At 62.0% G+C, this 452,101-nt stretch carries 434 protein-coding genes and 15 pseudogenes (1 of these 449 running past the window's edge); 227 read left to right on the top strand and 222 right to left on the bottom strand.

Annotation, left to right across the window (positions count from 1 at the left end; translation table 11 throughout):
• The 4 genes in view from A9971_RS27950 to A9971_RS27965 are tightly spaced (at most 41 nt apart) and all read right to left on the bottom strand, a layout consistent with a single transcriptional unit that may run on beyond the window.
• A protein-coding gene (locus A9971_RS27950) for a methionine ABC transporter ATP-binding protein (RefSeq protein ID WP_011061473.1) crosses the window boundary here: on the bottom strand, positions 1 to 685 show its 5' portion. The gene continues 293 nt to the left of window position 1, outside the view; the window shows 685 of its 978 coding nt (coding positions 1-685); it begins with the start codon at positions 683 to 685; the stop codon falls past the left edge of the window.
• Complete coding sequence (locus tag A9971_RS27955; RefSeq protein WP_011061474.1) at positions 682 to 1,491, bottom strand: MetQ/NlpA family ABC transporter substrate-binding protein; 810 nt, start codon at positions 1,489 to 1,491, stop codon at positions 682 to 684. Before A9971_RS27955 ends, A9971_RS27950 begins: the two co-directional genes overlap by 4 nt.
• Positions 1,492 to 1,519: 28 nt before the next feature.
• Complete coding sequence (locus tag A9971_RS27960; protein WP_015635743.1) at positions 1,520 to 2,557, bottom strand: isopenicillin N synthase family oxygenase; 1,038 nt, start codon at positions 2,555 to 2,557, stop codon at positions 1,520 to 1,522.
• A gap of 41 nt (positions 2,558 to 2,598) precedes the next feature.
• Positions 2,599 to 2,814, bottom strand: a complete 216-nt coding sequence (locus A9971_RS27965; protein WP_011061476.1) for a molybdopterin-binding protein — start codon at positions 2,812 to 2,814, stop codon at positions 2,599 to 2,601.
• A gap of 222 nt (positions 2,815 to 3,036) precedes the next feature.
• Here A9971_RS27965 and A9971_RS27970 point away from each other — a divergent pair, with 222 nt between their 5' ends.
• The 6 genes from A9971_RS27970 to A9971_RS27995 all read left to right on the top strand — a co-directional run bounded on the left by A9971_RS27970 (position 3,037) and on the right by A9971_RS27995 (position 12,517).
• Entirely contained in the window at positions 3,037 to 3,858 is an 822-nt protein-coding gene (locus A9971_RS27970) for an aldo/keto reductase (protein ID WP_123473437.1), read from the top strand.
• A 202-nt stretch (positions 3,859 to 4,060) separates the two neighbouring features.
• The gene (locus A9971_RS27975; protein WP_015635745.1) at positions 4,061 to 6,898 is read left to right on the top strand and encodes an ATP-binding protein; all 2,838 of its coding nucleotides are present in this window, start codon (positions 4,061 to 4,063) and stop codon (positions 6,896 to 6,898) included.
• On the top strand, positions 6,885 to 8,075 hold the full coding sequence (locus A9971_RS27980; RefSeq protein ID WP_011061479.1) for an EAL domain-containing protein: 1,191 nt from the start codon (positions 6,885 to 6,887) through the stop codon (positions 8,073 to 8,075). The genes A9971_RS27975 and A9971_RS27980 overlap by 14 nt, the downstream gene beginning before the upstream one ends.
• Before the next feature lie 106 nt (positions 8,076 to 8,181).
• Positions 8,182 to 11,361 carry a hybrid sensor histidine kinase/response regulator gene (locus tag A9971_RS27985; protein WP_183000248.1) on the top strand — a complete coding sequence of 1,060 codons (3,180 nt, stop codon included), beginning with the start codon at positions 8,182 to 8,184 and terminating at the stop codon, positions 11,359 to 11,361.
• A gap of 74 nt (positions 11,362 to 11,435) precedes the next feature.
• The gene (locus A9971_RS27990) at positions 11,436 to 12,083 is read left to right on the top strand and encodes a response regulator (protein WP_041118370.1); all 648 of its coding nucleotides are present in this window, start codon (positions 11,436 to 11,438) and stop codon (positions 12,081 to 12,083) included.
• 26 nt (positions 12,084 to 12,109) lie between these two features.
• Positions 12,110 to 12,517: a TIGR03067 domain-containing protein gene (locus tag A9971_RS27995; RefSeq protein WP_183000249.1), complete on the top strand. Its 408-nt coding sequence runs from the start codon at positions 12,110 to 12,112 to the stop codon at positions 12,515 to 12,517.
• Between the two features lie 22 nt (positions 12,518 to 12,539).
• On the opposite strand, the gene A9971_RS28000 is transcribed toward A9971_RS27995, so the two are convergent.
• The gene (locus A9971_RS28000; protein WP_183000250.1) at positions 12,540 to 14,816 is read right to left on the bottom strand and encodes an ATP-dependent DNA helicase; all 2,277 of its coding nucleotides are present in this window, start codon (positions 14,814 to 14,816) and stop codon (positions 12,540 to 12,542) included.
• Positions 14,813 to 16,459 carry a VRR-NUC domain-containing protein gene (locus tag A9971_RS28005; protein ID WP_169891544.1) on the bottom strand — a complete coding sequence of 549 codons (1,647 nt, stop codon included), beginning with the start codon at positions 16,457 to 16,459 and terminating at the stop codon, positions 14,813 to 14,815. Before A9971_RS28005 ends, A9971_RS28000 begins: the two co-directional genes overlap by 4 nt.
• 206 nt (positions 16,460 to 16,665) lie before the next feature.
• Here A9971_RS28005 and A9971_RS28010 point away from each other — a divergent pair, with 206 nt between their 5' ends.
• Positions 16,666 to 16,890 carry a YgdI/YgdR family lipoprotein gene (locus tag A9971_RS28010; RefSeq protein WP_011061484.1) on the top strand — a complete coding sequence of 75 codons (225 nt, stop codon included), beginning with the start codon at positions 16,666 to 16,668 and terminating at the stop codon, positions 16,888 to 16,890.
• A gap of 16 nt (positions 16,891 to 16,906) precedes the next feature.
• Here A9971_RS28010 and A9971_RS32985 read toward each other — a convergent pair whose 3' ends face one another.
• The 12 genes from A9971_RS32985 to A9971_RS28070 form a co-directional block, all read right to left on the bottom strand.
• Positions 16,907 to 17,287: a hypothetical protein gene (locus A9971_RS32985; RefSeq protein WP_041118378.1), complete on the bottom strand. Its 381-nt coding sequence runs from the start codon at positions 17,285 to 17,287 to the stop codon at positions 16,907 to 16,909.
• A gap of 164 nt (positions 17,288 to 17,451) precedes the next feature.
• A complete protein-coding gene (locus A9971_RS28020; RefSeq protein ID WP_183000251.1) occupies positions 17,452 to 19,305 on the bottom strand; it encodes a polyurethanase in 1,854 nt (617 codons plus the stop codon).
• A gap of 113 nt (positions 19,306 to 19,418) precedes the next feature.
• Positions 19,419 to 22,535, bottom strand: coding sequence for an autotransporter serine protease (locus A9971_RS28025; RefSeq protein WP_183000252.1), 3,117 nt, complete (start codon positions 22,533 to 22,535; stop codon positions 19,419 to 19,421).
• Positions 22,536 to 22,600: 65 nt separating this feature from the next.
• Complete coding sequence (locus tag A9971_RS28030) at positions 22,601 to 25,579, bottom strand: autotransporter serine protease (protein ID WP_183000253.1); 2,979 nt, start codon at positions 25,577 to 25,579, stop codon at positions 22,601 to 22,603.
• 193 nt (positions 25,580 to 25,772) lie between these two features.
• Entirely contained in the window at positions 25,773 to 27,458 is a 1,686-nt protein-coding gene (locus A9971_RS28035) for a polyurethanase (RefSeq protein ID WP_053151826.1), read from the bottom strand.
• A gap of 49 nt (positions 27,459 to 27,507) precedes the next feature.
• Positions 27,508 to 28,857 (bottom strand): TolC family outer membrane protein, encoded by a 1,350-nt coding sequence (locus tag A9971_RS28040; RefSeq protein WP_370059185.1) that lies wholly within the window; start codon positions 28,855 to 28,857, stop codon positions 27,508 to 27,510.
• A 14-nt stretch (positions 28,858 to 28,871) separates the two neighbouring features.
• Positions 28,872 to 30,188 carry an HlyD family type I secretion periplasmic adaptor subunit gene (locus tag A9971_RS28045; RefSeq protein ID WP_404944729.1) on the bottom strand — a complete coding sequence of 439 codons (1,317 nt, stop codon included), beginning with the start codon at positions 30,186 to 30,188 and terminating at the stop codon, positions 28,872 to 28,874.
• A gap of 14 nt (positions 30,189 to 30,202) precedes the next feature.
• On the bottom strand, positions 30,203 to 31,984 hold the full coding sequence (locus A9971_RS28050; protein ID WP_123430702.1) for a type I secretion system permease/ATPase: 1,782 nt from the start codon (positions 31,982 to 31,984) through the stop codon (positions 30,203 to 30,205).
• Positions 31,985 to 32,193: 209 nt separating this feature from the next.
• Positions 32,194 to 32,580: an AprI/Inh family metalloprotease inhibitor gene (locus A9971_RS28055; RefSeq protein ID WP_011061493.1), complete on the bottom strand. Its 387-nt coding sequence runs from the start codon at positions 32,578 to 32,580 to the stop codon at positions 32,194 to 32,196.
• Positions 32,581 to 32,673: 93 nt separating this feature from the next.
• Positions 32,674 to 34,122, bottom strand: coding sequence for a serralysin family metalloprotease (locus tag A9971_RS28060; RefSeq protein WP_011061494.1), 1,449 nt, complete (start codon positions 34,120 to 34,122; stop codon positions 32,674 to 32,676).
• 299 nt (positions 34,123 to 34,421) lie between these two features.
• Positions 34,422 to 35,522: a P1 family peptidase gene (locus A9971_RS28065; protein ID WP_183000255.1), complete on the bottom strand. Its 1,101-nt coding sequence runs from the start codon at positions 35,520 to 35,522 to the stop codon at positions 34,422 to 34,424.
• Positions 35,523 to 35,531: 9 nt separating this feature from the next.
• Positions 35,532 to 36,896, bottom strand: coding sequence for an APC family permease (locus tag A9971_RS28070; RefSeq protein WP_011061496.1), 1,365 nt, complete (start codon positions 36,894 to 36,896; stop codon positions 35,532 to 35,534).
• A 204-nt stretch (positions 36,897 to 37,100) separates the two neighbouring features.
• Here A9971_RS28070 and A9971_RS28075 point away from each other — a divergent pair, with 204 nt between their 5' ends.
• On the top strand, positions 37,101 to 37,904 hold the full coding sequence (locus A9971_RS28075) for a helix-turn-helix transcriptional regulator (protein ID WP_015635760.1): 804 nt from the start codon (positions 37,101 to 37,103) through the stop codon (positions 37,902 to 37,904).
• Between the two features lie 425 nt (positions 37,905 to 38,329).
• Here the strand turns inward: A9971_RS28075 and feaR are convergent, their stop codons facing one another.
• The 4 genes from feaR to A9971_RS28095 all read right to left on the bottom strand — a co-directional run bounded on the left by feaR (position 38,330) and on the right by A9971_RS28095 (position 43,236).
• Positions 38,330 to 39,268 (bottom strand): transcriptional regulator FeaR, encoded by a 939-nt coding sequence (gene feaR, locus A9971_RS28080; protein ID WP_019095317.1) that lies wholly within the window; start codon positions 39,266 to 39,268, stop codon positions 38,330 to 38,332.
• Between the two features lie 149 nt (positions 39,269 to 39,417).
• Positions 39,418 to 40,011: a DUF3156 family protein gene (locus tag A9971_RS28085; protein WP_183000256.1), complete on the bottom strand. Its 594-nt coding sequence runs from the start codon at positions 40,009 to 40,011 to the stop codon at positions 39,418 to 39,420.
• Positions 39,977 to 41,497 carry an APC family permease gene (locus tag A9971_RS28090; protein WP_015635763.1) on the bottom strand — a complete coding sequence of 507 codons (1,521 nt, stop codon included), beginning with the start codon at positions 41,495 to 41,497 and terminating at the stop codon, positions 39,977 to 39,979. Before A9971_RS28090 ends, A9971_RS28085 begins: the two co-directional genes overlap by 35 nt.
• A 251-nt stretch (positions 41,498 to 41,748) precedes the next feature.
• Positions 41,749 to 43,236: an aldehyde dehydrogenase gene (locus tag A9971_RS28095; protein WP_053151842.1), complete on the bottom strand. Its 1,488-nt coding sequence runs from the start codon at positions 43,234 to 43,236 to the stop codon at positions 41,749 to 41,751.
• Positions 43,237 to 43,520: 284 nt separating this feature from the next.
• Here A9971_RS28095 and A9971_RS28100 point away from each other — a divergent pair, with 284 nt between their 5' ends.
• The 5 genes from A9971_RS28100 (at position 43,521) to A9971_RS28120 (ending at position 48,827) form a co-directional block, all read left to right on the top strand.
• A complete protein-coding gene (locus tag A9971_RS28100; protein ID WP_015635765.1) occupies positions 43,521 to 44,855 on the top strand; it encodes an aspartate aminotransferase family protein in 1,335 nt (444 codons plus the stop codon).
• 175 nt (positions 44,856 to 45,030) lie between these two features.
• Positions 45,031 to 45,705, top strand: a complete 675-nt coding sequence (locus A9971_RS28105; protein ID WP_019095321.1) for a helix-turn-helix transcriptional regulator — start codon at positions 45,031 to 45,033, stop codon at positions 45,703 to 45,705.
• 87 nt (positions 45,706 to 45,792) lie between these two features.
• Positions 45,793 to 46,608 (top strand): molybdenum cofactor biosynthesis F family protein, encoded by an 816-nt coding sequence (locus tag A9971_RS28110; protein WP_053151844.1) that lies wholly within the window; start codon positions 45,793 to 45,795, stop codon positions 46,606 to 46,608.
• 78 nt (positions 46,609 to 46,686) lie between these two features.
• Positions 46,687 to 48,069: an aspartate aminotransferase family protein gene (locus A9971_RS28115; RefSeq protein WP_183000257.1), complete on the top strand. Its 1,383-nt coding sequence runs from the start codon at positions 46,687 to 46,689 to the stop codon at positions 48,067 to 48,069.
• Positions 48,066 to 48,827 (top strand): SDR family oxidoreductase, encoded by a 762-nt coding sequence (locus tag A9971_RS28120; RefSeq protein WP_169891520.1) that lies wholly within the window; start codon positions 48,066 to 48,068, stop codon positions 48,825 to 48,827. Before A9971_RS28115 ends, A9971_RS28120 begins: the two co-directional genes overlap by 4 nt.
• A gap of 163 nt (positions 48,828 to 48,990) precedes the next feature.
• On the opposite strand, the gene A9971_RS28125 is transcribed toward A9971_RS28120, so the two are convergent.
• Genes A9971_RS28125 through A9971_RS28140 form a run of 4 tightly spaced genes read right to left on the bottom strand, consistent with a single transcriptional unit; the run spans position 48,991 to position 52,802 of the window.
• Positions 48,991 to 50,082, bottom strand: a complete 1,092-nt coding sequence (locus A9971_RS28125; RefSeq protein WP_011061508.1) for a polyamine ABC transporter substrate-binding protein — start codon at positions 50,080 to 50,082, stop codon at positions 48,991 to 48,993.
• A gap of 47 nt (positions 50,083 to 50,129) precedes the next feature.
• Complete coding sequence (locus A9971_RS28130) at positions 50,130 to 50,471, bottom strand: cupin domain-containing protein (protein WP_019095326.1); 342 nt, start codon at positions 50,469 to 50,471, stop codon at positions 50,130 to 50,132.
• A 57-nt stretch (positions 50,472 to 50,528) separates the two neighbouring features.
• The gene (locus A9971_RS28135; protein ID WP_011061510.1) at positions 50,529 to 51,935 is read right to left on the bottom strand and encodes an FAD-binding oxidoreductase; all 1,407 of its coding nucleotides are present in this window, start codon (positions 51,933 to 51,935) and stop codon (positions 50,529 to 50,531) included.
• A 51-nt stretch (positions 51,936 to 51,986) separates the two neighbouring features.
• Positions 51,987 to 52,802, bottom strand: a complete 816-nt coding sequence (locus A9971_RS28140; RefSeq protein ID WP_011061511.1) for an AraC family transcriptional regulator — start codon at positions 52,800 to 52,802, stop codon at positions 51,987 to 51,989.
• Positions 52,803 to 53,079: 277 nt separating this feature from the next.
• On the opposite strand from A9971_RS28140, the gene A9971_RS28145 reads away from it, so the two are divergent.
• The gene (locus A9971_RS28145; protein WP_011061512.1) at positions 53,080 to 53,349 is read left to right on the top strand and encodes a DUF1652 domain-containing protein; all 270 of its coding nucleotides are present in this window, start codon (positions 53,080 to 53,082) and stop codon (positions 53,347 to 53,349) included.
• Between the two features lie 45 nt (positions 53,350 to 53,394).
• Here A9971_RS28145 and A9971_RS28150 read toward each other — a convergent pair whose 3' ends face one another.
• Entirely contained in the window at positions 53,395 to 55,860 is a 2,466-nt protein-coding gene (locus tag A9971_RS28150; RefSeq protein ID WP_183000258.1) for a UvrD-helicase domain-containing protein, read from the bottom strand.
• Positions 55,861 to 56,135: 275 nt separating this feature from the next.
• Between A9971_RS28150 and A9971_RS28155 the strand changes: the two genes are divergently transcribed.
• Positions 56,136 to 56,831, top strand: a complete 696-nt coding sequence (locus tag A9971_RS28155) for a pirin family protein (protein WP_011061514.1) — start codon at positions 56,136 to 56,138, stop codon at positions 56,829 to 56,831.
• Positions 56,832 to 56,904: 73 nt separating this feature from the next.
• Here A9971_RS28155 and pgm read toward each other — a convergent pair whose 3' ends face one another.
• Together pgm and A9971_RS28165 are read right to left on the bottom strand one after the other, a co-directional pair.
• A complete protein-coding gene (gene pgm / locus A9971_RS28160) occupies positions 56,905 to 58,551 on the bottom strand; it encodes a phosphoglucomutase (alpha-D-glucose-1,6-bisphosphate-dependent) (RefSeq protein WP_183000259.1) in 1,647 nt (548 codons plus the stop codon).
• Positions 58,552 to 58,761: 210 nt separating this feature from the next.
• Positions 58,762 to 59,784 (bottom strand): zinc-dependent alcohol dehydrogenase family protein, encoded by a 1,023-nt coding sequence (locus A9971_RS28165; protein ID WP_011061516.1) that lies wholly within the window; start codon positions 59,782 to 59,784, stop codon positions 58,762 to 58,764.
• Between the two features lie 269 nt (positions 59,785 to 60,053).
• Here A9971_RS28165 and A9971_RS28170 point away from each other — a divergent pair, with 269 nt between their 5' ends.
• The 3 genes from A9971_RS28170 (at position 60,054) to A9971_RS32800 (ending at position 63,028) form a co-directional block, all read left to right on the top strand.
• Positions 60,054 to 60,968, top strand: coding sequence for a LysR family transcriptional regulator (locus tag A9971_RS28170; protein ID WP_123473451.1), 915 nt, complete (start codon positions 60,054 to 60,056; stop codon positions 60,966 to 60,968).
• A 153-nt stretch (positions 60,969 to 61,121) separates the two neighbouring features.
• On the top strand, positions 61,122 to 62,390 hold the full coding sequence (locus A9971_RS28175) for a site-specific integrase (RefSeq protein ID WP_174395461.1): 1,269 nt from the start codon (positions 61,122 to 61,124) through the stop codon (positions 62,388 to 62,390).
• A 434-nt stretch (positions 62,391 to 62,824) separates the two neighbouring features.
• Complete coding sequence (locus A9971_RS32800) at positions 62,825 to 63,028, top strand: hypothetical protein (RefSeq protein WP_217438412.1); 204 nt, start codon at positions 62,825 to 62,827, stop codon at positions 63,026 to 63,028.
• Between the two features lie 137 nt (positions 63,029 to 63,165).
• Here A9971_RS32800 and A9971_RS28185 read toward each other — a convergent pair whose 3' ends face one another.
• Positions 63,166 to 64,077, bottom strand: coding sequence for a LysR family transcriptional regulator (locus A9971_RS28185; protein WP_174395460.1), 912 nt, complete (start codon positions 64,075 to 64,077; stop codon positions 63,166 to 63,168).
• Positions 64,078 to 64,214: 137 nt separating this feature from the next.
• Here A9971_RS28185 and A9971_RS28190 point away from each other — a divergent pair, with 137 nt between their 5' ends.
• From A9971_RS28190 to A9971_RS28205, 4 genes are all read left to right on the top strand, one after another.
• Entirely contained in the window at positions 64,215 to 64,598 is a 384-nt protein-coding gene (locus A9971_RS28190; protein ID WP_174395459.1) for a DoxX family protein, read from the top strand.
• 15 nt (positions 64,599 to 64,613) lie between these two features.
• Entirely contained in the window at positions 64,614 to 65,219 is a 606-nt protein-coding gene (locus A9971_RS28195) for an NADPH-dependent FMN reductase (RefSeq protein ID WP_217438411.1), read from the top strand.
• On the top strand, positions 65,216 to 66,055 hold the full coding sequence (locus tag A9971_RS28200; RefSeq protein WP_183000260.1) for a pirin family protein: 840 nt from the start codon (positions 65,216 to 65,218) through the stop codon (positions 66,053 to 66,055). The genes A9971_RS28195 and A9971_RS28200 overlap by 4 nt, the downstream gene beginning before the upstream one ends.
• A 70-nt stretch (positions 66,056 to 66,125) precedes the next feature.
• A complete protein-coding gene (locus A9971_RS28205; RefSeq protein WP_183000261.1) occupies positions 66,126 to 67,196 on the top strand; it encodes an alkene reductase in 1,071 nt (356 codons plus the stop codon).
• A 33-nt stretch (positions 67,197 to 67,229) separates the two neighbouring features.
• On the opposite strand, the gene A9971_RS28210 is transcribed toward A9971_RS28205, so the two are convergent.
• On the bottom strand, positions 67,230 to 67,562 hold the full coding sequence (locus A9971_RS28210; protein ID WP_174395471.1) for a helix-turn-helix transcriptional regulator: 333 nt from the start codon (positions 67,560 to 67,562) through the stop codon (positions 67,230 to 67,232).
• A 343-nt stretch (positions 67,563 to 67,905) separates the two neighbouring features.
• Between A9971_RS28210 and A9971_RS28215 the strand changes: the two genes are divergently transcribed.
• From A9971_RS28215 to A9971_RS28255, 9 genes are all read left to right on the top strand, one after another.
• Positions 67,906 to 68,655 (top strand): hypothetical protein, encoded by a 750-nt coding sequence (locus tag A9971_RS28215; RefSeq protein ID WP_183000262.1) that lies wholly within the window; start codon positions 67,906 to 67,908, stop codon positions 68,653 to 68,655.
• A gap of 115 nt (positions 68,656 to 68,770) precedes the next feature.
• A complete protein-coding gene (locus A9971_RS28220; protein ID WP_174395455.1) occupies positions 68,771 to 69,001 on the top strand; it encodes an AlpA family transcriptional regulator in 231 nt (76 codons plus the stop codon).
• Between the two features lie 4 nt (positions 69,002 to 69,005).
• Positions 69,006 to 69,833, top strand: a complete 828-nt coding sequence (locus tag A9971_RS28225) for a ParA family protein (RefSeq protein WP_183000263.1) — start codon at positions 69,006 to 69,008, stop codon at positions 69,831 to 69,833.
• A gap of 323 nt (positions 69,834 to 70,156) precedes the next feature.
• Positions 70,157 to 71,725, top strand: coding sequence for a ParB family protein (locus tag A9971_RS28230; RefSeq protein WP_174395453.1), 1,569 nt, complete (start codon positions 70,157 to 70,159; stop codon positions 71,723 to 71,725).
• Positions 71,722 to 72,270 (top strand): DUF2857 domain-containing protein, encoded by a 549-nt coding sequence (locus tag A9971_RS28235; protein ID WP_174395452.1) that lies wholly within the window; start codon positions 71,722 to 71,724, stop codon positions 72,268 to 72,270. Before A9971_RS28230 ends, A9971_RS28235 begins: the two co-directional genes overlap by 4 nt.
• A complete protein-coding gene (locus tag A9971_RS28240) occupies positions 72,267 to 73,457 on the top strand; it encodes an STY4528 family pathogenicity island replication protein (protein ID WP_183000265.1) in 1,191 nt (396 codons plus the stop codon). The genes A9971_RS28235 and A9971_RS28240 overlap by 4 nt, the downstream gene beginning before the upstream one ends.
• Before the next feature lie 222 nt (positions 73,458 to 73,679).
• Positions 73,680 to 74,435 carry a PFL_4669 family integrating conjugative element protein gene (locus A9971_RS28245; protein ID WP_174395450.1) on the top strand — a complete coding sequence of 252 codons (756 nt, stop codon included), beginning with the start codon at positions 73,680 to 73,682 and terminating at the stop codon, positions 74,433 to 74,435.
• On the top strand, positions 74,432 to 74,944 hold the full coding sequence (locus A9971_RS28250) for a DUF3158 family protein (RefSeq protein WP_183000266.1): 513 nt from the start codon (positions 74,432 to 74,434) through the stop codon (positions 74,942 to 74,944). Before A9971_RS28245 ends, A9971_RS28250 begins: the two co-directional genes overlap by 4 nt.
• 2 nt (positions 74,945 to 74,946) lie before the next feature.
• Positions 74,947 to 75,360, top strand: coding sequence for a single-stranded DNA-binding protein (locus A9971_RS28255; protein WP_174395448.1), 414 nt, complete (start codon positions 74,947 to 74,949; stop codon positions 75,358 to 75,360).
• Positions 75,361 to 75,626: 266 nt separating this feature from the next.
• On the opposite strand, the gene A9971_RS28260 is transcribed toward A9971_RS28255, so the two are convergent.
• Positions 75,627 to 75,884, bottom strand: a complete 258-nt coding sequence (locus tag A9971_RS28260) for a hypothetical protein (protein ID WP_174395447.1) — start codon at positions 75,882 to 75,884, stop codon at positions 75,627 to 75,629.
• Positions 75,885 to 76,093: 209 nt separating this feature from the next.
• Here A9971_RS28260 and A9971_RS28265 point away from each other — a divergent pair, with 209 nt between their 5' ends.
• The 14 genes and pseudogenes from A9971_RS28265 to A9971_RS28330 all read left to right on the top strand — a co-directional run bounded on the left by A9971_RS28265 (position 76,094) and on the right by A9971_RS28330 (position 86,775).
• Positions 76,094 to 76,435: a helix-turn-helix domain-containing protein gene (locus A9971_RS28265; RefSeq protein ID WP_174395446.1), complete on the top strand. Its 342-nt coding sequence runs from the start codon at positions 76,094 to 76,096 to the stop codon at positions 76,433 to 76,435.
• Between the two features lie 899 nt (positions 76,436 to 77,334).
• Positions 77,335 to 77,916, top strand: a complete 582-nt coding sequence (locus A9971_RS28270; protein ID WP_174395445.1) for an STY4534 family ICE replication protein — start codon at positions 77,335 to 77,337, stop codon at positions 77,914 to 77,916.
• A gap of 69 nt (positions 77,917 to 77,985) precedes the next feature.
• Positions 77,986 to 78,243: a hypothetical protein gene (locus A9971_RS28275; protein ID WP_174395444.1), complete on the top strand. Its 258-nt coding sequence runs from the start codon at positions 77,986 to 77,988 to the stop codon at positions 78,241 to 78,243.
• A 101-nt stretch (positions 78,244 to 78,344) separates the two neighbouring features.
• The gene (radC, locus tag A9971_RS28280) at positions 78,345 to 78,839 is read left to right on the top strand and encodes a DNA repair protein RadC (protein WP_174395443.1); all 495 of its coding nucleotides are present in this window, start codon (positions 78,345 to 78,347) and stop codon (positions 78,837 to 78,839) included.
• Positions 78,840 to 78,891: 52 nt separating this feature from the next.
• Complete coding sequence (locus A9971_RS28285; RefSeq protein ID WP_226524832.1) at positions 78,892 to 79,545, top strand: ABC transporter substrate-binding protein; 654 nt, start codon at positions 78,892 to 78,894, stop codon at positions 79,543 to 79,545.
• Between the two features lie 96 nt (positions 79,546 to 79,641).
• Positions 79,642 to 80,583, top strand: coding sequence for an IS110 family transposase (locus A9971_RS28290; protein WP_174395442.1), 942 nt, complete (start codon positions 79,642 to 79,644; stop codon positions 80,581 to 80,583).
• Between the two features lie 17 nt (positions 80,584 to 80,600).
• A pseudogene (locus A9971_RS28295) lies at positions 80,601 to 80,750 on the top strand (ABC transporter substrate-binding protein); the annotation flags it as partial.
• A 106-nt stretch (positions 80,751 to 80,856) separates the two neighbouring features.
• Positions 80,857 to 81,399, top strand: coding sequence for a PilL N-terminal domain-containing protein (locus A9971_RS28300; RefSeq protein ID WP_174395441.1), 543 nt, complete (start codon positions 80,857 to 80,859; stop codon positions 81,397 to 81,399).
• Positions 81,396 to 82,073, top strand: a complete 678-nt coding sequence (locus tag A9971_RS28305; protein WP_174395440.1) for a chemotaxis protein — start codon at positions 81,396 to 81,398, stop codon at positions 82,071 to 82,073. The genes A9971_RS28300 and A9971_RS28305 overlap by 4 nt, the downstream gene beginning before the upstream one ends.
• A 9-nt stretch (positions 82,074 to 82,082) precedes the next feature.
• Positions 82,083 to 82,796 carry a TIGR03759 family integrating conjugative element protein gene (locus tag A9971_RS28310; protein WP_183000267.1) on the top strand — a complete coding sequence of 238 codons (714 nt, stop codon included), beginning with the start codon at positions 82,083 to 82,085 and terminating at the stop codon, positions 82,794 to 82,796.
• The gene (locus tag A9971_RS28315) at positions 82,778 to 83,326 is read left to right on the top strand and encodes a lytic transglycosylase (RefSeq protein ID WP_174395438.1); all 549 of its coding nucleotides are present in this window, start codon (positions 82,778 to 82,780) and stop codon (positions 83,324 to 83,326) included. The genes A9971_RS28310 and A9971_RS28315 overlap by 19 nt, the downstream gene beginning before the upstream one ends.
• A complete protein-coding gene (locus A9971_RS28320) occupies positions 83,323 to 83,838 on the top strand; it encodes an integrating conjugative element protein (protein WP_174395437.1) in 516 nt (171 codons plus the stop codon). The genes A9971_RS28315 and A9971_RS28320 overlap by 4 nt, the downstream gene beginning before the upstream one ends.
• A gap of 9 nt (positions 83,839 to 83,847) precedes the next feature.
• On the top strand, positions 83,848 to 85,953 hold the full coding sequence (gene traD / locus A9971_RS28325; protein ID WP_174395436.1) for a type IV conjugative transfer system coupling protein TraD: 2,106 nt from the start codon (positions 83,848 to 83,850) through the stop codon (positions 85,951 to 85,953).
• Positions 85,954 to 86,043: 90 nt separating this feature from the next.
• Complete coding sequence (locus A9971_RS28330) at positions 86,044 to 86,775, top strand: TIGR03747 family integrating conjugative element membrane protein (RefSeq protein WP_174395435.1); 732 nt, start codon at positions 86,044 to 86,046, stop codon at positions 86,773 to 86,775.
• Positions 86,776 to 87,051: 276 nt separating this feature from the next.
• Here A9971_RS28330 and A9971_RS28335 read toward each other — a convergent pair whose 3' ends face one another.
• Positions 87,052 to 87,423 (bottom strand): histone-like nucleoid-structuring protein, MvaT/MvaU family, encoded by a 372-nt coding sequence (locus A9971_RS28335; RefSeq protein WP_174395434.1) that lies wholly within the window; start codon positions 87,421 to 87,423, stop codon positions 87,052 to 87,054.
• Between the two features lie 302 nt (positions 87,424 to 87,725).
• On the opposite strand from A9971_RS28335, the gene A9971_RS28340 reads away from it, so the two are divergent.
• From A9971_RS28340 to A9971_RS28380, 9 genes are read left to right on the top strand one after another with little or no spacing between them, the layout of a single operon-like run.
• Positions 87,726 to 88,061 (top strand): RAQPRD family integrative conjugative element protein, encoded by a 336-nt coding sequence (locus A9971_RS28340; protein ID WP_174395433.1) that lies wholly within the window; start codon positions 87,726 to 87,728, stop codon positions 88,059 to 88,061.
• Entirely contained in the window at positions 88,058 to 88,297 is a 240-nt protein-coding gene (locus tag A9971_RS28345; RefSeq protein ID WP_174395432.1) for a TIGR03758 family integrating conjugative element protein, read from the top strand. Before A9971_RS28340 ends, A9971_RS28345 begins: the two co-directional genes overlap by 4 nt.
• A 17-nt stretch (positions 88,298 to 88,314) precedes the next feature.
• Positions 88,315 to 88,686, top strand: coding sequence for a TIGR03745 family integrating conjugative element membrane protein (locus A9971_RS28350; RefSeq protein WP_174395431.1), 372 nt, complete (start codon positions 88,315 to 88,317; stop codon positions 88,684 to 88,686).
• Positions 88,687 to 88,693: 7 nt separating this feature from the next.
• Positions 88,694 to 89,107 carry a TIGR03750 family conjugal transfer protein gene (locus A9971_RS28355; RefSeq protein ID WP_174395430.1) on the top strand — a complete coding sequence of 138 codons (414 nt, stop codon included), beginning with the start codon at positions 88,694 to 88,696 and terminating at the stop codon, positions 89,105 to 89,107.
• A complete protein-coding gene (locus A9971_RS28360) occupies positions 89,104 to 89,745 on the top strand; it encodes a PFL_4703 family integrating conjugative element protein (protein WP_183000268.1) in 642 nt (213 codons plus the stop codon). Before A9971_RS28355 ends, A9971_RS28360 begins: the two co-directional genes overlap by 4 nt.
• Positions 89,742 to 90,554: a TIGR03749 family integrating conjugative element protein gene (locus A9971_RS28365; protein ID WP_183000269.1), complete on the top strand. Its 813-nt coding sequence runs from the start codon at positions 89,742 to 89,744 to the stop codon at positions 90,552 to 90,554. Before A9971_RS28360 ends, A9971_RS28365 begins: the two co-directional genes overlap by 4 nt.
• Positions 90,544 to 92,061, top strand: a complete 1,518-nt coding sequence (locus A9971_RS28370; RefSeq protein WP_174395427.1) for a TIGR03752 family integrating conjugative element protein — start codon at positions 90,544 to 90,546, stop codon at positions 92,059 to 92,061. The genes A9971_RS28365 and A9971_RS28370 overlap by 11 nt, the downstream gene beginning before the upstream one ends.
• Entirely contained in the window at positions 92,024 to 92,440 is a 417-nt protein-coding gene (locus tag A9971_RS28375) for a TIGR03751 family conjugal transfer lipoprotein (protein ID WP_183000270.1), read from the top strand. The genes A9971_RS28370 and A9971_RS28375 overlap by 38 nt, the downstream gene beginning before the upstream one ends.
• Entirely contained in the window at positions 92,440 to 95,193 is a 2,754-nt protein-coding gene (locus A9971_RS28380; RefSeq protein WP_183000271.1) for a conjugative transfer ATPase, read from the top strand. Before A9971_RS28375 ends, A9971_RS28380 begins: the two co-directional genes overlap by 1 nt.
• 41 nt (positions 95,194 to 95,234) lie before the next feature.
• Here A9971_RS28380 and A9971_RS28385 read toward each other — a convergent pair whose 3' ends face one another.
• On the bottom strand, positions 95,235 to 95,492 hold the full coding sequence (locus A9971_RS28385) for a LasR-specific antiactivator QslA (RefSeq protein WP_174395424.1): 258 nt from the start codon (positions 95,490 to 95,492) through the stop codon (positions 95,235 to 95,237).
• 169 nt (positions 95,493 to 95,661) lie between these two features.
• Here A9971_RS28385 and A9971_RS28390 point away from each other — a divergent pair, with 169 nt between their 5' ends.
• From A9971_RS28390 to A9971_RS28410, 5 genes are all read left to right on the top strand, one after another.
• Positions 95,662 to 95,916, top strand: coding sequence for a helix-turn-helix domain-containing protein (locus tag A9971_RS28390; RefSeq protein ID WP_174395423.1), 255 nt, complete (start codon positions 95,662 to 95,664; stop codon positions 95,914 to 95,916).
• A 105-nt stretch (positions 95,917 to 96,021) separates the two neighbouring features.
• Complete coding sequence (locus A9971_RS28395) at positions 96,022 to 96,978, top strand: TIGR03756 family integrating conjugative element protein (protein ID WP_174395422.1); 957 nt, start codon at positions 96,022 to 96,024, stop codon at positions 96,976 to 96,978.
• Positions 96,975 to 98,357 carry an integrating conjugative element protein gene (locus A9971_RS28400; protein WP_174395421.1) on the top strand — a complete coding sequence of 461 codons (1,383 nt, stop codon included), beginning with the start codon at positions 96,975 to 96,977 and terminating at the stop codon, positions 98,355 to 98,357. Before A9971_RS28395 ends, A9971_RS28400 begins: the two co-directional genes overlap by 4 nt.
• Positions 98,358 to 98,360: 3 nt before the next feature.
• A complete protein-coding gene (locus A9971_RS28405; protein ID WP_183000272.1) occupies positions 98,361 to 98,669 on the top strand; it encodes a hypothetical protein in 309 nt (102 codons plus the stop codon).
• A 10-nt stretch (positions 98,670 to 98,679) separates the two neighbouring features.
• Positions 98,680 to 100,218 (top strand): conjugal transfer protein TraG N-terminal domain-containing protein, encoded by a 1,539-nt coding sequence (locus tag A9971_RS28410; RefSeq protein WP_183000273.1) that lies wholly within the window; start codon positions 98,680 to 98,682, stop codon positions 100,216 to 100,218.
• On the opposite strand, the gene A9971_RS28415 is transcribed toward A9971_RS28410, so the two are convergent.
• Positions 100,211 to 100,618, bottom strand: coding sequence for a DUF3742 family protein (locus tag A9971_RS28415; protein WP_174395418.1), 408 nt, complete (start codon positions 100,616 to 100,618; stop codon positions 100,211 to 100,213). The genes A9971_RS28410 and A9971_RS28415 overlap by 8 nt on opposite strands.
• A 455-nt stretch (positions 100,619 to 101,073) precedes the next feature.
• Between A9971_RS28415 and A9971_RS28420 the strand changes: the two genes are divergently transcribed.
• Positions 101,074 to 101,403, top strand: a complete 330-nt coding sequence (locus A9971_RS28420; RefSeq protein ID WP_183000274.1) for a hypothetical protein — start codon at positions 101,074 to 101,076, stop codon at positions 101,401 to 101,403.
• Positions 101,404 to 101,534: 131 nt separating this feature from the next.
• A complete protein-coding gene (locus A9971_RS28425; protein WP_183000275.1) occupies positions 101,535 to 102,497 on the top strand; it encodes an ArdC family protein in 963 nt (320 codons plus the stop codon).
• A 131-nt stretch (positions 102,498 to 102,628) separates the two neighbouring features.
• Here A9971_RS28425 and A9971_RS28430 read toward each other — a convergent pair whose 3' ends face one another.
• Positions 102,629 to 102,826, bottom strand: a complete 198-nt coding sequence (locus tag A9971_RS28430; protein WP_174395415.1) for a hypothetical protein — start codon at positions 102,824 to 102,826, stop codon at positions 102,629 to 102,631.
• 224 nt (positions 102,827 to 103,050) lie between these two features.
• Here A9971_RS28430 and mobH point away from each other — a divergent pair, with 224 nt between their 5' ends.
• Positions 103,051 to 104,781: a MobH family relaxase gene (gene mobH / locus A9971_RS28435; protein WP_183000276.1), complete on the top strand. Its 1,731-nt coding sequence runs from the start codon at positions 103,051 to 103,053 to the stop codon at positions 104,779 to 104,781.
• Between the two features lie 301 nt (positions 104,782 to 105,082).
• Here the strand turns inward: mobH and A9971_RS28440 are convergent, their stop codons facing one another.
• Both A9971_RS28440 and A9971_RS28445 read right to left on the bottom strand, forming a co-directional pair.
• On the bottom strand, positions 105,083 to 105,526 hold the full coding sequence (locus tag A9971_RS28440) for a hypothetical protein (protein WP_183000277.1): 444 nt from the start codon (positions 105,524 to 105,526) through the stop codon (positions 105,083 to 105,085).
• Between the two features lie 46 nt (positions 105,527 to 105,572).
• Positions 105,573 to 106,916, bottom strand: coding sequence for a sodium:proton antiporter (locus tag A9971_RS28445; protein WP_183000278.1), 1,344 nt, complete (start codon positions 106,914 to 106,916; stop codon positions 105,573 to 105,575).
• Between the two features lie 164 nt (positions 106,917 to 107,080).
• Here A9971_RS28445 and A9971_RS33375 point away from each other — a divergent pair.
• Positions 107,081 to 107,388, top strand: a pseudogene (locus A9971_RS33375) (low affinity iron permease family protein); the annotation flags it as partial.
• Here the strand turns inward: A9971_RS33375 and A9971_RS28455 are convergent.
• On the bottom strand, positions 107,385 to 107,627 hold the full coding sequence (locus tag A9971_RS28455) for a hypothetical protein (protein WP_183000279.1): 243 nt from the start codon (positions 107,625 to 107,627) through the stop codon (positions 107,385 to 107,387). The pseudogene A9971_RS33375 and the gene A9971_RS28455 sit on opposite strands and share 4 nt — an antisense overlap.
• A gap of 166 nt (positions 107,628 to 107,793) precedes the next feature.
• Between A9971_RS28455 and A9971_RS28460 the strand changes: the two are divergent.
• Positions 107,794 to 108,332, top strand: a pseudogene (locus tag A9971_RS28460) (type 1 glutamine amidotransferase domain-containing protein).
• Between the two features lie 153 nt (positions 108,333 to 108,485).
• Here A9971_RS28460 and A9971_RS32805 read toward each other — a convergent pair.
• The gene (locus tag A9971_RS32805; protein ID WP_220802902.1) at positions 108,486 to 108,650 is read right to left on the bottom strand and encodes a DUF6021 family protein; all 165 of its coding nucleotides are present in this window, start codon (positions 108,648 to 108,650) and stop codon (positions 108,486 to 108,488) included.
• 91 nt (positions 108,651 to 108,741) lie between these two features.
• The gene (locus A9971_RS28470) at positions 108,742 to 109,122 is read right to left on the bottom strand and encodes a low affinity iron permease family protein (protein ID WP_183000280.1); all 381 of its coding nucleotides are present in this window, start codon (positions 109,120 to 109,122) and stop codon (positions 108,742 to 108,744) included.
• Between the two features lie 165 nt (positions 109,123 to 109,287).
• On the opposite strand from A9971_RS28470, the gene A9971_RS28475 reads away from it, so the two are divergent.
• The 5 genes and pseudogenes from A9971_RS28475 (at position 109,288) to A9971_RS28495 (ending at position 113,592) form a co-directional block, all read left to right on the top strand.
• Positions 109,288 to 110,208 carry a DUF72 domain-containing protein gene (locus tag A9971_RS28475; protein WP_183000281.1) on the top strand — a complete coding sequence of 307 codons (921 nt, stop codon included), beginning with the start codon at positions 109,288 to 109,290 and terminating at the stop codon, positions 110,206 to 110,208.
• Positions 110,205 to 110,978 (top strand): endonuclease/exonuclease/phosphatase family protein, encoded by a 774-nt coding sequence (locus A9971_RS28480; RefSeq protein WP_183000282.1) that lies wholly within the window; start codon positions 110,205 to 110,207, stop codon positions 110,976 to 110,978. Before A9971_RS28475 ends, A9971_RS28480 begins: the two co-directional genes overlap by 4 nt.
• Positions 110,975 to 112,177 (top strand): annotated as a pseudogene (gene clsB / locus A9971_RS28485) (cardiolipin synthase ClsB). Before A9971_RS28480 ends, clsB begins: the two are co-directional and overlap by 4 nt.
• Positions 112,177 to 113,136, top strand: coding sequence for a lysylphosphatidylglycerol synthase domain-containing protein (locus tag A9971_RS28490; protein ID WP_183000283.1), 960 nt, complete (start codon positions 112,177 to 112,179; stop codon positions 113,134 to 113,136). The pseudogene clsB and the gene A9971_RS28490 overlap by 1 nt, the downstream one beginning before the upstream one ends.
• Before the next feature lie 99 nt (positions 113,137 to 113,235).
• Complete coding sequence (locus tag A9971_RS28495; protein WP_310889335.1) at positions 113,236 to 113,592, top strand: hypothetical protein; 357 nt, start codon at positions 113,236 to 113,238, stop codon at positions 113,590 to 113,592.
• Positions 113,593 to 113,689: 97 nt separating this feature from the next.
• On the opposite strand, the pseudogene A9971_RS28500 reads toward A9971_RS28495, so the two are convergent.
• A pseudogene (locus A9971_RS28500) lies at positions 113,690 to 113,910 on the bottom strand (metallothionein).
• Positions 113,907 to 114,368 carry a phosphotransferase system, HPr-related protein gene (locus A9971_RS28505; protein WP_183000284.1) on the bottom strand — a complete coding sequence of 154 codons (462 nt, stop codon included), beginning with the start codon at positions 114,366 to 114,368 and terminating at the stop codon, positions 113,907 to 113,909. Before A9971_RS28505 ends, A9971_RS28500 begins: the two are co-directional and overlap by 4 nt.
• A gap of 152 nt (positions 114,369 to 114,520) precedes the next feature.
• Between A9971_RS28505 and ligD the strand changes: the two genes are divergently transcribed.
• The 5 genes and pseudogenes from ligD to A9971_RS28530 all read left to right on the top strand — a co-directional run bounded on the left by ligD (position 114,521) and on the right by A9971_RS28530 (position 120,019).
• Positions 114,521 to 116,989 (top strand): DNA ligase D, encoded by a 2,469-nt coding sequence (gene ligD, locus A9971_RS28510; RefSeq protein ID WP_183000285.1) that lies wholly within the window; start codon positions 114,521 to 114,523, stop codon positions 116,987 to 116,989.
• Positions 116,986 to 118,002 (top strand): annotated as a pseudogene (locus tag A9971_RS28515) (acyl-CoA dehydrogenase). The gene ligD and the pseudogene A9971_RS28515 overlap by 4 nt, the downstream one beginning before the upstream one ends.
• On the top strand, positions 117,999 to 118,766 hold the full coding sequence (locus A9971_RS28520) for a PIG-L deacetylase family protein (RefSeq protein WP_183000286.1): 768 nt from the start codon (positions 117,999 to 118,001) through the stop codon (positions 118,764 to 118,766). Before A9971_RS28515 ends, A9971_RS28520 begins: the two are co-directional and overlap by 4 nt.
• Positions 118,763 to 119,360 (top strand): annotated as a pseudogene (locus A9971_RS28525) (SAM-dependent methyltransferase). The gene A9971_RS28520 and the pseudogene A9971_RS28525 overlap by 4 nt, the downstream one beginning before the upstream one ends.
• Positions 119,357 to 120,019, top strand: a pseudogene (locus A9971_RS28530) (glycosyltransferase). Before A9971_RS28525 ends, A9971_RS28530 begins: the two co-directional pseudogenes overlap by 4 nt.
• A gap of 1 nt (position 120,020) precedes the next feature.
• On the opposite strand, the gene A9971_RS28535 reads toward A9971_RS28530, so the two are convergent.
• Together A9971_RS28535 and A9971_RS28540 are read right to left on the bottom strand one after the other, a co-directional pair.
• A complete protein-coding gene (locus A9971_RS28535; RefSeq protein ID WP_174395404.1) occupies positions 120,021 to 120,857 on the bottom strand; it encodes a Ku protein in 837 nt (278 codons plus the stop codon).
• A gap of 9 nt (positions 120,858 to 120,866) precedes the next feature.
• On the bottom strand, positions 120,867 to 121,004 hold the full coding sequence (locus A9971_RS28540) for a PSPA7_2676 family Cys-rich small protein (protein ID WP_183000287.1): 138 nt from the start codon (positions 121,002 to 121,004) through the stop codon (positions 120,867 to 120,869).
• Positions 121,005 to 121,135: 131 nt separating this feature from the next.
• Between A9971_RS28540 and A9971_RS28545 the strand changes: the two are divergent.
• Positions 121,136 to 121,654: pseudogene (locus A9971_RS28545) on the top strand (response regulator); the annotation flags it as partial.
• A gap of 40 nt (positions 121,655 to 121,694) precedes the next feature.
• Here the strand turns inward: A9971_RS28545 and A9971_RS28550 are convergent.
• From A9971_RS28550 to A9971_RS28560, 3 genes and pseudogenes are all read right to left on the bottom strand, one after another.
• Positions 121,695 to 122,210, bottom strand: coding sequence for an MgtC/SapB family protein (locus tag A9971_RS28550; RefSeq protein WP_183000288.1), 516 nt, complete (start codon positions 122,208 to 122,210; stop codon positions 121,695 to 121,697).
• 616 nt (positions 122,211 to 122,826) lie between these two features.
• Positions 122,827 to 123,204: pseudogene (locus tag A9971_RS28555) on the bottom strand (Rho termination factor N-terminal domain-containing protein).
• A gap of 667 nt (positions 123,205 to 123,871) precedes the next feature.
• Positions 123,872 to 125,011, bottom strand: coding sequence for a glutathione-independent formaldehyde dehydrogenase (locus A9971_RS28560; protein ID WP_183000289.1), 1,140 nt, complete (start codon positions 125,009 to 125,011; stop codon positions 123,872 to 123,874).
• A 226-nt stretch (positions 125,012 to 125,237) separates the two neighbouring features.
• On the opposite strand from A9971_RS28560, the gene A9971_RS32990 reads away from it, so the two are divergent.
• Complete coding sequence (locus A9971_RS32990) at positions 125,238 to 125,441, top strand: hypothetical protein (protein ID WP_404944730.1); 204 nt, start codon at positions 125,238 to 125,240, stop codon at positions 125,439 to 125,441.
• Positions 125,442 to 125,448: 7 nt separating this feature from the next.
• Here A9971_RS32990 and A9971_RS28565 read toward each other — a convergent pair whose 3' ends face one another.
• A complete protein-coding gene (locus tag A9971_RS28565; RefSeq protein ID WP_183000290.1) occupies positions 125,449 to 125,697 on the bottom strand; it encodes a YgjV family protein in 249 nt (82 codons plus the stop codon).
• On the bottom strand, positions 125,688 to 126,407 hold the full coding sequence (locus A9971_RS28570) for a glycosyltransferase family 2 protein (protein WP_183000291.1): 720 nt from the start codon (positions 126,405 to 126,407) through the stop codon (positions 125,688 to 125,690). Before A9971_RS28570 ends, A9971_RS28565 begins: the two co-directional genes overlap by 10 nt.
• Before the next feature lie 191 nt (positions 126,408 to 126,598).
• Between A9971_RS28570 and A9971_RS28575 the strand changes: the two genes are divergently transcribed.
• Positions 126,599 to 126,853 (top strand): hypothetical protein, encoded by a 255-nt coding sequence (locus tag A9971_RS28575; protein WP_183000292.1) that lies wholly within the window; start codon positions 126,599 to 126,601, stop codon positions 126,851 to 126,853.
• Between the two features lie 336 nt (positions 126,854 to 127,189).
• Here A9971_RS28575 and A9971_RS28580 read toward each other — a convergent pair whose 3' ends face one another.
• The gene (locus tag A9971_RS28580; protein WP_259652299.1) at positions 127,190 to 127,432 is read right to left on the bottom strand and encodes a hypothetical protein; all 243 of its coding nucleotides are present in this window, start codon (positions 127,430 to 127,432) and stop codon (positions 127,190 to 127,192) included.
• A gap of 270 nt (positions 127,433 to 127,702) precedes the next feature.
• Between A9971_RS28580 and A9971_RS28585 the strand changes: the two genes are divergently transcribed.
• A complete protein-coding gene (locus A9971_RS28585; RefSeq protein ID WP_138452273.1) occupies positions 127,703 to 128,140 on the top strand; it encodes a hypothetical protein in 438 nt (145 codons plus the stop codon).
• 25 nt (positions 128,141 to 128,165) lie between these two features.
• Entirely contained in the window at positions 128,166 to 128,726 is a 561-nt protein-coding gene (locus A9971_RS28590) for a cupin (RefSeq protein WP_259652300.1), read from the top strand.
• Here A9971_RS28590 and A9971_RS28595 read toward each other — a convergent pair.
• Entirely contained in the window at positions 128,657 to 129,193 is a 537-nt protein-coding gene (locus A9971_RS28595) for a CinA family protein (RefSeq protein ID WP_183000294.1), read from the bottom strand. The genes A9971_RS28590 and A9971_RS28595 overlap by 70 nt on opposite strands.
• A 188-nt stretch (positions 129,194 to 129,381) precedes the next feature.
• On the opposite strand from A9971_RS28595, the gene A9971_RS28600 reads away from it, so the two are divergent.
• The 5 genes from A9971_RS28600 (at position 129,382) to A9971_RS28620 (ending at position 132,452) form a co-directional block, all read left to right on the top strand.
• Complete coding sequence (locus A9971_RS28600) at positions 129,382 to 130,143, top strand: OBAP family protein (protein ID WP_183000295.1); 762 nt, start codon at positions 129,382 to 129,384, stop codon at positions 130,141 to 130,143.
• 81 nt (positions 130,144 to 130,224) lie between these two features.
• Positions 130,225 to 131,535 carry an SDR family oxidoreductase gene (locus A9971_RS28605; RefSeq protein ID WP_183000395.1) on the top strand — a complete coding sequence of 437 codons (1,311 nt, stop codon included), beginning with the start codon at positions 130,225 to 130,227 and terminating at the stop codon, positions 131,533 to 131,535.
• A 40-nt stretch (positions 131,536 to 131,575) separates the two neighbouring features.
• Positions 131,576 to 131,857, top strand: a complete 282-nt coding sequence (locus A9971_RS28610; RefSeq protein ID WP_074846711.1) for a hypothetical protein — start codon at positions 131,576 to 131,578, stop codon at positions 131,855 to 131,857.
• Between the two features lie 101 nt (positions 131,858 to 131,958).
• A complete protein-coding gene (locus tag A9971_RS28615) occupies positions 131,959 to 132,213 on the top strand; it encodes a DUF6555 family protein (RefSeq protein WP_183000296.1) in 255 nt (84 codons plus the stop codon).
• Complete coding sequence (locus A9971_RS28620; RefSeq protein WP_183000297.1) at positions 132,213 to 132,452, top strand: hypothetical protein; 240 nt, start codon at positions 132,213 to 132,215, stop codon at positions 132,450 to 132,452. The genes A9971_RS28615 and A9971_RS28620 overlap by 1 nt, the downstream gene beginning before the upstream one ends.
• A 42-nt stretch (positions 132,453 to 132,494) precedes the next feature.
• Here A9971_RS28620 and A9971_RS28625 read toward each other — a convergent pair whose 3' ends face one another.
• Positions 132,495 to 132,674 (bottom strand): hypothetical protein, encoded by a 180-nt coding sequence (locus tag A9971_RS28625; RefSeq protein WP_183000298.1) that lies wholly within the window; start codon positions 132,672 to 132,674, stop codon positions 132,495 to 132,497.
• Between the two features lie 9 nt (positions 132,675 to 132,683).
• Entirely contained in the window at positions 132,684 to 133,610 is a 927-nt protein-coding gene (locus tag A9971_RS28630) for an NADP-dependent oxidoreductase (RefSeq protein WP_183000299.1), read from the bottom strand.
• Between the two features lie 178 nt (positions 133,611 to 133,788).
• Here A9971_RS28630 and A9971_RS28635 point away from each other — a divergent pair, with 178 nt between their 5' ends.
• Positions 133,789 to 136,101: an FdhF/YdeP family oxidoreductase gene (locus A9971_RS28635; protein ID WP_183000300.1), complete on the top strand. Its 2,313-nt coding sequence runs from the start codon at positions 133,789 to 133,791 to the stop codon at positions 136,099 to 136,101.
• Here A9971_RS28635 and A9971_RS28640 read toward each other — a convergent pair.
• Genes A9971_RS28640 through A9971_RS28705 form a run of 14 tightly spaced genes read right to left on the bottom strand, consistent with a single transcriptional unit; the run spans position 136,073 to position 150,240 of the window.
• Positions 136,073 to 136,327, bottom strand: coding sequence for a hypothetical protein (locus A9971_RS28640; RefSeq protein ID WP_104993633.1), 255 nt, complete (start codon positions 136,325 to 136,327; stop codon positions 136,073 to 136,075). The genes A9971_RS28635 and A9971_RS28640 overlap by 29 nt on opposite strands.
• Before the next feature lies 1 nt (position 136,328).
• Positions 136,329 to 136,955: a cytochrome c oxidase subunit 3 gene (locus A9971_RS28645; RefSeq protein WP_183000301.1), complete on the bottom strand. Its 627-nt coding sequence runs from the start codon at positions 136,953 to 136,955 to the stop codon at positions 136,329 to 136,331.
• Positions 136,942 to 138,540: a cbb3-type cytochrome c oxidase subunit I gene (locus tag A9971_RS28650; RefSeq protein WP_183000302.1), complete on the bottom strand. Its 1,599-nt coding sequence runs from the start codon at positions 138,538 to 138,540 to the stop codon at positions 136,942 to 136,944. The genes A9971_RS28645 and A9971_RS28650 overlap by 14 nt, the downstream gene beginning before the upstream one ends.
• Entirely contained in the window at positions 138,537 to 139,469 is a 933-nt protein-coding gene (gene coxB, locus A9971_RS28655) for a cytochrome c oxidase subunit II (protein ID WP_183000303.1), read from the bottom strand. Before coxB ends, A9971_RS28650 begins: the two co-directional genes overlap by 4 nt.
• Positions 139,466 to 140,266: an SCO family protein gene (locus A9971_RS28660; RefSeq protein WP_183000304.1), complete on the bottom strand. Its 801-nt coding sequence runs from the start codon at positions 140,264 to 140,266 to the stop codon at positions 139,466 to 139,468. The genes coxB and A9971_RS28660 overlap by 4 nt, the downstream gene beginning before the upstream one ends.
• The gene (locus tag A9971_RS28665) at positions 140,256 to 140,606 is read right to left on the bottom strand and encodes a hypothetical protein (protein WP_183000305.1); all 351 of its coding nucleotides are present in this window, start codon (positions 140,604 to 140,606) and stop codon (positions 140,256 to 140,258) included. The genes A9971_RS28660 and A9971_RS28665 overlap by 11 nt, the downstream gene beginning before the upstream one ends.
• Complete coding sequence (locus tag A9971_RS28670; protein WP_183000306.1) at positions 140,596 to 141,588, bottom strand: hypothetical protein; 993 nt, start codon at positions 141,586 to 141,588, stop codon at positions 140,596 to 140,598. Before A9971_RS28670 ends, A9971_RS28665 begins: the two co-directional genes overlap by 11 nt.
• Complete coding sequence (locus tag A9971_RS28675; protein WP_183000307.1) at positions 141,585 to 142,118, bottom strand: cytochrome c; 534 nt, start codon at positions 142,116 to 142,118, stop codon at positions 141,585 to 141,587. Before A9971_RS28675 ends, A9971_RS28670 begins: the two co-directional genes overlap by 4 nt.
• Positions 142,115 to 142,639: a DUF3341 domain-containing protein gene (locus A9971_RS28680; RefSeq protein ID WP_183000308.1), complete on the bottom strand. Its 525-nt coding sequence runs from the start codon at positions 142,637 to 142,639 to the stop codon at positions 142,115 to 142,117. Before A9971_RS28680 ends, A9971_RS28675 begins: the two co-directional genes overlap by 4 nt.
• Positions 142,632 to 143,996, bottom strand: coding sequence for an NrfD/PsrC family molybdoenzyme membrane anchor subunit (nrfD, locus tag A9971_RS28685; RefSeq protein ID WP_183000309.1), 1,365 nt, complete (start codon positions 143,994 to 143,996; stop codon positions 142,632 to 142,634). Before nrfD ends, A9971_RS28680 begins: the two co-directional genes overlap by 8 nt.
• Complete coding sequence (locus A9971_RS28690) at positions 143,986 to 146,859, bottom strand: TAT-variant-translocated molybdopterin oxidoreductase (RefSeq protein ID WP_183000310.1); 2,874 nt, start codon at positions 146,857 to 146,859, stop codon at positions 143,986 to 143,988. Before A9971_RS28690 ends, nrfD begins: the two co-directional genes overlap by 11 nt.
• The gene (locus tag A9971_RS28695; RefSeq protein WP_183000311.1) at positions 146,856 to 147,512 is read right to left on the bottom strand and encodes a cytochrome c3 family protein; all 657 of its coding nucleotides are present in this window, start codon (positions 147,510 to 147,512) and stop codon (positions 146,856 to 146,858) included. Before A9971_RS28695 ends, A9971_RS28690 begins: the two co-directional genes overlap by 4 nt.
• A gap of 59 nt (positions 147,513 to 147,571) precedes the next feature.
• A complete protein-coding gene (locus A9971_RS28700; RefSeq protein ID WP_183000396.1) occupies positions 147,572 to 149,365 on the bottom strand; it encodes a thiamine pyrophosphate-requiring protein in 1,794 nt (597 codons plus the stop codon).
• 17 nt (positions 149,366 to 149,382) lie between these two features.
• On the bottom strand, positions 149,383 to 150,240 hold the full coding sequence (locus tag A9971_RS28705; RefSeq protein WP_174395386.1) for an SDR family oxidoreductase: 858 nt from the start codon (positions 150,238 to 150,240) through the stop codon (positions 149,383 to 149,385).
• Between the two features lie 300 nt (positions 150,241 to 150,540).
• On the opposite strand from A9971_RS28705, the gene A9971_RS28710 reads away from it, so the two are divergent.
• The 8 genes from A9971_RS28710 to A9971_RS28745 all read left to right on the top strand — a co-directional run bounded on the left by A9971_RS28710 (position 150,541) and on the right by A9971_RS28745 (position 158,111).
• On the top strand, positions 150,541 to 154,686 hold the full coding sequence (locus tag A9971_RS28710) for a CheR family methyltransferase (RefSeq protein ID WP_183000312.1): 4,146 nt from the start codon (positions 150,541 to 150,543) through the stop codon (positions 154,684 to 154,686).
• A 274-nt stretch (positions 154,687 to 154,960) separates the two neighbouring features.
• Positions 154,961 to 155,260 carry a hypothetical protein gene (locus tag A9971_RS28715; protein ID WP_174395384.1) on the top strand — a complete coding sequence of 100 codons (300 nt, stop codon included), beginning with the start codon at positions 154,961 to 154,963 and terminating at the stop codon, positions 155,258 to 155,260.
• Entirely contained in the window at positions 155,260 to 155,463 is a 204-nt protein-coding gene (locus A9971_RS28720) for a hypothetical protein (protein ID WP_174395383.1), read from the top strand. The genes A9971_RS28715 and A9971_RS28720 overlap by 1 nt, the downstream gene beginning before the upstream one ends.
• A 572-nt stretch (positions 155,464 to 156,035) precedes the next feature.
• Complete coding sequence (locus A9971_RS28725) at positions 156,036 to 156,209, top strand: general stress protein (RefSeq protein WP_027616405.1); 174 nt, start codon at positions 156,036 to 156,038, stop codon at positions 156,207 to 156,209.
• Positions 156,210 to 156,540: 331 nt separating this feature from the next.
• A complete protein-coding gene (locus A9971_RS28730; RefSeq protein WP_174395382.1) occupies positions 156,541 to 156,825 on the top strand; it encodes a general stress protein in 285 nt (94 codons plus the stop codon).
• Positions 156,826 to 156,878: 53 nt separating this feature from the next.
• Positions 156,879 to 157,430, top strand: coding sequence for an ATP-dependent Clp protease proteolytic subunit (locus tag A9971_RS28735; protein WP_174395381.1), 552 nt, complete (start codon positions 156,879 to 156,881; stop codon positions 157,428 to 157,430).
• Between the two features lie 29 nt (positions 157,431 to 157,459).
• The gene (locus A9971_RS28740) at positions 157,460 to 157,699 is read left to right on the top strand and encodes a DUF2934 domain-containing protein (RefSeq protein WP_174395380.1); all 240 of its coding nucleotides are present in this window, start codon (positions 157,460 to 157,462) and stop codon (positions 157,697 to 157,699) included.
• Positions 157,700 to 157,895: 196 nt separating this feature from the next.
• Positions 157,896 to 158,111 carry a hypothetical protein gene (locus A9971_RS28745; RefSeq protein WP_174395379.1) on the top strand — a complete coding sequence of 72 codons (216 nt, stop codon included), beginning with the start codon at positions 157,896 to 157,898 and terminating at the stop codon, positions 158,109 to 158,111.
• 48 nt (positions 158,112 to 158,159) lie between these two features.
• Here the strand turns inward: A9971_RS28745 and A9971_RS28750 are convergent, their stop codons facing one another.
• Positions 158,160 to 158,429 (bottom strand): DUF6555 family protein, encoded by a 270-nt coding sequence (locus A9971_RS28750; protein ID WP_174395378.1) that lies wholly within the window; start codon positions 158,427 to 158,429, stop codon positions 158,160 to 158,162.
• A gap of 449 nt (positions 158,430 to 158,878) precedes the next feature.
• Between A9971_RS28750 and A9971_RS28755 the strand changes: the two genes are divergently transcribed.
• Positions 158,879 to 159,712, top strand: coding sequence for an SRPBCC family protein (locus A9971_RS28755; protein ID WP_183000313.1), 834 nt, complete (start codon positions 158,879 to 158,881; stop codon positions 159,710 to 159,712).
• Entirely contained in the window at positions 159,712 to 160,881 is a 1,170-nt protein-coding gene (locus tag A9971_RS28760; protein ID WP_174395376.1) for a zinc-dependent alcohol dehydrogenase, read from the top strand. The genes A9971_RS28755 and A9971_RS28760 overlap by 1 nt, the downstream gene beginning before the upstream one ends.
• 90 nt (positions 160,882 to 160,971) lie before the next feature.
• On the opposite strand, the gene A9971_RS28765 is transcribed toward A9971_RS28760, so the two are convergent.
• Together A9971_RS28765 and A9971_RS28770 are read right to left on the bottom strand one after the other, a co-directional pair.
• The gene (locus A9971_RS28765; RefSeq protein ID WP_220802877.1) at positions 160,972 to 162,303 is read right to left on the bottom strand and encodes an APC family permease; all 1,332 of its coding nucleotides are present in this window, start codon (positions 162,301 to 162,303) and stop codon (positions 160,972 to 160,974) included.
• Positions 162,304 to 162,436: 133 nt separating this feature from the next.
• Positions 162,437 to 162,751: a hypothetical protein gene (locus A9971_RS28770; protein ID WP_174395375.1), complete on the bottom strand. Its 315-nt coding sequence runs from the start codon at positions 162,749 to 162,751 to the stop codon at positions 162,437 to 162,439.
• 418 nt (positions 162,752 to 163,169) lie between these two features.
• Between A9971_RS28770 and cyoA the strand changes: the two genes are divergently transcribed.
• Genes cyoA through cyoE form a run of 5 tightly spaced genes read left to right on the top strand, consistent with a single transcriptional unit; the run spans position 163,170 to position 168,004 of the window.
• Positions 163,170 to 164,093 (top strand): ubiquinol oxidase subunit II, encoded by a 924-nt coding sequence (cyoA, locus tag A9971_RS28775; RefSeq protein WP_174395374.1) that lies wholly within the window; start codon positions 163,170 to 163,172, stop codon positions 164,091 to 164,093.
• Positions 164,094 to 164,095: 2 nt separating this feature from the next.
• A complete protein-coding gene (gene cyoB / locus A9971_RS28780) occupies positions 164,096 to 166,069 on the top strand; it encodes a cytochrome o ubiquinol oxidase subunit I (protein ID WP_174395373.1) in 1,974 nt (657 codons plus the stop codon).
• 3 nt (positions 166,070 to 166,072) lie between these two features.
• Positions 166,073 to 166,687, top strand: coding sequence for a cytochrome o ubiquinol oxidase subunit III (gene cyoC, locus A9971_RS28785; RefSeq protein ID WP_183000314.1), 615 nt, complete (start codon positions 166,073 to 166,075; stop codon positions 166,685 to 166,687).
• A 1-nt stretch (position 166,688) separates the two neighbouring features.
• Complete coding sequence (gene cyoD, locus A9971_RS28790; RefSeq protein ID WP_183000315.1) at positions 166,689 to 167,027, top strand: cytochrome o ubiquinol oxidase subunit IV; 339 nt, start codon at positions 166,689 to 166,691, stop codon at positions 167,025 to 167,027.
• Positions 166,985 to 168,004 (top strand): heme o synthase, encoded by a 1,020-nt coding sequence (gene cyoE, locus A9971_RS28795; RefSeq protein WP_404944727.1) that lies wholly within the window; start codon positions 166,985 to 166,987, stop codon positions 168,002 to 168,004. The genes cyoD and cyoE overlap by 43 nt, the downstream gene beginning before the upstream one ends.
• Here the strand turns inward: cyoE and A9971_RS28800 are convergent.
• From A9971_RS28800 to A9971_RS28815, 4 genes and pseudogenes are all read right to left on the bottom strand, one after another.
• Positions 167,937 to 169,433, bottom strand: a pseudogene (locus A9971_RS28800) (histidine kinase famiy protein); the annotation flags it as partial. The gene cyoE and the pseudogene A9971_RS28800 overlap by 68 nt on opposite strands.
• Positions 169,434 to 169,565: 132 nt before the next feature.
• The gene (locus tag A9971_RS28805; protein ID WP_183000317.1) at positions 169,566 to 170,075 is read right to left on the bottom strand and encodes a ferritin-like domain-containing protein; all 510 of its coding nucleotides are present in this window, start codon (positions 170,073 to 170,075) and stop codon (positions 169,566 to 169,568) included.
• A gap of 65 nt (positions 170,076 to 170,140) precedes the next feature.
• Positions 170,141 to 171,025 (bottom strand): manganese catalase family protein, encoded by an 885-nt coding sequence (locus tag A9971_RS28810; RefSeq protein ID WP_183000318.1) that lies wholly within the window; start codon positions 171,023 to 171,025, stop codon positions 170,141 to 170,143.
• A gap of 166 nt (positions 171,026 to 171,191) precedes the next feature.
• Entirely contained in the window at positions 171,192 to 171,452 is a 261-nt protein-coding gene (locus tag A9971_RS28815) for a hypothetical protein (protein WP_183000319.1), read from the bottom strand.
• Between the two features lie 269 nt (positions 171,453 to 171,721).
• Here A9971_RS28815 and A9971_RS28820 point away from each other — a divergent pair.
• Positions 171,722 to 171,895, top strand: a pseudogene (locus A9971_RS28820) (general stress protein); the annotation flags it as partial.
• A 204-nt stretch (positions 171,896 to 172,099) separates the two neighbouring features.
• Positions 172,100 to 172,354, top strand: a complete 255-nt coding sequence (locus A9971_RS28825) for a metallothionein family protein (protein ID WP_174395366.1) — start codon at positions 172,100 to 172,102, stop codon at positions 172,352 to 172,354.
• Positions 172,355 to 172,392: 38 nt separating this feature from the next.
• Here A9971_RS28825 and A9971_RS28830 read toward each other — a convergent pair whose 3' ends face one another.
• The 10 genes from A9971_RS28830 to A9971_RS28875 all read right to left on the bottom strand — a co-directional run bounded on the left by A9971_RS28830 (position 172,393) and on the right by A9971_RS28875 (position 181,495).
• Positions 172,393 to 173,511 carry a carboxylate-amine ligase gene (locus tag A9971_RS28830; protein WP_404944728.1) on the bottom strand — a complete coding sequence of 373 codons (1,119 nt, stop codon included), beginning with the start codon at positions 173,509 to 173,511 and terminating at the stop codon, positions 172,393 to 172,395.
• Between the two features lie 6 nt (positions 173,512 to 173,517).
• The gene (locus tag A9971_RS28835) at positions 173,518 to 174,495 is read right to left on the bottom strand and encodes a class I SAM-dependent methyltransferase (protein WP_174395364.1); all 978 of its coding nucleotides are present in this window, start codon (positions 174,493 to 174,495) and stop codon (positions 173,518 to 173,520) included.
• Positions 174,496 to 174,514: 19 nt separating this feature from the next.
• Complete coding sequence (locus A9971_RS28840) at positions 174,515 to 175,894, bottom strand: iron-containing redox enzyme family protein (protein ID WP_174395363.1); 1,380 nt, start codon at positions 175,892 to 175,894, stop codon at positions 174,515 to 174,517.
• A 942-nt stretch (positions 175,895 to 176,836) separates the two neighbouring features.
• Entirely contained in the window at positions 176,837 to 177,853 is a 1,017-nt protein-coding gene (locus A9971_RS28845; RefSeq protein WP_254616265.1) for a M42 family peptidase, read from the bottom strand.
• Positions 177,854 to 178,010: 157 nt separating this feature from the next.
• Entirely contained in the window at positions 178,011 to 178,511 is a 501-nt protein-coding gene (locus tag A9971_RS28850) for a ferritin-like domain-containing protein (RefSeq protein ID WP_078828204.1), read from the bottom strand.
• 153 nt (positions 178,512 to 178,664) lie between these two features.
• Positions 178,665 to 179,594 (bottom strand): ZIP family metal transporter, encoded by a 930-nt coding sequence (locus tag A9971_RS28855; RefSeq protein WP_183000321.1) that lies wholly within the window; start codon positions 179,592 to 179,594, stop codon positions 178,665 to 178,667.
• 98 nt (positions 179,595 to 179,692) lie between these two features.
• Entirely contained in the window at positions 179,693 to 179,920 is a 228-nt protein-coding gene (locus A9971_RS28860; protein WP_174395359.1) for a PLD nuclease N-terminal domain-containing protein, read from the bottom strand.
• A 96-nt stretch (positions 179,921 to 180,016) separates the two neighbouring features.
• Positions 180,017 to 180,463, bottom strand: coding sequence for a DUF421 domain-containing protein (locus A9971_RS28865; RefSeq protein WP_174395358.1), 447 nt, complete (start codon positions 180,461 to 180,463; stop codon positions 180,017 to 180,019).
• 7 nt (positions 180,464 to 180,470) lie between these two features.
• On the bottom strand, positions 180,471 to 180,989 hold the full coding sequence (locus A9971_RS28870) for a hypothetical protein (RefSeq protein WP_174395357.1): 519 nt from the start codon (positions 180,987 to 180,989) through the stop codon (positions 180,471 to 180,473).
• Positions 180,989 to 181,495, bottom strand: coding sequence for a CinA family protein (locus tag A9971_RS28875; protein ID WP_174395356.1), 507 nt, complete (start codon positions 181,493 to 181,495; stop codon positions 180,989 to 180,991). Before A9971_RS28875 ends, A9971_RS28870 begins: the two co-directional genes overlap by 1 nt.
• A 203-nt stretch (positions 181,496 to 181,698) precedes the next feature.
• Here A9971_RS28875 and A9971_RS28880 point away from each other — a divergent pair, with 203 nt between their 5' ends.
• A complete protein-coding gene (locus tag A9971_RS28880) occupies positions 181,699 to 182,124 on the top strand; it encodes a low affinity iron permease family protein (RefSeq protein WP_138452794.1) in 426 nt (141 codons plus the stop codon).
• Between the two features lie 325 nt (positions 182,125 to 182,449).
• Here A9971_RS28880 and A9971_RS28885 read toward each other — a convergent pair whose 3' ends face one another.
• The 4 genes and pseudogenes from A9971_RS28885 to A9971_RS33380 all read right to left on the bottom strand — a co-directional run bounded on the left by A9971_RS28885 (position 182,450) and on the right by A9971_RS33380 (position 186,617).
• Positions 182,450 to 182,824 (bottom strand): LysE family translocator, encoded by a 375-nt coding sequence (locus A9971_RS28885; RefSeq protein ID WP_183000322.1) that lies wholly within the window; start codon positions 182,822 to 182,824, stop codon positions 182,450 to 182,452.
• 1,596 nt (positions 182,825 to 184,420) lie between these two features.
• Positions 184,421 to 185,855 (bottom strand): annotated as a pseudogene (tnpC, locus tag A9971_RS28890) (IS66 family transposase).
• Between the two features lie 114 nt (positions 185,856 to 185,969).
• The gene (gene tnpB / locus A9971_RS28895; RefSeq protein WP_183000323.1) at positions 185,970 to 186,305 is read right to left on the bottom strand and encodes an IS66 family insertion sequence element accessory protein TnpB; all 336 of its coding nucleotides are present in this window, start codon (positions 186,303 to 186,305) and stop codon (positions 185,970 to 185,972) included.
• Between the two features lie 75 nt (positions 186,306 to 186,380).
• Positions 186,381 to 186,617: a transposase gene (locus tag A9971_RS33380; RefSeq protein WP_183000324.1), complete on the bottom strand. Its 237-nt coding sequence runs from the start codon at positions 186,615 to 186,617 to the stop codon at positions 186,381 to 186,383.
• Between the two features lie 243 nt (positions 186,618 to 186,860).
• On the opposite strand from A9971_RS33380, the gene A9971_RS28905 reads away from it, so the two are divergent.
• Both A9971_RS28905 and A9971_RS28910 read left to right on the top strand, forming a co-directional pair.
• Positions 186,861 to 187,370 carry a DUF4142 domain-containing protein gene (locus A9971_RS28905; RefSeq protein WP_183000325.1) on the top strand — a complete coding sequence of 170 codons (510 nt, stop codon included), beginning with the start codon at positions 186,861 to 186,863 and terminating at the stop codon, positions 187,368 to 187,370.
• Positions 187,371 to 189,015: 1,645 nt separating this feature from the next.
• Positions 189,016 to 189,429: a CBS domain-containing protein gene (locus A9971_RS28910; RefSeq protein WP_183000326.1), complete on the top strand. Its 414-nt coding sequence runs from the start codon at positions 189,016 to 189,018 to the stop codon at positions 189,427 to 189,429.
• Between the two features lie 171 nt (positions 189,430 to 189,600).
• Here A9971_RS28910 and A9971_RS28915 read toward each other — a convergent pair whose 3' ends face one another.
• Entirely contained in the window at positions 189,601 to 189,843 is a 243-nt protein-coding gene (locus A9971_RS28915; RefSeq protein WP_183000327.1) for a hypothetical protein, read from the bottom strand.
• Between the two features lie 297 nt (positions 189,844 to 190,140).
• Here A9971_RS28915 and A9971_RS28920 point away from each other — a divergent pair, with 297 nt between their 5' ends.
• From A9971_RS28920 to A9971_RS28980, 13 genes are all read left to right on the top strand, one after another.
• Positions 190,141 to 190,431 carry a type II toxin-antitoxin system ParD family antitoxin gene (locus tag A9971_RS28920; protein ID WP_032698686.1) on the top strand — a complete coding sequence of 97 codons (291 nt, stop codon included), beginning with the start codon at positions 190,141 to 190,143 and terminating at the stop codon, positions 190,429 to 190,431.
• Between the two features lie 2 nt (positions 190,432 to 190,433).
• The gene (locus tag A9971_RS28925) at positions 190,434 to 190,790 is read left to right on the top strand and encodes a type II toxin-antitoxin system RelE/ParE family toxin (RefSeq protein WP_183000328.1); all 357 of its coding nucleotides are present in this window, start codon (positions 190,434 to 190,436) and stop codon (positions 190,788 to 190,790) included.
• 1,040 nt (positions 190,791 to 191,830) lie between these two features.
• Positions 191,831 to 194,881, top strand: coding sequence for a formate dehydrogenase-N subunit alpha (fdnG, locus tag A9971_RS28930; protein ID WP_183000329.1), 3,051 nt, complete (start codon positions 191,831 to 191,833; stop codon positions 194,879 to 194,881).
• A 13-nt stretch (positions 194,882 to 194,894) separates the two neighbouring features.
• Positions 194,895 to 195,776, top strand: coding sequence for a formate dehydrogenase subunit beta (gene fdxH, locus A9971_RS28935; protein ID WP_015635777.1), 882 nt, complete (start codon positions 194,895 to 194,897; stop codon positions 195,774 to 195,776).
• Positions 195,776 to 196,408 (top strand): formate dehydrogenase subunit gamma, encoded by a 633-nt coding sequence (locus tag A9971_RS28940; RefSeq protein ID WP_015635778.1) that lies wholly within the window; start codon positions 195,776 to 195,778, stop codon positions 196,406 to 196,408. Before fdxH ends, A9971_RS28940 begins: the two co-directional genes overlap by 1 nt.
• Positions 196,405 to 197,319 (top strand): formate dehydrogenase accessory protein FdhE, encoded by a 915-nt coding sequence (gene fdhE / locus A9971_RS28945; protein WP_041118418.1) that lies wholly within the window; start codon positions 196,405 to 196,407, stop codon positions 197,317 to 197,319. Before A9971_RS28940 ends, fdhE begins: the two co-directional genes overlap by 4 nt.
• Before the next feature lie 391 nt (positions 197,320 to 197,710).
• Positions 197,711 to 198,958, top strand: coding sequence for a multidrug efflux RND transporter periplasmic adaptor subunit MexE (mexE, locus tag A9971_RS28950; RefSeq protein ID WP_011061523.1), 1,248 nt, complete (start codon positions 197,711 to 197,713; stop codon positions 198,956 to 198,958).
• 15 nt (positions 198,959 to 198,973) lie between these two features.
• Positions 198,974 to 202,153: an efflux RND transporter permease subunit gene (locus tag A9971_RS28955; RefSeq protein ID WP_183000330.1), complete on the top strand. Its 3,180-nt coding sequence runs from the start codon at positions 198,974 to 198,976 to the stop codon at positions 202,151 to 202,153.
• Positions 202,150 to 203,571, top strand: a complete 1,422-nt coding sequence (locus tag A9971_RS28960; RefSeq protein WP_183000331.1) for an efflux transporter outer membrane subunit — start codon at positions 202,150 to 202,152, stop codon at positions 203,569 to 203,571. Before A9971_RS28955 ends, A9971_RS28960 begins: the two co-directional genes overlap by 4 nt.
• Positions 203,572 to 203,908: 337 nt before the next feature.
• Positions 203,909 to 204,808 (top strand): bestrophin family protein, encoded by a 900-nt coding sequence (locus A9971_RS28965; protein ID WP_011061526.1) that lies wholly within the window; start codon positions 203,909 to 203,911, stop codon positions 204,806 to 204,808.
• Between the two features lie 74 nt (positions 204,809 to 204,882).
• Positions 204,883 to 205,938, top strand: a complete 1,056-nt coding sequence (locus A9971_RS28970; RefSeq protein ID WP_011061527.1) for a tetratricopeptide repeat protein — start codon at positions 204,883 to 204,885, stop codon at positions 205,936 to 205,938.
• A 199-nt stretch (positions 205,939 to 206,137) separates the two neighbouring features.
• Entirely contained in the window at positions 206,138 to 207,640 is a 1,503-nt protein-coding gene (locus A9971_RS28975; protein ID WP_183000332.1) for an ATPase domain-containing protein, read from the top strand.
• Entirely contained in the window at positions 207,637 to 209,307 is a 1,671-nt protein-coding gene (locus A9971_RS28980) for an ATP-binding protein (RefSeq protein ID WP_183000333.1), read from the top strand. The genes A9971_RS28975 and A9971_RS28980 overlap by 4 nt, the downstream gene beginning before the upstream one ends.
• Positions 209,308 to 209,317: 10 nt before the next feature.
• Here the strand turns inward: A9971_RS28980 and A9971_RS28985 are convergent, their stop codons facing one another.
• The 5 genes from A9971_RS28985 to A9971_RS29005 form a co-directional block, all read right to left on the bottom strand.
• Positions 209,318 to 209,695: a response regulator gene (locus A9971_RS28985; protein WP_011061530.1), complete on the bottom strand. Its 378-nt coding sequence runs from the start codon at positions 209,693 to 209,695 to the stop codon at positions 209,318 to 209,320.
• Between the two features lie 100 nt (positions 209,696 to 209,795).
• Positions 209,796 to 210,977: a hybrid sensor histidine kinase/response regulator gene (locus A9971_RS28990; protein WP_011061531.1), complete on the bottom strand. Its 1,182-nt coding sequence runs from the start codon at positions 210,975 to 210,977 to the stop codon at positions 209,796 to 209,798.
• Entirely contained in the window at positions 210,967 to 211,575 is a 609-nt protein-coding gene (locus A9971_RS28995) for a chemotaxis protein CheB (protein WP_011061532.1), read from the bottom strand. The genes A9971_RS28990 and A9971_RS28995 overlap by 11 nt, the downstream gene beginning before the upstream one ends.
• Entirely contained in the window at positions 211,572 to 212,387 is an 816-nt protein-coding gene (locus tag A9971_RS29000) for a protein-glutamate O-methyltransferase CheR (RefSeq protein WP_011061533.1), read from the bottom strand. Before A9971_RS29000 ends, A9971_RS28995 begins: the two co-directional genes overlap by 4 nt.
• A complete protein-coding gene (locus A9971_RS29005; protein ID WP_183000334.1) occupies positions 212,387 to 215,881 on the bottom strand; it encodes a response regulator in 3,495 nt (1,164 codons plus the stop codon). Before A9971_RS29005 ends, A9971_RS29000 begins: the two co-directional genes overlap by 1 nt.
• A 256-nt stretch (positions 215,882 to 216,137) precedes the next feature.
• Between A9971_RS29005 and A9971_RS29010 the strand changes: the two genes are divergently transcribed.
• The 8 genes from A9971_RS29010 to A9971_RS29045 all read left to right on the top strand — a co-directional run bounded on the left by A9971_RS29010 (position 216,138) and on the right by A9971_RS29045 (position 224,943).
• Positions 216,138 to 216,497 carry a response regulator gene (locus A9971_RS29010; protein ID WP_041118434.1) on the top strand — a complete coding sequence of 120 codons (360 nt, stop codon included), beginning with the start codon at positions 216,138 to 216,140 and terminating at the stop codon, positions 216,495 to 216,497.
• 84 nt (positions 216,498 to 216,581) lie between these two features.
• Positions 216,582 to 217,880 carry a glycosyltransferase gene (locus A9971_RS29015; RefSeq protein WP_077934202.1) on the top strand — a complete coding sequence of 433 codons (1,299 nt, stop codon included), beginning with the start codon at positions 216,582 to 216,584 and terminating at the stop codon, positions 217,878 to 217,880.
• A 243-nt stretch (positions 217,881 to 218,123) separates the two neighbouring features.
• The gene (locus tag A9971_RS29020) at positions 218,124 to 219,029 is read left to right on the top strand and encodes an AraC family transcriptional regulator (RefSeq protein WP_011061537.1); all 906 of its coding nucleotides are present in this window, start codon (positions 218,124 to 218,126) and stop codon (positions 219,027 to 219,029) included.
• Between the two features lie 282 nt (positions 219,030 to 219,311).
• Positions 219,312 to 220,160, top strand: a complete 849-nt coding sequence (gene efeU, locus A9971_RS29025) for an iron uptake transporter permease EfeU (protein WP_011061538.1) — start codon at positions 219,312 to 219,314, stop codon at positions 220,158 to 220,160.
• 8 nt (positions 220,161 to 220,168) lie between these two features.
• Complete coding sequence (gene efeO / locus A9971_RS29030) at positions 220,169 to 221,368, top strand: iron uptake system protein EfeO (protein ID WP_041118440.1); 1,200 nt, start codon at positions 220,169 to 220,171, stop codon at positions 221,366 to 221,368.
• 15 nt (positions 221,369 to 221,383) lie between these two features.
• The gene (efeB, locus tag A9971_RS29035; protein WP_161466292.1) at positions 221,384 to 222,694 is read left to right on the top strand and encodes an iron uptake transporter deferrochelatase/peroxidase subunit; all 1,311 of its coding nucleotides are present in this window, start codon (positions 221,384 to 221,386) and stop codon (positions 222,692 to 222,694) included.
• Between the two features lie 35 nt (positions 222,695 to 222,729).
• Positions 222,730 to 223,554: an iron uptake system protein EfeO gene (gene efeO / locus A9971_RS29040; RefSeq protein ID WP_011061541.1), complete on the top strand. Its 825-nt coding sequence runs from the start codon at positions 222,730 to 222,732 to the stop codon at positions 223,552 to 223,554.
• Positions 223,555 to 223,737: 183 nt separating this feature from the next.
• Positions 223,738 to 224,943, top strand: a complete 1,206-nt coding sequence (locus tag A9971_RS29045; protein WP_011061542.1) for an MFS transporter — start codon at positions 223,738 to 223,740, stop codon at positions 224,941 to 224,943.
• Positions 224,944 to 225,155: 212 nt separating this feature from the next.
• On the opposite strand, the gene pssA is transcribed toward A9971_RS29045, so the two are convergent.
• Positions 225,156 to 226,499, bottom strand: coding sequence for a CDP-diacylglycerol--serine O-phosphatidyltransferase (gene pssA / locus A9971_RS29050; RefSeq protein ID WP_183000335.1), 1,344 nt, complete (start codon positions 226,497 to 226,499; stop codon positions 225,156 to 225,158).
• A 386-nt stretch (positions 226,500 to 226,885) separates the two neighbouring features.
• On the opposite strand from pssA, the gene A9971_RS29055 reads away from it, so the two are divergent.
• Together A9971_RS29055 and A9971_RS29060 are read left to right on the top strand one after the other, a co-directional pair.
• Positions 226,886 to 227,449, top strand: coding sequence for a TetR/AcrR family transcriptional regulator (locus A9971_RS29055; RefSeq protein WP_183000336.1), 564 nt, complete (start codon positions 226,886 to 226,888; stop codon positions 227,447 to 227,449).
• Positions 227,450 to 227,507: 58 nt separating this feature from the next.
• Entirely contained in the window at positions 227,508 to 227,987 is a 480-nt protein-coding gene (locus A9971_RS29060) for a nuclear transport factor 2 family protein (RefSeq protein WP_011061545.1), read from the top strand.
• A 206-nt stretch (positions 227,988 to 228,193) separates the two neighbouring features.
• On the opposite strand, the gene sfnG is transcribed toward A9971_RS29060, so the two are convergent.
• Positions 228,194 to 229,288 (bottom strand): dimethylsulfone monooxygenase SfnG, encoded by a 1,095-nt coding sequence (gene sfnG, locus A9971_RS29065; protein WP_183000337.1) that lies wholly within the window; start codon positions 229,286 to 229,288, stop codon positions 228,194 to 228,196.
• 334 nt (positions 229,289 to 229,622) lie between these two features.
• On the opposite strand from sfnG, the gene A9971_RS29070 reads away from it, so the two are divergent.
• Complete coding sequence (locus A9971_RS29070) at positions 229,623 to 230,858, top strand: acyl-CoA dehydrogenase family protein (protein ID WP_183000338.1); 1,236 nt, start codon at positions 229,623 to 229,625, stop codon at positions 230,856 to 230,858.
• A 288-nt stretch (positions 230,859 to 231,146) separates the two neighbouring features.
• Positions 231,147 to 231,926, top strand: a complete 780-nt coding sequence (locus A9971_RS29075; RefSeq protein ID WP_011061548.1) for a TSUP family transporter — start codon at positions 231,147 to 231,149, stop codon at positions 231,924 to 231,926.
• Here the strand turns inward: A9971_RS29075 and nudC are convergent.
• The 5 genes from nudC to A9971_RS29100 form a co-directional block, all read right to left on the bottom strand.
• Entirely contained in the window at positions 231,894 to 232,724 is an 831-nt protein-coding gene (nudC, locus tag A9971_RS29080) for an NAD(+) diphosphatase (protein WP_011061549.1), read from the bottom strand. The genes A9971_RS29075 and nudC overlap by 33 nt on opposite strands.
• Positions 232,725 to 232,730: 6 nt before the next feature.
• The gene (locus A9971_RS29085) at positions 232,731 to 233,543 is read right to left on the bottom strand and encodes a crotonase/enoyl-CoA hydratase family protein (RefSeq protein WP_015635797.1); all 813 of its coding nucleotides are present in this window, start codon (positions 233,541 to 233,543) and stop codon (positions 232,731 to 232,733) included.
• A gap of 215 nt (positions 233,544 to 233,758) precedes the next feature.
• Positions 233,759 to 234,535 (bottom strand): class I SAM-dependent methyltransferase, encoded by a 777-nt coding sequence (locus A9971_RS29090; RefSeq protein WP_015635798.1) that lies wholly within the window; start codon positions 234,533 to 234,535, stop codon positions 233,759 to 233,761.
• 276 nt (positions 234,536 to 234,811) lie between these two features.
• Complete coding sequence (locus tag A9971_RS29095; protein ID WP_011061551.1) at positions 234,812 to 236,116, bottom strand: ATP-binding protein; 1,305 nt, start codon at positions 236,114 to 236,116, stop codon at positions 234,812 to 234,814.
• Between the two features lie 4 nt (positions 236,117 to 236,120).
• Entirely contained in the window at positions 236,121 to 236,822 is a 702-nt protein-coding gene (locus tag A9971_RS29100; RefSeq protein ID WP_011061552.1) for a response regulator transcription factor, read from the bottom strand.
• 202 nt (positions 236,823 to 237,024) lie between these two features.
• Here A9971_RS29100 and A9971_RS29105 point away from each other — a divergent pair, with 202 nt between their 5' ends.
• Both A9971_RS29105 and A9971_RS29110 read left to right on the top strand, forming a co-directional pair.
• Positions 237,025 to 238,179, top strand: coding sequence for an efflux RND transporter periplasmic adaptor subunit (locus A9971_RS29105; protein WP_183000339.1), 1,155 nt, complete (start codon positions 237,025 to 237,027; stop codon positions 238,177 to 238,179).
• Between the two features lie 9 nt (positions 238,180 to 238,188).
• Positions 238,189 to 241,287: an efflux RND transporter permease subunit gene (locus A9971_RS29110; RefSeq protein ID WP_015635799.1), complete on the top strand. Its 3,099-nt coding sequence runs from the start codon at positions 238,189 to 238,191 to the stop codon at positions 241,285 to 241,287.
• A gap of 61 nt (positions 241,288 to 241,348) precedes the next feature.
• On the opposite strand, the gene A9971_RS29115 is transcribed toward A9971_RS29110, so the two are convergent.
• From A9971_RS29115 to A9971_RS29145, 8 genes are all read right to left on the bottom strand, one after another.
• The gene (locus tag A9971_RS29115; RefSeq protein WP_041118453.1) at positions 241,349 to 241,609 is read right to left on the bottom strand and encodes a hypothetical protein; all 261 of its coding nucleotides are present in this window, start codon (positions 241,607 to 241,609) and stop codon (positions 241,349 to 241,351) included.
• A complete protein-coding gene (locus A9971_RS29120; RefSeq protein WP_123430689.1) occupies positions 241,606 to 241,785 on the bottom strand; it encodes a hypothetical protein in 180 nt (59 codons plus the stop codon). Before A9971_RS29120 ends, A9971_RS29115 begins: the two co-directional genes overlap by 4 nt.
• A 112-nt stretch (positions 241,786 to 241,897) precedes the next feature.
• Positions 241,898 to 242,023 (bottom strand): hypothetical protein, encoded by a 126-nt coding sequence (locus A9971_RS32995; RefSeq protein ID WP_015635802.1) that lies wholly within the window; start codon positions 242,021 to 242,023, stop codon positions 241,898 to 241,900.
• A gap of 196 nt (positions 242,024 to 242,219) precedes the next feature.
• Positions 242,220 to 242,399 (bottom strand): hypothetical protein, encoded by a 180-nt coding sequence (locus A9971_RS29125; RefSeq protein ID WP_015635803.1) that lies wholly within the window; start codon positions 242,397 to 242,399, stop codon positions 242,220 to 242,222.
• 155 nt (positions 242,400 to 242,554) lie between these two features.
• Positions 242,555 to 243,733 carry a lactonase family protein gene (locus A9971_RS29130; protein ID WP_019094608.1) on the bottom strand — a complete coding sequence of 393 codons (1,179 nt, stop codon included), beginning with the start codon at positions 243,731 to 243,733 and terminating at the stop codon, positions 242,555 to 242,557.
• Positions 243,720 to 244,013: a DUF5629 family protein gene (locus A9971_RS29135; RefSeq protein ID WP_015635805.1), complete on the bottom strand. Its 294-nt coding sequence runs from the start codon at positions 244,011 to 244,013 to the stop codon at positions 243,720 to 243,722. Before A9971_RS29135 ends, A9971_RS29130 begins: the two co-directional genes overlap by 14 nt.
• A gap of 214 nt (positions 244,014 to 244,227) precedes the next feature.
• Positions 244,228 to 246,603 (bottom strand): RND family transporter, encoded by a 2,376-nt coding sequence (locus tag A9971_RS29140; RefSeq protein ID WP_011061561.1) that lies wholly within the window; start codon positions 246,601 to 246,603, stop codon positions 244,228 to 244,230.
• Positions 246,604 to 246,635: 32 nt separating this feature from the next.
• On the bottom strand, positions 246,636 to 247,685 hold the full coding sequence (locus tag A9971_RS29145) for a YCF48-related protein (protein ID WP_011061562.1): 1,050 nt from the start codon (positions 247,683 to 247,685) through the stop codon (positions 246,636 to 246,638).
• Between the two features lie 346 nt (positions 247,686 to 248,031).
• On the opposite strand from A9971_RS29145, the gene A9971_RS29150 reads away from it, so the two are divergent.
• A complete protein-coding gene (locus A9971_RS29150) occupies positions 248,032 to 249,696 on the top strand; it encodes a SulP family inorganic anion transporter (RefSeq protein WP_183000340.1) in 1,665 nt (554 codons plus the stop codon).
• Positions 249,697 to 249,848: 152 nt separating this feature from the next.
• Here A9971_RS29150 and pepN read toward each other — a convergent pair whose 3' ends face one another.
• From pepN to A9971_RS29180, 6 genes are read right to left on the bottom strand one after another with little or no spacing between them, the layout of a single operon-like run.
• Positions 249,849 to 252,506, bottom strand: a complete 2,658-nt coding sequence (gene pepN, locus A9971_RS29155) for an aminopeptidase N (RefSeq protein WP_015635807.1) — start codon at positions 252,504 to 252,506, stop codon at positions 249,849 to 249,851.
• Between the two features lie 12 nt (positions 252,507 to 252,518).
• Entirely contained in the window at positions 252,519 to 253,349 is an 831-nt protein-coding gene (locus A9971_RS29160; protein WP_019092921.1) for a DUF2797 domain-containing protein, read from the bottom strand.
• Positions 253,346 to 253,606 carry a YeaC family protein gene (locus A9971_RS29165; RefSeq protein ID WP_011061566.1) on the bottom strand — a complete coding sequence of 87 codons (261 nt, stop codon included), beginning with the start codon at positions 253,604 to 253,606 and terminating at the stop codon, positions 253,346 to 253,348. Before A9971_RS29165 ends, A9971_RS29160 begins: the two co-directional genes overlap by 4 nt.
• A 15-nt stretch (positions 253,607 to 253,621) precedes the next feature.
• Positions 253,622 to 254,488, bottom strand: coding sequence for a rhomboid family intramembrane serine protease (locus tag A9971_RS29170; protein ID WP_041118467.1), 867 nt, complete (start codon positions 254,486 to 254,488; stop codon positions 253,622 to 253,624).
• Positions 254,485 to 255,459, bottom strand: coding sequence for a metallophosphoesterase (locus A9971_RS29175; protein ID WP_169891843.1), 975 nt, complete (start codon positions 255,457 to 255,459; stop codon positions 254,485 to 254,487). The genes A9971_RS29170 and A9971_RS29175 overlap by 4 nt, the downstream gene beginning before the upstream one ends.
• Positions 255,456 to 256,346 carry an NAD(+) kinase gene (locus tag A9971_RS29180; RefSeq protein WP_007920913.1) on the bottom strand — a complete coding sequence of 297 codons (891 nt, stop codon included), beginning with the start codon at positions 256,344 to 256,346 and terminating at the stop codon, positions 255,456 to 255,458. The genes A9971_RS29175 and A9971_RS29180 overlap by 4 nt, the downstream gene beginning before the upstream one ends.
• Positions 256,347 to 256,508: 162 nt before the next feature.
• Here A9971_RS29180 and A9971_RS29185 point away from each other — a divergent pair, with 162 nt between their 5' ends.
• On the top strand, positions 256,509 to 257,462 hold the full coding sequence (locus A9971_RS29185) for a DUF1853 family protein (protein WP_015635810.1): 954 nt from the start codon (positions 256,509 to 256,511) through the stop codon (positions 257,460 to 257,462).
• A gap of 58 nt (positions 257,463 to 257,520) precedes the next feature.
• On the opposite strand, the gene A9971_RS29190 is transcribed toward A9971_RS29185, so the two are convergent.
• Both A9971_RS29190 and A9971_RS29195 read right to left on the bottom strand, forming a co-directional pair.
• A complete protein-coding gene (locus A9971_RS29190; RefSeq protein WP_183000341.1) occupies positions 257,521 to 258,807 on the bottom strand; it encodes an arsenic transporter in 1,287 nt (428 codons plus the stop codon).
• Positions 258,808 to 258,920: 113 nt separating this feature from the next.
• Positions 258,921 to 259,478 (bottom strand): NADPH-dependent FMN reductase, encoded by a 558-nt coding sequence (locus A9971_RS29195; RefSeq protein ID WP_053158806.1) that lies wholly within the window; start codon positions 259,476 to 259,478, stop codon positions 258,921 to 258,923.
• A 228-nt stretch (positions 259,479 to 259,706) separates the two neighbouring features.
• Between A9971_RS29195 and A9971_RS29200 the strand changes: the two genes are divergently transcribed.
• Complete coding sequence (locus A9971_RS29200; protein WP_011061572.1) at positions 259,707 to 259,943, top strand: hypothetical protein; 237 nt, start codon at positions 259,707 to 259,709, stop codon at positions 259,941 to 259,943.
• A 93-nt stretch (positions 259,944 to 260,036) separates the two neighbouring features.
• On the top strand, positions 260,037 to 260,930 hold the full coding sequence (locus tag A9971_RS29205; protein ID WP_125062366.1) for a LysR family transcriptional regulator: 894 nt from the start codon (positions 260,037 to 260,039) through the stop codon (positions 260,928 to 260,930).
• Here A9971_RS29205 and A9971_RS29210 read toward each other — a convergent pair.
• The 3 genes from A9971_RS29210 to dnaQ form a co-directional block, all read right to left on the bottom strand.
• Positions 260,927 to 261,514 carry a GNAT family N-acetyltransferase gene (locus tag A9971_RS29210; RefSeq protein ID WP_015635812.1) on the bottom strand — a complete coding sequence of 196 codons (588 nt, stop codon included), beginning with the start codon at positions 261,512 to 261,514 and terminating at the stop codon, positions 260,927 to 260,929. The two genes, A9971_RS29205 and A9971_RS29210, sit on opposite strands and share 4 nt — an antisense overlap.
• A 14-nt stretch (positions 261,515 to 261,528) precedes the next feature.
• Entirely contained in the window at positions 261,529 to 263,784 is a 2,256-nt protein-coding gene (locus tag A9971_RS29215) for an arginine/lysine/ornithine decarboxylase (RefSeq protein ID WP_183000342.1), read from the bottom strand.
• Between the two features lie 294 nt (positions 263,785 to 264,078).
• The gene (gene dnaQ, locus A9971_RS29220; protein ID WP_015635815.1) at positions 264,079 to 264,828 is read right to left on the bottom strand and encodes a DNA polymerase III subunit epsilon; all 750 of its coding nucleotides are present in this window, start codon (positions 264,826 to 264,828) and stop codon (positions 264,079 to 264,081) included.
• Positions 264,829 to 265,024: 196 nt separating this feature from the next.
• On the opposite strand from dnaQ, the gene A9971_RS29225 reads away from it, so the two are divergent.
• Together A9971_RS29225 and A9971_RS29230 are read left to right on the top strand one after the other, a co-directional pair.
• On the top strand, positions 265,025 to 265,348 hold the full coding sequence (locus A9971_RS29225; protein WP_053151888.1) for a DUF2388 domain-containing protein: 324 nt from the start codon (positions 265,025 to 265,027) through the stop codon (positions 265,346 to 265,348).
• A gap of 146 nt (positions 265,349 to 265,494) precedes the next feature.
• Positions 265,495 to 266,445 (top strand): glycerophosphodiester phosphodiesterase family protein, encoded by a 951-nt coding sequence (locus tag A9971_RS29230; RefSeq protein ID WP_183000343.1) that lies wholly within the window; start codon positions 265,495 to 265,497, stop codon positions 266,443 to 266,445.
• Positions 266,446 to 266,461: 16 nt separating this feature from the next.
• Here the strand turns inward: A9971_RS29230 and rnhA are convergent, their stop codons facing one another.
• On the bottom strand, positions 266,462 to 266,914 hold the full coding sequence (gene rnhA, locus A9971_RS29235) for a ribonuclease HI (RefSeq protein ID WP_011061579.1): 453 nt from the start codon (positions 266,912 to 266,914) through the stop codon (positions 266,462 to 266,464).
• Between the two features lie 109 nt (positions 266,915 to 267,023).
• Positions 267,024 to 267,782 carry a methyltransferase domain-containing protein gene (locus tag A9971_RS29240; RefSeq protein ID WP_011061580.1) on the bottom strand — a complete coding sequence of 253 codons (759 nt, stop codon included), beginning with the start codon at positions 267,780 to 267,782 and terminating at the stop codon, positions 267,024 to 267,026.
• 65 nt (positions 267,783 to 267,847) lie between these two features.
• On the opposite strand from A9971_RS29240, the gene gloB reads away from it, so the two are divergent.
• The 9 genes from gloB to A9971_RS29285 all read left to right on the top strand — a co-directional run bounded on the left by gloB (position 267,848) and on the right by A9971_RS29285 (position 279,465).
• A complete protein-coding gene (gloB, locus tag A9971_RS29245) occupies positions 267,848 to 268,615 on the top strand; it encodes a hydroxyacylglutathione hydrolase (RefSeq protein WP_183000344.1) in 768 nt (255 codons plus the stop codon).
• A 99-nt stretch (positions 268,616 to 268,714) separates the two neighbouring features.
• Positions 268,715 to 270,142 (top strand): transglycosylase SLT domain-containing protein, encoded by a 1,428-nt coding sequence (locus A9971_RS29250; protein WP_011061582.1) that lies wholly within the window; start codon positions 268,715 to 268,717, stop codon positions 270,140 to 270,142.
• Positions 270,143 to 270,313: 171 nt separating this feature from the next.
• Positions 270,314 to 272,143, top strand: coding sequence for an extracellular solute-binding protein (locus tag A9971_RS29255; protein WP_011061583.1), 1,830 nt, complete (start codon positions 270,314 to 270,316; stop codon positions 272,141 to 272,143).
• Positions 272,140 to 273,993, top strand: a complete 1,854-nt coding sequence (locus A9971_RS29260; RefSeq protein ID WP_011061584.1) for an extracellular solute-binding protein — start codon at positions 272,140 to 272,142, stop codon at positions 273,991 to 273,993. Before A9971_RS29255 ends, A9971_RS29260 begins: the two co-directional genes overlap by 4 nt.
• A 2-nt stretch (positions 273,994 to 273,995) precedes the next feature.
• Positions 273,996 to 275,069, top strand: a complete 1,074-nt coding sequence (locus A9971_RS29265) for a microcin C ABC transporter permease YejB (protein WP_011061585.1) — start codon at positions 273,996 to 273,998, stop codon at positions 275,067 to 275,069.
• A gap of 1 nt (position 275,070) precedes the next feature.
• Positions 275,071 to 276,090 carry an ABC transporter permease gene (locus A9971_RS29270; RefSeq protein ID WP_011061586.1) on the top strand — a complete coding sequence of 340 codons (1,020 nt, stop codon included), beginning with the start codon at positions 275,071 to 275,073 and terminating at the stop codon, positions 276,088 to 276,090.
• Position 276,091: 1 nt separating this feature from the next.
• A complete protein-coding gene (locus tag A9971_RS29275; protein ID WP_183000345.1) occupies positions 276,092 to 277,702 on the top strand; it encodes an ABC transporter ATP-binding protein in 1,611 nt (536 codons plus the stop codon).
• A 22-nt stretch (positions 277,703 to 277,724) separates the two neighbouring features.
• Positions 277,725 to 278,519, top strand: a complete 795-nt coding sequence (fabI, locus tag A9971_RS29280) for an enoyl-ACP reductase FabI (protein ID WP_053158855.1) — start codon at positions 277,725 to 277,727, stop codon at positions 278,517 to 278,519.
• 70 nt (positions 278,520 to 278,589) lie between these two features.
• Positions 278,590 to 279,465 carry a hypothetical protein gene (locus A9971_RS29285; protein ID WP_183000346.1) on the top strand — a complete coding sequence of 292 codons (876 nt, stop codon included), beginning with the start codon at positions 278,590 to 278,592 and terminating at the stop codon, positions 279,463 to 279,465.
• A 63-nt stretch (positions 279,466 to 279,528) separates the two neighbouring features.
• Here the strand turns inward: A9971_RS29285 and A9971_RS29290 are convergent, their stop codons facing one another.
• From A9971_RS29290 to A9971_RS29300, 3 genes are all read right to left on the bottom strand, one after another.
• Positions 279,529 to 280,497, bottom strand: a complete 969-nt coding sequence (locus A9971_RS29290) for a diguanylate cyclase (protein ID WP_183000347.1) — start codon at positions 280,495 to 280,497, stop codon at positions 279,529 to 279,531.
• A 98-nt stretch (positions 280,498 to 280,595) separates the two neighbouring features.
• A complete protein-coding gene (locus A9971_RS29295; protein WP_183000348.1) occupies positions 280,596 to 281,768 on the bottom strand; it encodes an NnrS family protein in 1,173 nt (390 codons plus the stop codon).
• On the bottom strand, positions 281,755 to 282,012 hold the full coding sequence (locus A9971_RS29300; protein WP_011061592.1) for a hypothetical protein: 258 nt from the start codon (positions 282,010 to 282,012) through the stop codon (positions 281,755 to 281,757). Before A9971_RS29300 ends, A9971_RS29295 begins: the two co-directional genes overlap by 14 nt.
• Before the next feature lie 335 nt (positions 282,013 to 282,347).
• Between A9971_RS29300 and A9971_RS29305 the strand changes: the two genes are divergently transcribed.
• Entirely contained in the window at positions 282,348 to 284,792 is a 2,445-nt protein-coding gene (locus A9971_RS29305) for a hypothetical protein (RefSeq protein WP_183000349.1), read from the top strand.
• 9 nt (positions 284,793 to 284,801) lie between these two features.
• On the opposite strand, the gene A9971_RS29310 is transcribed toward A9971_RS29305, so the two are convergent.
• Entirely contained in the window at positions 284,802 to 286,889 is a 2,088-nt protein-coding gene (locus A9971_RS29310) for an EAL domain-containing protein (protein ID WP_015635828.1), read from the bottom strand.
• A 324-nt stretch (positions 286,890 to 287,213) separates the two neighbouring features.
• Between A9971_RS29310 and A9971_RS29315 the strand changes: the two genes are divergently transcribed.
• From A9971_RS29315 to A9971_RS29335, 5 genes are all read left to right on the top strand, one after another.
• Positions 287,214 to 287,747 carry a sigma-70 family RNA polymerase sigma factor gene (locus A9971_RS29315; protein ID WP_011061595.1) on the top strand — a complete coding sequence of 178 codons (534 nt, stop codon included), beginning with the start codon at positions 287,214 to 287,216 and terminating at the stop codon, positions 287,745 to 287,747.
• A 3-nt stretch (positions 287,748 to 287,750) separates the two neighbouring features.
• Positions 287,751 to 288,728, top strand: coding sequence for a FecR domain-containing protein (locus A9971_RS29320; RefSeq protein ID WP_183000350.1), 978 nt, complete (start codon positions 287,751 to 287,753; stop codon positions 288,726 to 288,728).
• Positions 288,729 to 288,827: 99 nt separating this feature from the next.
• On the top strand, positions 288,828 to 291,302 hold the full coding sequence (locus A9971_RS29325; RefSeq protein ID WP_183000351.1) for a TonB-dependent siderophore receptor: 2,475 nt from the start codon (positions 288,828 to 288,830) through the stop codon (positions 291,300 to 291,302).
• Positions 291,303 to 291,387: 85 nt separating this feature from the next.
• The gene (locus tag A9971_RS29330; protein WP_015635832.1) at positions 291,388 to 291,891 is read left to right on the top strand and encodes a VOC family protein; all 504 of its coding nucleotides are present in this window, start codon (positions 291,388 to 291,390) and stop codon (positions 291,889 to 291,891) included.
• A gap of 25 nt (positions 291,892 to 291,916) precedes the next feature.
• A complete protein-coding gene (locus A9971_RS29335; RefSeq protein ID WP_053158875.1) occupies positions 291,917 to 292,795 on the top strand; it encodes an AraC family transcriptional regulator in 879 nt (292 codons plus the stop codon).
• A gap of 13 nt (positions 292,796 to 292,808) precedes the next feature.
• Here the strand turns inward: A9971_RS29335 and A9971_RS29340 are convergent, their stop codons facing one another.
• Positions 292,809 to 293,393, bottom strand: coding sequence for a LysE family translocator (locus A9971_RS29340; RefSeq protein ID WP_011061600.1), 585 nt, complete (start codon positions 293,391 to 293,393; stop codon positions 292,809 to 292,811).
• A gap of 143 nt (positions 293,394 to 293,536) precedes the next feature.
• Positions 293,537 to 295,102 carry a methyl-accepting chemotaxis protein gene (locus A9971_RS29345; protein WP_072441637.1) on the bottom strand — a complete coding sequence of 522 codons (1,566 nt, stop codon included), beginning with the start codon at positions 295,100 to 295,102 and terminating at the stop codon, positions 293,537 to 293,539.
• A gap of 348 nt (positions 295,103 to 295,450) precedes the next feature.
• On the opposite strand from A9971_RS29345, the gene A9971_RS29350 reads away from it, so the two are divergent.
• Both A9971_RS29350 and dapA read left to right on the top strand, forming a co-directional pair.
• Positions 295,451 to 295,990, top strand: a complete 540-nt coding sequence (locus A9971_RS29350) for a GNAT family N-acetyltransferase (protein WP_183000352.1) — start codon at positions 295,451 to 295,453, stop codon at positions 295,988 to 295,990.
• A gap of 343 nt (positions 295,991 to 296,333) precedes the next feature.
• Positions 296,334 to 297,182, top strand: a complete 849-nt coding sequence (dapA, locus tag A9971_RS29355; protein WP_011061603.1) for a 4-hydroxy-tetrahydrodipicolinate synthase — start codon at positions 296,334 to 296,336, stop codon at positions 297,180 to 297,182.
• A gap of 104 nt (positions 297,183 to 297,286) precedes the next feature.
• On the opposite strand, the gene A9971_RS29360 is transcribed toward dapA, so the two are convergent.
• From A9971_RS29360 to A9971_RS29370, 3 genes are all read right to left on the bottom strand, one after another.
• Positions 297,287 to 297,943, bottom strand: coding sequence for a ribonuclease T2 family protein (locus tag A9971_RS29360; RefSeq protein WP_183000353.1), 657 nt, complete (start codon positions 297,941 to 297,943; stop codon positions 297,287 to 297,289).
• Positions 297,944 to 298,114: 171 nt separating this feature from the next.
• The gene (locus tag A9971_RS29365) at positions 298,115 to 298,750 is read right to left on the bottom strand and encodes a LysE family translocator (RefSeq protein WP_183000354.1); all 636 of its coding nucleotides are present in this window, start codon (positions 298,748 to 298,750) and stop codon (positions 298,115 to 298,117) included.
• 129 nt (positions 298,751 to 298,879) lie between these two features.
• Positions 298,880 to 300,211, bottom strand: a complete 1,332-nt coding sequence (locus tag A9971_RS29370; RefSeq protein WP_183000355.1) for an HD domain-containing phosphohydrolase — start codon at positions 300,209 to 300,211, stop codon at positions 298,880 to 298,882.
• Between the two features lie 200 nt (positions 300,212 to 300,411).
• Here A9971_RS29370 and A9971_RS29375 point away from each other — a divergent pair, with 200 nt between their 5' ends.
• From A9971_RS29375 to A9971_RS29395, 5 genes are read left to right on the top strand one after another with little or no spacing between them, the layout of a single operon-like run.
• Entirely contained in the window at positions 300,412 to 302,337 is a 1,926-nt protein-coding gene (locus tag A9971_RS29375; RefSeq protein WP_183000356.1) for a GGDEF and EAL domain-containing protein, read from the top strand.
• Positions 302,327 to 303,322, top strand: a complete 996-nt coding sequence (locus tag A9971_RS29380) for a cytochrome-c peroxidase (protein ID WP_019095492.1) — start codon at positions 302,327 to 302,329, stop codon at positions 303,320 to 303,322. Before A9971_RS29375 ends, A9971_RS29380 begins: the two co-directional genes overlap by 11 nt.
• A complete protein-coding gene (locus A9971_RS29385; protein ID WP_125062379.1) occupies positions 303,319 to 305,124 on the top strand; it encodes a DAHL domain-containing protein in 1,806 nt (601 codons plus the stop codon). Before A9971_RS29380 ends, A9971_RS29385 begins: the two co-directional genes overlap by 4 nt.
• The gene (locus A9971_RS29390) at positions 305,124 to 306,542 is read left to right on the top strand and encodes an ATP-binding protein (protein WP_077934226.1); all 1,419 of its coding nucleotides are present in this window, start codon (positions 305,124 to 305,126) and stop codon (positions 306,540 to 306,542) included. The genes A9971_RS29385 and A9971_RS29390 overlap by 1 nt, the downstream gene beginning before the upstream one ends.
• 45 nt (positions 306,543 to 306,587) lie before the next feature.
• The gene (locus A9971_RS29395) at positions 306,588 to 308,000 is read left to right on the top strand and encodes a DUF2252 domain-containing protein (RefSeq protein ID WP_183000357.1); all 1,413 of its coding nucleotides are present in this window, start codon (positions 306,588 to 306,590) and stop codon (positions 307,998 to 308,000) included.
• Positions 308,001 to 308,009: 9 nt separating this feature from the next.
• On the opposite strand, the gene A9971_RS29400 is transcribed toward A9971_RS29395, so the two are convergent.
• The 7 genes from A9971_RS29400 to A9971_RS29430 all read right to left on the bottom strand — a co-directional run bounded on the left by A9971_RS29400 (position 308,010) and on the right by A9971_RS29430 (position 316,544).
• Complete coding sequence (locus tag A9971_RS29400) at positions 308,010 to 310,577, bottom strand: EAL domain-containing protein (RefSeq protein ID WP_183000358.1); 2,568 nt, start codon at positions 310,575 to 310,577, stop codon at positions 308,010 to 308,012.
• A 192-nt stretch (positions 310,578 to 310,769) separates the two neighbouring features.
• Positions 310,770 to 311,723, bottom strand: coding sequence for a GDP-mannose pyrophosphatase NudK (gene nudK, locus A9971_RS29405; protein ID WP_183000359.1), 954 nt, complete (start codon positions 311,721 to 311,723; stop codon positions 310,770 to 310,772).
• The gene (locus tag A9971_RS29410; RefSeq protein ID WP_077934229.1) at positions 311,720 to 312,709 is read right to left on the bottom strand and encodes an SMI1/KNR4 family protein; all 990 of its coding nucleotides are present in this window, start codon (positions 312,707 to 312,709) and stop codon (positions 311,720 to 311,722) included. Before A9971_RS29410 ends, nudK begins: the two co-directional genes overlap by 4 nt.
• 67 nt (positions 312,710 to 312,776) lie before the next feature.
• A complete protein-coding gene (locus A9971_RS29415; protein WP_011061615.1) occupies positions 312,777 to 313,088 on the bottom strand; it encodes an AzlD domain-containing protein in 312 nt (103 codons plus the stop codon).
• Complete coding sequence (locus tag A9971_RS29420) at positions 313,088 to 313,786, bottom strand: AzlC family ABC transporter permease (protein ID WP_011061616.1); 699 nt, start codon at positions 313,784 to 313,786, stop codon at positions 313,088 to 313,090. Before A9971_RS29420 ends, A9971_RS29415 begins: the two co-directional genes overlap by 1 nt.
• Positions 313,787 to 314,041: 255 nt before the next feature.
• The gene (gene fabV, locus A9971_RS29425; RefSeq protein WP_041118506.1) at positions 314,042 to 315,238 is read right to left on the bottom strand and encodes an enoyl-ACP reductase FabV; all 1,197 of its coding nucleotides are present in this window, start codon (positions 315,236 to 315,238) and stop codon (positions 314,042 to 314,044) included.
• 274 nt (positions 315,239 to 315,512) lie between these two features.
• Positions 315,513 to 316,544 carry a lysozyme inhibitor LprI family protein gene (locus A9971_RS29430; protein WP_183000360.1) on the bottom strand — a complete coding sequence of 344 codons (1,032 nt, stop codon included), beginning with the start codon at positions 316,542 to 316,544 and terminating at the stop codon, positions 315,513 to 315,515.
• Between the two features lie 212 nt (positions 316,545 to 316,756).
• On the opposite strand from A9971_RS29430, the gene A9971_RS29435 reads away from it, so the two are divergent.
• The 4 genes from A9971_RS29435 to A9971_RS29450 all read left to right on the top strand — a co-directional run bounded on the left by A9971_RS29435 (position 316,757) and on the right by A9971_RS29450 (position 322,732).
• Entirely contained in the window at positions 316,757 to 319,249 is a 2,493-nt protein-coding gene (locus A9971_RS29435) for a phospholipase D family protein (protein WP_183000361.1), read from the top strand.
• Positions 319,246 to 320,829, top strand: a complete 1,584-nt coding sequence (locus A9971_RS29440; protein ID WP_183000362.1) for a hypothetical protein — start codon at positions 319,246 to 319,248, stop codon at positions 320,827 to 320,829. The genes A9971_RS29435 and A9971_RS29440 overlap by 4 nt, the downstream gene beginning before the upstream one ends.
• 74 nt (positions 320,830 to 320,903) lie before the next feature.
• Entirely contained in the window at positions 320,904 to 321,647 is a 744-nt protein-coding gene (locus tag A9971_RS29445; protein WP_183000363.1) for an ABC transporter substrate-binding protein, read from the top strand.
• Positions 321,648 to 321,919: 272 nt separating this feature from the next.
• Positions 321,920 to 322,732, top strand: a complete 813-nt coding sequence (locus A9971_RS29450) for a DeoR/GlpR family DNA-binding transcription regulator (RefSeq protein ID WP_183000364.1) — start codon at positions 321,920 to 321,922, stop codon at positions 322,730 to 322,732.
• Between the two features lie 76 nt (positions 322,733 to 322,808).
• Here A9971_RS29450 and A9971_RS29455 read toward each other — a convergent pair whose 3' ends face one another.
• From A9971_RS29455 to ltnD, 6 genes are all read right to left on the bottom strand, one after another.
• Positions 322,809 to 323,876, bottom strand: a complete 1,068-nt coding sequence (locus A9971_RS29455) for an alpha/beta fold hydrolase (protein ID WP_053158897.1) — start codon at positions 323,874 to 323,876, stop codon at positions 322,809 to 322,811.
• A 259-nt stretch (positions 323,877 to 324,135) separates the two neighbouring features.
• Complete coding sequence (gene otnI / locus A9971_RS29460; RefSeq protein ID WP_053158899.1) at positions 324,136 to 324,918, bottom strand: 2-oxo-tetronate isomerase; 783 nt, start codon at positions 324,916 to 324,918, stop codon at positions 324,136 to 324,138.
• 21 nt (positions 324,919 to 324,939) lie between these two features.
• Positions 324,940 to 326,403, bottom strand: a complete 1,464-nt coding sequence (locus A9971_RS29465) for a GntP family transporter (protein WP_011061625.1) — start codon at positions 326,401 to 326,403, stop codon at positions 324,940 to 324,942.
• Between the two features lie 186 nt (positions 326,404 to 326,589).
• Positions 326,590 to 327,228, bottom strand: a complete 639-nt coding sequence (locus tag A9971_RS29470; protein WP_011061626.1) for an aldolase — start codon at positions 327,226 to 327,228, stop codon at positions 326,590 to 326,592.
• Positions 327,225 to 328,517: a 3-oxo-tetronate kinase gene (otnK, locus tag A9971_RS29475; protein ID WP_183000365.1), complete on the bottom strand. Its 1,293-nt coding sequence runs from the start codon at positions 328,515 to 328,517 to the stop codon at positions 327,225 to 327,227. The genes A9971_RS29470 and otnK overlap by 4 nt, the downstream gene beginning before the upstream one ends.
• Before the next feature lie 10 nt (positions 328,518 to 328,527).
• The gene (gene ltnD, locus A9971_RS29480) at positions 328,528 to 329,433 is read right to left on the bottom strand and encodes an L-threonate dehydrogenase (protein ID WP_011061628.1); all 906 of its coding nucleotides are present in this window, start codon (positions 329,431 to 329,433) and stop codon (positions 328,528 to 328,530) included.
• Between the two features lie 546 nt (positions 329,434 to 329,979).
• On the opposite strand from ltnD, the gene A9971_RS29485 reads away from it, so the two are divergent.
• From A9971_RS29485 to A9971_RS29515, 7 genes are all read left to right on the top strand, one after another.
• The gene (locus tag A9971_RS29485) at positions 329,980 to 330,330 is read left to right on the top strand and encodes a hypothetical protein (protein ID WP_011061629.1); all 351 of its coding nucleotides are present in this window, start codon (positions 329,980 to 329,982) and stop codon (positions 330,328 to 330,330) included.
• Positions 330,331 to 330,740: 410 nt separating this feature from the next.
• Positions 330,741 to 331,031, top strand: coding sequence for a hypothetical protein (locus A9971_RS29490; RefSeq protein ID WP_011061630.1), 291 nt, complete (start codon positions 330,741 to 330,743; stop codon positions 331,029 to 331,031).
• 283 nt (positions 331,032 to 331,314) lie between these two features.
• Positions 331,315 to 334,026 (top strand): magnesium-translocating P-type ATPase, encoded by a 2,712-nt coding sequence (gene mgtA / locus A9971_RS29495; protein WP_047287087.1) that lies wholly within the window; start codon positions 331,315 to 331,317, stop codon positions 334,024 to 334,026.
• 126 nt (positions 334,027 to 334,152) lie between these two features.
• Positions 334,153 to 334,353 (top strand): hypothetical protein, encoded by a 201-nt coding sequence (locus A9971_RS29500; RefSeq protein ID WP_019095481.1) that lies wholly within the window; start codon positions 334,153 to 334,155, stop codon positions 334,351 to 334,353.
• Positions 334,354 to 334,381: 28 nt separating this feature from the next.
• On the top strand, positions 334,382 to 336,085 hold the full coding sequence (locus A9971_RS29505; protein ID WP_011061633.1) for a Na/Pi cotransporter family protein: 1,704 nt from the start codon (positions 334,382 to 334,384) through the stop codon (positions 336,083 to 336,085).
• Positions 336,073 to 336,423, top strand: coding sequence for a DUF2493 domain-containing protein (locus tag A9971_RS29510; protein WP_041752297.1), 351 nt, complete (start codon positions 336,073 to 336,075; stop codon positions 336,421 to 336,423). Before A9971_RS29505 ends, A9971_RS29510 begins: the two co-directional genes overlap by 13 nt.
• A 76-nt stretch (positions 336,424 to 336,499) precedes the next feature.
• Positions 336,500 to 337,285, top strand: coding sequence for a hypothetical protein (locus tag A9971_RS29515; RefSeq protein ID WP_183000366.1), 786 nt, complete (start codon positions 336,500 to 336,502; stop codon positions 337,283 to 337,285).
• A gap of 100 nt (positions 337,286 to 337,385) precedes the next feature.
• On the opposite strand, the gene A9971_RS29520 is transcribed toward A9971_RS29515, so the two are convergent.
• From A9971_RS29520 to A9971_RS33390, 3 genes and pseudogenes are all read right to left on the bottom strand, one after another.
• A complete protein-coding gene (locus A9971_RS29520) occupies positions 337,386 to 338,564 on the bottom strand; it encodes a pyridoxal phosphate-dependent aminotransferase (protein ID WP_015635859.1) in 1,179 nt (392 codons plus the stop codon).
• Positions 338,565 to 338,648: 84 nt separating this feature from the next.
• On the bottom strand, positions 338,649 to 339,512 hold the full coding sequence (locus A9971_RS33385; protein ID WP_370059506.1) for a methyl-accepting chemotaxis protein: 864 nt from the start codon (positions 339,510 to 339,512) through the stop codon (positions 338,649 to 338,651).
• Positions 339,507 to 340,334: pseudogene (locus A9971_RS33390) on the bottom strand (MCP four helix bundle domain-containing protein); the annotation flags it as partial. The gene A9971_RS33385 and the pseudogene A9971_RS33390, both read right to left, overlap by 6 nt.
• A 320-nt stretch (positions 340,335 to 340,654) precedes the next feature.
• On the opposite strand from A9971_RS33390, the gene hpaB reads away from it, so the two are divergent.
• The 6 genes from hpaB to A9971_RS29555 all read left to right on the top strand — a co-directional run bounded on the left by hpaB (position 340,655) and on the right by A9971_RS29555 (position 347,458).
• Complete coding sequence (gene hpaB / locus A9971_RS29530) at positions 340,655 to 342,217, top strand: 4-hydroxyphenylacetate 3-monooxygenase, oxygenase component (protein WP_015635861.1); 1,563 nt, start codon at positions 340,655 to 340,657, stop codon at positions 342,215 to 342,217.
• Positions 342,218 to 342,357: 140 nt separating this feature from the next.
• The gene (gene hpaC, locus A9971_RS29535) at positions 342,358 to 342,870 is read left to right on the top strand and encodes a 4-hydroxyphenylacetate 3-monooxygenase, reductase component (protein WP_011061639.1); all 513 of its coding nucleotides are present in this window, start codon (positions 342,358 to 342,360) and stop codon (positions 342,868 to 342,870) included.
• A 203-nt stretch (positions 342,871 to 343,073) separates the two neighbouring features.
• The gene (locus tag A9971_RS29540) at positions 343,074 to 344,051 is read left to right on the top strand and encodes a helix-turn-helix transcriptional regulator (protein ID WP_011061640.1); all 978 of its coding nucleotides are present in this window, start codon (positions 343,074 to 343,076) and stop codon (positions 344,049 to 344,051) included.
• Between the two features lie 135 nt (positions 344,052 to 344,186).
• A complete protein-coding gene (locus A9971_RS29545) occupies positions 344,187 to 345,059 on the top strand; it encodes a transporter (protein WP_015635863.1) in 873 nt (290 codons plus the stop codon).
• A 24-nt stretch (positions 345,060 to 345,083) separates the two neighbouring features.
• Positions 345,084 to 346,247 carry an MFS transporter gene (locus A9971_RS29550; RefSeq protein ID WP_183000368.1) on the top strand — a complete coding sequence of 388 codons (1,164 nt, stop codon included), beginning with the start codon at positions 345,084 to 345,086 and terminating at the stop codon, positions 346,245 to 346,247.
• Between the two features lie 89 nt (positions 346,248 to 346,336).
• A complete protein-coding gene (locus A9971_RS29555) occupies positions 346,337 to 347,458 on the top strand; it encodes a class II histone deacetylase (protein WP_026020252.1) in 1,122 nt (373 codons plus the stop codon).
• A 168-nt stretch (positions 347,459 to 347,626) separates the two neighbouring features.
• Here A9971_RS29555 and A9971_RS29560 read toward each other — a convergent pair whose 3' ends face one another.
• Positions 347,627 to 348,673 (bottom strand): helix-turn-helix domain-containing protein, encoded by a 1,047-nt coding sequence (locus A9971_RS29560; RefSeq protein WP_019095477.1) that lies wholly within the window; start codon positions 348,671 to 348,673, stop codon positions 347,627 to 347,629.
• 326 nt (positions 348,674 to 348,999) lie between these two features.
• Between A9971_RS29560 and A9971_RS29565 the strand changes: the two genes are divergently transcribed.
• The 5 genes from A9971_RS29565 to A9971_RS29585 are packed head-to-tail and all read left to right on the top strand — an operon-like array spanning position 349,000 to position 354,967.
• Positions 349,000 to 349,533, top strand: coding sequence for a 2,4'-dihydroxyacetophenone dioxygenase family protein (locus tag A9971_RS29565; RefSeq protein WP_019095476.1), 534 nt, complete (start codon positions 349,000 to 349,002; stop codon positions 349,531 to 349,533).
• Between the two features lie 34 nt (positions 349,534 to 349,567).
• On the top strand, positions 349,568 to 350,848 hold the full coding sequence (locus A9971_RS29570) for an MFS transporter (RefSeq protein ID WP_065364199.1): 1,281 nt from the start codon (positions 349,568 to 349,570) through the stop codon (positions 350,846 to 350,848).
• Complete coding sequence (locus A9971_RS29575; protein WP_144417769.1) at positions 350,848 to 351,912, top strand: 2,3-butanediol dehydrogenase; 1,065 nt, start codon at positions 350,848 to 350,850, stop codon at positions 351,910 to 351,912. The genes A9971_RS29570 and A9971_RS29575 overlap by 1 nt, the downstream gene beginning before the upstream one ends.
• 56 nt (positions 351,913 to 351,968) lie before the next feature.
• The gene (locus A9971_RS29580) at positions 351,969 to 353,270 is read left to right on the top strand and encodes a carbohydrate porin (RefSeq protein ID WP_183000369.1); all 1,302 of its coding nucleotides are present in this window, start codon (positions 351,969 to 351,971) and stop codon (positions 353,268 to 353,270) included.
• A 35-nt stretch (positions 353,271 to 353,305) separates the two neighbouring features.
• A complete protein-coding gene (locus A9971_RS29585; protein ID WP_183000370.1) occupies positions 353,306 to 354,967 on the top strand; it encodes a GMC family oxidoreductase in 1,662 nt (553 codons plus the stop codon).
• 9 nt (positions 354,968 to 354,976) lie between these two features.
• Here the strand turns inward: A9971_RS29585 and A9971_RS29590 are convergent, their stop codons facing one another.
• Together A9971_RS29590 and hpaA are read right to left on the bottom strand one after the other, a co-directional pair.
• Positions 354,977 to 356,068: a DUF1176 domain-containing protein gene (locus tag A9971_RS29590; protein WP_123473482.1), complete on the bottom strand. Its 1,092-nt coding sequence runs from the start codon at positions 356,066 to 356,068 to the stop codon at positions 354,977 to 354,979.
• Positions 356,069 to 356,182: 114 nt separating this feature from the next.
• The gene (gene hpaA / locus A9971_RS29595) at positions 356,183 to 357,112 is read right to left on the bottom strand and encodes a 4-hydroxyphenylacetate catabolism regulatory protein HpaA (protein WP_011061651.1); all 930 of its coding nucleotides are present in this window, start codon (positions 357,110 to 357,112) and stop codon (positions 356,183 to 356,185) included.
• Between the two features lie 197 nt (positions 357,113 to 357,309).
• On the opposite strand from hpaA, the gene A9971_RS29600 reads away from it, so the two are divergent.
• From A9971_RS29600 to hpaI, 8 genes are all read left to right on the top strand, one after another.
• Positions 357,310 to 357,969 (top strand): fumarylacetoacetate hydrolase family protein, encoded by a 660-nt coding sequence (locus tag A9971_RS29600; RefSeq protein WP_053151968.1) that lies wholly within the window; start codon positions 357,310 to 357,312, stop codon positions 357,967 to 357,969.
• Positions 357,970 to 357,978: 9 nt separating this feature from the next.
• Positions 357,979 to 358,779 carry a fumarylacetoacetate hydrolase family protein gene (locus A9971_RS29605; RefSeq protein WP_183000371.1) on the top strand — a complete coding sequence of 267 codons (801 nt, stop codon included), beginning with the start codon at positions 357,979 to 357,981 and terminating at the stop codon, positions 358,777 to 358,779.
• Positions 358,780 to 360,240, top strand: a complete 1,461-nt coding sequence (gene hpaE, locus A9971_RS29610) for a 5-carboxymethyl-2-hydroxymuconate semialdehyde dehydrogenase (RefSeq protein WP_183000372.1) — start codon at positions 358,780 to 358,782, stop codon at positions 360,238 to 360,240.
• 54 nt (positions 360,241 to 360,294) lie between these two features.
• On the top strand, positions 360,295 to 361,152 hold the full coding sequence (gene hpaD / locus A9971_RS29615) for a 3,4-dihydroxyphenylacetate 2,3-dioxygenase (RefSeq protein WP_183000373.1): 858 nt from the start codon (positions 360,295 to 360,297) through the stop codon (positions 361,150 to 361,152).
• Between the two features lie 65 nt (positions 361,153 to 361,217).
• On the top strand, positions 361,218 to 361,607 hold the full coding sequence (locus tag A9971_RS29620) for a 5-carboxymethyl-2-hydroxymuconate Delta-isomerase (RefSeq protein ID WP_019095468.1): 390 nt from the start codon (positions 361,218 to 361,220) through the stop codon (positions 361,605 to 361,607).
• A gap of 135 nt (positions 361,608 to 361,742) precedes the next feature.
• Positions 361,743 to 363,050 carry an MFS transporter gene (locus tag A9971_RS29625; protein ID WP_011061657.1) on the top strand — a complete coding sequence of 436 codons (1,308 nt, stop codon included), beginning with the start codon at positions 361,743 to 361,745 and terminating at the stop codon, positions 363,048 to 363,050.
• 2 nt (positions 363,051 to 363,052) lie between these two features.
• A complete protein-coding gene (gene hpaH, locus A9971_RS29630) occupies positions 363,053 to 363,856 on the top strand; it encodes a 2-oxo-hept-4-ene-1,7-dioate hydratase (RefSeq protein ID WP_015635875.1) in 804 nt (267 codons plus the stop codon).
• A gap of 10 nt (positions 363,857 to 363,866) precedes the next feature.
• Positions 363,867 to 364,667 (top strand): 4-hydroxy-2-oxoheptanedioate aldolase, encoded by an 801-nt coding sequence (gene hpaI, locus A9971_RS29635; protein WP_053158925.1) that lies wholly within the window; start codon positions 363,867 to 363,869, stop codon positions 364,665 to 364,667.
• 101 nt (positions 364,668 to 364,768) lie between these two features.
• Here the strand turns inward: hpaI and A9971_RS29640 are convergent, their stop codons facing one another.
• Both A9971_RS29640 and A9971_RS29645 read right to left on the bottom strand, forming a co-directional pair.
• Positions 364,769 to 365,908, bottom strand: coding sequence for a glycerate kinase (locus A9971_RS29640; protein WP_183000374.1), 1,140 nt, complete (start codon positions 365,906 to 365,908; stop codon positions 364,769 to 364,771).
• Between the two features lie 469 nt (positions 365,909 to 366,377).
• On the bottom strand, positions 366,378 to 367,499 hold the full coding sequence (locus A9971_RS29645) for a sugar diacid recognition domain-containing protein (RefSeq protein WP_183000375.1): 1,122 nt from the start codon (positions 367,497 to 367,499) through the stop codon (positions 366,378 to 366,380).
• Positions 367,500 to 367,690: 191 nt separating this feature from the next.
• Here A9971_RS29645 and A9971_RS29650 point away from each other — a divergent pair, with 191 nt between their 5' ends.
• Positions 367,691 to 369,001 carry an MFS transporter gene (locus A9971_RS29650; protein WP_011061662.1) on the top strand — a complete coding sequence of 437 codons (1,311 nt, stop codon included), beginning with the start codon at positions 367,691 to 367,693 and terminating at the stop codon, positions 368,999 to 369,001.
• 78 nt (positions 369,002 to 369,079) lie between these two features.
• Here the strand turns inward: A9971_RS29650 and A9971_RS29655 are convergent, their stop codons facing one another.
• Positions 369,080 to 369,490 (bottom strand): hypothetical protein, encoded by a 411-nt coding sequence (locus A9971_RS29655; RefSeq protein WP_123473485.1) that lies wholly within the window; start codon positions 369,488 to 369,490, stop codon positions 369,080 to 369,082.
• Entirely contained in the window at positions 369,487 to 370,218 is a 732-nt protein-coding gene (locus tag A9971_RS29660) for an SDR family oxidoreductase (protein ID WP_183000376.1), read from the bottom strand. Before A9971_RS29660 ends, A9971_RS29655 begins: the two co-directional genes overlap by 4 nt.
• 100 nt (positions 370,219 to 370,318) lie before the next feature.
• Here A9971_RS29660 and A9971_RS29665 point away from each other — a divergent pair, with 100 nt between their 5' ends.
• The 3 genes from A9971_RS29665 (at position 370,319) to rarD (ending at position 373,545) form a co-directional block, all read left to right on the top strand.
• Positions 370,319 to 371,218: a LysR family transcriptional regulator gene (locus A9971_RS29665; protein ID WP_015635879.1), complete on the top strand. Its 900-nt coding sequence runs from the start codon at positions 370,319 to 370,321 to the stop codon at positions 371,216 to 371,218.
• 227 nt (positions 371,219 to 371,445) lie between these two features.
• Positions 371,446 to 372,459, top strand: coding sequence for an aldo/keto reductase (locus A9971_RS29670; protein ID WP_053158935.1), 1,014 nt, complete (start codon positions 371,446 to 371,448; stop codon positions 372,457 to 372,459).
• 204 nt (positions 372,460 to 372,663) lie between these two features.
• Complete coding sequence (gene rarD / locus A9971_RS29675) at positions 372,664 to 373,545, top strand: EamA family transporter RarD (RefSeq protein ID WP_015635880.1); 882 nt, start codon at positions 372,664 to 372,666, stop codon at positions 373,543 to 373,545.
• Between the two features lie 48 nt (positions 373,546 to 373,593).
• On the opposite strand, the gene hpaR is transcribed toward rarD, so the two are convergent.
• From hpaR to A9971_RS29690, 3 genes are all read right to left on the bottom strand, one after another.
• The gene (gene hpaR / locus A9971_RS29680) at positions 373,594 to 374,016 is read right to left on the bottom strand and encodes a homoprotocatechuate degradation operon regulator HpaR (RefSeq protein WP_011061668.1); all 423 of its coding nucleotides are present in this window, start codon (positions 374,014 to 374,016) and stop codon (positions 373,594 to 373,596) included.
• A 128-nt stretch (positions 374,017 to 374,144) separates the two neighbouring features.
• Entirely contained in the window at positions 374,145 to 375,221 is a 1,077-nt protein-coding gene (hppD, locus tag A9971_RS29685; RefSeq protein WP_011061669.1) for a 4-hydroxyphenylpyruvate dioxygenase, read from the bottom strand.
• Between the two features lie 251 nt (positions 375,222 to 375,472).
• Entirely contained in the window at positions 375,473 to 376,429 is a 957-nt protein-coding gene (locus tag A9971_RS29690) for a DMT family transporter (protein ID WP_183000377.1), read from the bottom strand.
• Between the two features lie 85 nt (positions 376,430 to 376,514).
• Between A9971_RS29690 and A9971_RS29695 the strand changes: the two genes are divergently transcribed.
• The 3 genes from A9971_RS29695 to A9971_RS29705 all read left to right on the top strand — a co-directional run bounded on the left by A9971_RS29695 (position 376,515) and on the right by A9971_RS29705 (position 379,624).
• The gene (locus A9971_RS29695; RefSeq protein ID WP_183000378.1) at positions 376,515 to 377,387 is read left to right on the top strand and encodes a LysR family transcriptional regulator; all 873 of its coding nucleotides are present in this window, start codon (positions 376,515 to 376,517) and stop codon (positions 377,385 to 377,387) included.
• Between the two features lie 89 nt (positions 377,388 to 377,476).
• Positions 377,477 to 379,015, top strand: a complete 1,539-nt coding sequence (locus A9971_RS29700; RefSeq protein WP_183000379.1) for an EAL domain-containing protein — start codon at positions 377,477 to 377,479, stop codon at positions 379,013 to 379,015.
• 243 nt (positions 379,016 to 379,258) lie between these two features.
• Positions 379,259 to 379,624 (top strand): histone-like nucleoid-structuring protein, MvaT/MvaU family, encoded by a 366-nt coding sequence (locus A9971_RS29705; RefSeq protein ID WP_015635884.1) that lies wholly within the window; start codon positions 379,259 to 379,261, stop codon positions 379,622 to 379,624.
• A 230-nt stretch (positions 379,625 to 379,854) separates the two neighbouring features.
• Here the strand turns inward: A9971_RS29705 and A9971_RS29710 are convergent, their stop codons facing one another.
• A complete protein-coding gene (locus tag A9971_RS29710; protein ID WP_011061674.1) occupies positions 379,855 to 380,382 on the bottom strand; it encodes a DUF4946 domain-containing protein in 528 nt (175 codons plus the stop codon).
• Between the two features lie 198 nt (positions 380,383 to 380,580).
• On the opposite strand from A9971_RS29710, the gene gloA reads away from it, so the two are divergent.
• Positions 380,581 to 381,102 carry a lactoylglutathione lyase gene (gloA, locus tag A9971_RS29715; protein WP_183000380.1) on the top strand — a complete coding sequence of 174 codons (522 nt, stop codon included), beginning with the start codon at positions 380,581 to 380,583 and terminating at the stop codon, positions 381,100 to 381,102.
• A gap of 172 nt (positions 381,103 to 381,274) precedes the next feature.
• Here the strand turns inward: gloA and ahpF are convergent, their stop codons facing one another.
• The 3 genes from ahpF to A9971_RS29730 form a co-directional block, all read right to left on the bottom strand.
• Positions 381,275 to 382,840 (bottom strand): alkyl hydroperoxide reductase subunit F, encoded by a 1,566-nt coding sequence (gene ahpF / locus A9971_RS29720; protein WP_011061676.1) that lies wholly within the window; start codon positions 382,838 to 382,840, stop codon positions 381,275 to 381,277.
• A gap of 124 nt (positions 382,841 to 382,964) precedes the next feature.
• Positions 382,965 to 383,528 carry an alkyl hydroperoxide reductase subunit C gene (ahpC, locus tag A9971_RS29725; protein ID WP_011061677.1) on the bottom strand — a complete coding sequence of 188 codons (564 nt, stop codon included), beginning with the start codon at positions 383,526 to 383,528 and terminating at the stop codon, positions 382,965 to 382,967.
• 151 nt (positions 383,529 to 383,679) lie between these two features.
• Entirely contained in the window at positions 383,680 to 384,618 is a 939-nt protein-coding gene (locus A9971_RS29730) for a site-specific integrase (RefSeq protein WP_011061678.1), read from the bottom strand.
• A gap of 180 nt (positions 384,619 to 384,798) precedes the next feature.
• Between A9971_RS29730 and A9971_RS29735 the strand changes: the two genes are divergently transcribed.
• Positions 384,799 to 385,806: a DNA-binding protein gene (locus A9971_RS29735; RefSeq protein ID WP_183000381.1), complete on the top strand. Its 1,008-nt coding sequence runs from the start codon at positions 384,799 to 384,801 to the stop codon at positions 385,804 to 385,806.
• On the opposite strand, the gene gorA is transcribed toward A9971_RS29735, so the two are convergent.
• Entirely contained in the window at positions 385,807 to 387,165 is a 1,359-nt protein-coding gene (gorA, locus tag A9971_RS29740; RefSeq protein ID WP_041118540.1) for a glutathione-disulfide reductase, read from the bottom strand.
• 130 nt (positions 387,166 to 387,295) lie between these two features.
• The gene (galU, locus tag A9971_RS29745; protein WP_011061681.1) at positions 387,296 to 388,135 is read right to left on the bottom strand and encodes a UTP--glucose-1-phosphate uridylyltransferase GalU; all 840 of its coding nucleotides are present in this window, start codon (positions 388,133 to 388,135) and stop codon (positions 387,296 to 387,298) included.
• A gap of 465 nt (positions 388,136 to 388,600) precedes the next feature.
• Between galU and A9971_RS29750 the strand changes: the two genes are divergently transcribed.
• Complete coding sequence (locus tag A9971_RS29750) at positions 388,601 to 388,882, top strand: hypothetical protein (protein ID WP_011061682.1); 282 nt, start codon at positions 388,601 to 388,603, stop codon at positions 388,880 to 388,882.
• A 14-nt stretch (positions 388,883 to 388,896) separates the two neighbouring features.
• On the opposite strand, the gene A9971_RS29755 is transcribed toward A9971_RS29750, so the two are convergent.
• The 4 genes from A9971_RS29755 to A9971_RS29770 form a co-directional block, all read right to left on the bottom strand.
• Positions 388,897 to 389,127: a hypothetical protein gene (locus A9971_RS29755; protein ID WP_011061683.1), complete on the bottom strand. Its 231-nt coding sequence runs from the start codon at positions 389,125 to 389,127 to the stop codon at positions 388,897 to 388,899.
• A 69-nt stretch (positions 389,128 to 389,196) separates the two neighbouring features.
• Entirely contained in the window at positions 389,197 to 390,048 is an 852-nt protein-coding gene (locus tag A9971_RS29760) for a c-type cytochrome (protein ID WP_370059508.1), read from the bottom strand.
• 65 nt (positions 390,049 to 390,113) lie between these two features.
• Positions 390,114 to 390,764, bottom strand: coding sequence for a cytochrome c (locus tag A9971_RS29765; protein ID WP_041118542.1), 651 nt, complete (start codon positions 390,762 to 390,764; stop codon positions 390,114 to 390,116).
• A 298-nt stretch (positions 390,765 to 391,062) separates the two neighbouring features.
• Complete coding sequence (locus A9971_RS29770; protein ID WP_041118543.1) at positions 391,063 to 391,413, bottom strand: hypothetical protein; 351 nt, start codon at positions 391,411 to 391,413, stop codon at positions 391,063 to 391,065.
• Between the two features lie 211 nt (positions 391,414 to 391,624).
• Here A9971_RS29770 and A9971_RS29775 point away from each other — a divergent pair, with 211 nt between their 5' ends.
• The 5 genes from A9971_RS29775 to ada all read left to right on the top strand — a co-directional run bounded on the left by A9971_RS29775 (position 391,625) and on the right by ada (position 394,788).
• Positions 391,625 to 391,927, top strand: coding sequence for a DUF1883 domain-containing protein (locus A9971_RS29775; protein ID WP_011061687.1), 303 nt, complete (start codon positions 391,625 to 391,627; stop codon positions 391,925 to 391,927).
• A gap of 29 nt (positions 391,928 to 391,956) precedes the next feature.
• Entirely contained in the window at positions 391,957 to 392,127 is a 171-nt protein-coding gene (locus A9971_RS29780) for a hypothetical protein (RefSeq protein ID WP_015635890.1), read from the top strand.
• A gap of 103 nt (positions 392,128 to 392,230) precedes the next feature.
• Positions 392,231 to 392,947: a 2OG-Fe(II) oxygenase gene (locus A9971_RS29785; RefSeq protein ID WP_183000383.1), complete on the top strand. Its 717-nt coding sequence runs from the start codon at positions 392,231 to 392,233 to the stop codon at positions 392,945 to 392,947.
• Positions 392,937 to 393,617, top strand: a complete 681-nt coding sequence (gene alkB / locus A9971_RS29790; protein ID WP_011061690.1) for a DNA oxidative demethylase AlkB — start codon at positions 392,937 to 392,939, stop codon at positions 393,615 to 393,617. The genes A9971_RS29785 and alkB overlap by 11 nt, the downstream gene beginning before the upstream one ends.
• A gap of 85 nt (positions 393,618 to 393,702) precedes the next feature.
• Positions 393,703 to 394,788, top strand: coding sequence for a bifunctional DNA-binding transcriptional regulator/O6-methylguanine-DNA methyltransferase Ada (ada, locus tag A9971_RS29795; protein WP_011061691.1), 1,086 nt, complete (start codon positions 393,703 to 393,705; stop codon positions 394,786 to 394,788).
• Here ada and A9971_RS29800 read toward each other — a convergent pair.
• Positions 394,740 to 395,228 (bottom strand): GyrI-like domain-containing protein, encoded by a 489-nt coding sequence (locus tag A9971_RS29800; protein ID WP_011061692.1) that lies wholly within the window; start codon positions 395,226 to 395,228, stop codon positions 394,740 to 394,742. The genes ada and A9971_RS29800 overlap by 49 nt on opposite strands.
• Before the next feature lie 213 nt (positions 395,229 to 395,441).
• Between A9971_RS29800 and A9971_RS29805 the strand changes: the two genes are divergently transcribed.
• The 7 genes from A9971_RS29805 to A9971_RS29835 all read left to right on the top strand — a co-directional run bounded on the left by A9971_RS29805 (position 395,442) and on the right by A9971_RS29835 (position 402,634).
• Positions 395,442 to 396,506, top strand: coding sequence for a nitronate monooxygenase family protein (locus tag A9971_RS29805; RefSeq protein ID WP_015635893.1), 1,065 nt, complete (start codon positions 395,442 to 395,444; stop codon positions 396,504 to 396,506).
• Positions 396,507 to 396,680: 174 nt separating this feature from the next.
• Positions 396,681 to 397,448 carry a molybdate ABC transporter substrate-binding protein gene (modA, locus tag A9971_RS29810; RefSeq protein WP_011061694.1) on the top strand — a complete coding sequence of 256 codons (768 nt, stop codon included), beginning with the start codon at positions 396,681 to 396,683 and terminating at the stop codon, positions 397,446 to 397,448.
• Entirely contained in the window at positions 397,449 to 398,129 is a 681-nt protein-coding gene (gene modB / locus A9971_RS29815) for a molybdate ABC transporter permease subunit (protein ID WP_015635894.1), read from the top strand.
• Positions 398,130 to 398,133: 4 nt separating this feature from the next.
• Positions 398,134 to 399,216: a molybdenum ABC transporter ATP-binding protein gene (gene modC / locus A9971_RS29820; RefSeq protein WP_011061696.1), complete on the top strand. Its 1,083-nt coding sequence runs from the start codon at positions 398,134 to 398,136 to the stop codon at positions 399,214 to 399,216.
• Between the two features lie 80 nt (positions 399,217 to 399,296).
• Positions 399,297 to 400,334: a DNA topoisomerase IB gene (locus tag A9971_RS29825; protein ID WP_053158950.1), complete on the top strand. Its 1,038-nt coding sequence runs from the start codon at positions 399,297 to 399,299 to the stop codon at positions 400,332 to 400,334.
• Between the two features lie 178 nt (positions 400,335 to 400,512).
• Positions 400,513 to 402,153: an ABC-F family ATP-binding cassette domain-containing protein gene (locus tag A9971_RS29830; protein WP_183000384.1), complete on the top strand. Its 1,641-nt coding sequence runs from the start codon at positions 400,513 to 400,515 to the stop codon at positions 402,151 to 402,153.
• An 88-nt stretch (positions 402,154 to 402,241) separates the two neighbouring features.
• Positions 402,242 to 402,634: a VOC family protein gene (locus A9971_RS29835; protein WP_019094154.1), complete on the top strand. Its 393-nt coding sequence runs from the start codon at positions 402,242 to 402,244 to the stop codon at positions 402,632 to 402,634.
• 20 nt (positions 402,635 to 402,654) lie between these two features.
• On the opposite strand, the gene A9971_RS29840 is transcribed toward A9971_RS29835, so the two are convergent.
• Positions 402,655 to 402,975 (bottom strand): YbjQ family protein, encoded by a 321-nt coding sequence (locus A9971_RS29840; protein ID WP_011061700.1) that lies wholly within the window; start codon positions 402,973 to 402,975, stop codon positions 402,655 to 402,657.
• Positions 402,976 to 403,098: 123 nt separating this feature from the next.
• Complete coding sequence (locus A9971_RS29845) at positions 403,099 to 403,257, bottom strand: hypothetical protein (RefSeq protein WP_011061701.1); 159 nt, start codon at positions 403,255 to 403,257, stop codon at positions 403,099 to 403,101.
• A gap of 179 nt (positions 403,258 to 403,436) precedes the next feature.
• Here A9971_RS29845 and A9971_RS29850 point away from each other — a divergent pair, with 179 nt between their 5' ends.
• Positions 403,437 to 403,721, top strand: a complete 285-nt coding sequence (locus A9971_RS29850) for a hypothetical protein (protein ID WP_015635899.1) — start codon at positions 403,437 to 403,439, stop codon at positions 403,719 to 403,721.
• 193 nt (positions 403,722 to 403,914) lie between these two features.
• Here the strand turns inward: A9971_RS29850 and A9971_RS29855 are convergent, their stop codons facing one another.
• Positions 403,915 to 404,301 (bottom strand): MliC family protein, encoded by a 387-nt coding sequence (locus A9971_RS29855; protein ID WP_019094152.1) that lies wholly within the window; start codon positions 404,299 to 404,301, stop codon positions 403,915 to 403,917.
• A gap of 269 nt (positions 404,302 to 404,570) precedes the next feature.
• On the opposite strand from A9971_RS29855, the gene A9971_RS29860 reads away from it, so the two are divergent.
• Positions 404,571 to 405,245: a polysaccharide lyase family 7 protein gene (locus tag A9971_RS29860; RefSeq protein ID WP_183000385.1), complete on the top strand. Its 675-nt coding sequence runs from the start codon at positions 404,571 to 404,573 to the stop codon at positions 405,243 to 405,245.
• A 63-nt stretch (positions 405,246 to 405,308) separates the two neighbouring features.
• On the opposite strand, the gene A9971_RS29865 is transcribed toward A9971_RS29860, so the two are convergent.
• On the bottom strand, positions 405,309 to 405,908 hold the full coding sequence (locus tag A9971_RS29865) for an N-acetyltransferase (protein WP_011061704.1): 600 nt from the start codon (positions 405,906 to 405,908) through the stop codon (positions 405,309 to 405,311).
• Positions 405,909 to 406,125: 217 nt separating this feature from the next.
• Between A9971_RS29865 and A9971_RS29870 the strand changes: the two genes are divergently transcribed.
• Positions 406,126 to 407,073 (top strand): hypothetical protein, encoded by a 948-nt coding sequence (locus A9971_RS29870; protein WP_259652301.1) that lies wholly within the window; start codon positions 406,126 to 406,128, stop codon positions 407,071 to 407,073.
• Between the two features lie 71 nt (positions 407,074 to 407,144).
• Here the strand turns inward: A9971_RS29870 and A9971_RS29875 are convergent, their stop codons facing one another.
• The 3 genes from A9971_RS29875 to A9971_RS29885 form a co-directional block, all read right to left on the bottom strand.
• Positions 407,145 to 407,528, bottom strand: coding sequence for a cytochrome c (locus A9971_RS29875; protein WP_072441558.1), 384 nt, complete (start codon positions 407,526 to 407,528; stop codon positions 407,145 to 407,147).
• 484 nt (positions 407,529 to 408,012) lie between these two features.
• A complete protein-coding gene (locus A9971_RS29880) occupies positions 408,013 to 408,333 on the bottom strand; it encodes a hypothetical protein (protein ID WP_019093051.1) in 321 nt (106 codons plus the stop codon).
• 265 nt (positions 408,334 to 408,598) lie between these two features.
• A complete protein-coding gene (locus A9971_RS29885) occupies positions 408,599 to 409,231 on the bottom strand; it encodes a hypothetical protein (protein WP_259652302.1) in 633 nt (210 codons plus the stop codon).
• Positions 409,232 to 410,251: 1,020 nt separating this feature from the next.
• Between A9971_RS29885 and A9971_RS29890 the strand changes: the two genes are divergently transcribed.
• Entirely contained in the window at positions 410,252 to 410,587 is a 336-nt protein-coding gene (locus A9971_RS29890; RefSeq protein ID WP_183000387.1) for a hypothetical protein, read from the top strand.
• Between the two features lies 1 nt (position 410,588).
• Here A9971_RS29890 and A9971_RS29895 read toward each other — a convergent pair whose 3' ends face one another.
• Positions 410,589 to 411,233, bottom strand: a complete 645-nt coding sequence (locus A9971_RS29895; protein WP_183000388.1) for a glycosyltransferase family A protein — start codon at positions 411,231 to 411,233, stop codon at positions 410,589 to 410,591.
• A 241-nt stretch (positions 411,234 to 411,474) separates the two neighbouring features.
• Between A9971_RS29895 and A9971_RS29900 the strand changes: the two are divergent.
• Both A9971_RS29900 and A9971_RS29905 read left to right on the top strand, forming a co-directional pair.
• Positions 411,475 to 411,978, top strand: a pseudogene (locus A9971_RS29900) (DNA polymerase ligase N-terminal domain-containing protein); the annotation flags it as partial.
• A 128-nt stretch (positions 411,979 to 412,106) separates the two neighbouring features.
• The gene (locus A9971_RS29905) at positions 412,107 to 412,796 is read left to right on the top strand and encodes an SOS response-associated peptidase family protein (RefSeq protein ID WP_183000389.1); all 690 of its coding nucleotides are present in this window, start codon (positions 412,107 to 412,109) and stop codon (positions 412,794 to 412,796) included.
• Here A9971_RS29905 and A9971_RS29910 read toward each other — a convergent pair.
• The 20 genes from A9971_RS29910 to A9971_RS30005 all read right to left on the bottom strand — a co-directional run bounded on the left by A9971_RS29910 (position 412,754) and on the right by A9971_RS30005 (position 430,035).
• A complete protein-coding gene (locus A9971_RS29910) occupies positions 412,754 to 413,296 on the bottom strand; it encodes a DUF2514 family protein (RefSeq protein WP_183000390.1) in 543 nt (180 codons plus the stop codon). The genes A9971_RS29905 and A9971_RS29910 overlap by 43 nt on opposite strands.
• Positions 413,293 to 413,913 carry a glycoside hydrolase family 19 protein gene (locus tag A9971_RS29915; protein WP_183000391.1) on the bottom strand — a complete coding sequence of 207 codons (621 nt, stop codon included), beginning with the start codon at positions 413,911 to 413,913 and terminating at the stop codon, positions 413,293 to 413,295. Before A9971_RS29915 ends, A9971_RS29910 begins: the two co-directional genes overlap by 4 nt.
• Positions 413,914 to 413,935: 22 nt before the next feature.
• Entirely contained in the window at positions 413,936 to 414,631 is a 696-nt protein-coding gene (locus A9971_RS29920; protein WP_183001986.1) for a hypothetical protein, read from the bottom strand.
• 289 nt (positions 414,632 to 414,920) lie between these two features.
• Positions 414,921 to 418,013, bottom strand: a complete 3,093-nt coding sequence (locus A9971_RS29925; protein ID WP_183001987.1) for a host specificity protein J — start codon at positions 418,011 to 418,013, stop codon at positions 414,921 to 414,923.
• Positions 418,014 to 418,070: 57 nt separating this feature from the next.
• Positions 418,071 to 418,652 carry a tail assembly protein gene (locus tag A9971_RS29930; protein ID WP_183001642.1) on the bottom strand — a complete coding sequence of 194 codons (582 nt, stop codon included), beginning with the start codon at positions 418,650 to 418,652 and terminating at the stop codon, positions 418,071 to 418,073.
• A 52-nt stretch (positions 418,653 to 418,704) separates the two neighbouring features.
• Positions 418,705 to 419,124 carry a hypothetical protein gene (locus A9971_RS29935; protein WP_053152033.1) on the bottom strand — a complete coding sequence of 140 codons (420 nt, stop codon included), beginning with the start codon at positions 419,122 to 419,124 and terminating at the stop codon, positions 418,705 to 418,707.
• A gap of 86 nt (positions 419,125 to 419,210) precedes the next feature.
• Positions 419,211 to 419,846 (bottom strand): tetratricopeptide repeat protein, encoded by a 636-nt coding sequence (locus A9971_RS29940; protein WP_183001643.1) that lies wholly within the window; start codon positions 419,844 to 419,846, stop codon positions 419,211 to 419,213.
• Positions 419,847 to 419,951: 105 nt separating this feature from the next.
• Positions 419,952 to 420,719 (bottom strand): C40 family peptidase, encoded by a 768-nt coding sequence (locus tag A9971_RS29945; protein WP_183001644.1) that lies wholly within the window; start codon positions 420,717 to 420,719, stop codon positions 419,952 to 419,954.
• 2 nt (positions 420,720 to 420,721) lie between these two features.
• Complete coding sequence (locus A9971_RS29950) at positions 420,722 to 421,405, bottom strand: phage minor tail protein L (RefSeq protein ID WP_015636157.1); 684 nt, start codon at positions 421,403 to 421,405, stop codon at positions 420,722 to 420,724.
• Between the two features lie 59 nt (positions 421,406 to 421,464).
• A complete protein-coding gene (locus tag A9971_RS29955; RefSeq protein WP_183001645.1) occupies positions 421,465 to 421,635 on the bottom strand; it encodes a hypothetical protein in 171 nt (56 codons plus the stop codon).
• Positions 421,601 to 421,987, bottom strand: coding sequence for a hypothetical protein (locus A9971_RS29960; protein ID WP_183001646.1), 387 nt, complete (start codon positions 421,985 to 421,987; stop codon positions 421,601 to 421,603). The genes A9971_RS29955 and A9971_RS29960 overlap by 35 nt, the downstream gene beginning before the upstream one ends.
• A 1-nt stretch (position 421,988) precedes the next feature.
• On the bottom strand, positions 421,989 to 423,449 hold the full coding sequence (locus A9971_RS29965) for a hypothetical protein (protein WP_183001988.1): 1,461 nt from the start codon (positions 423,447 to 423,449) through the stop codon (positions 421,989 to 421,991).
• Entirely contained in the window at positions 423,446 to 423,784 is a 339-nt protein-coding gene (locus tag A9971_RS29970; RefSeq protein ID WP_053152043.1) for a phage tail protein, read from the bottom strand. The genes A9971_RS29965 and A9971_RS29970 overlap by 4 nt, the downstream gene beginning before the upstream one ends.
• 45 nt (positions 423,785 to 423,829) lie before the next feature.
• Positions 423,830 to 427,153: a phage tail tape measure protein gene (locus A9971_RS29975; RefSeq protein ID WP_183001617.1), complete on the bottom strand. Its 3,324-nt coding sequence runs from the start codon at positions 427,151 to 427,153 to the stop codon at positions 423,830 to 423,832.
• Positions 427,150 to 427,401, bottom strand: a complete 252-nt coding sequence (locus tag A9971_RS29980; protein ID WP_041118570.1) for a DUF1799 domain-containing protein — start codon at positions 427,399 to 427,401, stop codon at positions 427,150 to 427,152. Before A9971_RS29980 ends, A9971_RS29975 begins: the two co-directional genes overlap by 4 nt.
• 65 nt (positions 427,402 to 427,466) lie before the next feature.
• On the bottom strand, positions 427,467 to 427,847 hold the full coding sequence (locus tag A9971_RS29985) for a phage tail assembly chaperone (RefSeq protein ID WP_183001616.1): 381 nt from the start codon (positions 427,845 to 427,847) through the stop codon (positions 427,467 to 427,469).
• 3 nt (positions 427,848 to 427,850) lie between these two features.
• Positions 427,851 to 428,504 carry a phage tail protein gene (locus tag A9971_RS29990; protein ID WP_183001615.1) on the bottom strand — a complete coding sequence of 218 codons (654 nt, stop codon included), beginning with the start codon at positions 428,502 to 428,504 and terminating at the stop codon, positions 427,851 to 427,853.
• Positions 428,505 to 428,577: 73 nt separating this feature from the next.
• A complete protein-coding gene (locus A9971_RS29995; RefSeq protein ID WP_183001614.1) occupies positions 428,578 to 428,994 on the bottom strand; it encodes a phage tail terminator-like protein in 417 nt (138 codons plus the stop codon).
• Complete coding sequence (locus A9971_RS30000; RefSeq protein ID WP_183001613.1) at positions 428,991 to 429,644, bottom strand: hypothetical protein; 654 nt, start codon at positions 429,642 to 429,644, stop codon at positions 428,991 to 428,993. Before A9971_RS30000 ends, A9971_RS29995 begins: the two co-directional genes overlap by 4 nt.
• A gap of 1 nt (position 429,645) precedes the next feature.
• Positions 429,646 to 430,035: a hypothetical protein gene (locus A9971_RS30005; RefSeq protein WP_183001612.1), complete on the bottom strand. Its 390-nt coding sequence runs from the start codon at positions 430,033 to 430,035 to the stop codon at positions 429,646 to 429,648.
• Between the two features lie 34 nt (positions 430,036 to 430,069).
• On the opposite strand from A9971_RS30005, the gene A9971_RS30010 reads away from it, so the two are divergent.
• Positions 430,070 to 430,291, top strand: a complete 222-nt coding sequence (locus tag A9971_RS30010; protein ID WP_025110085.1) for a hypothetical protein — start codon at positions 430,070 to 430,072, stop codon at positions 430,289 to 430,291.
• A gap of 6 nt (positions 430,292 to 430,297) precedes the next feature.
• Here A9971_RS30010 and A9971_RS30015 read toward each other — a convergent pair whose 3' ends face one another.
• The 10 genes from A9971_RS30015 to A9971_RS30060 all read right to left on the bottom strand — a co-directional run bounded on the left by A9971_RS30015 (position 430,298) and on the right by A9971_RS30060 (position 438,536).
• Positions 430,298 to 430,675, bottom strand: a complete 378-nt coding sequence (locus tag A9971_RS30015) for a hypothetical protein (RefSeq protein WP_183001611.1) — start codon at positions 430,673 to 430,675, stop codon at positions 430,298 to 430,300.
• Between the two features lie 10 nt (positions 430,676 to 430,685).
• Positions 430,686 to 430,991, bottom strand: coding sequence for a HeH/LEM domain-containing protein (locus A9971_RS30020; protein ID WP_183001610.1), 306 nt, complete (start codon positions 430,989 to 430,991; stop codon positions 430,686 to 430,688).
• Positions 430,992 to 431,046: 55 nt separating this feature from the next.
• Positions 431,047 to 432,024: a phage coat protein gene (locus A9971_RS30025; protein WP_183001609.1), complete on the bottom strand. Its 978-nt coding sequence runs from the start codon at positions 432,022 to 432,024 to the stop codon at positions 431,047 to 431,049.
• Between the two features lie 3 nt (positions 432,025 to 432,027).
• On the bottom strand, positions 432,028 to 432,765 hold the full coding sequence (locus A9971_RS30030; RefSeq protein ID WP_183001608.1) for a hypothetical protein: 738 nt from the start codon (positions 432,763 to 432,765) through the stop codon (positions 432,028 to 432,030).
• Positions 432,766 to 432,854: 89 nt separating this feature from the next.
• The gene (locus A9971_RS30035) at positions 432,855 to 433,451 is read right to left on the bottom strand and encodes a hypothetical protein (RefSeq protein ID WP_183001607.1); all 597 of its coding nucleotides are present in this window, start codon (positions 433,449 to 433,451) and stop codon (positions 432,855 to 432,857) included.
• A gap of 3 nt (positions 433,452 to 433,454) precedes the next feature.
• On the bottom strand, positions 433,455 to 433,946 hold the full coding sequence (locus tag A9971_RS30040) for a DnaT-like ssDNA-binding protein (protein WP_183001606.1): 492 nt from the start codon (positions 433,944 to 433,946) through the stop codon (positions 433,455 to 433,457).
• Between the two features lie 8 nt (positions 433,947 to 433,954).
• A complete protein-coding gene (locus tag A9971_RS30045) occupies positions 433,955 to 435,067 on the bottom strand; it encodes a minor capsid protein (RefSeq protein WP_183001605.1) in 1,113 nt (370 codons plus the stop codon).
• Complete coding sequence (locus tag A9971_RS30050; RefSeq protein WP_183001604.1) at positions 434,985 to 436,445, bottom strand: DUF4055 domain-containing protein; 1,461 nt, start codon at positions 436,443 to 436,445, stop codon at positions 434,985 to 434,987. Before A9971_RS30050 ends, A9971_RS30045 begins: the two co-directional genes overlap by 83 nt.
• Positions 436,445 to 437,935, bottom strand: a complete 1,491-nt coding sequence (locus A9971_RS30055) for a terminase (protein ID WP_183001603.1) — start codon at positions 437,933 to 437,935, stop codon at positions 436,445 to 436,447. The genes A9971_RS30050 and A9971_RS30055 overlap by 1 nt, the downstream gene beginning before the upstream one ends.
• A gap of 1 nt (position 437,936) precedes the next feature.
• Positions 437,937 to 438,536, bottom strand: coding sequence for a hypothetical protein (locus tag A9971_RS30060; RefSeq protein WP_183001602.1), 600 nt, complete (start codon positions 438,534 to 438,536; stop codon positions 437,937 to 437,939).
• A 90-nt stretch (positions 438,537 to 438,626) separates the two neighbouring features.
• Here A9971_RS30060 and A9971_RS30065 point away from each other — a divergent pair, with 90 nt between their 5' ends.
• The gene (locus tag A9971_RS30065; RefSeq protein ID WP_183001601.1) at positions 438,627 to 438,818 is read left to right on the top strand and encodes a hypothetical protein; all 192 of its coding nucleotides are present in this window, start codon (positions 438,627 to 438,629) and stop codon (positions 438,816 to 438,818) included.
• A gap of 50 nt (positions 438,819 to 438,868) precedes the next feature.
• Here A9971_RS30065 and A9971_RS30070 read toward each other — a convergent pair whose 3' ends face one another.
• The 15 genes from A9971_RS30070 to A9971_RS30140 form a co-directional block, all read right to left on the bottom strand.
• Positions 438,869 to 439,210, bottom strand: coding sequence for a hypothetical protein (locus A9971_RS30070; RefSeq protein WP_183001600.1), 342 nt, complete (start codon positions 439,208 to 439,210; stop codon positions 438,869 to 438,871).
• On the bottom strand, positions 439,207 to 439,536 hold the full coding sequence (locus tag A9971_RS30075; protein WP_022639557.1) for a hypothetical protein: 330 nt from the start codon (positions 439,534 to 439,536) through the stop codon (positions 439,207 to 439,209). The genes A9971_RS30070 and A9971_RS30075 overlap by 4 nt, the downstream gene beginning before the upstream one ends.
• Positions 439,537 to 439,655: 119 nt before the next feature.
• On the bottom strand, positions 439,656 to 439,958 hold the full coding sequence (locus tag A9971_RS30080; protein ID WP_183001599.1) for a hypothetical protein: 303 nt from the start codon (positions 439,956 to 439,958) through the stop codon (positions 439,656 to 439,658).
• A complete protein-coding gene (locus A9971_RS30085) occupies positions 439,959 to 440,762 on the bottom strand; it encodes a lipid II-degrading bacteriocin (RefSeq protein ID WP_053152079.1) in 804 nt (267 codons plus the stop codon). It lies immediately after the preceding gene.
• 380 nt (positions 440,763 to 441,142) lie between these two features.
• Positions 441,143 to 441,829: a hypothetical protein gene (locus A9971_RS30090; RefSeq protein WP_183001598.1), complete on the bottom strand. Its 687-nt coding sequence runs from the start codon at positions 441,827 to 441,829 to the stop codon at positions 441,143 to 441,145.
• Positions 441,826 to 442,419 (bottom strand): recombination protein NinG, encoded by a 594-nt coding sequence (locus tag A9971_RS30095; protein WP_183001597.1) that lies wholly within the window; start codon positions 442,417 to 442,419, stop codon positions 441,826 to 441,828. The genes A9971_RS30090 and A9971_RS30095 overlap by 4 nt, the downstream gene beginning before the upstream one ends.
• On the bottom strand, positions 442,419 to 443,006 hold the full coding sequence (locus A9971_RS30100) for a DUF1367 family protein (protein ID WP_183001596.1): 588 nt from the start codon (positions 443,004 to 443,006) through the stop codon (positions 442,419 to 442,421). The genes A9971_RS30095 and A9971_RS30100 overlap by 1 nt, the downstream gene beginning before the upstream one ends.
• Positions 442,999 to 443,784, bottom strand: coding sequence for a hypothetical protein (locus tag A9971_RS30105; RefSeq protein ID WP_183001595.1), 786 nt, complete (start codon positions 443,782 to 443,784; stop codon positions 442,999 to 443,001). Before A9971_RS30105 ends, A9971_RS30100 begins: the two co-directional genes overlap by 8 nt.
• Positions 443,774 to 444,739, bottom strand: coding sequence for a phage replication protein (locus tag A9971_RS30110; RefSeq protein WP_183001594.1), 966 nt, complete (start codon positions 444,737 to 444,739; stop codon positions 443,774 to 443,776). The genes A9971_RS30105 and A9971_RS30110 overlap by 11 nt, the downstream gene beginning before the upstream one ends.
• A gap of 1 nt (position 444,740) precedes the next feature.
• The gene (locus tag A9971_RS30115) at positions 444,741 to 445,151 is read right to left on the bottom strand and encodes an HNH endonuclease (RefSeq protein ID WP_220803181.1); all 411 of its coding nucleotides are present in this window, start codon (positions 445,149 to 445,151) and stop codon (positions 444,741 to 444,743) included.
• A 2-nt stretch (positions 445,152 to 445,153) separates the two neighbouring features.
• Positions 445,154 to 445,957, bottom strand: coding sequence for a Rha family transcriptional regulator (locus A9971_RS30120; RefSeq protein WP_050783793.1), 804 nt, complete (start codon positions 445,955 to 445,957; stop codon positions 445,154 to 445,156).
• 2 nt (positions 445,958 to 445,959) lie between these two features.
• On the bottom strand, positions 445,960 to 446,412 hold the full coding sequence (locus A9971_RS30125; protein WP_138641061.1) for a hypothetical protein: 453 nt from the start codon (positions 446,410 to 446,412) through the stop codon (positions 445,960 to 445,962).
• Positions 446,402 to 446,806, bottom strand: coding sequence for a hypothetical protein (locus A9971_RS30130; protein WP_011062062.1), 405 nt, complete (start codon positions 446,804 to 446,806; stop codon positions 446,402 to 446,404). The genes A9971_RS30125 and A9971_RS30130 overlap by 11 nt, the downstream gene beginning before the upstream one ends.
• Positions 446,807 to 446,808: 2 nt before the next feature.
• Entirely contained in the window at positions 446,809 to 447,231 is a 423-nt protein-coding gene (locus A9971_RS30135; protein WP_123394334.1) for a phage regulatory CII family protein, read from the bottom strand.
• 82 nt (positions 447,232 to 447,313) lie between these two features.
• Positions 447,314 to 447,550: a hypothetical protein gene (locus A9971_RS30140; protein ID WP_183001593.1), complete on the bottom strand. Its 237-nt coding sequence runs from the start codon at positions 447,548 to 447,550 to the stop codon at positions 447,314 to 447,316.
• A 130-nt stretch (positions 447,551 to 447,680) separates the two neighbouring features.
• Between A9971_RS30140 and A9971_RS30145 the strand changes: the two genes are divergently transcribed.
• From A9971_RS30145 to A9971_RS30175, 7 genes are all read left to right on the top strand, one after another.
• Positions 447,681 to 448,403, top strand: coding sequence for a helix-turn-helix transcriptional regulator (locus A9971_RS30145; protein ID WP_404944731.1), 723 nt, complete (start codon positions 447,681 to 447,683; stop codon positions 448,401 to 448,403).
• A gap of 26 nt (positions 448,404 to 448,429) precedes the next feature.
• Complete coding sequence (locus A9971_RS30150) at positions 448,430 to 448,810, top strand: hypothetical protein (protein WP_183001592.1); 381 nt, start codon at positions 448,430 to 448,432, stop codon at positions 448,808 to 448,810.
• A 28-nt stretch (positions 448,811 to 448,838) separates the two neighbouring features.
• Complete coding sequence (locus A9971_RS30155; RefSeq protein WP_183001591.1) at positions 448,839 to 449,081, top strand: hypothetical protein; 243 nt, start codon at positions 448,839 to 448,841, stop codon at positions 449,079 to 449,081.
• Entirely contained in the window at positions 449,081 to 449,245 is a 165-nt protein-coding gene (locus A9971_RS30160) for a hypothetical protein (RefSeq protein WP_183001590.1), read from the top strand. Before A9971_RS30155 ends, A9971_RS30160 begins: the two co-directional genes overlap by 1 nt.
• 106 nt (positions 449,246 to 449,351) lie before the next feature.
• Entirely contained in the window at positions 449,352 to 450,302 is a 951-nt protein-coding gene (locus A9971_RS30165) for a hypothetical protein (protein WP_183001589.1), read from the top strand.
• Between the two features lie 576 nt (positions 450,303 to 450,878).
• Positions 450,879 to 451,283 carry a superinfection immunity protein gene (locus A9971_RS30170; RefSeq protein ID WP_259652373.1) on the top strand — a complete coding sequence of 135 codons (405 nt, stop codon included), beginning with the start codon at positions 450,879 to 450,881 and terminating at the stop codon, positions 451,281 to 451,283.
• Between the two features lie 470 nt (positions 451,284 to 451,753).
• Positions 451,754 to 451,996, top strand: a complete 243-nt coding sequence (locus A9971_RS30175; protein ID WP_183001588.1) for a hypothetical protein — start codon at positions 451,754 to 451,756, stop codon at positions 451,994 to 451,996.
• Positions 451,997 to 452,101: the final 105 nt, after the last annotated feature.

Raw genomic sequence — 452,101 nt, forward strand, 5'->3', positions numbered from 1 at the left:
TGCCCAGCAGCTCGGCCACCGCCCCGCTCTCCATCAGCCGGCCGCCCGCCAGGGACGCGGCGTGGCTGCAAATGGCCTTGACCACTTCCAGCTCGTGGGTGATCAGCACAATGGTCAGCCCCAGCTCGCGGTTGATCTGCGCCAGCAGTTGCAGGATCGACGCCGTGGTTTCCGGGTCCAGGGCGCTGGTGGCCTCATCCGACAGCAGGTAACGCGGCCCGGCGGCCAGGGCACGGGCGATGCCCACCCGCTGCTTCTGGCCACCGGACAGTTGCGAAGGATAGGCCTGGGCCTTGTCGCCAAGACCCACCAGTTCCAGCAGTTCCAGAACCCGCGCGCGGCGCTGGCTTTTGCCCAGGCCGGCAATTTCCAGAGGCACCGCGACGTTGTCCTCAACCGTGCGCGAATGCAGCAGGTTGAAGCCCTGGAAGATCATGCCGATGCCCTGGCGCTGCCGGCGCAGCTCGCTCGCGGACAAGGCGCCAAGGTCCTGGCCGTCCATCAGGATGCGCCCGCTGCTGGGCCGCTCCAGCAGGTTCAGGCAGCGCAACAGGGTGGACTTGCCGGCACCGCTGCGCCCGAGAATGCCGTACACCGCCCTGTCGGGAACCGTCAGCGAAACCCGATCCAGTGCCGCGGGCTGGCCTTCGCCGTAGACCTTGCAAAGCTGCTGGACCTCGATCATGGCTGGCGGTCCGTGACGGGAATCACCGAGCCCGAGTAGGTGCGGGTAATGAACGCTGCTACTTCCGGCGAGTTGAGGTCCTTGGCCAACTGACGGATGCGCGGGTCATCCTGCAGCTTGGGGGTGGTCACCAGGATGTTGGCGTAGGGATTGTGCTCGGCCTTTTCCAGGCCCAGGGCATCCTTGGCCGGCACCAGCCCGGCCTCCAGGGCGTAGTTGCCATTGATCACCGCCAGGTCCACGTCGTCCAGGGCCCGGGGGATCTGCGGCGATTCGATCTCCAGGATCTTCAGCTGTTTCGGGTTGTCGGCGATGTCCCTGGGGGTCGCCTGATCCCGGGCCGGGTCGGTGAAACCGGGCTTGAGGCGGATCAACTGGTAGCTCTGCAACAGGTACAGCGCGCGGCTGAGGTTGGTGACATTGTTGGGCACCGCGACGCTGGCGCCCTGGGGCAACTGCTCGAAGCGCTGGTGACGCTTGGAATAGATCCCCAGGGGCTCGATGTGCACGCTGGCAGCCACGGCGAAGGGCTGGCCCAGGGCCTGTTCCTGAGACTTGAGGTACGGCAGGTGCTGGAAGTAGTTGGCGTCCACATCGCCGTGGGCCAGCAGTTCGTTGGAGTTCACGCCATTGGGAATCTCGATGATCTTGAGCTGCAATTGCGGGTCGAGTTTTTGTACGTAGGCGAGGATCTCGGCATGGGGCACCGGGTCGGCGGCTACCCGCAACGGCTGCGCCGCAGTGGTCGGCAGGGCCGCCCCCAGGCTGGCCAGCAACGCCAGGGTCAAGACGGTGTTCTTCAGCATGGCAGCGTCCTTGAGCAGCGGATGAAGGTCAGGCACTCAGTGCCTGGGGCACCAGGGCATCGGGGTAGAAACGCCGGGCCACGTCCGGATGCGAACGCAGGCGGCCCTTGAGGTAGTTCCAGCCCACTTCGCGAAACAGCGGGTTGTCGGGGTCGCTGGCCGGGCCCCGGGCTTCACGCAACAAGGCTTCGGGCAAGGGATACAGCGGCACCCGGGCATCGAGTTGGGCACCGAGGAAAAACGCGATGGACAGCCGCTGGCGATCCGCGGGCGGCGACTGCACCCGGTGCACGGTGGCGCGCAGATAGCCGTGGGTGGCCAGTTCCAGCAGCTCACCGATGTTCACCACCAGGGTGTTGTCCCGGGGCGGCGCGTCGATCCAGCGGCCCTCCTCTACTTCCACCTGCAGGCCGGCCTGCTGGTCCTGCAGCAGAAAGCTGAGGAACCCGGAATCCTTGTGGGCTCCCACGCCCTGGTTGCTCTGCCCCGGCGCGCGGCCAGGGTAGCGGATCAGCTTGATGTGCTCGTTGGGCCGTTCGCCGTACAGCCCATCGAAGGCCTGTTCCGGCAGTGACAATGCCTGGGCAAAGCCGCGCAACAGGCGCAGGGACATGCCGGTCATTGCCTGCTGCCACTCCAGCAGCACGGGTTTGAACGCCGGCAGTTGCGCCGGCCATTGGTTGGGGCCCTGCAATCGGGTCCAGGGCGGGCTGTGGGGATCCAGGGGCAAGGCCTGGCGCTCGGCCCCCAGGTCGAACTGTTCCCGCAGGTCCGGCTGGCCCCGGGTGATCTCCGAAGCCGCCTGGTTATAGCCGCGAAAGTGCGGCGAATGGATCATGCCCACGGCCGCCTTGTCGGCCTCGGGCAAGGCAAAGAACGCCCGCGCCTGGTCCTGCACCCGGCGCAGCAGGCCACTGTCGACTCCGTGCCCGGTCAGGTAGAAGAAACCCACGTCCCGCGCCGCCTGGCGCAAGCCGTCGAGAAAGATCCGACGCTGCTCCGGGTGGCCCTGCAATTGGCTCAGGTCCAGGACCGGCAGCGCGGTGATATCCAGCGAGTGCGGCATGCTTCACTCCCCTGTGAATGGACGATGTCCGCAGGTGCGGCTCAGAGCTTGGCGATGGAGACTTCGGTGGACTTGACGAAGGCGATCACTTCGCTGCCGACCTTGAGTTCCAGGTCGCGCACCGAGCGGGTGGTGATCACCGAAGTGACAATGCCCGAGGCGGTCTGCACGTCGATTTCCGAAACCACCTGGCCTTCGTGGATCTCCTTGATCACGCCCTTGAACTGGTTGCGTACGTTGATCGCTTGAATGGTCATGCTGAAAAGTCCTTTGCTGGCACCGGGCTCAGGAGTTGAGCGGCTGGGGCTAAACATGCGCCTTTGGCAAAAGCCTTAAAAGGAATAAATAATTAGATAGTTATTTCTTTTTTGAATATGAAAGATCCAGCCTCCCGCCCTCGCGCAGCCTTGACCCTGCCCGCCGGCTTTGCTTCCCTGTGCCCTGCACTGATCACTCTCGACAGATACCAGGAGGTAAGCATGCGCACGTTGATGCTGGCAGACACGCAGGTTCCGGTGATTGGCCAGGGCACTTGGCGGATGGGCGAGGACCGCCACCTGCGGAATCAGGAAGTCGCGGCCCTGCGCACCGGCATCGACCTGGGCATGACCCTGATCGACACCGCGGAGATGTACGGCGAAGGCGGCGCCGAGGAAGTGGTCGGCCAGGCCATTGCCGGGCGCCGCGACCAGGTGTTCCTGGTGAGCAAGGTCTACCCCCACAACGCCAGTCGCAAAGGCCTGCCCCTGGCCTGCGAGCGCAGCCTGAAACGCCTGGGCAGCGACTTCATCGACCTGTACCTGCTGCACTGGCGCGGCCAGTATCCCTTGGCGGAAACCGTGGACGCCCTGGAGCGCCTGCGCGAAGCCGGCAAGATCCGCCGCTGGGGAGTCTCCAACTTCGATGTGGCCGACCTGGACGAACTCGACTCCCCGGCCTGCGCTACCAACCAGGTGCTGTACAACCTGGAGTCCCGGGGTATCGAGTTCGACCTGCTGCCCGCCTGCCAGCAACGGCGGATGCCGCTCATGGCCTATTGCCCGATCGGCCAGGGTGGCGCCTTGCTGGCCGAACCGGTGCTGCTGCAGGTCGCCCAGCGCCATGGGGTCACCGCGGCCCAGGTGGCCCTGGCCTGGCTGCTGCGCCAGGACGGCGTGCTGGTGATTCCCAAGGCGGTGCGCCCGGCACACATCCGTCAGAATGCCCAGGCCGGCCAATTGCAATTGCCCGACGAGGACCTGCAGGCCCTGGATCAGGTGTTTGCTCCGCCACGGCGCAAGCAGCGCCTGGAAATGGTCTAGGCACAACACCGACGCAACGAGCATTTTTCAAACCGCGAAGGCTGCACGATAGTCATTGAAAAAATGAACAGGCGAGGAAAGTTGCGAGGTTCGACGGATAAGGAAGTGCCTGAACACTGTAAGTGCCACAAACCTACTTTGTACCCGGCGATTTAAGAATTGTCTGATCCCTGCTTGGCATGCCCCCAATTACAGTTGGCGCATGAGATTAAAAAGCTACCTGCATCAGATCAATCCCCTATTTTCCAGTCCTGAAGCAGCCCGCCGGCTGCTTCGTGTCGTGGCGCTGATTTTTCTGGTCGGCCTGTTCGGCGCGGTCTACAACTTTCTTCGCTCCAGCCTGCACAACGAACTCTCACAACGGCAAAGCTACATGAGCAGCGCCATTGCCGAGGCCCAGGCATTCTTCACCAGCCGCTCGGCCCTGTTGGAAAGCCTGAGCCTGGCGGCGGTCTACGACCCTGGGGAACATATCAGCCCCCCAGGCGCCAGCGGTGCCTCCCAAGAAGAGACGTACCTGCAACTGGGTGGACCGCAGGGCAACCAGTGGGGGATCTGGCTGACCCTGCGCATGCGCAACTACCTGCAAAACAAGCAACTGAACCTGCTCTACATTCCCGGCACCCGCGATCTGCAGGTGCAACGCCTGTTCAGCACCCGGCCACAGACCAGCGATCTGCCCGGCGGGTTGCTGGACAAGCTGATCGCTCTGCAGCCCGAGCAGATCCCTGTCGGCGAAGAACTTTGGCTGATGGACAACTCCGCGGCGGGCGCCCATCTGTACATCTTCACTCGCCTTGACGAACGCTTCGCTCACTCCGGCTGGCTTGGACTGGAGATGGACGGCAAGAGCGTCTCCGCCGCCCTCAGCGACCAGAGCGCCGGGGATTTCATGATGTTCAATTCCCAGGGCGGGCTGATTTTCAGCAGTGCGCCCAGTGCCCGACTGAGCGCCGACGTACGCCACGTCCAGGGCGGCAGTTTCTTCGGCTTTCTCGGCGGCCGCTGGTGGCCCGACCATCTGGTGATCCGCAAGCAGCTGGGGGCTACCGACTGGCAGCTGGTGTACTCCTTCGACCTGCAGAACCTGCTCAAGAGCCTCTGGCCGCAGTTGCTGGCGGCGCTGCTCATCAGCCTGACCGGCATGGCTCTGATCGGCCTGCTGACCCACTGGGTCGAAGTGCGCCTGATCGCCCCCGCCCTGCACCGGATCCAGGCCCTGGTCGAAAGCGAGGCCTTCAGCCGCGACGTGATCCAGATCGCCCCGGTGGCACTCTGTGTATTGCGCCGCAGCGATGGCCGGGTGGTGCTGGAAAACACCCTGTCCCAGCAATGGCTGGGCAACGGCAGCGAACGCGACCAGCTGTGTTCCGGGTGGATCGAGCAGGCCTTCGACCCGGCCCGCCCCAACAGCTCGGACTACTTTGAAACCGCCGACGGGCGCCATCTGTACCTCAGCTCCGCCCCCACTCGCTACAACGGTGAGGACGTGCTGTTCTGCGCCTTCAGCGATATCAGCGCTCGCAAGCAGATCGAGGCGGCGCTGGAAGAAGCCAAGCGCCTGGCCGATACCGCCAATGAAGCCAAGACCCTGTTCCTGGCCACCATGAGCCACGAGATCCGCACGCCACTGTATGGCGTGCTCGGCACCCTGGAGCTGCTGTCGCGGACCCAGCTGGACAACCAGCAGAAGGATTACCTGCAAGCCATAGAAGGCTCTTCCGGTACGCTGCTGCAGTTGATCTGCGACGTGCTCGACGTGTCCAAGATCGAAGCCGGGCAACTGGCCCTGGAGCTCAGCGAATTCTCCTCCCTGGATCTGGTGCACGAGATCATCCAGGGCTACGCGGCGGCCGCCCAGGCCAAGGGCCTGCAGTTCTATGCCTGTGTCGACCCGCAGTTGCCGGAGATCCTGCTCGGCGATGTCACCCGGATCCGCCAGATCCTCAGCAACCTGCTGAACAACGCGGTCAAGTTCACCGATACCGGGCGCATTGTCCTGCGGGTCCGCACCGAAAGCCGCGATGGCGAGCGCAGCAACATCCTCTGGCAGGTTTCCGACACCGGCCGGGGCATTGCCCAGGACGACCAGACACTGATCTTCGAGCCCTTCTACCAGACCGAAGGCAACACCAACGTGATCGCCGGCACCGGCCTGGGCTTGCCGATCTGCCAGCGCCTGACCCAATTGATGAACGGCAATATCCGCATGGTCAGCGAGCTCGGCCTGGGCAGCAGCTTCACCCTGACTCTGCCGCTGGAGGCCTCGGCCGTGCAGGGCGACACCCCGCTGATCAGCCCATTGCTGCCGGAGATGGTCTATGTGGTGTCCCCGGTGCGTGAACTGGCCGAATCGGTGGCGGGCTGGCTGCGCCGCTGGGGTGCCCGGGCCCAGTTCAGCCTGCCGAGCCCGTCCGATCGGGCCCGGGGCAACGTACTGATCGAACTACACCCCGGCAGCGTGGAGCAGCGCCTGGAACCCGACTGGCAGGGCCCCCTGGTGCTCGCCAGCGGCGATGGCCATAACGAACCGCGGATCGACGGCGGCAGTTGGCAGATCAACACCAACAACCTGCGGGCGATCCATCAGGCCGTCAGCCAGGCCCAGGGGGTCTGGGTGGCCCAGAGCGAGGATCACTCCGATCACCGCGAGCTGAAAAAGCTCAGCCTGCATGTCCTGGTGGCCGAAGACAACGTGATCAACCAGTTGATCCTCAAGGATCAACTGGAAGAACTGGGGTGCAGCGTGGAGCTGGCCTCGAACGGTGAAGAGGCCCTCTGCATCTGGAAGGCCGGTCGTTTCAACGTTGTGCTGACCGATGTGAACATGCCGAAACTCAACGGTTATGAACTGGCCCAGGAGCTTCGGCGTCAAGGCTGTTCGATCCCCATCATCGGGGCAACGGCCAATGCAATGCGCGGAGAAGAAGAGCTCTGTCTTGCAGCCGGGATGAACCACTGCCTGGTGAAGCCCTTTGCATTAAGAGCGTTGTTCAACTATCTGGCGCCCTATGAAAGAGCCCCCCATGAAGTCCTGTAGCATTTTGATCGTCGAAGATCAGCCGTTTCAGTACATGTACCTGCAACACTTGTTCAACGAGCTGGGGCCCTACCAGCTGGAGGTGGCAAGCAGCGGCAAAGAAGCCCTGGAACGCCTCAAGCAGCGGCACTTCGACCTGGTACTGACAGACCTGCTGATGCCCGGCATGGATGGCGTGCAGTTCATCCAGAGCCTGGCCACCCATCGCGTGCGCCCGGCCCTGGCCATCATGAGTGCGTCATCCCGGCGCATGCTGATGGGCGCCAGCCTGGTGGCCCGCAACCTGGGGCTGAAGGTCATCGGGTTGATTTCCAAACCCGTGAACCTGGCTGCACTGCGTGCACTCACCGCTCAGTTGCCCGGGCTTGCCAATGACAGCAGCCCCCCACAGATCGGGGTCGAATGCAGCCCAGAGACCCTGCGTGAAGCCCTGCGCAACGGGCAGATCCAGGCCTGGTTCCAACCCAAGAAAGCCTTGAACAACGGTCGCATCGTCGCCGCCGAAGCCCTGGTGCGCTGGATCCACCCACAACACGGCATGCTCCTGCCTTGCGACTTCCTGCCGGCACTCACCGTGGCCCGCCTCGAAGAAGAACTACTGTGGCTGATCCTGGAGCAGGCCCTTGAGGCCCAGGTGCACTGGCGCGAAGACGGCTATGACATCCCGGTGTCCATCAACCTGCCGACCCACCTGCTCAACAGCGCCGACCTGGCCGACCGCCTGTACGACTTCGTTATCCAGCACAACGGTGTGCCGGCCAGGATCTGCTTCGAACTCATGGAATGTTCGACCCCGGAGCACATCAGCAACTTCTACGCCGGAGCCTGCCGCCTGCGCATCAAGGGCTTCGGCCTGTCCCAGGACGACTTCGGCAAGGGCTACAGCTCCTACATGAACCTGGTATCGACACCCTTCACCGAATTGAAGATCGACCGGGGGCTGGTCCAGGGCTGTCACAACAATGAAGAAATAGCCCAGGCCCTGACCTGCATCATCGCCCTGGGCCGGCAACTGGGCCTGACGGTCGTCGCCGAAGGCGTGGAAAGCGCCCACGAACTGGCTCTGTTGCGCAAGATCGACTGCACCCAGGTGCAGGGCTTCCTGATTTCCCATGCGGTCTCCTCGCAACAGTTTCAGCAACTGCTGGCCCAAGACGGGCCGGCCACGGTGTATTAACCGATGAACCCATTGCCTGCCCGCGCAACAGTCACTCATCGCTGACGGTCCTGCCCCAGAGATAGGAATCTCGGCAGGGCCCTTATATGTGTTTGGGAAATCAGTGATGAAAGAAAGCAGCACCTTGCTGCAGAACCTGGCTCGCAGCTCGCCCCGATTGAACATGGGCATACTGCTGGGCCTGGCGCTGCTGCTGTTCGCCACCCTGTACTGGACCCTCGAGCGTCTGTTCGATGAACAGAACAGCAACGTGCGCTTACATTTCGCCCAACTGATGGAGAACATCCAGGAGCAGGAGCTGTTTCTCAAACGCCTGGCCGCGCGCCATTCGATCGACGCCCTGAGCCTCGACGCCCCTCATCACCTGAACCTGCAAGCCTTCCCGCCCACCGCAGGCCAGCAATCCCCCTTCGCAACGCCCTTCAGCCTGAGCTTGTACCCCCAACAGCCGGCGGCCGGCGAGCTGCCCAGGGTGTTCGCCCTGGAGCTACAACTGTCGAGCTTCTACAGCGCCTTCTGGTCAGGCTCGCAGCATGTCGCTCCGCGAACCTTTGTGTTCAACACCTTCGGCCATTTCGACATCAGCCACCCCGGGGAAAACACCACGCCCGACACCAAGGTGGCAGACCAGGTGCTGCACCAGCAGCTCGTGAAGAGCGACGGCTTTGCCGACCACCAGATCCATTGGCAACAGTACAGGCCGCCCGCGTCGGAAGCTCTACCGACCAGGTTCCTGGCGTACACCAACCTGCATGAGCCGGCTGCACTGCTGGATGTCCAGGGAGGCAACGACTGGAGCGTGGTCGCGTCACTGCTGAGCCTGGATGACCTCGATTACCTCGAGCACACCAGACACTGGTCGATCTACGACGACTTCACCCTCATCGAGCCTTCCGGCACCGCCCTCACCGGCGACCCGGCGCCTGCCGACGTGCTGGGTGAAGGCCTCAACTTCGGCCTACAGGGGATGATCGTCAAGGTGACCAGCCAGACTCCGCAGCTGTGGACCGGGCTCTATGCCATCAGCTACAGGAACTACCTCGACTACGCGCTGTGGGCCATGCTGAGCCTGCTGGCCCTCGGGGTAGGCAGCATCGCCTGCGGCTGGGCCACCAGCCGCTGGTACCGCAACAAGGTGGTGGTCCCGGCACAACGGGCGCAGCAATGCCTCAATGAAAGCGAAGACTTCAACCGTGTGGTCATCGACACCGTTCCCTCGGGGCTATGCGTGGTGAGCCGCGACAACCTCCAGGTTATCCTGCAGAACCGTCAGGCCGAGCAATGGCAAGGCACGGCGCAACTGCTGTCTCGGCTGGCCCAGGACCGCAGCCTGATCGACGGCGGCGAAACCAGCCTCGACATCGACGGGCGCTACCTGCAGGTAGAGTTCGTCTCGACCCGCTACCAACGCCAGGATGTGCTGGTGTGTGCCTTCAACGATGTCACCCGGCATGTGGAAGATGCCAAGGCGCTGGACCGGGCCAGGCGCTCGGCGGACGCCGCCAATACCGCCAAGACCCTGTTCCTGGCCACCATGAGCCATGAAATCCGCACCCCGTTGTACGGCGTGCTCGGCACCCTGGAACTGCTAGGCCTGACCCACCTGGACAGCCGCCAGAGCGACTACCTGCAGACCATCCAGCGCTCCTCCAGCACCCTGTTCCAGTTGATCAGCGACGTGCTCGACGTCTCCAGGATCGAGGCCGGACAAATGAGCATCGATCCGCTGGAGTTCTGCCCGCTGGACATGCTGGAGGATGTCTTGCACGCCCACGCTGGCTCTGCCCAGCGGCGCGGCCTGCTGCTCTATGCCTGCATCGACCCCAACCTGCCGGACCTGTTGCTGGGGGACGCCGCGCGAATCAGCCAGATTCTCAACAACCTGCTGAGCAATGCGATCAAGTTCACCGACAGCGGCCGGGTGGTGTTGCGGGTCCGGGTGCTGGAGTTGCGGGACCAGCAAGCCCGTATCGAATGGCAGGTCACCGATACCGGGATCGGCATTTCAGCCCAGCAGCAACCCCAGCTGTTCGTCCCCTTCTTCCAGGTACGCGACGCCTCCAACGAAGCCGGGGCCGGCCTCGGGCTGGCGATCTGCGAGCGCCTGTGCCAGATGATGGGTGGGCAGATGCAGGTGACCAGCGAGCCGGGGCTGGGCAGTAGTTTCTCTTTGCGCCTGACGCTGCGCTGCCTGCCAGGAGGGCTGCCGCCATTGCTGCCATGGCCCGAAGGTGCGCCAGTGTATGTCAGGGCTCCGGTGCCGGAGTTGCTGAAAAACACCTGTGACTGGCTCGGCCGCCTGGGAGTGCCGGCCTATCCGGCCCCCCTCGGCTGGAACGACGAGCCGCAGACTGGCGTGCTCATCGACATGCTGCCCCGGGATGGCCTGGCCTCCTGGCCTGGCCCATGCGTCAGTGCCGTCTCCGGGGGCCGTAGTGGTCGCCTGCCGCAGGCCACCTCCTGGCAAGTCGACGCCCATGATATTCGCGCCATCGCCCAGGCCGCGGTGCTGGCCCACCAGGGCCTGCCCCTGTGTCAGACACAGCAGAGAGCCGGCCGCATGGGCCAACTGAACCTGCGCATCCTGGTGGCCAAACATAGCCCGATCAACCAGGCAATCATCAAGGAACAACTGCAGGCCCTGGGCTGCCAGGTGACCCTGTCGGCCAATGGCAGGCAGGCCCTGGAACACTGGCAGCCACAGCGCTTCGACATCGTGATCACCGACGTCAATATGCCACTCATGAACGGCTACGAGTTGGCGCGGGAGCTGCGTCGCCGTGACCCGCAACTGCCGATCATCGGCGTCACCGCCAACGCATTGCGCGAGGAAGGCATCCGCTGCCTCACCGCCGGCATGAACACCTGGATAGTCAAACCCATGAACCTGCAGACCCTACGGGGGCATCTGTCGAAGTTGTGCCCGACCGGCACCGCGACCGCACCGCCCAGCATTCCGCCGGCCGCACCGTCCCGGCCTCCCCCCGACACAGCGCAAGGCGACCGGATTCAAGTCACCGAGAAAATGCGCCCGCTGTTTCTCAGTACCATGCACGAGGATCTGCGGCGGCTGGCCGAGGCGCTGGACAGCGGCGCCGGCAAGATCGCCGCCGCGCGACTGCACAGCATCGCCGGCGCCATGGGGGCGGTGCAGGCAGCCCCACTGGCCAAGGCGTGCGCCGAACTGGAGTGCCGATTGCTGGAAGGTGCTCTGACTGCGGATTTGCAAGCCGAGGCCAGGCAACTGATGCAACGCTTGTCCAGACTCCTGTTGCCCCTTGAATAATGACCTGCTGGGTTTAATGTACCGACGGTCCCTAGCTCCTTTACTAATTTGCGTATTGCAAGGGTGTGTTTGCCATGGAAAAACTGAAAGTAGTCATCGCTGACGATCACCCTATCGTGTTGCTCGGTGTGCGTGAGCTGATGGAGCGTGATGATCGCTTCGAGATCGTCGGCGAAACCCTGTCTTCCCAAGGCCTGATCCAGAAGCTGGAAAGCTGCCAGGTGGATGTGGTCATCACCGACTACAACATGCCCGGGGACTCGCCCTACGGTGACGGCCTGAAGCTGGTGGAATACCTCAAGCGCAACTTCCCGCACGTGCAGGTCCTGATCCTGACCATGATTTCCAATCAGTTGATCCTCACCCGCCTGCGGGAGTTGGGTGTGGTCGGGGTGATCCAGAAGAGCCAGTTGCACGAAGAAATCCAGATCGCCCTCAAGGCCATTGCCCAGAAAGCCGTGTATCGCAGCCTGGAGCCGGTCCCCAATTCGGTGCTGGAATCCAATGTCGCCATCGACGAGCGCATCTCCACCCTGTCGCCCAAGGAATTCGAGATTCTGCGCCTGTTCGTTTCCGGCAAAAGTGTCAGCGAGATCGCCCGCAGCCAGAACCGCAGCGCCAAGACCATCAGCGCGCAGAAGATCTCCGCCATGCGTAAACTGGAGGTGCAGAGCGACCAGGACCTACTGACCTACTGCATTGGCCGCAATATATTCAACTGATTCCCAGCCCAAGGAACTGCCTGAAAATGGATTTAACTTCACCCGAAGCCGCCGACCTGCTGGAGCTGCAACGCTTGCAAGGGGCCTGGGAACAGATCGCGATGGAAGACAGCGGCGTGCTCAACCCACCGGACGAACACAGCGCCCCCGGCGCCCTGACCTTTATCGAAAGGCAGGATTTTCGCGTGGTGACCCCGGCCGGTGAACTGCTGCTGGCCGGCACCTTTACCCTCGACAGCAGCACCCATCCCAAGTCGATCACCTGGACCGACTCCATGGGCGCGGACGCCGGCCAGGCGCTGCCGGCCAGCTACCAGCTGAGCGCCGATGAGTTCGTATTCATCGCCGCCGATGCCGGCCAACCCCGGCCAAGCCATTTCCACACGGGCCCGGGCCAGACCCTGCGCCGCTTTGTCCGCGCTCGCCAGGCCTGAACCGGCGCAACCCTCCTGCCCCCTAGCCGCCAGCCGGCGGCGCGTCCAGGGCCCACCAGCTCGGCAGCAGCTGGCGGACCCTGGGTTCGGCAAAGCGATCATCGATCAGCATCAGCACCCCACGGTCGGACTGGCCACGGATCACCCGCCCTGCCGCCTGCACCACTTTCTGCAGGCCCGGGTACAGGTAGGTGTAGTCATAGCCGGAGCCGAACAGCGCCGCCATGCGCTGCTTCATCTGCTCGTTCAGCGGGTTGAGTTGGGGCAAGCCGAGGGTCGCGACAAAGGCCCCGATGAGTTTCGACCCCGGCAGGTCGATGCCCTCGCCGAAAGCACCGCCGAGTACGGCAAAACCGATACCCTGCCCCTCTGGACGAAACTGCTGGAGAAAGTCCTGGCGCGAAGCCTCGTCCATGCCTCGGGACTGGCACCAGAGCACAATGTCCGGGTGCTCGCGCGCCAGTAACCCAGCCACCTGTTGCAGGTAGTCGAAGCTACTGAAGAACGCCAGGTAGTTGCCCGGGCGCGCCGCGAACTGCCGGGCCATCAGCTCGACAATCGGCGCCAGGGAAGCCTGCCGGTGGGCATAGCGGGTAGAAATGCGGCTGATAATCTGCACCTCCAGCTGCCCGGCGTCGAACGGCGATTCCACATCCAGCCACACGGTGTTGTCCGGCAGCCCCAGCAGGTCAGCGTAGTAACCTCGGGGAGTGAGGGTGGCGGAGAACAGCACCGTACTGCGGGCCGCCGCCAAGCGTGGCCCCAGCAGCGCCGCCGGCACCACATTGCGCAGGCTCAGGCGCGACAGGCTGCGCTTGGCGCCCAGGGCGCGCTTGCTGATGTCGAAGATGAACTGCTGCTCATCGAACAGCTCCGCCACTCGGGCAAACTGCAGCAGTTCGAAATACAGGCCCTGCAAACCGCTGTCCAGGCCCCGGGGCTGTTCGTTGAAATAGTCCCCCAGGGCCGCTACGCACAGGGCCAGGGCCTTGAGCAGCGCGGCAGGTAGCTGGGCATAGGCCTGATACTCGGCCACCTGCTCCTTGTGCAAGGCATTCCACTCGCGATTGAGCCGCTGCAACGGGCTCTTCAAGGCCTGGGGCGCGCTGCTGCGCACGCTCGCCAATTGCTGCTGGTCCAGGCTCGCGCTGTACATGCCACGCCCGCGCTCCACCAGGTTGTGGGCCTCGTCCACCAGCACTGCCACCTGCCACTGGTTGGCCTGGGCCAGGCCGAAGAGCAAGGCGCTGAAGTCGAAGTAGTAGTTGTAGTCGGCCACCACCAGGTCACTCCAGCGAGCCATTTCCTGGCTCAGGTAGTATGGGCAGACCTGATGCTCCAGGGCCACCTCGCGCAGCGCCTGACGATCCAGCAATGGCACCTGGCTGGCGGCCTGGCGTGCCGCCGGCAGGCGGTCGTAAAAGCCCTTGGCCAGCGGGCAGGACTCACCGTGACAGGCCTTGTCCAGGTGTTCGCAGGCCTTGTCCCGGGCCACCAGCTCCAGCACCCGCAACGCCAGCCCCGGCACCCCGGAGAACAGCACCCGGGCGGCATCCAGGGCCAGTTGCCGGCCCGGGGTCTTGGCGGTGAGAAACAGCAGTGTGTCCAGCTGCTGCGCAGCCATGGCCTTGAGCATGGGAAAGATCGTGCCCAGGGTCTTGCCGATGCCGGTGGGGGCCTGGGCCAGCAGGCAGCGCCCGGTGCTCACCGCCTTGTACACCGACTCGGCGAGCGGGCGCTGGCCGCGACGAAACTCGGCGTGGGGAAAGCGCAGGTCGCGGGTGGCCTGGTCCCGGGTCGCGCGATGGTGCATTTGCTGTTGCGCCCAGTGCAGGAACAGCGCGCACTGGCGATTGAAGAACACTTCCAGCGCCTCGGCGCTGTGCTCTTGCACCAGCGCGGTTTCGCCTTCGCTGAGCACATCGAAATACACCAGCGAGACACGGATGCTCGGCAGTTGCAGGCTCTGGCACAGCAGCCAGCCATAGACCTTGGCCTGGGCCCAGTGCAATTGACGATGGTTGTCGGGCATGCGCTCAAGGTCGCCACGGTAGGTCTTGATCTCCTCCAGCAGGTTCTGCGCCGGGTCGTAGCCGTCCGCCCTGCCCTTGACCAGCAGCTCGGCGTATCGCCCCTCCAGGGCCACTTCACTCTGGTAGCCGGGGTTGCGTCGCGAAGCCACGGTACGGTGCCCGGCAATGCCCTCCAGCGCCGTGGGCGATGGGGTGAAGCGCAGGTCCAGATCGCCGGCCTTGGCGCTGAATTCGCACAGGGCGCGCACCGCGACGCGATAACTCACGCGCTGGGGTCCTGCCACTGCACGTAGCACACCGCCACCGGCATCCGGTGTTCATGGCAGAAATCCAGCCAGCGCAGTTGGTTGTCCTGCAAGCGATCCCCCGGGCCCTTGACCTCGATCATCCGGTAGCGCTTCTGCTCGGGCCAGAACTGGATCAGATCCGGCATGCCGGCGCGGTTGGCCTTGATGTCCAGCAGCAGACGCTGGAACCAGTGCTTCAGGTGCTCGGCGGGCAGGCAGTCGAGGGCCTGGTCGAGCAACTCTTCGCTCAGCGCACCCCAGAACACGAAGGGCGACTGCAACCCCCACTTGGCCACGAAGCGCTGGCGGATGCTCTGCCGGTAACGGCCATCGTCGAGTTCTGCCAGGCAGGCCTGGAACAGTTCGCTGCGCCGCTGATGGAAGTCTTCGCTGAACAGGTCCACCGGCCCACGCTGGAACGGGTGGAAAAACGCACCGGGCAAGGGGGCAAAGATCGCCGGCCAGCACAGCAGGCCGAACAGCGAATTGATCAGGCTGTTCTCCACGTAGTGCACCGGCGCCTGGGGCTGGTGCAGATGGGCCTGGACATGCAGTTCCACCGCCAGGCCGTCGGCGTCACGCGCCAGGCACAGGTCCAGGCGCTGCACCTCGCGGTTGGCCGCCCGGGGCGCCGGCGGCCCGCCCAGCTTGCGCCGCAGCCGGGGCATGATCCGCAGCAGATGCTGGGCCTCGGCGGCGCTCTCGGGCGCGGCAGCGGCCTGCTCGGCCAGCGCCAGGGCGGCCTGGTATTCGGCGCTGCGCTCCAGCACCCGGATCAATCGCGATCGCGCGCCCGGGTAGGCGCACTCCTGGTAGATCTGCCGGGCCAGCGCCCACTGCGCCAGGCGCTCGCATTGCTGGCCGAGCTGAAACAGCAGCTTGGCCCGGCGTTTTTCCAGCCAGGGGTTGAGGGTCTGGAAGCGGGCAATGTGCGCCAGCACCTCGGGCAATTCGGCGCCGGCCTCGAACGCTTCCTGGCACTCATGCAGATAGAGGAAGCCGTCCACGTCTTCGCGGCTGCGCAGGCCACGGGCATCGGCACTGATCTCGACCTTCTCGTAGCTGTAGATGCCCAGGTCCGCGAGGACGAATTCCGACCAGTCCTGATACAGGTTGCCAAAGAACATCAGGCGCAGGCGATCGCACAGCGGCATCAGCGTCAGGCTCAGGAGCCGGTCTGGCAGCGCCGGGCACCACTGGGCGAATGCCTGGGGCGCCAGGCCCTGCTGGGTTAGCTCTTCCAGCCACTGGTCTTTCCTGGCCTTGGCCGCAAGCCCGTTGAAGCACTGCAGGATCTCGGCCTTTTGCAGCAGGCCGAACAGTTCCTCCAGGCAGAGCGGCGCCTGCTCATCGACCCAGCCCAGCGCCAGCAACGGCTCCAGGGCCGCGGCGCTGTCGCCGATCTCCGGGTAGCTGAGCTTGCTCAGGCGAAAGTGCCGGCCCTTGCGCATCACCATGCGCACCAGCAAGGCCTGGGAAGGCTCGGCCAGTTGCGCGAAATCAAGGATGAAGCGCTGTTCATCGGCGCTCAGCACATCGGCATAGCGCAGCTGCAGCCAGTTCAATACCTGGCGGAAGTTGTGCAGGTAATAGAGGGGGTTTTCGAGGGGATTGGAAGTCACTGAACGCAAGCGCCACGGCTGATCGGATACTGGTTATGCATACAGATAACAGCCGGCGACCGGGTCTGGCAAACACTATTGGATAAATGGCACAGCGAAGTTTTTTACAATTCCCTGGCGAACTTTCGTCGTCTTCACTACACCAAGGGCCCATGGCTATAGTGTCCGGCGCCAATGCGCGTGCGCATCATTGATGAGAGGTCTGTATGAAAGTGAAGAACCTGGGATTGTTTCTGGCCGCTTGCGGCGCCATGGCCTTGGCCGGTTGCGCCTCGCCCACTGTGGTGACCCTGCAGAACGGCACCCAATACCTGACCCGGGACCAGCCCAAGACCAAGACCGCCGACGGCTTCTATGAATTCCAGGACATTTCCGGCAAGACCATCCGGGTCAAGGCGGACGATGTGGCCACCGTCCGCCAGGAAAAATGATCCGCTGCGGTTGAAGTCAGTGCGACCAGGGAAAGGGCCCCTGCCCTGGCTCGCAGAAAATCCCCAGGGGCTTGCCGCGCCTGGACAATTCGTTACGCACCTGCTGGCAACGCTCGCGCTCCCGGGCCTCGGCGTTGTCGATGCTGATGTTGCCGGTGGTATCCGGCCTCTTGTCGTCCCCCAGACGCACCTGGGCCCAGGGTTGTTCGGGTTGCACATGGAAGCGGCTCGGGGCCGGCTCCTCCTTCACTTCAGGCGCCGGCTGGCCGGCCGGCAACTGGTCCGGGGTCACCCCATAGCGCTTCAAAATCGAGCTGTGAGGCAATTCCTCGGCGGATGCCATGACCACCCACAGGGCCAGCACCACACCGCTCGCATACCTCTTGCTGTTACTCACCGTCAAAACTCTCCTGTCATTGCCGTAGCGTGAATGCCTGCCTGTACTAACGAGCTGACACGTTTCAGCTTTACCGCTATTGGAGTCGCAAATCGACTGGCAGGTCACTTCCCCCCGGCAATGAACGGTGCGAGGCCCATTGCAGGCCTCGCGCCGCGCCGGCATCAGGCGAGAACGATGCCGGAACCGTTGAGGTGCTCCAGGCTGACCCCCACCAGGGTCACCGAGTCCTGGCCGAAGGTCAGCACCGTGTCGTTACCACTGCTGCTGGCATGAGCCCGATAGTCCTGGTCCGGCAGCACGCCGCTCACCCCCATGAACACCAGCTTGTCGCCACCCTGGTAGCCGAGGATGCGGTCCTGGCCGAAATGCCCGGCGAACAGAAAGGTATTGTTGCCGCCTCCGGCTTCCATCAGGTCGTTGCCGGCACCGCCAACGAACACGTCGTTGCCCTGGCCGCCGATCAGGTGGTCGTTGCCGTCCAGGCCGAACAGCCAGTCGCCGCCGGCATGGGCCTTGAGCACGTTGTCGCCCGCATCGCCCCTGACCGACGAGGCGTACTGGGTAACCTGCCCGCCGGCCTTGAGGCCCTGGTCGGTGACCTGGTGGATCACATCGTCCTTGAACAGGCCCCAGAGAAAGCCCGGCTCCTTGCTCTGGATCGCGCCAATGTCGCGGGTCATGCTGATACCGCCATTGGCGTCGCGCAGGTACAGGGTCCCGGCGCCGTCGCTGGCAAAGCTGTAGTTCTTGACCGACTGCTGCAGGTCCAGGATGTTGCTGCCCTGGCCGCCGAGGATGATGTTGTAGCCGCCGCTGTCGCGGAACGTATCGCTGCCGGCCCGGCCTTCCAGGTAGTCGTTGCCGCTGCCGCCCTGGATCAGGTCGTTGCCGTCGCTGCCGATGATGAAGGTGCTGCCCTTGTGGGTCTCGGCATTGCGGTTGAGGTCCTGGACCCAGGTACTGGCCCGGGCCGGGTCCGACAGGTTGGCTACCACGATGGTGGAGTCCTTGCTGGTGAAGTCGTAGAACTTCGACTCCAGCACCCGGGTCAGGCCGTCGCCGTAGCCGGTGGGCAGGTGGGAGAGCCAGGTGGGAATGTTGAGGATCGAGAACGGCAGCACATTCCACAGGGTCGAGGCGTAATGGTCGTTGAAGTTGACGATGTTGTTGGTCGCCGAGTCCTGGTGGGCGTCATGCACCCCGAGGGACGACAGGTTGAAGGTTGAGCCGTCCAGGGCGCGGAACACCGGGTCGTTCTCGTAGCCGATGTTCAGCACCTTGTCGCTGGCGCTCTGGGTCGGCGAGGCGTAGGCGATGTAGTTGGAGTCCTTGTAGAACCCCGACCAGCGTTCGCTGCTCAGGTCCGCCAGGCTGTTGACCCCCAGCCCGCCCAGGCTGTGGCCGCTGACCAGGACATCCTTGCCCGACAGGCCATTGGCCTGGGCGAAAGCCGCCACATCTCCCAGCAGCTTGCCGAACGCCTCGCCGGCATAGTTCTTCGCATAGTCCTTGGGCCCCAGGGCCGCCAGCAGGTCGTTGATCACATCACCGATGGTGTCACTGATCACCGATTCCCGTGGCCCGCTGGTGCCGCGAAAGGCAATGCCGATGGATTCCAGGTGGCCCTGGGCATCGTACTTGCCGAGGATTTCCACCTGGGCCGTGCCGTAGCCGGCCTTCTCGCCAAAGAAGGTTCCCCGGCCATCGACCTTGCCGTCGTAGCCCAGTTGCTGGGCGCTGATGGTGGACCAGCCGGCCTGGTGCAGGGCATCCAGCGCGGCCTTCTCGGAGTCGGGGTTCCAGGGAATGCCGGGGATTACCCCCTGGGAATTGCCGCTGCCGATCAGCGCCGTGACCAGGGTCGCCGGCAGGCCCAGGCCGAAGCCGTTGTGCTGGTAGCCCTCGGCAAAACCGTTGTCGATGTTGTGGTAGGAGTACAGGGTGATCGCCAGCGCATCGGAAAACAGCGCCTTGGAGTCACTTGCAGTGAAGTTCTTGTAGTCAAACACACCCATGGTATTGCCTCTTCTGTTGTTGGAATTGTCAGAGCAAACGCATGCCGCCCAAGCCCCATGGCGGGACTCGGGCAACTCGGTGAAGGGCCGGGGGACTGCTGGCTACCCGGCCTTCAGAACTGCCAGTCCAGGGTCAAGCCGACCCCGTGACTCTTGTCCCGGGCCCCCAGCAACCCGTTGTAATCCAGGTTGACCCGAGTCCCTCGGCCCACGGCCATGCCGGCCCGGGCGCCAATGACCGCGGCGTCGCGATCCAGGGACAGGCTCTGCACCTTGAAGCCCTGCCCGCCCTCGACGAACCCCAGGTTCATCGTGGCGTCGGTGGGGCTCAGGTGGTGCTGCCAACCCAGGGTAGCCGACAGCTCCAGGCTTCGGGTCGAGCTCAGTTGCAGGCGTTGGCCAGCGCGCAGGCCCAGGGTCGTGAGCCAGGCCTCGCGGTGGTCAGCCGCGCCCCTCAAGGCCGCGTCGCCGCCCTTCTCCTTGAAGCTGTCGCTGGCCACATTGACATAAGCCAGGTTAGCGAAGGGTTCAAGCGCCAGGGGTTGCAGGTCCAGGCTCCAGGCGGCCTCGGTAAACAGCTGGGCGCTCTGGGCGTCACGCTTGGTCTTGAGCCGCTCGGAATCCCCGGCAAACTGCAACTCGCGCTTGACGTCGATGCGGTGCCAGCTGTAGGAACCGCCCACACTCAGGCGCACGGCATCCAGTTGCTGGCCGACATAGGCCCCCAGGTGGTAGCTGTCGACCTTGGCCGAGGAATGGGTACCGTCGCCCATGTTCAGGGAACTGTCGCTGTAGCCACCGAACAGCCCCAGGCGCCGGCCCTCGCCCACTTCACCATCCACCCCGGCCAGCAAGCCGCCGATGGAGGTGTTGTAGCCGGCCTGGGAATGCCCGCCATCGGCCTTGCCCCAGGCGCCCAGGACCTTGAACCAGGCGCCTTCATCAAGGCTCTGGGTGCCGTTGCCGACAGCCCCGGCGTCCTGGCGCAGGCGCTCGCCCATGGTGTCGCGCAGGTGACGGCCCTGGTTGATCAGGACACTGGCCACCGCCGGGTGGATCTCCCCGGACAATTGCTGGAAGGCCTGCTGGGCACTGGCGGCAGTCGGCGCCAGCAGCAGGCTTTCGAACAGCGGGCTGCCGGCCCCCAGTTGCTCGGCGGCAGCCGCCACCGCCACCTGGTTGTCGGTCAGGCCGACACTGGCGAACGAGCGTGCACTGCGCTGTACCGCCAACTGCACACCAGTGGCCGAGTAGTCCAGGCTGCCGGCAAGAAACAGGTAGCTGGGCAACACCGAGCCGAAACTGCCCTGGACCCCGCCCGCCGCATCGAGGATGTCGAACTGGCGCCCCAGCACGCTGCCGCTGCCAGTGCTCGAAGGCTCCAGGACCATGGCCAGGTTGGCCCCGGCAATGGTCACCTGGCCGCTGCTGACGATCCGGTCGCTGGCGGTCGGCGACACCTCCACGGCGTAGGTCGAGCCCGGCTGGAAGGTCACGTCGCCGGCCACGTTCAGGGTGCCGATGGAGTTGCCCGGGGCCACCGTGGCCCCGGCGTTGGCCGTCAGCCCGCCGATCCGGCCATTGCCGCCGAGAGTTGCGCCCTGGTTCACCGTCACCGCCGACGTCAGGCTGCCGTTGACCGCCAGGCGGCCCTGGTTGACCAGGGTCGGGCCGGCGTAGCTGTTGTTGCCGCTGAGCACCAGGGTGCCGATGCCCTCCTTGGTCAGGCCGCCATGGCCGCTGATGTCGTTGCTCCAGATGTCGAAGCCGCAGTTGAACTGGGTACAGCGCCGCTGGGTGGGCTTGCCGGCGTCCAGCAGCGCTCCCACCCCCGGCAGGTTGGCTACCCACTGGGACGAGCCATAGGCGCCATCGATCCGCAGTTCCTGGGGGATGTCCTGCTCGGTGACCAGCATGCCCGGGCCGCGAATGCCCTTTTGCAGGTCGATCATGCCCCAGCCATACAGCTCGTCGATGCCCGGGGCGCCCATGTCCCGGGCGGTGGTGCGCAGCACCCCGGCGATCTGCGCCGCATCCATGTAGGGAAAGCGCTCCATCAGTACCGCTGCCGCACCGGCGGCATGGGGCGCGGCCATCGAGGTGCCGTTCTTGTTGGCGTAGCCGACCGTCATGTCTTCCAGGCTGGTGCCACCGATCACGGCGCTGTAGATCCGTGTCCCCGGGGCCGAGACACAGAAGCTCGCGGTGTAGCCGCAGCGTGAGGAAAAGGTACTGATGGTGTAAGGCTCTGCGCTGCTGGTGTCCGGGTTCTGCTGCAAGGCCGCCACTGTCAGCCACTGCGGGGCGATTTCCGGGACGAAATAGCCCAGCCCGGCGATGGCGTCCGGATTGTTCAGGTTGTAGTCGTTGCCGGCGGCGAAGATGGTCAGCACGCCACTGCGGGCCGCATTGATGGCACCGTCATAGGCACCGCCTTGCAAGGTGCCGAGCAAGGGCCGGATCTGGCTGAACTGGGCCTGGGCGTCACTCAGGCCGAAGTGCGGGAACGCCGGATCGCGCCCGCCCTTGGCGAATGCGTCGGTGATGCCGATGCCCCAGCTGTTGTTGATGATCCGCGCGCCACTGGCTACCAGGCCGTCCCAGCCGGCCTTGTACACCGCCCCATCGTTGCCCAGGATGATGCCGTCCTCGGGGCCGGGGTCGCCGTTCTCGGCACTGATGATCTGGGCGTCGAAGGCCACCCCATGCATGGCGCCGCCATCGCGGCTGCCGGCGGCGATACCGCCCACGTGAGTGCCGTGGGAACCGAGCTTGCCGTCCGAGCCCACCGAGGGCGTGCCGTCATAACGGAAGGCGTCTCCAGCCTTTACCGGAATGTAGGGATCGGTGTACTGGCGGATGCCGCTGGTCACCAGGGTGATGACCTTGTCGCTGCCGGCGAACTCGGGGTGCTGGGCATACACCGGCTGGTCGAAGATCCCCAGCTTGATGCCCTGGCCGGTGTAGCCGGCGGCATAGGCACTGTCGGCATGTATCGCCCCCAGGCCCCAGTCGGCCTTGAATTCGGCGCTGCGCCAACTGGCGGCGTCGCCGAGCTTGCCGGTTTCCACATAGGGCGCCGCCTGGGCACCAGTGGCCAGGGCCAGGCAACCGGCCAGGGCGCTGGCCAGCGGGCTGTACGCCCAGGGTAGCTGCCGGCAGCGAGGCCATCCGGAGCGGGTATTGCGAAGATGCGGTTGTCCAGGTTGAAACTGCTTCACTACGACCATCCTTAGTTGTATGGGCAATCGACCGGCGCGACGACGCTCTGCGCCGGGGTATGGCGACCGGCGCTTCAGAAGCGCCAGTCGAGGTTCAGCCCCACGTTGTGGAACTGTTCGGCATTGCCCAGCTGGCCCTGGTAATCCAGGCTCAGGTCCAGCTGGGCGGTGACTCCAAGGCGCGCCTGAAGCCCCAGCAGCGCCGCATCCCGGGACGCGCTTGCGCTGTCCACGGCAAAGCCCGGGCCGCCGCTGGCGAATGCCAGGTGCTGGCTGGAAGTGTCATGCCCCAGGCGGTGCTGCCAGGCCAGGCTGCTGGACAGCTCCAGGGGCTGGCCGCGGCTCAGGCTGAGCCGCTTCAGGCCCCGGGCCCCCAGGCTGCCCAGCAGGGCCTCGGCGCTGTCCTCCCCGGCGCGCAGGGCAGCGGCGTCGCCCTTCTCGTGGAAGGCGTCACGCTGCAGGTGCAGGTAGGCCAGGTTGGCGAAGGGCTCCAACGTCAGGGCCGGTAGCTGCAGCCGATACGCTGCCTCGCTGAACAGCTGGCTGCTGCGGCCGTCGATCCGGGCCTTCTGCTTGGCGCTGGCTTCGGCGTATTGCAGGTCGCGGCGCACCTGGGCGCTATGCCAGCTGTGGCTGGCCCCCAGGCTCAGGCGCAGGTCGCCCAGGTCGCGCCCGGCATAGGCGCCCAAGTGGTAGCTGTCGATCTGCGCGCTGGAGTGGCTGGCGCCGCCCATGCGCAGCGAGGTGTCGCTGTAGCCGGCGGCCAGGCCGACCCGCGTGTCCGCGTCCAGGTCGCGGTCCAGCCCCAGCAGCACCCCACTGCCCTTGCCCTGGTAGGAACTGTGGCCCGAGTCGCCGTCAGTGCGCGCCTGCCCACCCAGGCCCTTGATCCAGAAACTCGCCTCGCCCTCCCCGGCATTTGGCCCCGGGCGCTGCAAGCGCTGGCCAAAGGCCTCGCGCAGGTCGCGGCCCTGATTGAGCAGGGTCTGCTCCAGGGCCGGGTAGATCTCCCCGGACAACTGTTGCAACGCCCCTTGAGCCGAAGCCGGCGAGGCCGACAGCAGCAGGCTTTCGTAGACCGGGTCGGCCGTGCCCAACTGCTCCACCGCCGAGGCCACCGCGCGCTGGTTGGGGCTGGCGGCCACGCTGGCAAAGGTCGCGGCGCTGCGCACCAGGCCCAGTTGCACGCCGCTGGCGGAGTAATCGACCACCGCGCCGAGAAACAGGTAGTTGGGTTGCACCAGGGCGAACTGGCCATCGATACCGCCCGCGGCCTGCAAGATGTCGAACTGGCGCCCGACCAGCCCCCGGACCTGCCCGGCGCTGAGCAGGTTGGCGCTGTGTTCCAGGCTCAGGCTGAGCTGGGCGCCCTCCAGATGCGCCCGGCCGCCGGCGACGATACGGTCGCTGGCGGTCGGCGACAGCTCCACGGCGTAGGTCGAACCTGGCTGGAAACTCACATCGCCGGCCACATTCAGGGTGCCGATGGAGTTGCCCGGGGCCACGCGCGCGCCGCGGGTCGCGGTCAGCGCCGCGACCTGCCCGCTGCCACCCAGGCTCGCGCCACTGTTGACCGTGACCACGGATGCCAGGCTGCCATTGACCACCAGCAGCCCGCCATCGACCGTGGTCGGCCCGCGATAGCTACTGTCACCGCTGAGCAACAGCCAGCCGGCCCCGGACTTGACCAGGCTGCCCTGGTACAGGCGCTGCGCGGCCGCCGCATCCCGGGCCATGCCGACCGCGTAGTCGGTCAGTTCCTGCTGGCTGGCCTGGGCCCCCGGGCCCTGCTCCCAGCCACGATCCTTGAGAGTCTGTTGCCAGGCCTGGTGCTCGGCGGCATCCTCCACCTGGCGCTGGGCCAGGGCCTGGTCGGAGATGCCGTTGCTCCACACATCGCCCTGCCCGGCCTCCAGGTTGACCTTGAGTTCCCCCAGCAACTGCCCGGGCCCGTGCAATGCCCGGCCCAGGTCCGGCACGCCCCAGCCCACCAGGCTGCCAGGGGCCTGGGTCAGCGAGCCATCGAGCTGGCGGGCGGTGGTCAGCAGCACCTGCAGGGCCTGCTGGTTGTCCAGATAGGGGTAGCGCTCCATCACCAGGGCCAGGGCCCCGGTGGCATGGGGCGCGGCCATCGAAGTGCCGTTGTAGGTGGCGTAGCCGCCCCCGGGCACAGTGCTGGTGATGGCCGCGCCGGGCGTGGCCAGGCACCAGTACTTGGCGATCCCGCACTGGTTGTATTTCTGCTGGTTGTTCTTGTCCAGGCCCGAGACCGCCAGCCAGTGCCCTTCCAGCTCCGGCTGAAAATACGGCAGTGCCGATCGCACGCTGGCATTGGCATAGCCGCTGTTGCCGGCGCTGAAGACGTTGATCACCCCCTGGCGCGAGACCTGCGCCGCCGCATCGAGCCAGGTGTCCTGGCCGAAGTGCTGGGCATAGGCGGCGTGCAGGCCCTGGAGGGTCTGGTAGCTGACGTCCTTGGGCTGGCTGCCCCAGCTGTTGTTGATGACCCGCACCCCGGCGTCGGCCAGGGCACCGTACACCGCCTGGAAATAGCGCGGGTCGGGGCCCGGGCCGAAGAGCATGCTGTCGTTGCCGTTGGTGTTGCCGACGTAGACCTGGGCATTGAAGGCCACCCCGTGCATGCCGTTGCCGTCGCGGGCGGCGCCCATGGTGCCGGTGACGTGAGTGCCGTGGGTGTCGTTGTTGGCGTTGAGCACCCCGGACACCTGGAACCCGCTGCCGTCCTGGTAGTTGCCGCTGGCGATCACCGGGTGAAAGCGCAGGGACGAGGCTTCGGCATGGGCCGCATCGAAGCCCGAATCCAGGGCACCGATCTTGACCCCGCTACCGGTAAGGCCGGCAGCGTAGGCCTGGTTCGCCTGCATCCGGTCCAGGCCCCAGTCCTGCAGGTATTCGGCGGAGCGCCAGCTGGCGGCATCACCGGGGCGACCGGTTTCCTGGTAGGCCGCCTGGGCCCCACCCGGCAGGTTCGCGGCAAACGCCAGGAACACCCCGGCCGCCAGCACATTGAGCTGATGAACATTCACATCCATGTTGATGACGTCTCTTGTTGTTGTTCTGGGATCGACTTTCCGTAACCGATCAGCAACCACGGCTTACTTCATGGGACTGGCTCCTTGAGGGTTCGCGCCCCACGCCCAGGGGCGCCTGCTGCGGGCAAAGCTGTCGCCGCCGCAGCCCTTTTCAGGGGGCTGCGGGGCCTCTAGCGCTGGATATCGGTGAGGGTCAGGCGAAGACCAGGCCCGAGCCCGAAAGGCTGTCCATGCCGACCCCCACCAGGGTCACCGAGAACTCGCCGACACTGAGCAGGGTGTCGTTGCCGTTCTGCGACAAATGCTGGCTGTAGTCGTAATGGGCATCGACTCCGGGCACGCCCATGAACACCAGCTTGTCGGTGTTCTGGTAGCCGTGGATCAGGTCGAAGCCGAAGTTGCCGCTGAACAGGAAGGTATTGCCCCCGCCACCGCTGGAGTGCATGACGTCGTTGCCGGTGCCGCCGACGAAGGTCACGTTGGCCTTGTCGCTGCTCAGCAGGTCATCGCCGCCATGGCCGAACAGCCAGTCGCCATCGACGCTGGCTACCAGCGCATTGCCGTAGGCATCGCCGTTGAGGGAATGGTTGTAGGCGGTCCACTGGTTGCCGTTCTGCAAGCCGTCGGCGGTGACGCTGTGGCTCACGTCCTTGCCGAACAGTTGCCACCAGCTTCCGGTCTCGTGGCTGACCAGGGCGCCGACGTCCCGGGTCATGCTGATGCCGCCGTAGGCATCACGGATATACAGGGTGCCGTCGCCGTCATTGGCGATGGAAAAGTTCTTCAGCGGCTGTTGCAGTTCCAGCACGTTATGGCCCTGCCCGCCATGGATGATGTTGTAGCCGCCGTCATCGCGGAAGCGATCATCGCCGGCCCCGCCATCCAGGTAGTCGTTGCCCTTGCCGCCGTGCAGCAGGTCGTTGCTCTGGGTGCCGATGATGAAGGTGCTGCCGGTGTGTTTTTCCGCGTACAGGTTGAGGTCCTTGACCCAGACCTGATCGCGCTTGCCCTCGGACAGGTTGGAAATAACCACGGTGGAGTCGCGGCTGGTCAGGTCATAGAAATCCGAGTTGATCAGGCGGTTGAGGCCGCCGGCGTAGTCCACCGCACTATGGGCCGACCAGGACTGCGGATTGAGGATGCTCTGGGGAACCAACTTGCCCAGGAACGATGAATAGTGATCGGTGAAGCTGACGATGTTGTTGGTCGCCGACTCCTGGGGCTTGTCGTGGGTGCCCAGGGACGAGGCGTTGAAATGAGTGCCGTCCAGGGCGCGGAACACCGGGTCGTTTTCATAGCCGATGTTCAGCACCTGCGAGCTGTTGGCGCTCTGGGTCGGCGAGGCGAAGGCCACGTAGCTGGCGTCCTGGTAGAAGCCGCCCCAGTGATCGCTGCTCATGGCCGCCAGGCTGTTGACCCCAAGGCCGCCCAGGCTGTGGCCGGTGACCAGCACATCGCTGCCGCTCAAGCCCTGGGCCGCAGCAAAGGCCGCCACCTTGCCCAGCAGGTTGTCGAAGGCCAGGCGGCTGTAGTTGTCGGCAAAGCCCGACACGAAGGCCGCCTGCAAGTCGTTGATACCGTCCTTGAGGCTGTCGGTGCCGCGAAAGCTGATGCCGATGGACAGCAGTTGCCCGGCCGCGTCGTATTTGCCCAGCACCTCGACCTGGGCGTCGCTGACAATCGCCTGCTCGCCGGAAATCGTGCCCTGGGCGCTGACGTTGCCCTGGTAGCCCAGCTGGCTGGCGCTGATGGGGCGCCAGGCGGTGCCCGGCAGCGCCTCGCCGGTGGGTGTGGAGGCGTACAGCGCCAGAGTAATGGCTTCGCTGTAGAGGGCCTTGCCGTCACCGCCAAGGGCGGTCTTGTAATCGAAGATACTCATGCTCATTCCTCTTTTTTATTGTCCCTGAGCCTGCGGTCGGCAAGGCCTCCTAAGGCTGCGCGCGCTGGCCGAAAGCCTCGTCGACCCTGGCCAGATCCTCTTCCCGCAGAGTGCCTGCGTAGTAGTGCAGCTTGGTCCAGGCCATCAAGTAGTCATAGCGCGCCTGGGCCAGGTCGCGGCGGGTGGTGTAGAGCTGCTGTTCGGCGTTCAGTGCATCGAGGTTGACCCGTTCGCCCCCCAGGATGCTCTGCTTGGTCGAGACCACCAGGGCCTCGGCCGAAGTCAGGGCTTTCTGGTAGGCCCGCAACTTGCTCACCCCCGATAGACAGGCACTGAATTGGCGGCGGAGTTCAATCAGGGTTTCCCGGGTCTTGCCGTCCAGTTCGTACTCGGCCTGTTCCATGGAGCGGCTGGCCTGGCGGGTCGAGGCCGAGACCCCGCCCCCGGCATACAACGGCACGCTGACTTCGATACCGATGGTGTTGGTGTCGTAGCGCTGGTTGTAGGTGTTGCCGCTTTCCGATTCGTTCTGGCGCATGGTGGCGTAGGCGCTGAGCTTGGGCAGGTGCCCGGCGCGGTTGCGCTCCACCTCGTAGCGCGCGACCTCGACCCGCTGGCGCTGGGAAGCCAGCACCGGGTTGTTGCTCAGGGCCATCTCGTGCCAGGTGTCGTAGTTGGCCGGAGTCAGGGAGAAGGACTGGAAGTCTTCCTGCAAGGGGTCCAGATCCCGCACATCGAGGTTCGGCTCGCCGGTCAGGGCCGCCAGCTCGCGCAAGGCCGCGTCCTGCTCGTCCCGGGCTTCGATCTCTTCGGCGGTGGCCAATTCGTAGCGCGACTCGGCTTCGAGGATGTCGGTGCGGGTGCCCTCGCCCTGCTGGAACATGTGCCGGTTCTGCTGGAACTGCTGCTCGAAGGCCTTTTTCTTGGCCAGGGCGATGTCGATCTGGTCCTGGGCGAACAGCGCCTTGGTGTAGTAGCTCAGCACCCGCACCAGCAACTCCTGGCTCTTGCCGCGAAAGTTCTCGTCGGCAAACAGCGCCTGGGCCACGCCCTTGCGGTAATTGGCGTAGGCCTCGTAGTCGATCAGCGGCTGCTGCAGGGTCAGGGACGAACCGTAGCTGTCGTAGTTGCGTTTTTCGGTAATGGTGCCGCGCACCGTATCCAGGTAGCTGACCTTGGAATTGTTATGGCCCTTGTTGTAGCTGTAGCCGACCTTGGGCAGCAGCCCGGCACGGCCGATGGCGCGATTTTCAAGGCCGGCGTCGCGTTCCTTGATGGCGCCGAGGAACACCGGGTCGTTGCGCAGGGCCTGTTCGTAGATCTGGAACGGGCCCACCGCCTGGGCCGTCTGGCAGGCCAACAGCGCCAGAGCCGCCGCGAGAATGGAAAGCTTACTCATACGACGCGACATCCTTATTCTTCGGTCAGTGCAGAACCTGCCCGGTCGAGCAGTGGCTTGAACAGGTAATTGAGCAGGGAACGCTCGCCAGTGCGCACGAACATTTCCGCCGGCATGCCGGGCTTGATCACCAGGCCGTTGAGCTTCTCCATGGCCTGGTCGCTGACACTGCTGCGCAGCACGTAGTAGGGCATGCCGGTTTTCTCGTCGAGCATCTGGTCGGCGGAAATCAGGCTGACTTCGCCCGGCACCCGTGGCGTGCGGCTCTGGTTGAAGGCGGTGAACAGGATGTCCACCGGCAAGTGGGTGCCGACCTTGTCCACCAGGTTCACCGGCAGCCGCCCTTCCACCTCCAGGTGAGTGCCCTGGGGCACGATTTCCAGCAGGGTCTCGCCCTGTCGCACCACCGCGCCCTCGGTGTGCACCCCGAGGTTGACCGCGATGCCGTCGGCGGTGGCGATGATCTCGCTGTGCTGCAGGTCGAAACCGGCAGAGGTCAGTTGCTGCTCCAGGGTCTGGGTCTTGAGCTGGGCTTCGGCCAACTGGCTGCGCACCTCTTTCTGGTACTCCTCGCTGTGCTGTTGCAGCTTGAGCCGGGATTCGAGGATGCCCTGCTCCACTCGCCCGCTTTCCCCGGTGTTCTGCGCCAGTTCCTGCTGCACCTGGGACAGTTGGCGCTGATATTCCAGCAGGCGATTGCGCGGGATGTAGCCGTTGTCCGCCAAAGGTTGCAGGTTGCTCAGTTGCTGGCGCAGGGATTCGGCCTGGCTACCGAGGTCGGTGCGGGCCAGGCGCATGCCGGCCAGTTGCGCGGTGGCGCCTTCGATATTGGCACGGATGCCCGCCTGCTCCCGGGAGAATGCCTCGCGCCGGCTGCTGAACAACTGGCGCTGGCCCTCCAGCACCAGGGCCAGGCGCGGATCGTCGCTGTCGCTCAGGGGCGCGGGGAAATCCACCTGCTTGAGGTTGTCGCGCTCGCTGCGCCAGCGCGCCAGGCTGGCCATGGCCATGCGGTACTGGGCTTGCAGCGATTGCACGTCCGCCGCCACCTGGGTCTGGTCCAGGCGGAACAGCGGCTGGCCCTGCTTCACGCTTTCGCCCTCGCGCACCAGGATCCGGCTGACCACCCCGCTGCTCATGGACTGCACCGCCTTGCGCTTGCCGGACACCACCACCGTGCCTTGCACCGGAATGCCCTGGTCCAGGGGCGCCAGCGCCGCCCAGACGAAGAAACTGCCCGCCCCCACCAGGGCCAGGATCCAGCCCATGCGGGCGAAAAAGCCCGCGTCACGCTCGACCCGTTCCGGCGCGTAACCCTCTTCGATCATCATGTTGCTGTCCTTGCTCATGCGCCTGAATTCCGTGTCGGAGCCTGGTATTGCCGGCTCATGCTGAGGCCGCCGGGTGCCGCTGCAACGGGCTTGGGCGCCTCCTGGGCCTGGGCTTGCTGGCCGCCGGCCAGGGCCTTGAGCACTTCCTGGCTCGGGCCAAAGGCCTGCAAGCGGCCTTCGTTGAGTACCAGCAGTTTGTCGGCCAGGGCCAGCACCGAGGAACGGTGGGTCACCAGCACCACGCTGGTGCCCCGGGCCTTGAGCTGGGCAATGGCCGCCGCCAGGGCACTTTCGCCTACGGTATCGAGGTTGGAATTGGGTTCGTCCAGCACCACCAGGCTCGGGCTGCCATACAGCGCCCGGGCCAGGGCCACCCGCTGCTTCTGGCCACCGGACAGGCCGCTGCCGTCATCGCCGAGCACGGTGTCGTAGCCCTGGGGCAGGCGCAGGATCAGCTCATGCACCCCGGCCATCTGCGCGGCCTGGACCACCTGCTCCGGGTCGGCCTGGCGAAAACGTGCGATGTTCTCGGCGATGCTGCCGGTAAACAGCTCGATATCCTGGGGCAGATAGCCGATGTAGGGCCCCAGTTCGTCACGGTTCCAGCGATGGATATCGGCCCCGTCCAGGCGCACGGTGCCGCCCAGGGTCGGCCATACGCCCACCAGTACCCGGGCCAGGGTCGACTTGCCGGAACCGGAGGCCCCCAGCACGCCAAGCACTTCGCCGGCATTGATGCTGAAGCTCACCTGTTGCAGGGTCGCCATCCGCCGTCCGGGTGGGCCGGCGCTGACCTGCTCGAAGCTCACCTGGCCCTTGGGCGCCGGCAAGGACATCGCCGTATCACTGGGCGGGAACTCGCGCAGCAGTGCATCCAGGCGGCCGTAGGCCAGCTTGGCCGAACTCCATTGCTTCCACACCGCGATCAACTGGTCGATGGGGCTCAGCACCCGGCCCATGAGGATCGAACCGGCAATCATCATCCCCGCGGTCATGTCGCCCTTGATCACCAGCAAGGCACCCAGGCCCAGCACCAGGGATTGCAGGCACAGACGCAAGGTCTTGCTCAGGGAGCTGATCACCGAGCCGGTATCGCTGGCCTGGTTCTGCAGGCCGAGGAAGCGCGAGTGCACGGCGAACCAGCGTTTGCGCAAGGCGCCAAGCATGCCCATGGCCTGGATGGTTTCGGCGTTGTGCAGGTGGCTGGTGGCCAGCTGGGTGGAACGCTGCGAAAAACCGCTGGCCTCGGCCAGGTCCTTCTTGGTCATCGCTTCGTTGAGGTACGCCAGGGCAATCAGCAACAACGCGCCTACAGTGGCGAACACTCCAAGCCAGACGTTGAAGGCGTAGATCACCAGCAGGTAGATGGGGAACCAGGGTGCATCGAAGAAGGCGAACAGTGCCGGCCCGGTGAGGAACTGGCGAATATGGGTCAAATCTCCCAGGGACTGCCCCGCATGGCCCTCGCCCCGGGACAGGTTGCGCTCGAACGCGGCCTGGTAGACCCGCAGGTTGAAGCGGCGCTCCAGCTGGCTGCCGATGCGGATCACGATAAAGCTGCGCAGCACTTCCAGAAGACCGATAAAGACGAAGAAGCCCACCACCATCAACGACAGCATCACCAGGGTGGTTTCATTCTGCGACGACAGTACCCGGTCGTAGACCTGCAACATATAGATGGAAGGCACCAGCATCAGCACGTTAATCAACGCAGTGAAACAACCGACACTGATGAGGATGCCCTTATATTCGCCCAGTGCCTTGAACAGTGGTGCAGGATGATTGTTCTTCACCATTTCTAACATTTTCCCTGAGCTGTTAATCCGCGCCCGCTAGCGTGGAACCAATGTAGCCTACAACTAACAACCCGCACTACTTAGTTGCTGAATCCTGCGGACACGAATAATTCGGACAGCTGTATCCAACAGCAGCCCGAACATGTTCCTGCCGGCCAAGAGAGTGGCGATATAATGGCCGTCGTTTATTAGACGAACACACTCATCGTTTAATTAGCGGCGCGTTGTAACACAATCAGACCGTCGGCTTTCAGGCGGGCTTCGTAGAGGCCCTCTTTCTGGCGACTGAAGAAAATGATTTTCGAGCCTTCGCGGCCGGTAATGGCAATGCCATCGGGCTCCGGGAACCAGCCCACCGCGGCTTCCCCGAGCCATTTCGACAGGCAGTCGGCGCCGTCGCCCAGGGCGGCGTTGTGCAGCAGGTCCAGGGTGCAACCTTCAGCGGGTGCGGCTGCCTGTTGCAGCTGCCAATGTCCAACCAGTTCCGAGGGGTCCGCCAAGCGCAGGCTGCTTGCCATGGTGATTGCTCCATAAAAGATCATCAGTGTCGCCAGCAGCCATCGGGCCGCCCGGCAACAGGAAATATGCAGGGTCATAGGGTGCTCCGTTCGCCCGGTAGACTCGCTCAGGCCAGGGCCCAAAGCAAGAACGCAGAGCCGCTCGACTGCGCGGCCCTGCGCTCATTTCACTCAGGCGACGATGTCGCTGACCGCTGCCTGGCCCACGGTGCTGACCAGGAAGTCCGCCACGCCATGCCCGGAGAAGTCCACGGACAAGGTGCTCACGCCCCCGGAGGTGGTGAGGATCGCGTCACCCGCCGCGCCGGTGAAGGCGTTGACGAAGTGCAGGCCGGCGCCCTTGGTGATCCCGGTCAGATCGATCTTGTCCAGGCCGCTGACAAAATCCATGATCTGGTCGGCCGCACCCGGCTTGGAGTCGGTGCTGGCGGCGAACACGAAGGTGTCCGAGCCCGAGCCGCCCCACAGCTGATCTGCACCGCCGGCGCCGTAGATGATGTCGTTGCCGGCACCCCCCTTGAGCACGTTGGCGGCGTTGTTGCCGATCAACAGGTCGTTGCCCGAACCGCCGATGGCGTTCTCCACGGTCACGCCCTGAGCGATGGAAACGTTACCCACCATGCCGCCAACGTCGGAGAACGAGGCTTCATTGAGGTTGATCTTCTGGTTCTGGGTGAAACCGGAGAAATCCAGGGTATCGTTGCCGCCACCGTCCCACACCGAGAACACCAGCTTGTCGGAAGACGAGCTGGCGCTGTAGAAATCACGCCCGGTGTTGGAGTTGAAGCCGTAGGTGGTATCGCCGGCACGGGTGCTGTAGTTGGCACCGTAGAGTTTCTGGATAGCCGCGATATCGTCCATCAGCGGGCCGGACGAATAGGCTTCGACCCCGCCCTTACTGAAGTTCTGGCTGGTATTGCTTTCACTCCAGTAGCTCATGACGCTGTAGCCACGGGTGTCCTGGCCGTAGCTGGCGTCCTTGTAGCTGGGGTTGCCCTCGCCGGCGTTGTAGTCGCCAGGGTGAGCCAGGCCCAGGGTGTGACCGATCTCATGGGTCAGGGTCTGACGGCCATAGTTGTTCAGGTCGGGGTTCTTGTTCTGGGTGTAGCTGCTGTTGATCAGGTACCACGAGGTGCCGTCGTAGCCGGCGCCGGTACCTGGCAGGTAGGCAAATGCCGCCGCGCCATCCTGGCCACCGCTGTAGTTGCCGAAGGTCATGTGGGCGTCGCCACCCGAGGCTTTCTCGGTAAACACGACGTTGGCCACGTCAGCCCAGGACTGCATGGCCAGGACTGCCTGGGCCTTCTGCTGGGCGCTGAACTGGCTGAACCCGGAGATGCCATGCTTGTACATGGTGCTCGAGGAAGCCGAGGTCAGGAAGGTATAGGTCAGATCGATCTTGCCGTTACCGTTCAGGTCCTTATAGGCAGCGCCGTCACGCAGCAGTTGCGTGGCGGCCTGATCGACCGAGAACGAAGGTTTGCCATTGACCGTGAGATTGCCGCCACGATCGTATTGGTGGCTGAAGCTATTGATCTGGTTATACGCCGAACTTGCTGCGGCCAAAGGCACCAGTTGTTGTTCGGCAGATGCAATAGCGTTCTCTGTTACTTTCGACATAAACACACTTCCTTGTAATCAATGGAACAGTTTTTGTCAGATAGCGACAATCCCTGGCGAGATCGTCCTATCACTCGCCCTAAGCAGGCGCAAGAAAACTGACACAATTTGAAATCAGGCGTCCACTACTTTTTTGACGTCAAATCTCACTGTTCCAGCGAACTCCAGCAAACAATGACTGTACAGTCGAAAGATTCTTTTCCAACTGATTAACGGCAGTCATTGTCCGACAATCTACAATTTAATTATTAAATATCCATATAAACAGTTATGTCGACCGCGTCGCACTTCTTAGTCCGTTAACTTCTGTTCCAACCAGTTAGTTCCAATGTTTCCAGCAACACTTGCGCAGTCAGGGCCGGCACTTGCACGCCGTCGGTGCTGGTCATGGGCACCCCCGCCAGCAGGGCGTTGATGATGGCTTCCTCCACCGCTTCGGCGGCTGCGCTGAACAAGGGCGAGATGTGATCGTTGTTGAGCATCGCCAGCGGCGTGCTGAAACCCAGGCCCTTGCGCCCGTAGTCCGCCGTCGGCAAGTCCCGGTTTCCCGTGGCAAAGGCCAGGAAGATATCGCCGCTGGAATCCTCGGTGCCTCCGCCGGTGCGGGCGATGCCGATGGATGCGCGCTGGGCCAGGCGCTGGCACTGGTGCGGCAACAGCGGCGCATCGGTGGCCAGTATCACCACGATCGAGCCCATGCCCGGGGTCCCGCGCTCGGCAAACGGCGAAGGGATATGCCCCAGCCGGCGCCCCACTGGATAGCCATCGACCCGCAGTTCCTCGCGTTTGCCGTGGTTGGCCTGGACCAGGGCGCCGACGGTGTAGCCGCCCTGCTCGACCGTCAGCCGCCGCGACGCCGTACCGATGCCGCCCTTGAACTCATGGCAGATCATCCCGGTCCCGCCGCCGACCGCGCCCTCGGCCACCGGCCCGGACTCGGCGCAGGCCATGGCTTCGCGCACCTGCTGCACCCCCACATGCTGGCCCCAGATGTCATTCAACAGGCCGTCGTAGGTTTCCATCACCACTGGCATGCACCAGTACACCGCCGGGTCTTGCAACGCCTCGCGCTCCAGGGCGATCAAGGCATCGCGCACCACGCCCACACTGTGGGTGTTGGTGATCGCCAGCGGCGTGGTCAGGGTGCCGGCCTCGCGAATCCACTCCAGGCCCGTGGCATCGCCATTGCCGTTGAGCACATGGCAACCGGCAAAGCACGGCTGCTGGCGGGCGTGCCCGGCCCGGGGCTGGACCAGGGTAACCCCAGTGCGCACCTGCTTGCCGTCCACACTGGCATTCAAGGTGCTGTGGCCGACCCGCACCCCGGGAACATCGGTGATCGCATTGAACGGGCCTGGCGTCCCCAGGCCCAGGCGGATGCCCAATTGACGTGCTCGCATAACCACTCCTTACAGTTTCTGAAACGCCGGGCTGTACCGGCCGTTGGTGCCATAAAGAATCACCGACAGCGCCAGCAGTCCGATGATGACCATGATGTCCCGCAGGGACGCTTCGAGGAACAGATTGACCAGCAGGTAACCCGCGCCGAGCACCGCCAGCAAGGCCGGCAGCGGCCACAGCGGCATGCGGTAGGGATGCTCGCGGTCGCGCAGCAGTACCCGGCTCATCAGCGCGCTGAGGGCGACGATCAGGTACACCAGCATGATCAGCAGCACGCTGAAGGACGTCAGGTCCGCCAGGTTCGAGCTGAAGCTCAGCACCGCCGAGGGAATGGCCAGGAACAGGGTCGCCAGCCAGGGTGAATCCCAGCGCGGGTGAATGCGGGTGAACAGGCGATTGATAGTGGGCGTCCACAGCGCATCGCGGCCACTGCTGAACACCACCCGACCGATCTGGATGACGATGGCGACAATGGCATTGAACACCGAAAGGAAAATCCCGCCGCTGACCACCCGGGCCAGGGTCTCGTTGCCATGGCTGGTGAGCAGGTAACCGATGGGGTCGGGGCTGGCGAGCATCGCGCTCAAGGACGGCGCGCCGATCAGCAGCGCGGTGAGCGGCACCAGTTCGATGATCACCACCAGCACCAGGGACCACAGCACCGCCTTGTGCACCCCGCGGCCCTTGCATTTCATGTCTTCGGCCAGCAGCACCGCCGGGCCGTAGCCGTTGTAGGAAAACAGGCCGATGCCCACCGCGCCGATCACCAGTGCCCAGGGCGCCAGTTGCAAGGCGCCGTGATCGACGATCTGCGGTTGCAGCAGAATGCTCACCGGCTGCGAGGCATTGCCGAAGCCGAGCCAGACGATCACCAGCAAGGCCGCCACTTCCAGCAGCAGGCACGTGCCGGTGATCCAGGCATTGAGCTTGATATTGAGGATGCCCAGCAGGTAACTGCAGACCACGATCACCAGGGCCACGGTCTGGGAATCGAAGTTCGTGCCCAGGGCATTGTTCAGGTAGGTGGCGGCACCAGTGGCCAGCACCGGCGGAATGAACAGCAGCATCACCAGCACCGTGAGGAAGGTGGCATAACCGGCCATGCCGCCGAACACTCGCTTGGCGTATACATACTCGCCGCCGGCGCTGTTGTGGGCGCGGCCCAGCTCGGCGTAGCAAAAGGCAAACATCAGGGCCAGCAACCCGGCCATGACGAAGGCCAGGAACACCCCGCTACCGGCCTGATGGATGGCGAAGGGGGCGATCACGAACACTGAACTGGCGGGGGTCACACCGGACACGGTGATGGCCACCACATCGAACACACTCAAGGTAGGTTTCAGCGCACCGTCGGGCGCAGAGGGAGAGCTCATATCGTTATCCTCGTGTTTATTGTTGGTCTGAGGCAGAAACGAAATTCATCGGGCGGGTGCGTTCTGGGGCGCACTTGCTGGGAGCTACTCTAGGCAGATGCAGACCATCACCCAATTCCCCTATTGGAGTACTCCCCTTGACGACGGCGGTTAAATCGACGAAACCGGGCCACGACATTTCAGCGGATCAACGGAGCAACGCCTTTGAGTAACCTGTTCAGGGAAGTGGGCCTGCATGCCGGCCTGGGCCGCACCCTCACATTGATCGGCAATCCACGCTTCTGGAAACAGCTGATCCTGCTGCTGCACCAGGCTACGCCGTTCGACAACGCCCTGGCGATCTTCTACCCGCTGGACGGCCCGCCCCGGGCCCTGGAGGAATATGACGCCGAACCCAGCAGCAAGCCGGCGTCCATGCTCACCTACCTCAACGGCCTGTACCTGCTGGACCCCTTCTTCCAGGCCTGTCGCGAAGGCTACCCCAGCGGCCTGTACCGCCTGGAAGAAGTGGCCCCGGACCATTTCCGCCAGAGCGAATACTTTCTCAGCTACTTCCACGACAACGTCCTGGAAGACGAAGTGCAGTTGATTCTGCAACTGCCCGAGGCTGGCACCCTGTCGCTTTCCCTGGGCAGCCAGCGCGTCTTCAGCCACGACGAGATCGGCCTGCTCACCACCTTTTCAGCCTGGGTACTGCCGCTGATGGAGCAGCACTGGCAACACAGCCAGGCCCGCCCCCAAGGCCCTGCGCCCCAGGAAATGGCCAGCCAGATCCGCGACGCCCTGAGCCATTTCGGCAGCGCCGTACTTTCGGAGCGGGAGCTGGAGATAGCCCGCCTGATCCTCCGGGGATTTTCTTCAAAGGCCATGGCGGAACGGCTGAAGATCTCGCCGGACACCATCAAGGTCCACCGCCGCCACCTCTACGCCAAGCTGGATATCTCCAGCCAGCCGGAGCTGTTCTCGCTGTTTATCCAATCCCTGGGGCACGACCTGGAAAATCCGTGATTGCCGGTCTGCCAGCGGCCATCCGCCGCCCGTCATCCGCTACCTGCTATCTGCTATCTGCTATCGGTAGGAGCTGGCTTGCCAGCGAAGGCGCATTCAAGAGCGGCGCATGCCTGACGGCCTTCTTCGCCGGCAAGCCGGCTCCTACAGGCGAAGGCGCATTCAAGAGCGACGCATGCCTGACGGCCTTCTTCGCCGGCAAGCCGGCTCCTACAGACGAAGGCGCATTCAAGAGCGGCGCATGCCTTGCGGCCCTCTTCGCCGGCAAGCCGGCTCCTACAGGCGAAGGCGCATTCAAGAGCGGCGCATGCCTTACGGCCCTCTTCGCCGGCAAGCCGGCTCCTACAGGCGAAGGCGCATTCAAGAGCGACGCATGCCTTGCGGTGCGGCCGCCGGCAGCGACGGCGGCCGCAAGGGCCATGCCGTCAGGCGTTCAGGGACCGGGCGCGGAAATCCCGGGGCGATTGTTCGAAATGCTTCTTGAAGGTGCGGCTGAAATGCGCCGAATCGGTGAAGCCCCATTTGAAGGCAATGTCGGTGATGGATTCGTTGCGCAGGTGCGGATTGCTCAGGTCCGCGGCGCTGCGCTTGAGCCGCGAGCGCTGGATGAAGCGGCAAACGCTGTCCCCCTGCTCCTCGAACAACCGGTACAGCTGGCGCACCGAGATATTCAGCTGGCCGGCCAGTGATACCGGAGTCAGGCCCGGCTCATTGAGGGACTGGCTGATCAACTGCCGCGCCTGATCACGCAGGCATCCGCCATGCAGGCCCTCGTCAAAGCCGTCCAGGCTGTTGACGGTCTGGCGCAAGGTCGGACCGAGCAGAGCAATCAGGGCTTCCTGCAAGGCCTGCCCTTCCTGCTGGGCCGCACAACCCTGCAATTCGCCGGCGCAGATCTGCTCCACCAGCAAACGCATCAGGCGCCCGCTGGCGCAATTTTGCGACAGCTTGCCGAACTTGCGCTGCTGGGCCGGCAGGTGGCGGTAGACCTCCTCCCGGCACAGATGGAACGAAGCATGCTCGATCAGGCCATGGGGCACGATCTCGCAGGCTCCGGCGGAGTCCAGCAGCGCCATGTCCCCCGGGGCCAGTTCGACACTTTCGCCGCCCTGGCTCAAGCGCGCATGGCCGCTGCGCTGGATGATGAGGAAGCAATGGCGATCGTCCTCATGATCGACCTTGGTGCTCTGGCGGGAGATCAGCCCGGCGTTGGTGCGGATCTGCGCCACCTCCAGCCCGGCGTAATCCTGCATGCCCACTTCACCAATGAACAAGGCGGGATTGCGCGCCGGACGGGCATCGAATCGACCGCAGACGCCCTGCAGGGCGCCCACCCAGGAACTGAAACTATGCGAAGCAAGCACTGTGCACCTCCAGAAGCCGGTTCCAACCGCCTTTGTTGTTATGGCGATATCATTAACATGTTATCTATTTGCCAGGCAAGGCGCCTGACAGCATGGATAGTCTGTTATGGCTTAAGCAGGCTGTATGCCAGCGCTTACGGTTATGTCCCTCAGAAATCTCGCAGTAGCTTGTACAACTCAGTGAAGCTGCCCAGTAGCGCCGCCCGCTGTTCAGCGCTCAAGCGGATATAGCGGCGGAACCCGGGCAGGCGGTTGACCACTTCGCTGGCGCCGAAATGCTCCAGGTGCACCTGCCAGCCCTGGGCATCGCGCCGCAATTCCAGGTGTTTGAAATCCAGGGGCAACAGGTGCTCCAGCAAGCGCTGGTCACTGCACAGGCGCTGCAGCAGCGGCGCCCATTCAGCGTCCTCCCCCGTGAGCAGCCGAGCTGCGACGCCCTGGCGGCGGATCGTGCCAGTGTGACGCAGACGGATCCGCACCTGCCGGGCCCTGTCACAAGGCACCGGCAGGCGCCACTCACAGGCCACGATATGCATCAGGAACTGCGCCTGGGCGCGCTCTTGCACCTCGAACCTCAAACCGTTTTGCGGGCAATGAAAACCGCCCTGCACCTGGCTCCGTGGAGTGAAATCGAGCCCCGCCAGATCCCGACGCAACTGCCCCAGGGTCAGCCCCGGGCGATAGCCCGATGGCGCGCGGTTCCACAGTTCAAAGAGGTTTTGCCGCCAGCTTGAAAGATTCATCAGGCGCGCTCTCCCGTAGGTTATGGGCGGTATCCGGATTCAGGCCCAGCGCCTGTTCCAGCACCTCCTCCACCGGCACCGGGCGAAACGGATTGACCTTCTGCACCAGCAGGGTCCAGACCAGCGCATAGATCGCGGTCAGGCCCAGCATGCTGCCGAAAGGCACATAGATGTCCCGCGGATTCATGCCCGGCGGCGTGATGAACCACATGCCCAGCAGGATGCCCACCGAAGACAGGATCTGCGGCAGCGGAAACCACGGCGACTTGTAGGCCCGGGGCAGGTCCGGCCGGCGAATGCGCAGCATCACCACTGACAGGGTGACCAGCAGATAGGCAGTGCTCCAGGCACAGACCGCCGCCAACACCAGGTGCATGATGCTGTCGGTGCTGCCCCCCAGCCACCAGGCATGCAGGCAGGGAATCAGCACGGCTACGGCAATGCACAGCAACGGCGTCTTGAAGCGCGGGTGCAGGTAAGTGAAGACCTTCGGCAACGCCCCATCCAGAGCCATGCCGTAAAGGATCCGCGGCAAGCCGGCCATCAGCGTGTTGATGGTGGCGGCGCCGGCGAACAGCAGGCCGATGCCCAGCCAGATACGGCCGAAGGGCCCCATGATCTGCTCGGCAAAATGCGGAATGGCCATGGGCGTATCCAGCAGGTGCACGCTGCCATCCTCGCTCAGGGCGATGTTTTCCACCTGGCGCTTCATCGCCGCGCCATAGATGAACATGCACACCGCTACCCCCACCAGCCCCAGGGCCATGGCCCGAGGAATGGTCTTGGCGGCCTTGCGCACATCCGGCGTCAGGGGCGTGACGAATTCACAGCCGACGAACATGAACATGGCCATGCCCACCAGGGACAGGATGGTCGGCAGGTCGGTACCCACCATCGAGGCGCCGAACCAGCCATCGAGCTGCACCGCCGGTGCCTTGAGCACCCCGAGCACGCCAAAGATGATCAGGGTGGTCCACATGCCGAAGGTCAGGATCACCTCGGCACGGCTGAAGGCGGTGATGCCCACGGCGTTCAGCGCACCGAAGAACAGCACCAGCCCCACCCCCACCAGCCAGGCACTGCCGCTCTGCTCCAGCAGGGTGTTGAGGGACTCGAAGTTAACCAGGGCCATGACTCCACTGAGAATGGTCTCCGCGGTGCCGGCGAACACGTGCACGATCAGGTAGGCGGACAAGGTCCCGGTGATGGCGAAAAAACGCCCCAGGCCACAGGCCAGATAGTCATAGACCGAACCGTTGGTGGGCAGCAGGCAGGCCGCTTCGGCGAAGGTGGTCGATTGCGCCAGCATCATCACCAGGGCGATCACCATCGCCATGGCAAAGGCGCCACCGCCGATACCAAAGCCCGTGGTGGCCGTGAGGATCACCGGGCTGGCCATGATCAAGCCCACGGCACTGGCCAGGGCCGTGGGAAAGCCGACTACACCTTGATCCAGGTGGCGGCTGAGTCTGTCGTTGAGCGACATGGTGGTAAACCTCGAAAGCATGGGTTGATGATTGTTGTTCTAGGCATTTCAAGGGCACGCCTGATGGCGGAGTGCTTGGCTGTCTGACGCAGCTGTCTTCATGTTCACACCCTGTAGGCGCTGGCTCGCCACGAAGGCGTCGGCAAGATCACCGCCCAATCCAGGGGCCTCTTCGTCGGCCAGCCGGCTCCTACAGTAAACCGGTTGGCCCTGCCCCCGCAGGGGCCGGCTGGCCGGCGAAGGCGTTCGGCTCAATAAGCGATGCACACCGACTTGTTCTCGGTGTAGGCCTCGATGGCCGCATGGCCCATCTCGCGACCGATGCCCGACTGCTTGTAGCCACCGAAGGGCATCGACGGGTCCAGCATGTTGTGGGTGTTGACCCAGACAGTGCCGGCCTTGATCTGCGGAATCAGCTGCATGACCCGCCCCAGGTCGTTGGACCAGATGCTCGCCCCCAGCCCGTACTGGTTGTCATTGGCCAGGCCCACCACTTCGTCCAGGGTGTCGAACGGCGTGGCCACCACCACCGGGCCGAAGATCTCCTCGCGCACCAGTTGCTGGTCGGCGTGCACATCGGCCACCACCGTCGGGCGCACATAGAAGCCCCGCTCGCCATGGGCGACACCGCCACAGAGCAGCCGGGCGCCCTCTTCGACTCCGCGCTGGACCATCTGCAGCACGCGTTTTTGCTGCTTGGCGGAAATCAGCGGATTGATCTGTGCCTGCTCGTCCAGCCCCGGCCCGATGCTCAGGGATCCGGCAATGGCCACCAGGCGCTCCAGCACCTCGTTATAGATACGGCGCTGGATGTAAAGCCGCGAACCCGCCGTGCACACCTGCCCCTGGTTGAAGAAGATCGCCCCGGCTGCGCCGGCGGCAGCGGTCTGCGGGTCGCAGTCGTCAAGCACGATCACCGGCGATTTGCCGCCCAGCTCCAGGGAAAAACGGGTCATGTTGTCCACCGCGGCATGGCCGATCAGCTTGCCCACCTGGGTCGAGCCGGTGAACGCCAGCTTGTCGATTCCCGAATGGGCGGCCAGGGCCGCGCCGGCCTGGGCGCCACTGCCGGTGACCACGTTGACCACCCCGGGGGCGATCCCCGCTTCCAGGCACAACTGGCCCAGGCGCAACGCGGTCAGCGGGGTTTCGTCCGCCGGCTTGAGCACCACGGTGCAGCCACAGACCAGGGCCGGAACGATTTTCCAGATGGCCATCAGCAGCGGGAAGTTCCACGGCACTATGGCCCCCACCACGCCCACCGGCTCCGGCACGGTGTAGGCCCGGTACTGCGCCCCGGGCACTGCGGCGATGGAGACATCCAGGCTCTTGCCCTCGATCTTGGTGGCCCAGCCGGCCATGTAGCGGGTGAACTCCGCGGCCGCTCCCACCTCCAGGGCCCGGGCCAGGTGGATCGACTGGCCGTTATTGAGGGTTTCCAGTTGCGCCAGTTCCTCGCCATTGGCTTCCAGCAGGTCCGCCAGCTTCAGCAGCAGGCGCTCGCGGTCGGCGGGGCGCTGCGCCTTCCAGCTACCCTCGAAGGCCCGACGTGCGGCGTTCACCGCCAGGTCGATATCGGCCTGGGCAGCTGCCGCGACCTCGGCCAATTGTTCGCCACTGGCGGGGTTGTACACCGCCATCCGCGCACCGCTGAGGGCCGGCTGGCTGTGACCGTCGATCAGCAGGCCATGCTGACTGTCTATGAATGCAGCGACACGTGGGTCGATGGCAACGCTCATCTTGAATCCTCGCAGGTAGACCTAGTTCGAGATGGACTTTGAGCGCAAAGGCGCACGCCGTCTTGACCCTGGCTGCCGCGAAACTTGGCCCTGGCTGCCAGCCCCGCCAGGGCCTTCGCTGGCAAGCCAGCCCCTGCAGGTGCGCGCCATTGGCCAGCGAACAGGCCCGCAAACCCGCCACTGGCAGCCTGGGTCAAGTGCCCTGGCACACAGAGGCAAGCCAGGGGCGCATAAATGACGCACTAATATCTCCACGCTGTCCGTGCGTTATCAGGAGACTCAACGTGAGCGAACCAAGCCGTTTCTGGCACCCCATGCTGCACCCCAACGAAATGAAGCAACGCGAGCCGATCCGCATCGTCCGTGGCGACGGCTGCTATGTGTATGACGACAAGGGCCACCAGCTGGTGGATGGCGTTGCCGGGTTGTGGAACGTCAACGTCGGCCACAACCGCAAGGAAGTGAAGGCGGCGATCACCGCGCAACTTGATGAACTGGAATACTTCCAGCTGTTCGACGGGGTCAGCCATCCCCGGGCCGAAGAACTGTCGCGGGTGGTGATGAACCTGCTGGAACCCGAGGACATGCGCCGGGTGGCCTTCAGCTCCGGCGGCTCGGACGCCATCGAAAGCGCTTTGAAGCTGGCCCGCCAGTACTGGAAGCTCGAAGGCCAGGCCGACCGCACCAAGTTCATTTCCCTGCGCCAGGGCTACCACGGCACCCACTTCGGTGGCGCCTCGGTCAATGGCAACACGGTGTTCCGCCGCAACTACGAGCCGCTGCTGCCGGGCTGCTACCACATCGATACCCCCTGGCTGTACCGCAACCCCTACAGCCAGGACCCGGAAGAACTGGGCAAGATCTGCGCCGACCTGCTGGAGCGGGAAATCCAGTTCCAGAGCCCGGACACCGTCGCCGCCTTCATTGCCGAGCCGATCCAGGGCGCTGGCGGCGTGATAGTGCCACCGGCCAACTACTGGCCGCTGATCCGCGAAGTCTGCGACAAGTACGGCGTATTGCTGATCGCCGACGAAGTGGTCACCGGCTTCGGTCGCAGCGGCTCGATGTTCGGCAGCCGCCTGTGGGGCGTCAAGCCCGACATCATGTGCCTGGCCAAGGGCATCACCTCGGGCTACATCCCCCTGGGTGCCACGGTGGTCAACCGGCGCATCGAGGAAGCCTTCGAGAAGAACGCCAACTTCACCGGGGCCATCATGCATGGCTACACCTACTCCGGGCACCCGGTAGCCTGCGCCGCCGCCCTGGCGTGCCTGGACATCGTGGTCAAGGAGGACCTGCCGGCCAACGCCGCGAAAATGGGCGACTACATGCTCGACAAGCTGCAGCCCTTCGTCGAGCGCTTCGACACCGTCGGCGAAGTGCGCGGCAAGGGCCTGATGCTGGCCCTGGACCTGGTGGCGGACAAGAGCACCCGCGAACCCATCGACCCCATGAGCGGCTACGCCAATCAGGTGGCACAGATCGCCCGGGACAACGGGGTCATGGTGCGCCCGGTGGGCACCAAGATCATTCTCTCGCCGCCCCTGGTAATCCAGCAGGCACAGGCCGATGCCATAGTCGACGCCCTGGCCGAAGGCTTGAGCAAGGCCCGCCGCTAACCCCGGCCGCAGGCTGCGATCGAGGCAATCACGATCGCAGCCTGCAGCGCTGGAGGCTTGCCAGGCACGCCCAGCAGGGTTTCACTGTGGCAGTCCGGGTTCCGGACAGGATTAACCCACGTCCTTGCGCCCCTTTCACCGAGCCACTGCCCCAGGTCCAGCCAGGAGCCATCCGATGAACGCACCCGCCTCCCTGCCCGGCCCCCATGAACTGGGCCACCGCTGCATCGCCGCTTTCACTCGGGTAGTACCCGCCAGCCTCTGCGCCTTCTACCGCATCGATGCCCAACTGCAGGCCCGGGATTTTTCGCTGTACCGCATGCCGGAGCAGATGCACCAGGCCTACCTGCAGCACTTTCGCCACTACGACCCCCTGCAACCCCGTCACTGCGCCGCGGCGGGGCGCCCGGTGCTGTCTCTGCACATGGGCATGGCCCACCAGGGCCATCACGAGAGCGAGGTTTATCAGGGGTTCCTGCAGCGCCATGGGGTACTGGATGTGGTGGAAATCCTGGCCCGCGATGGCGAGCGGCCGGTCGCCGGCCTGTCGCTGCTGCGCGACGTCGGGCTGGGGCACTTCAGCGTGGAGGAACTGGGCACCCTGCATGCCTTGCAAGGCCTGCTGGAGATTGCCGCCCTGGCGCCCTGGTCCCAGGTCGATGAGCGCCTGTCGGGCCTGACACCCCGAGAGCGGGAAATCGCCTGGCTGCTGCGCGACGGCGCAGACAACAAGACCATCGCCCGGCGCCTGGACCTGGGCCTGCCCACGGTCAAGACCCACTTGATCAACCTGTTCCGTAAGGTCGGCGCCAGTAACCGTACGGAGCTGGTCAGGGCGCTGTTCCTGTAAAGCCCGGGCACTTCAACCATAAGGTTGATGGGCAACCCGGGGCTGGCGGCCGAACATGCAGCTCTCCTTGCTGACAAGAGCCTTGCCATGAACCCGCAACCTGAATGGATCACCGTCGGAGCCCTCGCCGATGGCTTTGCCGAAGACAATCACATCCTCCCGGCGGTCGACGACCTGGCCGGTCGCCGCCTGACCCTGCACTTCGACAACCACTGGCAGATCGAACACCATTTCGCCGCCCACACCCTGCGCTGGAACAACGTCGGGGAAGCGGCCGGCGCCGAGTTGCCCTATCGCGCAACCTGCCTGCGCCCCGGCATCTACCTGGTGGACTTCCTCAAGCACGAACAGGGGCAGATCCACTCGGTGAGCCTGGTCCTGGACCTTGAGCAGCAATGCTTCAGCGCCGTCATCGGGCAGATGCCCAGCCAGGCCGAATCCAGCGTCGACCTTTTCAGCCGGGCCCTGGCCGGTGGCGAGCTGACCTCGGTCAAGGCCCAGTTTCTCCACGGCGCCATCGACACGCCGGTCACCGCCAGCACGCCACGCCATGAACCCACCGATGAACTGGTGGGCCTGCGCAACCGGTACATCTACAGCGCCAGCGAGGCCTACGAGCACATCTACCTGAATGCCAACTTCTACAGCTGGCAATGCCTGCGGGGCGTCGAACAGGGGCTGGCGGATACCGACCGCTGCCACTACTACAAGATCGCCGAGCAGCTGTACCTGTTCGTCTGGCGAGAAAAGATCGTCCCGACCCTGGGCCTGGTGCTGATCGACCTCAAGGCCGGTCGCAGCGACGGCAAGATCTTCGGCTACCAGGGTGCCGACTTCAGCAGCGCCGCCAACTTTCCGGTGGGAGCCCTGGCAGAGGTGCTCAACCGTACCCGGCACCGCTGATACCCGCCCCCTGGCTCCAGGCTGCCGGCCCAGGCCGGCACCTGGGCCAGCCAGCCCTCTTCCTCACAGGACACTGCCATGACTCTGGGCCTCGATCTGCAACGCGTCGCCAGTTGCTACCAGACCGAACTGCAACTGTTTGCCGAGAAACACCCGCGCTCCGGCGCTTTCTACCAGGAAAACCTCCAGCATTGGCTGTACGGCGCGCCCTTGCACTGGATGCAGCAATGGCCCGGCTCCTACCCGATCATGGTGGCCGACGCCCAGGGCGCGACCCTCACCGATTGCGACGGTCATCACTACGTGGACTTTGCCCTGGGTGACACCGGAGCGATGTTCGGCCACGCCCAACCGGCGGTCGCCGCTGCCATCGCCGAACAGGCTCTGCATGGTTCGACCCTGATGCTGCCCACGGCCGACAGCCTGTGGGTCGGCAAGGAACTGACCCGGCGCTTTGGCCTGCCCTACTGGCAGGTCACCACCTCGGCCACCGACGCCAACCGTTTTGTCCTGCGCCTGTGCCGGATGATCACCGGGCGGCAGAAGGTCCTGGTGTTCAACTGCAACTACCACGGCAGCGTCGACGAGTCCCAGGTGGAGTTCGACGCCCAGGGCCAGATGATCCCGCGGGACGGCGTGCACGCCAACGGCCTGCAGCACCAGGCCACCACGCGGCTGGTGGAGTTCAACGACCTGCCGGCCCTGGAAGCGGCCCTGGCCCATGGCGACGTGGCCGCGGTACTCACCGAACCCTTCATGACCAACGTCGGCATGGTGCCGCCAGCCCCGGGCTTTCATGATGGCCTGCGGGAGCTGACCCGGCGCTACGAGGTGCCGCTGATCATGGACGAGACCCATACCCTGTCCTGCGGCCCCGGCGGCTATTGCGGCGAGCACGGGTTGCAGCCGGACTTCTTCGTTCTCGGCAAATCCATCGCCGGTGGCATTCCCACGGCGGTCTGGGGCGCCAGCCAGGCCATGGCCGAACGGATCTGGCAGGTGCTGCCGCATTTCCAGCCGGGCCAGGCGATCAACCATTTCGGCTTCGGCGGCACTCTGGCCGGCAACGCCCTGCAGATGGCGGCCATGCGCGCCACCTTCAGCGAAGTGATGAACGAGGCCAGCTACGCCCATATGTTCCATCTCGCCGAGCGCCTGCGGGCCGGGGTCGAAGCCATCATCCACAAGCACCGCCTGCCCTGGCACGTGACCCGCATCGGTGCCCGGGTCGAATACCTGTTCATGCAGCAGCCTCCGCGCAACGGCGGCGAGGCCCATCATGCCCGCCATGGGCTGATCGAAGCCTATCTGCACCTGTACCTGCTCAATCGCGGGGTGTTGCTGACGCCGTTCCACAACATGGCGCTGCTGTGCCCGACCGCCAGCGAGGCGCAGGTCGACCTGCACAACCGCCTGCTGGACCAGTGCCTGGCCCAGGTTCTGCCAGGAGCCGGCTCATGAACCAGGATCTGCGTGGGCGCATCGCCCTGGTCACCGGTTCCGGCCAGGGCATCGGCCGGGCCATCGCCCAACTGTTCGCCGCCCAGGGGGCCAGCGTCATGCTGGCGACCCGCAGCGCGGCATCAGGCGATGAAACCCTGCGGCTGATTCGCCAAGCCGGCGGCACCGCCGAACTGCTGCCTGTGGACCTGGGCACCCGCAATGCCGCCGAACAGGCAGTGGCGGCAACCCTGGAGGCCTTCGGCGGCCTCGACCTGCTGCTGCACAATGCCGCGATCTTTCCGATGCAGAAGCTGGCCGAACTGGAGGATGAAACCCTGGACAGCACCCTGGCGGTGAACCTGAAAAGCTGCTTCTGGCTGACCCGGGCCGCCTTGCCGGCGTTGCGCCGGTCCCAGCAGCCGAGGATCGTCATCACCTCCTCGGTCACCGGCCCGCGCACGGCGATTCCCGGGCTCGCCCACTACGCGGCCTCCAAGGCCGGGGTCAATGGTTTTATCCGCGCTGCCGCGCTGGAGCTGGCGGAATATGCAATCACGGTCAACGGCGTGGAGCCCGGGCTGATTGCCACCCAGGCCATGGACAATCTCGGCGACGCTTCGACCCTGGCTTCGAGCATTCCCCTGAAGCGCCTGGGCAGTGCCGAGGATATTGCCTGGGCCATGCTGTTCCTGGCGTCACGGCAAGCGGGCTATATCACCGGCCAGACCCTGGTGGTGGATGGCGGCGCCCTGCTCCCGGAAAACACCCAGCTATAGAAACTGCCGCCCCCCACACCGGCACCTAAGAGGCGGACCGGCTGGCGCCCTCCATGGAGAACGACGGGCGTAGGAGCTGGCCTGCCAGCGAAGGCGACCCCGAGCGCAACACAGGGCTTGAGGCCCTCTTCGCCGGCAAGCCGGCTCCTACGAAGGGGCCAGGTCAGCTGCCGCTGCGGATCTTGTTCCACAGGCGGGTGCGGATGCGGTCGATGTCCAGCGGCATGGCCTCCAGGGCAAACAGCTTGTCCATCATTTCCGGGCTCGGATAGACCTTGGTGTCGTTCTTGATGGCCGGGTCGATCAGGCTGTCGGCCTGCAGGTTGCCATTGGCGTAGTGCACGTAGTTGCTCACGCCGGCCATCACTTCGGGGCGCAGCAGGTAGTTCATGAAGGCATAGCCGGCCTGCTCATCCGGGGCATCCACTGGCATGGCCACCATGTCGAACCAGATCGGCGAGCCTTCCTTGGGAATCGAGTAGCCGATCTCCACCCCGTTCTTCGCCTCCCTGGCACGGCTTTCCGCTTGCAGGATGTCGCCGGAGAATCCCACCGCCACGCAGATATTGCCGTTGGCCAGGTCGCTGGTGTACTTCGACGAGTGGAAGTAGCTGACATAAGGCCGGACCTTCATCAGCAACGCCTCGGCCTGCTTGTAGTCAGCCGGGTTCTTGCTGTGGTGCGCCAGCCCGAGGTAATTGAGAGCGGTAGGGATCAGTTCCGGGCCGTTGTCGAGGATCGCCACCCCGCACTTCTGCAGCTTCTGCATGTACTCGGGCTTGAAGATCAGGTCCCAGGAATCCAGTGGGGCATCGTTGCCCAGCACTTCCTTGATCTTGGCCACGTTGTAGCCAATGCCGGTGCTGCCCCAGAGGTAGGGGAAGCCGTGCTGGTTGCCCGGGTCGTTGACCTCCAGGGCCTTGAGCAGCACCGGGTTGAGGTTCTTCCAGTTGGGCAGCTGGCTCTTGTCGAGCTTCTTCAGTGCCCCGCCCTGAATCTGCCGGGCCATGAAGTGGTTGGAAGGAAACACCACGTCATACCCGGATTTTCCGGTCATCAACTTGCCGTCCAGGGTCTCGTTGCTGTCATAGACGTCGTAGGTGAAACCAATCCCGGTTTCCTTCTGGAAGGCCTTGGTGGTGTCCGGGGCGATGTAGTCCGACCAGTTGTAGATCTTCACCGTATCGGCCTGGGCCAGGGACGTGGCCAGGAACAACGGGCTGAGCAATAGCAACGCGCAAGTCTTGCGGATCATGAGTCGATACCTGTGGCTGGTTTTGTTGTTGGCAGGCAATCAAGGGATCAGAAAATCAAGACGTAGGTCTTGCGCACCGTTTCCTGGATATCCCAGATCCCAGTGCTGTTGGCCGGCAACATCAGTGCATCGCCGGCTTCTATGTGCAGGGTTTCGCCGTTGTCCGGGGTGAAGGTGCAACGGCCCTGGATGAAGTGGCAGAACTCCTGGGCCACGATCTGCCGCCGCCAGCGCCCCGGGGTGCATTCCCAGATGCCGGTCTCGACCCCGTCGTTGCGTTCGACGGCGGTCACCGAGGTCACGGCCACCGGAGTGCCCAGGGGCACCGCTACTGGTGCCGATTCGGCCAGGGTGGCGGTGGCGGTTTGCTTGAATTGGGTGATGCTCATGGTTCTACCTTTCGACGGGAAATCCGAACAGACAGCGTTCGGTACATAGAGGCCGGCTCAGTGCATGAAACCTTCCATGAAGCCGGCGATCCGGCTGGCCATCCTGCGCCGCCATGGAGCCGAGGCCGGGTTGGCCAGGGTCTGGTCCTCGTGGACGAAGCTGCGAATGATCGCGTTGTAGCCCAGCCAGCGGCACGGCTCCGGCTCCCAGGCCCGCAGGGCCTCCAGGCCACACTCGGGCATGACCCAGGGCTGGTGTACCAGAGGGCTGTCGCGTTCCAGGATCAGGTCCGCCAGGGTCCGGCCGCCGAGGTTGCTGGCGCCCACGCCCTCGCCGCCATAGCCGCCGGACAGGGCAATGCCCTTGCGCCGGTCGCAGAGCATGTGCGGCTTGAAGTGCCGGGACATGCCCAGGTTGCCGCCCCAGGAATGGCTGATGCGCACGTTCTTGAGTTGCGGGAACAGCTCGCCGAACAGGTAGCGGCGCAGTTCCACTTCGTCACGGGTCAGGTCGAAGTCATGGCGCAGCTTGCTGGCGAACTGATAGCCGCCCCGGGCACCGAACACCAGCCGGTTGTCCATGGAGCGCTGGCCATAAGTCACCTGTCGGCTGCTTTCGCTGAAGGCCTGGCCCTGGCTCAGGCCGATTTCTTCCCAGACGGACTCCGCCAGCGGCTCGGTGGCCACCAGCAGGCTTTGCACCGGCAACTGGTAGCGGCCCAGGGGCGGCAAGGTGACCGAATAGCCTTCCACTGCCGGCACTATCCAGCGGCTGCGCACCGAAGCCTGGGCCGTCTGCAGGCTGCCGGACTGCCAATGGGTCACCGGGCTGTTTTCATAGAGGGTCACCCCCAGGCGCTCAACCGCCCGGGCCAGGCCGCGCACCAGCTTGGCAGGCTGGATGGTGGCGCAATGCGGGGCAAAGATACCGCCATAGGGCTTGGCCAGGCGGATCTGCTGGGCCAGTTGCTCGGGGTTGAGCCAGCGGTAGTCGTCCTGGTTCAGGCCCTGGGCATAGAGCTTGTCCAGATAGTGGCGCAGGCTGGTTTCCTGCTCCGGGTAGCGGGCGGCGCAATACAGCACCCCGCCCTTGCGGTAATCGCAGTCGATGCCCTCACGTTCGATGACATTGGCCACTTCATCAGGGATGCCGTGCAACAGATCGAAGGAGGCCCGGCGCTGCTGCGGCGACAGAGCGGCCAGCAGCCGGTCTTCTCCCAGCAGGTTGCCCATCAGCCAGCCGCCATTGCGGCCCGAGGCACCAAAACCGGCGGTTTGCGCTTCGATCACCGCAATATTCAACTGCGGCGCCTGGCGCTTGAGGTAATAGGCGGTCCACAGCCCGGTATAGCCGGCGCCGATGATCGCCACGTCCAGGTCCAGGTCTTGCGCAAGCTGCGGCCGCGGCAATAGCGGCTCGTCGAGCTGGTCCATCCACAAACTGATACTGCGCCACGCTGGCATGCAAGCACTCCGCAACCCGAATTTCGAATGCGGCGATCCTAGTGCCTGGCCTCAGGGGCTGTCTTGCGCGCGTGCACGCAAAGAAATTTGCTTGGCGTAGGCCTTGGGCGACTGGCCGGTGTGCTGGCGAAAACAGCTGTAGAAGGCCGACAGCGAGTTGAACCCTGCGGCAAACGCCAGCTCGTCGATGCGCAGCGGCGGCGTGGCCTGGTCCAGCGCTGCCAGCAGATGCTGCAGGCGCGCCTGGTTGACGTAGCGGTAGAAGCTCTGCCCCAGCACCTGATTGAGCAGGTAGGAAATCTGGTTGCGGCTGTAACCGCATTCCCGGGACACCCGCTGCAGGTCCAGCTCGGGGTCCAGATACGGCTGCTGGCGCTGGAAATACTGCTGCAGGTCCTCGGCCATGAAACTCAACTGGCGCGGCGACAGCCCCAGCCGGCTGGCCGCCGGGCGCAGTCTGGCGGAGGACTTGCTCGGTGCCGGCTCCCGGACCAGTGAGGCGTACTCGTTGACCCGCCAGATCAGCCCGTCGCGCACGGTGATCGCTTCACTGGAGCGAAATGACACCAGGCCCTGGCCGCCGCGCAGGGTCACCTGGTACTGGATAAACGCGGTGTTGCCATCCAGGCGGATGCGATCGCTGTGCTCCAGGGCCTCGTCGGGAGCCCGGGGCATGCTGGCCCGCACGTATTCGCGCAGTTCCTCCAGGCCCAGGGTACGGTTCTGGAAAAAGTCGTTGTACTGGATGTCCGGGTGGTACAGCGCCATTACTCCATCCAGGTCCCGGTGCTTCCAGCACAGGTGGTAGCGCATCACGGTTTCACCGGTGGCCTGGGTGTGCAGCGGCCCGTCATCGGGGGCAGACATAGGTTTCTCGAACAGGAAAAGGCGCAGCTTGCCGAACTTCGCCAAGGGCTTCAACGACCGGCCGCCGGCCAGATACGGCAGCCGCCGGGGGGTGCCTGGGAGATGACATGACTTGCATCAATAATCCGTGAGTGAACCGCCGGACGGTGGGCAAAAAAACTGCGAACCGTCACAAGCCAATGCTATTTTTAAAACCTCAACCGATCGGGTCATTGACGATCCGGTCGTTCCTACCGCGAGCACAAGGAAGCGCTCAATGAATCAAGGTGGGCCACCGATGAACAGAGTCTGGGCCAGTAAAGTCACCTTTCCCAACGCCTGCCAGCTGATGCGCTGGCATTTTCATCCCATGGGTTTCGAAGCCAGCATGGATGCGCCCGGCAGCATGATCGCCCGGCTCTTTGATCGCGCCAGCGGCGAAACCATGATCGCCATCGCCGGCATTCCCTGTGCCACGGTGATGAGCGCTGCGGATGTCGAACGAATAATCGAGGCGGTGGAAGATGAACTGGAGGCCTTTTCCCCGTCCCTGGCACTCAAGGCCTGAAGCCCCGCTGCCTCACCCGAAGCCCGCCTCGCCAGCGGGCTTTTTTCATGTCGCCTGGCGCAAGTCCTGGAAGTACGGCTTGTCTCGCGGTACCCGGTCCGAAGCCTTGGGCGCATTGCCCGAGGGGCCTTCCTGGCGGTCCACATACCAGTAGCAATGCTTGGCGGCCCGGGTGATGCCCACATAGGCCAGCCGCAGGATCTCGTCCTTCTGTGCGCTGTCGTAGGGCTCGGCATCGCCGTCCTTGCCCAACCCGGCCATGCGATAGACCTGGTTCTTGTACGGCGAACTGCTCAGATGCTGGCAGTCGCCCAGCAGGAATACCGCATCCGCCTGCAGTCCCTTGGCGCTGTGATAGGTCAGCTGTTTCAGGCGTCGCGACCCTGGAGGCAGGTTAGAATCAACATTAACTATTTGTGAAATAACGTTTTCAATCAATAACTTATCACTACTTTTCCGAAACAACATCAAGATCGAATCACCCTGCTCATAGTGCTCAGCCAGACGCTGGGCCAGGCCCTGATCATCGCGATCGAGCACCTGCACCGGCCACAGCTCTGTAGCTTCGCCGCTGGCCTTGGCCTTCTTTCCGGCAATGGCCGGCGCCGCGCGGACAATATGCTCCGCGGCATCGATCACATGCTGATGGCTGCGGTAGTTCTCGCTGAGCATGACCCGGGTGGTGCCCGGGGACGGGAACTCCTTGTTGAACTCGATGAAGTACTTGGGCGAGCTGCCCCGCCAGCCGTAGATCGACTGCCAGTCGTCACCGACGCAGAGCAGCGAGGAATGCTGGGCGGCGCGCCCGATGTGCAAGGCGGCGCCTCGGCTGCGGATCGCCGCAAGGCTGGCCCTGATCCAGGAAACGATCTGCGGCGAAACATCCTGGAACTCGTCGATCATCAGGTGTGACATCGGGCGCAGGCAGGCATCGCTGAGCAACTTGAAGTTCTCCGGCGAGCGCTCGCTGAACAGGGCGAACATGCGGTTGTAGCTCATGATGGGCGGCGACTGATCCAGCAGATGGTCCTCCAGCGCTCGCCAGAACAGGCTCAGGGCCTCGAAGAAAAACCGGTCCGGATCGTCCTGGGCAAAACTCATGCCCGCGACGGCATCGCCCACTTCCAAGCCCAGGTTCTCGATAAAGCCTGCGGCGGCGACAAAGCAATCGAGCAGCGGCGCCGACGCCAGCTCGCCCTTGACCTTGTAATCGAAACCCGGACCGCCATTGACCTGGGCCGAAAAGGCGCCGGCAGAACGCTTTGAAGCTTCGTAACTATCAAGCCAAATCAATGGCTTACGGCAAAAAGCTTGAAACAGGGTGCGTTTTACAGCCCACTCCGCCCGCACCGTCAGCTTGGCCCCGGGCCGGGTCAGCTGCGGGCTCTCGCGCGGGTCGAAACCCAGCACCACCCAGGCGTCCAGCTCCGCACAATAGCCATGGCTGTGAAAGGTCGCACCGTTGATTTCGAACCGCTGGCGCTGCGGCTCGATGCCCTTGATCGGCCAGGCGCCCGCGCGAAACCACAGGTCCTCCACGGTGTCGCAGAGTTCTTCATCGCGCTTGGCCGCCAGTTCGGTCACCGCCATGCGCTTTTGCACGTCCGGGTGATCGCGCTCCAGTTCCTTGAGCTGCAGGGCGTGGCGTACCAATGGCTGCAACGCCAGGCGAAAGCGCGGGTCATCGCGGTACAGTGCCTGGTAGCAGGCATTCAGGTGCCGACGCTGGGCGTCGTTGATGCGCAGATCGAATGGGTTGCTGTCCACCTCGTCTTCGCCGCCCTGGAGCCGATCGCTGAGGTTCTCGAAGGCCTGCAGGCGCTCGAAGCCCGGCAGGCTGCGGACCATGGGCAGAATCCGCGAGTGGAAGGTTCGCACCAGCTCCCGGGCTTCCCTGGCGCCCAGTTGCCGCCCCCACAGGGCAAAGACTTGCGTGAGCTTGGTGATGAAGTCCTTGCGCGACTCCCGGGTGAAGGTCACCACGGTCATGGCGTCCAGTTCGAAGCCCAGATAGTGATGCAACAGCAGCAGGCGCAGCACCAGCGAGGTCGACTTGCCGGCGCCGGCCCCGGCGATCACCGCGGTGGCGGGTGTGTCGCTGAAAATCATCTTCCACTGCGCGGCGCTGGGTTGCGCCGCGGCGGGAAGCAGGCGGCCGACATCGGCCTTGAAGCGCTTTTTCAGCTCGGCGCTCAACGGCAGGCGCCAGTCATCGAACAGCCGGTCATCCACCCCGGGCGGGCGGTGCTCGGTGTTGCGGCTGTCGCGGATCAACAGCACCTGGCGGCCTTCCTCCAGCCCCTCGAGCCGGCCTTCCTGGTAGCCGTATTCCACGCCGGCAGTGTGGCCACTGCGAAAGCCATCGGCCTGACCATGCAGCCAGGAAGCCCGATGCTGGGCCCGCAGGCGGTTCAGGCCATGGCCGAAGAAGCGCGCCGCGAGGCGTTTCAATAAGGGCATCTGGGCCAGGGGCAAAAGCTCGGGGGGCAGATCGGGGGTGTGTTGCGACACGCGGACTCCAGGGTGTGAGGCTGAGCGGTAATCTTCGGCGGATTGTTCCACGGTATCCAGCCAATTGCTTGCAGGTCATTAACTTAAGCGATGAACCGAAGGTTTAACACCAGCTTTGCGACAAAATAATCATCTAATTTTACGATTGGATTACGGCATTTTTTGCGCTTTTTATCGATCTATAGCTGATGGAAGATGCTCGCCATCAACCAACGGTTATCGTTTTCTGGCCCGGGTACAACGTGCCATGACGAGCCCTTAATGAGGAGAAGATCATGCTTGAACTCAGACCTTTCAGCTCCCTGGGCGGCGCGCACCATGGCTGGCTGGATGCCCACCACCATTTTTCCTTCGCCGAGTACCATGACCCCAAGCGCATGCACTGGGGCAACCTGCGGGTCTGGAACGATGATGTGATCGCCCCTGGCACCGGCTTCCCCCAGCACCCGCACCGGGACATGGAAATCATCACCTACGTTCGCGAAGGGGCCATCAGCCACCAGGACAACCTGGGCAACAAGGGCCGCACCGAAGCCGGTGATGTGCAGGTGATGAGCGCCGGCACCGGGATCGCCCACAGCGAGTACAACCTGGAAGCCACGCCAACCAAGATCTTCCAGATCTGGATCATCCCCAACCAGGCAGGCTCTGCGCCTTCCTGGGGTGCCAAGCCTTTTCCCAAGGGCCAGCGTGAAGGTTTCGTGACCCTGGCCAGTGGCAAGGCTGGCGATGAGGAAAGCCTGCGGATTCGCGCCGATGCGCGGCTGGTGGCGGCCAACCTGAAGGCCGGGGAAACGGCCGAGTATCACCTGGACGACGGGCGCCGGGCTTACCTGGTTCCGGCGACCGGCGCGATTGAAGTCAACGGCTTGCGCGCCGAAGCTCGAGACGGCGTCGCGGTTGAGAATGAGCCGGTGCTGCGGGTGACGGCGTTGCAGGACAGCGAGATCGTGCTGGTGGATCTGGCGTGAAATACAGCGGCCAATAAAAAGGGGCGACCGTGATGGTCGCCCCTTTTTTTGCCTGACGGGCCCGGAGCGCCGGTCAGTTGCCGCTGATGGCGGTGTCCACCAGGGTCTGGGCTTCCTGCACCAGCTGCTTGAGGTGGTCGTCGCCGATGAAGCTTTCAGCGTAGATCTTGTAGATGTCTTCAGTACCCGACGGGCGTGCGGCGAACCAGCCGTTCTCCGTCATGACTTTCAGGCCGCCAATGGCCTGGTCGTTGCCCGGTGCATGGCTGAGGATCTGCTGGATCGGCTCGCCGGCCAGCTGGGTCGAAGTCACCTGCTGTGGCGACAGCTTGCTGAGCAGGGCCTTCTGCTGCGGGTTGGCCTTGGCATCGACGCGGACCGAGAACGGCTCACCCAGCTCGTCGCACAGGGCGCGGTAGGCCTGGCTCGGATCGCGACCGGTACGCGCGGTCATTTCCGCCGCCAGCAGGGACGGGATCAGGCCGTCCTTGTCGGTGCTCCAGACGCCACCGTCGCGGCGCAGGAAAGAGGCGCCGGCGCTTTCTTCGCCGCCAAAGCCCAGTGAGCCGTCGAACAGGCCATCGGCAAACCACTTGAAGCCCACCGGCACTTCATACAGACGGCGGCCCAGGCGTGCAGCGACCCGGTCGATCAGGCCGCTGCTGACCACGGTCTTGCCCACCGCGGCATCAGCGCGCCATTGCGGGCGATTCTGGAACAGGTAATCGATGGACACCGCCAGGTAGTTGTTCGGCGCCAGCAGGCCGCCGCTCGGGGTGACGATGCCGTGGCGATCGTGATCGGGGTCGCAGGCGAAGGCCACGTCGAAGCGTTCCTTGAGGCCGATCAGGCCCTGCATGGCGTAGCTGGAGGACGGGTCCATGCGGATCTGCCCGTCCCAATCCACCGACATGAAGCGGAAAGTGGCGTCCACTTGCTTGTTAACCACCTCCAGGTCCAGGCGGTAGTGCTCGGCGATCGCCGACCAGTAGCGCACCCCTGCTCCGCCCAGCGGATCCACGCCCAGGCGCAGCTTGGCGTTGCGGATGGCGTCCAGGTCGATGACGTTGATCAGGTCGGCGACGTAGGTGTTGAGGTAATCGTGGCGATGGGTGGTGTCGGCCTTCAGCGCCTGTTCGTAACCGATGCGCTTGACCCCGGCCAGCTTGGCTGCCAGCAGTTCATTGGCCTTGGCTTCGATCCACTTGGTGATGTGGGTGTCGGCCGGGCCGCCGTTGGTGGGGTTGTACTTGTAGCCGCCGCTTTGTGGCGGGTTATGGGACGGGGTGATGACGATGCCGTCCGCCAGGCCCGATGTACGCCCCCGGTTATAGCTGAGGATGGCGTGGGACACCGCTGGGGTCGGGGTGTACTCGTCGCCGGCAGCAATCATCACGGTCACGCCATTGGCCGCCAGCACTTCCAGGGCGCTGGCCCCGGCCGGGGTCGACAGGGCATGGGTGTCGATGCCGACAAACAGCGGGCCGTCGATGCCCTGGGATTCGCGGTACAGGCAAATGGCCTGGCTGATGGCCAGCACATGCCATTCGTTGAAACTCAGATCGAACGAGCTGCCACGGTGCCCGGAGGTGCCGAAGGCCACACGCTGGGTAGACACCGATGCATCAGGCTGACCGGTGTAATAAGCCGTAACCAGTCGCGGGATGTCGACCAACAATTCAGCCGGTGCCGGTTTGCCCGCAAAAGGACTGAGAGTCATGCAAAACCTCTGGAAAAGGATGGTTCGGAAATGGGCCGCAGTTTACTGGCAGTTTGACCGCAGCGCGATGGAATCTATCCCGGCGCCCCGGCCCTTTTATGCAGCAGCCGCTTGCCGGTAAAAGGACTGCCAGGGGAAAAACTAAAAAGCCGGCGCAAGGGCCGGCAAATCGAGGCAATAAAAAACGCCAGGCTTTGCCTGGCGTTGGGATCAGACCGGTTCGACCTGAAGCGCGACCCGTTCGCGGCATGGGCATTCATCCATGTAGCGGTGCGCCTCGACAAACTCGTTGAACGCGAATACCCGGGTCTTCAGGGGGAGCAGCACCCGGTCCGCGGTGAGCTGGTTGATGTCGCGCAACGCACGCTGCAGCGCGACCTGATCCTGGACAATTCCCAACTCCGGCTTGCCAGTGAAGTTGCCGATGCAATGGACGAAGAACTGGATGTTCTTCTGGAACGCCGCGCAGGCCGGGAACGGCGTCTGGTTGCCGCCTTGCAGGCCATAGAGCACCAGGCTGCCACGGGGCGCCAGGACATCGCCGAGCATGGACATCTGCGGGCCGCCCAGGCCGTCGAACACCACGTCGACACCGCGGTTGTCGGTGAGCTTGTTGATCTGCATCAGCAGGTCCTGTTCCTCGGTGACAATCACCTTCTCGGCACCCAGGGACAGCAGGTATTCACGCTCTTCAGCGGTCTTGGTGGCGGCAATCACCCGCACACCCAGGGCCTTGCCCAACTGGACAAAGGACGGCCCGGCGCAATGGCTGGCGTCCGTGACCAGGGCAAACTGCCCCGGCTTGACCCGCGCCAGGTCGGCGTAGGCGAAATAGGCGATCAGCAGCGGCGTGTAATGAACAGCAGCCTCGATCGGGCTGAGAACATCGGGATAACGGGTCAGGGCCGAACGCGGCAGGACGATCAGCTCGCCATACACCGGGTAATCGTTGGGGCTTTCGGCGGGAAAACTCGCCACCTTGTCACCTACCGCCAGGTCGTCGACGCCCTCGCCCACGGCCGTGACCACACCGGCCATTTCGTGCCCGAGGCCCGAGGGCAGGCGAGCATGGGACGACGCCAGGTTCTGCCGCCAGAGCACGTCATACCAGCTGATACCGATGGCTTCGACTCGTACCTGCACTTCGCCTGGCGCAGGCAACGAGGCCGCATGCTCTTCGCATTTGAGCACCTCGGCCGGTCCAAACTTGTGAAAACGAATCGTGCGGGACATCGCAAACCTCGTCAAATTAACCTCTAATGCCGCGAACTTTATCCGGGCTTTGCAAGCAAGACTATCAGTGCCTATTAATAGTCGACATGCCTGGCATTGATTTCGTGCCCTTGAAAATCGGGGCGTACAGCGTGCTCGAACCTTGCCCGGCTACAAACAAACAACATTTAGCCGATGCAGAGTACCAGCCTTTCCCCGTAAGATTCACGCCGGCCATTGTTCCGATATGGTCGCTCCCGTCAAGCTCGCTGACTCTGCCAGGACTCCAGATGAATCGTAATGACCTGCGTCGTGTCGACCTGAATCTGTTGATCGTATTCGAAACACTGATGCACGAACGCAGTGTGACCCGCGCCGCCGAGAAGCTGTTCCTCGGCCAGCCGGCCATCAGTGCAGCCCTGTCGCGCCTGCGCAACCTGTTCGACGATCCGCTGTTCGTGCGTACCGGGCGCAGCATGGAGCCCTCGGCCCGGGCAGTGGAAATCTTCGCCCTGCTCTCGCCGGCCCTGGATTCGATCTCCACCGCCGTCAGCCGCGCCGCCGAATTCGACCCGGCCACCAGCACCGCCGTATTCCGTATCGGTCTTTCCGACGACGTGGAATTCGCCCTGCTGCCGATGCTGCTCAAACGCCTGCGCGCCGAAGCCCCGGGCATCGTGCTGGTGGTACGCCGCGCCAACTACCTGCTGATGCCCGCGCTGCTGGCCTCCGGCGAAATATCCATCGGCGTCAGCTACACCGCCGACCTGCCGGCCAACGCCAAGCGCAAGGTCCTGCGCCGCAGCCTGCCCAAACTGCTGCGGGCCGACACCGTGCCCGGCCCCCTGAGCCTGGACGACTTCTGCGCCCGCCCCCACGCCCTGGTGTCGTTCGCCGGGGACCTGAGCGGGTTCATCGATGAGGAGCTGGAGAAGCTCGGACGCAAGCGCCACGTCGTGCTCGCCGTACCGCAATTCAACGGCCTGAGCACCCTGCTGGCCGGCACCGACATCCTTGCCACCGTGCCCGACTACACCGCCGACGCCCTCACCGCCGCCGGCGGCGTACGCGCCGAAGACCCGCCGCTGCCGGTGCGAAGTTTTGAGCTGCACATGGCCTGGCGTGGCTCACAGGACAACGATCCAGGGGAGCGCTGGTTGCGTTCGCGGATTCAGATGTTCTTCGGCGACCCCGATAGCCTGTAATAGAATTCCACCAAATTCCATAAAATCGTTTTATAACAACAAGTTAATAACAATTTAAGTCCACTGCCGCCTGTCTAAATCCAATGGATTCCACGGCTCATGGGGGCATAATTGGGGGCAAATTTCGGTTCCTTAAAAAGGATGCCCCCACCGATGCCCCCAGATAATGCGGTTGTCTTCAAACGAAAACTCAGCGATGCCTTGATCCGCTCACTGACCGAACCCGGCAAACACGCCGATGGCGAAGTCCCTGGCCTCTACTTGGAGGTAAGGGCGTCGAGCAAGGTCGGCAAATCCCCTTCCAAGGTTTGGCGATTGAAGTATCGGCTGCATGGCAAGGAAAACCGCTTCTCCATCGGCGCTTACCCCGACATCGGTCTCAAGGAGGCGCGCGACATTGCCCGCGGCGCACGCCGCGACGTGGCTAACCACACCGCTCCGCTCAAGGCCAAGACCGCCAAAATCGAGGCGCAGTTGCTCAATGAAGAGCGCACCTTCGCGTACGTGGCCGAGCAATGGTTGGTATTTAAGTCTGCCGAACTGGTGACCAAATCCATCGCGGGGTTTAGTGGCGCGCTGAATAACCACATTTTGCCTGCCATCGGTAATAAGCCGGTCAGCGAGATCAAGCTAGAGCACATCACCACAATCATTACGGAGTTGCGCCGTCAGCGCACCATGGCCATGGCCCGGCGCGTGCGTACCATTATCCGTGCCGTCCTGGGCTTTGCCGAGGGGCGCGGATGGGTGGAACGTAATGTGGCGCTTAGCAACATTGAGGAGTTGAAGATCCGCCATGTCGTGATCAGCAACCCGGCAATCGAAAGGCCAGCCGACCTGGGCAGGTTTCTTATACGCCTTGATGACTGCAACGACGGCAGCGTTGCCGCCGCAATGCGCCTGCTGGTCATGTTGCCGGTCCGACCAGGCGAACTGGTGCAGATGCGCTGGGAAGATGTCGACTTGGTGGGCGCCGATTGGCGTTATGTGGTGAGCAAGACCAAGCACCTGGACAAGAGCAAACACATCGTGCCGTTACCTGAGCAAGCCTTGGTTCTGTTACGTAAACTACATAAAACTCGCGTGGTGGATGAAGAAGGCAAAGGCTGGGTGTTCGTCTCACCGGTTTATCCGGGACGTCCAATAAACCCGACCTCCATGCTCAAGTCCTTTCAGCGCATCTGGCCGGAGTACGACATCACAGCTCACGGCTTTCGCGCGACCTACAGAACCATTGCCCACGAGCACTTGGGTATCGATCCAATCGTGCTCGAACTTTCGTTATCTCACCGAATGCCAGGTGCGCTGGGGGCTGTGTATGCGCGCGCTCAACTGCTAGTGCAACGCAGGGACGCGGCTCAGCAATGGGCGAACTACTTAGACCAGTTGCGGCAAAACGCAGCGCGAACCACCACCGATTGATGATACAGAGAAAACTATTAGAAAATTGGAGAGGGAAACGAGACTCGCATCTAGCGTCCGACCCATTAAAATCTAAGGGGTTTCTTTTCTTGCCGAAGCAGGGAAAGACTCAATTCTGGACTTGTTTTTGGAGTGTATCAAGGGCCAAGAAGGCGTGGCTTCGGCCTATGAGGTTTGATTCGACCCAGAGCCAACTTGGACGACAAGAAATCTCATGACTCCCGAGAACACACCGACCGAGCAAGAGTTTTCCAGCACCCACCACTGCCGTAAGGCAAAGAGGTGTCTACGAAACCCGGGGTGATTCAAACAATGCCGTCGAAATACCGTCATACCAGGCCGTCGACCTTGGTGGTCGCGCATCCAGCCGAGCACTGGCTGAGTGGGCACCTGGGGCTCGCGTCGTCAAAGCCTTCAACCATTTGGGAGCACCTGTGCTGGATGCCAATCCCGAAGCCGAGGGCGGGCGCCGCGTGCTATTTGTCTCGGGCGAAGATACCGATGCGAAGAAAACCGTCAGCGATCTCGCTGAGCTGTTGGGCTTTGCCGCTGTAGACCTGGGAGGCGAATCTGAAGGACGTCTCGTGCAGTTCCCGGGCGGCCCACTGGCCATTTTAAACTTGGTCAAGTTCGGCTAGAGCGCAGACGCTCAGTGCTTTGAGTCAGTCTCATGCAACTGTGAATTCAACGCTGGCTGGGAGGCAGGGGCTTCCTATTTTTCCAGCCAGCGTTTGGCTGGCTAAGCGACGATCCAGAGGTGCGCCCCCTTGCACAGCTACACATTCGCCGGGAATGTCTGCTCTTTCAGCTTCTCCATCACCAACTCGATGAACGCCGAGACTGCCAAGGGCAAATGTTTGCGACTGGGGTAAAGCAAGTGCAGACCAAATCCAGTGCGATAGTAATGCGGGAGCACAGACACCAATCGGCCAGCCTGAAGATCGAGATTAGTTATGGTGGGCGGCAGCAACGCAATACCTAACCCAGCCAACGTAGCCTTACGCAATGCTTGAGCAGTGTTGCCATTGAAACGACTGGTAATCTGAATATCTTCCTCAACACCGTCGGGCCCCATAAGACGCCATGTGGTGAGTCCGCTGGGGTGAGCAAAACTCACGCAGTCGTGATTGTCCAAATCCTGGAGCGTGGCAGGCACGCCGCGTTTATTGAGGTAATCAGGACTGGCGACCAACCCTTCATTGCCTGCTCCAAGCAGTTGACGACCGACGTATCCCGAGTCCTGCAAAACGCCGCCTCGAAATGCAATGTCAATCCGTTCGGCGATCAAATCGGCCCGCGCATCGCTCAGCACGAAATCCAGCCGCACTTGTGGATGCTTGGCTAGAAAATCAGCCACCCACTCCATAGGGAAAAAGTCGAAAAAATCTGCCATCGCCGCAACGCGCACGGTGCCGCTGGGCTCCTGGCTACCTGTCATCAATTGCTGACCGGCATCGAGAAGGCCTTCTACTGCGCCAGAACACCGTTCATGAAACAGCTCCCCGGAATGGGTCAGTGTGAGTTTGCGCGTCGAGCGCTGTAGCAGCCGTGTGCCGAGCTGAGCCTCAAGTTGTTGAACTCGCCGGCTCAGGGTGTTGGACGGCATTCCAAGCTGCCGTGCCGCCTCGGCAAAGCTGCCGTTGCGCACCACATGTACAAACAAGGCGACGTCGTTCAGGTCGAGCATCTTATCAGCACCACCTCGTTAAATGGATTGGTCCGCCCCAATTATGCCATCCAATCAGGCAATGAATAGTCGCATATCTTACCGGCATGGCTGCTGTTAGCTCTCAACTGCTCCCCGAAGAAAGGACATCGCAATCCATGACCACATCCCCTTCTCGCTCTTCTACTCATCGCCGAATCGTTTGGGGCGTTCGTGCGTTCTTGATTCTGGCATTCGCTGTGGCTGGAGTCGCCAAGCTGGCCGGAGCACCGCAAATGATTCAAGTATTCGAAGCAATCGGCATAGGCCAATGGTTCCGGTATCTGACCGGTGCCGTCGAGGTAATCGGCGCCTTGTTATTACTGAAACCCGCCACGGGCTTTCTCGGAGGGCTGGCATTGGCAATGACGATGGTCTGCGGGGCGGCTACGCACCTTCTGCTGATTGGCGGCAACCCGGTACCCGCGATGATTCTGGCCGCGTTGTCTGCATTTGTAGCCTGGCAGTTGCGCCCTCTCTCACGGCTCAGTGCGGCAAGCTAGGCGGAGGTGTCTCTAATGAACTTGCCCAGTTTTTCAGCACAACCTATGACCTCGCCCCTCCCCCTCATCGGCATTGTCGTAGGTTCGGCCAGTGAAGCTCGCTTTGGTGAAAAGCACGAACTCTGGATCCATGAAGTAGCAAAACAGCGCAACGATATCGCTATCGAATTAATTGACCTGCGTGAACACTCGCTGTCTTTTTTCTACGGTCCGCAATCAGTAACCCCTGCCGACCGCGGCCGCGCGGAAAAACGTTGGACTGACAGGCTCGCGTCGATCGATGGGCTGATCGTGGTCACTCCAGAGTACGACCAAGGGACAAGCGCCGAACTGAAAATCGCCTTCGACATCGCCGGCCAGAAGCTCGGCCGCAAGCCGATCGGCTTCGTGGGTTATGGCGGTACTGGTCGCGCCATCGAACAGCTGCAACTGGCGGCCATTGAATTGCAGATGGTCCCGGTACGCAATGCCAAGCACATCGGCATCGCTGAATTCATCGGCATCTGGCAGCAGGGAAAAACTTTCAACGATTACCCGCGTCTGGCCCAGGCCGCCAAAGAGCTGCTCGATGACATCGCCTGGTGGGCCCATGCACTCAAGACCTCGAGGAATAACACATGACCGCCACAACTGTCGTTCTGCCACGCGCCATCGTTCATCGCACCCAGGGCAGCACCCATGGCCCGATCACCCGGCTCATGAGCCCTAGCGATCTGGGAGAACACCTTAAGCCTTTCATTTTCCTTGATATTTTCAGCATGAACAGCAAACGCGGAAAGTCGAGTTTCGGCATGCACCCGCACTCCGGGATCGCGACGGTGACCTTCATGACCCAAGGCGAAGTGGCCTATGAAGACACCACCGGCGCGACAGGTGTATTGCTGGCCGGAGGTCTGGAGTGGATGCGCGCCGGCAACGGTGTCTGGCATGGCGCGACACTGACCAGCGCGTCCTTGATGCAGGGGTTCCAGCTCTGGGTGGCGCTGCCGCCGGAGTTGGAAAACGCCCCTGCGCTGAGCACCTATCTTGCGCCCTCCCAAGTTCCGCAATCAGGCCCGGCACGCGTGCTCCTGGGTCGATACGGCGACGCGCATAGCTTGATTGAAGCGCCGAGTGACATGAACTATCTCGCCGTTAATTTGAAAGACGGCGAGCGTTGGCGGTACTCCCCGCCGCCCGGTCACAACGTTGCCTGGCTTGCGGTAAGTACAGGACGCCTGGATGCGGGAGGCCAGATTAATGCCGGCGAACTCGCCATTTTCGAGGAGACCGAGCAACACATCGACTTCTTGGCGCAAGGCGACTGCTCATTCGTGATGGGCTCAGTGGTGAAGCACCCGCACGACCTGGTGACGGGGTACTACTCGGTGCACACAAGCGAGAAGGCGTTGGCCCAAGGCGAATCCGAAATACAGCGCATTGGCGCACGCCTTTGGCAGCAAGGACGACTTAAATAGCGGCTGATGGAATCCGAGCGAGACACTTTTCGACAATCACGACTCACATTCCAGACCTACGAGAGACATCATGACCACGAGCAATTTCAACCTGCTCACGTCCCCTGCACAAATCGGCACCCTCTCCCTGAAAAACCATATGGTCATGGCCCCTTTAACGCGAAGCCGGGCCGGTGAAGGCGATGCTCCGACGCCCACCGTGGTCGAGTATTACCGGCAACGTGCGGGCGCCGGCCTTATCATCACCGAGGGGTCTCAGGTCTCGGCGCAAGGCAAAGGCTATATACGGACGCCGGGCATCTTTACTACCGAGCAAATCGAGGGTTGGAAACAAGTGACCGACGCTGTTCATGCAGAAGGTGGACGGATTTTCCTGCAACTCTGGCATGTCGGGCGCCTGTCGCACTCCCTGGTACAGCTCAATAACGAGCTGCCGGTGGCCCCTTCAGCGATCAAGGCGGATGGCGAGATTTACACGTCTGACGGACTGAAATCTTACGAGTTACCACGGGCTCTGACTCTGGATGAAATTCCTGACGTGATCGCTGACTTTCGCCAAGGTGCTGAGAACGCGAAACGCGCTGGATTCGACGGTGCGGAAATCCACGGGGCAAACGGTTACTTGATCGACCAGTTCCTGCGTGATGGCACCAATAGCCGCACGGACGTCTACGGCGGTTCTGTAGAAAACCGCGCGCGTTTTCTCAAGGAGGTCGTGGAGTCGGTCATCGAAGTCTTTGGGGTCAGCCGCGTGGGCGTTCGCCTGTCGCCAATCTTCAATTACTTCTCCATGAGCGACAGCGATCCCCAAGCGACTTTCAACTATGTGGCGAATATGCTCAGGCGCTATGGGTTGGCCTACGTTCACGTGGTGGAGCTTGGCGCAGGAGCGTTCAATTTCAGAGACCTTAAGCGTCGTTTCGGCGGCCGTTACATCGCCAATGGTGGCTACGCCGCGCAACGCGCTGAAAAGGCACTGAGTTCAGGGGATGCAGATCTGGTGTCGTTTGGCACGGCGTTCCTGGCCAACCCGGATCTGGTCGAGCGATTCAAACAGGGTTCAGCCCTGAACGAAGCCGACCCCGCGACGTTCTACCAAGGTGAAGAGCGCGGTTACACCGACTATCCAACTCTGGCGTAATCCCGGTAGCTGCCACGGGCAACGTAACTCGGGCTAAGAAGCACCTCGGATAAACGCGTCGTGTGGATCCTGGGCTGACTCGGCCAAGCGAGCGACGTAATGACGGGGGGCGCACTTCATGAGGCGTTTGAAAGCAGTGCTGAAAGCGCTGTCCGATTCGTAGCCGACGGACAGCACGATAGCCGATATCGAGTCGTTGGTGTGGGCCAGTTTTTCAGCCGCGAGCAGCATTCGCCACTGACCCAAGTAATCCATCGGAGAGGCGCCGACCTTCGCCTTGAACTTGAGCGCAAAAACCGAGCGTGACAGGCCGGCATACTTGGCGAGCGCGTGTAGCGTCCAGCGCTGAGCGGGCGATTCATAGATAGCTACAAAGCGTTATCGATTTCAAACCAAATAAGAACTTGCTGCGCGACATTCGCTAAATCGCATTGGGACGTGAACGCATTACGAAAACGAAGGTCTTCACGTTAGATTCATTGTCGCGGTTTGCTGATAAACCAACCCGAGATGAGATCCCGCCCATCTGCCTGGGACGAAGCCATCAACAAAGAAAAATGCAATTTATTCAGTGCAGAGTAAATGGAATGACCTCATCGAGTAAAAAGTCCGAATAAAACAGCCACTGCCAGCAATTTTTCTAGCAGGTAGGCGATGTAGAGATGTTTCGCGAGAGGCCTATCCATCTGGAATGGAGGTCCGTTCGCACATGCATCAGAACAGCTTTAATCCGCAAGCTAAAACCTTCTATAGGCCCATTGACGCAGCATTGCGTTGGTGTAATCTCGTTTGTTTCGAAACGCAAATCCTGCAGACTGCTGCGTCCGGCCTTGAAAGACTCAGCGCTATATTTCCCCAGTGGCCATGCCTTCAAACCAATACCGAAAAAATCTATGACGCCATCCGCAATGGCGAATTACCCTATGGCTGCTTCGGTATTTCGGTGCCCTTGGGCACCCCCGTAGAGCCCGCTCTGCTGACGGTACGACACACTGATCTACGCCATTGGATGCAGATCTACTACCCCGATCAAAGGCCAAGCTTTCTGTTCGAGTCGAACGACGACCCTCGAGACAAAATCAGCCTAGGTGTTTACTTTGCACTTCAGGCCGAGCGTGATGCCCTACTTCGAGAGCGCGATGCTCTGCAACGTCAGCTCCAAGATGTCGAAACTGACCTTCAGGCACTGGGGCTTGAACAGGAAAGCCTTAAAATGCTGGTTAAAACGCAGGGACAACTAAGCCAACGCAGTGAACACACCTATCTGCAGATCATCGGAGCCTTGGTTAACACAGTTTTGGACGTATCGCCCGCTGGAAAGCCTCTTTCCGTTTTCAAGAGTCAAGCCGCAATCGTCGATGCTTTGACCGCGCACTACAATGATATTCCCGGCCTCAGCAAACGAACGCTGGATGAAAAGTTCGCAGCAGCCAATCGCGCGCTCAAAAAAAACATCTGAACCCAATCATTGCACTGCAATGCGCTCGATTGCGGTGCAATGACTCTACCCCATTTCTGCTATTCACTTCAGGTCACATCCCATCACGCGCCAGGCGGCGCTAGGAGTGACCAGCATGTCCAGCTCATCCGCTCAGCTCACTGATAACCCTCCACCAACGGTCGAGCGCCATATCATGCGCCGCGATGAAGTCGAGCGGAAAACCGGTTTTAAGCGTGCACACATCTACAATTTGATGAAGGAAGGCAAATTCCCTCAGGCCAAACGCATCGGAATGCGCGCGGTCGGCTGGGACTCGCTGGAGATCGAGCGGTGGATCGTTGAGCGCCTAGGTCAACAGGCCTAATGCCATGCGTGTGGTATCGGTAGTTTCCACCAAAGGTGGAGTAGGTAAAACCACTGTAGCCGCTAATCTTGGTGGTCTGCTGGCAGATGCTGGCTTGCGCGTTCTACTGCTCGATATGGATAGCCAACCCACCCTCTCCAGCTACTACTCCTTTGGCCAGAGAGCAGTCGCTGGTGCCTACGAGCTCATTGCATTCAATGAAACAACACCTACGCAGATTATTTCGCGTACTGTAATTACAAGGCTAGACCTGATCATCTCCAACGACGATCAAGGCCGACTGAACACCTTGCTGCTACATGCCCCTGACGGACGTTTACGACTGCGCAAACTGGTCGACAATTTCCGTCTCAATTATGACGTGCTCTTAATCGACACTCAGGGCGCACGCAGCGTGTTGCTGGAGATGGCCATACTGGCTTCTGACCTCGCCCTCTCTCCCATCACTCCGGAAATGCTCGCCGCCCGCGAACTGCACCGCGGTACTTTGAAGCTGATGAGAGAACTCGAGCCGTTCCGTCACCTGGGCATTCCACTACCCTCTTTGCGATTGCTACTGAACCAGGTGAATACCATTCGATTGGACACACGGATGATCATCTGTGGTCTTCGCAATACCCTCGCTGAGGCTACCAACACCTCGGTTTTAGACACTGTAATTCCCGACCGGGTGGCCTACCTCAATGCAGCCACGCTCAGCTTGCCCGTTCACCGGATTGATTCGCGCCAGACACGTCAACGACGCTCACCATCAGCGCTGGAAACCATGCAGGCACTGGCCATCGAGTTGTTTCCGGAATGGCGCGAAGCGATCTCTAAGGTGACCGGGTGAGAGGGGTTTGATGAAGCGAATCAACCAGCCAGCATTTCTCACTCAATCATTGGGTTTGATCAACCTTAAGGCCAACAGTCGTTGGCTAGGAGTCTTCTGATGTTGGACCAACTGCCCATCATCGCTCCACGCTCTACTCAACCACACCACCCGCCTTGCGAGGAGTATTGCACCGTAGTCTTTCGCCTGCAGGGTGAGCGCTCAGCCATGGGGTGGTTCCTCGCGGAGCTTTCCCGACACTTCGAAAGCTCGGGTACTGCCGAGACCATCCAGTTCGAGGTCGGTGACCATTTGCGCAATCGGCGTTAACGGGGGTTGTTCAGATGAAGAAGCTCAGTCAGGAGCAGATCACCGACAAGCTGCACCAGGACCACTTTCCTCGAGGTCCAGAACTGGAGCGGTTGTCAGATCCACTTACTGACACGCCTATGTTGGTCACACTGGAGGAGCTGCGGCCCTACGAACACAACCCACGCTTCATTCGTAACCCGCTTTATGACGATATCAAGGCATCGATCCGTGAACGCGGGCTGGATCAACCACCGCCGATTACCCGTCGCCCGGGCGAAACCTATTTCATAATCCGCAATGGAGGTAACACGCGCTTGGCGATTCTCGGCGAACTGTGGCAGGAAACCCGCGACGAGCGCTTCTTTCGCATTCATTGCCTGTTCCGCCCCTGGACCAATGAAGTCAACACCCTGCTCGGCCATCTGGCCGAAAGCGACCTGCACGGCCAACTCACCTTTATCGAACGAGCTCTGGCCGTGGCCAAACTCAAAACGATGCTTGAACCGGATGGAGCTGCCCTATCGCAACGAGAGCTGGCAAGACGTCTTGCCGCCGGAGGCTATCCAATTTCGCAGACGCACATCAGCCGAATGCTCGACACCCTTGAACACCTACTGCCCGCCATTCCACAAGTCCTGTATGCCGGGTTGGGTAAGCCCCAGATCGAACGCCTGATCGCTCTGCGTAGCCAAGCGCAACGAACCTGGAACCGCTATCCAACCGACACCCTAGCGTTCGCCGAGTTTTGGGTAGAGACCCTGGGCAACTTCGATGCTGACCCTGAATCCTTAGATCTTGAGCAGATCCAAGACGAACTGCTCGAGCGCATGAGCCGCTTGCTCGGACAGTCCTACCGTATGTTGGCCCTGGAACTGAACGATACCCAACGAGTGATCTCGACGCCTGGCGTTGAGAACAGCCATCCGCCAAGCGTTGATGAAGCCGCGGCAGGCTCCCCTTCCTCCGAGCCCCGCCTCCAACCCACAGAGACCAGAACCCGGGCTGAAACTGCGCGGGAGGAACTGCTCACAGCACCCGAAGCGAATGCTGTATCAGCAATCAGTCCTCCGTCACGCATTCAACAGATTCGCGAACAGATCAATCGCGAGACAGCCACCGAAGCAGCATCGCTCATCGAAGCCTGCACGACCGACGACATCTGGGTCATTGCACCAGCACTGGATAGCCCCGAACAACTGCGTTTAGCCATCGCCAAACTGGCGCGGGAAATGGCGGCCTATGCCGGACATCCAGAGAGCATCATCGATCAGCCGCTTGGCCTGGGCTTCGCTCTGGACATCGAACGGCTTGATTTCGCTGCACCAAGAGCGACCGGCGTTCACCTAATGCTCCTGGCTCTGTTGCGCGCTCAAGATGACGTGAATTGGGACGATCGCAAGCAACTACCCTCAGCCCTGTTCGGGCAACTGTTGCTGGGGGTTTACCAAGTCCCCCTGCTAGACCGTCCCGTCATCGATGTAGGTCTCGAACGATTGCCCGACAGTTTGTTAATCAAACTGTATCGTCTCATCCGCTTGGCCCGCCGCTTGATCGACTTAACGCTTGCCCCTGAAGACAACTCACCGGAGGAGCTGCCATGAGCCTCTCCTTTAACGTCCTCAACCAGGCCATGCTGACCCAGGTGCTGCATGAGCTGCGCCTGGGTAACCTGCAACGCTGCAAGGCACTTGGACTGAGTGAGGACGACATCTATCTGTTGCAATCCTTACCGCCCACCACGCTGTCACACCTGGCCCATGCCACTGTGTCTTGGGTCGAGATCAAGATCGACTCGCCGGTACTACATCGGCTGATCGAGCAAGCCGAACGCGACGAGCAGAACGAACGGTTGATCAACCGAGCGCTCAAACTGGGTGCCAGCAGCACCATCATGTATCAGTGCTTCGGCTTGGCGCATTCGGAAACCGCCTTGCGTCGCCGTCTGCTCAAGATAGAAACCCGCAAGGGTCGGCCTCAGAACTTGAGTGAAGCCCAGGAACATGCACTCTGGCAGCGATGGTGCCAACTACGCGCTCAAGACGGTACCGAGGATCAGCTCGACGCCATGATGATGCTGGCCGAAGAACAACAGATCAGCTTGACCATCGTGTGGCAGCAAGTTGACCAGTACAGCGATGGAACATGAACACCGCCCCTTCCTCTCGCTGGCAACGTGTCCTGCAGCAATGTACCCAGCAACTGAGTGAGCGTTGGCCCGCACGCCCCGCCACTGAACATCCCTCCAACCAGGCACTACAAGCTGGTTTTCTGTTCAGCGGCCAGTCACACGAAGTCGTGCCGCGTCGGTTGCTTTTGGATAATCGGCTGACGCCGCTGGAGCGTAATGCCTGGCAAGTGTTTCGACTGATGCTCCAGGGCCAGGGCATGGTCACGCCACGCTACGAGGATTTACAGCCTTACCTGTCGAGCGTGCCCTACAGCGTATCAGCCTCTCGTGAAACCATTGCTCGGGTGTTGACGATGCTCAGGTTGACGCGTTGGCTCAGTTTGGTGAGTCGCGGGCGCGATCAGCTCAGCGGACGCCTTCAAGGTTCTCTGTACGTTCTGCACGATGAGCCGTTAACTCCCGCCGAGGCCATGGAACTGGATCAGGATTACCTAGAGCTGGTCGGACATGCCCTCGGTCATGCGACCAAGGCCGTGCGCATTGTTGCTCAGCACGCTGTGGAAGAAGTCCGTCGGGACACGAATATTGATCGGGATCGGTTACCGACTCGGCTCGACGGTTGGGGCGAACATTGGACACAGCAAGGATTGGATCAGGCCACGCATACCACTCTGCACGATTCCGAACTGGGGGAGGATCACTGCGTTCGGAATCGTGCAGGCCCTCGTTCGGATTCCGAACCGGGACTGAACACCAATGTTTCCGGCACCGTTCGGAATCCGAACGCCGCCGGTACTGTATTAAAAGAAAGTATTTGTACTGTACCGCGCGCGACCCCAGCGGTGGATAACCTGCTCTGGCCCACTCAACTGCACCTGAGCCCAAGCGAGCGTCAGGCCGTCGCTGTGGCGCTGAATAAGCTCAAATCTGCAGATCGGCAGGCGGTGCTCAACGAAGCGGGGGCACGCTGTACAGCAGGAAGTGTCCGCAAGCCCGCGGCCTATCTGATGGGACTGATCCAGCGGGCGCTGAAAGGCGACTTTCATCCTTGGGCAGGTCAGGCCGAACCGGTATCCATTGCAGAATCACCCTCACCTCCCCCCTCGCGACCATCTCGACAACAGGGCGAACCCGCTTCTGCCGTTGCCCAAGCCTGCCTGAATGAGCTGCGTCAACTGCGCGGCAAGCGCGGTGGAAGTCAGTAGATTTGATGCCAGTGGCATCAAATCCATGGAGTTCCAATCGACGAACACGTCGGACCAAACTATGAAATTTTTAGGGAACAATAGGGGAATCCTTCCCATGAAGATAGACGTCAGTTATTAGCCCCTTTTCACCAAACCGAACAGGCCGCATTCAGCTTTTTGGCTGCCCCTAACCCTCTTCTGTCGCAACGTTCCCGTCCAAGCTTTTGCGAGGACAATACCGTGGCCGATCACTACCAACTCAACCTGGGCTCGTTGCGCAGCAGCATCAGCCTGACCCTGCACACGCACCACGCCGCCCGAATCTGGCAAGGTCGAACTGCACGCGAAGGCGCTCACTCAATCATGGGGATGGCGGGCTACATCAGTGTCACCAACCTAATCAAACAAACCGCCGCCCAGGACGATCCCTATGCCGATTGGGCCATCGTACAGCTCGAAGAAAAACTGACGCAGGCCAAGAACGGGATGCTGGAACTGACCCAGCAGCTGGATCGAATCAGGCAGGACCTGCCGACCCAGATAGATATGAGTGACAACCTCAACATTCACCCCGTCACTTTGCCGTTGTACATCGGCAGCCAGCTGGGTTTTCTGGCGGTCTACCTGCTGACCGACTACGACACCCTGGTACGCCGGACCCTATTGGCCCATCACACCGCGTTGATCGGTCGCAGGGACATGGAAGCCTGGATCGACGACGGTGCTCACTTGCTGCGCAGCTTGTTCGGCCAGGCGCAGCGTTATCGAAATGCCGGCGTCACCCGCGATGACATGGCGACCAACAACGCACGCGCCCTGGCGGCCATCGAGAAATTTGGACTCCCCCCCACGGACATCCTTGAAGGACATCACCGCTCCCAGTTTGCGCCGCCGATCATTCGTCAGGGAGCGATACCAGTAGATGCCCCTAACGACTCAGCCGAAGACCAGGGAGAGTCCTTTGTAACAGTGGAAGTACCGGAGGACGATGCATGAATCCCCTGCTCCCAGTTCAACCCATCGCTTTTGAAGTGCTGACACAGGATGCCTATCGACAACTCGAACACGCTGCCTCCCTAAAAGGCCTTTTAAGGCCCTTTAAGGGTAAGGGGGAGTTGGAGTACCTGGCGCAAATAGCGAAGGAGATCGAGGCGCAGTTACGTCATCTGATGGAGGTTTCCGTGCAGCAGGCAGCCCAGCCCCCTTTCTCACTGCTGAACATTCGATTGGTGTTGCAGAACACCAGCGCAGGCAGCAGTTTTTTGCGTTGGCGCACCCGTGATTTTACCCGCATGGGGGTTACGGTCTGGGAGCGCCAAGTCTCCCACAAAGCCTTGTCACAGGCCGTACGCGAGGGATTGCAGCGAATCGAATGCGACCGCATTGCTCTGAACTTACAGATGAGTGTGGTGCATTCACTTTACCGCCAGGCCACGACCTGCGCGATCAAAATGGGCAGTGCCGAGCAGCTACTGCGCCAGTTCAAAACAGCAGTGGAGGTATGACAATGAGCACTTTTTTTGTCGGCGAAGGCAACATCGGCAGTGCGCCAGAATTCCAGGAGTTTGCCTCAGGCAATGACGAACCTCGATGCTTGTTGAGGCTGAATGTGTACTTCGACAACCCAGTACCGCGTGATGGTAGCTATGAAGACCGAGGTGGTTACTGGGCGCCGGTCGAGCTCTGGCACCGGGACGCCGAACACTGGAGCACGCTGTACCAGAAAGGCATGCGAGTGCTGGTCGAGGGCCGCACGGTGCGGGATGAGTGGGAGGACAGTGAAGAAAACACAAGGGTGACCTTCAAGATCGAAGCGCGCCGAGTTGGAATCCTGCCTCACCGGGTGCTCAGCACGGTCATGAAGGAACGCCCTGTTAAACAAACGAGCCCCGAAAAAACCGATGACCAAAGCACAGCTTGACGCAATTTCGGCATAAAAAATGCCGCCTTTCGTGAACCTTCAGGACGGTGGTCACTTACCTTTCGTGTTGATCCGTCCTGCCTCCCAAGCAACAACGTGAAGAACAAACAGCTCATTGCGTTTTTAGCCGATGCCGAAACGAAAACAACCTCTATTTAGGTACTTTAGGTTCCGAATCAATCTCGCCAATGAAAGTGCAGCTGTACGCTGCCTGGAGGACGTGCCAAATCACCGCTTCAGCGCCCAAAGACAACATTCAACCTCGGTCAGTGCACCATCAGTGGCAACAGACCTCCCTCTAACTCGGTTAGGGGCTGTCCGACCTCTCGGGCCAAGGCAACGCCCGTCGCCATCCAGATTTGCCCCAACTCATTGAAAGCCTGCAGGTGGGCTGGATGTTCGTTGAGCCAATGGACAAGGCTGTTGAAGTGCTCAGGATTTTCAGGGAAATCATGAATGCTGATGAACAACTCCATTGTCCTGTCCCAAATCTCATCCGTACCGTTTTTACTCTTCTCTTCCATGCGCAGCGTTTCCTCTGATTCACCTAATCAACTCATCCATTCTCACTGACCATCCCGACCACTAAATCCCTGGGGAATCGAAGCAGCGTCGCGATGAACGGATATTTCAGTCATGATAACAACCCAAAGAGTCGATACTCAACCTTAAAGGATGTTCATGTCAGCGAGTCTTTGCTCAACCATTCGGGTTGAACTGGAGAACTCAACCTTTGGCACATAGACATCCAACCCAAGTCCAAATCGGACGCATGATCGCGAAGCACCGAACCGAGCGTAATCTGACTCAGGAAGAAGTTGCGGAGCGGATGGGAATCGGCAGTGAAGCCATATCGCGACTGGAGCGGGGTGTGGTGGAGTTGTCCGTTATCAAGCTGATGCAACTGGCGGAAATTTTCGACTGCCGAATGGACGAGCTGCTCACCGAGTCAAGCAATCGCCCCATCGATCAAGCCAACATGATCTCCGGTCTGTTGAGTGACCTGAAGGAAAACGACCGTGCCTTTATCCTGGCCACGGTGGAGCAATTGGCCGCTCATCTCGGCAGCAAGTAACCCTTTTTACTGCCATTTGATCCAGGGAGTGCTACGGGCTTCTTTACCTTGACGTCGCCCCGCCTTCCTTGCTGTAGTACCCTTGGATCATCGCCAACGGCGGCCCAAGACCGACTCGCTCCGGGTAGCTCGGTCGGACTCCCTGAGTTCGGAGCCCTCTCCTCTAGAGAGTTTTATTCCTATTTGTGCTCGACCAGGTCGGGGTGGCGGATGACCCCTGTTGCCTCTAACAGGCAATAGCGGTCATCCGCTGCGGCGACCGCCTTCAGTCCCGGCGCCCACCGGGGAAACACTGGGCACCCTTTGTGCGCGGATGCGTGCCAGCAGCTTTCGATCCAGGCCACGACAAGGGTCGGTTGGTGACTCATGGCGCAGTTAAACCAAGTTTTACGAGGCACTTGTCGACTGCGTCTGACCACCAAAGGTGGCTGTTATCTTCCTCGCCTGGCTCACCGCCAGGCCCACTCTTCACTTTCTTCTGTCCACCAACTGCCATTGTATTCTGGCCATAAAAAATCGAGTTACAGCGCCTTGACGCCCCCCTGTGACGGGCATATACAAAGAGCATGGTTCGCTGTCGTTGACAGCCCAGCCCAGGTAGCTTGAACCTTCAAGGCTACGCCACTTATGTGGTGGTTTACCCCAAGTACGACCAGCGTTCGGAAGCTCGTACGATTGCTGCTTCGGCGGTGATGAATGCCCCCTACTCCAGACCTTCGGATCCATCGCAGACGCTCCTCTGCTGCGCTGCTATTCCCCAGACGCATCACGCTCATCATCACCGGCTTACCGGTGGTGAATAGTTCACTGCGCGTCTTCACCTTCCCCACCCTGACGGGGGCTCACCTCCCCGCCAGGGACCGTGCGTCACCGTTTTCCCTTGAAACAGGAGAACCACCATGGCCCACGCTAACCAATCCCCAGAAGCGACCACTTACTTCAACCTGCACACCGTCGGCATCGGCTACCTCAACCGCGTTCGCGAGGTACAAGTGCGCCGCGGCCAGCCGTTCATGGCCTGTGATATCTCAGCCCTACACGGCGCTTCCAACGCCGTGGAATACACCCGCTTCGATTGCAAAGTCGCTGGGGGTGAAGCTGAACGCTTGATCCGACTCTACAAAGACGCCGTCAACGCCGAGAAAAAAGTCTTGTTGTCATTCCGTATCGGCGATCTGTGGATCGATCCCTTTCTCTACGAGAAAGGCGATAAGCAAGGTCAGCCGGGCGCCGGCCTGAAGGGCCGTTTGCTGTTCATCGACTGGATCAAGGTCAATGGCACCTTCGAATACAAAGCGCCCGCCAGGCAGGAGGCAACAGCACCTGCTGAGCCAGCGCCCATCAGTGAGTCCTCTTCATCGTCGGCTAACACCGACGCTGAGGAGATCGAAACGCCAACACAGACTCGACTCGAGTCCGTCTCCCCACCCGTTGCAGGTACAACTTGCGGTGATGCTACACGTACCGTTCAGTCCGCCTGAACAGTTCACGATGTTCCTCAGCAAGGCGCTCCTTAGAGCGCCTTTTCCAATCTACACTGGGGGCCCCTCATGGAATCCTTCTGGCTTTGCGACGACTGCCTGTTCGGTGCCGCTTACGAGGATTACAGCACGTTATCGCTCTATCACTCGGAACATGAAATCGAGCAGCGCATTGCCGCGATACATCATGGCCTGATGCAGTTAATGCCCATCAGCGCCGACTTCAACTTAGACGCAGGCTGGGGCATAAAAGCCTTTTCCTCATTACCCTGCGATAGCTGTGGTTCGTTACTACATGGCCAACGCCACCGTTTCACTCGCCTGTAAACAGAACGTCATCGGCTAACACGCACGACTCCACACCCACCCTGGGGGGACCACTCCCATCAGGGCGTGTACCCCTGATTTCCCCCATCAGAGGTACCACCATGAGCTCCTCACACCCACAGATTGAGACCTCGGACTTCGAAGCTGATCGCATTACCCAAGAAAATGGACTGATCGACGAAGCCCTGCATATTTTGGATCGTCGACTGTTTGCCCAAGGCCCAGACCTAACGTCACCCGACACGGTCGCTGCATATCTAAAACTGCAACTGGCACCGCAGGAACATGAAGTGTTCGCGGTGATTTTCCTCGATGCCAAACACCGCGTCTCGGCGTTCGAAGTCCTCTTTCACGGCAGCATTGATAGCACCAGTGTTTACCCCCGCCAAGTCGTTAAACGCTCCCTGGTTCATAACGCCGCGGCCGCCATTCTTGTTCACAACCACCCTTCCGGTTGTACGGAGCCTAGCCTGGCAGATCGTGCTTTAACCGCACGGCTGAAAGACGCCTTGGCCTTGGTCGAAGTACGGGTGCTGGATCACTTCATCGTAGGCAAAGGTCGTCCGTTCTCCCTGGCCGAACATGGCTGGCTTTAACCCTCAAAGGCGCCGAATGGCGCCTTGTTCATTTTCATTCTGGAGACTTCACATGAACCCTCTCCCGCAAGCAGTAACTCCGCAGCCAAGCTCAAACCCATTTGCACGCGGTTACGACCACTTTCAGATCGAACAGCTGTTACTGATCACCTATGAAAACGACTGCCCTCCCTGCTTTCGCCCCGTACACGACTCACAAGCCCATCTGCCTGATGATGCCCTGCAACAGTACACGTGCTTGTTTAATGACGATTTCGCCTTAATCAGTGAAGGCCAATCCATTCCGGATGAGTTGGATGAGCAGTGCGAATCTACGGGACTGGTACGGCAGGTGATCTACGCCGTGAGGGGCGAAATGTTCAACCAGTGGCATCACGTCGGCGACTTGTACTCCCTGGAAGAAGCCCAAGCCATGGTCCACCGCTTACGCTTCGAAACAGGTCACTACAGTCGAGCCTGGGAAATCAGCACCGCACACCTCACTGAAGAAACGGTGCGCTACTTGGGACGCCGGGCTGGCAGCTTGGGCAGCAGACCAACCGGCCTGCTGTTCGAGCCCTTTACCTTGAGCGACTGCCATGGCGTCGGGTGTAAGTTGATCGGCACACCCTGGGCTGACGATAACCTGTTAACGATCGAGGGCCGCCCTTGTAAGCTAATTTCTACCTGCCTCAGATCGCGGTGCCCTCGGATTTCGAGATCGTGAGTGAGCATGGGTCGAGGCAGGTTCCTTCCTAAATTAGTCCGAACGGTTGCCTGGGCTTAAAGCCCGATTCTGCAAGGTTGGACAGGGGAAATCACCATGAACCAAGACTCTGCACTTGTCGGAATTGATGTTTCCAAGAGCACGCTGGATTCATTTGTCAGCACGACTGGTCAGGTCGAGCAGTTTCTTAACACGCATGACGATATTCAGCGTTTAACCAAATATCTCAAGGCACAGACACCAGCTTTGGTGGTGCTGGAGGCAACAGGCGGATTCGAGCGGCTAGCCGCCGCTGAGCTATCCGCTTCTGGTTTACCGGTTGTTATTGTCAACCCTCGGCAGGTCCGTGATTTTGCGAAGGCTACAGGCCAACTGGCAAAAACTGATGCACTGGATGCTCGGATCATTGCCGAGTTTGCCCAAGCAGTTAAGCCCGCTATTCGCGAACTTGCGGATGAACATGCTCGTGAGTTGGCAGATCTGCTGGTACGACGTCGTCAAATCATCGACATGCTGGTGGCGGAACAGTCGCGTTTGAAGCAAGCAGTGTTTAAAGCACTTCAACAGGACATCAAGGCGCATGTTGTGTGGTTGCAGAAGCGACTTAAAAATACCGATGATGATTTACACGATGCAATCAAGGCTTCCCCGATCTGGAAGGCTAACTATGACTTATTGCGTGAAGTGAAAGGTGTCGGTGACGTGCTCGCGCTTTCGTTGTTAGCGATGCTGCCTGAGCTAGGCAAGGTCAATCGCAAGCAGGTAGCTGCGTTGGTAGGTGTGGCTCCTTACAACTGCGATAGCGGTATCTTTAAGGGCCGCAGGCGGATCTGGGGTGGTCGAGCCGAACTAAGAAGTGTGTTGTACATGGCAACTCTGTCTTCAAAGCTCCATAACCCCGTGATAGAACAGTTTTATAACCATTTGTTGGCTGCTGGGAAGAGCAAGAAAGTGGCCTTGGTTGCCTGCATGAGAAAGCTGCTGACGATTCTGAATGCCATGATCCGCGATCAGAAACACTTCGCTGAAATGGCTTGAAGTTCGACACGGTTGCTTACTCATGGCTGAGGCAAGAGCAACTCGACGCTGGCACACCAGAAGCCTTGGTCAACGTACTGTATCTCGCGGCACTGGCAGATGTGCGATTGTTGATCTTCGATCCTGATGCTGCTGTCTTGGATGGACTCGCCATTTTTGATGAGTAGTCACGTGTTCGGCGTAAACACGACCCGTCTTGAATCAACTTTCTCACTGATCCGCTCCATAACCTCATGTCAGGTTCTGCACTGAATCTGACATGAGGTTTGTTCCATGGAGCGTTTTTTCACACTTATCTGCCTGCTGAGTTTGCTTAGCGCCTGCGCCGCGCAAATCCCCACCCCATTGCCGAGCGATCCGCAAATCGACACTGGCGCCAAGGGTGCCCGGCTCTCGGGAGACAATGGCAAAGCACATCACCCGGCAGAACTCCGCTATGGCCGCTACACGTTAGTCAGCACCGAGGCCACCCCGGAACAACGCGACCTTCTCTCTCAAATTATCGACGTCAGTGTGCCCTCCAACCTGAGTTCTTCAGTACAGGATGCAATGCACTACGTGTTGCAGCGCTCAGGTTATTCGCTCTGTCCTGCCGCCGGGACCGTGACAACGCTTTTTACTCGCCCCCTGCCTGCCGCCCACTACCGGCTTGGACCAATCCCATTACGCAGCGCGCTGCAAGTACTCGCAGGCCCCGCCTGGCAACTCACTACCGAAGACGTCAGCCGCTCAGTTTGCTTCGAACAACAGAAACCTGAACACGGCATCGCATCGCCTGCCCCTGCTTCAACTCACCAGTCGGAGGCTCGCCGATGAAGGCCTCAACCTTTCAAACCCTCATCGTAGGATTGCTTTGCCTGGCAGTCGCCAGCCTGAGCGCTGGCGTGTTCAACCAGCATCGGCACATGACCGAGCTGCAGAGCACCGCCACGCAATACCGACAGACCCTGGACACCCTGCAACATGATTCAAACACCCTAAAAGACGCCCAGGAGAAGCTGCAGTACGCGGTGAAAGACTTGAAACAAATGGTCGATAGCGGCGAGCAACAGGCCAACACCCTCGATCCGATGCTGAATCAATGGGTCCAGGAAATACAGGAGCTGCGCGACGGTCTGACAACCCGTGCGACTGAGGCAGACCTGGCGGCATTAAGCACACGCGTTGAGCACGTCGAACTAAAACTCATCGACATCAAGCCTCAGCCATCGTCCCTACCACCAACACCGCTACCTGCGGAGATCAAACCCAGAAAAACAGATCGCACCAAGCCCGTCCCTCTATCACCTCCGTTCTCAGTGTTGAGTGTCGAGTCCCGCGGTGGCGAGAGCTTTCTAGCAGTTGCACCTCATCACTCTCGCTCGCTCACGGATGTTCGACTGCTCCATAGCGGCGAACAGCTCGGAACCTGGCAACTGAAAACACTGGAACCGAACTCAGCCGTCTTCGCGGTGGCCGCTCAGCCAGACCAGACCGTGTATTGGCCTTGAGAGGCGATCATGAACAGAGCGCCACTCCTCTCCATCGTCTGTCTCGTGTCGTTGTTGAGTGCAGGTGCTGCGGTAGGGAGTCCCCTCACGACACGGTCACAGTTCCAGGACACGCAGCCTGCCCCCCTGAGACGCTCTGACTCCAGGCAGGCCCCAAACTGGGGTCTAACTGAGCAGGAATGGACACGCTTCGAACAGATCCAAGCAGGCCCCCGCGGTTTTTGGAGCCCAAACCTCGATCCACTGACCACACTCGGAGTCGAGGCCGAGACTGACCAAGAGCGCCAGCGCTATGCCGAGTTGCAAGTAGCGTTAGAAGCCAAACGCGCCGAGCGCGAGTTTGCCTATCAGAACGCTTACACCGCGGCCTGGGCCAAGCTGTTTCCGGGACTGCTGCCGATTCAGGGCATGGCATCCCCGGCCAGCTCGCCGGTCGTGCCACGCCAAGCACTGTTTGTGGAAGATCGCTGTTCAGCGTGCATTGCCAAAGCGCAGAGCTTGCAAAGCAGCAACACGGCTTTCGACATCTACCTGGTGGGCAGTCAAGGCGAGGATGAGCTCGTTCTCAGCTGGGCTCGGCAAGCAGACATTGATCCTGCCAAGGTTCAGCGCCGGCAAATAACCTTGAACCATGACCGTGGACGTTGGTTCAGCCTGGGTGCCCCGGGGCCCTTGCCAGCCACATTTCAACAGGTGAATGGCCAATGGCAACGACTCGACTGAATGGGATTGCGCTGATGTTAGTGATGCTAGCGGTTCAGGCAGAGGAGCTCCCGCCGCCGGCCTACCAACTGGCGGCACATGAGGCCGGTATACCTTCGGCCGTACTGTTCGCGATTACCCTACAGGAAAGCGGTACCCGGGTCCGTGACCAACTGCTGCCATGGCCGTGGACGCTGAACATTGCTGGAATGCCCTATCGCTTTACGACGCAACAAGCCGCCTGTCATGCACTGCTGCTGGCTCTCACGCAGTATGGCGCCAAGCGAGTCGATGCCGGACTTGGACAAACCAACCTGGGCTACCACGGACACCGCTTTTCCAGTCCTTGTGAGGCCCTAGACCCCTACCAAAATCTCGCCGTTACCGCTGCCCTGCTGCAGGAGCATCACGCCGCTACCGGTGACTGGGTATCCGCTGCAGGACGCTATCACCGACCCGCAGGGGGAGCGCCAGCTGCGCGCTACCGCGCTGGTTTTTCCCGCCAACTTCAAAGGTTGTTGGTCTCCAGCAAACAGGGCACACCGCCATGAAGAGAATCCTCCTAACCTGTTGCTTCAGCCTCCTATCGGCACCTTTCGCCCAGGCGATGCCAATCGAGCCTGGGGATTCGGCTAGCCACCTCAGTCAACGCAATACTCCGGCAACAGCTTTGCCGACAGCTCACAAAGTTCCGGCTGATTTGCCCGCTAATGCGGACCTGTCCAAGTATGCCGATGATACTTGGGTATTGCCTGTTCACAGCGCCCTCCTGAGCCCCGGCCAGATCACATCTCGCGCCTTGAACATGCCGGGCTTGCAAGCATTTTTTCTGGTCGGTGACGATCGCCAGTCACTGACTTGGTTGCGTGAACGCGCAGCTGAACTACACGAACTGGGTGCCGCAGGCTTCGCCGTCGAAGTGGCCGACGCAGAGGCTTTAGCCCGGATTCGAGCACTTGCCCCCGGCGTTACCATCCTCCCGGTCAATGGTAACGACATCGCCACACGCCTGCAGATCGAACACTACCCCGTCTTGATCACCAGTACCTCGCTGGAACAGTGAGTCCATGTCATGGCCGAGCATGCGATGGAATCAAAGCTTCGGCCAGCAGTGGAGCTGTACACCGTCGCGATCTGCCTTGCAGCCGCCGTGTTGTGCCTGTACTCGCCCTGGGCCGTGGCCCTGTCACCCGAAATCGGTTTGGTGGCCGCGTTAGCTTATGCCCTGTTTGGCTTCATACGCCTGCGACAAGGCTGGGAGGTAGTGCGCTATCGGCACAACATCCGGCGGCTGCCCCGCTACGAACTGACCAGCCGGCAGATTCCGGTCAGCCGTAAATATCTATTCATGGGGCGCGGCTTTCGCTGGACGCGCCTGCATACCCAGCGCTTGGTCGAGGCTCAGGATCCGGCTGTCGCTCACTACGTCGACCAACCGACGCACTACCGCTTGGCCCGTGGACTCGAAAGACGCCTGGAACATGCGCCGTTTCCCCTGTCGACATTGGCGCGCGTCACCGCCTGGGATAACGCGTTCAACCCGTTGCGACCGTTACCACCGGTCGGTGGCTCAACGCTATTGCATGGGGTTGAGCCCGACGAAACGGTGGTCAGTCTGCCACTGGGCGAACGGGTCGGACACACCTTGGTCCTGGGCACGACGCGTGTTGGCAAAACGCGGCTCGCCGAGGTGTACATCACCCAAGACATACACCGCGTCGAACACGAGGTCGTGATCGTCTTTGATCCGAAAGGCGATGCCGACCTGCTCAAACGGATGTACGTCGAAGCCAAACGCGCCGGTCGGGAAAAGGAGTTTTATGTTTTCCATCTGGGCTGGCCGGAGATCTCCGCTCGCTACAACGCCGTGGGACGCTTCGGGCGTATCTCGGAGGTAGCATCGCGCATCGCCGGGCAGCTCAGTGGTGAAGGCAATTCCGCAGCCTTCCGCGAGTTTGCCTGGCGCTTCGTCAACATCATCGCTCGAGCGCTGATCGAGCTGGGCCGACGTCCGGACTACCTGCAGATCCAACGTCATGTGGTCAACATCGATGCGCTGTTCATCGAATACGCTCAACAGTTTTTCGCCAAGAACGACTCGAAGGCCTGGGAAGTGATCGTCCAACTCGAGGGCAAGCTCACCGAGAAGAACATTCCCCGGCATATGGTTGGGCGTGAGCGGCGCGTGGTAGCCATCGAGCAATACTTGGCGGCGAAAAGAGTATTCGATCCAGTGCTGGATGGGCTGCGCTCTGCGGTACGGTATGACCGCACCTACTTCGACAAAATCGTCGCCTCGCTGCTGCCACTGCTGGAGAAACTCACCACCGGCAAAACCGCCCAGTTGCTGGCCCCCAACTACACCGACCTGGATGACCCGCGGCCGATCTTCGACTGGATGCAGATCATCCGCAAACGCGGCATTGTGTATGTCGGTCTGGACGCGCTGACCGATGCCGAGGTAGCCGCCGCGGTGGGCAACTCCATGTTCGCCGACTTGGTCTCCGTCGCAGGCCATATCTACAAACATGGCGTCGACCATGGACTGCCCCAATCAAGCAGCAACAGTGACAAGGTGCCGATCAACCTGCATGCCGATGAGTTCAACGAGTTGATGGGTGATGAATTCATCCCATTGATCAACAAAGGTGGCGGTGTCGGCATCCAGGTGACGGCTTACACCCAGACGCTTAGCGATATCGAAGCGCGCATTGGTAGCCGTGCCAAGGCCGGCCAGGTGATCGGTAATTTCAACACGCTGCAGATGCTCCGCGTGCGCGAGACCGCCACCGCGGAGCTGCTCACTCAGCAGTTACCGAAGGTGAACGTGCTCACCAGAACCCTGGTATCGGGCGCAACTGACACCTCTGACCCCGAAGCCAATACAGACTTCACGTCCTCCTCCCAGGACCGCGTCAGCAGCACCAGCGTGCCGTTGATTGAGCCCGCTCACATCGTCAGCTTGCCCAAGGGGCAAATGTTCTCCTTCCAGTCCGGTGGGCAGCTCTGGAAAGTCCGCATGCCCTTGCCTAAGCCGTCCAACGACGATGCCATGCCCAAAAACCTGCAGGAGCTCGCACACCGTATGCGCGCCACCTACAACGCGCAGGTGGGACAGTGGTGGACGGTCAACGGAGGCGGGCCAACAGAAAACTTCGATCTGGATCAGGTGGGGTAGCCCACCCCGCGATATTTTTTTTATTCAGTAGTACACGATCCAGAAAACGTCGTGACCACACGAATTCCGCTGCGCGCATAGAGGTGAACAATGGCGACACCCGCTCAGCACACCGTGCAACAGCCGATCCAGCGTCCAGGGTTGATCATCTCGGCGATCCGCTTAGTCCTACGCGTCATCGGCTTGTTGATGGCCTCATTGTTGTTCTCGATCCTGATCGAGTTCGCTGGCCTGCTGCTTTTCTGGGGAGACCAGGGCTGGCGGCATAGTCAGGCCATGCTGAGAAGTGAATTAAGTTGGCTTAGCGAGCACTTTAAATCTTCACTTCTTATCCAACAGCCTGGGCAAACGATTACCCACTGGCTGGATTTCCTCTATCAGTGGGTGCTGGTCAAAACAGGCTTTGCGGATTTTGCCCAGCAGGCGCGGGTTTCGAGCCAGGGCAACGGCTTCTGGAGCTGGATCAACCAGTTCTACGTACATATCGAGGACTTTGTACTGTCGGCGGTGTGTGTCACTTTCACCTTCGTGGTGCGCCTGACCATTCTGGTCCTGTCCGCCCCTCTGTTTCTGTTGGCCATGTTGACCGGTTTTGTTGATGGACTGATGCGCCGGGATCTACGTAAATTTGGCGCAGGGCGAGAAAGTAGCTTTGTCTACCATCGAGCGAAACGAGCCGTAATACCACTGCTGATCGTGCCGTGGGTTATTTACTTGTCCTTGCCCTTTTCGCTCAATCCCATGGCTGTGTTTGTTCCTTGTGCTGTGATGCTCGGCATCACTACGGCAATCACGGCAACCACATTCAAGAAGTATCTCTGATTCGGAAAAAATCCCTTTAAACATTCTGATGCCAGGATAGCGATCCAACGACCGAAAACTGATATTCCATATGAGTGCAAAAACTGCTAGAGATCATCCACTACTCCCACTATGAGCTAGAACATTAGGTGAAATGCAGTCGCCCAAGATTGCGGGAACATCAAGGATCTAAACACCAATTGAAACTGTTGCAGGATGGGCTCAAGACTTGCACCCTAGATGTATCATTCCCACCGAAAAAAGGACCTTTACAGGCCCTTTGTCATCAAACCGATCTTACTGAGTACGCCAGGAGTCGACAACATCCGCGCCAAACTCGACTTTCCATTCTTTCAGTTGCCGATGATTTCCGCCCTTGGTTTCGATTACCTCACCCGAGTTTGGATTCTTGTAGATCTTCACGTCTCTAGTCTTGCGGACTGCTTTTACGGGAAAAACTGCCGTGCCTGAGGTACGACGGCCAGCTTCCGGATCCAGAATGCTAATGATGTTCTTCAAGCTGAAGCCGTACTCACCAAGCAACGTCCGCAATTTACTCTCAAACTCCATCTCTTTTTTCAGGCCGGAATCACTTTTCATCGACTCAAGCTCTGCGAGCTGTTCAGCCAGTTGTTGCTCAAGCTTGCGAAATTCAGCCAAACGAGACATCTGAAATTTCCTTCAGGTTAGCGTAATTAAGAATGAACATTCTAATGCTAGGCGATGATTAGCTCCTCGTCACCTATGCTGGCCCTGAATTAACTTACGCACACATTGTCGTATGAACAACACACTATGATTGAGCTCAAAATTTTCTTCTGAGCATTTTTCTAACCAAATCGACTACTGATGTATGTGAGCAGACCTATTCGGCTCTCCCCAAAAAAAGCGATAGGTCCCACCTCGCGTTTAATGCTGAGTCATTCGACCTCTGACTTGATTCTGTTCCCATATCTTCACGGGCCAGTATCATGCCAACTACCGCCTTTCGCTTCTTGTTGCTTTTCTCGCTGGCTATCGCCAAGGGCAGCAGTTATGCCGCATCTGCTCATGAGCAGGATCAGCTCAGCCGAGTCCAGCAGCAGCTCGAAATTATCGAGCGCCTTACGGCGCGAGCTATGACAGACAACACGGCGGCTCCCGACGATCGCTATCGCTTCGACTATCCCCGCCTGTCCAGGGACATCCAACACATACGGGACGGCATACAGGGTTATCTATCCCCTTCCCGCGCACAACCTCGCGACCCTGGTGAGCTGGTGGGTGATTACCGCCTCGACACTCCGCCTGCGGAGCCCTTGCCATGAGCATGACTGAAACTCAGAGCGCTGCGTTTCAAAACGCCTCCGGTTTTTCATCGCAGAGCAGTTCGACGCTCTGGATATCCCTGGTTCTGATTCTGACCTTGCTGTGGTGCGCATGGGTGATGTGGACGGCTTACCGCGGCTGGGCCGCCGGCAGCGTGCGCTTCGGCGCGTTTGGCGGTAGTGCTGCACGCGTGTTGCTCGCGTTGTTGGTTCTGATGTTCTTCACCCTGTCTTAACACCGGAGATCACCATCATGCTTAAGTGCCTTGTCCCTCTGAAAAATAACTTGCGTGATCGTGCCAGTCAGCGCCTGTTCGGCCTGCTGCTGGTGCTCGGTCCAAGCCTGGCTTTTGCCGAACTCCCCACCATGGAGGCCCCTTCGCGTGGCGAAGGATCTGGGTTAATCGAGACGATCAAAAACTATGCCTACGACGGCGGCATCCTGCTCGGTCTGCTGATTGCCCTACTCGCTTTCTTGGGGGTGGCGTGGCACTCGTTGACCGTATACGCCGACGTACAGAACCAACGCAAGACCTGGAAGGATCTCGGCGCTGTGGTCGGTATCGGCGCCCTGTTGGTGGTGATCATTATCTGGTTTTTGACCAAGGCTGCCGCGATTCTGTGAGGTAGGCATGAACGACACTATCGAACGCCTTTCCGACGGCACCTTGGTTTTTCTGCCGGAGCGGCTCAACCGTGATCCCGCCGTATTGCGTGGTTTGACCAATGATGAGATGTGGGTAGCGCTCGGCACCGGTGCGGTCATTGGCCTGCTGCTAGGCGTTCCGCTGGCGATCGCCACCGCCTCCATTGCCGTGGCGCCGACCAGCATGATCGCAGGCATGGCGGTGGTGTTATTTGCCGGTGGCACACTACTGCGTCGGGCCAAACGGGCTCGCCCCGAGACCTGGTTGTACCGCAAGCTCGAATGGATGCTTGCCAGCCGTTGGCGTCTGGGTCGCGGAAGTTTGATTCTGCACTCCGGTGCCTGGACGGTTCGCCGCTCAAGCCGTCTCCGTCCTGCCCTGTCCCGGTGGCTACCATGAGCCGGTTTCGGAACAAGGTCGATGCCCAACAGGCCCACATCTTCAGCCTGCGTCTGGCGGTAGTGATCGGTGCCCTAGTCTGTGCCGGACTTTGGTACGGCTGGCGCTCGGCACCGACCGATCTGACTGTGCATGTCCCCCCAGACCTACGCTCGGGCAGCACGCGCAAGTGGTGGGATATCCCCTCGGAGAATGTCTATGCCTTTGCCCTGTATATCTTTGGCCAACTCAACCGTTGGCCCTCGGATGGCGAGCAGGATTATCGCCGCGCCATCTATGGCTTGCAGCCCTACCTGACACCCGCCTGCAAGGCCTTCCTCGACGGCGATTACGAGTACCGCAAGGCCGCTGGCGAACTGCGCCAGCGGGTGCGTGGCGTCTACGAAATCCTGGGACGAGGTTACAGCGAGGATCCGGAACTCAGGGTCAAGCAACTCGACCGCGACAGCTGGTTGGTCAAGCTCGACCTCAATGCCGATGAGTATTACGCCGCCGAACCGGTGAAACGGGTGGTGGTGCGTTATCCATTACGCGTAGTGCGTTTCGACCAGGATCCCGAGCGCAACAAGTGGGGGCTGGCACTGGATTGCTATCAGGGCACGCCGCAAAAAATCGCTCTGCCTGGAGGTGAGCCATGACGCGGATTTCTACCCTGGGGCTCACCATCGCACTGATGCTATGGGGAGTTGCTGCGCAGGCCGTCGAGCTGATGCATTGGGAACGCCTCCCCCTCGCGGTCCCGCTGGTGATCAATCATGAACGAGTGGTCTTTGTCGATGAGGCTGTTCGCGTCGGCGTGCCCTCGACCCTGACGGGCAAGCTGCGCGTGCAATCAACTGGCGGCACGCTGTACCTGCGCGCGTCGGAAGCCATTGCCCCGACCCGCCTGCAACTGCAGTCGGTCGCGACGGGCGAGATCATCCTCCTGGACATCGCGGCCACTCCCGGTGATCAACCGCTGGAGCCTGTGCGTATTCTTAAGAATGCTCAGATGCAAGCTACCGAGGCAGAATCTAGCACCGTCCCTGTTCCGGAACGCACACCGATCCCAGTCGCTTTGACGCGCTACGCCGCGCAAAGCCTGTACGCGCCGCTGCGCACCGTGGAGTCCCTGCCCGGTGTACGCCGCGTCCCGCTCAAGCTGCGCACTGAACTGCCGACCCTGCTGCCCACCGAAAACGTGTCCAGTATGCCTATCGCCGCCTGGCGACTCGGTGATTACTGGGTGACGGCGGTGAAGTTACGCAACCGTGGTTCAGCGACGGTGCAACTCGATCCGCGCTGGCTTCAGGCCAAGCTGTTCGCCGCGGCCTTCCAGCATGCTTTCCTCGGGCCTGTCGGCAGCGCTGAAGACACCACGATCGCCTACCTTGTCACCCGCGGTGCCAGCCTCGAGCAAGCCGTGCTGCTCCTGCCCGTTGCGCGAGGTGCTGGCGATGAAGGCTAATGCATTGCTCAAATGGCTGGTACCGGCTGCGCTGCTGGCCGTGGTGCTGATCATCCTGAAAACCTGGGTTGCGGGTGACAGCAGTTCCTCTCCTGAGAAGCCGGTTGATCAGGGCAACCTTCAGTTATCCGCCGAGCAAGCCAAGTCGCTCGGCATTGCGGGCGATACCCCACGCGACACGGTCGCCACCCTGGTCGGCCAGGTGAAGGCCATGCGCAGTGACATGCTCAGTTTGAAGAAACACAACGATTCGCTGTTGACGGAAAACAACCGCCTACGCGAGCGGGAAAGCAGTGTCGATTCGCGTATCCAGACCGCGCTTGGCAGTGTGACCCAGCAGGTCGACGAAGGCCGCCGCCAAGCCAACGAGGCCCGACTCAAAGCGGAACAAGACAGTCGTCAGGCTCGCGGCCTGCTGACGCAATTACAGGAGCAGTTGTCGGGGCTGGCTGGCAAAAGCAAGGACATGCCGATCGGATTGGGGCTTGAGCCCGGCGACGGCACTCAGTTCGAAGGGCGGCACTCTACCAATGATGCGCTACAGTGGATTGAGCCCTCGGATGCTCCGCCCACCGATGCCCGAGGCAAAACCACGACCTCCTCCTCACTGAGTCTGCCGACTGCCTTCAACTCACTGGAAGGCTTGAAAGATAACGCCATTGATCGTAGCCAGAAACAGCTACGTGCAGCCACCCAGGGTGAACGTGACCTGACGCGATACGCTGATCGTACCGAAGGCGCGAAGCCGGTCTACACCATTCCCGAAAACGCGACATTGATGGGCTCGGTCGCCATGACCGCGCTGATCGGCCGAGTCCCGGTGGATGGCACAGTGAATGATCCCTATCCCTTCAAGGTGTTGGTCGGTCCGGAGAATCTGACTGCCAACGGCATCGACCTGCCGGACGTCGCAGGTGCCGTGATGAGTGGCACGGCGTCCGGGGACTGGACCCTGTCCTGCGTACGCGGACAGGTCGAGTCAATCACCTTTGTGTTTACCGATGGCACCATCCGCACGGTGCCTCAGCCGAAGGCGGTAGCCAGCCGCACTGCCTCCACCACCCAGAGCTCGAACACCGACAAGATCCGTGGCGGACTCGGTTACCTGTCCGACCCGTATGGCATCCCGTGCATCGCCGGCGAGCGCCGCTCGAACGCCCAGCAGTACCTCGGCAGCCAGAGTCTGATCACTGCGGCCGGTGCGAGTGTCGCCGCCTTGCTCGGGGATGAGCAGAACAACAACAGCTTGATCAGTTCGGGCGGCAGTGCCTTCGGGGTCACCAACAGCAAGGGCAACAGCGCGCTGAATTCAATTCTCAGTGGCGGGGTCAGCGATATCCGCGAGTGGGTCAACAAGCTCTATGGCGAGGCCTTTGCGGCCGTGTACGTGCCACCGGCCGCACAGGTCGCGCTGCACCTCGACCATGAGATCACCATCGACTACGAGCCCAAGGGCCGGAGCGTTCGCCATGAAAAAGACCATGCCTCTCTGCCTGACCTGGATTAGCGTGCTCTGCTGGGTTCTGGCGGGGTGTTCCACCGACAAGGACATGCTGCTGCCCCATGGCGAGCAAACCATGCTGGACATCTGGAACGGCGCCGGTTCGCAAGGCACTCAGCAGCAACTGCTGGAGGCTCGACAGCAGTTACGCCGCCCGTTGGCTCCAGCAGATTTCTCCGCGTCTCTCCAGGAGCCGTACACGCGCACTGCGGCGAACGAGATCCGCAACCTGTTCCCGCGCCTGCCCAATCCCGATCTGGTGCTGTACGTGTACCCACATTTGAGTGGGACAGAGCTGGCACCAGTTCCGGGTTACTCGACCGTCTTTCCGTTCTACCAACGGGTGCAGTACGCATTGCCGGGTGAACGTCAGGAAGACTTGTAGTGCGTAGCGGCGACTCGGGGAACCGCACTTCTGCATGGAAAGCCTGGCGCAACCCATTGCGTCCTCACGCCACCTTGGCCGATGAAGCTGCACTCTATGCGCACAACCCCAGCTTCACCGATCACCTGCCTTGGGTCGAGTACCTCGACACCGAGCAGTGTTTTCTGCTGGATGACAATCGCTCGGTGGGCGCGGTGTTCGAGTTGTTGCCCATCGGTACCGAAGGGCGCGAACCCGATTGGTTGATGGCGGCCCGCGATGCACTTGAGGATGCCCTGCAGGATAGCTTTGACGAGCTGGATCAAGCGCCTTGGGTGGCGCAGTTTTTCTGCCAGGACGACAACGACTTCACCCCCTGCCTGACCCGGCTCACCGATTATATTCAGGACAGCGCGCGAGGCACGGTCTTCACCGGAGCGTACCTGGAACTTACTCGCCGCCATCTGCAGGCCATCGCCAAGCCCGGTGGTCTGTTTGAAGATAAGGTAGTGACGCGCCTACCCTGGCGCGGTAACGACCGCCGGGTGCGCCTGGTAGTCTATCGCTGGCTTGAGTCTGACGCGGAGGAGAAGGGTCTCACCCCCGTGCAATCCCTGCATCAGGCTGGCGAACGTATCGTGGCTTCGTTGCAAGCTTGCGGGGTGCAATCGACGCGAGTCGATGGCCGAGGTCTGTATGCCTGGTTATTGCCCTGGTTCAATCCGGCACCCACGCTCACCGATGAGGCACCCGAGGATTTCTACCGCCGCGTGGCCTACCCGGAGTGTGGCGACGGTGAGTCGCTGGCACTGCCCTTCGACCACGACTTTGCCGAGCGACTGTTCTTCAACGAACCGCGTTCAGATGTGCAGCATGGACTCTGGTTTTTTGACGATCAGCCCCATCGAGTCGTGGTAGTGGACAAGCTGCGCCGAGCGCCCTTGATTGGTCAACTCACTGGCGAAACCCGCAAAGGCGACGCGGTGAATGCCCTGTTCGACCAGTTACCCGAAGGTACGGTGATGAGTCTGACTTTAGTGGTCAAACCACAGGATGTACTCGAGGATCAGTTGAACCGCCTGACGCGCAAAGCCATCGGTGAAAACCTGGCCTCGACCCAGACCCGCCAAGATGTTGAAGAGGCTCGCGCGATCATTGGTCGCCAGCACAAGCTGTACCGCGGAACGCTGGCGTTCTACGTGCGCGGTCACGAGGAGCAGCAACTGCACCAGCGCTCGGTCAGCCTGGCCAACGCTCTGCTGGGTGCTGGGCTGCAGCCGGTACGCGAAGGCGATGAAGTCGCCGCCTGCAACAGCTACCTGCGCTGGTTGCCGATGGCTTACAACCCGGCCCGAGACATGCGCAACTGGTACACGCGCCTGATGTTCGCACAGCACCTGGCAAACCTCCTTCCGGTGTGGGGCCGCAGCACGGGCACAGGTCACCCGGGCATCACTCTGTTCAACCGCGGCGGTTCGCCATTGAGCTTCGACCCTCTGTCACGCCTGGATCGGGCCATGAACGGTCATCTGCTGTTGTTCGGCCCCACCGGTGCAGGCAAGTCGGCGACCCTGGTCACCCTGCTGATGCAGGTCATGGCGGTGTACCGCCCTCGTCTGTTTGTCGTCGAGGCCGGAAACTCCTTCGGGTTACAGGGCGACTACTTTGCGAGACAGGGCCTGTCGGTCAACAAGGTCCAATTGAAACCTGGCGCCTCGGTCAGTCTCGCACCGTTCGCCGACGCTTGGCGCCTGGTCGAGCAGCCGGACCAGGTAGCCAGTCTGTCGATCGATGAGCTGGACGATGAGGTCGTAACCAGTCGCGAAGACCAGCGCGACATTCTCGGTGAATTGGAAATCACCGCTCGACTGATGATCACCGGCGGCGAGCCCAAGGAAGAAGCCCGCCTGAGTCGAGCCGACCGCAGCCTGATCCGCGAGTGCATCCTGGATGCGGCGCAGACCTGCGTCAATGCGGGCCGCCAGGTGCTGACTCGCGACGTGCGCGACGCCTTGCTGCGCGTCGCCGCCGACCCGCATTTACCGGAGAAACGTCGTGAGCGCGCCCAGGAAATGGGCGAGTCCATCGACCTGTTTTGCCAGGGTTTCGAAGGGGAACTGTTCGATCGCGAAGGCACGCCTTGGCCTGAAAGCGATGTGACCATTGTCGACCTGGCCACTTATGCCCGCGAAGGCTACGAGGCACAGATGTCCATCAGCTACATCAGCCTGATGAACACTGTGAATAACATCGCCGAGCGCGATCAGTATCTGGGACGGCCGATCATCATGGTCACCGACGAGGGCCATATCATCACCAAAAACCCTCTGCTGGCGCCATTCGTGGTCAAGGGCACGAAGATGTGGCGTAAGCTCGGCGCATGGTTCTGGCTAGCGACGCAAAACCTTGCTGACTTTCCCACGGCTGCGCAGACCATGCTCAACATGATCGAATGGTGGATTTGTTTGAACATGCCGCCCGCGGAAATCGAAGAGATCGCCCGTTTCAAAAAGCTTTCACCAGCGCAGAAAGCCTTGCTGCTCTCCGCCAGTAAGGAGCCGGGGAAATACACCGAGGGAGTGGTGCTGTCGAAAAAGCTCGAGACGCTGTTTCGAGCCGTACCGCCCAGCCTCTATCTCGCCCTGGCCATGACGGAGCCCGAGGAAAAAGCTGAGCGCTGGACACTGATGCAGGAGAACGGCTGCTCTGAGTTGGAAGCGGCGTATCGGGTAGCTGAACGGATCGATAGAGCGCGAGGAATAGAACCCGCATAGGGGAATCTATTCAGGCCTCTCGCTCTAAAGCGAGTGATCGGTTATTGCGATACGCTCCGGAGCCGCTGCTGAATCCTCAACAAGAATCCGGCTTCGAAGGCATCCTGGCAGTCACCGACAGGAAAGGTCTTGCGGGTTTGCGCCAGCTCCCACCACAGGGGAATCTCACCGGGCGTATCAAGCCAAGCCTGAGCGCATTGCACGCCACGCTCGATCATCGGGGCAAACTCGTTGCCCCAGGGTGTCAGAAGGCCCGAGCAACCATCCGCCGCCGGAATTGAAATGTAGATTTCGTCCATACACACCCTAGATTTCTGATTTATTGTTAGACGTTGGGGCCAACTTTGACAAGCTTAACCACGCCAAATGAACGCTCGATAACAGGCATGAGCATCAAATGGCCTAGATCAATGCCAATGTAGACTATATCCCGTGGATTGAGAGTCCCTCAAGGCGCAATTTGCGCGCATGGCTCAAGACTACGAACACCTTCGTCTGCAACTGGCGGAAAACATCCGCTTGATGCGACGCGTGAAAAACCTTACCCAAGAGCAGCTCGCGCTCATGGCCGAGGTGGATCGCACCTACGTCAGTCAAATCGAACGATGCACGGGCAATCCGTCGCTGTTGGTCCTGTGCAAGCTCGCCAATATTCTCGAAATCACCACAGATCAGCTACTTGCAGAACCCGATACTCTGCGCAGCGCCCTTCACGTCAAATAATAGTCTCACGGCTCACAAATCCGATAGATCCGCCTTCATAATTTCCACTGACAATCTTCAGTCCGTAATCGAACCTGCCCAGGCCATACACCGAGAGCCTGGATCATGCCTGTTGCCTGCTCGTCAATCTCGCCCACAAAGCTACGGCCCCTGGCGCTGAGCATCCTGCTGGCGTGCGGTCCAAGCGTGGCGCTGGACACCGTCAGCATCACGTCTTCCGTGCTTTCGCCAAACTGTCTCGACTACAGGGTCGTCGGCATTTGTTTCTGGCTCCTCTGCACGCCCTTCGGCTGCACAGTCAAAACCTCGACCAAGGTTCGTCATTTCATTCCTGAACTGGTGGTCTCGAGCTACGCCACCACCGGCAATAACCCTTGGGCCGAGATGGCTACCCTCTCCTCTCCCATCAGTGGTGCGGAAGGTGGCGGCAACCTGATCACGCCGAACACCCAGCGTGACAACCTACCCCGCTTCAAGAACGTTGATGGCATCGGCCACCCCGGAGGTTGGGCCGCCACACAACTGGCTTCGCAATCCGGCTATGCCTGCGCTAGTGTTGCAACTGCATTCATGCCTTACTACCTGAGCACCTTGGACTCACTGGCCTGGCGCCATGGCATCCCAGAAAGTCTTTACCCCGAGTCGCTCATGCCGGGGCTCCGTGAAATTGGTCGTCAGGCTTCGGGAAACATGTGGGGCAACGTTTATCCCCGGCAGGGCTTTCTGGTACAGCCCGACGACTTCAAGGCGGCCGCCGTCATGGCGCAACGGGCCGGCGATGTGATTACCCGCAATTGGCAGCCGCATGTGTACGTACCACTGACGCCTGCCAAACGCGACGGCTACTGGCCGCCGGGCCCGACCGTTGAAAACGACACTTCGACTCACAAATGGCAATTGCTTTACCCTCAGGTGCAGCCCACGTGCGCCATCTTCCCCAGCGAACCGGTACAGAGCGCGGATGGCGGCTACGCCTGGTCGCTATGGCGCCCCTATAGCTGCTGCAAACGTGAAGGACAAACCTTCCTGTTCGCCATCGACTTCGAAGGCGGTGCTTCATGAACCGGCTTCTCGCGCGACCATGGCTTGCCGTGAAGAGCCTGCTGCTCTGTGGACTGCTCGCGATGGCCACGCATGCCCACGCCGCCGAGGGCGTTTACCGCCTGGGTACTCAAGGCGAAGTACTTGACGACCGAGTCATGTACACCATTGGTGGCGGCTCGGCAGTCGGCTCACCGAGTTCGCTCTACCGACCCAGTGGTCTCGGTGTCGGCGGGTCTTGGCGAGCGAACATGATGTGCGGAAACATGAGTCTCACCAACACCCTGCAAAACCAGCTGAACGGCGCCACCGAAGGTTTCCAGCAGATCATGAGCAGCATCGTGCAGAACGCGACCCAAGCGGTAATGTCGCTGCCAGCGTTGATCATCCAGCGCGCCAATCCCGGCCTCTATGAGTTGCTGAGTAACGGCGTTATGCAGGGTCGCATCGACTTCGACCGATCCAAGCTGACCTGCCAGGCCATGGCCGAGAAGATGGCGGACAAGGTCGGTCAAGCCGGCTGGGGCGCGCTGGCCAAGAACCAGGAGATGCAGGGCAACCTGGAGCAAACCGGTGGCGATGCGGTGGCTGCGGTGAAAAACACCGAGGCCCGCAACGGCAACAATGGCGTGTCCTGGGTCGGCGGCTCGAAGGCTGGAGGTAATGGGCAGATGCCCATACGAGTGACTTCCGACGTGGTGCGCGCGGGCTATAACCTGCTGCATAACCGTTCGGTGGATGACAGTGCCTCGATCAGTGTTAACGATTGCCTGGGTGGGGCTATTTGCCAGACCTGGGCTTCGCCCCAGGAGGAATCCGAGTGGGCCGTTCGGGTGTTGGGCGAGAGCGAAGTTACGACCTGCGACGCCTGCGAAACCCTGCGTGCTACCGCTGGCAGTGGGTTAACGCCGCTGATCCAGGAGGCCTACAGCGAACGTCTCAAGGCCCTGCAAGGGCTGTTGTCGGGCTTACTGCGGCCTACCCCTGACAACCTGGCGAAAGCCTCCAGCCCGATGCTGCCGGTGACCCGTGGCGTGATTGAAGCCCTGCGCGACGATCCTGACCAAGATCTGTTGGCACGCCGCCTGGCCAGTGAGACAGCCTTGTCCAGCGTGCTCGACAAAGCGTTGCTGCTACTGCGCACCCTGCTGGCGGGCAGTCACGAACCGAACATCGCTTCAGCCGAGCCGGCCGAGACAGCCTTGACGAAAAATATCGACGCCCTGGAGCGCGAAATACGTCTGCTACAAACCGAGCTGCAGGTCCGGCAGATGCTCGCAACCAATACCGCCAGCCTGGTGCTCGATCGGCATGCCGGTGGTGCCGATGCTTCGCGTACCGTCGAGCAAGGCGACCCTGAGCCGGGCCGACTCAATGATGCTGACGCTAGGCGCAAGTGAGCCATGAAACGCTCACCGCTATTCACTCTGCTTTCAGGTCTGGGGATTGCCGCGGTGATGATCCTCACCGCCGCACTGGTCGCCTGGATCGGCCGCACTGCGCTGGGTAGTTTCGAGGTCTGGCAGCAGGCAATCGAATCCGTACGACCTTATCTGCGGTGGTGGCGCGCCCTGCTCTACGCCGCCCTCTTTGCGCTCTGGTGGGATCTGCTTCGGCGCTACCGACATCGACCACAGCATCGACTGCGCGTGAAACGCATTGGAGTATTAGGGCTCGTGCTCTTTACCTGCGTCGAACTCACCCGAGTGTGAGGTCACCACCATGCTCATGAGCACCAACAGCTACCTGGAGTTTTACCTCTCTCTGCTGGCCTGGATCATCAACAACGGGCTCTGGAGTGCCCTGTCCGACACCGGGCTATTCGCCGCGCCCTTTGGCGCAATTATCTTGCAGGAATGGTTGTCTGCCCGTCAGCAAGGCGCGGATGAAGGCAACAAGGGACTGCTCTCGGTGCCGCGGATCGAGAACCGGTTGTGGCTGGCCTACATCGTCGTGCTATTTGGCTGCGCCCCCGTCTTTCCGTTGAGCCTCGCCTCAATGGCGTTCGATGATGCGGCGAGCCAGCGCTGCGGCGTGAGTGTCGCCAAGCCGGCGGAAACCGCCTGGGGGACCACCTTCAATACCATCGGCGAACGCTCCGCCAATGTGCCGATCTGGTGGTTTTTGGTGCATGCCTTGAGCAAAGGCGTGACCGCGGCGGCTACCGCCTCCATCCCTTGCGCACCAGATATCCGACAAATGCGCATGGAGATCGACAGTTCGCGCATCGACAGCCAGGTACTGCTGCAGGAAGTCGCCGATTTCACTCGCGACTGCTATGGCTTTTCCCGTTCTCGGTTGTTCACCAACCGTCCGCAGTTGGATAAGGTACAGAGTCACGACGCGTCCTGGATCGGTTCAAGCTATTTTCTCGACACGCCCGGCTACTACGACACCGATCGTTCACGCACACCGCGAGTCAGTTGGCCGTATGACGACAGCCGCGATGTTTCCTTGCCGCGGCTGGAGAATGGCGCGGGCTACCCCACCTGCAAGCAGTGGTGGAGTGATAGCGGTGTTGGGTTGCGCGAGCGCTTGATCCAGCAGGTCGATCCCTCGCTGCTGACTCAGCTGAAAGGTTGGTTGACTGGTCGTTCGAGCAACGAGATCGAGGATGCCACCCTGCGTGAGCTGGTCAGCCCGCGCCAGCAATCGATGTCCATGTCGCCTGGACAGGTGTATCAGGACTATGGCTCCAGTGCCCGAGGCGGCTCGATCAATCAGGGGCTCAATAACCTGGCCACCAATACCGGGTTGGCCCTCGGCTCCTTCAGCAACTTCCCGGCGATGAATGCGCTACGCGCTGCCCTGCCCATGGTGCAGGCCTTCCTGATCATGGGCGTCATCATCAGCTTGCCGCTGATTCTGTTGGTGAGTACCTATCAGCTGAAGACCGTCATGACCGTGACGTTTGCGCTGTTCACGCTGCACATGTTGAGCTTCTGGTGGGAACTGGCTCGTTGGGTCGACTCCAGCATGCTCGATACCTTGTACAACCAGGTCTCGGCGTCCAATCAAGTGCTGTTATCGCTGCCCACATCCGGGTTTATGGATGGGACTGTCACCGCGCAGGTGATCGAGTATGTGATGGGGGCGATGTTCTTGGTGCTGCCTGGACTGTTTTTGGTCGCCATGAGCTGGGCTGGCTACTCAATCGGCAACAGCCTTGAGGGGATGCTAGGTGGTGCAAGCAAAGCCGCGCATGGTGCCGCGGGCAAAGGAACGGATCAGTTGATGGGTGCTACGAAGAAGCTTACCTGACGTTATCAGATGATTTGAAATGACCTATGTAATGGCCATTGTCATCGTAGTTGCCAAGATAGGAGTTAGCCCCAAGGTAGTCAGGACCTGGATTGCCCTCTTCAAAATCCGTGTCGATGACAGCCTTGGACTGCAGAAGGGCAATCACAGCGATCACCACCACAACAGAAGCGGCCAGCCAGAAACAGATAAAGAGCAGCCCTCCGATCATTGCCATTTTGGCAATCAGAAAGCTCCCGCGAACAAGTAATTTACCCGCGGGCAATCCTGCCGTCACCGCACACTCAGCCACGCGGGACTCAAACGCTTTCAAATTGCGATACACGCGCTTTATCGACATGCCACAGGTATATGCCCAGCGGTGGGCACGTGAATTCTGAATAGGGTTCTGAGTCGGCATGGTCTCGCCCTCTGCTGAGCGTTTTCATGGTTGAGACAGGAGTAACAGCCTACTACTGAAAACGGTCCGTACCTGACCGTTTATCAGTTTGCCCAGCCGAAAAATCTTGACTGGAAGACAGAAGACAAGCCCCGTGAAACAGCGTCTCTTCGGAGGTGGACCCGTATAAATCGTCCGGCTAAATACAAGGTACGGATCGCTGTTATCGACAGCACCCCGCCCAGGTAGCCAGAACCTTAAAGGCTACGTCACTTCGATGATGGTTCTCCCCTAGTGCGATTAGCGTTCGGTAGCTCGCACGGTGACCGTTTCTACGGTGATGAACGCCTACTGCACTCCTGAGCGCCTTTCGAGCTCTGCTCGTCAGGGAAATCCTCTTGATTTTCTTCAACCCACTGCGGGGAAATCTTTTCCCCCACGGGACAGGTTTCTTCACGTTTCAACGGAGACATACCATGCCCGACACACTTACACCGGAAACACTGAACACCCTTCGGTTGCCCATCGTGTTCACCCCTGGCGCGTGGCAACGCGCAGTACTGCTCGAGCAATCCGATCACGCTGAGAAGCTGCAGGTCGATCGGTTGAGCCACGTACTGCGCGCAGCCTTCGAAGCCCATCTGGCCTATCCAAACAAGCCCTACGTGCTGTTCGAGATAATCCACATTGAACCAACCGATCACTTAGACCACGACCCGTTGCTGCAATTGAGTCTGAGCCTACTCCAAGAGCCGGGTCAGCCTGGCGCCTTGCTGATAGCGCTTGCAGGAGAACACAAGCGCTAAGCGCAATTGGCGGCGCCCACCTCCACACTCGGACGGCATGCAAGACCTGCATCAATCCAGCACATCACCCAATCGGGGAACCCTCCCCGACGGGCACGGCGTTCCTCCGTTTTTCTCTCGAGGAAATAGCCATGCGCGATATCTACCAAGACGTGACTGACAAGATCGTTACCGCATTAGACCAAGGCGTTGCTCCCTGGATCAAACCCTGGTCCTCAAGTGGCTCAGCTGACGTCGGTCATCATCACCCCTACCCCATCAACGCCATCACGCGGCGTCCCTATTCTGGGATCAATTTACCGTTGCTCTGGGCCGAGGCCAGGTTGCAGGGGTTTACTCAAGATCATTGGCTGACTTTCAATCAAGCCAAAAAGGCTGGCGGGCACATCCGTAAGGGTGAGCACAGCACACTGGCGGTGCTCTACAAGCCGATGGAGCGCGAGGAACAGACCGAGTTAGGCCAACCCGTACTCGATGAAAACGGTCAGCCCAAGGTCACTCACTTCGGCATTCTCAGGACACATTTTCTGTTCAACATCGAGCAAACGGAGGGGCTCGAAATGCTCAATGAAACCCTGTTCGAGACGGAACAGAGTGATCCCTTCCAGCCCAACAGCGCCGCGGAAAATTTGCTGTTAAGTTCAGGTGCACACATCGTTCATCGGCCGACCGACGAAGCCTTTTACCACCCGATCAGGGATCTCATCCAACTGCCGACAAAAGCACAATTTCATGAGGAAGGCGGGTACTACGCCACCGCACTTCATGAGCTGACGCACTGGACCGGGCATCACGCTCGGTTACAGCGCGAAGGCGTGACGTCAGCCTGTCCGTACGGATCACCAGGCTACGCGTTTGAAGAGTTGATCGCCGAAATGGGCGCTGCGTTTTTATGTGCCTACACCGGCATACCGGGAGAGCTCCGGCACGAGGGCTACATCGACTCCTGGCTCGGCCTGCTCGAGGCTGACAAACGTGCGATCTTCCGCGCAAGTGGTCACGCCCGCAGCGCCTCGGAGTATGTACTCAACCTGGAGCAGCAACTGAAGCAAGCGGTCTTGGATGACTCGCCTTGCATGAACGATGGAGCTTAATCGATATCTCACCGTTACAAACGCGACACAAGGCCCAACGCGAGTTGGGCCCTTTTTATGCTCAGAAGAAAAGCTCCATGCCGCGGGATCCTGACGCAAAGAACAAGAGAGGCGCACACACCATCAGCCTGTCATTCCGCATCCAGGTTCTGCGCCAGAAAATCCAGCAGCTCGAGGGGACTCCGGCTGTCGATCACCTTGTAGATCAGATCGCGCTTACTGCGCGGCAACTTCTTGACCACGCTCTTCGCCGAGGCTCTGACGGCTTCGTCTGTCCCATGGATACGTGCCGCAAGCAGCAAAACCAGCGTGGCGTCTGTCAGGTTCATGGCAAGCCCCGAGAAAATTCGCACCGCAGTGTACCGACTCTTGTCTTTTCCGTACCAGCCCTCCAACAAGACGATGTCTAGCCGTATCAATATTCCGATTGCCGCACAAAAGGACACGCACCAAAAGGATGGGTAAGGGTCGGAAGGGAATGGGGATTCAAGGGTAAGAGCCCTACCCGAAAAGGCTAAAAGGCCACTGATCCAGTCACTTCCCGGAGGTCACGATGCTCAGTCTGTTTCGCCACAAAAGGCAGAAGCCCCTTCCGCCACCGACCGTGAGCGTCGCCGAAGGTTACCTGCCCATCGAGTCGGCCCACAGCTTGTTAGCAGCGGAGCATCGCCGCCAGTTGCTCGATCGCATCTGGCAGTACACCGCCCTCTCCCACGCCCAATTCACCCAGCTCTATTTAAATCCAATCCATCGCTACGCCGAACAGGTCCAGCTACTCCCGGCCAGCGAGACGCACCACCATGCGTACCTCGGTGGCATGCTCGACCATGGCCTGGAGCTGGTCGCTTGCAGTTTGAAACTGCGTCAGTCATATCTACTGCCCACCGGCGCCGCGCCCGAAGACCAAGCCGCCCAGACCGATGCCTGGTCGGCAGGCATCGCCTATGGCGCCCTGCTGCATGACATCGGCAAGATCGCCGTGGACGTGCGGGTCGAACGCCAGGATGGCCGTGTTTGGCATCCTTGGCAGGGCTCCCTGGATCAGCCCTACCGTTTTCGTTACATCAAGGGTCGTGACTATCACTTGCACGGCGCCGCTGCAGGTTTGCTCTACACACAGATTCTCGACCGTCCGATTCTGGACTGGCTCAGTGGATTTCCGCCACTGTGGGCCAGCCTGCTGTATGTCCTGGCGGGCCAGTACGAACGTGCCGGCGTGCTCGGTGAGTTGGTGATGCAGGCAGACCGTGTTTCCACCGCACAGAACATCGGTGGTAACCCGAGCAAGGCGCTGCAAGCGCCGATTCATTCGCTGCAACATCACTTGATCAGCGGACTGCGTCATCTGGTTCTGCACGAGCTGAAACTCAACCAGCCGGGTGCGGCTGCTTGGTTGACTCAAGACGCACTCTGGCTCGTGAGCAAGACGGTCACGGACAAGCTGCGAGCCTATTTGCTGTCGCAATCAATTGAGGGCATTCCCTCGTCCAACCTCGCGGTGTTCGACGAGCTGCAATCGTATGGACTGGTCGAGTCCACCCCGGAAGGTAAAGCCATCTGGAACGCGCTTGTGACACAGGGAACCTGGCAGCAGAGTTTCACTTTTCTGCGCCTTCAGCCGGCACTGATTTGGGGAGACGAAGACCGGCCTATGTCGTTCAGCGGAACGGTGAACATTGTGGCTCATGACCACTCATCTGACACCCCGCTACCAACACCAGCGCCCGAGACAGTCGGTGCAGAATCAGGTCAAAGCCAACCGCAACCGGATCCCATGGCGATAGAGGATGCTGATTACCTCGGCACGTTGCTGGACAGGTTCGAGTTGGAAGAGCCTGAGGTCCGTGACGTACCGCCAGAAAGTGCTGTCGAAACCTTAACGCATCAATCGCATAGACCAGGCCAGGCGTTCCTGAATTGGGTCAAGGAAGGCATTCTCAGCCACAAGCTGATCATCAACGACAGCAAGGCTAAAATCCACACGGTGGCTGGGAGCGTATTTCTGGTCACGCCTGGTCTCTTTCAACGCTATACGCAGGAATTCCCCGGTATCTCGCAGGGCGCCTGTCAGGAAATCGAAGAATGGCGCTGGGTGCAGAAGCAGTTTGAGAAACTGAAGGTCCACAGGAAACGCGACAATGGTTTAAATATTTGGGTCTGTCAGGTGGAAGGTCCTCGGAAGAAAGGAAAACTCCAGGGCTATTTGCTAGAAAAACCAAAACTATTATTCGAAGCTACGCCGGCGCCTCCAGACAATATTTTTTTAAAAATTGAAAAATCTTAAAGGTCCGTAACATCCCAGACCCGACTCAGGCAACCAGGCGAAGGTTTGCGCACTGCGCGTCAGTCCCTATTGCCAGCTCAACGATTTAAATACATCTCACAGGGCACAAGTCGAAGCCGAACGCACCACTCTTTGACCCTGCAGATGCTCCCTGCCAGCGCCTTAGAGCTACATCTCGGCAATCGCCCATTTCATAATACTTCGCTCAAACGGGGACAGCTGCATCCCATCCAGGCGGATCGCCAAGTGTCGTAACTTGTTCAGCAGGTCATTCAAGTTGTCAGATGGAAGAATTGAACTCTTAATACGCGTCGAGACCTGCGTGGGAATCCCATATTCGTCCAGCGCCGTCAGTAAGGGATCGTGAAAAAAGGTTCTCCATCTGCTCAGAGAAGAAGCTGAAGCCTCCTGGCTCAATATTGCGCTGGGTGAAGACATCCGCCTGGATCTTGCTTATGGCCATAAAATCACGAGGAAGGCGATAGCACAGGACGTTACGGATAAACTTGAGACGAAGGTTGAGCGCTTCGCTCGCAGTGGTGCCCGCTCGGTTAGTGTCGATTGCGTTCTGCAGATACGCCGAGAAGTCTTTCTCCATTCGGACAGAGTTGATATGAAAGGCGAGCTGAGGGCCTGAAGTGATTCCATAATCCATCAGTTTGGTCTGAAGGTGATCACAGACTAAGGTGCACACGTATTCGAGCTGGTTTTGTTCAGGGTGAATAGCCCCGGGTTTCGTAGACACCTCTTTGCCTTAAATGGACTGCCCTGGCACATTTCAGTTGCAGCCATCAGGAGATCCTCTCCTTCGACGCTTCGTATCTGGCAAGGAGCGGCTGGACACTCAACCCATGCAGCATAATGCTCAACGCCACCACTGACAGCACCAGGTTGATGCTTTGCTCGGCCAAGGTGGGAAGCAGGCCATGATTCAGGGCATAGAACAGGTAGTAGAAGCTGCCGATACCTCGGATGCCAAACCACCCTAAAAGCCTTCGCTGGCGGATATCTAGCATTCCTCGAGCCGGGAACAGCAAGATGCTGATGGGGCGAATGACAAAAAACAAGGCGCCGGCAACCAGCACTGCCCACCAGTCCCAATGCTCAATGAGCACTACCCCGAGCAGGGTCACCAGAAATACTTCCATTGCCCGTTCGATCAGGCTACCGAAAGCCAGCATGTCACCCAACATGATCCCCGCTGCTACCTGCGAGTCGTCGAGCCCTTTCACATCGCCTTTGACGGCTAGCTCCGGTGCCACGTGCTGGTGCCCCACCACAGGCTGTACCAAATGTTCAGCAGCCGGCTCTTCTGGACTATTGGCGGTCTGAACCTCCGCCTGCCGCAAACCCAGGCCCGCAGCGAACACTGCGAGGAACCCATAAGCCTGTATCGACTCGGCGCTCACGTATGCCAACGCTATCAGGGCAAGGGCCAGATAGTCATTGGGCGAGACGGTGCTGTCGTCGTTGCGCAGACGCAAGAACAGCGTGAGCTTGCCCAGGCCGCGCCCCATCCAGTAGCCAAGCAACAGGCCTGCGGTTACTGCCCACAGCATGTCCTTGAGCAACCAGTCACTGAACCAGGCCTGTCCATTGTCCTGTTGCAGGAACAGTCCAAGCATGACGAAGGGAAACGCCACGCCGTCGTTGAGCCCTGCCTCACCCGACAAGCTGAAACGGACAAGATCATCGTCCTGTGCATCAACCACCTGCACCAGGGTTGCCAGAACGGGGTCAGTGGGTGCGAGGATCGCCCCGATCAGTAGCGAGACTCCCCAACCCAAGTTCAGCCCGTAATGCAGCACCAGCGTTACCCCAGCAATGCACGTCAACATCACCGGCCCCGCTAGAAAAAAGGCGCTGCACCAACGGCGGTTGTGCAAAGGCAGGCGCAATTTCAAACCATTGAAGAATAGCGAAAATAACACCGCGACCTCTGTGAGGTGCTCCATCCACCCGCTCGACTTGCTCAAATCCAGCTGAAGAAAACCCAGCCCCGATGTACCCAGGCCGATACCCAGGGCAAGGCACACTACAGACGAGGTCACAGGGATCCAGCGCAGGTAGGAGGATGAGAGTGCGAGCAGCAGCAAGACTGCGCCCAGCATGGCGAACCAGACGATGAAGGTCATCTGCGCAGAAGCCTAGGGAAAGTTTTCGAGTATTTTTTTGACTTTCCGGCACGCAACGGCGTTCCGCTGCACTTAGTGAATTCACCCAATACCTCGGGTAATGTAAAAAAAATTTCAGCACTCCGCTGCCGTCAAACCCTCTAGATCGCAGTGGAGATTACGTCATGAAATTCGCCCAGTTTTGCCAATGGCTCGCCAACCACGCCGGTAAACCGAACACCTTTTTGATCGCCGTGGTGTTGATTGCCATGTGGGCTGCATCTGGGTCTTGGTTTCACTACAAAGATACGTGGCAACTTATCGTCAACACGTGGACCACCGTCATCACATTCCTGATGGTTTTTCTGATTCAGAACACCTAAAACCGGGATAACGACATCATCCACGTGAAGCTCGACGAACTGATCCGCGCTACGGGCAGGCGGCTGCGGATGCCATTGATATTGAAGGTGGCGATCTTCAGCGCTTTCATGCGTCAGGGTCACTCACGTGAGCCTGCACGGCATCTTCCAGTGCCCGAATATCTGCCTCGTCGGCCAATGCCTTCAGCGCCAACCAGTCATCCCAGTCAATGGAACCATCGTCCCGCAGCGCCTCGGCGGTGCAAACCAGTTCATGGTAGTAAGCATCTGGCGATTCGCGCCGGTAGCTGATGCCGTCGTACTGCGCGTACCAGGCTTCAAGTTCAGGAATGCTGCGTTCGATGCTCATGACGGCCACCTCGTTCTATCCCTGCTAGTGAGAGCCCAAGCGCTGCGCAATGTTCAACCGCAACGGTCAGTCGGTCAGCCTCCCTACCGCTGAAGTAGTGCATTGGAACTTCTCACCCCTTCCGAGACGTCCCACATCCACACCTGGCGAAAATGGAGATTGAACGATGAGTGCAAAACTGAGTGGCAAGCGCGTAGCCTTTCTGGTCACCGATGGCTTCGAACAAGTGGAGTTGACCGGACCTCGTGAAGCCTTGCAGAAAAACGGGGCCGTGGTCGACATTCTGAGTGACAAGGAAGGCACTGTCCGCGGCTGGAACCATGACAAGCCGGCCGACGGGTTTGCGGTGGACGCGATATACGACAGCGCCCCCTCGACCTTTACGATGCCATCGTACTACCGGGTGGGGTACAAAATTCCGTCACCATCCGCCTGATACCTGGCGCCCAGAAACTGGTCAACAGCCACAACTCGGCCAGCAAGCCACTGGCGGTAATCTGCCACGGTGCCTGGCTGCTGGTATCGAGTGGATTGGCCAAGGGCAAACGGATGACCAGTTACAAGACCTTGCAGGATGATATCCGCAATGCAGGTGGCCACTAGGTAGATGAAGAGGTAGTGGTGGACGGCAACCTGATCAGCAGCCGCAAGCCGGATGATATCCCCGCCTTCAGCGAGCAATTGATCAAAGCCCTTGCTGGCTAGCTTCCTGCCCCATGAACTGGCAAAAAACTAGTTTGCCAGTTCAACAAGCCCGCGCCGTTTGCCCCGGAATGGCAGGCATGTCAAGCTGTGGAAGACGAGCCGGGGCAACAGATGGATGCAGGTGCGGCAGGCATTCGTCCACGGTAGTCAGGCTTACACTTTCTTTTCCACGTCCCTGGGTGGTTTCGCGGGGCCTTGCGGGTCCACTTGAGGGTCATCCAGCTCCGGAGAGTCCGGATCGAACCCCAGGTCCCGATCCGTCGTTGAATGATCGGAAGAATGGGGGCCTTTCTGCCGCTGATCGTCGGGTTTGTTCATCATCCAGTCTCCGAAGTGTGAGAAGTGTGGTTTGTTCACCGTCACGGTCTTGCCCATATCTGAACAACGCCATGGCTTGATCTTGACCACGTCAATGGGAGTCCTCCCTGTCCGGCCCCGCTTCGTCGTGTTCCCCCAGTTGCTGGTATCGCTCTCGAAGCGCATCGAGTTCAGCAGACCCTATATCCTCAAGGTCGAGCAACGCCTTGTGCGCCCGCTGGGTAGTGCGCAATAGTTCGTCAAGTTTTATGTGCAACTCGTCGCTATCACGGTTTTGGGTATTCTGGATCAGGAACACCATCAGGAATGTGATGATCGTGGTCGACGTATTGATAACCAGCTGCCATGTGTCGTTGAAATGAAATAGAGGCCCGCTTACGCCCAAGGCAACGATCAACATCAAGGCAATAACGAAGGTCAACGGCCGCCCGCTGTGGTTGGCTAGCCATTGTGCAAACCGATCAAACTTCATGGCTGAGCCTCCTTCATGGTGTACCTCAGTGGAACCCTGGCATCCGGTGGAGGATTGCAACTACGGTAAAGTTCCCCTTTTTGCATGGCATCCACTCGTCAATCCCGCTGAACAATCTGGTCCAGCTGCATGTCGCTACTGTTAAGTACAGGAGCGCAGGGGGCTATGGTGAGTGAGATCCACATTGGAATTTCCGGTTGGCGCTATGGCCCATGGCGCAAGAATTTCTACCCCGAGGGGCTGCGCCAGGACGACGAGCTGGCATTTGCCTCGCGGGCAGTCAACAGTATCGAAATCAACGGTTCGTTCTACGCACTGCAAACCCCCGAGCGCTATGGCAAGTGGCGTGACGAGACACCGCAGGGATTCGTGTTCTCGGTCAAGGCGCCGCGCTACATCACCCACGTATGCAGGCTCCGCGAAATCGACGAGGCGCTTGCCAACTTCTTCGCATCGGGCCCCTTGCTGCTGGGTGACAAGCTGGGCCCCTTCCTGTGGCAGTTTCCCCCAAACCTGAAATTCGACGCACAGCGCTTCAGCGACTTTCTGGCCAAGCTGCCACGCGACCGCAAAGCCGCTCGCAGCCTTGCGCGCCACGCCGCCGAACGCCTGCAAGGCAACGGGAGCACTGCCGTGCCGGGTAATGCGCGCCTGCGCCACGCCGTGGAAATCCGCCACCCCAGCTTCCTCTGCGACACCTTCATCAACCTGCTATGCAAGCACAAGGTTGCCCTGGTGGTCGCCGACACCGCCGGCAAATGGCCCTATGTGGAAGAGATCACGGCCGATTTCGTGTACCTGCGCCTGCATGGCGATGTCGAACTGTACAGCAGCGGCTACACGGCCAGGGCGCTGCGCCGCTGGCGCCTGCGCATCCAAGCCTGGGCTGCGGGCAGCCAGCCTGAGGATGCTCAGCGTGTGGTGCGCCGCGCCCCGGCAAAACGCAACTCCCGTGACGTTTACTGCTACTTCGACAACGACCAGAAAGTCCATGCCCCCTACGATGCCCGCCGCCTGCTGGACAAGCTAGGCCTTGACGGCGAGCTGGTGACCGAACCAGGCGTCGAGCCGCAGGAGCCGCTATGAACCCGACACTGCCCGCCCCCCGCTGCATCATTGACAAGGTCACCGCCGTACATCGCCTGACGGTACTGACCCTCAATGTGCACAAAGGCTTCACCTTGTTCAACCGCCGCTTCATTTTACCCTCGCTGCGCGAGGCGGTACGCTCGACCGGCGCCGACCTGGTGTTTCTTCAGGAGGTGCATGGCAGTCATCAACACCATGCCGAGCGCTATCCTAAGTGGCCACAGACACGCCAATACGAATTCCTCGCCGGCAGCATGTGGCCGCAGTTCGCCTATGGCCGCAATGCGGTCTACCCCCATGGCGACCATGGCAACGCCCTGCTGTCCAAGTTCCCCATCCGTGCCCATGACAACCTGGATGTTTCGGTCCATGGCAACGAAGAACGGGGCCTGCTGCATTGCCAGCTGGAAGTGCCGGGCCATGAACAGGTGCACACAGTCTGCGTACACCTGGGCCTGCGTGAAGAGCATCGTCAGCGTCAGGTCGGCCTGCTGCTGGCATTGCTTGACAGCCTGCCGCCGGATAAGCCCGTGATCGTCGCCGGCGACTTCAACGACTGGCGCCTGAAAGCAGATGCGCGGCTGTCGGGACACCTGGTGGAGGCTTTCGGCAAGCCGGCACGCAGCTTTCCCGCGCGCTTGCCGATGCTGCGGCTGGACCGCATCTACCTGCGTAACGCACAAGCTTGCGAAGCACGGGTGTTGTCCAGATACCCATGGTCCCACCTCTCCGACCATGCCCCGCTGGTGGCGCAGGTGACGCTATGAAGCAGCCTTGGTGCGACGGCAACCGCGTCGAGTTGCTAATAAACGGCGAGCAGTATTACTCCCGCGTATTCGAGGCCATGGCCCAGGCACGCCAGGAAATCCTCCTGGAAACCTTCATCATTTACGACGACAAGGTCGGTCAACCCTTGCGCCAAGCCCTGATCGATGCCGCGCGGCGCGGGGTGCGGGTCGAGGTGGCGGTGGACGGCTACGGCACCACCGACCTGCCTGACGAGTTCATCTCGTCGATGACCGAGGCCGGGGTGCGGGTCCATTCGTTCGATCCGCAACCACGGCTGGTGGGCATGCGCACCAACCTGTTTCGCCGCTTGCACCGCAAGATCCTCGTGATCGACGGACAACGCGCCTTCATCGGCGGCATCAATTACAGTGCCGACCACCTGGGTGACTTCGGTCCACAGGCCAAGCAGGACTACGCCGTGGAGGTCGTCGGCCCGGTGGTGGCCCAGGTGCATGCTTCTTCCTGCCGCATGCTCGCACCGGTGCTGGATGCCGCCAGCAGGGTTCAGCCGGGCGGCATCGCTTCAGGCACGGCCAGCGCCGTGCTGGTGGAACGCGACAACCAGCGCCATCGCAACGATATCGAAGCCTGCTAACTGCAAGTTTTCCGTGAAGCAAGGCAACGAATCGTCGTGGCCAACGCCTATTTCTTCCCCGGCTACCTCTTGCTGCGCGAATTGCGCAACGCCGCCCGGCGCGGGGTCGAGGTGACGCTGATCCTCCAGGGGCAACCGGACATGCGCTGGGTGCGTGCGCTCTCGCGGCTGCTCTACAACTACCTGTTGCGCGACGACGTGCGCATCCATGAGTACTGCCAGCGGCCGCTCCATGGCAAGGTTGCGTTGGTGGACAACGACTGGTCCACCGTTGGCTCAAGCAACCTCGACCCACTGAGCCTGTCGTTCAACCTTGAGGCCAACCTGCTGATCCGCGACCCCGCGTTCAACGAACAGCTGTACCAGCACTTGACCGAACTTAGCCGGGAGTACTGCAAAACCGTGACGCTGGAGCGCATGGTGCGCGGCTACTGGTGGCGTGCTCCGCTGATCTTTCTGAGCTTCCACATCACGCGCTATTTCCCGCGGATCGCCGGCTGGTTTCCGGCGCACCGGCAGCGCCTGCAGTCGCTGCAAGCCGACGGCGAGGCCCCCGCCGACTACCAGGGGGGCAAGACCTGATGGCCACTTCACGCTGGAAGACCTGGGGCAAACGCTTGCTGACCGTGCTGTTCCTGGTATTGATACCCGCACTGCTGTTCACTCTGGCGCGTCACCTGGACTGGAACGAAGTCCGCCAGTCGCTGGTGGCGTACCGGCCCTCGACCCTGGCCTTGGGGTTGCTGCTGGCCCTGTGCAGCTACCTGGTATTCGCCAGTTACGACCTGCTCGCCCGCGCCTATACCGGCCACCGTCTGCCAGCCCGGCAGGTGCTGCCGGTAGCGTTCGTCTGCTATGCGTTCAACCTTAACTTCACCACTTGGGTCGGTGGCGTTGCCCTGCGTTATCGCCTGTACAGCCGGCTGAGCCTGGATAACCCAACCATCACCCGCATTCTCACCTTGGGGCTGTTGACCAACTGGATGGGCTACCTGCTGGTGGCCGGCACGGTATTCGCCCTAGGCTTCGTCAAGCTGCCGGAAAGCTGGGGGGTGGGTGCCAGCGGCCTGCGCCTGATCGGCGTTTTGATGGTAGCGGTGGCGTTGGCTTACCTGTGCGCCTGCGCCTTCGCCAAGCGGCGCACGTGGGCGCTGCGCGGGCACGAAATCACCCTGCCGAGCCTGCGTATGGCGCTATGCCAGGTGGCGCTGGGTGCAAGCAACTGGGCGCTGATGGCAGCGCTGATTCACCTGCTGTTGCCGCCTGAGCTGTTCTATCCCTCGGTGCTGGGTGTGTTGCTGATCAGTTGCGTCGCCGGGGTGGTCGCGCACATTCCCGCCGGGCTCGGCGTACTGGAAGCCGTATTCCTGGCGCTGCTCCACGGCCAGCTAGGCCAAGGCACCCTGGTTGCCGCACTGCTCGGCTATCGGACGTTATACTACCTGATCCCGCTGCTGTTGGCGGTGGTGACCTACCTGATCCTCGAAAAGCGTGCAAAGGCCTTGCGCAGACAGGCCGGGGCAGCCCTCGACAAGCGCTGACGGGCCCTGGTGCCCGGGAGGTATATCATGCGATTCGCTCTGTACATAGAAATGCTGGGCACCCTGAGCAGCAGGCAGGTGTTAGCCTAAGGTTGCGACGTGGTCGCCCGCTCATCCAGCGAGGCGGTCAAACCGGTGCCGCAACACACCTGTTACAGCTACAGCAACATGCCCGCTGAGGCGATTGCCTGGTCGTGCAGTAATGAAAGCAAGGAGATGTTGAACAGCGAGAAGCGTCGGGTGGAACGTTGCCCCGACGGCAGCGTTGGCAGCTGTATCGCGCCACTGACGCAGGAGACACTGGCCAACCCCGATGCCGCTGGGCGTGATGAACCCGCTACCCGACCTGCTCTACCCAAGGATGCGCGGATCATCACCTACTACTACGACACCCCCAGCCTGGGCCAGGCCCGCAGCGACTGCGAACGCAACAACGGGATCTGGCAGACCCATTGAGGGCGTAACCCAAACCAGATGCGTGACGGGTGAGTTTCTACATGATCTGAACGACGTCCTGTCGCCCTCCCGTCTCACATCTGTAAGCCACTGGGCCTCACGGCGAAATCGGGTCACTCGCCGGGAATGCTTCATCCAGTGCATTATCGACATTGGGCTCTTTCGACTGAGCCAACTCACCATACTTGCAGTCGCTCATCCGACAGAGCTCGCCGTTGCGATGGCCCGTCGCACAGGCTTCGCAGCAATAGGCTTTACCATTCTGGACAATAACACGGTGCGAAAACAATGGTTGCAGGAACAGCGTTGCTCGTTCATTTCGGCTCTCTCCCTTCGTCATCGGGTACAACATCATCGGTCCACGGCTCGCCGTCCAGCGGCGCGGAGCGGGCCAATTTGGCCTCGTACAGGCCGAAACCGCCACCGATCTCGTGGGCCTCCACCTGGCGCAAGGCCTCGTCCGCCGGGCAGCCGCTGCCAGGCTCATCCGGATCGCGGGCACCGGTCTCATCGAGCAACGTATCGGGACTCAGGTCATCGAGGGTGACATTGTCCTCGTGCAGGCTGTCACTCAACGCCTCGCCGCCGGTCATGCCGCTTTCGGCGACACGTCGGGGCGGGTAGTACTCGGCAAGCTCCCGCGCCGGACGTTCGTCGCCGACACACCCCTGGCGTTCATCGCGGCGTTCGCTGAAATCCAGCTCGTGGACGCTGCCCATGCGGTCCTCGGTGTCGTCGAACTCAATAGGCAGTCTTGGGTCATCAGGTGTGGACATGAACGTTCTCCATCTGTGGACACCCGGTCGACCCTGCCCGGCGGCAAATGATTCAGAGTTTCTGCCAGCCCCCCACCTCTCGCATTTTTTGAACTCCTAGCGCCACCGCCGCCTCCCAATCCTGAGACCCGCGACCTCTTCCGGAGCCCGTCATGGCCAAGCCCCTGCAGGAGTACCAGCGCAAGCGCGATTTCAATGCCACGCCCGAGCCGGCAGGCAAGCGCGCCCGCCCCCGCTCAACCCATGCGTTGCAGTACTGCATCCAGAAGCACGATGCCAGCCACCTGCACTATGATTTTCGTCTGGAACTCGACGGTACCCTCAAGAGCTGGGCCATTCCCAAGGGCCCCTCACTGGATCCCAAGGTTCGGCGCCTGGCAGTGCACGTGGAGGATCACCCGCTGGACTACGCCAACTTCGAAGGGCGCATCCCCGAAGGCCACTACGGCGCCGGCGATGTGATCGTCTGGGACCGGGGTGTCTGGGAGCCCGAGAGCGACCCACGCGAAGCCTATGCAAAGGGCAAGCTGCGCTTTCGCCTGCAGGGCGAAAAGCTGTCGGGGGTCTGGAACCTGTTCCGCACCCACCTAGCCGGCAAGAAAGAGCAGTGGATGCTGGTCAAGTCCCATGACGGACAGGCGCGCAGTGAAACGGACTACAGCATTGTCGAGGCCCTGCCCGACAGCGTGCTGAGCGAACGCACCCTGCCCCCGCGCAGTCCGGCCAAGGCGAACACCGTCAGGCACAAGCGAAAAATCGGCCGCAAAGCTTTGCCGCATACGCTCCAGCCGCAACTGGCCACGTTGGTCGACTCACCGCCAAGCGGCGATTGGCGTTACGAAGTCAAGTTCGACGGCTACCGCATCCTGGCGCGTATCGACGGAGACGACGTACGCCTGTTAACCCGTAATGGCCACGACTGGAGTGCGAAGATGCCACGGCAGGTCGAGGCGCTCCAGGCACTGGGCCTCGACTCGGCATGGCTCGACGGCGAGATGGTGGTGGTCGACGACAACGGCGTGGCCGACTTCCAGGCCTTGCAGAACGCCTTCGACATCGAGCATGACGAGCGCATCACCTACTACCTGTTCGACCTACCCTGGCTGGGCGGTGAGGACCTGCGGGCACTGCCGCTGCAACAGCGCCGTGCAACCCTGGCCCGGTTGCTGGAAGGCAATGCATCGCAGGTACTCAGGTATTCCGCCGATTTTGAGGAGCCCGTCGAGTCACTGCTCGACAGCGCCTGCCGGCTGGAACTCGAAGGCCTGATCGGCAAGCGTGCCGACAGCCCCTACGTTGGCCGGCGCAGTAGCGACTGGGTCAAGCTCAAGTGCAAGCAGCGACAGGAATTCGTGATCGTCGGCTATACCGACCCCGAAGGCTGCCGCAACGGCTTCGGCGCCCTGGTGCTGGCCCTGCACGACCACGGCAGCGGCCAGCTGCGTTACGCCGGCAAGGTCGGCACCGGTTTCAACGCTGCCACCCTGGATAGCATTCACGCCCGCCTCAAGCCGCTGCGGACCGACGAATCGCCCTTGCCCAAACCACCCACCGGTGCCGAAACCCGCGACGTGCATTGGCTCAAGCCACAGCTGCTGGCAGAAGTCGCATATGCGCAAATAACCCGCGAGGGCATCGTACGCCACTCGGTGTTCCACGGCCTGCGTGACGATAAACCTGCCACCGCCATTGACCTGGAGCGAGCAATGCCCACCAAGCGCGCAGCACAGACCGAATCCGAAGCCCTGGGCACCCTGCGCCTGACCCACCCCGACCGCGTGGTCGACGCAACCACAGGCGCCACCAAGCGCGAGGTCGCACAGTATTACGCTCAGGTCGCCGAGTGGCTGCTGCCACAGCTCAAGGATCGGCCTGTAGCCCTGGTACGGGCGCCGGATGGCCTGGGCGGCGAGCTCTTTTTCCAAAAAAACGCCGGCCAGCTGCATATCCCCAAGGTGCTCAGCTGCAGCAAGGCACAGGCCGGCCAGGCGGCCATGGTGCTCAACCGCGCCGACAGCCTGCTGGGCGCGGTGCAGATGAACACGCTTGAACTGCACACCTGGAATGCCACCACCAAGGATTTCGATAAACCCGACCGCTTTGTCCTCGACCTGGACCCTGACCCGGCGCTGCCCTGGAAAGCCATGCTAGAGGCCACCCAGCTGACCCTTACCCTGCTCGACGAACTGGGCCTGAAGGTGTTTCTGAAGACCAGCGGCGGCAAGGGCATGCACCTCGTCGTACCGTTGACCCGACGCGCTGGCTGGGACGAGGTGAAGGACTTTAGCCATGCCTTGGTCAACCACATGGCCGGGCTGTTTCCTGATCGTCTCAGCGCCGTGTCCGGGCCGAAGAACCGGGTCGGGCGGATCTTTATCGATTATCTGCGTAACGGCAAGGGTGCCACCACCGTCGCCGCCTACTCGCTGCGGGCCCGCGAGAGCCTGCCGGTGTCGGCGCCGATCTGGCGTGAGGAACTGAGCCAGCTCAAGGGTTCCAACCAGTGGAACATCGGCAACCTTCACACGCGGCTTGCACAGGTCGACGATCCGTGGGCCGAAATGGGCAAGACCCGCCAGTCGATAACGTTACGTATGCGCAAGCAGTTGGGTATTGCATGATGGAACTGACCCACTTCGATTCGTTGTTACACCGCTTCGCTCACCGTTCGCAGGCCATCGAACGCGACGCTTCGCTAATAGAACTGATGCAGGCCTTGCAGGGCGAACGGCTCGACGTACTCCCGTCGCCCGGCCAGGGCTGCACCATGGAGCGATAGCGGGCCTTGGCGCGAGTCGCCGGTTGCGATCTCAGCCTGGCCAAACTTTATGAAGGCCATACCGACGCCTTGGCAATCCTCGCAGAATGCGGTGCCGCCCAGCAGGCCGGCAACGGCATCTGGGGCGTGTGGGCCGCCGAGCCGCCGGATGCCCGTGCCTATATCGTCGAGCGGCAAGGTGAACGCGTACGCCTGCAAGGCCTGGTGCTCGGGCGCGCTGCAGATCGACCATGCCCTGCTGACCGCCTGGGAGGGCGACCAGCCTCAACTGGTGGTCATCGAACTGCATCACCCCAGCCAGCGCATCCTGGCCGAACACTGGCAGGCCGTGGGCATGGCCGCCACCAGCAGTGTCGTCATCGAATTCGGATACTCGCCAGGGCTGGCCATCGGTTCGCCCGGCCAGTACCTGTCCCGGCCTGGCTTCTGGCAAGGCGGCGCGAGTATCGCCGCTTGCTGGTATGGCGCCGCCGAGGCCCTGGCGGACCACCTTCGCGAACAGTGCCGCAAACCCCGGCGCGACCTGCATGCCGATGCGCATCTGGGCGCAGTCAATGCGGCCTTGTACGTTGCCCGTGCCACCCTGCGCGAATGCGCCACGTGGGTCGACCTCCACCCTCAGGATGACGCAAGCTTCGAGGTGCGACGCACCCGCGCCCAGGTCGAGCGGGCGGTCGAGCAGGTCATCCAGCATGTGGGCCGGGCGCTGGGCGCCGCACCGTTCTGTCGCAGCAGCCATTTCGCAAGGCTCAGTGCCGACCTGCCGGCGTACCTGCGCCAGAGCCACGCGAGCGCGACCTGGACGAGTTGGGCCGACAACTGACCGGCTTGCCGGCGGGAGCATGGCAACTATGAGCCAGAATTTGATACAGGCTGCGCAAGGGCCGCCGTGGAGCGCCTGGCAGCAAGCTGCTCAGCTGGCCCGCGCCAGCTGGATGCTGCTTGAGCAGTTGTGCCCACCCGGAAGGCGCCTGGTCATACTGGCGCCGCACCCGGACGACGAAATCCTCATGGCCGGCGGGGTGCTGGCCAGCTTCCACGGACGAGAACAGGACGTGCTGCTGATTTCTGCCACCAATGGCGAGGGCAGCCACCCGCATTCCTCGCAATGGCCCGAGCGCCGCCTGCGTCATCAGCGCCCACTGGAAAGCCGCCACGCCCTGCAACTGCTTGGCCTGGACGTCAACCGCCTCGACTGGCGGCGCCTCAATCTCAAGGATGGCAACCTGCCCAATGATGAGGCCTTCCTCGTCAACCACCTGAACCAGTTGCTCAAACCTGGCGACCTGCTGCTGACCACATGGCGCGGCGACGGCCATTGCGACCACGAAGCAGCAGGGCGCGCCGGTGTCCAGGCGGCACAAGCCAGGCGTGTACAACTGCCCGAGGTCCCGGTCTGGGCCTGGCACTGGGCAAGCCCCGATGACCCGCGCCTGCCCTGGCCGCGGGCCCACCGTCTGCAGCTGCGCGATGCGCAGGCGCTCAAGCGCCAAGCCCTTGCCGCCCATGCCAGCCAGTTGCAGCCCGATGGTGATCGCCCACCGGTTGTGCCAGTACAGCTTCAAGCCTGCATGCTCCAACCCTTCGAGTTGATCTTCCTGTCAGTGGAGTCGCCATGAGCCTTGATGCGCAGTACTTCGCCGACCTGTATGCCGGCAGCGATGCCCCCTGGGCTTTTCGTACCCGCTGGTACGAACGGCGCAAGCGCGACCTGGCCCTGGCCAGCCTGCCGCGGCAATGTTATGAACGCATATTCGAACCGGCCCGTGCCAACGGCGAACTGAGCCTCTTGCTGGCCGAGCGCTGTGCCGACCTGCTGTGCCAGGACATCGACGCAACGGCCGTGGTCTTGGCCCGCCAGCGTCTGGCAGGCGTAGGCAATGCCTACGTCGAACAGGGTCACCTGCCGGGCGACTGGCCAGGTGGGCAGTTCGACCTCGTGCTCAGCGAGATCGGCTACTACCTGAACCCAACCGACTGGCTGCAGGTGATCGAGCAATCGGTGGCCAGCCTGACGTATGACGGCGGTTTACTGGCTTGCCACTGGCGCCATCCCGTCGCCGGTTGCCCGCAGGATGGCCGCGAGGTGCACGCCCTGCTGGCCCGGCATCTGTCGCTATATCCGTTGCTGCGCCACGAGGAGGCAGACTTCCTGCTCGAGTACCTGGTCATGTCAGCCCAGTGTCGTCGGCCTCGACGAGACCTGCCCATGATCGCCGTCATAATTCCCGCTCACACTGAAGCCCGTCGGCTTGGGCACTGCCTTACCGCCATCAAGCAGGCGGTGGCCCAAGCCGAAACGGCGGGCATTGCAATCGAGGTACTGGTGGTGCTCGATCGCTGTGTCGACGCCAGCGCGCGCATCGCCCGCCGTCTTGGCGTGCATACCCTGGAACTGGAGGCTGGCAATGTCGGCATTGCCCGGCGCCTGGGCGCGGCGTGGATGATCGAGCGCGGCGCCCAGTGACTGGCCTTCACCGACGCCGACAGTCGAGTGCCCGGGCATTGGCTGGTGTCACAGCTGCAATGGCACGCGGACGCGGTGTGCGGCACGGTGCACATCGAACGCTGGCAGCCCTGGCAGAACGCAGCGTTACGCCAGTTGTATCGCAGCCGTTATCAGGCACGTGACGGGCATCGGCATATCCATGGCGCCAGCCTCGGCGTATGCGCCAAGGCCTACGAGCGCGTGGGCGGCTTCCAGCCATTGCCGGTGCATGAAGATGTGCAACTGGTGCTGGCCCTCGAAGCCAGCGGCGCACAGATTGTCTGGACCGCGGCGCACAGCGTGGCCATCAGCAGCCGGGTGGACAGCCGTGCTCGCCACGGCTTCTGGGACTATCTGAAGGGGCTGGAGGGGCCGCTTGCGTAACTCATGAAGCCTTGCGCGGTCGCTTGGCCGCCGTTTTTTTCGCTTTGGTCTTGCCGCCGAGGCTACGCTTGAGCAGTTCGGTGAGGTCGATGATGTCGGCGCCCTTCTCTGCCGTCGCACCCTCGCCTTTGTCCACGGTCTCAATCTTGCCTTTGCTGGCCTTCTCCTCCACCAGGTCGAGGATGGTCTGGCGAAAAGCATCATGGTAATCATCCGGCGTCCATTGCCCGCTCATGTCCTCCACCAGGCGCCTGGCCATTTCCAGCTCACGCTTGTCGACCTTGCTCTCGGTCACGCTCTTGTCCAGCTCCAGCGTATCCAGCCCGCGCACCTCTTCCGGCCAGCGCAGAGTGATCAATACCAGTGCATCTTCCAGCGGGCGCAGCAGGGCCAGGTGCTGGCGGGTGTGCAGCACCACGGTGGCCAAGGCCACCTTGCCGGTGCTGTGCAGGGTCTCGCGCAGCAAGGCATAGACCTTGCCGCCACGATGGTCGGGGCTCAGGTAGTAGGGGGTGTCAAACTGTTGCAGTGGGATGTCGCCGGCATCGACGAACGAGAAGATGTCGATGGTCTGGGTCGCCTCGGGCCTGGCCTTGCGGATTTCTTCCTCGCTGATCACCACGTAGCGGCCCTTTTCGTACTCCACCCCTTTGACGATGTGCTCTTTGTTGATGTCCTTGCCGGTCACCTTGTTCACCCGCTTGTAGCCAACCGGTTCCATGCTGCGCTTGTCCAGCCAGTCGAAGTCCACACGCTCGCTGCGCACTGCGGTGTTCAGAGAGACGGGGATGTGCACCAAGCCAAAGCTGATCGCGCCTTTCCAGATTGACCGGGCCATGGTCCGCTCCTACACGTTGAAAGGTTGACCGAGCTGGCTGTAGCGCAGCGCGCCACATCGTTCGCAACACTGGCAGTGAAGCCCGGCGACGTCACACACCACCAGGCTGCGCCATTGGCAGCCCCGCAGCAGACAGAAAAGTTTCATCAGCCACCTCCCTGGCCCTCTTGAGTATCCGGGCCCCTTACTGAAACTGACTGCGCAGCGCCGCGAAGGTTTATCCGGATTTCCAAGTCAGGCCGTCAGAGCAGCGGCTCGCCACCGGCCCTACCGATAGGCTAGAAGCCCATGGTGGGACGGTCAGTGTAGAGTCTCCCGGAATAGGCCAGGGTTGTACGTTCATCATCACACTACCTTTGTGCGCGTACGCCCAGCAACCCCAAGTGCAGGGCGAAGTGCTGCCATCAGAAGGTCGGCTGAAAGGGGTTCGCATCCTGCTGGTGGATGACTCAGTCGATGTGCTGGAAGTGATGGAACAATTGCTGTTAATGGAAGATGCCGACATCGATGCCTACAGCGACCCGAAACTGGCGCTGCAGTCGGCGGCAGATGCGCGTTACGACGTGATCATTTCCGACATCGGCATGCCTGGCATGGATGGCCATGCACTGATCCGGGCGCTGCGCGGCCTGGAGCATCTGCGCTACATCCCTGCCATCGCGTTGACAGGCTATGGCGCAAGCGCTGACCAATACAAGTCTCGCCAGTCCGGGTTTGACCGCCACTTGAACAAGCCGGTGGGTTATGACGACTTGATTGATGCGATCGAGCGGCTTAATGGCTCAGCGTCGGTCTGAATAGGAAAAGATGGGCTTTACCGGGGGCGACTCACGCCTCTCAGTGCTTCCTGCCCTCCTCCTTCTTTTTTTCTTCGTCCTGCCCTTCAACCTTGTCCACCAGCAAAGGCATAGTGCCCAGCACCAACAGCGCCAGCACCGTGCTGACCAGCGCCGTGGCTTCGCGTCCCATCCCCGCTGCCGTACCGATGGCAGCCGTCATCCATAACCCGGCAGCTGTGGTCAGGCCTTTGACATGACTGGTGTCCTGGCCATTGCCTTTGAGAATGGTGCCCGCACCCAGAAAGCCGATACCAGCAACGATGCCCTGAATCACCCGGCTGAGCGCCTGCGCATCGGCACCTGCCATGCTCGGTGCCAGCACGAACAGCGCCGCGTCCAACGAAACCAGCATGTGCGTGCGCACCCCGGCGGACTTGCCCTTGTGCTCGAGCTCGAAACCCAGAACGGCGCCCAGCACGGCAGCCATCACCAAGCGTACGAGGATTCGCACGATTTCGCGCTCCTCACCAATATCGGCAAATTCGGCCTGGATTGTTTGCCAGATCCTATCCATGGACAGGTTCCAGCCTGACGAGGCTCTCTGCCAGCGCGGCGCTCCTCACAGGCTCGTGTTGGTTCGATCTCGATGGGCATGGTAGCGTTTTCCGAGGACGGTTAAAGCGTATGACTGCCAGCACTGCAAGGTTGTTGCATCGGACTGCTTGGCAGGTAGGGTGCAAGCCGCCTGGCCTGACTTTGACAGTTGTCAGAAATCGACATTCTCGATCGCGCATTCTGCTGGGGGTATCGCGGGTATTTTTGGGGGTATATTTCCACTTCTTAAGACCAGAAATTCCGTCCTAGAGCCATGTCCAGATGTTTTTCGGAAAGTTCTGAAAACATGTGACGTGGCAAGCTGCAGCTTTCGGAAGATTCTGTTGAAAACAGTCGGATTTTCCGCTCGCCTAAACTTACTCAACATATCTAGTGGTTTTTCGGACCTTCATTGACCGTTATTCCTGAGTTAGGGGGCTCAGCTTGAGGTTTTTTGTTTATTGCAAGCCGACCTGTCCTAGGACCGGTGGGCCCTGAGGTGGAAACTTGGCCAGCCAGCGCAGGTACACCGAAGCGGCCAGCGTGAATTCATCTGGTCGCACCGCTCATACCACGTGGTCACTTCAGTTAAGTCCTTAACTCACATCATTCAGCGCCTCGATCAGTTCGGTCTTACGCATAGTCGAACGGCCAGCTATTCGGTATTTACGAGCTCGCTCCATAAGCTCATTTTTGCTCATATCCTCTAATCGCTGATCAGTACGCAGGGCACGTTTTCGCGTTGCTACAGCTTGCCGGGCTGATGACTCTCAGGCTTTAGCCTTTTTTGCCTCGGTGGTTTTCTGTCCAGAGCCACCCTTCCGTTCGCCGCCACCTGACTGTTTATTAACTGTTCCCCAAGCACGACTTGCTGCTTCAGCTTCGGGCCCCCCTTTAGCCTCGTAGCTATCTTCGATATGTTTCGCTTTCCGCTTTTGGTTATTGGTGTACTTATCTTTATCCCCACGCGGCATGATCGCATCCTCTTAGTTGCTGAGCACATTGCCTACACGTGTGGATTATCCAAACCCCACCACGTTCGGGCCGACCGATGAACGGCTTCCGGAAAAACATCGCCAAGGCTAGCCGTTTTCGCGGTAAAACCAGCTCATTCTTAGCAAGGACACATCAAGAGCTGGGCAGCGCCCATACAAATCAGGCAATCAACCTGAATCACCATTTTATTGTCATAGAAGGATTTTGGCCCAGCGGTTCACCACTGCCTGGGCCATCAATTATTGCCTGCTCTCGCCGGCCTTTCCTTCCTGCATCTGTACAGAGGACTTGGTACCACTGGAGTTGTCTTTCGTTGCATTATCGGCGCTGTCAGAAAATCCATGAAGCATGAATACACTGCAAAAGCCCAAGCACATACTCAACTTTTTCATAATCGTTTACCTACTGACGAGTGATTCAAATACAGCGCGAGATCTCAAAACCGATCGTCACACCGCTCTAAACCTACGTTATTAAATCCATCTTCAAGCGCGAGCCTGCATACGTCCTGGCGCTCTACTCTTTTTGCACCACCGCTGCGGTGCCAGAGAACTCCTGTTAACGCACTCCCCCGAAGAGCATTAGACTTTCCTTCAGAAGAGGACGCCGGCCCGATGCGGGCCGGCAAAAAGTTGGCTGTTCATTTTATGCTGCTGGCTTGAGTACGACCTTCGTCCAGCCATCGTCACGTGCGTCGAAGTGCTTATAGGCACCTGGGCCCTCGGCGAGCTTGAGGCGATGAGAAATGATCTGAGAAGGTTTTGCGCGACCATGATGGATAAGCTCGGCCAAGCGACGGTTGTAGACTTTGACGTTAGCCTGCCCAGTTCGAATCTGCTGCCCCTTGAACCAGAAAGCGCCGAAATCGAAGGCCATCTTGCCTTCTTTGGCGAGTTCATTTTTAGCGCCGGGATCCTGAGGTACGAACACACCAACGACTCCGATACCCCCAGTCGCTTTTGTCGAGGCAACAAGGTTATTCATAGTGAGGTGATTGGCTTCATGACCGTGGCGGTCGCAGCATTGATAACCAACACACTCACATCCTCGATCGGTGCCTTTGCCGTGAGTCAGATTTAAGATTTGGTCCACTGCCTCTTTCTCAAGCGAGTTAATGGGCGTAGCACCCATCTGAGCGGCGAGCTTTAAGCGGTCGGGATGATTGTCGACCACGAACACCTGAGAGGCGCCCTTGATCATTGCTGAGTGGGCGGCCATTAAACCCACCGGGCCGGCGCCATAGATGGCAATGCTCTCCCCAGGAAGGAGGCCCGCCAGCTCGGTTGCATGCCAGCCCGTTGGGAAGATATCCGACAGCATGACGTAATCTTCTTCACGCTCTTGCGCGTCGTCGGGCAGCACCAGGCAATTGAAGTCGGCATACGGTACCCGTAGCAGCTCTGCCTGCCCTCCCTGATAAGGCCCCATATCAGCAAATCCGTAGGCCGCGCCCGCACTACCTGGGTTAGCGGTCAGGCAGAATCCGGTCAGGCCTTTTTCACAGTTTTCGCAAAAGCCGCAGCCGACGTTAAATGGCAGACATACACGGTCTCCTACCTTGACTCGATCTACGCCGGTGCCTACTTCAACGACCTCGCCCAGATTCTCATGGCCAAACACTCTGCCGGTTTCGAAAGAGGTTCGGCCTTCATACATATGCAGATCAGATCCGCAGATATTAGTGGCCGTCACCCGCATCAGAACGTCCGTAGGTTTTTCGATTTTGGCGTCCGGCACATTTTGCACTCTGACGTCACGGGGGCCATTGTAAACGATGGCTTTCATTGCATTCTCCCAGAGGCAAGACGAAAGGTATTTTTCGTCAGCACATGTTTAATCTGTCCGAGAGAGCAAATCGTATGTTCAAGAAATTCGAGGCATGTCTGACGAGCGGTACATTCTCAAAATCGCTCAAAAAAACTGAATTATTCGCCCTCGTATCCCTCTCTTTTTTATCGATAGAGATTGAGAGGTTGGCTTGAGTTATCTGGATTGGGTTCAGTGGCCCGCCATGGCAGTGACAGTGATCGCCGCGTGGCTTATCGGGTCTCAACGCCCCGCGAGAAGAATGGCCGGGTTCTTCTGTTTTATTTTGAGTAATGTCCTATGGGTCATTTGGGGGGCTTATGCGGAGGCCTACGCACTGATCGTGCTGCAGATCTGTCTTTGCTCGATGAACCTACGTGGGTTTAGAAAGAACTTTCAGAATCAGTAGGCGCGATTCATTCGGAGGCCTGGCGACCGCGCTGATTTTTCCTGAACCCACGAACATTCATGCCAAGCAAAATGCACTCGAGCACAATCAATCCGAAAGCATTTGTATGCCATCCCCAGATAACCCATAGCGCGTTGCTGAGGATAAACCCCCAAAAGGCAATCATGCGTCGGCGCGGTTGTTGAGAACCGATATACCAAGCTGACATGACAGTCACTATCATGGCGAGCCATTGCACCCAATCAATCAGATCCACCAGGTCACCCAGAGGCCAGAATCTGAACCTATGGACGGCTCGACACCTTTGTCGGTATTGGGAGGCATAAGGGAAGCCAGATAATCTCCAAATCCACCCCGGCACTTGTAGTCCCGGCGTGCACTGGTGAGCACGGGATTGGTGGCTGTCCAGATAATACGTGCTCCAATCGTCTCGAGGTCTGCAACCAGTTGAACATCCTCGTGCGCCATCAAATGCTTGAACCCACCAGCGTTCTGATAAGCCTCGGCACTCAAGCCGAGATTGGCCCCTTGGATATGGCGATGGTTCTCGATGAACTGGTACAACGCCAGGTATTGAGTGCGAACCGCCTCGCCGTATTCTCTCCAGCTGTCGACCCCAACTGTTCCACACGCCGCGTCAGCGTCAAACTCAATCTGACGCGCTAGCCAATCGGGTGGTACAACGGTATCGGCATCCGTGAAAGCAAGCCACCGTACACCAGCTTTCAGTAACTGCTCAGCACCTACAGCTCTCGTCTTACCCACGTTTTGAAAGGAGACACCAATCGACTGTACGCCCATCGCCGCGACCATTGCCTCCGTGCTATCTGAGCAGTCATCCAAGACGACAAGTATCTCGACCAACTGATCTTTTAGCGACGGGTGTGCAACCGCGAGGAGTACGGACTCAAGGCATTGGCTGATATAGCATTCTTCGTTATGAGCAGGTATCACGATCCCTATCATTTTCTCTCCCTTACCTCGCGACGTGTGCCCAGCAATCGACACCGCCCGGATAAGGAAGGTTTAAAGAATCTATCGTAGCGAGTGCAGCTCCATCTAAAGGAACGTTTCGGAGCGCCATTATCCTGCCAGTATTTACGCCGCGGCATTCTGAACTAGCCTTGTCGTGTTTAGGCTTTTAATCCGGAGAACTGATGGACACGCTAACCAAAGTGGAGGTGGAAGCAGCCCTTTCCGCTCGACTTCCTAACTGCGCAGTTAACTGTGCATTCAATCCCGACGGCAGCCTTTCGGTGACCGTGACGGCGCACGATGCTGATCAGTTCACCATCGCCAATATAAATCGCGCCCACTATCACGGGGAATCAGGAATCAATAGGCTCATACGGGAAATACTGGAAGAAATGGTCATATCGAGACAGTCTTCCAAGCGTTCATCTGTAGGGTAATAAACAGGAATTCATATGCCGGACTCTACTGAAGCGACGATGCATTCAATCAAAATTGAATACCTAGTGGACACGCTGTTCGGAGTGAATCCACTCGCAAGCGAGTGCAGAGCACGCATAATGCCCAAAGCGTCTGGATTACAGCTGCAACTCGCACTGCCGTGGCCTAGCGAGCTACAACACGCCCACACACTTACCTTCGAATGGGAGGGCGGCCCCTACCGTGGGGTGGTGCACCACATTGAAAAACTTCCCAGCGGGGAGCTGCTGTTGGACGTCGACCCATAGCCTTAGTCGTGATGGGGGAGAAGCTGGAAATTGCGCCTGCCGCTGCTGTTACGCCGAGGGGTCAAGCTTCAGATGGGCTTTGGCTTCCAGCAAGGCCTGGGCATGCACCGAATCAGCCAGCTTTTTGAGTTCCTCACATTGGTCCCAATCAATGACACCGCCGCTTAACAGCGCTTTGGCACCGTCCAGCAGAGCACGGTGGTAAGCATCCGGAGAATTGGCGCGGTACTCGTAGTCGTTCAACGCCTTGTACCAAGCTTTGAGCTCGGGTCGTTGGGGTAAGTGGCTCATAATGCTCATCCTGTTTGGAGCAGGGTTTGTCTTTTCGCCTATTTCTATGTGAGAGCGTCGCCGACCTGAATGTTCAAACACAATCACCCCAAAGCCCCCCCTATTCAGCATTGGTGGATAGCGCTGCACGCCACTCGTCGAGGGATATGCAGAGCGTTAAAACTTTATCTACCGTTGCACCCTCACACTTGTGAAGAGAAAAGAATTTGCTCCTAGATGAGTCGATTCAATTGAATCCGACAGTGTGAACGCTGCGTGGAGATGACAATCATGAACCTGCGTCTACCCATGTTTTTGATGTTGTGCTTTACCTTTTCAAACGCCTTGGCTGCGGCGTGTGATGTCTACACGCACTCTCAGAGCGATCAAGTACCCGTGGTTGAACAGCACACCTGCTACACGTACGAAGGCGTGCCTTCCGACGCTATCGATTGGTCGTGCAGCAACGAAAACAAGGACATGATGAACACAAAAAAAACCAAGATCGCTCAATGCGCCGGCGACTATACGGCCAGTTGCAAGGCAACACTCACACAGGAGGCACTTGCGAATCCTCATGCAACCGCCAAAGTTCCTGGCCACGCAGGCGCGATGCTTCCCAGCAACGCTGGGGTGGTGACTTATCACTATGCCGCACAGGACCTTAAGCAAGCCAAAATCGATTGTGAGAAAGACGGCGGGCAGTGGACGTGGCAGTCAGCTCAATAACCGCATTTCAAATGGCGCATCCCATATGAACGGCTTTGAGAATGGTACAGCTGCGCCAATACCGCTTATGTTTAAGCGCGGTGATACGGTGCCCAATAACCCGGACCTGCCCGTACTTTTTTATTCAGAGGCACTGTCCAAGCCCCTCGACGACCCTGCGGCACTGTTTGAAGCATTGTTCGCCAGCCAAGGTTGGCCACTTCAGTGGCGTGACGGGATCTACAGCTATCATCATTACCATACACAGAGGCACGAAGTGCTAGGTGTCGCAAGCGGCTATGCTCAGCTGATGCTGGGTGGCGAGCAAGTGCAGGTTCTGAACGTGAGTACAGGCGATGTGTTGCTGTTGCCGGCAGGCACCGGGCATTGCAGTCTGAGCGCCAGTAAAGACTTTCTCGTAGTCGGCGCCTATCCGCCAGGCCAGCATGCGGATATTTGCCGCGAGGCGCCAACCCCGGCGCAGTTGAGGAATATCGAACAGCTACCATTTCCTGATGAAGGGCCAGTAACGGGCGATCAAGGTGCCTTTCGCAGGCTGTGGATCAGAGATCGCCAAGTGCCCTCACCCGCCATCGCTAGCTGGTGAAAATGCGGCAATGATTTCAGGGCATGGAGGGATGCCGCCAATTGGACCTCCTGGCGCGAGCCCATGAACCGTTCCTTTCGACTGAACACGCTCAGACCCCTCCCTATTCGATAGGCCCAGGCAAAACAAACAGTTCCAGGAGGTATCCCATCGATCACATCCGGACCCAGTATGCCTGTGGTCGCGATGGCTACATTTGCCGGACTGTCGTCCAGCGCCCCGGGAACCATCTCCCGAGCAACCTCACAACTCGTGAGATTAAAAGTATTTATGGTGTGTGCGCGTACTTTTAATAGCCGCTGTTTCGCTTCTGGCGAATAGACGACATAACCACTCTCAATACATGACCCACCTCCGTCGACCTCCGAAAGCAAAGTGATAATTTTTCCCGCGGTACAAGATTCGGCCGTCGTAATAACCAGTCGATTGCGTTTGAGGTATTCCACGATAGAAGCGGCGACAAACATGATAATTGCTCCTGCGCGCGAGCGATTGCGCTATTACCCTGTTCCAAAAAACGACCTTTCAAATCAATCAATGTTCAAGCGAAAGTGTTTTGAACGTGCACGGCGTCAGGTTTTCCAACGTCTACAGAGTTGAACCTGACTTTCCCCAATTTCGCTTGAGAGAAGGCAAGAGGATGGAACCTACGACAATGATTACCAAAACAGCCAGAATGGCCAAGTCATGCTCCTTGGCGGCAACCTTTACCCTGTTAAGCGCCTGCGCTGGCAATGATTCTCCCTCGAACGTGGGGGCACCCGGTAAACCCACTGCTCCATCTACCCGAACCCTGGAAGCCGGGGCAGCCCGGCTCCAATCTCGTGCGCCTGTTGATGCACTGAACGCCTATCTGGACGGTTTTCACTTTTATAACGGCCATTCTGAGATGCAGATGGAAGCGCATCACTACTGCGCGATTCTCAATGAAGAGGTGATTCAATGCGTGATCTACGACGGCAATCGCAAGGATGCAAAGTTGATGGGCGTGGAATACATCATCAGCGAGCAGTTATTCACCACACTGCCTACCCCTGAAAAGGCGCTTTGGCACAGCCATGTGCATGAAGTGAAATCAGGACAACTGGTCGCGCCGGGAATCCCCGAAGTGGCTGAGCACGCGTTGATGGAAAAACTGGTACATACCTACGGTAAGACTTGGCATACCTGGCATACCGATCTCAACAAACGCCTGCCGCTGGGCGCGCCGCAACTGATGATGGGGTTTACCACCGATGGCCAGGCCGACCCTCGGATGGTCGCCGAGCGAGATAAGCGGATGGGTATCGACAGCACCGAAAAGAAGAAGACACGCATCGATATAGTTGCGCCACCCATCGCACCGGGTGCGGACGCATGGCAACAGGGCACCGTTATTCAGATCACCGATCCGACTGTAACGGCCCATCAGCACTGAAGGCACCACTCAGTCATTTGGATTGAACGATCATTTGCTGGCCCTTCTCTATCGCAAGACCAGCGATAGGAGGATGTCATGATGATTGATTCAGCAACCGGAATGAATCCTGGCGAACGATACGCAGTGGAGAGCCTGGAGCGAACAAGGAGCTTTTGCGGTTTTTTCCTGGATGGAAAATATTACCTGGGTCCCGAACTCTTGACGGCTGTCGGGTGGCTTGAGGGCCAGACATTTATTTACGACGAGCTCGACGCCTTAGGCGACCCGGTATTCCCCGACCGTGTCGCTGGCACGATTGAAAACCTTACCCTCGTACTTGCCGACGGTGCCCGTTTGAAACTCCATCCGATACCTGTTCATGTGCCCGAGGATTTGCCTGCACGCGCGCCTGTAATGGGAAAAAACAATGGCCAGTTACACGGCAAAACGGTGGTGATCACCGGCGCCTCAAGCGGCATAGGTCGTGCTGCTGCTCACGCATTTGCAGAACAAAGTACCCGGTTAGTCTTGGCGGCTCGTGATGAAAAGGCGCTGGCAGAAGTGGTCGAGGAATGTGCTGTACGCGGCGCGCAGGCGATCGCCGTTAAGACCGATGTGACACATGGCGACCAAATGCGCGCGCTGGCGGAAAAGGCTGCAGCCTTCGGAAATGGCCGCATCGATATCTGGATCAATAACGCCGGTGTAGGGGCCGTCGGAAGCTTCGAAAACACGCCTTTGGAAGCACACGAACAAGTACTGCAAACAGGCCTGCTCGGTTACCTGCGTGGCGCCCACGTGGCGTGGCCCTATTTCAAAGCCCAGAAAAGCGGGATTCTGATCAATACACTCTCGCTGGGAAGCTGGGTCGCCCAGCCTTTTGCCGCCGCGTATTCAGCCAGTAAATACGGTCTGCGTGGCTTGACCGAAGCACTGCGCGGCGAATTGGTCGGCTACCCGAATATTCATGTGTGCGACATCTATCCCGCCGTGATGGATACACCGGGCTTTCGCGATGGCGCAAATTTTACCGGCCATGCATTGACGCCGCCGCCACCGGTCTATGATCCGCGTCAGGTGGCGCGGGCGATGGTCGCTTGCGCGCTGCAACCGAGGAACAGCACCACTGTCGGTACCGCCGCAACCATCGCTCGAGTCGCGCATTTTTTGCTGCCCGCCTTTCCCCAGGTATCCGGCTGGCTCACCCGCACCGCCCTGCAACGGGCACCCCACTCAGCGACTTCGTCGGGCAACCTGTTTGGACCCGCCAGCGGTGAGCGCCGCATTGAAGGCGGGTGGCGGCAAACACGCCGCTTACCTTATTGGTTCGTTGCAGCAAGCGCAGCGCTGTTACTCGGCGGTGTGGTCATTGCTCGCAAGCATTCAACAAACAACAAGCCGCATAACTGAAATGGGGGGCAGCCGCCCCGTTTAAATGAGGTAAATCAGCATGTCTTACAACTTCCAAGGTAACGCGAGCGTAATGACTGCCTCTCGTCATTTGGGCACACCCTCGGATGAATGTTTGAATGAGTCAGCAGAGATCCATTTGAGCAGCAGTGGAAAACCAACGATTGCGCGTTTGGACTTCGACAAGCCACTGGATTGGCCGGGTAATCCTAACTTTGTCGCAGTCCATTTACCCGATGGTTCCACCGTGAGTGGCGTCATCGTCGATATAGATCGGCCCACGGATGCGCCCGGCTGGGTCACGTTTACAGTAGATGATTGAGGTGTGATAAGCGCCGAGGCTCATCCATAGCATTGTCGGACAATTTTTTTGAATTTTCTTTGACGTCAAATATCTGTAATTCATGAGCATAGGGAGGTCTCATGAAAGATAACAATCTATTTACCATCGAGTATCAGCTTCACGGTGAACCGAAGTCCTTCATCGTGCGCGCATCGCAAATGAACAATGCCGAGGCTTGGCATTGGGCCAGCTGCGATGCAGGTGCCGCCGTCATACCCAAATTTGGCCAACACACACTCAAGCGTGTTTCCAAGCCGATGGCGGAAAAATACGGCATCACGCAGGTACGCTGGAGCGCCGCGACGCAGGTTCAGTGGGCGGAGGGCCTTACGTGATGAACAGCCAGGCACTTGGATATACGAAAAGACAAGCACGCGATGATGAGGTCGCGCGAAATAACGAGATGTTTTTCGAAGCCGATCGACTGGATGCGCAAGCGTACAAAATTATCGAGTCCTACAGCGGCGACGCGCAGACATGGGCGCGCTTCATCGAAGCGAAGAAAGCTGCAGATGCGCAACGCACCGCCGCTTACCAAGAGTGGATGCGCATCCATCGTACAACGCGAAGATAGCCGTCAGCCCTGTCGAAAACAGGGCTGACGCCCGGTCAAGTATCACGCCCCTGACTCAGGGTCTTTTGAAGGCCCGCCAGGGGCGACGCCGCCTTGATCGACGTCCGCCTTCCAGGGGCGGTCGACCGTCGGGTCCTCCGATTTGTCGTTGCGCTTTGCCGTATCGGGCCGCACCTTTTGCCCGATTTTCCCCGACGTATGGGGTTTGGATGGTGGGTTCATGACGCCTCCTCAATCACTGATATGCAGCACGACCTTCCCGTGCACATGCTCATTGGCCAGGTAATCCAGCGCCTGCACCGCAGCCTCCAACTCGAATACCTTGGCGAGGTAGACCTGCACATTGCCGGCCTCGATCAAGCCGGCGATCTCTGTCAGCTCCTCGCCACGTGGCGCCGCGGTAAACCGTGCGCCGGTCTTGCCGGCTGCCTGCGGATGGCTGGCGTCGGGCATCTTCAGGGTCGACACCAGCCGGCCCCCCTCCCCCAGCACTTGCCAGGAACGGGCCTGCGTGTCGCCGCCGATCAAATCAATCACCAGGTCAAACTCCTTGCAAATGTCCTCAAAACGCTCGGTCTTGTAGTCGATCGCGCGGTCTGCCCCCAACTCGCGCAAGAACGGCAGGCTGTCCGTCGACGCGGTGGCGTATACCTCGGCACCCTTGACCTTGGCAAACTGCACGGCAAAGTGGCCCACCCCGCCGGTCCCGCCATGGATCAGCACCTTCTGCCCCTGCTCGATCTGTCCGTGCTCCACCAGGGCCTGCCAAGCGGTGTGGCCCGCCAGCGGAACACCGGCCGCAACTTGCCAATCCAGTGACTGGGGAATACGCGCCAAATGCACCGCCGGTACCCGCGAATACTCGGCATAGCCACCGTCGGCGCCAATCATCGCAAACACCCGATCGCCCTTCTTGAAATCGCTGACGCCATGCCCAACTTTTTCTACCAGACCGGCGACTTCACGGCCGAGGGTCAGCGGGAGTTTGTCCTGCTTGACCTCCGGGTATTGACCTTCACGAATCTTATAGTCCACAGGGTTGATACCCACGAAAAAATTCTTGACCAGCACCTCGCCTGCCAGAGGCTCCGGCACCTCGACGTCACAAACGCGCATGACCTCGGGGCCGCCAAACTGCTCAATCCTGATTGCTTTCATGTTACGCACCTAGTTGTCTGTTCAATGCACACAGGGGTGTGGAGGACCTTCAATGTCCAGGGGTTCAGTTGATGTCGAGTAACACTGACAAACGGCATCTTCCACCCACGAATCCACTCGAACCTTTGCGTCTACCTGCCCGTCCCAACTGTATTCAGCCAAGACCCGGGAGTGCCTGATGCTTATCTACCCCAAAAGCCATTTCCAGCCCTATACCAACGCCTGCGGCGGTTGGGGTTCAGCCAAATCGGTGATGCAAATACTGTGGCGTGAACAGGCGCTGGCCAAGGCGCCCGCCGCGCTATTCAAACAGAACAAGCCCGACGGGTTTGCGTGCGTCAGTTGCGCCTGGGCCAAGCCCGGCCATCCCCATGCGCTGGAGTTCTGCGAGAACGGCGCCAAGGCCACCGCCTGGGAACTGACGTCCCTCAAGACAGACCCGACATTCTTCGCCCAGCACAGCCTCACCGACCTGCGTACCTGGCCCGACTATGCGCTGGAGCAGCATGGCCGCCTGACCCACCCGCTGCGCTACGACCCCGACACTGATCATTACCGGGAAACCTCCTGGGAAGAGGCCTACCGTGAAATCGGCGACCAACTCAAGACCATGGACCCCGACAGCGTGGTGTTCTACGCCTCCGGGCGGGCGTCGCTGGAAACCTCGTTCATGTACCAGTTGTTCGCGCGCGCCTACGGCACCAACAACCTGCCCGACAGCTCCAACATGTGCCACGAAAGCACCTCGGTAGGGTTGCAGGAAAGCATCGGCGTGCCGGTGGGCACCGTGACCCTGGTAGACTTCGAGCACACCGATTGCCTGTTTTTCTTTGGCCAGAACGTCGGCAGCAATAGCCCGCGGATGCTGCATCAACTGCAGGACGTGCGTCGACGCGATGTGCCCATCATCACCTTCAACCCCCTGCGCGAACGCGGCTTGGAGCGTTTCGTCAACCCGCAGTCCCCCACGGAAATGCTTACGCCCGACTCGACCTTGATCAGCACCCAGTACCATCAGGTGGCAATCGGCGGTGATACGGCAGCGATCACCGGTATTGCCAAGGCGTTGCTGGAAATGGATGACCTCGCCACCGAACAAGGCAGCCCGGCCGTACTCGATCATGACTTCATCGCCCGCCACACCGAAGGCTTCGAAGTCTTCACCACCTACGTGCGTGGTTGTACTTGGGCACACCTGGAGCACCAGAGCGGGCTGACGCGCGGCGCACTGGAAGCCGCCGCGACCGTGTATGCCCACAGCCAACGCGTGATGTTCGTCTACGGCATGGGGCTGACCCAGCATCGACACGGCGTGGCCAATGTGCAGATGCTGGTCAACCTGATGCTGCTGCGCGGCAATATCGGCAAGGCCGGTGCCGGGATCTGCCCGGTGCGCGGCCACTCCAATGTGCAAGGCCAGCGCACGGTGGGCATTACCGAAGACCCGAAAAAAGTACCGGCGGAGTTGATCGAGCAGCACTTCGGCTTCAAGGTGCCAGAGAAAATGGGCGTGTGCACGGTGGATGCGTGCGAAGGAATTCTCAGCGGCCAGGTGCGCGGTTTTGTCGGCCTGGGCGGCAACTTTCTACGGGCAATTCCGGACACCTCGCGCATGGAGCCCGCCTGGCAAGGGTTGCACCTGAACGTACAGGTCGCCACCAAGCTCAACCGCACGCACTTGCTGCCGGCGCGTCACCAGTGGCTGCTGCCATGCCTGGGTCGCATCGAAATAGACCGGCAAAATGGCGTGGCGCAAACCTGCACCACAGAAGACAGCACCGGCTGCATCCACAGTTGGCGTGGCAGCAGCGAGCCGGTCGGCCCTCATGTGCGCGCCGAAGCCAGCATTGTCGCCGGGCTGGCCATGGCCACCCTCTCCCACCCCTGCAACATCGATTGGCAGGCCTGGAGCACCGACTACGCCAAGGTCCGCACGGCCATCGGGCAGATCTACCCGCAGATATTCCACGACATGGAAAGCCGTATGACCGAGCCTGGCGGCTTCCATCGCCCGATTGCCGCCGCGCAGCGCAAGTGGCTGACCCCGAGCGGCAAGGCGCAGTTCGTCAAGCCCGTGACCCTGGCCGAAGATGACGACGTGAACCTTGCGCAACCGGCACGGGATGTCCTGCAACTGATGACGCTGCGCAGCAACGATCAGTTCAACACCACCATTTACGGTTATGACGATCGCTTTCGCGGGGTCAGCGGCACGCGCGAGGTGATTTTCATGCACTGCAACGACATCGTGCGCCTGGGCTTCACGCCCGGCGCGCAGGTGATGTTGACCACTGCCATCGAACCGGAGGTCAAGCGCCAGGTCGGGCCATTCGAAATCATCGCCTACGACATTCCCGAAGGCTGCGCCGCGGCGTACTACCCCGAATGCAACCCGCTGGTGCCGCTCTGGCACCACGCTGAACGCAGCAAGGTGCCTGCCGCCAAATCGGTGCCGGTGCGGCTCAGCGCGTCGCCGACTCACCCAAGATGAACACCACCATTACCAGCAACCACAGCAGATACACCCATCCAAACAGGCGTACCCAGCCGCGGTGCCGGTAAAGCCCTAAATAGAACAGCAACAACAGCAGGAACTGGCCGGCGGCGGCGAGCATGATCACGCCGCCGAACCCGGGCTGATAGCGAACGCACAATATTTGCACGGCCAGCAACAGCAGCAGCGCCCCATAGACTTTCAACGCGCCCGCCTTGCTCATCTCAACGCCCCACCAGGTAGAGAGTGGGAAACAACAGGATCCAGATTCCGTCCACCAGGTGCCAATACAGGCTGATCATTTCTAGGCGCACCCCGCCCTGATGAGGCGTCAACCGGTCGCGCTTCAAGGCGCTGTACAGCCACAGGGCCAGGCCGACCGCGATCAACACATGCACCCCGTGCAGCGCCGTGGCGATGAAGTACAGGTTCATGAACAGCTGCGCCGACGGCGCCTGCCAAGTTGAGTGGTCGCTAAAGCCGGGCAGCACGCCTTCGTGGATCTCCAGGCCGTATTCAACACCCTTGCAGCCCAGGAACAACACGCCCAATACGGCCGCACCCAGCAGACACCAGCGCACCCGGCGTGGCTCGCTGACGGCCAGGGTCATCAACAAACTGCTGGTCAACAACAGGACTGTATTGCCCGTCGCCAACAGGTAATGCAGGCCCGCCACGGCCTCCGCCACCCCGTCCGGATGACGCAGCCGAAAGAACCACGCCACCATGATCAGGCTGCCGAACATCATCGCTTCGCTGGCCAGGAACAGCCACATGCCCAGGCGGGCGGCCTCGCGTTGCTGGGCCCAGGCCACGAACGGTTCGGCGGGCCTCTCGTCAGAGCGGATCACGGCGGGCCCCAGGGGAATAATCGTAGGCCTCGAAATCCACCGTCACCGGCGCTTCGAAGTTGTGCAGCGGCGGCGGCGAAGCCACGCGCCACTCCAGCCCGGCGGCCTGCCAGGGATTGATCGGTGCCCGCTCGCCCCAGCGCAGGGAGCCGAGCAGGTAGAAAAACGGCAACACGTAGGCCAGCGCCAGGATTGATGCGCCGGCCGACGACATCACGTTGAGGAACTGAAAGTCCGGGTCGTAACTGTGGTAGCGACGCGGCATGCCCAGGTAACCCAAAAGGAATTGGGGGAAAAACGTGAGGTTGAAGCCGCAGAAAATCAGGATCGCGGTGATCTTGCCCCACAGTTGCGAGTAAAGACGGCCGGTGATCTTCGGCCACCAAAAATGCAAGGCCCCGAAGTACCCGGCCACGGCGGCGCCGACCATAATGTAGTGGAAGTGCGCGACCACAAAATAGGTGTCATGGGCATGCAAGTCGGCGGCCAGCAGCGCGAGGAACAGCCCGGTGACGCCGCCGACGATAAATAGCCCGATAAACGTCAACGCAAACAGAAACGGCGCATGCAAGGTCAAGTCGCTCTTGTACAGCGTGGCACTCCAGTTATAGGCCTTGATCGCCGACGGAATCGCCACCAGAAAACTCAACAATGAGAACACCAGGCTGGCATACATCGACTGCCCTGCGACAAACATATGATGGCCCCACACTAGAAAGCCGATCACCGCAATCGCCACGCTGGACCAGGCGACAAAGCGGTAGCCGAAAATGCGCTTGTGCCCTGCCGCCGTGATCAACTCGCTGACCACCCCCATGGCCGGCAGAATCATGATGTACACCGCCGGGTGGCTGTAGAACCAGAACAGATGCTGGAACAACAGCGGGTCGCCGCCCAGTTTCGGGTCGAACACACCGATGTTGAACAGGTGCTCGGCGGCCACCAGCACCAGGGTGATCGCGAGCACGGGCGTGGCCAGCACCAGAATGATCGAGGTGGCGTACATCGACCAGATGAACAGCGGCAAGCGCATCCACGTCATGCCCGGCGCGCGCAGGGTATGCACGGTGGCGATGATATTGACGCCGGTGAAGATCGACGAAAACCCGGCAATGAATACGCCGCAGATCACCGCCACCACATGGCCGTTGCTGAACATCGTCGACAACGGCGTGTAGAAGGTCCAGCCGGTGTCCACCCCGCCGAGCAGCAGCGCCAGCAAGGTGAACAGGCCGCCACCCAGCAGCAAGTACCAACTGAACAGGTTCAGGCGCGGAAAGGCCATGTCTTTGGCACCAATCATGATTGGCACCAGGAAATTACCGAACACGCTCGGAATCGACGGAATCAGGAAAAACCACACCATGATCACCCCGTGCAGGGTAAACGCGCGGTTGTAGCCATCGGCAGTGAGCAAATCCCCTTCCGGCGTGACCAGTTCGATGCGGATCAGGCTCGCCGCCAGCCCGCCGGCAAAGAAAAAGAAGGTCACGGTGAGCATGTACAGCACCGCAATACGTTTGTGATCGCGGGTCAGCAACCATGACCGCAGGCCCTGTGCATGCAAATAGCTGGGTTGGCTCATTGGTGTTTCTCCGGAAGTTCGCGCAGGTAAGCAACGAGCCGCTGCACCGCCTCTTCATCCAACAGATTGCTGTAGGTCGGCATGATCGGCAGATAGCCGGCTACCAACTGTTTTTGCGGCAACAGGATGCTGTCGCGCAGGTAGGCTTCATCAGCTTTAACCTGGCTGCCGTCGGCCAGTTGCACCGAACGGTTGAACACCCCGGCCAGCGGCGGCGCGTTGCTTGAGTCGTGGCAACTGGCGCAACCGTATTGGCGATACAGGGTCTCGCCCTGACGGGCAAGGTCGGCGCTGCTACCGTTGTCTGCCAGCCAGTGCTCGTAATCGGCGGGGTTGAGCACCACCAGGCGCGCCAGCATTGCCGCGTGGTCGGTGCCGCAGTATTCGGCGCAATACACCTCGTAGGTGCCGCTGTGCTCGGCCTGGAACCACAACATGCTGTAGCGCCCCGGCAACACGTCTTGCTTGATACGCAGGCTGGGGAAAAACAGGCTGTGGATCACGTCCTCGGAAATCATGGTCAACTTCACCGGGCGCCGGGCCGGCACATGCAGGGTATTGATCTCCCGCTGGCCACCCTGGTGCTGGAATTTCCACATCCATTGGCGCGCGGTGACCTGCACTTCCAGCGCATCCTCCGGCGGCGTGCGGGCGATGAAAAACAACCGCGCCGACAACAGGAAGACCACCAGCGAACCTATGAACGGCAGGATGATCCAGGCCAGCTCGACAGGCAGATTACTTTGCGGGCGATGGTCGCGGTCGGCCGGACGGCCGCGCCGATAGCGCCAGATAAACACCCACAGCGCGACGAACACCGGCACTACGAACAGCGCCATCATGGCGGTGAAGCCGATCACCAGCCAATCGACCGATACTGCGTAATCCGAGGCTTGCGCCGGCCACAGGCGCAGAAAGTGTTCGTTCATCGGGCCTCCCTACGTTCGCGCCGCACCGCCCGCAAAATCAGCAGGCCGAGCACCAGCACCGTCGACACGCCTGCCACTTGCAGCAGCAGGATGATCCGGCTGCTGTAGGTGCCGCTCTGCGGGTCGTAGTGGTAGCACAGCAATAACAGTTGTTCCTTGATGGCCCCCAACTTGCCCTGCCCGGCCTCGGTCAATGCCAGGCGCAAGTCGCTGGGCTGGTAGCCCAGGCCGTAGAGCCAGCGCGACAGCCGTCCGTCGCCCGTTACCACCGCGACTGCCGAGCTGTGGGCGTATTGCTGCTGTTGCGGGTCGAAGCGATAGCCGAAGCCGATCGAGTCCGCCAGGGCCTGGCTGGCCGACGCATCGCCAGTCAGCAGGTGCACACTAGGCTCGTCAGCCAGCGCTGGCCAGTGCTGGCTGAGCTTGGCCAACTCTTCCCGGGCGGCGCCCACGTCTTCGCGGGGGTCGAAACTGAAAGCGATCACCTGGAAGTCACGGCCCAGGCGATAAGGCTGGTTGGCCAGTTGGCTGAACAGTGTCGAAAGCGCCGCTCCGCAGACGTTCGGGCAACGGTAGTACAAGGGCACCAGCAATGTAGGCTGGCCCTTGAGCAGATCGCCAAGACGCACGAGGCGGCCCTGTTGGTCGGTGAAGCGACTGTCGAGCGCCAAGGGTCGGCCGACGTGGGCCGTATCGATTCCGGCGGCGGTAAAGGGGTCGAATGGCTGCGCGGCGCCCGCTTGCGGCAGCCAACAGCACACCAATACGACGACCAGCAGCACGCGCTCAATGCTCATCAGGCCATCTTCGCTCCAGCAGCAATTGCCGGGCCTGTGCCAATGGCAAGTGCACGATGTGATGCTCATGGTCGACCCAGCCATAACTGTCCAGATGCAGACGCTGGCGGGCCAGTTGCCGCTCACCCGCCTGCCGGGGATCAGCTTGTAGACGCGGCTCAGGGGGCAATAGGCGCTGGCGTTCCAGTGTGCTCATCGGCGGTTGTTGCACCTGTTGACGGTAGCCGCTCAACAACCAGGCCACGCCGCCCAGGCTCAGGGTTATGGCCACTCCCAGCAGCACCATTACCCGGGCGGCTTTTTTACCGTCAAAATCGTTGGGCTGGTATTCAGCGGTCATGGCGCCTCCTTAGCCACTGCCGCCGCCACACGGCAAACAACGCTGCGGCATACACTCCCTGGCACAGCACAGCGGTGAGGAGCATGCCAAGGGTGGCCTCGGGAAAAATCGACGGCAGGCTGATCCACATCGACTCGACAACCCCAAGCAACAAGATCGTCGCACAGCCCCACGTCAACACATTCATTCGGCCGCCCCATGGCGACGCGAGTACCACCAGGCACACCAGTTGCCCGGCGACCAACAGCGCCGTCAGTGCGCCCCACCCACCCGTCTCGCGCACGCGGTACCAGGCCGTTTCATGCGCCCGGTCCACCGACCAGATAATCAGGTACTGCATGAACTGCACGTAGATCCAGAACGCCAAGGCGCTTACCAGCAGACCGCGCAACAGCACACACTGGCGGGCGGGCAGCAGCACCACGTTCCAGCACAACACACACAGCCCGGCGAAGGCCAGGCCGTCGAGCAGTTGCCGGGAAATCAACAACAGGCCGAACACGCTGGAGACAAACCCCGCCTGCAACGACATCAGCCAGTCCACGGCGGCCAGGCTCGCCACCAGCGCGTACAGGATCAACCCCGCCGCACTGCGCTTACCCACCCAGCCGTGCAACACCCAGGCAAGCCCGCCGTACACCAGAGTGCGTAGCACAAAAAACCACGGCGATAACCACAGGCCACGAAAGCCCGGGGCCGCCTGATCGAACCAGGGGTACACCCAGGGCATAGTGACCAGCACCGGCAACAGCATCGGGATGATCAGCAACACGGCGCTTGCACCCAAGCGACTGCCGGGATCCAGCAAAGGCTGCCAGCGACCGCTGACCAGAGGCGTCAGCAACGCAAGCAGCAGGCAACCCAGCGCGATATTGCTGCCATTGACCGCTGCCGCCAGGGCGCCCGCACCGACCCAGGCAGGCTGCCATACGCCGAGCACGGCAAGGCCGATGGCGGCAGCCAGCAACCACCACCGGCTCATTGGCCGGACTCCTCGAAGGCCTGCCGCACAGTCGGCGGCAGCGTTTGCAGGTCGGCGTGCTGGCTCAACTGCAGCACACGCAAGTGGGCGACAATCGCCCAGCGCTCATCGGGCTGAATGCGCGACGCGTAGCCGTACATCAAGCCTCGCCCGTCGGCAATCACCTGCATCAGTTGGTCATCGGAGGCGTTCAGCAACCGCGGTTCGATAAACGACGGCGGTGCCGGAAAACCACGGCCCACCACCAGCCCATCGCCGAGCCCGCCCAGGCCATGGCACGGCGTGCAGAATGTTTGATAACCCGCCTCGCCACGTGCCAGCAAGTCCGCACTCAGGGCCGGCCGTTGTCGGGCCAGCGCTTCACGTTGCAGTTGCCCGCGCGCCACACTGCCGGCGGGAGGCTGGCGACTGCTCAGGCCATTGCCAAACAACGCGCCGGCGCGCTGTTCGAGTACCTTGGCCTGGCGTGACATGTCATCGCAGCCGCTGCACAGCAGCACCAGGCTCAATGCCCATGGCCGGGCATTCATGGCGCCACTTCCTGCACGCTCTGCGCGCGTTCGGCCAGCCATGCGTGGGTCTGGTGTGCGTCAAACAGCGGGTCGCGCGCATCGATAAACAAGAAGAACCCATCATCGCTGGCCCCTTCAAACCCCTCGACGCCGAACAACGGATGATGCAAGCGCGGCAGGCGACTGCACAGCAACAAGGTCAACATGGCCGCCATAGCTGCAAATACCACGGCAAACAGAAACGTCACCACGGCGAATGAAGGCAACGCCACCAAGGGGCGCCCGCCGATGTTCAAGGGATAGGCCCACACCGAGCCGATCTGCATCACCAGCGCCAGGACGATGCCCAGCCCGGCCCCCAGGCAGGCCATGCGCCCTACGCGCCTGGCGTCGACTGCCAGTACCGGCTCCAAGGCTTCCAGCGCAAACGGCGCGAAGGCATCCAGCCGCCGATAACCCAGGTCCCACGCGCTCACGGCGGCATCCACCAAGGGCTGGGGCGCCGGGAACCGCGCGAGTAAACCCAGGCACTCAGCCATCGCCGCGCTCCTGATGCAGCGCCTGCTTGACCTCGAACGCGGAAACCATCGGCACATAGCGCAGGAACAGGCTATAGGGCACCAGAAACACACCGAAACTGCCGATAAACAGCGTCCAGTCCCACAGGGACGGCGTGTAATCGCCCCAGCTGGAAACCAGCAGATCACGCGTCTGCGGCGGGATCAGCAGCATGAAACGCTCGGCCCACATCCCCACCAGCACGGCCAGCGCCACCAGTGCCAATCGCGGCGGGCTTTGGCGCACGTTTCGCCACCAGAGCGCCTGGAGCACCCCGACATTGCAGACGATCGCCAACCAGAAACTCCAGGCATGCGCGCCGCTGATGCGCGCAAGCAATACCTCGATTTCATGGGCGTCGCCGCTGTAGAACGGCATGAATAGATCGGCCAGATACCCGTAGGTGGTCATCCAGCCGGTGGTCAGCAACAGACAGCCGAGCATGTTCAGATGGCGTGGAGTGATCAGGCTTTGGATGCACAGTATCCAGCGCACCGCAATCGCCAGCAGCGCCACCAGGGCGAACCCGGAAAACACCGCCCCGGCCACAAAATAGGCGGGAAACAGGGTGGAGTGCCAACCGCTCTGGGTGCCCATGGTCAGCAGAAACGAATAGCCGCTCGACACCGCAAACACCAGCGGTATCGCGAGGATCGCCAGCACCCGCGTGGTGCGCCGCCACAACGCCCAATGCCGTTGCGACCCGCGCCAGCCGAGCGCCAGCAAGCCATAGACCACCTGGCGAAACGGCGTCCTGGCCCGATCACGGGCGGTAGCAAAATCCGGAATGGCGCCCACCATCAGGAACAGCACCGACACTGTGAGGTACGACAGGATCGCAAACATGTCCCAGGCCGTCGGGCTTTTGAATTGCGGCCATAACCCCATTTCATTCTGGTAGGGCATCGTCCAGTAGAACAGCCAGGGACGGCCCAGGTGCAGGATCGGGTACAGCGCGGCGCAGATCACCGCCATCAGCGTCATCAACTCTGCCAGCCGGTTGAGGGTATGGCGCCAGGGCCGCTCGATCAGCAACAGCAAGGCCGAGATAAACGTGCCCGCGTGGCCGATCCCCAGCCACCAGATGTAGTTGAGGATGCCAAAGCCCCAATGCACCGGCTGATTATTGCCCCACATGCCCACGCCATTGCGCAGCAGCACAGCGACCGAACCCAGGTACACCAGCAACAACACCAGGCCGACACCGAACATCCAGCGCCAGGCAACGCGCCGGGGGAACTGCTGCAATGGCCCGAACACCTGCCGCGACACCTGCTGGTCGCTCAAGTCCTTTGGCAGGAAATGCCCGGTGGCGTGCAGCAGCGGCTCAGCCTTCATCGCCGGCGCCCTCCTCCTCGATGCGCGCCAGGTAACTGGTACGCGGCCGGGTGCCGAGGGCTTCCAGCAAGCGGTAATGGCGGGGATCGCGGCGCGCGAGACTGACAGCGCTGGCGGGCGCGTTGATGTCACCAAACTGGATGGCCTGGCTGGGGCAGGTTTGCTGGCAAGCGGTGACCACCGCAGAGGGGTCGAAATCATCGCCGTGTTGCTTGTTGTCCGTGCGGGCGTTGCTGATGCGTTGGATGCAGTACGTGCATTTCTCCATCACGCCGCGGGAGCGTACCGTCACCTCGGGGTTGCGTTGGGCCTGAATCGACGGCGCGGCGTCGGCGCTCCAGTCCAGCCAATTGAAACGCCGCACTTTGTACGGGCAGTAAGAGGCGCATGTGCGTGTGCCTATGCAGCGGTTGTAGACCATTTGGTTCAAGCCATCGCGGCTATGCACGGTGGCGTTGACCGGGCAACCGGTTTCGCAGGGCGCCTGCTCGCAGTGCATGCAGGGCAATGGCTGGAAGCGCGAACGTGGGGCCTCCAACGGCCCCTGGTAATAATGGTCGATGCGCAGCCAGTGCATGCTGCGCCCCTGGGCGACCTGTTCGGCGCCGACCACGGCGATGTTGTTCTCGGCCTGGCAGGCCACCACACAGGCATTGCAGCCGGTGCACAGGTCCAGATCAATGACCATGCCCCACTGCGGGCCGCTGTCGGCCACCGGGCTGTAGAGCGACGCGGGAATGGCCTGGGTCGCGAGTTGTGGTTTGGCGCGTGAGACCACACGGATGGGCGGTTCCTGCGCTTCAGGCAACCGGTGATGTGACTGGGTGGCCGCCAAGGGAAAGTGCTCGCCGGTGCTTCGTAGGGAGGCACTGACGGAGAATTGCTCAGTGGGCTTCACCGCGTAACCCAGGCCATCACCGACGCGCCCGGCGTGGCTGCGACCGTAGCCGGTGTATAAGGCAATGACCTGGTCGGCCTGCCCGGGTTCAACCCAGGCCGGTCCGCGCACGGTCTGCTCCGCCAGTGTTACCTCTATACCGTCGCCGTTGCTCACACCCAACTGTTCGGCCAGGTGTGGCGAAAGCCCGATCACATTGGTCCAAGTCAGGGTGCTGATGGGCTTGGGCAATTCCTGCAGCCAGCCGGAGTTGGCGAAGCGCCCGTCCCACACGGTCGGGTCGGGACGGATTACGGCCTCTAATCCTTCGCCGATGTCGGCCGCCGCGAGGGTAATTGGCGTTATTTCCTCCACCTTGACTGGCGCTGGGGCCGGTTCAATCCAGCCATTGGCCAATGCCTCGCGCCATTGTTGCTGCGCGATATACGCCCAGGTTGCGCGCACCAACGCCAAGGCATCGGCCTCGGTTGAGTGCATCAGCAACTCGAGGACCTGATGCAAGGTGCGCGTCGAATACATCGGTTCGATCAGCGGCTGGACGATGCAGGCACTGCCGTCCGCCGCGCGGCCATCGCTCCAACCGTCCAGCGCATGATTGAGCGGCAGGTGCCAATGGCACTGCGCGGCGCTTTCGTCGTAGTAAAGCCCGGCATGCAAGCGAAATGGCACCTGGGGCAGCACATCTTGCAGGTAGGCATTTAGCACCGGGTTGCAGTCGAGTATCAGCAAATGAGTCACCGCTTCCTGGCTCAGTTGCGCAAGCGAACCCCACGATTGATTGGGCTCGTAACCCAATAACCTCGGCACCTGCCAGTCCAACGTTTGGCCTGCGTGCCCCAAGCGCTGGTTAAGCTGCATGACCTGCGCCTGCAACGCCTCGGATGCCTGCTGGCTGATACCGATCAGGCCGCGTCCAGGGTGGGCCTTGAGCGCAGCGGCGGCGTCCTGCACCCACTGCTGTTGCGCCGAGTTCAGGCGCGGCGCTCCGGGCAGGTCCTGGCCCAGCGCCTGGCCCAACGCAAGCAGCAGGCCGGGCAACTGCGACGGCGCCGCGGGCAAGCGCGCGGTGGCGGCAGCGCCGGTGAGGCTCGGAACACTTTCAGCGACGAATACCAACGCGGCGCCCTCACCCTTCGTTGCCTGGCGGCGACGTTCAGCCCAGCCGCGCTGGAGCACCGTCTGATACGGACCGCTGCCCAGCGGGTCATATTCCAGGCACACCAGCACCTCGGCCTGCTCTAGGTGAACCTGCGCGGCCAATGGCTGACCGAACACCCGCTCGCTGGCTCGCAGAGCGGCCGTCTCGGCAAAGGCTTCGCCGTGGTACAGGCGCGCCTCGGGCCAGCGTTGTTGCAGTTGGTCGAGCTGGCGCCTGAGGGTCGGTGAACTGCTGGCCCCGCAGACGATGTTCAAACCCTTGCCGCGAGCGCTGTCCAACACCTGCTGCTCATGGGCCAGCGCTGCGCGCACATTCGGCCAACTGGCTTCGCGGCCTTTGAAACGCGGCGCCTGGGAACGGTCCGGATCATAAAGCTGCAGGATCGCCGCTTGAGTAAACGCATCGCAGGCGCCGCCCGACATGGGATGGTCCGGGTTGCCTTCAAGCTTGATCGGTCTGCCTGCAACGGTCTTGCCCAACACGGGCTGGGCAACACCGCCAAACGGAATGGCGGTGGCGTACCAGGCCGGCACGCCTGGCGTCAGGTTGACCGGCTGACGGACCGCCGTCACCGCCTGTTCCGGGGTCTTGCCACAGGCGGCCAACCCCGCCATGGCGATGGACGCCGCCATCAACTGCAGGAAACGCCGTCGATCCATCAGAGGCGCCACACCTGCAAATTCCGCCTCTATCAGTGCTTGAGCGTCAGGGGACTCGGCAAGCGCCTCAAGCCCGCGCCAATAAGCCTGCCCCTCAAGCCCGGCAAGTTGTTCACGCAAAACGGAGAAGTCCAGCGGCTTACTCATCGATGGCACGTCCCGCAGTCAGTAAGGTCCCGAGTATCGATGTGCCGCGCGGTCATCAGGCGCTCACCCAATTGACGACGGTCCTCGGAAGGTTTCCACTGCATATTGGTGACCTGCTCCAGGGGACGCAGATGGGGCGCCGGGTCACGGTGACAGGCCAGGCACTGGCCCATGTTCAGCGGTTGCGCCTTGAACATCAGTTGCATGCGGTCGACCTGACCATGGCATTCACTGCAGCCGACGCCGGCGTTCACATGGACGCCGTGATGGAAATACACGTAGTCCGGCAGCTTGGCGACGCGTTGCCAATGCAAGGGCTCAAGCTCACGCAGGCTCTTGCGCAACGGCTCCAGCACATCGGCTTGTGTCCATACCTGGGAATGACAACTCATGCAGGTTTCAGTGGGCGGCATGCTGGCCATCGCGGAGGACTGCACCGCGCTGTGGCAATAACGGCAGTCGATCTTGAGTTCGCCCGCATGGTGGGCGTGGCTGAAGGGCAATGGCTGCTCGACCGCCCAGTTACGGCCGGTGCGGTAGTCGGTGCTGTCCAGAGTCAACGCCACAAGCAAACCTCCCGAGAGCCCGGCGATCAGCAGCAACAGTCCTACGCGCAGCCAGGTGTCGGCCGAGCGCCTGAAAATCTGCGTCATTGCCGGATTCTCATATCCATGTTCTTACCGCTTTGGCTGCGCGGGTGCGCAGGCGTTCGTTATTTTTTTGCGCCTCCTGGCAGTACGCTGGCCAACACTTGCTTGGCGGTTTGCACAATCACCCCGGCTTCATCCGGGTCGCCTTTGAGCAACGTGGTGGCGAACTTTTTGGCCTGTTCCAGTTTGATATGCGGGGGAAGTGGCGCCACGTCGGGGTCGGTCTTGAACTCGATCAGCACCGGTACATCCGAGGCCAACGCCTGTTCCCAGGCCCCAGCCACATCCTCCTCGCGCTCAACGAAAATCCCCTTCAGCCCCAGCGAAATCGCAAACAGGTGATACGGCACGTCAGGAATGGTTTGCGAAGCCTCAAACTTGGGGTCGCCTTCCATCACGCGCTGCTCCCAAGTGACCTGGTTCAGGTCTTCATTGTTGAACACCGCACAGATCCATTTAGGGCTCTGCCACTGCCGCCAGTATTTGGCCACGGTGATCAGTTCGGCCATGTTGTTCATCTGCATCGCGCCGTCGCCCACCAGCGTGATCACGGTGTTCTGCGGGTGCGCAAGCTTGGCGGCGATGGCGTACGGCACGGCGGCCCCCATGGACGCCAAGCCACCGGACAGGGAACATTGCATGCCACGGCGGATCTTCAAGTCGCGGGCATACCAGTTGGCACAGGAGCCGGAATCGCTGGTGATGATGGCGTGGTCGGGCAAGCGTGGAGACAGCTCGTACACCACGCGTTGCGGGTTGATCGGTTTGGCTTTTGCCAGGGCGCGTTTCTCCAGGGTTTTCTCCCAGCTAGCACGCCAACCCTCGACTTTCTTGCGCCATTTACGCTGAGTCTTGCGGGTGAGCAACGGCAACAGCGCAGCCAGGGTCTCGGCGGCATCACCCACCAGATTCACCTCCATGGGATAACGCAGGCTCAACATGTCGGGTTGCAGGTCAATCTGCACGCCACGGGCCTGGCCTTCCTTGGGCAGGAACTCTGAGTAAGGAAAACCCGAGCCGATCATCAACAAGGTGTCGCATTCGGTCATCAGCTTGTAGCTGGGCTCGGTGCCCAACAGGCCGATGCTGCCGGTAACCCAGGGCAAATCGTCAGCGACTGCAGCCTTGCCGAGTAGCGCCTTGGCCACCCCGGCGCCAAGCGCTTCGGCGACGGCGATGACTTCATCGGTGGCCGCCAGCGCCCCTGCGCCGACGAGAATCGCAACTTTCTCACCGGCATTCAGCACGTCTGCGGCGTGCTGTAGATCTGCCTCATACGGCACCACTCGCGGTTTTGAATAACCCACCCCCGAGTGCACTGTGTCGTGGGCCCTGGCGGGCGGCTCGTAGGCCGCCTCCTGCAAATCGTTGGGCAGGATGATCGCCGTCACTCGGCGCTCACCGACCGCCGTGCGGACGGCCCGGTCCACCAAGTGACGCACCTGGGATGACACCATAGCCTGCTGCACAAATGCCCCTGCCACATCCTTGAACATCGACACCAGGTCCAGCTCCTGCTGGTAATGCCCCCCAAGCGCAGCACGCGCCTGCTGCCCGACAATCGCCAGCACCGGCATATGGTCCATCCGCGCGTCATAGAGCCCGGTAATCAGGTGCGAGGCTCCTGGCCCTGAAGTCGCGATACACACGCCCAGCTCCCCCGTGAATTTGGCGTGAGCCGACGCCATGAACGCGGCCATTTCCTCATGACGGGCCTGAATGAATTCGATCTTGCCCTGCGCCCGGCTCAACGCGCCGAATACACCATTGATACCGTCACCCGGGTAACCAAAGATTCGGGTAACGCCCCATTGGCTGAGCCGCTCAACCAGAAAGTCGCCTACTGTCGTCGTCATCGAATGCCTCGCTTCATTCAAAGAATGGGTTTGCCACCTGTTACGCCGTAGCGTTCACCGGAGATATAACTGCCCTCATCCGACGCCAGCAGTACGTAGATGGGCGAGACTTCGACTGGCTGGCCGGGGCGCCCCAGCGGTGTATTGCCACCGAAATTTTTCACGGAGTCCTCGGTCATCGTTGATACGATCAATGGCGTCCAGATTGGCCCGGGCGCCACACTGTTGACGCGAATACCGCGCTTGCCGAGCATCTGCGCCAGTCCCGCAGTGAAGTTGGCGATCGCGCCTTTGCTCGCCGCATAGGGCAACAGCGTGGGGTTGGGCGCATCGGAATTGACCGAGCTGGTGTTGATGATCGAACTGCCCTCGGCCATGTGCGGCAGCGCGGCTTTGCAGATGCGAAACATCGCGGTGACGTTAACGTTAAAGGTCTTTAGCCAATCTTCATCGGGGATGTCTTCCAGACTTTCGTAGGTCATCTGGAACGCCGCGTTATTGACCAGCACATCAATGCGTCCGAACTTCTCCACGGTGTCACTGACGATCGCCGTGCACTGATCCGCGTTGCCCAGATCACCGGGTAGCAACAGGCATTGACGACCCGCCGCCTCGACCCACCGCGCGGTTTCCTTGGCGTCTTCATGCTCATCCAGATAGGAGACCGCCACATCCGCGCCTTCGCGTGCAAAGGCGATGGCCACCGCACGCCCAATGCCGCTGTCGGCCCCGGTGATTAAGGCTATTTTGTTGGCGAGGCGGCCCGAGCCTGTGTAGGTCTGCTCACCGCAATCAGGCATTGGATCCATCTTGCGCTGTTGACCGGGTACGGGCTGCTGTTGCGCCTTGAATGGTGGTTTTGGATAACTGTTCATCGGTCTTCCTCCTGGCTGTGATTACTTTTGCGAGGGTTGGCCGGGAGGGTAAGTTCACACAGATTTTGAAAAAATCAGATAACCGTTCAGGCACAGCAGTGCCATTGGTCAGTCTGAATAAACCTTCTGAACGTTGCGTGCCACAACCGGGAGGCAAAGGTTTGCAGGGTTAGCAACATTCGAGGCATTCTGCTCTACGCAGCTTTTCGGCTATATTTCGCTTTCGGTTCAGCACTTGCCCTCGCTTTAGTTGCTCCCTCCACGCTCTTCTCGTGCGCAGTTAACCAAGGTTGGTATTTTATGAAGTCTGCCCCCCAGCGGTCCCCTAACGTTCCGCAACGCAAGGACCTTATTCCCAGCAACTTGGACTTTCCGGTGGTGGGGATTGGCGCGTCTGCGGGCGGGCTGCAAGCAGTCAAGGCGTTTTTTGAGCACATGCCCAAAGATTGCGGCATGGCGTTCGTGGTGATTCTGCACCTGTCGTCCGATCATCAAAGCGTGGCGGATAAGATCATCCAGGAGTCGACCCGTATTCCGGTCTCGCAGGTCAATGACACCACGCCCATCGAAAGGAATCATGTGTATGTCATCTCGCCTGCACACCATCTGAAAATGAATGATGGCTATTTAGCGGTATCCCCATCAACCCGCCAGGGCGGCTCGCACATAGCCATCGACCTGTTTTTTCGCGACTTGGCAGACGCGCATAAAGAACGGGCGTTTTGTGTGATCCTTTCAGGGACCGGAGCGGACGGGGCGGTTGGCCTTTCTCGAATCAAGGAGCAAGGTGGGATCACTCTGGTACAAACACCAGAAGATGCTGAGTTCGATGGCATGCCGCGGGCTGCCATCGAAACGCAAATGGTCGATCTCGTGCTTCCCGTTGTGGAAATGCCGCAGAAGCTGCTGGAGCTATGGCGCAATGCTCAGTCAATCATCCTGCCCACTGCCGACGATCCCGAAATTAAAACCACCCCACCTGCAACCGAACGCGATGCAGCCGTGGCGGAGCAGTTATTGCTGGACATCCTGATTCAGTTGCGCGCCAGTACCGGGCACGACTTCAAGCATTACAAGCGCGCCACAGTGTTGCGCCGTATTGAGCGACGCTTGCAAGTAACCGCCCAGCCGGACCTGGCGACCTATTACAATTTCCTCCAGGAGCACCCAGACGAAACCAAGGCCCTGCTCGGCGATATGCTGATCGGCGTGACTAACTTCTTCCGCGACCGCGAGGCCTTTGAAGCGCTTGAACGTGACGTGATACCTAACCTAGTGAAGTCACTCGAAGAAACTGTGCCGCACCGCGAAGAGGTGCGCATCTGGTCGGCCGGCTGTTCCACCGGCGAAGAAGCTTACAGCCTCGCGATGCTGCTGGCCGAGCAACTGGCGCTGGATGCCAGCGGCGCGAAGATGCAGGTATTTGCCACTGATATTGACGAGCGCGCAGTCACCCACGGCCGCAACGGCGTGTATCCCGAGGCGATCATCACCGACGTACCGCCACCGCGGTTGCGCCAATATTTTGCCAAAGAGAAAAACCAACACTATCGAGTGCGCAAGGAAATTCGCGAGAAGGTCTTGTTCGCCAAACACAGTTTGCTCGCTGATCCGCCGTTCTCGCAGATCGACCTGATCGTGTGCCGCAACCTGTTGATCTACCTGGACCGCGAAGTGCAGCGCGACATCTTGCAGATGTTCCACTTTGCGCTGCGCCCCGGAGGCTATTTGTTCCTCGGTTCCTCGGAGTCGGCCGACGGCTGCCTGGACCTGTTTGTGCCGGTTGACAAACGAAACCGCATTTTTCGGGTACGTGCCGGCTCCTCCGCTATGCGCCGCGCCCCAACCATCCCGCGAGGCGGCTACTTGCGCCCAAGCACAGCGTCGATTACGACTGAAATCAAGGCGCCCAGCAAAGTTGCGTTCGCGGATATCCATCTGCGCGCCCTGGAAAAAGCTGCGCCGCCCAGCGTGATCGTCGATATCCAAGCCAACATCCTGCACATGAGCGAAGGTGCCGGGCGGTTCCTGCGCTATGTCGCCGGGGAAGTCACCCACAATCTGTTGGCCCTGGTTCATCCGGACCTGCGCCTCGACATCCGCACTACACTCTTCCAGGTTCAGCAATCGAATATGCCTGTGATCTCTCGCAAGATCCGCGTTCAGCGCGAACAGGGCCCCTTCATGGTGGACATCACCGCCCACCCCTATCGCGATGACGCGACCGAAAGCGACTATGTGCTGGTGATCTTCCAGGAAAGCGCAATCGACCCACAACAGGTCGATACCACGACTGTCAGCCATGCCGAAAACGCCCTCATGGGGAACCTGGAACGCGAGCTACAACGCACCAAGCTGCACTTGCAGGACGCCATCGAGCAGTCGGAAGTCTCAAGCGAAGAGCTCAAGGCCTCCAATGAGGAAATGCAGGCGGTCAATGAAGAGTTACGCTCGGCTACCGAAGAGCTGGAAACCAGCAAGGAAGAGCTGCAGTCGATCAACGAAGAACTGCTGACCGTCAACTATGAACTCAAAACCAAGGTAGAAGAAACGGACAAGGTCAATGACTATCTGACCAACCTGATCGCCTCCACCGACATCGCCACCGTGTTCGTTGACCGCAACATGCGCATCCGTTGGTTCACGCCACGCGCCACCGATATTTTCAGCATGCTTCCGGTGGACACTGGACGCTCGCTGATGGACATCACCCACCGCCTCGATTACCCGGAAATTACCGAAGACGCCACGACCGTCTTTGAGTCACTCGGTACAATTGAGCGGGAAATCGGCGGTAAGAACGACCGCTGGTACATTGCACGGTTGTTGCCCTACCGCTCCAGCGAGGACCATATCGATGGCACGGTGCTTACCTTCATCGATATCACCAAGCGGCGCCAAGCCGAGGAAGAACTGCGCCTGGGCGAGGAGCGCATGCGCCTAGTCGCCGAGAGTACCCATGACTTTGCAATCATCATCCTTGATGACCATGGTGCCATCACCGATTGGAACACGGGTGCAGAACTGATCTTCGGCTACACCAAGGACGAAGTGCTGGGCGCTTATTACGACTTTATTTTTTCACCGGAGGACCGCTCCTCCGGCATGCCGGAGAGCGAACTGCGCGCGGCCCGCGAACACGGTCGCGGTGAAGATGAGCGCTGGCATGTGCGCAAGGATGGCAGTCGGTTCTACTGCAGTGGTGAGATCACTCAGCTCCAGAGCGACAGCTTGCAGGGCTACGTCAAGATCGCCCGCGACCTCACTGGCCACAAACGCACCCAGGATGAGCAGAGGCAGCGCCTGATCGAAACTCAGACGAAGAGCCATCTCAAGGACGAGTTTTTCGCGGTGATGTCGCACGAACTCAAACATCCACTGAACCTGATCCAACTGAACGCGGAACTACTGCGTCGCTTGCCCGCCACCAAGGCGGCGGTCCCGGCGATCAAAGCCGTGAACACAATCTGCGAGGCCGTATCCAGCCAGGCGCGGATCATTGATGACCTGCTGGATGTTGCCCGGGTACGCACGGGCAAGCTCAAGCTGAAAAAACAACCGATTGATCTGATTCGCACGCTGCAGGATATCCATAGCGTAGTGCTCGCCGACGGGCATCGTCGTCATGTAACGCTGCAAACACCTTCGGATCATGGCCCCCTGATAGTCGACGTGGACCCCACGCGCATTGAGCAAGTGATCTGGAACCTGGTCAACAACGCCCTGAAATTCACCCCGGAGGGCGGTGAGGTTCAGTTGGTGCTCAGCCGCTCGGAGGGGGGCGCCCAGCTGGACGTGATCGACAGTGGCATCGGCCTAGCCGATGACAGCCTGGAGAAGATCTTTGATCTGTTCGGGCAGGCAGAAAACCAGCATCAGACGCATCAACGCGAGGGCCTTGGCATAGGCTTGTCCTTGGTACGCCAGTTGGTGGAGGCTCACGAAGGCTCGGTCAGCGTCCATTCCAAAGGGCTGGGTTTTGGCTGCACCTTCTCGATATGGCTGCCGCTGTGCGAACAACAGGATCATCTACAACGTTCTGACGCTGAACAGGAGGAGGATGAACGCCTCCACGGCGTGAAGGTGTTGCTGGTGGAGGACTCTGCCGAGGTGCTCGAAGTGCTGAATGTATTGCTGGAGATGGAAGGCGCGCAAGTCAGCGCGTTCGATGACCCACAGAGTGCGCTGGAAACAGCCCGCGCTGCTCAGTACGACTTGATCATTTCCGACATTGGCATGCCGAAAATGAACGGCCATGAGCTGATGCAGAAGCTGCGCGCGATAGCTCATCTGCGCCGGGTGCCCGCTATCGCCCTCACAGGTTACGGGGCCGGCAGTGACCAGAAAAAGGCGGCTGAGTCGGGCTTTAGTACCCATCTCAGCAAACCGGTCGCCCACGAGTCGTTGATTGATCTCATCGAAAAATTGTGTTGTTTACGTCGTTAGTTGGGACTTTCTCAGTAGGGATAAGGAGATTTTCCCGTTCTGCTCACGGATCGGGGTTTCCTTTCTGGACATCTCACGGATATTGGTTAGAGGTCATTCGGTTACAGCGACGGGGCGCGGATTTTTAGCGAGTAGCTCCATCTAAAAAGACGATAATTTCAAGCAAACTGAATCGTTGAATTAATCGATATTTCAGAGAAAACCATTTTGATACACGGGCTTTGCAAGCGGGTCACACAGTTATACAGAAACCTGCTGATGAAGGATTTAAGCCATGCAACACAACGACATCGACGCAAAAATGATGGCCTGCCGCCAGTTGGCCATGGAGCAGAATCAGAAGCTTTTCAACGAGGCCAATGCCCTAAGCCGCAGCGCATTCGACCTGCTGGAGCAACCTGATTTCGATAGCGAAATGTTTGATGAATATCTGCGCCTTCGCGGCAAAGCCGAAGCGCTTTTCCGTGAAGCGATTGAGCATCTTGGCGTGCTCAACAAGCATTTTCCATTGCCCACCGTAAGCGTGGTCGCCGACGGGGGAAAAGCTGCCAAGCGCGAAAAGGAGATTGCGTGATGAAAAATTCTCAGCGCGCCTGGGACCTGGCGATGGTTCTGATCGCAAATGGTAAAATTCCTTTCGATCCCGACAATTTGAGCGGATCGGTAAAAATACTTTCGCGGCATTTGGAGGCGCTGGAGACAGCACTTCGTGAAGAGGCGATTTTGGCCGAAACCTCGCTTGCCGAAAATCTGGGTCAGCGTTGCCTGCAAAAATAAGTCGGCCGCAGCCGTGCCTTGGTAGGTGCCGATTGACCATCGTCAAGGGACAGTATCTGGCCGCTAAAAAGAGCTCAACACGCTCTGGCGGAATGCTGCGCGTCGGCGGATAAATTGAGCTGACGGGGCGCACTCTTTAATCAAATCCATCATTGGCGGTTCGAGGGGTTGGTGCGGGCTTCAGGTCATTTGCCAGCCTCCGTTTTCCTGGTCAGCCCCGCCCTACGATCAGTCTGTTTCAGACCTATATATTTGGCATAAAGCGTCTGAAACTCCATGATGCATGTTCGGTAGTCGCCCCGTACAAGAGTCCTCAATTAAAAGCATTTTCGACACTAAGCGAAGCGGCAGCCAATGCCATTAATTTAATAGCACTCCCGCCTCGCTTGAAGTAAAAACTTATACGAAGCGGCGCGAACACCGCGTGTCCGTACAAGTTTCTTTCAACCAAAGACCGTTCATCGTCCTTTTTAAAAAATCTCGAAACATTTAGACGACCGCCCTTATCGGAAACTATGTCCGTTGCAATAAACGGGCGTAAGCGAAACCTCAATTACAGTTGGAGTAGCATTATGACGACCAGTAATAAAAACCCAGGTAATTTCGCCAACGATCACGAAAAAGCCTCCGAGGCGGGAAAGAAAGGCGGCCAGGCATCTGGCGGCAACTTTGCCAATGACCGCGAAAAGGCTTCGGAAGCTGGCCGTAAAGGTGGCCAGAATAGCCATGGCGGCGGCCGCAAGTAGTAAGCGTGGTCACATGGGGGCAGCAATGCTGCCCCTTCTATTAATAGCAAAGGAGAACTAAGCATGCGTGCATCAGCAGACTATCAGCGAAGCGTTTTGCCTCCTAAGCCGAGCACGCAAGTGCGAACTGACGCAGGGGCAAGCCTACGCGCGAACACATTGCCATGTTACGAACATCTCCGCGTCGTGGAACTGGCTGAAGCGACTGTCGATGCGTCGCAAACACTTCCGCTGTGCGAAAGGCATTTATAACCTGAGCGACCGTCAGTATTTAAGTGCCTGTAGATCGAGATGAAAGATATATCAACGACATAACGACGAGATTACTGAGATGACTACTAACGACAAGCAAAACCAAATGAGCGTCAACGAAGCCGGTAAAAAAGGTGGCGATGCAACTTCGGCTTCCCATGACAAAGAGTTCTATCAGGAGATCGGAAGCAAGGGTGGCCAAAACAGCGGCGGCAATTTCAAAAATGATCCCGAGCGCGCCGCCGAAGCCGGTAGCAAAGGCGGCCAGAACAGTGGCGGCAACTTTGCCAACGACCGTGAGAAAGCCTCGGAAGCTGGCCGTAAAGGCGGCCAAAACAGCCATGGTGGCGGACGCAACGGTTAACGTGCTTTATGCAGGGGAGCGGTGCTCCCCTGCCTTGATGGACGGGGGACACCATGCCTTTACACGTCATTAACTTTACCGGGCCGGTCACCGCCTCTACCTGCAGCCAACTTATCGAAAAAGCCTCGTTGGCCGTTCAGCAAGAGGCTTCGGGGCTGGTAGTGAACATCGCCACTATGGGCGGCGAATGCAGCTACGGTTTTACCATGTACAACTTCCTGCTGGCGCTGCCGATCGCGGTGCACACCCATAATCTGGGCACCGTGGAGTCGATGGGCAATATCATCTTTCTGGCCGGTGAGCGCAGGACGGCGTGCAAGCACAGTAAATTTCTGTTTCATCCGTTTCATTGGCATGTGCAAGGCGCCGTCGACCATTCGCGCATGTCCGAATACGCCATGAGCCTTGACTACGACTTGCAGTTGTATGCACGCATCGTCGAAGAGCGTACCAAGGATGCAAGGGAAAAACTCGAAACAGAAAAGTACCTGATAGCGGCACCGCGCATTCTCGACCCGCAACAAGCCATGACAGCCGGCTTGATCCATGGGATCGAACTACCGGTCATCAAGGCTGAGTTTGTAAGCAGCTTCATTCACTCCTAGCGCTTTTAAACTGGAACAGGAGCACCACGATGGACGAAGAAACGATTCGACTCACCGCCTACCGTATTTGGGAACAACAAGGTAAGCCTGACGGCCAGGATTTTGTGCATTGGCTGCAAGCCAGAGACGAACTGACGCCCGGGCAAATAGATAGCTCTTCGGGCACGATCGAAAGCAATGTTACGCGGCCTGTACCGGCCCGATCAAAGCGCCAGGCGGCGCCATCATCCACAACGCGAAAAACACGCAGCAAAAAGCTCGAAGCCTGAGCGGGCCAGATCAGGCGTGCGGACGCGTCTGTCGTGACACCCGCCGACAGTCATGCGCACGCCTTCCCTTTGAAACTCGAATATTGGCACTTTAATATCAATTAATCGCTTGTTTGAAACTCCTCCTTTTTTTTGTTGAAATCATTTACCTCATCATGGATCGTGAGTGAGCTTTTAATTCAGGGAGGAATCGAAGATGTCTGGTCTACAAGCGAACGGCCAGTGCGCCCAATGTAAACAGCCCTTCGAGCCGACGACGGACGAACCCTCCTATCTGGTGTCCACCGCCGCCGAGATGCTCTGCCCGCCATGCAGGCAACAGTATCTGGCGGACTTGATGATAGATGCACTTCAACGCAGCGCCCTCAAGTTATGCATGCTGCAGGAACGTCGAAAAAACAATAAGGCTTGACTCAAACCAACACTCTATTCAAATGTGCGTATTTGTTAAAAGTTACACTCATTCAGGGGGCGGTGGTACATAGGGCTGCGCAATAAACGGAATACTTCCAGAAGGACGCCACCTGACGTTCTCCAGGCCGTAGCGTTCTGCAAGGGGTCTGCTGACCCGTTTGATCTTTTCATGGCGTGACCGAGGAATTATACCGATCCCAGCATCGCAAGATGCCCAATGCCACGCCGCTGCATTATTCATGACATCCGCTCTTATAATAAAAGATCTCGGCTTATGATGGTATTCGTACTCGATAATATATAAAGAATTTTTCATATATCCTCCTTCTGATTTTTGTTATTGGAGCAGCGCGAAGGTTCAGATTTTCCCTCTTGAGGTGTATTTTTAGTTGCGCCAACTTGCGACACTATCGGGACATGACCATTCGTCGGCGCCTTCTAAAAAAAACCAAACCGTTATCGCTTTATCGCTTCTTACTATTGAGCCTGCTCCCTCCAGGCTCTGGTAAAACTCCTGTCTTGCCCGTACTCCGTGCGGGCTTTTTTTTGAGCAGTTCATAGAGCCGTGACGGTGTTCGGCGAGCCGGTGACTAGTGCGCCGCACTTATATACACAACGCCGGCTTGTTTCGCCGCGCCCCAATACGCTGCCATGACTAACTTGAACTTCAAGGGCGGGAAACCTTTCATCTCTAATCGTGAAATGCGGTGGAACTCAAGCTGCGCAGGTTTTTCTATCGCAGACACATCCATCGGAGGATTGACCATGACTGACCAGCCACTAATATCCACCCACACCCCTCCTGACGCGCACCGAAGCGGCACGATGACCAAGGCTGAGCGCACACTTTCGCTGGCCGCTGGCGCTGCCCTATTACTGCATGGCTGTCGCAAGGGTGGGGTGAGTGGTGCACTCCAGGTTGCGGCGGGCGCCTACGGTGTAATTCGCGGTGCAGCCGGGCACTGCGCACTGAAGCGGGTGTTGACACCAACCCCCTACGAAACACAATTCAGCCGCGAACATCAGTGGCCGATCAGCGAGGCAATCACGCGCAGTATCACGATCTTGCGCCCATCGGATGAGGTGTCTGCCCTCATCGCCAGGCCCGAGAACATCGGCCCGTTGCTGCGCTGGGTCGACAGTGTCGAGCAACTGACCCCGGACACCGCGCTCTGGAAGCTCCGCGCACCGGCCGGCCGGCGCCTGCAGTGCGCGCTTGTGCAGATCGATACACAGGATCGCCATGTAGTGCATTGGAAAACTCCAGGCGACGCGCGATGGGCGCACGACATTACCGTCTCGCTGAGCCCCGCCCCGGCCGGCCGTGGAACCCAGGTCAAGGCGGTGGTGGTGTGCAAGCCGGCAATGGCCAAGTTGGGCTATGGCTTGGCGCGTGCGATCAGCCTGTTCAGCGACAAAGCCTTGCTCAACGCCCTGCAGGCAGTGAAGCAGCAACTGGAGACCGGCGAGGTCAGCAACAACCGCTCCAGGCCGGAACAGGACGACGATTTTTTTTACGTACACGCCGGCGCTGACCAGGTCGCAACCGATCACCCGTCAGCCAAAACCGGCGTTGTTATCGAAGGAGAACCCCACTGATGCGCGCACTCACTTGGCAAGCACCTAATCTACTGCAACTCGACAATGTCGCCGACCCTGCGATCCTTAACCCACGGGACGCGATCATTCGCGTCACCCTCTCCTCTGTCTGCGGTTCGGACCTGCACTTGCTCGGCGGCTACGTACCGGCCATGAAGCCCGGCGATATCATTGGCCACGAATCCATGGGCGAAGTGGTTGAGGTCGGCAAAGGCGTCACCGACCTGCGCAAGGGTGACAAAGTGATCACCATCTCAATCATCGGCTGCGGCAACTGCGAGCCGTGCCAGCGCAGCGATTTCTCCTGCTGCGACAACTCCAACCCAAACCCGTCGGCGACGGACCTGATGTATGGCCAGCCATGCTGCGGCATCATCGGCTACAGCCACGCCTTTGGCGGTTACCCGGGCAGTCACGCAACCTACGTGCGGGTGCCGTTCGCCGACGTCAACCTGTTCAAGGTGCCCGAAGGCGTGAGCGATGAGCAGGCGCTGTTTGTCTCGGATGCGGCGCCCACCGGTTACTTCGCGGCGGACAATGCCGATATCCAGCCCGGCGACACCGTGGCAGTGTGGGGCTGCGGCGGCGTTGGCCAGATGGCGATCTGCAGTGCTTACCTGTTGGGCGCCGAGCGGGTGATCGCGATTGATCGTTACCCCGACCGGCTGCGCCTGGCCGAAGAACGCGGCAAGGCGATCCCTATCAACTACGAGAAAACCAACGTGCACGAAGCCTTGCTGGAGTTGACTGGCGGACGCGGCCCGGATCGCTGCATCGACTGTGTGGGCATGGAGGCGCATGGCACCGAGATCGACTATGCCTATGACAAGGCCAAGCAGTTGCTCAGGCTGCACACCGAACGCGGCAGCGTGCTAAGGCAGGCCATACGTGCCTGCCGTAAAGGCGGCACGGTATCGGTGGTCGGCGTGTACGGTGGGTTGCTCGACAAGTTCCCGATGGGCGCGATCGTCAACAAGGCGTTGACGCTAAGATCCGGACAGCAACCGGGGCAGCGTTACGCACCGACCCTGTTCGAGCATATTCGCAAAGGCGAGCTTGACCCTGCCTACTTGCTGACCCATCCCATGAGCCTGGAAGACGGGGCGCAAGGCTACAAGCTGTTCAAGGAAAAAACCGATAATTGCCTGCGGGTGGTGTTTAAGCCCTGAGGGTCGTGCGTGTGGTTTCAATGCCTGGCACGCCGAACAGCGGGGGATGTGTGAGCCGTAGATGCCGATACCCATGCTCCGATAAGCGATTTAGCCAGGCTCCGCGACCGGCGTCGCCAGGCGGTTGCACGCGTACAGCGCACTCCCCAGCAGCATCATCGCGCCGCCTCGCAGCCAAGTGTCGAGGCCTTGCTGGCTGAGCAGGATCAGGCAGGAAACAATCGCCAGCACCGGCACCCAGGTCGGCACACGAAAATGGTGTTCTGCGACGAGGTCGCGGCGCAATACCAGCACCGCCAGGTTGGTGCTGAGGAACACGAAAAGCAGCAACAGCACGACCGTATCGGCCAACGCTGCGAGCGTGCTGGTCAACGTCAAGGAGATGGCCACCAGGGTGCTGGCGATGATCGCGACCCAAGGCGTACGCCGCTTGGGCAGCACACGCGAAAGCGGCCCCGGCAACAGGCCCATGCGGGCCATGCCATAGGTCAGGCGGCTGGCCATGACCATGGTCAACAGCGCACCGTTGGCGACCGCCACCAGTGCAATGAATGCGAAGAGCTGGGGCGGGATACTCAAGCCCGAGGCGCGTACCACTTCGAGCAACGGCGCCGAGGTGGCCGTCAGTTTGTCCATCGGCAGCACCACTGAAGCAGCGACACCAACCGCCGTATACACGATGCCGGCCGTCACCAACGCGGCAAACAGCGCACGCGGATACACCTTGCGCACCCCGCGTATTTCTTCGGCCAGGTTAGCCGACGTTTCAAAACCGACAAACGAATAGAACGCCAGCAATGCAGCGCTCAGCACCGCAGGCATAGTGTTGACGCCGGCCTTGAACTCCAGCGCGCGGCCGAGGTTGGTTTCGCCCGACTGGATGCACCAGGCCGCGGCCACCACCACCAATAGCAGCCCGGACAGTTCGATGCAGGTCATGACCATGTTGCCGCCCAACGACTCCTTGATACCGCGAGCATTGAGCAGCGCTATCACCATCAGGAATATCAGCGCGGCCAGGTGCGGTGATACGTCGACGAACGCCGCCAGGTAATCGCCGGCAAATGCGAGGGACAGCCCGGCCGCGCTGGTGACGGCGGCCGCCAGCATGCAAAAGCCGACCAGGAACGAAATCAGCGGTGACTTGAATGCCTTCTCGGCGAACACCGAAGCAGCGCCGGCATAGGGGAACTTGGTCACCAGCTCCGCGTACGAACCTGCCGTGAGCATGGCGAAGAACAACGCCACCAGCAGTGGCACCCAGATCGCCCCACCCACCTCGCCAGCGATGGTGCCGGCCAGCGCGTATACGCCGACACCGAGCACATCGCCGAGAATGAACAGAAACAACATCGGGCCCGTCACGGCGCGGCGCAAGGACGGTTTTGTGGGTGCGGCTTGGCTGAAGCTGAACTCGGACATGGGCGGTTCGGGCGGCGGGGTTGTTATCAGCAATCAGCGGGCGCGGGCCGGCTGACGCGGGGCTCTCTACAATGGAAAATCCACGCGCCGCCAAAGTTCCGTTTTCCGCTGCAACCCCGGCGCAGGCGCCCCGTCAATCGTCCTCGTGCAGGTGCGCGTCAGCGCAGGGCAAACGCCCCGATTCGCCGCCCGCAATCCGTTCCGCCTGATCAATGCCGCGCTTGAGCGCGTCGTGCACGGTCCATTCGGCGCCCGGCAACTGGCTGGTGCGTTCAATCACGCATTGCCCCGTCGCGGTATAGACGCTGACCATCACTTCGATATCGGCGTCTTCGCGCTCCCGGGCCCTGACTTCGATATGGCACCCGTTTTCCACTTCCTGAGTAAAGCACTCTTCTTCCAATGCCTTTTGGGCCCATGCCTTATAAGTATTACCACGAATAAACATAACTGTTCTCCCGGACCGTTAGTGGGTTGGTCTTCAAGTAAGACCTGAATGCCTTAAGAGGGATTCCGTCTTTTTTACAAGGGAAATTGCATCATGCACCTATAAAGCTCTAGTGCCGTTTCGCTTGTTAAGCCGTTCGTCAGGCGAAGTAACAAATTGTTAAACCAACCCCGTGACGTCTATTCAAAATATTCGGCAGCGCGGTGAAACACGCACCCCAGAGCAGCAGCGAAAGCCAACAGATCCGGGCAGTTGATGGGTTTTATCCATTGATGGCGCTGTATTGCCTGGCGTCAGGCACTTGACTGCGCCACGCACTAAAAAGCGCAGCGCCAGCGTTTCGCTTAAGTAATTTTCGACCACTGTCGCCGGACTTTCGGCGCCGTAACAACGGACGTTTTCAATACAGGAGCAAGGCATGAAACGAGCGATTGGCTATTGCCTGGCATATCTCGCCAGCGTCTTCTTGTTAAGCGGCTGCAACTTAGTGGTGTTCAACCCCAAGGGGCAGATTGCAACCGATGAGCGCGACCTGATTATCCTCGCCACGGGCCTGATGCTGTTGGTTGTGGTGCCGGTGATCGTGCTGATGTTCGTATTCGCCTACCGCTACCGCGCCACCAATAAAAAGGCCCGTTACTCACCGCGCTGGGCCAGTTCCCACAAAATCGAAGCGGTAGTGTGGGGCGTGCCGCTGCTGATCATCATCGCCTTGGGCTGGGTGACGTGGAAAACCACCCACGCCCTCGACCCCTATCGCCCGCTCGACTCGGACACGCCACCGATCAACGTCCAGGTGGTGGCCACCGACTGGAAGTGGCTGTTCATCTACCCCGACCTGGGTATCGCCAGCGTCAACGAACTGGCCTTGCCGGTGCACACGCCGGTGAGTTTCACCATCACCTCCGACGCAGCCATGACGTCCTTCTTCATCCCGGCGCTGGGAGGGCAGATCTATGCGATGGCAGGCATGCAGACCAAGCTGCACCTGATCGCCAACGAAACCGGCGAGTTCAAGGGAATCGCCGCCAACTACAACGGCCCCGGTTTTTCCGACATGCATTTCACCACGCTGTCATTGAGCCCCACCGACTTCCAGACCTGGGTGAACAAGGTCAAGGGCGCCTCCACAGCCCTTGACCAAACGAGCTATGCGCACTTGGCCAAGCCCACCATCAAGCACCCCGTGACCTATTACTCGGCAGTGCAGGAGCGGCTGTTTCTGGACATCGTCGATAAATACGAAGGCATGAACAAGGCCAATAAAACCAGGCGAGCGCCATTGAGCGGTACTGAAAAGCGCGTCGATCAACACCCCAGTTTACTGGCCGAGGAGCAATAACAATGTTCGGAAAACTGTCATGGGATGCGATTCCAACCACTGAACCGATTGTGATGTACACGCTGGCCTTCATCGGGCTGATCGGCGCGGCGATGGTGGGCACCATTACCTGGAAACGCAAATGGGGCTATTTGTGGCGCGAGTGGTTCACGTCGGTGGACCACAAAAAGATCGGATGTATGTACATCATCGTCGCGCTGGTGATGCTGCTACGCGGTTTTTCCGACGCAATCATGATGCGCACCCAGCAAGCCATGGCCGCCAGTGGCGGGCCGGGTTATCTGCCGCCGGAACACTACGACCAGATCTTCACTGCCCATGGCGTGATCATGATTTTCTTCGTGGCCATGCCCTTCGTGGTCGGCCTGATGAACGTTGTGGTGCCGTTGCAGATCGGCGCACGCGACGTGGCCTATCCGTTTCTCAACGCGCTGAGCTTCTGGCTGTTCGTGGCCGGTGCCGCGCTGGTCAACGTCTCACTGGGGATCGGTGAGTTTGCGCGAACCGGTTGGGTCGCCTATCCGCCGTTATCCGGATTGGCATACAGCCCCGGGGTCGGGGTGGACTACTACATATGGTCACTGCAGATATCCGGCGTCGGCACGTTACTGACGGGGCTGAATTTCTTCGTCACAATCTTGAAGATGCGCACCGAAGGCATGACGTTGTTCAAAATGCCGGTGTTCACCTGGAATGCGCTGTGCACCTCGGTGCTGATCCTGGCGTCGTTTCCAATTCTCACCGCCACCCTGCTGATGCTGTCCCTGGACCGTTACCTGGGCATGCATTTCTTTACCAACGAAGCCGGCGGCAACCCGATGATGTACGTGAACTTGATCTGGGCCTGGGGGCATCCGGAGGTGTACATCCTGATCCTGCCGGCGTTCGGAGTGTTTTCCGAGATTGCCGCGACCTTCAGCAGTAAGCGGCTCTTCGGTTACGTGTCGCTGGTATGGGCGACGATTGCGATTACCGTGTTGTCGTTCATCGTGTGGCTGCACCACTTCTTCACCATGGGCGCAGGGGGTAACGTCAACGCGTTCTTCGGCATCATGACCATGATTATCGCGGTGCCGACCGGGGTGAAAATCTTCACCTGGCTGTTCACCATGTACCGTGGCCGGGTGCGCTTCGAGACCCCCATGCTGTGGACCCTGGGCTTTATCGTGACCTTCAGCATCGGCGGGATGACCGGGGTATTGCTGGCAGTGCCGGGCGCTGACTTCATGCTGCACAACAGCCTGTTCCTGATCGCGCATTTTCACAACGTGATCATCGGCGGCGCGGTGTTCGGCTACATGGCCGGCCTGACCTACTGGTTCCCCAAGGCCTTTGGCTTCCGCTTGAACGACAAGCTGGGCCGCATCGCCTTCTGGTGCTGGCTGATCGGCTTTTATTTCGCGTTCATGCCGTCGTATGTACTGGGCTTTATGGGCATGACCCGGCGCCTAAACCATTTCGACAACCCGGAATGGCGGCCGTGGCTGCTGCTGGAAGTGCTGGGCGTGCTCATCATCCTCTGCGGCGTAATTTCCCAGGCTCTGCAGCTGTTCGTCAGCATCCGCAACCGCCACCAATACCGCGACCTCACTGGCGACCCGTGGGACGGGCGCACCCTGGAATGGGCCACCGCCTCTCCGCCACCGCTGTACAACTTCGCCGAGCAACCCAAGGTCAATGACCTGGACGCTTATTGGGGCATGAAGGAGCGCGGCGTGAGCACCCTCAGCCACACCGACTACCGAAGCATTCACATGCCGCGCAACACCGCCTCGGGCCTGTTGATCAGCCTGTTCGCGCTGATCTGCAGCTTCGCCCTGGTCTGGCACATCTGGTGGTTGGCGGCGTTCGGCCTGGTGGCTTCGGTGGTCGCGTTCGTGGTGCGCAGCTACGACGAAGACACTGATTACTTCGTGTCCGCGCAAGAGGTGGCGCGCATCGAAACGGCACGTCTCAAAGACCTGGCAGAGGCTTGATCCATGTCCAATATCGTGATTGAAAAAGACGTCGCTCATACTCAGGAACACGGACATGAAGACGCGGGTTCGCTGAGCGTCTTCGGGTTCTGGATCTACCTGATGACCGACTGCATCCTGTTCGCGAGCTTGTTCGCCGGCTATGCGGTGTTGCGCGACAGCGTGGCCGGCGGTCCTTCGAGCGTGGATATTTTCGAACTGTCCTATGTGCTCGCTGAAACCATGCTGCTGCTGTTGAGCAGCATCACCTACGGCTACGCGATGCTCGCGATGAACCGTGGCCAGCAAAGCCAGGTGCTGCGTTGGCTGGGACTCACGTTCGTGCTCGGCGCCGGCTTCATTGCCATGGAAATCAACGAGTTCCACCATCTGATTGCAGAAGGCTACGGACCGGACCGCAGCGCGTTTCTGACCGCGTTTTTCACCCTTGTCGGCACCCACGGCGCGCACGTGTTGACGGGGTTGATCTGGATGGCTGTGCTGATGGTGCAGATTCGCCAGAAAGGCCTGACCAACACCACCGCCACCCGGCTCAGTTGCCTGAGCCTGTTCTGGCACTTCCTGGACGTGGTGTGGATCTGCGTGTTTACCGTGATCTATCTGTTGGGAGTGGTGTGACATGTACAAGCAAAGTTCGATTCACAGCAGCGCCGGTACCAGCCATGGCAGCAGCCGTTCCTACCTGGTCGGGTTCCTGCTGTCGGTGCTGCTGACCCTGATCCCTTTCGCCCTGGTGATGTTCCCTTCGCTGCCGCGCACCATCACCGCCTGGCTGGTGGTGGCGCTGGGGGTTATCCAGATCGTGGTCCACCTCAAGTTCTTCCTGCATCTGGATACGGCCGAGGAACAACGCTGGAACCTGATTGCACTGATTTTTTCGGCGGTCATCATTCTTTTGCTGGTAGGGCTCTCGCTATGGATCATGGACAGTATTCACCACAACATGCTGGCGCACTGAGGTACTGGCTGGGGTTGCTCAATGCAGGAATTCAACTGACCAAGCCAGGGATCATTTTTGGCAATCTCACGTCGGTGCTGGGGGGTTATTTCCTCGCTGGCGGCGGGCGCCTGGCAGACCCTGCGCACCTAGTTGCCACCCTGCTCGGCACTGCACTGGTGATCGGTTGCGGTTGTGTCATTAACAACTGCGCCGATCGAGACATTGATCGGCGCATGGTGCGAACCTGCCATCGCGCACTGGCGCTGCGAACCATCGCGGTGCCCACCGCCGCCAGCTATGCCATCGCACTGGGCGTCAGTGGTTTCGGCCTGCTCTGGGCGGGCAGCAACCTGCTGGCGTGCTGCCTGGCGCTGGTCGGGCTGGTGATCTATGCGGGGGTCTACACCTTCTGGCTCAAGCGCCGTTCCCACTGGGGCACCTTGGTCGGCAGCCTTTCCGGGGCAATGCCGCCGGTGATCGGTTATTGCGCGGTCACCGCAAGGTTCGACGCCACGGCGATGATGTTAGTGCTGGTGTTCTGCTGCTGGCAGATGCCCCATTCACAGGCCATCACCGTGATGCGCCGCGAGGACTTCCGCGCGGCGCGCCTGCCGCTGCTGACCCTGACCCAAGCCCACCGGCAAATACAGGCGTACACCCTGGCTTTCTTCGCCAGCACCCTGCTGCTGGGAGTGGTGGCCCAGATGGGCATACTGTATTTCGCCGTGATCAGCGCCTTAGGCGGTTACTGGCTGGCGCTGGCCAACAGCAGCGTGCGCCGGGTCGATCCAGCGCGCTGGGCGCGCTCGATCTTCGGCTTCTCGATTCTGTTGGTGATGATCCTCAACCTGATGCTGGCGCTGTCCACGCTGTGTCGAGCAAGCTGCGAATCTTCCTGGGCAAATCAGCGGGCTGGTAGGGTTTGGCAATCAACTCGAAGTCATGCACCTGTATATCCGCGCGCTCCAGCGAGTCTTTCGCATAGCCCGTCGTAAGCAGCACCCTGGTATGCGGATACAAGTGCGCTATCTCGCGCGCGAGTTCCGCGCCATTCATCTGGCCGGGCATGATCAAGTCACTGAACACCAGGTCATAGGTCGCGCCGGCGAGCCGATCAAGCGCCTCGGCGGCAGTGTGTGCAATGTCGGTGCTATAACCGTAGTCAGACAGAACCTCCTGCGCGAGCTCGGCCACTTCGGGCCGGTCCTCCACAATCAAGATGTGCTCGTCGCCTTGAAGCGAAGTAGTCGCGGGCGTTTGCTCGACCCAGAGCTGGCTGTCGTTCGCCGGAAAATACAGGCATACCGTCGTGCCAACGCCTGGGTAGGAATGGATGCGTGCAGTACCGCCCGATTGCTTGACAAAGCCATACACCATCGACAATCCCAGCCCCGAACCCTTGCCCTCTTCCTTGGTGGTGAAGAACGGCTGCATGACTTTCTCCTGGACGCTCTCATCGATGCCGTTGCCGTTATCGCTGATCGAGAGGCCCACGTAGCGGCCTTCGGCCAGCCCGTCGCGTTGCGCATTGGCATCGCCCGGAACCTGAACGTTGCACGTCTTGATTGTCACGGTCGGCTCGCCATGTCCTCCTAGCGCATCCTGGGCGTTGGATAACAAATGCTGCACCGCCAGCTCCGCCTGCGCAGGGTCAATACGACAGTTCCACAGCTCCTCAGCCAGATCCACATGCAGCTGGACATCCTGCAGTGTCTGCGCCAAAAAATCGGTGCGGCTCAGCAAGGTGTTCAGGTTGATTACGCGACTGTCGAGACGTTGCTTGCGCGAGAACGCGAGTAGCTGTTGGGTCAAGGTTTGAGCTTTTTCGGCGGCGGCCCTGGCGCGGCTGGCACTGTTGAGGATGCGCTGCGGGTCGGTGCCGGGGCGCTTGGCGCTCTGCTGGATCAGTTCGAGATAACCGACCATCACCTGCAGCAGGTTATTGAAGTCATGGGCGATGCCGCCGGTCAGTTGCCCGAGGGCCTCCAGGTCCTGAACGCGGCGCACGCGCAGTTCTGCGTCGTGGCGCCGGCTCACGTCAAGCTGAGAGGCAAAAAAGTACACCAATTGGCCGCTCTCATTGAACAACGGCGAAATGAACAGTTCATTCCAGAACGTCGAACCGTCCTTGCGGTAGTTGAGTACTTCCGCACATACCTCATGGCGGCATGTCATCGCATGCTGCACTTGCCGCAACGCACGCTTATCGGTTTCAGGTCCTTGCAGAAGCCTGCAATTGCGCCCGATCACTTCATCCTGTTCATACCCCGTCAGCCTCAGGAACGCCTGATTGGCGAAAATGATCGGGTTGTCGGCTTGAGCCGGGTCGCAAACGATCATCGCGCTTTGGCTGGTTTCCATCGCCGCGAAAAACAGGTCTTTGCGGCTGGAAGAGAGCCGCGCCGGATCGATACGGTCGACCACGGGCTTTTTCTTGCTTGCCAAGGTTCACCTCCAGTTACGTGGTGCGTGTTCCATGGACCGTGAAAACGTCGCGCAGTGCCACCCTGCGCTGAACAGGCGCCCGCCGCAGGCGGTCGGGCGCCGCGCATTACGTCAGCGCTTGGCTGCTTTGTCGGGGTCGGCTGAGCGACGCAGGAACGCTTGCGTCAGTTCCGGTAAGTGCTGTAGCAGCCACTCGGCCATGGCGATTTCCTGCGGCAGGATCTTTTCGCAGGCCGCTAGAGTTTCCGAATCACCGGCCTCTTTCGCAGCGGCGATAAGCGCCGTGTAGCTGGCAATTTCCATGTTTTCGAAGACGTAACCGGCCATCGCGCCCTTGATGACTTCGTCACTCATCAGTGAGCCACCGACTGCCTGGCCGAACGCCATCAGCTTGCCCCCCATGTCTTTCAGGGTCGATGAGCTGCCTCCCAGACGCGCCAGGCACTGGTCAATAAGTTGCTGCTGGCCGAGAGTTTCCTCAATGTGCTGGTCGATCCGTGCCTTGAGCTGGGGGTAATGTTCTAGGCGCTCGGATTGCGCCTTGAGCATTTTTTCGGCCTGCTGCTCCATCGCATGGGCATCACGTAGCCAATCGAGCAGGTTTTCCTGTGAAGTCGCCATGTCGTTAGTCCTCTTGATAAAAAATGGCAGGCGCCGCACGCCCGAAAGCGTGCGGCTGCCAAGCTTCAAATTTCGGGTTTAGGTTGCATTCCCGAGCCCAGGTCAGCGCCGGTAACGGGGTCGCTCGTCGCGTCCGAGGCCGTGCGGATTTTCATCGCGCTCAATGTCGCTTCGTCATCGGCATCCAGTTGCACAGTGGCCAAGCCATCACCACCATCGACCGCCGGTTGCGGGCTTTCCACGAACTCCCACTCTTCGCCCTGGTTCCACGGGCCACGCATACTTTCCGCGCCTTGGGACATGTTGTAGTAAACCTGCGTGAATTCCTGCATGCCCGGCAGCTTGCCTTGAGGGAAGTTCGGCTGGATCGAATGCAGCGCCTTTTCAAAAGACAATTGATGCGCGATTTCCCGCGTCATCAAAAAGCCCAGCGCCTCTTTTACGCCCGGATCATCCGTGACGTTCATCAGCCGCTCGTAGACTATTTTGGCGCGGGCTTCGGCCGCGATATTGGAGCGCATGTCTGCGGTGGGCTCACCGATGGTGTCGATATAGGCCGCTGTCCAGGGCACGCCGGCGGAGTTGGTCAACGGCGCACCGGCACCGTACAGCAGGCTGGTAATGTGAGAGTCATTGCCGGCACCATTAAGGGAGCGATACAACTCGCCCTCCTCTTCCACACCTTCGGCCATGCGCCCCTTGGCGCCCTTGTTGAGCATCACGATGATGGACCCGACGATCTCCAGATGGCTGAGCTCTTCGGTGGCGATGTCCATCAGCAGATCCTTGCGGCCCGGATCGTCTTCAGCCAAGGCCTGGGTGAAGTAGCGGGACGCTGCCGCCAGTTCCCCTTGAGCGCCGCCAAACTGTTCCAGCAGCAGGTTGGCCAGGCCCGGATTAGGCTCGGCCACGCGTACGGTGTATTGAAGTCGCTTGTTATGTAGAAACATGAACAAATCTCCTCAGGCTTAAGAAGGGGCGGCGCCCGCTTGGAGCGCTGCCTACCTTTTTGTGAGGCGCTTCCCTGTTGATAAATTTCAAAATAAACCTTTGCAGTGCGATCAGCGGTCGGGGGTTACGCATCAAGCGAAACCGCGGCGCAGAGCATTTGGAGGCTCACTTCCCGTCGTCGTTCTGCGGGCCAGGAACGGTGTCTATTCCGGGAGTGCCGTTGGGCGGCAGCGTGACACACGGATTTTTGCCGCTGGTTGGCGGCTCAGGCGCCCGTTCAGGTGATGTGTCATCGGGGTGGTCCCAGTCAGTTGTTGCGTTCGGATCTTCGTTGCGCCCGGCCGTTCCCAGGACGCAACCGTCCTCGTTCGGCTCAGGCGATTTTTCCAGCGGCAGGTCTTGACCATTGGATGTGTCGTGGTTCATAGCAGGCATCTCCTGTGTACATGGATGAAACCATTTGGAATCGCCTATAAGTTTGCGGTGCCATGTAGAAGACGAACGGCCAGGTATTCCCGACCGCCGACTTAAGCGTGCAAGATTCAAAGGTATGCATGACTAACTACCGTTTGTCGCCTTCCGATAAAACTCTTAAAACATTTTTTCGCCGGCCGACATCCCAGTAAATGTCCATTGCAGAAAATGGGCAACTAACGAAGCGCTACCTTAGTGAATGGAGAACTCTCATGACTACAGGAAACAAAAACCCGGGCAACTTTGCTAATGACCGCGAGAAAGCTTCCGAAGCCGGGAAAAAAGGCGGCCAATCATCGGGCGGAAATTTTGCCAATGACCGCGAGAAAGCGTCTGAAGCAAGACGCAAAGGCGGTCAACACAGCCATGGCGGCGGCCGGAAATCGGAATCTTAGTGCTCTTACAGAGGGCGGCCTCGCCGCCCTGTCGGGCTCGTTTCGGCGTGTTCATTACAGCGGCGTAACCGGATAAACCGGCGCCGTCGACAGCAAGACCAATAATATGGCCATGCCTACTGACCAATCTTTATATTAAAACTTACTTGATGCTGATAAAAATCAGACACCTTAAACCCAGGAGATCGGCAATAAGGAGAGTCCATGTCAAACACTACCCATCTCGGTCAATGCGCTTGCGCTGCCTGTAAGTGCGACGCTCTTGCACATCATCAACGGGACGGAAGGCACTACTGCAGTCAAGCGTGTGCCAACCTGCACCCACACGGGCAACCTTGCCCGGCCGCTGACTGCCATTGTGAATCGGGCGTCACCCTCCGTGAGCGTGCCATCAGCGACAGCCAGCTCGATGAAGCTATCGAAGAAACGTTCCCCGCCAGTGATCCTATTTCCCCTTAGTTTTTTTGAGCGCAGATTTCATTCGCCGGATAGCACTTTCATGGGTTCTCCCGGCTTTCTTCCAACAACCGGTCAATCACTGCTTGCCCGCCTCGCAGTCCGGGCGAAGACTGTGCACTGAAGACGCGTAGTTGACGCTCGGCGCTGCTGCCGTCGCGCAGCATTTGCCGTGCTTGGTCGAACACGCCCTCTTCTCCCAACGCACGCGCGGTTTCGCCGAATTGCTGCTCTGCCACAACCAGCCACTGTTCAAGGGATATTGCCGCGGTGTCCGGCGCCAGCGTGAAGCGTCCATGATGTCCGCAACGACGAGCGTGAATGCGATTTTCCTTGAGCAGCCAATGACGTTCAAGGCTGTATTGGCTGCCGGGTGCCGGCAACTGGCAGGCGTGTTTGATCATGATCCGGAACAGTCCGGCAAGAGCCAGCGCGTCGCTCAATCGCGGGCATGCGTCGGTCATGCGCAACTCCAGCGTCGGGTAGCTCAACGAGGGCCGGCAACCCCACCAGACATTTGCATCCTCAGCCAGCGCACCGCTACGTTTCAGTAAGCCCAGGTATTGCTCGAAGCTCTGCTCATCCGGTAGGTATTCAGGGATACCCATGCGCGGCCATTCGTCGCAGAGTACTTGCCGATAACTGCAATACCCACTGGGCTGCCCCTGCCACAACGGCGATGAAACGCTAAGAGCCAGCAGCATCGGCAACCAGGGCAACACCTCGTTCAGCACTGCGATTCGATCAACACCCGCCGGGATCTCTGCGTGAACATGCAGGCCACTGAGCACGCTGCGCTGCGCGACGATCTGGAACTCCTCGAACAAGCGCTGAAAATGGACCTGAGGCGTAGCACGTTGCGCCCGCCAATCAGCCAATGGGTGTACGCCGCTGCATATAAACCCCAGTCCATATCCGGCCAACGCCTGGCTCAACTCGCGGCGCACCCGGCCCAGGTAAGTGGCCGCTTCTGCGGCGTCGTCAAACACTGGAGACGCCACTTCGATCTGGCCCTGGAACATCTCATAAGAGAAGCCATCGCCGATGACCTCGCGGCACGCCGCAAGCACCTGAGCTGGCGGCTCGGCGAGCATGCACCGACTGCGCAAATCTGTAATGAAATATTCTTCTTCAATGCCAAAGCGCTGTGCACGATCCATAGGCATTCAGCTCAGTCGAGTAACGGATAGAACCACCGCTGCGATGCGTTCGACGCGCTCGTAGCCTGGCTGTTCCAGCTCTTCGCCAAACACGTCCGGGTCAAGTTCGTGGTAGGTCCAGCCAAAAGCATCGCTACTCAACATGGCGCGAGCGGATTCAAGGAACAAATCGCGGCCATCGACCATCGCGACCCCGGTGTAGAGCAATAAAGTGCCATCGCGCTCCAAACGTGGCAGCGCTTCGCGCAAAATACGCAGCGACAGCGCTTCGCCCAATTCACCGCCCCCGTGGCGGTAGGAGCGCTGCTGACTGTCCTTCATGTAGGGCGGATTGGCGAGGATCAGGTCAAAGCGACCATCAACGCCGTCGAGCACATCACTGTGGTATACGCTGACGTTCGGTGCTTGGGCGAGTTCGGCGTTGACCGCACTCATGCGCAACGCCTTTGGGTTGATGTCCACCGCGAGCACCTCTGCGTCAGGCCGGGCGCGCGCCACCAGCAAGGCACCGGCGCCCGAACCGCAGCCCACATCCACGGCACGGCGGATCGGCGCAAAGCGTTGGCGCAGGCTCTCTTCGATTACGCTGGCGAAGCGGTAAGTGTCGGGGCCGAAAAAAACCGCATCAGCGTCTTCTGTCGGAAACGCCGAATGCGCCAGCAGCAACGGACCCAGGCTCGACCAGCGCACCCGGCTCCGCCAGCGGCCATGCGCCTTGAAGATGATTCCGGCCTGTTGCAGTTCCTGCCGTTCTTCAGCCTCGAAAACCTCAGCATCGAAGGGCCGTGACCAACCGAATATCCCGCGCGTATCGCTGGCCGGTGCGTTATCCCAACGCGCCATGACCCGTTGATGGGTCAGCGGCGTGGGCGTTATAAAGTGATACCCCTTCGCCTGTAGGCGGCGGCCCAGATTGAGCAGACCCCGATCGGCATGCGATTGGGCCGATGCCCCGGGAGGCGTGACGGACAGTGTGTCTTCCATAGGCAGGGCTCCTTGTCAGTCAGCGCAGAACTGCGCGTAATTCAATAAAACGGCGGGTGGCAAACAAGCCGGCGGGCCGATGATGGCGGTCGGGGCCCAGCCACGGTAATAACAGGGAGAGCACTTGCTCGCCGTCGGGCTCCTGCAGTGCCTTACGGAGTGCCTGAGTTTCAGGGTCATCCAACATTTGCGTGCTTGCGTCCAGCGATACGGGCCGCGCCGGGCGGGTGCGCGCAGTACTTTTTGCATCGCGCCAGTCACCGGCGATCCAGTCCCGCAGCAACTGTTTTTCATAACCGCTGAACACGCCGAACATGGCGGCACCCGCGCCTTCGATCAACTGCCAGAAACGACTGTCTTCGGGGGCGCGGTTGCGCTTGATCCAGCCTTTGTCCTGAAGGGCCTGCAAGAACCCGCGAACCTGCCCGGGCTGCGCCAGCCATTGGTTGACACTCTTACCTTCAAAGCGGCAGTAATCCGAATGCATGTGCTGGCCGAACAGTCGCTTGCGCTCAAGCATTGCCACCAACTCGTTTTCCAAGTCGAACGCCTGGATCACTGCCGTAGAACCCAGTCCGAGGTCGTTCAGTTGATAACCCCGCCGTATCCGTTGCCAATATTCCTCTGCGTCCATCCCGCGCGGCATCAATGCCAGGACCGCTTGCACGGCCCGGCGAGCATGGCCGCTGCTGGCGTTGTCGATGGTCACATGCAAACTGAAATAATAGGGGTCGATGCCCAATTCCTTGAGCTCGTAGGCGCAGATGAGCAAGTGCAACGGCAGTTGCTCATAACCCAGGTTATACCCCAGGATCTCCGGCAAGTGCGACTCGGCGCTTTGACCCAATGCCAGCTGGATGGTGCCTTGGTGAAAGTGCTGGTCTTGCCATGCGAAATCGCCGTCGCAGCCTTGCTCGGCCAGCAGACGCTGGTATATCGCGACATGATTTTGCGTTGGTTCACCATCGCCGAGCTCTTCAAAATAAGTGGTCAAAAGCCCGTCGTAGCGGTAGTCCCGCCAGTGCGCAAGTACACCGTATAGCCAGGCACCGTCCACTTGTTTGGTGGGTGCCACGCATTGCAAAAAGTACAAGGCATGAGCTTTGTTTAGAAAATACCGGCGGCCGCCTCCTTGCATCCGACCATGCAAGTAACGCGCATACTCCTGAGCAACGCTAGAGCAGTTGAGCACCACCCAATCCATAAGTTGGTCGGGCGACGTAGGCAGTGGATTGTCTTCAACGGGACCGAGGCATTCCAACTGCGCTTGCAAAAACTCGGCCGCCCATTGGGAAGATTCAGTGTTCCAATCTGTGAGGAGACGCAGGTACTGGCTGCGCAATGGGCCTTCCCGTAGCCTCTGGTCAGAACTACTAAGCAGGGATTGAAAGACAGTCATGAGAGACTCCTTTGGTCGCATGCAAGGCATATCCGCCAACGGCCACCGGCAGGCAAATACACCCCGAGAGCAACGGGACAAAACAGAAAAACTAAGTAACCGGGGAACGCACGCATGACTGGCTCCATCCGCTTGTTTTTTTCAAGCGCCAGCGACTGCCGGTACCTATTACGGGGGGCGCTTTTTTGCGCGTCCTATTCAGAAAGAGCCGCACACGACGCAATAATTCCATCGGCATGCGCTAAGATCTGACAAAGTGATGGGTTAACCCTTGACGGCCAATTCTGGAAGGCTTCAAGCGGTGGCTGAAGCGTGCGCCACCAGTTGCTGAATCGGTTTGCCCTCATCTACTCAGGGGGACGCGATCATCGTCATTGAGCCAAGGCTGACGCTGTCAAACGCTGGCAGGCAACCCCGGCATCGTTGCGCAGTTGACCATCACAGAACGATCAAATACAGGGTCCGGCCAGCGAAAGCTTATTATCGCTCCACATCATTAAGCATTCCTGTAGGTGGCCGACGTCGGAGCTCAAAATTGTCCCATTGCTCAGGTTTTCGTTGCTCTGCGCAATACATACACACATAAACATCTGGGCTTAAGCCAAGATAATAACCTTTACGTATATAAGGGTGGTTACAACCGCTCGATGGGCGCTCGCCATTAGCTGGTAACTCTTTAGCCATATAAAACCCATAGAAAAAAAGCCCGCACTGAGTACGGGCAAAAAGGAGTTATACCTAGAGGCTGTCTGAGTGAACAGGCTCAGTATTGAGAAACCAAAAACTATGCAGCGGTTTATTTTTTCAACGAAAGGCGACGAAAGACGCGATTAACAAACGAAGCGTAAATCATATGGTAAGTCGATGCTTTAAGATAAACGCATAGAATTTGTGTAGATAAACCAAATCTATCTAAGCGCACACCGGGTTCATTTCCTGCCTTTAGCAAGTCATCAAGTACTCGCAAAGCGTCGCCGAACAAGCCCAAACTGCGCCGTCTAAGATCAGCTCATAACCATGAGTGTTTTCGGTAGGTATTGCTACGCACCCCGCTCTAGCCGACGAGCCATTGCTTAATACGGCGCTCGCATCTGAGGCAAAATCGACGAGTAACGCATATTGAGGGCTGTAACCACAGCGCTCTGCTGCTGCGGCTAAGGCCATCACGATGTCGCGTGTGTAATAACCCTTTTCGTCGCCGGTATTGATGATTGGATCGACGCTCAGCTTCGTTCCATACTCATCCATCACTGGCCCGACCTCTACAGCGATGGTGGTTTCACCTGGTAGGGACACGGATGCGAACATCGCCCCTGCATTGGATTCTTCTTCCGACGTCGTAAATACAAAATATACATCACATGCCAGCTCATCTCGGCGATGGCTCAATTGATGCGCGGCATCAATTATGGCCGCCAAGGGTGCACGGTCATCCAGAAAATGCGCCGCGATGGCGTCACCCACTCGAAACGGTTCACGCCAATGGCGACTCAACACGACCCGCGTACCTGGACGTACGCCTTGAGTGCGCAGGACCGGGGGTGAAGATCGCGTAATCACATGAACGTCATTCCAATGCACATCTCCCGATAACACATCAGCGCCTTGAGGCGCATTCTGCGTCGCATGCATTGAGCCGAAAGACAAAACGCCTGGAATAATTTTGTTATCACCCAGAATATCAACCGGACACATACCGAAATTCACCGGGTTCGCGCCTCCCAGGGCGATAACTCTCAATGTGCCATCTTCATTGACGCTCTTAACCACCATCGCGATTTCATCCATGTGCGCCATGACCCTTACAGCTCCGCGCGATTCGGTAGCCTTCCGCTTACCCTTAATAAGTCCTATGACGTTACCTGCGGTATCAACCCATGTTTCGTCGCAGAGAGGAGTAATGGTTTGCAAGCATATTTCGCGAACCTCATCTTCCTGCCCACCTGGCCCGCGAGCCATCAGGAGTTGAGCTAACAACTCGGAAAGCGTGTTTTGCGGGTTTGAGGCTCTGGAAATAGCTCCACGTTGTGCATCAGACATTTTCGGTCTCTCGCGCAGGCACTTATAAGTGGCAAGCGGCGCCATTGCGACGCCGCCTGGTTTCAAATCACTGCTGTCACTTGGATTCCAACGTTGCAGCCTGATTGCCACCCTGCTCCGCGATCTTTGTCAGCTTTTCATCGGCGCCTTTTTCCTCGGCGAGCGTCGCAGCCAACAACTTTGCAGCGTCGTCATATTTGAGGTGTTTGGCCATCGCTATAAGGGTGCCATAGGCGGCTATTTCATAGTGTTCCACCTTCTGCGCCGCGCCAATCAACGCTGCATCAAGAACGGCGCCCTTCTCGATCTCTTCCAAGAGCTCTTTCGACTCTTCAACCAACCCCTCCATCGCCACGCATTTCATGCGCTTCAATTTTATCCCGGTCAGTTCCACCAATTGATCAATGCGCTCGATCTGGCCCTGGGTTTCTTCCAGGTGTGAGGTAAAGGCCTCCGCCAACAGCGGGTTGGTCGCCGCTTTCGCCAAGCGCGGCAAGGCTTTGGTGATTTGCTTTTCCGCGCTGTAAACATCAGAGAGTTCGTGGATAAACAAATCTTCGACAGTTTTTCTAGCCATTTCGAGACTTCCTTCTGGTCAGTCGGGCGTCGCCTAATCGCGGCGTCCGTATGGGATTCACCGGCAAGCAATATTTGCCGTGCATGAAAACTGACCTGCTCAATTTAAGAGGTGTTCCGAAAGTTTTCGGGGTGACTGATAAAAGGTTCAGAACTAGCCCAGGGCTGTATCAAGAAACATCATGACGCCGAAACCCAGCATCAGGCCTAAGGTCGCTGGTGTCTCATGACCATTGCGATGTGTCTCGGGAAGGACCTCATGGGACACTACAAAAATCATGGCACCAGCTGCCAAGCCGAGAGCGATGGGATACCCCAAGGCAAAGCTACTGGAAATCCCTAAACCGACAATTGCCCCCAAGGGTTCCATCAGCCCCGAACCAACCGCAATCAGCGCGGATCGAAGCGCGCTGATGCCTGTCACTCGTAATGCCAGGGCGACTGCTAACCCCTCCGGAATGTCCTGTATGGCAATTGCGGTTGTCAGAGGCAGCCCCACCTTCATATCGCCGTGGGCGAAGCTCACCCCAATAGCCATGCCTTCTGGCAGGTTATGCAGCGTGATTGCCAGGACGAACAACCAAACCCGATTGATACGCTGCGCGTCCGGTCCCCTGCGTCCGCTTTTCTCGTGTTCGTGAGGGACGAAACGATCAAGGCCAACCATCAGCGCTACGCCCAATCCCAATCCCGCAACAACAACGCATGCTGCGAGCAACTGGTTTGCGCAAAGGGCCTGTGCTGCTTCAATACCAGGGAGAATGAGCGAGAAGGAACTGGCGGCCAGCATCATGCCGGCGGCAAAGCCAAGCATGATGTCTTGCGTACGGGCGGCGATATCTCGCAATGCTATGGCTGCGGCTGCGCCGATAGCTGTCGCAGCGAAACCGGAAAGTCCGCCCAGAAAAGCAAAGTGGAGATTCGCCTTATTGGCACCGACGAATGCGCCATAACCGGAGATGACCAGGAAAACAGCTACACACAACAAGAGTATCCAGAAGGACAATCCTTCCCACCCCGAGCGGGAAATATGTACGAACCAAGCGCGCAAAGGCGCTCCAAACGATGGAGAGGGCTCTGACATTTTTCCTCCACAGCTTTCTGCGTTATGAGCATGAAACGCAGCAATGGGAAACCACCTTTCGCGTTAAATGCAGAGGCTCTGATTCGCAAAGATTGCAGTCAGCCTTTACTGTGCTCGGGCGAAGATGGCCCCTCCTTGATCCCCCGTGGTCCGGCGACTCCCCAGACGACCAAACCCAATACCGGGAAAATGATCAGACCGAGCGCCCACGCGGCTTTGATCCCTACGGTTTTGTCGCTCCGAAACACGCTGACAATGGCCCATAGATCGACAAGCAGAATGAACACGGCGACAGCAATCGCAAAATAGCTGGTGGCTTCAGTCATGGTTTAGCCCTCCTTAGGGTGTTAACGCTTAGGCCCCGCTCGAATACGGACGTTCCAAGAAAATCACAGGCCTCCAGCAAGCACGGATCTGATTTTTTAATTTTCTTTGGCAATGATGGAGATTTTTCCGTTGCGCTCAATTATCGCGAACTTGATCTCTTCCAGCCTCTCGATACCTTGGCTGGAGCGCGCAGCCTCCATTACATCAGCTTCGATTAATCGAGCGTGCCGCAGGCGTCTGTGCAGGAGCTTGCCATTCTCGACGATGATCGTTGGCTCACCATCGATCAGCCTTGATACCCAGCCAGAACGCTGTTTAAGCAGCGATAGACCAACATCAATGGCGATCAGCGTCACGATGACGAGCATGCCGTTGGTAATGGAAAAATCATCGCCCAGCAGCGCTTGCTGGGTGGCTTCGCCGATCATCATCAGCAAGACGAAATCGAAGGTCGTCAGCTCTGCCAATGAGCGACGCCCAGCAATCTTGAAGAGCACCATAAGGGCTAAATACATTGCTCCTGCACGCAAGACAGAGTCCATAGGACACCTAAGGAAAAATGAATTGAACAAGCCTTACGCTGCGAGTGCCAGCTGAGGTGATTTGGCTGCGGAAGAGACCGACCACGTCGCCGCGCAAAGTGATGTACAGCGTCGCCTGTCCATCAGCATCAGTTTGCATCCAGAGTTTCATGCCTTGAGAGGAGCTTCGTGAGCGCAACGGTTCAGGTTGTAATGTTTCAATGCTGAAACCTTCCAGCAACTGCCCAGCCAGCTCCAGCTCAACGGGTGAGTTTGGCCTTTCTGTTAGCGTGATTTTCATCGAATTGGTAGAGCCGTTTCGATGAAACATTTCATATTCGACCCTCACCTTCCCATCGTCGCTACGCACATCTCTCGAACTGAGCAGTCCTCTGGAAAACACGCCCCCGAGCGCCATCACCAAAATTAGAACCAACACGTACCAGCCGACCCGCTCGAAACGCCAAACTTTCAATTGATAGGCCATGTCCTCACGAAGGGGACGGTTTCGGCTTTTCAAGTCTGGATGATCGGTGTCTTCGCTCATCAGGCTTCACCTGTATCGCCGAGCCGTGCGCGGCGATGAAAGTGAGGAAGCTGGCGTAATGCGTATTCCGTGGCTTCCTCTTGAACCTGACAACGTCCGCCGAAGAATCGGTGTTCGTGACTGAACAGATAGCACTCATCATCGGACTGAAACGCCCAGGCAAAACAAATTGTGCCCGCAGGAATACCGTCCACATCGTCGGGGCCGAGTATCCCCGTAGTCGCAATGGCGGCATTTGCAGTGCTGTCTCGTAAAGCCCCCTTCGCCATTTCCTTAGCGACCTCGACGCTCGTCAGGTTGAACCTCTCGATAGTCTGGGGACTAACATGGAGCAATCGTTGCTTGGCCTGTGGCGAATAGACCACATAACCACATTCGATGAATTCGCCGCTGCCTTCCACTTCAGACAATAGCGTGACGATTTTGCCTGCGGTGCAGGACTCAGCCGTGGTCACGACCAAGGCGTGCTCACGCAAGTATTGGACTATCTCATCTGCTATGGGCATGAGCCGAACTCAACGGGAGTATTGTTCGATCGACCACTACAGAAGCCGAACATTCCAAAGATTTCCAACAAATAAAATTTGGGGCGCCATGGGATGCCCACCTCTTATGCGGTAACTTCGGTAGCCGACGAACGGTTAAAATGTAAGAAAGAATTTCAAGCTTTTGGGCGGTCTATCCGTACACACAGCAGGAGTCCACAATCATGAAATTCGCACGGTTCTGCCAAGCACTTTCCAACTGGGCAGGCAGCTCAAAAACCTTTCTTTTGGCTATCGTTTTGATAGGCGTCTGGGGGATCACAGGGCCGTACTTCCATTACAACGACACCTGGCAACTCATCATTAACACGTCGACGACCATCATCACGTTCCTGATGGTATTTCTTATCCAAAATACGCAAAACCGCGACAATGACATTTTGCATCTCAAAATTGACGAGCTGATTCGAGCCACCAAGGAGGCACAAAACGCGAGTCTCTGCTTAGAAAGCATGAGTTCAAAAGAGCTCAGAAAGCTTCGTGACCAGTACAGTTCTCTAGGTAAAAGTGATCAGGGCAATCTCGAGCCGTCCGATACCGATGCCCCACCTGAGCTTGAGGTTCGCCCTCATTCTGAACTGAGCGAATGAGCTCCCGACTATATAGATGCAGAATCGCCGACTGAATAAGGGCATGCCCTCTTTGGTCGTTAAGGCGAAAGAGGGTACCCAAACGAATAAGCCACTCCGGCCAGCTATTGGAAGACCAGCGCTAAGTACGTCTGGCGGTTGCTAACATAACTGCCGCTCCCAGCAGGGTGACACCCGTTATGCGATTGCAGATCGCGAGCTGCCTGGCCGAAGCGTGAAGGGATCGGACAATGCTGCCCGCGAGCGCCCAACCGGTGGCAGCCATGAGTTCAACGGATATGTAGATAGCACTGAGAATAAGCAGTAGGTTGGTTATCGAGACACTTCAATCAGCCACGACAAACTGAGGGACGAACGCTGTGAAGATAAGGATGGCCTTCGGGTTCATCATCGCCGTGATGAACTCACGACGCCCCAAGCTATAGGTTCCGGCGAGGCCGACGCTACTTGGCTCCTTACTCTCGGATCTTTCGCCACCCAGCATCATTTTCATACCGAGAAAGGCGAGGTAAAGAACCCCTGCCCACTTGATGATCTGGAACGCAATTTCGGATGCTTCGAGTACCGCCCCTAACCCGCTAATGACTATTCCGGCGAGGAGCACGAACGCTAAACACCGACCTACCAAGGCGAGGATTGCGGGCCTCAAGCCTTCCCTGACGCGACTGCGCAATCTTCCACGGGTAGGTGCGTGCGACACGATCGCGCCCGAAATGACGTTAAGTACCTTGGCCTAGACCCTCCACTGCACGCCTATAGTTTGCAGTAGCCTTCTCAATCAGCCGTCTACGATCTTCACGGGTGATAAACCCTTCCTCGCAATACTCCTCTGCAAGGCGCAGTAATTCGTCATACTGCTGAGGAGCGCTCATTCGAACCTCAGGGTGCTCAAGGAGCTCGTACCAGGTTGTCAACGCTTGTGCTTTTCTGTCTTCATACATAATGAACGTCTCCACAATGTTAACCGTAGAGGCGAGAGCTATTAAACGGTTCAAGCACGGCGATGAACGGATATGCCAGAAAGCTGTCACCCGCTCTAACCCAGGGGGCAGTCTCCACCTACGAGTGTTCACTGACCGAGTCGATGACTTTTTTCCGCATATTCCGCTGTGGCTTTTTACCGCCGTCCTAAATCGGCGTCATTAAGTGACTTCGTATCGAACCTCCCCCTATGTGCTTCTCTCGACTAACTCATGCGACATTGGCTACACGTTCTCTGTCATCCAACATTTAGAGACGCGTCGGTGAACAACCAAAAAACCGTCGCGGGGCTCAGATGATTCTGTTGGCAGCCCAAGGCTGCACGCGGGTAGAAATTACTCGGTTGCCTAGACTCTCGCTCCCTGTGATCACGGGTGGTGTCGGCGTTTCCAAGATCGGCGGCTCGACGGTTTGCTCGATAAAGCAAGTTGGGACCGCAAGCCAAATTTGCCTCTTGACGCTGTGCACCATGCCCTTGAGCAGGTCACTCAACCACGCATCGGTAAGCCCCGTTGGAGCTGCCGAGGCATGACCCAAGCGGCTGAGATCTCGGCCACCAGCGTGCATAGAAGACGGGCTGTCAATGGTTTGAAATCGCCGCTTATCCGTACCGTCAAACTGCCCATCGAGTCGCCATCGTTGTCCTGCACTACGGAAGAACTACACAAAGACGCTGGGCGGATAGTAGTGCATCCGCATCGGACGAGTAGGAAACGCGGCTTCGCTAGCCGGTTACGCCCACTTAGATTTAACTGCAAAGAATATCTTGGCTTTGCGGGGCTGGGTGGATGACTTGGGCGGACACGTACCCAGATTTTTCGTAAGCGTCCGGCCAACACGCCTTGAAAGTATACGTCCGGGTAACCCACCTTTCTGACTCCAACGTGTACTTATTACAAACACGCTATCGCCACTTATCAACGCACGCGAGTGATCGGAATGTTACCGACGTACGGTTTGGTGAGGATCAAACACTCAACGCCATGGGCTCTGGCTGATGGCACTATGAAGATTGACTTCGACGGTGAGTAACAGCGATGCAAACTCGGCGGCTGGGCAACGAGCAGTTACGCGCGATGATAACGAGCCAGATAGACCTTCGCGATGCCCTCAGGATATTGGCAGCTCGGGCACCTGTGATGAATTCGCGTCGCTTAGAGTCTGCGTATTGGGGGTTGCTTTCACTGCTAATCCTCAGCGCAGATCTTTGTGCGTTGATGATTGGCGAAATGATCGTCAAGGAAATGAACTGCCTAGGCGATCAGCGTGATTGGCATTCAACGGAATGTTAAGCGTTTCAATTTATGTTAAGCGTCTACCCGACACACTGCGTGCTGGAATGGTCGCACCATCGGCGCGGGAGCAATTCGGTGATTTCACTCGCGCGCTGCGTTGCCAGCCGCGTCAGCACATCTTTGAGATAGGCATACGGATCATGCCCATTCATACGCGCCGACTGGATCAAACCCATGATTGCCGCTGCGTAGAGGCCCAGCAAACAACCAGTTGGAGCGGCCGAGTGCCCACGGCCGTATCTGGTTTTCGACCGCGTTATTATCTATGGGCGCTGCCCCGTCCTCGGAATATCGAGCCAGTGAGCCCCAGCGCTTTAGCAATAGCCGATCCTTCGGGCACAAGATCGCGCTGGGCCAGTATCCAGGCATGTAGCGCATTGAGTATTGGCGCCCCTTTTTCCTGACGTATTCTCCCGCGATTTTCGTAAGTCATATCTGGCGCTTGCCGTTCGATTTCGTACAACCCGCCAATCAAGTGAAGCACCTGCTCGGCCAGTTGGCTTTTGTTGGTCGCATGCAGATCAAAGAACTTGCGGCGGGCATGCGCCATGCGGCCGATTTCAGTGATACCTTGCTGGAAGCTTGCTTTGCAACCGGCGAAGTCGTCGCACACCAACTTGCCATTCCACTGGCCAAGGAAGTTGTGCGCATGCTCGCCCGCACGACTCGGGCTGAAGTCATAAACAACTGCCCTGAGCGGCGAAAACGGCGTAGTGCAGTAAGCCCAAACGTAGGCACGATGGTTTTTCTTCCGGCCCGACGCGAGCATGTGCACCGGTGTTTCGTCAGCGTAGATCACACCTTGGGCAAGTATCATTTCGCGTAACGCATCGACAAGCGGCTGAAGCTGCACTCCGGTTTGGCCGATCCATTGCGCCAGTGTCGAGCGAGCAATTGCCAGGCCGGCACGGCCAAAGATTTTCTCTTGCCGATACAACGGCAAATGGTCAGCGAACTTGGCCACCATCACATGAGCCAACAGGCCTGCGGTCGGGATGCCTTTGTCGATCAATTGCGCCGGTACCGGTGCCTGGATAAGCGCTTCACACTCGGGCATGCCCATTTTCCACGGACGTGTTGCTCGACCCTGAATACGCCCGGCGTGGAATCCAGCTTCTCGCTGACGTCTTCGCCGACGCGCTGAAGTTGGCAGCCGCACACGCACTGGGTGTTCTCTGGTTCGTGACGGATCACAATTCGTGGAAACTGTGGCGGCAACGGCGCACGCTTAGGTTGCTGACGCGGTTCGGCTGGTGCGGCGGGCGGATTGACCGCCTTTAACTCAGCCTCCATTGCTGCGATATCAGCATCAAGCAGCTCGTCGAACAGGCTGCCCTGATCAGGGCTAAGTTGCTCGCTGCGCTTCGCGAACTTGTGCCGTTTGAGCAGTGCGATTTCGTGGGTGAGCTGTTCGTTGACCGTTTCGATCCGCTGAATCTTCTTGCCCGACAGCAACTACGTAGCGAAGGCACGCAGTTGATCGGGGGGCATGTGATCGAGATTGGGCGAGGAAGTCATTTTTACCAAAGGTCGCTTGCGGTAGTAGGTCAAGGCGCGAATTACAGCCTTTTAAAGCAGTGTGATTGCACGGCCAGCTCCAACCCTTTGCCAAGGTAAACCGAGCACCAAGGCATGAAGTTGCTCGGCATCCAGCTCCATTTCACCGCTTTGTCGAATGCCAGGCCAATGAAATATGCCTTGGTTCAACCGACGTGCAGCCAGCCAAACGCCTATCCCGTCGTGCACCAGCTCTTTCATACGGGTAGCGCGGCGATTGGCGAACAGATAAGCGCAGTGCGGCTTCGCCGCACTGAACACCGTAATCACTCTGGCCAGCGCTGTTGCAGTGCCGGCACGCATGTCCATGGGTTCGGTGGCGAGCCAGATAACATCGATGCGAATCATTGCGTGAGCCCACGGACAAAGCGGGCACATCCTTCAGGATCAGAAGTTGGCCATTTCACTGTGACCGACTGATCGCTAAACGGTAGATCGATTCTCCGACGTTTCAGTCGGCCGTTTTGGCGTAGATTTCACTAGAATAAAAGCAGGTAGCATTGCTGGCGGCTGATCTCGGTACAGCGGCATCCATTTTCGAATTAAGTTAGCGTTGATGCCATGGCTTATGGCGACGCCAGAGATGGTCGCGCCTGGTTGCAGGCATTCCTGAACAACCTGGACTTTGAACGATTTGGGATAAGAGCTTCGTTGGCGCATGGAATTCCTGACGTTAAGGGCGATAGCGTCCGCTTAAAAATACGCGGACACCATCGCCCTTAATACCGGAGTTCGGAAGGTGACTTGGCCGGACGCTTACGATTTTTCATCATGACGCGAGCTGCGTTCCGTTAGCGATACTTTATTTGCCGCGTTCAGTAAGAAACGTTGAACGTAAACCAGAGCTATCGCTCATAAGTTTATGGGCGCTACTGCCCATCAAAATATGAAGAGGAAATTAACATGGCAAATGTACTAAAAACTTGCGCACTTACCCTATTTGTCAGCTTAGCCACCCAAGGTGCATTCGCAGCTCACGATGACGACTTTGTGGAAGAGGCCTCCGCCAAGGGGGTTGCTGAAGTCGAGACTGGCAAGCTCGCCCAAGAAAAGGGCAGTGTCACCGATGTTAAGAGCTTTGCCGAGATGATGGTCCAAGATCACACGGCGGCCAATGCAAAACTAAAATCCATAGCAGACGCGAAGAACTTAAAAGTGTCAGACAGCGCGGAGTTGATGGATAAGGCTAAGGCGGCAATCTTGGAACTGCGCACTGCTAAATCTTTCGACCAAGCCTATGCCAACAATCAGGTTAAGGCGCATGAGGCCACGATTGCACTCTTCGAGAAAGAAGTCTCTGAGGGCAAGGACGCTGAAATTAAAGCGTTTGCCACTGAAACACTACCTAAACTGAAGATTCATCTGGAGCATGCCAAGACGCTGTCCGAGGCTCACGGTGGCGATACGAATTAATAGAATGGGAGCCTTCTATACGCCTCCCTCGTTCAACGCCAGTGCGAAATTCAGCTGCAATAATAAAGGCAGAAATGTATAAGATAGTTACGCCACATGGGTTATTGATACGTCTCTTGCCTAACACTTACGCAGTGCACGTGGTGGCTGGCCTTACAGGAGCGATGTGTGTGTGTGTGTGTGGAAAGGAGACCGGGCAGATGTCGAGGTGCACTGCCCGGCCACTCCTTACTTCTGCGTAAAATTCGTTGGATATCAGATCCCGGACCTACGCTAGAAGTCTACTGGCTGAACATTTTGAAACCTGTGGGCCTACATCTGACACGCCGCAGCAGACCAATCCGTAATCACCTTCGGCTGTGATGCCTTAACTCATTGAGCACGCACTCTGCCTGAGTTAGCTTGATCCCTTATCCAAACAATCACCCCGGATTGACTGGATGTCCACTCTCGCCAAACCCAGCAACTGCGCCGTGACTTGAAAGAGGCTGCGGCCCCGCTCAACTTATGGGGCGCAGACTTGACGCATTTTTCCGTAAAACTATCGAATAATGCCCTAGAACATAAAACCCGCGAATTGCGAGCGCGTCAAAGTTTCCTAGGTTCAGGATCAGCTTGCAGGTTATGTGGATGTCTTTGAGCCGGAAAGGGTTGTGCAGGGAAGATGAGTAACCGCTCCGGTGTGTATTTCGCTGCACTATAACAGGTGCCAAACACATAACCCAGAATACTAAACATTCCTGAAATCCGAACCGTTGGTTCTTAATAGGCGTATGCAAATCCCATGATCGCGAAGCGTGATTCGTATCATAAGCGCTTTTTAAGCGTCGGCACCGGGAGTGCGGCCCCTTCATAATTCGCTTTCAAATAACGATATTACTTATCTTTCTTGGACAAAAGCAAGGTTTTTGTATGGATATCGGACTAACCCTAGAGGGATGGTGGATCCAACCGATACTTCCTAATTTTTGCATTTATCACTTCTGCGTAATCGGTACGACCGACTACGCGCATCAAGCGAAAGCTTTACGACAAGTTAAAATACCGACCAACAAAGAGAAAGCGGGCGCACCCGAGGAAGGTGCTTGAGGGTGCCCGCCTGGCTGCAGAGCATTGCGCCATTAATGCCGGATCAATCCAATCTATATCCATCAAGGCCGAAAAATAAAATATGATGCTGCAAATACGGCGAGCCTTGAACAGGCTCTACAACACGATATTGGCGTGCTTCTGCTGGGACGTATAGCCAGACTGTTGAGGTGATTTTTTGCGTCAAATGCTCGATACATCCAGATGGTCGATGCATAAGTGCAAAACGAAAACAACTTCCAAGACTATTAGCAAACTCGCTATGGATGGATCGACAGCTACCAAAAACCGGAACTGAGAGCCGCTTTCTAGCGTGCGAACGCGGCACGTTCGACCATTACGGATTTACAACCGTTAACTTAACCCAGCGTCCGGCTTTTTGTAACTGAAACAAATCAATACGCCAGCGATCCCAGCGGTGCTTGGACGACCGGTACCGCTTCGTTTTATCTGCGCCGACAGATGGCATGATCCAGTCTGAACCCCCGTCCGCCTCCAACAGTCGGAAAAGATTGGCAGAGCTTCCCATTTCACCGTCCCGAAAGAGGATTTCTCTATGAAAATTTCAGAGGTAATGACAACAGGCGTACGAACAGTTAAACCTACCGATACAATCGGATACGCAGCACGACTGATGGAGAGTATCGATAGCGGCGCCATTTTGATCGAAGATCAAGAACGCCTAATCGGCATGGTCACTGACCGAGACATCGCCCTTAGAGGCGTCGCCAAGGACCTAGCTTCGGATACCCCTATCAGTGAAATAATGAGCGGAGACATCCGGTATTGCTTCGAGGATGAAGAAGTTGACCATGTAGCTCAAAATATGGCCGATATTCAACTTCGTCGCTTACCTGTGCTCAGTCGTGAGAAGCGACTAATGGGCGTGGTTTCGCTAGGTAATATTGCCAGCGCCAGATCTCAAAACGCATCCGCTACAGTTCTTGAAGGGGTGGCACAACCGCGATAACAATTATAGATTGCTAAGCCCGGCCAGCGCCGGGCTTCTTGTCTCTGCTAAGACAATCTGGATGAACGCATAACTGAACCATTGGATCACCCCAGACATCTACGATTACAGCCTGTAGGCCTCAGCCATGCTTATTCAGGAACACTCAACCCTTCTCAAGAACGGAATTTCTCAGCTCTTGGTCGTTGCGCCGAGTCTTCCTTCTCCCTCGCTGACAATGCCGCTGATAATTTGACACGCCTGCGCGATCTCATAGAGTGGGAGATAATCACGGGAGACTTCGAGTATGTCCAGGTCGTTGACCCCCTTGGATTTATAAGGACTTTTTGAAAAGATAGCCCCATGAACAAAAGAAAGCTCAACTACAGGATGAGTGCAGATCGGGTCCAAAGAAGTGATGAAAATGCTGGACATCGCCGATCACCCTCATCGGATACGCCACCACGATTCGATTTCCCAAACCGATTAAGAATGGCCACGCAGGCCTATGGCTTCATAGCCAGCGAGTAGCGCCAAGAATTACAGTGACCGTCTGCTGCCCAGCTCCTTCTCAATCAAAGGCTGCCACGGCACCAAACTATTTCACATGCCATTGTCCGGCATCGCGTAGAGCACTGATCAGATTCAAATCCAAAATCATGTGTTCGTGAGAGAAATGGCATAATATGCCAATAGTCGAAAGGACCTGTATGTCCAGAGCTGGAGCTAATCATGGCGACGCGAAACGTTGTACTCACCCCTCACCAGGAACAGGTTATCCATGACCTGGTTCAGTCCGGTCGTTATCAGAATGCCAGCGAAGTGATGCGAGAAGGTTTACGTTTATTGGAGCAGCGCGTCGCCGAAGACACCGCCAAAATTGAGGCCCTGCGTCAAGCGACCTCTATCGGCATCATGGATCTTGAGCACGGGCGCTTTACTCAGGTGAACGAAGGGGATCTGGAGCACTACCTCGAGGGCTTGAGCCTGGAGGCAACCCTCCCCGCGAGAGAGAAACACTGAGCATGCCGCGGTATCGGATTTCCAACTCGGCACGCGCCGACATTGTCGACATCCTCAGGATCTCCCAGACGCAGTTCGGCGATCAAGCACGCCAGCGCTATCAGACGCTGATCCTCACGGCGCTGCAAGCTCTTGCCAGCGCGCCTTATTGCATTGGCAGCCACGACCGCGATGAGCTTGCACCGGGCCTTCGCAGCTATCACCTCATCTATTCACGCCAGCAGGCCAAACACCCCCATGGGACGGTCAGAAGCCCACGCCACGTCGTATTTTATCGTCTGGCAAATGACGACCTGATCGAAGTCGTCCGACTCCTTCATGACGCCATGGAAGTGCAGTTGCACTTGCCTAACGACTGATCAGCGACCTGGCCCAACGGTTTGACCGGCCATGAACAGCGAAGGTAAGGCGCCCCCCTCTACATCTCAACCTGAGTCCCCCGCCGCCAGCCAACTCGGCGGCCAATTGAAGCGGGAGGTTCTGGGTCCGACAGGACTATCGAGACCCACGACCAGAAACACGATGCTCGACGTTGCGTACCACTTTCAATGCTGAACAACCGTTTCTTAAGCATTTTTCGTGGCTGAGCATCTCACGATCCCAATTTCAGGACAGGTACAGAAAGACAGTCCGGACAACTCCGATTAAGGATATCGACTCATCTAACGACCAAAAGTTTGCCAGGCTCGGGTTGGGCATCCAGTATACGGTGGCGCACTGAATACCAGCCACGGCCAGCCAGATCCATGTCAGAAATCGCCATTCGCGATCGCTTGCCCACCCTCTGCAATTGGGGGCAAAACTGGGGGCACATTTGAATTTTTTCCGCCTGAAAATACCGTCCTAGAGCCCAGTCAAAATGTTCTTTGGCGACCCCGACAGCCTCTGAGCCTTCCCCAACGGCTCACTGATCTACCGAAACGCCCCCAGACTCCGCGGCCCTGTACCACGTAGGACACCCTTGGACAGATGCTCTGCCCTGTCCTGCCCAGCAGGGTCGCGCACCTGCCCTGCCCCTCAAGGAGTCTGCAGACGGCCACCCCCACGCCTTGAGCCCTTTCACCACCCGCCCCGAGAAAACTTTAGTCGTGCCCGGCAGTGACTTTGGTCGTATTGCGTAACGCCAACAGTCTGTTTTGGCGGCCATTTTTTGATCCAGATCAATACTTCGACGGGTTATTCGAAGCGTTCAGCACCTTCATCGACAAGACCTATCAGACCATCGACCCAGCCTATTAGCCGCCTACGCAAGCGGCCCATAAAATCGCCGGCACACAGCAGAATCAGCACAAGACTTGCCGTTCTATTCCACACGCGTTGTGCCCCCCATTAAAAGAGTGGCCCTTGCCACCTTGCCTGATCACCCGTGATTGAAAAATGCCTGCATAAGGAATGCGTCATGACACTTGGCAGAAGACAGTTCTTTAAACTTTGTACAGCCGGTGCCGTGGCCACCACCGCCGTATCCCTGGGCTTCGCGCCCACCACGGCCAATGCCAGCCAGTCGCGCCAGTACAAACTGCTGCGCGCCAGGGAAACCCGCAACAACTGCACCTACTGCTCGGTCGGTTGCGGCATCCTGATGTACAGCCTGGGCGATGGCGCAAAGAACGCCAAGGCGCGGATCTTCCATATCGAAGGCGACCCTGACCACCCGGTGAGCCGCGGCTCGCTGTGCCCCAAAGGCGCCGGCCTGGTCGACTACATCCACAGTGAGCAGCGCTTGCTATACCCCGAGTACCGCGCCCCGGGCTCGGACCAATGGCAGCGGGTCAGTTGGGATTACGCCATCGAACGCATCGCGCGGTTGATGAAGGACGACCGCGACGCCAACTTCATCGAGAAAAACGCCAAGGGCGTCACGGTCAATCGCTGGCTGTCCACCGGCATGCTCTGCTCGTCGGCCGCCAGCAGCGAGACCGGCTCGCTCGACCAGCGCTTCACCCGCGCCCTGGGCATCCTCGGCACCGACAGCCAGGCCCGGGTCTGCCACGCGCCGACGGTCGCGGCGCTGGCCCCGACCTTCGGCCGTGGCGCCATGACCAACAACTGGGTCGACATCAAGAACGCCAACGTGGTGCTGATCATGGGCGGCAACCCGGCCGAGGCGCATCCGGTGGGGTTCAAGTGGGTGATCGAGGCCAAGATCCGCAATGGCGCCAAGGTCATCGTGGTGGATCCGCGCTTCAACCGCAGCGCCGCGGTGGCGGATATCTACTCGCCGGTGCGCGCCGGTTCCGACGTGACCTTCCTCATGGGCATGGTCAACTACCTGCTCAGCAACGATCGCATCCAGCATGAATACGTGCGCGCCTACACCAACGCCTCGTTGATCGTGCGCAGCGACTACCGCTTCGATGACGGCCTGTTCAGCGGCTACGACGCCAAGGCTCGGCGCTACGACCGCAGCTCCTGGGCCTACGAGCTGGACGAACAAGGTCACGCCCGCCGCGACCTGAGCCTGAGCCACCCGCGCTGCGTGCTCAACCTGCTCAAGCAGCATGTCAGCCGCTACACCCCGGAGCGGGTCAGCCAGATCTGCGGTACGCCCCAGGCCGACTTCCTGGAGATTTGCGAGATCATGGCCAGCACCAGCGTGCCGGAAAAGACCGCGACCTTCCTCTATGCCCTGGGCTGGACACACCACACCACCGGCGCCCAGATGATCCGCGGCTCGGGCATGATCCAGCTGCTGCTGGGCAACATCGGCATGGCTGGCGGCGGCGTCAATGCCCTGCGCGGGCACTCCAATATCCAGGGCTACACCGACCTTGGCCTGCTCTCGCAGCGCCTGCCGGGCTACATGAACCTGCCGTCCGACAACCAGGCCAGCCTGGCGACCTACCTCAAGGAAACGACCCCAAACGCCCAACTGCCCGGCCAGGTCAACTACTACCAGAACACCCCCAAGTTCTTTATCAGCCTGATGAAGAGCCTGTACGGCGACAAGGCCACCCGTGACAATCAATGGGGCTTCGACTGGCTGCCCAAGTGGGACGAGAGCTACGACGTACTGAACTTCTCCAACCGCATGTATGAAGGCAAGGTCAACGGCTACATCGCCCAGGGCTTCAACCCGATTGCCGCCTTCCCGGACAAGAACAAGGCCGCCGCGGCGCTGGCCAAGCTCAAGTTCCTGGTGATCATCGACCCGCTGGCCACCGAGACTTCGAGCTTCTGGCAGAACCACGGCGAGTCCAACGATGTCGACCCGGCGCAGATCCAGACCGAAGTGTTCCGCCTGCCCTCGAGCTGCTTTGCCGAGGAAAACGGCTCGATCGTCAACTCCGGGCGCTGGCTGCAGTGGCACTGGGCCGGCGCTGCGCCACCCGGCGAGGCCTGGCACGACGGCAAGATCCTCGGCCACCTGTTCATGAAACTACGCGAGCTGTACCGCAGCGAAGGCGGCGCCTGCCCCGAGCAGGTGCTGAATATGGCCTGGGACTACCGCGACCCCTACGACCCCGCTCCCGAGGAAGTGGCCAAGCAATCCAACGGCTACGCCCTGGCCGACGTGCGTGATGACCAGGGCAACCTGATCCTGCGCAAGGGCCAGTTGCTGGACAACTTCGGCCAACTGCGCGACGACGGCAGCACCGCCTGCTTCAACTGGATATTCGCCGGTTCCTGGACCGAGGCCGGCAACCAGATGGCCCGTCGCGACAACGCCGACAGCGGCCTGGGCTGCACCCCGGGCTGGGCCTGGGCCTGGCCGCAGAACCGGCGGATTCTCTACAACCGCGCATCGGCCGACCCGCAAGGCAACCCCTGGGATGCGCAACGCAAGATCATCGGCTGGGACGGCAGTCGCTGGAGCGGCATCGATGTGCCGGACTTCCCGGTCAACCTGGCGCCGGGCACCCAGGCCAACCCGTTCATCATGCTCCCCGAGGGCCTGGGCCGGCTGTTCTCGGTGGGCGCCATGAACGACGGCCCGTTTCCCGAGCACTACGAGCCCACCGAAAGCCCGCTGGCGCACAACCCGCTGCACCCCAACGTCAGCAAGAGCCCCACGGCGCGGCTGTACGACAGTGACCGAACGCGCATGGGCAGCCGCGAGGAATTCCCCTACGTGGCCACTACCTATTCGATCACTGAACTGTTCCGCCACTGGACCAAGCACTCCCGGCTCAACGCGATTATCCAGCCGGAACAGTTCATCGAGATTGGCGAAGTGCTGGCCCAGGAAAAAGGCATCGTCCAGGGCGACCTGGTGCGCGTCAGCACCAAGCGCGGCTACATCAAGGCCAAGGCGGTGGTGACCAAACGCATCCGCCGCCTGCAGATCGACGGCCAGCCGGTCGATACCATCGGCATTCCTTGCCACTGGGGCTACGAAGGTGCAACCCGCAAGGGCTTCCTGGCCAATACCCTGACCCCGGGCGTCGGCGATTCCAACACCAACACCCCGGAATACAAAGCGTTCCTGGTGAACGTGGAAAAGGCCTGACGGAGCAACTGACATGTCCATGCAATCCCAAGACATCATCCGCCGTTCGGCTACCAACGCCTTCACCCCGGCGCCGCGGGCCCGCGATCACCAGGCCGAAGTGGCCAAGCTGATCGACGTCAGCATCTGCATCGGCTGCAAGGCGTGCCAGGTGGCGTGCAACGAATGGAACGACCTGCGCGACGAAGTCGGCCACAACGTCGGGGTCTACGACAACCCCGCCGACCTCAGCGCCGATACCTGGACCCTGATGCGTTTCGACGAGCACGAGAACGAAGCCGGCAAGCTCGAATGGCTGATCCGCAAGGACGGCTGCATGCACTGTGCCGACCCTGGCTGCCTGAAAGCCTGCCCGCAACCGGGAGCGATCATCCAGTACGCCAACGGCATCGTCGACTTCCAGTCCGAGCACTGCATAGGTTGCGGCTACTGCGTCGCCGGCTGCCCGTTCGACGTGCCGCGCATCAGCAAGAAGGACAACAAGGCTTACAAGTGCACCCTGTGCGTCGACCGGGTCACGGTGGGCCAGGAGCCGGCTTGCGTGAAGACCTGCCCCACCGGGGCGATCAACTTCGGCAGCAAGGCCGACATGCTGGTGCAGGCCGCAGAACGGGTCACCGAACTGCAGGGCCGCGGCTTTGCCGGCGCGGGGATCTACGACCCGCAAGCGGTGGGCGGAACCCATGTGTTCTACGTGCTGCAACACGCCGACCAGCCGCAGCTGTACCACAAGCTCAACCCTGACCCGCGCATCAGCAGCGCGATCGAAGGCTGGAAAGGCTGGCTCAAGCCGGCGGCCGCCGTGGCTTTCTTCGCCACCTTGGCCGGTACGGTATTCCACTACATCGGCGTCGGCCCGAACGAAGTCGAAGAAGACCTCAAGGAGAACCCGTGATGAACAAGAACAAGCTGATCCTGCGTACCCGCTTTATCGAGCGCGCCAGCCACTGGTTCATGGTCATCTGCTTCTTCATGGTGGCGTTGTCGGGGCTGTCGTGGTTCTTCCCGTCGCTGAACTGGCTCAACGGCGTGTTCGGCACACCGCAGCTGGCGCGCATCCTGCACCCGTTTCTGGGAACGGTGGTGTTCCTGCTGCTGATGTTCCTGTTCGTGCGTTTTGTGAAGCACAACCTGCCGGAACGCCAGGACGCGATCTGGTTTCGCAACCTCAAGACGGTGCTCTCGGGGGACCACAGCCAACCGCTGCAGATTGGCAAGTACAACGCCGGGCAGAAGATCCTGTTCTGGGGAATCATGGGCCTGATCAGCCTGTTGCTGCTCAGCGGCGTGGTGATCTGGCGGCCGTGGTTCGCCCAGTACTTCAGCATTCCCCTGATTCGCATCGCCCTGCTCACCCATGCCCTGGCCGGGATCTCGCTGATGCTGCTGATCATCGGTCACGCCTACCTGGCGTTCTGGGTCAAGGGTTCGATCCGCGGCATGGTCACCGGCTACGTATCGCGCAGTTGGGCCCGCTCGCACCATGACCGCTGGTACCAGCAGATTTCCAAGAGTGAGAAGAAATGAGCAGCATCAAGCTAACCCCACTGGAGCCCACCAGTGGCGGCGTGGAAGAAATCAGCGCCTTGTTGCTGCCGGACCTGCGCCAGCACTTCAGCCGGCGCGCAGCGCGCCTGCGCCAACTGGCCGAAGGTCACGAGCAGGCCGACTACCTGCGGTTTGCCGCGCGGGTGGCCGAGGCGCAACAGGCGATATTCGAGCGTTCGCCGGTGGCGGCCGAGGAGTTGCAGGCGCTGGTGGCGCGGATCGGTGATGGCGCGCCGCTGGATGTGCAGCGCCTGCCGCGCTCGGCCTATTGGCAAGCGGCCCTTGAGCAACTGATCGAGCACCTGCGCAGGGACGCCAGCGCCCCGCTGACCAAGGCCCTGGACGCCATCGGCGGCATGCCCGCCGAGCAGCGTGAAGCCTGTGCCGAGCAGTTGCTGCTGGGGCATTACCTTCAGGTAGACAGCGGCCAGGCGCTGTTTTTCTGGGCGGCCCTGAGCCTGTATTTCAGCCAACTGGCCAGCGCCCTGCCGGTGACTGCCCAGGCCCAGGTGGGAGAACAGCGCCAGCATTGCCCGGTGTGCTGCAGCGCGCCGGTGGCCAGCGTGATCCTCAGCGGCAAGCGCGCCGGCCTGCGTTACCTGCACTGCGGATTATGCGAGAGCCGCTGGCACATGGTGCGAGCCAAATGCAGCAACTGCGAAGGCACCGGCCAACTGCACTACTGGTCGCTGGAGCACCAGGACAGCGCGGTCAAGGCCGAGAGCTGTGGAGACTGCCAGAGCTACCTGAAGGTGTTCTATTACCCACACGATCAGACGCTGGAGCCGGTGGCCGACGACCTTGCGTCGTTGGCCCTGGATGCCGGGCTTGAGGCTGAAGGCTTCGCGCGAAGCAGCATCAACCCGTTCCTGTTTCCCGGCCAGGCATGACGTCTGGCGGCCCGAGAAATCCACCGAAGCGGCTAGCTCGAAGGTCTGCGCTGCCCCAGCCCCAGGCTGGACAGCAACCGATATCGGAGGAATCGGTGATCCCAGCACCCAAAAGCCTCGTAGAAATGGGCTTGCCAACGAAAGCACCCGGGCGTCGAAAGGCCCTTTTCGCGGGCCAGTCGACTCCGGTAGCACCGGCCAATATTGCGTCAGCCGCAATAACTAATTGCACGCCAGGGAATTGATAGCAGCCTAACGAAAGGTGCATGCTAGAGGGCTTGCTTGGCGCTTATATCATTCCGAATGATAGTTACCTTCGCTTCATTCGATTCGTGAGATACAACCCTGCCGAGCATCATCCGCCCATCTCAAATACAGTGGCGGATGCACCATGGACCAGTCAGTCAAACTCCTACGTTTTCCACTCGCCGTTCTCGCCGTGCTGGTGATGAGCGCGTGCGGCAAAGCCCCTGAGACCGCCTCCGCCCCGCCCGCTGCCAAAGTCAGCGTGGCCAAGGTACTGGAACAGCCGGTCAACGAATGGGATGAATTCACCGGGCGCCTGGAAGCCCCGGAAACCGTGGAGATCCGACCTCGGGTCTCGGGCCAGATCGATCAGGTGGCCTTCACCGAAGGCGCCCTGGTGAAGAAAGGCGACCTGCTGTTCCAGATCGACCCACGGCCTTTCCAGGCTGAAGTACGCCGCCTCGAAGCCCAGCTGCAACAGGCTCGGGCCACCGCGACCCGCAGTGCCAACGAAGCCCAGCGCGGCCAGCGCCTGCTGACCAGCAACGCGATTTCCGCCGAGCTGGCCGACACTCGCACCAGCGCCGCCCAGGAAGCCCGGGCCGGGGTCGATGCGATCCAGGCCCAGTTGGACGTGGCCAAGCTCAACCTGAGTTTCACCCGGGTGGTGGCGCCCATCAGCGGCCGGGTCAGCCGCGCGCAGATCACCGCCGGCAACCTGGTGACCGCCGATGTCACCCCGCTCACCAGCCTGGTCTCCACCGACAAGGTCTACGCCTACTTCGACGCCGACGAGCGCGTGTACCTCAAGTACACCCAGCTCGCCCGCCAGGGCCAGCGCGGCCAGACCACCCCGGTGTACCTGGGCCTGTCCAATGAAGAAGGCCACCCGCACCTGGGGCAGATGAACTTCGTCGACAACCAGGTCAACCCCAAGACCGGCACCATCCGTGGCCGCGCGGTGTTCGACAACAGCGACGGCAGCTATACCCCGGGCCTCTATGCGCGCCTGAAACTGGTGGGCAGTGGCACCTACTCGGCGATGCTGATCAACGACGAAGCCGTGGGCACCGACCTGGGCAAGAAGTTCGTGCTGGTGATGGACGCCGACAACAAGCCGGCCTACCGCGCCGTGGAACTGGGGCCGAAGATCGAAGGCCTGCGCATCGTGCGCAACGGTCTGAGCAAGGACGACACCATCATCGTCAAGGGCTTGCAGCGGGCACGTCCCGGCGCACCGGTCACGCCTGAAGTGATCCCCATGGCCAGCAAGGAAACCCTCGCCGCCCTGGCCCAACAACGCCAAGCACTGGAAGCCAGCAACCTGCCGCAGGTCACCCCTGCCAAGGCGGCTCCGGCTGTGAAACTCGCCGCTGCGACACCGCGCGGTTAAGGGACGACTCTCAAGATGAATTTTTCCCAGTTCTTCATTTCAAGGCCGATCTTCGCCGCGGTGCTGTCGCTGCTGATCCTGATCGCCGGCGCCATCTCGCTGTTCCAGTTGCCCATCAGCGAATACCCGGAAGTGGTGCCGCCCACCGTGGTGGTGCGCGCCAACTTCCCGGGGGCCAACCCGAAAGTCATCGGTGAAACCGTGGCCGCGCCCCTGGAACAGGCGATCACCGGGGTCGAGAACATGCTCTACATGTCCTCGCAATCCACCGCTGACGGCAAGATCACCCTGACCATCACCTTCGCCCTGGGCACCGACCTGGACAACGCCCAGGTGCAGGTACAGAACCGCGTGACCCGCACCCAGCCCAAGCTGCCCGAAGAAGTGACGCGCATCGGCATCACCGTGGACAAGGCCTCTCCGGACCTGACCATGGTGGTCCACCTGACCTCGCCGGACAAACGCTACGACATGCTCTACCTGTCCAACTACGCCCTGCTCAACATCAAGGATGAGCTGGCGCGCCTGGGCGGCGTGGGGGACGTGCAGCTGTTCGGCATGGGCGACTACTCGCTGCGGGTCTGGCTGGATCCGAACAAGACCGCTTCGCGCAACCTGACCGCCACCGACGTGGTCACCGCCATTCGTGAGCAGAACCGCCAGGTCGCCGCCGGTGCCCTGGGCGCGCCGCCTGCGCCCACCGCCACCAGCTTCCAGCTGTCGGTCAACACCCAGGGCCGCCTGGTCACCGAGGAAGAGTTCGAGAACATCATCATCCGCTCCGGTGAGGACGGTGAGATCACCCGCCTGAAGGACATCGCCCGCATCGAGCTGGGGTCGAGCCAGTACGCTTTGCGTTCCCTGCTCAACAACCAGCCGGCGGTGGCGATCCCGATCTTCCAGCGCCCGGGCTCCAACGCCATCGAGATCTCCAACGAAGTGCGGGCCAAGATGGCCGAACTCAAGCAGAGCTTCCCGCAGGGCATGGACTTCAGCATCGTCTACGACCCGACCATCTTCGTCCGCGGCTCCATCGAAGCGGTGGTGCACACCCTGTTCGAAGCCCTGATCCTGGTAGTGCTGGTGGTGATCCTGTTCCTGCAGACCTGGCGTGCCTCGATCATCCCGCTGGTGGCCGTACCGGTGTCGCTGATCGGCACCTTCGCGGTGATGCACCTGTTCGGTTTCTCGCTCAATGCCCTGTCGCTGTTCGGCCTGGTGCTGGCCATCGGCATCGTGGTGGACGACGCCATCGTGGTGGTGGAGAACGTCGAACGTAACATCGGCCTGGGCCTGAACCCGGTGGAAGCCACCAAGCGTGCCATGCGTGAAGTGACCGGCCCGATCATCGCCACCGCCCTGGTGCTGTGCGCGGTGTTCGTACCGGCAGCCTTCATCAGTGGCCTGACCGGGCAGTTCTACAAGCAGTTCGCCCTGACCATCGCCATCTCCACGGTGATCTCGGCCTTCAACTCCCTGACCCTGTCGCCGGCCCTGGCCGCGGTACTGCTCAAGGAACACCATGCGCCCAAGGACCGCTTCTCGAAGATCCTCGACAAGCTGCTGGGGGGCTGGCTGTTCAAACCCTTCAACCGCTTCTTCGATCGCGCAAGCGGTGGTTATGTCGGCACCGTGCGCCGGGTCATCCGTGGCAGCGGCATCGCCCTGTTCCTCTATGCAGGCCTGATGGTGCTGACCTGGTTCGGCTTCGCCCACACCCCGACCGGTTTCGTCCCGGCCCAGGACAAGCAGTACCTGGTGGCCTTCGCCCAACTGCCGGACGCCGCGAGCCTGGACCGCACCGAAGACGTGATCAAGCGCATGTCCGACATCGCCCTGAAGCAGCCCGGCGTGGAAAGTGCGGTGGCCTTCCCTGGCCTTTCGATCAACGGCTTCACCAACAGCCCGAACAACGGCATCGTCTTCGTCACCTTGAAGCCCTTCGATGAGCGCAAGGACCCGAGCATGTCCGCCGGTGCCATCGCCGGTGCCCTGAACGGCAAGTACGCGGATATCCAGGACGCCTACATGGCGATCTTCCCACCGCCGCCGGTACAGGGCCTGGGAACCATCGGCGGCTTCCGCCTGCAGGTGGAGGACCGCAGCGGCCTGGGCTACGACGAGCTGTACAAGGAAGTGCAGAACGTCATCACCAAGAGCCGCAGCGTGCCGGAACTGGCCGGGCTGTTCACCAGCTACCAGGTCAACGTGCCCCAGGTGGATGCTGCCATCGACCGGGAAAAGGCCAAGACCCACGGCGTGGCGATCTCCGACATCTTCGACACCCTGCAGATCTACCTGGGTTCGCTGTATGCCAACGACTTCAACCGCTTTGGCCGCACCTACCAGGTCAACGTCCAGGCCGAGCAGCAGTTCCGTCTCGAGCCCGAGCAGATCGGCCAGCTGAAAGTGCGCAACAACAAGGGCGAGATGATCCCCCTGGCCACCTTCATCAAGGTCAGCGACACCGCAGGTCCCGACCGCGTGATGCACTACAACGGCTTCGTCACTGCGGAAATCAACGGCGCAGCGGCCCCGGGCTACAGCTCCGGGCAAGCGGAAGCGGCGATCGAGAAACTGCTCAAGGAAGAACTGCCCAACGGCATGACCTACGAATGGACCGAGCTGACCTACCAGCAGATCCTGGCCGGTAACACCGCGCTGTTCGTCTTCCCGCTCTGCGTGCTGCTGGCCTTCCTGGTGCTGGCCGCTCAGTACGAAAGCTGGAGCCTGCCACTGGCGGTGATCCTGATCGTGCCCATGACCCTGCTGTCGGCCATTACCGGGGTGATCGTCTCCGGGGGCGACAACAACATCTTCACCCAGATCGGCCTGATCGTTCTGGTGGGCCTGGCCTGCAAGAACGCGATCCTGATCGTCGAGTTCGCCAAGGACAAGCAAGAGGAAGGCCTCGACCCGCTGGCCGCGGTGCTGGAAGCCTGCCGCCTGCGTCTGCGGCCGATCCTGATGACCTCCTTCGCCTTCATCATGGGCGTGGTGCCCCTGGTGATCTCCAGCGGCGCCGGTGCGGAAATGCGTCATGCCATGGGTGTCGCGGTGTTCTCCGGGATGCTCGGGGTGACCTTCTTCGGCCTGCTGCTGACTCCGGTGTTCTATGTACTGATCCGCAACTACGTGGAGCGCAGCGAGGCGCGCAAAGCCGCCCGCGCTCTGCAACTGGAGGCGCAACAATGAGTTCCAAAGTCTTCCTGCCGAGCCTGCTGGTGCTGGCCCTGAGTGCCTGCGCCGTCGGTCCGGATTACCAGAGCCCAACCACCGAGGCGGCGCACATCAGCGCCGCCACCGATGGCGCTGCGGGCCAGAAGAACTTCGACCGCGCACGCTTCGAAGGCATCTGGTGGCAGCAGTTCGATGACCCGACTCTCAACCAGCTGGTGAGCAAATCGTTGCAGGGCAACCGTGAACTGCGGGTGGCCTTCGCCCGCCTGCGGGCCGCCCGGGCGATTCGCGATGACGCCAGCAATGACGCCATGCCCACCATCACCAGCCGCGCCAGCAGCGACCTGGCCAAGGGGCAGATCCCCGGCCAGACCAGCAAGCGAGTGAACAGCGAGCGCTACGACCTGGGCCTGGACATGGCCTGGGAGCTGGACCTGTTCGGCCGCATCCAGCGCAACCTGGAAGCCACCGACGCCGACCAGCAGGCCGCCGAGGCCGACCTCTACCAACTGCAGGTGACCATGATCGCCGAGCTGGTGGACGCCTACGGCCAGTTGCGCGGCGCACAGCTGCGGGAAAAGATCGCCCTGGCCAACCTGGACAACCAGCAGGCCTCGCGCAAGATCACCGAAAGCCTGCGCGACGCCGGGGTCGGCGACCAGCTCGATGTGGTCCGCGCCGACGCCCGCCTGGCTTCGGTGGAAGCCAGCGTGCCACAGCTGCAGGCCGAGCAGACCCGCCAGCGCAACCGCATCGCTACCCTGCTGGGTGAACGCCCGGACAAGCTCAGCGTCGACCTGTCGCCGGCGCAGCTGCCGGCCATTGCCAAGGCCCTGCCGATTGGCGACCCGGGCGAGCTGCTGCAACGCCGGCCGGACATTCTCAGCGCCGAACGCAAGCTGGCAGCGGCCACCGCGCGCATCGGCGTGGCCAAGGCCGACCTGTTCCCACGGGTCAGCCTCAGCGGCTTCCTCGGCTTCACTGCCGGGCGCGGTTCGCAGATCGGCTCCTCGGCGGCCAATGCCTGGGCCCTGGGCCCGAGCATCACCTGGGCGGCCTTCGACCTGGGCAGTGTGCGAGCCCGCCTGCGCGGCGCCGACGCCAATGCCGACGGCGCCCTGGCCAGCTACGAGCAGCAGGTGCTGCTGGCCCTGGAGGAATCGGAAAACGCCTTCAGCGACTACGGCAAGCGCCAGCAACGGCTGATCTCCCTGATTCGCCAGAGCGAATCCAGCCGCGCCGCCGCGGACCTGGCCGAGATCCGCTACCGCGAAGGCACCGTGGACTTCCTGGTGCTGCTCGATGCCCAGCGTGAACGCCTGGCCGCCGAAGACTCCCAGGCCCAGGCCGAAGTCGACCTGTACCGCGGCATCGTCGCCATCTACAAGGCCCTGGGTGGTGGCTGGCAACCGGAGACGGTAGCCAGCAAGTAAGGATTTGCAACGAGCTCCTTTGGTTGGCCGCAACCAACCAATGTTTGGCCCCGTGGATCATTCGGTCGCGGGGCTTTTTTTTGCCCGGCTCAAGGGCCTCTTCGCCGGCAAGCCGGCTCCTACAAGAGCCCGCGCAACGCAGGACCCCAAACGCATGGCCCCGAATACATGGCCCCGGTAGGAGCTGGCTTGCCAGCGAAGGCGCCCGCCAGAACACCGCCCACCCCAAGCCCATTGATAGAGGCCGTCGATCACGCAGTCGGCCATTGCGATTGGACAGCCCCACAGCGCGCTCCTACTCTTCACTCGCCGCGTAATCGCCCTGGCCTCAGCCCCCATGATTGTCCGCCCCAAGCCGAACCTGATCGGCATCCTCTTCGCCCTCAAGGGCTCGATTGCCAAGCGCATTGCCCTGCGCTGCGTACTGGTCACACTGCTGGCCTCGGTGATCGTGCTGGTGGAAACCCTGCAACCGAGCTATTTCTCCAAGGTCAACGCCACGCCCTTCACCCTGCTGGGGCTGTCGCTGTCGATCTTCATGAGTTTTCGCAACAACGCCTGCTACGACCGCTGGTGGGAAGGCCGCAAGCAATTGGGGCAGTTGATCATCGAGGTGCGTTCGCTGATCCGTGAAAGCCTGATCATCGACGGCCACCCCGAGCGCGAGGGCATGCTGCGCGACCTGTGCGGCTTTGCCCACAGCCTGATCGCCCGCCTGCGCCATGAAGACGAGGCCGCCGCCCTGCGCCCCTGGGCCCAGGCCAGCCTCGACCCCGGCCACCCGAACCTCACCGACGCGCAGTTGCAACGCATCGGCCAGCGCTGCTCGCAGTGGGCCCAGCAGGGGCTGATCAGCGAATGGCGCTACACCCAACTGGAAACCCGGCTGGTCAGCCTGAGCCTGGTGCAGGCCGCCTGCGAGCGGATCCAGAACACCCCGCTGCCCTTCCCCTACACCCTGCTGCTGCACCGCACCATCTACCTGTTCTGCATCCTCCTGCCGTTCGCCATGGCCGAGCCCCTGGGCTGGCTGACGCCGATCTTCACCGCCATTGTCAGCTACACCTTCCTGGGCCTGGACGAGATCGGCGACGACCTCGAAGACCCTTTCGGCTATGACGACAACGACCTGCCGTGCAGCGCTCTATTGCGCGGCCTGGAGCGCGAAGTCCTGGCGGCGCTGGGGCAAACCGAGCTGCCGCCGCTGCTGGAGCCGCAGGAGTACGTGCTGACCTGAACCGGGGTTTGACTCAAGCCGGTTCCTGACCGAAGCTTGCGCCTTCCAAAAGTCGCCAGCTTCCGGATTCCTGCATGTCCCAGCCCCGCCGCTACCTGCTGATCAGCCTGCTTACCGTCGTCGTCCTGGCCCTGGCCTGGAGCTTTCTGCGCAGCAGCCCGCCGCAGGTTCCCGAGGCCATCAAGCATGGCTACAGCGCGGCACTGGAAAAAGCCCGCAACGGCCAGCCTGGCGCGGCGCGCGTGCTCTACCAGCAGTTGGGCCGGCCCGACCTCGACGACCAGCAGCGCATCCGCTTGCTGGCAGTGCTGGCCAACTACCCCAGCCCCCAGGCACTGAAACTGGCGGACGCTGACCTCTATCACCCTTCTGCCGAGGTGCGCAAAGCGGCGATCAAGAGCGTGCTCGGCCTGGTGCCCAGCGGCCAGCGCAGCCTGCTGCTGGGGCCGTTGCTGGACGATCACGAACAGAGCGTGCGCTTCGCCGCGGTGGACGCCCTGCTGGGCCTGAGCCCCGACGACCAGGGCCTGTACTTCGGCCCGTTGCAGCAGGTGATCGACGAATACACCCAAGTGCTCAAGACCCGCGGCGACAACGTCGAGGCCCAGTACCAGCTGGCTCGCCTGTACCTGCACAATGCCGACCTGATCAAGGCCCAGCAGACCCTGGAACAGGCCCTGCGCCTGGCCCCGGACAACCTGCAGGCAGTGGTGCTGCAGATCGAAGTGCTGGACAAGCAGGGCCAGAGCGATGCCGCCCGCCAATTGCTGGCCAAGCAGTTGCAGGCACAGCAGGATTCGGCCTACCTGCAACATGCCCTGGGGCTCTGGCTGCTGCACCATGGCCAGGGCGAGTTCGCCCTGCTCGGCTTGTCCCGGGCGGTGGAACTGGAGCCTAACAACGCCGCCTACCGCTACGACCTGGCCACCACCCTGCACAGCGAACAGGAGCTGGAAGCGGCGCAGAAGCAACTGGAGGAAATCGTCCAGCGCCAGCCCTACAACCGCAAGGCGCGGGTGCTGCTGATCAGCTACTGGAAGGAAAGCGGCCAGTTGCAGAACGTCCAGGTCCTGCTGGCCCAGCTGGAACAGCAGAACCCCGACGACCCGGCCCTGCAGCAGGGCCTGTAGCCGCCCCCCGGGCCTTGCCTCGCGATCCCCAGCCGCACCTTTGGCACCCTTGCCCCCCTGCGCCTGCTGTGCTCAGCAGCGGCTCCACGGCGACAAAAGGTTGAACCGTGCCAGCGGCAGGCGGTCAAGTGATTTATCAGCGATATCAAGGTGCTCGACGCCGTCGCCGATCACTTGGACCTATTTGCGAGGGCATTGTTTGTCGACCTCATCTGCGTTGCTCAGCGAAAAAGCCGCCACCGGCATCGAAGGCCTGGACGATATCCTCTCCGGCGGATTGTCACGTAGCCATGTGTTCCTGCTGGAAGGCGAACCCGGTACCGGCAAGACCACCGTGGCATTGCATTTTCTGCGGGCCGGCGCCGCCGCCGGCGAGCGCTGCCTGTACATCACCCTTTCGGAAACCGAGCGCGAGTTGCGCCAGGGCGCGCAATCCCACGGCTGGCAACTGGATGAGAACATCCACATCTTCGAGCTGATCCCGCCGGAAAGCCTGCTCAACGCCGAGCACCAGCAAAGCCTGCTGTACTCCTCGGACCTGGAGCTGGGGGAAGCCACGCGGCAGATCTTCGAAGTGGTGGAGCGGGTCAAGCCGACCCGGGTGGTGCTCGACAGCCTTTCGGAAATCCGCCTGCTGGCGCAAAGCTCCCTGCGCTACCGGCGGCAGATCCTGGCGATCAAGCACTACTTCGTGCGCTATGACGCTACGGTCCTGCTGCTGGACGACCTGACCACCGAATCCCTGGACAAGACCGTGCACAGCGTGGCCCATGGGGTGATCCGCCTGGAAGAACTGACCCCCAGCTACGGCGCCGAACGCCGGCGCATCCGGGTGGTGAAATACCGCGGCCAGAAGTACCGCGGCGGCTTCCATGACTTCACCATCATGGGCGACGGGGTCCAGGTGTTTCCGCGCCTGGTGGCCGCCGAGCACCGCGGTCAATACCAGCGCCTGACCCTGACCAGCGGCATCACCGAGATGGACGCGCTGCTGGGGGGCGGCATCGAGACCGGCTCCAGCACCCTGATCCTCGGCCCCGCCGGCACCGGCAAATCGCTGATCTCGATGATCTTCGCCGCGGCCGCCGTAGCCAGGGGAGAGAAAGCCGCGCTGTTCATCTTCGACGAGGAACTGGGGCTGCTGTTCGAGCGCATGCGCAACATGGGCATCGACCTCAAGGCGCTGCAGGACAGCGGTAACCTGATCATCGAACAGGTGGACGCCGCCGAGCTCTCGCCGGGGGAGCTGTCCCACCGGGTGCGACGCTGCGTCGACCAGGAGCGGATCAAGACCGTGGTGATCGACAGCATCAACGGCTACCAGGCAGCGATGCCCGAGGAAAACGCCCTGGTGCTGCACATGCACGAATTGCTGCTGTACCTCAACCGCCAGGGCGCCGCCACTTTCATGACCGTGGCCCAGCATGGCCTGGTGGGCGACATGCAGGCCCCGGTGGACATCACCTACCTGGCCGACACCGTAATCCTGCTGCGTTACTTCGAGGCCCTGGGCAAGGTGCGCCGGGCCATTTCCATCATCAAGAAACGCACCGGCAGCCACGAGTCGACCATTCGTGAATACCGCATTAGCGCTCGTGGCCTGACCATAGGCGAGCCCCTGGAAGCCTTCCAGGGCGTGCTGCGGGGCGTACCCACCTACCTGGGCGAGAGCAAACCCCTGCTCAGGGATGAGGGCCAATGAGCCCCGACCTCGACTTTTCCGAACGGGCTCTGGTGCTCACGCCCCACGGGCGTGACAGCCAACTGGCGCAGATGATGCTCAAGGAGGCCGGCTTCAGCAGCCTGATCACCCCGCACCTGCCCGCCCTGTGCGAGCAGCTGGAGCACGGCGCCGGGCTGGTGATCATCGCCGCCGAAGCCTTGCGCGGGGTCGACCTGGAGCCCCTGCTGCGCCACCTGGAACAGCAACCGGCGTGGTCGGACCTGCCCATCGTGCTGCTGACCCAGCACGGCGGCCCCGAGCAGAACCCGGCATCGCGCTTCAGCGAGCCCCTGGGCAACGTCAGCTTTCTGGAACGGCCCTTCCACCCGGCGACCCTGATCAGCCTGGTCAGCGCCGCCCTGCGGGGCAGGCGCCGGCAGTACGACGCCCGCGACCGGCTGATCGACCTGAGCCAGAGCGAACTGCGCCTGCAACGCACCCTGGAGACCCTGGAACAGCAGGTGGAAGAACGCACCGCACAACTGCGGCACAACGAAGAAGCCCTGCGCCAGTCACAGAAGATGGAGGCCGTGGGGCAACTCACCGGCGGCATCGCCCACGACTTCAACAACATGCTCACCGGCATCATCGGCAGCCTGGAGCTGTTGCGCCGGCGCCTGGCCCGGGGCCGCACCGAGGACCTGGACAGCCTGATCGACCTGGGGGTGACCTCGGCCAACCGCGCCGCCGGCCTGACCCACCGCCTGCTGGCCTTCTCCAGGCGCCAGTCGCTGGACTCCAAGCCGGTGGAGATGAACGCCCTGGTGACCTCCATGGGCGAGCTGCTGCAACGCAGCCTCAGCGAAAGCATCGAGCTGGACATGCGCCTGGACCCGCAGCTATGGGTGGCCGAAGCCGACCCCAACCAACTGGAAAGCGCCCTGCTCAACCTGGTGCTCAACGCCCGGGACGCCATGCCCAACGGCGGCCGGCTGCTGGTGGAAACCCTCAACCAGCGCCTGGCCCCGGACTTCGCCCAGGCCCACGACAACCTCAAGCCGGGGGACTACGTGCTGCTGCGAGTCAGCGACAACGGCTGCGGCATGCCCGAGGCGATCATCAACCGCGTGTTCGATCCGTTCTTCACCACCAAGCCCATCGGCCAGGGCACAGGGCTGGGGCTGTCGATGATCTACGGCTTCAGCAAGCAGTCCCGCGGCCATGTGACCCTCAACAGCACCCTGGGCCGAGGTACCGAGGTCAGCCTGTACCTGCCGCGTTTTGTCGGCGACCTGGAGCAGGCCGAACACCCTCTGGTGCAACAACCGCCCAATGCGCAGAACGGTGAAACCGTGCTGATCGTCGAGGACGACCCGGCGGTGCGGGTGCTGGTCTGTGCGGTGCTCAGCGAACTGGGCTACGCCTTTGTCGAAGCCGGCGATGCCCGCAGCGCCATGCCGATCCTCGACTCGGCGCAGCGCATCGACCTGCTGATCAGCGATGTCGGGCTGCCGGGCATGAATGGCCGGCAACTGGCGGAAATCGGGCGGCAGATCCGCCCGGAGCTCAAGGTCCTGTTCATCACCGGCTACGCCGAGCACGCGGCGGCCCGTGGTGGCTTTCTCGAACCCGGCATGCAACTGATCACCAAGCCGTTCACCTTTGACCTGCTGACCGCCAAGGTGCGGGAAATGATCCGCGACTGATAGCCGGGCTTCAGGCCAGCAATTGCTGGATCTGTTCCTGCAGGCTGTTGAGGTCGAAGGGCTTGGCCAGGATCGGCGCCTTGCGGGTGATGGGGCTGCCGCATTCGAGGATTTCGTTGGGGTAGCCGCTGATGAAAATCACCTTCAGATCCGGACGCAGCTTCACGGCGGGCTCGGCGATCATCACCCCGGTGATCCCGCCCGGCAGGCGGTAATCGGTGATCATCACGTCCAGGTGCGGCTTGCTGGCGAGAATCTCGAACGCCTGCTCGCCATTCTCGGCCTGCAGCACCCGGTATCCCAGGCCCGACAGGTAGTCGGCCAGAAGCATCAGGATCACTGGTTCATCTTCGACGATCAGTACGACGTCTTGTGCATCTTCACTCATGGAAAACCTTTGCTCGGTCAATTGCTGCTGTTACGACCATTGGGTCACGCAGAGGTTGCGTGCGCGTTACGCTTTTAATGATTCACCGGCCAACGGGCCTCTACAGGGGCAGGCTCACGCGAAACAGCGCGCCCTCGCCGATCCGGCTCTCGACACTGATGGCACCACCATGGGCGGTGACGATCTGCTCGGAAATGAACAGCCCCAGGCCCAGCCCCGCCGCCACGTGGTTGGCACTGACCCGTTCGAACTGCTGAAAAATGCGCTTCTGGTTGTCTTCGCTGATACCGATGCCGTGGTCACGCACCTCGACCCGAGCCTCGCCGTCCTGGGCATAGACCCGCACTTCGATCGGGCTCTTGGCGCCGTAGCGCAGGGCGTTGGTCAGCAGGTTGGAAACCACCTGTTCGATGCGGAACTCGTCCCAGTTGCCCTCCAGGGGCTGCTCGGCCTGCAGGCTCAGGGACGACTGCGCCGCTTCCACCTGAGGCGCGAAGTTTTCCACCAGCCCGCGCACCAGCTGCGCCAGATCGAACCGCGAGGGGCGGATCGACAGCTTGCCGGTACGGATGCGCGAGATGTCCAGCATGTCCTCGATCAGGCGGATCAGGCTTTTGATCTGGCGCTCGTCGCGGTCGACCATGGCGTGCATCTTGTCCAGGCTGAAGGCCGCGGCGTTCTCCCGGGCCAGGTGCATCTTGCGCAGCTGGGTCTCGAGAATCAGGCCATTGAGCGGCGTGCGCACTTCGTGGGCGACGATGGACATGAAGTCATCGCGCATGCGCACCGCCTGCTCCAGCTCGTTCTGGGTGGCCTGGAGCTTCTGGAGCAGCGCTTCCTGCTCGCGCCGGCTCTGCTCCAGGGCCTCGACCTGCTGCTTCATGGCCTTGCTCTGGCGGTACAGGTCGACGAATACGTTGACCTTGCTCTTCACCGCGTGGATGTCCAGGGGCTTGTGCAGAAAGTCCACCGCCCCGCTCTCGTAGCCCTTGAAGGCGTAGTTGAGCTCGCGCCCGGCGGCGCTGACGAAGACGATGGGAATGTTCTTGGTCTTCTCGGTGCCGCGCATCAGCTCGGCCAGCTCGAAGCCGTTCATGCCGGGCATCTGCACATCGAGGATAGCCATGGCGAACTCATGCTGGAGCAGCAGCGACAAGGCTTCGTCAGCCGACAGCGCCTTGTACACCGTACGGTCCTCGCGCTTGATCAGCGCCTCCAGGGCCAGCAGGTTCTCCGGCAGATCGTCGACGATCAGCAGCTTGGCTTGAATATTACTTAACATGGGTTCCTTCCAGCTCGGCAAGCAGACGGCTGATGCCGCGCAAAGGGAGAATGTAGTCCGGTTGATGCAGGGCCAGGGCGGCGTCCGGCATGGTCGAGACATGGGCCTCATTGGGGTCCTGGACGATGGTCAGGCCACCCTGGCGCTTGACCTCGGCCAGGCCGCGGGCGCCATCCTGGTTGGCCCCGGTCAGGAGCACCGCGGCCAGGTTCCGGCCATAGGCATCGGCGGCGGACTCGAACAGGTAGTCGATGGCCGGGCGTGAGTGATGCAGGCGTTCTTCCTGGCTCAGCGACAGGCTGCGGTCCTGCTCCACCGACAGGTGATAGCCGGGCGCGGCGAAGTACAGGGTGCCAGGCACGATCTGCTCCTTGTCGTCGGCTTCCTTCACCGCCAGCGCCAGACGCCGGTCGAAGACTTCGGCCAGCTGGCTGCGGCGCTCGTCGGGCAGGTGCAGGACCACGATCACCGGCAGGCGGAAACCCTGGGCGAAACCGCTGAACAGCTTCAGCAAGGCTTCGACCCCACCCGCAGAGGCCCCTACCACGATCGCCTCGATCTGCGGCCAGAAACCCTGGCTGACAATCTCCTGGCTCATGTCTTGCGATAGATCCGTTCTTGTTTGACCAAGGGCTCGAAGTGCTTGCCATAGGCGGAGAAGTCCAGGGTTTCCTTGCTGCCCAGCACCAGGAAACCACGATGGCAGAGGGACTCGTGAAACAGTCCGAAGGCGCGATCCTGCAATTTTTTATTGAAATAAATCAATACGTTACGACAAGAAATTAATTGAGTTTCAGAGAATACACTGTCGGTCGCCAGGCTGTGGTCGGCGAAGGTCACGTTCTCGCGCAGGCTCTTGTCGAAGATCGCGTAGTCGTAGGCCGCGGTGTAGTAGTCGGCAAAGGAGCGCTGGCCGCCGGCCTGCTGGTAGTTGTGGGTGTAGGCCCGCACGTTCTCCAGGGAAAAGATGCCTTGCTTGGCCTTCTCCAGGGAGCTGGGGTTGATGTCGGTGGCATAGATGATGGTGCGCTCCAGCAGCCCCTCTTCGCGCAGCAGGATGGCCATGGAGTAGACCTCCTCCCCGGTGCTGCAGCCGGCGATCCAAATCTTGATCGAAGGATAGGTCTTGAGCAGCGGCACCACCTCCTGGCGGATCGCCAGAAAGTGCGACGGGTCGCGAAACATCTCGCTCACCGGAATGGTCAGGAACTGCAGCAACTGCATGAACGCGGTGGGGTCGTGCAGCACCCGTTCCTGCAACGCGGAAATGGTCTTGCATTCGAACTGGCGCAAAGCGTGGTTGACCCGGCGCTTGATCGAGGCACCTGAGTAGTCGCGGAAGTCGTAGCTGTACTTGAGGTAAATAGCTTCGATCAGCAAACGCAGTTCGATCTCGGTATTACGCTCCACTAAATTCTTTCCATCTTGGGTAGCCACACACGGATAAGGGAAAACAGCCGGTCCAGGTCAATGGGCTTGGCCAGGTAATCGTTGGAGCCGGCCTGCAGGCAGCGCTCCTGGTCATCCTTCATGGCCTTGGCGGTGACCGCGATGATCGGCAGCTTGCGCCAGCGCGGATCTTTGCGGATCTGCACCGTGGCTTCGAAACCGTCCATCTCCGGCATCATCACGTCCATCAGCACCAGGTCGATATCCTCGACTTCATTGAGCCTGGCAATGGCTTCATGGCCGTTACGGCCGATCACCACTACCGCGCCCTTGTGTTCCAGGGCGCTGGTCAGGGCGAAGATGTTGCGCACGTCATCATCCACCAGGAGGATCTTGCGGCCCTCGAAGACCTTGTCGCGGCTGCGGGCGGTCTTGAGCATCTTCTGCCGTTCATGGGACAGCTGGGATTCGACTTTGTGCAGAAAAAGCGTCACTTCATCCAGCAGGCGCTCCGGCGAGCGCGCGCCCTTGATGATGATCGAGCGCGAATACTTGCGCAGCTCGGCCTCTTCATCCCGGGTCAGGTTGCGCCCGGTGTAGACGATCACCGGCGGGAAGGAGCAGATATCCTCGGTGGACATGCGCTTGAGCAGGTCGTTGCCGAGCATGTCCGGCAGCTTGAGGTCGATGACCATGCAGTCGTAGACGTTCTCGCGCAGCAGGTCCAGGGCATCCTGGGCCAGGCCCACGGCGGTGATCTCGATGTCATCGTCGCCGATCAACCGGGCAATGCTGTCGCGTTGCAGGTCGTCGTCCTCCACCAGCAGCACGCGCTTGACCTTCTGCGTCAGCTTGGCTTCCAGGCGGGCGAAGACATCCTTGAGCTCCTCGCGGGTGGTGGGTTTCACCGCATAGCCCACGGCGCCCATGTGCATGGCCGCTTCCACCCGGTCTTCCACCGAAATCACGTGCACCGGGATGTGCCGGGTCTGGGCGTTCTCCTTGAGGCGCTGCAACACGGTCAGGCCGGAGTGGTCCGGCAGGCGCATGTCCAGCAGGATGGCGTCCGGGATGAACTGGGCAGCCAGGCTGTAGCCTTCGTCGGCGCCGTGGGCCACCAGGCAGTGGTAACCCAGCTCGTGGGCCAGGTCGAAGAGGATGTGGGCAAAGTTCGCCTCATCTTCCACCACCAGGATGCAACGACTGCTGAACGGCGCCTTGTCGCGGTCATCGGCGAAGCGCGGAATGTCCGCCCCCGGGGCCTCGGCCACCGGCTGCGGCAGGCTGGCAGGCTGAGGCGCGGCCACGGGCGCGACTGGGGCCGGCGGCGCCACCAGCGGCTCGGCGGCCTCCTGGTACTGCTCCGGCAGCACCAGGGTGAAGATACTGCCGCGGCCGGGTTCGCTGCTGACGCTGATGGAGCCGCCGAGCAGGGTCGCCAGATCCCGGGAGATCGACAGCCCCAGGCCGGTGCCGCCATAACGCCGGTTGGTGGTGCCGTCGGCCTGGCGGAAGGCCTCGAAGATGCTTTCCTGCTGATCCTGGGCAATGCCGATCCCCGAATCCTGCACGGCAAAGGCGATACCGGCCCCCGGCTGAGCGGACACCGTGAGGCTCACCTGGCCCTTCTCGGTGAACTTGACCGCATTGGACAGCAGGTTCTTGAGAATCTGCTCGACCCGCTGGCGGTCGGTGAACAGCATCTGCGGCGCTCCCGGTTGCAGCTCCACCTTGAATTCCAGGCCCTTGTCCTGGGTCAATGGCTGGAACAGGGTGCGCAGCCCGTCCACCAGGCGCGGCACGCTGGCGTTCTCCGGGCGCACTTCGAGCTTGCCGGCCTCGACCTTGGAGATGTCGAGGATGTCGTTGATCAGGTTCAGCAGGTCATTGCCCGCGGAATAGATCGACTCGGCGAACTTGACCTGCTCGGGGCTGAGGTTTTCCTGGGGGTTTTCCGCCAGCAGCTTGGCCAGGATCAGCGAGCTGTTGAGCGGCGTGCGCAGCTCGTGGGACATGTTGGCAAGGAACTCGGACTTGTACTTGCTGGAGCGCTGCAACTCTTCGGCGCGCTCCTCGAGCTGGGTCTGGGCCTCGTTGAGCTCGTTGTTCTTGCGGTCCATGGCGTCGCGCTGATCGGCCAGGATCTGCGCCTGCTCCGCCAGTTGCTCGTTGGTCTGCTCCAGCTCCACCTGCTGGGTTTCCAGGTGCACCTGGGATTCCTTGAGGATCCGCGACTGCTCTTCCAGCTCCTCGTTGGCGGTCTTGAGCTCTTCTTGCTGCACTTGCAGCTCTTCGTTGAGCTGCTGGGTCTCGGCCAGCACTTCCTGCAGGCGCTGGCGATAACGCGCGGCCTCGATGGAGGTGCCGATATTGCCGGCAATCAGTTCCAGCAGCTCGACGTCGCGCTCGCTCAAGGCCCGCAGGAAGCCCAGCTCGATCACCCCGTTGACCCGATCGTCGTCAAGGGTCGGCACCACCAGCACGCTGCGCGGCGAACCATCGCCCAGGCCAGAGCTGACCTTGAAGTAATCGGCGGGCACCTCGTCCAGACGGATCAGGCGCTTGTGCTGCGCGGCCTGCCCCACCAGCCCTTCATCACTGTACAGCGACTGTTCCTGGGCTTCCTGTTCCCGGGAGAAGCCATAGGACGCCACGCGCCTGAGGCCACCGTGCTCCTCGCGCACATAGAGCGCCGCCACCGGTGTGCCCAGGTACTGGGCGCAAAATTGGAGGATGTTGCGCCCCAGCAGGTTCAGGCTCAGCTGGCCGAGCATCTGCTCGGCCAGTTCGGTCTGGCCGTTGCGCAGCCAGGCCTGCTGCTCCAGGCGCTGGGCGCTCTTTTCCTGGGCTTCGAGGTTGTCGCTGTAGCTCTTGGACAGTGCCAGCAGGTCACGACGGCCGATGTAGGCCAGCAGCGCGCTGATGCCCACCACGAACAGCAGGTACAGCACCACGCTGAAAATGGTGGTGCGGGTAACGTTCTCGTTACGCTCCAGGCGCAACTGCTGCTCCATGGCCACCGCGTCGTCGTATTCCTTGCGGATCTCGTCAGTCAGGCGCTTGCCACGCCCGGCCTGCACCGCCCCGCGGTAATCACCGCTCTGGCGGCGCAGGTCGATCATGCCCTGGGCAAAGTTGTTCCACTCCACCTGCAGGGCTTCCAGGCGCTTGAGCCGGTCCACCTGCTGCGGGTTGTCCCCCACCAGCTCCTGCAAGCTGCGCAGTTCGCTGACGATGCGCGGCTTGGCCACTTCGTAGGGGTCCAGAAAGTGTTCGTCGCCAGTGATCAGGAAGCCGCGCATGCCGGTTTCCAGGTCGATGGTCAGGCGCGCCGACTCGTTGAGGTTGTTGATCACTCGGTCAGTGTGCTGCACCCACTGGATGACCGAGAGCAGGTAGGTGATCAGTGACACGAAAAAAACCGCGCTGAGTACACCGACACCCAGCGGCAGGCTGATGTTGCGGATCAGCAGCTTGCGGAAACTCTGCTCATCAACCGAAGACGGACGAATCATTTGATGGACCTTGGCGCTGGTGAAAAAAAACGAAGTTTGCCCCACATTCAGCCAGGACAGCTATTTTTTATAACCAAGGTAGCGCTCGCTTGCGATTTGTCCTGCCGTGGGACAAAGGAAGCGGTTATTCTTGCTGGCGCTTGTACAAGGGGATTTTTTTGTACAGCTTCGGGAACTTGTGGCAAGCCGGCACTTACTGATGCAAAGGGCTGCCTGCCGCACTGCCCCGCCGAATTCATTTCTTGAGAGTGTCCCTATGCCCGCCAGCGCCTCCACCATCCTAGTCGTCGAAGACGATGCCATCGTGCGCATGCTGATTGTCGATGTCCTTGAAGAACTGGAGTTCAGCGTGCTGGAGGCCGACGGCAGCGAAGCGGCCCTGAGCCTGCTGGAGGACGCCGGGCAACCTATCGACCTGCTGATGACCGATGTCGGCCTGCCCGGGATGAACGGCCGCGAGCTGGCGGAGCGTGCCCGCACCCTGCGGCCGCAGTTGCCGGTGCTGTTCGCCAGTGGTTACGCCGAGTCCATCGAGGTGCCGGCCGGCATGTCGGTCATCGGCAAGCCGTTCTCCATCGACCAACTGCGCGACAAGGTGCGCAGCATTCTCGGCTGAGGCCAGGCAGCCTGCTCGGGCGCTGACGCGCTGTGGTTTAATGGCGGCCTTTTTTACCCCCCCGCCTGCCAGGAATGCCCGCTCATGAGCCCCACTGCCGCAACCAAAGTCCTGATCATTGGTTACGTCTGGCCCGAACCCCGCTCCTCCGCCGCCAGCGGGCACATGATGCAGATCCTCCAGAGCTTCCTCGACCAGGGCTGGGAGCTGATCTTCAGCAGCCCGGCCAACGAGGGCGAACACAAGGAAGACCTGACGGCCCTGGGCATTCGTGAATGCCCGATCGAACTCAACAACGCCAGCTTTGACCGTTTCGTCGCCGAGCTGGCACCGGATATCGTGCTGTTCGACCAGTTCATGATGGAGGAACAATTCGGCTGGCGGGTGGAGCAGCATTGCCCGAATGCCCTGCGGGTGCTGGAGACCTCCGACCTGCAATGCCTGCGTCATGCCCGGCACCAGCGCCTCAAGGATGTTCTCAAGGAGGGCACCGAGGAAGACGACTTCAGCCCGCTGTTCGCCCAGGCGCCGGAGCAGGAATTCCAGCACATGGCCGTCACCGACCTGGCCAAGCGCGAGATCGCCGCCATCTATCGCTGCGACCTGAGCCTGATGATCTCCGAGGTGGAAATCGAGCTGCTGGTGCAGCAGTTCCACTTGCCGCCGGCCCTGCTGCACTGGTGCCCGCTGATGCTCGAGCAACTGCCGCAGGGCTTTGCTCCCTTCGAGCAGCGGGCGCACTTGCTGAGCATCGGCAACTTTCGCCATGCGCCGAACTGGGACGCCGTGCTGTGGATGAAGAACCGCGTATGGCCGCTGATCCGCCAGCAATTGCCCGGCGCGCAATTGCACCTGTACGGCGCCTACACCCCGCCCAAGGCCGCGGCGCTGCACAACCCGGCCCAGGGCTTTCACATCATGAACTGGGCCGAGGATGCGCTGCAGGTGATGAGTGCAGCGCGGATCTGCCTGGCGCCCCTGCGTTTCGGCGCCGGGATCAAGGGCAAGCTGCTCGATGCCATGCTTTGCGGCACGCCCAGCGTCACCACCCCGGTGGGCAGCGAATCCATGTCCCAGGACGGCCTGCCATGGCCAGGGGCGGTGGCTGAATCTGCCAGTGGCCTGGCGGCGGCCGCGGTGCGCCTCTATCAGGACCGGCAGCTGTGGGAGCAGGCCCAGGCGGATGGCCGGCAGTTGCTCGAAGCGCGCTACCGCCAGCAAGTCCACGGCCCGGCGCTGATCCAGCGCCTGCAACACTGCCGCCAGCACCTGGAGCAACTGCGCCGGGACAACTTCACTGGCGCCATGCTGCGTCACCACCATCACAAGAGCACCCAGTACATGGCGCAGTGGATCGAAGCGAAAAACCGCCCGGCCTCCTGACCCTTCTTCGCTGGCGCACTACCGGCGGTGCGCTTGCCGGCGAACAGGCCCTGGGATTTGCGCCGAACATGAGGCCGCCTTCGCTGGCAAGCCAGCTCCTGCAGCTGGCGTGATGTCGGCGGTGCCCTTGTAGGAGCCGGCTTGCCGGCGAACAGGGCGCCAACCCTGAGAACGCCTTCTCTGGTGCGCGAGCGGGCCACGAGGCATTATCAGCCGGGCCTACAACAAGAACAGGCCCGCGCCATGAGCCGACCCGGCAAGATCACCGACCCCTCCTATGAGTTGATGGACGACCACAACGGCCTGTCCATCATCTATCGCCAGCACGGCTTCCCCTGCCCTCTGGTGCGCTGGCATTTCCACAAGGAATACGAGCTGCACCTGATAGTCGCCAGCTCCGGCAAGGTGTTCATCGGCGATTACATCGGCAACTTCTACCCGCAGACGCTGTTTCTCACTGGCCCCAACCTGCCCCACAACTGGATCAGCCAGGTGGCCGAGGACGAAGTGGTGGCCAAGCGCGACATGCTGGTGAACTTCACCGATGAGCTGTTCGACAGTGGCAGCCAGGTGTTCGCCGAGCTGAAGAACCTCAGCCCGCTGCTGGAGCGGGCGCAGTACGGCATCGAGTTCCGCTGCCCGCAAACCATCGCCCAGGCCCTGCCACTGATGCAGCGCATCGCCGACTCCAGCGGCATCACCCGCCTTGGCCACTTCCTCATCCTCATGGAGCTGCTGGCGGCCTGCGACGACTACCAGTTGCTGTCCGGCGCCACCAGCGTGCAACTGGCGGACGAACACAGCGTCGACCGCACCAACCGCGCGGTGGACTACATCTTTGCCCACTACGCCCGGGAGTTGCCCCTGGAGGAAGTGGCCGACTACCTGGGCATGAAGCCCAGCTATTTTTCCCGGGTGTTCAAGCAGGCCACGGGGCGCTGCTTCGTCGAGTTCGTCAACCGGCTGCGCATCAGCAAGTCCTGTGAACTGCTGGCCGACGGCGACAAACCGGTGACCGACGTGTGCTTCGAGTCGGGCTTCAACAACATTTCCAACTTCAACCGGCGCTTCCAGCAGCTCAAGGGTATGACCCCCTCCCACTACCGCCGCCTGGCGGTGCAACGCCTGACCGAACAGAACCTCGGCTGAGTACCCACGCTCGGCGCAGGTCTCAAGGGCCTGTTCGCCGGCAAGCCGGCTCCTACAAAAGCCCCCCAATATCACGCCAGCTGTAGGAGCTGGCTTGCCAGCGCAAGCGCCCCCACGCCCGGCGCAGGGAACAATCGCCCCCCCCAGAGCCAACAAACCGGTCTAGGCTTGGTAAACGAGACCCGTTCAGCTTCCGTTCAGCAGTTGTCAATAATCTTCATTTAGCAATGAGTATCATTATGTTACAAATTACCCCCTAGCCTATTTGCCCACCGGTGCTGAATGCTCGTTCCATTTCTGATCATGTTGCGCGAAGGGATTGAAGCCGCGCTTATCGTTGGCATCATCGCCAGCTACCTGAAACAGACTGGCCGTGGCCAGTGGATGCCCGCCGTGTGGATCGGGGTTTTCCTCGCCGCGGCCCTGGCCCTGCTGGTGGGCGGCGGCCTGGAACTGATGAGCGCCGAATTCCCGCAGAAGCAGCAGGAACTCTTCGAAGGCATCGTCGGCCTGGTGGCCGTGGGCATCCTCAGTTCCATGGTGTTCTGGATGCGCAAGGTGGCGCGTTCGATCAAGCATTCCCTGCATGTCTCCCTGGACCACGCCCTGGCCGGCTCCAAGCACCAGGTCACGGCGCTGATCGCCATGGTGTTCTTCGCCGTGGCCCGCGAAGGCCTGGAAACCGTGTTCTTCCTGCTGGCGGTGTTCCAGCAGAGCGAAGGCCCGGGCGCGCCCATAGGCGCCCTGCTGGGCCTGATCTCAGCGATCATCGTCGGCTTCCTGATCTACACCGGCAGCATGCGCCTGAACCTTGGCGCCTTCTTTCGCTGGACCGGGCTGTTCATCCTGGTGGTGGCCGCCGGCATCCTCGCCAATTCGGTGCAGGCCCTGCATGAAGCCGGGGTCTGGAACCACCTGCAGACCGTACTCTTCGACTTCAGCGCCAGCCTGCCCATGGATGGCCCGGTGGGTTCGGTACTGGCCGGCATGTTCGGCTACCAGGACGCCCCCACCATCAGCACCCTCGGCGCCTATGTGCTGTACCTGGCCGTGACCCTGGTGCTGTTCTTCCTGCCCGGCGGCGCCCCAGCCAAGGCGCCCGGCTCAACGTCTTCCGTTTCCAGTCAGTAAGGCTCCCCATGACCCAGCAAGCCTCTCCCCAGGCCTCGCCTCCCCGCGCTCTGCGCTGGGCGGTTGCCGGTTCGGTGATCGTCATGATCGCCGCCGGCGGGCTGTTCTACTACGCCTCGCAACTGGCCGCCAGCAAGCGCCAGGCCCACCAGGGCGAGATCACCGTGACCATCCACCCCAAGAGTTGTGAACCCAACGCGCTGACAGTCCCGGCCGGGCGCGCCAGCTTCCGCATCGTCAACCGTTCGGATCGCGCCGTGGAGTGGGAAATTCTCGACGGCGTGCTGGTGGTGGAGGAACGGGAAAACATCGCCCCGGGCCTGAGCCAGGTGATCAACGCCAACCTGCAGCCAGGGGACTACGCCATCACCTGCGGGCTTTTGAGCAACCCCCGCGGCACCCTGCACGTGACCCCGACCGCCGAGTCCGACGCCCAGGCCAAGGCGCGGCCGTCGATGGTGGCCTTTATCGGCCCGCTGTCGGAGTTCCGGGTCTACCTCAGCACCCAGGGCAGTGCCCTGGTCAAGGCAGTGAACGCCTTGCAGCAGGCCATAGACGCCGGCGACCTGAAACAGGCCCAGGCGCTGTACCTGCCAGCCCGCGCAGCCTATCAGCGCCTGGCCCCGGCGGCCCAGCGCCTGGCCGAGCTGGACAACACCATCAACGCCCGTGCCGATTATTTCGAACAGCGCGAACAGGATCCGGGCTTCAGCGGTTTCCACCGCCTGGAATACGGCCTGTTCCAGAAAAATGACCTGGCAGGCCTGGCTCCCGTAGCTCAGCGCCTGTCCAGCGACGTGGTCAGCCTCAAGGAACAGTTGCTGGCCCAGACCCTGCCACCGGAGCAATTGGTAAGCATCGTCGCGCGCAACATGCGCAGCCTGGCCGACCTGCGGGCCAGCAGCGGTGAAGAGGAACGCTACAGCCACAGCGACCTCAACGGCTTTGCCGCCAACCTGGAAACCACCCGCAAGGTCATCGACCTGCTGCGGCCGCTGCTGGCCAAGTCCGCGGCCCAATTGCTACCCCAGGTGGACAGCGCCGCCGATGCCCTGGCCACTCGCCTGGCCAGCCTGCGCGACGGCTTCGGCTATGTGGCCTACGACCAGGTCGACGCCCGGCAGCGCAAAGAGATCGCCGACAAAGCCAAGGCCCTGGCCGACGCCCTCGACGCTATTGATCCCGCACTTGGCCTTTCCGGCCTGTAACAAGACGAGTTTTCAATGAACGATTCAGATCAGCCCAATCCGTCTTTTTCCGCCCAGCGTCGGCGCGTGCTGCTGGGCATGGGCGCCGCCGGCGTGGCCCTGGCCGGCAGTAGCCTGAGTTGCCCGGCCATGGCCGCCGCGCCCGCCCAGGTCACCGAAGCCCCCAGCAGCGACAAGACCCAGGACCGCCACGACTTCCATGGCCAGCATCAGAGCGGCATCGTCACCCCGCGCCCGGCCGCGGGCATGCTGGTGTCCTTCGATGTGCTGGCCAGCGACCGCGACGACCTGGAACGGCTGTTTCGCACCCTCGACCAACGCATTGCCTTTCTCATGCGCGGTGGCCCGGTGGCCCAGGTGGACCCGAAGCTGCCGCCCCTGGACTCCGGCATCCTCGGCCCGGTGGTGACCCCGGACAACCTGACCATCACCGTCTCGGTGGGCGAATCGCTGTTCGACGAGCGCTTCGGCCTGGAGGCGGCCAAACCCAAGCGCCTGATCCGCATGGTGGGCTTCCCCAACGATGCCCTGGAGCCCGCCTGCTGCCACGGCGACCTGAGCCTGCAGTTCTGCTCCAACACCGCCGACACCAACATCCACGCCCTGCGCGACATCGTGAAGAACCTGCCCGACCTGCTGCTGGTGCGCTGGAAACAGGAAGGCAGCGTACCGCCCCAGGCCCCGGCCAAGCCCGGCGAGCCGGCGCAGAGTGCGCGCAATTTCCTGGGCTTTCGCGATGGCTCGGCCAACCCCGACTCCAACGACCCGAAGGCCATGCAGCAGATCGTCTGGGTCCAGCCCGGCAGTGACGAACCGGCCTGGGCGGCCCATGGCAGCTACCAGGCAGTGCGGATCATCCGCAACTTCGTCGAACGCTGGGACCGCACCCCGCTGCAGGAGCAGGAAAGCATCATCGGCCGGATCAAGACCAGTGGCGCGCCCATGGACGGCCAGAAGGAAAGCCAGGTGCCCGACTACGCCCGGGACCCCCATGGCAAGGTCACCAAGCTCGACGCCCACATCCGCCTGGCCAACCCGCGCACTGCCCAGAGCCAGCAGAACCTGATCCTGCGCCGGCCGTTCAACTACTCCAACGGGGTCAACAAGAACGGCCAGCTGGACATGGGCCTGCTGTTCATCTGCTACCAGGCCGACCTGGAGAAAGGCTTCATCGCCGTACAGACCCGTCTGAACGGCGAACCCCTGGAGGAGTACCTCAAGCCCACTGGTGGCGGTTACTTCTTCACCTTGCCGGGGGTCACCGGCGAAGAGGATTTCATCGGGCGTTCGCTGCTCGATGCCACCGGACCTAAAAGCACTGCCTGACACCCCTAACACAACAACCCCCACGGAAAAGTCCCATGAAAAAGTCGCCTCTCGCTGTGTTGCTGACCCTTGGCTTGCTCCACGCGCCGCTTTCGGCGTTCGCCGCAACTGCGCCCCTGGAGCTGGTGGGGCCGATCTCCGACTACAAGATCTACGTCACCGAGCAGCTCGACGAACTGGCCAGCCACACCCAGCAGTTCACCGATGCGGTGAAAAAGGGCGACCTGGCCGCCGCCAAGAAGCTCTACGCGCCGACCCGGGTCTACTACGAGTCGATCGAACCGATCGCCGAGCTCTTCAGTGACCTGGACGCGTCCATCGACTCCCGGGTCGACGACCACGAGAAAGGCGTCAAGGCCGAAGATTTCACCGGTTTCCACCGCCTGGAATACTCGCTGTTCTCGGAAAACAGCACCGAAGGCCTGGGCGAGCTGGCCGACGGCCTGAACAAGGACGTCAAGGACCTGCAGACCCGCGTCGCCGGCCTGACCTTCCCGCCGGAAAAAGTCGTGGGTGGCGCCGCCGCGCTGCTGGAAGAAGTGGCCGCAACCAAGATCTCCGGTGAAGAAGACCGCTACAGCCATACCGACCTCTACGACTTCCAGGGCAACATCGACGGGGCGAAGAAAATCGTCGACCTGTTCCGTCCGCAGATCGAGAAGCAGGACAAGGCCTTTGTCGCCAAGGTGGACAAGAACTTCGCCACGGTGAACAAGATCCTGGCCAAGTACAAAACCCCCGACGGCGGCTTCATGACCTACGACAAGGTCAAGGAAAACGACCGCAAGGCCCTGGTAGGCCCGGTCAATACCCTGGCCGAAGACCTCTCCACCCTGCGCGGCAAACTGGGCCTGAACTGAGCCCGGAACCCAACACGCCATCCTCTCTGTAGGAGCTGGCTTGCCAGCGAAAGCGGCCCTGGGCACAACGCCCGGCTCAAGGCCCTCTTCGCCGGCAACATCATCACGAATGCAGATAAGCCTGGGCTGTGACACGTTATCCCGTTAACGTTCACGGCCCATCGACTTTCTGGAAGACCCTTCATGCCTCGCTCCACAGCCGCCAGCGCGCCGCTGACCGTCAGACCCTTCTCGCTGGTTCCACTGATGGCCGCCTATATGGCCTGCACCATGTCGATGATGGCCTTCGTCTCGCTGATCGGCCCGATCTCCCGGGCCCTGCACCTGGAAACCTGGCACGCCGGCGCGGCCGTCACCGTTTCCGGGGTGATCTGGATGCTCCTGGCGCGCCCCTGGGGCCAGGCCAGCGACCGCTTCGGCCGGCGCCGGGTGCTGCTGCTGGGCACCGCCGGCTTCACCCTCGCCTACTGGGCCTTGTGCCTGTTCATCGACCTGTCGCTGCAGTCGCTGCCCAGCGTCGCCATGGCCTTTCTCGGCCTGATGCTCGGCCGCGGCCTGATCGGCGCCTTCTACGCGGCGATCCCGGTGGGCGGCTTCGCCCTGATCGCCGATAACGTCGAGCCTCAGCACCGCGCCCGTGCCATGGCCACTCTGGGCGCCGCCAACGCCGTGGGCCTGGTGCTGGGCCCGGCGGTGGCCGCGCTGCTGGCGCGCTACAGCCTGAGCCTGCCGTTCTACGCCATGGCGGTGCTGCCGTTGCTGGCATTCCTGGTGCTGCGCTACCAACTGCCGCGCCAGGAACTGCACCTGGCCCAGGCGCCGACCCGGGTACGCCTGGGCGACCCGCGACTGCGCCGGCCCATGGTGGTGGCCTTTGTCGCCATGCTCTGTGTGTCGGTGGCCCAGATCACCGTCAGCTTCTATGCCCTGGACCGGCTGCACATGAGCCCCGCCGATGCCGCCCAGACGGCCGGGGTGGCCCTGGCCATGGTCGGCGTGGCGCTGATCTGCGCGCAGTTGGTGGTGCGCAAGCTGGAATGGCCGCCGCTGCGGATGATCCGCTACGGCGCCCTGCTGTCGGCGCTGGGTTATGCCGGCAGCATGCTGGTGGACAGCGCCTGGGGCTTGTGGCTGGCGTTCTTTGTATCGGCGGCAGGCATGGGTGGGGTGTTTCCGTCGTTCTCGGCCCTGGCGGCGAATGCCGTAGAGGCCTCGGAACAGGGCGCGACTGCCGGCAGCATCGGCGCCGCCCAGGGCCTGGGCGTGGTCATCGGGCCCATGGCCGGCAGCCTGATCTACGCTATCGAACCGCGCCTGCCCTACCTGCTGGCGGCGGTGCTGCTGGTACTGATCGCGATCTGGCCCGCCCCGCAGCCCAAAGACCTGTAGCCGCTGCTGCAGGCTGCGAACGGCTGCAAATCAGACGCCGCTCTTGAGGTTGCTGAAGGCCCTGCGGACCTTTGCGCAGCCTCGCAGGCTTGGCAGCGGCTACAGGTACTGCGCTGCTTTTGTAGCCGCTGCCGCAGGCTGCGAACGGCTGCGAAGCAGACGCCGCTCTTGAGATTGCTGAAGGTCCTGTGGATCTCGGCAGCGGCTACGGGTTAAAGCATGCGGTAGAGCAAGCGCTCGATGCGCACGCGGCTGACCCGGCGCAGGAACTTGCCCACGGCCTCGGGGTAGTCCACCAGGCTGTCCAGGTACTGAAAGTGCTCGATACGGCGGGTGTGGCGATAGATCTCGGCCTGTTCGGCGTTGCGCGCCTGCAGCAGCTCGCCCTTGGGGTCGTCCAGCAACAGGGCGTTTTCCAGGTCCAGGCGGAAGGCCCGCGGATTGAGGTTGTTGCCGGTGAGCAAGGTATAGCGCTCATCGACCCACATGCCCTTGAGGTGGTAGGTGTTGTCACCGTCACGCCACAGGTGCAGGTTCAACTGGCCGTTGTCGATCACTTTCTGATGCCGCTTGGCAAAACGCCGCAGGCTGATTTCATACAGATAAGGCAGCGCGGCGATCACCTTGAACGGCTCGCTGGGCGGGATATAGAAGTCGTTGGCGGTCTTGTCGCCGACGATGATGTCGATCTTCACCCCGCGCTCCAGAGCCCGGTTGATCTCCCGGGTCACCGGCAGCGGCAGGTTGAAATACGGGGTGCAGATGGTCAGCTGGCGCTGGGCGCCGGCAATCAGCTCGCAGATCACCCGGTTCAACGGGTTGCCCTTGCCCACCCCGAGCAACGGGCTGACCGACAGCCCGCTCTTGTCCAGGCCACCGGCAGTGGTGTCGTAGGTGGCGTGCTTGAGGCGGCTGCGCAGATCGCCGATGTCGTTGCGCAGGCTGCGGGTGGTGGGCAGGTTCGGCAGGTCCAGGCGGTGCACTGCCCGCGACTCCACCAGGCCGTGCTGCACCAGGTGGTGCATGGAGTCGGCCAGCGCCTGGTTGTGCAGCAGGTGGTAACGGTCGCAGCGGTACTTGTCGAACTTGTGCAGGTACACGTTGTTCAGACTGGCGCCGCTGTAGAGCACGCAGTCGTCGATGACGAAACCCTTGAGGTGCAGCACCCCGAACAGCTCGCGGGTCTGAACCGGCACGCCGTAGATCGGCACCTCGCTGGCGTGAGTGCGGGTCATTTGCTGGTACCAGGCCGAGTTGCCCGGCTGCTTGCCGGCACCGATCAGGCCGCGCTGGGCTCGCAGCCAGTCCACCACGACCACCACTTCCAGCTCGGGGCGGGCGGCCTTGGCGGCGTGCAGGGCATCGAGGATTTCCTGGCCGGCTTCATCCTGTTGCAGGTACAGCGCGACGATATAGATGCGCCGGCGGGCCTGGGCAATCTGCTCCAGCAGCGTGCGGCGAAACTGCGCAGCGCCGGTCAGCGTGGTGAAAGCCTCGGCGGCCAGTGGGAAGCTGCGCAGCTTGGGCAGCAGGGAACGTTTGAAAAGCGACGGCATTAGGGCTCGCAGTGGCTCAAATCCAAAGAGCGCAAGAGCTTACACCATGGACCGGCCGGAGTCCCCTGCCTGGCATGTATAACGCCCTCCCTCAGCAAAGCAACCGCCCACTGTGCGCAGGAGCCGGCTTGCCGGCGAATGGGGCCCCAAGCCCTGTGCAAGGCGCAATGACGCCTTCGCTGGCAAGCCAGCTCCTACATATAGGGAGAGATTCGATGTGCTTTTCTGTAGGAGCCGGCTTGCCGGCGAATGGGGCCCCAAGCCCTGCGCAAGACGCAATGACACCTTCGCTGGCAAGCCAGCTCCTACAAAGGGTAATGGCCAGTTTCGAAGAAAAACAAAAAATGTAATTGACCAAGAAGAACGATCGTTCTACTGTTCGCCACATGAACGAAATCATGCACTCTGAAACCCGAGACATCATCCTCGATGTCACCGAGAAACTGATCTACCAGAACGGCATTGCCGCCACCGGCATGGATCTTCTGGTGAAGACCGCCGGCGTCTCGCGCAAGAGCGTCTACCGCTATTTCACCAACAAGGACGAGCTGGTGGTGGCCGCCCTGGAGCGTCGCGATCAGCGCTGGATGCACTGGTTCTGCAGCGCGGTGAACCAGGCCGCGACCCCGGCCCTGCGCCTGCTGGCGCTGTTCGACGTGCTCAAGGACTGGTTCGCAACCCCCGGTTTTCGCGGCTGCGCCTTTATCAACACCAGTGGCGAAACCGGCGACCCGCAAGACCCGGTGCGCCAAGTAGCAAAACGGCACAAGCAGAACCTGCTCGACTACGTGACCGAGCTTTGCCAGGAACATGGCGTGCAACATCCTGAGGAACTGGCAGCGCAACTGCTGATCCTGATCGATGGCGCCATTACCGTTGCCCTTGTCATGGGCAATCACAGTGCTGCTGATAATGCGCAATGCATGGCGCAAAAGTTATTGGACCTCTGATTGTTTTAAACAAGAGCAGCCTCTTTGTTTGAACAGCAACTTTCATTGGAGACAGATCATGTCGTCTAACGCTCAAGTGCGCCCGCCCCTTCCGCCTTTCACTCGCGAGTCGGCGATTGAAAAGATCCGCCTGGCCGAAGATGGCTGGAACTCCCGGGACCCGGAGCGGGTATCCCTGGCCTATACCCTGGATACCCAATGGCGCAACCGCGCCGAGTTCGCCCACAACCGCGAAGAGGCCAAGGCGTTCCTGACCCGCAAATGGGCCAAGGAACTGGATTACCGCCTGATCAAGGAACTGTGGGCCTTTACCGACAACCGTATTGCCGTGCGCTACGCCTACGAATGGCACGACGACTCGGGCAACTGGTTCCGTTCCTACGGCAACGAAAACTGGGAGTTTGACGAACAGGGTTTGATGGCCCGGCGCTTTGCCTGCATCAACGACATGCCGATCAAGGCCCAGGAGCGCAAATTCCACTGGCCCCTGGGCCGCCGGCCCGACGATCATCCGGGCCTGAGCGAACTGGGCCTGTAATCACCACCGCCTCTGCCCTTGTAGGAGCTGGCTTGCCAGCGAAAGCGCCCTCAAGCCCGGTACAAGGCTCCGAGGCCCGTTCGCCGGCAAGCCGGCTCCTACGAAAAAACACACCTCCTCTGCCCCCGTAGGAGCTGGCTTGCCAGCGAAAGCGCCCTCAAGCCCGGCACAAGGCTGCGAGGCCCATTCGCCGGCAAGGGGCGGCTTCAGGCGGCGGCTTCCTGTTCCTTGGACCGCACCCGGGCCTCCAGCTCGCGTACCAGCGGCAGCACGCGCTGGCCGAAATACTCCACCTCTTCCTGGAAATGCAGGAACCCGGCCAGTACCAGGTCCACACCCACCGCCTTCAACTCCACGATGCGCTGGGCAATCTGCTGTGGCGTGCCGATCAGGTTGGTCTTGAACCCGTCGTTGTACTGCACCAGGTCCTCGAAACTCGACTTGGCCCAGTTGCCCTCGCCTTCGGGGGACGCCTTGCCGGCCTGCCGGGCGGCGTCACCGAAGGCATTCACCGCCTCCGGGTCGGCCTGATCGATGATTTGCTGCAACACCGCCCGCGCCTCCTCTTCGGTGTCCCGGGCGATCACGAAGGCGTTCACTCCGATCTTCACCGAGTGCTGGTTGGCCGCGGCCTTGGCGCGGATGTCGTCAACCTGGGCCTTGATCCCTTCGACACTGTTGCCGTTGGTGAAGTACCAGTCCGAAACCCGGGCCGCCATGTCCCGGGCAGCCCGCGAGCTGCCGCCCTGGAAGATCTCCGGCTGGCCCAGGGGCTTGGGCTTGAGGCTGTAGTGGTCGAAGCGATAGAAATCGCCCCTGAAGGTGAAGGCATCCTGGCTCCAGACCCCGCGCAGGCAGCGAATGAATTCCTCGGACCGGCGATAGCGCTCGTCGTGCTCCAGCCAATGCTCGCCAATGGCCTGGAACTCACCCTTGAACCAACCGCTGACGATGTTCACCGCAATACGGCCATTGGTCAGTTGGTCGATGGTCGCCAGTTGCTTGGCCGCCAGGGCCGGCTGCCAGGGCCCGGGCAGGATCGCCGCAATCACCTTGAGCTTGTCGGTGGCCGCCAGCAGTGCGTGGCTGAAAGCCACCGACTCGTGCTGGTACTCGGCGCCATAGCCAGCGGTGAAGCGAATCTGGGTCAGGGCGTATTCGAAGCCGGCCTGCTCGGCGATCTGCGCCAGCTTGCGGTTGTAGTCGATGCCCCAATGGGTGCGTTGCTCGATCTTGCTGACCACCAGCCCACCGCTGACGTTGGGCACCCAGTAGGCAAATTTCACGGCTTGCTGACTCATGGTTCGGTCCTCGGGACTTGGGAAAGTACCCCGGAGCAGAGCAGCAAGCGTGCCAGGGCCTGGAAGCCCTCGGCGCGTAGGCCGCCAGACGCCGTGTGGAGCCTCAAGCACGCCCTCTCCCGGGCAATGGCTGAGGCTCGCTGCCTGCGGCGGCGCGGGGCCGGCCAACCCTGGAAACGGGCTGTTTTGTTGATGAACTGTTGGCGGAGCAACAGTTGCAGGCGCTCTGCGGGAGCCCTTGCCCCGGCAAACCGGCGTTTGCGGCTTCGGCATGGTGTGTGCAATCGGCCTGGACCCTGCAGCGCTTTTTTCTGCCGAACCCAGGAGCTACACCATGACTGAACACCAGGTAATCAATCCGCTGTCCGTGGGGGTCGACTACGAGACCCTGGCCGCAGGCTTTCGCCCGATCTTCCAGCGCATCGCCAGTGGCGCGGTGGAACGGGAACAGCAACGCAAACTGCCCTACGAGCCCATCCAGTGGCTCAAGGAATCCGGATTCGGCGCGGTACGGGTGCCGCTGGAATATGGCGGTGGCGGCGCTTCCCTGCCCCAGCTGTTCCAGCTGCTGATCGAGCTGGCCGAGGCCGACGCCAACGTGCCCCAGGCCCTGCGCGGGCACTTTGCCTTTGTCGAGGATCGGCTCAATGCCACGCCCGGGCCGGGCCGGGACCTGTGGTTCAAGCGCTTTGTCGAAGGCGATATCGTCGGCTGCGCCTGGACCGAAATCGGCGCCGTGGACATCGGCCAGGTCATCACCAAAGTCTCTCCGGATGGCGAAAAATGGCGCCTCAACGGCGAAAAGTTCTACAGCACCGGAAGCATTTTCTCCGACTGGATCGATGTCTATGCCCAGCGCACGGACACCGGTGGCGACGTGATTGCCGCGGTGCGCACCCGCCAGCCGGGCATCGAGCAGAGCGACGATTGGGACGGCTTCGGCCAGCGCACCACCGGCAGCGGCACCTCGCGCTTCCAGGACGCTGAAGTGGACGCCGAGAACATCATCGACTTCGCAACCCGCTTCAAATACCAGACTGCTTTCTACCAGCAGGTGCTGCTGGCGACCCTGGCCGGCATCGGCCGCGCGGCGCTACGTGATGTGGCCCACGAAGTGCGGGTGCGCAAGCGCATCTATAGCCACGGCAACGCGCCCCAGGCCAGCGCCGATGCCCAGGTGCAGCAGGTGGTGGGCGAGATCGCGGCCCTGGTGTATGCCGCCGAAGCCGCCGCCCTGCGTGCTGCAGCCCCTGCGCAACAGGCCTACCTGGCGCGCTTTGCCGGGGACCCGGCCCAGGAGCGTGCGGCCAATGTGGCGGCGGAAATCGAATCGGCCACGGCCCAGGTGGTGGTCACCGAACTGGTCCAGCGCGCCACCAGCGAGCTGTTCAATGCCCTGGGGGCTTCGGACATTCGCCAGGGCAAGGCCCTGGACCGGCACTGGCGCAATGCGCGCACCGTGTCTTCGCACAACCCAGTGATCTACAAGGCGCGGATCGTCGGCGACTGGAAGATCAACGGCAGCGAGCCACCCTTTGTCTGGCAGATTGGCAACGGCCCCCAGCGCTGACCTCAGGCACCGCCCCCCGTAGGAGCTGGCCTGCCAGCGGAGGCGTCATCCAGGCGAGCGCTCGGCCCAGCGGCCTCTTCGCCGCCAAGCCGGCTCCTGCAGCGAAATCTCGGCGCACCGCCCCGTAGGAGCTGGCTTGCCAGCGAAGGCGTCATCCAGGCGGGCGCTCGGTTCAGGGAGAGGCATCCGACCAAGGTCGAGGCGGTCGCGCGGCGGGCTGGGTTGCAGGTAATATGGCGGACTTTCGCGCAGCCCCCTTTGCGCTTCTCGCCGAAATAAGCCGACCCCATGCCCTTCGAACTCAGCGTAGACCTGACCACCCTCGCCATTCTCGCCCTCGTGGCCTTCATCGCCGGTTTCATCGACGCCATTGCCGGCGGCGGCGGCCTGCTCACCACCCCGGCCCTGCTCACCGCCGGCCTGCCGCCGCATCTGGTGCTGGGCACCAACAAACTCAGCTCGACCTTCGGCTCGGCCACCGCCAGCTTCACCTTCTATCGGCGCAAGCTGTTCCACCCCAGGCAATGGACCCACGCCATTGTCGGCACCCTGGTGGGCGCCCTGACCGGGGCCATCGTCGCTCACTACCTGCCGGCGGAATGGCTGAACAAGATGCTGCCGGTGATCGTCTTCGCCTGCGGCCTGTACCTGCTGTTCGGCGGCACGCCCAAGGCGCCACTGGACAGCGACGCACCGATCAAGAAGAAGTGGCAATCGAGCCAGGGCTTTAGCCTGGGCTTCTATGACGGCGTAGCCGGCCCCGGCACCGGGGCGTTCTGGACCGTGAGCAGCCTGCTGCTCTACCCCATCGACCTGGTCAAGGCCAGCGGCGTGGCCCGCAGCATGAACTTCGTCAGCAACATCGCGGCGCTGTCGGTGTTCGTGTTTTCCGGGCAGGTGGACTGGATCATCGGCCTGTGCATGGGCCTGTCGGTGATGGTCGGGGCCTTCTTCGGCGCACGCACCGCCATCAGCGGTGGTGCCAAGTTCATTCGCCCGGTGTTCATCACCGTGGTCCTCGGGCTGACCGTGCGCCTAGCCTGGCAGCACTGGTTCAGCGTGGCCTAGGCGGCGCGCCACATAGAGATCGATCAGGTAGCGGGCAATCGAGCGCGAGGCCGGCAACGGTGGTAGCGCATGGACGCTGAACCACTGGGCGTCCTCGATCTCGTCTTCCTGGGGAATGATCTCGCCGCCGGCGTATTCGGCGTGAAAGCCCAGCATCATCGAATGGGGGAACGGCCAGCATTGGCTGCCCACGTACTGGATGTTCCTGACTTCGATGCTCACCTCTTCGCGCACCTCGCGAATCAGGCAGTCCTCCGCCGACTCGCCCGGCTCGGCAAAGCCTGCCAGGGTGCTGTAGACCCCGGTGACGAAGCGCGGCGAACGAGCCAGGAGGATTTCGTCACCGCGGGTGATCAGCACGATCATGCTCGGTGAAATGCGCGGGTAGCTGCGCAAGTCGCAAGGCTGGCAATACATCGCCCGCTCCCCCGGCACCTGGGCCATGGGCCGCCCGCAACTGCCGCAGTACCGGTGCTCCCGGGCCCAAGTGCCGATCTGCGCGGCATAGCCCAGGACCTTGTACAGGGTGTGATCGCCCTCCAGCATGAAGGCCCGCAGGCCTTTCCAGCCGCAGCCCGGCACTTCGGCGCGGGCGCTCAGTTCCAGCAGGTACACCGGCTCGCCATCGAGATGGCCGATGCCGTGTTCCGCCAGCAGCGGCAGGTCCTGGCCCTTGAGCCAGTGCCGGGGGAACAGCGCGCCGTTGTCGTCATAGAGAAAGCCGTCCGGGCCGCGGGCCACGGCCCAGCCGCCGGGAAGGTCGGTGTCGAGTACTGCGGTGGTCCAGCGTTCAATCATCGTCAATCAATCCAGAAATTCGGGTTTCTGTTTGCTCATATGGGCGGCGATGGCCACGCGCAAGTCGTTGGACTGCAACATGGCAGCGTTCCAGGTGGCGACATATTCCAGGCCGTCATCAATACGGTGGTCACGCATGTAGCTGAGCATTTCCTTGGTGCCGCTGACCGCGATCGGCGACTTGGCGGCGATCTCCCGGGCAATTCCCATGACCCCGTCCAGCAGGCTTGCGGCATCGCTGTAGGTCCGGTTGACCAGGCCAATGCTGCGTGCTTCCTCGGCACCGAAGGTGCGCCCAGTGTAGGCCAGCTCGCGCAGAATGCCGTCGCCGATGATACGTGGCAAACGTTGCAGTGTGCCGACATCCGCAGCCATGCCGATATCGATTTCCTTGATCGAGAATTGCGCATCGTCCGCGGCGTAACGCATGTCGCAGGCGCTGATCAGGTCGATGGCGCCCCCCAGGCAATAGCCCTGGATCGCCGCCAGCACCGGCTTGCGGCAGTTGTCCACGGCATTGAACGAGGCTTGCAGCTGGAAGATCTTGCGCCGCAGCAGGCGCGCGTTGCGGCCCACATCCTTGCCCAGTTCGTTGGCCACCCCGGCCAGCATCATCAGGTCGATGCCCGAAGAGAAATGCTTGCCGGCACCGCTGAGCACCACCACGCGCACTGCGTCGGTGTCGTCGATCCAGCGGAAGATCTCGACGATCTCGCTCCAGAACGCGGCGTTCATGGCGTTGATCTTTTCCGGGCGGTTGATCTGCACATGGGCGATGTTGTCAGCGAGTTCGACGCGAAAGGCTTGGTATTCGGACATGGCAGTGATCCTTTACTGGGCAGAAAATGAGGGCCGAACTATAGCAAGTGGCGGCGGCGGGCCGTAAGGCAGCGCATCGGCCAAAAGCGGGACTGACCACCGCCCCTGCAGGCGCCGGCTTGCCGGCGAAGAGGCCCCTGAGCCGAGAGCCCCTGCGGATAACGCCTTCGCTGGCAAGCCAGCGCCTACATGGGGGCGATGTGGGGGGGATGAGCTCAGCCTTGCCGGGTGCAATAGAAGGCGGCGGTCGTGTAAGGCACGGTGACCTGGGCCTTGCCCCGCAGCTGCGGCTCGCTGTCGATCAGGGCGGCGATCTGCCGGTCCACGGCCTCGCGTTCGGCCTGGGGCAAGGCGGCGATGAAGCTGGTGGAGCGCACACGGTTGAAGATCACGTCCTCCGGCGTGCCGCTGTGGCCCTGGGTGAAATGCTGTTCCTGCAGGGGCCCGAAACCCGGGTGGGGAAAGGCCTGGCGCCAGGCACCGGTGTAATAGCGCGGGGTATCGGCCTGCAAGGCATTGACGATGGCGTCCAGGCGCGCCACCCAGGGCACACGGGCATCCCGCAGGTTCCACACCAGGGCCAGCTTGCCGCCGGGCTTGAGCACGCGATGGATTTCCTCAAGTGCCGCGCGGTGGGCAAACCAGTGAAAGGCCTGGGCACAGACCAGCACATCCACCGAGGCATCCTTGAGCGGCAGCGCCTCGGCGCTGCCCTCCAGTACCTGGGCCTCGGGCTGGGCCGCCGCCAGCCTGGCGCGCATTTGCTCGACCGGCTCCACCGCGATCACCTGGGCCCCCGTGGCCAGCAAGCGGCCGGTGAACTTGCCGGTGCCGGCGCCCAGGTCCACCACCACCCTGCCCGGCCCGAGGCCCAGCGTCTCCCGCAGCCAGGGCTCAAGGGCTGGCGGATAGTCCGGCCGGCCCCGCACATAGGTATCGGCGGCCTGTTGGTAGCCGTCGGCCGCAGCATGATGAATCGCCTGATCGTTCATGGATGAACCTCCTCATTGCGGGTGAGTACGAACAGGATAAACCGTGCCCGACAACAGACAGCATGAAACTCCTGTCAGTTGCACCCCCGTTGCAGGAGCAGGCTGTAGGAGCTGGCTTGCCAGCGAAGGCGTTATCCGCAGGGGCGCTCGGCTCAGGGGCCTCTTCGCCGCCAAGCCGGCTCCTCCAACGAATCCGCGCCGCACCGCCTGGTAGGCGGCCTTGAGACAAGCGCTGGGCTCTGCGGCCCTTTCACCGCCAAGCCGGCTCCTACGGATTCAGGCCCTGGGCGGGGGCGGCAGGCTCAGGCGAAAACGCGCGCCGCCCAGGGGCGAGGCTTCCACGGTCAGGGTGCCGTCCTGGGCTTCCAGGGCCCGGCGGCTGATGGCCAGGCCCAGGCCGAAGCCGCCGGTGGCGCGGTCGCGGCTGCGGTCCAGGCGGTAGAACGGCTCGAACACCCGCTCGCGCTCGTCGTCGGGAATGCCGATGCCGTCATCGTCGACCCAGATCTCGCAGCCGTCGTCGCTGACCAGCACCCCCACCTGGATGCGCTTCTCGCAATAACGGGTGGCATTGCGCAGCAGGTTCTGCAAGGCCCGGGCGGTCAGCCGCGGGTCCAGGGTGAAACGTTCCAGGGCACCGTGCAGCAAGACGTCGATGACGATATCCGACTCCAGCTCATCGTCGACACTGCCCAGGATGCTGTCGATGAACTCGTCCAGGGACACCTCGATCTGCTCCGGCAGGCACGCCGGGTTCTGCAGGCGGCTGTAGGACAGCAGCTCCAGGACCAGTTCATCCAGTTCGCGAATGTGCGCCACCAGCCCTTGCAGGCGCTCGCGGCTGGCCGCCGGCAAATCGTCGGAGAGCGCCAGGGCCAGGCCGAAATCCAGCCGGGTCAGGGGCGTACGCAGTTCGTGGGACACCGCGTTGAGCAGGTCACGCTGCTGGTTCAGGAGTTTTTCGATATCCCCGGCCATGGTGTCGAAGACATTGGCCAGGCTGCCGATGTTGGAACTGGCGGGCAGTTGGGTGCGCTCGCCCAGATGGCCCTTGCCGAAGCGTTCGGCGGTGCGCTTGAGGCGCTCCAGGTCACGCCAGTGCGGGCGCACCCAGAGCAGCAGGCAGGCCAGCAGCACGGCGACGATCAGGACATTGATGCTCCAGTACAGCAGGTTGACGTCCAGCGGGTCCGGCGGCACCACCAGCTTCACCGCCAGTTGCTCATCCAGCGGCGACACCGCCAGGGTGCGCCAGCCCCAATCGCCCAGGCGCACCACTTTCTCGCCGCGTTGCAGGCGCTCGCGCTCGTAATCGCTGAAATCCGGGTCGTCGATGCGCACCAGGGCCACCTGCAGCGGGTGGAACTCCTCGTCCATCTCCTTGACCAGGGTCGGCCACTGCTGCGCCGGCAAGGCGCGGAACTGCTTGACGATCAGGCTCTGCAGGCCCCGGGACTGGTCCAGGTTGTAGTCCAGGAAACGCTCGTGGAAAACCTTGATCACCAGGTCCGGGATCAGGTAGATCGCGGCGCTGAAGGCAATGATGGTGATCAGGTACAGACGGACCAGGATGCGCAGCATGGAATCAGCATTCCCACTCGGAACGACTGAACAGGTAACCCTTGCCCCACACGGTCTTGATCTTGCGCGCCTCGCCGGCGTGATCGTCGAACTTGCGCCGCAGCTTGGAGATCGCCACGTCCACCGAACGATCGGTACCGTTGAACTCGATGCCCCGCAGGCGCTGCAGGATCTGGTCGCGGCTCAGCACTTCACCGGCATGCCGGGCCAGCACCACCAGCAGGTTGTACTCGCCGCTGGACAGCTCCACCAACTGCTCGCGCCAGGTCACGGTGCGCTCCGACAGGTCGATGCACAGGTTGCCCATGAGGATCTGGTCGCTGGCGCTCTGCGGCTCGCTGAGGCTGCTGCGGCGCAACAGGGTACGGACCCGGGCCAGTAGCACTCGCGGTTCGCAAGGTTTTGTCACATAGTCGTCGGCGCCCATTTCCAGACCCAGCACCTGATCATGGCTATCATCCCGCGCGGTCAGCATCAGGATCGGCAGGGTCGCCGAGTCGGCGCGCAACAGGCGGCAGACTTGCAGGCCATCCAGGCCCGGCAGCATCAGGTCGAGGATCACCAGGTCCGGGGGGCTGGCCTTGGCCCGCTCCCGCACCTGGTCACCACGGCTGATCACGCTGACCTGATAGCCATTGCGTTCCAGGTAGCTGGCGATCAGTTCGGACAGCGCAGTGTCGTCTTCGACAAGAAGAATATTGGGCATGGAGAGCGATCTTTATTGAAGAAATACAGAATACCGGCGTTCTTTATAAGGCACCGGGCAAAACCAGCAAGGCGCCAAGGATATACAACCCTGGCCGCACCGGTGCGCAGGCTTCACACTTTTTCACACAGCACCTACACAGCTTCACAGCGGGCCTTGACCCATGCCCTTAGCATGCCGAGGTCATTATTGGGGTATCAGCATGTCGAATAAACTCTTTGCGCCATTCTGCCTGGTCGTTCTGGCAGCGGCGCTGAGCGCGTGTGGCAAGACCGAAGGCGAGCAGACGCCGCCACCGGCCAAGGTACGGATCGAAACCGTACAGAGCCAGGCCCTGTCCATCACCAGCGAACTGAGCGGGCGCATCGCCGCGCCACGGATCGCCGAAGTCCGCGCCCGGGTGGCCGGGGTGGTGCTGCAACGGACCTTCCGCGAAGGCTCCGACGTCAAGCAGGGCGAGGTCTTGTTCCGCATCGACCCGGCCCCGTTCAAGGCTGACCTGGACAGCGCCCAGGCCAGCCTGCGCAAGGCCGAGGCCACCGCCTTCCAGGCGCAGTTGCAGGAGCAGCGCTATTCCAAGCTGGTCGCCGACCAGGCCATCAGCGGCCAGGAATACGACAATGCCCGGGCTGCGGCACGCCAGGCCAGCGCCGACGTCGCCGCCAACCAGGCCGCGGTGCAGCGGGCCAAGCTCAACCTCGGCTATGCCACCGTCACCGCGCCGATTTCCGGCCGGGTCGGCCGCGCCCTGGTCACCGAAGGCGCCCTGGTGGGCCAGAACGAGACCACGCCGCTGGCGCTGATCCAGCAACTGGACCCGATCCACGCCGACCTGACCCAGTCCACCCGTGAACTCAACGACCTGCGCCGGGCCTTCCGCGCCGGCCAGTTGCAGCAGGTGGGCAAGGACCAGGCCAAGGCGACCCTGATCCAGGACGACGGCAGCCTCTACCCGCTGCCGGGCAAGCTGTTGTTCGCCGATATCAGCGTTGACCCGAGTACCGGGCAGATCATCCTGCGCAGCGAGTTCCCCAACCCGGACCTCGACCTGCTGCCCGGCAGTTTCGTGCGCGTGCGCCTGGAACAGGCGGTCAACCAGCAAGGCATCAGCGTGCCGCAGCGGGCCATCCAGCGCGACAGCGCCGGCATCGCCCAGGTGCTGCTGGTGGATGCGCAAAACAACGTGGTGCAGCACCCGGTGCAACTGGGTGGAGTGCAGAACGATCGCTGGATTGTCACCGAGGGCCTCAAGCCCGGTGACCGGGTGATTGTCGAAGGCCTGCAACACGCCCGCCCCGGCGAGCCGGTGGAAATCGACGCCAGCCCCCTTGCGCACGCCCAGAACCCTGGCCAGTAGGTAGTACACATGCCGCAATTCTTTATTGACCGCCCGGTATTCGCCTGGGTGGTCGCCTTCTTCATCCTGTTGGCCGGTGCCCTGGCGATCCCCCAACTGCCGGTGGCGCAATACCCCACCGTGGCCCCGCCGCAGATCGAGATCTACGCCGCCTACCCGGGCGCCTCGGCACAGACCCTGGACGAATCGGTGGTCAGCCTGATCGAGCAGGAGCTCAATGGTGCCGACCACCTGCTGTACTTCTCGTCCCAGAGCAGCCTCGGCAGCGCCACCATCACCGCCACCTTCCAGCCGGGTACCAACCCGGAACTGGCCCAGGTGGACGTGCAGAACCGTCTCAAGGCGGTGGAACCGCGCCTGCCCCAGGCGGTGACCCAGCAGGGCCTGCAGGTGGAGAAAGTCTCCGCCGGCTTCCTCTTGCTGATCACCCTGACCTCCAGTGACGGCCGCCTGAACGATGTCGCCCTCAGCGACTACCTGGCGCGCAACGTGATGAACGAGATCCGCCGCCTCGATGGCGTCGGCAAGGCCCAGTTGTACGGTGCCGAGCGGGCCATGCGGATCTGGCTCGACCCGCAGAAACTGATCGGTTTCAACCTGACCCCGGCCGACGTCAACGCCGCGGTGGCGGCGCAGAACGCCCAGGTTCCGGCCGGCAGCATCGGCGACCTGCCCAACCCCGCCAGCCAGGAAATCACCGCGACCATCCTGGTCAAGGGCCAGCTTTCCAGCCCTGAAGAGTTTGCCGATATCGTCCTGCGGGCCAACCCCGACGGCTCCACGGTACGCATCGGCGATGTGGCCCGGGTGGAAGTCGGCAGCCAGGAATACCAGTACGGCACCCGCCTGAACGGCAAGCCGTCCACCGCGGTGGGCGTGCAGTTGTCCCCCGGGGCCAACGCGTTGAATACCGCGACCCTGATCCGCGCCAAGATGGACGAGCTGTCGCGCTATTTCCCGGCCGGCGTGGAATACAAGATCCCCTACGACACTTCGCCCTTCGTCAAGGTCTCGATCACCAAGGTGCTCTACACCCTGGCCGAAGCCATGGTGCTGGTGTTCCTGGTGATGTTCCTGTTCCTGCAGAACATCCGCTACACCCTGATCCCTACCCTGGTGGTGCCCGTGGCCCTGATGGGCACCTTCGCCACCATGCTGGCCCTGGGGTTCTCGATCAACGTGCTGACCATGTTCGGCATGGTGCTGGCCATAGGCATCCTGGTGGACGATGCCATCGTGGTGGTGGAGAACGTCGAGCGGATCATGGCCTCCGAAGGCCTGTCGCCCAAGGAAGCCACGCGCAAGGCGATGCAGCAGATCACCGGGGCCATCATCGGCATCACCCTGGTGCTGGTGGCGGTGTTCATCCCCATGGCCTTCATGCCCGGCTCGGTGGGGGTGATCTACCAGCAGTTCTCGCTGTCCATGGCCACCTCGATCCTGTTCTCGGCGTTCCTCGCCCTGACCCTGACCCCGGCCCTGTGCGCCACCCTGCTCAAGCCCATCGCGGCGGGCGAACACCATGAACGCACGGGGTTCTTCGGCTGGTTCAACCGGCGCTTCGAACGCCTGAGCGACAGCTATCAGGGCGGCGTGACCTATGCCCTCAAGCGTACCGGCCGCTACCTGCTGATCTACCTGGCGCTGCTGGCGATCATGGCGCTGCTGTTCAGCCGCCTGCCCTCCTCCTTCCTGCCAGTGGAGGACCAGGGCTACACCATCACCGACATCCAGCTGCCACCTGGCGCCAGCCAGAACCGCACGATCAAGGTGGTGGAGCAGATCGAAGCGCACAACGCCAGCGAACCGGGAGTCGGCGACAGCACCATCATTCTCGGCTTCAGCTTCTCGGGTAACGGGCAGAACGCCGCGCTGGCCTTCACCACGCTCAAGGACTGGTCGCAACGGGGCAGCGAGGATTCGGCGATGTCCATCGCCGACCGCGCCAACGCCGCCCTCGGCGCGATCAAGGATGCCGTGGTGTACGCCGTGCTGCCGCCGCCGATCGATGGCCTGGGCACCTCCAGCGGCTTTGAGTTCCGCCTGCAGGACCGTGGCGGCGTCGGCCACGCGGCCCTGATGCAGGCCCGGGACGAGCTGCTCAAGGCCACGGAAAAGAGCCCGATCCTGGCCAACGTCCGGGAAAGTGCCCTGGCCGAAGCGCCGCAGGTGCAACTGGAGGTCGACCGCAAGCAGGCCAACGCCCTGGGCGTGTCCTTTGCCGATATCGGCAGCCTGCTGTCCACCGCCCTGGGGTCGTCCTACGTCAACGACTTCCCCAACCAGGGGCGGATGCAGCGGGTGGTGATCCAGGCCGAAGGCGACCAGCGCAGCCAGGTCGAAGACTTGCTGCGCCTGAACGTGCGCAACAGCGCCGGCAAGATGGTGCCGCTGTCGGCCTTCGTCCGCGCCAGCTGGAGCCTGGGCCCGGCTCAACTGACCCGCTACAACGGCTACCCGGCCATTGCCGTCTCCGGCGAGCCGGCCCCTGGCCACAGTACCGGTGAAGCCATGCAGGAAATCGAACGGCTGGTGGCGCAGTTGCCCACCGGGCTGGGCCTGGAATGGACCGGCCTGTCACTCCAGGAACGGCTGTCCGGCAGCCAGGCGCCGATGCTGCTGGGCCTGTCGCTGCTGATCGTGTTCCTGTGCCTGGCGGCGCTCTACGAGAGCTGGTCGATTCCCACCTCGGTGCTGCTGGTGGTGCCCCTGGGGGTACTGGGCGCAGTGCTGGCGGTGAGCCTGCGCGGCATGCCCAACGACGTGTTCTTCAAGGTCGGCCTGATCACCATCATCGGCCTGTCGGCGAAGAACGCGATCCTGATCATCGAGTTCGCCAAGAGCCTGTACGACGAAGGCCATGATCTGATCGATGCCACGGTGCAGGCTGCACGCCTGCGCCTGCGCCCCATCGTCATGACCTCGCTGGCGTTCATCCTCGGCGTGGTGCCCCTGGCCATCGCCACCGGCGCCAGCTCCGCCAGCCAGCAGGCGATCGGTACCGGGGTGATCGGCGGCATGATCACCGCAACCCTGGCAGTGATCTTCGTGCCGGTGTTCTTCGTGGTGGTGATGAAACTGGTGAAACGCGGTTCGTCCAAGGACTGACATCGCTGCATGGGGTCCCGGTTCCGGGGCCCCTTCTTCTCTTGCCCCCCCTCTTCTCGTCTCAGGCCGCCATGGCCGGGCATACCCGTGCCTGTGGGCAATCCAGGGCGAAAGGCCCGGGAAAGGCCGCAGCGGATTTGCCCGGTGGATTGCCCGCCAGCAGCGCCGGAGCCTTGGCCGCCTGGCTGTGATGGGCGATCTGGTGATTGCATTCGATGGCCCGCGCCAATGCTCCGGCCGAGCCCTGGCCCAGCCCCAGCAGGCTGGTGCCATTGGTGAAGAACGCGAGGAAGGCGGTGATCATCAGACGGCGCCCTTTCATGGCCGTCTCCCCGCTTCGGCATGGAGTACCGGGCTCTGGCCGCTTGCCGCGCCGGAATCAATCAACGCAGCGCTCGGCAGGCCCGCAGCCAGGCTGGCCCAGAGCATCAGAAGCAGATAAAGCCCCAGCGCCAGGTAGGCGCCGTACTTGGCAGAACTGAGGATCGAACGGGCCATGGTGATCTCCTGAGGCGTTTTCGTGCCCAGAGGATCTATCAATCAAACGCCAGTAAAAAGACGTTTATATCCATAGCCATCATCAATTTTCTTGATACTTTAAACTCGCGTCTCAGTCCTGCAACAGGCTGGTCAGACGCTCGCGGGAAGTCTCCGGCTCGCCTTCGACAGGCTGGGCAGAGGACAGGATGGGGGTGGAGTAGAGCAACAGCAGAACCACGGTCAGACGCATCACCATGCTATCGATCCTTGCTCGGGAAAGAGTCAATAATTCAGCGTCAAATTTAAACACATGGCTATATGACACTACCAAGCAAAATTTGCCTGGCGGGAAGAATAAGTCGCAAACAGGTGATGCAGGAGCGACATCACTGCTTCAGTGACTTCGCTCCTGCATACCTTGGGTTTGCTGCTTGCGGGGTGATCCGGAGCGCTCATTGCTGGGCTTTGTGATCCAGGGCGGCGTAGAAGTTGGCGCTTTGTTGCAGGTACTTCTGGGTGTAGGTGTTGGTGCTGGATTTCTTCTGGCTGATTTCCACGCTGGCGCTGGCAGGCAGTGCCACGGTGGCGGAAATGGCGGAGGCTGCGATCACGGAGAAGAGATTGAAGTTCATCGGTATAACCCTCGTATTCAGTTGGCTTGCTTGCCCGTGTGGGCCGTGAAGCAAACTTACTCCCGAGGGTTGGCGGGAAAAAATTCTTTGCGGCAGTAGCCATTATCAGCGTCGTTAATAGAAGGAGTCAGGCCCCGGACGCCGGGGCCTGCGGTCTATTGACGCACCAGGAATTTGATATCGCTGGGGGAATCGAACGGCAGTTTCTGCACGGTCTTGCCCAGGAAACCGGTCTTGGCGTCGCGCTCGATCACCACGATCTCGTTGCTTTTCTGGTTGCCGATCAGCACATAGCGGTTGCTCGGGTCGAGGCTGAACTCCCGTGGGTGATCGCCTTCCACCGAACGCCGCTGGATTTCCTTGAGCTGGCCATTGGCCGGGTCGATGGCAAACACCAGCAACTGGTTGGCGGTGCCCCGGTTGCTGACATACAGGTACTGGCCGTCCTTGGAAGCGTGCAAGGCCGCGGCGGCCTTTTTCTCCTTGGAGCCGTTGGCCGCCAGGTCGAGCATCTGACGCTGAGTCAGCTTGCCGTCCTGGTAGTCGAACACCGCCAGTTGAGCGCTCATTTCCATGGTCAGGTAGGCATGCTTGCCATCGGCGCTGAACAGCAGGTGCCGCGGGCCACTGCCCGGCGGCAGCTGGACGAAGGCCGGGTCGGCCGGGCTCAGCGGGTGTTCCGCATTGGCCTTGGGGTCATAGCGATAGACGAAGATCTTGTCCGCACCCAGGTCGTTGGCGAACAGGAACTTGCCGTCCGGGGACGGCACCGACGAATGCACGTGGGCCGATTGTTGGCGCTCGGGGTCGACCCGGCTGGCCGGATGACTGGTGAGCTGCACCACCGGCGACAGATGACCGTCATCGCTGACCGGCACCACCGCCAGGCTGCCGCCCGGATCCACATCCACCGAATAGTTGCTGACGAACAGGTAGTTGCCGTCGGCACTCAGGCTGGAATGGGTGGGCTCGTTACCCTGGCTCTGCACCTGGTTGATCAGGCTCAGTTGATGGGTTTTCGGCGCCAGGCTGTAGCTGCTGACACGACCGATGGGGTCGGCCTGCCCCGGGCTGTTCTCATTCACCGCGAAGACGAACTTGAGGTCCTTGGACAAGGTCAGCCAGGACGGGTTGGAGCTCTTCACCACCTGCAGCGGCTTGGGGTCGATCTGCCCGGTGCGCTCATTGAATTGCAGGCGGTACAGACCCTGGCTCTGGCCCTGGGTATAGGACCCTACCAGCAGCTCATGGGTTTCGGTGGCCGGCGCGGCCTGGACCGCCATGGCACCGACACTGCCGGCCATCAGCAGGGGCCAGAAATTACGCATCTTCATGTTCACCTTCCTCTTCGTCGCGGGCACTGAACGCGCTCATGCACACCAGGCGGTGCTCACCGGAGTCGCCTGCCAGGGTCCAGCTCTGCAAGTCCTGGTCGAAGGTCGCGGCCTGGACCTGGGCCAGGGTAAAGCTCCAGCGCTTGGCCGCGCGGCCGTCCATGCACTCGATCAGCAGGCGCTGCTCGTCGAGGGTGAAATCGAAGGCGTGCAGGCCGTCGATTTCCAGCATGTCGCAGGCTTCAAGGGCGCAGAGCAAGGTGTCGGTAGCAGCGGTCATAGCGATCAGTCATCAGATGGAAAGGCGCAATGATAGCTGATTGGCGCTGCCGGGTTGGGCCAGCATTGCGCCGCGCAAGCGACTGCCCCGGATACACCCTCCGACAGGCACTGCCGGGGCCGCCCGGTTCTTCAGCACCACCCGCTTTCCCCTCGGAACACCAGGCATGAAAAAGCCGCACCCGAGGGTGCGGCTGAGTACTCATGCAACGGGATCAGTGGGCGAACAGCGAGTTACCCTTCTGCCCCGCCAGCTTCTCCGGCTTGATCAGGAACCGCGCCAGGGCCGGCAGCAGCCACAGGGCACCGAACATGTTCCACAGCAGCATGAAGGTCAGCATCAGGCCCATGTCGGCCTGGAACTTGATGGCTGAGAAGATCCAGGTGCACACGCCGATGGCCAGGCACAGGCCGGTGAACAGCACGGCCTTGCCGGTGGAGCGCAGGGTCTGGTAGTAGGCCTCCTGCAGCGGCAGGCCGGCCCGCAGGAAGCTCTCCAGGCGGCTGTAGATATAGATGCCGTAGTCCACGCCGATGCCCACCCCCAGCGCCACCACCGGCAGGGTCGCCACCTTGACCCCGATGCCCATGAAGGCCATCAGCGCGTTGCCCAGCACCGACGTCAGCACCAGTGGCAGGACGATGCACAGGGTCGCCGCCCAGGAGCGGAAGGTGATCATGCACATGCCGGCCACGCAGATGTAGACCAGGATCAGGATGGTCAGCTCGGACTCCTTGATCACCTCGTTGGTCGCGGCCTCGATCCCGGCGTTGCCGGCAGCGAGAATGAACTCCAGGCCGTCCTTGTTGTGCTGCGTGGCGAACTCCTGCACCGCATGCACCGCGCGATCCAGGGTCGCGGCCTTGTGGTCGTTGAGGAACACCAGCACTGGCGCCAGGGAGCAGTTGTTGTTGTACAGGCCGTCGGCCCGGGCAATGGAGTTGTTCAGTACGTCAGGGTTGCGCGACAGGGTTTCCCACTTCAGGTTGCCCTCGTTCATGCCCTTGATCATCTGCTTGGAGACGGTCACCAGGGAAATCGCCGACTGCACGCCCTCGGTGTTCTGCATCTTCCACATCAACTCGTCGATGGGCGCCATGGCCTCATAGCGCGAGCAGCCTTCGGCCGCGGTCTTGACCATCACCACCAGCACGTCGGAACTGGTGGAGTAGTTGCTGATGATGAAGTTGTTGTCCTTGTTGTAGCGCGAATCGGGACGCAACTCCGGGGCGCCCTGGTCGAGGTCGCCGATCTTCAGGTTCTGGCTGTACCAGAGGCCGCCGGCAAAGGCCACCAGGGCCAGGGCGATGGAAATCGGCGCGACTTTGGGGCTGGCGAAATTGGACAGCAGGCGCCAGAACGGATGCTCGCGGGAAGCGTCCTTCTTGCTGCGCTCGATGGCGCGCTTGCTGATGCCGACGTAGGAAATCGCCACCGGCAGCAGGATCAGGTTGGTGAACACGATCACCGCCACACCGATGGAGGCACCGATGGCCAGCTCGCGGATCACCCCGATATCGATGATCAGCAAGGTGATGAAGCCCACGGCGTCGGCGAGGATCGCGATCATCCCCGGCAGGAACAGCTGGCGGAAGGTGCGCCGCGCCGCGGTCAGGGCATTGTCGGCATCACTGGACTGCAAGGCGATGCCGTTGATCTTCTGCACCCCGTGGGAAATGCCGATGGCGAAGATCAGGAACGGCACCAGCATTGAATACGGGTCCAGGCCGAAGCCGAAGGCGTGCATCAGGCCCAGTTGCCAGACCACCGCCACCAGGGTGGTGATCAACACCGCGATGGTGCTGCGGATGCACCAGGTGAACCAGTACAGCAGCACCAGGGTGATGATGAAGGCCACGCCGAAGAACATCACCACCATGATCAGGCCGTCGATCAGGTCGCCGACCTTCTTGGCGAAGCCGACGATGTGGATCTTCACATTGGGGTTCTGCGCCTCGAACTTGTCGCGGATCTTCTCTTCCAGCTGGTGGGAGAATTTCTGGTAGTCCAGGGCCAGCAGCTTGCCCTGGTCCTGCGGGTCCGGGTAGGACTCCAGCAGTGGGATATCGACGATGCTGGACTTGAAGTCGTTGGCCACCAGGCGCCCGACCTGGCCGGACTTGAGCACGTTGTTGCGCAGCTGTTCGAGGCTGTCGGCCGAACCGTTGTAGCTCTGGGGAATCACCTCGCCGCCGGCGAAGCCCTCTTCGGTCACTTCGGTCCAGCGCACGCTGGGGCTCCACAGCGACTTGAGCCCGGAGCGATCGACGCCGGAGATGTAGAACACCTCGTCGTTGATCTGCCGCAGGGTTTCCATGTAGTCCTTGGTGAAGATGTCGCCGTCGCGGGCCTCCACCGAGATGCGCACGGTGTTGCCCAGGTTCGCCAGGTCGTTGCGGTGCTCCATCATCCGCTCGATGAACGGGTGCTTGAGCGGGATCATCTTCTCGAAGCTGGTGGACGGCCGGATCAGGGTCGCCTGCCAGAACAGGAAAGCGCTGACCAGCAAGCAGATGAAGATCACTGCCGGGCGGTTATTGAAAATCAGGCGCTCAAGAAAGTTCGCCTTGTCCTGGTGATGACTGCTCATGGAATTCCCCACCTTCTTATTATGTGCCCGGCTTATTGGCCGAGTTCAGCGCCCGTTGCTGCAGAAACCCGTACACCGCCCTGCCCGGCCAGGATCAGGTCGCCGTTGCCGGCAGCGGTGACCGCCGACAGCGAGATGCGGTCCGCACGGTTGAATACGCTGAAGGTCTGGCCGTGGTCGGTGCTGCGGATCACGCTGCCGCCGTTGCCGACGATCACCAGCGAGCCATCGTCCAGCAGGGTCGCCCCCGACAGGCCGAACTCCAGGGCGCCACGGGCGGCGTTCAACTCCACCTGTTCCCAGGTGCTGCCAAAATCCGTGGAGCGGTAGAGATTGCCGCGCAGGCCATAGACCAGCAGAGTGGCCGGCTGGCCGGTGCCGATCACGCCGAACAACGAGCCTTCATAGGGGCCTTCGAGGCGCTCCCAGGTCTGCCCGTCATCGGCGGAGCGGAACATGCTGCCCTGCTCGCCGACAATGAACAGCCCGGAATCCTTGACCTGGGCAATGGCGTTGAGGTGGAACTGGTCCTCGTTGTCCAGACGGTCGCTGACGTCCTCCCAATGCTGGCCACCATCGCTGGTTTCCAGCAGGGCCCCGTAGGCGCCCACGGCGTAGCCGGTCTGGGTGTCCTTGAACCATACATCGAGCAAGGGTGCCTCGCGCTTGAGGTCCTGGAACTGCCGGGTCCAGGTGGCACCGCCGTCACTGCTGGCCAGGACCTGGGCATCGTGGCCCACCGCCCAGCCGCGCTTATCATCGACGAAGTACACCGCCGTCAGCAGTTGCCGGGTCGGCACCTTGGCCTGGACCCAGGTCTGGCCCTGGTCGTCGGAATAGAGAATGTGCCCGCGATCGCCCACCGCCACCAGGCGCTTGCCGGCGTGGACCACATCGAGCATCAGGCTTTTCGCCGCCTTGGGCGATTCGATGGAATAGACAGAATCCGCTGCAGTGGCAGCGGCCAGGACTGGCGTCGACAGCGTCACGACGCCCAACAGCGAGAGCGCTGTAGCCAACAGTGCGAACGTGCGCAGCGCCGGCGGGCGGCCAACAACCACACCCATGACAGGCTCACTCATAGACCATTCCCCCATTATTATTGTCAGGTCATTCAACCTCTCAGGGCGCCTTGAGGGGGCTGCGCAGGCCTGGGCGATCATGACGATCGTCCTGGAAACTGCAATCTAGAGCCCCTTCGGCTGCGGGCTATCCTATCGGGCTTTGGAAAGGTCTGACAATCGACGCCACGTTATCTTTTGTTAACCATCAGCCCCTGCCGAAACCCTGCATGATCGGCCATTCGCAAGACTGATGGATGTGTCTAGGCCGCGTCTGCGCGACAGTGGGACAAAGCCTGATCCAGGACAGGGGCCGACACTCCCCGGCCGGGGCTATGATGAGCCGGACAGACTTCAGGACAGAGCCATGATTGCCATACGCGAGGCGTGGAAAGCCGGATTGCTGGGACGTGCACACTGGGGCCGCAACCTGGTGTCCGGGGTGATTGTCGCAGTGGTGGCGCTGCCCCTGGCCATGGCCTTCGCCATCGCCTCCGGGGTCAAGCCCGAACAGGGTATCTACACCGCCATCGTCGGCGGCCTGCTGGTGTCGCTGTTCGGCGGCAGCCGGGTGCAGATCGCCGGGCCCACCGGGGCCTTTATCGTGATCCTTGCCGGGGTCACCGCCCAATACGGGGTCGGCGGCCTGCAACTGGCGACCCTGATGGCCGGGTTGATCCTGTTCCTGCTGGGCATCAGCCGCCTGGGCGCCCTGATCAAGTTCATCCCGGACCCGGTGATCCTGGGCTTCACCGCCGGTATCGGGGTAATCATCTGGGTCAGCCAGTGGAAGGATTTCTTCGGCCTGCCCGCGGTCAGCGGCGAGCACTTTCATCAGAAACTCTGGCACCTGCTGCAAGCCCTGCCCCAACTGCACCTGACCACCACCCTGCTGGCCCTGCTGAGCCTGGCGCTGCTGCTATGGGTGCCGCGCATCCCCCAGCTCAAGCGTTTGCCGGCCCCCCTGCTGGCCATGACCCTGGCCACGGCCTTGCAGTCGCTGTTCCAGTTCCAGGGCGTGGCCATCATTGGCAGTGCCTTCGGTGGCATTCCCCAGGGCTTGCCGGCGTTGCAGTTTCCAGAGGTCAGCCTGCCGCAGGTCCTGGACCTGATCGGCCCGGCCTTCGCCATCGCCATGCTCGGGGCCATCGAATCGCTGCTGTCGGCGGTGGTGGCCGATGGCATGGCTGGCACCCGCCATGACTCCAACCAGGAACTGATGGGCCAGGGCATCGCCAACCTGGTCACCCCGCTGTTCGGCGGTTTCGCCGCCACCGGCGCCATTGCCCGTACCGCCACCAATATCCGCAACGGCGGCAGCAGCCCGCTGGCGGGTATCGTCCATGCCCTGGTGCTGCTGCTGATCATCCTGTTCCTGGCGCCGCTGGCAGCGAACATTCCGCTGTGCGCCCTGGCGGCGATCCTGTTCGTGGTGGCCTACAACATGAGCGAGCTGCACCACTTCAAGCGCATGCTGCAACGGGCCCCCCGGGCCGATGTGGCGATCCTGCTGTGCACCTTTGTGCTGACCGTGTTCAGCGACCTGGTGATCGCGGTGAACATCGGCGTGGTCCTGGCCATGCTGCATTTTCTGCGGCGCATGGCCTCCTCGGTGGAGGTGCAACAAGTGGTGGAACAGGATCTGCAGCAGGAACTGCACCACAGTGGCCAGCAGCACCTGCCACCGGGCGTGCTGATCTACACCATCGAAGGGCCGTTGTTCTTTGGCGCCGCGGAGACCTTCGAACGGGCCCTGGCCCAGACCCACAGCGACCCGCAGGTACTGATCATCCGCCTCAAGCATGTGCCGTTCATGGACATCACCGGGCTGCAGACCCTGGAAGAAGTGATAGGCCAGCTGCACAAGCGCGCGATTGTGGTGAAGCTGTGCGAAGCCAACCTCAAGGTGCACGGCAAGCTGGAGCGGGTCGGCATCCTGCACGCCATCGGCGCGCAGAACTATCACCGCGACTTGAGCGAAGCGCTACAGAGCCAAATCCCCCCCGCCCCCACACCACCACCGCTCGCGTAGGAGCTGGCTTGCCAGCGAAGGCGATGCCGAGGGCGGTACAAGGCTTGAGGGCCTCTTCGCCGGCAAGCCGGCTCCTACGGGGGGATATGCGGTGGCTTGGGTCCGTAGGAGCTGGCTTGCCAGCGAAGGCGATGCCGGGGGCGATACAAGCCTCAGGCGAGGCTTTTGCTCACCACCTCGAACACATCGCTGGACAGCTCGCCGGAGGCGCGGATGCGCTCCAGTTCGCCTTTCATCAGTGCCTGGCGGGCACTGTCGTATTTGCGCCAGCGAGTCAGCGGCGCCAGTTGCCGCGAGGCAATCTGCGGGTTGAAGCCGTTGAGCTGGATCACCAGGTCCGCCAGGAAGCGATAGCCCGAACCATCGGCGGCGTGGAAGTTGATCAGGTTCTGCCCGGCAAACGCCCCCACCAGCGCCCGCACCTTGTTCGGGTTCTTGATGTTGAACGCCGGGTGCTGCATCAGTGCCTTGACCCGCTCCAGGCCACCGGGCAACGGGCTGCCGGCCTGCACGCTGAACCATTGGTCCATGACCAGGGCGTTGTCCTTGAAGTTCTCGGCGAATACTTCTAGGGCCTTGGCCTTCTCGGCCTCGAACGGCGAGTTGACCAGCACTGCCAGGGCGGTCAGGCGCTCGGTCATGTTGTCGGCGCTGTCGAACTGTTCGATGGCCGCAGCCAGTACCTCGGGCTTGTGGGTCAGCATCAGGTACGACAGGGCGATGTTCTGCAGCGCGCGACGGGCAAAATGCTCGGACTCGGCCACGTAGGCGGTGGCCTTGGACACCTGCCGATTGGCCTGATAGCGCTTCCACAGGGCATCGAACAGACTGTCAGCCAGTTGCTGACGGGCAAACTCGCGAGCCGCGTGGATCGCCTCGACATCCGCCACTTCGCTGATCTCGGTGAGGTAGGCCTCGCCCGGCAGGGACAGCATTTCGGCGACCATGGCCTGATCCAGGCTGTCATCGGCGAGCACAGTGCCCAGGGCAGCCACCAGACGTTCGTCCATCACCAGCGCCCGGCCCTGTTGGTGCTGGGCGATCAGTTCCTGCAACACCTGCACCGACAATTGCTGGCCGGCGTCCCAGCGGTTGAAACCGTCGCTGTCGTGCTGCATGAGGAACATCAGCTGGTCACGGTTGTAGGGGAAGCTCAGCTTCACCGGAGCCGAGAAACCCCGCAGCAGCGAGGGCAGCGGATGTTCGGCGATGTCGACGAAGGTAAAGGTCTGCTCGGCCTCGGTCACCGACAACACGCGGGACGAGCCCTGGGCGGCGGCTTCACCCGCCAGGCGCAAGGCCATGTCGGCACCGGTGCTATCGAGCAGGCCCAGGGCCACCGGAATCACGAACGGCAGTTTCTCGACCTTGTCCGGGGTTTGCGGGCAGCTCTGGCGGAAGGTCAGGCTGTAGGTTTTCGCCGCTGCGTCGTAGGACTCGCTGACCGCCAGCCGCGGCGTACCGGCCTGGCTGTACCAGCGCTTGAACTGGGTCAGATCGACGCCGTTGGCGTCTTCCATGGCCTTGACGAAGTCGTCGCAGGTCACGGCCTGGCCGTCATGGCGTTCGAAGTACAGGTCGCTGCCCTTACGGAAGCCTTCGGCACCGAGCAAGGTGTGGATCATGCCGACAACTTCCGAACCCTTTTCGTACACGGTCAGGGTGTAGAAGTTGGAGATCTCGATAAAGCTTTCCGGACGCACGGCGTGGGCCATGGGGCCGGCGTCTTCGGCGAACTGGTGGGTCCGCAGGTACGCCACGTCCTGGATGCGCTTGACCGTGGCCGAGTTCATGTCCGCGGAGAAACCGGCGTCGCGGAACACTGTGAAACCTTCCTTGAGCGACAGCTGGAACCAGTCGCGGCAGGTCACCCGGTTGCCCGACCAGTTATGGAAGTATTCGTGGGCAACGATGGCCTCGACCCGCTGGTGCGCGGCGTCGGTGGCGGTTTCGGCACGGGCCAGCACGGCGCTGGAGTTGAAGATATTCAGGCCCTTGTTTTCCATGGCGCCCATGTTGAAGTCGTTGACCGCGACGATCATGAAGATGTCCAGGTCGTACTCGCGGCCATAGGTCTCTTCGTCCCAGCGCATGGACTTCTTGAGGCTGTTCATCGCGTGCTGGCACTTGTCGATGTTTTCCGGCTCGACATAGATGCGCAGCGCCACGTCGCGACCGCTCTGGGTGCGGAAGCTGTCTTCCACGCACCACAGGTCTCCGGCCACCAGGGCGAACAGGTAGGCCGGTTTCATGAACGGGTCTTCCCAGGTCGCCCAGTGCCGGCCGTCTTCTCCCGGGCCGCTGGCGATCGGGTTGCCGTTGGACAGCAGCACCGGGTAGCTGTGCTGCTCGGCCACCACGGTGGTGGTGAACTTGCTCATCACGTCCGGGCGGTCGAGGTAATAGGTGATCTTGCGAAAGCCCTCGGCCTCGCACTGGGTGCAGAACATGCCACTGGACTTGTACAGGCCTTCCAGGGCGGTGTTGCTTTCCGGGTGGATGCGCACGCTGGTGTCCAGGGTGAAACTGGCGCTGGTCGGGTGCAGGGTCAGGTGGCTGTCGTCCAGCTGGTAGTCGCTGGCACTCAGGGCCTGATCGGACAGGCTCACCGACAGCAGTTCCAGTTGCTGGCCGTCCAGCACCAGGGGCGGCAGGCCGGCGCCCCGGGCCGGGTTGCGACGCATCACCAGCTGCGCATGGACCAGGCTGTGGTCCTCGAACAACTCGAAGGTCAGGTGGGTCTCGTCGATCAGGTACTCGGGGGCCTGATAGTCCTTCAGGTAGATCATCTTCGGTTGGTCGGTGCGCATGGCGAATTCCTTCTACTGATGCACGGCGAGCTGGTACGCCGTGTATTTGCGAATGTTGATCACGCCGGTGTCGAAGATCAGGTACTGACCCTTGATCCCCAGCAACGTGCCTTCGGCGATCGGATTCTTGTCCAGGTTGAAGCTGACGATCTTGGTCGGGTACTCCACGACCGGATAGCGGATTTCCAGAGGCTCGATGTCGGTCACCGGCTGGATCGCCTGCAAGCCGAAACGCTCCTGCAGGGCCAACAGGCCCTCGGCGCAGGCGGCGAACAGCTGCTCGCGCACTGCCACCAGGTCCACTGCCTGGGCATCACCCTTGAGCAAGGCGCGCCAGTTGGTCTTGTCGGCCACCTGGGAACGGAACAGGTCTTCGACGAAGCCCGATTGCTGGCGGGTCGCCACGCGCATGATCGGCAGCGCCTGGCTGGCGCCCTGGTCGAGCCAGCGGGTCGGCAGTTGGGTGGCGCGGGTGATGCCGACCTTGATCCCCGACGAGTTGGCCAGGTAGACCACGTGGTCGGTCATGCAGAACTGCTCGCCCCATGACGGATCGCGGCAAGTACCGGCGTCGTAGTGGCAGCGTTCCGGGCTCATGATGCAGATATCGCACTGGGCCAGCTTGGTCATGCACGGGTAGCAGTAGCCCTGGCTGAAGCTGGTCTTGGTCTTGCGTCCGCAATGGCTGCAATGGATCGCACCCAGGTATTCCAGGCGCACTGTGGTGCCGATCAAGGGGTTGACCGGTACCTCGCTGTCGCCCAGGCGAAAAGCGTATTCAACGTTCGACCCGTCAAGGCGCGCCGACATTTTACTGATGGAACCGCGGCCAATCTCGATCAATGGATGGCATCCGACTTGAACAGGATGTTCGGCACCGGCGCCGACTTCGAGGCGCATTCCTGCGGGCCCATGTAGCCGGTACGTTGATCCTCGGGCAGATTTTGCATTTCCCAGGCGATCATCGCCTGCAGGGACAGTTCACGCTGTTCGGCGGTGAGCTTGCGGCCATCGGACCATTTGCCGATCTCTACCGCCAGTTTCAGGCTCTGGTAGATCTCGGGGGTGATGTTTTCGATCATTTCAACAAAGGACGACATACAAGACTCCAGCGTTTAAAGGGCCCGTCGGCGGCTGTACAAGCCGCCCAACAGGCCGGTGAGGCATCCGATAAGCAACCCGCCAACGTGGGCGGCGTTGGCGATTTCACCGAAACCGATCATCGAGACCAGCCCGGACAGGCACAGCAGCAGCCACACCAGCATCATCACCAGCACGCCCCGGGGCAGGCGATAGATGGGGTTGGGGGCCAGCAATTGATAGATCCAGCAATGCCCGAGCAGACCGTAGAGCACCCCGGACAGGCCGCCGAACAGGGTCGGCCCGCTGAAGTAGTACTGCGCGTAATTCGACACCAGGCTGAACAGCAGGGTCAGGCCCAGCAGGTTGATGCCGCCCTGGCGCATTTCGATGCGCCGCCCCAGCTCCCAGTACCACATGCCGTTCATGGCGATATGCAGGAAGCCGAAGTGGATCAGCATCGGCGTCACCAGGCGCCACCACTGCCCCGCTGCCAGGCTGTCGGCCAGGGAGCTGAACTGGATGTAGTCGCCAACCACGCGGAACTCGAGGAAGGTGAACCAACTCAGGGTCTGCAGGTTGTCGCCGAGCAAGGTGATACCGCATACCGCCAGGCTCAAGAGCAGGATCAGCGCGGTGACCGGGCTGCTGCGCAGTTGCTGGACGAAGCCGGGGCGCGCCGGGGCACTGGCCTGGGGAATGTCCAGTTGCTGATCGGGGTCGCCCTGGGGAAAGCGCTGGTACAGGCCACGCACGTCCTCGCTGATGGATTCCGGCACCCAGAGCACCTGCTCCCCCGCCTCCTCGCTGACCCGGTGAGGCACCTGCATGCGTTGCAGCAGCTTGACGAAGCCGCTCAGGTCCGTCGCCAGGGGCAGGCGCAATACCGCTACCGCACTCATCGCACTACCTCGGGCCGTTCAACGTCGACCCAGACAAATTTATTCGGATCCAGGCGGGTTTCCTGGTCCAGCCGATACGCGGCGAGCTTGCCGTAGAGCACCGCGCTGTAGTCCAGGCACGCCAGGTTGGGACGGATCGGCGCCGGCTTGCCGCTGCGCCAGTAGTGCCCGACGAACAGCATCGGCTCCTCGGCGCCATAACGCAGCAGGCTGTTCTTCTCGGCCGGGGACAACGGCGTGCGGGCCACAGGCTCGGGCAAGGCGTCGGGCTGGAACACGATGTCGCCGTAGGTCTGCGGGTCGTCTTCCCAGAACTTGGTACGGAAGAAGGCGCGGGTCAGGCCGTCGCCGCTGGTCATGGTCAGGCCATGGGGCAGGCGCATGTCGGTGCCCCGCAGCAAACGGTCGAAGGCGGTACAGGCAAAGCTGTCGGGAACGGCCGCGGACTGCAGGAACTCGCGGTCGATGCAGCCGTTGGGGTACTGCTGGCGCAGCGGCGCGATCAGGCCCGCATCCCAGCAGGCGTGCACCACGCGAAAGCGCCCGGCGTCGACGAACAGCGGCAACTCATAGAACCACTGCAGGAAATCGTGCCAGTCACCCGGGTGCTGTTCGAACTGGGTCAGGGTCTCGTGGATCAGCCGGGCATGGCGCGGGGTGTGCTCGCGCACGAACTGCTTGCCGCTGCCTTCGGCCGCCGGAGTGCTCCAGCCCAGCGCATTGAACTCGTGGTTGCCCATGATGCACAGGGCCTGACCGGCCTCGACCATGTCGTGGACGATGTGCAGGGACTCACGGATACGCGGGCCGCGGTCGATGATATCGCCGAGGAACACCGCCATGCGCGACGGGTGCCGCCAGACGCCGGCCTGCTTGTGATAACCGAGCCGATCCAGCAAGTGCTCCAGGGTCAGGGCGCAACCGTGCACGTCACCGATCAGGTCGTAGCTACGCGCGGGATCGAGCATCAGTCGCCTCCACCGCCCAGCCGGCTGCCCCAGCCGAGTTTGGTCCGGCAGACCTCGTAGTAGTTGTGGTCCAGCGGGTGGATCAGGCGCAGTTTCTGCGCCTTCTTGCTGACCGTGATGGTGTCGCCCGGGGCACAGGTGAAATGGTTCTGCCCGTCACAGGAAACTTGCGGATAGATCTGCATATCTTTGGACACGACGATTTTCAGCTCGCTGTTGCCATCGACCACGATCGGTCTTCCCGACAAGGTATGGGGGTACATCGGCACAATCACAATGGCATCCAGCTTGGGATGCATGATCGGCCCGCCGGCGGACAGGGCGTAGGCCGTGGAACCGGTGGGTGTGGCGACGATCAGGCCGTCGGCCTTCTGGCTGCAGACGAACTGGCCGTCGATGTAGATCTCGAACTCGATCATCCGCGTCGACTTGCCCGGGTGCAGCACCACATCGTTCAGCGCATCGCCCTGGCCGATGGCCTCGGCATGGCGGCGCACCTCGGCCTGCAGCAGGAAGCGGTTCTCTACCAGGTAGTGGCCGTCCAGCACCTCGGCGACCTTGACCTCCAGCTCGTCGGGGCGGATGTCGGTGAGAAAGCCCAGGCTGCCGCGGTTGATCCCCAGCACCGGGATGTTGTGCCGCGCCAGGGCCCGGGCGGCGCCCAGCAGGCTGCCGTCGCCACCGACCACGATGACCATGTCGCAGACCTCGCCCAGCAACTTGCGCGAGGAAGTCTGCAGGCCGTGGCCGGGCAGCACTTCGGCGATGGTGTCCTCAAGGATCACGTGCAGGTGCCGCGCCAGCAGAAACTTTTTCAGTCGGCGAACTGTGTCCAGCACCTGGGAACTGCCCAGGCGACCGATAATGCCGATATTGCGAAATTGCTCCATGGGGCTCCTGCGGGGTTCGGGTACGGGCGAAACGGAGGATTATGGGCGAAACCCGGCGTTAGACAAAATCCTTTCAGCCACACGGGCTTAGCCAGCCCTGCCGCAACTGCGAGTGGCACGCATTTATCGCGATCGGCCCGGGTTTGCGTCTATGCTCGCAAGATGCTCCTGTTCCCTGATCTGCTCGGCCTTCCCCGCCAGTTGCGTCAACCTGAAGTCCGCGACCTCGCCTGGGTCATCCTCGCGCCGCCGATGCTCAGCCACACGCCCTGGCCACAGCGCCACCCGCTCGCCGGCAGCGACTGGGTCCAGGCGCCGCAACTGCTGGCCCACTGGCTGCGCTGCCAGGACCTGGACAGCCGCGCCCTGCGCCAGTGGCTGGCCGAGGGCCCGACCCGGCGCCTGGGCCTGTATTACGAACGCCTCTGGCAATTTGCCGTCCGCCACGCCCCCGGGGTCGAGCTGCTGGCGGCCAACCTGCCAATCCGCCGCGGCGGCCACACCCTGGGCGAACTGGACATGCTGCTGCGCGACCGTGACGGCGTGCACCACCTGGAACTGGCGATCAAGCTGTACCTGGGCCCCCAGGCCGGCAATGGCCAGGACAGCGCCCAATGGCTGGGCCCCGGCTGCCATGACCGCCTGGACCGCAAGCTGGCGCACCTGGATGGGCACCAACTGCCGATTTCCGCCCGGGACGAAAGCCGCGAAGCCCTGGCGGCACTGGATATCCACCAGTTCAGCGCGCACCTGTGGCTGGGGGGCTACCTGCTGTACCCCTGGCCGGGTCGCGCCGAACCGCCCCAGGGCGCCCACCCGCAACACCTGTGCGGGCGCTGGCTGCATCAGCGCGACTGGCCGGCATTTTTCGCCCAGAGCGCCCCGGGGCGCTGGCAGCCCCTGCCCCGCCACGCCTGGCTGGCGCCGGCCCACTACCCGGCCGAGCAGGCCTGGACCGCCACGCAACTGCAGCAATGGCTGGCGGAACTTGCCCCCCAGGCCCCGGCGCAGTTGCTGGTACGCCTGGAGCAAACCCCTGAAGGCGGCTGGGAAGAAGCCGAACGCCTGTTCCTGGTGGCCGATCTCTGGCCCCACGTCCCCCCGCAGCCCTCCTGACAATCTGCCGCAGGAGCGGACTTGCCGGCGAAGACGCCCCTATGCGGCAAGCCGGCGCCTACATCAGAGACAGGCGCAGCGCCAGGGCCGCCAGGGTCGCCAGCAACACCGGCAGCGTCAGCACGATGCCAACCCGGAAGTAGTACCCCCAGCCAATGTGAATACCCTTGCGCTCCAGTACATGCAGCCAGAGCAGGGTCGCCAGGCTGCCGATGGGGGTGATCTTCGGCCCCAGGTCGCTGCCGATGACGTTGGCGTAGATCATCGCTTCCTTGACCACCCCAGTGGCCTGGCTGGCATCGATGGACAAGGCGCCGATCAGCACCGTCGGCAGATTGTTCATCAGCGATGACAAGCCCGCCGTGAGCAACCCGGTGCCCAGGGCCGCGCCCCAGATCCCGCCGCCGGCAAAGGCATCCAGCCAGCCGGCCAGGTACGCCGTGAGCCCGGCATTGCGCAGGCCGTACACCACCAGGTACATGCCCAGGGAAAAAATCACGATCTGCCAGGGCGCTTCCCTGAGCACCTTGCGCGTGGAGATCCGGTGCCCGCGGGCGGCAATCGCCAGCAGCAGCGCCGCGCACACCGCGGAAATAGCGCTGATGGGAATGCCCAGCGGCTCCAGGGCAAAACAGCCCAGCAGCAGGATCAGCAACACCCACCAGCCGGCCATGAAGGTCGCCCGGTCATGGATGGCGCTGGCGGGCTCGGCCAGTTGTCGGGGGTCGTAATCCAGCGGGATATCGCGGCGGAAGAACCACAGCAGCACCACCAGGGTGGCGGCCACGCTCACCAGGTTGACCGGCAGCATCACCAGCGCATAACGGTTGAAGCCAATCTTGAAGAAGTCCGCGGAGACGATGTTCACCAGGTTCGAAACCACCAGCGGCAGGCTCGCGGTGTCGGCAATGAACCCCGCGCCCATGACAAAGGCCAGGGTCGTGGCCGGTGAAAAGCGCAAGGCCAGGAGCATGGAATTGACGATGGGGGTCAGGATCAGCGCGGCGCCGTCATTGGCGAACAGCGCCGAGACCAGCGCCCCCAGCAATACCATGAAGGCAAACAGCCGCCTGCCCCGCCCTCGCCCCCAGCGCGCCACATGCAGCGCGGCCCAGGCAAAGAACCCGGCCTCGTCCAGCAGCAGGCTGATGATGATCAGCGCGACAAAGGTACCGGTGGCATTCCAGATGATCTGCCAGACCACCGGGATATCCGCCCATTGCACCACCCCGAACAACAGCGCCAGGGTTGCGCCGAACACGGCGCTCCAGCCAACGCCCAGGCCCTTGGGCTGCCAGATCACCAAGGTAATGGTCAGCAGGAAAATCGATACGGCAATCAACATGAGAGAGGGTCTTGAGTATGCAGGAGCCGGCTTGCCGGCGAAGGCGCCCCACGGGACTCAAGGGCCTCTTCGCCGGCAAGCCGGCTCCTGCGACAGCAGGGAATGGTGGGGAATCAGGCCTTGCGTTGCTGCTCGACCCACTGCCCGTAGGCGTTGATGAAGCCCTGCAGGAACGGCCGGGTTGCTTCGGACAGTTTGCCGGCCTCGTCGAATGCCGAGCCAGCGCCACCCAGGTAGGCCTCGGGCTGCTGCATGCAGGGCACATTGAGGAACACCAGGGACTGGCGCAGGTGGTGGTTGGCGCCAAAACCGCCAATGGCCCCCGGAGAAACGCTGATCACCGCCCCCGGCTTGCCGCTCCAGGCACTTTTACCGTAGGGCCGCGAGCCGACGTCGATGGCATTTTTCAGCGCCGCCGGTACCGAGCGGTTGTATTCCGGGGTAACGAACAGCACCGCGTCGGCGCCGCTGATCTGTTCGCGAAAACGGGTGTAGGCCACCGGTGGCGTGGCATCGATGTCTTCGTTGTAGAGCGGCAGGTCACCGATCTCGACGATGTCCAGCTGGAGGCTGGCAGGCGCCAGCTCGGCCAGGGCCAGGGCGACCTTGCGGTTCAGGGACTGTTTTCTCAGGCTGCCGACCAGTACTGCGACCTTGTAGACATTGCTCATGGGAGTTTCCAACCGTTGGCGTAAAGAAGGTGTTAGTTATAGATGACCCGAGGTGATATCTGCTACCCCACCCCGATAATTCCCAAGCCATGGCCTGTTGCCAGAGAGCCCGCGATAACGAGGCTGGCACCGGTAGCGGATTATTTTTTTCCCGGGGTAAAACTTCCCTTGGGGACACCGGGTCTACACCACCGAATTTGCGTGTTTTATCTCCAGAGGCTCTAAAGAATGGCAGCAGTACTTGTCGGACAATTCCATGCAAGAGATGCCGAGGGACGGGTGTACTCAGTGCACGAATTCCAGGAATCCATGCCCCCGGAGGACGGCGCGGCCGGATCGGAGCCCGTGACCACCTACCGCCTGGCCATCGGCGACCGGGTCAAGAAACTCGATGACAACCAGTTCCTGCTGGTGCAGTCGGATGTAACCATCGTGCGCGAACCCGAGACCTATGTAGCTCAGTGATTCTGCGCGAGCATCATCGCCAGCTGTTGTGTCGCCACACTTGGGTTAGGATTCGTTGCTTGACCCCTCGACGGCTGGAGATGGACTTCAAGCATGCGTTTACGTCATATCGAAGTGATTCAGGCGCTCCTGCAAACCGCTCATCTGGGCACTGCTGCCGAACTGCTGCAACTTTCGGTGGCCGAGGTCGAGGCCCTGCTGCGCGACGCCGAGAGCCAATTGGGCTTCATGCTGTTCGCCAGTGTACGCGGCCGTTTGCAGGCCACCCGTGAAGCCCGGGAGCTGCAGGGAGCCATCACCCGGGTGTATGACGCTTTCGAGCCGGTGCAGCGCCTGGCCGACAGCCTGAGGTTCCACCAGGCGCCACCGCTGCGCCTCGTCGGCACCCCGCCGCTGGTTCAGCAACTGCTACCCCAGTGCATCGCCGCCCTGCGCCGGCGCTTCGCCGACACCCCTTGCAGCCTGCTCGGCCAGAGCACCCGGGACATGGTCCACAGCCTGCTGCTGCGTGACTGCGATCTGGGCCTGAGCCTGCACGACCCGCAGCACCCGGACATCCACAGCCAGGCCCTGGCCCAGGGCAAGCTGTTTCTCCTGGCGCCCCACGGCTGGCTGCAACCCAAGCAGAAATACGTCGCCCTGCAGGATCTGGCCGGCCAGGCCATGGTCGGCCTGGAGGGCCAGGACCCGCTGAGCGTGATGCTTGCCAGCAAATTGCAGAACCTGCGCCCCAGCCCGGTGATCCAGACCCGGGTGCAGACCTATCAGATGATGCGCAGCCTGGTGGAAGCTGGCGAAGGTCTGGCCATCGTCGACCCCTTCACCGCCGTCGGCGCCCGCAGCGCCGGGCTCGATGTGTGCCCGCTGTCGCCCCCCATGAGCGTCACGCTGTACGCCTTGCGGCGCCACGGCAGCGACAGCTCGCCGCTGACCACTGCCCTGCTGGAGCTGCTCACGGAACAGGCCGAGGCCCTGCTGGCAGGTTAAAGCGCCGGCCCCTCCAGCTCATTGGCGAACAGCCGGTACCAGAAGATCGCCACCTCGGCGGTCTGCGGGTCGATACCGCGGTAACGCAGGTGGTCCACGCCCCCTACCACATAGCCGCATTGCTCGTAGAGACGGCAGGCCCCCAGGTTGTTGTTCTGGGTTTCCAGCATCATCCCCGGCAGTTTTTTCCTGCGGCTCCAGAACTGCGCCACATCCAGCAGCGCCCTGGCTACCCCGTGGCGCCGCGCCGGCGCATGCACCGCCAGCTCATCGATATGGGCGTAACCGTTCCAGTTGGTGCTGACCACCACATGGCCCACCGGCTGGTCGTCCAGATAGGCCATGAAGATCTCGCTGTCCGCGGCATTGCGGTAGCTGCTGAACTCCTCCGGGTCGATGCCATAGCATTTGCGATAGGGCACGATCCGTCGCAGGGCCCAGTCCGCCACCGGCACTTCTCGTTCGGCCACGGCATAGGCGCTGACCTCGAAGCTGAAGTCGCTGCCCCAGATATAAGCGGCAAAGCCCTCATCGGCGACTCGCACCGCCAGGCCCGGATAACGGGGATTCACAACAGGTTGCATGGCCGGGAAACTCCTCATGCCTTGATGCAATCGACGGTGTACTGGCGCCCGTCGCCCAGATCGTCATGCTGCAGCCCGTGCACATCGGCGACAAACCCCGGGAAGCTGCTGTCAAAGGCCCGGGCAAAGGCCAGGTAATCGATGATCGAACGGGTTGAATCGGTGAAACGCTCGCCCGGCATGATCAGCGGAATGCCCGGCGGATAGGGCACCAGCATCACCGCAGCGATACGCCCCTGCAACTGATCGATGGAAACCGCCTCGACCTCGCCCCGCACCAGATGGTCATAGGCATCGGCAGGCTTCATGGCCACCTCCGGCAGCACCGTGTACATGCGCTTGAGGTGCTTGGCCGTGGCGTTGCTGCGGTAGCAGGCGTGCAACTGGTCGCACAGGTCCTGCAGGCCCATGCCCTGGTAGCGCTGCGGGTCCTGCCCGGCCACGCTGGGCAGGCAGCTGGCCAGGCTGACATTGGCGTCGTAGTTGCGCTTGAACTCCAGCAGTTCGGTGAGCAGCGTGCTCCACTTGCCCTTGGTGATGCCCATGGAGAACAGCACCAGGAACGAATAGAGCCCGGTCTTTTCCACCACCAGCCCGCGCTCCCAGAGAAACTTGCTGACCACCGCCGCCGGGATCCCGTGCTCGCTCAGGGCGCCGCCCGCGGTCAGGCCGGGCATGACCAGGGTCACCTTGATCGGGTCCAGCAGCACATAGTCATCGGTGACCCCGGCAAAACCGTGCCACTCGCCCTCAGGTTCCAGCAGCCAGTCCTCGGTGCGCACCTGGTCGATGCCCTCGACCCGCTCCGGTTGCCACACCGAGAACCACCAGTCATCGGCGGCGATGTTCTGCCGCAGGTTGGCCAGGGCCCGGCGAAAGCTCAGGGCCTCGTCGAACATTTCCTGCAGCAGCGAGCGCCCTGCCGGCCCTTCCATCATCGCCGAAGCCACGTCCAGCGAGGCGATGATGCTGTACTGCGGCGAGGTGGAGATATGCATCATGAAGGCTTCGTTGAAGCGGTCGCGGTCCAGTTGCCGGGCGCCGCCATCCTGCACATGAATCATCGAGGCCTGGCTGAAGGCCGCCAGCAGCTTGTGGGTGGAATGGGTGGTGAACACCAGCGGGCTGTCGACGCTGCGGGACGTGCCCATGCCGTAGCGCCCGGCGAAAAACTCATGAAAGGCCGCATAGGCGTACCAGGCTTCGTCGAAGTGCAGCACCTCGACACTGTTGCCCAGGCTCTGCTTGATCAGCTCGGCGTTGTAGCACAGGCCGTCATAAGTGGAGTTGGTGACCACCGCCAGCTTGACCCTTGGCGGCCGACCGCGGGTCAGCGGGCTGGCATCGATCTTGGCCTGGATCGACTCGGCGCTGAACTCGCTCAGGGGAATCGGCCCGATGATCCCCAGTTCGTTGCGCTCCGGGCACAGGTACAGGGGAATGGCCCCGGTCATGATGATCGAGTGCAGCACCGACTTGTGGCAGTTGCGGTCCACCAGCACCAGGTCATCGCGACCGACCATGGAATGCCAGACGATCTTGTTGGCGGTGGAGGTGCCATTGATCACGAAAAAGGTGTGATCGGCGCCAAAGTTGCGCGCGGCACGGGCTTCGGCTTCCGCCAGCGGGCCGGTGTGATCCAGCAGCGACCCCAGCTCCGGGACCGACACCGACAGGTCAGAACGCAAGGTGTTCTCGCCAAAGAACTGGTGAAACGCCTGCCCCACCGGGCTCTTGCGATAGGCCACGCCACCGCCGTGCCCCGGGGTGTGCCAGGAATAGTTGGAGTCGGCGGTGTGCTGTACCAGGGCCTTGAAGAACGGTGGCAGCAAGCCATCCAGGTAGCCCCGCGCGGCCCGGGCCACTTGCCGGGCCAGGAACGGCACCGTGTCCTCGAACAGGTAGAGAATGCCCCGCAGCTGGTTGAGTTCGCTCATGGCGTCGGCGGGGGCGTTTTCCAGGGTCACCTGCTCGCCCAGGGCAAAGATCGGCAGCAGCGGCGCACGCACCCGCGCCAGGCGGATCAGTTCCACCATGTTCTGCAACAGGTGCTTGTTTTCCCCGGCCCCTTCGGCGGCGATCAACATGCAGGCCAGGCCGTGATGGGTCGAAGCCACCAGCCGCCCTTCGGCATAGTCCACCGCGGAAAAGATGCTGAACCCGTCCTTTTCCAGTTCCCGGGCGATCCCCCTGACCCGGTCCCCCGCGACCGTATCGGCCTTGATGTCGCGATGCACGATCAGGATCGGAAACTGCAGGTCTTTATACATGGGGCTCAGTGTCCTGAAACGGCGGGCAGGCCCCGCCAATCAACTCAGGGTAGAAGCTGCGCACGCTTCGTGTCACCCCAGGCATGGGCTGGGTGTAACAAAACGTCGCTCTGGAACAATTGCCGGTCCATTCCCAGCCACGCCTGTAGCCGCTGCTGGGCCCGCGAAGCTGCGAAAAGGAACGAAGGGCCTTGCCTGGCGATCTCCCGCCAGGCCCCTGCGGCCCTCAATATCGCGGCGCCTCCTACGGCGCCGTTCGCCGCCTGCGGCAGCGGCAGCGGCCACAGCAAAGGCTTACTGCTGGGTTTCGAGCAACTGGGTCCAGAGCGCCGGGGCACCGGCGGACTTGGCGATGATTTCCAGGCGCACCTGGTGCTCGGCCAGTTCGGCCTCGCTGGCCTGGATGATCCGCCCGCGCGGGCGATCGGCCGGCAAGCGGCGGATTTCCGAAGCCTGGCCGGCCCCCTCGCCAGAGCCGTTGCCGTCCGAGGCATTGCCCGCCAGGGACAGGCTGGTCTGGCCACCGGTCATGGTCAGGTAGACGTCGGCCAGGATCTCCGAGTCGAGCAAGGCGCCGTGCAGTTCACGGCCGGAGTTGTCGACGCCGTAGCGTTTGCACAGGGCGTCGAGGCTGTTGCGCTGCCCCGGGTGCCGCTCGCGGGCCATCATCAGGGTGTCGAGGATGGTGCAGTGCTGGGTGATGTCGGCCCGTTCGTGCTGGCCCATCAAGGCGAATTCGTTGTTGATGAAGCCAACGTCGAACGCCGCGTTGTGGATGATCAGCTGCGCGCCCTGGATGAAGTCGAAGAACTCGTCGGCGACTTCGGCGAAACGCGGCTTGCCCACCAGGAATTCGTTGGTGATGCCGTGGACGCCGATGGCGCCCTCATCGCTCTCGCGATCCGGTTGCAGGTAAACGTGGAAGTGCCGGCCGGTCAGGCGCCGACCGATCAACTCGACGCAACCGATTTCAATGATCCGGTGGCCGTCGGTCACCGGCATGCCGGTGGTTTCGGTATCGAGTACAACAGATCTGTTGGCCATCAGGGGTCAGCTCTCAACGGTGGAAGTGTTTCAAAGCGCGGGATTTTAGCACGCTCTGGCGGCAGGACACCCATGGCGGATTCATCAGCCCCCAGCCTGTGCAGTTTTTAACAATCCTTAGCAAAGCTGCTGCAGTTCGCTGCAACGCAAAGCGCTAGGGTGCCCGACGATATTTTCCGCCGGACCCAGCCCTGCCATGACCCCCAGCAAAACCCAACTGGCCTGCGTGCTCTGCGCCTGCCTGTGCGCCGACCTCGTCCAGGCCAGCGCCCTGGTGATCAGCACCGACATCAGCATGAGCCTGACCCTGAGCTCAACCGAGGGCAGCTCCAAAGCCAGCAGCTCATTCAAGGACGACAAACTTGTGCTCGCCGCCCAGAGCGATGCCGCGGCCTTCGTGGCCAGCGCCGGCGAGATCCGTGGCGCCCGGTTGGAAGCCGCTCTGATGCACATTCGCCAGGAGCTCGGCGCCCCGCCCTGTAGCGACCTGCAACTGGCCAGCGCCATGCTTGCGCTCTGAGCCCCCAGGCGCATCCGCAGCTAATTCATCGCGCGCCCCAGCCGTTTCTTTATGCGAACAAGGCTATTGCGTTACCGTGCGGCCTCACCCTGGCGCGCGGGTGCTGATACCCGGCGTTGCACTCACCCCACAGGAACCGCCCTCCCATGCTCAAGACTCGACAGATGCTCCCACTGCTGCTGGCCTTGGCCTGCATCAGTGGCTGCTCTTCCCTTGCGCACACCGACAGCGACAGCCGACAACGGCCGCTGATCGTTGCCCATCGCGGCGGCGCCGCGGACTTTCCCGAGAACACCCTGCTGGCCATCGACAACGCCCTGCGCAATAACGTCGACATGCTCTGGCTGACAGTGCAACTCAGCCGCGATGGCGTACCGGTGCTGTACCGACCGGCCGACCTGAGCACCAATACCCAGGCCACAGGCGCAGTCAACCAGCACACCCTGGCGCAGTTGCAGGCACTCAATGCCGGGTGGAATTTCAAGCGGACAGCAGCCGACGGCCAGGTGAGCTTTCCCTATCGCGCCCAGCCGGTGAGCCTGCCGTCGTTGCGTCAGGCGCTGATGGCGATCCCCGAGTCGGTGCCGGTGATTCTCGACATGAAGGCCCTGCCGGCTGCCCCCCAGGCCCAGAACGTCGCCCGCTTGCTGGAACAGCTGCACGCCTGGAACCGGGTGCTGATCTACTCCACCGATGCCGGCTACCAGCAGGCTTTCGCGCCCTATCCCCAGGCCCGGCTGTTCGAATCCAGGGACAGTACCCGGGACCGGCTGGCCAGCGTCGCCCTCGCCCACCACTGCAACGCACCACCTGCACCCGGCAGTTGGGTGGCTTTCGAGTACCGGCGCCCGGTGCGACTGGTCGAGACCTTTACCCTGGGCGAGGCGCGCTCCCAGGTCGATGCCCGGCTGTGGACGCCCGCTGCGGTGGATTGCTTTCAGTCACGGGGCAAGGTGCGGATGCTGGCGATCGGCATCAATACGGCCGAGGACTACCAGGCGGCCACTTGCCTGAAGATGGATGCGGTGCTGGTGGATTCGCCCCGTGCGACGGGGGAAATGAAGCAGCGGCTCGAACGGCCGCTGCCTTGTCGCTGATTGGCCGCTCAGGGCATCAGGGCTGCTTGTAGCCGCGGACCTCGTCGACACCGCGGTTGGCCAACTGGTCGGCCCGCTCGTTGCCGTGATGGCCGGTGTGGCCGCGCACCCATTTCCAGGTGACGTTGTGGCGGTTGACCTGTTCGTCGAGCTGCTGCCACAGGTCGGCATTCTTCACCGGCTCCTTGGCGGCGGTCTTCCAGCCGCGCTTCTTCCAGTTGGCCATCCACTCGTTGATGCCCTTCATCACATACTGCGAGTCGGTGACCAGCTGCACATCGCACTGGCGCTTGAGCTCTTCCAGGCCGCGGATCGCCGCCATCAGCTCCATGCGGTTATTGGTGGTGTTGGCTTCGCCGCCCCAGAGCTCCTTTTCGACGCCCTTGCACACCAGCAGCGCGCCCCAGCCACCGGGGCCGGGATTGCCCTTGCAGGCACCGTCGGTAAAGATTTCTACGCTATCGCTCATCCACGCCTTCCATCAGAAAATTGCCATTGACCCGCCGACCGCGATCGACCGGGCCCAGGGCCGGGCTACGCCGGCCGGGAGTGTATAAAAAGAGGGTTTCAACAGTTCATCAAGGCTCGGCGTTGCGGCGGTTGACCTTGGCCATGGGCAGCGGTACCAGCTTGCCCATCGGCTCGCGCCGCACCTGGCGCACCGGGCGCAGGCCCACGGCGATCTTGCGCGCCACCAACAGGTAGAAGCCGCCGCCGGACAGTTGCCAGTGCCCGGCCCTGCGCTCCCAGCCGGCCAGGCGCGCCTGCCATGCCGTTGAAGCAAGCGGCGGACGATAGCACCCGAAGCGGCGTTTCTCCAACGCGAAGCCCAGCAGGTTGAGCCAGTCGCCGACCCGCGACGGGGAGATGCAGCGGGCCAGGCGCAACGCATCATGGGCGAACACATGGCGCAGGCCCCAGGTGCTCCAGGGGTTGATGCCGACAATCAGCAGATGCCCCCCAGGGCGCACGCTGCTGGCCGCCTCGCGCAGCAGGCCATGGGGCGACAGGCAGAAATCCAGGCCGTGCTGCAGCACCACCACATCGGCGGCGTGCTCGCTCAGGGGCCAGGCCTGCTCCTCGCAGACGATCTCCACCCCGGGCAAGGGCGCGCCGAGACGCACGTTGCGTTGCACCTGGGGCGCCGCCGGCGGGGTTTGCGCCGAGGGCCCGTAGTGCACCAGGTAGCCACCGAAGAAACGCCCCAGTTCCTCTTCGAGCATGCGCCGCTCTTCATCCAGCAGAAATTGCCCCAGGGGGCCGGACAGCCACTCCCGGGCCGCACTGATCAGGGCCAGCCAGTCGGGATCTGCCTGAGCGAAGGCTTTATCGGTCATTGCATTCTCCAACACGCCAAGAAGCTCTAAGATGCGCCATTGTTTTCCGCTTGGCGAATCCGAAGATGATACAGATCAGTGCCCTGCCCGCCTTCACCGACAACTACATCTGGTTGTTACAAGATCATCGCAGCCAGCGCTGCGCAGTCGTCGATCCGGGGGATGCAGCGCCGGTACTGGCCTGGCTGGAACAGCACCCGGGCTGGGTGCTCAGCGACATCCTGATCACCCACCATCACCACGATCACGTCGGCGGCGTCGAACGCCTCAAGCAGCACAGCGCGGCCACGGTCTATGGCCCGGCCCGGGAAAAGATCCCGGCCCGCGACATCGGCCTCGAAGACAACCAGCGGGTCAGCATCCTCGGCTGGGAGTTCGAGGTGTTCGCCGTGCCCGGCCACACCCTGGGGCATATCGCCTACTACCACCATGGCCTGCTGTTCTGTGGCGATACCCTGTTCGCGGCCGGTTGTGGCCGGCTGTTCGAGGGCACTCCGGAGCAGATGCATCACTCCCTCGGCCGCCTCGCCGCGCTGCCGGACGACACCCTGATCTACTGCACCCACGAATACACCCTGAGCAACCTGCGCTTTGCCCAGGCGGTGGAACCGGCCAACCAGGACATCGTCGAACGCCTGGCGAAGGTCACGCAGATGCGTGAGCAAGGGCGCATGACCCTGCCCTCGACCCTGGCCCTGGAGAAATTGACCAACCCGTTCCTGCGTACCGGTGAAACATCCGTTAAACAAAAAGCGGACGAACGGAATGGCCAGGATAACCAGTCGCAGAGTGCGGTCTTTGCGGCTCTGAGGGCTTGGAAAGATAAGTTCTAAGCAGGCTATCGATTGGTACAAAAATTCTGAATGGTTGACCGCACCCCGGGTGCTTTCTAGAATCGCCCGACATTTTTGCCCGGAACTTACTTCCAGCCAATGTCGTCATCTATTCGTTATTCCATCAGTTCAGACGCATTGACGCGCTTGGCCCAGGCCATCGCGGTAGCTGTGTCAGCGACTCTTGCGGGCTGCCAAAGCACCGGCCATGCCCCGCAGAGCGACGCGACACACACACAGAATTTCAACGCCCGCATCAAGCAGAAACCCATCTGGCTGAGCAACCAGCCCAGCCCGCAAGTACCCCAGGACGTCTGGGAACGCATGCGCCAGGGGTTCCAATTGCAAGAAGGCCTGGGCGTCAACCCGCGTATTGAACAGCAGCGCCTGTGGTTCGCCAGCAACCCTTCCTTCCTGGAAAATGCCGGCGAGCGCGGCAGCCTTTATATCCACTACATCGTCGAGCGTCTCGAAGAGCGCAACATGCCGCTGGAACTGGCCCTGCTGCCGGTCATCGAAAGCGCCTACAACCCCCTGGCCTATTCCCGGGCCGATGCGGTGGGGCTGTGGCAGTTCGTCCCGGCCACCGGGCGCTACTTCAACCTGCGCCAGACCCGCTTCTACGATGGCCGCCGCGACATCACCGCGTCCACCACCGCGGCCATGGACTACCTGAGCCGCCTGCACGACATGTTCAACGGCGACTGGCTGCTGGCACTGGCCGCCTACAACGCCGGTGAAGGCACGGTGAGCCGGGCCATCGAGCGCAATGAAAAGCTCGGCCTGCCCACCGACTACTGGAACCTGCCGCTGCCGGCCGAGACCCAGGCCTATGTGCCCAAGCTGCTGGCCCTCTCCCAGGTGGTGCTGGCCCCGCAGGCCTACGGCGTGAACCTCAACCCGATCGCCAACGAACCCTACTTCCAGGTGGTGGAGATCAACCAGCGCATGGACCTGTCCAAGGTCGCGGCGGTGGCCAACATCGACGAGGACGAGCTGTTCCAGCTCAACCCGGCGTTCAAGCAGCGCACCACCATCGACGGCCCCCAGCACCTGCTGGTGCCGACTTCCAAGGCACAGTTGCTGACCACCAGCCTGTCCACCATGAAACCCGAAGAACTGATCAGCAAGCGCTCCCTCAAACCGGTCTTCGACCGCGACGAAGGGCGTGATTCGCTGCGGGCCAAGCGCATCTACCGGGTCAAGAATGGCGACAACCTGACCCTCATTGCCAAGGCCAACAAGGTCGACGTCCAGGACCTGCAGCGCTGGAACAAGCTCAGCGGCAAGAACCTCAAGGTCGGCCAGACGCTGGTGATGCAGGACACCCGCAAGGTGGCCAGCAAGAAAACCAGCCTGGCCAGCAACAAGAAGAAGTCGACTCAGTACAAGGTCAAGCAGGGCGACTCGCTGTACATGGTGGCCAAGCGCTTCAATGTCGAGATGCAGCACCTCAAGCGCTGGAACCCCCGCGCGGCCCAGGCCCTCAAGCCCGGCCAGATGCTGACGGTGTACCTGCCGCACTGAAATCTCCCCTGTAGGAGCCGGCTTGCCGGCGAACAGCCTTCGCCGGCAAGCCGGCTCCTACAGGAAATTTCAATTGCACGAAGCGCGCGCCAGCGAGCTTTTTCCTGCTGATACAAGCTGTTACTGTACGGAGCACAAAGCCCAAGCCGCCTGGATCGGATCTCTGTCTCGATGCGTCCCCTGCTCCTGCTCTTCATCAGCCTGGCCTTGAGCTTTCCCGCAAGCGCGACGATCACCGAAAGTCACGGTTACGCGCAGTTTGGCACGCTCAAATACCCGGCAAAGTTCACCCATTTCGATTGGGTCAACCCCGCTGCGCCCAAAGGCGGCACCTTGCGGGTCATGGCCTTTGGCACCTTCGACACCCTCAATCCCTACACCTTCAAGGGCACCAGCCCGGTCGCCACGCCGAATTTCCTGCAATACGGGGTCAACGAGCTCAACGAACCCTTGATGGTGGGCACCGGCCTGTATGCGCCTTCCGGTGATGAGCCGACTTCCAGCTACGGCCTGATCGCCCGCTCGGTGGAATACGCCGAGGACCGCAGTTGGGTGGTGTTCAACCTGCGCCCCGAAGCACGCTTTCACGATGGCAAGCCGATCACCGCCTACGATGTGGCGTTCTCCTATCGCCTGTTGCTCAAGGAAGGCCACCCGCAATACCGCACCAACCTGCAGGAAGTGCAGCGGGTGGATATCCTCGGCCCGCAGCGCATCCGCTTCGTGTTCAAGCGTGCCGGCAACCCCTTGCTGATCCTGCGCCTGGGCGAACTGCCGGTGCTGCCCCAGCATTACTGGAAGGATCGCGACTTCAAGGCCACCACCTTCACCCCGCCCCTGGGCAGCGGCCCGTACCGCATCACCCAGGTACAGCCCGGGCGCCAGCTGGTGTTCGAACGGGTCAAGGACTACTGGGGCAAGGACCTGCCAGTCAACCGCGGCTTCAACAACTTCGACCGGGTCGAAGTGGAGTTCTACCGGGACAGCGACGTGGCCTTCGAAGCCTTCAAGGCCGGCGAGTTCGACATCTATATCGAGCACCAGGCCAAGAACTGGGCCAACGGCTACAACTTCCCGGCGGTCAACCGCGGTGAGGTGATCAAGGCCCAGGTGGCGCACCAGATCCCGACCCAGACCCAGGGCCTGTTCATGAACACCCGCCGCGCCACTTTCGCCGACGTGCGGGTGCGCGAGGCGCTGGGCATGATGTTCGACTTCGAGTGGACCAACCGCACCCTGTTCAGCGGCGCCTACCAGCGCGCCCTGAGCTACTACCCCAACAGCGAGTTCTCCGCCACCGGGGTACCGCAGGGCCATGAATGGCTGCTGCTCTCGCCCTACCGCGAGCAACTGCCCGCCAGCCTGTTCAGCCAGGCCTTCAGCCTGCCGCGCACCGACGGCCGCGGCATCCCGCGGGACACCCTGCGCAAGGCCCTGGGGCTGCTCGGCGAGGCGGGCTGGAAGCTCAATGGCCAGCGCCTGCAGAACAGTGCCGGGCAGCCGCTGCGCTTCGAGCTGATGCTGGTCAATCCCAACCTGGAACGGATTCTCCAGCCCTACGTGGAGAACCTCGCGAGCATCGGCATCGACGCCCGCCTGCGCACCGTGGACCGGGCGCAATACAAGCAGCGCCTGGACCAGTTCGACTACGACATGATCCTCATGACCCTCAACCAGACCCTGAGCCCGGGCCTGGAGCAATGGCAGTACTTCCACTCCAGCCAGGTCTCGGTCAAGGGCAGCAAGAACTACGCAGGCATCAACAACCCGGTGGTCGATCACCTGCTGGAACAGCTGCTGGCCGCCCAGACCCGCGACGACCAACTGGCCGCGGGCCGGGCCCTGGACCGGGTGCTGCTGTGGCAGCACTACATGATTCCCAACTGGTACCTCAACTATCACCGCCTGGCCTACCGTAACCGGTTCGCCTTCGTCACCACGCCGCCCTATACCCTGGGCCTCGGCGCCTGGTGGCTGAAGTCCATGGAGAACGCCCAATGATGCCCCTGCGTGCCCTGCTCCTGCGCACCAGCGGCCTGTTGTTCAGCGCCATCGCCTGCTATGCCCAGGCTGCGCCGCAACACGCCGTGACCCTGTACAACGAAGCGCCGAAATACCCGGCGAACTTCCAGCACTTCGACTTCGTCAATCCCGACGCGCCCAAGGGCGGCACCTTCCGCATGGCCGGCTTCGGCAGCTTCGACAGCCTCAACCCGTTCATCAGCAAGGGCGTGCCGGAGCTGAACATCGGCCTGGTCTACGACACCCTGATGGCCCAGAGCCTGGATGAGCCGTTCACCGAGTACGGCCTGGTGGCCAGCAAGATCGAGAAGGCCCCGGACAACAGCTGGGTGCGCTTCTATCTGCGCCCCGAGGCGCGCTTCAACGACGGCCAGCCGATCCACGCCGAAGACGTGGTGTTCAGCTTCCAGACCCTGATGAGCGCCGGCTCGCCGCTGTACCGCGGCTACTACGCTGACGTCGACCAGGTGATCGCCGAAGACCCGCAGCGGGTGCTGTTCAAGTTCAAGCACACCAACAACCGCGAGCTGCCGCTGATCCTCGGCCAGCTGACGATCCTGCCCAAGCACTGGTGGCAAAGCCGCGACTTTGCCAAGAGCAACCTGGAGATTCCCCTGGGCAGCGGCCCTTACAAGGTCACCGAGGTCAAGGCCGGGCGCTCGATCCGCTACGAGCGGGTCAAGGACTATTGGGCCAAGGACCTGCCGGTCAACCGCGGCTTCTACAATTTCGACGTGATCACCAGCGACTACTACCGCGACAACACCGTGGCCCTGGAAGCGCTCAAGGCCGGCCAGTTCGACTACTGGCTGGAAATGAGCGCGAAGAACTGGGCCAACGCGTACAACATTCCGGCCGTGGCCCAGGGCCGCCTGATCAAGGAGCAGATCGCCAACGGCAACCCCACCGGCATGCAGGGTTTTGTCTTCAACACCCGCCGGCCGATGTTCCAGGACGTGCGAGTGCGTCACGCGCTGAGCCTGCTGCTGGACTTCGAGTGGAGCAACAAGCAGCTGTTCAACGGTGCCTACACCCGCACCCGCAGCTACTTCGAGAACTCGGAAATGGCCGCCACCGGCCTGCCGGGGCCCGAGGAACTGGCCATCCTCGAACCGCTGCGGGGCAAGATCCCCCCGCAGGTATTCGACCAGGCCTTCTCCCCTTCGGTGTGCGACGGCAGCGGGATGATCCGCGCCCAGCAGCGCCAGGCCTACCAGCTGTTGCAGGAAGCCGGCTGGCGCATCGTCGACGACAAGATGGTCGACGCCCAGGGCAAGCCGGTGGTGATCGAGTTCCTGCTGGCCCAGACCGAGTTCGAGCGCGTACTGCTGCCGTTCAAGCGCAACCTGGCCGACCTGGGCATCGACCTGGTGATCCGCCGGGTCGACGTGTCCCAGTACATCACCCGGGTGCGCTCGCGGGACTTCGACATGATCGTCGGCAGCTTCCCCCAGTCCAACTCCCCGGGTAACGAGCAGCGCGAGTTCTGGATGTCCTCCAGTGCCGACAAGCCCGGCAGCCGCAACTACATCGGCCTCAAGGACCCGGCCATCGACAGCCTGGTGGAAAACCTGATCAACGCCGATTCCCGCGCCAGCCTGGTGGCCCACGCCAAGGCCCTGGACCGGGTCCTGCAATGGGGCTACTACGTGATTCCCAACTGGCACATCAAGACCTGGCGCGTGGCCTACTGGGACCATATCGGCCACCCCAAGGTCGCGCCCAAGTACGACATCGGCGTCAACACCTGGTGGATCAAGCCCGGTGCCAAGCCGGCCGTTGAACCGACCCCGGACAACCAGGCGGCCCCGGCCGAAGCGGTGTACTGACCATGCTGGCCTATATCTTTCGCCGCCTGCTGCTGATCATCCCCACGCTGCTGGGCATCCTGCTGATCAACTTCGTGATCATCCAGGCCGCACCCGGCGGCCCGGTGGAGCAGATGATCGCCAAGCTCGAAGGCTTCGACGGCGCCACCAGCCGCATCGCCGGCGGCGGCGCCGAAGTCTCGGTGGCCGGTTCCAGCTACCGCGGCGCCCAGGGCCTGGACCCGGCGCTGATCAAGGAAATCGAGCACATGTACGGCTTCGACAAGTCGGCGCCGGAACGCCTGTGGATCATGATCAAGAACTACGCCACCCTGGATTTCGGCAACAGCTTCTTCCGTGACGCCAAGGTGGTGGACCTGATCAAGGAGAAGATGCCGGTGTCCATCTCCCTCGGGTTGTGGAGCACCCTGATCATGTACCTGGTGTCGATCCCCCTGGGGATCGCCAAGGCCACCCGCCACGGCAGCCACTTCGATGTCTGGACCAGCTCGGCGATCATCGTCGGCTACGCGATCCCGGCCTTCCTGTTCGCCATCCTGCTGATCGTGGTGTTCGCCGGCGGCAGCTATTTCAACTGGTTCCCCCTGCGCGGCCTGACCTCCAACGACTTCGACCAGCTGAGCTGGGGCGGCAAGATCCTCGACTACTTCTGGCACCTGGCGCTGCCGGTCACCGCCCTGGTGATCGGCCACTTCGCCACCATGACCCTGCTGACCAAGAACAGCTTCCTCGACGAGATCAACAAGCAGTACGTGGTCACCGCCAAGGCCAAGGGCCTGACCCAGCGCCGGGTGCTCTACGGCCATGTGTTCCGCAACGCCATGCTGCTGGTGATCGCCGGCTTCCCCTCGGCCTTCATCGGCATCTTCTTCACCGGCTCCCTGCTGGTGGAAGTGATCTTCTCCCTCGACGGCCTGGGCCTGATGAGCTTCGAGGCAGCGATCAACCGCGACTACCCGGTGGTGTTCGGCACCCTGTTCATCTTCACCCTGCTGGGGCTGGTGGTGAAACTGATCGGCGACCTGACCTACACCCTGGTCGACCCTCGCATCGACTTCGACAGCCGGGAGCATTGAGATGAACCTGTCCCCCCTCAATCGCCGGCGCTTCGAGCGCTTCAAGGCCAACAAGCGCGGCTGGTGGTCGCTGTGGCTGTTCCTGGTGCTGTTCGTCCTCAGCCTGGGCGCCGAGCTGATCGCCAACGACAAGCCGCTGGTGGTGCACTACGAAGGCGGCTGGTACTTCCCGGCCCTCAAGCGCTACCCGGAAACCACCTTCGGCGGCGAATTCCCCCTGGAAGCCAACTACAAGAGCCCCTACATCCGCGAACTGCTGGCGCAGAAGGATGCCTGGGTACTCTGGGCACCGATCCCCTTCAGCTACCAGAGCATCAACTACGACCTGCGGGTGCCGGCCCCGGCGCCGCCTTCGGCGGACAACCTGCTGGGCACCGACGACCAGGGCCGCGACGTGCTGGCCCGGGTCATCTACGGGTTCCGGGTGTCGGTGCTGTTCGCCCTGACCCTGACCATTCTCAGCTCCATCATCGGCGTCATCGCCGGCGCCCTGCAGGGCTTCTACGGCGGCTGGGTGGACCTGGTGGGCCAGCGCTTCCTGGAGATCTGGTCCGGCCTGCCGGTGCTCTACCTGCTGATCATCCTCGCCAGCTTCGTGCAGCCCAATTTCTGGTGGCTGCTGGGGATCATGCTGCTGTTCTCCTGGATGAGCCTGGTGGACGTGGTGCGGGCCGAGTTCCTGCGCGGGCGCAACCTGGAGTACGTGCGCGCGGCCCGGGCCCTGGGCATGCAGAACGGCGCCATCATGTTCCGCCATATCCTGCCCAACGCCATGGTCTCCACCATGACCTTCATGCCCTTTATCCTCACTGGCGCCATCGGCACCCTCACCGCCCTGGACTTCCTCGGTTTCGGCCTGCCGCCGGGGGCGCCATCCCTCGGCGAGCTGGTGGCCCAGGGCAAGTCCAACCTGCAGGCGCCCTGGCTGGGCATGAGCGCCTTCGCCGTGCTGGCGATCATGCTCAGCCTGCTGGTGTTCATCGGCGAATCCGCCCGCGATGCCTTCGACCCGAGGAAATGACATGACCCAGGACAACCTGATCGAAGTCCGCGACCTGGCGGTGGAATTCGTCACCGGCGCGCACCGCCAGCGGGTGGTGCAAAGCGTCAGCTTCGACATCAAGCGCGGCGAGACCCTGGCCCTGGTGGGCGAAAGCGGCTCGGGCAAATCGGTCACCGCCCACTCCATCCTGCGGCTGCTGCCCTACCCTCTGGCGCACCACCCCAGCGGCACCATCCAGTATGCCGGGCACGACCTGCTGACCCTGAAAGAGAAGACCATCCGCCATATCCGCGGCAACCGCATCGCGATGATCTTCCAGGAGCCCATGACCTCGCTGAACCCGCTGCACAGCATCGAGAAGCAGATCAACGAAGTGCTGGGCATCCACAAGGGCCTGACCGGCAAGATCGCCACCCGGCGCACCCTGGAACTGCTGGAGCTGGTGGGCATCCCCGAACCGCACAAGCGTCTCAAGGCCCTGCCCCACGAGCTGTCTGGCGGCCAGCGGCAACGGGTGATGATCGCCATGGCCCTGGCCAACGAGCCGGAACTGCTGATCGCCGACGAGCCCACCACAGCCCTGGATGTCACCGTGCAGCTGAAGATCCTCGAGCTGCTCAAGGAACTGCAGGCGCGCCTGGGCATGGCGCTGCTGCTGATCAGCCACGACCTGAACCTGGTGCGGCGCATTGCCCACCGGGTCTGTGTCATGCAGAAGGGCTGCATCGTCGAACAGGCATCCTGCGAAGATCTGTTCCGCGCGCCGCAGCATCCCTACACCCGGGAACTGCTGGCCGCAGAACCCAGCGGCCTGCCGGCGGCCAACGAGATCGGCCCGCCGCTGCTGGAGGTTGACAACCTCAAGGTCTGGTTCCCGATCAAGAAAGGCCTGCTGCGCAGCACCGTGGATCACGTCAAGGCAGTGGACGGCATCCACTTCAGCCTGCCCCAGGGCCAGACCCTGGGCATCGTCGGCGAGAGTGGTTCGGGCAAGTCAACCCTGGGCCTGGCGATCCTGCGCCTGATTGCCAGCCAGGGCGGCATTCGTTTCGAGGGGCAGCAGCTCGACGCCCTGTCCCAGCAACAGGTTCGGCCGCTGCGGCGGGAAATGCAGGTGGTGTTCCAGGACCCTTTCGGCAGCCTCAGCCCGCGCATGAGCGTGAGCCAGATCGTCGGCGAGGGCCTGCGCATCCACAAGATAGGCAGTGAACAGGAGCAGGAACAGGCCATCATCGAAGCCCTCAAGGAGGTCGGCCTGGACCCGGACACGCGGCACCGCTACCCCCATGAGTTCTCCGGCGGGCAGCGCCAGCGCATCGCCATCGCCCGGGCCCTGGTGCTCAAGCCGCGGCTGATCCTGCTGGACGAACCGACCTCGGCCCTGGACCGCACGGTGCAGCGCCAGGTGGTGGAGCTGCTGCGCAACCTGCAACGCAAGTACAACCTGACCTACCTGTTCATCAGCCACGACCTGGCGGTGGTCAAGGCCCTGAGTCACCAGTTGATGGTGATCAAGCACGGCCAGGTGGTGGAACAGGGGGACGCCGGGGGCATCTTCGACGCCCCGCAACACCCTTACACACGGCAACTGCTGGAAGCCGCCTTCCTGGCTCCGGCAAGCGCCGAATAACCTGAAACAGGAGTAGCAACATATGGGTTTTCTCGCTGGGAAGCGTGTCCTGATCGTCGGTGTCGCCAGCAAACTGTCGATCGCCTCCGGCATCGCCGCCGCCATGCACCGTGAAGGCGCCGAGCTGGCCTTCACTTATCAGAACGAAAAACTCAAGGGTCGGGTCGAGGAGTTCGCCGCCGGCTGGGGCTCCAGCGCCGAGCTGTGCTTCCCCTGCGATGTGGCCAGTGACGAGCAGATCGCCCAGGTCTTCACCGAACTGGGCAAGCACTGGGACGGCCTGGACTGCATCGTCCACTCCGTGGGCTTCGCCCCCGGCGACCAGCTCGAAGGCGACTTCACCGATGCCACCACCCGCGAGGGCTTTCGCATCGCCCACGACATCAGCGCCTACAGCTTCGTGGCCCTGGCCAAGGCCGGTCGGGAAATGATGAAGGGCCGCAACGGCAGCCTGCTGACCCTGTCCTACCTGGGCGCCGAACGCACCATGCCCAACTACAACGTGATGGGCATGGCCAAGGCCTCCCTGGAAGCCGGCGTGCGCTACCTGGCCGGCTCCCTGGGCCCGGAGGGCACCCGGGTCAACGCCGTTTCCGCCGGCCCGATCCGCACCCTGGCGGCCTCGGGGATCAAGAACTTCCGCAAGATGCTGGCGGCCAACGAAGCGCAAACCCCGCTGCGGCGCAACGTCACCATCGAAGAAGTCGGCAACGCCGGCGCCTTCCTCTGCTCGGACCTGGCCTCGGGCATCAGCGGCGAGATCATGTACGTGGACGGCGGTTTCAACACCACCGCCATGGGCAATCTCGACGAGTGATCTGCGGCGGTGGCGAGGGGGTTTGCGCCCTCGCCACCCTGCCCCCTCCCGCTCATTGGAAAGGCCGAACATGAAGCTGTGCTATCTGTTGCTCGTGCTGTTTCTAGCCGGCTGCGACAACACCCAAGATACCGCCTCGAATAAAACCCGGAGCACAGTCGCAAGCCTTCACATCCCTTTAGGGGCTCCGGTTGCCGAGTTCCTTGAAAAGAGCCCGGTGAGTTTTACCGCCGACTGCCTGGATGCGGTCAACCTATGTTGGTATGAGGCGGATCGTCAGGGAGCACTCCTTGACCTGAGCCTGGCCCAGCCCGAGGGCACGCTTGAACTGGATCAGGTGGCCGGGCTGCTGATTGCCGTTGATGGCAAGACCTCAAACACCATCCAGGAATTGAACATCGACCTTCGCGGGCTGCCGGACAACAGCACTCACAAGGCCAACAAGGCGCTTGTCTATAACCTTCTCAGGACGTTGAAGAACGCTGGATGGCAAAAATACTACTTCCCTTCCGACCCCCGAATAGCCGCTGGCGAGTTGCACAAGCTGGACTGGAAGGAAAGCCTCCTGGGTACCCAGCCACTCAGCCACCCGCTGTTCGATGCCAACCATGAGATGAGCCTTGAGCAGTGGCTGAGCAACAACATGTTCTATGACTGGTATCTCTATCACGGCAACTACATTGCGCATGTCCGAGCCCTGCGCTACGACTCGAAAAGCGCCCCCCTGCAAAGCGCTGTCTACTTGATAAGCCTGAACCTGATGTCCCTGGACACGTTCTGGACCCGCGACTTTGCAGAGGCACAAAGAGCCCAATGGAGAACCCTGTTCCCTGCGCATTTGAAAGAACGGCTGCAACGTCGCTCAGAAGTTGAAAGCCGAGCCAGGGCGGCCGGGGTCGACATCGAGGAAAGCTATAGCCCACCGCTGATGGAACGCGGCCAATAGCGCCCTGCCACTGACGCCCTTCCCTGCCCCGCGTCACCGGGCAGGGCTTGGCGGCAGCAACCCTCAGCGAACCCGCTTGCTCGCCTGCTTGTGCAGGTACATGGCCTTGTCGGCGTCCGCCAGCAACGCCTCGATGTCGGGATGGCGTCCGGCGTCGTATTCGATCTGGCCGACGCTGAAGCGGATGTCATAACCCCGCTTCAAGGTGGCATTGCGCTCGTCGAGAATCTCCCGCAGGCGCGCCATGATCGCCGAAGTCTCGACATGGTCGGCAGCGGTCAGCAGGGCCACGAATTCATCGCCCCCCAGGCGACCGATCACGTCGCTCTCGCGAAAGGCGATGCGCAGCACGTCGGCGAAGGTCTTCAGGGCACCGTCGCCTTCGGCATGGCCGTAGGTGTCATTGATCTGCTTGAAGTCGTTGAGGTCGAAGAACAGCAGGGTCGCCGGTTTTTCCAAGCGCTTGCACACCCCCAGGGCATGCCGGGCCAGGGCCTCGAAGCCGCGGCGATTGGACAGCAGGGTCAGCTCGTCCATGCTGGCCATCTGCACCGCCGCCAGTTCCTGTTCGGCCATGCGCGCCAGGTCCCGTAGCAGTGCCCGGTCCTCGTCGTCCAGGTCGCGGGGCTTGATGTCGATCAGGCACAGAGTGCCGAGCTTGCTGCCATTGGTCACCGTCAGCGGGCAACCGGCATAGAAGCGGATGCCCGGCTCCCCCACCACCAGCGGGTTGTCGTGGAAGCGTTCGTCCAGGCCGGCGTCGGGCACGGTGAGGATCTGGTCGCCGAGGATCGCGTGGCCACAGAAGGAAATGTCCCGCGAGGTTTCGCTGACATCGAGCCCCACACAGGACTTGAACCATTGCCGGTCGGCATCCACCAGGCTGACCAGGGCAATGGGCACGTTGAACAGACGCTTGGCCAGCCGGGTCAGGCGGTCGAAACGCTCCTCCGGTGAGGTGTCGAGCACATTCAGCTCCCGCAGGGTCTGGATTCTCAAGGCCTCATTGTTGGGTTTGCTGGGATACAACATCGCTGACTCCATTCGCGGCTAAGATCCCAAGCGTAGCCCAGAATAACGACGGCTTATCATCTAAAGCGGCGCGGCAGGAGCCAGTGAGCAGGGGGCCCTTACAACCGGGGGGTCAACAGAATCCTCCCGTAGCCAGCCACGAACACGGCAAACGCCAGGCCTGCCAGCAGCGCTGAAAGGCCCAGCCCCAGGCTGCTGAACGGCACCAGCAGGACCCGGCACAAGGCCGCCAGGAACAGCAGCGCAAAACCACCGGCCATGGCCCGCGAAGCCTGCAGGGGCCGGCCACTGTGGCCGAGGCTGACCCGCGCCACCATGCCCAGCACCAGCCCGCCCAGGCCGCCCACCGCCAGGGCATGGGTCACCAGGCTCTGGGGTATCGACCCGCCCAGGTGCCAGAGGGCCATGCCCAGGGTTGCCAGGGCCAGCCACCCGTAGGCCAGGTACAGCGACCAGAGCAGCGGCACCCGCCACACCCCCGGCCGGTGCCAGCGCCACAAGCGCCAGCCTTGCAGCCCCGCCAGCAGGGCGAACAGCGGCGCCAGCCACCCGCGGGGAGCGTCACCGCCGCCCAGGGCCATGGACAACGCGGCCAGCAGGCTGCCCACCAGCAACACCCGGGTCGGCCAGGGCGATGTCGGCGCCTGGGGGGGCAGTTGCAGCCCGCGCTGGATGAAGAAGGGAATCACCCGGCCGCCGATCACCGTCATCAGGGTCGCCACCAGCCACAAGGCGCCCAGTTCGCCGCGCCGCTGCCAGCTGTCCTGGTGTTCCAACAGGCCCCACAGGGTCAGCCCCTGAAACAGCGCCAGCAGCCCCAGGACCAGGACCATGGGGTAGTTCTCGCGCTTGCCGGCGCACCACAGCTCGCGCCCGATCACCGCCGCCAGCAACGGCATGAACGCCAGTTGCACCACAACGAACAGCGGGCCCGGCAGCGGCAGCCACCAGGCCAGGCGCCCCGCCAGCCACAGCAGCCACAGCAACAGCAACGGCGTACGGCTCAGGCCCGGGCGGCCGGTCCAGTTGGCCACCGCCGTCAGCAGGAAGCCGGCAACGATCGCCACGGCAAAGCCGAAGAGCATTTCGTGACGGTGCCAGGCCAGCATCCCGGCCACCGGTTGCAGGCCCGCCAGCGCACCATGCAGCCACAGGCCCCACCCCACCAGGGCAAGGCAGGCGAAGCCGGCGCCGGCGAGGAAGAACGGGCGGAACCCCAGGCTCCAGAGGGGCTGGCCGGTCCAGCGGTGCCAGGCTTCAGGCAAAGACACAGGCAGCCCTCCCCTGGCACTGGGCCATGCGCCGCTGGGCCAGCAGGCGCATGACATAACCGATCTTCAATAGGGTCGGCCCGATCATCACCAGGCTGTGCATCAGCACCAGGGTGGCGATAGGCAAATGGCCGGAATGGACATAGGCGGCGTACACCCCCAGGCCCAGCAACAGGCTGCCCGACCACAGCAGCGCATTGGACAGGTGCAGTACATGCAGCGGCGAATCGAAGTAACGGCTCATGTCGACAACTCCTCGAACACACAATGGCATGACTGGCCCTTCACGTTTCATGCCAGCGCGCAGAGCCCATAAAACCGGGCCCCTGCCACCTCAAGAGTCTTTATGACCAGATAAAGAAGAAGTCATAAAGACCGCCAACGCAGTCAATATGACTGCATTTTTCCCCGCGGCCCTTTTTCGCCGGCAAGGGCAGACTGCCCCTCTTGAGCCAATCCCCCCTCTGCAGGAGCGAGCTTGCTCGCGATGCATCGGAAAACGCCGCGCACTTCCTGTAGACCCGCGTTATCGTTGACGCCCATCGCGAGCTCGCTCGCTCCCATACAAGGATGTCGCCGATGCCCGAAGCTTCCTCCCCCGCATCCGAAAAGAGCCTGTCACGCCTGTTGCTGGAGTTGCTCTGGCAGTTGGCCGCCCTGCTCATCCCGATCTTCTTCGTCACCCTGCTGCCGCCCCCGGCGGCCCTGGGGGTGTTGCTCGGCTGCGCAGCGGCGATGACCCTGGCGGCGCGCCTGGGCTGGCCTAAAACCGCCCGCGGCCTGGCGCGGCTGATGATCAGCGCCGCGTTCGGCCTGGGCTTCAGCCTGGGCCGGGCCCTGCCGGCCTACTGGGATATCGCCGCCGCCTTCACCAGCATCTTTGCCGGGCTGGCAGCGGTCAGCCACCTGGAACGCCGCCTGGGGCTGGTGCAGCCGAGCCCCACACCGATCAGCGCCTGGGGCGGCAACGAACCGCAACAGACCCCGGAGGGCCAGCCGATCCGGGTGTTCAACCACGGCGAGATCGCCATGGGCGGGCCCACCTATTGCGACTACCTGTTCCCCGATGGGGTGCTGCTGCAAGGGCTGGGGTCCTCGGCGCGGTTTTCCAGTGACGGGCGCTACTTCGCCGCGCCGCTGCCTTCCAGGCAACACTGGGGGCTGGCCATCCTCGACCGTGAACAGCGCCGCCTGTACCGCTGCAACCGGGAACACTTCTGGGAGCTGGATGCCTTCAGCGCCGACACCCTCAGCGGCCGCCACAGCCCGCTGGTGGACAACGGCCAGCACCAGGCCAGCCTGAACAGCCTGCTGCAGGAGGCCGAATGCGTCGAACTGGTGGCGGTAGCCGATCTCTGGCTGGAGCCGGGCCAGTGGCTGGAGGCCCTGGCTCGCCAGGATTTCGAAGAAAGCGCACCCCACGGCAGCCACCGGCTGCACGCCAGCCTGGCGCTGCCGGCCAGCCTCAGGGCCCTGGAGCAACCCCTGGAACCCCTGCGCACGCCGCCCTATCGCATAAGCATCGACGGCCAGCCCAGCGGCTTGCTGCTGCGGGCGGACGCACCCCGCATCTGGCGCGACGATGGCCGGGCCCTGGCCTGCATCGCCCACGAGCAGGCGCAGCCTGAGGCCGCGTGCTGCTGGCTGTGGCAGGCCGACAAGGGCTGGCGGGCATTGCCCGCGCCCTGGGTCGCCAGCCATGCAGAACCATCCTTCTACCCTGGCCCGCTGCTCAGCCTGGATCGCCACTGGCTGGGCTACAGCGCATACCTGGACCTGGCCGAGGCGGACCACGGGCGCTACGGCTATCGCTTGCACAGTACCCACAGCGACAGCGAAACCGGCGTCGGCCATGACCGGCAAGGCAGCCTGCAGGTGGCGCCGCTGCCGCTGACCCGCACCCAGCTGCTGCAGCCCCTGGACGGCAGCGGGGCCCGGGGCGAAAGCCGGATCCAGTCCCAGCCCCTGCTGGGCGAGCAGCGCGCGCTGTTCAGCTGGCTGACGGACAACCCCCGGGGCCTGGGTGCCTACCGATGCCAGATCGGCACCTGGCAACTGCCCGGGTGCTGGTTGCTGGACCATCGGGTTTCCGATTGCCAGCGCTACCTGGCCCTGCTGCCCTGGAGCGAGACCCTGGAGCTGGCCCCCCAGGTGGTGGTGGCGGACCTGCAACAGCAGCGCCTGATCTACAGCCCCGCACTGCTGGCGGCGCGCCTGCTGGACTTTCGCCAGGGCCGCCTGAGCCTGGCCGTGCTGGTCGGGCGCCTCGACCCGGACCACGCCAGCAGCCCGCTGCAACGCTTCAACCGGCCGGCGCCCGCACCTGAACACGCCGCGGCGTTCTGCACAGAAGGCCCGGCCTCGCAGCCCTGTTATGAGCGCCAGGACTGGCAGGTGATCGATGACCAATTGCAACCCGTGGCGCCCTGGCGCCTGGTGGATCGGCCTCAGGCCGCGGTCGCCGAGGGTGACTTTATCCAGCCTGCCCCCGATGGCCGCGACGCCGCGTGGCTGTTTGGCAGCGAAACCGAGTACGCCGACAGCTGGCTGCGGGAAACCAGCCCGCGGCTCGGCGGCCACCTGCTCACCGCCTCCGGCTGTGCAGTAGGCGATCTGGCCCCGTCGCTGATCTGGTCCACCGACGCCCGCTACCTGGCCTTGACCCGGCTCCGGCTCGGCGCCGGCGACCCGCAGCAGGGCTACCGCGCCTGGCAGTTGCTGCTGCTCGATGTGCAGGAACGCAGCCTGCGCATCGCCCCCGACTGGCTGCGCCACCGCCCGCTGTTCCAGCACTTCGATGCCCGGGGCCTGGCGCTGCAGCTGTTCGAGCGGGATTGGCAGGCGGCGGACGATCCCGATCCGGGCCACAGCCTGGAGTGGGCACTGGAGGACCTGTTGCGCCTGCCCGCCGAACCCTTGCGTGAACACCAGGGGCTGTGGCTGAGCGCCACCGACTGGCCCCAGGCCCGGGCGTGGCAGGCGCTGCGCCGCCCGGCGCACCCGGCCTTGCGCGCCGGGGCTTGAGCCCCGGGGTCAATCGGCCTTCAGTGCCTGGGCGTCCCGCGCGCGCTGGCTGACGAAACCGGGGATCTGCTCCCCGGGCAGGGATTTGCTGTAGTACCAGCCCTGGATGGTCAGCTCGGCACTCGATTGCAGGAAATCCAGCTGCTCGCGGGTTTCCACCCCTTCCACCACCACTTTGAGCTTGAGGGTTTCGCAAAAACGCAGCAGGCCGTTCAACACCTGGGCGCCCTTGGGCTCACGCTGGGCGAGGACAAAGCTGCGGTCGATCTTGATCCCGTCCACCGGGAACTGGTGCAGGTAGCTCAGGGCGGAAAAGCCGGTGCCGAAGTCATCGATATAGACCCGGGCGCCTAGCGCATGGAGCTTGCCGATCCATTGCTGAGTCAGCAGCGCATCGCCCACCAGGGCATCCTCGGTAATCTCCACCGACACCTGGCCCTGGGCCCGGGCCAGAATCTCCAGCAGGCGCTGGCCATGTTCCCGGGAGGCCAGGGTGGCGCTGGAGATGTTGATGGTGATGGGCAGCTCGAAGCCGACCTTGCGCCACGCCAGGTGCTGGCGCACCGCCTGGGACGCCACCCAGAAATCCACCTCGGGCATCAGCTTGGCCTGGCCCAGCCACTGCAGCAGTTCCCAGGGCGACTGCACCTTGCCCTCGCGGTCACGGGCGCGGATCAGCGCTTCGCAACCGCTGCACAAGCCGCTGTCCTTGATCACCTGGGGCTGATACTCCAGGTGGAAGTCGTAGTCGCTCAACTGCTGGATACGGGCCAGTTGCAAGGACTGCTGGGCGGCCTGCTGGTAGGACGCCACCATCGGGTCCAGCTCGAACAGCCGGCCCCGCTCCTCCAGGCCATGGAAGGTGGTGTCGAAGGTTTTCAGGTAGACCTGGGCACTTTGCTCGCCCTGGCGCTGGATGCTGCGCACATAGGGCATGTAGATCAGGATTCCGACCCCTAGCAGCAGCCCTTGCAGCAGCACCGCGCCCCAGTCGCCCTGGGTGCTGAGGTAGGCATTGAGCAGCACCGGCGAGGTAAAGGGCAGGCTCACCAGCGCCGGGCTCACCCACCCCAGTTGCACCACCAGCAGCGCCAGGCAGGCATTGACCATCGGCACCAGCATGAACGGTACCAGCAGGCGCGGGTTGAGGATGATCGGCACACCGAACAGCAGCAGTTCGTTGACGTTGAACAGCGACAGCGCCAGGCTCGCCAAGGCCAGCAGACGCATGGAGCGGTTGCGCGAGAAACCAAGGATCGCCAGCACCAGTGCCAGGGAACCGCCAGAGCCGCCAATGAAGGCAAAGCAGCCCAGCAGGCCGCTGTTCAAGGCATAGCGCAATGGCCGGCCAGCGGCCTGATCCGCGGCGTTGAGCGTCACGGCCTGGTCCATCACATCCATCAGCGGCTGCATGGCATGGGCACCATGAATGCCAAAGAACCACAGCAGCGAATTGGTCGAGGTCAGGAAGATCGCGTTGAGGTAGGGGTTGTCCAGGTTGTCGATATCGATCGGCCGCTCGACGTAGGCAAAATCATGGAACTGCAGCAGCAGTTGCAACACGCAGACCAGCACCAAAGAGGTCACCATCCCCGGCAGCACCATGTTGATGGTGCCCTTGAGGTTGTGCCCCACCAGCCCCTCGTCCACCAGCCGGGTCCAGCGCTGGCGGTGCAGCCGGGCCATCAGCGGCACATTGATCAGGGGCGAGGCGATGGCGATGAACAGCACGAAGGTCGCCGCCGCCCGCGGGTAGTCGCGCAGCAGGTAGATGGCGATCACCACATGGGACAGGCAGAGGAAGGCCACCGGCAGTTGGGGCAGGCGGTATTTGATTGCCAGCATGTAGCCGATGGACGCCGCCACTAGCAGGGGAATGATCGAACTGATGCGGTTGTGCAGGCCGGTCAGCAGCTCCACCAATGCTGGCGGCGCACCCAACGCCTGGGCGCACTGGCCGAGGATCAGCAGCAGCGCCGAGACCAGCAGGCACGGCAGCAGCCACAACAGGCCTTCGCGGATCGAGCGTAATGACTCGGCACCCGCCAGGAGTGCCAGACGATGGGTGAAAAACAGCTTGAACCCCACGTTTCGCATAAGCCCCGCCCCTTTGCCGCTGCGCATCCGATACCCCCCGGACGTTGCCGCCCGCCCCATGGATACGCAATGCAGCGCCAGGCCATGACAAGCGAATACCGGCGAAGATACCACTGAAGAAACCCCATTCAGCAAGCACTGAATGGCCCCGATCCCAGTCTTTTATCGTCCTGTTCGTGCCAGGCTTGACTGCCCGCGCGGCCACCCGCTCAAGCACGGTCGATTGCGCCAGGGCGCGGCGATATCGTTTGCAGGGGTCGATGGCTTTTGCTTTAATCGCGATCAATTCCCATTTACAACCAGATCGCCAGCGGACACGCCTCCTTGCCCTCCACGCCTCTCGCCAGCCCGGACTCGGTCCACAGCCTCTACGATGCCCATCACCGCTGGCTCTACGAGTTGTTGCGCCGGCGCCTGAATCACGCCTGGGACGCTGCCGACCTGGCCCACGACATCTTTGTCCGGGTGCTCAAGCGCCCGCCGGTGCTGCGTGACGAGGTCCACCAGCGTTCCTACCTGGCCACCGTGGCCCGGGGCCTGTGCATCGACCACTGGCGGCGCCGGCAACTGGAGCAGGCCTGGCTGCAGGCGCTGGCTGCACGCCCGCAGGCGGTGCAACCCTCGGCGGAGCAGCAGGCAATCATTGTCGAGACCCTGTACGAAGTGGACGCCATGCTCAGCCGCCTGCCGGCCAAGGTGCGCTCGGCCTTCATCCTCGCTCAACTGCACGGCCGGCCCTACCAGGCCATCGCCGATGAGCTGGGGGTATCGGAGCGCATGGTGAAGAAGTACCTGGCCCAGGCCCTGCTGCATTGCGCACTGCTGGAGGCCGAACTCGACGGCCTGCTGGTGGACTGAACCATGGACCCTCGACCCGGCGGCCGGCTCAGCCACGCCTGCCTGCAACAGGCCGCGCACTGGTACGTGCAACTGCAGGACCAGGGCAGCAGCGACGAACAGCGTCGCCAGTGGCGGGACTGGTTCGAGCAGAGCGCGGAACACCGCCAGGCCTGGAGCTATGTCGAGCGGGTCAGCCAGCGCCTGCTGCCATTGCAGGAGGCCAACACCCGCCCATCCGCCAGCCGCGCCCTGAGCGCCGCCCGACGTCCGGCCCTGGCACGGCGCCAGGTGCTCGGTGCACTGCTGCTGGCTGGCCTGGGCTGGGGCACCTGGCGCAACAGCCCGCTGCCCCAGGCCCTGAGCCGCTGGCGTGCCGACTACGCCACCGGCACCGGGGAAGTCCGCGACACGCTGCTCAGCGACGGTACGCGCCTGTGGCTCAATGCCCTGAGCGCGGTGGATGTGCGCTACAGCACCGAGCAGCGGCTGCTGGCGTTGCACCTGGGGGAAATCCTCATCGATACCGCCAAGGACCCGCAGCGGCCATTCCTGGTGCAGACCGAACACGGCCGCCTGCGCGCCCTGGGCACGCGCTTCAGCGTGCGCTGCGGCGCCAGCGACAGCCTGCTCAACGTCTACGCCGGCGCGGTGGAGGTACGCAGCGCCAGTGGCTTGCAGGTGCAGGTGGTGAATGCCGGCCAGCAGCTGCGCTTCGATGGCCGCACCCTGGGGCCGCTGCACGCCGCCAGTGCCGCCCGCGAAGCCTGGAGCCACGGCCTGCTGCTGGCCGACAACCTGCCCCTGGAGCAACTGCTGGAGGAACTGGGGCGCTATCGCAACGGCCACCTGGGTTGCGACCCGGCCATCGCCCAACTGCCGGTGATGGGCTCTTTCCCCTTGCACGACTCCGACCAGGCCCTGGCCCTGCTGGAAGCGGCGTTGCCGGTGCGGGTCAAGCGCCTGGCGTCCTGGTGGGTGACCCTGGAGCCACGTACCTGAAGCCGGAAAACTTTTTTTCACCTGGCAGGTTCCCTTTTTCCGACGCCCTTCGGTTAACCCGGTAACAGTCCTCACATTGCCGACCCACAAGGGAACCCCATGCCATCACCCCGTCGTTCGCGCCTGCCCTTTCATACCCTGCCCCTGTGCACCGCACTGCTGTGCGGCGCCGCGCCCTGGGCCCACGCCGCTGCCGATGCGGGCCAGAACCAGCCCCAGGCTGAACGGCGCAGCTACAGCATCGGCCCCGGGCCGCTGGTCACGGTGCTCAACCGCTTCGCCGAGCAGAGCGCGGTGTTCATTGCCGGGCACAACGACCTGGCCGTCGGCAAGCAGAGCCCCGGCCTGAACGGCCGCTACAGCGTCGCAGAGGCTCTGCAACTGCTGCTGGCGAACTCCGGGCTGCAAGCCCAGGCGGTCAGTGGCGGCTATGTGCTCAAGGCACTTCCCGCCACCAGCGGCCCGCTGCAACTGGGCACCACGCAGATTTCCGCCCAGGGCCTGGGCAGCGTCACCGAAGGCAGCCAGAGCTACACCACCGGGGCCAGCGCCTCGGCCACCGGCCTCAACCTGTCGCTGCGCGAAACCCCGCAAACGGTGACGGTGATCACCCGCCAACAGATGGACGACCAGGGCGCCACCAGCATCGCCGACACCCTGCGCCGGGCCCCCGGGGTCAGCGTGCAGAACTACGACAGCGAGCGCTGGGAGTTCTCCAGCCGCGGCTTGCCCATCACCAATTTCCAGTACGACGGGGTCAACGCCACCTACGACGGGGTCTACGACTACGGCACCACCAGCACCGACATGGCGACCTTCGACCGGGTGGAAATCATCAAGGGCGCCACCGGCCTGATGACCGGCTCCGGTGACCCGTCGGCCACCGTCAACCTGATCCGCAAGCGGCCGACCAAGGAGTTCAAGGCCTCGGTCACCGGCACCGTCGGTTCCTGGGACAACTACCGCAGCGAAGGGGACATTTCCGGCCCGCTGACCGAAACCGGCAACCTGCGCGGGCGCTTTGTCGGGGTCTACCAGGACCGCAGCTCCTACCTCGACCACTACCAGAACACCAAGGACATCGCCTACGGCGTGCTGGAGGCCGACCTGACCCCCGACACGCTGCTGACCCTCGGCCTGGACCAGCAGAACACCCGCTCCCGGGGCGCCACCTGGACCGGCTTCCCGATGTACTTCAGCAACGGCTCGCGGACCCACTTCTCCCGCTCGTTCAACCCGGCCACCGACTGGAGCCGCCGCGACTTCAAGAACCAGACCCTGTTCACCTCCCTGGAACAGCAACTGGCCAATGACTGGACCCTGAAGGTCAGCTACGACCACCTGCGCCGCCAGCACGACACCCTGCTGGGCTCGGCCAGCGGCGGCAACCCGGACCAGGCCAGCGGCGACGGCATGTTCATGTACATGGGCAAGTTCAAGGGCGACCAGCGCCAGGACAACCTGGACATCAACCTGCACGGCCCCTTCAGCCTGTTCGGCCGCGAGCACGAGCTGATCGCCGGCTTCATGCTGATGAACGCCAGACAGGACATCCCGGTCCACGGTTCGGTGTACCCGCCAGTGGGCGGCAGCATCTACGACTGGCGCGGCGAGTTCGCCAAGCCGGACATCCCGAAGATCGGCGACAACGACATCCTCCAGCGCCAGACCGGCGCCTACCTGGCCACCCGCCTCAAGCCCACCGACGACCTGGCGGTGATCCTCGGCACCCGGGTCAGCGACTTCAAGGGCATCGACAACACCCGCTACCTCGACCCCAGCAGCCCCGACGCACGCCAGCGCTACCAGCAGACCGGCGTGGTCACCCCCTATGCCGGGCTGGTCTACGACCTCAACGACAGCTACTCGCTGTACACCAGCTACACCAGCATCTACCAGCCGCAGATGAGCAAGGACGTCGACGGCAAGATCCTCGACCCGGTGCAGGGCGACAGCTACGAAGCCGGGATCAAGGCCGAGTACCTGGATGGCCGGGTCAACGCCAGCTTCGCGGTGTTCCACACCGAGCAGGACAACGTCGCGCAACTGGTGGACGGCTGGGGCATCGACGCCATCTACCGTCCGACCAAAGGCGCGACCACCAAGGGTTTCGAGGTGGAGGTGGCTGGCGAGCTTAGCGAAGGCTGGAACCTGTCGGCCGGCTACAGCTACAACCACACCCGCGACGCCAATCACGACTACGTCTACGGCTCCGTGCTGCAGAGCACCGAACCGCAGCAGGTGGCTCGGCTGTTCAGCACCTACCGCCTGCCCGGCGCCTGGGACCGCCTGACGGTGGGCGGCGGGGTCAACTGGCAGAGCCAGTTCTTCGGCAAGGTGTACCAGCCCGACCCGAGCGATACGGTCAATGGCGGGCATGACTCGCGCATCACCCAGGACGGCTACTTCGTGGTGGATGCCATGGCCCGCTACCAGTTCAGCCAGCACCTGAGCTCGACCCTGAACGTGAAGAACCTCTTCGACAAGAAGTACTACACCGGTATCGGCAACTTCAGCACCGGCTTCTACGGCGAGCCGCGCAGCCTGCAACTGGCCACCCGCTGGGACTTCTAGCCCCGCGCCGATCCACGGTAGCCCGCTCCGGCTGCGGGTTGACTACGCTTGTGCGAGCGTGCTCAACCCGCAGAGGAGCGCCCCCATGCAACGCATCCAGACCATCACCCCGTGCCTGTGGTTCGACCATCAGGCCCACGAGGCCGCACAGTTCTACTGCTCGATCTTCGAGCACTCGCGCATCACCCACGTCAGCCACTACGGCAAGGCCGGCTTCGAGTTCCATGGCCGCGCCGAAGGCTCGGTGATGAACGTGGCGTTCGAGCTTGACGGCCAGGGCTTCAGTGCCCTCAACGGCGGCCCGGCGTTTACCTTCAACGAAGCGGTGTCGCTGCAAGTGCACTGCCGCACCCAGGCCGAACTCGACCACTACTGGAATGCCCTGGGGTTTGGCGGCCCGAAACAGGCCCAGCAATGCGGCTGGCTCAAGGACCGCTTCGGGCTGTCCTGGCAGATCGTGCCGCAGACGCTCGCGCAGATGATGTGCGACCCCGACCCGGCCCGTTCCGAGCGAGTGATGCAGGCCCTGCTGGGGATGAAAAAACTCGATATCGCGACGCTGCAACGCGCCTTCGACGCGCGAAGCTAATACACTCGTGGCCGGTCCTTGAGCGATGGATATGGCCTTGACGAAAACCGCCCCGCCCTCTGCAGACGCCCCCCTCTTCTGGCGCGATGCGGCCCTGCCCTTCATCGAGGCCCGCTCCATCGCCGACGGGCGCAAGGTCTGCTATTGCGCTCATGCCCATGAGCAGTTCTCCATCGGCTGCATCACCGCAGGGGTCAGTACCTACGTCAGCGAGCAGACGCAAAGGCAGGTGGGCGCCGGCACCGTGGTGCTGATGAACCCCGGGGTGGTCCACGCCTGCAACCCCATCGACGACCAGCCCTGGTCGTACCGCATGCTGTACGTCGACACGCCCTGGCTGACCCGCCTGCAACATGAACTGGGCGTGAGCCCCGAGTTGCAGTTCCAGCCCTTCGAGGAAACCAGCAGCGACGACCCGCAACTCTTCGCCGACCTCGAGCAGCTGTACCACGCCCTCGTGGACCCACAGGCCGAGACGCTGCACAAGCACAGCTGCGTGGTGGCGTTCTTCAGCGAGCTGCAACAGCGCCTGAACCCGGCCAAGGCCCTACCCCGGGAGAACAACCACAAGCTTGAGCGGGCCGCGCAGTTCATCCGCCAGCACTGTACCGAGCCCCTGGACCTGGAACAGATCTGCCAGGCTGCGCAGCTTTCGGCCTCCTACCTGATCCGCGCCTTCAAGCAGCAGTACGGCATGGCGCCCCATGCCTACCTGGTCAACCGGCGGGTGCAGTTCGCCCAGGCCCGCCTGCGCCAGGGCGTGCCGATCGCCGAGGTGGCGCAGGCCGCCGGCTTCGCCGATCAGGCGCACTTGCAGCGCGCGTTCAAGCAGCATCTGGGGGCCACCCCGGGCCAGTACCAGGGGCCGCGACGGGCCAGGCGCGGCGAACCTCAGGCCCACTGACGCCCAACTGCGCTCAAAGCAGCAGGCAGGCCGCGCTGACTGCCAGCAAGGCGGCCATGGCCCGGTTGAACAGGCGCATGCCCGCCGGGTTGCCCAGGTAATGGCGCAAAAAACTGCCGGCATAGGCCCAGCAGGCCACCGACAGGTAGCAGATGACCAGGTACACCGCCGCGAACAGCCACACCAGCCGCGCCTCGCCATCGGCGGCGAAGGCCCCCATGCCGGCCACGCAAGCCAGCCAGGCCTTGGGGTTGAGCCACTGCATCAGGGCGCCATACCAGGCCGACGGCGCCCGAGGCTGGCCTTCGGTATCCAGCCGGCCATCGTCCCGGGCCAGCTTCCAGGCCATGTACAGCAGGAAGGCCACGCCGGACAGGCGGATGCCTTGGGTCAGAGCCGGCCACTGGCGCAGCAGTTCGTGCAGCCCCAGGCCGACCAGCACCAGCAACAGGACAAAACCCAGGGTGGCCCCGGCCACATGGCGCAGGCTGGCCCTGAAGCCGAACCGCGCACCGCTGCCCAGGGCGACGATGTTCACCGGCCCCGGGGTAATGGAGGCCGCCAGGGCAAAGGCCGCCATGGAAAACACTACGCTCATCACTTGCCTCTTTGTCTCTGTGGGTTGGAGCCGCACAGACTACGAGGCCGGGGTGAGGCGGTATTGAACAAAACTACCCTGCCGGTGGCGGGCTGTCGTGACACCGGGCAGGCCGCGACGAACTTGTGGATCGCGCCCGGCAATCAACTATTGAATCGGGTCACCAGTGCATTGAGTTCATGGGCGGTGGACTCAAGGTCGCCACCAATGCTGCAGGAGTGCACGGCAATATCGGCATTCTGGTCCGAGACCCGGGCGATATTGCTGATCTGCTCGGAGATTTCCTCGGCCACATGGGCCTGCTGCTCCGACGCCGCGGCCATCTGCTGGCTCATCTGGTGAATGCGCTCCACCGCCGAGTTGATGCCGTCCAGCGCCTGCTGGGTGCTGACTACCTGGGCCACCCCGGAGCGCGCCTCCACGCTGCCCTGGCGCGCCACTTCCACGGCCTGGCCCGCCACCTGCTGCAGGCTCTGGATGATGCGCTGGATGCTCTGGGTCGATTCCCGGGTCTTCGACGCCAGGGCCCGCACCTCATCGGCGACCACGGCGAACCCCCGGCCCTGCTCGCCGGCCCGCGCCGCCTCGATGGCTGCATTCAAGGCCAGCAGGTTGGTCTGCTCAGCGATCGAATGGATCATGTTCGCCGCCACCTGGATCGACTGGGTTTCCTGCGCCAGGCCTTCCACCGACTGGCTGACCGCATCCACCGTATCCGCCAGTTTCTCGATCACCACCCTGGAACGGCGCGCCTCCTGGGAGCCCACCTGGGTCAGCTCGTTGACCTGGTCGGCCGCGGCGGCGGTGTCATGGATGTGCACCGAAACCTCGGCGATCGACGAAGCCATCTGGTTCATCGCCGTGGCCGCCATGTCGGCTTCGTCGCGCTGCTTGCCCAGGGCCGACTCGGCCTGGCGCGACAGGTTCTGGCTGGTGGAAGCCAGTGACGCCGCCTGGTTGGCGTAGTCCCCCAGGCGGCTGAGGGCGGTACGGATCTTCGCCGCCTCGCTGATCAGGATCATCTGCAGGCGTGCCACCGGGCCTCGCTCATCGGTATAGGTGCGGGCAATCAGCTCGCTGTCGAAACTGCCCAGGGACACCGCGCTGATGCGCCCCAGCAACTGCCCGGTGCGGTAGGCGCCGTGGGCCTGCACGGCAAAGAGCCCGAGCAGCGCCACTCCCAGCCCGGCCCAGGGCCCGGCCAGCCAGCCGGCCATGGCGCTGGCCAGTACCGCCAGCAGCGGCGGCAGCACAAACACCCCGGCGCCCAGCAGCCGATGGCGCCAGGGCGTGGCCAGGCGGGTGCTGCGCAGGTGCGAGTACAGGGCGGCGGCGCGCTCCACCTGCTGGCGCTCGGGCTTGACCCGCACCGATTCGTAGCCGGCAATCACGCCCTGGCTGAATATCGGTGTGACATAGGCGTTGACCCAGTAATGATCACCGTTCTGGCAACGGTTCTTGACGATGCCCATCCAGCTCTTGCCGTCCTTGAGGTAGGACCACATATGGCCGAACACTGCTTCGGGCATGTCCGGATGGCGCACGATGTTGTGCGGGCTGCCAATCAGCTGTTCGCGGCTGAAACCGCTGACCGCAACGAACTCGTCATTGCAGTAAGTGATCTTGCCATGGGTATCGGTGGCGGAAATAAGCCGTTGTTCGGCAGGAAACACCCGCTCACGCTGAGTCACCGGGAGATTGTTTTTCATTTGAAAAACCTCGCAGGAAGTCTGGTAATTGCTCGTCATGATCAAACAGCAACTGGCGCATCCTGCGATTACCCGAAGACTTCTTCTGCGTACCTGCAGAACTTTCCCGAGCCTGATGAGCAATCCACTACAACAACTGCCCAGCGCCCGACCGAATCGAGTTTAGATAGCACTTTTAATCGCGCTATTGCCTCCAGGGAAATAACTTCCCTGGCAACGGAACTAGATTCAACACTCTTGACCTGGATCAATACTTAGCCTGGCAAGCAATGCCCCGGCCGCCCCTGGTTGAGAACCGATGGCCCATCACCTACCTTCTCCAGGCCCCTAAGCCATAGAGCCGCGCCAATGCCTGCCTCCTGCCAAGAAACTGCCCGCCTGCTACTGCGCGCCCCGACCCTGGACGACCTGCCCCAGGCCTGTGCCATCCATGGCGACCCGCAGACCAACCGCTTCAACCCCAACGGCCCGATCAGCGCTGCCGCCTGCGCCGACAAGCTGCACGGCTGGATCGAACACTGGCAGCAGCACGGTTTCGGCTACTGGGCCATCGCCCTGCGCAGCGACCCGCAACGGCTGATCGGCTTCGGCGGGATCATGCAGGGCTTCTTCGGCCACGAGCCGGGGCTGAACCTGTACTTTCGCTTGCGCCCCGAGGCCTGGGGCCAGGGCTATGCCGCGGAAATGGCCCGGGCCGCCCTGCACCTGGCCTTCAGTGAACTGCATGCACCGCGGGTCACCGGCCTGGTGCGCCCCGACAACCTGCCCTCGCGGCGCGCCCTGGAGCGCCTGGGGCTGAGCCTGGACGGCGAACTGGATGATTTTCCCGGCCAGGCGCCGAGCCTGCTGTACCGCATCAGCGCGCCGGACAACCCAGGCCCGGGCTAAGCCTCAGGGCAGGCACCCTGGCAGCCTGCGCGGCGGACTCAACGGATTCGAGGATTGACAAAGCGATCGCCGGCTTTTAAAACTGGGCGCCTGATTCTTGAGCCTGCAGCGACCATGTCCCCAGCCACGCCCTTCATCCTTCGCACCATTGGCCTGTCGGCCAAGGTCGAGGCGCGCGTGGCCTGCAGCTCTAAATCGAAGAAACAGTCGCTCATGTGACCGGGGCGCTGTGTCCCGTCAGATGAGCTGACAGGACCTCAAGCGCTACGGACACCCTCCCCCTGCTTACCGCCCTTCTACTCTTCTGACGACGACCCGACGGTCAACCATCAGGAGAACACGCATGTCATCGTTTCAAGGTATCTGGGTCCCTATCGTCACCCCTTTCATCGACGGTGCCGTCGATTTCGCCGCCCTGGGGCGCTTGACCACTCACCTGCTGGAAAGCGGCGTAGCCGGGCTGGTGGTTTGCGGCACTACCGGCGAGGCCGCGGCCCTGGACAAGGACGAGCAGTTGGCGGTGCTCGATGCGGTGCTGGAGCGAGCCCCCGCCGGGAAGGTGATCATGGGGCTGGCGGGCAATAACCTGAAGTCGCTGCTGAGCCTGCAGGAACAGATCCTCGAGCGTGCGGTGGCCGCCTTGCTGGTGCCCGCGCCCTACTACATCCGGCCGTCGCAAGCAGCCCTGGAGAGCTTCTTCGCCACCGTGGCCGACGCCTCCAGCGTGCCGCTGATTGTCTACGACATTCCCTACCGCACCGGGGTGAGCCTGGACACAGCTACTTTGCTGAACATCGTGGCCCATCCACGGATCGCGGCGGTCAAGGACTGTGGCGGCAACCTGGAAAAGACCCTGGCGCTACTGGCCTGCGGGCAGATCGAAGTGCTGTGCGGCGAGGACCTGCAACTGTTCAACGCCTTGTGCCTGGGCGCCCATGGGGCCATTGCGGCCTCGGCGCATATCCACCCGCAACGGTTCGTCGCCTTGCTGCAACAGGTCCGGGCACAGCAACTGGACGCGGCCCGGAGCACCTTCATGCAACTGGTGCCGCTGATCAAGGCGCTGTTCGCCGAACCCAACCCGGCGCCGGTCAAGGCACTGCTGGCCCACCAGGGGTTGATCGGAACGCAGTTGCGAGCACCGATGCACGATTGCAGCGCCGCCCTGCAAACCCTGCTCCGCACCCTGTAGGAGCGGGCTTGCCGGCGAAGAGGCCGTCACGGCTTGCACCCGCTTTCGCTGGCAAGCCAGCTCCTACAGCTGGCGCGACATCGGTGGGGTTCTTGCAGGTGCCTTCAGCGGATGGGCGGAATGCGGATCTGCCCGGCACGGCACTGGTTCTTCACGCCTTTGCCGCAGGCGCCGAACTCCAGGTCCTTGGTCAGGCAAACACGAACTTCGGACAGCTCGGGGCCGCTGCACAGAATGGCGATGCCGTTCTCGGCGATCCCCGGGTTGCTCTGGCGAAACTGCTGGGCAATCTGGCTGGCCTCGAAATAGCGCACCGTGGTCGAAGGCTGCAGCGCCTCGGGAATCTGTACCCTGGCCAGGGCCTTGTCCGCGGCATCCAGGTACCCCATGGCCCCCAGGCCGCTGCAGGTGCCGTGCTTGCTCCATTCATGATTCATCAGCTTGGCGGTGGGAAACAGGCTCAGGCCCTTGGCCCGTTCCTGGGCATTGAGCTGGGTCAGGGGTGGGCAGGACTCGGGCCAGCCACCCTTGGCGTATTGCGGCCACAGGCCGTGCAGGACAAAACCGTAGCCCTTGCCGGTGCACTGCTCGTTTTCCGGGTGCATCAGGCAGAAGGTCGGCGACCAGGACAGGGTCAGCAGGTAGTAGTCGAAGGTACCCGCCACCGAATCGCGCTGCTGCTTGGGCTGACGTGCGTCGCTGATGCCCACCATCCCCAGGGTCAGCACCAGGGCTGCCATCAGGGTAAAAAACTTTCTCATCGTGACCTTCTCCTTGGGAAAGCGCATCGTCCTGGCCCCGCCATCGGGGTGGAACGGATTGAAAACAACCTGATCTTTCTGGCAGGCCGGCGTTGCCGGAACATGACAGCAATTGCCCGGTGTCCCGCAGAAGCCGGTCAGGCAGCGGCCCGGAGAATACCCGCCAATGCCCTAGGCGGCAGCGCCCTCACTGCGCCGATACAGGCCGACACCCAGCGCCAGCACCGCCAGCAGGCCGGCACAACTGCGGTTGATCCAGCCCATGACCCGGGCGGAAAAGCGCGCCATGGCCCGCCGGCCACCCACGGCATAGAGGCTCATCATCAGGCAGTCCACCAGGGCGCTGACCACGGCCAGGATCAGGTACTGCTCGGCCACCGGCTGCTCCGGGCGCACGAACTGCGGCACGAAGGCGGAGAAAAACAGCAGGCCCTTGGGGTTTGACAGCCCCACCAGCAACGCCCGGCGAAACGCCGACCCGCCGCTGGCCGAGGCCCCGCCCACCGTACAGGCCAGGGCACGGGTCGGCGCTCGCCACAAGCCCCAGGCCAGATACAGCAGATAGGCCGCGCCGCAGCTCTTGACCACCACGAACAGCTCTTGCGAGGCCTGCAGCAACGCCCCCAGGCCGCAGCCCACCGCGCCGATCAGCAGCAGGTCGGACAACGCCGCGCCGGCGATGCCCCAGCCAGCCACCCGCATGCCATGCACCGCGCCATTGTTCAAGGCCAGCAACATCGAGGGGCCGGGGGTAATCATCACCGCGCTGACGGTGACGATGTACAGCAGCAGGGTTGGTATATCCATGGGTTCGCTCCAGGGTCATCCGCCGCGATCCGAAATCGCCCGGAGCACCTCAGGGCGCCCACTACGCGGGGGGCAAAATATGACGGATCACTGCGGCACCGGGCAAGCACGACGGACCGCACACGCCACTCAGGCGTCAGGAACGCTGACGAAGATGCTGTAGCGGGCCCCTTCCATGGCTTCGAAGGCGATCAGTTTCTGCACCAGCGGTTCGCTGAGCACCTTGCCGGCATTGAGCAGCAACATGCCGTTGTCGGCAATCAGGTTGCGCCGCAGGACCATCCCGGCCTGCAGCTCCCGGGTTCCCAGGACCTTGACCGTCGGATCATCGACGGTGACATCGCTCTGGTAGGCGGCACAGACCTGGACAAAGTCTTCCACCAGATTCGGGTCGTACAGGCGGCCCGCGTACTTGCGAATGAACAGCAGGGCTTCATCGCTGTTCATGTGCCGCTCCAGAATCAGCCCGCACTGCAACTCGATGAAATCCACCGCCAGCTTCAACAGCCGGGAGCCCCAGGGAATCGCCTCGCCCTTGAGGCGCTGGGGAAAGCCGCTGCCGTCCCAGCGCTCCTGGTGATGAAGGATCAGCCGCGCGGCATCCTGCATCGGTTCCAGTGCCATCAGCACCGATTCGCTCTGCTCGGGATAGGCGCGGTAGCGCGCCTGATCGGTATGGCGCAACAAGTCCGCCGGCGCCAGCAGCATGGCATCGCTCCAGCTCAACTTGCCGATGTTGTACAGGGCCGCCGCCATGGTCAGGTCGCGGCTGCTGGCCTCGTCCAGGCCGTGCCTTTTGCAGCAGGCACGCACCAGTTCGATGATCTTGCGGTTGGTTTGCTTGTCCGCGGGCAGCCGCAGGTTGGCCAGCAGCGAAAACACCTCGGTGGCGGTCACATAGCTGTGCTTGAGTTCTTCGTAGGCCAGGTCGAGCATGTCGGCAGTCTGCTGCAGCTCCGCGGTCCGCGAAGCCACATGCCGTTCCAGGCTGGCGTTGCTGGCCTTGAGTTGCTGGTTCTGCTCCAGGACCAACTGCTGCAAACGCTTGAGCTCACGCTCGGCGAGCTGGTGCTCCAGGGTCTGGCGCAGAATCAGCAGCAGCTCTTCGTCATTCCAGGGCTTGCTCAGGTACTGGTGGATCTGCCCGTCGTTGACGGCCTTGATGATGGTGTTCAGATCGGCATAACCGGTGAGCAGGATTCGCCGCACCGCCGGGTACTTCTCCCGCACCCGGGCCAGCAGGGCCGCGCCGTCCATGCCGGGCATGCGCGCGTCGCTCATCACCAGGTCGACGGGGCCTTCGGCGAGGATCTCCAGCGCTCTGGCGCCGCTGTTGGCCAGCAGCACTTCATAGGGCTCGGGACGCAGCAGGCGCTTGAGACTGTTGAGAATCGACTCCTCGTCGTCCACCAGCAACACACGTGGACGCCTACCTAGCTCAACCGGCTGCGGATCTTCCATGGGGCTCTCCCTGTGCGGCATAGGCTGCCCCGCTCCGTGCTCACGGACGGCTCGGCAGCGGCGTTTTTCCCAGACAATCCTAGATGAGTTTTTTATTTTCACGCCATTGCCCCCCGCGAAATAAATTCGTCGGCCGCGGCACTGCGCAATGACTATGCTGACAACGTTGCAAGGCGGGCTCAGGGTACTAGGGAAGGTCTATGGACGCTGGCAGTGACGCACAGACAAAGGCACAAGGCGCCTCGGACCAGCCCCCAGGGCGGGCCAACCGACGGATCCTGATTGTCGATGACAGCCCGGCAATCCATGAGGATTTCCACAAGATCCTGGCGCCGCGCCAGGCCCCGGACCTGAGCCTGGCCGAGCAACAGTTGTTCGGCCACGCCACGATGCCAGCGCAGCAAGCGCCCTTCTGCCTCGATTCGGCGTTCCAGGGCCAAGAGGCCCTGGCCCGGGTCGAAGCGTCCCTGGCCATGGGCCTGCCCTATGCCATGGCGTTCATCGACATGCGCATGCCCCCCGGCTGGGATGGCCTGGAAACCATCGAGCGCCTGTGGAACGCCGACCCGGACCTGCAGATCGCCCTGTGCACCGCCTATTCCGACTATTCCTGGGAAGCCATGGCGCAACGCCTGGCATTCGGCGACCAGTTGCTGATCCTGAAAAAGCCCTTCGACAGCCTGGAAATCCGCCAGATGGCCAGCGCGCTGACCTGGAAGTGGCAGATGGCACAGGACGCCCGGCAGAAACTCGACGACCTGCAACAGACCATCGAAAGACGGGTGGCCGAACTGCTCAAGGTCTCCCACCTGCTGCACTACGACGTGCTCACCGGCCTGCCCTCCAGCACCTTGCTGGGGGACCGCCTGGGCCAGGCCATGGCACGGGCCCGCCGTTATGAGCAGCGGCTGGCGGTGATGTTCCTCGGCCTGGACCGGTTCAAGCGGATCAACCATGCCCTGGGATACCCGGCCGGGGACGAGTTGCTCAAGAGAATCGCCCGGCGCCTGGAACAAGGCATGCGCGAGTCGGACTCGCTGTTTCGCTACGGCTCCGACGAGTTCGTGGTGGTGCTCCATGACCAGCAGCATCCGGCGCAGATACGCGCGCTTGCGCAAAAGCTGCTGGCCACCGTGAGCCAGTTCGATGACATCGCCGGGCACGACCTGCAGGTGACGGCCAGCCTGGGCATCAGCCTGTACCCCGAGGATGGCCAGGATGCCCTGGCGCTGATCAAGAAAGCCGAGATGGCCATGCGCACCAGCAAGGAGCAGGCACCGGGCAGCTACTGTTTCTTCACCGATGACATGACGCACCGGGCCCGGGAGCAGCAATACCTGGAGTCGGGGATTCTCCAGGCCCTGGAACGCCGGGAGTTCCACCTGCATTACCAGCCGAAAATCCACCTGGCCTCGGGCAATGTGGTAGGCGCTGAAGCGCTGATTCGCTGGCAACGCCCGCAACAGGGCTGGATCAGCCCCGAGCTGTTCATTCCAGTGGCCGAAGACAGCGGCTTGATCACCCGCATCAGCGAATGGGTCCTGGGGGAAGCCACTCGCCAGTGCCGGGCCTGGCAGAACGCCGGCCTGCCCCCTGTGCCGTTGTCCATCAACCTGTCGGCGGCTGACTTCAGGCAGCCGCAACTGCTCCAGCAACTGCGCGACGCGCTCAGCGACAACGCCCTGGACCCGGCCTGGCTGGAACTGGAAATCACCGAAGGCGTACTGCTGCAGAACGTCGAGGTCACGCTGGCTACCCTGCTGGCGATCAAAGCCCTGGGCGTGCGCCTGGCCGTCGATGATTTCGGTACCGGCTATTCGAGCCTGAGCTACCTGCGCAAGTTTCCCGTGGATGTGCTCAAGATCGACCAATCCTTCATCCACGGCCTGAGCCACGAACACAAGGACGCCGTACTGGTCAGCGCCATCATCAACCTGGGGCGCAGCCTGAACCTGAAGGTCATCGCCGAAGGGGTGGAGACGCACCAGCAACTGACCTTTCTCCTGCAGCAAGGCTGCGAGGAAGCCCAGGGCTACTACTTCAGCAAGGCGCTGCCCGCCGAAGACTTCGCTCGCCTGCTGGGCAAGCACAGGCCGCAGTTCCAGGTGACGGACCATGACCACTGAACAACCGCGCCAGCCGCCGCGCCGCCGCGCACGGGTACTGCTCCTGCTGCTCTGGGCAGGGCTGGGCGCCACCAGCCCGAGCGCTTTCGCCGCGCCCCTAGACGAACCGCTCAAGCCGTTGCCCGCGCCGCCGGCACTCGACCCCCAGCGGGTCGAGCTCGGGCGCCAGCTGTTCAACGAACCGCGCCTGTCCCAGGACCACAGCCTGTCCTGTGCCAGCTGCCACCGGCTGGACCAGGGCGGGGCCGACTCCCAGGCAAAATCGCCGGGTTTCAAGGGGCAGCCTACCCGGGTCAACACCCCCAGCGTGTTCAATGCCGCGCTGAATTTCCGGCAGTTCTGGGACGGGCGTGTCGAATCCCTGGAAGCGCAGATCGACAGCGTCGTGCAAAGCCCCAGCGAGATGGGCAACACCTGGCCGGCGCTGATCCGCACCTTGAGCGATGACAGCGCCTACCAGAAGTCCTTCGGTGCCCTGTACCCGGACGGCATCACCGCAGCCAACGTGCAAAATGCCCTGGCCACCTATGAAAAGACCTTGCTCAGCGCCAACTCGCGGTTCGACCAGTACCTGCAAGGCAATACCGACATCCTCAGCCTGGAAGAAAAATACGGTTACCAGCGCTTCAAGGATTACGGCTGCATCGCCTGCCACCAGGGGGTCAATATTGGCGGCAACATGTTTCAGAAGTTCGGCGTGATGGGCGACTACTTCGCTGCCCGGGGCAACCCCACCGACGCCGACCTGGGGCGCTTCCTGGTCACCGGCGACGAACAGGACCGCAACGTGTTCAAGGTGCCCAGCCTGCGCAATGTCGCAGTGACTGCGCCCTACTTCCATGACGGTTCGGCGCCGACCCTGGAGCAGGCAGTGGAAGTCATGTTCAAGTATCAGCTGGGGCGCCCGCCCAATACCCAGGACATCAGCCTGATCGTCAAGTTTCTCAAGACCCTGACCGGCGAATGGCAGGGCAAGCCCTTATGAAGCTGTCCCGACGCGTGCCGATCATGCTGCTGTCGCTACTGACCCTGAGCCTGGTGCTGGGGCTGGCCTTTCTCTACTTCAAGACGGTGATCGGCCAGCCCTCGAACTACGTACTGGCGCGGGACCTGATCAGCCATATCAAGCAGTTGAATGCCCAATGGGAAACCGAGGTGCTCAAGGCTCGGATCGCCATCACCCACGACTACGATCCACTGGTCATGCCGGTGCAAGAGATCAACCAGCTGTGGAACCGCTTCGATCAGCTTTCACAACAGAACCACAATGACCCGGCCGCCTGGACGGCCGGCCACCAGGCGTTCATCGAGGCCTTCCAGGAAAAGGCCGGCCTGGTGGAGCGTTTCAAGACCCACAACGCGGTGCTGCGCAACTCCCTGGCCTTCCTGCCCACTGCCGAAGACGATATCCAGCGCCGCCTGGCCGGCCTTGACGACCAGGCTCGGCTGTCAGAGCAGACCATTGCCATCGATACCTATGACCTGCTGCTCAGCAGCCTGGAGTTCGCCCAGGTTTCCAGCGACGACCGGGCCGCAGACATCCTGGTGGGGCTGAACAAACTGGCGGTCAACAAGGAGCGCCTGCCCGAACCCATGCATGAGCCGGTGGAGATCCTCAGCAACCACGTCTCGGTGATTCTGCGGGAGCAGCCGGTGGTCAACGACCTGCTGGAGCGCATCACCTCGATCCCCATCGCCCAGCGCCTGGACGACATCACCCATCTGCTCAACGCCGATCAGTTGCAGGCCGATCTGCAGGACCAGAAGGCCCACCAGTACCTGCTGCTCTTTGCCGCCTTGCTGGTGATACTGATTCTCTACCTGGCCGTCAGGCTGGTACGCAGCTACGCGGTCATCCGCCGGGTGAACACGGCCCTGCAGAGCGCCAACGAGCATCTGGAACACCGGGTCGAGGAACGCACCCGGGAGCTCAAGGAAGCCCAGAGCGAACTCATGGACAGCGCCCGCCAGGCGGGCATGGCGGAAATTGCGACCAACGTCCTGCACAACGTGGGCAACGTGCTCAACAGCGTGAATATCTGCAGCGAAATGCTCAGCCGCACCCTGCGCTCCAGCAAGGCACAAGGGCTGGGCAAGGCCATGCAGTTGATCAACCAGCACCAGGATGACCTGGGGCGTTTTTTCACCGAAGACGACAAAGGCAAGCTGCTCCCCGGCTACCTCAATCAATTGGTCGAAGCCATAGCCACCGAGCAGCAGGGCATGGGCGAAGAACTGGCTCAGTTGGCCCGCAGCGTCGACCACATCAAGGAAATCGTCGCCACCCAGCAATCCTATGCCGGAGCCTCTCGGCTGATAGAACCCCTGCGGGTCGCCGAGCTGATCGAAGACGCCCTGCGCATGAACTCCGGCGCCCTGGCCCGGCATCAGGTCACGGTGGTCAAGGACTATGGCCCGTTGCCTCCGGTGATGGGCGACAAGCACCGCATGCTGCTGATCCTGATCAACCTGATCAGCAACGCCAAGTACGCCATGTCCAACCTTGATGATCATTCACGGACCCTGACCCTGAGCGCCAGAGTGCTGGACGGCCAGACCCTGAGCATCAGCGTCAAGGATGAAGGCGAAGGCATCCCCGCGGAGAACCTGACGCGGATTTTTTCCCACGGCTTCACCACCCGCAAGGACGGCCACGGCTTCGGCTTGCATAGCTGCGCCCTGGCGGCCATGGAGATGGGTGGACAATTGAATGTGCACAGTGATGGCCCCGGCCTGGGCGCCACCTTCACTCTGGACATCCCGCTGATCAGCGCAGAGGACCCATGATGGACCAGTTGAACAATCGCCGGATCCTGCTGATCGACGATACCCCGTCGATCCACGAGGACTTTCGCAAGATCCTCACCCCGCCCGAGGCAGACGACAACGGTCTGGATGACCTGGAGGCACAGCTGTTCGGCGCCACGGCCAAGCCCCGGCAACAGCCTTTCGAACTGGATTCGGCCTACGGCGGCGAGGAAGGCCTGGCCATGGTCTGCCAGGCCCAGGAGCGGCAGCGTCCCTATGCCCTGGCGTTTGTCGACATGCGCATGCCCCAGGGCTGGGACGGCGCGCAGACCATCGAGCGCCTCTGGCAACAGGACCCGCGGCTACAGGTGGTGGTGTGCACCGCCTACTCCGACTATTCCTGGGAAGAGCTGCTGGAGCGCCTGCAGGGTCATCACCGCCTGCTGATCCTGAAGAAGCCCTTTGACAACATCGAAGTCCAGCAGATGGCCAACACCCTGACCAGCAAGTGGGAAATGACCGCCCGCGCGCTTTTGCAAATGCATCACCTGGAGCACCTGGTGCAGCAGCGCACCGAAGACCTGAGGCAGGCCGGGGCGGCGCTGCAACTGGAGATCGACGAACGCAAGCAGTTGGAAAACCAGCTGGTGCAATCGGAAAAACTGGCCTCCCTCGGGCAACTGGCCGCCGGGGTCGCCCACGAAATCAACAACCCCATCGGTTTCGTGTCCTCCAACCTCGGCAGCCTGGCAGGCTACCTGCAGCAGCTCGACCAGATGCTCAGCGCCTATCGCCAGGCCGAAGAAGCCATCGCCGCGCCGGAACTGCGCAAGCACCTGCAGAGCCTGCGCGAGAGCATCGACCTGGACTTCCTCCAGCAGGACATTCCGGTACTGATCAGGGAGTCCAAGGAAGGCATCGGCCGGGTGGCGCAGATCGTCAAGGACCTGAAGAACTTCTCCCGGGTCGACAGCGACCAGCAATGGCAGCTGGCGAGCCTGCAACAGGGCATCGACTCGACCCTGAACATCGTGGCCAACGAACTCAAGTACAAGGCCGACCTGGTCACCGACTACCAGCCGTTGCCGGAAATCGAATGCCTGCCCTCCCAACTCAATCAAGTGGTGATGAACCTGGTGGTCAACGCGGCGCAGGCCATAGGCCCCGAGCGCGGCACCATTACCCTGCGCAACGGCGTGGACGGCGAGCGGGTCTGGCTGGAGGTCAGCGACAGCGGCTGCGGCATCGACCAGGAGCACCTGGCCAAGATCTTCGACCCCTTCTTCACCACCAAGCCGGTGGGCCAGGGGACCGGCCTGGGCCTGTCGCTGTCCTACGGCATCGTCAAGAAGCACGGCGGGCAGATCAGCGTGCAGAGCCAGCCCGGCGTCGGCAGCACCTTTCGCGTGGAACTGCCGATCCGGCAGGCGCGTCAGGTGTTGCCCGCACAACCCTAGCCAAACCTCCCCCCCTACCGCTAAGGCCTGGTACAGGAGCTGTCCATGAACCGCCCCGACGATTCGATCAAGCTCGGCAAGCAAGCCCGCAAGGACTGCCCCCGCAGCTCCCATTCCGATCCCGGGCAGATCAAGCGCGACCCCTTGCCGTTGATCGAGGCCTCCAGCCAGGGCCGGGTCCAGTCCCTGGTGGCACTGCGCTACGGGCGCATGCTGGTGTCGCCCTTCACCTTCTACCGTGGCAACGCCCTGCTCCAGGCCCACGACCTGGCCAGCACCCCGGACATGGGCCTGCGCTCGACCATCTGTGGCGACTGCCACCTGATGAACTTCGGCGGCTTTGCCACCCCCGAGCGCAACCTGCTGTTCAGCGTCAACGACTTCGACGAGGTCCATCCCGGCCCCTGGGAGTGGGACCTCAAGCGCCTGGTGGCGAGCTTCCTGATTGCCGTCCGGCACCTGCGCCACGGCCCGGGGGTCGAAGAGGCCCTGTGCCGCGAACTGGTGGGCGCCTATCAGCGCAGCATGGCCACCTGCGCCGGGCAAAGCGCACTGGAGATCTGGTACGACGCCCTGACCTACGAAGACCTGCTGCACCAGGCGCGCTCCAACAGCGACACCCTGGAGCATGTGCAACGGGCCATCGACAAGGCCGCCCGGCGCACCCATGCCGAGCTCCTGCCCAAGATCAGCGAACGCGACGCCCGGGGCCGCCTGCTGATTCGCGACGACCTGCCGGAAATCTTCCACCTGCACAACACCACCAGCCTGCTGGACCCCGACGATGACTGGATGCGCCTGGAAGACTGGCGGCCGCTGTACGACACCTTCATGCGCGACTACCGCGGCACCCTGCAGGCCGACCGCCGCGACCTGCTGGCACGGTTCCAGCCCAGCGACCTGGCCTTCAAGGTGGTGGGGGTTGGCAGCGTCGGCACCCGCTGCCTGGTGGCGCTGCTCACCGACGCCCAGCAGCGGCCACTGTTCCTGCAATTCAAGGAAGCCCGGCGCTCGGTGCTCGCCGACTATGTGCGCGAACGTTCAAAGCCAAGGCACAACGGCCAGCGGGTGGTGGAAGGCCAGCGCCTGATGCAGTCCGCCAGCGATCTGTTCCTGGGCTGGACCACCGGCCCCAACGGCCGTCATTTCTATGTGCGCCAACTGCGCGACATGAAGGTCTCGGCGGAACTTGAGACCTTCGACGAGGACACCTTCGCCGCCTATGCCAGGATCTGCGGCCGGGCCTTGGCCCGGGCCCACGCCAAGGCTTCGGGCCAGGCCGCGCGGATCAGCGGCTACATCGGCAAGAGCGAAACCCTGGCCGAAGCCCTGTGGCACTACGCCCAGGCCTATGCCACGCAGAACGAACGGGATTTCGAGCGTTTCCAGCAGGCCTGCCGCAAAGGCCGCCTGCAAGCGCGCTCGGAGGCCGACTTCGCCGCCGACCACCTGCCCTGAAACACAGGCTCAGGTGATCGGGCGCGAGGCCCGGGCGGCTTCGCCATAGAGTTTCAGCAGGGCCTCCTGGTCCAGCGGCGGGCTCAGGTGCGGGCCCTGCACCTCATCGCACTGAATGTCGCGCAAGACCCCAAACTGCTCTGCGGCCTGCACCCCCTCGGCGACCACCCGCAAGGACAATGCATGCCCCAGGTCGACAATCGCCTCGACAATGGAGCGCCCGGCATCGTTGTGGTTGAGCCGGGCGATGAAGCTGCTGTCGATCTTCAGGCCATCCAGGGGGAAGGTCTGCAGGTACTGCAGCGCCGAGTAGCCGGTGCCGAAATCGTCGATCAGCAACTGCACCCCCAGCGCCTTGAGCCCCTGCATGATGGTGAGCACGTGGCGGCTGTCGTCCAGCAGCACCTTGTCGGTCATTTCCAGCTCCAGGCGTGACGGCTCCAGGCCGCTCTGCTTGAGCACCGCCGCGATCCGCGCCACCAGCTGGCCGCGCAGAAATTCCGCCGGCGACAGCTTGACCGCCAGCAGTCGGCCTTCCGGCCAGGCTCGCGCCGCACGACAGGCTGCGTGCAGTACCCAGTTGCTCAGCGGCAGGATCAACCCGGTGTCCTCGGCAATCGGCACGAACACGTCCGGCCCCAGCAAGCCATGCTGGGGATGCTGCCAGCGCACCAGGGCCTCGGCGCCCATCAATTGGCCATCGAGCACGCGGTAGCGCGGCTGGAAATGCAGGAGCAGCTGGTCCTGCTCGATGGCATGGCGCAGGTCACGCTCCAGGCGCCGCCGTTCGATGATCCGCACATTCATGTAGGGCGCATAGAAACGCCAGGTGCTGCGCCCCGCCGCTTTCGCCTCGTACAGGGCGATGTCGGCAAAGCGCAGCAGTTCTTCGGCCTGGGAGGCGTCGCCCGGGGCCCGGGCAATGCCGATGCTGGCGCTGATGAAGACCTCGTGCCCGGCGATATAGAACGGTTCCTCGATCCGCTCGATCAGCCGCCGGCACAAGCCTTCGATCTCGTGGCCAGCCACCTGGCCGGTGACCACCAGGACAAACTCGTCGCCGCCGACCCGGGCCACCAGGTCCTCGCTGCGCAGGCATTGGGCCAGGCGCTGGGACACCTCGTGCAGCACCTGGTCGCCAGCGGCGTGCCCCAGCAGGTCGTTCACCGGTTTGAAACGGTCCAGGTCGACGCTGAGCATCAGCAGCGGTTCCTGCAGGGTCGGCGGGGCCTGCAGCCGGCCTTCGAGAAACTCCTGCATGCGGGTGCGGTTGGCAAGGCCGGTCAAGGCATCGTGCTGGGACAGGTACTCGACCCGCCTTCGAGCCGCGACCTCCTCGGTGATATCACTGGCGGTGCCGCGAAAGCCCCCGGCGGCCATGGCCCGCACCGACAGGCGACAGACTCGCGACTGCCTCTGGCCATCCCGGTACAGGCACTGCTGGATCGCCTGGGAACGCCGCTCCGGGGCCGCCAGCCACTGGCCCAGCGAACCCTGTTCGCAGCTCAGCAGCTCGGTCATCGGCCGCCCCAGGGTCGACTCCCGGGTCAACCCGGTGACCGCCTCGAAACGTTCGGACAGGTAGGTAAAGCACAGCTGCCCGTCGACTTCCCAGATCCAGTCGGACGCAGCTTCAGCCACATCGCGAAAGCGCTCCTCGCTCGCGGCCAGGGCCCAGCGGTTGGCGCGCAGCGCCTGGACCTGCCGGTCCATGACCTGCGCTGCAGCATCGGCGCGGCGCAACAGGAACACCGCCATCAGTCCCACCAGCAGGCCGGCCAGCAGCAACAGCGGCATCACCAGCACCAGCAACTGGTGCCCGGGGCGCGCCGGCCGCCATTGCAGGGTTCCGGCGCCGCCGGGCAAGTCCAGGGTCGGCAAGCTCTGGTCCGTGGCGGCACGGGCCACCTGCAGATGCTCGATGTCCAGGCCTTGGCCCACGGCCAGTAACCGCGGCGGGTCGAAACGGGCGACGAAGATCAGCACAGACTGCGGCCCGGCATCAGGGCGCACTTGCGGGTCGTTGCCCGGGCCTATGACAGCGGCGAGCACCAGCGCCGGGGTGCCGGCAATCGACTGGTAACGGTCCACCACCTTGCCGCCGGCCTCGCGCGCTGCGCTGACCAGGGGCGGCAACGCCTCGCCCAGCCAGTCGCGGGCATCCATCTCGCTGAGGTCGCCGGCCACCAGGGAGTACACGGTGTGGCCGGCCGGGTTGATCACGAACACCCCGTCAAAGCCCAGGTCGCGGTACAGCGTGGGGCCGAAATTCTGCCGGTTGAAGGCCCAGTCCAGGTCGACCTTAAGGTGCAGGTGCTGGTAGGCATCGCCCCAGAGGGCGTAGTCCTTGAGGGTGGTGCGGGCATTGCCGGCAAAGGATTGCAGGGCCTTGTCGATGTCCAGGCGGTTGTGCTGCTCGGCCTCGAGGTTCTGGTCGAGGGCGATGTATACCAGCAACACTCCGGTGAAGAGAAACAGCGCCAGCAGCAGCCCCGAGCAACCCAGCAAGGTGGCGCGGGTCAGCGCCTGATTGGAGGTGCTGCGCCCTTGAGACGGATCAAGACCGAAGTTTTCCATAGTGCTCCAGGCGCCATAACGACAAACCGACCGGTGCGACCCTGCCTCACGCGGCCTTCGACGAAGCTCCCGCTTGCCTATTGACGATAGACAGTTTTTCCCCGCAGGGCCTGAAGAAAAGCCCCTGGCGGGGCCTGTGCGGGTATTCCTCCGGCGCCGATTGCCGGCGCCGGGGCATCCTGGAGCGGCGCGTCAGCCAGTGCCGCCGGGCACCACCGGCAGTTGCTCCACCCGGTGATAGAGGGCCAGGCCCAGGCGCTGGCCGATCTCGACCATGGCATCGCAGCCCGCCGACGGCCCGCCGATGCGCAGCACCGCATCGCAGCGTTCCAGCAGGCGCTCGGCATAGGCATGAAAGCGCTGGTTGTAGATCTCGTCGCCCATCGCCCGGGAACCCGCCAGCCGGGTCATGGGCAACGCCACCCATTCCCCCAGTACCGGAAAGTGCCCCGCCGCCAGGACCTGCGCCGCGCAGTGCTCCATGGCCTCGACATTGCGCGCCAGCAGCGCCGGGTCATCGTCGGTACCAGAGCGATAAGGGCCGGCCACCAGCACCATCAGGCTGCGGGGCTTGAGCACATGCAGTTGCAGGTATTGCAGGAGCATGATGGTCTTGCCGTCGGCGATCTCCCCGCTCTTGATCATGCCCAGGGCCTGGTCGATATCCAGTTCCAGGACCTCGATGTCCTCGCCCTCGTGCTCCAGCCCGCCGCCTGCGTCGATCCGGTCTTCGGCCTGGTAATGGCCAATGAAGAAATGCACCCGCTCGGTCACCGAACCCGGGCTCATGAAGGCATCGAAGACCTTCTGCACCTCGCCGACCCGGTAGCCGGTTTCCTCCTGGGCTTCCTGGCGGATGCGCACCTCGGGGCTGGCGTTGTCCAGGAGCCCGGCAGCGGTCTCGATCAGGTAGCCGCTGTGGCCGTTGACGAAGGCCGGCATGCGGAACTGCCGGGTCAGCAGCACCGTGCGCCGTTGCAGGTTGTACAGCAGGATGGTTGCGCCATTGCCCCGGTCGTAGACCTCGCGGTCCTGGGCCTGCCAGCTGCCGTCGCGGCGGCGCAGCTCGAAACTGTACTTCTTCAGCACGTACCAGTTGTCGGAGAGGGTCTGTTCGGCGGTGATGCGGATGGTTTCCTCGCTCATGGCTGCTCCTGGGCGTGAAGGGGTGCGGGGCGAAACCCGGCCAGTTGTTCCAGCAATTGCGCCTGGTAGGCCGGGGCCAGGGCGAACCCGCCCGCCGCCTGCCGCAGTTGGCCGCCTGCCAGGCGGTTACGGAACCAGTCGCGGATGAAGTCCGGGGCGTAGCCGCCGGTGCCGAAGCCCCTGGCGAAGGCGATCATGTCCTGATAGACCTGCAGGTACGCCTCTTTGTCGGGGACCGGGTAGCGATTCTGGTACAGCCAGAACTGCAGGTCATAGAGCAGTTGCGACAGTGGATCGGCATGCAGGGCGAAGTAGCGCTTCTCATGGACGATGCGCAAGGCGATCTGGCGGATCAGCGGCCCCAGGTCGGGGACTGCGCTGAAATGGCCGAGCAGTTCCTCCAGCAGGGGCGAGAACGGCGCGTGGGCGACCTTGTCCAGATCATCCAGGTAATCCTGTTCCGAGGTGTCGTAGACCTCGGGCGACACCAGCCCGCGGACAAAGGCCTCGAAATCCGCTGCCAGCACTGTCACCGCGTAGTCGGCCTCCTGGTCCACATGCACCACCCGCGGCTCGCCCTCGGGCCCGCACTCGCTGTAGTCCAGGGCAACCATGTCATGGCCGGCGGAGGGGCAATCGCAGATGTACACCCCCAGGTCCGGGTAGCCCCACTCCTCGATCATGAAACGGCTGCCCAGGCCACCGCCCAGGGAATAGTCGCCATCGCAGCCGATGCTCAGAAAGCTGTCGATCGCGCAGTGGTCCTCGGCCCAGGAGGTGCCCTGCTCGGTGGGGAAACAGCTGAGGTGCGGGCGCCCGCCGTTGTAGCGGTTCATGAAGGCCACGTAGGACAGCGGCAGGCGATAGCCCAGTTGCGCCTGCAACTGGGCTATGACGCCAGGGCTGGCGGGGGGCTGGTTGATCTTGCTGCTGGTGGCCCGGTCCCAGAACGCGTCCAGGTCGATATCGTGGGGAAATTCGCTCATCCGATGCATCCGTTGCGGTTGAAGGTCGGCCGGTGCCGAAAGCTGCACAGGCTACCGCAAACGGCCCTCAGAACCACCAGCGCAGGAGGAAAAAGAACCCCATGCTCAACAGCATGCTGAGCAGGGTGTTGCGGGTGTAGATCACCAGCGCAATGGCCACCAGGGAGCTGAGCAGGTAGGGGTTGCTCCAGTGCAGGTTCAGCTCGTGGTCGGGCATGAACACGATGGGGCCGCAGATCGCCGTGAGCATGCCCGGCACCGCAAAGCCGAGGAACTGCCGGGCATTGCTGCTCAAGCGCAACGGCAGGCGCGGTTCGAGAAACACGTAGCGATTGAGAAAGACCAACAGGCCCATGCCGAAGATGACTGCCCAGACCATCATGCTTGCCCCCGATAGAGTTTGTTGCAGACAAAACCTGCGGTCATGCCCGCCAGCCCCGACAGCACCAGCGCCGATCCCCAGTGCCAGTAGCTGAACAGCACCGAGCAGAACAGCGATACGGCAACGCAGACCACCGTCGGCACATTGCGCACCAGTGGCGTGATCAGGGCGATGAAGGTGGCGGCGATGGAGAAGTCCAGGCCCAGGTGCTCAAGGCCGGGAATGCTTTTGCCCAGCACGATGCCCAGCAGGGTGAAGAGGTTCCAGGCCACGTAGAAGGTCAAGCCCACGCCCAAGGCGTACCAGCGGTCGAACTGCTGCTTGTCGTGGGCGCTGGTCAGGGCGAACAGCTCATCGGTGAGCAAGAAACCCAGGCCCACCCGCCAGCGGCCCGGCAAGGGCGAGATCACCGAGCGCATGCTCATGCCGTAGAGCAAGTGCTGGGAGGTCAGGAGCAAGGTGGTCAGCAGGATCGAGAAGATCCCCGCCCCGCCCTTGAGCATGCCGATGGCCACCAGTTGCGCGGCCCCGGCGAAAACGATGCTCGACAGGCCCTGGCCCTGCAGCGGCGTGAGATTGGCCTCGATGGCCATGGAACCGGCCAGCAGCCCCCAGGGCGCGGTGGCCAGGGACAGCGGCATGATGGCGATGGCGCCACGGATGAACGCGGCACGGGGTAGGAGAACGCTGGACATAAAACCCTGCACACAAGTAACGGACGCTGACTGTGCCATTTGCCGGCGCCCCTGGCTTGAACGATCTTGCGCAATTGCCCACCGCCCCGTGCAGGAGCTGGCTTGTGTAGGAGCCGGCTTGCCGGCGAAGGGGCCGATGCCATGCATCGCGCGGGCCGACGACTTCGCCAGCAAGCTGGCTCCTACGGGAAATAGGGGGATGCAAACGACAGCGCCCCTCACGAGGGAGGGGCGCTGGCTGATGCTACGAGCGGATTACAGCTGGATCAGGTTGCTGATCTTCACGTCCGGATCGACGTCGGCTTCGTAGTCGACACCTTCGATCTCGAAACCGAACAGGCGCAGGAACTCTTGCTTGTAACCGACGAAATCGGTCATCTCGTAGAGGTTCTCGCTGGTCACCTGGTCCCACAGCTGCTTGACCCGGTCCTGGACCTGGGGTTGCAGCTCCTTGTAGTCGGCACGCAGGCGGCCTTCCTGGTCGATCACCGGCTCGCTGTTGTACAGGCTGTCCTTGTACAGGCCGTAGACCTGCTCGATGCAACCTTCGTGGCTGCCCTGCTCCTTCATCACCTTGAACAGCAGCGACAGGTACAGCGGCATGATCGGGATTGCCGAGCTGGCCTGGGTCACCACGGCCTTGAGCACCGACACCCGAGCGTCGCCGCCCAGGCCGGCCAGCTGCTGGCGCATGCCGATGACTTTCTGGTCCAGGTCCTTCTTGGCTTCGCCAATGGAACCGTTCCAGTAGATGTCGTGGGTCAGCTTCTCGCCCAGGTAGGTGAAGGCGGTGGTTTTCGCGCCTTCAGCCAGGACACCGGCTTCGTGCAGCGCGTCGATCCACATCTGCCAGTCTTCGCCGCCCATCACCGCCACGGTGCCGTCGATCTCTTCCTGGGTCGCCGGCTGCAGGGTGGTTTCCTTGACGATTTCCTTGTCGGTGTCGACACCGCGCAGGGTCACGGACTTGCCCAGTGGCTTGAGGGTCGAGCTCAGCACTTCACCGGTCTTGGGGTGGGTGCGGCGCGGTGCGGCCAGGCTGTAGACCACCAGGTCGATCTTGCCCAGGTCGCGCTTGATGGTCTCGATGGTCTCGGCCTTGACCGCATCGGAGAAGGCATCGCCGTTGATGCTCTTGGCGTACAGGCCCTTTTCTTCGGCGAACTTGTGGAACGCCGCAGTGTTGTACCAGCCGGCGGTGCCCAGCTTGCCGTCAACGCTGCCGCGCTCGAAGAACACCCCGAGGGTGTTGGCGCCACAGCCGAACGCTGCGGTGATCCGCGCTGCCAGGCCGTAGCCGGTGGAAGCGCCGAGTACCAGTACGTTCTTCGGCCCTGCGTCGATGGCGCCCTGCTGGGTGACGTAATCGATCTGTTGCTTGACGTTGGCTTCGCAACCCACCGGGTGGGTCGTCACACAGATAAAGCCGCGAACGCGGGGTTTGATGACCATACATACTCTCCCAATTTCAAAGTGCCAGGCGCCGATGACGGCGGCGGCAGTGTCACTTGCACTAGTCGTAGACGCTCACAATGGCTTCGCGTCACCAACTGATGGAATTTGCCCGGCAGGCCAAGGCTTGGCGCCCCTGTGCCGGCACCCTCGGGGCGATATCCAGGCGGCCCGGGCCGAGACTCTAGCAGTTGCACCGGCCGGCTTCAGCATCCACCCGGCGAAATTTCTGCCGCCTCCAGCAATTTTTGATGGGGCTCGGTCAGCAGCCACTTCAGGGCATCATGTCCAACGCCAGTTGCTGGCCCTTGCTGCGCGCCTCGTACCAGTGCTGTACCACGTCCGGCAGGCTGTGCTTCCACTCAGGCTCGGTGGTGTAGTAGCGCACCCGCACTTCATCGCTGGGCCCCGCCACGGCCAGCAGCGCGACCCATAACTCACCCTTGGTACCACGCACGAAAATCGCCGCATTGGTGGTAGCCAGCCCCTGCAGCCACATATCGGTGGCCTCGGCACCCTTGAGTTCGGCCGAGGTTTCCTGGGAGAACACCGAGCCGCTGTCGAGCAGGGTCTGGTAGTCCTTTTGCAGCAGCTTGCGGGCGCGCTGATCTTCCTCCTCGGTGCGCACCAGCGCCGTGGCCAACAGATCGTAATGGCTATCGAGCGCTTGCCCGGAGGGGACATAACGCCCGCTGTAATACACCCCATTGCCGGCACCGCAGGCAAATGCGTCACCCTCCTGCGTCACCTCCAGCAGCCCGTTGCGGCGGCTGAAGCGCAGGTTGCAATCGTCAAGCGCATAACTCGCCTCGTCGCCCTTGATCAGCGCCTTGCCTTGCAGGGCCCCGGAGTTGGCGCCACCCGCAGCAGAGAGATCGAAAGTCAGGTGCTCCTGGCCAGTGCGCCGGGTTACCAGTTCACCGGCGTAGAACGGGCTGACGGAAACCCGCTGCCAGGTGGCCTGCCAGTTGAACGGCACATTGATATAGCGCAGCTCGATCAGGCGGCTGCGATAACGGCCCCGCAGACAGGCCAGATCGCCCTCGCACTGATCGCGCTCCTTGAGCCACTGGCGCTGATCCAGGCGCAGCGCCTTGGGGTCCTTGGCCTTGGCCAGGGTCGCCGACCAGGCCTGGCCCAGCTGGCTGTCCAGCCCGGCGGTGTAAGGATCGGCACAGATGGCCTTTTCACTGCGGCTGGCGGCTTTGCCACAGTCGAAACTGCTGGCCTGGGCAGCGGCGGCACAGGCCAGGACAGCGAACAGCAAGCCACTGGCCCGCAGTGGACGTACAAGGGAGGCGGACATGGGTCGATTCCATTCAAAAAGGGCTTTGCAAGAATAGCTGCGTCGACTTCTCATTCACGAAGAGTTCTTGAAAAAAATGCGCTCTGGTCCCTCCTTCTCCGCCTCAAGGCCACCCATACCAGCACTGTGACATCACTGACACTTGCAACAGCGCTGCGTTGCCCGATAATCAGCCACCGACTTGAGCCTCGACCCATGGACTGGAGAGCACGATGGCGTCCCCCCCGAACACCCCTGGCCCCAACGGACCGTCGCCGCTGCACTTCATCGAAAACGGCCCGTGGAAAGAGGCGCTGTTCACCACCTATGCCCTGAGCCTGACCTACTTCGAAAGCTATGTGCTGCCCCGACTGCGCGAAGCCGGCTGTGAAAAAGTCACCCTGCTGGTGGATATCCAGGGTTACCGCGGCTCGATGATGGAGTTGCGGGCGCGGCACGTGGGCAAGGACTACGCCTTGATCCCGGTGCGGGCCAAGGACGGCATTTTCCACCCGAAGATCACCTACCTGCGCGGCGAGGACCAAGACCTGCTGATGGTCGGCAGCGGCAACCTGACCTTTGGTGGCCACGGCCGCAATGTCGAGGTGCTGGAAGTCCTCAGCGCCGGGGAGCAGCCGGGAGCCTTCGCCGACTTCGCCGACTTCCTGGAAAGTCTCTGCGCCCAGCCGCACCTGCAGATCGCCGACGACAGCGCCCTCTTGCCCTTCATTCAACGGGCCCGGGCCCTCAGCCAGCAATTTCATGATCAGGCTCCACCGCAGCCGGTGGAATTGCTGCACTCCCTGGACACTGCCATCACCGAACAATTGATCGAGCGCGCCGCAGGCCGGCGCTGGCACAGCCTGCTGCTGCTCTCACCCTTCCACAGCCGCGACGGACAATCCCTGGGCCATCTGCTCAAGACCTTGGGCATCCCTCGGCTCACCGTGGGGGTTCCAGGCAACGGCGTCTGCTCCTTTCCCCTGGAGCAGACCAGGGACTGGCCAGTCAAGATCGACTGGGTAACGCCCAGGGTCGACCACAACCAGCGTCGGCTGCACGCCAAGTGGCTGGAATTGCGCGGCACCGAGAGCTGGACCCTGACCGGCAGCGTGAACGCCACCCGGACCTCCATGGACAGCACCGACAACGTGGAAGTGGCCGTGCTGCGCAAGCTCGATAGCGCCACGGAGGAGTGCTGGGAGCCCGTCGAAGCGCCGCGCTATGAAGCCGATGCCTTCGAGCGCCAGGACCAGGAGGCGACCCTGTGCGTCTATGCACGCCTCAACGAAGAGCAGCAGCTGGAAGGCCGGCTGATCGGTCAGCCACCGCTTGCAGGGGAATGGCTGGCGACCCTGGAATGCGCCGAAGAAGTCCTCGAACTGGCGCCGCTGCAACTGACCGCGCAAGGCGACTTCGTCTGGCCGCTGCAGCAGGCCCTGGACTCCAGGCTGGACGAGGGGCTGCAACTGCGCTTGGAGCGCGAAACACAGAGCGCCCGAGGCTGGGTCAGCATCGACGCCTACCTGAGCATGCCCCTGCCGATTCGCAGCCTTTGCGCAGCCCTGGGCCGACTGCTGGGGGGCAACGAAGCCCAGGGCGATCTGCAGATCCTGCTCAACTGCCTGGTGGTGCATGCGCAAAAGCTGCCCGAAGAGCCCGATGCGCCGCTGAGCACTGAATCCACCACGACGCCCGTCAACCCGCCAGCCGGCACACAGCCGCCCGCCCCGCAGCCGACCCAGCGCCATCGCCACTGGCTGCCGACCGTGGCCAACGCTGCTGCCGGCCGCAACGGCAGTTGGGCGCTACTCCAGGCCATCGCTGGCTTGCTGCACCATGCCACCCCCGAGCAAGAACCCGAGGGGCGCGGTTATGCAGCACCTATCATCGAACTGGACGATGGCCGAGAAGACAGCGACTTCGATCCAGCGTCGGACCTCGACCTCGAATCGCTGCCCTCTCCCAACCTGATCAACGAGTTCAACCAGACCCTGCAGAGCCTGGTCAACCTGAAGGGCCTGAGCAGCCGCAAGAAAGCCCAGCTGTTGTATGTCTGGTGCCATGTCGCCCTGGACTTCTATTTGCGTCGCCTGCACCTACCGGCCAATGCCCGGGATTTTGCCCAGCGCTGGCTCAACTGCGTGGACCACGCCCAACTGGCCGCCGAAGATCGCCCGCTGGTAGACGAAGCGGTCTACGGCCTGGCCGCCACCCTGGCGCTACCGGGCAAGCAGGCTTCCCCGGCAACCCTGGGGGCGCTGGACACCACCACCTTGCATGAGTACCTGGAGCGCTACTGCCAGGGGGCCGTGGACTTCGTCCAGGCCCGGCGCCTGGCGCAACGCTGGTTCACCCAGGAAGCGGCGCAACAACTGGTGGACCATGGGGTCTGCGCAGCCCTGGCGGCCCTGGACGCGGTGCAGCAAACCAGCACCTTGCGGGCGCTGCTCTGCAGCTACATCGAAGATCGTCAACAGGCCCGTCAGCAACGCCTGCCGGCGGACCGTTTCACCCCGCAAGAGATCATCGCGCTGCAACACATCCACTCCCCCCACAGCTCCCGGCCGGGTTACTACCGCGTCAACCATCGCACCATCAGCAGTTGCCCCAACACCCGCTGGTGCTACGCCCCGGTGGAGCGCGAAGCCCTTGCCCGCCTGAAGCAACGCCGCATCAACCAATGCCAGTATTGCCAGGCCCTGATGGTGTCACTCGAACCATGAACCCATTGCCTCAACGCGCCTTTTTCGTCTCCCCGTCCGTGCGTGAGAGCGGCGGCGTGGATTACCTCGGACTGCGACAAGCCAACCTGGAACTGATGGACCAGTTCATGCCCGGGATCAACAACCGTACCCAGTGGATTCGCCCCTACTCGGTGATGTGCTGGGCGGTGTGGGTCTTCAATCAGCACTGCGAACCCTACTGCGGCGAGCTGCCCGTGGGTCAACGCTTCGAACGGTTCAGGGAAAAGATCGAGGTGCTGTTCGGCTGGAGCCATCAGCTGGTCGAGGACGGTACCTACATGGCCGGCAATGGCCAGTACCGCCCGCCCGGCAACGGGCCTTTCACCCTGGACTTCAAAAGTTGGCATCGCGGCCCCAGCTGGTTCGATGCGGTGCAGTACGGACCGTCGTTCAAGCCCGACACCGGCCTGGGCCTGGCCTGGCCGAAACCCGACGGCACCTACGGCGTCACCGAGGCCGGCGAAGCACTGGCCAGGGCCCTGGATAAGGGTTTGCGCAGGTTGGCGCTGTATCCGTGGCTGACCTCCCTTGAAGACCTGCAGGGCAGCGTCGAACAGGCCAACGCGGTGCACCTGAAGTGGGATCGCAACAGGCCGAGCGCCCAGGAAGCGCAGGTGTTTCGCGAGGAGTTCTACCCGCCCCCAGGGACGGCGAAGAACCCCAGGGCCGGCCACCGAGAGTGCTCCATCGACCTGATCCGCGCCACGTTGCAGGTGCTGGGCAGCGAAACCAGCCTGCCAGCGCTGCGCCGGGCCATGGCGCTGCTGCCCCTGTCCAAGTTTCCCGCCGAGCAGGTTGCCGGGCTGGCCCCGACCCAGGCGCTGTGGCGGGTCCTGCAGTTGCGCCAGGCCCAGCGCCTGGCCTTTGAAAGCCTGTTCGGCTGGGTGGAACAGCAGATCGCCCTGGGTCTGCACAGCAGTGAGGAACTGCGCGACCGACTGCTCGGCCTCGACTCCGGCCCACTGCAGGCCGACACTTCGGTGCAAGCGGCTGTGGAGTATTACCGCGCCTTGTCCCCGCAGACCGCCAACGTGCTGGAGGCGGGGCTGCAGGTTGCCGAGCTGGATCTGTTCGAGCGCATCGACCATCTGCTTGGGTACATCGCCAACCACGACGAGCGAGCCGCCAGCGAGGCCTTGCAGTTGCTGTTTCTGGTGGCGGCCATCACCCAGGACCTCAGCGCCTGCCCCCAGCACAGCGTCTATCTGGACCAGGGCGGCCAGGCTCGGCTGTCGTTGCGGTACTGGGCTCGATCACTGCAGCGCAAGCAGCAGATCAGCCTGTCGGAGCTGGTCCTCAACCTGATCGAGAACAACCTGCTGAGCCAGCATTTCGGCATCGCCGCCATCCGCATGACCGAGGCCAAGCCCAGGCTGCGCATCAGCCTCGAGGAACAAGGCCTGGTTTCCCTGCTGTCCGCTACGGACAGCGCCTGGCGACCCGGGCTGACCGAAGACCGGCTGTACTCGACCCTGGCCTTGATGACCGACAGTCGGCTGCTGCGCCGTCGTTGGTGTGAACAGACGCAAACCTTGCTCTATGGGTGTGCCGACCAATGACGCTCGATAGTTCCTGGCGACGCCCTTCGGGGGGGCGTACTAAGCTCTGCTCTCATGTCTGCTCAAGGTGCGCGATGAACTGGGTTCTGGGTGCCATGCTGTCGCTGTTGAGCCTCACCGCCAGCGCGGCGGAGCTGCGCATGCTGACCGACAACCACCCGCCGCTGCACTTTCAGCAGGGCCAGCACATAACGGGCTTCGCTGTGGAGGTGGTGCAAGCCCTGGCGCAACGCACCGGCGATCCGGTGCAGGTTCAGCAACGGCCGATGTTGCGCGCCTTGCGCGATGCCAGCGAGGCCGAAGACACCGCGGTGTTTACCATTTTGCGCACGGCCGAGCGCGAGTCGCGCTATCAGTGGGTGGGGCCGCTGATGCAGACCGAAACCGCGCTTTACGCCCGTACCAGCGACCACAGCGCAGTCACCGACCTGCACCAGACCCGGGGACAGATTGCCGTACCGCGCAAGTGGCTGGTCTACCGCTACCTCAAGCAACAGGGGCTGGACAACCTGTGGGGCGTGGACAGCCCGGAGATCATGATTCGCCTGCTGCAGATGGGACGGGTGCAATACCTGGTGGCCGACACCATGAGCGTCAGCACCTTTGCCGCCGAAGAAGGCATGCCCTTCGATCAGTTGAGCTACCAGATGCCGCTGATGCGCCAGGACGCCTATATCGCCTTTTCCCCCAAGGTCGACGCCGCCCAGGTAGCCCGCTGGCAGCGGGCCCTGGAGGCGATGAAACGCGATGGCAGCCTGCAACGGCTCAAACAGCGCTGGCATATCGACCGCAGCGCCAATGGATCGAGCCACCCATGACAAGCCTTCTCCCATGGGTACCCATGCTCCATCAGCTGACAGTCAACTGCCCGCAGTGCGGGGCCCTGGCCCGCTTCGAGTTCATGGTGGCCAGGTCCATCGAACGCAAGGCCCGGCCGCTCCTGCCCCGCCTGCTCAAGCGACAGCTGACGACGGCCTCAAGATAGAATGTGCTAACTCATGAACGGCAGTAAATCTCGTCCGCCGCGGCGAGTTTCGCTACTATGACGAGCCCATTTCTGTCTTTGCCGACCCGCCAATCCGGAGCCCCAATGCCCAGTCCCAAGGACCTTGCCAGTGACAGCGGCGCACCGATGATTCCCGAACAGCGCCGCGAGCAGATCCTGCGCCAGTTGCGCAAGCACCAGGTGCTCAGCGTGCATCAGTTGATGGAGATGTTCGACTGCTCGCACATGACCGTGCGCCGGGATATCGCCCTGCTGGAGCAGGAAGGCCGCGCCCACTCGGTAACCGGCGGGGTGCGCATCGCCAGCCAGTTGCACAGCGAGCCCAGCCATCAGTCCAAGGCTGTGGTGGAGCTGCCGCAGAAGCAGTCCATGGCCAAGCTGGCGGCGAGCCTGCTGCACGCGGACATGACCGTCTACCTGGACGCCGGCACCAGCACCCTGGAAATCGTGCCCTACATCAAGGCGCTGTCGGGGATGACCGTGGTGACCAACGATTTCGGCGTGGCCCAGGCCCTGATGGACGCGCCCCAGGTGACGGTGATCCATACCGGCGGGCAATTGGACCACTCCAACCACTCCTGTGTCGGCGGGCTGGCGGTGGCCACCCTGCGCCAGGTGGTGACCGATGTGGCCTTTATCTCCACCAGTTCCTGGGACCTGCGCCGGGGCATCACCACGCCATCGGCGCTGAAGGTCGAGGTCAAGCAGGTGGCGATGCAGTCGGCGACCCAGGTGGTGCTGGTGGCCAGCAGCTCCAAGTACGGCACCTTCAGCATGTACAAGATCGCCGGGCTGGAACAGTTCGACATCATCATCAGCGACGCCGCACTGGCCCCTGCGGCGGCGGACGGGATCCGCAAGCACGGTGTAGAACTGCTGCTGCCGGCACAATCCTGAGCCAGCGATAGCCCCGGCCCACAGCAGCCCGTGGCGCAGGACCTGCTCCCGGGCGACGAAGAGACCGCAGTAGCCACTAGCGGTTTTTTTCAGTCTCGGCCATGAACTGCCCCAGCTCGCGGGCGTAGAACCGGGCCATGCCGGTGGTGCCGTGGCCACGGGTTTCGGCGCTGGCGGGAATCAGCAGCAGGCGGGCATTTTTCACCTGTTTGAGCGCCGCTTGCAGGGTGCCGGTTTCCGGCGGGTTGCGCTCGTCGTCCGCGGCGTTGATCACCAGCACCGGCGCCTGGATCCTGCCCAGACCCGGCATGGCGTTGTAGTCCGCCGAGGACTGCCACTGGTAGATGAAGTCATTGGCATCGGCGCCCTGGCTGGCCTTGAGGCGCTCCTGCACCAGCTGGTCAGCCTGGGCCCGGGTCGGCGCCAGAGCCTGATAGGCCAGGGTGCCGCCGCTGGTGCCGGTGGCGAACAGCGCGTTGGCCAGGCGCAGCGACGGCGGCTGTTGCCGGTAGTTGCCCTGCTCCCAGGCCGGGTCCTGCTTGATCGACTCCACCAGCAGGCGGCGCATCATCCAGTTGCGCGAAGACATTTCCCCCGGCTGGGAGGCCATGGGCACCAGGGCGTCCATCATCTGCGGCCACTTCTGGCCCCAGATCCAGGCCTGCATGCCGCCCATGGAATTGCCGATGATCAGCCGCAGGTGCTTGACCCCCAGCCCTTCGGTCAGCAGCCGGTACTGGGCCTGGACCATGTCCTCGTAGTTGTACTGGGGGAACCGCGCCCGCAGGCCGTCCGAAGGCTTGCTCGACTGGCCGACGCCGATGCCGTCGGTGGCGATGATGTAGTACTTGCTGGCATCCAGGGGTTGCCCGGGGCCGAACAGTTCACCACCAAAATCCTTGCTCAACAGGTCGCTGGCCGGCCGATAGGTGCCATGCAGATAGAGGATCGCCGGGTGCTTGGGATCCCCCAGGGTGATGTAGTGCAGCTTCAGGTTGGCCAGCTGCTCACCGTTGTGGAAGGTGAATTGCGGGGCCACCCAATCGCCCTCGGTGGCCGGCGGCAAGCTCGCGGCCGCGGCCAGGGACATACCGCCCAGGGACAAAATCAGGCCGAGCGCGGCCCGGCAGGCAAAACGCTGCATGGGAAAACTCCTGTGTTTATCGCTACGTATCATCGCGAGCCGTTCGCGGCCTTCGCATCATCTGTGGCCGCTGCCGCAGGCTGCGCAAGGCACCGCAGGGGCCTCGACGGCCGGGGAGTCGCTGCGAGCCTGCGGCTCGTTCGCAGCCTGCGGCAGCGGCTACATAAAGCGATGCGCGAAGCCCCCCCCAGGGCCTTGCGCGACGCTCCCCAGATACCTTTTGCTTCGCAACCTGCAGTGGCGGCTACACCGCCGAGCCTTAGCGCGCCTGCCAGTCCCGCAGCCATTGCAGGCCGGCGGAGGTGTCGCCACGAGGGCGGTATTCGCAACCGACCCAGCCGTCGTAGCCAAGGTCGTCCATCAGCTGGAACAGGTAGGGATAGTTCAGTTCGCCCAGGTCCGGCTCGTGGCGGTCCGGCACCCCGGCGATCTGGATGTGGCCGATCCCGGCCAGGTCGCGGCGCAGTTTCACCGCCAGGTCGCCTTCGACGATCTGGCAGTGATAGCAGTCGAACTGCACCTTGAGGTTGGCCGCGCCGACTTCCTTGCAGATGGCCTGGGCCTGGTCCTGGCGGTTGAGGAAGAACCCCGGCATGTCCCGGGTGTTGATCGGCTCCAGCAGCACCGTGACCCCGACCTTGGCCGCCTGGGCCGTGGCGTGGGCCAGGTTCTCCAGGTAGACGCCGTGGTGCCGCGGGCGATCGTTCTCGGACGGCAGCAGGCCGGCCATCACGTGGACCCGCGAGTTGCCCAGCACCGCGGCGTATTCCAGCGCCTTGTCGAAACCCTGGCGGAACTCCTGCTCGCGCCCGGGCAGGGAAACGATGCCCCGCTCCCCCGCCGCCCAGTCGCCAGGCGGAGCGTTGAACAAGGCCTGTTGCAGGCCGTGGTCGTCCAGGCGCTGTTTCAGCTCCTGGGGGCTGTAGTCGTAGGGAAACAGATATTCCACGGCCGTGAAGCCGTCGGCCGCCGCGGCGGCGAAACGTTCGAGAAAGTCATGTTCCGGGTAGAGCATGCTGAGGTTGGCAGCAAAACGAGGCATGGGAACTCCTGGGACAAAGGGTCAGACAAATGGCCAGATCAGCAGGGTAATACAGAACCCCAAGGTGCCGAGCAAGGTAGTGATCACGGTCCAGGTACGCAGGCCGTCCGCGACGTTGAGGCCGGCCAGCTTGGTGAAGATCCAGTACCCGGCGTCATTGATATGGGACATGGCCAGCCCGCCACCGCCCATGGCCAGGCACAGCAGGGCCATGTGGTTGGGGCTCAGGTTGAGGGTGGCGATCAGCGGCGCGATGATCCCGGCGGTGGTCACCAGGGCCACGGTAGTGGAGCCCTGCACCGCACGCAGCAGCATGGTCAGCAGAAAACCCAGGGCCAGCACCGGCAGGCCGGTGGTGCGCAGCAGGTCGGAGACCACGGCACCGATCCCGGTATCTACCAGCACCTTGCCGAACACCCCCCCGGCCCCGGCGATCAGGATCACCATGGCCACCCCGGGCAGCGCTGAGCCGATCACGTCGGACACCTGGCTGCGGCTCCAGCCGCGGCGCGAGCCCAGCAGCCAGGCACACAGCAAGGTGTCCAGCAGCAGCGCCACCAGCGGCGCGCCAAGTACGGTCAGCACCCCGCGCAGGGTGGACTCCAGGGGCAGCAAGGAAGTAGCCAGGGTGCCCAGCAGGATCAGCACGATGGGCAGCAGGATCAGGCTGACGATCAGGCCGAACCCCGGTGGCGGCGCCGGCGGCAGTTTCGCCGCCAGGCTGCCGGTGGATTCTTCCAGGCCCATGTGCGCCACAGCGGCCACCGCCTGGGGGCTGGCAGGCTGCTCGGAACCGTTGTTCCAGGCGGCGAGGTCTTCATTGGTGACGTGCGGGCCGTAGACTTCGGCGCGGATGTCATCGGTCATCGGGTAGTTGCGCCGGGTCATGCGCCCTGCCACGCGGTAGCCCACGTAGCACAGCAGCGCGGTCAGCGGCAGGCCGAACATCAGCACCCGGCCCAGGTCCGCGCCCAGCTGGCTGGCCGCGGCCACCGCTCCAGGGTGCGGCGGCAGGAAGGCGTGCACGGTGAGCAGCGCGGCGCACATCGGCAAGGCGAACACCAGCAGCGGCTTGCGCGCACTGCGGGCCACGCCATAGGCCAGGGGCATGAGGATGATCACCCCGACCTCGAAGAACACCGGCACGCCGATGATGAATCCGGCCATGGTCAGCGCCAGGGGCGTGCGCCGGTTGCCGAAGCGCTCGATCAGGGTCTTGGCCAGCGCCTCGGCGCCGCCGGAAAGCTCGATGATGCGGCCGATCATCGCGCCCAGGGCGATGATGATGGCGATGTGGCCGAGGGTCTTGCCCATGCCGCCCTCGATGGTGGCCACCAGCTCCGCCGGTTTCACTCCGGCCACCAGCGCCACCAGGATGCTTACCAGCATCAGCGCGACAAAGGGCTGGAACTTGTACTTGAGCACCAGGAACAGCAACAGGGCGATACCGGCCCCGGCGGTGATCATCAGAATCAGCGGGCTCATTGCACAAGCCCTCCACCCAGTGGCTGGCAGGGGGTGCTGGTGGTGCGGGAACCCGTAAAGCAAATGCAGTCATTCATCTCGGGAAATCCTGTTGTTATTGTTTTTCAACGGCAAGCCGCTCCCCGCGAAAGCCTCATGAAGGCTTCCGTGGACTGGCGTGCATGAAACGCTGGCAGTGTCGCGGGCTTACCAGGTGGCGCCGAAAGCGTCCCGCAGCTCATCCAGGGCGGCCTGATCCAGAGGTGCCGGGCGCGGCTGGCTCATCAGCCACAGGCGCGCGGTTTCCTCCAGTTCTTCCAGGGCGTAGCTGGCCTTGGACACACTGCTTTCCCAGACCACCGGGCCCAGGCGTTCGAGCATCACCCCACGCACCTGGTTGGCCAGTTGCGCCACCTGCTCGGCGACCTTGGGCGAACCCGGGCGCTGGTAGCCGATCAGCGGGATGTGCCCGACCTTCATCACCTGGTACGGGGTCAGCGGCGGCAGGATGTCGTCCTCGCGCCAGACCCCGGCCAGGGTCAAGGCCACCAGGTGGGTGGAATGGGTATGCACCACCCCGCCCACCCCGGGATTGCGGTCATACACCTGGCGATGCAGGGCCAGGGTCTTGGACGGTTTGTCGCCGCTGACCCACTCCCCCGCCAGGTTGACCTTGGCGATGGCTGCAGGGTCGAGCCGGCCCAGGCAGATGTCGGTGGGGGTGATCAGCCAGCCATCATCGAGCCGCGCACTGATGTTGCCGGCGCTGCCCACGGTGTAGCCGCGCTGATAGAGGCTGCGGCCGACATCACAGATTTCTTCGCGCAGAGCGTTTTCCCGGCTCATGACTGACCTCCCGCCAGTTGACCCAGGGCCTTGCTGAAAAAGTCGCGACCACCGAAGTTGCCGGACTTCAGCGCCAGGGCCAGGGGCTCGCCGCCACTGCTGACGGTGGCCGGGACCCCGGGATCGATCTGCGCGCCGATCTGCAGCAGGCGCACGTCCAGGGCCTTGACCACGGCGCCGGAGGTTTCCCCGCCAGCCACCACAAAGCGCCGCACGCCGCTGTCGCGCAGGCCCCGGGCGATCTCGCCCAGGGCATTCTCCACCAGCGCTCCGGCACGTTCGGCACCGAGCTGACGCTGCACCGCCTTGACCTCTTCCGGCGTGCTGGTGGCGTAGATCAGCACCGTGCCCTGCTGCTCCCGGGCAAAGGCCAGGGCCTGTTCCACCACCGCCTCGCCGGCCGCCAGGGCCAGCGGGTCGATGCGCCAGGCCGGGCGCTCGGCTTCCAGCCAGGCATCGACCTGAGCATTGGTGGCCAGGGAGGCACTGCCGGCCAGCACCACTTCGCCACCGGCTACCTTGGGCAGGCTTGCAGCGTCGAGGTCGCGCAGCTTGCCGGCGCGACGGAAGTTTTCCGGCAGGCCCAGGGCCAGCCCGGAACCGCCAGTGAGCAGCGGCAGGTCGGCGCAGGCGGCGCCGAGGGTATAGAGGTCGGCATCGGACAGCGCGTCGGCAATCGCCAGGGCAGCACCCTGCCCGCGCAGTTCGGCGATCCTGCTGCGCACCGCCTCCACGCCCTGGGCGATGCTGTCGTAGCGCAGCAGGCCCACCGGCAGCCGGGTCTGGGATTGCAGGACCCGCACCAGGTTGGCATCGGTCATCGGCGTCAGCGGGTGATGCTGCATGCCCGATTCGCTGAGCAACTGGTCCTGGACGAACAGGTGGCCACGGAAAATGGTCCGGCCGTTCTCCGGGAACGCCGGGCAGGCCAGGGTGAAATCGCTGCCCAGGGCCTCGAGCAAGGCCTCGCTGACCTGACCGATGTTGCCCGCCGCGGTGGAATCGAAGGTCGAGCAGTATTTGAAGAAGATCTGCTCGCAGCCCTGGTCCCGCAGCCATTGCAGGGCGGCCAGGGATTCGGCCACTGCTTCGCTGGCCGCAGTGGTGCGCGACTTCAGCGCGATCACCACGGCGTCGGCGTCCAGCCCGGCAGCCACTTCAGCGCTGGGAATGCCGATGCTCTGCACAGTGCGCATGCCACCGCGAACCAGCATGTTGGCCAGGTCCGTGGCCCCGGTGAAATCGTCGGCGATGCAGCCCAGCAACGGGCGTGGATTGGAAATCGTCATCACGGGCTCCTCACTCGGCATCGGGCTTGGCCACGGGCAGGTCGATGCCCGGGAAGATCTTGATCACCGCCGAGTCGTCCTCGCGGCCAAAACCGGCGCTGGAGGCCTGCATGAACATCTGGTGCGCGGTGGCCGACAGCGGCAGCGGGAATTTGCTGGCCCGGGCGGTATCCAGCACCAGCCCCAGGTCCTTGACGAAAATGTCCACCGCGGACAGCGGTGTGTAGTCGGCCTTGAGGATATGCGGAACGCGGTTCTCGAACATCCAGGAGTTGCCCGCGCTGTGGGTGATCACCTCATACAGGGCATCGGCGTCCACCCCTTCGCGCAGTCCCAGGGCCATGGCTTCGGCAGAGGCGGCAATGTGCACCCCGGCCAGCAACTGGTTGATGATCTTGACCTTGGAGCCCAGGCCATGGGCATCCCCCAGGCGATAGACCTTGCCGGCCATGCCCCCCAGAATCGCCTCGGCCCTGGCGTAAGCGGTGGCCGGGCCGGAGGTCATCATGGTCATCTCGCCGGCGGCAGCCTTGGCCGCGCCCCCGGAGATCGGTGCATCCAGGTAGAGCAGGCCCAGGGCCTCCAGGCGCTGGCCCAGGTCCACGGCGTAGGTCGGGGCCACGGTGGCGCAGCCGATCACCAGGCTGCCGGGACGCAGTGCCGCTGCCGCCCCGCCCTCACCGAACAGCACACTTTCGGTCTGCTCGGCATTGACCACCACGGTGACAATCACATCGCATTCGCCGGCCAGTTGCGCCGCCGAGGCGCAAGCCACGCCGCCTTCGCTGGCGAACTGCTCGGTGACCGCAGCACGGACGTCACAGGCATGCACCTTGAAACCGCTGCGCAGCAACGACCGGGCGATGCCCAGGCCCATGGCGCCAAGACCGATGACACCGACATTGTTGTTATTCATGGGGGACTCCAGAAATAGACCAGGACTGTGCCGCGCCAGACAGGCGCCGGGCAAGAACCGGGCAGGACAGGGAAATCCGGATTGCAGGTCCGGCAAATGCAACACAGGCAGCAACAGGCGCAGCGCCAGACGGCAAGCCCGGAAGGTGCATGGCACCGTGGGCAGGTGCCGAGAGAGGCAGGAGCGAATCGATCATCATGGCCATCCTGTTGCTGTTGTTATCAGGTTGAGCTTTGGCTGTGAACGATCATCCACCAATGAACGGATTATGTGAAGAAGTTTTTCAATCTAACATTTTTTAACATAACCTTGAGCGCCCGGCCCCGGCCAGCCACTGGTCGGAAGCCGACGGCCGGTGCCCCGTGGGCTGCTACAACCCTTCACAGCCCTGATCTGGATCAGCATGGCCCGGGGTGACCTGGCCGAGGCTGAATGAACGAGGGCTGCTGACTGGCGGTAGCACCCTTCATCGCAACCCCGTTGACGCTCCCCCTGGCGGAGAGCTCAATGGCCTGTCTGGTTATGCTTGGATAAGGATGATTCAACATGGCAAAGATTGAGGTTTTATCAGGTGATTTCCTGCAAGGCGCCGGCGAGTACCGGCACGGCACCTTCAGGCTCAAGACGGTATTCAACAGCAACGGCGTCGAGGTCAAGGCATCGGCCTTCAAGACACTGGAGATCGCCAGCGAAAGCCCCATCACCAACAAGGACGCCCTGGGCTACGGCATTGCCGGCGCCATGCTGTTGGGCCCGGTGGGCGCCCTGGCCGGGTACCTGATGGCGGGTACGGAAAACGAAGTGACCTTCATCGGCACCCTCAAGGATGGCCGGCAGTTGATGGCGGCCACCGATAGCGCGACCTACAAGGATATCTCCCAGCACTTGCTGCACTGATAATCCTCGTCGCTATATTCAGTGCTCATGACATCCCCATCTGTCATGGGCACTTTCTTTATATGAAACTTATATATATCCGCCTCTCGCATCAGCTAATTCCCACCCTTAGCTGAACCTCACCTGAAACTTCGTAACTGACCAATGATTCAGGGCAATTTAACCTTGACTCCAGCCCCCCTCCTGAGTAAATTGCGCGGGCCGGTAATTACGGCCCTTTGTTTAACTCACTAAAGAAGCCAATGGACACAGTATCTAGACGCTGTCTGGTCACTGCCGCTGCGCAGAGCCAGGCACTTAACCCTGAAAATGACGGGACTCGACTCCGCGGTCGGGTAAGCTGCGCTAGGGCTTGACGCTCCAACGTAACTTGCCTCCCCCGGAGCCAGTCCGGTCGCGAGGCAAATGTTATGCACTTCACTTCCTCTGTAATGCCAGGCGTTCGCGCCTTCGCCGCCACCATGCGGGTCAAGCTGTGCCGTGAGCCCAAGGTTCTGGCGCGCTCGCCGTTTTCTCGTGCCGCCCCCACCCCCTCGACCGCCCTGCGAGCCAATTGGCGCGTCTGCCCGATGACCGGGCAGTTGCAGCAACGCTGGAGCTTCGACGATAGCCAGGACCCGCAGAGTCGGGGCGCTGCCCTGCTCCTGCAGCAGGCCGGACTGATCTTCGGCCTGTACCTCGGGGCACGCAGCTCAGCCTGAACCAGCGGTAACTTTCCGTTGTTTGCAAACGAACTTTAAAAGTTTAAGTTCGGCGGCGTGCTAGTGCCTGTCAGTTAATAAAGTTACTGGAGAAAGTTATGGAAGAGGCCAGTAGTAGGTTCGCTGCCCATACAACTTCATTGTTTGGGCAGCGAACGTTAAAACCTGAAAAACGCCAAGATCAAAATCGATCGCTAACCTGCGGCTCGACATGTTTTCGCTCGCCTTTAATTAGTTGAGTGTTGCTGTGTCGTGCCGCAAGCAGGCGGCAGGAGCACAGACCATGACTGTAAAAACCCCAACTTCCCGCAACACCAGCGCCACCAGTGACAGCAACAAGCTGTCGATGCGTGCCGCCCGCGAAGCCCAGAACGGCCTGGCCGTCACCCTGGCCAACGTCAACTCCACCACCGCCGGCCTCACTGAACTGGATGCCGAGGGCCGCCTGCAACGGGACGGCCACAATGAGGTCGCCCACGACCGTCCGCCACACGCTCTGGTGCAGCTGCTCCAGGCTTTCAACAACCCTTTCATCTATGTGCTGATGACCCTGACCGGTATCAGTTTCTTCACCGACTTCTGGCTGCCGCTGCAGGCCGGCGAAGAAACCGATCTCACCGGGGTCATCATCGTCCTGGTGATGGTGCTGGCCAGCGGCCTGATGCGTTTCTGGCAGGAACACCGCTCGGCCAAGGCCGCCGAAGCGCTCAAGGCCATGGTACGGACCACCGCCGCCGTACTGCGCCGCGAGCAGATGGGCATGCAGGCCCGGGTGCGTGAAGTGCCGATGCGCGACCTGGTGGTGGGCGACATCATCCAGCTGTCCGCCGGTGACATGATCCCTGCCGATATCCGCCTGATCGAATCCCGCGACCTGTTCATCAGCCAGGCGGTGCTCACCGGCGAAGCCTTGCCGGTTGAAAAGTACGACACCCTGGGCGCCGTCCAGGAAAAGTCCGCCACCGCCCAGGCCGCCGATCAGCAAGACCTGCTGGACCTGCCGAACATCTGCTTCATGGGCACCAACGTGGTCAGCGGCACGGCCACCGCCGTGGTCGTGGCCACCGGCTCGCGCACCTACTTCGGTTCCCTGGCCCGCTCCATCGTCGGCTCCCGCACCCAGACCGCCTTCGACCGCGGGGTCAACAGCGTCAGCTGGCTGCTGATCCGCTTCATGCTGGTGATGGTGCCCATCGTTCTGCTGATCAACGGATTTGCCAAGGGCGACTGGGCCGAAGCCTTCATGTTCGCCCTGGCAGTGGCCGTCGGCCTGACCCCGGAAATGCTGCCGATGATCGTCAGCGCCAACCTGGCCAAGGGCGCCTCGGCCATGGCCAAGCGCAAGGTGGTGGTCAAGCGCCTCAACGCGATCCAGAACTTCGGCGCCATGGACGTGCTCTGCACCGACAAGACCGGCACCCTGACCCAGGACCGGATCATCCTCGAACATCACGTCGACATCAGCGGCAGCCGCTGCGATGAAGTGCTGCAACTGGCCTGGCTCAACAGCTACCACCAGAGCGGCATGAAGAACCTGATGGACCGCGCAGTGGTCAGCTTCGCCGAGGAGAACCCGCACTTCACCCCTCCTGCCGCCTGGCGCAAGGTGGATGAGCTGCCGTTCGACTTCGTCCGGCGGCGCCTGTCGGTCATCCTCGCCGATGCCCGCGGCCACCACCTGCTGGTGTGCAAGGGCGCGGTGGAGGAAATGCTGGAAACCGCCACTCGGGTCCGCAAGAACGGTGTCACCCAGACCATCGACGCTGCCCTGCGTGCCGAGTTGCTGCAACTGGCCGAAGACTACAACCGCGACGGTTTCCGCGTGCTGCTGGTGGGCACCCGTGACATCGCCCGGGACCAGATCAAGAACCAGTACAGCGCCAGCGACGAACGCGAGCTGGTGATCGAAGGCTTCCTGACCTTCCTCGATCCGCCGAAGGAAACCGCCGGCCCGGCGATTGCCGCCCTGCGCGACAACGGCGTCACCGTGAAGGTACTGACCGGTGACAACGCCATCGTCACCGCGAAGATCTGCCGCGAGGTCGGCCTGGAGGTCGGCGAGCCGCTGCTGGGTCGTGACATCGAGCGCATGGACGACGAAGTGCTGGGGCGCCTGGTGGAAGAGCGCACGGTATTTGCCAAGCTCACCCCACTGCAGAAGTCCCGGGTGCTCAAGGCATTGCAGGCCAACGGCCACACCGTGGGCTTTCTCGGCGACGGCATCAACGACGCTCCGGCGCTGCGCGATGCCGACGTCGGCATCTCGGTGGACAGCGGCACCGACATCGCCAAGGAATCGGCGGACATCATCCTCCTGGAAAAGAGCCTGATGGTGCTGGAGGAAGGGGTGATCAAGGGTCGCGAGACCTTCGGCAACATCATGAAGTACCTGAACATGACCGCCAGCTCCAACTTCGGCAACGTGTTCTCGGTGCTGGTGGCCAGTGCCTTCATTCCGTTCCTGCCGATGCTGGCGATCCACCTGCTGCTGCAGAACCTGATGTACGACTTCTCCCAGCTGGCCCTGCCGTGGGACAAGATGGACAAGGAATACCTGAGCAAGCCACGCAAGTGGGACGCCAAGAACATCGGGCGCTTCATGCTGTGGATCGGGCCGACCTCGTCGATCTTCGACATCACCACCTTTGCCCTGATGTGGTACGTGTTCGCCGCCAACAGCGTGGAAATGGCCGCCCTGTTCCAGTCCGGCTGGTTCATCGAAGGCCTGCTCTCCCAGACCCTGGTGGTGCACATGCTGCGCACCCGCAAGATCCCGTTCATCCAGAGCACCGCGGCACTGCCGGTCATGCTCGCCACGGGCCTGGTGATGGCACTGGGTATCTATGTGCCCTTCTCGCCTCTGGGCAGCATGGTCGGCCTGGTGCCGCTGCCATGGGAATACTTCCCTTGGCTGGTGGGTACCCTGCTCAGCTACTGCGTGGTCGCCCAGACCATGAAGACCCTGTACATCCGCCGCTTCAAGCAGTGGTTCTAAGGGCCTGAGCCCGGTGCGACCGCCCCACGGGGCGGTCGCACCAGATACAGCAAACCAACGATGCCACCGTCGGCGCGGCCAGCGCCCTGTCGACGGCGACGCTGTTCGCCCGAAAGGAGCATCGCCATGTTTTTCAAACCTTTTTCGCTGTTGCAACGCGGCCTGAAGGCCTTGCTGGTCTGCGGCCTGTGCGCCTGCGCCAGGCTGCTCGCCCGCCTGAGCATCCGCCTCTATGTGCGGGGCCTGCTGAGCGCCGTTGAAATGCGTTTCCTGCTGGGGTTCAGCGCCGCCATCACTCGCGCCTCGCTGCGCCTGGCGATTGCCTGAAACCTGTCACAGTCCCGGGAGAATACTCATGTCGGGCACTACTCTTCTGATCAACCTGGCCGGCGCCATCGCGCTGTTGCTGTGGGGCTCGCAGATGATCTGCGGCTCACTCCTGCGGGGCTTCGGCAGCCCGCTGCGGCACTGGCTCGGGCAACACCTGAACAACCGCTGGCTGGCGCTGCTGTGCGGCGTCGGCATCACCGGCGTGGTGCAAAGCAGCACTGCGGTGAGCCTGATGGCCAGCTCCTTCACCGCCGCCGGCACCCTGGGCCTGGCCCCGGCGCTGGCGGTGATGCTGGGGGCCAATATCGGCTCGACCCTGGTGGTCCAGCTGCTCAGCCTCGACCTCTCGCTGGCGGCACCTGTGGCATTGCTGGCGGGCTTCCTGTGCTTTCGCCTGCGGGACGATTCGCGCTTTGAAAGCATCGGCTGCGCACTGATCGGCCTGGGCCTGATGCTGCTGGCCCTGGGCATGCTCGGCGCGACCCTGGGGGCGGTGGAAGGCACCCCGGTGTTCCAGCTGGTGATGACCAGCCTCGACGGCGACCTGCTGCTGGCCCTGCTGGTGGCGCTGCTGCTGACCTGGATGTGCCACTCCAGCGTTGCCGTGGTGCTGCTGATCGCCTCGCTGGCCGGCACTGGGCTGCTGTCGCCGGCCACCAGCATGGCCCTGGTGCTGGGGGTCAACCTCGGCAGCACCCTGCCCTCGCTGCTCAGCGCCAGCGGCAACGTGGCCCGGCGCCTGCCCCTGGGCAACCTGCTGGTGCGCCTGTCGGGAGCGGCGCTGCTGATGCCCTGGATCGCCACCCTGGGCCAGTGGCACGTCATCGAGCAACTGCCTCCGGCACTGCTGGTGGTGGCCCTGCACACCGCCTTCAGCCTGGTGCTGGCGCTGCTGTTCATCGGTTTCACCGGGCCAATGGCCAAGCTGCTGACCCGGCTGCTGCCGGCCCCGGCCGCGGTGACCGACCCGGGCATGCCGCTGTACCTGGACGAAGCCGGCCTGGAAGTGGCTAATATCGGCCTGTCCAACGCCGCCCGCGAAGCCTTGCGCATGGCCGACATGCTCTCGGGCATGCTCGACCGGGTGCTGCAGCTGTTTCGCACCGCCAACCAGGCCAATGCCGATCAGGTGCGCCATATCGATCAGTCCCTGGACCTGCTCAGCGCGGCGATCCGCGCCTACCTGGCGGATATCGGCAAGGAAGGCATCAGCGACCAGGATGCCGACCGCTCCCAGGAAATCCTGCTGCTGGTGATCAACCTGGAACATGCCGGGGACATTCTCGCCACCAGCCTGGCGCACCTGGCCGCGCGGCGCTTGCGCCGTGGCGAGCCGTTTTCCGAGTTCGAGCTGAGCACCCTGTACCCGCTGCACCAGGAACTGCTGGACAGCCTGAGCCTGGCCATCACCGTGTTCCTGCGCGAAGACCTGCCCACCGCCCACCAACTGGTGGCGCGCAAGGAAAACGTACGGCGCCTGGAAGCCGCCGCCAGCCGCGAGCACTTTCGCAAGTTGCGCGAAGACCGTGGCGCCTGGGCCGAATCCGGGGACATTTTCCAGCGCTTGCTGCGCGACTACCGGCGGGTTCACCACCACATCGCCGCCCTGGCCTACCCGGCCCTGGAGCGCGCCGGTGAACGGGACATCGAGCACGCTTACCTCAACGAACCGCTGCCCGGCGAGACCAGCATCAGCCCGGTAAAGGAGAACAGCCCATGCGCGTCCTGATCTGCGCCGGCCGCTACTACGCCGACGACCGCCGGTGCCGCCAGGTCCTCGACGCCTTTCAGCGCCTGCATGAAACCCGCGTGGTGATTCATGGCGGCAGCCAGTTCCTCGGCGCCCATATCGAGGACTGGGCCCGGGACATCGGCGCCGACATCGTCCGCTACCCGCCCAACTGGCAACGCCATGGCAAGCACGCCGAACGCCTGCGCAACGCCTTCATGCTGGCCGACAGCCGCCCCGACATCGTCCTCGCCCTGCCCGGTGGGGAAGACACCGAAGAACTGCTGGCCCAGGCCCGGGCCCGGCAGATCCAGGTTCTGTCGATGGCCGACCAGTAAGCCTCCCAAGCCGCCACCCTCTGCACCGGCCCGCACGCCAGATGCACCGGTGCCCCAACCCAGAACGAGATCCGCCATGTCCAAGCACACCCCACATCGCCCCTCGCGTTCCAGCGCCTTTGGCCACCCTCTGCCTGCCGCGAAAAGCCGCATGCTCAAGCGCAACCTGCTGTTCCTCGCCCTCACCGCCAGCGCGACCGCCACCCTGGCCCTGTGCTCCAAGGCTCAGGCCGCCGGCGGCGCCTACGTGGTGGACGACGGCGCCATCAACGCTCCCGAGGAATGCAATGTCGATGTCTGGTACCAGAGCACCCGCCACCAGGGCTCCAGCCACACCAGCGTGGTGGCCCCGGCCTGCACCTTCAGCCAACTGCCCTGGGTGCAACTGGGGGCCGCGATGCAGCGCCAGCAGGCCGACGGCCAGGGCGAGACCCAGCTCAGCCCCCAAGTCAAGCTGGCCCTGCTGGACCGTGAAGACCTGGGCCTGCAACTGGCCCTGGCCGGCTCCGCCCACTGGGCCCTGAACCGCAGCCACAGCTTCGACGGTGGCGACCTCGCCCTGCCACTGACCTTCAGCCCTGTTGCGAGCCTGCGCCTGAACCTGAATGCCGGCTGGGCCCACGCCTATGACGACGGCGACCAGAGCCACCGCTGGGCCTGGGGCAGCGGGCTGGAGTACGACCTGGCCCAGAGCCTGACCCTGATTGCCGAGCGCTACGGCCAACGCGGCGGCGAACAGGGCTGGCAGGCAGGCCCGCGCCTGCACCTGGGCCAGCACCTGGACCTGGACCTGATCGTTGGCCAGCACCTGACCGAAGACCGCGATCGCTGGCTGAGCACCGGCGCGACCCTGCGCTTCTAACCCCCGAAAGCGCCCCACCTCTGTAGGAGCTGGCTTGCCAACGAAAGCGTCGGCAAGGGCGATGGAAGACTCAAGGGCCTCTTCGCCGGCAAGCCGGCTCCTACAGGGCCAGGAGTTGCGCGGTGCACTGGGCGATGCGGCGGCAGGCTTCGGCCAGCCGTTCGCGGTCCAGCACCAGGGCAATGCGGATGTGCCCGACCACGCTGGGGCCGAAGGCTTCGCCCGCCAGCACCGAAACCCCATAACCCTCCAGCAGTCGCTCGGCGAACGCCTGGGCGCCCAGCCCGGTGCGGCGTACGTCGACCATGACGAACATGCCGCCATCGGGCAGCACTGGCCGCAAGCCCGGGCACTGCCCGAGCAGCGTGCACACCAGGTCGCGGCGCTGGCGGTACTCCTCGCGCATCTGTGGCAGTTCCGGCAGTTCGCGGGTCAGCGCCACCACTGCCGCATTCTGGATGAAGTCCGGCAGGCCATAGAGCATGCACAGGGCCAGATTGCTCAGGTGCCCGACCAGCACCGGCGGAGCGATCACCCAGCCCACCCGCCAGCCGCTCATGGCATGGGACTTGGACAGGCTGTTGATGGTGGCGGTGCGCCCACCCATTCGCGGCAGACCGCCCGGGCTCAGGTGCTGGCCTTCGTACAGCAGGTCGCCGTAGACCTCGTCGGAAACCAGCCACAGGTCATGCTCCATGCACAACCGCGCCAGGACCTGCCAGTCATCAAGGGACAGGCTGGCCCCGGAGGGGTTGTTGGGGCTGTTGATGAGCATGGCCCGGGTCCGCGGGCTGATGCGCGCCGCCACTTCCTGCGGGTCCAGGCGAAAGCCCTGCTCGGCCCGTACCGGCACCGGCACCACGGTGGCGCCACAGGCACCGAACACCCCTTCGTAGGTGACGTACATGGGCTCGGCCACCAGCACCTCGTCCCCAGGGCCCAGCAGGCACTGGGCCACGGAGAACACCGCACACTGCGCCCCCGGCAGCACCACCACGTGCTCGGCATCGACGATCTGCCCGGTGCGCTGGTGGTGGCAACGGGCGATGCAACTGCGCAACGCCAGGTTGCCGCGCACGTCCGAATAGTGGGTGTCACCGGCCAGCAGGCTGTCGATGGCCGCCTGGACCACCGGCCGGGGGGTGTCGAAATCCGGATCGCCGATGGTCAGCAACAGCACATCGCGCCCCTGCTCGCGCAAGGCCAAAGCTCGGTAATGGATATCCCAGGCGGCGGAACCTTCTCCGGCAATCCGTTGGGTCAGGGCTGAATAGCGCATCGCTTTCTCCATGAAAGATGCTTCAGCCAGAACCCTAGGTGCTGGCGCGGCACTCGTCGAGCGAGCGCCAGCGCCGTTGGACGCTTAGATCACAAAACGCGCCACCAGAGCGTTCAGGTCCACCGCCAGGCGCGACAACTCATGGCTGGCGGCGCTGGTCTGGTTGGCCCCGGCCGCCGACTGGGTGGCCAGGTCGCGGATGTTCACCAGGTTGCGGTCCACCTCGCGGGACACCTGCGCCTGCTCTTCCGAGGCGCTGGCGATCACCAGGTTGCGCTCGTTGATCTGGTTGATGGATTCGGCAATCTGCTCCAGGGCCACGCCCGCGGCACGGGCCAGTTCCAGGGTGCTCTGGGTACGCTGGTTGCTCTGCTGCATCGACTCCACCGCGTCGCCCGTGCCGTTCTGGATGCCGGCCACCATCTTCTCGATTTCCTGGGTCGACTGGGCGGTCCGATGGGCCAGGGCCCGCACCTCGTCGGCCACCACCGCAAAGCCGCGCCCGGCCTCACCAGCACGAGCCGCCTCGATGGCCGCGTTGAGGGCCAGCAGGTTGGTCTGCTCGGCGATGGCCCGGATCACGTCCAGCACCTTGCCGATATCCCGGCCCTGGGTCGCCAGGCCTTCGATCATCACCGAGGTGCTCTGCACGTCGTGGGTCATGGTCTGGATCGCGTCCACGGTTTCCACCACCCGGTCGCGACCTTCGCGAGCGGCCTGGGTCGACTGCCGGGAAGCCTCGGAAGTGGACACCGCGTTGCGCGCCACCTCCTCCACCGCGGCGGTCATTTCGTTGACCGCGGTGGCCGCCTGTTCGATCTCGTTGTTCTGCTGCTGCAAGCCGCGGGAAGCCTCTTCAGTGACCGCGCTGAGTTCTTCCGAGGCCGAGGCCAGCTGGGTCGCCGAGCCGGCGATCTGCTCGATGGTGCGGCGCAGGCTGGCCTGCATCTCGGCCAGGGCCTGCAACAGCCGCGCCGGCTCGTCCTTGCCATCGACCTCGATGGCCTGGCGCAGGTTGCCGCCGGCGATCACCTGAGCGGCATTCAGGGCCCTGTTCAGGGGGGTGACGATGCTGCGGGTGAGCAACAGCGCCAGAACAATGGTCAGCAGCGCGGCAAGCACAGCCACCGCCACAATCCCGGCGATGGCGCTGCTGTAGTGCTCGCCGGCAGCCTTGGAAGCGCTCGTGGCATCAGCAGCGTTGATCGCGATCAGTTGGTTCAACTGCTCGCCCATCTGGTCTGTGCCTTCCTTGATCCGCGAATTGATCAGGCTGCGCATTTCATCCAGCTTGTTCTGGCGCGACAGTTCGAGCATCTCGTTCTGCGCCTGCAGGTAGTTGTCCAGGGTCGTAGCGAAGGTCTTGTACAACGCAGCCTCCTGCGGCCCCGCCGGCAAGGCCGCATAGCTGGCCTGGGCCTTTCTGGCGTTGTCCACCAGCACGCCGATGCGCGTCTGGGCTTCTGCCAGGCCTGCCGGCTCGCGGTTCACCAGCACACGGAAGGAAAGAATCCGCAGGCGCAGCACGTTCTCGGTGAGGTTGCCGAGAAAGCCGACACTGGGCAGCTGGTTGCTTTCCATGTCCATCGAGGCTTCGCGGATCACCGCCATGCGATTGACCGCAAACACCCCCAGCACCACGACCAGCAAGGCAATGAAGGCAAAACCGAGGAAAGCACGAGGGGCGATATTCAGGTTACGCAAGGACATAGGACGACTCTCGAGGGAGAACGGGCGACAGGCATCCATGCCGTTGAGCCGTCGGCGCATCAGGGGCTGTGCCGACGTGGGGCGCCGCGCTGTTGGAAGTCCGCGGGCCTGTCAGAGATATCGGCCGAACTTGAGCTTTCATATGGCTGATTGTTAAAAATATTTCTGAATGTGACCGGTGTATCACTGCTGATACAACACAACGCGAAGTGAATCGATAAAGCGCTACAGCATCGCCCCTCAGCCACCGTTTTCGACCCTGGCTCCGGCCACCCGCCTCCCTATGAAAAGTGCAATTCATTCGCCGGAAAAGCCATTTAGTCCATTCCCGCGGCTGCCCATCATGGCCCCAGTCAATAAAAACAACGCTGAGACTGGATATGAAACCTGAAGACTTTCGTGCCGCAACCGACCGCCCGCTGACCGGTGCCGAATACCTGGCCAGCCTGCGCGACGACCGTGAAATCTACATCTATGGCGACCGGGTCAAGGACGTCACCACCCACCCGGCCTTCCGCAACTCCGCGGCCTCCATGGCCCGCCTGTACGACGCCCTGCACGACCCGGCCACCAAGGAGCAACTGTGCTGGGACACCGACACCGGCAACGGCGGCTACACACACAAGTTCTTCCGTTCGGCGAAAAGCCCCGATGAACTGCGCCAGCAGCGCGACGCCATCGCCGACTGGTCGCGCCTGACCTATGGCTGGATGGGCCGCAGCCCCGACTACAAGGCCGCCTTCGGCAGCGCCCTGGGGGCCAACCCGGAGTTCTACGGGCGCTTCGCAGACAACGCCCGCACCTGGTACAAGCGCATCCAGGAAGCCTGCCTCTACCTCAACCACGCCATCGTCAACCCACCCATCGACCGCGACAAACCGGTGGATCAGGTCAAGGACGTGTTCATCTCGGTGGACGAGGAAGTCGAAGGCGGGATCATCGTCAGCGGCGCCAAGGTGGTGGCCACCAACTCGGCCCTGACCCACTACAACTTCGTCGGCCAGGGCTCGGCCCAGTTGCTGGGGGACAACACCGATTTCGCCCTGATGTTCATCGCACCGATGAACACCCGGGGCATGAAGCTGATCTGCCGCCCTTCCTATGAACTGCAGGCCGGCATGACCGGCTCGCCCTTCGACTACCCGCTGTCCAGCCGCTTCGACGAGAACGACGCGATCCTGATCATGGACAAGGTGTTCATCCCCTGGGAAAACGTGCTGATCTACCGCGATTTCGAGCGCTGCCGCCAATGGTTCCCCCAGGGCGGGTTCGGCCGCCTGTTCCCGATGCAGGGCTGCACCCGGCTGGCGGTGAAGCTCGATTTCATCACTGGCCTGCTGGTCAAGGCCCTGCAATGCACCGGTTCCCTGGAGTTTCGCGGGGTCCAGGCGCAGGTTGGCGAAGTGGTGGCCTGGCGCAACCTGTTCTGGTCCCTGACCGACGCCATGCATGGCAACGCCAGTGAATGGATGAACGGCGTCTACCTGCCCAGTACCCAGGCGCTGCAGGCTTACCGGGTCCTGGCGCCCCAGGCCTACACCGACATCAAGAAGATCATCGAGCAGGTGGTGGCCAGCGGCCTGATCTACCTGCCCTCCGGCTCCCGCGACCTCAAGGACCCGGTGCTCAACCAGTACCTCGGTACCTACTGCCGGGGCTCCGGGGGCATGGGCCACGAGGAGCGGATCAAGATCCTCAAGCTGCTGTGGGACGCCATCGGCACCGAATTCGGCGGCCGCCACGAGTTGTACGAGATCAACTACGCCGGCAGCCAGGACGAGATCCGCATGCAGTGCCTGCGCCACGCCCAGGCCAGCGGCTCGATGAAAGCCATGACCGACCTGGTGGACAAGTGCCTGGGGGACTACGACCTCGACGGCTGGACCGTGCCGCACCTGAGCAACCCGGATGACATCAACATGCTGGACCGCATCCGCCAATAGCCCACGCCACATGCAGGAGCGGGCTTGTGCAGGCGCTGGCTTGCCAGCGAAAACGCCCGCCAGAACGCCCAAGGCCCAGGCCCCTTCGTCGGCAAGCCGGCTCCTGCAGCGCAATGCCCTGCGTCCACGAGGAATTCGTCATGTCTGTACTCGACCCCAAGCAACTCGCCTTTCGCAACGCCATGGCGCACATGACCGCAGCGGTCAACGTCATCACCAGCAACGGCCCCGCCGGCCGCTGCGGCATCACCGCCACGGCGGTCTGCTCGGTCACCGACAGCCCGCCGACCCTGATGGTCTGCGTCAACCGCAACAGCGCCCTGAACCCGGTGTTCAAGGGCAACGGGCGGTTGTGCGTCAACGTCCTCAGCGGCGAACACGAAGAAGTGGCCCGGCACTTTGCCGGCATGACCGGCGTGGCCATGGACCAGCGCTTCGGCCTGCACCCCTGGCGCGACGGCCTGCAGGCCCTGCCGGTGCTGGAGGGCGCCCTGGCCAGCCTGCAGGGGCGCATCACCGAGGTCCAGGAAATCGGCACGCACTCGGTAATGCTGGTGGAACTGGATGAAATCGGCGTGCTGGAGCACGGCGACTCACTGGTGTACTTCAGCCGTTGCTTCCATCGCCTGGCCCACCCTTGCCGGGCGGCCTGACCCCTTCCCTCCTGGCCGTCATTTCCCGCGCCTGGATGCCCGCCGGCATCCGGGCCAAGGGCCACCTCCTGCATCTGTAGGATGGCGCGGCTCTTCCAAGCCATCGATACTCGAACCAGGCCCTGCCCACGTCCCCTGACGTACCGGTCCCAAACCCCTTCCGTGACGAAAACAATAACAACGTCGCACAGAGGTACAGACCCATGAACCACCCCGAGCGTGCCCCGGCCAGCCTGTTGCAGGCCTTCAGCGAACTGACCCTTGAACTGCAGCAACTGGCGCAGAACAGGGACATCGAAAACCTGCACCAGCATGCACTGGCGCGCATCAGCAGGCTCCTGCCCTTCGACAGCGCCTGGTGGGGCCGTGCCGCACTGGTGGATGGCCTGCCGGATGAACACAGCTGCTACCTGTACCGCCTGCCACCGAGCTACCTGCCGGACTGGCAATCGATCCGCCACATCGATGTCACGGTAAGCCGGGTCCACGAGGTGCCGGGCCGGGCGGTGATCGTCGACATGGCCGATCCGGACAACGGCCCCGGCCTCAACTGGCTGGGCCGCCAGTACAACATCGGCGAACTGCTGTGCGTGGTGCACATCGATCCCCACACCCACCTGAACAATCACCTGGCGCTGTACCGCGCCCCGGGAGCGCCGCGCTTCAACCAGGGCGACTGCCACCTGCTGAACAACCTGATGCTGCACCTGGTGGCCGCAGTGTCGGCCAACCAGATCCGCACCCTGGTGGCCATGCGCGAGAAACTCACCGGCCCGCGCAACCTGGCCCTGGCCGTGTGCGACCAGCGCGGCGTGCTGCAATGCGCCGAACGCGGCTTCGTCGACCTGCTGCTGCATGAATGGCCGCAGTGGAGCGGCCCGCAACTGCCCATGGCGCTGGACCCCGGCGGCTTCGAAGGCAAGTCCCTGCAGGTGGAATCCTCGGCGGTAGGCGACCTCTGCCTCCTGGCGGCCCGCAGCCGCAACCTGCTGCCCCGGCTCAGCCCACGGGAAAATGCCGTCGCCCAGTGCTTCGGCGAAGGCAAGACCTACAAGGAAGTGGCCCGGGACCTGGGCATGTCGCCCAACACCGTGCGCCATCACATTCGGGCCATCTACAGCAAGCTCGGGGTCAAGGACAAGGCCCGCATCGCCCAGTTGCTGCATGCCCCTCCCGGCTGATTCCGCCCCCTGACCACCCTTGATCAGTGCCGTCGAATGTGACGGCCACGGGCAGCCTTTGCCCTTTTTCCAGCCCCTGCCGTGTGCCGGCGAGCCGTTCGCCGAACAACAACTCCAACAAGAGACGCACCGCCCATGACCACGCCCGTGCCCCGCATCACCCTGGCCCTGACGGCTACCCTGGCCAGCCTTTCACTGAACGCCGCCGACCTCAATGCCCGGGACTTCTTCGCCGCCCCAGCGGGCACCAGCCTGGGCGTGCTGTACCTGCCCGCCACCCGCGCCGGTGATTTCCACGGCCCGGCCGACAGCACGGGCAAGGCCGAGCTGCGAGTCAATGCCATGGCCTACCGCCAAGTGTTCTTCAGCGACCTGTGCGGCACCCTCTGTACCCCGCAGTTCATCGTGCCCTTCGCCGATATCGACGCGCGCCTGCCCGGCGCCGAACGCCACACCGGCGAAAGCGGCTTTGGCGACCCCCAGGTGGGCGGCACGCTGTTCTTCATCAACCAGCCGCAAACCCGCACCTACAGCGGCCTGCTGACCCTGATCACGCTGCCCGTGGGCGAGTACCACGGGCGCAACCCCGACGTCTCCCCCGGGGCCAACCGCTGGGGCGCGACCTTTGTCTACAACTACACCCAGGGCCTGGGGGAAAAGTGGGTGCTGGAGGCCAACCTGGAAGCCCAGCTCTATGGCACCAACGACGACTACTTCGGCAGCGACCTCAAGCAGGACCCGCTCTACCGCCTGCAGGCCTTCGCCTCTTACGACTTCACCCCCGCCACCTATGGTGCCCTGCGCCTGATCCACGCCGATGGCGGCGAACTGCGGATCAACGACCGGCGCATCGACGACACCCACAAGCGCTACACCCAGGTCGGGTTCGAGCTCGGCCACTGGCTGGACAAGCAGAACCAGCTGATGTTCGGCCTGTCGCAGAACGTCGCCACCCAGAACGGCTTTGCCGGCACCGACGCCCTGCTGCGCCTGGTCCATGTGTTCTGACCCCTTTGCCTTAGGAGCCTGTCCATGAACACCCAGAACCCCGCCTTGAGCCAGAATCCGCCAATCACCCGCCAGCCCCTCGGGCTCCAGGCGGCCATCGTGCTGTTCGCCGCCATCACCCCCGCGGTGCTGCTGACGGCCCCGGCCATTGCCGCGCAACTGGCCAGCCAGTGGCAACTGAGCCCCTCCCAGATCGGCGACCTGTTTTCCGCCGAGCTGGGGGCCATGAGCCTGGCCACCCTGCCCGCCATCTGGTGGCTGAAACACATCGACTGGCGCCGCGCGGCGCTGTGCAGCGCCCTGCTGTTCATCCTCGCCAACCTGCTGTCGATGCTCGCCAACGACTATTCGCTGCTGCTGATCGCACGCTCGTGCAGTGCCCTGGCCGGCGGCTCGCTGATGATCATCTGCCTGGCCAGCGCCGCCGCCAGCCCCAACCCCAGTCGCGCCTACGGCTTCTGGGTGATGGGCCAGCTGGTGCTGGGGGCCATCGGCCTGAGCCTGCTGCCCATGCTCTTCGAGCGCTTCGGCCTGGGTGCCTGTTACCTGATCATGGCGCTGCTGATGCTGCTGTGCCTGCCCCTGGCTCGCAGCTTTCCAGCGGGCGCGGCGAAGGCCGCCAGCCATGAAGCCAAGGCCCCGCCGGTTTCCAGGGCCAAGGCCACCCTGGGGATTCTCGGCATCCTGACCTTCTACATCAGCCTCAGCGGGGTCTGGACCTTCATCGGCGCCATCGGTGGCCAGTCCGGCCTTTCGGCACAGACCAGCGGCGACGTGCTGGCCATCGCCACCCTGATGGGCCTTGCCGGCGCCCTGTGCGCCACGCTGTTCGGCGATCGCCTGCCCCGTAGCGCCCTGCTCCTGCTGGGCTACGGCCTGATGGCCGGCTCGGTGCTGCTGCTTCTGGGCCAGCCGCAACTGGCGCGCTTTGCCCTGGCGGCGCTGGTGTTCAAGTTCACCTGGACCTTCATCCTGCCGCTGATCCTCGCGCGCATGGCCGAAATGGACCGCAGCGGCCGCCTGATGAACGCCTCCAACCTGGTGATCAGCGCCGGCCTGGCCATAGGCCCGACCATCGCCGGGCGGCTGATCGAAGGCAGCGGCGGCTTCCACGAGCTGCTGCTGGCGGGCGCCGCAATCACCCTGCTGTCCATGGCCCTGGTACTCAGTTGCCGGCCTGCACGCTAACGCTCTCGGTGCCCTGGTTCCCTTGGCACCGAGGGCCTGGGCCAGCCGCTGTCGCGTTGTAAATTCCACCCTGAAAAATGGATATCACCATGACCTGTAAAAGCGCGTTTTTCTTCGACGAACTCAGCCTGTGGCACAGCGGCGGCCCCCACGTCCTGACCCTGCCGGTGGGTGGCTGGGTACAGCCGCCAGCCGCCGCCGGGCACGCCGAATCACCGGAAACCAAACGCCGTTTGAAAAGCCTGATGGATGTTTCCGGCCTGACCCGACAGTTGCACCTGCGCAGCGCCGCAGCGGCCACCGAAGACGACCTGCTGCGGGTCCACAGTGCTGCCTACCTGCAGCGTTTCAAGGCCTTGAGCGACGCCGGTGGCGGTCACCTCGGCGACGAGGCGCCGGTGGGCCCGGGCAGCTATGAAATCGCCCAGCTGTCCGCCGGGCTGGCCATGGCCGCCGTGGACGCCGTGCTCAGCGGCGAAGCCGATAACGCCTATTCCCTGTCCCGTCCACCAGGACACCACTGCACCCGCGACCAGGCCATGGGCTTCTGTTTCCTGGCCAACATCGCCATCGCCATCGAGGCCGCCAAGGCCCGTCATGGACTGGGCAAGGTAGCGGTCATCGACTGGGACGTGCACCACGGCAACGGCACCCAGTCGATCTTCGAGGAGCGGGCCGACGTGCTGACCCTGTCCCTGCACCAGGACGGTTGCTTCCCTCCGGGCTATGGCGGTGAACAGGACCGCGGGCGCGGCGCCGGCCTGGGCTGCAACATCAATATCCCGCTGCTGCCGGGCAGTGGCCACGACGCCTACCTGTACGCCATGCAGCGCATCGTGATACCGGCCCTGGAGCGCTTCGAGCCGGAACTGATCATTGTCGCCTGTGGCTATGACGCCAACGCCGTGGACCCCCTGGCGCGGATGCTGCTGCACAGTGACTCGTTCCGCGAGATGACCCAGTGCCTGAAGGATGCTGCCGAGCGCCTGTGCCGAGGGCGCCTGGTGCTGGTGCATGAAGGCGGCTACTCCGAGGCCTACGTACCGTTTTGCGGGCTGGCCACCCTGGAGGCGCTGTCGGGAATCCGCACCGCCGTCGCCGACCCGATGCTGGAGTTCGTACGCCTGCAACAGCCCAAGGAGCCATTCGTGACCTTTCAACGCCAGTTGCTCGACCTTCAAGCCCAAGCCATGGAGGCTGCCGGGCGCTGACCCCCGCTCTGGTGCCGGAACGAGCAAGCCCCGCCACCCGAGCGGCGGCATCCACCAACGGCGTTCCCCGGAGCCCGGGCTCCAGCCAGCGGAACGCCGCTCTGCCCAACCGGCCATCCTTCCCCCGCTCCCCTGGGCTACTTGCTGCAACAGTGTGGCCCGGGTGGGTCAGTTGCCTTGCTCCAGGCCCCGGAGATTGTCGCCACAGGCGTGACCGACGCTTTCGGCTGCCGGGCTTGCCAGGGTTGCGGCTAACCCCAGGGCGCGTGCTTCACTGGGAGTTTGCTGGAAGCGGCTCTTGAAGGCCCGGGCAAAATGCGCCTGGCTGGCAAAGCCGTGCCGGTAGGCGATCTCGCTGATATCCAGGCCCGCTCCCTGGCTGCTGCACAGCAACTGACGGGCCTGTTGCAGGCGTTTTTCCAGGATGAAGCGGCTGGGTAGCGTTTCTTCCAGGGCGAACAGCCGGGCCAGGTGCCGGGTGGAAATGCCGGTCTGGGCCGCCACCCGCTCGCAGCTCAGGGTCGGGTCGGCCAGCTGTTCATGGATGCATTGCTTGGCCGCCAGCAGGTAGGAGGCGCTCAGGGCGTTGATTGGCCGTTCCCCCACATGCCCGGCAATGATGCTGGCCAGAAGCTCGAAGGCCTGCTCCTGATAAGCCTCGGCCTCGGCGCACAGGGGCTGCTGGAAAAAGCCCCGGGTACGTTCGCCCAGGGTGCGCAGCAACAGGCGCTGGACCCCGCTTTCGACGCTGATCCGCAAAGGCCGGTCGAAGCGTTTCAGACAGCGCTCGGCGAACTGCTGCTGGGGAATGTCGAAGATGAACTGGCGCATGGCCCCGGAAAAGCCGAACAGGTAGGGCTTGTCGGTGCGGTAGACCACCAGCTCCCCCGGCTCCAGCACCTGGCAGGCGCCATCCTGGTAGAAGAACGAACCGCTGCCGGTGACCAGGGACACGAAAATCGACTCCTTGGGCACGCCGCGGATCATCGAGGTGTCGCGCTCCACCACGTGTTCGTTGCCGACGATGCGGGCCAGGCGCATGGCGCTCAATTGCAGGTTGTCCTGGCTGGCGGCGAAACCGCCCTCGGCGTAGGAGTTGCACTTGAGCCCCACCAGGGTGCTGGCGTTGTAGTCCTCCCAGAAGGCCAGGCGTTGGTCCAGGTCGACGGCCTGGGTGCTGGCATGCCGGGTTTCGAGCAAGGCGCATGGAGACATTGTTGTTCTTCTCATGGCGGCGGGATGTTCCCCGGACGGCAAGGCAGTGTCCGGACACCTGGGGCCGCAGGCACTGCGGGCCGCGGCCATTCATTAACATCTGAACTATATAGCCTGTCAACTTGAAACGCAGTGGGACCCGGTCGCTTTGAGCGCGTCATCGGCTCTCTATCGGCCGTAGGAAAAAAGCCGTCCGAAACAGACAAACAACCAGTCCGATCCGTGCAAACCCTTGCCCCGCTCCCGACCTAAAGTCTGCGCCGTACCCCCATGGCCGCCCTGCCCGGCTGCCCAGGCTCCTCCCATAACAACAACCGAGGCCCACCATGCCCGAAGCCGCCCACCGTGAATTCTGGAAAGACCTGCAACCGATCGCCAACTGCTTCAAGCCCGACGCCAAGCCGGAGGTCTACCTGCCCGATGCCGCCAGCGACGACCTGCGCCTGTACGTGCCCTTCACCGAGACCGTGTCCTCACGGCCACTGTGGATCTCCCCCAGCGAAAACCGCTGGTGCGACATTCTCCTGGCCCGCAGCGCCGGGCTGGTGAACCGCCACTACCACCCCCACGAAGTCTTCGCCTACACCCTGTCCGGCAAATGGGGCTACCTGGAGCACGAGTGGACCGCCACCGCCGGGGACTTCGTCTACGAGACCCCGGGCGAAGGCCACACCCTGGTGGCCTATGAGCATGAGCAGCCGATGCGGGTGTTCTTCATCGTCAAGGGCCCGCTGATCTGGCTCGACGAACAGGGCGAGCCCGACGGCTACTTCGACGTGCACTCCTACATCGCCATGTGCCGCGCCCACTACGAAAAGATCGGCCTGGGCGCCGCCCATATCGACACCCTGTTCCGCTGACCGGCGCTGCCCACGCCTCCTTCGGAGAACCACCATGGCTTATAAAAACAACAAGGCCGGTTACGAGAACACCTTGCTGGGGGTGCTGTTCCTGACCTTCGGTTTCGTCTTTTTCGATCGTCTGGCGCTGTCCTTCCTGTTCCCCTTCATGGCTGACGAGTTGCAACTGAGCAACAGCCACCTGGGCATGCTGTCGTCGATCCTGGCCCTGGCCTGGGCGGTGTCCGGGGCCCTGGTGGGTGCCTGGTCGGACCGCCGGGGCGTGCGCAAGCCGTTGCTGATCGTCGCGGTGATCCTGTTTTCCCTGTGCTCGGCGCTGTCCGGGCTGGTCACCGGCTTTCTCAGCCTTTTGCTGTTCCGCGCCATCATGGGGCTGGCCGAGGGGCCGATCCTGCCGCTCTCCCAATCGCTGATGGTGGAAGCCTCCTCGCCCCATCGCCGGGGCCTGAACATGGGCCTGCTGCAAGGGTCGGCGGCGGGCCTGTTGGGCGCGGTGATCGGCCCGCCGGTGCTGATCGCCCTGGCCGAAGCCTACGGCTGGCGCCACGCCTTCATCATTTCGCTGATTCCCGGGCTACTGATCGCCCTGCTGATCTGGCGCTACGTGCAGCCCGACCCACCGCGACACGAACCGCGAGCGCACACCCCGTCCAGCCCGGGTGGCAGCCATCGCCTGGCCCTGCTCAAGAGCCGCAACATCGTGCTCTGCACCCTCATCAGCTGCGTGTTCCTGACCTGGTTCATCATCCTGATTTCCTTCACCCCGACCTTCCTGGTCAAGGTTCGCGACTACAGCCCGGCCAGCATGGGCACGGTGATGAGCTGCCTGGGAGGCGCCTGGGTGCTCTGGGGCTTCGGCGTGCCGGCAATCTCCGACCGCCTCGGCCGGCGCCCGACCCTGGTGCTGTTCTCGCTGATTGCCGCTTGCTGTCCCATCGCCCTGCTCTACGCCTCGTCGCCCTGGATGCTCGGGGTGCTGATGCTGCTGACCTACACCGGCCTGGGCTGCTTCACCCTGTTCATGGCCACCATCCCCGCGGAAACCGTGCCCCGCGAAGTCATGGCCACGGCCCTGGGCATGATCATGGGCATCGGCGAGCTGGTGGGCGGCTTCATCGCTCCGACCATTGCCGGCTTCGCCGCCGACCGCTTCGGCCTGTCGATCGTCATGTGGATGTCCTGCGGCGGCGCATTGCTGGCCGCCGTGCTGGCCCTGTTCCTCAAGGAAACCGCCCCCGCGGTACTGGCCCGCCAACAACGCCGGCACCCCGGCCCCCACCCTGCACCCAGCCCGAGCCTGGGAGGAAACCCATGATCAAAGCACTGCAATGGCATGCCGCCCGCGACCTGCGCCTGACTCAGTTGGAACCGCGCCAGCCCGGCCCCGGCGAGGTGCTGCTGCAAGTCGCCTACTGCGGCATCTGCGGCAGCGACCTGCATGAGTACGTCGACGGCCCTCACTCCATACCTCAGCAGGTGGCTCACCCGCTGTCCGGTTGCCGGGCGCCGCTGACCCTGGGCCACGAGTTCTGCGGCCAGGTAGTAGCCCTGGGCCCGGGCGTGGATGCACGGCTATTGGGCCAGCGGGTGGCGGTGGAACCCGAATACCGCTGCGGCGAGTGCTCGTACTGCCAGATGGGCCAGTACAACCTCTGTGAATCCATGGGCTTTATCGGCCTGATGGGCGACGGCGGCTTTGCCGAACAGGCGGTGGTACCGGCCTACATGCTGCACCTGCTCCCGGACAGCGTCAGCTTCAAGCAGGCGGCCGTGCTGGAGCCGGCAGCGGTGGCCTACCACGCCTTGAACCAGAGCAGCCTGATGGCCGGCGACAGTTGCGCGGTGTTCGGCCTGGGGCCCATCGGCCTGCTGCTGGTGCTACTGGCACGGTTGCGAGGGGTGGAACGGATCTACGCCGTGGACCTGGACCCCGAGCGCCGGCGCCTGGCCCTGGAGTTCGGCGCCTCTGAGGCCCTGGACGGCGCCGACCCGCAACTGCAGGCACGCCTGCGGCAGCTGAGCGCCGGTGGTATCGACAGCGCCTTTGAGGCCGCCGGTAGCCAGCAGACCCTGAGCCATGCCCTGCACTGCCTGCGCAAGGGCGGCGAAGCGGTGCTGGTGGGCTTGATGGGCGACGTGCAGTTCGATGCCTTCCACCTGGTGAACAACGAGTTGCGCCTGCTCGGCAGCGTCGGCTACCGCCACGTCTACCCCGAACTGATCCAGCTGCTGGCCAGCGGGCGCCTGGACCTGAGCCGGGCGGTCACCCGCTGCCTGGCCCTGGAACAGGCGGTGGAGCAAGGCTTCCAGGCGCTGTTGCAAGACAAGAGCCAGATCAAGGTGCTGGTCAACCCGACCCCGGCCCTGGCCGATGCCTGAACAAACGATGTGCAACCGACACTCAAGACAAAAACAACAAGAATCGAGTACCCGACATGAATGCAACCTATGCGCTGTGCCCGCTGCTGGCCGCCTTGCTGCTGCCCCTTGATTGCCTTGCCCAGACGCCGCCCACGCCGCGTACCGGCCCGCTGTCCGACCTGGGGGACTACCTGGCCGACCGTGGCATCACGCCCCATGTGCAGTTCCTCAGCCTGGCCATGAAGAACCTGGACACGGGCCCCCGGCCCCACAGTTTCGGCAACAGCGGCGACCTGTTCGTCGGCGCCGATATCGATCTGGGGACCTTCGCCGGCCTCGACGGCGCGGCCCTGCACTTCGAGCAGACGCTGTTCATCCTCGACCACGAGACCGGCGTGCCCACCTCGCGCAACTGGCAGGGCGCCGCCGGCAGCTACTTCGGCGGCGCGCCGATCCACAACGACCTCACCAGCAACCAGTTGAGCCTGCTGACCTACCAGCAGACCTGGCTCGACGGCCGGGTCGACCTGAGCCTGGGGCGGACCAACGCCCGGCGCTACTTCTATATCTACAACTGCGAAAGCACGGTGACCTGCAACGACCCGATCATCGACTCTTCCACCGGCATCCTGCCGCCGCCCTACGGCAGTTGGGGCGGCTACCTGAAATACCAGCTGACGCCCCAGTGGTACGTGCATGGCGGCGCCTTCGAGTCCAACCCGGTGGACTACCTGAAGGAGCGCAAGGGCCTGGATTTCAGTACCGACGACGCCAGCGGCACCAGCCTGCTGCTGGGCATCGGCAGCCAGAACCGCGATGCCTACAGCTCCCACTACGAGCTCAACGGCTACTACAACACCTCCAAGCAGGTGGACCCGCTGACCGGAGCCATGGACTTCGGCACCGGCGGTGCCTTCTTCAAGTTCCAGCAGGCACTGTGGCGTGCCGACGCCGGTACCGGCAGTGCGCCCCAGGCCCTGCTGCTGTTCGGTTCGCTGTCGGCGGCGGCCGATGACAAGCAGCCCTTCAGCCAGTTTGCCGAGGCCGGGCTGACCTACCTCGCGCCCTTCGACCGGCCCCAGGACAAGCTCAACCTCAAGGCCAGCTACCTGCGCCTCAACGACCACCAGCTGCGCTTCCAGCAGCAGGCCCGCATCGCCAACGGCGGCGACCCGCGCCTGGGCGAACGCAATGTCTACGCACTGGAAGCCAACGCCCATATCGCCCTGACCCGGCAACTGGCCCTGGAGCCCAGCGTCCAGTACCTGGTCAACCCGGACAACTTCTACAACCCCGAAGCCCGCGAGCTGAGCGGCAACGGCTTTGTCGTCGGCCTGCAAGTGACCCTCGACGTTGGCTCGCTGCTGGGGCTCTGAGATGGATTTCTGTGACTGCCCAAGAGGTATCCCCCATGAGTGAAAACACCACGCAGACCTTCGACTACATAGTGGTGGGCGCCGGTTCCGCCGGTTGCGTGCTGGCCAACCGGCTGTCCGCCGATCCCAAGGTCCAGGTGTGCCTGATCGAAGCCGGGCCCAGTGACCGCACCTTGCTGCCCGCCGCCTATGTGCGCACTCCGGCGGGGATCATCCGCCTGATCGCCAACCCGCGCTGGAACTGGATGCACCAGTTCAGCCCACAGGCCAGCAGTGGCGACGTGCCGATCCCCTGCCCCCGGGGTCGGGTCTGGGGCGGCTCCAGCGCGATCAACGGCATGATCTATATCCGCGGCCATCGCCTGGACTTCGACCGCTGGGCCGCCGCCGGCAACCAGGGCTGGAGCCATGACGAACTGCTGCCCTACTTCAAGCGCTCGGAGCATTTCGAACCCGGCACCTCGCCGTGGCACGGCCAGCACGGCGAGCTCAACGTCGCCGAGCAGCGCAGCCCGAGCCCGGTCAATCAGGTGTTCTACCAGGCCGCCACCGAGCTGGGCTGGAGCTACAACCCGGACTTCAATGGCCCGGAGCAGGAAGGCTTCGGGCCCTTCCATGTCACCCAGATCAACGGCGAGCGCTGCAGCGCGGCACGGGCCTTCCTGCACCCGATCCTGCACCGGCAGAACCTGACGGTACTGAGCAGCACCCTGACCCACCGGGTGTTGCTGCAAGGCACTCGTGCCAGCGGTGTGGAAATCAGCCAGGACGGCCGGGTCTGGCAACTGCTGGCACGCCGGGAAGTGATCCTGTGCGCCGGGGCGATCAACTCACCGCAACTGCTGTTGCTGTCCGGCATCGGCCCGGCCGAGGAGCTTGCGCGCCACGGGATCGTTTCCCGCCACCCGCTGCCAGGGGTCGGGCTCAACCTGCAGGATCACCAGGACATCGTGCTGATGTACCGCAGCGACCCCGAACTGGGCTACGGCATTTCCGCCAAGGGCCTGCTGCCCCTGGCCCGCTCACCCTGGCAGTACCTGACCCGGCGCCAGGGCCCGCTGACCTCCAATACCGTCGAGTCCGGAGCCTTCCTGCGCCTTGCGCCCGAGGACCCGGTGCCGGAACTGGGGCTGATCGTCGCCCCGGCCCTGAAGAACCAGCCCCAGCGCCTGATCCCCGTGGGCCACGGCATCAGCCTGCATGTGGCGGTGATGCACCCGCAGAGCCGCGGCCGGGTGCGCCTGAATTCCGCCGACCCGCACGACAAGCCGCTGATCGACGCCAACTTCCTCAGCCACCCCGAAGACCTGCGCAAGCTGGTGGCCGGCTTGCGCCTGGTGCGCCAGCTGGCAGCGACCCGGGCCTTCTCCCAACGCCTCAAGGGCGAACTGGTGCCCGGCCCGCAGGTGCAGAGCCAGGAGCAGATCGAGCAATGGATCCGCCAGCACCTGGGCACGGTGTTTCACCCGGTGGGCAGCTGCAAGATGGGCCACGACGAACTGGCGGTGGTGGACGACCAGTTGCGGGTCCACGGCCTCCAGGGGCTGCGGGTGGCGGACGCCTCGATCATGCCGAGCCTGATCACCGGCAACACCAATGCGGCGGCAATCATGATCGGCGAAAAGGCCGCAGACCTGTTGCTGGGCACGGCACCGGCGCAACCGAGCAACGTGCTTCAAGGCGAAGCTTGCACCTGATGCCGGGGCTCAGGGGCGCTTGGGTGCCTCGGCACTCCAGAGCACCGGCCAGTCTTCGTAGCCCAGGCCGCTGCAGGTGGGCATGCGCCGATAATCGGTGAGCTGGAAGGCCTGGCCATCGAAGTGCCAACTGGCCATTTCACCGCAGTCGCCTATCCCGCGGCCCATGAGGAAACTGCTGAGCTCGCCGGTCTCGGGGTAATAGTTGAGGCCCCCGGCATGGTCGACGCTGCCGGCCGGCAACGCCTGCATCTGCAGGGGCTGCAGCGCATAGGGCGCCGTGCGCGAGCGGCTGCTGATATCGAACAGGCAGATGTAGGCACCGCAATCGGAGAACTCGAAGACCAGCGCCTGCTGCGCGGTCAGCGGATAGACCTCGATCCTCGGTGGCATGACGTAGTCGTCGGCGTCTTCGGTCTTTGCCGGCGGCAAGGTTTTGCGCACCGCCGCCAGCAGCCCGGTGCGCTCTCGGGCGCCGAGGGGCTTCACCCCGGGATAGGGGCGCAATGCCGCGGCCGGCTGCAACCCGGGCACCGCGCTGGCCGGCTGTTCGCCGGGCGCGGCCAGGGCGCTGACCGTGCCCTGGCGCTGCTGCACCTGGTCCACCCGTTGCAGCAAGTCCGGCAACCCCTTGAGCAGCACCTGGGCCGGCTCCTCTCCCGGCAGTTCCAGCACCTGCCCGGCCCGCAGCCGCGCCAGCCATTGCCGGGCCAGGGGCTGGTCATCAACCCGGTAGTACTGTTGTTCACGGGTGCTGTCGGGGGCTTCCACTTCCTGGACCAGCGCCGCCAGCAAGCCGGGCTCCAGCGGCTGGCCATCCAGGCGCAATGCACCAAGTTCCAATGGCGCGCCCTGGTGCTCCAGTTGCAGTTGCAACAGGCCTTCGGGGCCGGCCTGGCTGCGGATTTTCAGGGTCAGGTGGTTGACCCGCTCGGCAAAATCGATGTTCGGCGCGTAGAGCAGTTGGCAGTCGCGGCGGTTGTCGCACGCGCCGATCCAGCCCTCCTGTTGCAACCACAGCGGCGTCAGCTCCGGCAGCTCCCGGGCCAGGCACGGCAAGGCGCCAAGCACCAGCAGGGGCAACACAACGGTACGCAGCATGACGACGCTCCTTGTCGGGCAAAGGCGCGGATTCTGCCACGCCCGCCAGGCGGCGAATACCGCCAGGGTCAGTTGCCTGGGCGCGGCTCCATGGCATCAGCCCTGCCCCAGGGATCAGGCACCCGGCGCATTTGCGCCAGGGGCAGGCGCCTGCCCCTGGCGCAAGCGGTATTCCCCCGGCGCGGTCTTGGCGTAACGCTGGAAAAACCGGCTGAAATAGGCCGGGTCCTTGAAGCCCAGCTGGTAGCAGATTTCGTTGATCGAGCTGCCGGTGAACAGCAGCAGGCGCTTGGACTCCTGCATCACCCGTTCATGCACCAGGCGCTTGGACGGCAGGTCGGCGATGCGCCGGCAGACATCATTGAGGCGCGCCTCGGTCACTCCCAGGCTGCTGGCGTAGCGGCCCAGGGGCCAGTGCTCCAGGTAGCGGGCCTCGATCAGCTCGTTGAAGCGGTGGAAGATCTGCAGGTCTTCATGGCGTGCCGGGCGCGCCGTCAGGGAGTTGGCCGACAACCGCAGCAGGCTGATCATCAGCAGCCGGGTCAGGGCTTCCAGCGCCGGCTCGCGCCCCGGGCCCTGCCCGGCAATCTCCCGCTGCAATTCATGGAACAGGCCCTCCAGGCGTCGTACTTCGCCGGCGAACTGCGGCCCCAGGCGCGCCAGGGCCACGCACACCGGCGGCACCTGGGGCGCCGGGGCCAGTGCCGGGTCGGCGCCGATCAACTCCCACACCAGTTGCTGGCGCACGGTCAGCACATGGCCTTCGCTGTCGGCCTCGGTGACGAAGGCGTGGGGAATGGTCGGCGGGGTCAGGAAGAACATCGGCCCCGACTCCAGATACTGCTGATCGTCGAGGTAGACCCGCACCGCGCCGCTCTGCACGTAATGCACCTGGAAGAAACGGTCGTGGCGATGCACCGGCATGTTGCGACCGAAGAAGCCGGCCAGGTTGCTGAGCTTGTCGTAGTGCACCTGGGCATCGGCGTAACGCTGGTCGTAGACCTGGCCGATGTTGATGTTGGGAATCGGTTGGCGTGGGTTCATGGCGCCCTTCTGTTTTTATTTTGATCCACGCGGACCCTGCGCATCCTGCGTGATTCGCGGCTTGCCCGCCACTGCGGGATGGAAGCGGGCAGTCCATCGCTTGACGATCGTTAACATATTAAATATAACGTTAACACATTAACGAAATCGACCCGCCAGCGGCAAGCCGCTACGGGTACGGACACCAGGAGAGCCCGATGAGCCGTGCACTGAACGATCACGCCGGCGGCACCCTGTTCGGCGTTGCGCTGAACTACCAGGGGTTGCTGCAGAGCCATCTGCAGAGCTTCACCCAGCCGCCCTACCAGAAGCCGCCGGTGAAGCCGGTGCTGTTCATCAAGACCCCCAACACCCGCAACAGCCATGAGGCGCCGGTGGTGTTTCCCCAAGGTGTGGAGCGCCTGCAGCCCGGCCCGGCCCTGGGCGTGGTGATCGGCAAGCGCGCCAGCCGGGTGCGCCTGGAAGACGCCCTGGAACACGTGGCCGGCTACACCATCGTCAACGAATTCAGCCTGCCGGAAGACAGCTACTACCGCCCCGCGGTCAAGGCCAAGTGCCGGGACGGCTTCTGCGCCCTGGGCCCGGAACTGGTACCGGCCGCCGAGGTGCCCGACCCCCATGCCCTGAGCCTGGAGCTGTGGGTCAACGGCGAGCGGGTGCAGCACAACAGCACCGCCAACCTGGTGCGCAGCATTCCCCAGCTGATTGCCGAGATCAGCGAGTTCATGACCCTGCACCCCGGTGACGTGCTGATCACCGGCACTCCGGAAGGCCGGGTCGATGTACGCCCCGGCGATCGGGTCGAAGTGCAGATCAGCGGCCTGGGCCGCCTCGCCAACACCATCGTGGCCGAATAAGGAACCGACATGAAACATGCACGCATTCGTTATCAGGGCCAGGTCCACCAGGCCCTGGTCACCGGCCCCAACACCCTGCAACTGGAAGACGGCCGGGTCCTGGCCGAAGACCGGGTGCAGTGGCTGCCGCCGGCCACCGGGACCATGTTCGCCCTGGGCCTGAACTATGCCGACCACGCCGCCGAGCTGGCCTTCAAGCCGCCCACCGAACCGCTGGTGTTCATCAAGTCTCCCGGCACCTACACCGGCCACAAACAGGTGACCTGGCGCCCGGACAACGTCGCCTACATGCACTACGAGTGCGAGCTGGTGGCGGTGATCGGCAAGACCGCGCGCAACGTCAAGCGCGAGGATGCCCTGGACTACCTGGCCGGCTACACCCTGTGCAACGACTATGCGATCCGCGACTACCTGGAGAACTACTACCGGCCCAACCTGCGGGTGAAGAACCGCGATGCCACCACCCCGGTAGGCCCGTGGATCATCGACGCGGCCCAGGTACCCGAACCCAACAACCTGACCCTGCGCACCTGGGTCAACGGCGAGTTGCGCCAGCAAGGCAGCACCGCCGACATGATCTTCGACATCCCCTACCTCATCGAATACCTGTCCGGCTTCATGACCCTGCAACCGGGGGACATGATCGCCACCGGTACCCCCGAAGGCCTGTCCGACGTGGTGCCCGGCGATGAGGTGGTGGTGGAAATTGAAGGCATCGGCCGGCTGGTCAACCGCATCGTCAGCGAAAGCGAATTCTTCACCCATCACGCCCACCCGGAGCCCACTGCCGTGGCCAAGGAGCACGCATAAATGATCAAGCACTGGATCAACGGCCGCGAAGTCGAAAGCCGCGAAGTGTTCACCAACTACAACCCCGCCACCGGTGACGCCATCGGCGAAGTGGCCAGCGGCGGCGCCGAGGAAATCGCCCAGGCGGTGGCCGCAGCCAAGGAGGCCTTCCCGAAATGGGCCAACACCCCGGCCAAGGAGCGCGCGCGATTGATGCGCCGCTTGGGGGCGCTGATCGAGGAGAACGTGCCGCATCTGGCGGAGCTGGAAACCCTGGACACCGGCCTGCCGATCCACCAGACCCGCAACGTGCTGATTCCCCGGGCCTCGCACAACTTCGATTTCTTCGCCGAGGTCTGCACCCGCATGGATGGCCACAGCTATCCGGTGGACGACCAGATGCTCAACTACACCCTGTACCAGCCAGTAGGCGTCTGCGCCCTGGTGTCGCCATGGAACGTGCCGTTCATGACCGCCACCTGGAAGACCGCGCCGTGCCTGGCCCTGGGCAATACCGCGGTGCTGAAGATGAGCGAACTGTCGCCACTGACCGCCAATGAGCTGGGTAGGCTGGCGGTGGAAGCCGGGATTCCCGCCGGGGTGCTGAACATCGTCCAGGGCTACGGTGCCACCGCCGGCGATGCCCTGGTGCGCCACCCGGACGTGCGGGCGATTTCCTTCACCGGCGGCACCGCCACCGGCAAGAAGATCATGCAGACCGCGGGCCTGAAGAAGTACTCCATGGAACTGGGCGGCAAGTCGCCGGTGCTGATCTTCGAGGACGCCGACCTGGAACGGGCCCTGGACGCCGCGCTGTTCACCATCTTTTCCCTGAACGGCGAGCGCTGCACCGCCGGCAGCCGGATCTTCATCCAGGAAAGCGTCTACCCGCAGTTCGTCAAGGAGTTCGCCGCCCGGGCCAGACGCCTGATCGTCGGTGACCCGCAGGACCCCAAGACCCAGGTCGGCTCGATGATCACCCAGGCCCACTACGACAAGGTCACCGGCTATATCCGCATCGGCCTGGAAGAAGGCGCAACCCTGCTGGCCGGCGGCCTGGAACGCCCGGCCAACCTGCCGGCGCACCTGGCCCGCGGGCAGTTCATCCAGCCCACGGTGTTCGCCGACGTGGACAACAAGATGCGCATCGCCCAGGAAGAGATCTTCGGCCCGGTGGTGTGCCTGATCCCGTTCAAGGACGAGGCCCAGGCCCTGCAACTGGCCAACGACACCGAGTACGGCCTGGCCTCCTACATCTGGACCCAGGACATCGGCAAGGCCCATCGCCTGGCCCGTGGCATCGAGGCCGGCATGGTGTTCATCAACAGCCAGAACGTGCGCGACCTGCGCCAGCCCTTCGGCGGCATCAAGGGATCGGGCACCGGTCGCGAAGGCGGCGAATACAGCTTCGAGGTCTTTGCCGAGATCAAGAACGTCTGCCTCTCCATGGGCAGCCACCACATACCGCGCTGGGGCGTGTAAGGTTCAGAACCGTCCCGGATCACCCCAACAAGAAGATGTTTCAGGAGAAGCACCATGGGCGAAGTCGTCATGGCCGCCAAGGTCTGCCACGTACCATCGATGTACCTGTCCGAACTGCCGGGCAAACACCACGGCTGCCGTGAGGCGGCCATTGCCGGGCACAAGGAGATCGCCCGCCGGGCCCGGGAGCTGGGGGCCGACACCGCAGTGGTGTTCGATGTGCACTGGCTGGTCAACAGCGGGTACCACATCAACTGCGGCGAGGCGTTCAACGGCACCTACACCAGCAACGAGCTGCCGCACTTCATCAAGAACATGACCTACGACTACCAGGGCTGCCCGGAGCTGGGTGAGCTGATCGCCGCCGAGGCCAATGCCGCCGACGTGCGCACCCTGGCCCACAACATTCCCAGCCTGGAACTGGAGTACGGCACCCTGGTGCCCATGCGCTACATGCACATGGACGTGCCCGCTGCCGAGCACTTGAAGGTGGTGTCCATCGCCGCCTGGTGCGCCTGGCACCGCCTCGAAGACAGCTTCACCTTTGGCGCCGCGGTGCGCCGGGCCATCGAGAAGAGCGATCGCAAGGTCCTGGTGCTGGCGTCGGGTTCCCTCTCCCACCGTTTCTCCAACGACCGCGAGGCCGAGGCCAACATCCACAACTGGACCCGGGAGTTCGACAAGCAGGTGGACCAGCGGGCGGTGGAGCTGTGGCAGCAGGGCCGCTTCCGCGAGTTCTGCGCCATGCTCCCGGACTACGCCAGCAGCTGTCATGGCGAGGGCGGAATGCACGATACGGCCATGCTCCTGGGGCTGTTGGGCGGGCCTGAATACAACCGCCCAGCGGAGATCGTCACTCCGCTGTTCGGCAGCTCCGGCACCGGCCAGATCAACGCCATCTTCCCTGTCTAGGCCCAGCTGCCACCCTGACTCGCAAGCGGCCGGGTTCCCGCCGGCCACTTGCGAAGGAGTTCCCCATGCCGCATTTCATCGCTGAATACACCGACAACATCGAACAGGCTGCCGACCTGCCGAGGCTGTTCGAAAAGGTCCATGACTACCTGGGCGCCACTGGCGTGTTCCCCCTGGGGGGCATCCGCAGCCGCGGGGTGCGCCTGGACACCTGGCGCATGGCCGACGGCAAGCACGACTACGCCTTCGTCCACATGCGCCTGCAAGTGGGAGCCGGCCGCGACCTGGCCACACGACGCCAGGTCGCCGAAGGCCTGTTCGAGATCATCAAGGCGCACTTCGCCGAGCTTCAGGGCCAGCGCCTCTTGGCCCTGTCGTTCGAAATGAGCGAGCTGGATGCCGAGCTGAACTTCAAGCACAACAACGTGCACGAGTTCCTGCGCGGACAAGCCTGAGGGTAGCCGCCGGTAGGAACCGGCTCGCCAGCGAAGCGGCCCTCAGGCCTTGTGCCAGCCCCGGATCCGCCTTCGCCGGCAAGCCGGCTCCTGCAGGCCGGCCACCCACACAAGAACAATAACGAGATCATTGCCATGCCCCACTCAACCCTTGCCACGGCGCCGGTCGCCGAGGTCGATGACTGCTATCGCAAGATCACCTGGCGGCTGATGCCGCTGTTGTTCGTCTGCTACATCTTTGCTCACCTGGACCGCATCAACATCGGTTTCGCCAAGCTGCAGATGACCCAGGATCTGGGCTTCAGCGACAGCGTCTATGGCCTGGGTGCCGGGCTGTTCTTCGTCGCCTACGCGCTGTTCGGGGTGCCCAGCAACCTGGCCCTGGACCGGGTCGGCCCACGGCGCTGGATCGCCTTCCTGATGCTGGTCTGGGGCCTGCTGTCCAGCGCCCTGATGCTGGTGGACAGCGCCTGGGGCTTCTATGTTTTGCGCTTTCTGCTGGGGGTCGCCGAGGCCGGCTTCTTCCCCGGCATCCTGGTGCTGCTCAACCGCTGGTTCCCGGCCAGCCGCCGCGGCCAGGTCACCGCCCTGTTCGCCATCGCCGTGCCCATGGCCGGAGTCATTGGCGGCCCCCTCTCCGGGTGGATCCTGGAAAGCTTCCACGACTTCGGCGGCCTGCGCGGCTGGCAGTGGATGTTCCTTATCGAAGGCCTGCCGGTGGTGCTGCTGGGCCTGGTGGTGCTCAAGGCCCTGCCGGAAAGCATCGAACAGGTGGGCTGGCTGACCCCGGCGCAGAAGACCTGGCTGCTGCAGGCCCTGCAACAGGAAGAACAGCACAAGTCCATCACCCGTTTCAGCGGCATCCTCAGGGACCGCCACGTCTGGCTGCTGGTGTGCATCTACTTCGCGGTGATGCTGGCGGTGAACACCATCGCCTTCTGGATGCCGACCCTGATCCACCACGCCGGCATCGCCCGGGACAGCAATGTCGGCCTGCTCAGTGCCCTGCCCTACCTGGCAGGCTGCCTGTTCATGCTCGGCGTCGGCCGCTCCTCGGACCGCCTGCGCGAACGCCGCTGGCACCTGGGGGTGCCGCTGCTGATGTCCAGCCTGGGGCTGATCCTCACCGGGCTGGCCCCGGACAACCCCTGGCTGGTGATGTTCGGCCTGCTGGTGGCGGGCATGGGCGCCAGCGCCGCCTTGCCGATGTTCTGGCAACTGCCGCCGGCCTTTCTCGCCAGCAGCACCCAGGCCGCGGGTATCGCCCTGATCAGTTCCTTCGGCAGCGTCGCCGCGTTCCTTGCCCCTTACCTGATCGGCGTGGTGCGCGACGCCACCCAAAGCGCCAGCCTGGCCCTCTACGCCCTGGCCCTGCTGATTGCCTGCGGCGCCTGGCTGGTGCTCCAGGTGCCGGCTCATATCGTCAACCCTCGGGAGAAATAACCATGCTCAGCCCCTCGGATATCCAGGAAGCCGCCGCGCGCCTCAACGCCGCCGAGCGCAGCCGTGAACAGATCGGCCAGCTGTCCCTGCAATACCCCGCTATCAGCATCGAAGATGCCTACGCCATCCAGCGCAGCTGGGTGGAACAGAAAATCCGCGACGGGCGCAAGCTGGTGGGCCACAAGATTGGCCTGACCTCACGGGCCATGCAGGTTTCCTCGAACATCACCGAGCCGGATTTCGGCGCCCTGCTGGACGACATGCTGTTCGATGAAGGCAGCGACATTCCCTTCCAGCGCTTCATCGTGCCCCGGGTCGAGGTGGAACTGGCGTTCATCCTCGGCAAGCCGCTCAAGGGGCCCCACTGCACCCTGTTCGATGTGCTGGACGCCACCGACTGGGTGATCCCGGCGCTGGAGATCATCGATGCGCGCATCCAGCAGGTGGACCCGCAGACCCAGGCCACCCGCAAGGTCTTCGACACCATCTCGGACAATGCCGCCAACGCCGGGGTGGTGATGGGTGGCCGCGCCGTGCGTCCAGGGGATGTGGATTTGCGCAAGGTTCCGGCGGTGCTCTACCGCAATGGCGTGATCGAGGAGTCCGGGGTCTCTGCCGCGGTGCTCAACCACCCGGCCAAGGGCGTGGCCTGGCTGGCCAACAAGCTCGCGGCCTATGACGTCGGCCTGGAGGCCGGGCAGATCATTCTTGGCGGCTCCTTCACTCGCCCGGTGGCCGCCCGTCCCGGAGATGTATTCCACGTGGACTACGATCAGTTGGGCAGCATCGCCTGCCGCTTTGTCTGAGGAGACGGCCATGGACATGCCACTGAACCTGTTCAAGCAACGCCTGCAACAGCGCGAACCGCAGATTGGCCTGTGGCTGGGCCTGGCGGACGGCTACTGTGCCGAGCTGGCGGCCAACGCCGGTTTCGACTGGCTGCTGCTGGACGGCGAACACGCGCCCAACGATCTGCGCAGCCTGCTGGCGCAGTTGCAGGCCATTGCCCCTTACCCAGCCCAAGGCATTATCCGCCCGCCCATTGGCGATACCGCGCTGATCAAGCAATTGCTGGACATCGGCGCCCAGACCCTGTTGATCCCCATGGTGGAAAGCGCCGAGCAGGCACGCCAGCTGGTGCGCGCCATGCGCTATCCGCCACTGGGGGTTCGTGGCGTAGGCAGCGCCCTGGCCCGGGCGTCGCGCTGGAACAGCATCGCCGGCTACCTGGATCAGGCGGACGAGCAGATGTGCCTGCTGGTGCAGATCGAGAACCTCGAAGGCCTGCGCAACCTGGATGAGATTCTCGCGGTGGACGGGGTCGACGGGGTGTTTATCGGCCCGGCGGATCTGTCGGCGGCCATGGGCCAGCGGGGCAACCCCGGGCACCCGGACGTGGTGGCCGCGATTGAAGACGCCATCGTGCGGATTCGTCGGGCGGGCAAGGCCGCAGGGATTCTCAGTGCCGATCAGCGACTGGCGCGGCGTTGCATCGAGTTGGGGGCAAATTTTGTCGCGGTGGGCGTGGATACCACCGTCCTGATGAAGGGCCTGCAGAGCCTGGCCGGCCAGTACAAGACCCTGGACACCCCCACCAGCGAAGGCGGGGTTTACTGACGGGCGATGGCTGTAGGAGCCGGCTTGCCGGCGAAGGCGGTCTTGCGGATGCGGCAAGGCTTGAGGGCCTATTCGCTGGCAAGCCAGCTCCTACGGGGTGCCTAGTGGTTGCTGGCCAGGCGCCAAACGCGGGCGATGTCGGCGGCGCGTTCGCGCAGCAGGCGCGGGGCTTCGCGGCAGGCCTGTTCCAGGCTCATGGGCCCGGAGGTCAGGGCGAAGGCCGCATCCACGCCGTGGGCGTACATCTGCTGGTAACCCTCGCCCAGGGTGCCGGCAATGACAATCACCGGAACCCCCTGCTCCCGGGCAATGCGCGCCACGCCAAAGGGGGTCTTGCCGCGCAAGGTCTGGGCGTCGAAGCGACCTTCACCGGTAATCACCAGATCAGCGCCCTGCACCGCCTGTTCCAGGCCCACCAGTTCCGCCACCACTTCCACCCCGGGACGAAATTGCGCGCCGAGAAACGCCTTGGCGGCAAACCCCAGGCCACCGGCCGCGCCGCTGCCGGGTTCATCACGCACATCCTTGGGCAGTACCTGGGCGCACAGGTCGGCAAAGTGTCCCAGGGCCTGGTCCAGTTGCTGCACCTGCTGCGCCGAGGCGCCTTTCTGCGGGCCGAAGATGGCTGAAGCGCCGTGCTCGCCGCACAGCGGGTTGTTGACGTCGGCGGCGATGTCGAAGCGCACCTGGGCCAGGCGCGGGTCCATGGCATCCAGCTCGATATGGTCGAGGTCGGCCAGGGCCAGGCCGCCGCGAGGCAGTATCCGGCCCTGGCGGTCCAGCAGCTTGACCCCCAGCGCCTGCAGGGCCCCCGCGCCGCCGTCGTTGGTGGCGCTGCCGCCGATGGCCAGGATGATGCGCCGGGCACCGGCCTCCAGAGCGGCCTGGATCAGCTCCCCCGTGCCGAAGGTGCTGCTGTTGCACGCATCGCGCTGCTCCAGCGCCAGCAGTTGCAGGCCACTGGCCTCGGCCATTTCGATGATTGCCGTGTGGCTCTGAGGCAGCCAGCCCCAGCGCGCCTCCACGATCGCTCCCAGCGGCCCCTGGACCCGGTTGCTGCGCAGTTGCCCGTCACAGGCGGCGAGAATCGATTCCACCGTCCCTTCGCCACCGTCGGCCATGGGGCATTGGCACAGCTCGGCGTCGGGCCACACATCCGCCAGTCCCTGGGCAATGGCCTGGGCCACGCCTTCGGCACTCAGGCTGTCCTTGAACGAGTCGGGGGCGATGATGATCTTCATGGGTTTTCTCCGGTTCTTGTGCCGCCATGCTGCCATCTGGCGCAGACGCTGACCCCGGGCCACTGCACAAGTCCGAGGGCGCTTTATTGTTCATTGCTACAACCGCGCAACCTCGCCTAGCGTTGAAACCGCTGCCGCAGGCTGCGAACGGGCGCGTAGCGCTCGCGAAGGTCTTGGAAGCGATACAGGTTTGGCTGGAGATTGCCAGGCAAGGCCCTGCGGGCCTTTGCGCAGCCTCGCTGAAGCTCGGCAGCGGCTACAGACCCGTTAAATCCTCCTGGGCCTGTAGCCGCTGCCGCAGGCTGCGAACGGGCGCGTAGCGCTCGCGAAGGTCTTGGAAGCGATACAGGTTTGGCTGGAGATTGCCAAGCAAGGCCCTGCGGGCCTTTTCGCAGCCTCGCCAAGGCTCGGCAGCGGCTACCACCCCTGTTGGATCGGGATAGGCGATGGTGGAGATCGGCGCGATAAATCAGGCCGGCTCGCTGCGGTGGGGCAGCAGCTGTACGCCAAGATAAAGAGCCAGCATGCCGTCCAGGCGCAAGGGGTCGACGCCGCTGAGCTCGGCTATCCGTTCCATGCGGTAGCGCAGGCTGTTGCGGTGGATGCCCAGGGCATCGGCGCAGGCCTGGCTCTGGCCGTCGTGGTCGCACCAGCTGCGCAGGGTCGCCAGCAACTGGCCGTTGCTGTCCTTGGCCAGGACCTTGCGCAACGGCGTCAGCAGTTCGTCCAGGGCGTCATCGTTGCGGTGGCGCCAGAGCATCACCGGCAGGCGGTAGCGGTTGAGGGTGAGCAATCGCACGTCCGGCAGGATATCCCGGCCGTAGGCCAGCAGGTCGCCGACCCGGCGGTAGCAGCGGCGCAATCCGGCCAGGCCCTCGGCCTGCCCGCCCACCGCCACCCGCAGGATGTTCCAGCCCAGGCCGTCGAGCTTTTCCAGCAGCCGCGGGTTGTCCAGGCTCAGGCTCGCCGGGCGGCACCAGAGCAGGGAACTCTTCGACGAGCTGACGCACCAGCTGTCCGGATAGCGGCTCAGCAACCAACTGCTGAGGCTATCCACGCCCTGCCCCGAGGCCGGTTCCTGGGCCAGTTCGAACAGATAGGGCGTACGCGCCAGCTGTGGCTTGAGGCCCATCTGCTGGGCTTCATCCACCAGCCGCGGTGAGTCGCCGCCGTCGCTCAGCAGCAGGGCCAGCAGGTCGTCGCAGCGCTGGCGCCGCCATTGCTGCTCGGCCTGCTGGTGGCGCTGGCCCACCAGCATCTCGGCGGTCATGCGCACCAGTTCGGCATAGGTGCGCAACTGCGCCGGGTCGCCGGTAATGCCCAGCACCCCGATCAGCCGCTGGTCATGCAGCAACGGCAGGTTGATGCCCGGCTGCACGCCCTTGAGCTGGCGCGCGGTGGGTTCGTCGATCTCCACCACCCGGCCGTTGGCCAGCACCAGTTGCGCGCCTTCGTGCCGGGTGTTGATACGCTCCGGCTCGCCGCTGCCAAGGATCAGGCCCTGGCTGTCCATGACGTTGACGTTGTAGGGCAGGATCGCCATCGTGCGGTCGACGATATCCTGCGCCAGGTCATGATCCAGTTCGAACATGGGGGGATGATCCTTGACGGCTACAGCTGCGGGGACGGGCCGCGGGGTACGCGGCGTTGTTCAGTGGCACAGGGCCCGGGGCCAATCGCTGTGCGCCGGCACAAAGACAGGCCCGCGCCGGTGACCGAGACTCTCAGGGCGGTCAACGTTACCCTTGCACCGCGAAAAATCATAATAAAGAGAGACACACCATGTCACAGAGCGCCGCTGCCCCACTGGCCCAGGCTGACGACAAGAACGCCGTCTACAAGCGCATTACCCTGCGCCTGATCCCCTTCATCTTCGTCTGCTACCTGTTCAACTACCTCGACCGGGTCAACGTTGGCTTCGCCAAGTTGCAGATGCTCGATGCCCTGAAATTCAGCGAAACGGTCTACGGCCTGGGCGCCGGGATTTTCTTCATCGGCTACGTGCTGTGCGGCGTGCCGAGCAACCTGGCACTGAACCGGTTCGGCCCGCGGCGCTGGATCGCGCTGATGATGATCACCTGGGGCACCTTGTCCACCTGCCTGCTGTTCGTCACCACGCCGACCCAGTTCTACACCCTGCGCCTGTTCACCGGGGCCGCCGAAGCCGGCTTCTTCCCCGGCGTGGTGCTGTACCTCTCGCAGTGGTTCCCGACCTTCCGCCGTGGCCGGATCATGGCCCTGTTCATGTCGGCGATCCCGGTGTCCGGCCTGCTGGGCAGCCCGTTTTCCGGCTGGATCCTCAACCACTTCGCCGCCGGCCAGGGCGGCCTCGCCGGCTGGCAGTGGATGTTCCTGCTGCAGGGCATTCCTACCGTGATCCTCGGCGCCCTGGCGTTCTTCCTGCTCAGCGACAGCTTCGCCCATGCCAAGTGGCTGACCCCGACTGAACGCGCGGTGCTGGAGGCCGACCAGGCCAGCGACCTCGCCAACCAGCCCAAGACCGCCAGCGACTCCCTGGCCGCGGTGTTCAAGAACCCGGCGATCTGGGCCTTCGGCCTGATCTACTTCTGCATCCAGAGCGGGGTCTACGCGATCAACTTCTGGCTGCCGTCGATCATCAAGAACCTGGGGTTTGCCGACAACCTGGTGATCGGCTGGCTGAGCGCCATTCCCTACCTGCTGGCGGCGGTGTTCATGCTGCTGGTGGGGCGTTCGGCGGACCTGCGCAAGGAGCGCCGCTGGCACCTTGTAGTGCCGATGCTGATGGGCGCCGTGGGGCTGCTGATCGCGGTTAACTTCGCCGCCAACCCGGCCATCGCCATTCTCGGCCTGACCCTCGCCACCATGGGTGCCCTCACCGGCCTGCCGATGTTCTGGCCGGTGCCCACCGCCCTGCTCAGCGCCGGTGCGGCTGCGGGTGGCCTGGCGCTGATCAACTCCATGGGCCAGATGGCCGGGTTCCTCAGCCCCTATATCGTCGGCTGGGTCAAGGACAGCACCGGTTCCACCGACGCCGCGCTGTACCTGCTGGCCGGGGTGATTGTTGCCGGCAGCCTGCTGGCGCTGCGCATGACCCGCACCCTAAACCGCTAAGCCCCGGCACTACACAGCCCCGGCCACGACAAAAGCCCGTTCGAGCCTCGGCTCCAACGGGCTTTTTCATGGCTGGGCTCAGGCCGGTGCCCCACCTTGTCGGGCGTAGTCGTGGCTGATGCTCAACGCTCCCATCGCCGGAGCATCCAACTCCAGCACCAGGCCGCCGGGCAAGCGGACGAAGATCTGCCAGATGCCGTCTTCCGGCACCTGCGCCACTTGATGTTCCAGGCCACTGGCCTGCACCCGGCGCAACACGGCTTCGGCTGCCTCCTGGGTACTGAAGGCGATGTGGCTCAGGTGCGGCTCAGGGCAATGGGCCTGTTCGATGACGTGCACCAGCGCCGCCTCGCCCTGGTACAACCAGCGCCCGGGAAAGGGAAACGGCGGCCGCCGGCCCGTTTGCAGGCCCAGCAGATCGGCGAAGGCCTGCTGCAACGCCTCGCCCTCGGCGCAGTTGAACGCCAGGTGATCGAAGCGCCAGTTCATAACAGGCCTCCACCATCGACATCGATCAGGCTCCCGCTGATAAAGCCGTTCTCCATGGCCAGGATAAAGGCCGCCGCCACTTCATCCGGCTGACCGACGCGGCCCACCGGCAGGTTGGCAGCGGTGCGGGCGAACATCGCTTCGCGGGCGTCCTCGGGCATCCCGGCATAGGCTTCGGTGGCGGTGACCCCGGGGCTGATGACATTCACCCGGCGTGGCGCCAGCTCCTTGGCCAAGTGCTTGCCCAGGGCTTCGAGGGCGGCGTTGAGGGTGGTCTTGAGCACTTGCCCGGGGACCATTTTGCGCGACAGCAGGCCCGAGGTCAGGCTGATGCTGCCTTGCGGCGCGAGTGTCGGCAGCGCCGCCTGAACCGCGCGCCACACGCCCCAGAACTTCACCTCAAAAGCCCGCTGGGCATCCAGCAGATCGGTGTCGGCCAGGGGCTTGGCGGCAATGGCCGGACCGGCGCTGATCACCAGGTGATCGAAGGCCCCCACCCTGGCGAACAAGGCCTGGAGACTGGCGGCATCGGTAATGTCCACGGCGATGCTGCAGGCCGATTCCGGCAGCTGTGCCTGCTGGCGCTGCAAGGCCTCGAGGCTGCGCCCCGCCAGTACCACCCGAGCACCTCGGGCCGCGGCCTGGCGCGCCACCGCAGCGCCGATGCCGCTGCCGGCGCCAATCACCACCAAGGTTTGCCGGGCCAGGCTTGAGTTGGAAAGAGTCATTGCGATCACCTGCTGCGATTGAAAGTGATTGCATCTTCCCAGCTTGCCAATCGAGGAAAAATCCAGCTAAAACGCAAAGATCTTTAAAGGATTTTTATTAATGAGCTCGATACTGGACCTGGAAATCTTCGTACGCACCGCCGATGCCGGGAGCATTTCCGCCGCGGCCCGCTCCCTGGGCCTGACCGCCGCAGCCGCCAGCATCGCCCTCAAGCGCCTGGAAACCCGCCTCGGCAGCCGTCTGCTGGCGCGTTCCACCCGCAGCATGAGGCTCACCGAGGAAGGCCGCCGCTACCTGGAAAGCGTGCGCCTGGCCCTGGCCACCCTGGAGGACGGCGAGCTGGCGCTCAAGCAGCAGAGCCAGGGCCTGGCCGGGGTGCTGCAGTTGTCGGCGCCCTCGGACTTCGGGCGCAATGCCCTGCTTCCCTGGCTCGATGAATTCAAGGCCGAGCACCCGCAACTGCGCCTGCAACTGCGGCTCGATGATCGCCACGCCGACCTGTTCCGCGACGCTGTGGATGTGGCCCTGCGCTTTGGCGTGCCCGAGGATTCCAGCCTGGTGGCCTTGCCGATTCTCCCCGGGCACCGGCGCATCGCCTGCGCCAGCCCGGCCTACCTGGCCCGTTGCGGGGTGCCGCAAAACCCCGAGGCGCTGGCCGGGCACAGCGCCCTGCTGTACCTGCGCAATGGCCAGCCCTATGACCGCTGGCGTTTCAGCCGCGACAGCGAAACCCGCGAAGTCCTGGTGCGTGGCGATTACTTGTGCGACGACGGTGAGGTGGCCCGGCGCTGGGCCCTGGCCGGCCACGGCATTGTCTACAAGGCCCGGCTGGATGTGGCCGAGGACATCCGCGCCGGGCGCCTGGTGCCGCTGCTCGGCGACTGGCAAGGGGAACCGGCCCCCTTCAACTTGCTGTGCCCCCATCGCCTGCAGGTTTCCCAGCGGGTGCGCCTGCTGCACAGTTTTGTGTTGCAACGCTGCCGGGCGCTGTGCCCCTGACCCGGTGCGGCCCCGGGGCGGTTGGCCGCTGCGCGGTTCGCCGGCAAGCCGGCTCCTACGGAACCTCCTTGTAGGAGCGGGCTTGCCAGCGAAGGCGACCTCACGGGCACCTGTGCCGGCAAGGGAGCGCCATTCAGACATTGCAGAGGCCTGGGGTTGTGGTATTTGATGGTCGCCCCCATGGCCGGAAACGCACTGGCCAGCCCTCTAGCACAAGGATTCCGCCCATGAGCTATCGCACCCTCGGCCATTCCGGTCTCAAGGTTTCCACCCTGACCCTGGGCACCATGATGTTCGGCGAGCAGACCAGTACCGAAGACTCGCTGCGTATCATCGACAAGGCCTGGGACCAGGGGATCAACTTCATCGACACCGCCGACGTCTATACCCAGGGCCGCTCCGAGGAGATCGTCGGCGAAGCCATTGCCAGCCACCGCCATGAGTGGGTGCTGGCGTCCAAGGTCGGCTTCGGTCCGGTGGACGGCGTGCCCAACCGCAGCGGCCTGAGCCGCAAGCACATCTTCAACGGCATCGAGGCCAGCCTGACCCGCCTGGGCACCGATTACCTGGACATCTACTACCTGCACCGCGAAGACCACAACACGCCTCTGGAGGTGAGCATCTCGGCCATCGGCGACCTGTTGCGCCAGGGCAAGATCCGCTACTGGGGCCTGTCCAATTATCGGGGCTGGCGGATTGCCGAGGCGATTCGAGTCGCCGACCAGTTGGGGGTGGACCGCCCAGTGATCAGCCAGCCGCTGTACAACATCGTCAACCGCCAGGCCGAGGGCGAGCAGATCACCGCCGCCCGCGCCTATGGCCTGGGCGTGGTGCCCTACAGCCCCCTGGCCCGTGGTGTGCTCAGCGGCAAGTATGCGCCGGACGTCGCCCCGGACGCCGCCAGCCGCGCCGGGCGCCAGGACAAGCGCATCCTGGAGACCGAATGGCGGGTCGAATCCCTGCGCATCGCCCAGCAGATCCAGGAATACGCCCAGGGGCGCGGGGCCGGGATCGTCGAGTTCGCCATTGCCTGGGTACTGAACAACCAGGCGGTGAGCTCGGCCATTGTCGGCCCGCGCACTGAAGCCCAGTGGGACGCCTACACCCGGGCCCTGGAGGTGAAGATCAGCCCTGAGGACGAAGCCTTCATCGACGCGCTGGTGACCCCGGGGCACGCCTCGACACCCGGCTTCAATGATGTCGGCCATTTTGTCTCCGGACGTTTTGCGCACCTGGGCTAAACACGGGCCCTGGCCGCGCAAACCCAGCGGCCATCGCAGTCCGGCCTTTCCCTGGAAGGCCGGGCCGCGCCACAAACGAGAAATTTTCCCGCCGGGGTGTCGCAAACAGAGCAAAAATCCCGGGGCAAACCCTCTATATTCCCCCTCGCTCCACTCTCCCCTTCTTTTTGTGCATCCCGAGCGTTCGGGTTCTACGAGGACTGCGTGTCTAAAGGTATTGCGTTATCGGTTCTGGCGTCGGTGCTGTTTGCCGTCATGTATTTCTACACTTCGCTGCTGGCGCCCCTGACCGGGGTGGAGATCTTCGGCTGGCGGATGTTGCTGACCCTGCCCTGCATGACCCTGTTCATGCTGCTGGCCGGTGAATGGCATCGGGTCGACGAGGTGCTGCGACGGGTGCGCAGCAAGCCCGTGCTGGGCCCGGCGCTGCTGCTGTCGTCGGCGCTGGTCGGGGTGCAGCTCTGGCTGTTCATGTGGGCACCGCTCAACGGCCACAGCCTGGACGTATCCCAGGGCTATTTCCTGCTGCCGCTGACCATGGTCCTGACCGGACGCATCGTCTATGGCGAACGTCTGTCGCGGCTGCAGAAGCTGGCAGCGGTGCTGGCCTGCATCGGCGTGCTCAACGAGCTGTACCAGGTGGGCAGTTTTTCCTGGGCGACCCTGGTGGTGGCCCTGGGCTACCCGCTGTATTTCGTCTTGCGCAAGCGCCTGGGCACCGACCACCTGGGCGGCCTGTGGGTGGACATGGCCCTGCTGATGCCGGTGGCGCTGTGGGTGGTGCAGAGCGGCGAACAGGGCATTGCCGTGGTCGCGGCCCAACCCTGGCTGTACCTGCTGATTCCCGTGCTGGGGGTGATCAGTGCCTCGGCGCTGGTGTGCTACATCATTGCCAGCCGCTTGCTGGCCTTCAGCCTGTTCGGCCTGCTCAGCTATGTGGAACCGGTACTGCTGCTGTTGGTGGCGCTGCTGCTGGGGGAAAGCATCAAGGCCGGGGAATGGCTGACCTACGTGCCGATCTGGCTGGCGGTGCTGGTCCTGGTGCTCGAAGGCGTGCGCCATCTGCTGCGCCAGCGCCGGGGCTGAGCCCGGCTGCGGGGGTATCTCGCGTGCATCAAGGCCTGCGGTACAGGCTCAGGGCTTGATCTGCTTCAGTTCATTGAGCAGGGCCAGCAAGGCCTGCATCTTGTCTTCGCCGAACTGCTGCTGGATCTTTTGGTAGTTGATTTCCATGTCGCCGCTCATGGATTCGAAACAGGCCTGGCCCTTGTCGGTCAGGGTGATGAACAGGCGGCGCTGGTCTTCCGGAGACTTGCGCCGGCTGACGTACTGGTCGCGCTCCAGGCGGGTCAGCACGCCGGTCATGCTCGGCGGCAGGATGCAGGCCATCTTCGCCAGTTGATGGCTCTCCAGCTCGCCGTTCTGGCGCAGGATGCGGATCACCCGCCATTGCTGTTCGGTCAGGTCGTGCTGGTTCAGCGAGGGACGGAAAAACGCCATGGCGGCCTCACGGGCCTGCAGCAGGGTCAAGGTCAGGGAAGGTCTGGGTGTGTTCATCGAGGCATCGGTCAGGGGCTGGGAATCGGGGGCGAAACATTAACACATTCACAATCGCCAACCGACAGGCAAAATAAAGCCCGACCAGAAACCTCCTGATCGGGCCTTGGACTCAAGCGTGCCGGGGCTTACTCGGTGGCGAGTACGCCACGACGCACTTGGTCGCGTTCGATCGATTCGAACAGTGCCTTGAAGTTGCCCTCGCCGAAGCCATCATCGCCCTTGCGCTGGATGAATTCGAAGAACACCGGGCCCATCAGGGTTTCCGAGAAGATCTGCAGCAGCAGGCGCTTGTCGCCGGCTTCCGAAGAACCGTCCAGCAGGATGCCCCGCGATTGCAGCTCGTTGACCGGCTCGCCGTGGTTCGGCAGGCGCCCTTCGAGCATTTCGTAGTAGGTGTCCGGTGGCGCGGTCATGAAGCGCATGCCGATCTTCTTCAGGGCGTCCCAGGTCTTGACCAGGTCGTCGGTGAGGAAGGCCACGTGCTGGATGCCCTCGCCATTGAACTGCATCAGGAACTCCTCGATCTGCCCGGCGCCCTTGGACGATTCCTCGTTCAGCGGGATGCGGATCATGCCATCCGGAGCGGTCATGGCCTTGGAAGTCAGGCCGGTGTACTCGCCCTTGATGTCGAAGTAGCGGATCTCGCGGAAGTTGAACAGCTTCTCGTAGAAGCCGGCCCAGTAGGCCATGCGCCCGCGGTACACGTTGTGGGTCAGGTGGTCGATGATCTTCAGGCCCGCGCCCTTGGGGTTGCGGTCCACGCCTTCGAGGAACACGAAGTCGATGTCGTAGATCGAGCTGCCCTCGCCGAAACGGTCGATCAGGTAAAGCGGCGCGCCGCCAATGCCCTTGATCGCCGGCAGGTTCAGTTCCATCGGGCCGGTTTCAATGTGAATCGGCTGGGCGCCCAGTTCCAGGGCGCGGTTGTAGGCCTTTTGCGAATCCTTGACCCGGAACGCCATGCCGCACACCGACGGGCCGTGCTCGGCCGCGAAGTAGGAAGCGACGCTATGGGGTTCGTTGTTGAGGATCAGGTTGATCGCACCCTGGCGATACAGATGCACGTCTTTGGAACGATGGGTCGCGACTTTGGTGAAACCCATGATCTCGAAGATCGGTTCGAGGGTGTTGGGGGTAGGCGATGCGAATTCGATGAATTCAAAGCCCATCAGGCCCATTGGGTTTTCGAAGATATCTGCCATGGTTGGCGCCTCATCATATTTTTAGAATTAACGGATCGTTAGTTGCTAGCAATGCTGAGGAGGGACGGTGGCGCACAGGAGATACCGCGCACGCTGCGGGCGAGGAAGTCACCATAGATCAGTTGAAACCCGAGAATCTTCATTTCGACCCTGTCTTACAGGCTGGGGGGCGAGGCTTCTGCTGCCAGAAGACTTTATTATTGTATGCGTAACCGGATTCTACACAGCGTAAAAGCCTTTGTCCGCATTCTCTATAAAATCGCCTTTTTTGGCCCGCCCGCAAGGGGTTTGTTGCACTGGTAGATACCGCCGAGAATCAGCGCCCCGTCCACCCCCATCACCGGGCTCAACTGTTCTCCCAGCACGAGCGCGCCGAGGATCACCGCCGTCAGCGGATTGAGGGCGATGAATACACCGCAACGGGTGGCACCGATCCGCCGCAAGCCGTCGTAATACCAGATATAGGCCAGCGCCGAACCCAGCACGCCCAGGTACAACAGGCTCAAGCCCTGGGCCAGGTTCAGGCGAGCCACCGCCTGCAGGTCGAACTCGCCACGGATCAGGGTGGCGGCGCAGAGCATCAGGGTGCCCAGGAGGATCGAGCAGGTCACGGTTTGCAATGAGCCCAGGCTGTGGTTCAGCCCCCTGGAGAACAGCGAGTACACGCCCCAGCCCAGCACGCAGCCAAGAATCAGCAGGTCGCCTTGCCAGCTCCCGGCCTGCGCCGCCAGGGCCGAAGGGTCACGGCTGCAGATCACCAGGGCCGCGCCACAGAGGCACAGGGCAATGCCCAACAGCTTGCGCCGGCCCATGCGCTCCTTGAACAGCGCCCAGGACGCCAGGGCAATCACTGCCGGGTTCAGGGCCACGATCAACGATGCCCGAGAAGCCTTGACCTGCTCCAGGCCGAGGAAGAAACACAGGTTGTAGAAGAAGATCCCGAAGAACCCCAATAGTGCCAGTTGGCCAAACTGCCTGAGGCTGGGCCGCACCAGGGGAACGCGCGCCACGGCCATGAAGCCGAGCAAGGCCAGGCTGGCCAGCAGGAACCGCAGGCTGGCGGCCAGCAAGGGCGAGAGCCCGCCGGCCAGGTAGCGCCCGGCAACGAAGGTGCCGCCCCAGATCATGGTGACTGTCGCCAGGCGGCCATACACCGCCAGGTCCCGGTATTCGCCCGCCAGGGGGCCGCTGATATTGCTTTCACTCATGGTCAAGACGCTCTGAGGCAATGGGTTTGTACTGCACGACCATTTTTTGTCTAATGCCTGATCATCGTAAAATGAGCTTTTACTCATGACCCTGACCCAGCTGGAGATCTTTTCCCTGGTGGCCGAACTCCAGGGCTTTACCAGCGCCGCCATGCGCCTGGGCATCACCCAGTCGGCGGTGTCCCATGCCATCAAGTCACTGGAGCAGGAGCTGCAGGTGGACCTGTTTCGCCGGCACCAGGCCCAGGTCGAACTCACCGACATCGGCACCCAGTTGCTGCTGCGCGCCCGGGCCATGCTCGGCCTGGCGGCGACCCTGACCCAGGAAGCCGCGGATGCCCGGGGCATGAAGCGCGGCACCTTGCGCATCGGCTCGTTCGGCCCCACCTCGTCGATCCGCCTCCTGCCCCGAATTCTTCACGACTACCGCCGCGAATATCCGGACATCGAAGTGCATATCGACGAAGGCCCCGATCGCCAGGTCCTGCAATGGCTGGAAGAACGACGGGTGGACCTGGGCTTCGTGGTGTTGCCCCAGGAGCGCTTCGACACCATGCCTGTGGTCGAGGACCAGTTGCTGGCATTGATTCCAGCCAGCCACGCCCTGGCCAGTGAAGCGCAACTGCGCCTGGACCAACTGTGCCATGACCCCTTCGTGCTCACCGAAGCCGGCTCGGCGGAGCTGGTGTCACGCCTGTTCATCGGTGCCGGCCTGCGGCCCAATATCCGCTACCGCAGCACCCAACTGCTGAGCACCCTGGAAACCGTGGCCCGCGGCGATGCCTTGAGCATCGTTGCCGAGTTGTCCCTGCCCCAGTCCGCGGACCCGCGCTACACCAGCCGCCCCCTGGAGCCTGCCGTGCGCCGCCAAGTGGGGATCGCGGTGCTCGACCGACGCCAGGCGTCGCCGGCGGCCCTGGCCTTCATCCAGCACGCGCAGCGCCTTTATCGCCGGTAAAAGCCGGCTATCCTGCGATGATCAAGACAGCCGCAGGGGCCATGCCCCCCGGTGCCATCCTCCCCCTCGCCCGCGCACAGGTCCGATCCATGCCCCTGACCGCCAAAGGTCCATTGAAGCGCTCTACCCGTACCTTCTGGACATTGCTGGCCATGCTTCTTCCCATCGGGCTCGGCGCCCTCATCCTCTACGCCCAGGCCGAACGAACACTGATGCACAGCAGCCTGGAAACCGCCGAAGAGGCCATCCGCCAGTTCGACCTGATGCTCGATAACACCGACATCGCCGCCAGGGCGCTGCTGCCCCAGGTGGGCCGCGATTGTGATGAAGTCCGGCAACTGGCCCTGCGCGAACAGGTCACCCGCCGGCCGTTCGTGCGCTCGACCAACCTGGTGTGGCGCAACAACAACTATTGCAGCTCCCTGCTCGGCAGTTTCGCAGTCCCGCTCAACCCCCTGGACTACGTGGACGGCCGCCTCTGGCTGATGAGCGGCAACCCTGTCACCCCCGACACGGCCCTGCTGGTCTATCGCTGGAGCGAGGGCGATCGCGCCGCCCTGGCCACCATCGACGGCTATCACCTGACCAATGCCCTGCGCCTGATCAGCCGCTTCGCCGACCTGCAATTGCAGGTTGGCGGGCATTGGCTGTCCAGCGACGGCCGTGTCCACGAGGGCAACCCGCCACTGGCGGCCGTGGCCAGCCAGCAACTGAGCTCATCGCGCTATCCCTACAGCGTCAGCTCGGGGTTTCCCGAGGGCGACGTGTGGAGCTACATGAAGAGCCAGTACCCGGCGCTGTTCAGCCTGCTGGTGTTTTTCGGCGCGGCTGCGGGCGTACTTGCCCACTGGCTGCAAAAGCGCTCCGCCTCCCCCACCCACGAGCTGCAACGGGCGCTGGGGGCCCAGGAGTTCATTCCGTACTTTCAGCCGGTGGTGCGCGGGGACACCCTGGCGTGGGCCGGCATCGAAGTCCTGATGCGCTGGCAGCATCCAAAAGAGGGGCTGGTGCGCCCGGACCTGTTCATCCCCTTCGCCGAGCATTCGGGGCTGATCGTGCCCATGACCCGCTCGCTGATGCAGCAGACCCAACAAGCCCTGGCGCCCCATGCCGCGCACTTTACCGACGGTTTCCATATAGGTATCAACATCACCGCCAGCCATTGCCACGACCTGCAGTTGCTGGAGGACTGCCGGGAGTTCCTCGCCGGCTTCCCCCCAGGCAAGGTGATCCTGGTGCTGGAGTTGACCGAACGCGAACTGATCGAGCCCACGACCACCACCCACCAGCTGTTTGCCGCCCTGCACGAACTGGGTGTGATGATCGCCATCGACGACTTCGGTACCGGGCATTCCAGCCTGGGTTATCTGCGCCAGTTCAATGTGGATTATTTGAAGATCGATCAGAGTTTCGTCGCCATGATCGGTGCCGACGCACTGTCCCTGCATATACTCGACAGCATTATCGAACTCTCGGCCAAACTCGATCTGGGCATTGTCGCCGAAGGTATTGAAACTGCAGAACAGCGGGATTATCTAGCAGCTAAAGGGGTGGATTTCCTGCAAGGTTATTTATTCGGACGGCCCATGCCCAGTGCCGAATTTGTTGCAGCCCTGGCGCGCCATTAAATAGCCATACCCGAACAAAAAGTGCTGGATCTAACAACTCGGGGCTTGCACCAATTTGAATCAATTGGTCAATTTCGCATTTGACAAGAACAACCTGATTTACTCTTGATGCATTAACTACTACAATTTTTCCCGCCTGTACAAGATTCACAGGTAGGCCACTTAATCGAGCCTTAATCGGCTCATGGCTTATAGCTTTGTTTGTGGTTTGTATCAGCCAAATAGACTATTGGAGTGAAGATATTGTCCAGACTTGCTGAGTTTCGTGCTGCAGAAAAAGCACTTCAAGAACAGCTCGCGCAGCTTGAATCCCTGAAAAACGACGCCGGACTCAAGAAGGAAATCGAGTTCGAAGAAAAGCTCCAGGCCCTGATGAAGTCCTACGACAAGAGCCTGCGTGACATCATCGCCATCCTTGATCCCAACCAGGGCAAGGCCGGCCTGCCACAGGCCAACGCCCCCAAGCAGCGCCGTGCCCGCGTGGTCAAGGTCTACCAGAACCCGCACACCGGCGAACTGATCGAAACCAAAGGCGGCAATCACCGCGGCCTGAAGGCCTGGAAAGAACAGTACGGTGCCGCCACTGTGGATTCCTGGCTGCGCGCTTGAACAAAGCCGCACCCCGAAAAAGGCCCTGCATATGTAGGGCCTTTTACATTGAATAAGAAAATTCTTATTACGACTTGCATCTAAGGGAAGAGCCGAGCGAGATCCCACCCCTCTCCCTAGCTGATACATCGTGCAATAACGTCTGATTCCCAAGCAACTTCAGGCTTAATGCCTTTTCGCTAACGAACGGGTAACCCGCAGAAAGCGAACCGATTGGTTCAGATTTTTCCTTAAAGTTTAAGGCCGTTTCGTACAGCGAGTATTTCATCCTGGCTCTCGGCAAAAGCCGCAGCCTGGCCAGCGTATGAAAGTACATAAGCCTTATCCCCATTCAGTGCCGCCACCAATGTTTGCGAGAGCACATGCCGGCCATTCTGGGTAATGGTGCAAGTAGTCTCCAGCGCCTCGAGACGACTCAACTGCGCGGCATGAATCTTGTTACAGACACTCTGATAACCGCCCTGGGCAAAGTCCTTTTGCACCGACTTGCGCATCTCCAGCAATACCCCCTGCAGATTGACTACATGCCCACTGTCCACCTGAGTCATGGTCAACTCCATGACCATGAGTGGATTGCCAGCGGTATCGCTCTTGACCGCTCTCTGCCGAGACACCTTGGCGGCCTCTTCGCCTTCTGGGGCCGGCAGCGGCTCCACCGTCCAGCCCTGGGGCCAGGTCACTTGCGGCTCGGCCTCTGCAACACCGGCCAGCGCCAGTAGCAACAGAGCTGCGGCGCGGAACTTAAAAGACTCGATCATGCGTTTGCACACTGAGGTAAAGGGGCCTGGAAGTCTGAGCCCGGCGCCAGGAATGGGCAATAGATCAGGAGCTTTGGGTTTGGCGCCAGCCGACCCACTTGCGTATCATTGCCCGACCCCAAGGATGTCCGAACCATTGCCAGCCAAGGCTGCTTGCCCCGGCAAGCAGTCTTGGCCGCACTTTCTTCTGGAGGGCCCATGAGCCTCAACGAACTCAATACCTTTCCCGGCGTGACCGCCCAACCGGATGCGGCCACTGCCCGTTTCGTGTTCAACCACACCATGTTGCGCGTCAAGGACATCACTCGCTCCCTGGACTTCTACACCCGGGTCCTGGGCTTTTCCCTGGTAGAAAAACGCGACTTCCCTGAAGCCGAGTTCAGCCTGTACTTCCTGGCCCTGGTGGACAAGACACAGATCCCGGCAGACGCTGGCGCACGAACCGAGTGGATGAAGTCGATTCCCGGCATTCTCGAACTGACCCACAACCACGGCACCGAGAACGATCCAGCCTTCGCCTACCACAACGGCAACAGCGACCCGCGCGGCTTCGGCCACATCTGTATCTCGGTGCCGGACATCGTCGCCGCCTGCGAGCGCTTCGAAGCCCTGGGCTGCGATTTCCAGAAGCGCCTGAACGATGGCCGGATGAAAAGCCTGGCCTTCATCAAGGACCCGGACGGCTACTGGGTCGAGATCATCCAGCCAGCACCGCTGTAAACCTATGCAGGTGCGAAGCCGGCCTGTGTAGAAGCTGGATTGTCAGCACTTCCCTTCTCAAGGGCGGCGCAAGACCCAGCGGCCACTTCAGCGACAAGCCGGTGCCTGCCGGCACAGCAATAAAAAACCCCATGAGCCAGGCTCATGGGGTTTTGTTTTTCTAAGCGACCGATCAAGCCGGTGCTGAGGTACGGATCAAGTGATCGAATGCACTGAGGGAAGCCTTGGCGCCCTCGCCCACGGCTATCACGATCTGCTTGTAGGGCACCGTGGTGACGTCACCTGCAGCAAATACCCCAGGCAGCGAAGTCTCGCCGCGGGCATCGACAATGATCTCGCCACGAGGCGACAGCTCGACGGTGCCCTTGAGCCAATCTGTGTTGGGCAACAGGCCGATCTGCACAAAGATGCCTTCCAGGTCCACCGTGTGGAACTCGCCCGAATCACGGTCCTTGTAGGCCAGGCCGGTGACCTTCTGGCCGTCACCCTTCACTTCGCTGGTCAAGGCGCTGGTGATGACTTTGACGTTGGGCAGGCTGAAGAGCTTGCGCTGCAACACCGCATCCGCCCGCAGCTTGCTGTCGAACTCCAGCAGGGTCACGTGGCTGACGATACCCGCCAGGTCGATGGCCGCTTCGACACCGGAGTTGCCGCCGCCAATCACCGCCACACGCTTGCCCTTGAACAGCGGGCCGTCGCAGTGCGGGCAGAAGCACACGCCCTTGGCCTTGTATTCCTGCTCACCCGGCACGCCCATCTCGCGCCAGCGGGCACCGGTAGCCAGGATCACCGACTTGGCCTTGAGGCTGGCGCCGCTTTCGAACTGGATCTCGTGCAAGCCGCCGACTTCCTTGGCCGGCACCAGGGCACTGGCCCGCTGCAGGTTCATGATGTCGACGTCGTACTGCTTGACGTGCTCTTCCAGGGCGGCGGCCAGCTTCGGCCCTTCAGTTGCCTGCACCGAGATGAAGTTCTCGATCGCCATGGTGTCCAGCACCTGGCCACCGAAACGCTCGGCAGCCACACCGGTACGGATGCCTTTGCGAGCGGCATAGATGGCTGCCGAAGCACCCGCTGGACCACCGCCGACCACCAGCACGTCGAAGGCTTCCTTGGCGTTGAGTTTCTGCGCCTGCTTCTCCACCGCACCGGTGTCGAGCTTGGCGAGGATTTCCTCCAGCCCCATGCGCCCCTGGCCGAAGTTCACGCCATTGAGGTAGACACTGGGCACCGCCATGACCTTGCGTTCATCGACTTCGGCCTGGAACAGCGCGCCATCGATGGCCACGTGACGGATGTTGGGGTTGAGCACCGCCATCAGGTTCAGCGCCTGGACCACGTCCGGGCAGTTCTGGCAGGACAGCGAGAAGTAGGTTTCGAAATTGAACTCGCCCTTGAGCGAGCGGATCTGCTCGATCACCTCGGCACTGGCCTTGGATGGATGGCCACCTACTTGCAGCAGGGCCAGCACCAGGGAAGTGAATTCGTGGCCCATGGGAATACCGGCGAAACGCAAGCTGATATCACTTCCCGGGCGATTCAACGAGAACGAAGGCTTGCGCGCGTCGCTGCCGTTATCGAGCAAGGTAATCTGATTGGAAAGACTGACAATGTCTTTGAGTAACGCGAGCATTTCCTGGGATTTCGCACCGTCGTCGAGGGAGGCTACGATCTCGATCGGCTGGGTGACCCGTTCCAGGTAAGACTTCAACTGAGCTTTAAGATTGGCGTCCAACATACGGGCGATCTCCTGTTTTGATTCGGTAGAAAAAACAACGCCCGAGCGAATCTCGCCCGGGCGTTGTTTGAGGGCGGTGCAGCTGACTTAAGTGCGGATCACCGCCCTTGGGTAATGCATGGACTTAGATCTTGCCGACCAGGTCCAGGGACGGAGCCAGGGTGGCCTCGCCTTCTTTCCACTTGGCTGGGCAGACTTCGCCTGGGTGAGCAGCGACGTACTGAGCGGCCTTGATCTTGCGCAGCAGCTCGGAAGCGTCACGGCCTACACCGCCGTCGTTGATTTCAACGATCTTGATCTGCCCTTCAGGGTTGATCACGAAGGTGCCGCGGTCAGCCAGACCGGCTTCTTCGATCAGCACATCGAAGTTGCGGGAGATGGCCAGGGTCGGGTCGCCGATCATGGTGTACTGGATCTTGCCGATGGCTGGCGAAGTGTTGTGCCAGGCAGCGTGGGCGAAGTGGGTGTCGGTGGAAACGCTGTAGATCTCGACGCCCAGCTTCTGGAATTCGGCGTAGTTGTCGGCCAGGTCTTCCAGCTCGGTTGGGCACACGAAGGTGAAGTCAGCCGGGTAGAAGAACACGACAGACCATTTGCCTTTCAGATCGGCGTCCGACACTTCGACGAATGCGCCGTTTTTGAATGCGGTAGCTTTGAAGGGTTTAACTTGGCTGTTGATGATAGGCATCGTTGACTCTCCATCAGTGGTTGAGAACATTGGGTGAAAACTTGATGAGGAGAATCCTAACCAATGAATCGCCCCTTGGCTCATTGGCAAACCTGATGCTGCCGATTGGTTTTGACTATCAGCCAACAGTATTAATAGAAGAAACCTTAATCTACTGCTGTACCGGCTTCTCGCCGATGCGCGCCATGCCCATGAACGGGTTGGCCTCGACGTAGCGCATGGCGGACTGCATGTCCTTCCAGCCGACATAGCTCATCAGTGATTTCAGATCCCAACCGCTGCGGTGCGCCCAGGTGGCGAAGCCCCGGCGCAGGGAATGGCTGGTGTAGTGTTCGCCAGCGATACCGGCACGCTCCAGGGCTTGGCGCAGCAACGCGATCACGCTATTGGCATGCAACCCCTGCTCGCTCAGGCGCCCCCAGCGGTTGATGCCGCGAAACACCGGCCCGCGCACCAGCGCCGCGCTGTTGATCCACTCGATATAGGCCTGCACCGGGCACAGGCGCAGCAAGGCCGGGGTGTGAAAGGTCCGCCCAAGGTTGTCACGGTCACTCTTGCTGCGGGGCAGGTAGAGGCTGATGCCCGACCCGGCCACCGCTTGCACATGCTCGATCTGCAAGCGGCACAGCTCATCACTGCGAAAGCCGCGCCAGAAGCCCAGCAAGATCAGCGCCCGATCACGCCGGGCACGCAAGAGATCCCCCTGGCGCTGTTCAGCTGCGGCACTCGCCACCTCCTCATCTAGCCAGGCGACGACCTGTTCCAGGTGCTGCAGCTCCAAGGGTTGCGCCTGTTTTTCCTGTACCGGGTGCAGCGCACGGATGCCCTTGAACACCTGGCGCACCACCGGTGCCTTGGTCGGGTCGGCAAAGCCCTGGCTGCTGTGCCACTGGGCCAGGGCCGACAGGCGCAACCGCAGGGTATTGATCGACAGCTCACCGGCATAGGCGGCCAGGTAGCGGGCCACGCTTTCGGCCGTAGCCGGAAGGAAACCGCCCCACTGCACTTCGAAATGCTCGATGGCCGCCCGATAGCTGCGACGGGTGTTGTCGCGGGTGGCGGCTTGCAGATAACGATCCAGCTCGCTCATGGCAGCTCAACTCAGGCAAATGTACGGCGATGGCTGGCGAAAAGCGCCCTCAGCGCCTATCACACGGGGTAATACCATAATATCCCATGTCAGTTTCAGGCTTTTGATAATTTCACATCTGCTGTACAATTCAATGTAATTACATACCACGTAACACAGTACTAAATCGTCGGAGGATGCATGGCTCGCGGAGGCATAAACAAGGCGGTGGTGAAGAAAGCGCGTCAGGCGATTCTTGCCCGCGGCGAACACCCCAGCATCGACGCAGTACGCATCGAAATGGGTAATACCGGCTCGAAAACCACCATCCACCGCTATCTCAAGGAGCTGGATGACGGCGCCAGCCGGCGTGACAGCGGCCCTGCGCCCCTGGACCAAGAGCTAGGCGAACTGGTGGGGCGCCTGGCGCAACGCCTGCAGGAGCAGGCCCAGGAACCCCTGGAGCAAGCCCTCGCCCACTTCGAAGAACAGAAGCAGGTGCTGGAACACCAGTTGAACGAAGCCCACCAGCTTCAGGAGCAGTTGCAACAGCAGTTGCAGATTCAGGCCAGCGCCCTGGCCGGGGAAAGCGCCGCCCTGCAAGACACTCGCTCCATGCTGCAGAGCGAACAGACCCGCAACGCCGAACTCAACCAGGCACTCAAGGGCCTTGAGCTGCGGCTGGAGGACAAGGAGCAGCAGATCCACTCCCTGGAGGAAAAGCACCTGCATGCCCGGGACGCCCTGGAGCACTACCGCGCGGCCAGCAAGGAACAGCGCGAACAGGAGCAGCGCCGCCACGAAGGGCAGCTGCAACAGATCCAGATGGAGCTGCGCCAGGCCCAACAGCGCGCGCTGGTACGTCAGGACGAGATCACCCAACTGCATCGCGATAACGAGCGCCTGCTCAGCGAACAGCGCGCCATCCACAAAGAGCTCAAGCAAGCCCAGGATGCCGCCAGTAAGAATTCGGCGCTGCAGGCCCGCCTGAGCGAACAGGTCGCCCGCCAGGACAGCGAAAGCACCCTGCTCCAGGAACGCCTGCGCGTTGCCCAGGAAGAAGTTCAGGCACTCAAGGAACAAACCAGGAAACAGGCTCGATCGAGCAAGGAGATGGAGTTGCGCGCCACCAAGGCCGAGGCCGGCCTGGAGGCGTTGCGCCTGGCTGCTGCCACCAAGGCCCAGCCAGACGCACCTGCGAAGGCTTGATCAGCCCGCGACAGGCGTACGCATGGTGACGAACTCTTCGGCGGCCGTCGGGTGCACGCCGATGGTTTCGTCGAAGTCGCGCTTGGTCGCCCCCGCCTTCAGGGCAATTGCCAGGCCCTGAACGATTTCACCGGCATCCGGGCCGACCATGTGGCACCCCAGGACCTTGTCGCTGTCGGCGTCCACCACCAGCTTCATCAGGGTGCGTTCCTGGCAGTCGGTCAGGGTCAGCTTCATCGGCCGGAAGCGGCTCTCGAAGATCTGCACCTTGTGCCCCGCTTCTCGCGCCTGCTCTTCGGTGAGGCCGACGGTACCGATGTTCGGCAGGCTGAACACCGCCGTAGGAATCATCTGGTAATCCACGGGACGGTATTGCTCGGGCTTGAACAGGCGCCGAGCCACGGCCATACCCTCGGCCAGGGCCACCGGCGTCAGTTGCACGCGGCCGATGACATCGCCAATCGCCAGGATCGACGGCTCACTGCTCTGATACTGCTCGTCCACTTCGATGAAACCGCGCTTGTCGAGCTTCACGCCGGTATTCTCCAGCCCCAGGTTGTCCAGCATCGGCCGGCGCCCGGTGGCATAGAACACACAATCGGCGGCCAGCTTGCGACCATCCTTGAGGGTGACCTCAAGACTGCCGTCGGCCTGCTTGTCGATGCGCTCGATGTCGGCATTGAACTGCAGGCCCAAACCACGCTTGGTCAGCTCCTCCTGCAAGTGCTTGCGCACTGCGCCGTCGAAACCGCGCAGGAACAGCTCACCGCGATACAACAGCTGGGTATCGGCGCCCAGGCCATGGAAGATCCCGGCAAACTCCACCGCGATGTAGCCACCGCCCACCACCAGCACGCGCTTGGGCAGCTCCTTGAGGAAGAAGGCCTCGTTGGAACTGATGGCATGCTCACGCCCCGGGATATCCGGGATCTGTGGCCAGCCGCCGGTGGCAATGAGGATGTGCTTGGCGCTGTAGCGCTGGCCGTTGACCTCTACCTGGTGCGGATCGATCAGCTTGGCGTGGCCTTCATGCAGTGTCACGCCGCTGTTGACCAGCAGATTGCGGTAGATGCCGTTGAGGCGATTGATTTCGCGATCCTTGTTGGCGATCAGGGTCGCCCAATCGAAATTCGCCTCACCCAGGGACCAGCCGAAACCCGAGGCCTGCTCGAAGTCTTCGGCGAAGTGCGCGCCGTACACCAGCAGCTTTTTCGGCACGCAGCCGACGTTGACACAGGTACCGCCCAGATAGCGGCTTTCAGCGACCGCGACCTTCGCGCCAAAACCCGCCGCGAATCGCGCGCAGCGCACACCGCCGGAACCGGCACCAATTACATAAAGATCAAAATCGTAGGCCATTTCACTCTCCCAGGCAGGCTGACAAGCATAACCGCAGATGGCGATCGGGTCAGCGCAGAGGTCTACATAAGGGCGACAAATGAAAAAGCCACCCGAAGGTGGCTTTTCCGAAAAACCCGTGCAGCGGCTATCAGTAAGCCTTGCCGGTCTTGTAGAAGTTCTCGAAGCAGAAGTTGGTTGCGTCGATGTAGCCTTCGGCACCACCGCAGTCGAAACGCTTGCCCTTGAACTTGTAGGCCATCACGCAACCGTTCTGCGCCTGTTTCATCAGGGCATCGGTGATCTGGATCTCGCCACCCTTGCCCGGCTCGGTCTGCTCGATCAGGTCAAAGATGTCCGGAGTCAGGATGTAACGACCGATGATCGCCAGGTTCGACGGTGCGTCTTCCGGCTTTGGCTTCTCGACCATGCTGTGAACGCGGTAGATGTCGTCACGGATCATCTCGCCAGCAATCACGCCGTACTTGTTGGTTTCCTGCGGATCGACTTCCTGGATGGCCACGATCGAGCAGCGGAACTGCTTGTACAGCTTGACCATCTGGGTCAGTACGCCGTCGCCTTCGAGGTTGACGCACAGGTCGTCCGCCAGTACCACGGCGAAGGGTTCGTCACCGATCAGCGGGCGGCCAGTCAGAATGGCGTGGCCCAGGCCTTTCATTTCGGTCTGGCGAGTGTAGGAGAACGAGCACTCGTCCAGCAGCTTGCGGATACCGACCAGGTATTTCTCCTTGTCGGTGCCCTTGATCTGGTTTTCCAGCTCGTAACTGATGTCGAAGTGGTCCTCGAGGGCGCGCTTGCCGCGGCCGGTCACGATGGAGATTTCATTCAATCCGGCATCCAGCGCTTCTTCAACGCCGTACTGGATCAGTGGCTTGTTCACCACCGGCAGCATTTCTTTAGGCATGGCTTTAGTCGCTGGCAGGAAGCGAGTACCGTAACCGGCTGCTGGGAACAAGCATTTCTTGATCATATGAGTCCTTAAAAAGGCTGTGTGTACGAGTTTCGGCGCAGTCTAATGAGGGCGCGAGCGCCTTACAATGCTCCGCGCTGGCTAACCGCTGCCATCATAGAGAAATAAAGTGCCGGATAGTTCCGCAGCATCCTCCAGATAGCCTGCCAGGTAAACCTCCATCACCGCGCAGCGCTTGTAAACCGGCACCTGCACAGGGTTGCCGGAATGCCCCAGGCATCGACCAGGCACACCCTCGACTCAACGGCCAAGGCGGGCCATCCGGACTCCATGATGGCACCGTTTTCGCCCTGGCGATGTTCACCCGCAGGCACCACAACTCCCTCACCCAGAGGGGCTGCGGCACTTTTGCAGACCCGCGGAGGACTAAGGTGACGTGCTGTACCGAAATGGCCATTAGCTATAGCATCGCCACTGGCATGCACGGCCACTTCACCCCCTCCCCCTCAGATGACGAAATCCCCCATGAACAGACTTTTCACTGTTACCGCAGTACTGGCCCTGAGTGGATGTGCCACCGCCTCCAATACCTACCTGGCCAATGGCGAACAAGGCCTGAGCATCGATTGCTCTGGCGAGGCCAGCTCCTGGGCCAGCTGTTACGAGAAAGCCGAGGCGTCCTGCGCCGGCACCGGCTATCGGATCGTCAGCACTGTCGGCACGCCCGCCACCAAGGAAAGCGACAAGACCCTCGGCGTCGATGTTGGCAACTATAAAAGCCGCAGCGTGGTGGTGGTCTGCAAGTAGAAGGCGCACGCCCTCTACATATGAATTTCGGCGAACTTGATGCCCAGGCCACGAATGGTTTCGATCAGGTCGTCGAGACGGCAGAAAGATTCCACCTCGTCGCTGTCGTCCACCAGAAAATAGCTGCGCCCGGCGCTCTTCTTGAAAAACACAATCCATTCCCCTGAATTGGCCGGGTTCTGGATCACGTGGGTGGCAGAGATCAAGCCCTCTGCATGCTTTGCCCTGACATCTTCCCGCTTCATGCTTTCTCCCAAAAAATCGATGCCGCCCAGGCGTGAGCCCGGGCGGCACCGGCAACAATGGGCGCTAGTTTATCGGATGCCCTGGCCTATCAGCACGCCTTCTACCGTCTGACCGTACAAATTCACCCCGTCATTGGCGTGGAACTTGACCCGGGTCTTCTCGATGGAGCCCTCTACCAGGCGCGGGTCCTGCGGCCGCTCGTGGCTGTTGACGAACGCCGCCACGTCCCAGGCCTGCTGATCGCTCAGGCTGCCGCCCTTGCCCAGAGGCATGTTGTGCTTGATGAAGGACGCCGCAGTATTGATCCGGTGCATCCCTGCACCCCAGTTGTAGGAATCCTTGCCCCAGAGTGGCGGCATCACGTAATCCGCACCGGCCTTCTGGCCCTGGCCGTTGTCACCGTGGCAAACCGCACACTGCGCCTGATACACCGTCGCACCCTGCTTGAGGTCGTAGCCTTTGGCGGGCTGCGCCACGTCGGGATACCCGCGCCCGGGCAGCTCGACGCCCAGCGGCGCCTTGCTCGCCAGCCAGTAGGCATACACCGACAGCGCGGTAATCTGCGGACTGTCCGCCGCCGGCGGCTTGCCACCGTTCATGCTGAACTGAAAACAGCCTTGCAGGCGCTCGGCAAAGGTATTCACCTTGTCGTTCTTCTTGCGATAGGCCGGGTACATCGGGTACGCGCCCCACAGTGGCGCCGAGTTGGCCAGGCGACCCTGATCAAGGTGGCAATTGCTGCAATTGAGGCCGTTGCCAACGAACTGCGGCGCCAGGCGCTTGGTATCGACGAACAGGGCGTAGCCTTCGCGTACCAGCTTGCCGTAGGCATTGTCCGGCAGCTCGCTTTCAGCCGGCGGCTTGAAGTACTCGACATGGGCGGAAGCGCTCGGCGCCGGGATCTGCGACTGGTCCTCCATGGCGATGGTGGCCGCCTGGACCTGGATCGCGAGCAGGCTCAGCAGCGCCCCTGGAATCAATAGTTTCATGGGCGCGCCTCCTGGGAGTTCAAGGTTGCAAAGTAGTCCGCCACGGCAGCCACTTCTTCGGCGCTCAGGGATTTGGCGATGTGCCCCATCAAGTCATTGGGGTCGTTGTGGCGGGTACCTTCACGCCAGGCGTTGAGCTGTGCCACCAGGTAGCTGGCAGGCTGCCCGGCCAGGGGTGGGAAGGCGGTACCGACGCCCACGCCACCCGGTCCGTGGCAACTGACGCACTCGGGCACTTGCCGTTCCCAGGCACCACGCAGGGCCAGACGCTCACCGACACCGGTGGCCACCTGGCTACGGCTGACAGGAACCAGCTTGGGCGCAGGCATGGCGGCCAGGGTCGTGGTGACCGCGGTGATTTCCTCTTCACTCAAGGCCTTGGCCAGGGGTTGCATCACAGGGCTGGTGCGGGCGCCGCTGCGAAAGTCGTGCAACTGCTTGCCCAGATAGCCCGCCGGCAACCCTGCAAGACGTGGAAACCCGGCCGGAGCCAGGCCCATGCCATCGGCGCCATGGCAGGCCAGGCAAGCCGTCGCCCCCGGCTGGGCGCCTCCCTGGGTAAAGACTTTCTGCCCCTCCACGGCATGGGCAGTTTGAACCAACAGCAGCATCAGGCCACTCAATAGCATTCGATCCAGTGGGATCATATGGACTCCATTATTCTAGTTATATGCTTAGACCTGCATGGCATAAGCACACAAATAGTAGGTCAATTGATCCACCGGGACAACGCGAAATTGCCCCCACGCCTATCGAATACCGAACAGCAACACAAGGTTTTACCAGGCGAAAAAAAGCGGCTAATCGCCGCAGTGCAACAAGGCTTCTACCCACGCAAAAGCAGCCCCGGGCCGCGCTTGGTGACGCTACCCGGGGCGTGGGGCAAAGTCTGGAGAAGGGATGCAAGCGGGTAACCGGGGCCTGTCACCCGCATGGAGCAACGGCTTAGCCGGAGATACAGTCTTCACCGGCCTTGCGCACATCCTGAGGGCGCAACGGGTTGTTGCTCAACTGTTCGTGCAGCTTGATGCTGCTGCCACCGGAACGCGCCTCAATGTAGAACACCGCAGCCGGGGCCGGCGACAGGCTCTGGGGCACTAGTACCCGAAAGCCATCCTTGTGTGGCTCGACCTGCAGCGCGCCGCGGCTGCCGGAGAGCTTGTCGGCCAGGCACTTGGCGTATTCCTGAGGCTTCTTGCCGGAAATCACGCTCAGGGTTGGCGGTGTCTGGTTGATGTCCGAGACGCTTGCGCAACCGCCGATGGCCAAGACCAGAACCCACACCCAGCGCTTCATATGAAAATCTCCAATAAAGTCCCTCCGACAGCAAAGGCGCCGTTTTTCTCCAGAGGCACGGCTTTATCGCCGATAAAAATCCAAATAACTGTTTTAAATTGTCAAAGCTCGACGCCGGGGCCGAATAATACTCCTTTGGGCCTGATAAACTGCGCCACCGCCCACGCAAACGTTTTTTGCTTTTGTAGCTATAGCCCTTCTGGAGGCGCCCATGAAATTCATCCACCAGCGCGAGCACCTGAACGAAGACGATATCGTCGTCATCGAATGCTCCCAGGTCTGCAACATTCGCCTGATGAGCGACGCCAACTTCCGCAGCTTCAAGAACGGCGGCCGTCATACCTATCACGGCGGCGCCTTCGACAAGTTCCCGGCAAAGATCACCGCCCCCAGCACCGGCTTCTGGAACATCACCATCGACACCGTCAACCGTCGGCCCATCAGCGTGACCCGCAAGCCGAACCTGACGCATTCGATCCGCATCATTCGCCGCTCCAGCTCGAAACTGCGCTAAGCCCTCCCCTCGCGACAACAGGTAGCCCCGTGCCCCAGACCACCAAGTACGTCATCAAATACAAGCTCAACGGTGAGCGCCGCTTCGAATTCGCCCAGCTGCAGACCGGCTCCGAGGAAGAAGCCCGGGCCGCCCTCGAGGCGCTGCATGGCCAGTCCGACGATGTCATCAGCGACGTCAGCGTCAGCAAGGCCTTGTAGAGCGCCGCTGCGCACCACCGATTCAAGCGCAAGCAACGGAGTGTTCCGCGGCCAACCGTGCCGCAGACTGGCCGGGTTCCCTACCGCCCAGGACACTCCCGCCATGCCCGCCCCCTCGCTACACGATCGCCTGCAACAACTGGATTGGGCCCGCATCGAGCAGGCCCTCGACCAGGACGGCTGCGCCCGCCTCGAAGGCCTGTTGACCCCAGCGCAATGCCAGGCCCTGAGCCGGCTTTACCAGAGCCCCGAGTTGTTTCGCTCGAAAGTGATCATGGCCCGCCATGGCTTTGGCCGTGGCCAGTACCAGTATTTTGGCTATCCGCTGCCGGAGCCCGTGGCGCAATTGCGCCAGTTGCTCTACCCGCGCCTGGTGGACCAGGCCAACCGCTGGAACCGCCTGATGAATATCGACGTCCAATACCCGACGCAACACACCGCCTTCATCCAGCGCTGCCACGACGCCGGGCAGATGCGCCCGACGCCCTTGCTCTTGCAATACGGCCCCGGGGACTACAACTGCCTGCACCAGGATCTGTACGGCGAGCACGTATTCCCCTTGCAAGTGGCCTTCCTGCTGTCGCAGCCGGGAAGCGACTTCAGCGGCGGTGAACTGGTGCTCACCGAACAGCGCCCACGCATGCAATCGCGGCCGCAGGTCATTGGTCTGAAGCAGGGTGATGGGCTGGTTTTCGCCGTGCATCATCGCCCGGTAGCCGGAGCGCGCGGGCACTATCGGGTGACCTTGCGCCACGGTGTCAGCCGCATTCACAGTGGCCAGCGCCATACCCTTGGAGTGATTTTTCACGATGCACTGTAATGATGGCGGCCCAGCCACCCTCGGGCTGTTCAGTGACAGCGACCTGCAGCAGCCTGCCCGCGTCGAGGTCCTGGGCCCACAGTCCCGGGTATTGCGCGGCTTCGCCCTGCCCTGGGTCGAAGCGCTGCTGCCGCAACTCGATGCCGTGCTCGCCGCTGCGCCCTTTCGCCAGATGCAGACGCCCGGCGGCTTCACCATGTCGGTGGGCCTCAGCAGTTGCGGGCAACTGGGCTGGACCACCGACCGCAGCGGCTACCGCTATAGCCCCATCGACCCGCAAAGCCAGCGCCCCTGGCCAGCACTGCCCAAGGTATTCCAGGAGCTGGCCGAAGCCGCGGCCGAGGCTGCCGGCTTTCCCGGGTTCGCCCCGGACTCCTGCCTGATCAACTGCTACCGGCCGGGGGCAAAGATGTCACTGCATCAGGACAAGAACGAGCGCGACTACTCAGCCCCTATCGTGTCCCTGTCCCTGGGCCTGCCGGCGATCTTTCTCTTCGGCGGCCGGCAGCGCAGCGACAAGAGCCAGCGGGTCGCGCTGCTGCATGGCGATGTGGTGGTCTGGGGCGGCGTCGACCGCCTGCGCTATCACGGAGTGCTGGCCCTCAAGGACGGCCACCACCCGCTGTTGGGCCAGCAACGGATCAACCTGACCTTGCGCCGGGCCGGCTGACGTTGAGAATTCAAGCGCAAGACCCGGAGTGCCGAACGACCCCAGCTTGGTTAATCTGGCCGCCACCGCTTACCGAGTACCGACCATGACCGCCTTGTCGCGCAAGCACCGCATCGAACAGGACCCCCGCTGGCAAGCCGTGCTCAAGCGCGATGCCAGCGCCGACGCCAGCTTTGTCTACGCCGTGCGCACCACCGGCGTCTATTGCCGCCCCAGCAGCCTGTCGCGCTTGCCCAAGGCCGAGAATGTCGAATTCTTCGACAGCGCCGAGCAAGCCGAAGCCGCCGGCTACCGCCCGAGCAAGCGCCTGGCCAGTGACCAGACCCAGGTCGCGGCGCACCATGCCACGCTGGTGGCGCTGGCCTGCCGGCAGATCGAGGGCGCCGAAACACCGCCCAGCCTGGGCCAGCTGGCGCAGCAGGCCGGCATGAGCAGCTATCACTTTCACCGAGTGTTCAAGGCCGCCACCGGGCTGACCCCCCGGGCCTATGCCAACGCGCAACGCTCACGCAAGGTACGCTCCCACCTGGAACGCGGCCAATCGGTCACCGAAGCCCTGTATGACGCCGGCTTCAACTCCAACAGCCGTTTCTACGAAGCGGCCGACCAGTTGCTGGGCATGACGCCCAGCGACTACCGCGCCGGCGGCCCCAACACCGATATCCGCTTCGCCCTCGGCCAGTGCTCCCTGGGGGCAATACTGGTGGCGCAAAGCGCGCGCGGTGTGTGTGCGATTCTCCTGGGGGATGAACCCGGCCCGCTGCTGGAGCAACTGCAGGACAAGTTCCCCCGGGCCAACCTGATCGGTGCCGACCGCGATTTCGAGCGCCTGGTCGCCCAGGTAGTGGGGTTTATCGAGGCCCCGGCCATTGGCCTGGACCTGCCCCTGGATCTGCAGGGCACGGTGTTCCAGGAGCGGGTATGGCAGGCCCTGAGGAGCATTCCTCTGGGCAGCACCGCCAGCTACGCCGAAATTGCCCAGCGCATTGGCGCGCCCAAGTCCATGCGCGCCGTGGCCCAGGCCTGCGCGGCCAACAGCCTGGCGGTGGCCATTCCCTGCCACCGGGTGGTACGCAGCGACGGCAGCCTTTCGGGCTACCGCTGGGGTGTGGAACGCAAGCGTCAGTTGCTGGAGCGCGAAGCGGCCTGCGAGGCCTCGATGCCGATGTAGATCGCCACCGAATCGGCACTGGTGTAGACCTCGAAATCCGTGGCGAAGGCGCGCCGGACCTGGGGGTTGTCCTGGAAGTAGGCCCAGATCAGCCCCCAGGTCTGGATCACGCAATCGGGCATCGCGCCCTTGGCACTGAACACCAGGTAATCCCCGCCCTGGACAGCCACGCTCGGGTAGTCGGCGCAGGCACCTTCCAGCGCCACGCCGGCGGTCACGTCGAAGTGCCCGCTGGCATCGGACTCGTAGTTGGAATAGACGCCGTAGACGAACGAATCAGCCTGGCGAGGGCTGATCTTGTCGAACAGCCCCTCGACATAGAAGCGCTGCCACATCGGCCCGATCCGGGCGCTGTCGGCCTGTTGCTCGGCGGCGTTGAGGGTCCTTACTTGCAGGCCTGCAACGCTGAACGGCAGTACTTCACGCAGTTTTACATCCATGGTCAGCCTTCCTTGAGGGGTGCGATGAGGAAAAATATCCGCCGCAGTCTAGCGCCGGATCGGCGCCGCCGACAGCCGTCGGCAGCGCCGCTGTATCGGTTGCAAAGACCTGGAATCGAGCCCCGTGGAAAAGTCAGCTGGCCTCGGGGCGCCATCTCCTGATAAAAACCACGGGCTGCATCGTCTAAACCTGCCGACGGAGAATTCCCGCAAATGAGCCAATGGACTGATCGCCGCCTCTTAGACCTGCTGGGTATCGCCCTGCCCATCATCCAAGCGCCCATGGCCGGTCCCTCCGGCTCCGCCATGGTGATCGGCGCCTCCCGGGCCGGTGCTCTGGGCTCCCTGCCCTGCGCCATGCTCGACGCCGGGCAGATCCGCCAGGAAGTGCAGGTGATTCGCTCAGCCACGCAGAACCCGTTGAACCTGAACTTCTTCTGCCACCAGGTGCAGCCCGTCGATGCCGAACACGAGCAACGCTGGAAGAACGCCCTGGAGCCCTACTATCGCGAGCTGGGCGCCGACTTCGATGCTCCGACCCCGGTCAGCAACCGCGCGCCCTTCGATGAGAGCACCTGCCAACTGGTGGAAGAGTTGCGCCCTGAAGTCGTGAGTTTCCACTTCGGCCTTCCAGAGCCTTCGTTGCTGGCCCGGGTCAAGGCCACCGGAGCCAAGGTGCTGTCCTCGGCCAGCACCGTCGATGAAGCGCTCTGGCTGGAGGAGCGCGGCTGCGACGCGATCATCGCCATGGGCTACGAAGCCGGCGGCCACCGGGCAATCTTCCTCGGCGACGATCTCAACAGCCAGGTCGGCACCATGGCCCTGGTGCCGCAGATCGTCGACGCGGTGCAACTGCCGGTGATTGCCGCCGGCGGCATCGGCGATGCCCGGGGCATCGTCGCGGCGCTGGCCCTGGGAGCCTCGGCGGTGCAACTGGGCACCGCTTACCTGTTCACCCCGGAAGCCAAGGTCAGCGCCGCCCACCACCATGCCCTGCGCCACGCCAAGGAAAGCGAAACCGCGTTGACCAACCTGTTCACCGGGCGCCCGGCCCGGGGCATCGTCAACCGCGTCATGCGCGAAATCGGCCCCATCAGCCCGTTGGCGCCGGCCTTCCCCCGGGCCGGCGGCGCCTTGATGCCGCTGCGTGCCAAGGACGAGGCGGACTTCGCCAACCTCTGGTCCGGCCAGGCCCTGCGCCTGGGGGTGGAACTGCCCGCCTACGAACTGACCCTGCGCCTGGCCGAACAAACCCTGGCACAACTGCGCAGACGCTGATTCACTAGAGCCGCGATCCACATCGCGGCCCGGGCAACAAGCGCTGGCAACAGAGTTCCGTTCATCGACAAATCGCTATATATTCCGCTATATAGCGATTCCCCCTCGCCTTGGTGCAGGCCCCTTCCAATAACTCACTGCCCAACGCATCCGTCCCCCCAATGGAGCTGTTTGATGAACCTTCGCGCCTCAGGTTTTGCCCCGACTTGCCTCGCCGCCCTGCTCGCTGTCTTCGCCCTGGGTTCGGCCCAGGCCGATGAAGTCCAGGTCGCGGTGGCCGCCAACTTCACCGCACCGATCCAGGCGATTGCCGCCGACTTCGAGAAAGACACCGGGCACAAACTGGTGGCCGCCTACGGCGCTACCGGGCAGTTCTATACCCAGATCAAGAACGGCGCGCCTTTTGAAGTCTTCCTCTCCGCCGACGACAGCACCCCGCAAAAGCTCGAAAGCGAAGGCGACATCGTCAAGGGCTCGCGCTTCACCTACGCCATCGGCACCCTGGCCCTGTGGTCGGCCAAGGACGGCTACGTCGACGCCAAGGGCCAGGTGCTCAAGGACAACCAGTACCAGCATCTGTCCATCGCCAACCCGAAAGCCGCGCCTTACGGCCTGGCTGCAACCCAGGTACTGGCCAAACTGGGCCTGACCGACAAGGTCAAGGACAAGATCGTCGAAGGCCAGAACATCACCCAGGCCTATCAGTTCGTTTCCACCGGCAATGCCGAGCTGGGCTTCGTCGCCCTGTCGCAGATCTACAAGGACGGCAAGGTCACCAGCGGTTCGGCCTGGATCGTCCCGGCCCAGATGCATGACCCGATCAAGCAGGACGCGGTCATCCTCAACAAGGGCAAGGACAACCCGGCCGCCAAGGCACTGGTGGACTACCTCAAGGGGCCAAAAGCCGCCGCGGTGATCAAGTCCTACGGCTACCAACTGTAAATGAGCCTGTCGAGTGCCGATTTTTCCGCCATCTGGCTGACCCTCAAGCTGGCGTCCCTGACCACGCTGATCCTGCTGGTGGTCGGCACTCCGATAGCCCTGTGGCTGTCGCGCACCCGCTCCTGGCTGCGGGGGCCGATCGGCGCCGTGGTGGCTCTGCCCCTGGTGCTGCCACCGACGGTGATAGGTTTCTACCTGTTGCTGGCCCTGGGGCCCAACGGCTTCTTCGGCCAGTTCACCCAGTCCCTGGGGCTGGGCACCCTGACGTTCAGTTTTGCCGGCCTGGTGCTGGGCTCGGTGATCTACTCCATGCCCTTCGTGGTACAGCCGTTGCAAAATGCCTTTTCTGCCATTGGCAGCCGTCCCCTGGAAGTGGCCGCAACCCTGCGCGCCAACCCCTGGGACACCTTTTTCACGGTGATCCTGCCCCTGGCGCGGCCAGGCTTCATCACAGCCTCGATCCTCGGCTTTGCCCACACCGTCGGCGAGTTCGGCGTGGTGCTGATGATCGGCGGCAACATCCCCAACAAGACCCGAGTGGTCTCGGTGCAGATCTACGATCACGTCGAGGCCATGGAATACGCCCAGGCCCACTGGCTGGCCGGGGCCATGCTGGTGTTCTCGTTCCTGGTGCTGCTGGCGCTGTACTCCAGCCGCAAGACCAAAGCCGGCTGGAGCTGAGCCGATGAGCATTCACGTCAAGCTGCACCTGGGCTACCAGGACTTCGCCCTGGATCTCGACCTGCAACTGCCAGGGCGCGGGGTAACAGCCTTGTATGGACATTCGGGCTCGGGCAAGACCACCTGCCTGCGCTGCATCGCCGGCCTGGAAAAAGCCGGCCGCGGGCGCATCCAGATCAACGACGAAGTCTGGCAGGACAGCCAGCGCAAGCTGTTCGTCCCGCCCCACAAGCGCTCCCTGGGTTATGTGTTCCAGGAGGCCAGCCTGTTCGCCCACCTGTCCGTGCAAGCCAACCTGGAATTCGGCCTGCGGCGCATTGCCAAGGCACAGCGCCGGGTGGACATGGCCCAGGCCACTGAACTGCTGGGCATCGGCCACCTGCTGCAGCGCCACCCGCAGCACCTTTCCGGCGGCGAGCGCCAGCGCATCGGTATTGCCCGGGCGCTGCTCACCAGCCCGCGGCTGCTGCTGATGGACGAGCCCCTGGCGGCCCTGGATTCGAAACGCAAAAGCGAGATCCTGCCCTACCTGGAACGCTTGCACGACGAGCTGGATATCCCGGTGCTGTACGTCAGCCACTCCCAGGATGAAGTGGCGCGCCTGGCCGACCATATCGTCCTGCTCAGCGATGGCCGGGCCCTGGCCAGCGGCCCCGTGGGCGAGACCCTGGCGCGCCTGGACCTGCCCCTGGCCCTGGGTGACGACGCGGGCGTGGTGGTGGAAGGCCGGGTCAGCCATTACGACCCGGACTACCAGTTGCTGACCCTGCAACTGCCCGGCAGCCAGCTGACTATCCGCGTGGCCCACGAGCCTCTGGCACTGGGCAAGGCCTTGCGGTTCAAGGTCCAGGCCCGGGACGTCAGCCTGAGCCTGCAGGACAGCGAGCACAGCAGCATCCTCAACCGCCTGCCGGTAACGGTGCGCGACGAAATCCCCGCGGACAACGCCGCCCATGTGCTGGTGCGTCTGGACGTGGCGGGCAGCCCGTTGCTGGCGCGCATCACCCGCTTCTCCCGGGACCAGTTGAGCCTGCACCCCGGGCAGCAACTCTGGGCACAGATCAAGGCAGTGGCCGTCCTGGCGTAAACCGCAGAGAAAATCGGCACCCTTGGCCGAGGCCGCGGTCCATGGTCTACCGGCCCGCACTTTGCCCAGGACCTGCCGCCATGCCCGACGCTTGCGATACCCCCGCCCTGCCCGCCGACCTGCACTACACCGACGACCGCCAGCCGGGCATCCGGCGGCGCAAGCTGCGGGGCAAGTTCGTCTACTACGACGCCCAGGGCCAGCGCCTTACCCAGGCCGCCGAGGTACAGCGGATCAACGCCCTGGCGATTCCCCCGGCCTACGCAGAGGTGTGGATCTGCCCCGACCCCAAAGGCCATCTGCAGGCCACCGGCCGCGACGCAAGGGGCCGCAAGCAGTACCGCTACCACCCGCGTTGGCGCGAAGTGCGCGACGGTGACAAGTACGCTCGCCTGCTGGCGTTCGGCAACGCCTTGCCCAAGCTGCGCCGGCAGTTGCAGGCGCAATTGGCGGTGCCAGGCTTCAGCCGGGAAAAGGTCATGGCCACCTTGATCCTGCTGCTGGATGAAACCCTGATCCGCGTCGGCAACAGCCAGTATGCCCGGGACAATCGCTCCTACGGCCTGACCACGTTGCGCAACCGCCATGTACAGGTCAGCGGCAGCGCCATCCACTTCCAGTTCCGTGGCAAGAGCGGGGTCGAGCACCAGATCACCGTCAAGGACCCGCGCCTGGCACGGGTGGTCAAACGCTGCCTGGAGTTGCCTGGGCAGCAGCTGTTCCAGTACCTGGACGAAGACGGTCAACGGCACCACGTCAGCTCGTCGGACATCAACGCCTGCCTGCAGCAACTGACCGGAGCCGACTTCACCGCCAAGGACTACCGCACCTGGGCCGGCAGCGTCCTGGCCCTGGAGCGGTTGCGCCAGCAGCCTTGGGAGCCCCAGGCCGAGGCGAAGAGACACATAGTGGCAACGGTCAAGGAAGTGGCCCGGGAACTGGGTAACACTCCGGCGGTGTGCCGCAAGTGCTACATCCATCCGGCGCTGCTGGAGCGCTTCGTCCTCGGTGAGTTGGCGCAGTTGCCCAAGGCCCGGGCCCGCCAGGGCCTGAAGGCCGAGGAAGCGGGCCTGGCGAACTTTCTGCGGCGCCTGGCGAAGGAGGCCCAACAGGCCTGACGACGGCCACCTTCGAATTTGCGTACTTGTCAGCCAGAGAATTCTGAGGTTAGGCTACGCACCTTCTTTCCCGTCCAAGGACGATTGCCGACGTGAACAACTAAGCCTTCCAAAAATGTATCCGCGATGAGCACTGCTAGCGCTCATTGGCCTGTTGCCACATTTTCCGGAGGTGCTGATGACTCACGTCACCCGGCTGCCCGCACTGGTTTCCCTGAACCAGCTGACCTATCAATTCGCCAATGGCGAAACCCTGCTTGATGCCCTGAACCTGAGTTTCGATCGCCTGCCCACGGCCATCGTCGGGCGCAATGGCGTGGGCAAGTCCCTGCTGCTGCGCCTGATCGCCGGCGAGCTGCAACCCTCCTCCGGGAGCATCAGCCACACTGCCAGCGTGGCCTATGTGCCCCAGGACCCGCAGGTACAGCCGGGGCAGAGCGTGGCCCAGGTCGCCGGCCTCGCCGAGACGCTGGGCGCCCTGCAGCGCCTGGCCGACGGCAGCGCCAGCCTGGAAGACCTGCACCGGGTGGATGATCGCTGGGACCTGGCCCAGCGCCTGCGCCTGGCCCTGGATGAAGCCGGCCTGGAGCACGTGGAACCGCAGGGCCCGGCGGACGTCCTCAGCGGCGGCCAACTGGCCCGGGTGGTGCTGATCGGCGCCCTGCTGGGCAACGCCGACCTGCTGCTGCTCGACGAGCCCAGCAATCACCTGGACCGCCACGGCCGGCGCTGGCTGACGGAACAACTGCAAGGCTGGCGTGGCGGGCTGATCCTGGTCAGCCATGACCGCCAGTTGCTCATGCAGGTGCAACGCATTGTCGAACTCGGCCCCCAGGGCGCCCAGGTCTATGGCGGCAACTATGCGCTGTACCAGGCGCAGCGCCAGGCCCACAGCGAGGCGGCGCAGGCGGCGCTGGACCATGCGCGTACCCAGCGCAGCCGCGAGCACAAGCGCCTGCAACGGGAACACGACACCATCCAGCGCCACGCCGCGGCTTCGCGCCGGTACGCCAAGACCGCCAACGTCTCAGGCTTCGAACGGGCCAAGCTGCTCGGCGCCGCGCGGGACATCATGGGCCAGGTACGCCACGCCCATCAGGGGCACAAGAGCGAGCTCGACGAGCAGGTGCGCGACGCCTTTGCCCGGGTCGGCGCGCAGTCACCGACCTTGCTCACTCTGCCCGCCACCACCTTGCAGGCCGGCCAGCCGGTATTCAGTCTACTGCAGGCGCAACTGCCCTGGCTGGACCCGCAAGCCCCGGCCAGCCGCCTCACCTGCAACGTCGTCGGCCCGGCGCGCATCGCCCTGGTCGGCCCCAATGGCTGCGGCAAGTCCACCTTGCTGAAACTGCTGGCCGGCCAGTTGCAGCCACTGAGCGGCGAATGCCGAGTGGCGGTAGCCAGTGCCTATCTGGATCAGCATCTGGCGCAACTCGATCCCGCACGCTCACTGCTCGAACAACTGGGCAACGCCGCCACGCCCCTGGAGGAAAGCGCCTTGCGTACCCGCCTGGCACGCCTGCAACTGGATGCCCGGCGGGTGCTGCAACCCTGCGCGCAACTGAGCGGCGGCGAGCGCCTGAAAGCCGCCCTGGCCCTGGCCCTGTGGGGCGGCAACCCAGCCCAACTGCTGTTGCTCGACGAACCCACCAACCACCTGGACCTGGAATCGGTGGAGGCCTTCGAATGCGCCCTGCGGGACTTTCCCGGGGCCCTGGTGGTGGCCTCCCACGATCAGGCCTTTCTCCAGGCCCTGGCGCCGACCCATGAGCTGCAATGCTCGGCCCTGGGCTGGCACCTCAGGGAGCAGCAGCCATGAAACAGCGGCTTACAACGACGGGCCCTGCGCAGCCGCAGGCCCGTGCTAGATTCGCCGCCTCACAATCCATGGACAGGAGCGTCACGCCATGCAGTTCGGATACACCATCATCTACGTACCCGAAGTCGAAGGTTCCTTGCGCTTTTTCGAGCAGGCCTTTGGTTTCAAGCGGCGGTTTCTCCACGAATCCGGCACCTATGGCGAGCTGGAAACCGGCAGCACTACCCTGGCCTTCGCCGACCATGACCTGGCAGAAATGAATTTCCCGGCCGGCCATGTGGCGGCTCACTCCTCGCCCAGGCCCCTGGGCATGGAACTGGGGCTGGTCACCGCAGACGTGCAGGCGGCCCATGCCCGGGCCCTGGAGCACGGTGCCCGGGAACTGGCGCCCCCCACAAGCAAGCCCTGGGGGCAGACGGTGTCCTATGTGCGCTGCCCGGACGGCACTTTAGTGGAGCTGTGCACCCCGGTCGCGCCCTGAACGCCCGGAGGCGTTGAACGCTACTTGAGCCTGACGGCGGTGCCGGTGGCGAAGACCACTACCATGCCACCGCGCCCTGCCGGCATGCTGATCTCGAAATCCACGCCGACCACCGCATCGGCGTTGCATTGCCGGGCGCGCTCCTTGATTTCATTGGTGGCCTGTATCCGCGCTTCCTTCAGGGCGCGCTCCAGGGTCTGGGAGCGGCCGCCGAAAAAGTCGCGCATGCCGGCGAACAGGTCACGGACCACGTTGATGCCGTGGACCGATTCAGCGCTGACGATGTCCAGGTAGCTGGCAATTTCCCGGCCTTCGATATGGGCGGTGGTGGTGACAATCATGTGTTTCTCCCTTGAACGGACCACTCGCCCCGGCACTTCGGGGCGGCAAAACCGGGGATGGTAACAGAGCCCGCCCAAGGCTTTGCCACAAACGACAGCCCCGCTCTGGAGCGGGGCTGTGGGTCACGGTTTCAAGGGACGTTCTTCATCCAGTTCCGACAGGCTTTTGCCATCATCCGGATGCTTCCAGGTCTGCGGAGGCGGCTCCTTGTGTTCAACCTCGTAGGGTGCCGTCTCATCGCTGCGTTCCTGCTCGTAAGGGCGTTGCTGTTGCGTTGCCATGCCCACCTCTCTTCCTGAAGGGATTTTTCACTCGCCTTAGCAGGTTAGAACAGATCTGCCGGTGGCTCGGGGTTTGCCGACAAAACAACGAACGTCGCCTGTGCCCTGCGGTCGTAAAAGTATGGAGACGCATCGAACACACGACGCGTGCTCCGTACTCACTCCGAAGGAGAAACGCGATGGTTACTCACTTCAAGGTCGCCGGGCACCTGGCCTGCGGTCATCACGGCACCCAACTGGCCTCCACCGGCGAACTGAACCGGGTCAAATGCCGCAGTTGCCGAAACACCGAGGTCTACAAGGAGGCCCGACGCAACCAGCGCAATGCCGCTCGTCGGGCTGCACGCAAGGCCAAGGCCAGCCATGGCGGCCAACTCTGGCGTAACGCCTGGACCGAACGCCTGACCGCTCTGCCGGGCCTGCAGCGTCTGCCACGGGGCTTTCACGGCCAGCCCTTCGTCTGAAACCGAAGCACGCCAGCGTGCCGGCCGAGTACGGGACTGGGCAAGGCCGGCCCCCTGAGGCGCAAGATGAAACTTCTTTCACCCAGCGGCGAAAAAGCGCTGTGTATAGTCGCCTCGCTCATTCAAGCAACTACGTTCGCCCGCACTCCCCGCGGGCTTTTTTTTGCCCGCGGGAAAGTGCGTTGGCGGTTTTTCAGTCCTGCTCGAGTTCCTTGCAGTCCTTGAGCAGGGTTTGCTCCGTGGCGGTGTGGTCCGCCTCCAGGAACGAGAGCACCCCCATCTTGCCCTTGGTGTGCCAGCGGAAGCTGTTCTGCTCGTCGTCCGCCACATACAGGGCGCCGGAAGCGGAACGCGCGATGTGCATGGGGATCAACTGGTCCTTGTAATACAGCGTGGCAAACGAGGAGCCGTTGTCGATGTTCAGGTAGGCGGCGTCGATGCGCACCTGCCCTTCACACTGGTAGCGTGCTACCTGGCTCTGGTAGGCCGGCTCGGCGGTAGTGGTCTGGGCAGCCTGTGCCAAGAGCGCCTGGCTTGAAGCCAGAACCGCGGCGCAGAGCATTGCAGGATGAGTTTTCATGGTGTTCCCCCAGTCGTTCAAAGATGCCCAATGGGACTGGCAGGGGCGTTTTTAGTTCAGGCTGATCAAGCCCCTCGGACCATGGTGCGGCAAAGCTCGAGATAGAACTGCGGGTCGGTGAGGAACGGGGTCGACAGTCACATCGGCACCGCGGTCTAGCGGCTCCGGGGGCGCTCCGGGAAACAGCTCCCGCTGATGCCGCGGTCCCGCAGCCGCGAGCATCGCCCTGGACGCTGGCCCACCGACCGCCCCGACAAGGAAACCTCCACATGCCGGTAGACATCAGCACACTCGAGATCGCCACCCCACTGCCCACCTCGGCCAGCAACCCGCTGGCACTGGAGCTCAACGGCAACCTCGCCCTGGCCCAATGCCCGAGCGTGATCTCGCGCCTGGCAGATGGCTCGATACAACTGTGCGCGCCGACCCGGGGCGCGGCGAGCAAAAGCACCCATCGAACCCGCTGCGAGTGGAAGGAATCCCGCTACTGGGCCCTGAGCAGCGCCGCCGATCATTGGAGCCGCCAGCAGATGACCCTGACCAAGGTCAACTCGGCGCAGAAAGTGGTGGTTGCGCAAATGCATGTACGCGATGACGTGAATCCGGCCGTCAAGGTGTTCTGGGACAAGGGCACCCTGACCTATGCCCTGCGCCAGAGCTTCAACGGCGCCGACCCCAGGCCGCTACCGCTGCTCGGCGGCGTCCCGCTCGACGCGCTGTTCCAGCTCAGCATCCACTGCACCTACGCTGGGCTGATCACCATCGGCGCCAGTTGCAATGGTCAGCAAGCCAGCTCTCCCCCGCACGCCCTGGACTCGACCTGGGATGGCCAGGTATTCGACTTTCATGGCGGGATCTACAACCAGATCGATTTCACCCCCAGCACTCCGGCGGAGGATGGCTCGGCCTGCATCATCAGCCAGCTGTCGCTCAGCCACGCCTAGCACCTGGCTGGGGGGGGGGTTGCCTTGCGGTAGTCACGCCGTCCGGGTGCTCCTGGCACCTTGTCAGGAAGGTACCTGCTCCTCGCTGCGATCACGGGGCATCAGGGCCAGGTAGTCGGCCAGCGCATCCCCAGCCAGGGGCTTGATCATGATCCGCACCTGGTGCTGCAAGCGCCCCAGCTCGATCCCGTCACGGGTACGTACCTGGGCATAACCGCAGGCATTCCAGAAGCCCTGTGCCCGGGCATTGTCCTGGACCACGCTCAAGCGCAGCCAGCGTGCGCCCTCGCCCGCAGCCCAGGCCTCCAGCTCAGCGTGCAACTGCCGGGCAAGGGAGCTGCCGTGACAGGGGGTAGCTAGCATGAACAGGCCTATGTGCCAGACCCCTTGTGCCAACAGGTCGGTGACAATGCTGACGAACGCCAGCAGGCGCCCTTCACTGTCGAAGTAACCGATTTTCCACTTGTGGGTGTAGGACCAGCCCGCTGGCAGTGCATCATCGATCTCGTCGCGCGCCTCGTCCGGCTGCGGCGCTGCACCGTGGACGATATGGAAATACTCCGGGTTCTCGACAAAGAAACGCTGCAACAGCGCTGCGTCATCCAGGGTGATTTCCCTGGGCGCGAGCCCGGTTGCTGACGACGGCAGTAGCCTTGATTGCATGCTGTGGAGCCCCTGGAAAACACTAGGCCGGCAGGTCGGCGACGGATCCTAGCGTCCGGCCAGGTCCTGACGACAGAGTTTATTTGTTGGAAAAATGTGTACCGCCCAGCGCTCGCTTCACAGCGGGCCGCCCTCGCCGCTTTGTTATGATCGGCCCTCACCATGCCCAGCGTTTATCCAGCAGGCCCGCGCCTGCGTTACCCGCGGAATCCAGCCCATGTCCAATCCCTTGTCTTCCCCTGGCTACCAGCGGCTGCTGGCCCTGCAGCAACGCATCCATGAGTTCACTCGGGAGCAGGCCGCCGAGCACGACGACACCGGCGAAGACCCCGCCGGCCCATTGTGGGCCAGCGACTACAACTACCTGGCCCTGGCGCCGATGCGTGACGGCCTGCATCTGGAGTACTACGGCGAGCTATGGGACGAGCCCTTTGCCTGGACCCTGGAATGCCTGGCAGAGCAGAGCGTGGCGGACACCCTCAGCTCGCTGCTGTTTTCCGGTGCCGATGAAGGCGCGAACGGTACCCGCGAGTGGGAGTTCAGCCCCTTGCTGGACAGTGCGGTGCAATTTCCCCGCCTCAGGTCATTGGCGATTCGCCCCACCGAACCTCAGGACCATAACGTTTCGTTGATCCAGAAGGCCGGCACCATCATGGAAGAGGCCGGTGAAATCGCCCGCTGGGTAGCAAAGACCCCGTACCTCAGCGAACTGACCCTGCCCAATGCCCCCAACACGGACTTCTTCCAGGTCGACCTGCCACACCTTGCACAACTGCGTATCGGCGCCCATTTCGACACCCAGGGTTTTATCGACAACCTCGCAGGCTCCAGCAACCTGCCGCGGTTGAGCAGCCTGGATTTCAGCGAATCCAGCGCACTTCAGCAAAGCTGGGCAAAAGACCGCGAGGAGCACGCCATCACGTCTTTTGCCAGCTATGAAAGATTGTTTGCCAGCCACGCGTGCGAGCCATTGCGCGCGCTGCGCTTGCGCAATACCTGCCTGAGCCTGGAACAACTCGAAGCCCTGCAGCGCCAGCGACCCAAACTGCCGATCATGGTGATCCAGGCCACCACTGGCGGTTACGTGAAGAATTTCGCCCGGCAGGTATTTCCCTGGCAGCACCTGGTGCAGCCCGACCCGGGCAGCGATGAGCCTCAAGGCTAAAGCCAAGATTGATTGGCCACCGTCTCGGAGCAAGTGGCTCTTGGAACGCTATGCCGGCGCATATGAAGAACTCATCGAGTCTTTGAAATCACGTCACTCATGTATTGATTCAAATCGCGAAAATCCTTAACGCTCCAAGCATGCGGGGGCACCTTCACACCGTTCTCCCGCAAAGTTCTGGGAATCAAGTCTCCATTGGGGCGCAGTATTACCGACGACACAATCACACCCGGATACTCATTGAGTCGCTTTTTGAAAGCTGGGGTCGTCAGATCGGGTGTAGGAGGATTGCTCTTATTGGCCAGCGGCCCAGTTCCCTTGATATCGGCGCCGTGACACATGGCACATCGTTGCACATAGAGACTCTTGCCATTGGTATTGTCCGCAAAGGAAAGCGTTGCTTGAATCAGCATGAGCCCTCCCAGCAAAGCGATGAACAATGCGTTTATTTTCATTTTTGCATCTGGCCTTATTGTAGAAATCAAATCCCGGAGGCAGCACAGCAACGCTCTGACTCACATCTGAAACGAGAGTCTTAGTCAGCAATAAACATGTGTTTGCCAGAGGTGAACTTCAGCTCAAACGCAGTTCCGCATTTCCTATGCACCCGCGGGGTCGGAAAACACCCCAAAAAAACTGTGTATGCAACCAGCGTTATGTGTCCGGTGCTCTATCTCTCCTGCCCAGAAGGATCCAGATCCGTGCCAGGAAGAACAGCCTCCCCCATCGCACACGCCGATGCATGGATTGAAGCGTCCCGCAGGCGAATACATCCGTTAAGTACTACTGGGGGCTTCTCGGAGGTAGTCCTCCATACGCTTAAACCGCTCCGCCAACCTTGATCTCGGCACCTTCGAGCGGGAATTCCCCAACAGCAGACCGCACCAGCCCTGGCCATAAGGGCTGGAGGGGTAATGGAACCGTAAATGCGCTGTAGGATTACTGCCGGAGGTTAGGCTGGGTGGGAATCAGGTCCTGAATTTGAGCACAAGAGTAGGTGTTGGAGTAGTCATGGAAACGTGGCTTTATTTCGGCGCCATAGGTCACGCACTGGAACGCCGACGAACCTTTTTGCAAGATCAGAAAGTGCACCAGGCCGACTCGTGCTGGCGCCTGGTAGGCCGCCTTGACTTCATAGCCGCTACGCAGCAACTCGCTCACCGGAGTGGTGTCGTCCGCCAGGGAGAATGGGCTAGCGCCTACGAGGCCCAGCAGGGAGATGCTCAGGGAGATTTTTGCAATACGCTTGGTGATTGGCATGAATCCGTCGTCCATGAATGGAAAATGCCAAGTTACCTAAATTCAGCAACCCCGTCACGATCCCGGCCCGATCGAATTGCAGAATTTGGCGACCTGTGGAGCAGTTTGAACAGTCCAGCCCCGGATGCGATCAGCACCCTATGAAGCATGCCAATTGGCGCTCGTCCCGGCCGGTGCAGGCCGTTCAACAATCCGTTTGAAACACCCCGGCCAGTCGAGCGCAGAGCCGCCTCACCTCGATAGTGGCTGGAGAGACGTGCTTCGTTCATTTATCCAGATTCAATGGTTCCTGCATCCGGTCCCCTATCATTCCCCGCAACCACGCAGCATAAAACTCCATCTCCTCCAGAGAAGTGCCCTCGGCCAATCGATATACGAACTCCTTGCCCCTCGGCCCCTGGCACACGACACTAAAATGGCCATCGCGGTCATAACTGGCGAGCACGTAAGGGCAGATACAAATGATGTCGCTAAATGGCACTTGCACTTCGGCGGGCTTGCGAGCGCGACGGGTGACCGTGAGAGTAAGCAGTTGCTGGTTTTCGTCGAACGTGAAGGCCAGCACTCTAGATGCAGAAAAAATCCACGCGAAGACCAGCCCCATGAGCACAACAGACCCACACAGGAGCTGGATGAACGACGACGTTGTGAGGCTAGACCCATCGCCGCTCGGTTCACCTGGCATCGCTTCGAACCCGAGTAGGAGCAGTAGCGTCAGCACCAAGCCCGGCAACAACCCAAGCACCACAAAGCAGAAACCCAAAATGGCCGCCCCCGTGCTTCCAATGGTCAGCAAGTCCGGGCCGCGATGCCAAACAGGTGGGTGAACGGCAGGACTTTCAGCGCTTGACGCAACTAGAGGCGTTGCGATGCGGTGAGGTGGACTTTGACCATTCATCTAGCAGGTTCCAGAGATGTAGCGTAGACGGTACCACTACTGCCAGATAGTTCGGCCTAGAGTTACCAGGCTTTTTTCACCACCTCTACTTGCGAACTTCCCCCAAAGAACCACCGGCAAATACCTGGCGATCAGGGCGCCAACAAATAGACGCACATAGCGGATTCATCGATGCTGAAGGGGCGCAAGCCCTTCTCTGCCGCAAGAGCATGCCAAGTATCCGAGCGCTGAGTTGATTTACCCGCCTACTCGACAACTAGTGACAGTGTGATCTATCACTCAAGATCAAGTTGCCGCCATGCTATCCGGCACACGCTCTTGCTCGCCTGATCAAGTAGTAGGCGATCCCCAAGGCAATGATTGCGGGCCCCACGTTATCGAGCTTTGTAGGACCATCGGCCAAATGTCGCCCGGCCTGCACAAGCATGAGGACAGCACCGACATACAGGATCGCCACCTTAAAACGCTTCCAGCTCATTTAGCCCTCCCGCTTTGGAGATGACCGAACAGTGCACGCGCAATCGTAAGGGCAAGAAGGTCTCACCCTCAAAGTGAATTGCGGAGCAGTATTTGAAGTTGCGAATTGATTCAGAGTAAGGCTCACTCAAAAAACCGTGCAAGCCCTTGAAATAGATGGTGCCCGAAGCCGGAATCGAACCGGCACGCCCTTACGAGCGGGGGATTTTAAGTCCCTGGACAAAATCAAGCTGGCTGCAGCCTGCGCGCCATTTTCCGGTCCGCAATCTTCTAGCTTTTCGCGCAATTTACCGTAATCTTTTCAAATAGTTATGAAACGTTGCGGTCCAAAAAAATGAAGGAACGCGGCTCTCGCGAGCTTAACGAAAGCAGGATTGAACATCCCGCTTCTCACCACATTATGCCGACAGCGCATAATCCATCCCCAGGCGTTCTGCCGACCCAGCTGCACCCCCTCCCCCCTACAGTTCGTCGGCGCAAATCGCGCGCCGCTCAAGCCTCGATTACTGTATGTACATACAGCATTGGATTCGAGGTAGTACCGTGCACACCGAAGACACCGACACAGCCGATTGGCTGGGCATCCCCACGACTGAAGAAATGTTGCAGCAGCACATTGTCTTGCTTGAGAACGAGCTCGGTGAGCTCAATCAGCAGCTGCGCACAGCCCGGGAAAACATCCACAAGCTGGTCGGCCTGTATTCGAATGCAGAGCGCGATCGCGAAGAAGTGCTAGTCAGGTTTCGCAGCAAAGCTGCTGAGGCCACCCAGCACCGGAACAGAGCCTTGGAGCTTGAGACCTCTTGTGGGTTTCTGAGGCGTACAAACGAGGATCTGCGCAGGCAGATACCTGAAGGGTCAAAACGACACCTCCGCTGATTCAAGAGAGTGAGAGCAAATAGTCTCCAAACCCATCTCTGCACCTGCTTTCGTTCCGAGCGCTCGTAATTACACTATTTGAAGCCGTCCAGACTATACGGGCACCCGAGCGCTCCAAATCTTGGATTAGATTCACGTCCTCATGAGCCTCCAGGTGCTTGAAGCCACCAGCCTCAGTGTAAGCATTTGCACACACACCCAAATTGGCACCATGAATGTGCCTGTGTCCTTCTACATGCTGATAAAGGCTCTCATATCTAGCTCTTGCCCTGGCAGGATGAGCTTCCCAGGTATCGATTGTGACGGTACCGCATACTGCATCGGCACCAAACTGCACCTGGCGAACAATCCATTCGGGGGCAACTATGGTGTCAGCATCAGTAAACGCCAACCAACGAGCTCCAGCATCAATCAAGTACCGCGCACCTGCACATCGCGCCCTGCCAACATTTCGCCCTTCTGATACCAAACTCATTACCCCACAGCTAGCCACAATCTCGCTAGTCAAGTCCGTACAGCTATCAAGTACGACCAATATCCTCACCTCTTCCTGAAGCGATGGATGACGACCGGCCTCAATGACTGACTGGAGGCATTTTTCGATAAAGCGCTCTTCGTTATGCGCGGGGATCACGACACCAATCATTTGGAGCTCCTTTCATCTCAGGTCTTTCTTCGAGTCCATCTCTTTAGTGACCGAATAACGGAGAGACAAAGGAACACATTCAATCGTTCGAGTTTTTTGCTCGCTGGCCCTCTAAGGTCACTAGAAACCGGCTCGCAAGGACGCCGTAAAAAAACAGATGAACTTACGCGAGCACCTACCTTCTCAACTGAAGGGGCAGCAGAACTGGCTTACAAACGAATAGAGCATTTGGAGAGCTAAAATGACACAGTCATCTGATGAAAAGACTCACCAGAAAGGCTCCGCCTCCACGACGCAGTTCCCCCTTCGATACTGCATACAGAAACATCATGCCAGCCACCTCCACTACGACTTCCGCTTAGAACTCAACGGCACTCTGAAAAGCTGGGCAATTCCAAAAGGTCCATCGCTGGATCCAAGAATGCGAAGATTAGCCGTGCATGTAGAAGATCACGCATTGGATTACGTTTGTTTTGAGGGAAGCATCCCCAAGGGGCAGTACGGAGCTGGCGACGTCATTGTCTGGGATTACGGGATTTGGCTTCCCGAAGGCGATCCACAACAAAGCTATGCAAAGGGACAGCTGTATTTTCGCCTAAAAGGAGAAAAACTATCCGGAATGTGGAGGCTGTTTCGTACCCGTCTCGCCGGAAAAAAAGAACAGTGGCTTCTAAAGAAATCAAACGATAGTGAGGCCCGTCCGGAGAGTGAATATGACATTCTGATGGAGCAGCCCAGTAGCGTGGCCGATGCATGCGTCGCAGACAAAAAGTACCGCGAAGAGAATCTCTAGGCACACGGAGCGGACTATCTACAGCACCTTAGCAGCGGACATCTATAGTCTTAGAGTTACCTACTGTCCTAGGGCCTATCATGTGCGGAAGACTCTCACAATACCGCAGCATCCATGACTTCGTCGCAGTACTCACCATGCCCGGGGCCCTGATCAATAACGTCGGTGATCAGCCCCTGGGGCGCTACAACGCGGCGCCGACGATGCAGCTCGCCCTCTTCCACGTCGCCGAAGACAAACTACACGCCGACGCCGTGCGCTGGGGGTGGCGGCCGCACTGGGCCACCGACCGCGCCGCGCCGATCAATGCCAGGGTCGAGAAAGTGGCTCACGGGCCGTTCTTCCGCCAGATCTGGCCGCACCGGGCCGTATGCCCGATCGATAACTGGTTTGAGTGGGTAGATGAAGGCGGACCGAAGAAGCAGCCCTACCTCATCCGGCACCGGGACCGCTCCCCCATCCTCTGCGCCTCAATTGGACAACTGCCGGATCCAGACGAAGGTCACGGGGAGCACGACGGCTTTGTGATCATCACCGCCGACAGCGCCGGCGGCATGGTCGATATTCACGACCGCCGACCGGTGGTCCTGGCCCCGGACCTGGCCAGGGAATGGCTCGACCCGGCTACACCGAAGGAGCGTGCCGAGCAGATGGCCCTACACCAGGGCGAGGCGGCCGAGGCCTTCGAGTGGTTCAGGGTCAGCCCTGCAGTAGGCAACGTCAGGAATCACGGGGCGGAACTGATCGAGCGGTTGCCAATGCCATCATAGGCCTGCTCACATGTCACTCCCCTGGCCCCGCGTTGATCAGCAATTGCTGCCAGATCTTCCGCTCTTTGATCAGCGCGCTTGAGCACGTCGGCAAGCACCAGGACGGCGCGGGAAGCTGCCGCGCTTGCGGCGGCAGTGCAGGAATTGCCGCTGACCTGACTTGCGGTACGGCTGGCGGTTCGGTCTGCCTGATCCCGCAAGCTGAGATCAGCCCGAGCAGCGGCAGCATCAGCAAAAGCTTCGTCAATTGTCCGTTGTCCATCTTGCACCGCCTTATTGATTGAGTTCTGCCTCGCCTGCTCTTTGTCGCGCTCCTCAGCTTCAGCCAAGCCCCAGGCCTGCTTGTCGCCGGCGTCCCGGTTGCTCCAGCGCACTTGCCACTCGGCATCCTTCACTGCCTTGCCGTGGTCGTAGACGCTGAACAGAGCCCAGGCTTCCAGGCCGGCCAGCAGCAAGGCAGCCAGAGCAATTCCGCCAATCTTCAGCGCCAGGGCGTTCATGCCAACACCTTCAGCGCCAGTTCATAAAGGGCCTTGCGATCAGCTGCGCCATTCGGCACCCGGCCCGGCTGCCCGGTGTTGATGATGCTGCCGATGTCCTGGATTCGGCCGGCGTCGGCCAACTCGTTGAGCCCGTTCGACTGCCAGAACCAGCCGGCGACTAGTGCGGCGGTTTCCGGCTGCTCCACCAGCTCAGGATGATTGACCAGATCCAGCCCCAGGGCGGCGCCAGCGGCGCGGTAGTTGTTCGCTCCGGTCAGCTGGATTAGGCCCCGGCCCCGGTACTTCCAGCCATCACCCGGCAGCGTGTTACCCATACGGCCGGCGTATACGATGTTCGCGATCTGCTCAGGCTTGCGGGCCACCTGGGCAGCCAGGGCTGCGTCGAAACGGTTCGACCAGACTGCCCGCAGCCGATCAGCGCTGTAGTTCAGATTCTCGACCATGCGCGTCAACTGCCCCGACTCATGCCCTACCTGGGCAATGAACGCGGCCATCCGCACAGGCGAGTTGATCTTGAAGCGCGCCATCGCCGCATTCAGTGCAGGCAAAAAAAAGCCCGCGACTTGGCGGGCTTGAGGGAGGATCTGCAGCAACTGCTGCTCAGTAATCGGCATAACTATCTCCAGTTCGTAGTGATCAGGCGTTAACCTTCCCAAATATTCCAGGCAACAACATGTAAAAAGGGTTCTGCAATGCAGTGAGCCTTAAGCGAATTACACCCGCTGGAAAATCATAATAAGCAGCGACAACCCGGGCTGTATTGTTGCCAGCCATCATCCACATCCTCAAATTATTAGACAGAAAGTAATCACCAAGATCATACTGAATTGGAATCGCATACCAATTCAGATAATAACCTTGGACGTCTTTTGTCGTGTGGGTATACGTCCAGTTCGGGATAACTCTGGTGAATGATGCAGCAGGAGTTCCAGAGTCAAAAACCAACTTTCCAGCCCCATCCCAAAGGCGCATGCCAAAGTCACTGACGGGTGAGGCGTCAAAAGCTGCGACAAATACCATTCCACTTGTGCCATTGCCATAAATCGTTACGCCCACCCAGTTGCCAGGCCCCCCGAGGTACCCTGTACCAAAGGTAGCGGTGGCTCCGTTGTTATTGGGGCGAAGAAATATCAGTGGGGGCTCCTGGGTTTTCACGGCCTGCGCAAAGTAAATACTAACAAGCTGTCCTGGACTACTGTAAGGACCATGATAAAACACACACAACCTTGAAAACTCACTATCAATAACTACTGTACCAGCGTCATTGATAACAGACAGACCAAACCCAGCCATCACTTCCACCTCATAACCATCAGCCTCATCGTCGCCCAAGATATAGTGCTACTTCCGCTAAAACCTCCTAAAAAGTTTCGGACATAAACAATATCAGTCCCCATCTGCGCCTCCAGTTGGAGATTCCTTAAATCGGTGTTAACGACATTAGATAGTGGCAGGCAGAAAGCAGTTGAGTTGCTAGGGTTACACCCTGGCACTGAGTATTGACGGGTAGTGGGTGGGGATCCGTCGAATGAAACTACAAGCGAAAGAGCAACTTGCCATGTCACTGTATCTGTATCGAACTGCAATTTTCCGTCAGCCCCCCACATCCGTAGTCCGAAACTCATGCACTAAGGTCTCCAAGTTGCACCCGCTTGACGTTATTTTGGTCATAGACCTTCACCGCCCGATTGGTCATGGTCAGCCGACCTCCACCTGGTGCGGGCCCGTTAAACTCGATGTTTCCCGCCTTATCCAGGCGCCACCCCTGCACGCCCACAACGTAGTCATCAGACTGCAAAAAACCACCGATCATGGCGTTTGTGATGGTTCCGCTCTTGATGAACGCAGTGTCGATGTACGCCGCACCGTTTTGAATTACAAACGGGTAATAGACCTGGCTTGAGTTTGGATCTACGACCGCAAACCGACTGGCCGCAATCAGCACCTGGCTGGTGATGATCCCTTCGTTGTTCTCTACGCCAATACCAATGCCGGCCAGGTATGGCTTATTGTCCACGGTGAGCTGAGTCTTGATTGAGTACATCGCAGCGAGCTCTGTCTTGATCTGCTCGACCTCAACCGACGCGCCGCCGCCGGAGTCGATCTTCTCCAGTAGCTGCTGGCTCAACTGTGTCTCGGTGATCTGATCACTGAGGTAGTCAAGAATTGGCCCGGCGTCCGACGATGACTGCCCGGTAACCGGGCCATAGAAAGCCCCCACGTTGCCGATGCGGTCAACCAGCCGAGCCCAGAAAAAGAACTGCACACCCGCGGCTAGACCCATGATGGTCAGGTCCGTCTGCGGGTAGGCATAGTCGCCGAACTTGATAGCCGTCCCGACTTGGTTCGTCTCGCTGTACCAGATCTCCGTCCGCTGCACGTCGGCGGTGCTCAGACCTGCCGGAATGCCCCATTTCAGCTTAATGCCGAAGACGATCGACTCGGCGGCAAACGACGACGGCACCGGCGGCGGTGTGGTCTTGCCGTTCAGCACAGTCTCGACTGAGGTCGCGAACACTGAGCCGATGTCCAGGGAGTTGATGGCCCGCACCTTAGCCACATACCGCCCCGCGTAGATCCCGCTCACATCGATTGACGTGGTGCCCGTGCGACCGGCAAAGATCCAATCGCCGTCGTTCTTGCGCCAGTAGACCTCGTAGGCAATCGCCGCCTCGGGCTTCTCCCACTCAATCGTCATGACGCTGACCGCGCTGCCCTGGTCGACGAAGTGGTCATTGCTCACCGTCACGTTCGCCGGCGGCCGCTGGACGCTCGGCGGGATCACCGTCACCGGCGGCCGCTCGATGCGCGTGCCGTTGTCGATTGCGCCGTACTTGCTCGCGTTGTGGCGTACCGCGCTGATCGTGAACTTGATCTCGGAGTCGGAAAAGTCCTCAGCAACCGACATCACGCGAAATAGCTGCGTGGCCAGGGTTGTCGAGTCAATCGCCCACATCGAATGCTGGGGCGGTAGCTCATCCAGCTTCTTCTCCAGCACCACTTGCTGGACTTCAGCCGGAAACCCGGTGGTATCCATCGTCACGCGACCACTCGACCACTGGATGCCCTTGTGGCCCCAGGTCAGCGGATACCCGACCGATTGGATCTTGCGCGAGACAGCAGTGCCGGTGGGCATGATCACTGTGATGGTGTCGCCGGGGTATGCCTTAACGTCGGCATCCAGTACCAGGCTATCGAGCGTGGAAGAGCGCAGGCGCCCACCAATGCGGCGCCCTGCTCGATCGTTGTCCGCGATGCGGATAATCTGCCCGGGGCGCGCCAGGGTGCCGTCCAGGCCCACGGAGAAGCCCACGCTTTCGGTTTCCAGGCGGTTGGTCAGCAGCGCCCACTTACCGATGCGCTGCGCCTGGGCCTGGGAAGTGCAACCGGTGGCGGTGATCTCGGTCTGCTGGATGCCGTAGCGGGTGATCCCAGCCTGGTCGTCGACATACTCGACCTTCTGCCGGTAAAAGTCGGCCGGGTCGTTCCAGCTCACCAGGGCCACGGTGTAGCGCGTCTTCTTCGCCGAACCGAAATAGCCAAACTTTCCGTCGATCACGTTGGCATTCGAGTAGGTGTACACCGGGTCCTCGGGGATGTCGGCCACGGCCATGACCGAGCCGGCGGCCCAGTAGGACATTCCCCGGAAGGTCGTGGCCAGGTCCTGCAGCACGTCCAGCGCATTGGCACGGGTCTGCAGGAACAGATTGCAGGTAAACCGCGGCTCCGTGCCGCCCTTCCCGTCCGGTACCGGCTGGTCGCAGTACTGGCCGATGCGGTACAGCTCCCACCGGTCTACCTGGCCCTCATTCAACAGGTGGCCCAGGCCATAGCGGAAGTGCAGCAGCAGATCGTAGAAAATCCAAGCCGGGTTATCGGTCCAGGCCGTCTTGAATGAGCCATCCCAGACGCCGGAGTACAGCCGGCTTTCAGGATCGTAGTTGCTCGGCACGCGGATGATCCGGCCGCGCAGGTCGAAGGACCGGGTAGGGATCGCCTGGAACTGCGAGGCGTCGAACTGCAGGCCGACGACAGCGGAACCCGGATAGCGCAGCTTGGCGTCGATCACTTCAGTGATCGCATCGATGCTGGTTTTATCTGCGATCGCTCCAGAGGTGCTGTTCGGCGTCAGGCGGGTAACCCGAATCTGCCAGTTGCTGCTGGCCGGCGGCAGGTCGACCCGGTGGGAGCGCTCGTACTTGGTCGAGGTCTTGCCGCTGAACGCCGAGGCGAGCACCTGGACATAGGGCCCGCCGTCGGTGGAAACCTCGATCTTGTACTGCACGGTGTAGCCGTTGGTGTCGCCGTTGCTGGTGTTGGTCTGGGCCAGGCGTGGGGTGGACAAGCGCACGCGCACTGCCGACAGCTGCAGGTTCTGCACAGCACGAACCCAGGGCTGGCCATACTTCAGCTCAACACCCACGGCGATCTCGCTCTCGACCGCCGGGAAGCCCGGAATATGCAACTGATCCTGGCTGCCGGTGCGGGCATCCAGAGTGACACCGCTGAAGTTCCTGGTGCCGTCGGCATTGGCCAGCGGGGTTTCATCGAGATAGACCGAGCGCTCACCCGCGACCAGGCCCTGGATCTCGCCCTCGCTGACAAGGTCGAGGATGCGGGCATAGGCGGTGCTTTGCAGGCTGTCGGGAGCCTCGACAGACGGCCGCGGCTTCGACTCGCCGCCCTTGGCGCCGGTGATGATCTGGTTGTTCATGGCTTTCCTTCAGGCAAAAAAAAGCCCGCTCATGGCGGGCCTGGTGGCGGGTTCGGTTCACATCTGGTCTTCGGAGTAGATCCCGGCGCTGATCACCGCGCTGCCGACAATCATCCGGCCGTAGAGAAGCGGGACAGGGTTGCCCTGGACGCTGGTGTTTACGGCGCCGTTGAAGCTGTAGCTGGGCCGGTTGTTGGGGCTGTCCTGAGTGCCCAGGCCTTTTGCTTGGGGGCTGAGCATCTGGATAACGCCGCCGGCGGTCATGCCTACACCTGCGCCAAGAAATGCTGCTTGAGCACCAGGCGCGACGAAAAAAGAAGCAATGATCAGTACTGCTCCAACGATCGTCTGCAGTAGTCCGGCACGCTTTGAGCCTGCAATTACTGGGACGATTCGAATTACGCCTCGCCCCGTAGGTTTTCCGAGATCATCTTCGGAAAGGTTCTGCTTGTCGTTGAAGATCGCGAAGCGGAGCCCTTTACTGGCGCTCTCCAGCATGTGCTGTTCGAAGCCTGGAAACTGCTTGAAGTAGCCCAGAATGTCGCTGAAACCCGCCCCAGTTACCATCCGGTGTCGACGCCCGAACATACGAGCCAGCGACCCAGATAACAGAACGGTTTGCATCTTCTCTACCAGCATGTTTCCTCCAGGCAATAAAAAACCGCCCGAAGGCGGTCGCTTAGTAATTTGGTTAGTACTCAACATACGGCCCGATATATAGGCCCGACATATCGGAACTGACCCGAAAAATGGTCTCTCGATCAGCAGTAGCATTGGCGGGAACAGTTCGAATCGCCTGCCCCATGCAAAGGCCTGTTCCCGCCAATCCTGCACCAAGATTCAATGATCCGGCCTTAACGAAGAAAGAGGCCTTTTGACCTGAACCAAGTTTTGCTGCCTTCTTGCCGTCAATGTAGATCACGAAGTCGCAAGCTGAAGCATTGATTCCGCCATCCCTAACCACAGTTATCGTGCCATAGGCTCCAGCTGGCCGAACCTGAAATGCATACACCTCATCCTTTGGCGCTGGCTCAGCTTGTTGAACGGTTATGCCATTCGAAGAGCACCCCGCCAGCAGCGCCAACGCCACCCCCGCAATCAAAATCCGCATGTCTTCTGCTCCTTGTGAGATCGGCGGACGATAGCATTCGGAGGCTGGAAAAGAAAAAGCCAAGCGCGGGTTTGGATTGGCATAACTCATCTTAAAGTACGGATATGTGTATGGTGAGGGTCCGATGGGTCAACACCCTGTAAGTTTACCTTAGCCTTGCTACCATATAGCTCTATATACTCCCGAGATAGATCTTTTGCTCGTTGCAGCTCAACAGAGCTCTTGATCTTTGATGCTGTAGAGTCTAGGTAGCCTAATATTCTTGGATCTGAACCAGAGTCGTCCAATGCAACTGAGTACCATGCGTAACCCTGCACAAGATCTCTTGGTGTTCCGATACCTAAGCTATAGAGAGTGCCTAGATTTGAATGAGCAGTGTAGTCCCTGAGCTTCGCAGCCCGGAGCGCCAGCGAAAATGCTTTTTCAGGATTCCTAGGAACTACCATTTCATTCATGTAATAAGCAGAAAGAGCAGATAGAGACACAGGATCATCTTTTTCGGCAGCCTTTTCAAGCCACACAAAAGCACTTTTATCGTCCCCCAAATCCTTGTACTTAAATGCAACCGCTCTCATTATGAGTGGGTCACCATCTTTGGCAATTTCAATCAGATCAGAAAGAGTTGCCAATCTTTTTTCAGGTGGACTAGCTAGTGCACATGATGAAACCGATAGCAACACTGTTACTACTGCAGTTAAAAATCTAGACCTTCCCAAAGTCACTCAATATCTCCTTAAACTACTTCTATAGATCCTTTCTGCAGCGTATTTTGCCACAAATTCTAAATCTCGCCCCACCAAAGCTTTTCCTCCTAATTTTCATAATGCTCACGATGCCTCTTCGTGTCGCCAGTAACTGACCGTAACTTCACGCCAGTACCCGCCGTAGGTGTCCCGCTTGCTGTCCCGGTTGTAGAGGTGGTGCAGGATCGACCCAGGTGCTGGGAAGTGCTCGGGCTCGGTCTTCAGCACACCGTCGGCCAGGAAGATCCCAGCGTGGTTCGGCACCTTCGACCGGATCTGCATCAGCACGATATCGCCGTGCTGCGGTGCACTGACCTGTGTGAAGCCAGCCGCCGGCAGGTTCTCCAGATACAGGTTTCCGCCCTTCTCCCACCAGCCATCCTCACGCTCGTACTGACCCAGGTCGATGCCAAGTTCGCGCCGGTAGTAGTCGAGGATGATGCTCAGGCAGTCGTGCACGCCGTGGGCGAACTTGCGGCCGATCAGCGGGGACTGGTAACCGTCCGGCGTGAAGCTCACAAGCTCGCCTGGGCGCACGACGTAATCGTCACCCTTCCTGACTTCCAGGATGTGCCAGGGAAGCCCGGAGGCCTCGCAGGACACGCGATCTGCCTCACTGGGTGCTGCTGGGTGATCTGGGTGGCTGTGCACGACCGACAGCACCTGGCCGCGGTCCTCGGCGGCAGCGAAGTCCTCGGGCGCCAGGCGGAAGTGCTCGCCGGGGGTCGAGGCCGTATTGCGGCAAGGCACATAGACCTCCTTCCGTCCCTCGCGAATCACCAGGCCGCAGCACTCTCGCGGATACTCAGCCAGCGCATGCCGCTCGATGGCGGCGCGGGTGGACTTGTTCATGATCAACTCCGAAGCAGGCCTGCGGCCGGGAATGAGCCATACGGCAGAGGGTTGTTCTCGCCAAAGCGAAGCTTGCAGCTGCTCAAGCGCCCGCCGCATTTGTCCTTGGCGGCATCGGTGGTGATGATGTCGTTCTCATCGGCCACGGGCCCGCCGTTGTAGCCGCAGTAGGGCCCGCGGTAACCGCCGCAGCTGAGCCACCAGCAGACGTTGGCCACGATCTGCCGGCGCGGCAGCTGAACCCCGGCGAAGTCCAGGGCCGAGGCCAGTTCGAACTGCACCGTTTCGTTGTTCTCGGCAGCCTTGCGCTCGACATACCAGATGTCCGGCGGTAGCTCTTCGTCGGGGTCCGCCTCCGGCTGGCCATCAAGGTACTTGCCCAGCGTCCGGTGCCGGATCAACTTCGCCCCCACCAGGTCCTCGAAGTACAGCACCAAGGCCGTGATGAACCCGCCGACGTTGCCGACAGACAGGGTCGGCATCGGCTGCGCGCCCTGCCCCGTCATTTCGAAGCCCTCGGCCTTGATCGGCCAGGGCGAATACTCCTCACCCTGCCAGTAGATCGACGACTGCTGCGGGTAGCCGTGAAAGCGGTACAGCTCGGCGCCCAGTGCGGTAGCGTCGAGCTCGAAAAGCTCCACCCACGCGCCAGGCTCCAAGGTCTGGATATCGGCCGTAATTGGCATCGTGTTTCCTCAAGGCAAAAAAATCCCGCTCTAGGCGGGTGGGGTCGGGTGTTGCTGTGTTAGATCAAGTTGCGCGCCTCGGCACGCTTCTCTGCGATGTCCGCCGGGATGTCCTTGCCGGTTTCCAACTTGCGCACTACAAGCCAGTCTGTTTGCTGCAGGTACTCCCTCGCCTCCTGCACCTTTTGGTCCTGCTCAGTAACCGTTTTCTTGCTCTGCGAGAAGTCCATTGACGGCCTCGATGGTAGGGGGTTCTGGAGGTGGCGCCGGGTGATCGGTGGGAATCTCCACCGGGCCATCGGCGGTCACTGTCACAGGCTCAGGAAAGCGAATGTCGTCGGTTGCCGTCGCCTCGTCGTAAGGCATGAGCAGAGTGACTGCCAGAGCACTGTCAGCGGACATGACAGCCTTGTCGGCGAACAGCGAGGAGCCGATAGCCTCAAGCGACAACTCATAGCCGGGCTGAAGAGGAGAAAAGTCGAAGGACTCGCCGTTGATAGTGATCGTGAGTTCCTTGACGAACACCGATTTAAGTAGCGTCAATTCCGGCGCATACACCGGCGAAAATTTGATCGTTACCATGTTATTTCCACCTTCCGATAGCCATATACCTCATTGTGAATTGAACGTTATTTGCGAAACTGTATCCGCTCATCCAGCTTTGATTGAGGTTGGCAGAGCCAACGGAAGTCCAAACATACCCGCCAACAGAGGTTGCGATAGTGGCTGTAACGGCTCCAATCGATGCAAACGGAACGGGGTAAGTTCGCAATTCGGCAGTGCTGATAAATACAGAGCCAACCGCGTTAGCAGTTGTTTGCTGCGCCCCACTAGAGCCATAACAGATCATCGTTCCGTCAGAAAACTTTACGGCGGTTCCGTTCGCATTTGTGATTGTCTCTGGGGTTAATCGGGTCCATGGCTGAACAGAGCCGTTAATGCATCCGCGAACCCACACGATAGGCTCATTGATTTGCGTAATGGTTTGAGTCCACCCGTTCGCGTCGTACCACTCCATGCGGAGTGTCCCGTAAACCTTCGGGCTGTTCAGTGTTTCGACGTGAACGAGGTATGTTCCACCAGGAAGTAGGACGTTGGCGTCATTGATTGCCCCTACACGCTCGGCAGGCGAGCCGGTGCGAGGGTCGGAGCCGACACCATAGTTGCCAGTATTTACAAGTCGCTGCCAGTTACCCCATAGCGTGCCCTGGTCGGTCCCGGTTCGGAACCACATAGCCTCACCTATAGGGTGTCCGTAAGTGGCGGTTAGGCGCTGAATCTTGGAGTTTCCGTTGTCGCCGTAGTCGAAAACTTCAAGCACTCCGTACACGTTCCTCCCGTTGAGAGTGGTGGGAATAGTGCGATAGTTGCCCGCAGCTACCGCCTTGTTGCAGTCGCCCTCTGGAACCGGGATGGTGGGCCCGCCAATACCCTGATCGCCAGCAAGCAAGAACTGCTTCCATGGCGGGCGAGTGGCGCCATTGACTCGACCAAATAAAACCTTGTCCTCATCGAGCGAGGTCGCAAGGAAGGTAGAGGCGCTACCGTTGGCCCCGCCAGTCATTGAGATCAGGTTGCCCTGGCCTCCGCTGGGTGGCCTGCCGGTTGTCGACTGGTTCCAGTAGGTGATACCCCCGTCCTTGATTTGGTAGATGTTGTCTATGAATGGTGCTGGTCCGCCCACGCCATAGGAGACTGGGTTGACCAGGGTGCTCAGCTTGGTCTTTTCTGGGGCTGTGAAGTCATTTGACGACAACCCTTTGCCTGCAACGGGCTCGACGAATTCCGGAAGCTGGGGCGCCGGAACTTTTCCGCTGACCAGCTGAGCCACCGAAACACCCAGCGCTGTGCTAGGAACTGCAGCATCCGCCTTGGCCTTGGCTGCAGCAGCGTCCGTCACGCCCTGCTCAGCCTTCGTCTGTGCTGCCGCTGTGCGAGTATCAAGCTCCGCGAAGTTCTCGTTGATGATGATCCCGCCGTCGCGCAGCGTGTCGCCGGTTTCATCGTTCGGCTCCTCGCCAACGTCGATTGGTCTGATGGTCATGGGTGGAACGCCTGTTCGAAGGTTGCGGTCAGGGTGTAGGCATCGCCCCCCATGGCCTTGGGTTGATACTCGGAGCATCGGTAGAGCATTTGATCGCCCAGCGGGTCAGACCAAAAAAACGGCGTTGCGCCAGCGTGCCGGTCGAGAAACGCCATGATCTCCTTGATGCGCGCCTTCTGGCCCGTGAACGTCAAGGGCCAGGACTGCGAGCGGTTGTTGATTCCGTCCTGGGCCCGCTGCTCGTAACCATCACCGAACTTGGCCGACTTGGTGCGAAACGCAATGGTGGCCGTAGGATCGTTGTTTGGTTTCCAGGTAAAAATCTCAGTTGCCATATTTTCTCCAGGCATAAAAAAGCCCGCCGAAGCGGGCAACGCCAATCAACCACGCCCCCTGATGGCCATGTAGATCTGGCCTCCTGGCCGGAGGTCCTTCGCGATCTGTTCCTGGGCGCCCTGCTTGGCGGACTTGGCATAGGCCTGGGCCAGAACCTGGCCGTCCGCTTCGCTGGCCCCGCCACTCCCTTCAGGGATGTTGAAGGTCTGCTGAATCACGACTTGGTTGTTGCTCGAGGTTGAATCACCGCCCAACGCTCGAATACCCAACTGGCCGCCGGAGGTCCTGGCCAGCGGCACAATCGCCTCGGGGCCCGCCTCGCCCATCACTCCAGTCTGGCCGCCAGCCATCCCGAAGGCAGTTGGCTTGCTGACCACGCTGTTCGTGAAGGCGCCACCATTGGCGAACATCTGCACGCCAGCTCCCCAGGCACCGCCATTGGCCTGGTAGCTGGAGAAGTCGACCCCGGTATACCCGGCCTGCGTTGAGCCGGCCGAAGCCGCCCCACCGCCGAAGTACGAGCCAGCAGCAGAGGCGGCCATGCCGAACAACGAGCTCAGTGCCGCGGAGCTGGCCTGGCGGGTAGCGATTCGGGCCATGTCGGCAAGAATCGACTTCGCGAAGTCAGCGAACGACATCTTTCCGGTCATAGCGAACTGCACAATCGCGTCTTCCATCGAGCCGAAGGCGTTGGTGAACAAGCTCTTGGTCTGGCCGGCCACATCTCGCGCCGACTCCAGGTAGTTCTGCCAGGCCGAGGATGCCCCGTTGGTCCAGTCGCCCTGGGCAGCGGTCATGTCGTCGTAGTTGCTGACCATGGTGTCGTGCAGCTTCTGCTGGGTGACATCCAGTGCCTGCAGCTTCTGCGTGTACTCGTCGAGGCTCATGCCCCGGGAGCCATCACCGTACTGGTTGGCCAGGTCCAGCTTCTGCTGGTTGATGCGGTCGTCGATCGCGTTCTGCTGGTTGGTCAGGTCGCGCTGGCGGTCACCCTGGCCAACGCCCGCCGCAGCACGCATACCCTGCTCGCGCAGAGTATCGACTTGCTGCTGTAGGGCGCTGGTGTAGGTTTTGACCGCCAGTTCCTGCTTCTTCAGTCGGCCCTCTTCGTTCTTGGCCAGCACGCTCAGCTCGGTGTCAGCGTCCCGCTGGGCCTTGACCATAGCGGCCCGGGCATCGGCGATCTTCTGGTCTAGCTGGATGCGCTGGGCGGCGGAGGTGCTGGCCTTGCCCTTGGTGACCTCGAGTGCCGCAATCTCCGCCTCATAGGCCGCCGTGACCTCGTCTCGCTCATTGCCGATCATGGCCTCACGCTTGAGCAGGTAGTCAGCCTGGGACACCAGCCCCGCCTTCTGCGCTGCGTCCAGTTCCTTCTGGGCGTTTTTGTACTCGGAAAGGATAGCGGTGAGGTTGTTTTTCGAGTTATTGAAGGCCGTCAGGTCTACCGCGCCTGCGGCAGACTTTGGGTCCTTCTTCTGCTCGTCGATCGCCTTGCGCAACTGCTCGTAGGCACCGCCGGAGAACTTCTTCCCGTCAAACTGAACACCGTCCAGCAGCGCCGACTTCTGGCCGGTCTTTTCCGCGTTCTGATAGAGCGTCGTGAACTGATCGTCGAGCTTCTTGTAAGCCTCCTGCCGCTTGGCAAGCGGGTTCAAACTCTCCATCTGCTTGTCCAGTTCCTTCTGGACCGCAATGAGCTCCTTATTCGCCCGTGTTTCCTCGCCAGTTGCTACCGCATTGCTCTCGCTGACCGCCTGCCGCGCCTTCAGTGCAGCAAGCTTTGCTTCCAGCGCAGGCGTGGAGTCGTCGTTCTCCCCGTCAGCCAGTCCAAGGAAGGAGTTGAGGGAACTCAGGCCATTCGATACAGCGCCTGCGACACCGCCTCCCTTACGGGTATCCAGCACCCGCTGGGTGATCTCGATTTGCTTGGCCAGGTCCGGGAAGATTTCAGATCGGATCTCGGCGTAAGCACCCTTGATGGCGACCTTCACCCGGTCCCAATCGCGCTCGATGTCCGACAGTGAATCGCGGTAGTTTTTCAGCCGCTCCTGTGCGGACTGATTCAGGTTTTCACTGAGGGTGTCCAGCGCGCGCTGGTGATCGCCTTGCTCATCAATGGCTTTGATGACCTGGTACTGCTCATAGGTCAGCAGCCCATATTGATCGCTGATCTTCGATGCCGCTTCCGTTGCGGTGTTGCCGGCATTGGCCAGCGACTTCGCAATATCACCCGCCCCCTTCCCCGTGACCTCACCGATGGCCGCTGCGGCTTCGGCCAGGTTCTGCATCTGGACGCCGCTGGTTGCCGCACCTGATGCCAGAGCGATTACAGCCTCACGCGCGCCGGCCAGGTTGCCGGTCAGCGTACCCGCCGAATCACTCATGGACTTGAGGCTGGCTACACTTTGCCCTGCATCGTTGGAGCCACCATTGATAACGCTGTTGAACTCCCGCGCCTGCTTCATGGCATCGAAGTAGGCATACCCGAGACCACCGATGACACCCGCCAGCAGCCCCGCGGGTATCAGGGCGGCCGCAAGACTCTTCGCAGATGCCCCAGCTCCGGCGCCAAGCTGTGCAATAGCCCGTGCACCACTCCCCCAATCCCCAGACTGCAGGGCGTTAGTCAGTTGCATGACGTTTTCTTGAGCCTGGCGGGTGCCGAGCTTGAGCTTGTCGAATGCGCCCTCTGTCGCGGTGATGCCAGCCCGATCCTTTCCGACCTTGGCCAGGGCCTCGCTGTAGCGTTCCGCGTTGATTGCGCCAAGACGGAAAGCTTCATGTGCCGCCTTTTCCTGAGCCTCCAGTTTGGCCAGCTTCACATTCAGAGGATCGATGCTGTTGACCGTGCGCTTCAGCGCTTCGATCTGCCGGCTCTCGGCGTCGATCAGGCGTTGCTTCTGCGCCGTCTCCTTGGCTTCGGCTTTCTCGATCTTGTCGAAGGATTTACCGAGGCGCTCCTGATAGGCCTCTTGCTGCTCAATCGTGACCAGCCCACCCTTGCGGGCTCGCTCAAGCAATCCCTCTGCCTGGACCAGCTTCTCCATGCTGTCGATATTGCCGGTCATCGCCCTGTCGAGCTGGCTGATGATGGCGATTTCGCTGGCGGCGCTTGTTCCGGCCTTGCGGCTCGCGTCGACCTGGCGTTCCTTCGCACTGGTAGCTTTGTCGATGCCCTGGGCGGCCTCCGCCTCCGCTTGGCTGATTTTCTTGCCGGTGTTGGCCAGGCTATCCCCAGCCTTGCCAAGGTCATCGACGGCCTTCTCTGCCCCTTCGGCCGCGTCGACCAGTTTATCCAGGTCATCGGCAGCCTTGACCGCCTGAGACGACTCAACCGCAATGCCAAGCGAAGCGAAGGTAGTGCTCATTTGTTGTCTCTCTGTTCAGCCATTACGGCCAGGGCCTCAGCCTCCATCTGCCGGATGTCACTGAAAATGCTTTGCCTGGAACCAGCCGGCACACCACACATTCGGATGACGCTCGGCAGGACGCCGTAGTCCAGACCGGTAGCGCCGCACGCGCCGACGCGCCACTGGGTGCTCATCGCCTCGAAGACGCTGAAAGCAGGCCAGTTGTCTGGCCAGACCTCGCAGTCCTGACCGGTGAGATCACCCACCAGAAAGCCAAAGGTCTTCAGCTCTTCAGCCGAAGGCCCCTGCTCGTAGAGTGCGCGCGCGGCGCTTAGGAGTTTCCCAGGCGGGCCTGGTTGAACGCCTCGGAATAGGCCGCCAATACCGCGCTGGGTATCGAGACAATCGAGGTGACCAGAATGCGGATGTTCTGGTCGTTGAACTCTTCTTCGAAGTCCCAGCCGGCCACCACCGCCTTAACTTGATCCACCTGCAGGTCGATCTGGGCCGCGGTGAAGGCTTTCAGGTCCATCTCGTCAGCCTTCAACCCCAGAGCCTTGTGGCGCTCGCCCCACTCAGCGTAAAGCTCGGCCAGACCGGTCCGGTCCAGGTACTTGAACTCAAACCCCACCTTCACCGGCTCGCCGCCCAACTGCGGGATCAGCACGTCGGCCTTGAAGATTGGATTCTGGATCAGCGAGAACTTGGCCATGGGTTACACCGAGGTCAAATAGCGGGTTGGCTCGGATTGCAGCGCCAGGTTGACGGTGCGGGTCAGCAGGTTGTTACGGGATACCGCCGGCTGCTTGGAGAACGAGGTGTAGGCCCCGTACAGCAGCGTGTCATTGCCGGGGAGGTTGAGGCGCGCGGCCTGTACCTTCTTGCCCGCATCAGCCGACATCAGCACCGCGTTGAAGGGTTGAGCCGGATCATCTGCGATGGTCAGCACCATGCTCGCCGCGGACTTGTCGGTCGGGATCTGCTTGCCCTGGTCATCTTCCAGGAAGGTGACGTCGAGATAGTTCTGCTCGCCGCCGGAGAAAGCCAGGTCGGTGACCTGCGGAATCAGTACCCAGGTGAGGATCTTTTTCATGGTGCCTGCACCGTTGCCAGCCGGGAACAGCTGCGTATCGGTGGTATCGATCCCTTCCAGGGTGATCGCCGTGGCAGTCGCGGCTTTAATGCGCACCACCTTGTTGTCCAGCTTGCTCCAGCCGGAGGTCAGCAGCACGATGTCGCCGGCGTCCAGGTCGGCGCCCAGAACGGTGGCGACCGCCTCGGAGGCGTTGGAAATTGCGGTGAAGGACAGAGCGGTGGCGTAAGTCGCGGCGTGCTGGAAGGTGCCGCCATTGGGAATTTTGTAGCCCATTGGGTGTTTCCTCTCTTCAGAAATAACAAAACCCGCTCAATGGCGGGTCTGTGGGGTTGCCCGATGGGCGGAATCAGTTGGTGTCGGCGCGGTACTGGAAGGACACGGGCACGGTGTAGGTCGTGTCACTCTGAATGCCTGGGCCCTGGTCTGGGGGTGTCATGGTGATCACCGTCAGACCGGCCTTCTCGTTCCGTTCATACAGCGGAAACAGCGCGCTGATCTCGTCAGCCAGGCCGCCGGCCGGACCGCGGTACTTGCCCGATGGCGTTACAACGCTGGCCTGGAAGACGCCGGTGTACAGCCGGTGATCGCCGCCCAGGGTGTTGCTCGCAGTATCCGCCGGCAGCGTGTAGGCACGGAGGTAGGTTTCTCCGTCCTTTGGCGTGTAGGCCTCGTTCTCGACGACCACTTTCAGCGGCGGAACCCTGGCTTTCGCCCAGGCGATAACCCGGGCCTGGTAGATCGTGGCGATCACGTTATGGCTCATACCTGGTTGTTCCTGATGGCTTCGTCGACGATCTGCTGGAAGCGGGCCAGCGTGATCCTGACCATTCCAGATGGCGCCTGCTTGGAATGCCCGTACTCGAGCGGCACCGCATAAGGCAGGTTGTTCACGATGTAGGCTGTCTGGCCTGCTGTCAGTTGCCCGACCTGCAGCCGCAGCTTGGCCAGAGTCACGCCGCCAGAAGGATCGACCTGATCCAGCGTGCCCTCGGCGGGTGTATCGATCGAGAACTGCCAGTTCCCTCGGAGGCGACCGCCGACATAGTCCTTCCCGGCCACCAGGCCGTTCACGTTGAAATTCTGGTCGCGCTCGGTCTTGGTCAGGGGCTTGGCGTACTTCACATCGCGGCGCAGCTTACCGGCCTTGGTGAAGTTGCTTTCGTCCAGGTTGATCAGCGTGTTGCGCACCGAGACCTTGAAGTCGTAGTCGTCGGCTGCGCGCGTATTGGCCGCACGGTGCGCCACGTTGGCCGCCCATATCTCCGGATTGCCCACCGGAGACATGCGAATCACGCTGCTGCCGATCTCGATCACGATCTCGCGAAAGGTGGCGTCAATGCCAGCCTGGGCCTGCTCGGCAAACTGGCGGATGTTCTCGGAGAAACTGCCATTGAGACCTGAGTATTTACTCATGTCAGACCCTCAGCTGAATCGTCCAGGTGGCGCCAGCAGGATCCTGACCGACATTCAAAGCGCGCTTCCCGCCGACAATGTCACCGACTTTTGGTGTGGCGATTTCTGCCGTCGCCTCGCCCAGCAGGGTGATGAATAACTCGTTCTGTAGCACAAGCAGCTTTTCGTCTGTCGTCTGGATCAGTGAGCCGTCGATCTCCTTGGCCAAGTAGCTGCCGAAAACTCCCCGGCCACCATAGGTGGTGACCGCCTCAGGTGCAGTGCCGGTCTCAGGATCGTACTCGCCTGGCACCTTCCGCACGCCGGCCACTGGCTTGACCGCATCAGCCAATCCATCGGGATCGTCGAATGCCTCAGCCATTTCGGCCTGGATCTCTTCGCGCATGCCCATATGCAATACTCCCTAACTCACAAAGGAGCTGTTAATGAAACGACCAGAATGCAAAATTGCGATTCGTCGCCTAGCTCATGAATGGGCGGAGACGCAAGAAAGGCCAGCGAATTGGCACCCGTCATTTGGCGCCTTCGTCAGTTGGCTGAAAGAAAATGGTCATGGCCAATATTTGGATTTCAGGAGCACCATGGGTGCTTCGTACGATGCCGAGCAATGGTTCGATGAGGAGCTGAAACAAGGGTGGCGCAATTGATGGGTTTCAGGTCCTTTTCAGCATCATCACGCCGGAGCGCTTGATCCACGGATTGAGCAGCGCCAGGGCGAAGTTGACGCCCGCCGACTGATCTGTAGAGCCGGCCACGTAGGTCTTGCTCACCGACGTGCCGGACTGAGCCGAGACCGTCTTGCTCTGCACTTCCTTCTGCGTTGCTGTGTACAGCTTGCCCGCCGCCGCCTCTTTGGCGACCTGGGCGCCGGCTGTTTTGATCTCGGTCGGGACAGGATCGGGAACAGCCCGCTTAATCTTGGCCGTGAGCCAGGCGTTGGCCATGGTTACAGCAAGGACCGGATCACCGGTGCCGGCCCAGTCAGGACCGAGCTGGACGTTAACATCGGCGACGGTGATGAAATCGGTCATGTGCTTGTCCTTATTCCGCTGTCACCAGGGCCTGCAGGTCTTCTTTCTTGGCGGTGGCGTCGAAGGCAATACCCTTCGCGGTCAGCCACTCTTTCAGTTCCGGGACCTTCATTTTCAGAGGGTCGGTTTCCGGGGTTTCCTGCTCCTTGCCGTCGGAGACCTTGATGCCGGCCGCCTGGTAGGCATCGAAGATATCCGGTGCATCGCCATCGACGACCACCTCGGTGGCAGAGCCGATGACGCCGAAGAACTCGCTCAGCAGCCGGTAGCACACGCCGCGCTCTTTGCCCGGTTTGTCCGTGTAGATCACTTTCATAAGTCACCTCAAAAGCATCCCGGCGCCATGCCGGCGCCAGGCTGTGTGGGCCGAGTTACGGCGTAGTGGTACCGCTGATGACAGCTGCAAACGGAACCTGCTTGCGGCTGAACACGCGCTGCCAGCTCGCAGCAGCGGCGTATTGGGTGGCGGTCGGGCTGAGGTTCTGAGCCTCGGAGCCCTTCCAGCTGAAGCCGGCAGGCTGGAGGATGTAGGTCTTCCGCTCCCACAGCACTTCGGCACCACCACCATTGCCGCCGCCCGGCTTACGCTCGAGCTCTACCGGAACCTTCGGCGTGCCTTCGCCGTAACCGAAAGCACCCTGGCCGAAGAACACGGACAGATACTTGCCCGCGCCGTATACCAGGGCATCATCCATGAAGACCGGCTTGCCGAGGTAGGTAGCCAGGATGATCTTGCCGTCGGAGTCACGCAGGTACTCGATGAGATCCTGCTTGACCATCTGGTTCATCACCACCGAGTGCACGCCAATCGCGCCGAACTGGTCGGCTGCGTCGCCGGCGGTAAACGCGGCATCTTGGAAGGCGTTTGCGCTGATGTTCGCACCCGCGTCGATGACCATATCACCGCCGTTGTTCGCGATGTTCGAGGCAATGATGCCGCGAGCTGCGCCCAAGGTGTAACGCTGCCACTGGCGGGTCCAGTAGGTACCGAAGCGGTTGCGGATCTGCTGCTGTGGCTCGGTGTTGGCCAGCTCAGCAGTCAGGTCGGTGACACCGTAGCCTTTGTTGAGGTACAGGACGCGCGCACGCATGCTGTCCTGGGTGACTTTGCCGACTTCGCCCTGGTCGTTCGGGTCATCGTTGCTGATGTTCGGGGCTTCATCAGCGTTGAGATCCTGCCAGTAGCTGATCTCGGCGGTGCCCTGGCTGCCGGAGGCGATCGCATCCAGCACAGGCGAGCGGGTCACAATGCCCGACTCGTATACAGCGGTCTTCTCCGGGCTGTTAACCGGTGCCAGGGAGGCGTAGTAGTCGCCGACGAAGATGTCGGTCAGTTGGGTAGTTGCCATGGATTAGGTTCCTTTGGTGGCCTGGATTTTCTTGAAGAGCTCGGGGTTGTCACGGGCGATCGCAGCGCGCTCGGTTTCCGTGTACTCGCCCCACTTTTTCGTGGCCTTGCCACCCTGATCGCCGGTCGGACCGGCACCCTGAGCCCTTGGCCACAGGTGTGTTGCTGTTTCACGCAGCGATTCCGCCCATTCGAGCGGCGACAGCGGGGTTTTCCCGTCCTTCCCGTAAACGACCTCGCCGTCACGGTCGGTGGCAATCGCCTCGCCGTCTTCACTGAGTTTGAAAGTGCCTCGGGCGCGAAGGATGATGTCCTCAGCAGCCTCGGGCAGCGCGCCGGCCTTGATGGCGGCAGTGCGGATTGAATCGGCCAGCACCTTGTCGCTGTACTTGGCGGCGAAGGCCTCAGCCTTGTCAGCGCGACCTTTCTCGGCAGCCAATTTGGCGTCGTAGTCGGTGCGCAGGCGCTCGGTGCGTTTGGTGATGACCTCGTCGAGCTTGCCCTCGGCCAGTAAACGGGTTTCCTCGTCCTGGCCCACCTTGGTGAGCAGGGCCTTCACCGCATTGATGTCCAGGCCCTCGAACTGGCTCTTGAAGCCGTCCAGTTCAGTTTTGGTGGTCCGGAGCGAGCCAAGCAGCTCGGTGTTTTTGTTCTTGAGGCCCAGGGTTGCCGCCTCCACCGCTTCAGCGATTGCGGACTTAACTGCCGGGCCTTCAAGATCAATCTGGTTTTCGTCTGCCACTTGGTGCACCCCTTGGGTTTGGTCGGCCCGCTTTGCAGGCATAAAAAAACCCCGGCATGGCCGAGGTTGGTATGAATCAGGTTTTAGGTTCAGTCGCTCAAGGTGAGCAGATTCTTGTCTATGGAAGCTTTGAATTCATGGAGTGTCGTGCTTACAACAAACTGCAAGCCCGCGGTTTTGCCGTGGCAGTGTTGGTGCACGTAACCACTAATCTGCCGGTCAAAACCAGGCGCCAAATGCAAGGAAATGCTGTCGCCGTATGTCATCGCCGCTGGCAATGGATCACTACCCCACCAGAACTGGCTGACATGAAGGTAATTTCTCGCATGCGGCGACTGCACGGAGAGACTTGTCACTTTGACTGGGCGCTTGCCATCAGACGTGATCCCGAGTGCAATAAACCAACCTCCCTCCCCAGTATCCGCGATGGCCGAGCGAACAGAAACGCGTAGGCTCTCGACGTCCTCTCTACGCTGCTTATCAGCCAGCCAAAGGGTAGTGAGAACTGCTGCCAGCGCGCCAATGCCGGCAACCCATCCGCCAAGCATTGATAGGACGGGCACGGTCTCTGTAATGAACTTGTCGTGGTTGTTGCTAAGGCCAAAAGATAGCCCGAGCAAAAAAACGAAGCCAATAACGGTGGTGAATACTACGAGCAGAAATGCCCATCGCAGCAGTTTGAACATCAGCTACTCCTTAGCGACTAAATGCAATCCCCGCATTATCAGGTAGTCGGCGAGCTGTGTCCTGCTCGGCGCGTACGGCGGCGGCCGCATTCGCAGGCCTGGCGTATCTCGGTTGAGCCGCGTGCGCCGGCCATTCGGCTCAGTGCAATGCGTCGGCTCCTCGATCTGGAAGCCCTGTTCGACAGCGTATAGCTCGACCGCCAGCCGTACCTGGCCCCATTCAAGCTCAAAGGGCACGAATGTCTCGGACAGCGTCTGGTATTCGATCTTGCAGTCACGCCGGGGCCAGGCCATTGCCTGTTCAGGCTTGGCTTTTCGGCCCTTCCACTGCCGACCGTTGATGTCAGCAGCGGCGCGCAGCAACAGTTCGACCTGGTAAGCCTCAGTTTCAGGTATCCGGAACCCGTAGTAGTCGCGATAAAAGGTCAGCTTCTCCAGCGGTACGAAGCTATTCGCGTCTGGCCTACCCTTCCCGTCCTCAACGATGATCTGCATGCGCTATCTCAACCTGGTTGAGCGCCGAGTGTAACGCCTGCTCGGGTGAACATGTCGGGTTCCGCTTCCTTCAGCTGCGCCAGCGTCAGCGGCTTGAACGACTTGTCGAGCTGCAGCTTGGCGAACTTCTCCGGAGTCAGCCCTCCATCGCGGAACAACTTGCCCCGGACTGGCCCGAGAGCATGATCCTGGAAGCTCGCCGGTTGCGTTGCCAGCCACTCGTAATAATTCAGGCCTGCGTCGACCTGGGCCCCGCCGTTGTCACCAACAGAGGCGCGTGTGGCGCCCTTGGCGAACATCTCCGAAAACCTGGTGGTCGGCACTGTAGTTGACCGGCAGTTGATGTGCGCCGGTGGCAGCGGACCTTTGCCCAGGTCGAAACGCATCCCATCCAGGCCCTTGCATTGCTGCGAGGTCTTGCGGTCGAGCGTCGACACCCAGCGATAGCCCAGCACCACGTCGCTGTTGGCCTTCAGCGTCTCCATTCGTGCCGTGGTGGCTACGTGCTGGATTGCCGTCTGCACCACGGCGGCAGCGTTGCGGTTGCTCACCGCCAAGACGCCGTCCGTGAAGTTCTGCGCCGCGGTCCCGCGAATCGCCTGGATGATCTGGGCATTCGTCTGGCCCTGGCCGAAGCCGAGCCGGATAGTGTTCGTGACGCGCATCGTCTCGGTCCGCGTCCAGCCGCTGACAAAGCTCTTCAGCAGCTTCCCGCCGTCGATGCCCTTGACCTGAAGCGGATAGGAGAACACCGCCGCACGTATCACCGTGTTGGTCGGGACCACCGCATCGATGGAGAGTGCATTGCTCAGGCTTCTGGCCTCAAAGCTCGACTCATACAACGCAATGTCGACAAGATCGGCCTGCACCAAGTCACCGTAGACCTTGTAGATCTCCAGCAGCTTGCCATCCACCCGCGCCAGGAACTGCTCAAGCCGGTCCCGGCTGTAGGTGGTCAGCTCCTTGCGGGTGAGTTGCTCCCGCACCAGCTTGTCGATCTGGCGCAGGCACTTCTCGAACTTCTTGACCTCGCCGGCCTTAAGCCGCTCCAGCATTACCGAGTGGCGGGTCGTCTGCTCCAGCAGTTGGCTGTCTGCCTGCGCCAGGCTTGTCGTTGGCATCGTCGTTGTCCAGGTTGATGCCGGCCGACTCGCGCTCATCGCTGATCAGGTCGGCCTCTTCGTCGTATGGGCGGTCCGGCAGCTTGCCGGTAGTGAGGTACTGCCAGTAGGTGTCGGCGCTTAGCGTGCCGGCCATCACGCCCTTGAGCAGCTCGGCGAGCACCTGGGCGTCGACCACCGGGGTCACAAACTCAGGGCTCACCTTGAACTTGACCTGCTTGGGGTCGTAGCCCTTCCACTCGGCGGCATACCGCAGGCCCTGCTCAACTGCCTCTGCCACAGTGATGACGATGCTGTGCAGCGTGGCGTGCTGGTCATTCTGGCGTGTTTTGCGCGCCTCGCCCGATTCGGTGCCGCCCACGTCCATGACCTTGGCGCCAGCTTCAAGCGCGGCGTTCTTTTGGTCATCCATGGCCTTTCTCACGGCTTCGATGCCTGCGCCCTGGAACTCAAGGTAGCCACAGGACCCGCTAGGCCCAAGATCCCATGCCGCCGATGGACCTGTGACGCTCAGCTCTACCGATTCATCCATCCCGGACACCCAGGGTTGCGGGTGGCTGGTCTGGTGCAGTGAGGTGAAGTAGTCAGCGCTCAACTGGTAGGACTTAAGCGCGGCCCTCGCCATGGTCAGCAGCGGCACCTCGTCGACGTCCGGCGAGTTGTCGGTTGATCCGCAGTAGATCACCGGCAGGTAGGAAAGGCCTTTGATCAGTCGGTTGTCGGTGCCGGTGGTGCCCAGTGGCTTTTCTTCCTCGACCAGTTCGCCACCTTCATTCCGCACCGACGTGTAGCAGACGTTGCCTTGCATGAAGAACTCGCGGAACACCGTGTCGCAGTCATGGCTGTAGCGATCGCCGCCCTTCTTGCGAAACTCGCGGAACACCGAGAGGACCAGGTCCTGCCGACCGCCTTGATCAGCAGTGTCCCAGTTGATGGCGTTGCGGACGGCGTACGTCGAGAAATACGGCTCGCCACATTCATCAATGTTGACCACCAGCGGCACCCGGCCGTGCGAGATAGCCTGGCGCACCATGCGGAAGAACAACTGCTTAAGGCCGAAGCCGTCAGCCGTTGCGTTGTCTTCCAGTCCTTTCAGGCCGCCGGGCAGCTCAATCTCTGGGATCAGCCGGGACACCAGGCCCATCATAGAGCGTAGTGAATCGCGCACCCAGTGTTCGTACTGGGCCCGGTTCGTGTAGTTCTCGTAGAGATACCTGTTGCCAGCGCCGTCGAGCTTTTCAGCTTCGACCATACCGCTTGGCTTTGGCAGGTTGCTCTCGTTGCGCTTCACGGCGCACTCACCCTCGAGCGCGTCGTCCATCATCTCCCACTCGGCGATGTGCGCGTCGTAGTCGGGGTTTGTCGATTGCACTGGCATCAGGCCAAGCCTCCAATTCGGCGTGTTCCGCCTGTGCGTTTGCGTCGGCCCATCGAGACGGCGAAGTAGCGGAAGGCGTCCGCGCCGTGCGATGACCAGTCGTGAAGTGGTTTGTCTTTCCAGCAGCCCCGCTTGTCGTCCCACTCCTTTCGGTAGTTCTCCAGGCAGGAAATACCCAGTTCGCACTTGGACTCATCGAAGGCACAGGCCGGAAGGATCTCCCGAACCTGCTCAATGCCCTCGTCGATGCCGAGCTTTGGAACAACGCTGAACTTGAGGCTGTATTTTTGCCCATCGATCTCGTAGCCCTCACGGGCCAGCTCGCGCCGGGTCTTGCCGTCGCTGCCGAATTCGCGGTTGTCGATGTCGTGCGGGCCCCAGTGATCGCCATACGTGTATTTGCGATCCTTGAGCACCTTCATGTAGTGCCGCAGGCCTTCGCCGCTGTTCTCGTAGAAATCGATGACGTGGTATTCCTCGCCGACGATCCGAACGAACCAGATGGCCGTGGAGTCGCCGACGCCGATATCCCAAATCGTGTGGACCGGCAGATGACTGTTGTCCGGCAGCGGGCCGATCCTCTGCGCGCTGTACAGTTTCGTGAACTGCTTGGCGTAGTAGGCACCCTCGATCGACTGCTGGAAGGCTTCCGCCGGCAGTGACGGGTATTCCCGCTTCATGTCGTCGCCGAGGGTCTTCTCCTTGGCGCTGTACCAGGCGCGCTGGCCTGGGTTGGTGACGATGCTGTGCTTGGCGGCCAGCTCGTCGAAATACTTGGTTAGACGATCCGGGATCATGACGTCGGTCGAGTCGAGCCAGTACAGCGGATTGCGCCACCAACTGAAGAAGAAGAACTTCCAGTCCAGCAGGCCCAGGGGCACGCCGGCCAGTTGCTGCTTCTCGGCAGACTGGCTGTAGTCGAAGAAGTACCCGGCCCGGCCCTCAGCCGTCGATTCGATGGTTACAAAGCACTCAGCGGCCACGGCCTCGAAAGCACCAGTGACGATCTCACGGGCCTTGTGCGGGAACTTGGCGCAGATCTTCCCGAACTCGGACACATGCAGGTAGCGCAGCGTCCCGCCCCGGAAAGAGGTCGAGACGTACAGCGACCCGCCCTTGCTGAACACCAGCTCGCCCGCGGCATCGTTGCGCGCAGGGTTGGCGGCGCGGATCTCTTTCGGCAGGTTGTCGTAGGCGTACTTCACCTTTTCCCGGAACAAGCGCTTGGCGTCGTTCAGGGTGTGAGCGATCAAGGCGCACTTGGCGGCCTCAAACAGCGCGGCGTCCAGCTGGACGATGCACACCAGGGTGGTAAACCCCAGCTGCCGCGCCTTGAGGATGATGTTCCGGGTATGCATCCCCTGGAAGTAATCAATCTGCTCCTGCGTCATGCGGAAGCGGACCTTCTTACCCTGCTTGTCGGTGATGAAGTAGAGGTTATTCAGTCGCCAGAATCGATCCCGAAGCAGCTTCAAGTGCTCGGGCTTCATGTCAGGCGTCCTGTGTTAGTTCATCCATCATCTTCGAGATCTCGTCGGCGTCGTCCGTCTTCTCCTTCTCGTCCAGGCTGAATGCCTGACGCTCCAGGACTTGCAGGTTCTTCATAGCGGAGGACAGCTGGAAAAGGGTCTTGGCGTTGCTGGGCAGGGCCACGGCTGCAAACATCGAGCTACGACGAAAGCCACTCTCATCATCGGCAGTCTCTTCAGCGATGGCGTCCTCGATCTCCTCGCGGCGCTTGATCGTGGTGAGCAGGTCATCCATCAGGAGGTTCGCAATATTCGTGGCCTTGCGAATATCACGGCGGTGGCTGCGAACTACTTGCGCGCCTTCCTCCGCTGCCTCCTCGATGATTTCGGCGTCAAGTTCGCAGTTCGCGCCTTGGTCGTTGCGAACCTCTCCGCGAACCAGCTTGCTGCGAACCTCTTTCCGAACCTGGTCAGAAAGGTCTCTTGCCCATCCAAGGGCCTTGGCCTTCTTCCTAATTGCGGTATCGCTCACGCCTTGGCGCTCTGCGATGGTTCTGATGGAAAGCGCGCCGGCCCGGTAGGCTCGCTCAATCGCCTCCCAGTCGGGTTGCTTGGTTGTCATAATTTGTCTCTGGTGAGCCTAAAGCAGGGATTGAAATAGTGATGAGTTGCCGGTATTGCTGCTGACTCCACTCACAGCAAGGAAGGCGACATGGCTCTCTTAGATTACGTCAAGTACGATAACGGCTCTGAAACTGATAAGCGCGCACTTGCAGTTAACGCTGCGCTAGAACTGATAGCTGTGCGCATCACGAACAACACCACAGGCGGCATCCTTGAATCCGAACTGAGTCGCCTATCTGGTTACGCAGATACTATTCAATCCGCACTCAAAACTAAGTAAGCAAGATGTCGCGACACGATTTGCGGACCAGCAAATTGTGTCGCGACCTATCATTTCCTGCGCTCTACCCTGTCCTTACGCATATCGCAGTGCAGACAGTGCTCACAGTTCAGAGCCCGGCACAGCCAAACCTTCACTCGCTGCCAGTACGTGACCATGAAGACGTGCCGAACACCCGCCAGGGCCAGGGAGGCGTACAAGGTCGCCTCTGCCACCGACTGGGACATGATCAGCCTGTCATTGCGCACCAAGAGCGCGTAGCCGCTCAGCGCAATAGTCGCGTAGATCAACTTACCCAGCACCCCGTCGCGGACCTTCCCGCTCAAACAGCACCAGGTTGCCCATAGCGCGATCAGGCCAGCCGACCACGTTGCAACGTGTTCCAGGATCATGTGCCACCTCCCCCGAACTTCGAACGAATGAACGCCCAAAGGTCAGCAGCTTTGATTGCTCGGGTAATGGCAGCGATCAACGAGCCGCCGAAGGTGCCGAGCAGAAAACCGATACCGGCAACGCTGCGGGGCTCAACCACTCCCAGGTAAGCGCTAACCAGTCCAGTCAGATAATGGGCGCAGACAGCACCCGAAAAAATGAAGACGGCCCAGGCCTTTCGGTCCACCAGGTCGTCACGGTGCCACCAGCTCGCGGCGAACGCGCCAACCAACCCCGCGGTAAACCAGGTATCCAGCCTGTCGAGCAGGCGGTACAGAAACTCCATGCGCTCGACTCCCTGGGCATGATCAAAGAAAAAGGCCTGCGTTGGCCCGGGCATAGCCCAAAACGGAAAAGCCCCGGCGGATGCCAGGGCTTAGGGGGGGATAAACGCCGTAGGGACCTCTACCTTCCGGTGATCTCTAGCCGCCCATCACAGCTCAAAAGAGCCTGCAACTTTTGACCATTCAAATCAAAAGGCACCATCCACCAGTTGTTATGGTCGTCGTAGGTTGCCGTTCCGACCAAGCGGAAGCTTTCTGCAGCAACAGGTAGATTTTGATCAAGATAATGCTGTTTCAATGAAGCAGAAAAAAAACTTTGCTCCGCTGCAGGGCAGACACCTACACCCTTTTTATTATCGCATCCATGAAGGGAAACCATGAGCGCCGCTGCACTCAGCAAGACAGCAATGGGCCTCAACATCATTCAGCGCCCTCCAGAGAAAGATACTGTCTTTTCGCCAACTATATTGATTGAGTAATCAGTATGACCAAACGTTTCTCCGAGGCGGCGTAAGAATGTTGTTAGCCCCTCTTGAGCTGGTGTTCTATTGCTGCTCCCCGCGTCATACAAATCAGGGTTCAATCTATAAACCCCATTAAAGCTATAAGTCCCATTGGGCCTCAGCTCAAGAGTCCCTTCAACCTCACCACTGATTCTTCCTAGCATCCCAGCTGCTGGCAGATCAATTGGTGCTTTGTCGAAGACGTTATAGGAGAAAGGCTCTTTAATCCTGTAGGCGCCAGCTCCCTTGTCGGGATTGCTGAGTATGTTGACAATAGGTTTGAAGTCCGTAGCTACCATTTGAAGATTGAGCGATTCGATTCGGACATTTCGCGTCACCCCCTTACCGAACAGCCAGTATCCAATAGCTTGCATCGGCATTAGGGGGTCACCGTAAAAATCAACCCCATTGCTACGCTCCAAAACCCCATTATCGACAGAGGTGAAGGTCGAGTAGCCCATCATAGCAATACTGCCATTCCCTGCCCCCGCAAAATAAGGACCGAGAGTACCTGGAAGACGCTTATAGAATTGCATTGTGCGTAACGCTGCAGTGCAGTGCATAGCCATTTGGCTTTTAACCGTTTCCAACGGCTGCATACTCAATCCGCGAAAACACTCACTCATTACGGAGAGTGAATTATTTGTGAACATGGCCCCGTAAACACGATCCCCGTTTTGGACCATCTGAGCAAATCTAACAAAGGACTCTTGGATCATGTTCATATCGGAGGGGACATCATTAGTCGGCCAGCGTTCAATAACGGGAGGGCCGACATATGGAGTTACTGGGTGCACATATTCTGGAGCGAGTACTACTGACGTTGACATAGCATATCCCTGCTTTGATGTTATTGATTATTATTCTCATAAAAAAATAATCAACGTCAAGCTCATTTTATGGCGCCAAAAGAAACTCAAACTATCCGTAATTCCCTTCCAAAACTCTCAGAAACCGAACGGCCCGGCCATTTCAGCGGGTCTACGGCGGCAAATTCAAGGCATAAAAAACCCGGCACGGTGGCCGGGTTTAGGGTTCGTGTGCGTTTCGCGTTACTTGTGCACTGTGGGAAAAGTACGCACAAAACCCCGTCATGTCAATATAATTATGCCGCCTCTTGATCTTTTTCCGCGTGAATCACCTGCCATACTGGCTGCTGAGCCTGTATATCCACTTCCTTAATCACCTCTTTCAGGGATTCCCACAACTCCAGCCAGTCACGCGTCCAGTTCTTGGGATCGATGGTGACACCGAAGAACTCCTTCATCTCAGAGGCGACCCGGGCGGGCCCCCACTCCACCGCGCCGTGAGCCTCGCCCTTGTAGGACTGCAGGGCCAGGGTTACCAGATACTGGGCCTTCACGCGCTTGGCCGACGTCAGGCCCGGCAGCTCTGCCTTGGCGGTGATCAGCAGCACCGCATTCAGCAGGTGCTTCATATTCATCGCCGGGTGGTACAGGTAGTGCCCGAATTGCTGCACCTGGAACGGCAGGGTGTCGATGGCGCGCAGTACCTTGCCGATCGTGGCCAGGTGCGCAGCGCGGGCTGTGGACCGGCCAATCGGCGTGCGGCGCGTTTCGTTGATGCTGATTCGCTGCCCAGGTACAGCGAAGCGCGCGGCCTCCTCCCCCTTCTCGCTGCCCAGCGCCGGGAACTGCACCTCGCGCTTGCCAATACGACCGCCAGTCTTCACCGGCGCCGACTCGGACCGCTCAATTGCCACAGCACTGATCGACGCGTTCGATTCGTGCTGTGCCTCTGTCCATACCTGCCTTGCGTTGATCAGCTTCATGCTGCGATCCCCTTCTTCAGTTCTTTGATCTTTTCGCGGTAGTCGGCCTTGATGGCCTTGATCTCTTCGATGGTGTGCTTGCATGCGGGATGCGGCCCTTCCAGCCACTCCAGTTTCTCGGCGCCGATTCTCTCCAGGAGCGAAAGCCGGTAATTCACCAAGTTGCCGGACAGGTGCGTGTTACATGGGGCGCACTGCTTCCAGACGTTCAAGGGTTCGAAGCGGATTTCCGGGTTCGCTCCTACGGTGCGGTAATGGCCGGCGTGGTACTGGCCGTCGTGGTGCCGCCCGCAACTGACGCAGGGCAGATCAGCGTCGCGCAGGCGTACCCATTCGTTGAACACGGCCTGGGCTTCTCGGAGGTGGTCCGCCCTGGTCTTCAGTCTCTCCTTGCGGGCCTTAATCTCCCGGCGCTGGACCTGGGCCAGCGACTTGCGCGCCTTCTCCTGGTTCACGTCCTTGATAGCCAGGCCGCACCGCGGACTGCACACCGCCTGACCCAGGCGCTGCGGTGTGAAGCTGACCCCGCAGGGTGGGTTCTTGCACTTTTTGGGCTTGGGCGCCTTGGTGGCCTTCAGGGCTACTCGCATCACGCAAAGCTCCCGATCTGATCAGCAGCATCCAGGGCGGCACCTTCGGTATCAAAGTGTGCGGACAACACCAGGCGCCAACAGGCGTTGAAGACGTCGCGGTACAGAGGCTCGAACTGGGTGTCGTCCATATTGGCCCAGCTGATGGACTTGGCCTCTTTGCGGACGCCGTCGGGGGTACGCACTAGGTGGAAGTGGCCGGCCTCGATGGTCACCCACTCGCGGAAGGCTTCGCGGGACTTGTCGACTGAGGGGAAACGCTCGGCGCGGGCCTGCTCAAGCCCGGTGATGTAGGCGTCAACCGCATTCGATAGCTGGCCCGGCCTGCCGTTTTGCGCTTCGAAGAACTTGGCCAAGCCGCGGATGCCACGCATCTCCTGGCGCGGGATCAACCCCCCGACCGGCTCCCAGTACTCCCAGGCCAGATCCAGCATCGCGAAGAACTTGCCGTGGAACCGGGCGTTTCTCATCTTGGTGAACTTGCCGTGGATGACCTGGCCAGCCTTCCAGCACTGAATGGTTTCACGGTCTGCCTCAGTGGCCGGTACCAGGCCCTGGGCTGTGCGAATAAGGGCGAGTTCAGCCATGGTTAACCCTCCTGGCATTCAATTGTTCAGCCTGCTGAATCAGCAGCGCCCGGCGATCCCCCAATTCGTTGGCCGCCTGAATTCGTAGCTCTGCTTTTTTCTCGGCAGAAGCTCTGCGCATGGCCAGCATCGACTCCTTCACCGCAGCAAGTTTTTCGCGCACCTTTGGCGAAGGTCGCGCGACCTCACCGGTGAGCAACGCAGCAACGGCCCGGCCGTCTTCGGTAACCGGTGCGACACTCAGTTCAGCCAGGTAAAGCTGCCCGCGCTCATGCGGGATGCGCTGCATCTGCACAGCCTTGGTGATCGCTTGAGTGCGGCGGTTCGAGTCGAAGCCAACAGACACGTGCCAGTTGACTGGCTTCGCATCCTCGCGGGCCTGACTCACGAACCGCTGGTAGGCGTCGATGAACGCCATACGTGCGCCGATTTTGTCGCCGCCATCCAAGATGGATTTCGCCGCGGCCAATGCCAGCTGAATCTCGTCAGTCAGCACCACGGTTTCGAACTCGTCGTTCGTGGTCATGGCAATGGCCCAAGCTTCGTCCTTTCCCGGGCGCCCATCAGCCGACTGGGCATGCTTCAGGATCGTTGCAACTGTGAGTCGGCCGCCTTCGATACGGCAGCTACGAAGCGCCGCGGTAAGCACAGGCTCGGTGTATTCGCGCAGGTCGTCGACCATCAGCAGCGCTGCAGCCTGGGTGAGCTGCTGCCCCATCACCTCAGCAGTGGCAAACAGGGACAGGAGCAGTCGTTCTTGCTGTACGTCATTCAGCATGGGCTGCAGCCTTCTTGGCTCGGAGCGCTTCAAGGGCCTGTTCGGCAGCGCTGAAGTTGGTTTGGGTCTGCTCGATCTGCCGAGCCGTGGTCCCGTTCATCTGGCGATTGGTGGCCCATTGGGTGTGGTAGCTCTCGGCATTGGCCAGCAGCTCGTTGAGACTGTGGCACTTGCGCACGACTCCGGCATCGCTGTTCTTGAGGAAGTGAGCCGCGACGTGGTGGGCGACATCGGCGCCGAGGCGGTCGACCAATTGTCCGAGCTGGCCACCGACCTTGGCATTCCACACCGGCCAAGTGCTGTAGCGCTTGCGGTAAGCCATGGCGTAGTTCGCCCAGGCCTTGAAGGTTTTGCAGGTCTGGTCTTTTGGGCCCGGCATGTCGGCGGGAATTTCGACTCGGGGCACCTCAATGCGATCAAGTACCACCAACCCACCGGATACGGCCGGCTCTTCGGAGCCGCCGTTCAAGTCCTGATTGGTATCCTGATTAGTACCCTGATGATTGGTATCCTGATTTGTCGGATTTTTTTCCGACCCTTGCTCGGATTTTTTTCCGACCTTGCTCGGAGATTTATCCGAGGTAGATCGGATTTTTTTCCGACCTTTGTTTTCTGCTGGGGTCGGATATTTTTCCGACCCATCAAGCTTCTGGTTCCACTCGACGGCCTTTTCGGTCAGGCGGAACAGAGTAATGTTCGAGGTGCTGGAAAGCTCAATCAAACCCGCCTCTTCCAGGGCCTTCAGCATGCGGTAAGCAGTGTCTGGCTTGTCAGTGAGCAGCGGCAGCTCCTCGATGATCTTGGCCTTGCTCAGCGCGAAGAAGATCCCGTCGTCAGTCTTGATTGGCTTAGTCCAGCTCGGGCAGCCGTATACGAAGGCGAACAGCAGGGCCTGCTGAGAATTCAGCCCCCACTCCAGCGCCTTCACCTGATTGATCGTGACGGTGTACTGCATGTCAGGCTCCCGCCGGTTTGCGGAAATCGATGACCTTCACGCCTTTCCAGCTGTTACAACTGGCGCAGAGGGTCTGGAGGTTTTCTACAACTGCCTCGCCGCCCAAGCTCTCGGGGTATACGTGATCTGCACGCAGATTCCGGTGATCACCACAGCGCAAGCAGCGATAGAGATCGCGCTCAAATACCTGGGTCCTGGTGGACTGGTTGATCACTACCTTTTTGGGCTTGGGAGCTGTTTCGTTCGGCCAGGTAAGCCATACGCCGCCATGCCTCTTGCTGAAGGCGTTGGCAATGCGCTCTGCGCACTCCCCGCATACCGAAGCGCCAGGCACCTCCAGCGCATAGCAATACATGGCATCACGGGCCTTCTGGCTGGAGTCACCACACACGGGGCAAGAATCGAGGCCCATGCTCACGCGGCACCTCGCAAGGCCTTGTCGTGAGTGAACAGCCCGTCCCAGGTCTTTTTCATAGGCAGCTCGCCGGCCAGATACAGGTCGTACAGGCGCACCGCGCCCTTCTTGAGCAAGACCGGCATGAAGGAAATGAAGGGCTCTTTGCCGTGGGGAGTGACTTCGTGCTGGTGCTCGGTCATGTACTTGTCGCGGGCGTAGGAGGCCACACGAAGGCGCAGGCCGGTCTTGCTCTCGTTGTAGAGCCAGTTCCGGCTCTCCAGGTACTTGCCCACCTGCATGACGTTGACCCCGTTGAGGCCCTTGCAGAATTGGGTGTGGGTCATGCCTTCCTTGAACAGGTTTTCCAAGGAGTGGATCTTGGTGGCCTGGGCTTCGACCTGGATGGTCAGCTGAAGCCGGGCCTGCTCGGCCTCAAAGGCCAGCTGAATCAGATCCATGCGAGAAAGCTCGCGAGGCTGGGCGATTTGCCCCTCAAGTTCTTGCCAGCGATCAACGAGTGCCGCGGTGAACTCAGGACTGAGCTGAGCGACGACTACAAAGCTGTCGCGCTTGCCAACGTGATAGATGCACTCAGTCCGAGGGCGACCAAGAGAATCACGGAATTGTTCATCCCCCATTGGGGGTTGGACGATTACACCGCGATCTACCAGGCGCTCGATGGATTGCTTGACCTTGTCATGGCGGGAGTTGACCAAGTCGGCGATTTCGCGAGACGACATAGTCCGCGCCACGTTTTGCGAACCCTGAAAACGTGGCGCGATATTGGTAGGGGTATTGCTCGAATGGGATTGGCTCTGCATAATCAGCTCCAGATCGTTTTGATTTGCAGTACGAAGAACCACCCGGCCAGGTGGTTTTTTTTCGCCTGCGATTTGGTGGCGCGAGTGAATTGGGTGTCCGGTGCATCCGTGATAGCTTTCTGCTTCCACACAAGAAGGCCTGGGAGGCCGGACAAATGAAGTTGGATAGAGCTCTTCAGAAGCGGATTCTCGAGGCGGCAGCTGAGGCGTACCCATTCCCTGCCCCGTATGGCCTGTACTTCGATCTTGGCGCGGCAGAGACAAAGGAGAGGGTCGACGCAAACCTCTGCTACCTGGCGGAGCACGGCCTCATCAAAAAATGCATTGAACTCACGGGTGATGGATTTGCCCTGCATACCAACAACGGTATTCAGTGCACGAAGTCCGGAATGGACTTTCTCGCCGATGACGGAGGGCTTAGCGCAGTCCTTGGAGTGGTCACGATCAAGATTCATGAGGACACCCTTCGCGAACTTCTAGAAAGGAAAATCCTTGAGAGCGATGCGCCGCCAGAAGAGAAGAGCCGCCTTGTTCAAAGTCTGAAAGGACTCTCTGCCGAGGCCATAAAACACCTGACATTGAAATTATTGGATGAGGGGGTTGGGCGTCTGCCGGCAACAGTTGCGCTAATTGGTACGTACCTTCAGCAAGTCCTTCGGTGACATTGGTAGTAGCCAACTCGAACTTGGCATAGCCCATTTTCGAGCGTTGACCACCATCCTCTCCCCACAGCTCCAACCAGAACTCAGGTAGGGTCAATCCGGTAATTGAGAGGATGATTTCCGTGCTCGCAGGGCTGCGCCGGCCTGCAATGGAAACCTGCACGACCTGGCTTTGGGTGATTTTCATCACTACGCCGCCTTCACCGACGCATCCATCACGTCAAGGCTGTGGCGGACGTGCTGAATCTCTTGGCGGATCTGGGACTTCTCAAAAGCGCTGACGTGGTTGTCATCCAGGGCTTCATGTACCGCGATGGTCAGTTCAGCCACTTCCTTGCCAACACTGATCAGTGATTTGGTCAGGGCCTGCGGCTTCGGCGCGGTACGAGCTACCAGGTCGAAGCCAAACTCACTGGCCAGCGCAGCCAGGGGCCGCATATCTCCGGTGTGAAGCAAGATCCCGAACAGATGCTCAACCGTCAGGTGGTGCGCATCGTTGTCTGGGTTGGCGCGCTGCAGCAGGCTCACATGTGGAACCCCCATCTTGGCAGCCAATGCCTTCGCCTCGTTGTCCAGCACAGCGCTCTGGCAGGACCGCAGAAAATCTTCCATTCGTAAAACCTCAGTTCTGTTTCCGTGGCGCCCTTCCGATGCAGAAGCGATCATTTGCTCATTGGATCGGCGGACAGGGATCTCAGGCGACGCTCTCCGCAGCAATGGCGGCCAGCTTTGGGAAGAACGAAAAGGCCGAGACCTGGCCGCCTGTCGCTCTATGGATCTTCGTGGCGACCCCTTCGGATGGCTTTCGATGGCCGCCTGCGATAAGCCATAGGTAGCCCACGGAGATTCCCGACTCATCGGCAACCCGCTGGCGCTCATCAGCACAGGCATGGGTAAGCCAAGCCTGCATATCGGGAATGGGGGTTTTCATCTTCATTACCTTGTGTAGAGATAAATTGAATTTATCTCATTGATAATTTCAAGGCAAGGAAGAATTGATCACAGAGATTATTTATCAATTAGATAAAAGAGGCGATGATCTGTTGATGGATACCAACAGCATTCGCAGAGAAAACCTGCGAGCCCTTGCGGCTCGCTATCAAACACAGGCCGAGTTCGCTACAGCCTGTGGTACCGCGCCATCAGTGATCAGCCTGATCGTTTCGCCCAACCCGAAGAGGAACCTGGGCCATCAATTGGCTAGGAAGATTGAGGCCGCCCAGGGCCTTCCTTCTGGCTGGCTCGATACGCCTCAGCCTGAATCCTCTCCTAGCGTTAGTAAGCCAGAGGCCAACGCGGGACCACTTCGCGAGATAGCTGCCTGGGATGAAAGAACGCCCCTGGAAGACGACGAGGTAGAGGTTCCATTTCTTCGCGAGGTGGAGCTGGATGCTGGGTCCGGGAAGTTCGTCATCCGGGAGGACGATGGTGAGAGCCTTCGCTTTCGGAAGAAGAATCTTCGCGATAACTGCGTGCGGTTCGATCAAGCCAAATGCGTAACCGTTCGCGGCAACAGCATGATTCCTGTGCTTCGCGATGGCGCAACCGTGGGCGTGGATCTCGGGAAGACGAGCTTCGGTGACATTATTGGCGGCGACCTCTACGCCATCAATCACAATGGCCAACTGCGGGTTAAGCAGGTCTTTAGGCTCCCGTCTGGTATCAGGCTGCGCAGCTTCAATCGCGATGAATACCCGGATGAGGAATACAGCTTTCAGGAGATGCAGGATCAGCAGATTACGATCCTAGGGCACGTCTTCTGGTGGGGCATGTACGCCCGGTAAAGTTTTTATGTTTCGGGGAGGGAGCGATGGAAGCCGGCGAACGGAAATGCCCGCATTGCGCGGAACAGATCAAGCAAGATGCAGTGAAGTGCAAACATTGCGGATCGGATGCTACCAATCCGCCAAAATCAAAAGACCAAAAAGCGAGATCGACGCAAAAAATTGCGCTCTTCTGGCTTGTGATTGTAATTGGCGCCTACACGGTTATCTCCAAGAATATCGGATCGAACTCGGCCGAGCCCACTGAAGAAGAGTACTCCCACCAGGCGATTGATCTGTGCTGGAAGAATGTGGACGACAAGCTTGCCGATCTAGATGCCAGAAGAGCAATGAGAGACGCTTGCATACGAATGACGAAGGCGCACGGCCAGAAGTACGGCAGTACTGCTGGCATACGAACAGAGTGACATCTCCAATGGCCGCCAGGAGCTGCCTATGCCCCTCACCAAACCGAACCAGCAACTGCGCCGCGACCTGAAAGAGGCTGCAGCCCTACTCAAATGGTCGGGCGTCGACATCATGCAGGTGGCTACCCGCCTTTCTGAGACAGGGCTTGAGGATAATGCGCAGAAGCTGATGAAGATCGCGGCAAGCTTCCAGGATGCCGAGGACAAGCTGGCGGGGTATGCGGAAGAGGTGAAAGATCAGCGTATCACCAGGGCGAAGGCTAATAGCTGATGGGTCTGCTCGATTTTTTATCCGATATTCTCGGCGGTCTCGCTAATCTCCAGTCTTACGAAAAGCCTCGGAGGGTCTTCACGCGAGGCTTTGTTGCATTCTGCGTGATGGTGGCTGTTATTGAGCTGATAGCGCTGAACCAGCTCTATGCCGCGCGAGGATGATGTGTAGTAAAAATGGGTCGCAAGGGGAATGATGGCATCGCGATATTGAAAACTATCAAAAAAGCATAGCCCAAGCAGGCTCCTATAAAGTTACGGAATGGACTCGATGAGAATTAGTTACTACGGATATTATCTAAGTCACAAACTACACTATGGAAAACACCTCTTTGACCTATCAAAGTTCATACTATCTTTCGCGGAATGCCAGGACCCCACTCTAAAAGGTAGTTTTAAGCATAACTCTGAAAGCATATACTTGCAGAGACTAGCTGGAAACGTCTGCGTGCTAGCAATGACGCGAGACGCAGAAACATTTAAGAAAATTGACACTTCAAGCATGTCAATTGGAGAATTCAAGCAGTTTCTTGGACAAGATGAAAAGGTCGGCTTCGCCTCTTACCTCATCATAAAAAATAATTTCTTCGGATTCGCATCGTCTTCTCTCTCGCCGAAATTCGATACATTTTGCGAAATGATTAACACGCTACTAACCTATACAAACAATGGAAGCTGGTCATTCTGCATACATCCGCTCATACATCAAGCAACGCGCGATGAGGCAGTTAAAATGAACTTCATTGGAAAAACCACAATTGAAGTTAAAAAAGAAAACTCTCTAGCCCAGAACATCCTCAATGTTATTAGCGCTGGCGGAGACATAGATGATCTAGACTCACTTGAAATAACATTAAAGCCAATAAAAGGACGAAGCATAAAGCCTGTGGTTCAGAGGCTGGTGAGCGCGACGTCAGACCAGGGTGTCGAAAAGCTTGTAATGAAAGCGAAAAATGATGCGAAGTCTGCTATGCTCGACCTGTATGTGGTAGGACGCGGGGTCATCTCGGACGATCTCGGTAGCTACGAAGAAAGCGTTATTTCTGAAATCATGGAAACGAAGATCAGAGAGAATGCAAAACTAAAGGAACAGTTAGAGGCATTTACAGAAGATGGACAAACTGACAAGGCTGATTTTAGTCGCTTTTTACATTTCAATAATGTCAGTTCCTGGTCCGATCTTGCTTGCGAGCTACAAAGCACTTACAGCCTACAATATTGACTTGTCATTTAGCTTGTATTCAAACAGAAAGGAACTGGCTGCAATAATTGCCTCCTATGCTTTTACCATGCTCGGTTTCCTCGCTGCGGTCATCGCCATATTACTCAACTTCTCTCAATCCAGGGCATTCCAGAACTATAAGAAAAATAAATATTTAGATGTGTTTTTCGCCATGTATTTTTATTGCATTGCCACTCTGGCCGCCACATTTATTTTCTCAATTCTTTCTCTCTCCGCTACATCAGCGCATTTGTTCATGCGGTGCGCACTTGTGCTATCAATGAACAGCATGATTCAGGTGCTTTTTATTAGTCTTGCGATTATTAGTATTTGTAAAAAATCAATGTCAAGGTAACCAACCCTGCGCCGGGCTTCTTGTATCGACCCTTCGTCGTGCCACCATTGAGCTGGCAATCCGCGTGATTGCACACTGGCTGTGCTGAAGGATCGGCGCCCCAGGTGATACAGAGAGCCCGCCATCAAGCGGGCTTTTTGCTGTCCGGCCCTCTCCGCTCCGCCAATGGTGACCACGCACCACGAATGGTAAGGTGCGGGGTCAATTATGGGAGGGATCCAATGAAAATCGTAGGCTTGGTACTGCTCGGGCTTGTTTGCCTGGTCAGCTACCTAATCGGGAGCGGGAATAACGGTATCGCAATGATCGCGACCGTCGTTTTTTTTCCAAGCGCGATCGCGCTGTATTTCTATCCGGCGATCTGCGCCCTTGGTGAGCACCCAAAGGCCACGCCGATTTTTGCACTAAACCTTCTTGCTGGATGGACATTTGTCGGCTGGGTTGCCGCCTTTATCTGGGCCCTCTCCAAACCCGCCATCCAACCTTCTATGCCCATCGAAACGACTACGTACGCAGAGGACCTCGCTGCCGCTAACAAGGAATGCCCTTTCTGCGCGGAGACCATCAAAGCCGCCGCTAAGAAATGCAGATATTGCGGTTCCGACCTGGAGCAACAACCTGCCTGACGAAGAGCATCCTCCTTAAGCCCGCCTAGCGCGGGCTTTTTTTCGCCTAAAGAAAACAACGATATACGGCAGATAAATAACCAGCGAGATCAATTTATCAAAATGATATTGACATCAATTTATCGCAGGGATAAATTCACTCCCAAGCCAACGCATCACAGGCCCAGCAGCGAAAGCCGCGCCGCTCTTTAACAACCTGCGCCATTAACGATTACCCAGCGATTCGCTGGGAGGTCAGCCCCGGCCACACCTGTGGGGCGAGAGAAAGTCAGGTGAACAAAATCGCGCTGCCACTACTGGCGACCGGCGATCCGATAGCCCCGAAAGGCTACCAACGCGCAGAACTGCGACGGCGGACGAGGTGTTGACCGAACTGGCGAATGACCCGGTAGGAGGCGCGAGCAAGATGGAAAGCATCACTGAAGCCCGTTCATTGAGCGGGCTTTGGGATTTCGACCAGGAGATAAGCGATGACTACTGCAGTGTTTGAAGCTAGCGATGAAGTGGTTAACGAGGCTGCCGCAGCGTGCGCTCGAAAGCTGGCGAAGTTGTTCGGCGGCGTAGATGAAGCGATTGCAGCACTTGAGGCTGATCCAGCTGATCTCGCCGACCTCGCGATGCGTGAGTTCATCAAAGATCGGCGGCAAATGACGCTGAAGGTGCACATGAATCCTCAGGCATTCAGCCGCCAGATTCTGGACCTCATCAAATGAAGTTTTCACTGATGCACTTGGTTACCCGGGTGCATCGGGAAAACAACCGGAGAAACACCAATGGCAAAGAGAGTCGGAAAGACCACTAAAACTGAGTCGATCACC

Origin of the sequence: Pseudomonas sp. UME65 (assembly GCF_014170225.1) — a bacterium.
Taxonomy (GTDB): domain Bacteria; phylum Pseudomonadota; class Gammaproteobacteria; order Pseudomonadales; family Pseudomonadaceae; genus Aquipseudomonas; species Aquipseudomonas protegens.

Coding starts and splice junctions, on each gene's coding strand:
- A9971_RS27955 (WP_011061474.1), bottom strand. CDS start 1,491: ATGCTGAAGAACACCGTCTTGACCCTGGCGTTGCTGGCCAGCCTGGGG.
- A9971_RS27960 (WP_015635743.1), bottom strand. CDS start 2,557: ATGCCGCACTCGCTGGATATCACCGCGCTGCCGGTCCTGGACCTGAGC.
- A9971_RS27965 (WP_011061476.1), bottom strand. CDS start 2,814: ATGACCATTCAAGCGATCAACGTACGCAACCAGTTCAAGGGCGTGATC.
- A9971_RS27970 (WP_123473437.1), top strand. CDS start 3,037: ATGCGCACGTTGATGCTGGCAGACACGCAGGTTCCGGTGATTGGCCAG.
- A9971_RS27975 (WP_015635745.1), top strand. CDS start 4,061: ATGAGATTAAAAAGCTACCTGCATCAGATCAATCCCCTATTTTCCAGT.
- A9971_RS27980 (WP_011061479.1), top strand. CDS start 6,885: ATGAAGTCCTGTAGCATTTTGATCGTCGAAGATCAGCCGTTTCAGTAC.
- A9971_RS27985 (WP_183000248.1), top strand. CDS start 8,182: ATGAAAGAAAGCAGCACCTTGCTGCAGAACCTGGCTCGCAGCTCGCCC.
- A9971_RS27990 (WP_041118370.1), top strand. CDS start 11,436: ATGGAAAAACTGAAAGTAGTCATCGCTGACGATCACCCTATCGTGTTG.
- A9971_RS27995 (WP_183000249.1), top strand. CDS start 12,110: ATGGATTTAACTTCACCCGAAGCCGCCGACCTGCTGGAGCTGCAACGC.
- A9971_RS28010 (WP_011061484.1), top strand. CDS start 16,666: ATGAAAGTGAAGAACCTGGGATTGTTTCTGGCCGCTTGCGGCGCCATG.
- A9971_RS28020 (WP_183000251.1), bottom strand. CDS start 19,305: ATGGGTGTGTTTGACTACAAGAACTTCACTGCAAGTGACTCCAAGGCG.
- A9971_RS28025 (WP_183000252.1), bottom strand. CDS start 22,535: ATGGTCGTAGTGAAGCAGTTTCAACCTGGACAACCGCATCTTCGCAAT.
- A9971_RS28030 (WP_183000253.1), bottom strand. CDS start 25,579: ATGGATGTGAATGTTCATCAGCTCAATGTGCTGGCGGCCGGGGTGTTC.
- A9971_RS28035 (WP_053151826.1), bottom strand. CDS start 27,458: ATGAGTATCTTCGATTACAAGACCGCCCTTGGCGGTGACGGCAAGGCC.
- A9971_RS28040 (WP_370059185.1), bottom strand. CDS start 28,857: ATGAGTAAGCTTTCCATTCTCGCGGCGGCTCTGGCGCTGTTGGCCTGC.
- A9971_RS28045 (WP_404944729.1), bottom strand. CDS start 30,188: ATGATGATCGAAGAGGGTTACGCGCCGGAACGGGTCGAGCGTGACGCG.
- A9971_RS28050 (WP_123430702.1), bottom strand. CDS start 31,984: ATGGTGAAGAACAATCATCCTGCACCACTGTTCAAGGCACTGGGCGAA.
- A9971_RS28055 (WP_011061493.1), bottom strand. CDS start 32,580: ATGACCCTGCATATTTCCTGTTGCCGGGCGGCCCGATGGCTGCTGGCG.
- A9971_RS28060 (WP_011061494.1), bottom strand. CDS start 34,122: ATGTCGAAAGTAACAGAGAACGCTATTGCATCTGCCGAACAACAACTG.
- A9971_RS28065 (WP_183000255.1), bottom strand. CDS start 35,522: ATGCGAGCACGTCAATTGGGCATCCGCCTGGGCCTGGGGACGCCAGGC.
- A9971_RS28070 (WP_011061496.1), bottom strand. CDS start 36,896: ATGAGCTCTCCCTCTGCGCCCGACGGTGCGCTGAAACCTACCTTGAGT.
- A9971_RS28085 (WP_183000256.1), bottom strand. CDS start 40,011: ATGAATCTTTCAAGCTGGCGGCAAAACCTCTTTGAACTGTGGAACCGC.
- A9971_RS28090 (WP_015635763.1), bottom strand. CDS start 41,497: ATGTCGCTCAACGACAGACTCAGCCGCCACCTGGATCAAGGTGTAGTC.
- A9971_RS28095 (WP_053151842.1), bottom strand. CDS start 43,236: ATGAGCGTTGCCATCGACCCACGTGTCGCTGCATTCATAGACAGTCAG.
- A9971_RS28105 (WP_019095321.1), top strand. CDS start 45,031: ATGAACGCACCCGCCTCCCTGCCCGGCCCCCATGAACTGGGCCACCGC.
- A9971_RS28110 (WP_053151844.1), top strand. CDS start 45,793: ATGAACCCGCAACCTGAATGGATCACCGTCGGAGCCCTCGCCGATGGC.
- A9971_RS28115 (WP_183000257.1), top strand. CDS start 46,687: ATGACTCTGGGCCTCGATCTGCAACGCGTCGCCAGTTGCTACCAGACC.
- A9971_RS28120 (WP_169891520.1), top strand. CDS start 48,066: ATGAACCAGGATCTGCGTGGGCGCATCGCCCTGGTCACCGGTTCCGGC.
- A9971_RS28125 (WP_011061508.1), bottom strand. CDS start 50,082: ATGATCCGCAAGACTTGCGCGTTGCTATTGCTCAGCCCGTTGTTCCTG.
- A9971_RS28130 (WP_019095326.1), bottom strand. CDS start 50,471: ATGAGCATCACCCAATTCAAGCAAACCGCCACCGCCACCCTGGCCGAA.
- A9971_RS28135 (WP_011061510.1), bottom strand. CDS start 51,935: ATGCCAGCGTGGCGCAGTATCAGTTTGTGGATGGACCAGCTCGACGAG.
- A9971_RS28140 (WP_011061511.1), bottom strand. CDS start 52,802: ATGTCTGCCCCCGATGACGGGCCGCTGCACACCCAGGCCACCGGTGAA.
- A9971_RS28145 (WP_011061512.1), top strand. CDS start 53,080: ATGAACAGAGTCTGGGCCAGTAAAGTCACCTTTCCCAACGCCTGCCAG.
- A9971_RS28155 (WP_011061514.1), top strand. CDS start 56,136: ATGCTTGAACTCAGACCTTTCAGCTCCCTGGGCGGCGCGCACCATGGC.
- pgm (WP_183000259.1), bottom strand. CDS start 58,551: ATGACTCTCAGTCCTTTTGCGGGCAAACCGGCACCGGCTGAATTGTTG.
- A9971_RS28165 (WP_011061516.1), bottom strand. CDS start 59,784: ATGTCCCGCACGATTCGTTTTCACAAGTTTGGACCGGCCGAGGTGCTC.
- A9971_RS28170 (WP_123473451.1), top strand. CDS start 60,054: ATGAATCGTAATGACCTGCGTCGTGTCGACCTGAATCTGTTGATCGTA.
- A9971_RS28175 (WP_174395461.1), top strand. CDS start 61,122: ATGCCCCCAGATAATGCGGTTGTCTTCAAACGAAAACTCAGCGATGCC.
- A9971_RS28185 (WP_174395460.1), bottom strand. CDS start 64,077: ATGCTCGACCTGAACGACGTCGCCTTGTTTGTACATGTGGTGCGCAAC.
- A9971_RS28190 (WP_174395459.1), top strand. CDS start 64,215: ATGACCACATCCCCTTCTCGCTCTTCTACTCATCGCCGAATCGTTTGG.
- A9971_RS28195 (WP_217438411.1), top strand. CDS start 64,614: ATGAACTTGCCCAGTTTTTCAGCACAACCTATGACCTCGCCCCTCCCC.
- A9971_RS28200 (WP_183000260.1), top strand. CDS start 65,216: ATGACCGCCACAACTGTCGTTCTGCCACGCGCCATCGTTCATCGCACC.
- A9971_RS28205 (WP_183000261.1), top strand. CDS start 66,126: ATGACCACGAGCAATTTCAACCTGCTCACGTCCCCTGCACAAATCGGC.
- A9971_RS28215 (WP_183000262.1), top strand. CDS start 67,906: ATGCATCAGAACAGCTTTAATCCGCAAGCTAAAACCTTCTATAGGCCC.
- A9971_RS28220 (WP_174395455.1), top strand. CDS start 68,771: ATGTCCAGCTCATCCGCTCAGCTCACTGATAACCCTCCACCAACGGTC.
- A9971_RS28225 (WP_183000263.1), top strand. CDS start 69,006: ATGCGTGTGGTATCGGTAGTTTCCACCAAAGGTGGAGTAGGTAAAACC.
- A9971_RS28230 (WP_174395453.1), top strand. CDS start 70,157: ATGAAGAAGCTCAGTCAGGAGCAGATCACCGACAAGCTGCACCAGGAC.
- A9971_RS28235 (WP_174395452.1), top strand. CDS start 71,722: ATGAGCCTCTCCTTTAACGTCCTCAACCAGGCCATGCTGACCCAGGTG.
- A9971_RS28240 (WP_183000265.1), top strand. CDS start 72,267: ATGAACACCGCCCCTTCCTCTCGCTGGCAACGTGTCCTGCAGCAATGT.
- A9971_RS28250 (WP_183000266.1), top strand. CDS start 74,432: ATGAATCCCCTGCTCCCAGTTCAACCCATCGCTTTTGAAGTGCTGACA.
- A9971_RS28255 (WP_174395448.1), top strand. CDS start 74,947: ATGAGCACTTTTTTTGTCGGCGAAGGCAACATCGGCAGTGCGCCAGAA.
- A9971_RS28260 (WP_174395447.1), bottom strand. CDS start 75,884: ATGGAAGAGAAGAGTAAAAACGGTACGGATGAGATTTGGGACAGGACA.
- A9971_RS28270 (WP_174395445.1), top strand. CDS start 77,335: ATGGCCCACGCTAACCAATCCCCAGAAGCGACCACTTACTTCAACCTG.
- A9971_RS28275 (WP_174395444.1), top strand. CDS start 77,986: ATGGAATCCTTCTGGCTTTGCGACGACTGCCTGTTCGGTGCCGCTTAC.
- radC (WP_174395443.1), top strand. CDS start 78,345: ATGAGCTCCTCACACCCACAGATTGAGACCTCGGACTTCGAAGCTGAT.
- A9971_RS28285 (WP_226524832.1), top strand. CDS start 78,892: ATGAACCCTCTCCCGCAAGCAGTAACTCCGCAGCCAAGCTCAAACCCA.
- A9971_RS28290 (WP_174395442.1), top strand. CDS start 79,642: ATGAACCAAGACTCTGCACTTGTCGGAATTGATGTTTCCAAGAGCACG.
- A9971_RS28300 (WP_174395441.1), top strand. CDS start 80,857: ATGGAGCGTTTTTTCACACTTATCTGCCTGCTGAGTTTGCTTAGCGCC.
- A9971_RS28305 (WP_174395440.1), top strand. CDS start 81,396: ATGAAGGCCTCAACCTTTCAAACCCTCATCGTAGGATTGCTTTGCCTG.
- A9971_RS28310 (WP_183000267.1), top strand. CDS start 82,083: ATGAACAGAGCGCCACTCCTCTCCATCGTCTGTCTCGTGTCGTTGTTG.
- A9971_RS28315 (WP_174395438.1), top strand. CDS start 82,778: ATGGCAACGACTCGACTGAATGGGATTGCGCTGATGTTAGTGATGCTA.
- A9971_RS28320 (WP_174395437.1), top strand. CDS start 83,323: ATGAAGAGAATCCTCCTAACCTGTTGCTTCAGCCTCCTATCGGCACCT.
- traD (WP_174395436.1), top strand. CDS start 83,848: ATGGCCGAGCATGCGATGGAATCAAAGCTTCGGCCAGCAGTGGAGCTG.
- A9971_RS28330 (WP_174395435.1), top strand. CDS start 86,044: ATGGCGACACCCGCTCAGCACACCGTGCAACAGCCGATCCAGCGTCCA.
- A9971_RS28335 (WP_174395434.1), bottom strand. CDS start 87,423: ATGTCTCGTTTGGCTGAATTTCGCAAGCTTGAGCAACAACTGGCTGAA.
- A9971_RS28340 (WP_174395433.1), top strand. CDS start 87,726: ATGCCAACTACCGCCTTTCGCTTCTTGTTGCTTTTCTCGCTGGCTATC.
- A9971_RS28345 (WP_174395432.1), top strand. CDS start 88,058: ATGAGCATGACTGAAACTCAGAGCGCTGCGTTTCAAAACGCCTCCGGT.
- A9971_RS28350 (WP_174395431.1), top strand. CDS start 88,315: ATGCTTAAGTGCCTTGTCCCTCTGAAAAATAACTTGCGTGATCGTGCC.
- A9971_RS28355 (WP_174395430.1), top strand. CDS start 88,694: ATGAACGACACTATCGAACGCCTTTCCGACGGCACCTTGGTTTTTCTG.
- A9971_RS28360 (WP_183000268.1), top strand. CDS start 89,104: ATGAGCCGGTTTCGGAACAAGGTCGATGCCCAACAGGCCCACATCTTC.
- A9971_RS28365 (WP_183000269.1), top strand. CDS start 89,742: ATGACGCGGATTTCTACCCTGGGGCTCACCATCGCACTGATGCTATGG.
- A9971_RS28370 (WP_174395427.1), top strand. CDS start 90,544: ATGAAGGCTAATGCATTGCTCAAATGGCTGGTACCGGCTGCGCTGCTG.
- A9971_RS28375 (WP_183000270.1), top strand. CDS start 92,024: ATGAAAAAGACCATGCCTCTCTGCCTGACCTGGATTAGCGTGCTCTGC.
- A9971_RS28385 (WP_174395424.1), bottom strand. CDS start 95,492: ATGGACGAAATCTACATTTCAATTCCGGCGGCGGATGGTTGCTCGGGC.
- A9971_RS28390 (WP_174395423.1), top strand. CDS start 95,662: ATGGCTCAAGACTACGAACACCTTCGTCTGCAACTGGCGGAAAACATC.
- A9971_RS28395 (WP_174395422.1), top strand. CDS start 96,022: ATGCCTGTTGCCTGCTCGTCAATCTCGCCCACAAAGCTACGGCCCCTG.
- A9971_RS28400 (WP_174395421.1), top strand. CDS start 96,975: ATGAACCGGCTTCTCGCGCGACCATGGCTTGCCGTGAAGAGCCTGCTG.
- A9971_RS28405 (WP_183000272.1), top strand. CDS start 98,361: ATGAAACGCTCACCGCTATTCACTCTGCTTTCAGGTCTGGGGATTGCC.
- A9971_RS28410 (WP_183000273.1), top strand. CDS start 98,680: ATGCTCATGAGCACCAACAGCTACCTGGAGTTTTACCTCTCTCTGCTG.
- A9971_RS28415 (WP_174395418.1), bottom strand. CDS start 100,618: ATGCCGACTCAGAACCCTATTCAGAATTCACGTGCCCACCGCTGGGCA.
- A9971_RS28420 (WP_183000274.1), top strand. CDS start 101,074: ATGCCCGACACACTTACACCGGAAACACTGAACACCCTTCGGTTGCCC.
- A9971_RS28425 (WP_183000275.1), top strand. CDS start 101,535: ATGCGCGATATCTACCAAGACGTGACTGACAAGATCGTTACCGCATTA.
- A9971_RS28430 (WP_174395415.1), bottom strand. CDS start 102,826: ATGAACCTGACAGACGCCACGCTGGTTTTGCTGCTTGCGGCACGTATC.
- mobH (WP_183000276.1), top strand. CDS start 103,051: ATGCTCAGTCTGTTTCGCCACAAAAGGCAGAAGCCCCTTCCGCCACCG.
- A9971_RS28445 (WP_183000278.1), bottom strand. CDS start 106,916: ATGACCTTCATCGTCTGGTTCGCCATGCTGGGCGCAGTCTTGCTGCTG.
- A9971_RS28455 (WP_183000279.1), bottom strand. CDS start 107,627: ATGAGCATCGAACGCAGCATTCCTGAACTTGAAGCCTGGTACGCGCAG.
- A9971_RS32805 (WP_220802902.1), bottom strand. CDS start 108,650: ATGAACAAACCCGACGATCAGCGGCAGAAAGGCCCCCATTCTTCCGAT.
- A9971_RS28470 (WP_183000280.1), bottom strand. CDS start 109,122: ATGAAGTTTGATCGGTTTGCACAATGGCTAGCCAACCACAGCGGGCGG.
- A9971_RS28475 (WP_183000281.1), top strand. CDS start 109,288: ATGGTGAGTGAGATCCACATTGGAATTTCCGGTTGGCGCTATGGCCCA.
- A9971_RS28480 (WP_183000282.1), top strand. CDS start 110,205: ATGAACCCGACACTGCCCGCCCCCCGCTGCATCATTGACAAGGTCACC.
- A9971_RS28490 (WP_183000283.1), top strand. CDS start 112,177: ATGGCCACTTCACGCTGGAAGACCTGGGGCAAACGCTTGCTGACCGTG.
- A9971_RS28505 (WP_183000284.1), bottom strand. CDS start 114,368: ATGTCCACACCTGATGACCCAAGACTGCCTATTGAGTTCGACGACACC.
- ligD (WP_183000285.1), top strand. CDS start 114,521: ATGGCCAAGCCCCTGCAGGAGTACCAGCGCAAGCGCGATTTCAATGCC.
- A9971_RS28520 (WP_183000286.1), top strand. CDS start 117,999: ATGAGCCAGAATTTGATACAGGCTGCGCAAGGGCCGCCGTGGAGCGCC.
- A9971_RS28535 (WP_174395404.1), bottom strand. CDS start 120,857: ATGGCCCGGTCAATCTGGAAAGGCGCGATCAGCTTTGGCTTGGTGCAC.
- A9971_RS28540 (WP_183000287.1), bottom strand. CDS start 121,004: ATGAAACTTTTCTGTCTGCTGCGGGGCTGCCAATGGCGCAGCCTGGTG.
- A9971_RS28550 (WP_183000288.1), bottom strand. CDS start 122,210: ATGGATAGGATCTGGCAAACAATCCAGGCCGAATTTGCCGATATTGGT.
- A9971_RS28560 (WP_183000289.1), bottom strand. CDS start 125,011: ATGAAAGCCATCGTTTACAATGGCCCCCGTGACGTCAGAGTGCAAAAT.
- A9971_RS32990 (WP_404944730.1), top strand. CDS start 125,238: ATGGCAGTGACAGTGATCGCCGCGTGGCTTATCGGGTCTCAACGCCCC.
- A9971_RS28570 (WP_183000291.1), bottom strand. CDS start 126,407: ATGATAGGGATCGTGATACCTGCTCATAACGAAGAATGCTATATCAGC.
- A9971_RS28575 (WP_183000292.1), top strand. CDS start 126,599: ATGGACACGCTAACCAAAGTGGAGGTGGAAGCAGCCCTTTCCGCTCGA.
- A9971_RS28580 (WP_259652299.1), bottom strand. CDS start 127,432: ATGAGCCACTTACCCCAACGACCCGAGCTCAAAGCTTGGTACAAGGCG.
- A9971_RS28585 (WP_138452273.1), top strand. CDS start 127,703: ATGAACCTGCGTCTACCCATGTTTTTGATGTTGTGCTTTACCTTTTCA.
- A9971_RS28590 (WP_259652300.1), top strand. CDS start 128,166: ATGAACGGCTTTGAGAATGGTACAGCTGCGCCAATACCGCTTATGTTT.
- A9971_RS28595 (WP_183000294.1), bottom strand. CDS start 129,193: ATGTTTGTCGCCGCTTCTATCGTGGAATACCTCAAACGCAATCGACTG.
- A9971_RS28600 (WP_183000295.1), top strand. CDS start 129,382: ATGATTACCAAAACAGCCAGAATGGCCAAGTCATGCTCCTTGGCGGCA.
- A9971_RS28605 (WP_183000395.1), top strand. CDS start 130,225: ATGATTGATTCAGCAACCGGAATGAATCCTGGCGAACGATACGCAGTG.
- A9971_RS28610 (WP_074846711.1), top strand. CDS start 131,576: ATGTCTTACAACTTCCAAGGTAACGCGAGCGTAATGACTGCCTCTCGT.
- A9971_RS28615 (WP_183000296.1), top strand. CDS start 131,959: ATGAAAGATAACAATCTATTTACCATCGAGTATCAGCTTCACGGTGAA.
- A9971_RS28620 (WP_183000297.1), top strand. CDS start 132,213: ATGAACAGCCAGGCACTTGGATATACGAAAAGACAAGCACGCGATGAT.
- A9971_RS28625 (WP_183000298.1), bottom strand. CDS start 132,674: ATGAACCCACCATCCAAACCCCATACGTCGGGGAAAATCGGGCAAAAG.
- A9971_RS28630 (WP_183000299.1), bottom strand. CDS start 133,610: ATGAAAGCAATCAGGATTGAGCAGTTTGGCGGCCCCGAGGTCATGCGC.
- A9971_RS28635 (WP_183000300.1), top strand. CDS start 133,789: ATGCTTATCTACCCCAAAAGCCATTTCCAGCCCTATACCAACGCCTGC.
- A9971_RS28640 (WP_104993633.1), bottom strand. CDS start 136,327: ATGAGCAAGGCGGGCGCGTTGAAAGTCTATGGGGCGCTGCTGCTGTTG.
- A9971_RS28650 (WP_183000302.1), bottom strand. CDS start 138,540: ATGAGCCAACCCAGCTATTTGCATGCACAGGGCCTGCGGTCATGGTTG.
- coxB (WP_183000303.1), bottom strand. CDS start 139,469: ATGAACGAACACTTTCTGCGCCTGTGGCCGGCGCAAGCCTCGGATTAC.
- A9971_RS28660 (WP_183000304.1), bottom strand. CDS start 140,266: ATGAGCATTGAGCGCGTGCTGCTGGTCGTCGTATTGGTGTGCTGTTGG.
- A9971_RS28665 (WP_183000305.1), bottom strand. CDS start 140,606: ATGACCGCTGAATACCAGCCCAACGATTTTGACGGTAAAAAAGCCGCC.
- A9971_RS28670 (WP_183000306.1), bottom strand. CDS start 141,588: ATGAGCCGGTGGTGGTTGCTGGCTGCCGCCATCGGCCTTGCCGTGCTC.
- A9971_RS28675 (WP_183000307.1), bottom strand. CDS start 142,118: ATGAATGCCCGGCCATGGGCATTGAGCCTGGTGCTGCTGTGCAGCGGC.
- A9971_RS28680 (WP_183000308.1), bottom strand. CDS start 142,639: ATGGCTGAGTGCCTGGGTTTACTCGCGCGGTTCCCGGCGCCCCAGCCC.
- nrfD (WP_183000309.1), bottom strand. CDS start 143,996: ATGAAGGCTGAGCCGCTGCTGCACGCCACCGGGCATTTCCTGCCAAAG.
- A9971_RS28690 (WP_183000310.1), bottom strand. CDS start 146,859: ATGAGTAAGCCGCTGGACTTCTCCGTTTTGCGTGAACAACTTGCCGGG.
- A9971_RS28695 (WP_183000311.1), bottom strand. CDS start 147,512: ATGACGCAGATTTTCAGGCGCTCGGCCGACACCTGGCTGCGCGTAGGA.
- A9971_RS28700 (WP_183000396.1), bottom strand. CDS start 149,365: ATGACGACGACAGTAGGCGACTTTCTGGTTGAGCGGCTCAGCCAATGG.
- A9971_RS28705 (WP_174395386.1), bottom strand. CDS start 150,240: ATGAACAGTTATCCAAAACCACCATTCAAGGCGCAACAGCAGCCCGTA.
- A9971_RS28710 (WP_183000312.1), top strand. CDS start 150,541: ATGAAGTCTGCCCCCCAGCGGTCCCCTAACGTTCCGCAACGCAAGGAC.
- A9971_RS28715 (WP_174395384.1), top strand. CDS start 154,961: ATGCAACACAACGACATCGACGCAAAAATGATGGCCTGCCGCCAGTTG.
- A9971_RS28720 (WP_174395383.1), top strand. CDS start 155,260: ATGAAAAATTCTCAGCGCGCCTGGGACCTGGCGATGGTTCTGATCGCA.
- A9971_RS28725 (WP_027616405.1), top strand. CDS start 156,036: ATGACGACCAGTAATAAAAACCCAGGTAATTTCGCCAACGATCACGAA.
- A9971_RS28730 (WP_174395382.1), top strand. CDS start 156,541: ATGACTACTAACGACAAGCAAAACCAAATGAGCGTCAACGAAGCCGGT.
- A9971_RS28735 (WP_174395381.1), top strand. CDS start 156,879: ATGCCTTTACACGTCATTAACTTTACCGGGCCGGTCACCGCCTCTACC.
- A9971_RS28740 (WP_174395380.1), top strand. CDS start 157,460: ATGGACGAAGAAACGATTCGACTCACCGCCTACCGTATTTGGGAACAA.
- A9971_RS28745 (WP_174395379.1), top strand. CDS start 157,896: ATGTCTGGTCTACAAGCGAACGGCCAGTGCGCCCAATGTAAACAGCCC.
- A9971_RS28750 (WP_174395378.1), bottom strand. CDS start 158,429: ATGAAAAATTCTTTATATATTATCGAGTACGAATACCATCATAAGCCG.
- A9971_RS28755 (WP_183000313.1), top strand. CDS start 158,879: ATGACTGACCAGCCACTAATATCCACCCACACCCCTCCTGACGCGCAC.
- A9971_RS28760 (WP_174395376.1), top strand. CDS start 159,712: ATGCGCGCACTCACTTGGCAAGCACCTAATCTACTGCAACTCGACAAT.
- A9971_RS28765 (WP_220802877.1), bottom strand. CDS start 162,303: ATGTCCGAGTTCAGCTTCAGCCAAGCCGCACCCACAAAACCGTCCTTG.
- A9971_RS28770 (WP_174395375.1), bottom strand. CDS start 162,751: ATGTTTATTCGTGGTAATACTTATAAGGCATGGGCCCAAAAGGCATTG.
- cyoA (WP_174395374.1), top strand. CDS start 163,170: ATGAAACGAGCGATTGGCTATTGCCTGGCATATCTCGCCAGCGTCTTC.
- cyoB (WP_174395373.1), top strand. CDS start 164,096: ATGTTCGGAAAACTGTCATGGGATGCGATTCCAACCACTGAACCGATT.
- cyoC (WP_183000314.1), top strand. CDS start 166,073: ATGTCCAATATCGTGATTGAAAAAGACGTCGCTCATACTCAGGAACAC.
- cyoD (WP_183000315.1), top strand. CDS start 166,689: ATGTACAAGCAAAGTTCGATTCACAGCAGCGCCGGTACCAGCCATGGC.
- cyoE (WP_404944727.1), top strand. CDS start 166,985: ATGGATCATGGACAGTATTCACCACAACATGCTGGCGCACTGAGGTAC.
- A9971_RS28805 (WP_183000317.1), bottom strand. CDS start 170,075: ATGGCGACTTCACAGGAAAACCTGCTCGATTGGCTACGTGATGCCCAT.
- A9971_RS28810 (WP_183000318.1), bottom strand. CDS start 171,025: ATGTTTCTACATAACAAGCGACTTCAATACACCGTACGCGTGGCCGAG.
- A9971_RS28815 (WP_183000319.1), bottom strand. CDS start 171,452: ATGAACCACGACACATCCAATGGTCAAGACCTGCCGCTGGAAAAATCG.
- A9971_RS28825 (WP_174395366.1), top strand. CDS start 172,100: ATGTCAAACACTACCCATCTCGGTCAATGCGCTTGCGCTGCCTGTAAG.
- A9971_RS28830 (WP_404944728.1), bottom strand. CDS start 173,511: ATGGATCGTGCACAGCGCTTTGGCATTGAAGAAGAATATTTCATTACA.
- A9971_RS28835 (WP_174395364.1), bottom strand. CDS start 174,495: ATGGAAGACACACTGTCCGTCACGCCTCCCGGGGCATCGGCCCAATCG.
- A9971_RS28840 (WP_174395363.1), bottom strand. CDS start 175,894: ATGACTGTCTTTCAATCCCTGCTTAGTAGTTCTGACCAGAGGCTACGG.
- A9971_RS28845 (WP_254616265.1), bottom strand. CDS start 177,853: ATGGCTCGCGGGCCAGGTGGGCAGGAAGATGAGGTTCGCGAAATATGC.
- A9971_RS28850 (WP_078828204.1), bottom strand. CDS start 178,511: ATGGCTAGAAAAACTGTCGAAGATTTGTTTATCCACGAACTCTCTGAT.
- A9971_RS28855 (WP_183000321.1), bottom strand. CDS start 179,594: ATGTCAGAGCCCTCTCCATCGTTTGGAGCGCCTTTGCGCGCTTGGTTC.
- A9971_RS28860 (WP_174395359.1), bottom strand. CDS start 179,920: ATGACTGAAGCCACCAGCTATTTTGCGATTGCTGTCGCCGTGTTCATT.
- A9971_RS28865 (WP_174395358.1), bottom strand. CDS start 180,463: ATGGACTCTGTCTTGCGTGCAGGAGCAATGTATTTAGCCCTTATGGTG.
- A9971_RS28870 (WP_174395357.1), bottom strand. CDS start 180,989: ATGAGCGAAGACACCGATCATCCAGACTTGAAAAGCCGAAACCGTCCC.
- A9971_RS28875 (WP_174395356.1), bottom strand. CDS start 181,495: ATGCCCATAGCAGATGAGATAGTCCAATACTTGCGTGAGCACGCCTTG.
- A9971_RS28880 (WP_138452794.1), top strand. CDS start 181,699: ATGAAATTCGCACGGTTCTGCCAAGCACTTTCCAACTGGGCAGGCAGC.
- tnpB (WP_183000323.1), bottom strand. CDS start 186,305: ATGATTCGCATCGATGTTATCTGGCTCGCCACCGAACCCATGGACATG.
- A9971_RS33380 (WP_183000324.1), bottom strand. CDS start 186,617: ATGCGCCAACGAAGCTCTTATCCCAAATCGTTCAAAGTCCAGGTTGTT.
- A9971_RS28905 (WP_183000325.1), top strand. CDS start 186,861: ATGGCAAATGTACTAAAAACTTGCGCACTTACCCTATTTGTCAGCTTA.
- A9971_RS28910 (WP_183000326.1), top strand. CDS start 189,016: ATGAAAATTTCAGAGGTAATGACAACAGGCGTACGAACAGTTAAACCT.
- A9971_RS28915 (WP_183000327.1), bottom strand. CDS start 189,843: ATGTCCAGCATTTTCATCACTTCTTTGGACCCGATCTGCACTCATCCT.
- A9971_RS28920 (WP_032698686.1), top strand. CDS start 190,141: ATGGCGACGCGAAACGTTGTACTCACCCCTCACCAGGAACAGGTTATC.
- A9971_RS28925 (WP_183000328.1), top strand. CDS start 190,434: ATGCCGCGGTATCGGATTTCCAACTCGGCACGCGCCGACATTGTCGAC.
- fdnG (WP_183000329.1), top strand. CDS start 191,831: ATGACACTTGGCAGAAGACAGTTCTTTAAACTTTGTACAGCCGGTGCC.
- fdxH (WP_015635777.1), top strand. CDS start 194,895: ATGTCCATGCAATCCCAAGACATCATCCGCCGTTCGGCTACCAACGCC.
- A9971_RS28940 (WP_015635778.1), top strand. CDS start 195,776: ATGAACAAGAACAAGCTGATCCTGCGTACCCGCTTTATCGAGCGCGCC.
- fdhE (WP_041118418.1), top strand. CDS start 196,405: ATGAGCAGCATCAAGCTAACCCCACTGGAGCCCACCAGTGGCGGCGTG.
- mexE (WP_011061523.1), top strand. CDS start 197,711: ATGGACCAGTCAGTCAAACTCCTACGTTTTCCACTCGCCGTTCTCGCC.
- A9971_RS28955 (WP_183000330.1), top strand. CDS start 198,974: ATGAATTTTTCCCAGTTCTTCATTTCAAGGCCGATCTTCGCCGCGGTG.
- A9971_RS28960 (WP_183000331.1), top strand. CDS start 202,150: ATGAGTTCCAAAGTCTTCCTGCCGAGCCTGCTGGTGCTGGCCCTGAGT.
- A9971_RS28965 (WP_011061526.1), top strand. CDS start 203,909: ATGATTGTCCGCCCCAAGCCGAACCTGATCGGCATCCTCTTCGCCCTC.
- A9971_RS28970 (WP_011061527.1), top strand. CDS start 204,883: ATGTCCCAGCCCCGCCGCTACCTGCTGATCAGCCTGCTTACCGTCGTC.
- A9971_RS28980 (WP_183000333.1), top strand. CDS start 207,637: ATGAGCCCCGACCTCGACTTTTCCGAACGGGCTCTGGTGCTCACGCCC.
- A9971_RS28985 (WP_011061530.1), bottom strand. CDS start 209,695: ATGAGTGAAGATGCACAAGACGTCGTACTGATCGTCGAAGATGAACCA.
- A9971_RS28990 (WP_011061531.1), bottom strand. CDS start 210,977: ATGTTAAGTAATATTCAAGCCAAGCTGCTGATCGTCGACGATCTGCCG.
- A9971_RS28995 (WP_011061532.1), bottom strand. CDS start 211,575: ATGAGCCAGGAGATTGTCAGCCAGGGTTTCTGGCCGCAGATCGAGGCG.
- A9971_RS29005 (WP_183000334.1), bottom strand. CDS start 215,881: ATGATTCGTCCGTCTTCGGTTGATGAGCAGAGTTTCCGCAAGCTGCTG.
- A9971_RS29010 (WP_041118434.1), top strand. CDS start 216,138: ATGCCCGCCAGCGCCTCCACCATCCTAGTCGTCGAAGACGATGCCATC.
- A9971_RS29015 (WP_077934202.1), top strand. CDS start 216,582: ATGAGCCCCACTGCCGCAACCAAAGTCCTGATCATTGGTTACGTCTGG.
- A9971_RS29020 (WP_011061537.1), top strand. CDS start 218,124: ATGAGCCGACCCGGCAAGATCACCGACCCCTCCTATGAGTTGATGGAC.
- efeU (WP_011061538.1), top strand. CDS start 219,312: ATGCTCGTTCCATTTCTGATCATGTTGCGCGAAGGGATTGAAGCCGCG.
- efeO (WP_041118440.1), top strand. CDS start 220,169: ATGACCCAGCAAGCCTCTCCCCAGGCCTCGCCTCCCCGCGCTCTGCGC.
- efeB (WP_161466292.1), top strand. CDS start 221,384: ATGAACGATTCAGATCAGCCCAATCCGTCTTTTTCCGCCCAGCGTCGG.
- efeO (WP_011061541.1), top strand. CDS start 222,730: ATGAAAAAGTCGCCTCTCGCTGTGTTGCTGACCCTTGGCTTGCTCCAC.
- A9971_RS29045 (WP_011061542.1), top strand. CDS start 223,738: ATGCCTCGCTCCACAGCCGCCAGCGCGCCGCTGACCGTCAGACCCTTC.
- pssA (WP_183000335.1), bottom strand. CDS start 226,499: ATGCCGTCGCTTTTCAAACGTTCCCTGCTGCCCAAGCTGCGCAGCTTC.
- A9971_RS29055 (WP_183000336.1), top strand. CDS start 226,886: ATGAACGAAATCATGCACTCTGAAACCCGAGACATCATCCTCGATGTC.
- A9971_RS29060 (WP_011061545.1), top strand. CDS start 227,508: ATGTCGTCTAACGCTCAAGTGCGCCCGCCCCTTCCGCCTTTCACTCGC.
- sfnG (WP_183000337.1), bottom strand. CDS start 229,288: ATGAGTCAGCAAGCCGTGAAATTTGCCTACTGGGTGCCCAACGTCAGC.
- A9971_RS29070 (WP_183000338.1), top strand. CDS start 229,623: ATGACTGAACACCAGGTAATCAATCCGCTGTCCGTGGGGGTCGACTAC.
- A9971_RS29075 (WP_011061548.1), top strand. CDS start 231,147: ATGCCCTTCGAACTCAGCGTAGACCTGACCACCCTCGCCATTCTCGCC.
- nudC (WP_011061549.1), bottom strand. CDS start 232,724: ATGATTGAACGCTGGACCACCGCAGTACTCGACACCGACCTTCCCGGC.
- A9971_RS29085 (WP_015635797.1), bottom strand. CDS start 233,543: ATGTCCGAATACCAAGCCTTTCGCGTCGAACTCGCTGACAACATCGCC.
- A9971_RS29090 (WP_015635798.1), bottom strand. CDS start 234,535: ATGAACGATCAGGCGATTCATCATGCTGCGGCCGACGGCTACCAACAG.
- A9971_RS29095 (WP_011061551.1), bottom strand. CDS start 236,116: ATGCTGCGCATCCTGGTCCGTCTGTACCTGATCACCATCATTGCCTTC.
- A9971_RS29100 (WP_011061552.1), bottom strand. CDS start 236,822: ATGCCCAATATTCTTCTTGTCGAAGACGACACTGCGCTGTCCGAACTG.
- A9971_RS29105 (WP_183000339.1), top strand. CDS start 237,025: ATGTCGAATAAACTCTTTGCGCCATTCTGCCTGGTCGTTCTGGCAGCG.
- A9971_RS29110 (WP_015635799.1), top strand. CDS start 238,189: ATGCCGCAATTCTTTATTGACCGCCCGGTATTCGCCTGGGTGGTCGCC.
- A9971_RS29115 (WP_041118453.1), bottom strand. CDS start 241,609: ATGAAAGGGCGCCGTCTGATGATCACCGCCTTCCTCGCGTTCTTCACC.
- A9971_RS29120 (WP_123430689.1), bottom strand. CDS start 241,785: ATGGCCCGTTCGATCCTCAGTTCTGCCAAGTACGGCGCCTACCTGGCG.
- A9971_RS32995 (WP_015635802.1), bottom strand. CDS start 242,023: ATGGTGATGCGTCTGACCGTGGTTCTGCTGTTGCTCTACTCCACCCCC.
- A9971_RS29125 (WP_015635803.1), bottom strand. CDS start 242,399: ATGAACTTCAATCTCTTCTCCGTGATCGCAGCCTCCGCCATTTCCGCC.
- A9971_RS29130 (WP_019094608.1), bottom strand. CDS start 243,733: ATGAAGATGCGTAATTTCTGGCCCCTGCTGATGGCCGGCAGTGTCGGT.
- A9971_RS29135 (WP_015635805.1), bottom strand. CDS start 244,013: ATGACCGCTGCTACCGACACCTTGCTCTGCGCCCTTGAAGCCTGCGAC.
- A9971_RS29140 (WP_011061561.1), bottom strand. CDS start 246,603: ATGAGCAGTCATCACCAGGACAAGGCGAACTTTCTTGAGCGCCTGATT.
- A9971_RS29145 (WP_011061562.1), bottom strand. CDS start 247,685: ATGAGTGAGCCTGTCATGGGTGTGGTTGTTGGCCGCCCGCCGGCGCTG.
- A9971_RS29150 (WP_183000340.1), top strand. CDS start 248,032: ATGATTGCCATACGCGAGGCGTGGAAAGCCGGATTGCTGGGACGTGCA.
- pepN (WP_015635807.1), bottom strand. CDS start 252,506: ATGCGCACCGACCAACCGAAGATGATCTACCTGAAGGACTATCAGGCC.
- A9971_RS29165 (WP_011061566.1), bottom strand. CDS start 253,606: ATGTCGTCCTTTGTTGAAATGATCGAAAACATCACCCCCGAGATCTAC.
- A9971_RS29170 (WP_041118467.1), bottom strand. CDS start 254,488: ATGAGTGCGGTAGCGGTATTGCGCCTGCCCCTGGCGACGGACCTGAGC.
- A9971_RS29180 (WP_007920913.1), bottom strand. CDS start 256,346: ATGGAGCAATTTCGCAATATCGGCATTATCGGTCGCCTGGGCAGTTCC.
- A9971_RS29185 (WP_015635810.1), top strand. CDS start 256,509: ATGCTCCTGTTCCCTGATCTGCTCGGCCTTCCCCGCCAGTTGCGTCAA.
- A9971_RS29190 (WP_183000341.1), bottom strand. CDS start 258,807: ATGTTGATTGCCGTATCGATTTTCCTGCTGACCATTACCTTGGTGATC.
- A9971_RS29195 (WP_053158806.1), bottom strand. CDS start 259,478: ATGAGCAATGTCTACAAGGTCGCAGTACTGGTCGGCAGCCTGAGAAAA.
- A9971_RS29200 (WP_011061572.1), top strand. CDS start 259,707: ATGGCAGCAGTACTTGTCGGACAATTCCATGCAAGAGATGCCGAGGGA.
- A9971_RS29205 (WP_125062366.1), top strand. CDS start 260,037: ATGCGTTTACGTCATATCGAAGTGATTCAGGCGCTCCTGCAAACCGCT.
- A9971_RS29210 (WP_015635812.1), bottom strand. CDS start 261,514: ATGCAACCTGTTGTGAATCCCCGTTATCCGGGCCTGGCGGTGCGAGTC.
- A9971_RS29215 (WP_183000342.1), bottom strand. CDS start 263,784: ATGTATAAAGACCTGCAGTTTCCGATCCTGATCGTGCATCGCGACATC.
- dnaQ (WP_015635815.1), bottom strand. CDS start 264,828: ATGGCCAACAGATCTGTTGTACTCGATACCGAAACCACCGGCATGCCG.
- A9971_RS29225 (WP_053151888.1), top strand. CDS start 265,025: ATGACCCCCAGCAAAACCCAACTGGCCTGCGTGCTCTGCGCCTGCCTG.
- A9971_RS29230 (WP_183000343.1), top strand. CDS start 265,495: ATGCTCAAGACTCGACAGATGCTCCCACTGCTGCTGGCCTTGGCCTGC.
- rnhA (WP_011061579.1), bottom strand. CDS start 266,914: ATGAGCGATAGCGTAGAAATCTTTACCGACGGTGCCTGCAAGGGCAAT.
- A9971_RS29240 (WP_011061580.1), bottom strand. CDS start 267,782: ATGACCGATAAAGCCTTCGCTCAGGCAGATCCCGACTGGCTGGCCCTG.
- gloB (WP_183000344.1), top strand. CDS start 267,848: ATGATACAGATCAGTGCCCTGCCCGCCTTCACCGACAACTACATCTGG.
- A9971_RS29250 (WP_011061582.1), top strand. CDS start 268,715: ATGTCGTCATCTATTCGTTATTCCATCAGTTCAGACGCATTGACGCGC.
- A9971_RS29255 (WP_011061583.1), top strand. CDS start 270,314: ATGCGTCCCCTGCTCCTGCTCTTCATCAGCCTGGCCTTGAGCTTTCCC.
- A9971_RS29260 (WP_011061584.1), top strand. CDS start 272,140: ATGATGCCCCTGCGTGCCCTGCTCCTGCGCACCAGCGGCCTGTTGTTC.
- A9971_RS29265 (WP_011061585.1), top strand. CDS start 273,996: ATGCTGGCCTATATCTTTCGCCGCCTGCTGCTGATCATCCCCACGCTG.
- A9971_RS29270 (WP_011061586.1), top strand. CDS start 275,071: ATGAACCTGTCCCCCCTCAATCGCCGGCGCTTCGAGCGCTTCAAGGCC.
- A9971_RS29275 (WP_183000345.1), top strand. CDS start 276,092: ATGACCCAGGACAACCTGATCGAAGTCCGCGACCTGGCGGTGGAATTC.
- fabI (WP_053158855.1), top strand. CDS start 277,725: ATGGGTTTTCTCGCTGGGAAGCGTGTCCTGATCGTCGGTGTCGCCAGC.
- A9971_RS29285 (WP_183000346.1), top strand. CDS start 278,590: ATGAAGCTGTGCTATCTGTTGCTCGTGCTGTTTCTAGCCGGCTGCGAC.
- A9971_RS29290 (WP_183000347.1), bottom strand. CDS start 280,497: ATGTTGTATCCCAGCAAACCCAACAATGAGGCCTTGAGAATCCAGACC.
- A9971_RS29300 (WP_011061592.1), bottom strand. CDS start 282,012: ATGAGCCGTTACTTCGATTCGCCGCTGCATGTACTGCACCTGTCCAAT.
- A9971_RS29305 (WP_183000349.1), top strand. CDS start 282,348: ATGCCCGAAGCTTCCTCCCCCGCATCCGAAAAGAGCCTGTCACGCCTG.
- A9971_RS29310 (WP_015635828.1), bottom strand. CDS start 286,889: ATGCGAAACGTGGGGTTCAAGCTGTTTTTCACCCATCGTCTGGCACTC.
- A9971_RS29320 (WP_183000350.1), top strand. CDS start 287,751: ATGGACCCTCGACCCGGCGGCCGGCTCAGCCACGCCTGCCTGCAACAG.
- A9971_RS29325 (WP_183000351.1), top strand. CDS start 288,828: ATGCCATCACCCCGTCGTTCGCGCCTGCCCTTTCATACCCTGCCCCTG.
- A9971_RS29330 (WP_015635832.1), top strand. CDS start 291,388: ATGCAACGCATCCAGACCATCACCCCGTGCCTGTGGTTCGACCATCAG.
- A9971_RS29335 (WP_053158875.1), top strand. CDS start 291,917: ATGGATATGGCCTTGACGAAAACCGCCCCGCCCTCTGCAGACGCCCCC.
- A9971_RS29340 (WP_011061600.1), bottom strand. CDS start 293,393: ATGAGCGTAGTGTTTTCCATGGCGGCCTTTGCCCTGGCGGCCTCCATT.
- A9971_RS29345 (WP_072441637.1), bottom strand. CDS start 295,102: ATGAAAAACAATCTCCCGGTGACTCAGCGTGAGCGGGTGTTTCCTGCC.
- A9971_RS29350 (WP_183000352.1), top strand. CDS start 295,451: ATGCCTGCCTCCTGCCAAGAAACTGCCCGCCTGCTACTGCGCGCCCCG.
- dapA (WP_011061603.1), top strand. CDS start 296,334: ATGTCATCGTTTCAAGGTATCTGGGTCCCTATCGTCACCCCTTTCATC.
- A9971_RS29360 (WP_183000353.1), bottom strand. CDS start 297,943: ATGAGAAAGTTTTTTACCCTGATGGCAGCCCTGGTGCTGACCCTGGGG.
- A9971_RS29365 (WP_183000354.1), bottom strand. CDS start 298,750: ATGGATATACCAACCCTGCTGCTGTACATCGTCACCGTCAGCGCGGTG.
- A9971_RS29370 (WP_183000355.1), bottom strand. CDS start 300,211: ATGGAAGATCCGCAGCCGGTTGAGCTAGGTAGGCGTCCACGTGTGTTG.
- A9971_RS29375 (WP_183000356.1), top strand. CDS start 300,412: ATGGACGCTGGCAGTGACGCACAGACAAAGGCACAAGGCGCCTCGGAC.
- A9971_RS29380 (WP_019095492.1), top strand. CDS start 302,327: ATGACCACTGAACAACCGCGCCAGCCGCCGCGCCGCCGCGCACGGGTA.
- A9971_RS29385 (WP_125062379.1), top strand. CDS start 303,319: ATGAAGCTGTCCCGACGCGTGCCGATCATGCTGCTGTCGCTACTGACC.
- A9971_RS29390 (WP_077934226.1), top strand. CDS start 305,124: ATGGACCAGTTGAACAATCGCCGGATCCTGCTGATCGACGATACCCCG.
- A9971_RS29395 (WP_183000357.1), top strand. CDS start 306,588: ATGAACCGCCCCGACGATTCGATCAAGCTCGGCAAGCAAGCCCGCAAG.
- A9971_RS29400 (WP_183000358.1), bottom strand. CDS start 310,577: ATGGAAAACTTCGGTCTTGATCCGTCTCAAGGGCGCAGCACCTCCAAT.
- nudK (WP_183000359.1), bottom strand. CDS start 311,723: ATGAGCGAGGAAACCATCCGCATCACCGCCGAACAGACCCTCTCCGAC.
- A9971_RS29410 (WP_077934229.1), bottom strand. CDS start 312,709: ATGAGCGAATTTCCCCACGATATCGACCTGGACGCGTTCTGGGACCGG.
- A9971_RS29415 (WP_011061615.1), bottom strand. CDS start 313,088: ATGGTCTGGGCAGTCATCTTCGGCATGGGCCTGTTGGTCTTTCTCAAT.
- A9971_RS29420 (WP_011061616.1), bottom strand. CDS start 313,786: ATGTCCAGCGTTCTCCTACCCCGTGCCGCGTTCATCCGTGGCGCCATC.
- fabV (WP_041118506.1), bottom strand. CDS start 315,238: ATGGTCATCAAACCCCGCGTTCGCGGCTTTATCTGTGTGACGACCCAC.
- A9971_RS29430 (WP_183000360.1), bottom strand. CDS start 316,544: ATGTCCGCCTCCCTTGTACGTCCACTGCGGGCCAGTGGCTTGCTGTTC.
- A9971_RS29435 (WP_183000361.1), top strand. CDS start 316,757: ATGGCGTCCCCCCCGAACACCCCTGGCCCCAACGGACCGTCGCCGCTG.
- A9971_RS29440 (WP_183000362.1), top strand. CDS start 319,246: ATGAACCCATTGCCTCAACGCGCCTTTTTCGTCTCCCCGTCCGTGCGT.
- A9971_RS29445 (WP_183000363.1), top strand. CDS start 320,904: ATGAACTGGGTTCTGGGTGCCATGCTGTCGCTGTTGAGCCTCACCGCC.
- A9971_RS29450 (WP_183000364.1), top strand. CDS start 321,920: ATGCCCAGTCCCAAGGACCTTGCCAGTGACAGCGGCGCACCGATGATT.
- A9971_RS29455 (WP_053158897.1), bottom strand. CDS start 323,876: ATGCAGCGTTTTGCCTGCCGGGCCGCGCTCGGCCTGATTTTGTCCCTG.
- otnI (WP_053158899.1), bottom strand. CDS start 324,918: ATGCCTCGTTTTGCTGCCAACCTCAGCATGCTCTACCCGGAACATGAC.
- A9971_RS29465 (WP_011061625.1), bottom strand. CDS start 326,403: ATGAGCCCGCTGATTCTGATGATCACCGCCGGGGCCGGTATCGCCCTG.
- A9971_RS29470 (WP_011061626.1), bottom strand. CDS start 327,228: ATGAGCCGGGAAAACGCTCTGCGCGAAGAAATCTGTGATGTCGGCCGC.
- otnK (WP_183000365.1), bottom strand. CDS start 328,517: ATGACGATTTCCAATCCACGCCCGTTGCTGGGCTGCATCGCCGACGAT.
- ltnD (WP_011061628.1), bottom strand. CDS start 329,433: ATGAATAACAACAATGTCGGTGTCATCGGTCTTGGCGCCATGGGCCTG.
- A9971_RS29485 (WP_011061629.1), top strand. CDS start 329,980: ATGGCAAAGATTGAGGTTTTATCAGGTGATTTCCTGCAAGGCGCCGGC.
- A9971_RS29490 (WP_011061630.1), top strand. CDS start 330,741: ATGCACTTCACTTCCTCTGTAATGCCAGGCGTTCGCGCCTTCGCCGCC.
- mgtA (WP_047287087.1), top strand. CDS start 331,315: ATGACTGTAAAAACCCCAACTTCCCGCAACACCAGCGCCACCAGTGAC.
- A9971_RS29500 (WP_019095481.1), top strand. CDS start 334,153: ATGTTTTTCAAACCTTTTTCGCTGTTGCAACGCGGCCTGAAGGCCTTG.
- A9971_RS29505 (WP_011061633.1), top strand. CDS start 334,382: ATGTCGGGCACTACTCTTCTGATCAACCTGGCCGGCGCCATCGCGCTG.
- A9971_RS29510 (WP_041752297.1), top strand. CDS start 336,073: ATGCGCGTCCTGATCTGCGCCGGCCGCTACTACGCCGACGACCGCCGG.
- A9971_RS29515 (WP_183000366.1), top strand. CDS start 336,500: ATGTCCAAGCACACCCCACATCGCCCCTCGCGTTCCAGCGCCTTTGGC.
- A9971_RS29520 (WP_015635859.1), bottom strand. CDS start 338,564: ATGCGCTATTCAGCCCTGACCCAACGGATTGCCGGAGAAGGTTCCGCC.
- A9971_RS33385 (WP_370059506.1), bottom strand. CDS start 339,512: ATGCAGGCCAGCCTGCGCCGCACCATCGAGCAGATCGCCGGCTCGGCG.
- hpaB (WP_015635861.1), top strand. CDS start 340,655: ATGAAACCTGAAGACTTTCGTGCCGCAACCGACCGCCCGCTGACCGGT.
- hpaC (WP_011061639.1), top strand. CDS start 342,358: ATGTCTGTACTCGACCCCAAGCAACTCGCCTTTCGCAACGCCATGGCG.
- A9971_RS29540 (WP_011061640.1), top strand. CDS start 343,074: ATGAACCACCCCGAGCGTGCCCCGGCCAGCCTGTTGCAGGCCTTCAGC.
- A9971_RS29545 (WP_015635863.1), top strand. CDS start 344,187: ATGACCACGCCCGTGCCCCGCATCACCCTGGCCCTGACGGCTACCCTG.
- A9971_RS29550 (WP_183000368.1), top strand. CDS start 345,084: ATGAACACCCAGAACCCCGCCTTGAGCCAGAATCCGCCAATCACCCGC.
- A9971_RS29555 (WP_026020252.1), top strand. CDS start 346,337: ATGACCTGTAAAAGCGCGTTTTTCTTCGACGAACTCAGCCTGTGGCAC.
- A9971_RS29560 (WP_019095477.1), bottom strand. CDS start 348,673: ATGTCTCCATGCGCCTTGCTCGAAACCCGGCATGCCAGCACCCAGGCC.
- A9971_RS29565 (WP_019095476.1), top strand. CDS start 349,000: ATGCCCGAAGCCGCCCACCGTGAATTCTGGAAAGACCTGCAACCGATC.
- A9971_RS29570 (WP_065364199.1), top strand. CDS start 349,568: ATGGCTTATAAAAACAACAAGGCCGGTTACGAGAACACCTTGCTGGGG.
- A9971_RS29580 (WP_183000369.1), top strand. CDS start 351,969: ATGAATGCAACCTATGCGCTGTGCCCGCTGCTGGCCGCCTTGCTGCTG.
- A9971_RS29585 (WP_183000370.1), top strand. CDS start 353,306: ATGAGTGAAAACACCACGCAGACCTTCGACTACATAGTGGTGGGCGCC.
- A9971_RS29590 (WP_123473482.1), bottom strand. CDS start 356,068: ATGCTGCGTACCGTTGTGTTGCCCCTGCTGGTGCTTGGCGCCTTGCCG.
- hpaA (WP_011061651.1), bottom strand. CDS start 357,112: ATGAACCCACGCCAACCGATTCCCAACATCAACATCGGCCAGGTCTAC.
- A9971_RS29600 (WP_053151968.1), top strand. CDS start 357,310: ATGAGCCGTGCACTGAACGATCACGCCGGCGGCACCCTGTTCGGCGTT.
- A9971_RS29605 (WP_183000371.1), top strand. CDS start 357,979: ATGAAACATGCACGCATTCGTTATCAGGGCCAGGTCCACCAGGCCCTG.
- hpaE (WP_183000372.1), top strand. CDS start 358,780: ATGATCAAGCACTGGATCAACGGCCGCGAAGTCGAAAGCCGCGAAGTG.
- hpaD (WP_183000373.1), top strand. CDS start 360,295: ATGGGCGAAGTCGTCATGGCCGCCAAGGTCTGCCACGTACCATCGATG.
- A9971_RS29620 (WP_019095468.1), top strand. CDS start 361,218: ATGCCGCATTTCATCGCTGAATACACCGACAACATCGAACAGGCTGCC.
- A9971_RS29625 (WP_011061657.1), top strand. CDS start 361,743: ATGCCCCACTCAACCCTTGCCACGGCGCCGGTCGCCGAGGTCGATGAC.
- hpaH (WP_015635875.1), top strand. CDS start 363,053: ATGCTCAGCCCCTCGGATATCCAGGAAGCCGCCGCGCGCCTCAACGCC.
- hpaI (WP_053158925.1), top strand. CDS start 363,867: ATGGACATGCCACTGAACCTGTTCAAGCAACGCCTGCAACAGCGCGAA.
- A9971_RS29640 (WP_183000374.1), bottom strand. CDS start 365,908: ATGAAGATCATCATCGCCCCCGACTCGTTCAAGGACAGCCTGAGTGCC.
- A9971_RS29645 (WP_183000375.1), bottom strand. CDS start 367,499: ATGTTCGAACTGGATCATGACCTGGCGCAGGATATCGTCGACCGCACG.
- A9971_RS29650 (WP_011061662.1), top strand. CDS start 367,691: ATGTCACAGAGCGCCGCTGCCCCACTGGCCCAGGCTGACGACAAGAAC.
- A9971_RS29655 (WP_123473485.1), bottom strand. CDS start 369,490: ATGAACTGGCGCTTCGATCACCTGGCGTTCAACTGCGCCGAGGGCGAG.
- A9971_RS29660 (WP_183000376.1), bottom strand. CDS start 370,218: ATGACTCTTTCCAACTCAAGCCTGGCCCGGCAAACCTTGGTGGTGATT.
- A9971_RS29665 (WP_015635879.1), top strand. CDS start 370,319: ATGAGCTCGATACTGGACCTGGAAATCTTCGTACGCACCGCCGATGCC.
- A9971_RS29670 (WP_053158935.1), top strand. CDS start 371,446: ATGAGCTATCGCACCCTCGGCCATTCCGGTCTCAAGGTTTCCACCCTG.
- hpaR (WP_011061668.1), bottom strand. CDS start 374,016: ATGAACACACCCAGACCTTCCCTGACCTTGACCCTGCTGCAGGCCCGT.
- hppD (WP_011061669.1), bottom strand. CDS start 375,221: ATGGCAGATATCTTCGAAAACCCAATGGGCCTGATGGGCTTTGAATTC.
- A9971_RS29690 (WP_183000377.1), bottom strand. CDS start 376,429: ATGAGTGAAAGCAATATCAGCGGCCCCCTGGCGGGCGAATACCGGGAC.
- A9971_RS29695 (WP_183000378.1), top strand. CDS start 376,515: ATGACCCTGACCCAGCTGGAGATCTTTTCCCTGGTGGCCGAACTCCAG.
- A9971_RS29700 (WP_183000379.1), top strand. CDS start 377,477: ATGCCCCTGACCGCCAAAGGTCCATTGAAGCGCTCTACCCGTACCTTC.
- A9971_RS29710 (WP_011061674.1), bottom strand. CDS start 380,382: ATGATCGAGTCTTTTAAGTTCCGCGCCGCAGCTCTGTTGCTACTGGCG.
- gloA (WP_183000380.1), top strand. CDS start 380,581: ATGAGCCTCAACGAACTCAATACCTTTCCCGGCGTGACCGCCCAACCG.
- ahpF (WP_011061676.1), bottom strand. CDS start 382,840: ATGTTGGACGCCAATCTTAAAGCTCAGTTGAAGTCTTACCTGGAACGG.
- ahpC (WP_011061677.1), bottom strand. CDS start 383,528: ATGCCTATCATCAACAGCCAAGTTAAACCCTTCAAAGCTACCGCATTC.
- A9971_RS29730 (WP_011061678.1), bottom strand. CDS start 384,618: ATGAGCGAGCTGGATCGTTATCTGCAAGCCGCCACCCGCGACAACACC.
- A9971_RS29735 (WP_183000381.1), top strand. CDS start 384,799: ATGGCTCGCGGAGGCATAAACAAGGCGGTGGTGAAGAAAGCGCGTCAG.
- gorA (WP_041118540.1), bottom strand. CDS start 387,165: ATGGCCTACGATTTTGATCTTTATGTAATTGGTGCCGGTTCCGGCGGT.
- galU (WP_011061681.1), bottom strand. CDS start 388,135: ATGATCAAGAAATGCTTGTTCCCAGCAGCCGGTTACGGTACTCGCTTC.
- A9971_RS29750 (WP_011061682.1), top strand. CDS start 388,601: ATGAACAGACTTTTCACTGTTACCGCAGTACTGGCCCTGAGTGGATGT.
- A9971_RS29755 (WP_011061683.1), bottom strand. CDS start 389,127: ATGAAGCGGGAAGATGTCAGGGCAAAGCATGCAGAGGGCTTGATCTCT.
- A9971_RS29760 (WP_370059508.1), bottom strand. CDS start 390,048: ATGGAGGACCAGTCGCAGATCCCGGCGCCGAGCGCTTCCGCCCATGTC.
- A9971_RS29765 (WP_041118542.1), bottom strand. CDS start 390,764: ATGATCCCACTGGATCGAATGCTATTGAGTGGCCTGATGCTGCTGTTG.
- A9971_RS29770 (WP_041118543.1), bottom strand. CDS start 391,413: ATGAAGCGCTGGGTGTGGGTTCTGGTCTTGGCCATCGGCGGTTGCGCA.
- A9971_RS29775 (WP_011061687.1), top strand. CDS start 391,625: ATGAAATTCATCCACCAGCGCGAGCACCTGAACGAAGACGATATCGTC.
- A9971_RS29785 (WP_183000383.1), top strand. CDS start 392,231: ATGCCCGCCCCCTCGCTACACGATCGCCTGCAACAACTGGATTGGGCC.
- alkB (WP_011061690.1), top strand. CDS start 392,937: ATGCACTGTAATGATGGCGGCCCAGCCACCCTCGGGCTGTTCAGTGAC.
- ada (WP_011061691.1), top strand. CDS start 393,703: ATGACCGCCTTGTCGCGCAAGCACCGCATCGAACAGGACCCCCGCTGG.
- A9971_RS29800 (WP_011061692.1), bottom strand. CDS start 395,228: ATGGATGTAAAACTGCGTGAAGTACTGCCGTTCAGCGTTGCAGGCCTG.
- A9971_RS29805 (WP_015635893.1), top strand. CDS start 395,442: ATGAGCCAATGGACTGATCGCCGCCTCTTAGACCTGCTGGGTATCGCC.
- modA (WP_011061694.1), top strand. CDS start 396,681: ATGAACCTTCGCGCCTCAGGTTTTGCCCCGACTTGCCTCGCCGCCCTG.
- modB (WP_015635894.1), top strand. CDS start 397,449: ATGAGCCTGTCGAGTGCCGATTTTTCCGCCATCTGGCTGACCCTCAAG.
- modC (WP_011061696.1), top strand. CDS start 398,134: ATGAGCATTCACGTCAAGCTGCACCTGGGCTACCAGGACTTCGCCCTG.
- A9971_RS29825 (WP_053158950.1), top strand. CDS start 399,297: ATGCCCGACGCTTGCGATACCCCCGCCCTGCCCGCCGACCTGCACTAC.
- A9971_RS29830 (WP_183000384.1), top strand. CDS start 400,513: ATGACTCACGTCACCCGGCTGCCCGCACTGGTTTCCCTGAACCAGCTG.
- A9971_RS29835 (WP_019094154.1), top strand. CDS start 402,242: ATGCAGTTCGGATACACCATCATCTACGTACCCGAAGTCGAAGGTTCC.
- A9971_RS29840 (WP_011061700.1), bottom strand. CDS start 402,975: ATGATTGTCACCACCACCGCCCATATCGAAGGCCGGGAAATTGCCAGC.
- A9971_RS29845 (WP_011061701.1), bottom strand. CDS start 403,257: ATGGCAACGCAACAGCAACGCCCTTACGAGCAGGAACGCAGCGATGAG.
- A9971_RS29850 (WP_015635899.1), top strand. CDS start 403,437: ATGGTTACTCACTTCAAGGTCGCCGGGCACCTGGCCTGCGGTCATCAC.
- A9971_RS29855 (WP_019094152.1), bottom strand. CDS start 404,301: ATGAAAACTCATCCTGCAATGCTCTGCGCCGCGGTTCTGGCTTCAAGC.
- A9971_RS29860 (WP_183000385.1), top strand. CDS start 404,571: ATGCCGGTAGACATCAGCACACTCGAGATCGCCACCCCACTGCCCACC.
- A9971_RS29865 (WP_011061704.1), bottom strand. CDS start 405,908: ATGCAATCAAGGCTACTGCCGTCGTCAGCAACCGGGCTCGCGCCCAGG.
- A9971_RS29870 (WP_259652301.1), top strand. CDS start 406,126: ATGTCCAATCCCTTGTCTTCCCCTGGCTACCAGCGGCTGCTGGCCCTG.
- A9971_RS29875 (WP_072441558.1), bottom strand. CDS start 407,528: ATGAAAATAAACGCATTGTTCATCGCTTTGCTGGGAGGGCTCATGCTG.
- A9971_RS29880 (WP_019093051.1), bottom strand. CDS start 408,333: ATGCCAATCACCAAGCGTATTGCAAAAATCTCCCTGAGCATCTCCCTG.
- A9971_RS29885 (WP_259652302.1), bottom strand. CDS start 409,231: ATGAATGGTCAAAGTCCACCTCACCGCATCGCAACGCCTCTAGTTGCG.
- A9971_RS29895 (WP_183000388.1), bottom strand. CDS start 411,233: ATGATTGGTGTCGTGATCCCCGCGCATAACGAAGAGCGCTTTATCGAA.
- A9971_RS29905 (WP_183000389.1), top strand. CDS start 412,107: ATGTGCGGAAGACTCTCACAATACCGCAGCATCCATGACTTCGTCGCA.
- A9971_RS29910 (WP_183000390.1), bottom strand. CDS start 413,296: ATGAACGCCCTGGCGCTGAAGATTGGCGGAATTGCTCTGGCTGCCTTG.
- A9971_RS29915 (WP_183000391.1), bottom strand. CDS start 413,913: ATGCCGATTACTGAGCAGCAGTTGCTGCAGATCCTCCCTCAAGCCCGC.
- A9971_RS29925 (WP_183001987.1), bottom strand. CDS start 418,013: ATGAACAACCAGATCATCACCGGCGCCAAGGGCGGCGAGTCGAAGCCG.
- A9971_RS29930 (WP_183001642.1), bottom strand. CDS start 418,652: ATGCTGGTAGAGAAGATGCAAACCGTTCTGTTATCTGGGTCGCTGGCT.
- A9971_RS29935 (WP_053152033.1), bottom strand. CDS start 419,124: ATGCGGATTTTGATTGCGGGGGTGGCGTTGGCGCTGCTGGCGGGGTGC.
- A9971_RS29945 (WP_183001644.1), bottom strand. CDS start 420,719: ATGAACAAGTCCACCCGCGCCGCCATCGAGCGGCATGCGCTGGCTGAG.
- A9971_RS29950 (WP_015636157.1), bottom strand. CDS start 421,405: ATGCCAATTACGGCCGATATCCAGACCTTGGAGCCTGGCGCGTGGGTG.
- A9971_RS29955 (WP_183001645.1), bottom strand. CDS start 421,635: ATGGACTTCTCGCAGAGCAAGAAAACGGTTACTGAGCAGGACCAAAAG.
- A9971_RS29960 (WP_183001646.1), bottom strand. CDS start 421,987: ATGGTAACGATCAAATTTTCGCCGGTGTATGCGCCGGAATTGACGCTA.
- A9971_RS29965 (WP_183001988.1), bottom strand. CDS start 423,449: ATGACCATCAGACCAATCGACGTTGGCGAGGAGCCGAACGATGAAACC.
- A9971_RS29970 (WP_053152043.1), bottom strand. CDS start 423,784: ATGGCAACTGAGATTTTTACCTGGAAACCAAACAACGATCCTACGGCC.
- A9971_RS29975 (WP_183001617.1), bottom strand. CDS start 427,153: ATGAGCACTACCTTCGCTTCGCTTGGCATTGCGGTTGAGTCGTCTCAG.
- A9971_RS29985 (WP_183001616.1), bottom strand. CDS start 427,847: ATGGCCAAGTTCTCGCTGATCCAGAATCCAATCTTCAAGGCCGACGTG.
- A9971_RS29990 (WP_183001615.1), bottom strand. CDS start 428,504: ATGGGCTACAAAATTCCCAATGGCGGCACCTTCCAGCACGCCGCGACT.
- A9971_RS29995 (WP_183001614.1), bottom strand. CDS start 428,994: ATGAGCCATAACGTGATCGCCACGATCTACCAGGCCCGGGTTATCGCC.
- A9971_RS30000 (WP_183001613.1), bottom strand. CDS start 429,644: ATGAGTAAATACTCAGGTCTCAATGGCAGTTTCTCCGAGAACATCCGC.
- A9971_RS30005 (WP_183001612.1), bottom strand. CDS start 430,035: ATGGGCATGCGCGAAGAGATCCAGGCCGAAATGGCTGAGGCATTCGAC.
- A9971_RS30010 (WP_025110085.1), top strand. CDS start 430,070: ATGAAACGACCAGAATGCAAAATTGCGATTCGTCGCCTAGCTCATGAA.
- A9971_RS30015 (WP_183001611.1), bottom strand. CDS start 430,675: ATGACCGATTTCATCACCGTCGCCGATGTTAACGTCCAGCTCGGTCCT.
- A9971_RS30020 (WP_183001610.1), bottom strand. CDS start 430,991: ATGAAAGTGATCTACACGGACAAACCGGGCAAAGAGCGCGGCGTGTGC.
- A9971_RS30025 (WP_183001609.1), bottom strand. CDS start 432,024: ATGGCAACTACCCAACTGACCGACATCTTCGTCGGCGACTACTACGCC.
- A9971_RS30035 (WP_183001607.1), bottom strand. CDS start 433,451: ATGTTCAAACTGCTGCGATGGGCATTTCTGCTCGTAGTATTCACCACC.
- A9971_RS30040 (WP_183001606.1), bottom strand. CDS start 433,946: ATGCAGATCATCGTTGAGGACGGGAAGGGTAGGCCAGACGCGAATAGC.
- A9971_RS30045 (WP_183001605.1), bottom strand. CDS start 435,067: ATGCCAACGACAAGCCTGGCGCAGGCAGACAGCCAACTGCTGGAGCAG.
- A9971_RS30050 (WP_183001604.1), bottom strand. CDS start 436,445: ATGCCAGTGCAATCGACAAACCCCGACTACGACGCGCACATCGCCGAG.
- A9971_RS30055 (WP_183001603.1), bottom strand. CDS start 437,935: ATGAAGCCCGAGCACTTGAAGCTGCTTCGGGATCGATTCTGGCGACTG.
- A9971_RS30060 (WP_183001602.1), bottom strand. CDS start 438,536: ATGACAACCAAGCAACCCGACTGGGAGGCGATTGAGCGAGCCTACCGG.
- A9971_RS30065 (WP_183001601.1), top strand. CDS start 438,627: ATGGCTCTCTTAGATTACGTCAAGTACGATAACGGCTCTGAAACTGAT.
- A9971_RS30070 (WP_183001600.1), bottom strand. CDS start 439,210: ATGATCCTGGAACACGTTGCAACGTGGTCGGCTGGCCTGATCGCGCTA.
- A9971_RS30075 (WP_022639557.1), bottom strand. CDS start 439,536: ATGGAGTTTCTGTACCGCCTGCTCGACAGGCTGGATACCTGGTTTACC.
- A9971_RS30080 (WP_183001599.1), bottom strand. CDS start 439,958: ATGATGTTGAGGCCCATTGCTGTCTTGCTGAGTGCAGCGGCGCTCATG.
- A9971_RS30085 (WP_053152079.1), bottom strand. CDS start 440,762: ATGAACATGATCCAAGAGTCCTTTGTTAGATTTGCTCAGATGGTCCAA.
- A9971_RS30090 (WP_183001598.1), bottom strand. CDS start 441,829: ATGAAGCTGATCAACGCAAGGCAGGTATGGACAGAGGCACAGCACGAA.
- A9971_RS30095 (WP_183001597.1), bottom strand. CDS start 442,419: ATGCGAGTAGCCCTGAAGGCCACCAAGGCGCCCAAGCCCAAAAAGTGC.
- A9971_RS30100 (WP_183001596.1), bottom strand. CDS start 443,006: ATGGCTGAACTCGCCCTTATTCGCACAGCCCAGGGCCTGGTACCGGCC.
- A9971_RS30105 (WP_183001595.1), bottom strand. CDS start 443,784: ATGCTGAATGACGTACAGCAAGAACGACTGCTCCTGTCCCTGTTTGCC.
- A9971_RS30110 (WP_183001594.1), bottom strand. CDS start 444,739: ATGCAGTACACCGTCACGATCAATCAGGTGAAGGCGCTGGAGTGGGGG.
- A9971_RS30115 (WP_220803181.1), bottom strand. CDS start 445,151: ATGGGCCTCGATTCTTGCCCCGTGTGTGGTGACTCCAGCCAGAAGGCC.
- A9971_RS30120 (WP_050783793.1), bottom strand. CDS start 445,957: ATGCAGAGCCAATCCCATTCGAGCAATACCCCTACCAATATCGCGCCA.
- A9971_RS30125 (WP_138641061.1), bottom strand. CDS start 446,412: ATGAATCTTGATCGTGACCACTCCAAGGACTGCGCTAAGCCCTCCGTC.
- A9971_RS30130 (WP_011062062.1), bottom strand. CDS start 446,806: ATGAAAATCACCCAAAGCCAGGTCGTGCAGGTTTCCATTGCAGGCCGG.
- A9971_RS30135 (WP_123394334.1), bottom strand. CDS start 447,231: ATGGAAGATTTTCTGCGGTCCTGCCAGAGCGCTGTGCTGGACAACGAG.
- A9971_RS30140 (WP_183001593.1), bottom strand. CDS start 447,550: ATGAAAACCCCCATTCCCGATATGCAGGCTTGGCTTACCCATGCCTGT.
- A9971_RS30150 (WP_183001592.1), top strand. CDS start 448,430: ATGGAAGCCGGCGAACGGAAATGCCCGCATTGCGCGGAACAGATCAAG.
- A9971_RS30155 (WP_183001591.1), top strand. CDS start 448,839: ATGCCCCTCACCAAACCGAACCAGCAACTGCGCCGCGACCTGAAAGAG.
- A9971_RS30160 (WP_183001590.1), top strand. CDS start 449,081: ATGGGTCTGCTCGATTTTTTATCCGATATTCTCGGCGGTCTCGCTAAT.
- A9971_RS30165 (WP_183001589.1), top strand. CDS start 449,352: ATGAGAATTAGTTACTACGGATATTATCTAAGTCACAAACTACACTAT.
- A9971_RS30170 (WP_259652373.1), top strand. CDS start 450,879: ATGAAAATCGTAGGCTTGGTACTGCTCGGGCTTGTTTGCCTGGTCAGC.
- A9971_RS30175 (WP_183001588.1), top strand. CDS start 451,754: ATGACTACTGCAGTGTTTGAAGCTAGCGATGAAGTGGTTAACGAGGCT.